This is a genomic window from Lentzea sp. NPDC051213 (assembly GCF_044455585.1).
In the GTDB taxonomy this organism is placed as follows: domain Bacteria; phylum Actinomycetota; class Actinomycetes; order Mycobacteriales; family Pseudonocardiaceae; genus Lentzea.
In genome coordinates, this window is record NZ_JBITEX010000004.1 from 34,104 (window position 1) to 491,154 (window position 457,051).

At 68.7% G+C, this 457,051-nt stretch carries 429 protein-coding genes, 8 tRNA genes, 3 pseudogenes and 1 riboswitch (1 of these 441 running past the window's edge); of the genes and pseudogenes, 212 read left to right on the top strand and 228 right to left on the bottom strand.

Translation table 11 applies throughout. From position 1 onward, the window contains the following. Positions 1-124: 124 nt before the first annotated feature. Entirely contained in the window at positions 125-490 is a 366-nt protein-coding gene (locus ACIA8G_RS18365; RefSeq protein ID WP_396419720.1) for a VOC family protein, read from the bottom strand. A 307-nt stretch (positions 491-797) separates the two neighbouring features. Here ACIA8G_RS18365 and ACIA8G_RS18370 point away from each other — a divergent pair, with 307 nt between their 5' ends. Further along, a complete protein-coding gene (locus ACIA8G_RS18370; RefSeq protein WP_396419721.1) occupies positions 798-1,136 on the top strand; it encodes an alpha/beta fold hydrolase in 339 nt (112 codons plus the stop codon). A 12-nt stretch (positions 1,137-1,148) separates the two neighbouring features. Further along, positions 1,149-2,414, top strand: coding sequence for an MFS transporter (locus ACIA8G_RS18375; RefSeq protein ID WP_396419722.1), 1,266 nt, complete (start codon positions 1,149-1,151; stop codon positions 2,412-2,414). Here the strand turns inward: ACIA8G_RS18375 and proB are convergent. From proB to ACIA8G_RS18405, 6 genes are all read right to left on the bottom strand, one after another. Continuing rightward, positions 2,407-3,534, bottom strand: coding sequence for a glutamate 5-kinase (gene proB / locus ACIA8G_RS18380; protein ID WP_396419723.1), 1,128 nt, complete (start codon positions 3,532-3,534; stop codon positions 2,407-2,409). The genes ACIA8G_RS18375 and proB overlap by 8 nt on opposite strands. A gap of 3 nt (positions 3,535-3,537) precedes the next feature. Next, positions 3,538-4,992: a GTPase ObgE gene (obgE, locus tag ACIA8G_RS18385; RefSeq protein WP_396420537.1), complete on the bottom strand. Its 1,455-nt coding sequence runs from the start codon at positions 4,990-4,992 to the stop codon at positions 3,538-3,540. 167 nt (positions 4,993-5,159) lie between these two features. After that, on the bottom strand, positions 5,160-5,417 hold the full coding sequence (gene rpmA, locus ACIA8G_RS18390; protein ID WP_167979821.1) for a 50S ribosomal protein L27: 258 nt from the start codon (positions 5,415-5,417) through the stop codon (positions 5,160-5,162). 14 nt (positions 5,418-5,431) lie between these two features. Then, positions 5,432-5,743 carry a 50S ribosomal protein L21 gene (rplU, locus tag ACIA8G_RS18395; protein WP_045316485.1) on the bottom strand — a complete coding sequence of 104 codons (312 nt, stop codon included), beginning with the start codon at positions 5,741-5,743 and terminating at the stop codon, positions 5,432-5,434. A 240-nt stretch (positions 5,744-5,983) separates the two neighbouring features. Then, entirely contained in the window at positions 5,984-9,034 is a 3,051-nt protein-coding gene (locus ACIA8G_RS18400) for a translation initiation factor IF-2 N-terminal domain-containing protein (RefSeq protein WP_396419724.1), read from the bottom strand. A gap of 210 nt (positions 9,035-9,244) precedes the next feature. Then, a complete protein-coding gene (locus tag ACIA8G_RS18405) occupies positions 9,245-9,970 on the bottom strand; it encodes a TIGR03936 family radical SAM-associated protein (RefSeq protein WP_396419725.1) in 726 nt (241 codons plus the stop codon). A gap of 207 nt (positions 9,971-10,177) precedes the next feature. Between ACIA8G_RS18405 and ACIA8G_RS18410 the strand changes: the two genes are divergently transcribed. Continuing rightward, positions 10,178-11,608, top strand: coding sequence for a S8 family peptidase (locus ACIA8G_RS18410; RefSeq protein ID WP_396419726.1), 1,431 nt, complete (start codon positions 10,178-10,180; stop codon positions 11,606-11,608). A gap of 83 nt (positions 11,609-11,691) precedes the next feature. Here the strand turns inward: ACIA8G_RS18410 and ACIA8G_RS18415 are convergent, their stop codons facing one another. The 4 genes from ACIA8G_RS18415 to ACIA8G_RS18430 are packed head-to-tail and all read right to left on the bottom strand — an operon-like array spanning position 11,692 to position 16,234. Then, a complete protein-coding gene (locus ACIA8G_RS18415; protein WP_396419727.1) occupies positions 11,692-13,653 on the bottom strand; it encodes a TIGR03960 family B12-binding radical SAM protein in 1,962 nt (653 codons plus the stop codon). Between the two features lie 43 nt (positions 13,654-13,696). Next, a complete protein-coding gene (locus tag ACIA8G_RS18420) occupies positions 13,697-14,542 on the bottom strand; it encodes an ABC transporter permease (RefSeq protein WP_396419728.1) in 846 nt (281 codons plus the stop codon). A gap of 1 nt (position 14,543) precedes the next feature. After that, on the bottom strand, positions 14,544-15,320 hold the full coding sequence (locus tag ACIA8G_RS18425; RefSeq protein WP_396419730.1) for an ABC transporter permease: 777 nt from the start codon (positions 15,318-15,320) through the stop codon (positions 14,544-14,546). Beyond that, a complete protein-coding gene (locus ACIA8G_RS18430) occupies positions 15,320-16,234 on the bottom strand; it encodes an ABC transporter ATP-binding protein (RefSeq protein WP_396419731.1) in 915 nt (304 codons plus the stop codon). The genes ACIA8G_RS18425 and ACIA8G_RS18430 overlap by 1 nt, the downstream gene beginning before the upstream one ends. 55 nt (positions 16,235-16,289) lie before the next feature. On the opposite strand from ACIA8G_RS18430, the gene ACIA8G_RS18435 reads away from it, so the two are divergent. Then, a complete protein-coding gene (locus ACIA8G_RS18435; RefSeq protein WP_396419732.1) occupies positions 16,290-16,877 on the top strand; it encodes a GNAT family N-acetyltransferase in 588 nt (195 codons plus the stop codon). A 381-nt stretch (positions 16,878-17,258) separates the two neighbouring features. Here the strand turns inward: ACIA8G_RS18435 and ndk are convergent, their stop codons facing one another. From ndk to ACIA8G_RS18450, 3 genes are read right to left on the bottom strand one after another with little or no spacing between them, the layout of a single operon-like run. Further along, positions 17,259-17,669, bottom strand: a complete 411-nt coding sequence (gene ndk, locus ACIA8G_RS18440; RefSeq protein WP_396419733.1) for a nucleoside-diphosphate kinase — start codon at positions 17,667-17,669, stop codon at positions 17,259-17,261. A gap of 55 nt (positions 17,670-17,724) precedes the next feature. Next, entirely contained in the window at positions 17,725-17,988 is a 264-nt protein-coding gene (locus ACIA8G_RS18445) for a hypothetical protein (RefSeq protein WP_396419734.1), read from the bottom strand. Then, positions 17,985-18,269, bottom strand: coding sequence for a hypothetical protein (locus ACIA8G_RS18450; RefSeq protein WP_396419735.1), 285 nt, complete (start codon positions 18,267-18,269; stop codon positions 17,985-17,987). The genes ACIA8G_RS18445 and ACIA8G_RS18450 overlap by 4 nt, the downstream gene beginning before the upstream one ends. 112 nt (positions 18,270-18,381) lie before the next feature. On the opposite strand from ACIA8G_RS18450, the gene ACIA8G_RS18455 reads away from it, so the two are divergent. Further along, positions 18,382-18,927: a hypothetical protein gene (locus ACIA8G_RS18455; RefSeq protein WP_396419736.1), complete on the top strand. Its 546-nt coding sequence runs from the start codon at positions 18,382-18,384 to the stop codon at positions 18,925-18,927. Here ACIA8G_RS18455 and ACIA8G_RS18460 read toward each other — a convergent pair. The 9 genes from ACIA8G_RS18460 to ACIA8G_RS18500 all read right to left on the bottom strand — a co-directional run bounded on the left by ACIA8G_RS18460 (position 18,924) and on the right by ACIA8G_RS18500 (position 31,143). Then, positions 18,924-20,366 (bottom strand): DHA2 family efflux MFS transporter permease subunit, encoded by a 1,443-nt coding sequence (locus tag ACIA8G_RS18460; RefSeq protein ID WP_396419737.1) that lies wholly within the window; start codon positions 20,364-20,366, stop codon positions 18,924-18,926. The two genes, ACIA8G_RS18455 and ACIA8G_RS18460, sit on opposite strands and share 4 nt — an antisense overlap. A 40-nt stretch (positions 20,367-20,406) precedes the next feature. Further along, positions 20,407-20,862: a MarR family winged helix-turn-helix transcriptional regulator gene (locus ACIA8G_RS18465; protein WP_396419738.1), complete on the bottom strand. Its 456-nt coding sequence runs from the start codon at positions 20,860-20,862 to the stop codon at positions 20,407-20,409. Positions 20,863-20,938: 76 nt separating this feature from the next. Beyond that, a complete protein-coding gene (gene pulA, locus ACIA8G_RS18470) occupies positions 20,939-26,317 on the bottom strand; it encodes a pullulanase-type alpha-1,6-glucosidase (RefSeq protein ID WP_396419739.1) in 5,379 nt (1,792 codons plus the stop codon). A 94-nt stretch (positions 26,318-26,411) separates the two neighbouring features. Then, positions 26,412-27,929 carry an alkaline phosphatase D family protein gene (locus ACIA8G_RS18475; protein WP_396419740.1) on the bottom strand — a complete coding sequence of 506 codons (1,518 nt, stop codon included), beginning with the start codon at positions 27,927-27,929 and terminating at the stop codon, positions 26,412-26,414. Between the two features lie 111 nt (positions 27,930-28,040). Continuing rightward, a complete protein-coding gene (locus tag ACIA8G_RS18480) occupies positions 28,041-28,739 on the bottom strand; it encodes an ESX secretion-associated protein EspG (RefSeq protein WP_396419741.1) in 699 nt (232 codons plus the stop codon). Between the two features lies 1 nt (position 28,740). Continuing rightward, complete coding sequence (locus tag ACIA8G_RS18485; protein WP_396419742.1) at positions 28,741-30,012, bottom strand: PPE domain-containing protein; 1,272 nt, start codon at positions 30,010-30,012, stop codon at positions 28,741-28,743. Next, positions 30,009-30,614 (bottom strand): DUF3558 domain-containing protein, encoded by a 606-nt coding sequence (locus ACIA8G_RS18490; protein WP_396419743.1) that lies wholly within the window; start codon positions 30,612-30,614, stop codon positions 30,009-30,011. The genes ACIA8G_RS18485 and ACIA8G_RS18490 overlap by 4 nt, the downstream gene beginning before the upstream one ends. A 12-nt stretch (positions 30,615-30,626) precedes the next feature. Further along, complete coding sequence (locus tag ACIA8G_RS18495; protein WP_396419744.1) at positions 30,627-30,923, bottom strand: PE domain-containing protein; 297 nt, start codon at positions 30,921-30,923, stop codon at positions 30,627-30,629. A 43-nt stretch (positions 30,924-30,966) separates the two neighbouring features. Then, a complete protein-coding gene (locus ACIA8G_RS18500; protein WP_396420538.1) occupies positions 30,967-31,143 on the bottom strand; it encodes a DUF397 domain-containing protein in 177 nt (58 codons plus the stop codon). Positions 31,144-31,346: 203 nt separating this feature from the next. Between ACIA8G_RS18500 and ACIA8G_RS18505 the strand changes: the two genes are divergently transcribed. The 4 genes from ACIA8G_RS18505 to ACIA8G_RS18520 are packed head-to-tail and all read left to right on the top strand — an operon-like array spanning position 31,347 to position 34,172. Next, the gene (locus ACIA8G_RS18505) at positions 31,347-32,324 is read left to right on the top strand and encodes a DUF6346 domain-containing protein (RefSeq protein WP_396419745.1); all 978 of its coding nucleotides are present in this window, start codon (positions 31,347-31,349) and stop codon (positions 32,322-32,324) included. A 36-nt stretch (positions 32,325-32,360) separates the two neighbouring features. After that, positions 32,361-32,807, top strand: coding sequence for a YbaB/EbfC family nucleoid-associated protein (locus ACIA8G_RS18510; protein ID WP_396419746.1), 447 nt, complete (start codon positions 32,361-32,363; stop codon positions 32,805-32,807). A gap of 10 nt (positions 32,808-32,817) precedes the next feature. Continuing rightward, positions 32,818-33,129, top strand: coding sequence for a type VII secretion target (locus ACIA8G_RS18515; protein WP_396419747.1), 312 nt, complete (start codon positions 32,818-32,820; stop codon positions 33,127-33,129). Beyond that, positions 33,129-34,172: a hypothetical protein gene (locus tag ACIA8G_RS18520; protein WP_396419748.1), complete on the top strand. Its 1,044-nt coding sequence runs from the start codon at positions 33,129-33,131 to the stop codon at positions 34,170-34,172. Before ACIA8G_RS18515 ends, ACIA8G_RS18520 begins: the two co-directional genes overlap by 1 nt. Here ACIA8G_RS18520 and ACIA8G_RS18525 read toward each other — a convergent pair. From ACIA8G_RS18525 to ACIA8G_RS18535, 3 genes are read right to left on the bottom strand one after another with little or no spacing between them, the layout of a single operon-like run. Beyond that, positions 34,156-34,566, bottom strand: coding sequence for a DUF4233 domain-containing protein (locus ACIA8G_RS18525; RefSeq protein WP_396419750.1), 411 nt, complete (start codon positions 34,564-34,566; stop codon positions 34,156-34,158). The genes ACIA8G_RS18520 and ACIA8G_RS18525 overlap by 17 nt on opposite strands. Continuing rightward, a complete protein-coding gene (locus ACIA8G_RS18530; RefSeq protein WP_396419752.1) occupies positions 34,563-35,900 on the bottom strand; it encodes a bifunctional folylpolyglutamate synthase/dihydrofolate synthase in 1,338 nt (445 codons plus the stop codon). The genes ACIA8G_RS18525 and ACIA8G_RS18530 overlap by 4 nt, the downstream gene beginning before the upstream one ends. Before the next feature lie 5 nt (positions 35,901-35,905). After that, entirely contained in the window at positions 35,906-38,533 is a 2,628-nt protein-coding gene (locus ACIA8G_RS18535) for a valine--tRNA ligase (RefSeq protein ID WP_396419754.1), read from the bottom strand. 193 nt (positions 38,534-38,726) lie between these two features. Between ACIA8G_RS18535 and ACIA8G_RS18540 the strand changes: the two genes are divergently transcribed. Further along, positions 38,727-39,590: a hypothetical protein gene (locus ACIA8G_RS18540; protein WP_396419756.1), complete on the top strand. Its 864-nt coding sequence runs from the start codon at positions 38,727-38,729 to the stop codon at positions 39,588-39,590. Between the two features lie 148 nt (positions 39,591-39,738). After that, the gene (locus ACIA8G_RS18545) at positions 39,739-42,024 is read left to right on the top strand and encodes an FdhF/YdeP family oxidoreductase (protein WP_396419757.1); all 2,286 of its coding nucleotides are present in this window, start codon (positions 39,739-39,741) and stop codon (positions 42,022-42,024) included. Here ACIA8G_RS18545 and ACIA8G_RS18550 read toward each other — a convergent pair. The 5 genes from ACIA8G_RS18550 to ACIA8G_RS18570 all read right to left on the bottom strand — a co-directional run bounded on the left by ACIA8G_RS18550 (position 42,017) and on the right by ACIA8G_RS18570 (position 47,269). After that, positions 42,017-44,209, bottom strand: coding sequence for a glycosyl hydrolase family 28 protein (locus ACIA8G_RS18550; RefSeq protein ID WP_396419758.1), 2,193 nt, complete (start codon positions 44,207-44,209; stop codon positions 42,017-42,019). The genes ACIA8G_RS18545 and ACIA8G_RS18550 overlap by 8 nt on opposite strands. 55 nt (positions 44,210-44,264) lie before the next feature. Next, entirely contained in the window at positions 44,265-44,423 is a 159-nt protein-coding gene (locus ACIA8G_RS18555; protein WP_396419759.1) for a hypothetical protein, read from the bottom strand. Between the two features lie 23 nt (positions 44,424-44,446). Further along, complete coding sequence (locus ACIA8G_RS18560; protein WP_396419760.1) at positions 44,447-45,004, bottom strand: helix-turn-helix domain-containing protein; 558 nt, start codon at positions 45,002-45,004, stop codon at positions 44,447-44,449. Positions 45,005-45,204: 200 nt separating this feature from the next. Then, on the bottom strand, positions 45,205-45,696 hold the full coding sequence (locus ACIA8G_RS18565; protein ID WP_396419761.1) for a hypothetical protein: 492 nt from the start codon (positions 45,694-45,696) through the stop codon (positions 45,205-45,207). A gap of 58 nt (positions 45,697-45,754) precedes the next feature. Then, positions 45,755-47,269 (bottom strand): phytoene desaturase family protein, encoded by a 1,515-nt coding sequence (locus ACIA8G_RS18570; RefSeq protein ID WP_396419762.1) that lies wholly within the window; start codon positions 47,267-47,269, stop codon positions 45,755-45,757. Between the two features lie 65 nt (positions 47,270-47,334). Between ACIA8G_RS18570 and fdhD the strand changes: the two genes are divergently transcribed. Genes fdhD through ACIA8G_RS18585 form a run of 3 tightly spaced genes read left to right on the top strand, consistent with a single transcriptional unit; the run spans position 47,335 to position 50,200 of the window. Beyond that, a complete protein-coding gene (gene fdhD / locus ACIA8G_RS18575) occupies positions 47,335-48,162 on the top strand; it encodes a formate dehydrogenase accessory sulfurtransferase FdhD (RefSeq protein ID WP_396419763.1) in 828 nt (275 codons plus the stop codon). Then, the gene (locus tag ACIA8G_RS18580) at positions 48,149-49,279 is read left to right on the top strand and encodes a CaiB/BaiF CoA transferase family protein (protein WP_396419764.1); all 1,131 of its coding nucleotides are present in this window, start codon (positions 48,149-48,151) and stop codon (positions 49,277-49,279) included. The genes fdhD and ACIA8G_RS18580 overlap by 14 nt, the downstream gene beginning before the upstream one ends. 39 nt (positions 49,280-49,318) lie before the next feature. Continuing rightward, positions 49,319-50,200, top strand: a complete 882-nt coding sequence (locus ACIA8G_RS18585) for an alpha/beta hydrolase (RefSeq protein WP_396419765.1) — start codon at positions 49,319-49,321, stop codon at positions 50,198-50,200. Here the strand turns inward: ACIA8G_RS18585 and ACIA8G_RS18590 are convergent. From ACIA8G_RS18590 to tig, 6 genes are all read right to left on the bottom strand, one after another. After that, positions 50,197-52,812: a serine hydrolase domain-containing protein gene (locus ACIA8G_RS18590; RefSeq protein WP_396419766.1), complete on the bottom strand. Its 2,616-nt coding sequence runs from the start codon at positions 52,810-52,812 to the stop codon at positions 50,197-50,199. The two genes, ACIA8G_RS18585 and ACIA8G_RS18590, sit on opposite strands and share 4 nt — an antisense overlap. A 7-nt stretch (positions 52,813-52,819) precedes the next feature. Next, complete coding sequence (locus ACIA8G_RS18595; protein WP_396419768.1) at positions 52,820-53,401, bottom strand: RBBP9/YdeN family alpha/beta hydrolase; 582 nt, start codon at positions 53,399-53,401, stop codon at positions 52,820-52,822. 66 nt (positions 53,402-53,467) lie between these two features. Continuing rightward, a complete protein-coding gene (clpX, locus tag ACIA8G_RS18600; protein WP_396419769.1) occupies positions 53,468-54,748 on the bottom strand; it encodes an ATP-dependent Clp protease ATP-binding subunit ClpX in 1,281 nt (426 codons plus the stop codon). A 242-nt stretch (positions 54,749-54,990) separates the two neighbouring features. After that, a complete protein-coding gene (locus tag ACIA8G_RS18605) occupies positions 54,991-55,605 on the bottom strand; it encodes an ATP-dependent Clp protease proteolytic subunit (RefSeq protein WP_086661641.1) in 615 nt (204 codons plus the stop codon). Between the two features lie 35 nt (positions 55,606-55,640). Beyond that, positions 55,641-56,228 (bottom strand): ATP-dependent Clp protease proteolytic subunit, encoded by a 588-nt coding sequence (locus ACIA8G_RS18610; protein ID WP_086661640.1) that lies wholly within the window; start codon positions 56,226-56,228, stop codon positions 55,641-55,643. Between the two features lie 146 nt (positions 56,229-56,374). After that, positions 56,375-57,721: a trigger factor gene (gene tig, locus ACIA8G_RS18615; protein ID WP_396419770.1), complete on the bottom strand. Its 1,347-nt coding sequence runs from the start codon at positions 57,719-57,721 to the stop codon at positions 56,375-56,377. A 212-nt stretch (positions 57,722-57,933) separates the two neighbouring features. Here tig and ACIA8G_RS18620 point away from each other — a divergent pair, with 212 nt between their 5' ends. The 3 genes from ACIA8G_RS18620 to ACIA8G_RS18630 all read left to right on the top strand — a co-directional run bounded on the left by ACIA8G_RS18620 (position 57,934) and on the right by ACIA8G_RS18630 (position 59,850). Further along, on the top strand, positions 57,934-58,131 hold the full coding sequence (locus tag ACIA8G_RS18620; protein WP_396419771.1) for a hypothetical protein: 198 nt from the start codon (positions 57,934-57,936) through the stop codon (positions 58,129-58,131). A gap of 174 nt (positions 58,132-58,305) precedes the next feature. Next, positions 58,306-58,656 carry a hypothetical protein gene (locus ACIA8G_RS18625; protein ID WP_396419773.1) on the top strand — a complete coding sequence of 117 codons (351 nt, stop codon included), beginning with the start codon at positions 58,306-58,308 and terminating at the stop codon, positions 58,654-58,656. A gap of 294 nt (positions 58,657-58,950) precedes the next feature. Beyond that, positions 58,951-59,850, top strand: a complete 900-nt coding sequence (locus tag ACIA8G_RS18630; RefSeq protein WP_396419774.1) for a LysR family transcriptional regulator — start codon at positions 58,951-58,953, stop codon at positions 59,848-59,850. Between the two features lie 353 nt (positions 59,851-60,203). Here the strand turns inward: ACIA8G_RS18630 and ACIA8G_RS18635 are convergent, their stop codons facing one another. Continuing rightward, the gene (locus ACIA8G_RS18635; protein WP_396419775.1) at positions 60,204-61,190 is read right to left on the bottom strand and encodes a LacI family DNA-binding transcriptional regulator; all 987 of its coding nucleotides are present in this window, start codon (positions 61,188-61,190) and stop codon (positions 60,204-60,206) included. A 98-nt stretch (positions 61,191-61,288) separates the two neighbouring features. Here ACIA8G_RS18635 and ACIA8G_RS18640 point away from each other — a divergent pair, with 98 nt between their 5' ends. From ACIA8G_RS18640 to ACIA8G_RS18680, 9 genes are all read left to right on the top strand, one after another. Beyond that, the gene (locus ACIA8G_RS18640) at positions 61,289-62,545 is read left to right on the top strand and encodes an ABC transporter substrate-binding protein (RefSeq protein ID WP_396419776.1); all 1,257 of its coding nucleotides are present in this window, start codon (positions 61,289-61,291) and stop codon (positions 62,543-62,545) included. Then, positions 62,542-63,411: a carbohydrate ABC transporter permease gene (locus ACIA8G_RS18645; RefSeq protein WP_396419777.1), complete on the top strand. Its 870-nt coding sequence runs from the start codon at positions 62,542-62,544 to the stop codon at positions 63,409-63,411. The genes ACIA8G_RS18640 and ACIA8G_RS18645 overlap by 4 nt, the downstream gene beginning before the upstream one ends. Continuing rightward, complete coding sequence (locus tag ACIA8G_RS18650; RefSeq protein WP_396419779.1) at positions 63,408-64,229, top strand: carbohydrate ABC transporter permease; 822 nt, start codon at positions 63,408-63,410, stop codon at positions 64,227-64,229. The genes ACIA8G_RS18645 and ACIA8G_RS18650 overlap by 4 nt, the downstream gene beginning before the upstream one ends. 18 nt (positions 64,230-64,247) lie before the next feature. Next, positions 64,248-65,378, top strand: coding sequence for a cellulase family glycosylhydrolase (locus ACIA8G_RS18655; protein ID WP_396419780.1), 1,131 nt, complete (start codon positions 64,248-64,250; stop codon positions 65,376-65,378). 4 nt (positions 65,379-65,382) lie between these two features. Then, complete coding sequence (locus ACIA8G_RS18660; RefSeq protein ID WP_396419781.1) at positions 65,383-68,289, top strand: alpha-mannosidase; 2,907 nt, start codon at positions 65,383-65,385, stop codon at positions 68,287-68,289. 3 nt (positions 68,290-68,292) lie between these two features. Continuing rightward, positions 68,293-69,192 (top strand): chitinase, encoded by a 900-nt coding sequence (locus tag ACIA8G_RS18665; protein ID WP_396419783.1) that lies wholly within the window; start codon positions 68,293-68,295, stop codon positions 69,190-69,192. 113 nt (positions 69,193-69,305) lie between these two features. After that, positions 69,306-70,805, top strand: coding sequence for a PKD domain-containing protein (locus ACIA8G_RS18670; RefSeq protein ID WP_396419784.1), 1,500 nt, complete (start codon positions 69,306-69,308; stop codon positions 70,803-70,805). An 8-nt stretch (positions 70,806-70,813) separates the two neighbouring features. Continuing rightward, positions 70,814-72,256 carry a PKD domain-containing protein gene (locus tag ACIA8G_RS18675; protein ID WP_396419786.1) on the top strand — a complete coding sequence of 481 codons (1,443 nt, stop codon included), beginning with the start codon at positions 70,814-70,816 and terminating at the stop codon, positions 72,254-72,256. Positions 72,257-72,410: 154 nt separating this feature from the next. Beyond that, on the top strand, positions 72,411-72,587 hold the full coding sequence (locus tag ACIA8G_RS18680) for a hypothetical protein (RefSeq protein ID WP_396419787.1): 177 nt from the start codon (positions 72,411-72,413) through the stop codon (positions 72,585-72,587). Positions 72,588-72,673: 86 nt separating this feature from the next. On the opposite strand, the gene ACIA8G_RS18685 is transcribed toward ACIA8G_RS18680, so the two are convergent. From ACIA8G_RS18685 to ACIA8G_RS18695, 3 genes are read right to left on the bottom strand one after another with little or no spacing between them, the layout of a single operon-like run. After that, positions 72,674-73,627 (bottom strand): ABC transporter substrate-binding protein, encoded by a 954-nt coding sequence (locus ACIA8G_RS18685; protein WP_396419788.1) that lies wholly within the window; start codon positions 73,625-73,627, stop codon positions 72,674-72,676. 12 nt (positions 73,628-73,639) lie between these two features. Next, positions 73,640-75,562: an ABC transporter permease gene (locus ACIA8G_RS18690; RefSeq protein WP_396419789.1), complete on the bottom strand. Its 1,923-nt coding sequence runs from the start codon at positions 75,560-75,562 to the stop codon at positions 73,640-73,642. Beyond that, positions 75,562-76,584 carry a glycine betaine/L-proline ABC transporter ATP-binding protein gene (locus ACIA8G_RS18695; RefSeq protein WP_396419790.1) on the bottom strand — a complete coding sequence of 341 codons (1,023 nt, stop codon included), beginning with the start codon at positions 76,582-76,584 and terminating at the stop codon, positions 75,562-75,564. The genes ACIA8G_RS18690 and ACIA8G_RS18695 overlap by 1 nt, the downstream gene beginning before the upstream one ends. A gap of 212 nt (positions 76,585-76,796) precedes the next feature. Here ACIA8G_RS18695 and ACIA8G_RS18700 point away from each other — a divergent pair, with 212 nt between their 5' ends. Further along, positions 76,797-77,765 (top strand): ABC transporter substrate-binding protein, encoded by a 969-nt coding sequence (locus ACIA8G_RS18700; RefSeq protein WP_396419791.1) that lies wholly within the window; start codon positions 76,797-76,799, stop codon positions 77,763-77,765. Here ACIA8G_RS18700 and ACIA8G_RS18705 read toward each other — a convergent pair. Continuing rightward, positions 77,762-79,516, bottom strand: a complete 1,755-nt coding sequence (locus ACIA8G_RS18705; RefSeq protein WP_396419792.1) for a hypothetical protein — start codon at positions 79,514-79,516, stop codon at positions 77,762-77,764. The genes ACIA8G_RS18700 and ACIA8G_RS18705 overlap by 4 nt on opposite strands. A gap of 19 nt (positions 79,517-79,535) precedes the next feature. Here ACIA8G_RS18705 and ACIA8G_RS18710 point away from each other — a divergent pair, with 19 nt between their 5' ends. Then, entirely contained in the window at positions 79,536-80,294 is a 759-nt protein-coding gene (locus ACIA8G_RS18710; RefSeq protein ID WP_396419794.1) for an alpha/beta hydrolase family protein, read from the top strand. A 52-nt stretch (positions 80,295-80,346) separates the two neighbouring features. Here the strand turns inward: ACIA8G_RS18710 and ACIA8G_RS18715 are convergent. Further along, positions 80,347-80,420, bottom strand: a tRNA-Pro gene (locus ACIA8G_RS18715). A 63-nt stretch (positions 80,421-80,483) separates the two neighbouring features. Between ACIA8G_RS18715 and ACIA8G_RS18720 the strand changes: the two genes are divergently transcribed. After that, positions 80,484-80,554 (top strand) — tRNA-Gly (locus tag ACIA8G_RS18720). Between the two features lie 127 nt (positions 80,555-80,681). Here the strand turns inward: ACIA8G_RS18720 and ACIA8G_RS18725 are convergent. Beyond that, a complete protein-coding gene (locus tag ACIA8G_RS18725; protein ID WP_396419795.1) occupies positions 80,682-81,236 on the bottom strand; it encodes an NAD(P)-dependent oxidoreductase in 555 nt (184 codons plus the stop codon). A 57-nt stretch (positions 81,237-81,293) separates the two neighbouring features. Here ACIA8G_RS18725 and ACIA8G_RS18730 point away from each other — a divergent pair, with 57 nt between their 5' ends. The 3 genes from ACIA8G_RS18730 (at position 81,294) to ACIA8G_RS18740 (ending at position 82,537) form a co-directional block, all read left to right on the top strand. Further along, the gene (locus ACIA8G_RS18730; RefSeq protein WP_396419796.1) at positions 81,294-81,611 is read left to right on the top strand and encodes a winged helix-turn-helix transcriptional regulator; all 318 of its coding nucleotides are present in this window, start codon (positions 81,294-81,296) and stop codon (positions 81,609-81,611) included. Between the two features lie 3 nt (positions 81,612-81,614). Then, entirely contained in the window at positions 81,615-81,950 is a 336-nt protein-coding gene (locus ACIA8G_RS18735; protein ID WP_396419797.1) for a VOC family protein, read from the top strand. A 251-nt stretch (positions 81,951-82,201) separates the two neighbouring features. Then, on the top strand, positions 82,202-82,537 hold the full coding sequence (locus tag ACIA8G_RS18740) for a histidine triad nucleotide-binding protein (RefSeq protein WP_396419798.1): 336 nt from the start codon (positions 82,202-82,204) through the stop codon (positions 82,535-82,537). Here the strand turns inward: ACIA8G_RS18740 and ACIA8G_RS18745 are convergent. Together ACIA8G_RS18745 and ACIA8G_RS18750 are read right to left on the bottom strand one after the other, a co-directional pair. Continuing rightward, complete coding sequence (locus ACIA8G_RS18745) at positions 82,518-83,126, bottom strand: MBL fold metallo-hydrolase (protein WP_396419799.1); 609 nt, start codon at positions 83,124-83,126, stop codon at positions 82,518-82,520. The two genes, ACIA8G_RS18740 and ACIA8G_RS18745, sit on opposite strands and share 20 nt — an antisense overlap. After that, positions 83,123-83,794, bottom strand: coding sequence for a 2-phosphosulfolactate phosphatase (locus tag ACIA8G_RS18750; RefSeq protein ID WP_396419800.1), 672 nt, complete (start codon positions 83,792-83,794; stop codon positions 83,123-83,125). Before ACIA8G_RS18750 ends, ACIA8G_RS18745 begins: the two co-directional genes overlap by 4 nt. Before the next feature lie 21 nt (positions 83,795-83,815). Here ACIA8G_RS18750 and ACIA8G_RS18755 point away from each other — a divergent pair, with 21 nt between their 5' ends. Next, complete coding sequence (locus tag ACIA8G_RS18755) at positions 83,816-84,274, top strand: ribose-5-phosphate isomerase (protein WP_396419801.1); 459 nt, start codon at positions 83,816-83,818, stop codon at positions 84,272-84,274. A gap of 21 nt (positions 84,275-84,295) precedes the next feature. Then, positions 84,296-85,096, top strand: a complete 801-nt coding sequence (locus ACIA8G_RS18760; RefSeq protein WP_396419802.1) for an Fpg/Nei family DNA glycosylase — start codon at positions 84,296-84,298, stop codon at positions 85,094-85,096. 66 nt (positions 85,097-85,162) lie between these two features. Here the strand turns inward: ACIA8G_RS18760 and ACIA8G_RS18765 are convergent, their stop codons facing one another. The 5 genes from ACIA8G_RS18765 to ACIA8G_RS18785 all read right to left on the bottom strand — a co-directional run bounded on the left by ACIA8G_RS18765 (position 85,163) and on the right by ACIA8G_RS18785 (position 90,251). Further along, the gene (locus ACIA8G_RS18765; RefSeq protein ID WP_396419803.1) at positions 85,163-85,891 is read right to left on the bottom strand and encodes a hypothetical protein; all 729 of its coding nucleotides are present in this window, start codon (positions 85,889-85,891) and stop codon (positions 85,163-85,165) included. 57 nt (positions 85,892-85,948) lie between these two features. Continuing rightward, positions 85,949-87,163: a GNAT family N-acetyltransferase gene (locus ACIA8G_RS18770; RefSeq protein WP_396419805.1), complete on the bottom strand. Its 1,215-nt coding sequence runs from the start codon at positions 87,161-87,163 to the stop codon at positions 85,949-85,951. 41 nt (positions 87,164-87,204) lie between these two features. Continuing rightward, on the bottom strand, positions 87,205-88,557 hold the full coding sequence (locus tag ACIA8G_RS18775; protein ID WP_396419806.1) for an aldehyde dehydrogenase family protein: 1,353 nt from the start codon (positions 88,555-88,557) through the stop codon (positions 87,205-87,207). 135 nt (positions 88,558-88,692) lie between these two features. Further along, complete coding sequence (locus ACIA8G_RS18780) at positions 88,693-89,544, bottom strand: DNA-3-methyladenine glycosylase family protein (protein ID WP_396419807.1); 852 nt, start codon at positions 89,542-89,544, stop codon at positions 88,693-88,695. A gap of 98 nt (positions 89,545-89,642) precedes the next feature. Further along, on the bottom strand, positions 89,643-90,251 hold the full coding sequence (locus ACIA8G_RS18785) for a disulfide bond formation protein DsbA (protein WP_396419808.1): 609 nt from the start codon (positions 90,249-90,251) through the stop codon (positions 89,643-89,645). 163 nt (positions 90,252-90,414) lie between these two features. Between ACIA8G_RS18785 and pepN the strand changes: the two genes are divergently transcribed. Both pepN and ACIA8G_RS18795 read left to right on the top strand, forming a co-directional pair. Continuing rightward, a complete protein-coding gene (gene pepN, locus ACIA8G_RS18790) occupies positions 90,415-92,976 on the top strand; it encodes an aminopeptidase N (RefSeq protein ID WP_396419809.1) in 2,562 nt (853 codons plus the stop codon). Positions 92,977-93,041: 65 nt separating this feature from the next. Then, positions 93,042-93,683: a GNAT family N-acetyltransferase gene (locus ACIA8G_RS18795; RefSeq protein ID WP_396419811.1), complete on the top strand. Its 642-nt coding sequence runs from the start codon at positions 93,042-93,044 to the stop codon at positions 93,681-93,683. Between the two features lie 64 nt (positions 93,684-93,747). On the opposite strand, the gene ACIA8G_RS18800 is transcribed toward ACIA8G_RS18795, so the two are convergent. Genes ACIA8G_RS18800 through ACIA8G_RS18810 form a run of 3 tightly spaced genes read right to left on the bottom strand, consistent with a single transcriptional unit; the run spans position 93,748 to position 95,683 of the window. Beyond that, on the bottom strand, positions 93,748-94,227 hold the full coding sequence (locus tag ACIA8G_RS18800; protein ID WP_396419812.1) for a DUF5130 family protein: 480 nt from the start codon (positions 94,225-94,227) through the stop codon (positions 93,748-93,750). Further along, a complete protein-coding gene (locus ACIA8G_RS18805) occupies positions 94,214-94,459 on the bottom strand; it encodes a hypothetical protein (RefSeq protein ID WP_396419813.1) in 246 nt (81 codons plus the stop codon). Before ACIA8G_RS18805 ends, ACIA8G_RS18800 begins: the two co-directional genes overlap by 14 nt. Before the next feature lie 21 nt (positions 94,460-94,480). After that, a complete protein-coding gene (locus ACIA8G_RS18810; RefSeq protein ID WP_396419814.1) occupies positions 94,481-95,683 on the bottom strand; it encodes an MFS transporter in 1,203 nt (400 codons plus the stop codon). Positions 95,684-96,025: 342 nt separating this feature from the next. Here ACIA8G_RS18810 and ACIA8G_RS18815 point away from each other — a divergent pair, with 342 nt between their 5' ends. Next, entirely contained in the window at positions 96,026-96,400 is a 375-nt protein-coding gene (locus ACIA8G_RS18815; RefSeq protein WP_396419815.1) for a DUF2345 domain-containing protein, read from the top strand. A 12-nt stretch (positions 96,401-96,412) separates the two neighbouring features. Here ACIA8G_RS18815 and ACIA8G_RS18820 read toward each other — a convergent pair whose 3' ends face one another. After that, positions 96,413-97,081, bottom strand: coding sequence for an HNH endonuclease (locus ACIA8G_RS18820; RefSeq protein ID WP_396419816.1), 669 nt, complete (start codon positions 97,079-97,081; stop codon positions 96,413-96,415). 150 nt (positions 97,082-97,231) lie between these two features. Between ACIA8G_RS18820 and ACIA8G_RS18825 the strand changes: the two genes are divergently transcribed. The 4 genes from ACIA8G_RS18825 (at position 97,232) to ACIA8G_RS18840 (ending at position 102,426) form a co-directional block, all read left to right on the top strand. Then, positions 97,232-99,328 (top strand): prolyl oligopeptidase family protein, encoded by a 2,097-nt coding sequence (locus ACIA8G_RS18825; protein WP_396419818.1) that lies wholly within the window; start codon positions 97,232-97,234, stop codon positions 99,326-99,328. A 32-nt stretch (positions 99,329-99,360) separates the two neighbouring features. Beyond that, positions 99,361-100,254 carry a mechanosensitive ion channel family protein gene (locus ACIA8G_RS18830; protein WP_396419819.1) on the top strand — a complete coding sequence of 298 codons (894 nt, stop codon included), beginning with the start codon at positions 99,361-99,363 and terminating at the stop codon, positions 100,252-100,254. Positions 100,255-100,389: 135 nt separating this feature from the next. Continuing rightward, positions 100,390-100,773, top strand: coding sequence for a globin (locus ACIA8G_RS18835; RefSeq protein ID WP_396419820.1), 384 nt, complete (start codon positions 100,390-100,392; stop codon positions 100,771-100,773). A gap of 57 nt (positions 100,774-100,830) precedes the next feature. Beyond that, on the top strand, positions 100,831-102,426 hold the full coding sequence (locus ACIA8G_RS18840) for a glycoside hydrolase family 13 protein (RefSeq protein ID WP_396419821.1): 1,596 nt from the start codon (positions 100,831-100,833) through the stop codon (positions 102,424-102,426). Between the two features lie 21 nt (positions 102,427-102,447). Here the strand turns inward: ACIA8G_RS18840 and ACIA8G_RS18845 are convergent, their stop codons facing one another. From ACIA8G_RS18845 to ACIA8G_RS18875, 7 genes are all read right to left on the bottom strand, one after another. Further along, complete coding sequence (locus ACIA8G_RS18845) at positions 102,448-103,569, bottom strand: low temperature requirement protein A (RefSeq protein WP_396419823.1); 1,122 nt, start codon at positions 103,567-103,569, stop codon at positions 102,448-102,450. Positions 103,570-103,609: 40 nt separating this feature from the next. Continuing rightward, a complete protein-coding gene (locus ACIA8G_RS18850; RefSeq protein ID WP_396420539.1) occupies positions 103,610-104,236 on the bottom strand; it encodes a hypothetical protein in 627 nt (208 codons plus the stop codon). Continuing rightward, positions 104,229-104,660 (bottom strand): acyl-CoA thioesterase, encoded by a 432-nt coding sequence (locus tag ACIA8G_RS18855; protein ID WP_396419824.1) that lies wholly within the window; start codon positions 104,658-104,660, stop codon positions 104,229-104,231. The genes ACIA8G_RS18850 and ACIA8G_RS18855 overlap by 8 nt, the downstream gene beginning before the upstream one ends. 101 nt (positions 104,661-104,761) lie before the next feature. Continuing rightward, positions 104,762-109,705 carry an NAD-glutamate dehydrogenase gene (locus ACIA8G_RS18860; protein ID WP_396419825.1) on the bottom strand — a complete coding sequence of 1,648 codons (4,944 nt, stop codon included), beginning with the start codon at positions 109,703-109,705 and terminating at the stop codon, positions 104,762-104,764. 280 nt (positions 109,706-109,985) lie between these two features. Next, positions 109,986-113,783, bottom strand: coding sequence for a hypothetical protein (locus tag ACIA8G_RS18865; protein ID WP_396419826.1), 3,798 nt, complete (start codon positions 113,781-113,783; stop codon positions 109,986-109,988). Positions 113,784-113,801: 18 nt separating this feature from the next. Next, positions 113,802-115,478, bottom strand: coding sequence for an energy-dependent translational throttle protein EttA (ettA, locus tag ACIA8G_RS18870; RefSeq protein ID WP_396419827.1), 1,677 nt, complete (start codon positions 115,476-115,478; stop codon positions 113,802-113,804). Positions 115,479-115,742: 264 nt separating this feature from the next. After that, positions 115,743-116,156 (bottom strand): single-stranded DNA-binding protein, encoded by a 414-nt coding sequence (locus ACIA8G_RS18875; RefSeq protein WP_396419828.1) that lies wholly within the window; start codon positions 116,154-116,156, stop codon positions 115,743-115,745. Positions 116,157-116,392: 236 nt separating this feature from the next. Here ACIA8G_RS18875 and ACIA8G_RS18880 point away from each other — a divergent pair, with 236 nt between their 5' ends. Genes ACIA8G_RS18880 through ACIA8G_RS18890 form a run of 3 tightly spaced genes read left to right on the top strand, consistent with a single transcriptional unit; the run spans position 116,393 to position 118,724 of the window. Further along, entirely contained in the window at positions 116,393-116,998 is a 606-nt protein-coding gene (locus ACIA8G_RS18880) for a TetR/AcrR family transcriptional regulator (RefSeq protein WP_396419830.1), read from the top strand. Beyond that, a complete protein-coding gene (locus ACIA8G_RS18885) occupies positions 116,995-117,918 on the top strand; it encodes an ATP-binding cassette domain-containing protein (protein WP_396419831.1) in 924 nt (307 codons plus the stop codon). Before ACIA8G_RS18880 ends, ACIA8G_RS18885 begins: the two co-directional genes overlap by 4 nt. An 8-nt stretch (positions 117,919-117,926) precedes the next feature. Continuing rightward, a complete protein-coding gene (locus tag ACIA8G_RS18890) occupies positions 117,927-118,724 on the top strand; it encodes an ABC transporter permease (protein WP_396419833.1) in 798 nt (265 codons plus the stop codon). On the opposite strand, the gene ACIA8G_RS18895 is transcribed toward ACIA8G_RS18890, so the two are convergent. Continuing rightward, complete coding sequence (locus ACIA8G_RS18895) at positions 118,721-120,592, bottom strand: cytochrome c oxidase assembly protein (protein WP_396420540.1); 1,872 nt, start codon at positions 120,590-120,592, stop codon at positions 118,721-118,723. The genes ACIA8G_RS18890 and ACIA8G_RS18895 overlap by 4 nt on opposite strands. A 95-nt stretch (positions 120,593-120,687) precedes the next feature. On the opposite strand from ACIA8G_RS18895, the gene ACIA8G_RS18900 reads away from it, so the two are divergent. Continuing rightward, complete coding sequence (locus tag ACIA8G_RS18900; RefSeq protein WP_396419834.1) at positions 120,688-121,209, top strand: hypothetical protein; 522 nt, start codon at positions 120,688-120,690, stop codon at positions 121,207-121,209. Here ACIA8G_RS18900 and ACIA8G_RS18905 read toward each other — a convergent pair. After that, positions 121,184-122,347 (bottom strand): MFS transporter, encoded by a 1,164-nt coding sequence (locus tag ACIA8G_RS18905; protein WP_396419836.1) that lies wholly within the window; start codon positions 122,345-122,347, stop codon positions 121,184-121,186. The genes ACIA8G_RS18900 and ACIA8G_RS18905 overlap by 26 nt on opposite strands. A 64-nt stretch (positions 122,348-122,411) precedes the next feature. Between ACIA8G_RS18905 and ACIA8G_RS18910 the strand changes: the two genes are divergently transcribed. Together ACIA8G_RS18910 and ACIA8G_RS18915 are read left to right on the top strand one after the other, a co-directional pair. Then, the gene (locus ACIA8G_RS18910) at positions 122,412-123,500 is read left to right on the top strand and encodes a LacI family DNA-binding transcriptional regulator (protein ID WP_396419837.1); all 1,089 of its coding nucleotides are present in this window, start codon (positions 122,412-122,414) and stop codon (positions 123,498-123,500) included. A 128-nt stretch (positions 123,501-123,628) separates the two neighbouring features. After that, positions 123,629-123,701 (top strand) — tRNA-Arg (locus ACIA8G_RS18915). A 72-nt stretch (positions 123,702-123,773) separates the two neighbouring features. Here the strand turns inward: ACIA8G_RS18915 and ACIA8G_RS18920 are convergent. Together ACIA8G_RS18920 and ACIA8G_RS18925 are read right to left on the bottom strand one after the other, a co-directional pair. Continuing rightward, on the bottom strand, positions 123,774-124,283 hold the full coding sequence (locus ACIA8G_RS18920) for a hypothetical protein (protein ID WP_396419838.1): 510 nt from the start codon (positions 124,281-124,283) through the stop codon (positions 123,774-123,776). A 55-nt stretch (positions 124,284-124,338) separates the two neighbouring features. Then, on the bottom strand, positions 124,339-127,224 hold the full coding sequence (locus ACIA8G_RS18925) for a BTAD domain-containing putative transcriptional regulator (RefSeq protein WP_396419839.1): 2,886 nt from the start codon (positions 127,222-127,224) through the stop codon (positions 124,339-124,341). A 95-nt stretch (positions 127,225-127,319) separates the two neighbouring features. On the opposite strand from ACIA8G_RS18925, the gene ACIA8G_RS18930 reads away from it, so the two are divergent. Next, positions 127,320-128,549, top strand: a complete 1,230-nt coding sequence (locus ACIA8G_RS18930; protein WP_396419840.1) for a hypothetical protein — start codon at positions 127,320-127,322, stop codon at positions 128,547-128,549. A gap of 60 nt (positions 128,550-128,609) precedes the next feature. On the opposite strand, the gene ACIA8G_RS18935 is transcribed toward ACIA8G_RS18930, so the two are convergent. Together ACIA8G_RS18935 and ACIA8G_RS18940 are read right to left on the bottom strand one after the other, a co-directional pair. After that, positions 128,610-130,028 carry a glycoside hydrolase family 19 protein gene (locus ACIA8G_RS18935; protein WP_396419842.1) on the bottom strand — a complete coding sequence of 473 codons (1,419 nt, stop codon included), beginning with the start codon at positions 130,026-130,028 and terminating at the stop codon, positions 128,610-128,612. 25 nt (positions 130,029-130,053) lie between these two features. Further along, positions 130,054-131,388 carry a hypothetical protein gene (locus ACIA8G_RS18940; protein WP_396419843.1) on the bottom strand — a complete coding sequence of 445 codons (1,335 nt, stop codon included), beginning with the start codon at positions 131,386-131,388 and terminating at the stop codon, positions 130,054-130,056. 327 nt (positions 131,389-131,715) lie between these two features. On the opposite strand from ACIA8G_RS18940, the gene ACIA8G_RS18945 reads away from it, so the two are divergent. Together ACIA8G_RS18945 and ACIA8G_RS18950 are read left to right on the top strand one after the other, a co-directional pair. Beyond that, the gene (locus ACIA8G_RS18945) at positions 131,716-132,255 is read left to right on the top strand and encodes a LuxR C-terminal-related transcriptional regulator (protein ID WP_396419844.1); all 540 of its coding nucleotides are present in this window, start codon (positions 131,716-131,718) and stop codon (positions 132,253-132,255) included. 27 nt (positions 132,256-132,282) lie between these two features. After that, the gene (locus ACIA8G_RS18950) at positions 132,283-132,675 is read left to right on the top strand and encodes a hypothetical protein (protein ID WP_396419845.1); all 393 of its coding nucleotides are present in this window, start codon (positions 132,283-132,285) and stop codon (positions 132,673-132,675) included. Here ACIA8G_RS18950 and ACIA8G_RS18955 read toward each other — a convergent pair. Beyond that, positions 132,642-133,460, bottom strand: coding sequence for an NAD(P)H-binding protein (locus ACIA8G_RS18955; RefSeq protein ID WP_396419847.1), 819 nt, complete (start codon positions 133,458-133,460; stop codon positions 132,642-132,644). The two genes, ACIA8G_RS18950 and ACIA8G_RS18955, sit on opposite strands and share 34 nt — an antisense overlap. Before the next feature lie 88 nt (positions 133,461-133,548). On the opposite strand from ACIA8G_RS18955, the gene ACIA8G_RS18960 reads away from it, so the two are divergent. Next, entirely contained in the window at positions 133,549-134,313 is a 765-nt protein-coding gene (locus tag ACIA8G_RS18960; RefSeq protein ID WP_396419848.1) for an AraC family transcriptional regulator, read from the top strand. Here the strand turns inward: ACIA8G_RS18960 and ACIA8G_RS18965 are convergent. Both ACIA8G_RS18965 and ACIA8G_RS18970 read right to left on the bottom strand, forming a co-directional pair. Then, on the bottom strand, positions 134,270-135,175 hold the full coding sequence (locus ACIA8G_RS18965; protein ID WP_396419849.1) for a LysR family transcriptional regulator: 906 nt from the start codon (positions 135,173-135,175) through the stop codon (positions 134,270-134,272). The two genes, ACIA8G_RS18960 and ACIA8G_RS18965, sit on opposite strands and share 44 nt — an antisense overlap. 24 nt (positions 135,176-135,199) lie before the next feature. Then, entirely contained in the window at positions 135,200-135,769 is a 570-nt protein-coding gene (locus ACIA8G_RS18970; protein WP_396419850.1) for a TetR/AcrR family transcriptional regulator, read from the bottom strand. A gap of 87 nt (positions 135,770-135,856) precedes the next feature. Here ACIA8G_RS18970 and ACIA8G_RS18975 point away from each other — a divergent pair, with 87 nt between their 5' ends. Further along, complete coding sequence (locus ACIA8G_RS18975; RefSeq protein WP_396419851.1) at positions 135,857-136,495, top strand: class I SAM-dependent methyltransferase; 639 nt, start codon at positions 135,857-135,859, stop codon at positions 136,493-136,495. Here ACIA8G_RS18975 and ACIA8G_RS18980 read toward each other — a convergent pair. Further along, positions 136,443-137,237, bottom strand: a complete 795-nt coding sequence (locus ACIA8G_RS18980; protein WP_396419852.1) for a DUF3152 domain-containing protein — start codon at positions 137,235-137,237, stop codon at positions 136,443-136,445. The genes ACIA8G_RS18975 and ACIA8G_RS18980 overlap by 53 nt on opposite strands. Before the next feature lie 79 nt (positions 137,238-137,316). On the opposite strand from ACIA8G_RS18980, the gene ACIA8G_RS18985 reads away from it, so the two are divergent. After that, positions 137,317-137,982, top strand: a complete 666-nt coding sequence (locus tag ACIA8G_RS18985) for a response regulator (RefSeq protein ID WP_396419853.1) — start codon at positions 137,317-137,319, stop codon at positions 137,980-137,982. After that, positions 137,979-139,706 carry a sensor histidine kinase gene (locus ACIA8G_RS18990; protein ID WP_396419854.1) on the top strand — a complete coding sequence of 576 codons (1,728 nt, stop codon included), beginning with the start codon at positions 137,979-137,981 and terminating at the stop codon, positions 139,704-139,706. The genes ACIA8G_RS18985 and ACIA8G_RS18990 overlap by 4 nt, the downstream gene beginning before the upstream one ends. Here ACIA8G_RS18990 and ACIA8G_RS18995 read toward each other — a convergent pair. Then, positions 139,690-140,496 carry an NAD(P)/FAD-dependent oxidoreductase gene (locus ACIA8G_RS18995; protein ID WP_396419856.1) on the bottom strand — a complete coding sequence of 269 codons (807 nt, stop codon included), beginning with the start codon at positions 140,494-140,496 and terminating at the stop codon, positions 139,690-139,692. The two genes, ACIA8G_RS18990 and ACIA8G_RS18995, sit on opposite strands and share 17 nt — an antisense overlap. A 50-nt stretch (positions 140,497-140,546) precedes the next feature. Between ACIA8G_RS18995 and ACIA8G_RS19000 the strand changes: the two genes are divergently transcribed. Both ACIA8G_RS19000 and ACIA8G_RS19005 read left to right on the top strand, forming a co-directional pair. Then, positions 140,547-141,107: a helix-turn-helix domain-containing protein gene (locus ACIA8G_RS19000; protein ID WP_396419857.1), complete on the top strand. Its 561-nt coding sequence runs from the start codon at positions 140,547-140,549 to the stop codon at positions 141,105-141,107. A 7-nt stretch (positions 141,108-141,114) separates the two neighbouring features. Further along, a complete protein-coding gene (locus tag ACIA8G_RS19005) occupies positions 141,115-141,384 on the top strand; it encodes a DUF2277 domain-containing protein (protein ID WP_396419858.1) in 270 nt (89 codons plus the stop codon). Positions 141,385-141,389: 5 nt separating this feature from the next. Here ACIA8G_RS19005 and ACIA8G_RS19010 read toward each other — a convergent pair whose 3' ends face one another. Further along, entirely contained in the window at positions 141,390-141,605 is a 216-nt protein-coding gene (locus tag ACIA8G_RS19010) for a hypothetical protein (protein ID WP_396419859.1), read from the bottom strand. A gap of 327 nt (positions 141,606-141,932) precedes the next feature. On the opposite strand from ACIA8G_RS19010, the gene ACIA8G_RS19015 reads away from it, so the two are divergent. Continuing rightward, positions 141,933-142,613, top strand: coding sequence for a hypothetical protein (locus ACIA8G_RS19015; protein WP_396419860.1), 681 nt, complete (start codon positions 141,933-141,935; stop codon positions 142,611-142,613). A gap of 136 nt (positions 142,614-142,749) precedes the next feature. Here ACIA8G_RS19015 and ACIA8G_RS19020 read toward each other — a convergent pair whose 3' ends face one another. Together ACIA8G_RS19020 and ACIA8G_RS19025 are read right to left on the bottom strand one after the other, a co-directional pair. Next, positions 142,750-143,400: an HNH endonuclease family protein gene (locus ACIA8G_RS19020; protein WP_396419861.1), complete on the bottom strand. Its 651-nt coding sequence runs from the start codon at positions 143,398-143,400 to the stop codon at positions 142,750-142,752. Between the two features lie 64 nt (positions 143,401-143,464). Then, positions 143,465-144,412 (bottom strand): methionyl-tRNA formyltransferase, encoded by a 948-nt coding sequence (locus ACIA8G_RS19025; protein ID WP_396419863.1) that lies wholly within the window; start codon positions 144,410-144,412, stop codon positions 143,465-143,467. A 92-nt stretch (positions 144,413-144,504) separates the two neighbouring features. On the opposite strand from ACIA8G_RS19025, the gene ACIA8G_RS19030 reads away from it, so the two are divergent. Next, a complete protein-coding gene (locus tag ACIA8G_RS19030) occupies positions 144,505-145,755 on the top strand; it encodes a lysine N(6)-hydroxylase/L-ornithine N(5)-oxygenase family protein (RefSeq protein WP_396419864.1) in 1,251 nt (416 codons plus the stop codon). Beyond that, positions 145,752-147,287, top strand: coding sequence for an amidohydrolase (locus ACIA8G_RS19035; protein ID WP_396419865.1), 1,536 nt, complete (start codon positions 145,752-145,754; stop codon positions 147,285-147,287). Before ACIA8G_RS19030 ends, ACIA8G_RS19035 begins: the two co-directional genes overlap by 4 nt. Here the strand turns inward: ACIA8G_RS19035 and ACIA8G_RS19040 are convergent. Genes ACIA8G_RS19040 through ACIA8G_RS19050 form a run of 3 tightly spaced genes read right to left on the bottom strand, consistent with a single transcriptional unit; the run spans position 147,265 to position 148,851 of the window. Further along, complete coding sequence (locus ACIA8G_RS19040) at positions 147,265-147,576, bottom strand: ArsR/SmtB family transcription factor (protein WP_396419866.1); 312 nt, start codon at positions 147,574-147,576, stop codon at positions 147,265-147,267. The two genes, ACIA8G_RS19035 and ACIA8G_RS19040, sit on opposite strands and share 23 nt — an antisense overlap. Then, on the bottom strand, positions 147,573-148,007 hold the full coding sequence (locus ACIA8G_RS19045) for an SRPBCC family protein (protein ID WP_396419867.1): 435 nt from the start codon (positions 148,005-148,007) through the stop codon (positions 147,573-147,575). Before ACIA8G_RS19045 ends, ACIA8G_RS19040 begins: the two co-directional genes overlap by 4 nt. Positions 148,008-148,041: 34 nt before the next feature. Beyond that, complete coding sequence (locus ACIA8G_RS19050) at positions 148,042-148,851, bottom strand: hypothetical protein (protein ID WP_396419868.1); 810 nt, start codon at positions 148,849-148,851, stop codon at positions 148,042-148,044. Between the two features lie 152 nt (positions 148,852-149,003). Here ACIA8G_RS19050 and ACIA8G_RS19055 point away from each other — a divergent pair, with 152 nt between their 5' ends. After that, positions 149,004-150,476, top strand: a complete 1,473-nt coding sequence (locus tag ACIA8G_RS19055) for a CHAD domain-containing protein (RefSeq protein WP_396419869.1) — start codon at positions 149,004-149,006, stop codon at positions 150,474-150,476. Between the two features lie 92 nt (positions 150,477-150,568). Beyond that, on the top strand, positions 150,569-152,128 hold the full coding sequence (locus tag ACIA8G_RS19060; protein ID WP_396419870.1) for a beta-N-acetylhexosaminidase: 1,560 nt from the start codon (positions 150,569-150,571) through the stop codon (positions 152,126-152,128). 62 nt (positions 152,129-152,190) lie between these two features. Here ACIA8G_RS19060 and ACIA8G_RS19065 read toward each other — a convergent pair whose 3' ends face one another. Then, positions 152,191-153,528: an aldehyde dehydrogenase family protein gene (locus ACIA8G_RS19065; protein ID WP_396419871.1), complete on the bottom strand. Its 1,338-nt coding sequence runs from the start codon at positions 153,526-153,528 to the stop codon at positions 152,191-152,193. A gap of 179 nt (positions 153,529-153,707) precedes the next feature. Between ACIA8G_RS19065 and ACIA8G_RS19070 the strand changes: the two genes are divergently transcribed. From ACIA8G_RS19070 to ACIA8G_RS19105, 8 genes are all read left to right on the top strand, one after another. Beyond that, positions 153,708-155,084 carry a GAF domain-containing protein gene (locus ACIA8G_RS19070; RefSeq protein WP_396419872.1) on the top strand — a complete coding sequence of 459 codons (1,377 nt, stop codon included), beginning with the start codon at positions 153,708-153,710 and terminating at the stop codon, positions 155,082-155,084. A 68-nt stretch (positions 155,085-155,152) separates the two neighbouring features. Continuing rightward, positions 155,153-156,427 carry an FAD-dependent oxidoreductase gene (locus ACIA8G_RS19075; protein ID WP_396419873.1) on the top strand — a complete coding sequence of 425 codons (1,275 nt, stop codon included), beginning with the start codon at positions 155,153-155,155 and terminating at the stop codon, positions 156,425-156,427. Further along, entirely contained in the window at positions 156,405-156,947 is a 543-nt protein-coding gene (locus ACIA8G_RS19080; protein WP_396419874.1) for a DUF402 domain-containing protein, read from the top strand. Before ACIA8G_RS19075 ends, ACIA8G_RS19080 begins: the two co-directional genes overlap by 23 nt. Then, the gene (locus ACIA8G_RS19085) at positions 156,944-157,531 is read left to right on the top strand and encodes a uridine kinase (RefSeq protein WP_396420541.1); all 588 of its coding nucleotides are present in this window, start codon (positions 156,944-156,946) and stop codon (positions 157,529-157,531) included. The genes ACIA8G_RS19080 and ACIA8G_RS19085 overlap by 4 nt, the downstream gene beginning before the upstream one ends. A 46-nt stretch (positions 157,532-157,577) precedes the next feature. Further along, the gene (locus tag ACIA8G_RS19090) at positions 157,578-158,138 is read left to right on the top strand and encodes an RNA polymerase sigma factor (protein WP_396419875.1); all 561 of its coding nucleotides are present in this window, start codon (positions 157,578-157,580) and stop codon (positions 158,136-158,138) included. Further along, a complete protein-coding gene (locus ACIA8G_RS19095; protein WP_396419876.1) occupies positions 158,135-158,842 on the top strand; it encodes a hypothetical protein in 708 nt (235 codons plus the stop codon). Before ACIA8G_RS19090 ends, ACIA8G_RS19095 begins: the two co-directional genes overlap by 4 nt. Before the next feature lie 10 nt (positions 158,843-158,852). Then, on the top strand, positions 158,853-159,137 hold the full coding sequence (locus ACIA8G_RS19100) for a DUF6412 domain-containing protein (protein ID WP_396419877.1): 285 nt from the start codon (positions 158,853-158,855) through the stop codon (positions 159,135-159,137). A 39-nt stretch (positions 159,138-159,176) separates the two neighbouring features. Then, positions 159,177-159,794: a YidC/Oxa1 family membrane protein insertase gene (locus ACIA8G_RS19105; protein WP_396419878.1), complete on the top strand. Its 618-nt coding sequence runs from the start codon at positions 159,177-159,179 to the stop codon at positions 159,792-159,794. Here ACIA8G_RS19105 and ACIA8G_RS19110 read toward each other — a convergent pair. After that, positions 159,776-161,284: a PucR family transcriptional regulator gene (locus ACIA8G_RS19110; protein WP_396419879.1), complete on the bottom strand. Its 1,509-nt coding sequence runs from the start codon at positions 161,282-161,284 to the stop codon at positions 159,776-159,778. The genes ACIA8G_RS19105 and ACIA8G_RS19110 overlap by 19 nt on opposite strands. A 194-nt stretch (positions 161,285-161,478) precedes the next feature. On the opposite strand from ACIA8G_RS19110, the gene pruA reads away from it, so the two are divergent. Beyond that, entirely contained in the window at positions 161,479-163,104 is a 1,626-nt protein-coding gene (pruA, locus tag ACIA8G_RS19115; RefSeq protein WP_396419881.1) for an L-glutamate gamma-semialdehyde dehydrogenase, read from the top strand. Between the two features lie 89 nt (positions 163,105-163,193). After that, positions 163,194-164,117 (top strand): proline dehydrogenase family protein, encoded by a 924-nt coding sequence (locus tag ACIA8G_RS19120; RefSeq protein WP_396419882.1) that lies wholly within the window; start codon positions 163,194-163,196, stop codon positions 164,115-164,117. On the opposite strand, the gene ACIA8G_RS19125 is transcribed toward ACIA8G_RS19120, so the two are convergent. Further along, entirely contained in the window at positions 164,104-166,584 is a 2,481-nt protein-coding gene (locus ACIA8G_RS19125; RefSeq protein WP_396419883.1) for a hypothetical protein, read from the bottom strand. The genes ACIA8G_RS19120 and ACIA8G_RS19125 overlap by 14 nt on opposite strands. Positions 166,585-166,695: 111 nt before the next feature. Beyond that, positions 166,696-167,613: a methyltransferase domain-containing protein gene (locus ACIA8G_RS19130; RefSeq protein ID WP_396419885.1), complete on the bottom strand. Its 918-nt coding sequence runs from the start codon at positions 167,611-167,613 to the stop codon at positions 166,696-166,698. Between the two features lie 258 nt (positions 167,614-167,871). Here ACIA8G_RS19130 and ACIA8G_RS19135 point away from each other — a divergent pair, with 258 nt between their 5' ends. The 5 genes from ACIA8G_RS19135 to ACIA8G_RS19155 all read left to right on the top strand — a co-directional run bounded on the left by ACIA8G_RS19135 (position 167,872) and on the right by ACIA8G_RS19155 (position 172,950). Then, a complete protein-coding gene (locus ACIA8G_RS19135) occupies positions 167,872-169,515 on the top strand; it encodes a bifunctional 3'-5' exonuclease/DNA polymerase (protein ID WP_396419886.1) in 1,644 nt (547 codons plus the stop codon). A gap of 124 nt (positions 169,516-169,639) precedes the next feature. Then, positions 169,640-171,025, top strand: coding sequence for a carbohydrate-binding protein (locus tag ACIA8G_RS19140; RefSeq protein WP_396419887.1), 1,386 nt, complete (start codon positions 169,640-169,642; stop codon positions 171,023-171,025). A gap of 105 nt (positions 171,026-171,130) precedes the next feature. Next, positions 171,131-171,202 (top strand) — tRNA-Val (locus ACIA8G_RS19145). Positions 171,203-171,287: 85 nt separating this feature from the next. After that, complete coding sequence (locus ACIA8G_RS19150) at positions 171,288-172,235, top strand: GlxA family transcriptional regulator (RefSeq protein ID WP_396419888.1); 948 nt, start codon at positions 171,288-171,290, stop codon at positions 172,233-172,235. Between the two features lie 76 nt (positions 172,236-172,311). Next, positions 172,312-172,950: an HD domain-containing protein gene (locus tag ACIA8G_RS19155; RefSeq protein ID WP_396419889.1), complete on the top strand. Its 639-nt coding sequence runs from the start codon at positions 172,312-172,314 to the stop codon at positions 172,948-172,950. A gap of 13 nt (positions 172,951-172,963) precedes the next feature. Here ACIA8G_RS19155 and ACIA8G_RS19160 read toward each other — a convergent pair whose 3' ends face one another. Further along, the gene (locus tag ACIA8G_RS19160) at positions 172,964-173,890 is read right to left on the bottom strand and encodes an alginate lyase family protein (protein ID WP_396419890.1); all 927 of its coding nucleotides are present in this window, start codon (positions 173,888-173,890) and stop codon (positions 172,964-172,966) included. A 77-nt stretch (positions 173,891-173,967) separates the two neighbouring features. Here ACIA8G_RS19160 and ACIA8G_RS19165 point away from each other — a divergent pair, with 77 nt between their 5' ends. Further along, on the top strand, positions 173,968-174,609 hold the full coding sequence (locus ACIA8G_RS19165; protein WP_396419891.1) for a helix-turn-helix domain-containing protein: 642 nt from the start codon (positions 173,968-173,970) through the stop codon (positions 174,607-174,609). Here ACIA8G_RS19165 and ACIA8G_RS19170 read toward each other — a convergent pair. Beyond that, positions 174,591-175,418, bottom strand: coding sequence for a hypothetical protein (locus ACIA8G_RS19170; RefSeq protein WP_396419892.1), 828 nt, complete (start codon positions 175,416-175,418; stop codon positions 174,591-174,593). The genes ACIA8G_RS19165 and ACIA8G_RS19170 overlap by 19 nt on opposite strands. A 153-nt stretch (positions 175,419-175,571) precedes the next feature. Between ACIA8G_RS19170 and ACIA8G_RS19175 the strand changes: the two genes are divergently transcribed. The 4 genes from ACIA8G_RS19175 to ACIA8G_RS19190 are packed head-to-tail and all read left to right on the top strand — an operon-like array spanning position 175,572 to position 178,615. Continuing rightward, positions 175,572-175,955, top strand: coding sequence for a hypothetical protein (locus ACIA8G_RS19175; RefSeq protein ID WP_396419893.1), 384 nt, complete (start codon positions 175,572-175,574; stop codon positions 175,953-175,955). A 16-nt stretch (positions 175,956-175,971) separates the two neighbouring features. After that, positions 175,972-176,547: a DUF3558 domain-containing protein gene (locus ACIA8G_RS19180; protein WP_396419894.1), complete on the top strand. Its 576-nt coding sequence runs from the start codon at positions 175,972-175,974 to the stop codon at positions 176,545-176,547. 4 nt (positions 176,548-176,551) lie between these two features. Continuing rightward, positions 176,552-177,829, top strand: coding sequence for a PPE domain-containing protein (locus ACIA8G_RS19185; protein ID WP_396419895.1), 1,278 nt, complete (start codon positions 176,552-176,554; stop codon positions 177,827-177,829). Between the two features lie 9 nt (positions 177,830-177,838). Further along, the gene (locus tag ACIA8G_RS19190) at positions 177,839-178,615 is read left to right on the top strand and encodes an ESX secretion-associated protein EspG (RefSeq protein WP_396419896.1); all 777 of its coding nucleotides are present in this window, start codon (positions 177,839-177,841) and stop codon (positions 178,613-178,615) included. 45 nt (positions 178,616-178,660) lie between these two features. On the opposite strand, the gene ACIA8G_RS19195 is transcribed toward ACIA8G_RS19190, so the two are convergent. The 6 genes from ACIA8G_RS19195 to rox form a co-directional block, all read right to left on the bottom strand. After that, positions 178,661-179,821 (bottom strand): lactate 2-monooxygenase, encoded by a 1,161-nt coding sequence (locus ACIA8G_RS19195; RefSeq protein ID WP_396419897.1) that lies wholly within the window; start codon positions 179,819-179,821, stop codon positions 178,661-178,663. Positions 179,822-179,833: 12 nt separating this feature from the next. Beyond that, positions 179,834-180,205: a VOC family protein gene (locus ACIA8G_RS19200; protein ID WP_396419898.1), complete on the bottom strand. Its 372-nt coding sequence runs from the start codon at positions 180,203-180,205 to the stop codon at positions 179,834-179,836. 10 nt (positions 180,206-180,215) lie between these two features. Next, the gene (gene secD, locus ACIA8G_RS19205) at positions 180,216-182,369 is read right to left on the bottom strand and encodes a protein translocase subunit SecD (RefSeq protein ID WP_396419899.1); all 2,154 of its coding nucleotides are present in this window, start codon (positions 182,367-182,369) and stop codon (positions 180,216-180,218) included. A gap of 47 nt (positions 182,370-182,416) precedes the next feature. Beyond that, positions 182,417-182,743, bottom strand: a complete 327-nt coding sequence (locus tag ACIA8G_RS19210) for a hypothetical protein (RefSeq protein ID WP_396419900.1) — start codon at positions 182,741-182,743, stop codon at positions 182,417-182,419. Then, complete coding sequence (locus tag ACIA8G_RS19215) at positions 182,743-183,693, bottom strand: tetratricopeptide repeat protein (RefSeq protein ID WP_396419902.1); 951 nt, start codon at positions 183,691-183,693, stop codon at positions 182,743-182,745. Before ACIA8G_RS19215 ends, ACIA8G_RS19210 begins: the two co-directional genes overlap by 1 nt. 93 nt (positions 183,694-183,786) lie before the next feature. After that, complete coding sequence (rox, locus tag ACIA8G_RS19220; RefSeq protein WP_396419903.1) at positions 183,787-185,220, bottom strand: rifampin monooxygenase; 1,434 nt, start codon at positions 185,218-185,220, stop codon at positions 183,787-183,789. 171 nt (positions 185,221-185,391) lie between these two features. On the opposite strand from rox, the gene ACIA8G_RS19225 reads away from it, so the two are divergent. Continuing rightward, complete coding sequence (locus tag ACIA8G_RS19225) at positions 185,392-186,528, top strand: MFS transporter (protein ID WP_396419904.1); 1,137 nt, start codon at positions 185,392-185,394, stop codon at positions 186,526-186,528. A gap of 118 nt (positions 186,529-186,646) precedes the next feature. Here ACIA8G_RS19225 and ACIA8G_RS19230 read toward each other — a convergent pair whose 3' ends face one another. Beyond that, on the bottom strand, positions 186,647-187,036 hold the full coding sequence (locus ACIA8G_RS19230) for an NUDIX domain-containing protein (protein ID WP_396419905.1): 390 nt from the start codon (positions 187,034-187,036) through the stop codon (positions 186,647-186,649). 22 nt (positions 187,037-187,058) lie between these two features. Beyond that, positions 187,059-187,640, bottom strand: a complete 582-nt coding sequence (locus tag ACIA8G_RS19235; RefSeq protein WP_396419906.1) for an FMN-dependent NADH-azoreductase — start codon at positions 187,638-187,640, stop codon at positions 187,059-187,061. 82 nt (positions 187,641-187,722) lie between these two features. Here ACIA8G_RS19235 and ACIA8G_RS19240 point away from each other — a divergent pair, with 82 nt between their 5' ends. Continuing rightward, positions 187,723-188,193 carry a MarR family winged helix-turn-helix transcriptional regulator gene (locus tag ACIA8G_RS19240; protein WP_396419907.1) on the top strand — a complete coding sequence of 157 codons (471 nt, stop codon included), beginning with the start codon at positions 187,723-187,725 and terminating at the stop codon, positions 188,191-188,193. A 5-nt stretch (positions 188,194-188,198) separates the two neighbouring features. Here the strand turns inward: ACIA8G_RS19240 and ACIA8G_RS19245 are convergent, their stop codons facing one another. Beyond that, on the bottom strand, positions 188,199-189,386 hold the full coding sequence (locus ACIA8G_RS19245; protein WP_396419908.1) for an NAD(P)/FAD-dependent oxidoreductase: 1,188 nt from the start codon (positions 189,384-189,386) through the stop codon (positions 188,199-188,201). Between the two features lie 199 nt (positions 189,387-189,585). Here ACIA8G_RS19245 and ACIA8G_RS19250 point away from each other — a divergent pair, with 199 nt between their 5' ends. The 3 genes from ACIA8G_RS19250 to ACIA8G_RS19260 are packed head-to-tail and all read left to right on the top strand — an operon-like array spanning position 189,586 to position 192,678. Further along, positions 189,586-189,786, top strand: a complete 201-nt coding sequence (locus ACIA8G_RS19250; protein WP_396419909.1) for a hypothetical protein — start codon at positions 189,586-189,588, stop codon at positions 189,784-189,786. Between the two features lie 52 nt (positions 189,787-189,838). Next, positions 189,839-191,338, top strand: coding sequence for an AMP-binding protein (locus tag ACIA8G_RS19255; RefSeq protein ID WP_396419910.1), 1,500 nt, complete (start codon positions 189,839-189,841; stop codon positions 191,336-191,338). 29 nt (positions 191,339-191,367) lie between these two features. Continuing rightward, a complete protein-coding gene (locus ACIA8G_RS19260; RefSeq protein ID WP_396419911.1) occupies positions 191,368-192,678 on the top strand; it encodes a response regulator transcription factor in 1,311 nt (436 codons plus the stop codon). 390 nt (positions 192,679-193,068) lie between these two features. On the opposite strand, the gene ACIA8G_RS19265 is transcribed toward ACIA8G_RS19260, so the two are convergent. Then, on the bottom strand, positions 193,069-194,307 hold the full coding sequence (locus ACIA8G_RS19265) for a helix-turn-helix domain-containing protein (protein ID WP_396419912.1): 1,239 nt from the start codon (positions 194,305-194,307) through the stop codon (positions 193,069-193,071). Positions 194,308-194,336: 29 nt separating this feature from the next. Between ACIA8G_RS19265 and ACIA8G_RS19270 the strand changes: the two genes are divergently transcribed. The 3 genes from ACIA8G_RS19270 (at position 194,337) to ACIA8G_RS19280 (ending at position 196,587) form a co-directional block, all read left to right on the top strand. Beyond that, on the top strand, positions 194,337-194,471 hold the full coding sequence (locus tag ACIA8G_RS19270) for a hypothetical protein (protein WP_396419913.1): 135 nt from the start codon (positions 194,337-194,339) through the stop codon (positions 194,469-194,471). Between the two features lie 122 nt (positions 194,472-194,593). Beyond that, the gene (locus tag ACIA8G_RS19275; protein WP_396420542.1) at positions 194,594-195,076 is read left to right on the top strand and encodes a PH domain-containing protein; all 483 of its coding nucleotides are present in this window, start codon (positions 194,594-194,596) and stop codon (positions 195,074-195,076) included. Next, positions 195,073-196,587, top strand: a complete 1,515-nt coding sequence (locus ACIA8G_RS19280) for a PH domain-containing protein (RefSeq protein WP_396419914.1) — start codon at positions 195,073-195,075, stop codon at positions 196,585-196,587. The genes ACIA8G_RS19275 and ACIA8G_RS19280 overlap by 4 nt, the downstream gene beginning before the upstream one ends. A gap of 25 nt (positions 196,588-196,612) precedes the next feature. On the opposite strand, the gene ACIA8G_RS19285 is transcribed toward ACIA8G_RS19280, so the two are convergent. Then, positions 196,613-197,554, bottom strand: coding sequence for a GlxA family transcriptional regulator (locus ACIA8G_RS19285; protein ID WP_396419915.1), 942 nt, complete (start codon positions 197,552-197,554; stop codon positions 196,613-196,615). Positions 197,555-197,616: 62 nt separating this feature from the next. Between ACIA8G_RS19285 and ACIA8G_RS19290 the strand changes: the two genes are divergently transcribed. After that, positions 197,617-198,891 (top strand): MFS transporter, encoded by a 1,275-nt coding sequence (locus ACIA8G_RS19290; RefSeq protein WP_396420543.1) that lies wholly within the window; start codon positions 197,617-197,619, stop codon positions 198,889-198,891. Here ACIA8G_RS19290 and ACIA8G_RS19295 read toward each other — a convergent pair. Further along, positions 198,823-200,346: a helicase HerA-like domain-containing protein gene (locus ACIA8G_RS19295; protein ID WP_396419916.1), complete on the bottom strand. Its 1,524-nt coding sequence runs from the start codon at positions 200,344-200,346 to the stop codon at positions 198,823-198,825. The two genes, ACIA8G_RS19290 and ACIA8G_RS19295, sit on opposite strands and share 69 nt — an antisense overlap. Before the next feature lie 72 nt (positions 200,347-200,418). Here ACIA8G_RS19295 and orn point away from each other — a divergent pair, with 72 nt between their 5' ends. The 3 genes from orn to ACIA8G_RS19310 all read left to right on the top strand — a co-directional run bounded on the left by orn (position 200,419) and on the right by ACIA8G_RS19310 (position 202,949). Beyond that, positions 200,419-201,024, top strand: a complete 606-nt coding sequence (gene orn, locus ACIA8G_RS19300) for an oligoribonuclease (RefSeq protein WP_396419918.1) — start codon at positions 200,419-200,421, stop codon at positions 201,022-201,024. Between the two features lie 66 nt (positions 201,025-201,090). After that, a tRNA-His gene (locus tag ACIA8G_RS19305) sits at positions 201,091-201,163 on the top strand. Between the two features lie 160 nt (positions 201,164-201,323). Then, entirely contained in the window at positions 201,324-202,949 is a 1,626-nt protein-coding gene (locus ACIA8G_RS19310; RefSeq protein WP_396419920.1) for an ABC-F family ATP-binding cassette domain-containing protein, read from the top strand. A 169-nt stretch (positions 202,950-203,118) separates the two neighbouring features. On the opposite strand, the gene ACIA8G_RS19315 is transcribed toward ACIA8G_RS19310, so the two are convergent. After that, positions 203,119-204,255, bottom strand: coding sequence for an Ig-like domain-containing protein (locus ACIA8G_RS19315; protein ID WP_396419922.1), 1,137 nt, complete (start codon positions 204,253-204,255; stop codon positions 203,119-203,121). Positions 204,256-204,537: 282 nt separating this feature from the next. On the opposite strand from ACIA8G_RS19315, the gene ACIA8G_RS19320 reads away from it, so the two are divergent. The 4 genes from ACIA8G_RS19320 (at position 204,538) to ACIA8G_RS19335 (ending at position 206,611) form a co-directional block, all read left to right on the top strand. Next, positions 204,538-204,611, top strand: a tRNA-Lys gene (locus tag ACIA8G_RS19320). A gap of 360 nt (positions 204,612-204,971) precedes the next feature. Beyond that, on the top strand, positions 204,972-205,742 hold the full coding sequence (locus ACIA8G_RS19325) for a hypothetical protein (RefSeq protein ID WP_396419924.1): 771 nt from the start codon (positions 204,972-204,974) through the stop codon (positions 205,740-205,742). A 102-nt stretch (positions 205,743-205,844) separates the two neighbouring features. Beyond that, a complete protein-coding gene (locus tag ACIA8G_RS19330; protein ID WP_396419925.1) occupies positions 205,845-206,462 on the top strand; it encodes a lysoplasmalogenase in 618 nt (205 codons plus the stop codon). A gap of 75 nt (positions 206,463-206,537) precedes the next feature. Further along, positions 206,538-206,611 (top strand) — tRNA-Lys (locus ACIA8G_RS19335). A gap of 119 nt (positions 206,612-206,730) precedes the next feature. On the opposite strand, the gene ACIA8G_RS19340 is transcribed toward ACIA8G_RS19335, so the two are convergent. Together ACIA8G_RS19340 and ACIA8G_RS19345 are read right to left on the bottom strand one after the other, a co-directional pair. Next, complete coding sequence (locus tag ACIA8G_RS19340) at positions 206,731-207,948, bottom strand: IS110 family transposase (protein WP_396419926.1); 1,218 nt, start codon at positions 207,946-207,948, stop codon at positions 206,731-206,733. Between the two features lie 460 nt (positions 207,949-208,408). After that, positions 208,409-208,852: an Lrp/AsnC family transcriptional regulator gene (locus ACIA8G_RS19345; RefSeq protein ID WP_396419927.1), complete on the bottom strand. Its 444-nt coding sequence runs from the start codon at positions 208,850-208,852 to the stop codon at positions 208,409-208,411. 148 nt (positions 208,853-209,000) lie between these two features. Between ACIA8G_RS19345 and ACIA8G_RS19350 the strand changes: the two genes are divergently transcribed. The 6 genes from ACIA8G_RS19350 (at position 209,001) to ACIA8G_RS19375 (ending at position 214,549) form a co-directional block, all read left to right on the top strand. Further along, on the top strand, positions 209,001-210,182 hold the full coding sequence (locus ACIA8G_RS19350) for a trans-sulfuration enzyme family protein (protein WP_396419929.1): 1,182 nt from the start codon (positions 209,001-209,003) through the stop codon (positions 210,180-210,182). 27 nt (positions 210,183-210,209) lie between these two features. Further along, positions 210,210-211,505: an amidohydrolase family protein gene (locus ACIA8G_RS19355; RefSeq protein ID WP_396419931.1), complete on the top strand. Its 1,296-nt coding sequence runs from the start codon at positions 210,210-210,212 to the stop codon at positions 211,503-211,505. Between the two features lie 15 nt (positions 211,506-211,520). Beyond that, the gene (locus tag ACIA8G_RS19360; RefSeq protein WP_396419932.1) at positions 211,521-212,360 is read left to right on the top strand and encodes a fumarylacetoacetate hydrolase family protein; all 840 of its coding nucleotides are present in this window, start codon (positions 211,521-211,523) and stop codon (positions 212,358-212,360) included. 8 nt (positions 212,361-212,368) lie between these two features. Beyond that, positions 212,369-213,169, top strand: a complete 801-nt coding sequence (locus tag ACIA8G_RS19365; protein WP_396419934.1) for an MBL fold metallo-hydrolase — start codon at positions 212,369-212,371, stop codon at positions 213,167-213,169. Positions 213,170-213,180: 11 nt separating this feature from the next. Then, positions 213,181-214,011 (top strand): PhzF family phenazine biosynthesis protein, encoded by an 831-nt coding sequence (locus tag ACIA8G_RS19370; protein ID WP_396419936.1) that lies wholly within the window; start codon positions 213,181-213,183, stop codon positions 214,009-214,011. Between the two features lie 328 nt (positions 214,012-214,339). Then, a complete protein-coding gene (locus ACIA8G_RS19375) occupies positions 214,340-214,549 on the top strand; it encodes a hypothetical protein (RefSeq protein ID WP_396419937.1) in 210 nt (69 codons plus the stop codon). 1 nt (position 214,550) lies between these two features. Here the strand turns inward: ACIA8G_RS19375 and ACIA8G_RS19380 are convergent, their stop codons facing one another. The 5 genes from ACIA8G_RS19380 to ACIA8G_RS19400 all read right to left on the bottom strand — a co-directional run bounded on the left by ACIA8G_RS19380 (position 214,551) and on the right by ACIA8G_RS19400 (position 219,702). Next, a complete protein-coding gene (locus ACIA8G_RS19380) occupies positions 214,551-215,180 on the bottom strand; it encodes a hypothetical protein (RefSeq protein WP_396420544.1) in 630 nt (209 codons plus the stop codon). A gap of 350 nt (positions 215,181-215,530) precedes the next feature. Further along, positions 215,531-216,769, bottom strand: a complete 1,239-nt coding sequence (locus tag ACIA8G_RS19385; RefSeq protein ID WP_396419938.1) for a cytochrome P450 — start codon at positions 216,767-216,769, stop codon at positions 215,531-215,533. A 318-nt stretch (positions 216,770-217,087) separates the two neighbouring features. Then, positions 217,088-218,386: a hypothetical protein gene (locus ACIA8G_RS19390; RefSeq protein WP_396419939.1), complete on the bottom strand. Its 1,299-nt coding sequence runs from the start codon at positions 218,384-218,386 to the stop codon at positions 217,088-217,090. A gap of 39 nt (positions 218,387-218,425) precedes the next feature. After that, positions 218,426-219,022, bottom strand: a complete 597-nt coding sequence (locus ACIA8G_RS19395) for a DUF3159 domain-containing protein (RefSeq protein ID WP_396419940.1) — start codon at positions 219,020-219,022, stop codon at positions 218,426-218,428. A gap of 56 nt (positions 219,023-219,078) precedes the next feature. Beyond that, positions 219,079-219,702 carry a TetR/AcrR family transcriptional regulator gene (locus ACIA8G_RS19400; RefSeq protein WP_396419942.1) on the bottom strand — a complete coding sequence of 208 codons (624 nt, stop codon included), beginning with the start codon at positions 219,700-219,702 and terminating at the stop codon, positions 219,079-219,081. A gap of 60 nt (positions 219,703-219,762) precedes the next feature. On the opposite strand from ACIA8G_RS19400, the gene ACIA8G_RS19405 reads away from it, so the two are divergent. Beyond that, positions 219,763-220,950, top strand: coding sequence for an amidohydrolase (locus ACIA8G_RS19405; RefSeq protein WP_396419943.1), 1,188 nt, complete (start codon positions 219,763-219,765; stop codon positions 220,948-220,950). A gap of 76 nt (positions 220,951-221,026) precedes the next feature. Further along, the gene (locus ACIA8G_RS19410) at positions 221,027-221,548 is read left to right on the top strand and encodes a hypothetical protein (RefSeq protein ID WP_396419945.1); all 522 of its coding nucleotides are present in this window, start codon (positions 221,027-221,029) and stop codon (positions 221,546-221,548) included. Positions 221,549-221,560: 12 nt separating this feature from the next. Here the strand turns inward: ACIA8G_RS19410 and ACIA8G_RS19415 are convergent, their stop codons facing one another. From ACIA8G_RS19415 to ACIA8G_RS19425, 3 genes are read right to left on the bottom strand one after another with little or no spacing between them, the layout of a single operon-like run. Then, positions 221,561-223,759: a xanthine dehydrogenase family protein molybdopterin-binding subunit gene (locus ACIA8G_RS19415; RefSeq protein WP_396419946.1), complete on the bottom strand. Its 2,199-nt coding sequence runs from the start codon at positions 223,757-223,759 to the stop codon at positions 221,561-221,563. Continuing rightward, positions 223,756-224,736, bottom strand: coding sequence for an FAD binding domain-containing protein (locus tag ACIA8G_RS19420; protein WP_396419947.1), 981 nt, complete (start codon positions 224,734-224,736; stop codon positions 223,756-223,758). The genes ACIA8G_RS19415 and ACIA8G_RS19420 overlap by 4 nt, the downstream gene beginning before the upstream one ends. Before the next feature lie 12 nt (positions 224,737-224,748). Further along, positions 224,749-225,369: a (2Fe-2S)-binding protein gene (locus ACIA8G_RS19425; protein ID WP_396419948.1), complete on the bottom strand. Its 621-nt coding sequence runs from the start codon at positions 225,367-225,369 to the stop codon at positions 224,749-224,751. A gap of 259 nt (positions 225,370-225,628) precedes the next feature. On the opposite strand from ACIA8G_RS19425, the gene ACIA8G_RS19430 reads away from it, so the two are divergent. From ACIA8G_RS19430 to ACIA8G_RS19445, 4 genes and pseudogenes are all read left to right on the top strand, one after another. Continuing rightward, on the top strand, positions 225,629-228,091 hold the full coding sequence (locus tag ACIA8G_RS19430) for a LuxR C-terminal-related transcriptional regulator (RefSeq protein WP_396419949.1): 2,463 nt from the start codon (positions 225,629-225,631) through the stop codon (positions 228,089-228,091). A gap of 279 nt (positions 228,092-228,370) precedes the next feature. After that, entirely contained in the window at positions 228,371-230,392 is a 2,022-nt protein-coding gene (locus ACIA8G_RS19435) for a LuxR C-terminal-related transcriptional regulator (RefSeq protein WP_396419950.1), read from the top strand. A 156-nt stretch (positions 230,393-230,548) separates the two neighbouring features. Further along, positions 230,549-230,647, top strand: a pseudogene (locus ACIA8G_RS19440) (carbonic anhydrase); the annotation flags it as partial. A 55-nt stretch (positions 230,648-230,702) separates the two neighbouring features. Further along, positions 230,703-230,876, top strand: a complete 174-nt coding sequence (locus ACIA8G_RS19445; protein ID WP_396420566.1) for a hypothetical protein — start codon at positions 230,703-230,705, stop codon at positions 230,874-230,876. Between the two features lie 16 nt (positions 230,877-230,892). Here ACIA8G_RS19445 and ACIA8G_RS19450 read toward each other — a convergent pair whose 3' ends face one another. Next, the gene (locus ACIA8G_RS19450; RefSeq protein WP_396419951.1) at positions 230,893-231,516 is read right to left on the bottom strand and encodes a LuxR C-terminal-related transcriptional regulator; all 624 of its coding nucleotides are present in this window, start codon (positions 231,514-231,516) and stop codon (positions 230,893-230,895) included. Positions 231,517-231,882: 366 nt separating this feature from the next. On the opposite strand from ACIA8G_RS19450, the gene ACIA8G_RS19455 reads away from it, so the two are divergent. Then, positions 231,883-232,188 (top strand): hypothetical protein, encoded by a 306-nt coding sequence (locus tag ACIA8G_RS19455; RefSeq protein WP_396419952.1) that lies wholly within the window; start codon positions 231,883-231,885, stop codon positions 232,186-232,188. A 62-nt stretch (positions 232,189-232,250) separates the two neighbouring features. Here ACIA8G_RS19455 and ACIA8G_RS19460 read toward each other — a convergent pair whose 3' ends face one another. Then, positions 232,251-233,054 carry a 3-oxoacyl-ACP synthase III family protein gene (locus ACIA8G_RS19460; RefSeq protein WP_396419953.1) on the bottom strand — a complete coding sequence of 268 codons (804 nt, stop codon included), beginning with the start codon at positions 233,052-233,054 and terminating at the stop codon, positions 232,251-232,253. 572 nt (positions 233,055-233,626) lie between these two features. On the opposite strand from ACIA8G_RS19460, the gene ACIA8G_RS19465 reads away from it, so the two are divergent. Beyond that, positions 233,627-234,856 carry a hypothetical protein gene (locus tag ACIA8G_RS19465; RefSeq protein ID WP_396419954.1) on the top strand — a complete coding sequence of 410 codons (1,230 nt, stop codon included), beginning with the start codon at positions 233,627-233,629 and terminating at the stop codon, positions 234,854-234,856. Further along, positions 234,853-236,067 carry a hypothetical protein gene (locus tag ACIA8G_RS19470; RefSeq protein ID WP_396419955.1) on the top strand — a complete coding sequence of 405 codons (1,215 nt, stop codon included), beginning with the start codon at positions 234,853-234,855 and terminating at the stop codon, positions 236,065-236,067. The genes ACIA8G_RS19465 and ACIA8G_RS19470 overlap by 4 nt, the downstream gene beginning before the upstream one ends. 56 nt (positions 236,068-236,123) lie before the next feature. On the opposite strand, the gene ACIA8G_RS19475 is transcribed toward ACIA8G_RS19470, so the two are convergent. The 4 genes from ACIA8G_RS19475 to ACIA8G_RS19490 all read right to left on the bottom strand — a co-directional run bounded on the left by ACIA8G_RS19475 (position 236,124) and on the right by ACIA8G_RS19490 (position 243,935). Continuing rightward, on the bottom strand, positions 236,124-237,509 hold the full coding sequence (locus ACIA8G_RS19475; RefSeq protein ID WP_396420545.1) for a class II 3-deoxy-7-phosphoheptulonate synthase: 1,386 nt from the start codon (positions 237,507-237,509) through the stop codon (positions 236,124-236,126). A 124-nt stretch (positions 237,510-237,633) separates the two neighbouring features. Then, complete coding sequence (locus tag ACIA8G_RS19480) at positions 237,634-241,245, bottom strand: BTAD domain-containing putative transcriptional regulator (protein ID WP_396419956.1); 3,612 nt, start codon at positions 241,243-241,245, stop codon at positions 237,634-237,636. A 344-nt stretch (positions 241,246-241,589) separates the two neighbouring features. Then, entirely contained in the window at positions 241,590-243,107 is a 1,518-nt protein-coding gene (locus ACIA8G_RS19485) for an FAD/NAD(P)-binding protein (protein WP_396419957.1), read from the bottom strand. A gap of 12 nt (positions 243,108-243,119) precedes the next feature. Next, positions 243,120-243,935, bottom strand: coding sequence for a class II aldolase/adducin family protein (locus ACIA8G_RS19490; protein ID WP_396419958.1), 816 nt, complete (start codon positions 243,933-243,935; stop codon positions 243,120-243,122). Positions 243,936-244,418: 483 nt separating this feature from the next. Between ACIA8G_RS19490 and ACIA8G_RS19495 the strand changes: the two genes are divergently transcribed. From ACIA8G_RS19495 to pheA, 3 genes are all read left to right on the top strand, one after another. After that, positions 244,419-245,255 (top strand): IclR family transcriptional regulator, encoded by an 837-nt coding sequence (locus tag ACIA8G_RS19495; RefSeq protein WP_396419959.1) that lies wholly within the window; start codon positions 244,419-244,421, stop codon positions 245,253-245,255. Further along, entirely contained in the window at positions 245,246-246,055 is an 810-nt protein-coding gene (locus tag ACIA8G_RS19500; RefSeq protein ID WP_396419960.1) for a flavodoxin-dependent (E)-4-hydroxy-3-methylbut-2-enyl-diphosphate synthase, read from the top strand. The genes ACIA8G_RS19495 and ACIA8G_RS19500 overlap by 10 nt, the downstream gene beginning before the upstream one ends. Before the next feature lie 79 nt (positions 246,056-246,134). After that, on the top strand, positions 246,135-247,028 hold the full coding sequence (gene pheA, locus ACIA8G_RS19505) for a prephenate dehydratase (protein WP_396419961.1): 894 nt from the start codon (positions 246,135-246,137) through the stop codon (positions 247,026-247,028). A 10-nt stretch (positions 247,029-247,038) separates the two neighbouring features. On the opposite strand, the gene ACIA8G_RS19510 is transcribed toward pheA, so the two are convergent. From ACIA8G_RS19510 to ACIA8G_RS19525, 4 genes are all read right to left on the bottom strand, one after another. Further along, positions 247,039-248,847: a DUF6461 domain-containing protein gene (locus ACIA8G_RS19510; protein ID WP_396419962.1), complete on the bottom strand. Its 1,809-nt coding sequence runs from the start codon at positions 248,845-248,847 to the stop codon at positions 247,039-247,041. A 48-nt stretch (positions 248,848-248,895) separates the two neighbouring features. Then, positions 248,896-250,215: a cytochrome P450 gene (locus tag ACIA8G_RS19515; RefSeq protein WP_396419963.1), complete on the bottom strand. Its 1,320-nt coding sequence runs from the start codon at positions 250,213-250,215 to the stop codon at positions 248,896-248,898. Positions 250,216-250,321: 106 nt separating this feature from the next. Then, positions 250,322-250,567, bottom strand: coding sequence for a hypothetical protein (locus ACIA8G_RS19520; RefSeq protein ID WP_396419964.1), 246 nt, complete (start codon positions 250,565-250,567; stop codon positions 250,322-250,324). Between the two features lie 166 nt (positions 250,568-250,733). After that, on the bottom strand, positions 250,734-251,309 hold the full coding sequence (locus ACIA8G_RS19525) for a carboxymuconolactone decarboxylase family protein (RefSeq protein ID WP_396419965.1): 576 nt from the start codon (positions 251,307-251,309) through the stop codon (positions 250,734-250,736). A 204-nt stretch (positions 251,310-251,513) separates the two neighbouring features. Between ACIA8G_RS19525 and ACIA8G_RS19530 the strand changes: the two genes are divergently transcribed. After that, positions 251,514-252,125 carry a response regulator transcription factor gene (locus tag ACIA8G_RS19530; RefSeq protein WP_396419966.1) on the top strand — a complete coding sequence of 204 codons (612 nt, stop codon included), beginning with the start codon at positions 251,514-251,516 and terminating at the stop codon, positions 252,123-252,125. A 60-nt stretch (positions 252,126-252,185) separates the two neighbouring features. Here ACIA8G_RS19530 and ACIA8G_RS19535 read toward each other — a convergent pair whose 3' ends face one another. Together ACIA8G_RS19535 and ACIA8G_RS19540 are read right to left on the bottom strand one after the other, a co-directional pair. Then, positions 252,186-255,365: a S8 family serine peptidase gene (locus ACIA8G_RS19535; protein WP_396419967.1), complete on the bottom strand. Its 3,180-nt coding sequence runs from the start codon at positions 255,363-255,365 to the stop codon at positions 252,186-252,188. A 129-nt stretch (positions 255,366-255,494) separates the two neighbouring features. Continuing rightward, positions 255,495-256,139 carry a fasciclin domain-containing protein gene (locus tag ACIA8G_RS19540; RefSeq protein WP_396419968.1) on the bottom strand — a complete coding sequence of 215 codons (645 nt, stop codon included), beginning with the start codon at positions 256,137-256,139 and terminating at the stop codon, positions 255,495-255,497. A 181-nt stretch (positions 256,140-256,320) separates the two neighbouring features. Between ACIA8G_RS19540 and ACIA8G_RS19545 the strand changes: the two genes are divergently transcribed. Next, complete coding sequence (locus ACIA8G_RS19545; RefSeq protein ID WP_396419969.1) at positions 256,321-258,042, top strand: cytochrome c biogenesis protein DipZ; 1,722 nt, start codon at positions 256,321-256,323, stop codon at positions 258,040-258,042. Between the two features lie 14 nt (positions 258,043-258,056). Further along, the gene (gene trxA, locus ACIA8G_RS19550) at positions 258,057-258,377 is read left to right on the top strand and encodes a thioredoxin (protein ID WP_396420546.1); all 321 of its coding nucleotides are present in this window, start codon (positions 258,057-258,059) and stop codon (positions 258,375-258,377) included. 72 nt (positions 258,378-258,449) lie between these two features. Here the strand turns inward: trxA and ACIA8G_RS19555 are convergent. Both ACIA8G_RS19555 and ACIA8G_RS19560 read right to left on the bottom strand, forming a co-directional pair. Beyond that, positions 258,450-258,974, bottom strand: a pseudogene (locus ACIA8G_RS19555) (class I SAM-dependent methyltransferase); the annotation flags it as partial. Between the two features lie 3 nt (positions 258,975-258,977). After that, positions 258,978-259,616, bottom strand: coding sequence for a TetR/AcrR family transcriptional regulator (locus ACIA8G_RS19560; protein WP_396419970.1), 639 nt, complete (start codon positions 259,614-259,616; stop codon positions 258,978-258,980). Between the two features lie 91 nt (positions 259,617-259,707). Between ACIA8G_RS19560 and ACIA8G_RS19565 the strand changes: the two genes are divergently transcribed. Continuing rightward, on the top strand, positions 259,708-261,264 hold the full coding sequence (locus ACIA8G_RS19565) for a flavin-containing monooxygenase (protein ID WP_396419971.1): 1,557 nt from the start codon (positions 259,708-259,710) through the stop codon (positions 261,262-261,264). Here the strand turns inward: ACIA8G_RS19565 and ACIA8G_RS19570 are convergent. Continuing rightward, the gene (locus ACIA8G_RS19570) at positions 261,193-262,401 is read right to left on the bottom strand and encodes a GNAT family N-acetyltransferase (protein WP_396419972.1); all 1,209 of its coding nucleotides are present in this window, start codon (positions 262,399-262,401) and stop codon (positions 261,193-261,195) included. The genes ACIA8G_RS19565 and ACIA8G_RS19570 overlap by 72 nt on opposite strands. Positions 262,402-262,559: 158 nt before the next feature. Between ACIA8G_RS19570 and ACIA8G_RS19575 the strand changes: the two genes are divergently transcribed. Further along, complete coding sequence (locus ACIA8G_RS19575) at positions 262,560-263,543, top strand: fatty acid desaturase family protein (RefSeq protein WP_396419973.1); 984 nt, start codon at positions 262,560-262,562, stop codon at positions 263,541-263,543. Positions 263,544-263,627: 84 nt separating this feature from the next. Here ACIA8G_RS19575 and ACIA8G_RS19580 read toward each other — a convergent pair whose 3' ends face one another. The 9 genes from ACIA8G_RS19580 to ACIA8G_RS19620 all read right to left on the bottom strand — a co-directional run bounded on the left by ACIA8G_RS19580 (position 263,628) and on the right by ACIA8G_RS19620 (position 272,631). Continuing rightward, a complete protein-coding gene (locus ACIA8G_RS19580) occupies positions 263,628-264,833 on the bottom strand; it encodes a cytochrome P450 (RefSeq protein WP_396419974.1) in 1,206 nt (401 codons plus the stop codon). Positions 264,834-264,848: 15 nt separating this feature from the next. Then, positions 264,849-265,631 (bottom strand): ABC transporter permease, encoded by a 783-nt coding sequence (locus ACIA8G_RS19585; protein ID WP_396419975.1) that lies wholly within the window; start codon positions 265,629-265,631, stop codon positions 264,849-264,851. Then, complete coding sequence (locus ACIA8G_RS19590) at positions 265,628-266,563, bottom strand: ATP-binding cassette domain-containing protein (protein ID WP_396419976.1); 936 nt, start codon at positions 266,561-266,563, stop codon at positions 265,628-265,630. Before ACIA8G_RS19590 ends, ACIA8G_RS19585 begins: the two co-directional genes overlap by 4 nt. A 10-nt stretch (positions 266,564-266,573) precedes the next feature. Next, positions 266,574-267,416 carry a DUF4097 family beta strand repeat-containing protein gene (locus ACIA8G_RS19595; protein WP_396419977.1) on the bottom strand — a complete coding sequence of 281 codons (843 nt, stop codon included), beginning with the start codon at positions 267,414-267,416 and terminating at the stop codon, positions 266,574-266,576. A 68-nt stretch (positions 267,417-267,484) separates the two neighbouring features. Further along, complete coding sequence (locus ACIA8G_RS19600; protein ID WP_396419978.1) at positions 267,485-268,009, bottom strand: ribbon-helix-helix protein, CopG family; 525 nt, start codon at positions 268,007-268,009, stop codon at positions 267,485-267,487. A 77-nt stretch (positions 268,010-268,086) separates the two neighbouring features. Then, positions 268,087-268,881: a TIGR02452 family protein gene (locus tag ACIA8G_RS19605; protein WP_396419979.1), complete on the bottom strand. Its 795-nt coding sequence runs from the start codon at positions 268,879-268,881 to the stop codon at positions 268,087-268,089. Positions 268,882-268,926: 45 nt separating this feature from the next. Then, complete coding sequence (locus ACIA8G_RS19610) at positions 268,927-269,907, bottom strand: hypothetical protein (protein WP_396419980.1); 981 nt, start codon at positions 269,905-269,907, stop codon at positions 268,927-268,929. 53 nt (positions 269,908-269,960) lie between these two features. After that, positions 269,961-270,419 (bottom strand): (2Fe-2S)-binding protein, encoded by a 459-nt coding sequence (locus ACIA8G_RS19615; RefSeq protein ID WP_396419981.1) that lies wholly within the window; start codon positions 270,417-270,419, stop codon positions 269,961-269,963. 13 nt (positions 270,420-270,432) lie between these two features. Beyond that, positions 270,433-272,631 (bottom strand): molybdopterin cofactor-binding domain-containing protein, encoded by a 2,199-nt coding sequence (locus ACIA8G_RS19620; RefSeq protein WP_396419982.1) that lies wholly within the window; start codon positions 272,629-272,631, stop codon positions 270,433-270,435. Positions 272,632-272,741: 110 nt separating this feature from the next. Between ACIA8G_RS19620 and ACIA8G_RS19625 the strand changes: the two genes are divergently transcribed. Continuing rightward, positions 272,742-273,572, top strand: coding sequence for a DUF4082 domain-containing protein (locus tag ACIA8G_RS19625; RefSeq protein ID WP_396419983.1), 831 nt, complete (start codon positions 272,742-272,744; stop codon positions 273,570-273,572). On the opposite strand, the gene ACIA8G_RS19630 is transcribed toward ACIA8G_RS19625, so the two are convergent. Next, positions 273,573-274,010 (bottom strand): MarR family winged helix-turn-helix transcriptional regulator, encoded by a 438-nt coding sequence (locus ACIA8G_RS19630; RefSeq protein WP_396420547.1) that lies wholly within the window; start codon positions 274,008-274,010, stop codon positions 273,573-273,575. 61 nt (positions 274,011-274,071) lie between these two features. On the opposite strand from ACIA8G_RS19630, the gene ACIA8G_RS19635 reads away from it, so the two are divergent. The 4 genes from ACIA8G_RS19635 to ACIA8G_RS19650 all read left to right on the top strand — a co-directional run bounded on the left by ACIA8G_RS19635 (position 274,072) and on the right by ACIA8G_RS19650 (position 277,470). Then, positions 274,072-274,443 carry a nuclear transport factor 2 family protein gene (locus ACIA8G_RS19635; protein ID WP_396419984.1) on the top strand — a complete coding sequence of 124 codons (372 nt, stop codon included), beginning with the start codon at positions 274,072-274,074 and terminating at the stop codon, positions 274,441-274,443. 81 nt (positions 274,444-274,524) lie between these two features. Next, on the top strand, positions 274,525-275,481 hold the full coding sequence (locus tag ACIA8G_RS19640) for a hypothetical protein (RefSeq protein ID WP_396419985.1): 957 nt from the start codon (positions 274,525-274,527) through the stop codon (positions 275,479-275,481). Positions 275,482-275,525: 44 nt separating this feature from the next. Continuing rightward, complete coding sequence (locus ACIA8G_RS19645; protein ID WP_396419986.1) at positions 275,526-276,248, top strand: class I SAM-dependent methyltransferase; 723 nt, start codon at positions 275,526-275,528, stop codon at positions 276,246-276,248. Between the two features lie 145 nt (positions 276,249-276,393). Next, positions 276,394-277,470: a sensor histidine kinase gene (locus ACIA8G_RS19650; protein WP_396419988.1), complete on the top strand. Its 1,077-nt coding sequence runs from the start codon at positions 276,394-276,396 to the stop codon at positions 277,468-277,470. 54 nt (positions 277,471-277,524) lie between these two features. Here the strand turns inward: ACIA8G_RS19650 and ACIA8G_RS19655 are convergent, their stop codons facing one another. From ACIA8G_RS19655 to ACIA8G_RS19685, 7 genes are all read right to left on the bottom strand, one after another. Then, on the bottom strand, positions 277,525-279,072 hold the full coding sequence (locus ACIA8G_RS19655; protein ID WP_396419989.1) for a PucR family transcriptional regulator: 1,548 nt from the start codon (positions 279,070-279,072) through the stop codon (positions 277,525-277,527). After that, positions 279,069-280,130, bottom strand: a complete 1,062-nt coding sequence (locus ACIA8G_RS19660) for a DUF917 domain-containing protein (protein ID WP_396419990.1) — start codon at positions 280,128-280,130, stop codon at positions 279,069-279,071. Before ACIA8G_RS19660 ends, ACIA8G_RS19655 begins: the two co-directional genes overlap by 4 nt. Positions 280,131-280,174: 44 nt before the next feature. Continuing rightward, the gene (locus tag ACIA8G_RS19665; RefSeq protein ID WP_396419991.1) at positions 280,175-281,245 is read right to left on the bottom strand and encodes a DUF917 domain-containing protein; all 1,071 of its coding nucleotides are present in this window, start codon (positions 281,243-281,245) and stop codon (positions 280,175-280,177) included. Beyond that, a complete protein-coding gene (locus ACIA8G_RS19670) occupies positions 281,238-282,803 on the bottom strand; it encodes a hydantoinase/oxoprolinase N-terminal domain-containing protein (protein WP_396419992.1) in 1,566 nt (521 codons plus the stop codon). The genes ACIA8G_RS19665 and ACIA8G_RS19670 overlap by 8 nt, the downstream gene beginning before the upstream one ends. A gap of 15 nt (positions 282,804-282,818) precedes the next feature. Further along, positions 282,819-284,138: a purine-cytosine permease family protein gene (locus ACIA8G_RS19675; protein WP_396419993.1), complete on the bottom strand. Its 1,320-nt coding sequence runs from the start codon at positions 284,136-284,138 to the stop codon at positions 282,819-282,821. A 117-nt stretch (positions 284,139-284,255) separates the two neighbouring features. Further along, complete coding sequence (locus ACIA8G_RS19680) at positions 284,256-284,867, bottom strand: hypothetical protein (protein WP_396419994.1); 612 nt, start codon at positions 284,865-284,867, stop codon at positions 284,256-284,258. An 84-nt stretch (positions 284,868-284,951) separates the two neighbouring features. Then, positions 284,952-285,509 (bottom strand): type VII secretion system-associated protein, encoded by a 558-nt coding sequence (locus ACIA8G_RS19685; RefSeq protein ID WP_396419996.1) that lies wholly within the window; start codon positions 285,507-285,509, stop codon positions 284,952-284,954. A 56-nt stretch (positions 285,510-285,565) separates the two neighbouring features. Here ACIA8G_RS19685 and ACIA8G_RS19690 point away from each other — a divergent pair, with 56 nt between their 5' ends. From ACIA8G_RS19690 to ACIA8G_RS19705, 4 genes are read left to right on the top strand one after another with little or no spacing between them, the layout of a single operon-like run. Further along, positions 285,566-286,018 (top strand): YbaB/EbfC family nucleoid-associated protein, encoded by a 453-nt coding sequence (locus tag ACIA8G_RS19690; protein WP_396419997.1) that lies wholly within the window; start codon positions 285,566-285,568, stop codon positions 286,016-286,018. After that, positions 286,015-286,323, top strand: coding sequence for a hypothetical protein (locus tag ACIA8G_RS19695; protein WP_396419998.1), 309 nt, complete (start codon positions 286,015-286,017; stop codon positions 286,321-286,323). Before ACIA8G_RS19690 ends, ACIA8G_RS19695 begins: the two co-directional genes overlap by 4 nt. Further along, positions 286,320-287,615: a WXG100 family type VII secretion target gene (locus ACIA8G_RS19700; protein ID WP_396419999.1), complete on the top strand. Its 1,296-nt coding sequence runs from the start codon at positions 286,320-286,322 to the stop codon at positions 287,613-287,615. Before ACIA8G_RS19695 ends, ACIA8G_RS19700 begins: the two co-directional genes overlap by 4 nt. Next, the gene (locus ACIA8G_RS19705) at positions 287,612-288,061 is read left to right on the top strand and encodes a DUF6346 domain-containing protein (RefSeq protein ID WP_396420000.1); all 450 of its coding nucleotides are present in this window, start codon (positions 287,612-287,614) and stop codon (positions 288,059-288,061) included. The genes ACIA8G_RS19700 and ACIA8G_RS19705 overlap by 4 nt, the downstream gene beginning before the upstream one ends. Before the next feature lie 7 nt (positions 288,062-288,068). Here ACIA8G_RS19705 and ACIA8G_RS19710 read toward each other — a convergent pair whose 3' ends face one another. Then, entirely contained in the window at positions 288,069-288,320 is a 252-nt protein-coding gene (locus ACIA8G_RS19710) for a hypothetical protein (protein WP_396420001.1), read from the bottom strand. A 67-nt stretch (positions 288,321-288,387) separates the two neighbouring features. On the opposite strand from ACIA8G_RS19710, the gene ACIA8G_RS19715 reads away from it, so the two are divergent. Both ACIA8G_RS19715 and ACIA8G_RS19720 read left to right on the top strand, forming a co-directional pair. Then, positions 288,388-288,948 (top strand): hypothetical protein, encoded by a 561-nt coding sequence (locus ACIA8G_RS19715; RefSeq protein WP_396420002.1) that lies wholly within the window; start codon positions 288,388-288,390, stop codon positions 288,946-288,948. Positions 288,949-289,015: 67 nt separating this feature from the next. Next, complete coding sequence (locus tag ACIA8G_RS19720; protein WP_396420003.1) at positions 289,016-289,627, top strand: hypothetical protein; 612 nt, start codon at positions 289,016-289,018, stop codon at positions 289,625-289,627. 54 nt (positions 289,628-289,681) lie between these two features. Here ACIA8G_RS19720 and ACIA8G_RS19725 read toward each other — a convergent pair whose 3' ends face one another. Genes ACIA8G_RS19725 through ACIA8G_RS19735 form a run of 3 tightly spaced genes read right to left on the bottom strand, consistent with a single transcriptional unit; the run spans position 289,682 to position 293,490 of the window. Next, positions 289,682-290,734: a hypothetical protein gene (locus tag ACIA8G_RS19725; RefSeq protein ID WP_396420004.1), complete on the bottom strand. Its 1,053-nt coding sequence runs from the start codon at positions 290,732-290,734 to the stop codon at positions 289,682-289,684. After that, positions 290,731-291,408 carry a dioxygenase gene (locus tag ACIA8G_RS19730; protein WP_396420005.1) on the bottom strand — a complete coding sequence of 226 codons (678 nt, stop codon included), beginning with the start codon at positions 291,406-291,408 and terminating at the stop codon, positions 290,731-290,733. The genes ACIA8G_RS19725 and ACIA8G_RS19730 overlap by 4 nt, the downstream gene beginning before the upstream one ends. A 27-nt stretch (positions 291,409-291,435) precedes the next feature. Continuing rightward, a complete protein-coding gene (locus tag ACIA8G_RS19735) occupies positions 291,436-293,490 on the bottom strand; it encodes an ATP-binding protein (protein WP_396420006.1) in 2,055 nt (684 codons plus the stop codon). A 328-nt stretch (positions 293,491-293,818) separates the two neighbouring features. Here ACIA8G_RS19735 and ACIA8G_RS19740 point away from each other — a divergent pair, with 328 nt between their 5' ends. Genes ACIA8G_RS19740 through ACIA8G_RS19750 form a run of 3 tightly spaced genes read left to right on the top strand, consistent with a single transcriptional unit; the run spans position 293,819 to position 300,067 of the window. Then, positions 293,819-295,222, top strand: coding sequence for a TIGR02677 family protein (locus ACIA8G_RS19740; RefSeq protein ID WP_396420007.1), 1,404 nt, complete (start codon positions 293,819-293,821; stop codon positions 295,220-295,222). After that, the gene (locus tag ACIA8G_RS19745) at positions 295,219-296,301 is read left to right on the top strand and encodes a TIGR02678 family protein (protein ID WP_396420008.1); all 1,083 of its coding nucleotides are present in this window, start codon (positions 295,219-295,221) and stop codon (positions 296,299-296,301) included. The genes ACIA8G_RS19740 and ACIA8G_RS19745 overlap by 4 nt, the downstream gene beginning before the upstream one ends. Continuing rightward, a complete protein-coding gene (locus ACIA8G_RS19750; protein WP_396420009.1) occupies positions 296,294-300,067 on the top strand; it encodes a TIGR02680 family protein in 3,774 nt (1,257 codons plus the stop codon). Before ACIA8G_RS19745 ends, ACIA8G_RS19750 begins: the two co-directional genes overlap by 8 nt. Here ACIA8G_RS19750 and ACIA8G_RS19755 read toward each other — a convergent pair. From ACIA8G_RS19755 to ACIA8G_RS19770, 4 genes and pseudogenes are all read right to left on the bottom strand, one after another. Beyond that, positions 300,064-300,714, bottom strand: coding sequence for a DUF6218 family protein (locus ACIA8G_RS19755; RefSeq protein ID WP_396420010.1), 651 nt, complete (start codon positions 300,712-300,714; stop codon positions 300,064-300,066). The two genes, ACIA8G_RS19750 and ACIA8G_RS19755, sit on opposite strands and share 4 nt — an antisense overlap. Then, positions 300,711-301,373, bottom strand: a complete 663-nt coding sequence (locus tag ACIA8G_RS19760) for a BRCT domain-containing protein (protein WP_396420548.1) — start codon at positions 301,371-301,373, stop codon at positions 300,711-300,713. The genes ACIA8G_RS19755 and ACIA8G_RS19760 overlap by 4 nt, the downstream gene beginning before the upstream one ends. A 42-nt stretch (positions 301,374-301,415) precedes the next feature. Next, positions 301,416-301,880: pseudogene (locus tag ACIA8G_RS19765) on the bottom strand (exonuclease domain-containing protein); the annotation flags it as partial. 57 nt (positions 301,881-301,937) lie between these two features. Then, positions 301,938-303,881, bottom strand: coding sequence for a LuxR C-terminal-related transcriptional regulator (locus tag ACIA8G_RS19770; RefSeq protein ID WP_396420011.1), 1,944 nt, complete (start codon positions 303,879-303,881; stop codon positions 301,938-301,940). Positions 303,882-303,978: 97 nt separating this feature from the next. On the opposite strand from ACIA8G_RS19770, the gene ACIA8G_RS19775 reads away from it, so the two are divergent. Further along, entirely contained in the window at positions 303,979-304,239 is a 261-nt protein-coding gene (locus ACIA8G_RS19775) for a hypothetical protein (RefSeq protein ID WP_396420012.1), read from the top strand. Between the two features lie 313 nt (positions 304,240-304,552). After that, positions 304,553-305,362, top strand: coding sequence for a cytochrome P450 (locus ACIA8G_RS19780; protein ID WP_396420013.1), 810 nt, complete (start codon positions 304,553-304,555; stop codon positions 305,360-305,362). On the opposite strand, the gene ACIA8G_RS19785 is transcribed toward ACIA8G_RS19780, so the two are convergent. From ACIA8G_RS19785 to folP, 3 genes are read right to left on the bottom strand one after another with little or no spacing between them, the layout of a single operon-like run. Continuing rightward, entirely contained in the window at positions 305,319-305,603 is a 285-nt protein-coding gene (locus ACIA8G_RS19785) for a hypothetical protein (protein WP_396420014.1), read from the bottom strand. The two genes, ACIA8G_RS19780 and ACIA8G_RS19785, sit on opposite strands and share 44 nt — an antisense overlap. 48 nt (positions 305,604-305,651) lie before the next feature. Further along, complete coding sequence (locus tag ACIA8G_RS19790; protein ID WP_396420015.1) at positions 305,652-306,593, bottom strand: hypothetical protein; 942 nt, start codon at positions 306,591-306,593, stop codon at positions 305,652-305,654. Between the two features lies 1 nt (position 306,594). After that, a complete protein-coding gene (gene folP, locus ACIA8G_RS19795; protein ID WP_396420016.1) occupies positions 306,595-307,431 on the bottom strand; it encodes a dihydropteroate synthase in 837 nt (278 codons plus the stop codon). Positions 307,432-307,492: 61 nt separating this feature from the next. Here folP and ACIA8G_RS19800 point away from each other — a divergent pair, with 61 nt between their 5' ends. The 4 genes from ACIA8G_RS19800 to ACIA8G_RS19815 all read left to right on the top strand — a co-directional run bounded on the left by ACIA8G_RS19800 (position 307,493) and on the right by ACIA8G_RS19815 (position 310,678). Beyond that, the gene (locus ACIA8G_RS19800) at positions 307,493-308,530 is read left to right on the top strand and encodes a DUF2786 domain-containing protein (protein ID WP_396420017.1); all 1,038 of its coding nucleotides are present in this window, start codon (positions 307,493-307,495) and stop codon (positions 308,528-308,530) included. A 40-nt stretch (positions 308,531-308,570) separates the two neighbouring features. Continuing rightward, on the top strand, positions 308,571-309,812 hold the full coding sequence (locus ACIA8G_RS19805; RefSeq protein ID WP_396420018.1) for a TolB family protein: 1,242 nt from the start codon (positions 308,571-308,573) through the stop codon (positions 309,810-309,812). A gap of 48 nt (positions 309,813-309,860) precedes the next feature. Further along, on the top strand, positions 309,861-310,343 hold the full coding sequence (locus ACIA8G_RS19810; protein ID WP_396420019.1) for a hypothetical protein: 483 nt from the start codon (positions 309,861-309,863) through the stop codon (positions 310,341-310,343). Positions 310,344-310,405: 62 nt separating this feature from the next. Beyond that, the gene (locus ACIA8G_RS19815) at positions 310,406-310,678 is read left to right on the top strand and encodes a GlsB/YeaQ/YmgE family stress response membrane protein (RefSeq protein WP_396420020.1); all 273 of its coding nucleotides are present in this window, start codon (positions 310,406-310,408) and stop codon (positions 310,676-310,678) included. A gap of 754 nt (positions 310,679-311,432) precedes the next feature. Here the strand turns inward: ACIA8G_RS19815 and ACIA8G_RS19820 are convergent. Then, positions 311,433-312,899, bottom strand: a complete 1,467-nt coding sequence (locus ACIA8G_RS19820; protein WP_396420021.1) for an aromatic amino acid ammonia-lyase — start codon at positions 312,897-312,899, stop codon at positions 311,433-311,435. A gap of 30 nt (positions 312,900-312,929) precedes the next feature. Here ACIA8G_RS19820 and ACIA8G_RS19825 point away from each other — a divergent pair, with 30 nt between their 5' ends. From ACIA8G_RS19825 to ACIA8G_RS19835, 3 genes are read left to right on the top strand one after another with little or no spacing between them, the layout of a single operon-like run. After that, positions 312,930-315,905, top strand: coding sequence for a DEAD/DEAH box helicase (locus ACIA8G_RS19825; RefSeq protein WP_396420023.1), 2,976 nt, complete (start codon positions 312,930-312,932; stop codon positions 315,903-315,905). After that, positions 315,898-316,734: an SWIM zinc finger family protein gene (locus ACIA8G_RS19830; protein WP_396420024.1), complete on the top strand. Its 837-nt coding sequence runs from the start codon at positions 315,898-315,900 to the stop codon at positions 316,732-316,734. Before ACIA8G_RS19825 ends, ACIA8G_RS19830 begins: the two co-directional genes overlap by 8 nt. A gap of 49 nt (positions 316,735-316,783) precedes the next feature. Continuing rightward, positions 316,784-316,951, top strand: a complete 168-nt coding sequence (locus tag ACIA8G_RS19835; protein ID WP_396420025.1) for a hypothetical protein — start codon at positions 316,784-316,786, stop codon at positions 316,949-316,951. A gap of 294 nt (positions 316,952-317,245) precedes the next feature. Here the strand turns inward: ACIA8G_RS19835 and ACIA8G_RS19840 are convergent, their stop codons facing one another. Further along, positions 317,246-317,530: a MoaD/ThiS family protein gene (locus tag ACIA8G_RS19840; protein WP_396420027.1), complete on the bottom strand. Its 285-nt coding sequence runs from the start codon at positions 317,528-317,530 to the stop codon at positions 317,246-317,248. Further along, positions 317,527-318,606 (bottom strand): WD40/YVTN/BNR-like repeat-containing protein, encoded by a 1,080-nt coding sequence (locus ACIA8G_RS19845; protein ID WP_396420028.1) that lies wholly within the window; start codon positions 318,604-318,606, stop codon positions 317,527-317,529. Before ACIA8G_RS19845 ends, ACIA8G_RS19840 begins: the two co-directional genes overlap by 4 nt. 139 nt (positions 318,607-318,745) lie before the next feature. Between ACIA8G_RS19845 and ACIA8G_RS19850 the strand changes: the two genes are divergently transcribed. Then, positions 318,746-320,428: an acyl-CoA dehydrogenase family protein gene (locus tag ACIA8G_RS19850; RefSeq protein ID WP_396420029.1), complete on the top strand. Its 1,683-nt coding sequence runs from the start codon at positions 318,746-318,748 to the stop codon at positions 320,426-320,428. A gap of 115 nt (positions 320,429-320,543) precedes the next feature. After that, positions 320,544-322,553, top strand: a complete 2,010-nt coding sequence (locus ACIA8G_RS19855; protein WP_396420030.1) for an NPCBM/NEW2 domain-containing protein — start codon at positions 320,544-320,546, stop codon at positions 322,551-322,553. Here the strand turns inward: ACIA8G_RS19855 and ACIA8G_RS19860 are convergent. Beyond that, a complete protein-coding gene (locus tag ACIA8G_RS19860; RefSeq protein WP_396420031.1) occupies positions 322,550-323,182 on the bottom strand; it encodes a TetR/AcrR family transcriptional regulator C-terminal domain-containing protein in 633 nt (210 codons plus the stop codon). The two genes, ACIA8G_RS19855 and ACIA8G_RS19860, sit on opposite strands and share 4 nt — an antisense overlap. Positions 323,183-323,250: 68 nt before the next feature. Here ACIA8G_RS19860 and ACIA8G_RS19865 point away from each other — a divergent pair, with 68 nt between their 5' ends. Continuing rightward, positions 323,251-323,703, top strand: coding sequence for an ester cyclase (locus ACIA8G_RS19865; protein WP_396420032.1), 453 nt, complete (start codon positions 323,251-323,253; stop codon positions 323,701-323,703). On the opposite strand, the gene ACIA8G_RS19870 is transcribed toward ACIA8G_RS19865, so the two are convergent. The 5 genes from ACIA8G_RS19870 to ACIA8G_RS19890 all read right to left on the bottom strand — a co-directional run bounded on the left by ACIA8G_RS19870 (position 323,697) and on the right by ACIA8G_RS19890 (position 327,139). Next, on the bottom strand, positions 323,697-324,602 hold the full coding sequence (locus tag ACIA8G_RS19870; RefSeq protein WP_396420033.1) for an asparaginase: 906 nt from the start codon (positions 324,600-324,602) through the stop codon (positions 323,697-323,699). The genes ACIA8G_RS19865 and ACIA8G_RS19870 overlap by 7 nt on opposite strands. Further along, entirely contained in the window at positions 324,583-325,350 is a 768-nt protein-coding gene (locus ACIA8G_RS19875; RefSeq protein WP_396420034.1) for an amino acid ABC transporter permease, read from the bottom strand. The genes ACIA8G_RS19870 and ACIA8G_RS19875 overlap by 20 nt, the downstream gene beginning before the upstream one ends. Continuing rightward, positions 325,343-325,963: an amino acid ABC transporter permease gene (locus ACIA8G_RS19880; RefSeq protein ID WP_396420036.1), complete on the bottom strand. Its 621-nt coding sequence runs from the start codon at positions 325,961-325,963 to the stop codon at positions 325,343-325,345. The genes ACIA8G_RS19875 and ACIA8G_RS19880 overlap by 8 nt, the downstream gene beginning before the upstream one ends. Further along, entirely contained in the window at positions 325,960-326,808 is an 849-nt protein-coding gene (locus ACIA8G_RS19885; RefSeq protein ID WP_396420038.1) for a glutamate ABC transporter substrate-binding protein, read from the bottom strand. Before ACIA8G_RS19885 ends, ACIA8G_RS19880 begins: the two co-directional genes overlap by 4 nt. A 124-nt stretch (positions 326,809-326,932) precedes the next feature. Then, positions 326,933-327,139: a cold-shock protein gene (locus ACIA8G_RS19890; RefSeq protein WP_396420039.1), complete on the bottom strand. Its 207-nt coding sequence runs from the start codon at positions 327,137-327,139 to the stop codon at positions 326,933-326,935. A 238-nt stretch (positions 327,140-327,377) separates the two neighbouring features. On the opposite strand from ACIA8G_RS19890, the gene ACIA8G_RS19895 reads away from it, so the two are divergent. Continuing rightward, positions 327,378-327,593, top strand: a complete 216-nt coding sequence (locus ACIA8G_RS19895) for a hypothetical protein (RefSeq protein ID WP_396420040.1) — start codon at positions 327,378-327,380, stop codon at positions 327,591-327,593. A 79-nt stretch (positions 327,594-327,672) separates the two neighbouring features. After that, on the top strand, positions 327,673-328,365 hold the full coding sequence (locus ACIA8G_RS19900) for a hypothetical protein (protein WP_396420042.1): 693 nt from the start codon (positions 327,673-327,675) through the stop codon (positions 328,363-328,365). 27 nt (positions 328,366-328,392) lie between these two features. On the opposite strand, the gene ACIA8G_RS19905 is transcribed toward ACIA8G_RS19900, so the two are convergent. After that, positions 328,393-329,496 carry a sugar ABC transporter substrate-binding protein gene (locus ACIA8G_RS19905; RefSeq protein WP_396420043.1) on the bottom strand — a complete coding sequence of 368 codons (1,104 nt, stop codon included), beginning with the start codon at positions 329,494-329,496 and terminating at the stop codon, positions 328,393-328,395. A gap of 228 nt (positions 329,497-329,724) precedes the next feature. Between ACIA8G_RS19905 and ACIA8G_RS19910 the strand changes: the two genes are divergently transcribed. From ACIA8G_RS19910 to ACIA8G_RS19925, 4 genes are all read left to right on the top strand, one after another. After that, positions 329,725-331,437: a S8 family serine peptidase gene (locus ACIA8G_RS19910; protein ID WP_396420549.1), complete on the top strand. Its 1,713-nt coding sequence runs from the start codon at positions 329,725-329,727 to the stop codon at positions 331,435-331,437. 108 nt (positions 331,438-331,545) lie between these two features. Beyond that, positions 331,546-331,881, top strand: coding sequence for an alpha/beta hydrolase (locus tag ACIA8G_RS19915; protein ID WP_396420550.1), 336 nt, complete (start codon positions 331,546-331,548; stop codon positions 331,879-331,881). Then, positions 331,878-332,663, top strand: coding sequence for a chitosanase (locus ACIA8G_RS19920; RefSeq protein ID WP_396420044.1), 786 nt, complete (start codon positions 331,878-331,880; stop codon positions 332,661-332,663). Before ACIA8G_RS19915 ends, ACIA8G_RS19920 begins: the two co-directional genes overlap by 4 nt. Before the next feature lie 173 nt (positions 332,664-332,836). Continuing rightward, entirely contained in the window at positions 332,837-333,625 is a 789-nt protein-coding gene (locus tag ACIA8G_RS19925; protein WP_396420045.1) for a chitosanase, read from the top strand. A 535-nt stretch (positions 333,626-334,160) separates the two neighbouring features. On the opposite strand, the gene ACIA8G_RS19930 is transcribed toward ACIA8G_RS19925, so the two are convergent. Continuing rightward, positions 334,161-337,091: a glycine--tRNA ligase gene (locus tag ACIA8G_RS19930; protein WP_396420551.1), complete on the bottom strand. Its 2,931-nt coding sequence runs from the start codon at positions 337,089-337,091 to the stop codon at positions 334,161-334,163. A gap of 503 nt (positions 337,092-337,594) precedes the next feature. Between ACIA8G_RS19930 and ACIA8G_RS19935 the strand changes: the two genes are divergently transcribed. From ACIA8G_RS19935 to ACIA8G_RS19950, 4 genes are all read left to right on the top strand, one after another. Next, positions 337,595-339,157, top strand: coding sequence for an LCP family protein (locus ACIA8G_RS19935; protein ID WP_396420046.1), 1,563 nt, complete (start codon positions 337,595-337,597; stop codon positions 339,155-339,157). A 116-nt stretch (positions 339,158-339,273) separates the two neighbouring features. Next, positions 339,274-339,759: a helix-turn-helix domain-containing protein gene (locus ACIA8G_RS19940; RefSeq protein ID WP_396420047.1), complete on the top strand. Its 486-nt coding sequence runs from the start codon at positions 339,274-339,276 to the stop codon at positions 339,757-339,759. 85 nt (positions 339,760-339,844) lie between these two features. Beyond that, positions 339,845-341,092 (top strand): MurT ligase domain-containing protein, encoded by a 1,248-nt coding sequence (locus ACIA8G_RS19945; RefSeq protein ID WP_396420048.1) that lies wholly within the window; start codon positions 339,845-339,847, stop codon positions 341,090-341,092. After that, positions 341,085-341,792 (top strand): type 1 glutamine amidotransferase, encoded by a 708-nt coding sequence (locus tag ACIA8G_RS19950; RefSeq protein WP_396420049.1) that lies wholly within the window; start codon positions 341,085-341,087, stop codon positions 341,790-341,792. Before ACIA8G_RS19945 ends, ACIA8G_RS19950 begins: the two co-directional genes overlap by 8 nt. Here the strand turns inward: ACIA8G_RS19950 and ACIA8G_RS19955 are convergent. After that, positions 341,758-342,342 carry a TetR/AcrR family transcriptional regulator gene (locus ACIA8G_RS19955; RefSeq protein ID WP_396420552.1) on the bottom strand — a complete coding sequence of 195 codons (585 nt, stop codon included), beginning with the start codon at positions 342,340-342,342 and terminating at the stop codon, positions 341,758-341,760. The genes ACIA8G_RS19950 and ACIA8G_RS19955 overlap by 35 nt on opposite strands. Before the next feature lie 121 nt (positions 342,343-342,463). Here ACIA8G_RS19955 and ACIA8G_RS19960 point away from each other — a divergent pair, with 121 nt between their 5' ends. Continuing rightward, the gene (locus tag ACIA8G_RS19960) at positions 342,464-343,939 is read left to right on the top strand and encodes a flavin-containing monooxygenase (RefSeq protein ID WP_396420050.1); all 1,476 of its coding nucleotides are present in this window, start codon (positions 342,464-342,466) and stop codon (positions 343,937-343,939) included. Here ACIA8G_RS19960 and ACIA8G_RS19965 read toward each other — a convergent pair. Then, positions 343,936-344,970 (bottom strand): zinc-dependent alcohol dehydrogenase family protein, encoded by a 1,035-nt coding sequence (locus ACIA8G_RS19965; RefSeq protein WP_396420051.1) that lies wholly within the window; start codon positions 344,968-344,970, stop codon positions 343,936-343,938. The two genes, ACIA8G_RS19960 and ACIA8G_RS19965, sit on opposite strands and share 4 nt — an antisense overlap. A gap of 125 nt (positions 344,971-345,095) precedes the next feature. Between ACIA8G_RS19965 and ACIA8G_RS19970 the strand changes: the two genes are divergently transcribed. From ACIA8G_RS19970 to ACIA8G_RS19980, 3 genes are read left to right on the top strand one after another with little or no spacing between them, the layout of a single operon-like run. Further along, positions 345,096-346,268 carry a carboxylesterase family protein gene (locus ACIA8G_RS19970; protein ID WP_396420052.1) on the top strand — a complete coding sequence of 391 codons (1,173 nt, stop codon included), beginning with the start codon at positions 345,096-345,098 and terminating at the stop codon, positions 346,266-346,268. Beyond that, complete coding sequence (locus ACIA8G_RS19975; protein WP_396420054.1) at positions 346,265-347,005, top strand: class I SAM-dependent methyltransferase; 741 nt, start codon at positions 346,265-346,267, stop codon at positions 347,003-347,005. Before ACIA8G_RS19970 ends, ACIA8G_RS19975 begins: the two co-directional genes overlap by 4 nt. A gap of 58 nt (positions 347,006-347,063) precedes the next feature. Beyond that, positions 347,064-348,083 (top strand): PQQ-dependent sugar dehydrogenase, encoded by a 1,020-nt coding sequence (locus ACIA8G_RS19980; protein ID WP_396420056.1) that lies wholly within the window; start codon positions 347,064-347,066, stop codon positions 348,081-348,083. Positions 348,084-348,089: 6 nt separating this feature from the next. Here ACIA8G_RS19980 and ACIA8G_RS19985 read toward each other — a convergent pair whose 3' ends face one another. From ACIA8G_RS19985 to ACIA8G_RS19995, 3 genes are all read right to left on the bottom strand, one after another. Next, complete coding sequence (locus ACIA8G_RS19985; protein ID WP_396420057.1) at positions 348,090-348,737, bottom strand: hypothetical protein; 648 nt, start codon at positions 348,735-348,737, stop codon at positions 348,090-348,092. A 63-nt stretch (positions 348,738-348,800) separates the two neighbouring features. Next, a complete protein-coding gene (locus ACIA8G_RS19990; protein WP_396420058.1) occupies positions 348,801-350,441 on the bottom strand; it encodes an NPCBM/NEW2 domain-containing protein in 1,641 nt (546 codons plus the stop codon). A 20-nt stretch (positions 350,442-350,461) separates the two neighbouring features. After that, positions 350,462-352,519, bottom strand: a complete 2,058-nt coding sequence (locus ACIA8G_RS19995) for a glycosyl hydrolase family 95 catalytic domain-containing protein (RefSeq protein ID WP_396420059.1) — start codon at positions 352,517-352,519, stop codon at positions 350,462-350,464. Between the two features lie 457 nt (positions 352,520-352,976). On the opposite strand from ACIA8G_RS19995, the gene ACIA8G_RS20000 reads away from it, so the two are divergent. Beyond that, positions 352,977-353,588, top strand: coding sequence for a TetR/AcrR family transcriptional regulator (locus tag ACIA8G_RS20000; protein ID WP_396420060.1), 612 nt, complete (start codon positions 352,977-352,979; stop codon positions 353,586-353,588). Here ACIA8G_RS20000 and ACIA8G_RS20005 read toward each other — a convergent pair. Further along, complete coding sequence (locus ACIA8G_RS20005; protein WP_396420061.1) at positions 353,585-353,806, bottom strand: DUF3618 domain-containing protein; 222 nt, start codon at positions 353,804-353,806, stop codon at positions 353,585-353,587. The genes ACIA8G_RS20000 and ACIA8G_RS20005 overlap by 4 nt on opposite strands. 109 nt (positions 353,807-353,915) lie before the next feature. Between ACIA8G_RS20005 and ACIA8G_RS20010 the strand changes: the two genes are divergently transcribed. Continuing rightward, positions 353,916-353,989 (top strand) — tRNA-Leu (locus tag ACIA8G_RS20010). 179 nt (positions 353,990-354,168) lie between these two features. Here the strand turns inward: ACIA8G_RS20010 and ACIA8G_RS20015 are convergent. Next, entirely contained in the window at positions 354,169-356,412 is a 2,244-nt protein-coding gene (locus tag ACIA8G_RS20015; protein WP_396420063.1) for an ATP-binding protein, read from the bottom strand. A 128-nt stretch (positions 356,413-356,540) separates the two neighbouring features. Here ACIA8G_RS20015 and ACIA8G_RS20020 point away from each other — a divergent pair, with 128 nt between their 5' ends. Continuing rightward, the gene (locus ACIA8G_RS20020) at positions 356,541-359,153 is read left to right on the top strand and encodes a glycoside hydrolase family 97 catalytic domain-containing protein (protein WP_396420064.1); all 2,613 of its coding nucleotides are present in this window, start codon (positions 356,541-356,543) and stop codon (positions 359,151-359,153) included. 85 nt (positions 359,154-359,238) lie between these two features. Continuing rightward, positions 359,239-359,853, top strand: a complete 615-nt coding sequence (locus ACIA8G_RS20025; RefSeq protein WP_396420065.1) for a DedA family protein — start codon at positions 359,239-359,241, stop codon at positions 359,851-359,853. A gap of 238 nt (positions 359,854-360,091) precedes the next feature. On the opposite strand, the gene ACIA8G_RS20030 is transcribed toward ACIA8G_RS20025, so the two are convergent. Next, on the bottom strand, positions 360,092-361,210 hold the full coding sequence (locus ACIA8G_RS20030; protein ID WP_396420553.1) for an NAD(P)-binding domain-containing protein: 1,119 nt from the start codon (positions 361,208-361,210) through the stop codon (positions 360,092-360,094). Between the two features lie 29 nt (positions 361,211-361,239). On the opposite strand from ACIA8G_RS20030, the gene ACIA8G_RS20035 reads away from it, so the two are divergent. From ACIA8G_RS20035 to ACIA8G_RS20060, 6 genes are all read left to right on the top strand, one after another. Continuing rightward, the gene (locus ACIA8G_RS20035) at positions 361,240-361,986 is read left to right on the top strand and encodes a hypothetical protein (protein WP_396420066.1); all 747 of its coding nucleotides are present in this window, start codon (positions 361,240-361,242) and stop codon (positions 361,984-361,986) included. A 7-nt stretch (positions 361,987-361,993) separates the two neighbouring features. Continuing rightward, positions 361,994-363,022 carry an LLM class flavin-dependent oxidoreductase gene (locus ACIA8G_RS20040; protein ID WP_396420067.1) on the top strand — a complete coding sequence of 343 codons (1,029 nt, stop codon included), beginning with the start codon at positions 361,994-361,996 and terminating at the stop codon, positions 363,020-363,022. Positions 363,023-363,344: 322 nt separating this feature from the next. Continuing rightward, a complete protein-coding gene (locus ACIA8G_RS20045) occupies positions 363,345-363,872 on the top strand; it encodes a hypothetical protein (RefSeq protein WP_396420068.1) in 528 nt (175 codons plus the stop codon). 22 nt (positions 363,873-363,894) lie between these two features. Further along, entirely contained in the window at positions 363,895-364,362 is a 468-nt protein-coding gene (gene bcp / locus ACIA8G_RS20050; RefSeq protein ID WP_396420070.1) for a thioredoxin-dependent thiol peroxidase, read from the top strand. 274 nt (positions 364,363-364,636) lie between these two features. Further along, entirely contained in the window at positions 364,637-364,978 is a 342-nt protein-coding gene (locus tag ACIA8G_RS20055; protein ID WP_396420071.1) for a DMT family transporter, read from the top strand. Then, positions 364,978-365,298, top strand: a complete 321-nt coding sequence (locus ACIA8G_RS20060; protein ID WP_396420073.1) for a hypothetical protein — start codon at positions 364,978-364,980, stop codon at positions 365,296-365,298. The genes ACIA8G_RS20055 and ACIA8G_RS20060 overlap by 1 nt, the downstream gene beginning before the upstream one ends. Here ACIA8G_RS20060 and rdgB read toward each other — a convergent pair. Both rdgB and rph read right to left on the bottom strand, forming a co-directional pair. Next, positions 365,295-365,894, bottom strand: coding sequence for an RdgB/HAM1 family non-canonical purine NTP pyrophosphatase (gene rdgB / locus ACIA8G_RS20065; protein WP_396420074.1), 600 nt, complete (start codon positions 365,892-365,894; stop codon positions 365,295-365,297). The two genes, ACIA8G_RS20060 and rdgB, sit on opposite strands and share 4 nt — an antisense overlap. After that, a complete protein-coding gene (gene rph / locus ACIA8G_RS20070) occupies positions 365,891-366,655 on the bottom strand; it encodes a ribonuclease PH (RefSeq protein ID WP_396420076.1) in 765 nt (254 codons plus the stop codon). Before rph ends, rdgB begins: the two co-directional genes overlap by 4 nt. A 49-nt stretch (positions 366,656-366,704) precedes the next feature. On the opposite strand from rph, the gene ACIA8G_RS20075 reads away from it, so the two are divergent. Continuing rightward, positions 366,705-367,202, top strand: coding sequence for a DUF2231 domain-containing protein (locus ACIA8G_RS20075; RefSeq protein WP_396420077.1), 498 nt, complete (start codon positions 366,705-366,707; stop codon positions 367,200-367,202). Here the strand turns inward: ACIA8G_RS20075 and ACIA8G_RS20080 are convergent. Genes ACIA8G_RS20080 through ACIA8G_RS20095 form a run of 4 tightly spaced genes read right to left on the bottom strand, consistent with a single transcriptional unit; the run spans position 367,160 to position 369,714 of the window. Continuing rightward, a complete protein-coding gene (locus ACIA8G_RS20080; protein ID WP_396420078.1) occupies positions 367,160-367,576 on the bottom strand; it encodes an OsmC family protein in 417 nt (138 codons plus the stop codon). The genes ACIA8G_RS20075 and ACIA8G_RS20080 overlap by 43 nt on opposite strands. Next, the gene (locus tag ACIA8G_RS20085) at positions 367,576-368,340 is read right to left on the bottom strand and encodes an MBL fold metallo-hydrolase (RefSeq protein WP_396420079.1); all 765 of its coding nucleotides are present in this window, start codon (positions 368,338-368,340) and stop codon (positions 367,576-367,578) included. Before ACIA8G_RS20085 ends, ACIA8G_RS20080 begins: the two co-directional genes overlap by 1 nt. Position 368,341: 1 nt before the next feature. Then, complete coding sequence (murI, locus tag ACIA8G_RS20090) at positions 368,342-369,091, bottom strand: glutamate racemase (protein ID WP_396420554.1); 750 nt, start codon at positions 369,089-369,091, stop codon at positions 368,342-368,344. Positions 369,092-369,102: 11 nt separating this feature from the next. Next, complete coding sequence (locus ACIA8G_RS20095; RefSeq protein WP_396420080.1) at positions 369,103-369,714, bottom strand: rhomboid family intramembrane serine protease; 612 nt, start codon at positions 369,712-369,714, stop codon at positions 369,103-369,105. Between the two features lie 94 nt (positions 369,715-369,808). Here ACIA8G_RS20095 and ACIA8G_RS20100 point away from each other — a divergent pair, with 94 nt between their 5' ends. Then, the gene (locus ACIA8G_RS20100; protein ID WP_396420081.1) at positions 369,809-370,669 is read left to right on the top strand and encodes an SMP-30/gluconolactonase/LRE family protein; all 861 of its coding nucleotides are present in this window, start codon (positions 369,809-369,811) and stop codon (positions 370,667-370,669) included. Positions 370,670-370,780: 111 nt separating this feature from the next. On the opposite strand, the gene ACIA8G_RS20105 is transcribed toward ACIA8G_RS20100, so the two are convergent. The 6 genes from ACIA8G_RS20105 to clpS form a co-directional block, all read right to left on the bottom strand. Next, positions 370,781-371,731: a PLP-dependent cysteine synthase family protein gene (locus ACIA8G_RS20105; RefSeq protein ID WP_396420082.1), complete on the bottom strand. Its 951-nt coding sequence runs from the start codon at positions 371,729-371,731 to the stop codon at positions 370,781-370,783. Positions 371,732-371,738: 7 nt separating this feature from the next. Next, complete coding sequence (locus ACIA8G_RS20110; protein ID WP_396420083.1) at positions 371,739-372,011, bottom strand: MoaD/ThiS family protein; 273 nt, start codon at positions 372,009-372,011, stop codon at positions 371,739-371,741. Between the two features lie 30 nt (positions 372,012-372,041). Continuing rightward, positions 372,042-372,452: a Mov34/MPN/PAD-1 family protein gene (locus tag ACIA8G_RS20115; protein ID WP_030469587.1), complete on the bottom strand. Its 411-nt coding sequence runs from the start codon at positions 372,450-372,452 to the stop codon at positions 372,042-372,044. A 113-nt stretch (positions 372,453-372,565) separates the two neighbouring features. Then, entirely contained in the window at positions 372,566-373,477 is a 912-nt protein-coding gene (locus tag ACIA8G_RS20120) for a P1 family peptidase (protein ID WP_396420085.1), read from the bottom strand. Then, entirely contained in the window at positions 373,474-374,031 is a 558-nt protein-coding gene (locus ACIA8G_RS20125; RefSeq protein WP_396420086.1) for a DUF2017 domain-containing protein, read from the bottom strand. Before ACIA8G_RS20125 ends, ACIA8G_RS20120 begins: the two co-directional genes overlap by 4 nt. Then, positions 374,028-374,327 (bottom strand): ATP-dependent Clp protease adapter ClpS, encoded by a 300-nt coding sequence (gene clpS / locus ACIA8G_RS20130; RefSeq protein ID WP_396420087.1) that lies wholly within the window; start codon positions 374,325-374,327, stop codon positions 374,028-374,030. Before clpS ends, ACIA8G_RS20125 begins: the two co-directional genes overlap by 4 nt. Before the next feature lie 79 nt (positions 374,328-374,406). On the opposite strand from clpS, the gene ACIA8G_RS20135 reads away from it, so the two are divergent. Both ACIA8G_RS20135 and ACIA8G_RS20140 read left to right on the top strand, forming a co-directional pair. After that, complete coding sequence (locus tag ACIA8G_RS20135) at positions 374,407-375,699, top strand: nicotinate phosphoribosyltransferase (protein ID WP_396420088.1); 1,293 nt, start codon at positions 374,407-374,409, stop codon at positions 375,697-375,699. Continuing rightward, positions 375,696-376,235 (top strand): isochorismatase family protein, encoded by a 540-nt coding sequence (locus tag ACIA8G_RS20140; RefSeq protein ID WP_396420090.1) that lies wholly within the window; start codon positions 375,696-375,698, stop codon positions 376,233-376,235. Before ACIA8G_RS20135 ends, ACIA8G_RS20140 begins: the two co-directional genes overlap by 4 nt. A 9-nt stretch (positions 376,236-376,244) precedes the next feature. Here ACIA8G_RS20140 and ACIA8G_RS20145 read toward each other — a convergent pair whose 3' ends face one another. The 5 genes from ACIA8G_RS20145 to ACIA8G_RS20165 form a co-directional block, all read right to left on the bottom strand. Further along, a complete protein-coding gene (locus tag ACIA8G_RS20145) occupies positions 376,245-376,901 on the bottom strand; it encodes a hypothetical protein (protein ID WP_396420091.1) in 657 nt (218 codons plus the stop codon). A gap of 20 nt (positions 376,902-376,921) precedes the next feature. Beyond that, entirely contained in the window at positions 376,922-377,578 is a 657-nt protein-coding gene (locus ACIA8G_RS20150) for a hypothetical protein (RefSeq protein WP_396420092.1), read from the bottom strand. A gap of 223 nt (positions 377,579-377,801) precedes the next feature. Further along, positions 377,802-378,974 (bottom strand): non-hydrolyzing UDP-N-acetylglucosamine 2-epimerase, encoded by a 1,173-nt coding sequence (gene wecB / locus ACIA8G_RS20155; protein ID WP_396420094.1) that lies wholly within the window; start codon positions 378,972-378,974, stop codon positions 377,802-377,804. Positions 378,975-379,039: 65 nt separating this feature from the next. Next, positions 379,040-379,240 (bottom strand): LPXTG cell wall anchor domain-containing protein, encoded by a 201-nt coding sequence (locus ACIA8G_RS20160; protein WP_396420096.1) that lies wholly within the window; start codon positions 379,238-379,240, stop codon positions 379,040-379,042. A 14-nt stretch (positions 379,241-379,254) separates the two neighbouring features. Next, positions 379,255-380,019: a choice-of-anchor P family protein gene (locus tag ACIA8G_RS20165; RefSeq protein ID WP_396420097.1), complete on the bottom strand. Its 765-nt coding sequence runs from the start codon at positions 380,017-380,019 to the stop codon at positions 379,255-379,257. Positions 380,020-380,314: 295 nt separating this feature from the next. Between ACIA8G_RS20165 and xrtP the strand changes: the two genes are divergently transcribed. From xrtP to ACIA8G_RS20190, 5 genes are all read left to right on the top strand, one after another. Further along, complete coding sequence (gene xrtP / locus ACIA8G_RS20170) at positions 380,315-380,833, top strand: exosortase P (RefSeq protein ID WP_396420098.1); 519 nt, start codon at positions 380,315-380,317, stop codon at positions 380,831-380,833. 44 nt (positions 380,834-380,877) lie between these two features. After that, positions 380,878-382,200, top strand: coding sequence for a glycosyltransferase (locus ACIA8G_RS20175; protein WP_396420555.1), 1,323 nt, complete (start codon positions 380,878-380,880; stop codon positions 382,198-382,200). Between the two features lie 86 nt (positions 382,201-382,286). Next, the gene (locus ACIA8G_RS20180) at positions 382,287-382,859 is read left to right on the top strand and encodes a biotin transporter BioY (RefSeq protein WP_396420099.1); all 573 of its coding nucleotides are present in this window, start codon (positions 382,287-382,289) and stop codon (positions 382,857-382,859) included. Positions 382,860-382,915: 56 nt separating this feature from the next. Continuing rightward, the gene (locus tag ACIA8G_RS20185; protein ID WP_396420100.1) at positions 382,916-383,746 is read left to right on the top strand and encodes a TIGR04222 domain-containing membrane protein; all 831 of its coding nucleotides are present in this window, start codon (positions 382,916-382,918) and stop codon (positions 383,744-383,746) included. Positions 383,747-383,902: 156 nt separating this feature from the next. Next, positions 383,903-385,822: an ATP-dependent DNA helicase gene (locus ACIA8G_RS20190; RefSeq protein WP_396420556.1), complete on the top strand. Its 1,920-nt coding sequence runs from the start codon at positions 383,903-383,905 to the stop codon at positions 385,820-385,822. Here ACIA8G_RS20190 and ACIA8G_RS20195 read toward each other — a convergent pair. The 8 genes from ACIA8G_RS20195 to ctaD form a co-directional block, all read right to left on the bottom strand. Continuing rightward, positions 385,791-386,387, bottom strand: coding sequence for a hypothetical protein (locus ACIA8G_RS20195; RefSeq protein WP_396420101.1), 597 nt, complete (start codon positions 386,385-386,387; stop codon positions 385,791-385,793). The genes ACIA8G_RS20190 and ACIA8G_RS20195 overlap by 32 nt on opposite strands. Before the next feature lie 48 nt (positions 386,388-386,435). Continuing rightward, positions 386,436-386,735, bottom strand: coding sequence for a hypothetical protein (locus ACIA8G_RS20200; protein WP_396420103.1), 300 nt, complete (start codon positions 386,733-386,735; stop codon positions 386,436-386,438). Continuing rightward, positions 386,732-387,037 carry a PadR family transcriptional regulator gene (locus ACIA8G_RS20205; RefSeq protein WP_396420104.1) on the bottom strand — a complete coding sequence of 102 codons (306 nt, stop codon included), beginning with the start codon at positions 387,035-387,037 and terminating at the stop codon, positions 386,732-386,734. The genes ACIA8G_RS20200 and ACIA8G_RS20205 overlap by 4 nt, the downstream gene beginning before the upstream one ends. Positions 387,038-387,047: 10 nt before the next feature. Next, the gene (locus tag ACIA8G_RS20210; RefSeq protein WP_396420105.1) at positions 387,048-387,620 is read right to left on the bottom strand and encodes a hypothetical protein; all 573 of its coding nucleotides are present in this window, start codon (positions 387,618-387,620) and stop codon (positions 387,048-387,050) included. A 22-nt stretch (positions 387,621-387,642) separates the two neighbouring features. Further along, positions 387,643-389,022, bottom strand: a complete 1,380-nt coding sequence (locus ACIA8G_RS20215; protein ID WP_396420106.1) for a phosphatidylserine/phosphatidylglycerophosphate/cardiolipin synthase family protein — start codon at positions 389,020-389,022, stop codon at positions 387,643-387,645. An 11-nt stretch (positions 389,023-389,033) separates the two neighbouring features. Then, on the bottom strand, positions 389,034-389,735 hold the full coding sequence (locus tag ACIA8G_RS20220) for a peptidyl-tRNA hydrolase (RefSeq protein WP_396420557.1): 702 nt from the start codon (positions 389,733-389,735) through the stop codon (positions 389,034-389,036). Beyond that, complete coding sequence (gene serB / locus ACIA8G_RS20225; protein ID WP_396420107.1) at positions 389,735-390,949, bottom strand: phosphoserine phosphatase SerB; 1,215 nt, start codon at positions 390,947-390,949, stop codon at positions 389,735-389,737. Before serB ends, ACIA8G_RS20220 begins: the two co-directional genes overlap by 1 nt. Before the next feature lie 82 nt (positions 390,950-391,031). Next, on the bottom strand, positions 391,032-392,816 hold the full coding sequence (gene ctaD / locus ACIA8G_RS20230; RefSeq protein ID WP_396420108.1) for a cytochrome c oxidase subunit I: 1,785 nt from the start codon (positions 392,814-392,816) through the stop codon (positions 391,032-391,034). Positions 392,817-392,951: 135 nt separating this feature from the next. On the opposite strand from ctaD, the gene ACIA8G_RS20235 reads away from it, so the two are divergent. Further along, positions 392,952-393,467, top strand: coding sequence for a DUF305 domain-containing protein (locus ACIA8G_RS20235; protein WP_396420109.1), 516 nt, complete (start codon positions 392,952-392,954; stop codon positions 393,465-393,467). A gap of 15 nt (positions 393,468-393,482) precedes the next feature. Beyond that, positions 393,483-394,277: a phosphotransferase family protein gene (locus tag ACIA8G_RS20240; protein ID WP_396420110.1), complete on the top strand. Its 795-nt coding sequence runs from the start codon at positions 393,483-393,485 to the stop codon at positions 394,275-394,277. Here the strand turns inward: ACIA8G_RS20240 and ACIA8G_RS20245 are convergent. The 4 genes from ACIA8G_RS20245 to ACIA8G_RS20260 all read right to left on the bottom strand — a co-directional run bounded on the left by ACIA8G_RS20245 (position 394,274) and on the right by ACIA8G_RS20260 (position 397,515). Continuing rightward, positions 394,274-394,963: an LPXTG cell wall anchor domain-containing protein gene (locus tag ACIA8G_RS20245; RefSeq protein ID WP_396420112.1), complete on the bottom strand. Its 690-nt coding sequence runs from the start codon at positions 394,961-394,963 to the stop codon at positions 394,274-394,276. The genes ACIA8G_RS20240 and ACIA8G_RS20245 overlap by 4 nt on opposite strands. Positions 394,964-395,156: 193 nt before the next feature. Further along, positions 395,157-395,336, bottom strand: a complete 180-nt coding sequence (locus ACIA8G_RS20250; protein WP_396420113.1) for a hypothetical protein — start codon at positions 395,334-395,336, stop codon at positions 395,157-395,159. Between the two features lie 595 nt (positions 395,337-395,931). Next, positions 395,932-397,161 carry an aKG-HExxH-type peptide beta-hydroxylase gene (locus ACIA8G_RS20255; RefSeq protein ID WP_396420114.1) on the bottom strand — a complete coding sequence of 410 codons (1,230 nt, stop codon included), beginning with the start codon at positions 397,159-397,161 and terminating at the stop codon, positions 395,932-395,934. A 201-nt stretch (positions 397,162-397,362) separates the two neighbouring features. Then, positions 397,363-397,515 carry a hypothetical protein gene (locus ACIA8G_RS20260; protein WP_396420115.1) on the bottom strand — a complete coding sequence of 51 codons (153 nt, stop codon included), beginning with the start codon at positions 397,513-397,515 and terminating at the stop codon, positions 397,363-397,365. 158 nt (positions 397,516-397,673) lie between these two features. Between ACIA8G_RS20260 and ACIA8G_RS20265 the strand changes: the two genes are divergently transcribed. After that, positions 397,674-398,474, top strand: coding sequence for a FadR/GntR family transcriptional regulator (locus ACIA8G_RS20265; RefSeq protein ID WP_396420116.1), 801 nt, complete (start codon positions 397,674-397,676; stop codon positions 398,472-398,474). A 91-nt stretch (positions 398,475-398,565) separates the two neighbouring features. Next, a complete protein-coding gene (locus ACIA8G_RS20270; protein ID WP_396420117.1) occupies positions 398,566-399,699 on the top strand; it encodes a hypothetical protein in 1,134 nt (377 codons plus the stop codon). 1 nt (position 399,700) lies between these two features. On the opposite strand, the gene ACIA8G_RS20275 is transcribed toward ACIA8G_RS20270, so the two are convergent. Beyond that, positions 399,701-400,756 carry a hypothetical protein gene (locus ACIA8G_RS20275; RefSeq protein WP_396420118.1) on the bottom strand — a complete coding sequence of 352 codons (1,056 nt, stop codon included), beginning with the start codon at positions 400,754-400,756 and terminating at the stop codon, positions 399,701-399,703. Between the two features lie 5 nt (positions 400,757-400,761). Next, positions 400,762-400,911: a hypothetical protein gene (locus ACIA8G_RS20280; protein WP_396420119.1), complete on the bottom strand. Its 150-nt coding sequence runs from the start codon at positions 400,909-400,911 to the stop codon at positions 400,762-400,764. 195 nt (positions 400,912-401,106) lie between these two features. Here ACIA8G_RS20280 and ACIA8G_RS20285 point away from each other — a divergent pair, with 195 nt between their 5' ends. The 7 genes from ACIA8G_RS20285 (at position 401,107) to ACIA8G_RS20315 (ending at position 409,787) form a co-directional block, all read left to right on the top strand. Further along, entirely contained in the window at positions 401,107-401,904 is a 798-nt protein-coding gene (locus ACIA8G_RS20285) for a DUF1353 domain-containing protein (RefSeq protein WP_396420120.1), read from the top strand. 102 nt (positions 401,905-402,006) lie between these two features. Then, positions 402,007-404,118: a hypothetical protein gene (locus ACIA8G_RS20290; RefSeq protein WP_396420121.1), complete on the top strand. Its 2,112-nt coding sequence runs from the start codon at positions 402,007-402,009 to the stop codon at positions 404,116-404,118. Positions 404,119-404,176: 58 nt separating this feature from the next. Continuing rightward, entirely contained in the window at positions 404,177-405,160 is a 984-nt protein-coding gene (locus ACIA8G_RS20295) for a LacI family DNA-binding transcriptional regulator (protein ID WP_396420122.1), read from the top strand. A gap of 108 nt (positions 405,161-405,268) precedes the next feature. Next, positions 405,269-406,606 (top strand): ABC transporter substrate-binding protein, encoded by a 1,338-nt coding sequence (locus tag ACIA8G_RS20300; protein WP_396420124.1) that lies wholly within the window; start codon positions 405,269-405,271, stop codon positions 406,604-406,606. Beyond that, entirely contained in the window at positions 406,607-407,464 is an 858-nt protein-coding gene (locus ACIA8G_RS20305; protein ID WP_396420126.1) for a carbohydrate ABC transporter permease, read from the top strand. After that, positions 407,461-408,294, top strand: coding sequence for a carbohydrate ABC transporter permease (locus ACIA8G_RS20310; RefSeq protein ID WP_396420127.1), 834 nt, complete (start codon positions 407,461-407,463; stop codon positions 408,292-408,294). The genes ACIA8G_RS20305 and ACIA8G_RS20310 overlap by 4 nt, the downstream gene beginning before the upstream one ends. 11 nt (positions 408,295-408,305) lie before the next feature. Further along, a complete protein-coding gene (locus ACIA8G_RS20315; protein ID WP_396420128.1) occupies positions 408,306-409,787 on the top strand; it encodes an alpha-amylase family glycosyl hydrolase in 1,482 nt (493 codons plus the stop codon). A 67-nt stretch (positions 409,788-409,854) separates the two neighbouring features. On the opposite strand, the gene ACIA8G_RS20320 is transcribed toward ACIA8G_RS20315, so the two are convergent. Genes ACIA8G_RS20320 through ACIA8G_RS20335 form a run of 4 tightly spaced genes read right to left on the bottom strand, consistent with a single transcriptional unit; the run spans position 409,855 to position 412,039 of the window. Next, complete coding sequence (locus ACIA8G_RS20320) at positions 409,855-410,763, bottom strand: WXG100 family type VII secretion target (protein WP_396420129.1); 909 nt, start codon at positions 410,761-410,763, stop codon at positions 409,855-409,857. Then, a complete protein-coding gene (locus tag ACIA8G_RS20325; protein ID WP_396420130.1) occupies positions 410,760-411,095 on the bottom strand; it encodes a type VII secretion target in 336 nt (111 codons plus the stop codon). Before ACIA8G_RS20325 ends, ACIA8G_RS20320 begins: the two co-directional genes overlap by 4 nt. Before the next feature lie 5 nt (positions 411,096-411,100). Continuing rightward, a complete protein-coding gene (locus tag ACIA8G_RS20330) occupies positions 411,101-411,562 on the bottom strand; it encodes a YbaB/EbfC family nucleoid-associated protein (protein WP_396420131.1) in 462 nt (153 codons plus the stop codon). Continuing rightward, complete coding sequence (locus ACIA8G_RS20335; protein ID WP_396420132.1) at positions 411,563-412,039, bottom strand: DUF6346 domain-containing protein; 477 nt, start codon at positions 412,037-412,039, stop codon at positions 411,563-411,565. It abuts the gene before it with no gap. 277 nt (positions 412,040-412,316) lie between these two features. Here ACIA8G_RS20335 and ACIA8G_RS20340 point away from each other — a divergent pair, with 277 nt between their 5' ends. The 10 genes from ACIA8G_RS20340 (at position 412,317) to ACIA8G_RS20385 (ending at position 422,238) form a co-directional block, all read left to right on the top strand. After that, entirely contained in the window at positions 412,317-413,078 is a 762-nt protein-coding gene (locus tag ACIA8G_RS20340; RefSeq protein ID WP_396420133.1) for a DeoR/GlpR family DNA-binding transcription regulator, read from the top strand. Between the two features lie 68 nt (positions 413,079-413,146). Further along, the gene (locus tag ACIA8G_RS20345; protein WP_396420134.1) at positions 413,147-414,484 is read left to right on the top strand and encodes an ABC transporter substrate-binding protein; all 1,338 of its coding nucleotides are present in this window, start codon (positions 413,147-413,149) and stop codon (positions 414,482-414,484) included. 1 nt (position 414,485) lies between these two features. Continuing rightward, positions 414,486-415,415, top strand: a complete 930-nt coding sequence (locus tag ACIA8G_RS20350; RefSeq protein WP_396420135.1) for a carbohydrate ABC transporter permease — start codon at positions 414,486-414,488, stop codon at positions 415,413-415,415. Beyond that, a complete protein-coding gene (locus tag ACIA8G_RS20355; RefSeq protein WP_396420136.1) occupies positions 415,412-416,212 on the top strand; it encodes a carbohydrate ABC transporter permease in 801 nt (266 codons plus the stop codon). Before ACIA8G_RS20350 ends, ACIA8G_RS20355 begins: the two co-directional genes overlap by 4 nt. Then, entirely contained in the window at positions 416,209-417,198 is a 990-nt protein-coding gene (locus ACIA8G_RS20360) for a zinc-dependent alcohol dehydrogenase family protein (protein ID WP_396420137.1), read from the top strand. The genes ACIA8G_RS20355 and ACIA8G_RS20360 overlap by 4 nt, the downstream gene beginning before the upstream one ends. 124 nt (positions 417,199-417,322) lie before the next feature. Further along, positions 417,323-417,547 carry a hypothetical protein gene (locus ACIA8G_RS20365; protein ID WP_396420138.1) on the top strand — a complete coding sequence of 75 codons (225 nt, stop codon included), beginning with the start codon at positions 417,323-417,325 and terminating at the stop codon, positions 417,545-417,547. Beyond that, positions 417,526-419,400, top strand: coding sequence for a sensor histidine kinase (locus ACIA8G_RS20370; RefSeq protein ID WP_396420139.1), 1,875 nt, complete (start codon positions 417,526-417,528; stop codon positions 419,398-419,400). The genes ACIA8G_RS20365 and ACIA8G_RS20370 overlap by 22 nt, the downstream gene beginning before the upstream one ends. 38 nt (positions 419,401-419,438) lie before the next feature. Beyond that, positions 419,439-420,086, top strand: coding sequence for a response regulator (locus tag ACIA8G_RS20375; protein ID WP_396420140.1), 648 nt, complete (start codon positions 419,439-419,441; stop codon positions 420,084-420,086). A gap of 72 nt (positions 420,087-420,158) precedes the next feature. Beyond that, the gene (locus ACIA8G_RS20380; protein WP_396420141.1) at positions 420,159-420,710 is read left to right on the top strand and encodes a hypothetical protein; all 552 of its coding nucleotides are present in this window, start codon (positions 420,159-420,161) and stop codon (positions 420,708-420,710) included. A gap of 328 nt (positions 420,711-421,038) precedes the next feature. Further along, on the top strand, positions 421,039-422,238 hold the full coding sequence (locus ACIA8G_RS20385; RefSeq protein ID WP_396420142.1) for a DUF222 domain-containing protein: 1,200 nt from the start codon (positions 421,039-421,041) through the stop codon (positions 422,236-422,238). Positions 422,239-422,426: 188 nt separating this feature from the next. Here ACIA8G_RS20385 and ACIA8G_RS20390 read toward each other — a convergent pair whose 3' ends face one another. After that, positions 422,427-423,362, bottom strand: a complete 936-nt coding sequence (locus tag ACIA8G_RS20390) for an asparaginase domain-containing protein (protein ID WP_396420143.1) — start codon at positions 423,360-423,362, stop codon at positions 422,427-422,429. 72 nt (positions 423,363-423,434) lie between these two features. Here ACIA8G_RS20390 and ACIA8G_RS20395 point away from each other — a divergent pair, with 72 nt between their 5' ends. Next, the gene (locus tag ACIA8G_RS20395) at positions 423,435-424,838 is read left to right on the top strand and encodes an MFS transporter (protein WP_396420144.1); all 1,404 of its coding nucleotides are present in this window, start codon (positions 423,435-423,437) and stop codon (positions 424,836-424,838) included. Next, the gene (locus tag ACIA8G_RS20400) at positions 424,835-425,323 is read left to right on the top strand and encodes a hypothetical protein (protein ID WP_396420145.1); all 489 of its coding nucleotides are present in this window, start codon (positions 424,835-424,837) and stop codon (positions 425,321-425,323) included. Before ACIA8G_RS20395 ends, ACIA8G_RS20400 begins: the two co-directional genes overlap by 4 nt. A gap of 41 nt (positions 425,324-425,364) precedes the next feature. On the opposite strand, the gene ACIA8G_RS20405 is transcribed toward ACIA8G_RS20400, so the two are convergent. From ACIA8G_RS20405 to ACIA8G_RS20430, 6 genes are all read right to left on the bottom strand, one after another. Then, positions 425,365-426,042 (bottom strand): polysaccharide lyase family 7 protein, encoded by a 678-nt coding sequence (locus tag ACIA8G_RS20405; protein ID WP_396420146.1) that lies wholly within the window; start codon positions 426,040-426,042, stop codon positions 425,365-425,367. A gap of 113 nt (positions 426,043-426,155) precedes the next feature. Further along, entirely contained in the window at positions 426,156-426,728 is a 573-nt protein-coding gene (locus ACIA8G_RS20410) for a 1,2-dihydroxy-3-keto-5-methylthiopentene dioxygenase (RefSeq protein WP_396420147.1), read from the bottom strand. Beyond that, complete coding sequence (gene mtnB, locus ACIA8G_RS20415) at positions 426,725-427,321, bottom strand: methylthioribulose 1-phosphate dehydratase (RefSeq protein ID WP_396420148.1); 597 nt, start codon at positions 427,319-427,321, stop codon at positions 426,725-426,727. Before mtnB ends, ACIA8G_RS20410 begins: the two co-directional genes overlap by 4 nt. Continuing rightward, the gene (mtnC, locus tag ACIA8G_RS20420; protein ID WP_396420149.1) at positions 427,318-427,974 is read right to left on the bottom strand and encodes an acireductone synthase; all 657 of its coding nucleotides are present in this window, start codon (positions 427,972-427,974) and stop codon (positions 427,318-427,320) included. Before mtnC ends, mtnB begins: the two co-directional genes overlap by 4 nt. Further along, a complete protein-coding gene (locus ACIA8G_RS20425; RefSeq protein ID WP_396420150.1) occupies positions 427,971-428,972 on the bottom strand; it encodes a s-methyl-5-thioribose-1-phosphate isomerase in 1,002 nt (333 codons plus the stop codon). Before ACIA8G_RS20425 ends, mtnC begins: the two co-directional genes overlap by 4 nt. After that, positions 428,972-430,072, bottom strand: coding sequence for an acyl-CoA dehydrogenase family protein (locus ACIA8G_RS20430; RefSeq protein WP_396420152.1), 1,101 nt, complete (start codon positions 430,070-430,072; stop codon positions 428,972-428,974). Before ACIA8G_RS20430 ends, ACIA8G_RS20425 begins: the two co-directional genes overlap by 1 nt. 137 nt (positions 430,073-430,209) lie before the next feature. Here ACIA8G_RS20430 and ACIA8G_RS20435 point away from each other — a divergent pair, with 137 nt between their 5' ends. The 7 genes from ACIA8G_RS20435 to ACIA8G_RS20465 all read left to right on the top strand — a co-directional run bounded on the left by ACIA8G_RS20435 (position 430,210) and on the right by ACIA8G_RS20465 (position 435,645). After that, the gene (locus tag ACIA8G_RS20435; RefSeq protein WP_396420153.1) at positions 430,210-430,413 is read left to right on the top strand and encodes a cold-shock protein; all 204 of its coding nucleotides are present in this window, start codon (positions 430,210-430,212) and stop codon (positions 430,411-430,413) included. 271 nt (positions 430,414-430,684) lie between these two features. After that, the gene (locus tag ACIA8G_RS20440; RefSeq protein ID WP_396420154.1) at positions 430,685-431,881 is read left to right on the top strand and encodes a PI-PLC domain-containing protein; all 1,197 of its coding nucleotides are present in this window, start codon (positions 430,685-430,687) and stop codon (positions 431,879-431,881) included. Positions 431,882-431,911: 30 nt separating this feature from the next. Beyond that, on the top strand, positions 431,912-432,988 hold the full coding sequence (locus ACIA8G_RS20445; protein WP_396420155.1) for a PLP-dependent aminotransferase family protein: 1,077 nt from the start codon (positions 431,912-431,914) through the stop codon (positions 432,986-432,988). A 69-nt stretch (positions 432,989-433,057) separates the two neighbouring features. Then, positions 433,058-434,410 carry an FAD-binding oxidoreductase gene (locus ACIA8G_RS20450; RefSeq protein ID WP_396420156.1) on the top strand — a complete coding sequence of 451 codons (1,353 nt, stop codon included), beginning with the start codon at positions 433,058-433,060 and terminating at the stop codon, positions 434,408-434,410. A gap of 55 nt (positions 434,411-434,465) precedes the next feature. After that, the gene (locus ACIA8G_RS20455) at positions 434,466-434,915 is read left to right on the top strand and encodes a MarR family winged helix-turn-helix transcriptional regulator (protein ID WP_396420157.1); all 450 of its coding nucleotides are present in this window, start codon (positions 434,466-434,468) and stop codon (positions 434,913-434,915) included. After that, a complete protein-coding gene (locus ACIA8G_RS20460; protein ID WP_396420159.1) occupies positions 434,912-435,307 on the top strand; it encodes a DUF5313 family protein in 396 nt (131 codons plus the stop codon). Before ACIA8G_RS20455 ends, ACIA8G_RS20460 begins: the two co-directional genes overlap by 4 nt. A gap of 17 nt (positions 435,308-435,324) precedes the next feature. Then, positions 435,325-435,645 (top strand): hypothetical protein, encoded by a 321-nt coding sequence (locus ACIA8G_RS20465; RefSeq protein WP_396420160.1) that lies wholly within the window; start codon positions 435,325-435,327, stop codon positions 435,643-435,645. Here ACIA8G_RS20465 and surE read toward each other — a convergent pair. The 8 genes from surE to ACIA8G_RS20505 all read right to left on the bottom strand — a co-directional run bounded on the left by surE (position 435,608) and on the right by ACIA8G_RS20505 (position 444,066). Then, entirely contained in the window at positions 435,608-436,351 is a 744-nt protein-coding gene (gene surE, locus ACIA8G_RS20470; RefSeq protein WP_396420161.1) for a 5'/3'-nucleotidase SurE, read from the bottom strand. The genes ACIA8G_RS20465 and surE overlap by 38 nt on opposite strands. A gap of 62 nt (positions 436,352-436,413) precedes the next feature. Continuing rightward, positions 436,414-438,120 carry a family 20 glycosylhydrolase gene (locus ACIA8G_RS20475; protein ID WP_396420558.1) on the bottom strand — a complete coding sequence of 569 codons (1,707 nt, stop codon included), beginning with the start codon at positions 438,118-438,120 and terminating at the stop codon, positions 436,414-436,416. Positions 438,121-438,264: 144 nt separating this feature from the next. Further along, entirely contained in the window at positions 438,265-439,029 is a 765-nt protein-coding gene (locus ACIA8G_RS20480) for an ECF transporter S component (RefSeq protein WP_396420162.1), read from the bottom strand. Further along, a complete protein-coding gene (locus ACIA8G_RS20485) occupies positions 439,026-440,594 on the bottom strand; it encodes an ABC transporter ATP-binding protein (RefSeq protein WP_396420163.1) in 1,569 nt (522 codons plus the stop codon). Before ACIA8G_RS20485 ends, ACIA8G_RS20480 begins: the two co-directional genes overlap by 4 nt. A gap of 52 nt (positions 440,595-440,646) precedes the next feature. After that, the gene (locus tag ACIA8G_RS20490; RefSeq protein ID WP_396420164.1) at positions 440,647-441,678 is read right to left on the bottom strand and encodes a CbiQ family ECF transporter T component; all 1,032 of its coding nucleotides are present in this window, start codon (positions 441,676-441,678) and stop codon (positions 440,647-440,649) included. Continuing rightward, positions 441,675-442,448 carry a hypothetical protein gene (locus tag ACIA8G_RS20495; RefSeq protein ID WP_396420165.1) on the bottom strand — a complete coding sequence of 258 codons (774 nt, stop codon included), beginning with the start codon at positions 442,446-442,448 and terminating at the stop codon, positions 441,675-441,677. The genes ACIA8G_RS20490 and ACIA8G_RS20495 overlap by 4 nt, the downstream gene beginning before the upstream one ends. Continuing rightward, the gene (locus ACIA8G_RS20500) at positions 442,445-442,858 is read right to left on the bottom strand and encodes a hypothetical protein (protein ID WP_396420166.1); all 414 of its coding nucleotides are present in this window, start codon (positions 442,856-442,858) and stop codon (positions 442,445-442,447) included. The genes ACIA8G_RS20495 and ACIA8G_RS20500 overlap by 4 nt, the downstream gene beginning before the upstream one ends. Further along, a complete protein-coding gene (locus ACIA8G_RS20505) occupies positions 442,858-444,066 on the bottom strand; it encodes a prenyltransferase/squalene oxidase repeat-containing protein (RefSeq protein WP_396420167.1) in 1,209 nt (402 codons plus the stop codon). The genes ACIA8G_RS20500 and ACIA8G_RS20505 overlap by 1 nt, the downstream gene beginning before the upstream one ends. A 33-nt stretch (positions 444,067-444,099) precedes the next feature. Beyond that, a riboswitch (cobalamin riboswitch) is annotated at positions 444,100-444,208 on the bottom strand. Positions 444,209-444,338: 130 nt separating this feature from the next. Between ACIA8G_RS20505 and ACIA8G_RS20510 the strand changes: the two genes are divergently transcribed. Then, positions 444,339-445,871 carry a DUF6461 domain-containing protein gene (locus ACIA8G_RS20510; RefSeq protein WP_396420168.1) on the top strand — a complete coding sequence of 511 codons (1,533 nt, stop codon included), beginning with the start codon at positions 444,339-444,341 and terminating at the stop codon, positions 445,869-445,871. Here ACIA8G_RS20510 and ACIA8G_RS20515 read toward each other — a convergent pair. Next, positions 445,858-446,946, bottom strand: a complete 1,089-nt coding sequence (locus tag ACIA8G_RS20515) for an FAD-dependent monooxygenase (protein ID WP_396420169.1) — start codon at positions 446,944-446,946, stop codon at positions 445,858-445,860. The two genes, ACIA8G_RS20510 and ACIA8G_RS20515, sit on opposite strands and share 14 nt — an antisense overlap. Positions 446,947-447,015: 69 nt before the next feature. Then, positions 447,016-447,834, bottom strand: coding sequence for an SAM-dependent methyltransferase (locus ACIA8G_RS20520; RefSeq protein ID WP_396420170.1), 819 nt, complete (start codon positions 447,832-447,834; stop codon positions 447,016-447,018). Between the two features lie 123 nt (positions 447,835-447,957). Between ACIA8G_RS20520 and ACIA8G_RS20525 the strand changes: the two genes are divergently transcribed. Together ACIA8G_RS20525 and ACIA8G_RS20530 are read left to right on the top strand one after the other, a co-directional pair. Then, entirely contained in the window at positions 447,958-449,304 is a 1,347-nt protein-coding gene (locus tag ACIA8G_RS20525; protein ID WP_396420171.1) for a cytochrome P450, read from the top strand. Continuing rightward, positions 449,301-450,323 carry an alpha/beta hydrolase gene (locus tag ACIA8G_RS20530; RefSeq protein ID WP_396420172.1) on the top strand — a complete coding sequence of 341 codons (1,023 nt, stop codon included), beginning with the start codon at positions 449,301-449,303 and terminating at the stop codon, positions 450,321-450,323. Before ACIA8G_RS20525 ends, ACIA8G_RS20530 begins: the two co-directional genes overlap by 4 nt. Here the strand turns inward: ACIA8G_RS20530 and ACIA8G_RS20535 are convergent. From ACIA8G_RS20535 to ACIA8G_RS20560, 6 genes are all read right to left on the bottom strand, one after another. Beyond that, positions 450,307-452,490, bottom strand: a complete 2,184-nt coding sequence (locus ACIA8G_RS20535; RefSeq protein WP_396420173.1) for a germacradienol/geosmin synthase — start codon at positions 452,488-452,490, stop codon at positions 450,307-450,309. The two genes, ACIA8G_RS20530 and ACIA8G_RS20535, sit on opposite strands and share 17 nt — an antisense overlap. A gap of 144 nt (positions 452,491-452,634) precedes the next feature. Next, positions 452,635-453,183 carry a Uma2 family endonuclease gene (locus ACIA8G_RS20540; protein WP_167971065.1) on the bottom strand — a complete coding sequence of 183 codons (549 nt, stop codon included), beginning with the start codon at positions 453,181-453,183 and terminating at the stop codon, positions 452,635-452,637. Positions 453,184-453,543: 360 nt separating this feature from the next. Continuing rightward, positions 453,544-455,586 carry a tetratricopeptide repeat protein gene (locus ACIA8G_RS20545; protein WP_396420174.1) on the bottom strand — a complete coding sequence of 681 codons (2,043 nt, stop codon included), beginning with the start codon at positions 455,584-455,586 and terminating at the stop codon, positions 453,544-453,546. A gap of 71 nt (positions 455,587-455,657) precedes the next feature. Further along, entirely contained in the window at positions 455,658-456,245 is a 588-nt protein-coding gene (locus tag ACIA8G_RS20550; protein ID WP_396420175.1) for a nitroreductase family protein, read from the bottom strand. Positions 456,246-456,293: 48 nt separating this feature from the next. Continuing rightward, a complete protein-coding gene (locus ACIA8G_RS20555; RefSeq protein WP_396420176.1) occupies positions 456,294-456,812 on the bottom strand; it encodes a DUF742 domain-containing protein in 519 nt (172 codons plus the stop codon). After that, on the bottom strand, positions 456,809-457,051 hold the 3' portion of the coding sequence (locus tag ACIA8G_RS20560) for a roadblock/LC7 domain-containing protein (protein WP_396420177.1). It continues 156 nt past the right edge of the window; 243 of the gene's 399 nt are visible here — the last part of the coding sequence; its start codon lies beyond the right edge, outside the window — the gene reads right to left on this strand; it ends in the stop codon at positions 456,809-456,811. The genes ACIA8G_RS20555 and ACIA8G_RS20560 overlap by 4 nt, the downstream gene beginning before the upstream one ends.

Below are 457,051 nucleotides of genomic sequence, written 5' to 3' on the forward strand. Positions count from 1 at the left end.
CCCCGGTCACACCCGCGCGGGCTGAAGCAGGTCCCACCAGCTGCCGCAGTCGGCGCCTCCCCCGGTCACACCCGCGCGGGCTGAAGCAGGTCCCACCAGCTGCCGCAGTCGGCGCCTCCCCCGGTCACACCCGCGCGGGCTGAAGCAGGTCCCACTGGTTGCCGTAGAGGTCCTCGAACACGGCGACCTTGCCGTAGACCTCCTCGCGCGGCGTCTCCAGGAACTTCACGCCGAACTCGGTCATGCGGGCGTGGTCGCGGTCGAAGTCGTCGGTGGTGAGGAAGAACCCGACGCGGCCACCGGTCTGGTCACCGACTCGGGCCGACTCCGCGTCCGTGGCGGCTTGGGCCAGCAGCAGTGCCGCTCCCTCGCCCGCGGACACCACCACCCAGCGCTTGCCGGCTTGCGGGGTGTCCTCCACCAATGTGAACCCGAGTCCCTCCACGTAGAAGCGGATCGCCTCGTCGTAGTCCCTGACAACCAACGTCACCAAACCCAATGAACGCACGCTGATCAGTATGGCTCGACGGGAGGGGCAACCCCGCGGATGCTCGCCCGTGCGCTCCTTCCTCTGGTCGCGATGAAGATGACCATGACTTCGTGACATCTATCAGAGGACGCCAGGCGTGACTCAGGACGAGGTTCACCCATCGGAGTGACCGCCCGCGGCACCAGGACTGCCTCAGGACGGGGTTCGGGCAGGTAGCTCCAGGTCTCGGGTGCAGGACAGCCGAGGAGTCTCACCGCCGTGCTCAGACCCGAGGACCCGAGGACCCGAGGACCCGAAACCCGGCCTCGTGCACCGGCTTGTCGTCGTATGCGGCGTCTTCCACCACGACGGCTGGGACCCGGCCACCGAGCTCACGCCGATGCACCACCGCAGCCCCGCGCTGACTGAAGAAGACCTGAAGAAGCTGCCCACCAGGACGCTCATCATGATCGGCGATGACGACGAGGTGAGGCTGGAGCACGCCACGGCCCTGTATCGCGCGCTGCCGAACGCCGTGCAGCAGGCCGTGCCAGGAACCTCGCACGGCCTGCTGCACGAGAAACCCGCACTGTGCAACGCGATGATCGTTGACTTCCTGACCAACGAACCAGTTGAGACGTACGCACCGATTCGTCGCCGTATGTGATTGGGTGCCTCCATGGCGGTTACATCGGAGACGCATCGGCTGCCCGTGCGCACGCTCGTCGCCTCGTCGGCGGGCAACGCCGTGGAGTGGTACGACTGGGGCATCTACACGGCGTTCAGCATCTACTTCGCCACGCAGATCTTCCCCTCCGGCAACGAGACCGCCGCCCTGCTGAGCACGTTCGCCACGTTCGCGCTCGCCTTCTTCTTCCGCCCGCTCGGCGGCTATCTGCTGGGCCGGTTCGCTGACCTCAGGGGCCGCCGCACCGCGATGCTGCTGACGATCGTGCTGATGTCCGGCGGCTCGGTCGTGATCGGTCTGCTGCCCACGTTCGAGCAGGCCGGCTGGCTCTCGCCGGCGCTGCTGGTGCTCGCGCGCATCGCGCAGGGCATGGCGCTGGGCGGCGAGGTGTCCAACGCGTCCGCGTACCTCGCCGAGATCGCGCCCGCGAGTCACCGCGGGCGCTACTCATCGTTCTTCTACATCTCCACTGGTGCGGCGGTGCTGATCGCTTCGCTGCTCGGGTTCTTCCTGTCCCGCAACCTCGACAAGGCGGCGATGGCCTCCTACGGCTGGCGCGTGCCGTTCCTCATCGGCGGCGTGCTCGGGCTGATCGGGCTGTGGCTGCGGCGTGCGCTGAAGGAGACCGAGCAGTTCGAGGAGAACAAGGCCAAGGCGGAGAGCCTGCGCAACCCGCTGAGGATGACGCTCAAGGACCACCCGAAGGCCGTCGGTCAGCTGGTCGGCATCACGCTGCTCTCGACGCTGACCTTCTACACGTTCTTCTCCGCGCTGACGCCGTTCGCGGTGAAGTCCAAGGGCGTCAACGACATCGACGTGTTCCTGGCGCTGTCGATCGGCACCGTGGTGTTCGTCGCGCTGCAGTACCCGATGGGCTGGCTGGCCGACCACTACGGCCGCAAACCGCAGATGCTCGTCTGGTCCGGCGCGATGGCGCTGCTGGTCGTGCCGCTCTCCACACTGGTCAAACCGGGGCTTGCGAACATGGTGATCGTGTTCTGCGTCGGGCTCGGGCTCTACACGGCGATCACGTCGATCGCGCCCGCGATCATGAGCGAGCTGTTCCCCACCGAACTGCGCGGGCTCGGCATCGGCGCCTGGTACAACCTCACGGTCGCGGTGTTCGGTGGCACGGCGCCGCTGGTCATTCAGGCCGTCGGCGGCACCGTGTTCTTCTGGTACGTCGCGGTGGGCGCCGTGATCTCGTTCGTGGTGATCCTGACGCTGCGCGAGACGAAGGGCGTCGAGCTCACCTAGCGAGCGGCACGAGATCGTCCGCGTGCACGACCTCGCGGCGCTGCTCCTCCGGCAGGTCGTGGGTCTTGCGGCCGATCAACGACGGCAGCTCGGCCGAGTCGAAGCCGACCACCCCGCGTGCCACGACCTCGCCCGAGAGGCTCACCAACTCCACCACGTCACCGGCCTCGAAGTCGCCGTCCACGCCCGTGATTCCGGCCGCCAGCAACGACCGGCGCCGGCCCACGACCGCGGCGACCGCGCCGTCGTCGAGGTGCAGGCGGCCGTTCGCGTCCGTCGCGTAGCCGAGCCAGAAGCGGCGTGCGGTCAGGCGCGAACCCGTTGCGGCGAAAGCAGTGCCGACGTCGGCGGCCGACAACGCCTGTGCCGCGTCGGAGGCACCTGCCAGCAGCACGGGAATGCCCGCGGAGGACGCGAGACGTGCGGCGGCGAGCTTGGAGGCCATGCCGCCGGTGCCGAGGCCCGAAGCCCCGGAGGTACCCGCCTGCACACCGTCCACATCGGACGCCGAGGCCACCTCAGTTACTCGCACGGCACCGGGCTTGCGCGGGTCACCGGAGTAGAGAGCGTCCACATCGGACAGCAGGAACAACGCGTCCGCGCCGACCAGATGTGCCACCAGGGCGGCCAGGCGGTCGTTGTCGCCGAAGCGGATCTCTTCGGTGGCAACGGTGTCGTTCTCGTTCACCACCGGCACGGCGCCCAACGCCAGCAAGCGCGAGAAGGTGCGCTGCGCGTTGCGGTAGTGGGCGCGGCGCACCACGTCGTCGGCGGTCAGCAGGACCTGGCCGACGGTCAGGGAGTAGCGGCCGAACGAGTTCGCGTACGCGTGCGCCAGCGTCAGCTGGCCGACGCTGGCCGCGGCCTGCTGGGTGGCGAGGTCGCGCGGCCGGCGGGACAAGCGGAGCGGGGCCAGGCCCGCGGCGATGGCACCGGACGACACCAGCACCACCTGGCTGCCGGCGGCCGATCGCGCGGCGAGCGCGTCGACCAGGGCGTCGAGCCGCGCCGGGTCGAGGCCGCCTTCCGCTGTGGTCAAAGAAGAAGAGCCGACCTTCACCACGATGCGGTTCGCCGACGCGACCGCACTGCGCGCTTGTGAGACCACGGGGGCCGTCACGGGTTACTCCTCGTTGATGTCGTCGCCGTACTCGCCGGGTGCGCGCCGGGCCTTCTTCAGGGCCTTGCGCTCGTGAGCACCGATGCGGTCGTTGCGCTCGAGACGGATGTCCGTGCCACGTCCGGTCATCGTCATCGCGATGCCGGCGGGCGTGGTCGGCTCCCAGTCGAACACCAGGTCGCCGATGGTGACCTGGCAACCGGGGATGGCGCCCATCTTCACGAGCTTGTCCTCGACGCCCAGCCTCTGCAGGCGGTCGGCGAGGTAACCGACGGCTTCGTCGTTGGAGAAGTCGGTCTGGCGGATCCAGCGCTCCGGGCGTTCGCCCTTCACGAGGAAGCCACCCTCCACCGTGGGGTCCTCGGTCACGGTGAAGCCCTGGTCGTCCACGGCGGTCGGCCGCAGCACGATGCGGGTCGATTCCTTCTTCGGCTGGGCGGCGCGGTACTCGCGCACGACCTCGGCCAGCTTGAAGGTCAGTTCACGCAGTCCCTCGCGGGACACGGCCGACACCTCGAACACGGGCAGGCCGCGCGCCTCGATCTCCGGGCGGACGATGTCGGCCAGGTCCTTGGCGTCCGGGATGTCGATCTTGTTCAGGATCACCACGCGCGGCCGGTCGGCGAAGTTGCCGCCGAGCGACGGGGTGTACTGCGCCAGCTCGTTCTCCAGCGCGTCGATGTCCGCGATCGGGTCGCGGCCGGGCTCGTAGGTCGCGCAGTCGACGACGTGCGCGAGCACCGCGGTGCGCTCGATGTGGCGCAGGAAGTCGAGTCCGAGGCCCTTGCCCTGCGACGCTCCGGGGATCAGTCCGGGCACGTCCGCCATCGTGAAGATGGTCTCGCCCGCGGTGATCACGCCGAGGTTCGGCACCAGCGTGGTGAACGGGTAGTCGGCGATCTTCGGCTTCGCTGCGGACAGCACCGAGATCAGCGACGACTTGCCTGCCGACGGGAAGCCGAGCAGGCCGACGTCCGCGACGGACTTGAGCTCCAGCACCAGGTCACGCGTCTCGCCCGGCTCACCGAGCAACGCGAAACCGGGAGCCTTGCGGGCCTTGGACGCGAGCGAGGCGTTGCCCAGACCGCCACGGCCACCGGCGGCCGCGATGAGCTGGGTGCCCTCGCCGACGAGGTCCGCGACGACGTCGCCGTCCTCGGTCAGCACCACGGTGCCGTCCGGGACGCGCAGGATCAGGTCCTCGCCGTTCGCGCCGTCGCGGTTCGCACCCGCGCCCGCCTTGCCGCTGGTGGCGGAGGCGTGCGGGCGGAAGTGGAAGTCCAGCAGGGTGTGCACCTGCGAGTCGACGACGAGGATGACGTTGCCGCCACTACCGCCGTTGCCGCCGTCCGGGCCGCCGAGCGGCTTGAACTTCTCGCGGTGCACTGAAGCGCAACCGTTGCCCCCGGAACCGGCGGCAGCGTGAATGACCACCCGGTCTACGAAGCGGGCCACGATTAATCACTTCCAACTAGCTAGAAAAGGCGGATTCCAGGAACGGGCGCCTCACGGGGGTCCGGGGGCGGAGCCCCCGGCTGGGGTCTGGGGCTTGGCCCCCAGAAAACACAACCGGGCGCCGTGGTCCGCGCTTTCCGCGGACACACGACGCCCGTAACAGCGACCGGTTAGACGGCGACCGGGACGATGTTGACGGTCTTGCGACCGCGCTTCATGCCGAACTCCACCGCACCGGGCGTAAGGGCGAACAGCGTGTCGTCCTTGCCGATACCGACGCCGACGCCGGGGTGGAACTTGGTGCCGCGCTGGCGGATCAGGATCTCGCCGGCCTTGACGACCTGACCGCCGAACCGCTTCACACCCAGGTACTGGGGGTTGGAGTCACGGCCGTTGCGGGAACTGGACGCACCCTTTTTGTGTGCCATGAGAAGTCAGGTCCTCACTTACCGGTGATGCCGGTGACCTCGACGCGGGTCAGCTTCTGCCTGTGACCCTGGCGCTTGTGGTAGCCGGTCTTGTTCTTGAACTTGTGGATGCGAATCTTCGGGCCCTTGGTGTGCTCGACCAGCTTGCCGGTCACCGAGAACTTCTCCAGGGCCGCCGCGTCAGCGGTGACGTTCGTGCCGTCGACCACGAGCAGCGCCTGGAGGGAGATTTCGGTGCCCGGCTCGCCCTCGAGCTTCTCGACCTCGACGATGTCGCCGACAGCGACCTTGTACTGCTTGCCGCCGGTCTTGACGATCGCGTACATCAGGACGGAAGTCTCCTGCTACTCGATGGTGACGGGCCATGCGCCAACACTTCTGCAATAAACCTGGCAGAGGAGGCACACGACAGGACCCGTCGGATGGCGGGCCGTCGACAAGGTTACGGGAGTGGGTACAGCGGTAGCAAACTGGGGTGGCCTGATCACGTTCACGCTGGCTGTGCGGTCCCTCACAACGCGAAACCGGGGCCGCTCGTGAGCGGCCCCGGTTTCGTCTTTCGTGCCTCAGTCCTCCTGGACCGGCGGTCCCGCGGGCCGCGACACGGCGCGGCGCCTGCGAGTGGTGGTGGTGACCACCGGTGCGGGCATCTGGACCTCGGGCTGCTTGGGCACCTCGACGACCAGCGGTGCGGAAACCTCGGTCGCGACCGGCGCGCCGGCGGCACGCTTGGCCGCACGACGGCGCGGACGGGCCGCAGGGGCCTCCACGACGGCCGCTGGGGCCTCCGCCACGGGCTCGGGCACCGAGACCGGCGCCTGGGCCACGACGGGCTCCGGCGCGGGCTCAGCGGCCGGCTCCGGGCGCTGCGCCCCGATGCGTCCCGTCACGGTCACGGCGGGCTGCTGCTCCGCAACAGGCTCCTCCGTGACGTCTTCCGCGACGTCTTCGGCGGCTTCTTCGATGTCCTCTTCGGCGTCGTCTTCCGCGACCGGTTCGACGAGCTCCTCGGCCGCTTCCTCGATCACCTCGGGCTCGACGACGGGGTCGATCTCGACCGGCTCGACGTCCTCGGCGACCTCGTGCGGCACGTTCCCGTTGAGCGCCTGCTCCTCGACCACCACCGCGTCGACGACCGCCTGCGGCTCCTTGTCGCGGCGGCGACGGCGACGACGGCGACCGCCGTGCTCGTGCTCCTGGTCCGCGGCGACCGCGGTCTCGGAGGTGTCCTCGGGCTCGCCCGGCTCCACGACCTCGGGCTCCACGGCCGGAGCCTCGGGAGCCTCGACCGCCGCCTCGACCACGTCAGCGGCCTGCTCGCCACCGCCCTTGTTGCGGCGTGACTTGCGGCCACCGCCCTGGGGCTGCTGTTGCTGCTGCTGGCCACCGCCGTTGCCGCCGCCGTGCGTGTGCACGGGCTCGGTCGACACGACGACGCCACGGCCGCGGCAGTGCTCACACGTCTGGCTGAACGCCTCGAGCAGGCCGGTGCCGACCCGCTTGCGGGTCATCTGCACCAGGCCGAGCGAGGTGACCTCGGCCACCTGGTGACGCGTGCGGTCGCGGCCCAGGCACTCGGTCAGGCGGCGCAGCACCAGGTCGCGGTTCGACTCGAGCACCATGTCGATGAAGTCGATGACGATGATGCCGCCGATGTCGCGCAGCCGGAGCTGGCGGACGATCTCCTCGGCCGACTCCAGGTTGTTCCTGGTGACGGTCTCCTCGAGGTTGCCGCCGGAACCGGTGAACTTGCCGGTGTTGACGTCGATGACCGTCATCGCCTCGGTGCGGTCGATGATCAGGTAGCCACCCGAGGGCAACCAGACCTTGCGGTCCAGCGCCTTCATCAGCTGCTCGTCGATGCGGTACTCGACGAACGCGTCGTTGTTGCCGACGTGCTTCTTCAGGCGGTCCTGCAGGTCCGGCGCCACGTGGCGGACGTAGGAGTCGATGACCTCCCACGCCTCGTCGCCCTGGACGACGAGCTGGGCGAAGTCCTCGGTGAACAGGTCGCGGACGACCTTCACCAGCAGGTCCGGCTCTTCGTAGAGCAGCGTCGGAGCCTTGGTGGAGGTGCTCGCGGACTTCTCCTTGATGACCTTCCACTGGGCCTGCAGACGCGTGACGTCGCGGCCCAGCTCCTCCTCGGCGATGCCCTCGGAGGCCGTGCGGATGATCACGCCGGCGTCCTCGGGGACGACGCGCTTGAGGATGTCCTTGAGGCGCTTGCGCTCGTTGTCCGGCAGCTTGCGGCTGATGCCCGTCGCGCCACCGCCCGGCACGTACACCAGGAAGCGGCCGGGCAGGCTGATCTGCGTGGTCAGGCGGGCGCCCTTGTGGCCGACCGGGTCCTTGGTGACCTGGACGAGCACGCTGTCGCCACTCGAAAGGGCCTGCTCGATCTTGCGGGACTTGCCCTCGAGACCGGCGGCGTCCCAGTCCACCTCACCGGCGTACAGCACGGCGTTGCGGCCGCGGCCGATGTCGATGAACGCGGCCTCCATGCTCGGCAGCACGTTCTGCACGCGGCCGAGGTACACGTTGCCGACGATCGAGCCGGAGCCCGACGACGTGACGAAGTGTTCGACCAGAACGCCGTCCTCGAGGACGCCGATCTGGGTGCGGTCGCCGCGCTCGCGGACGACCATCGTGCGGGCCACGGCCTCGCGGCGGGCCAGGAACTCGGCCTCGGTCAGCACCGGGGCACGGCGGCGACCGGCCTCGCGACCGTCACGGCGGCGCTGGCGCTTGGCCTCCAGGCGCGTCGAGCCGCGGATGCTGCGCACCTCGCTCTGCGCGGCCTCGGAGTCCGCCTTGTCGTCACGCGCGTCACGGGTCTCCCGGACGTGCACGACCGTGTTCGGCGGGTCGTCCTCGGACGTCACCTCGTCGTCCGCGCCGGTCTTGCGGCGACGGCGGCGACGGCGACGGCGGGTCGAGCCCTCGTCACCCTCGTCCTCGCCGTCGACGTCGGCGGCTTCGGTGTCGGCGGTGGCCTCGGCCTCCTCGGCCTGGCCCTCCTCGCCGTCCTCCGAACCCGGCTCGCCGTCGGTGCCCTTGCCGCGGCCACGGCCACGACGGCCACGGCGGCGACGACGGCGGCCCTCGGCCTCGTCCTCGCTGTCGGCGTCCGCCTCGGCTGCGGCCTCGGCGGCGTCGAGTTCGTCCGCGGCGATCTCGCCGACCGACTTCTCCTCGACGGCGACGGGCTCCTCCGGCACGACGAAGATCGCCGCCTGTGCCTTGGGCCGTTCGACCGGCTGTGGCGGCAGGAACACCGCACTCGGCGCGGCGAAGATCGGCGCGAGCGCCGGTGCCTGCGCTGCCGGGACCGCGGGCGGTTCGTAGTCCTCGGTGACCTCACCGGTGACGACGTCGTCCCAGTCCAGCAGCGTCTCGGCCACCTTCAGCGCGACATCGCGGCTCACGCTCGACTGCGCACTGCGCGCGACCTCACCGAGGTCGGCCAGCGCCGTCATGACGTCCTTGCTGCTGACGTCCAGCAGCTTCGCCAGTGCGTGCACTCGCAGCTTGTCCGGCAGATCTGCCAGCTCAGGGCGTGCGGATACCACGCCCTGCCCGCCGGTTGCGCCGGCAGGCTTTTCCTTGTTCGACATGCAGCTCCTCCACCCCCGGGCGCGTCCCGTGAGGACGCGGCCGCGCAGGGGCCTCTCTTGTCTCTCTCCACCGCTGCTCGCGGCGGGAATCCTTGCCTCGCGCGCAGCGGCGTGGCGCCTCTTCGGGCGCACGCTTGCGCAGGTCCCACGACGACGCCGCTGGCAGCGCCGCTCCTCCTGTTTGCGTCGCAGCCGGTCGACCTGCGCTCGTCAGGACTCTCTGTCCTGTTGGAGCGGATCCACCAGCCTGCCTTCGCCGTCGAGCCGTCCCTGCGCCATCCGGGTTGCTCTCGCAGGTACCGGCGGCACGAGGTCGGCGACGACTCGAAGCGCATTCAGCACGTCGTCGGGTCGGACGGTAGGCGTTACCTGCCGCACGACCGTCATGAGTATCCCACACGGTTGTGACAATGCGGCCTCATCGTGTCCGGCGTCGCTCGAACGTGGTTCGACCAGCGCCGACACAACAGCAGGCCGCACGTCGAGAGTCTTCACGCCGTTCTTGGTGAGACGCTCGATTTCCACCCGTTCGGCGGCGAGCAGAGCACTCACCGCTTCCGCGAGTTTCTCCGGCTCAACCCCGTCGAGCTCGATCCGCCACTCGCTGGCGTCGATGCGCTCGGTGAGGTTGCCGCCGTGCGCCTGCACGATCTCGACCACGTCGATGCCCGGTGGCAACGCCTCGTCCAGCGCGACCTTGAGCGCCTGCGGGTCGAGCTGTTCGACCACCGACACCTCGACGTACTCCGCCTCGCTGGCGACGCCGGTCGGTGCGGCACCGACCCACGACACCTTCGGGTGAGGGCTGAAGCCCTGCGAGTACGCCATGGGCACGCCTGCCCTGCGCAGCGCGCGCTCGAACGTACGAGCGATGTCGCGATGCGAGGTGAAACGCAACCTCCCCCGCTTGGTGTAGCGGAGGCGCAGTTTCTGCACGGCTGCGGCAGACGGGTTGTTGGGCAGATGGCGGCTCAGTTGGTGCTCCCATGAGGTGGTTCCGACGGGTGAGCGGTCCCATCGGCGCAGGCTGTTCGTCCAGTAGGACGGTACCGTGAACCCGATCGAGAACGTTCAGCTTGTCTAGATCGTTGCGCGTGGCTACGGTCCGGCTGTCTGGACGCCTTGCCAACCTGGAGGTCCCCGGTGCCTCTGCTCCACCGCGCACGGGCTGCGGCGATGACCGCCCTGCTCGCGGCCGGGTGCTTGGCGGCGTCGTTGCCCGCGACCGCGGAACCCGAGGCGGTCGTCGCCCCGGCGTGCATTCAGCCTGGCCCTGACCTGCGCTACCTCGTGGTGTTCGCGCAGTTCACACCGCCTGCGGTGGCGGACGCGGAGATCACCGAGGCCTGCGGCAGCACGACCGTCTACTACCCGGAGATCTCGGTCGCCGTCGCGACCTCGCCGGACCCCTCGTTCCTCAAGTTGATCGGCCCGGCACGCGCGTACAGCGCCCAGGCCGAGTCCATCGCGAGCAAGCGGTCGGTCAAGCGCAAGAAGGACGACACCGAGCTGCTGCGTCCCTCCAGCACGCGTTCCGGCGAGCAGTGGGACATGGATCTCATCAAGGCGCCGGCCGCGCACCAGGTCACCACGGGCTCCAAGTCCGTGGTCGTCGGCGTGCTGGACTCCGGCATCGACCCGCGGCACCCGGACCTCGCCCCGGCGCTGGCCCCGGAGCTGTCCGCGGGCTGCCTGACCGGCAAACCGGACACCTCCCCCACCGCGTGGATCCCGACGACCTCCGCGCACGGCACGCACGTCGCCGGCACGATCGCGGCCGCCGACGACGGCAAGGGCACCACGGGCGTGGCGCCGGGAGTGCGCGTCGCATCCGTGAAGGTCGTCGACGACGACGGGTTCATCTACCCCGAGTACGCGGTGTGCGGGTTCATGTGGGCCGCCCTGCAGGGCATGACCATCACGAACAACAGCTACTTCATCGACCCGTACCTCTTCACCTGCCAGAGCGAACCCGGCCAGCGGGTCATCTACGAGGCCGTGCGCCGCGCCGTGGACTACGCGACCTCGCGCAACGTGCTGAACGTGGCGGCGGCGGGCAACAACGCGGCGGACCTGTCCCGCCCTGGCCGCGACTCGCTCTCGCCGACGAACGGCGACGCCCAGACCCGCCCGGTCGACCCGTCGTGCGTGGTGCTGCCGGTGCAGCTCAAGAACGTCGTCGGCGTCTCCGCGGTGGAGGAGACCAAGACCAAGTCGGGCTACAGCTCGTACGGCCTGGGCGCGATCGACGTGACCGCGCCAGGCGGTGACACCCGCACGGAGAAGGGCTGCGTGCTCTCCACCGTGCCCTCCGGCTACGACTACTCGTGCGGCACCTCGATGGCCACCCCGCACGCGGCCGGTGTGGCGGCGCTGATCGCGTCGACGCATCCGGAGACCGACGCGGTGTCGTTGGGACGCATGCTGAACGCGCAGGCCGAGACGCTGGCGTGCCCCGGCGACTACGACCTCAACGGGACCGGTGTGCAGGACGCCTTCTGCACCGGCTACTCCGAGTACAACTCGTTCTACGGCCACGGCCTGGTGGACGCAGAAGCCGCTGTCACGAAGTGATCGTCGCCGCCTGCTGAGCGCACGCGGGGAGCTTTCGTACTCTCGTGCAGTACGAAAGCTCCCCGCGTGCGTGTGAAACAGCGCTAGGGCGTCAGGGCCGCGTTCTTCACCGGTGAGCCGACGCCGACCGGTGAGATCGGCAGCAGCTTGCGGCCCGTCGGACCGACCTCGATGTCCGTGCCCATGGCGGGGCAGACACCGCAGTCGAAGCACGGGGTCCAGCGGCAGTCGTCCTGCTCGCGCTCGTCCAGCGCGTCCTGCCAGTCGGCCCAGAGCCATTCCTTGTCGAGGCCCGAGTCGAGGTGGTCCCAGGGCAGGACCTCCAGCTCCTCGCGCTCGCGGGTGGTGAACCAGGCGAGGTCGACGCCGAGCGGTTCGAGGGCTTCCGCCGCCTTGGCCGTCCAGCGCTCGTACGAGAAGTGCTCGCTCCAGCCGTCGAACCGGCCACCGTCGCGCCACACGGCCTCGATGACCTTGCCGATGCGCCGGTCACCACGGCTGAGCAGGCCTTCGATGAGGCTCGGCTTGCCGTCGTGGTAGCGCATGCCGATGTTGCGGCCGAGGCTGCGGTCCGAGTTCACCGCGTCGCGCAGCTTCTTGAGCCGGTCGTCGACGACGTCGGGGTCGCACTGCGGTGCCCACTGGAACGGCGTGTGCGGCTTGGGCACGAACCCGCCGATCGAGATGGTGCAGCGGACGTCGTTGCGGCCGCTCGCCTGCCGGCCCGCGCGGATGACGTTCTTCGCCATCTCCGCGATCTGCAGGACGTCCTCGTCCTCCTCTGTTGGCAGGCCGCACATGAAGTACAGCTTCACCTGCCGCCAGCCGTTGGAGAACGCGGCCGAGACGGTCCGGATGAGGTCCTCTTCGGACACCATCTTGTTGATGACGCGCCGCATCCGCTCGCTGCCGCCCTCGGGCGCGAAGGTGAGACCCGAGCGCCTTCCGTTGCGGGACAACTCGTTCGCGAGGTCGATGTTGAACGCGTCGACGCGCGTGCTGGGCAGACTCAGGCCCGTGTTCGTGCCCTCGTAGCGGTCCGCGAGACCCTTGGTGATCTCGGCGATCTCGCTGTGGTCGGCACTCGAGAGCGACAGCAGGCCGACCTCTTCGAACCCGGTCGCCTCCAGTCCCTTCTGGACCATCGCGCCGATGCCCTCGATGGACCGCTCGCGCACCGGCCGGGTGATCATGCCCGCCTGGCAGAACCGGCAGCCGCGGGTGCAGCCGCGGAAGATCTCGACGCTCATCCGCTCGTGCACGCTCTCGGCGAGCGGCACCAGCGGCTGCTTCGGGTACGGCCACGCGTCGAGGTCCATCGTGGTCCGCTTGAAGACGCGGAACGGCACCCGGTCGCGGTTCGGCACCACGCGCTGGATGCGGCCGTCCGGCAGGTACTCCACGTCGTAGAACCGCGGGATGTACACGCCGCCGGTCTCGGCGAGCCTGGTCAGCACCTCGTCGCGGCCGCCGGGGCAGCCCTCGGCCTTCCACGCCTTCACGATCTCGGTGATCTCGAGGACGGCTTCCTCGCCGTCACCGAGCACGGCCGCGTCCACGAAGTCCGCGATCGGCTCCGGGTTGAACGCCGCGTGCCCACCGGCGACCACGATCGGGTCGTCCTCGGTGCGGTCCGCCGCATGCAGCGGGATGCCGGCGAGGTCGAGCGCGGTGAGCATGTTCGTGTAGCCCAGCTCCGTGGCGAAGCTGATGCCGAACAGGTCGAACGCCTTGACGGGCCGGTGCGCGTCCACCGTGAACTGCGGGACCTCGTGCTCACGCATGAGCGCCTCGAGGTCCGGCCACACGGCGTAGGTGCGCTCGGCGAGCACGTCCGGCAGCTCGTTGAGGATTTCGTAGAGGATCATGACGCCCTGGTTGGGCAGGCCGACCTCGTAGGCGTCCGGGTACATCAACGCCCAGCGCACGGACGCCTCGTCCCAGTCCTTGACGGTCGCGTTGAGCTCCCCGCCGACGTACTGCACCGGCTTGGAGATCCGCGGCAGCAGAGGCTCCAACCTGGGGAAAACCGACTCGACACTCACACGACCAGAGTAACGGCCCCCACACCGCTGAGCCGAATCGCGGTCAGTCCAGCAACAACTTCCCCAGACGCCTCGCCGCCACCACCGTTCCCACGGCCGACAACACCGCGAAATACGCGACGTGACCGAGCATGCCCCAGCTCACGACGCCCAGCGTGAGACCCCGCATGAGCTCGATCGCGTGGTAGAGCGGCGTCCACGACACCACGACCTGCAGCCAGCCCGGGTAGACCGACAGCGGGTAGAACGTCGTCGAGAACAGGAACAACGGCAGCACCGCGAGCTGCACCAGGTCGAAGTCCTGCCACGACCGCATGAACGTCGTCGCCGCCATGCCCACCGCGGCGAACGCGAACGCCACCAGCAGCGCCGCGGGAAGCGCCAGCAACGCCCACGGCGAGGCGATCAGCCCCATCCCGAGCATCACGGCCAGGAACCCGGCCGAGTACAGGCCACCCCGCAGCAGCGCCCAGGCGATCTCGCCGATCGCGATGTCCAGCGGCCCCATCGGCGTCGTGAGCATCGCGTCGTACAACTTCACGTACTTGAACTTGAAGAACACGTTGAACGTCGCGTCGTACACCGCCCCGTTCATCGCACTCGCCGCCAGCAGCGCGGGCGCCACGAACGCGGCGTAGCTGATCGGCCGCCCGTCCGGCCCCGCCACCGAGTTCACCATCTGACCGAAGCCGAGCCCCAGCGACCACAGGAACAACACGGGCTCGAACGCCCCGCCGAACAGCACGAACCAGGCCCGCCGGTTCACGATCGCGGCCCGCTCGACCAGCATCCCGGCCCGCCCGCCGTACAACCCCGGCGGAATGACCCGCCACAACAGCCCGACGCTCGCGGGCACCGCGTCGTTCGCGCGATTGAGGGTCTGGGTCATCTCACACCGCCAGCCTGCGATGGTAAAAGCGGACGGCGAACGCGATACCGACAGCGGTCAGCGCCACGAGATAAGCGACGTGCCCCAACGCCGGCAAAAGACCGAGCGTGCCGAACGCCGCCCCGCGCGCGAGCTCGATCCCGTGCCACGCCGGCGTGATCCACACCAGCGGCAGGAACCAGTCCGGCAGCTGGCTGACCGGGAAGTACGCGCCGGTGAACAGCGACATCGGGATGAGCACGAACCGAAAAATGGTGGTGAAGCCGTCCGGCTTGTCCAACGTCGCGCTGTAAGCGATCAACGGACAGCTGAACGCCAGCCCCGCCAACGTCGCCGCCGGGATCGACAGCAGGTCGGCGGGACCCGTGACCGCGCCAAGAACAGCCGCGATGCCCAAGAACACCACTGACCGCGCGAACAACTGCGCCCCAACCCACAGCACCTGCCCGAAGAACACCTGGGCGGGCGTGATCGGCGTGGCCACCATGGCCACATACGTCTTCTGCCACACGAACGCCGACATGATCGCGTACGTCGACTCGAAAGCGGCCCCCTGCAGAGCCGTGACGACGATGACCCCAGGCGTGATGTACTGCAGAAACGGCACGCCACCAAGGAGCTCGGTCGACTGCACCTGCGACCCGAACCCGATCCCGATCGCAAGCAGGAACAACACCGGCGTCAAGAAGCTCGACACCGCCGTCGCCCGCCAGTTGCGCCGGTACCAAGTCCAGTGCTTCTCGAAGCCGAACCACGCGGCCCTCATCGTCTGTTGCATCAGTCCACCAGCGTCCTGCCCGTGAGCCGCAGGAACACGTCCTCCAGCGAACTGCGCCGCACCAGACTCGACACCGGCTGAACCCCGTGCTCATGCACCTTGGTCAGCGCATGCTCGCCATCCTGCGTGTAAAGCAACAACCGATCCGGCAGCACCTCCACCCGATCCGCGAACCGAGCCAGGTCAGGTTTCTCGGCCCCAGGCTGGAACCGCAGCTCCAACACTTCCTTGGTCGAGTACCGGCTGATCAACTCGCTGGGCGACCCCTCAGCCGCGATCCGCCCACCGTCCATCACCACGAGCCGATCGCACAGCTGCTCAGCCTCGTCCATGTAGTGCGTCGTGATGATCAGCGTGACGCCGTCCTGCTTGAGCCGGAACAGCCTGTCCCACAACAGATGCCGCGCCTGCGGATCCAGCCCTGTGGTCGGCTCGTCGAGCAGCAGCAACTCAGGATCGTTGACCAACGACCGAGCAATGGTGAGCCGCCGCTTCATCCCACCGGACAACGGCTCGACCTCGTGATCAGCCCTGTCCGTCAGCTGCGCGAACTCCAGCAACTCAGCAGCCTTCTCCCGGCACTTCTGCCGGGACATCCCGAAGTACCGCCCGTAGATCTGCAGGTTCTGCCGAACCGTCAACTCGGTGTCCAAATTGTCGAGCTGAGGCACCACCCCAAGCCGCGCCCGAATCTTGGGCCCGTCAACGTCCGGGTCCATCCCCAAAACCCGCAGCTCACCACCCGTGCGCCCGGAAACACACGAGATCAACCGCATGGTCGAGGACTTCCCAGCCCCGTTAGGCCCCAGAAACCCGAACGCCTCACCTCTGCGCACTTCGACGTCGATGCCGCGCACGGCTTCGAACGTGCCGAAGTGCTTGGTCAGCGCCTTGGCCTCGACGAGGTTCTCCACCCACCCGACGTTAGCCAAGGGGTCTGACAATTTTCGACGCAATTACGATCGCCGCATGCCGGAGATCGAACTGCGGTGGCTGACAGAAGCCGACGACAACCTGCGCACCGAGATCCACACCGTCGTCCACGACGTAGTAGCCGCAGGCGGCGCCGTCGGCTACCACGAGCCCCCCACGCGCGACCGCATTTCCGCATGGCTGGACGGGGTCCTCAAACAGGTCCGAGACGGCAACGCCGCCTTCACCGCGGCCCAGGTAGACGGCGTGACCCAAGCCGTCGGCCTGTGGCGACGAGGCTCAACCGCCGTCTTCCAGCACCGCGTAGAAATCCAGCAGATCATGGCCCACCCCTCCGCCCGTGGCCTAGGGCTGGGCAAGCGGGTGGTCCAGGGCCTCGTGGAGCACGCCCGCGAGAACGGCTTCGAGATCGCCACGCTCGGCGTGCGAGGCAACAACCACGGCGCCATCGAGCTGTACGAAAGCCTCGGCTTCCGCGAATGCGGCCGCATGCCCAACGCCATCGCCGTAGGACACGAACGCTGGGACGACGTCTGGATGTACCTACCGCTCGGCTACCCGGAGGGAACAGTCCTCAACGGGGCGAACGCAGGCGGCCTCGGCTCAAGCCCGCGCCGCAACTAACAACCGCGATGCCGTAGGCGAGCCGTCTTGGCCTTTAGTCACACAGACCCGGCGGTGGGGTCCCCGTCACGAGTCGCATGGATGCTGTTGCCGCGCCGGGGTAGGGATGTCAAGCGGACACGCTTTTCGTCCGCTTGACATCCCTACCCCGGTGTGGCCGCCTCCCGTGCGACTCGTGACGGGGACCCCACCGCCAACGCAACCACCAACGCAACAGGCAGCCGCCCTAAGCAACAGGCGTGCCATCTACCTACGTGCGGCGCCAACCCCCTGATCAGATTGCCGGGGTCTGGGGCAGCGCCCCAGGAAAACGCACGCAACAGGAACGGCCCAATGCAACCGGACCACCTACGGAACCGGCGCACACGCCAACGTCGAACCTCAGAGGTTCGGGAACCAGATCTTGATCTCCCGCTCAGCCGACTCAGCCGAGTCAGACCCGTGCACGAGGTTGTACTGAACCTCAAGCCCAAAATCCCCCCGAATCGTCCCAGGAGTGGCCTTCTCCACCGGGTCAGTCCCACCAGCAAGCTGACGGAACGCAGGAATAGCCCGAGTCCCCTCAACAACGAGAGCAACCAACGGCCCCCCAGTGATGAAGTCGACCAGATCCTTGTAGAAAGACTTGCCATCGTGCTCCGCATAGTGCTGCTCAGCAGTGGCGCGGTCGGCGGTACGCAGCTCCAGAGCGGCGAGCTTCAGCCCCTTGCGCTCGATGCGGGCGATCACCTCGCCAACGAGACCACGCTCAACACCATCGGGCTTGACCAGAACAAGGGTGCGCTCGGACACGACGGAAAGCTCCTCAAACCAGGTACGGGATGTGGCGACAAGGGTAGCCACCGGTTCAATACAGCCTGCGCCGGACCTCGTCATCGCGGCGGTGGACGATCAGCCGGACCAGCCTGCGGTAGCCCCTCACCTCCGCGAAGCATTCCGCGTGCATGAACGACGGCTCGGCGGTGCGCAGGTCCTCGATGAACATCACGTAGTCGAACGAATCAGGCGACCAGCGCGCGACGCACGGGCCGGACAGGGGCAGGACCTTGCCGCACGCCGGACACACCACGTTCGCCACGCCGCCAGCTTTCCACCACACCAGTTCGGTCACCGGCGGCTCCCGTACACCCGTGCCGTGAGCTTGGGACGGCTCCGTCCTATGGAGTCGTGCTTGTGCACTAGGGCGACCAAGGCGGGCACACCCTTGTGCTGTGCGAAGCACACGGGATGGAAGATCGCGTCCGGATCAGTGCGCAGGTCCCCGATCTCAGGAATCCACCAGTACCGCACCTTCTCGGGTTCACCGGGCGGGTATGACCGCGCGACGCCGGGATCCCGGTCGTCCCAGGCGAGGTTGCAGTAGGGACACTTGTACTTGCCTGCCCGCAGCACACTGCGAGTGTTCCAGAACCATGCGCCATAGTTCTGCGCTGTGAGTGCAAAGCACACCGGCTCCGCATTGACGGGCGCCGCCGTCTTGTTCGTTCTCCTCAGGCTCCTGGCCGTGAGCCACTACAACTGGCACACCGCGTTCGCCCTGCTGCACACGCTGGAACTGGACGACGCCCCAGGCCTGTTCCTGGGCACGTTCATGGCGGACGATCGCATCAGCACCGTCCTGCTGATGATCGTCACCCCGGCCACGTTCTACTTCTACTTCCGCACCCGCAAGGACCCCGAGCGCGCCAGCACGACCGCCCTGCTCACGCTGACCGTGCTGGTCGCCCTGATGGTCTCCCACACCCTGACCTACCACCGCTGGTGGCTGGCCCCGGCCGCCGCGGTCATCGGCGCGGCCATGTTCGTCGCCATCCGCAACGCTCGCTGGCTGCTCAAGTGGTTCGTCTGGCTGCTGGCCGGGTCGGCCCTCGCGGTTGCGGCCGTGGTCAGCACCCCGTGGGTGCCGAAGGAGCGGATCAACGACGCGGAGGACGTCTACGTGTTCGAGACGAGCCCCGGCTTCCTGAAAGTCCTCAAAGCGCAGGACCGCAAGTTCACGATCCTGCGCACCGAGGACGTCCGGAAACGCGAAGAGCTGGCCGAGCACTAGTGCACGAGCACCGGCTCCGCATCGCGGGAAACGGTGACCTGCCGCAGCACGAACACCGCCAGGCCCAGCGCCACGGCCACCAGCACCGCGCTGATCCAGAACGCCAGGTGGAAGCCGGAGGTCAGCGCCTCCAGCCGCCCGACACCGGACGCCAGCAGCGACGACGTGTAGGTGGTCGAGGTCGTGGCCAGGACGGCCAGGCCCAGCGCGCCGCCCACCTGCGCGGTCGTGTTCACCAGGCCTGAGGCCAGGCCGGCCTCGTCGTGCGCGGCGCCGGACATCGCCAGCGTCATCAGGGCCGGGAACGACAGGCCGAGGCCGATGCCCAGCGGTGCGACAGCGGGGAGGATGTTCGCGAGGTACGAGCCGTCGACCGGCACCTGCGTGAACACCACCATGCCGACCAGCATGAACAACAGGCCCACGATCAGCATGTTCCGTTCGCCGAAGCGGGTGTTCAGGCGTGCCGACAGCGACACCGAGAACACCCCGATCGCGACCGCAACCGGCATGAACGCCAGACCGATCTGCAACGGCGTGTACGACAGCACGAGCTGCATGTACAGCGTGCCGAGGAAGAACAGCCCGAACATGCCGGCGACCATCGAGATCTGCACCAGGTTCGCGCCGGTCACGTTGCGGGAGCGGAACACCCGCAACGGAAGCAGCGGCTTCGCAGCAGTCCGCTGACGCAGGACGAACCCGGCCAGCAGAGCCACCGCGACCGCGCCCAGACCCAGCGTGTGGACCGAGCCGAAGCCGTACTGCTCCGCCTTGACGATCGTGTACACCCCGAGCATCACCGCGGCGACGATCAGCAGCGCGCCCAGCACGTCCGCGCCTTCGCGCAGGCCGAGGCCCTCCGAGTCGGGCACGAGCCGCACGGCCGCGATCGCAGCCACGATGCCGATCGGGATGTTCACGAAGAAGATCCAGTGCCACGACATCGCGTCCGTCAGCACGCCGCCGAGCAACAGGCCGATGGACGCACCCGCCGCCGCCACGAAGCTGAACACGCCGATGGCACGCCGCTGCTCCTCCGGCTTCGGGAACATCGTGACGACCATGCCCAGCGTCACGGACGTGGCCAGTGCACCGCCCGCGCCCTGCACGAAACGAGAAACGATCAGCATCTCGGCGTTGAACGACAGGCCGCACAACAGCGATGCGACGGTGAAGACGCCGAGGCCGATCAGGAACACCTTCTTGTGCCCGATCAGGTCGCCCAGCCGACCCGCGAGCAGGAGCAGACCGCCGTAGGCGATCAGATAAGCGTTGACGACCCAGGCCAGACCGGCCTGGCCGAACTTGAGGTCTTCTTCGATCGCGGGCAGCGCGACGTTCACGATCGTCTGGTCCAGCACGATCATCAACATGCCCGCGCACAGCACGATCAGCGCCAGCCAGCGCGAGTCGGTCTTCGGTCCCCCTGATTCCATAAGAGGAACCGTAGCAGATAGTTTTGTACGGGACTATCTTTTATCCGACGGCATGACGCAGAGCACGCTTGCGCGGCGGCTTGTCACACGGCACGAGGGCACTCAGCCGGCCCTCAAGAAGCCTGCTCAGGCCCTTGACCAGGCCATCACGCTCATCGTCGGGCAACGACCCCAGCACGCTCTCGTACACATCGGCCACGACCTGATCGGCCTTCGCCACGATCTCCCGGCCCGACTCGGTCACGACGACCACGCGCGCACGGCGATCCACCGCGGACGGCTTGCGCTCGGCATAACCGGCGGCTTCGAGCGCGTCCAGCGTCACGACCATCGTGGTCTTGTCGATGCTGGCCAGCTCGGCGATCTCGGACTGCGTGCGCTCCGCGTCCAGCGCGCCAGACAACACGCAGCGGGCTCGCGGGGTCAATCCGATTTCCGCGAGCCTCGCCGTCAGCTCTGTCTCCAGCGCGTGTCCCGTCAGATGCAGCAGCATCATCAGGTCAGTACACCTCGTCGTGCCCATGGGCACTAAGGTATCAGATTATCTAAATCGAAACTATTTGTGAGCGGGACTACCTTTCCAGCACGACGACCGAGCGCGCGGCACCGGCCCGCTTTTCACTGGTCAGCGGCTTCCAGTCACCCGGAGGCAGCGCAACGGACCTGTCCGTCGGGTAGGGGTTGATCACCACGAGCAGGCCTCGGCGACCACGATCCACGTCCGGCCCGACCGTGTCGTCGAGGTGCATGACGATCACGCCCGACTCGGCGGCGGGGAACGACACCTTCTGCTGCACCAGGTCCGCGCTGCCCAGCGAGAACAACGGCGACGACTGGCGGATGCGCAGCAGTTCCAAGGTCGCGTCCAGCGAGGCCTTCATGTCCGCGGACAACGGTTTCGGCCCGGCCAGCAACGGCTTCGCGTACGGCCACTTCGACTCGTTGTCCGCCTTGGGCGGCAACCCGCGGCCGAACCCGTTGTCGCGCAACGACGGGTCGTAGGCGTTGAACCAGTCCCCCGAGTCGTAACTGTTGCGGTCCAACGACTTCGAGCGCAGGAACTCGGTGCCCGCGTGCACGAACGGCCGCCCCTGCCCGAGCAACGCCGGCGCCAGCGCCACCGTCTGCATCTTCACGCGATCAGCAGCAGACGTCTCCGGCTTCAGCTTGTAGGTCAACGCGTCGAACAACGTCTCGTTGTCGTGCGCGTCGACGTACGTGATCGCCTCCAGCGGCTGACCGGTGTACCCGGCAGCAGACCCGTTGTACTTCACGTCCCGGCCGGAGACCACCGGCCCGGCCGTCGACTGGAACCGGTACGCGGCCATGTTGCCCGCCATGCCGAGCTTCACCAGGTCGCTGTAGTTCTCCAGCCGCGCGGCGACATCCCCGTTGGCGGGCGAGGAGTTCACGTCCCCCGCCAGGCCGGAGCCGATGCCCTGCACGCGCGGGTCGTCGTCGAACGGCCCACCGCCGCGCACCGCGTCCCGGAGCCGGTCGCTGAACGTGCCGATGCCCGTCCCGGCCATGTTCGCCTGGGTGGCCTGCTCGAACCGGGCGTTGCCGCCGACCTCGCCGAAGTCCCAGCCCTCGCCGTAGACACCGATCTTGCGGCCGTCCACGCCGTCCCGTTCGACGGTCAACGCGTCCAGCGCCGCCCGCACCGCGAGAATGTTCGCCTTCGGGTGGTGGCCCATCAGGTCGAACCGGAACCCGTCGACCTTGTACGTGCGTGCCCAGCGCACCACCGAGTCGACGACGAGCTTGCCCATCATGGCGTTCTCGGTCGCGGTGTTCGCGCAGCACGTGGAGTTCGCGACCGAGCCGTCGAGGTTGAGCCGCTGGTAGTAGCCGGGCACGACCTTGTCGAGCACCGAGGTCGGCGCGTCGCCGAACGCCGCCGTGTGGTTGTAGACCACGTCCACCACCACGCGGTTGCCGTTGTCGTGCAACGACTTCACCATCTCGCGGTACTGCTTCGACCGCGCCCAGCCGTTCTGCGCGTCCGCCGTGGCGTACGAGCCCTCGGGCACGTCGTAGTGGAACGGGTCGTAGCCCCAGTTGAAGCCGTCCTTCGAAGCCACCGCGCCCACGCAGGCCTGCTGCTGGTCCGAGTCCGCGGGCAGCGATGCCAGGTCACACGCGGGCGTGGCCTGGTCCGAGCGCTTCTCGGGGATCGTCGCGATGTCGAACGTCGGCAGCAGGTGCACGGTGTCCATACCGGCGGCAGCCAGCGTCTTGAGGTGCTTCATGCCGACGGAGTCGCGGTGCGTGAACGCCTTGTACGTGCCGCGATCCGCCGCCGGGACGGACTGGTCGTTGATCGAGAAGTCCCGCACGTGCAGCTCGGTGATGGCACCGCCGATACCGCGAGCGACGTCCTTCGACCAGCCACCGGGCATGGACTTGGCGTCCTTCAGATCGGCGAACTGCGAGTGCGTCGAGTTCACCGACAGCGCCACCGAGTACGGGTCGGTGACCACGACCGTGCGCTGCCAGTTGGTGACCTCGAACTGGTAGTACCTGTTCTTCCAGTCGCCGGCGCCGGACCACGATCCCGAGGCCTCGTCGCGCTTGAGCTGCACGACCTTCTTGGGCTCACCCGCGGGTTCGTCGAACAGGCGCAGCTTCACGTCCGTGGCGGTCGGCGCCCACAACCGGATCGACGCTCGGCCGTGGTCGAAGCTCGGCCCGAACGTCAGTTTCGTTGCCGCGGCGGCAAACCGGTCGTCGAGCACGCCCGCGATCTGCACGCTCGTGCGGTGCCGGATCGCGCCGCCCGCGTCGACGTGCACAGCGGAGAGCTTGTCCCGCAACGCCTCGTCGACGAACCCGCGCACGGCGAACACCGGCTTGCCCTTGAGGTGCGGGAACTGCGCGGGCACCTCTCCGGTCGTGGGCGTCAGTCGCAGCACCCGTTCGCCGTATTCGAGCCGGTAGCCGTCGGACTGCACGGAAGGCACGTCCCAGACGACCTTGTCCTTCGCGATCCAGATCGCCTTGGCCTTGGTGAGGTCGTCGTCCGCGGCCGGGCCGGCGTTCGGCGGCAGCAGATAGGTCTCGTTGCCCTGCAACTGCCACACCTCGTTCCCCTTCTGCCCCAGGTCGAGGAACTGGTCGGGGCCTGGGTCCTTGGTGTCGCCGCGGTGGACGATGTAGCTCAGCCCGGCCGCGCCCGGCGCGAGCGGCACCGACCAGTACACGCCGAACTGGTCACGCCCGTCCGGCACCCGCGACTGGTTCCAGCCCGGTGACGGCTCCAGCGACCCCGTCCAGTGGTACATCGTCCAGTCCGTGTAGTCGCCGTCCGCGCGGTTGTAGTGGATCACCGCCCGGTTCTCGGCGGCGGCCTTCGTAGCGTGGACCTTCCCGCCTGCGACCCACGAGTGGCCACTGGTGAACTTGCCGGTCGCTTCCACGGTCGTGCCGCGCACGACGGAGAAGTCGGTGGTGGGCGGGAGTTCGGCGATCCCACCGGAGAACGGCACGTCAGGCCGTCCGGCGACGCGCACAACGGCGCCGGTGGCGTCACCGACGTAGTGCACGACCGCCTTGCCGGTGGCCGCCTGCTCGGACGGATGCACTGGCACCTGGCCCTGCTTCAGCCACACCTCGGGCGTCACGCTCGGGTCGACGAACCGGTCAACAGACGTGTCCTTCTCGTCGCCCTTGTGCGCGATGAGCCCGACCGACTTGGCGCCCGGCTTCAGCTTGATCCACGCGAAGCGCCCGTAGGTGTCCTCGCCCGCTAACGGCAGCGGCGCGTTCCACTCGGTCGGCGTCTCGACGTCGCCCCAGACGTGCAGGCCCCAGCCGTCGTAGTTGTCCCGCTGGTAGTGCACGACCAGCCAGTCGGGGCTCTTGGTGCCGGGTGGCTGCACCGGCGGCGCGGCCACGAGCGTCACGAACGCCCCGTCCGCACCGATCTCGCCGGACTTCGCCACCACGCGCAGCTCGGCGCGCTTGCCGGCCGCCGCACCCGGAAGTGCCGACAGGTCAGCGAAAACCCGGTACGGCGCCGAGTCGTCGGTGCCCAGCACGGTCCACTCGGTGGTGCCCTCGACCCGCGCGGCGAACGTGGCCGCCGCGTTGGGCGCGCCGATGCCGTCCGCGCGGATCTCGACGCGCTTGTCCAGCACCGTTCCGGCAGCGGGTGCGATCAGAACGGGCGACGGCTTCGACTTGGCGACATCGCTCGTTCCCTTGAGCACCAACGAGGACAGCGCGGGCACGGTCACCGTGACGCGGCCGTTCTCGACCGGCGCGTTCTCGAAAGCGGTGGAGCTGACGGGGACGGTGACGGTCGCGGGCGAGGTGCCGGCGTTCGCCACGACGAGGTGCTCGCGGCCGAGGATGCGGCTGAACGCGAACACATCGGCGTCGGCGTACCGGAGCACCTGGTTGCCGTCGCGCCACACCGGGTCCTGGTCTACCTGCGCGGCCAGGGCCTTGAGCTGCTGGTACAGCGGGTGCGAGGTGGTGTAGTTGTCCTGCGCGCCGGTGCGGTCGCTGCCGATCAGCTTCTCCGCCATGTACTCCGGCGTCTGCGAGGCGAACATGTCCTGGCGCGCCAGCTTGTCGCCACCGGTGCCCGCGAAGCCCTGCTCGTCGCCGTAGTAGACGACCGGGTTGCCGCGCCACAGGTACATCAGGGTGTTGCCGAGCTTCAGCCGTTCCAGCAGCTCGGCGTCGGTGATGCCCGGCCGGTCGTTGCGGATCATCCAGGCGATCCGGCCCATGTCGTGGTTGCCGAGGAACGTCGGCAACGACGACGCGTTGGAGTCGGCGTCGGTGTAGCGGTCGTCGTCCAGCAGCACCTCACCGAGGCGCTGGGAACCCTTGCCGGACAGGAAGCTCACCGCGCTGCTCTGGAACGGGAAGTCCAGCGTGGCCTGCATCTTGCCGCTCGTCGTGTACTTCGAGGTGTTCTCCGGTGACGAGTCGAAGACCTCGCCGAAGACGAAGAAGTCCTTCTTGCCCTTGCGGTGCGCGTACTGCTGCACGTGCGGCGCGAGGGCCTGCCAGAACTCGAGGTTGACGTGCTTGACGGTGTCGACGCGGTAGCCGTCGATGTCCAGCGTGTCGATCCAGCTGGTGAAGATGTCCTTCATTCCGTTGACCACGCGCGGGTGCTCGGTCATCAGGTCGTCGAGGCCGGAGAAGTCGCCCTGCTCGCTCGACTCGCCGGAGAACGTCGAGTCACCTCGGTTGTGGTAGAGCGTGGAGTCGTTGAGCCACAACGGGAACTTCGTCGGCCCGTCCTTCACCGGCGTGTACGGGAATGACTTCTTGGCGTCCAGCTTCGGGAACGTGGATTTGCCCGCGTAGTCCGCGATGTCGAACGGCTTACCTGAAGCATCGAGGTACGGCTGCGCGCCCGTGCTGACGTACTGGGTCTTGTTCTCGGCGTACTTGATGACGTCGGCCGTGTGGTTCGCGACGATGTCGAAGAACACCTTGATGCCGCGCCGATGTGCGTCCTTGATCAGGTCGCGCATCTCCCGCGTGGTGCCGAAGTGCGGGTCCAGCTTGGTGAAGTCGACGGTCCAGTAACCGTGGTAGGCCGCCGAGTCGCCCTGCACCCACTGGTTGAGGGACATCGGCGTCATCCAGATCGCCGTGATGCCCATGCCGTCGAGGTAGTCGAGCTTCGAGTGCAGGCCCTTGAGGTCACCGCCGTGGTAGAAGCCCTTGTCAGCGGGGTTGAAGCCCACTCCGTCGTTGCGCGGGTCCCCGTTGGCGAACCGGTCCGGCATCACGAAGTAGAAGCGCTCACCTCGCAGGTCGTCGCGCTTGGGCGGCAACGCGAGCTTCGCGTCCCCGTCGCGCACACCGGGCGCGATATCCACCACCTCCCCCACGGCCAGACGTTGCGGTGGTGCGGCAACGGCCTGAACGGGTGTGAGAGGGAGTAGAACCAATGCAGCGAGCGCGGCGACGACCCGACGCATCGCGACCTCCTTGTCGCAACTTCTTGCAGGGTTGCTGCACGAAACCACGGCAAACGGCAGGAAACAATACGTCGGGTCTTGCAAACTTTTGCGATCAGCGTCGCTGCGGCCTCAGCGTGGTCGACCACAGCGACTTGCCGGTCGCGTCACGCAGCCACACCGTGAGGTCGCCGTCGCGGCCCACCTCGACCTCGCCGAAGTGCTGGAAGCCGTCCAGCGGCGTGGTGTTGGCGGCGGGCGGCGCGTGCACGAACACGGCCTGCGGGCCGAACGTCGGGTCGAGCGTGTTCGGGCCGAACGCGCCGGAGTGCAGCGGGCCGGACACGAACTCCCAGAACGGGTCGAAGTCGCCGACGGCCGCGCGGTCCGGCGAGTAGTGGTGCGCGGCGGTGTAGTGGACGTCCGCAGTGAGCCACACGGTGTTGTGCACGCGGCGGCGCTTGAGCTCGCGCAGCACCCAGGCGATCTCGTGCTCACGGCCGTTGGGCGCGCCCGGCAGGCCGTTCGCAACGCCCTCGATGTCGGTGCCGTCCGGCACGGTGAGGCCGATCGGCAGGTCCGCCGCGATGATCTTCCAGGTGGCCGTGCTGCGCGACAGTTCGCGGACGAGCCACTGCGCCTGCTGCGCGCCGAGGATCACGCCGGGCTGGTCCTTCGGCGAGGTGTTGCGGTCCTTGTGGGTGCGCATGTCGAGCACGAAGATCTCGACGTTGCGACCGTAGGAGAACTTGCGGTACACCCGGCCGTCCACCGCGCGCTGCCGGTCGATCGGCATCCACTCGTGGAACGCCTGGAAAGCACGCTGCGCCAACACGTCCACGCGCTTCTCGGTGTACTGCGGGAGCTCCAGGATCTCGCCGGGGTACCAGTTGTTGACGACCTCGTGATCGTCCCACTGCGCGAACGTGGGGACCTGCGCGGCGAAGCGCTTGAGGTTCTCGTCGAGCAGGTTGTAGGCGAACTGGCCGCGGTACTCGTCGAGGGTCTCGGCGACCTTGGCCTTCTCCGGCGTGACGAGGTTGCGCCAGATCCGGCCGTCGGCCAGCGTCACCGTCTCCTTGAGGGGGTTGTCGGAGTAGGCGCTGTCCCCGCTGTGGATGAAGAAGTCCGGGTTCCTCGCGGCCATCGCCTTGAAGATCGGCATGCCGCCGATGTCGGGGTTGATGCCCCAGCCCTGGCCCGCGACGTCACCGGACCACACGAACCGCACCTCGTCGCGCCCGATCGGCGCGGTGCCGAAGCTGCCGGAGACGGCCTCGCTGCAGGTGCGGCCGTGCAGGTCCTCGGCCGTGACGCGGTAGTGGACAGGGCGGCCGGGCAGGAGGTGGTTGACCCTGACCTGCCCGGTGCCACCGGTCTCGGGGGTGAGCAGCGGACCGCGGATGCGGCGCGAGAAGCGGAAGCCTGGGTCGTTGGACACCTCGACGAACATCCGGGACGGCCGGTCCGCGCGGGTCCAGACGATCCCGCCGTCCCAGGTGACGTCGCCGGACTGCACGCCGTGCGTGAGGACCGGGCGGTCAGACTTGGCGAGGCTGACGCCCGAGGGCACCAGCGCCGCGGCGGTGCCGAATGCGCCTGCCTTGAACAACGTGCGACGGTCGAAGGTCATGCGCGGTTTGTAGTCGCCGGTTCTGTCCGGCGGTGGAACCCGAAATGAACTTCAGATCGGTCCAGCGAAGCGCTTTCGCACTCTCCGTGCGAAAGCGCCCCGCGTGCGGCCTCACGTCAGACGCTTGAGCCAGTCGGTGATGATCTGGCGCGACGCGGGCGTGGCGTGCACCCACGTCTGGTTGTTCTGGTCGGTGTACTTGACCACGAGCCAGCGGCCGTCCTCGAAGTCGATCGTGGTGAGGAAGGTCTTGGCCCGCTGCCTGCCCTCGGCGCCCCGCCGCGCGGCGTACAGCTTCGCCGTGCCCTTGCGGGGCTGGGCGAGCAGCTGCCGCAGCGAGATCGACGGCGTCGCCTTGCCCTGCTGGTGCGTGTTGATCTCCGACTCGTGCACGTTGATCGACGCGCCCTTGCCGGCCGGCACGTCCGGCAGCTGCATCGCGAGCACCTCGGGCGCGTTCTCCGGCCGGATCGGGTGCAGCTGCACGAACCCGTTGTCGTGCAGGGCGAGCACACCGTGCTGCGAGTTCGCGGCGACCACGACGGGCCGCGTCTCGCTCGGCGTGAGCGCGATCCACGCCGAGTAGTCCGTGTCCGCCTTGGCGATCAGGTGCAGCGTGCCCCGCACGTCCGGGTGGTCGAGCCCGACCCGGCGCAGCTCGCCGATGACGTCGCGCTCGATGACCGCGCGCTCGTCTTCGGTCTCACCCGGCGAATCGACGTAGAGGGCCGGGTGGAAGTCCCCGAGCTTCTCCTGCTTCCACAGCACGTCGAACGCGAGGTCGGACAGTTGGATGGACGACCGCAGCACGTCACCCCCCGATCGTCGGTGGAGCGACCATCGGCATGTCGCCGATGATCTCGTTCGTGTTCTCCTCGGTGATGAGGTAGTCGGCGGTCTTGTGCTCCGAGTCCTCGTCACCCTGACCCTTCGCACCGGCACCGCCCATGCCGCCCATACCCGCGGCACCACCGCGGCCGGCCGGTGTGGTGCCGCCGACGCCACCGCGTGCATTGGCGCTCTCGCCCATGCCACCGAACACACCGGACTTGCCACCCGGCTGCTGTCCTGCCGTGCCGCTGCCGCCGGTGCCGGTGCCGGCGAGGCCGCCACCGAACTTGCCGCCCGCGCCGCCGCCTGTGCCGCCGCCGACCTTGCCACCGCCGGCACCACCGGGCCCGCGACCGCCACCACTGGGCCCGCCAGGACCGGTCAGCCCGGGTCCTCCCGGCACGCCGATCGGCGGGAGACCCGCGTTCGGCGGCCGGTCGATCACGCCGCCTGTGAGCGGCTTGCCGCCGAGGTCACTGCTGCCCGGCTTGGTGACGCCGTCCTTGCCACCACTGGTCCAGCTGGTGTTGGTCGTGTCGCCGGTGACGGTCCCCGGCGGAGTCCAGGTGCCGGTCGGCCCCTGCGGACTGCCGGTCGTGCTCGGGAACCCGGTCGAGGAGGGCTTGGTGCTGCTGGAGCTGCTGCTGGTGTTCGTGGTCTTGTCTTCGCCGTTGTTGCCACCGGTGTCGACGACCTCGACGTTCAGGTTGTCGGCCGTGACGCCGGGGAACTCCTTGGGCAGCTCACCGCGGTTGGTGTTGCTGGCGCTCTGGAACTCGCTGTACACCTTGCGGTTGTGCGCCTCGTCGCTGCCGTACTGGTTGGCGGCGTCCTCGGCGTCGGTGTCCCACGGCGAGACGTCGTCCCAGAAGCCCGTGTCCGGCTTGTTCGCCGGCATGTTCTTGAGCTGCCCCTTGTTCAGGTTGAACTGGTAGACCTGGTTGGACAGCGAGTGGTCGGCCTGGCGCAGCGAGTCCTGCATCTGGATCATCGCCGCGTTGATCGGGTTGGCGGCGGCTTGGGCGGCGTCCGCGCTCGCACCCGTCCACGACTCGCCCAGCGTCTCGCCCACGCGCTTGAGCCGGCCCTCGATCGCGGCATAGCTGCGCTCCAGGCCGGCGGCCGCGACGGCCGCGGCCTGCGCAGACCCGGTGCCGGGGCCACCGGTCATCTGGGTGTAGATCTGATGTCCGGAAAGCCCGTCCGCACGGGTGTTGTCCTCTGTGGAGCAGCTGGGCGCGGGCCGTGTCATTTCGCACCTGCCTTGATCGTGGTGATGGCGAGATTCGCGAACTCGGTGGACGCGCCGCACGGGTCCGCGTACTTCTGGCTGCCGGTCGAGCTCTGGAAGGTAGCGGCGATCACCTTCTCGTCGGAGACCCCGACGAGAATCTCGCAGCTGCCGCTCTTGCGCGCGTCGTTGATGAGAGCGATGTACGCCGGATAACCCTGGATGTCGGGCAGCGGCTCGAACACCTCGTACGTGGTGTCTTTCTTGGGCAGGATCGTGCTGAGGTTCGTACCGTCCGGGAAGATCACCACTCCCGGCGACATCCTCGCCGGCGTGCTCGCACCGAGCCACACACAGGCCGCTCCGACAGCATTGGTGTTCACCTTGCCGGTGACTCCAGGCACGCCGAATGCCTGGACCTGGGCAGAGGTGACCACGCCGCACGGATCAGCCTCGAAGGCCTTCACGTTGAGCGGGTTCTGAATCTTGGGCGGTCCGCTGCTGTTGCTGCTGCTGGTCGGCTGAGTGGCGTTCGTCGGCGTACCGGTGGTGCCACCGCTGTCGCTGCAGCCCGCCACGAGGACGAGCGCGGCGGTACCGGCGACGATGGTTCGGATGCGCAACAGCTCAGTCCTTCACTTGAGGTTGTCCTTGACACCCTGCTCGGTCTGCTCGTACTGAGCCAGTGTGGCTTTCAGGTTGTCGATCCGGGCAGTCAGCGTTTCCTGCAACTGGACGTTGGACTGCAGATGCATCTTGCCCGCGTCACGAGCCCGGTTCGCGTAGACGTCACTCGGCTTGTCCAAACCCGCGGCCTGGACGGTCGTCAACGCGTAGCCGCCCTGGTGAGCCAGGACCAGCTCGTCGCGGATCGACTCGTATTCCTTGATGGCGGCGCGAAGTGTGTCGAGGTCGACCTTGGTTCCGCTCATAGCTCCCCTGCCCCCGGTACTCGAACCTGGAAGGAGCATATCGCTACCCGACGTGACTCGTCCGGAGAACGGTCACGAACTGTGACCAGGCGTTATCGGAGAAAGTGAGCAGCGCTCCAGCTTGGAACTCCGAGTCGCTTGTACACACAGTGTTAGCAGCAAAGGCAATCTCGGCGCTGTTGGCAGGGTTGGCGCTACGGCTGCTCTTTCGCCTATTCAGAGCGGCGGGATTTCACGCTATCGAGGGAAGGAACTCCACCGGTTCCGCGACGTCGAAGGCACGGTCCCGCACTCCAGGCCGGGCGCGAGGTCGTCGTTGTGACCATTGTGGACGGTCAGGGGCGGGACCGCCGTGCGTGACCGCGCCCTATGAGCCGGGAAACGCCGCGTACGACGTCACCTGATCGCGGTTAGGGTGGCGCGGTGCGCGCACTCGCCTTCGCTCTCGCCGCCGTCCTCGCCTTCCTCGCGCTGGCCACGACGATCAGGACCACCGACGTCCTGGTCGGCTCGGTCGATGCGAAGCGGGTCGGCACCGCCACCGTGACGTCCTGCACCGAACACGGTCCGATCGGGCGGTTGGGGCTCGGCACCAGTTACGGGTGCACCGCTGATGTGCGCTGGGACAACGGCCCCGCCGAACAGCTCGCGTTCCCGCCAGGGCAGCTCGAACCTGGCCAGCGTGACGTCGCCGTCTTCCGGTCCAATCGGGATCCCGGGCTCAACGACAGCGGGCGGTGGTTCCTCGCCGGCCCGCTCGCCGCGGTGGTACTCGGTCTGCTGACGCTGTGGCTGGCCTTCGCGGCGATCCTCTCGCTCGTTCCGGGGAGGAAGAGCAAGAAGGCCGAGGAGAAGTGGCCGGTCACCAAGGAGGAAGTGAAGGCGACTCCCATCACGCGACGGGTGCGCAGGCTGCGGTTGTTCGCCTGGCTCGGGCTTGCTACGGCTGCGGCGGAAGGACTGGCCTCGACGCAGTACTTCGACGCGCCGCGACGGGTCGGGGAGTTCGTGTCACCGTGGCCCGAGCTCAGCAGGGCGTGGCTGGTCGACCTGCCGTCCGGGGTGCTCGCCGGGTTCGCCGTGCTGGTCGCCGTCATGATCGGGGTGATCGCGGAGAGCGTGCACAAGGACGCCGCGCGGATCGTTCGGTATGGACAGTCGTACGTCGACACGAAGAAGCAGGTTCTCGGCGGCGGCACCAGCTGGGTGCCGACCGCGTTGATCGCGGCGTTGGCGACCTGGGCGATCGTCCAGGCGGCATTCGCTCTACCTGGGCACGCGCCTGTCGCGGTGTGGCTGGCGGGAGGCCGGGACGCGCTGGTTCTGCTCGCGTTGCTGGCCGTCACGGTTTTCACTCGACAGTCCGCAAAGGACATGGTCGCGCAATTGGTGCACAAGTAGGGGAACCGAAAGACGGTTGCCTCAGTCTCACGGGACATGAGTTCTGCAGAACTGGGCGCTGGACAGCAGCGACTGGACGACTACCTGCGTCGTGTCAGCGACATCCAGCAGCGGGCCGAGGAGACGCAGGCTCAGCTCAAGGCGTTGCGCGCGAACGTGAGCAGCCCCGACCGCTCGGTCACGGTGACGATGGCACCGGGTGGGCGGCTGGAGAAGCTGAGCCTGACTCCCTCCGCGATGAGGATGTCCCCCGACCAGCTGGCTGCCCTGATAACCGAGACCGTCAGCAGAGGGCACGCCGCCGTCGCCGGGCAGATGGAGGCGACGATGCAGCCGTTGATCGGCGGCACGTCGGCCATGGACTTCCTGCGTGACCAGGTCACCGCGGCGCAGCAGCCGGAAGAGACCGAGGAGCCGCAGCAGCGCCAGAGGCCGCCGCAGCACCCCGACGACGACGAGCCCACCGGCTCCATCTACCGATAAGAGGGATCCCGTGACGGGAAGTTTCGCCATGGTGCCCGCCGACGTGATCAACCACGCGGGCAACGTGCAGTCGATGGGCATGGAGCTCACGAGGGCCGCCGCGCGCGGCGAAAGCGTCGATCTCGGCATCGAGACTTACGGGATCATCGGGCAGGTCTTCAGCGTGCCGGTGCGCATTCACATCGCGGCGATCGCGAACTCGATCAACGAACTGGCGAATGCGCTGCCGGACGTGGCCGACGCGCTGCGCGACTGCGCCGACGCCACCCAGCAGACCGATGACGACCACGCCAAGTTGTTCGACAAGTACAAGGGGCAGTGATGGTTCTCGACGTCAGTGCGGACAACGCCACCGACGGTGCGCGGATCATCGACACCGTCTGGAAGTGCGCGGAGGACTTCAACAACCCCAGCGACTGGGCGTTCGACGGGGTCGCGCTGGGCCTCGACGTGCTCGGGTTCGTCGCGAACCCGCTGGGCACGCTCGTGGGCGCGGGCATCGGCTGGTTGATCGAGCACGTGTCGTTCCTCAAGGAACCGCTCGACGACCTCGCCGGCGACCCCGGTGCGATCAACGTCGTCGCGGCCGCCTGGGGTGAGGTCGCCAAGGCGTGCGCGAAGGTCGGCAACGACTACGCGCAGGCCGCCTCCGGCCAGACCAGCGGCTGGACCGGCCAGTCCGGTGACGGCTACCGCAAGGCGGCGGGCACGCTCGCCGAGCAGGTCAAGGCGCTGGAGGGGGCCGCGAACGCGGTCGCCACCGGTATCCGGGGCACCGGCATCCTGGTCGCGGCGGTGCGGGGCATCATCCGCGACATCGTGGCCGACGTGGTGGCGGAGTTCATCATCGCCGCGGTGACCGCGCTCGCGACGAGCTGGTGCAGCTTTGGTGCCTCGATCGCCGCGTTCACCGGCTGGGCCGTGGCACGGGCGGCGTCGACCGCGGGCAAGATCGCGGGCAAGGTCAGCAAGCTGCTGATGAAGCTCGCGCAGGCCGTCCGCAAGTTCGACAACCTCAAGGGCGTGTCCGACGCGCTGGCCAAGGCCGCCGTCAACATCGGCCGCAAGGCCAAGGGCGTCGGGCGGTCGATCGGCAAGAACCACGCCTCGGTGAAGCAGATCGAGGACGGGTTCTCCAGCGCCAACAACGCGATCCGCGACAAGCTCACGTTCGGCAACGACACCATGAAGAACGCGGCCAACCGGGTCGACGACATCATGGCGCCGCGTGGCCGTGACGGGTTCGCGGACACGATCAAGCCCATCGCGCTCGGCCGCACCGGCGCCTCCGAGGCGTTCAAGGAAGGCGCGAACTGGGACGAGAGCTACGAAAAGGGCCAGGAAGAGCTCAACCAGAAGAAGTAGTTGTTCCGTTCTGCTGTTGCTGCGCGGGAAGCCTGCCCTCGGCCATCCGCTTGAGCAGGTCCTTGCGCAGCCACAGCAGGTACGCCCACACCAGCCCGAAGATCACGCCGATCACCCCGAGCGCGGGCAGCAGGAGCCAGCTGGCGATCAGCAGCACGTGCAGGCCGACGACGGCGGCGATCGCCCACGGCCGGCGCACGAACGCGCACATCGCGATGAACACCGCGATGAAGCCGAACGCCACCCAGCCGGCCAGCGAGGTGACGCCGCCGTGCAGCTTGGCGATCACCGGCAGGGCCAGGGCGACCACGATGACCTCGAGGATCAGCGTGCCGGCCATGATTCCCCGGAACGCCTTCATCGGGTCTTTCTTCAACGGAGCCGGGGAGGTCATGCCGGCTCCTTTCCGAACAGCGCGCGGGCCTCGCCGGCCGTGACGACCGAACCGGTCACGATCACGCCGCCGCCGGAGAGCTCGTCCTCGGTCAGGTGGATCGCCTCCTCGATGGCGTCGTCCAGCCGGGGACGCACCTCGAAGCGGTCCTCACCGAAGATCGGGATCGCGACGCCGGCCAGCACGTCCGGGTCCATGGCGCGCGGCGAGGAGTTGGTGGTGATCACCAGCTCGCTCACGACCGGTTCCAGGGCGGACAGGATGCCTTCGGCGTCCTTGTCGGACATGACGGCGACGACGGCGACCAGCTTGCGGAAGCCGAACTCCGTGTCCAGCGCGCGGGCCAGTGCCGCGGCGCCGTGCGGGTTGTGGGCCGCGTCGACGAAGACGTTGGGCGCGGAGCGGACGCGCTCCAGGCGGCCCGGCGTGAGGACCGTGGCGAAACCCTCGCGGATGGCCTCCACGTCGAGCTGGCGGTCGGCGCCGGCACCGAAGAACGCTTCGACGGAAGCCAGCGCGAGAGCGGCGTTGGCCGCCTGGTGTTCGCCGTGCAGCGGCAGGAAGATGTCCTCGTAGACACCGCCCAGGCCCTGCAACGTGATCAGCTGGCCACCGACGGCCACCGAGCGGGAGACGACGCCGAACTCGCTGCCGTAGCGCGCGACCATGGCGTCCACGGCGGCCACCCGCTCCAGGATCACCCGCATGACCTCGGGGCTCTGCTCGCCGACGACGGCGACGGAGCCCGCCTTGATGATGCCGGCCTTCTCGACCGCGATGTCCTCGGGACGCGTGCCCAGGTACTCGGTGTGGTCGAGTCCGATCGGGGTCAGGACGGCGATGCGCGCGTCGGCGATCGAGGTCGCGTCCCACGTGCCGCCCATGCCCACCTCGACGACGGCGACGTCGACCGGGGCGTCCGCGAAGGCCGCGTACGCCATGCCGGTGAGGACCTCGAACTTGCTCATCCGGATCTCGGACTGACTGTCCACCATGGCGACGTACGGCTCGATGTCGCGGTAGACCTCGACGTACCGGTCCGGGCTGATCGGCTCGTTGTCGAGGCTGATCCGCTCGGTCGCCAGCTGCAGGTGCGGGCTGGTGTAGCGGCCGGTGCGCAGGCCGATGCGCGTGAAGAGCGCATCGACCATGCGCGACGTCGACGTCTTGCCGTTCGTCCCCGTCAGCTGCACGACCGGGTAGCCCGTCTGCGGGTCGCTCAGCACGTGCGCCAGCGCCTTGATCCGGTCCAGCGACGGCTCGAGCTTCGTCTCGGGCCACCGCTGGTTGAGCTCGTTCTCGACGTCGAGGAACTCGTCGAGGTTGGTTTCCACGGTGCTTACGCCTCCGGCAGCGCGGCCAGGCGCTCGTTGATGCGGGTGATGTCCGACTCGGCGGCTGCCTTGCGGGCCTCGATCTTCGCGACCACGTCGGCGGGGGCCTTGCCGAGGAACGCCGCGTTGCCGAGCTTGCCCGACGTCTGCGCGAGTTCCTTGGTGGCCACCGCGAGGTCCTTCTCGAGGCGCTTGCGCTCGGCGACGACGTCGATCGTGCCGGACAGGTCCAGCTCGACCTTCACCGCGCCCTTGGGCAGGCCGACCTCGAGCGTCGCCGAGACGGTGAACTCGTCACCGGGCTCGGTTACCCGCGTCAGCGAGCGGACCGACGGCACCTGGTCGATGAGGCCGACGCAGCACGCGCCACGGACCTTGCCCGCGACCTTCTGACCCGGCTTCAGGCCCTGCTCGGAACGGAACCGGCGGATCTCGGTGGCCAGCTTCTTCAGGCCCTCGATCTGCGCGGCGGCGTCCTCGTCCCGCTCGATGCCCGTCGGCTTGGGCCACTCGGCGATGACGAGCGACTCCTCGCCGGTCAGCGCGGTCCACAGCGTCTCGGTGATGAACGGGATCGCCGGGTGCAGCAGGCGCAGCACGACGTCGAGGACGTGGCCGAGGACGGACTGCGTGGCCTCGACCCGGCCGTCGGCGAACTGGACCTTCGCGATCTCCAGGTACCAGTCGCAGAACTCGTCCCGCGTGAAGCTCTGGAGCGCGTCGCAGGCACGGGAGAACTGGAACGACTCGAAGTTCGAGTCCACAGTGGACACGAGCTCGTCCAGCGAGTCCAGGATCCAGCGGTCCGCGGCGGTCAGCTCGTCACGTGCCGGCAGCGGACGCGCGACCGTCGCGCCGTTGGCCAGCGCGAAACGGGTGGCGTTCCACAGCTTCGTGGTGAAGTTGCGCGAACCGGCTGCCCACTCCTCGGCGACCGCGAGGTCCGACCCGGGGTTCGCGCCGCGCAGGAGCGTGAAGCGGGTGGCGTCGGCGCCGTAGCGGTCCATCCACTCCAGCGGGTCGATGCCGTTGCCCTTGGACTTCGACATCTTCTTGCCGTACTGGTCCCGAACGAGGCCGTGCAGGAAGACGTGGTCGAACGGCTGGGTCTCGCCCATCGCGTACAGGCCGAACATCATCATCCGGACGACCCAGAAGAACAGGATGTCGTAGCCGGTCGAGAGAACCGTGGTCGGGTAGAACTTCTTCAGGTCCTCGGTCTCGTCCGGCCAGCCCAGCGTCGAGAACGGCCACAGGCCCGACGAGAACCAGGTGTCGAGGACGTCCTCGTCCTGACGCCAGCCCTCACCGGTGGGCGCCTCGTCGTCCGGTCCGACGCAGACGACCTCACCGTTCGGGCCGTACCAGACCGGAATCCGGTGGCCCCACCACAGCTGACGCGAGATGCACCAGTCGTGCAGGTTGTCGGTCCAGTCGAAGTAGCGCTTGTTCAGCTCGGCCGGGTGGATCGTGGTGCGACCGTCGCGGACGGCGGCCGACGCGGCGGCGGCGATGCCCTCGACCTTGACCCACCACTGCAGGGACAGGCGCGGTTCGATGACCGTGTCGCAGCGCGAGCAGTGGCCGACCGCGTGGACGTACGGCCGCTTCTCCGCGACGATCCGGCCGTCGGCACGCAGCGCGGCGACGATCGCGGGACGGGCCTCGAAGCGGTCCAGCCCCTCGAACGGGCCGTGCGCGGTGATGGTCGCACGCTCGTCCATGATCATGAGGTTCGGCAGGCCGTGGCGCTGGCCGATCTCGAAGTCGTTCGGGTCGTGCGCCGGCGTGACCTTGACGGCACCGGTGCCGAACTTCGGGTCGACGTGGGAGTCGGCGATGATCGGGATCCGGCGGCCGGTCAGCGGCAGCGCGACCTCGGTGCCGATGAGGTGCTGGTAGCGCTCGTCGTCCGGGTGGACGGCGACCGCGGTGTCACCGAGCATCGTCTCGGCGCGCGTGGTCGCGACGACGATCGAGTTCTCCCCGTCGCCGTAGCGGATCGAGACGAGCTCGCCGTCGTCCTCGCTGTGGTCGACCTCGATGTCCGACAACGCCGTCTGGCAGCGCGGGCACCAGTTGATGATCCGCTCGGCCTGGTAGATCAGGCCGTCGTCGAACATCTTCTTGAAGATCGTCCCGACGGCGCGCGACAGGCCCTCGTCCATGGTGAAGCGCGTCCGCGTCCAGTCGACACCGTCGCCGAGGCGGCGCATCTGGCCGAGGATCCGGCCGCCGACCTCCTCGCGCCAGTCCCAGACGCGCTCGACGAACTTCTCCCGGCCCAGGTCGTGGCGCGACAGGCCCTCACCGGCCAGTGCGCGCTCGACGGCGTTCTGCGTCGCGATGCCCGCGTGGTCGGTGCCGGGCAGCCACAGGACCTCGTAGCCCTGCATGCGGCGGCGCCTGGTCAGGGCGTCCATGACCGAGTGGTTGAGCGCGTGACCCATGTGCAGGCTGCCGTTGACGTTCGGCGGGGGCAGCACGATGGTGAACGGCGGCTTGTCGCTGCTCGGGTCCGCCGTGAAGTAGCCCCGGTCGACCCACCGCTGGTACAGCTCCGCCTCTACCTCCGCCGGAGTCCACGCGGCGGGGAGGTCGGGACGCTGGGTTGCGGTGTCGAGTTCAGTCACAGCTGTGAAGTCTACGGAGGTGGGGGTATCGACTTAAATCGAGATACCTGCTAACGGGCCGCACACGCCCTAAGATGCCGCCCTTGGGGAGATTCCTGGGGGAGTCGTCGCATCGCAGAAGGCAACCGGACCACGGCCGACGCCGTGTTCAAGTCGCGCGCGCGACGAGCTCTGCGACCGACTTGGGGGGCACGTGCAGTACGACCTTGAAGATCATCCGGATCTGAACGACGCGGCCTGGATCCGCAGAGCGAACAGACGCGCCAAACGGGAGATCCGCAAGCAACGCCGGCGGGCACGCATGCGCAGGCACAGCGGCAAGGTGGTGTCCGCGATCGCGTTGATCGTCATCGGCGCGGTGCTGTTCGGGCTCTACCGGGCCGGGAAGTTCGGCGAGGTCTCGCTGCCGGAGGCGCAGCTGCCCTACACCGGAGTCAACGTGGCGGTCCCGTTCGCCGGCACGCCTGCCGAACAGTGGGCCGACGGCGAGAAGGGCATCGTCGCGCCGGACGCCACCCCGGCGTTCGAACAGGTCCGCCAGGCGCTCATCGCGTCGCGCCTGGACCCGGTGATGCTCAGCGAGCACAAGCCGGACAGGTTCCTCGCCATGCTGTCGCCGAAGATGCGCGAGCGCGTCGTGAACGACCTGCGCGGCTGGGCCACGCGACTCAAGCAGGGCACGAAGCTGCTGCCGAACGGCATCAAGGTGTCCGGGAAGATGACGCTCGGCGAGAAGGACGGCTACCCGGCCGTGACGGCGGACTACGTGTTCGCGTACGCGTTCGAGCCGCCGGACCCGAAGAAGCTGGTCAACCAGATGGAGATGGTCGCGTCCACCCGCCAGCAGGCGACGTACCTGATCATGCCGGACGGCGGCCTGTGGCTGTCCAAGCTCGACAACTTCCACTACTCGATCGCGTGCAAGGCGGCCAAGGAGGGTTTCCTCGCGCCGCAGTTCACCGAGCCGGTCGCGCCGGGCGGCAACGGCGTCCTCGACGACGAGAAGAAGTACTTCTCGGCCGAGGGCGCGATGCCGACCGAGAACACCTGCGACTGATCACCCTTTCAGAGGTGCCCAGGCAGAGTGACCCCGATCACAATTGACCGTCACGGACCGTTCAACCCCTTGGGGCCCGTGACGACGGCGCCGCCGCGTTCTTCGGGGGCGCTGGCGGCGCCGACGTCGATCAGCGAAGAATGCACCCATGAGCAGCAAGCCCCCGCAGCACGACGTCGACGAGTCCGCGCTCGAAGTCAGCACCCCCAAGACATGGGCAGCGGGGATTCCCGGCGTGCTCGTGTCGCTCGACCGCGCGGTCGAGCAGATGGGTGTGACCCGCACGGTCAAGACGTTGCGCCTGCTCAACCAGCGTGAAGGCTTCGACTGTCCCGGTTGCGCGTGGCCGGAGCCGCAGGGCCACCGCAAGATGGCCGAGTTCTGCGAGAACGGCGCGAAGGCCGTCGCCGAGGAGGCCACCAAGCGCCGCATCGGGCCGGAGTTCTTCGCCGCGCACTCGCTCGCGACCCTGCGGGAGAAGACCGACTACTGGCTCGGCCAGCAGGGCAGGCTCACCGAGCCGATGGTCATGCGGCCCGGCGCCACCCACTACACGCCGATCAGCTGGGACAACGCGTTCAGCCTCATCGCCGACGAGCTGACGTCGCTGTCGTCACCCGATGAGGCGATTTTCTACACGAGCGGCCGCACCAGCAACGAGGCCGCGTTCCTCTACCAGCTGCTGGTCCGCTCGTTCGGCACGAACAACCTGCCGGACTGCTCGAACATGTGCCACGAGTCCTCCGGCGCCGCACTGAACCAGACCATCGGCATCGGCAAGGGTTCGGTGTCCATCAAGGACTTCGAGCTCGCCGACCTCATCGTGGTCGTCGGCCAGAACCCCGGCACGAACCACCCGCGCATGCTCAGCGCGCTGGAGGACGCCAAGAAGAACGGCGCCAAGATCATCGCCGTGAACCCGTTGCCGGAAGCCGGCCTGATGCGGTTCAAGAACCCGCAGAACGTGGCGGGCCTCGTCGGCCGCGGCACCGCGTTGTGCGACGAGTTCGTGCAGATCCGCGTGGGTGGCGACCAGGCGCTGTTCCAGGCGATCGGGCACCTGCTGCTGACGTGGGACAAGCTCGACCGCGACTTCATCGCGAAGTCCACGCACGGCTTCGAGGAGTACGCGGAGAGCCTGCGCGAGCTCGACTGGGACCGGGTGCTCACCGCGACCGGCCTGACCCGCGCGCAGATCACCCGCGTGGCGGGCATGTTCGTCGACTCGAAGCGCACGATCGCGTGCTGGGCCATGGGTCTCACGCAGCACAAGCACTCCGTGCCGACCATCCGCGAGGTCGCGAACGTGATGTTCCTGCGCGGCATGATCGGCAAGCCGGGCGCGGGACTGTGCCCGGTGCGCGGGCACTCGAACGTGCAGGGCGACCGCACGATGGGCATCTACGAGAAGATGCCGGAGAAGTTCCTGCTGGCGCTGGAGACCGAGTTCGGCATCCCGGTGCCGCGCAAGCACGGCTTCGACACCGTCGACGCGATCAACGCCATGCGCCACGGCCGCGCCAAGGTGTTCATCGCGATGGGCGGCAACTTCGTCAGCGCCACCCCCGACACCCCGGTGACCGAGAAGGCGCTGGAGCAGTGCTCGTTGACGGTGCACGTGTCGACGAAGCTCAACCGCTCGCACGTCGTCCACGGCCGCACCGCGCTCATCCTGCCCGCGCTGGGCCGCACCGAGAGCGACGTGCAGCACTCAGGCGAGCAGTTCGTGACGGTCGAGGACTCGATGTCGGTCGTGCACCGCTCGCGCGGCCGGTTGAAGCCCGCGTCCGACCAGCTGCTGTCCGAGATCTCCATCGTGTGCCGGTTGGCGCGCAAGACGCTCGGCACGTCGCACCCCGTTGCGTGGGAAGCGTTCGAGAAGGACTACGACGTGATCCGCGAGCACATCTCGCGCGTCGTGGCTGGCTGCACCGACTACAACACGCGGGTCCGTCAGCCGGACGGTTTCGTGCTGCCGCACCCGCCGCGGGACTCGCGCGAGTTCGCGACGACGACCGGCAAGGCGAACTTCACCGCGAACGAGCTGACCGTCATCGAGGTGCCGCGGGGCAGGCTGCTGATGCAGACCCTGCGCAGCCACGACCAGTACAACACCACGATCTACGGCCTGGACGACCGCTACCGCGGCGTGAAGGACGGCAGGCGCGTGGTGTTCGTGAACCCGGACGACATCAAGGATCTGGGGTTCAAGGACGGTCAGATGGTCAACATCGTGTCGGAGTGGAAGGACGACCCGACGGGCGTCGTCGAACGCCGCGCCGAGTCGTTCCGGATCATCTCCTACTCGACCGCGCGTGGGTGCGTGGCCACGTACTTCCCCGAGGCGAACCCCTTGGTGCCGCTGGACTCCAAGGCGGACATCTCGGGTACGCCGACCTCCAAGTCGGTGATCGTCCGGCTCGAGGCTAGGTGACGATCACCGAGTAGTTGCTGGCACCACCGTTGGGACCCAGCTGGACCTCCCCCGCCGGGAAGCCCTTGGCGTACAGGCGGAAGGTCTTCGCGGACCCTTCGGTGTTGACCAGCGACAGGCCGCTGTCGAGCCACAGCCCGTCCATCCACGGACGTTTGCCGAGCCTCGTGTCGACCGCGACGTAGACCACCGCGTCGCGGTTGATCCGGAAGCGCGCCAACGGGTTCTGCGCTGCCGACTTCGAGTCGTTGGCGGTGCGGATCCACTGCGCCCCGGCGATTTCGGCAGGCACCGCGCTGAACGTGAAGTCACGGTCGCCGTACTGCGCCACACCGGTGCGCAGGTTCGTCTGCAACGACCAGTCCCCCGCGTTGGCGGTGTCGGCGACCGTCAGCCCGCTCAGCTCCAGCTCGTCCGGTGCGTCACCGACGGTCAGCCGTGCCGTGGCTGTGCGGGTGAGCGATCCCGCCGTGCCCGTGACGGTGATGTCGGACGTGCCCTGCGGGGTGTCCGGCAGCGTCGCCACGGTCATCACCGAGGTGCCGCCCGGGTTGACCGTGGCCGGGTTGAACTGGACCACGCTCCCGGCCGGGACGTTGTCCGCGTCCAGCGCGATCGGCCCCGGCGAGCCCGTGAACGCCGTGCGGATCGCGTACGACGCGGTCTCGCCGGGCTTGATCGTCCGTGCCGCCGGGTCGACGGTGAGGCTGAAGTCGTTGCCCACACTGCACTTCTCGGTCGACCCGGTGTTGGTGATGCGCGGTGAACCGGAGTTGCGGACGCAGAAACCGTTGGTGTTGCGGAAGAGGAAGTCCGTCGGACTGCTCGTGCCGCGCTCCCAGCCGAACCCGTCGAACGTCAGGTCCGTGGAGTTGTCGGCGATGACGGCGGGCCGGCCGTCGTTGCTGGTGAACGACACGCCGCTGCCGCCGGCCCACTTGATGCGGTCGGCATAGCGGACGTACCAGCCGTACGCGGGCCGGGTGCCGATCGAGTTCGGGTTGTAGTTGGTGCGCTCGTTGCTCGGCGGGTTGGTCGACATGGTGCCGTTGCCGCCGGGCACGTTGATCTTGACGTTGGTGAACGTCACGTCGCTGACGTGCCCGTCGACGTCGCCCATGATGGTCGGGCTGAACGACGGCGAGGCACCGTTGATCGTCACGTTGTCGTAGGTGATGTTCCTGATGGCACCGACGCCGGGGTTGTTGCCGCACCGTTTTCTGGCCCCGACCTTGAGCATGATCGGCGACCGCACCCCGCTGACGGTGATGTCCTTGTAGTGCACGTCGGAGACGATCGAGCCGTCCATCGAGACGAGGCCGAGCCCGGACTTGTTGGAACCCTGGATCTGGATGCGCTGGAAGTCGTAGCCGGTGAAGTCACCGCACGTCTCCGAACCGAACATCAACGCGTTGCAGCAGCCCGCGCTGAGCTTGGTGTCGTAGACCTTCACGTTGCCGTTGCTCAGCTTCTGGCCGAGCGCGTAGTCACTCTTGAACGCGAGCGCGTCGTCGTTGCCGGCGAAGTTGCCGTTGGTGATCGTCACGTTGGTGGTGCTGATGACGTTCCACCCGTCGCGGTCGCTCGCGGTGTCGATCGTCAGCCGGTCGGACACGACGTTCTTACACCCGTTGATCAGCATCGCGAAGTGCCCGCCGCGACGCAGTTTGATGCCGCTGACCGTGAGGTTCTCGCAGCGCGTCAACGAGATGATCTTGTCGGCCTGCCCGCGACCGGGGTTGCCGGTGATGAGGGCGCCGCCGCCGTCGATGGTGCCGCTGCCCACGAACGCGATGTTGGCGAGCCGGTCACCCCAGATCATCGCGTTGTGGAAGTGGCTGTGCCCGTAGTCCTGGTACTCGTCCCACTGGTTGTCCTCCGGCGGGTCGTACCCGGCGCCGGACGCTCCCATGATCGTCGCGCCCGCGTCGAGCTGCACCGTGACGTTGCTCTTCAGGTGGATCGAGTTGGGCGAGCGGTAGGTGCCGGACGGGAACTGCACGGTCCCGCCGCCGGCCGCGTTCGCCGCCGTGATCGCCCTGTTGATCGCGGCCGTGTCGTTGGCGCTGCCATTGCCGACCGCGCCGTAGTCCTTGACGTTGTGCACCGCCGCTTGGGCCGGTTCCGCAAGCATCGCGGTGGCGAGCAGAGCCGCTGTGACCGCGGCGCCGAGTCTCCGTAACACGGATGTCCTCCCCGTTGAAACGTCATGAAAACGTTTGCAGCGGCGGAGTCACACCCTACGCCGGACGAACGCGAACGAACAGCCTCAACCGGCGCCGCTCAGGCTTCGCAACGACTTCCTTGGACTTCTTCTCCAGCCGGCCCATGGCCGCGTCGGCCTCGAAGTCGCACTGCCTCTGCTTCGCGATAGCAAACGCGTCGTGGTGCGAGAACATGGCGAATCCCCTCGTCTCTTGTTCTATTCGGGTGCGACCGTGACGCTCAGGAACAACCTGACCGCCCGCGCGCCTTCCGGCCGGAGCGACTCATCAAGCCGGCGGTCGTCGTACTTGTTCATCAGCGCCCGGAGTTCGTCCAGGTACGCGTCGGCCTCGTCGGCGGTGAGGAACTTGACGGTGCCCTCCGTGCCGACCGACTTGCGCCAGTCCTCCGGCAGGTGCTCGCGCTGGCGCAGGCGTTCCCGCGTGCGCTCGAACTCCTGGTCCAGGTAGGCCAGCGCGGCAGCCTCGGCCGCCATCGCCGCCTCGCCCTCGAGTCCTTCCGGCGAGATCGACTGCCGCGTGCTGACGATCCGCCACGGCTTCTGCCGGCCAGGACCCTCGACCTCGCTGACGAAGCCGTACTTGGCCAGCATGTTCAGGTGGTACGAGCAGCTCGCGACGCTCTCGCCGAGCCTCTCCGAGCACTGCGTGGCGGTGCGCGGCCCCTCTTCGGTGAGCAGCTGGATCAGCTTCCACCGGAATGGGTGCGAGAGCGCGCGAAGCGTCTTGGGGTCGGTGATGCGAGCCTCGGTCATGGCACCACGGTACCCACATCAATAAACCTTTAGCAAGGTTCCTTGATATATAAATCCTGATATAAGACCCCGTGGCAGGGGCAGCTGTGGCTACCGGGGACGTTGGGTGTGCTGATGGCCGCGACGTGGATCAACCCGCCGTGGCCGGCCGAGCAGGCACCGCGCAGTGGGCGTGGCACTGGCCTCGCCCAGCGCCCTGCTCACCAGTCTGGCGAGTTCCGCGCGACGGCGGTCACCAGCGGCAACGACTCGATGATCGGCACGCGCAGCAGCTCGGCCGGCACATCGGGGTCGCGCACCGGCTCGATGAGCTCCCGCAACAGCGAGCCGACCACGTCGTCGGCGGTCTGGTCGACCTCGTGGATGAGGTCGCGCAGCTGGTCGGCCGCGTCGTTGAGCACCCGCACCCGCTGCGGTTCCTCGAGCATGAGCGCGGCGAGCCGGAGCACCCGGCGGCACGTGCGCAACCGCAGGCTGCGGCTCGCCGATTCGCGCCCGCCCGCGAGCCCCAGGCGGCCGCGGGTCCGTTCGATCCACGGTTCGACCGTTTCCCTGCGCCAGATCGGGCCGGACGCGAGCTCGGCGTCCGGCTCCGGAATGCCGTGCGAGCGGCGCTTGCGCCACACCGTCACCAGTTGGCGGCTCAGCCCCATGGCGTCCGCGATTTCCGCAATCCCGTAGAAGTCCCCCACGCGATCACTGTAACCAGAGATGACAGCCGGTGTCATCCAGCATGTCGCAGAATTCCCATCAGATGCGCTCGAGCACCGCCCGCGCCGCGTTGTGGCCACCGATGCCGCTGACCCCGCCACCGCGACGGGATCCGGCGCCGCAGACGAACACGTTGTCGACGTCGGTCTCCACGCCCCACTTGCCGATGTCGTCGTCGTTCTCGGCGAACGGCCAGCCCAGCTCCCCGTGGAAGATGTTGCCACCCGGCAGGCCGAGCTCCGCCTCCAGGTCGAGCGGCGTGCGGGCCTCGATGCACGGGTCGCCGTTCGCGTCCACCGCGAGGCAGTCCTGGATCGGCTCGACCAGGTGGGCGTTGAGCTGCTCCAGGTAGCGCCGGACGAGCTCGTCGCGCAGTTCGGAGTTGCGGCCCTCGAACAACGAGGCCGGCAGGTGCAGGCCGAACAGCGTCAACGTCTCGTGGCCCGCCAGCGACGGCCCGAGGATCGACGGATCGGTCAGCGAGTGGCAGTACATCTCGCCCGGCAGCACCGACGGCACCTGGCCGGCCGCGCTCTCCAGGTACGCGGTCTCCAGCTGGTCGTACGACTCGTCGAGGTGGAACGTGCCGGCGAACGCGAGCCGTGCGTCCACTCCGGACTTCAGCTCCGGCAGCCTGCGCAGCAGCATGTTGATCTTCAACTGACAACCGGGTGAGTCGTGGACTTCCTTGCCCTGCAAGCGTCCCAGTACCGAAGGAGCCACATTGGACAGCACGAACCTGGTCTCCACCGTCTCGTCGCCGTACGACACAGTGGCGGTCTTGCCGTCGGACTCGACGGACGTCACCTCAGCGCCGGTGACGATCTGCGCGCCGGCTTCACGGGCGGCGCGCTCCAGCTCGGCGGTGACCGCGCCCATGCCGCCGACCGGGACCTTCCACTCACCGGTGCCGTTGCCGATCACGTGGTAGAGGAAGCACTTGTTGGCGCGCAAGGAATGCAGCGACGAGTGCGTGCCGATCAACGCGTCGGTGGCGACGACGCCGCGCACCAGGTTGTTGTCGAACAGCTCCTGCAGGGTGGCGCCGATCGGCCGGGCGAAGACCTGGTCCCACAACCGGCCGCGCGCCACCGCGTCGACGTGCACGCGCAGGTGGTCGCGGGACACCAGCGGTTCCAGCAGGGTCGGCGCCAGGGCCTGGGCCATCAGCTCGAGGTCGGCGTACCAGCGCTGCCACCGCTCCCAGTCGTCGAGCGATCCGCACACGGCCTGGAACGACGCGGTGGTCGCCTCGCCGGGCTCGCGTTCCACCAGCAGTCCGGTCTTGCCGTTCGGGGTGTACGAGGAGGCCGCGCGCGACCGCAGCGTCAGGTTCAGCCCCAGATCGGTGGCGATCTGGTCGGGCAGCAGCGACACCAGGTAGGAGAAGCGCGACAGCCGTGCGTCGACGCCCTCCCAGGGTGACGCGCTGACCGCCGCGCCGCCGACGTGCGGGAGCTTCTCCAGCACTCTGACCGACTTGCCCGCCCGCGCGAGGTACGCGGCGGCCACCAGCCCGTTGTGCCCGCCTCCCACGATCACGACGTCGTCCATGCCCCGAGATCCCTCCCACGTAGCCTGGTCGGTGGGGAACATAGCGGTCCGAAGGAGATGTGCACATGGGCCGAGTGACGGTGCGCCGAGCGGTCGAGCGGGTGTCGCCGAGCGGTCGGCGGCGCCGCGTCGACGCGCTGGCGGCCGAAGAGCCTCTTGAGCTGCGGGTCAACGGGAAAGCGCTCGCCGTCACGATGCGCACACCCGGCCAGGACGTCGAGCTCGCGCACGGCTTCCTGCTGAGCGAGGGCGTCATCGGGGCGTCCGAGGACATCTCGATCGCCCGGTTCTGCGAGGGCACCGGGCCGGACGGGATGAACACGTACAACGTGCTCGACATCGCGCTGGCCGAGGGCGTGCCGCCGCCGGACACCGGTGTGGAGCGGAACTTCTACACCACCTCGTCGTGCGGCGTGTGTGGGAAGGCCGCTCTGGACGCGGTGAAGCTGAAGACCCGCTACTCCCCCGCCCTGGACCCGGTGCGGGTGACCCCGGAGACGTTGATCGGCTTCCCGGACGCGTTGCGGGAGCGGCAGAAGGTCTTCGAGAGCACCGGCGGGCTGCACGCGGCCGGGCTCTTCGTGAACGGCGAGCTGCTGGTCGTGCGGGAGGACGTGGGCCGGCACAACGCCGTCGACAAGGTGCTGGGCTGGGCGGTGCTGCAGAACCTCGTGCCGCTGCACGGCGCGGTGCTGATGGTGTCCGGCCGGGCGTCGTTCGAGCTGGTGCAGAAGTCCGCGATGGCCGGGATCCCGGTGCTGGCCGCGGTGTCGGCGCCGTCGTCGCTCGCCGTGGAACTGGCCGAGGAGCAGGGCATGACGCTCATCGGCTTCCTGCGCGGCGACTCGATGAACGTCTACACCGGAGGGGAGCGCGTGGTTGAGACCGCTTGACGGCGTCGTGGTGGTGAGCCTGGAACAGGCCGTCGCCGTGCCGTACGCGACCCGGCTGCTCGCCGATCTCGGTGCCCGAGTCATCAAGATCGAGCGGCCGGGCACCGGCGACTTCGCGCGGCACTACGACTCGTCGTGCGGTGAGGTCTCGTCGTACTTCGCGTGGACGAACGTCGGCAAGGAGTCGGTGTCGCTCGACATCACCCACCCCGATGGCCGCGAGGTGCTGGACCGGTTGATCTCGCGGGCCGATGTGCTGCTGTGCAACCTCTCGCCACGAGTCTGGGCACGGCTGGCGCTGGAGCTGCCCGACTCGTTGATCGTGGGTGAGCTGTCCGGCTACGGCTGGGACGGGCCGTACGCGGATCGCAAGGCGTTCGACGCGCTGGTGCAGTCCGAGGCGGGGCTGGTCTCGCTGACCGGTGAGGGCGACGTGATGGCTCGCGCGGGCATCTCCGTCGCCGACATCGCCGCCGGGGTCCAGCTGCACGCGGCGGTGCTGGCGGCGTTGTTGCAACGCTTTCGGACGGGTTCGGGTGCGCGGCTTCGGCTGTCGCTGTTCGAGGCGATGGCCGAGTGGATGCACCAGCCGATGCTGTACGCCGTCGGCACGGGCGCCGCCGCTCCCCGCTCGGGCGCGCACCACCCGAGCATCGCGCCGTACGGGCCGGTGGCCTGCGCGGACGGTGCCGTGCACCTTGCGGTGCAGAACGACGGGCAGTGGCAGCGGCTGTGCGAGCTGGCTGGGCTGCCCGCACAGGAGAGGTTCGCCACAGTGGCGTCCCGCGTCGAGCACCGCGACGAGCTGCAAAACCTGCTGGAACAGGCGTTCGCGGGCATGACCGCCCAGGACCTGCTGGCCGCGCTGGACGAGGCCGACGTGCCCGCCGCGCTGACCCGCTCGATCACCGAACTGCCCACCCACCCGCAGCTCGACACGTGGGTTGACGTGCAGGTTCCCGGCGGTTCGGCGCGGATGCTGCCGCCGCCCGTGGCGGGCTTCGAGTGGTCACCGGGTGCGGTTCCGTCACTCGGCGCGCACAATGATCACGTGTTGGGCTGGCTGGGCTATTCGGCTGAGGAACTGTCCTCCTTACGCGTGCGTTCCGTCCTCTGAGAGGGAAACGAGGAACGGTGCCCGCGCGATGAGGTGAGCATGGGGGAACCGAGGTACAGCCGCCGCACACTTCTGGCGGCCATTGGCGTGGTGATCGCGACCGCTACCGGCGTCGCGACCTACGTGTCGTCGACCGCCGGCGGCACGGAGCAGCAGATCGCCACGGCGGACCGCCTCGCCCGCACGTCCTCCGCGAAGCCGGCCGTCCGCTTCGAACGCGTGTACTCGGCCGCCCGCCACCGCGAGGTGACCCTCGCCATCTACACCCCGACCGGCTCGAACCCGCGCGGCCTGCCCATGTCGATCCTGCTGCACGGCCTGCACGGGGACGCCCGGCACGCGGCCGTGGGCGACCTCGCCGACGTGCTGACCACCGCCGTCGGCAAGGGCACGGTGCCCGCGTTCGGCTTCATCGCGGTCGACGGCGGCGACAACTACTGGCACGAGAACGTCCCCGGCGACAACCCGATGGCCATGCTCCTCGACGAGGTTCCGCGGTGGCTGCGCGAGCGCGGTTACGGCGAGCCCTTCGCGGTGACGGGCGTGTCGATGGGCGGCTTCGGCGCGTTGCTCTACGCGCGGAAACGCGCCGAGCGCGGCGACCCGATCGCGGCGGCCGCGGCCATCTCCCCCGGCCTGATCACCACGTGGCCGGAGATGGCGAAGCGCAGGGCGTTCAAGAACGAGGCCGAGTGGTCGTCGCTGGACCCGTTGCGGCACCCCAAGTCCACCGGCTCGACCGCGCTGGGCGTGTGGATCGGTGACCGGGACCGGTTCATCGAGGGCACCCGGCGGTTCATTCGCGAGGTCAAGCCCGAGGTGGGCGTGGTGAAGCCCGGCGGGCACGACGACGGGCTGTACCGGAAGGTCACGCCCGACGTCGTGCGGTTCCTCGCCAAGTACGCCAAGCGCGCCGTCTAGAGCCGGGCCGCCGCCCGGCCCCAGTGCAGCCACCGCACGCGATCCTGCTCGTCGCGGCCGCACAACACGATCACCTGGTGGTACCCGTTCTCACCCTCGACGGCGATCAACGCGTCGTCGCGGTACCCGATGTACTCGTGCTCCCCGCTCATGCCCAACGCCGCGAAGACGTGGTCACGAGCCTCGAACCGGACCATCACCCCACCGCTCTCGCTCGGTCGCACGTGCACGTCGTGCGCCGCGCACCGGTAGACGCCGACGACCTTCTCGACGTCAACAGGAACAGGTTCGGCGGGCGGTGTGGGGAATTCGAGCAACCTCACTCCGGCGAACTCGGCCAGCACGCGTTGGTACAGCTTCCAGACGACCGGCCAGGGCTCGCCGCCGTTGGTCAGGACCGCGATCGCGACACCGGAGTCGGGGACCACCCGCAGATAGGCCTTGAAGCCCAGCGTGGTCCCGCTGTGGCCGATCCCGGTACGACCGTCCCCGTAGTCCTGCAGGGCCCAGCCGAGGCCCTGTTCCCCACCGACACCGAAGTCAGGAGGCGTGACCTGCGGCTGCTGCATCGCGTCGAACTCGCTGGTGTCCAAGTGCATCCGCACGAACCCGAGCAGGTCACGCGCGGTCGTCGCGAGCACGCTTCCGGCGGGCGCGACCGACTCGGTCATCTGGTGCTCCACGGGCCTCAGCTCACCGTCCCGGGGCAGGTGTCCGTCCGCGACCTGATGCTGTGGGTACTCCGATCGACGGGTCGCGGCGCGGAGACCGTGCGGGTCGACGAGCCGTTCGCGCAGCACCACGCCGTACGGCTTGCCGCGCAACACCTCGACGATCCGGCCGAGCACCACGTAACCGGCGTTGCAGTAGGTGTACAGCTCGCCGGGAGGAGTCTCCTGCACGGCGCTCGCGAGGCGCTCCACGTACTTCTCGAGCATGTCGTCGCCGGAGCCGGTGTCGAACCACAGGTCACCTTCGAAGCCCGCCGTGTGGCTGAGCAACTGCCTGGGCGTGATGATCCGCGCCGCCTCTTCGTCCGCGAGCCGGAACTCCGGCAGGACGTCCCGCACCGGGCGATCGAGGTCGAGCAGGCCCTCGTTCACCAGCTCCTGGACGAGCGTGGCCGTCCAGACCTTGGTGATCGAGCCGACCTGGAAGATCGAGTCGGCGGTGACCCGCTCGCCGGTCTCGTTGTTCAGCACGCCCGCCGCGGCGTCGAAGATCTCGCCGTCGTGCAGCACCGCGACCTGGGCGCCGACGACGCCGTGGTGCTCGATCAGCCCTGGCAGCCTGCGCGTGATCCACTCGGCCGGGGTCTCGATCCGTTCGGCGGCCTGGCCGAAGTACAGCCAGCGCGCCCGCTCGTCCCCGCCGAGCAGCGCGAGCACCCGGTGTGGCTCCTCGACCGCGATCAGCACGTCGTCCCGCAGCCCGGTGAACTCGCGCGGCTCGCCCTTCGTGACCGCCGCGGTGAGGTCGGTGCGCCCGGCGTACCGCACCAGCACCCGGCCCGCGTCGCCCGGCGTCACGTGAACGTCGTACCCGGCGCAGCGGTAGACCCCGACGGCCCGCTCGACGTTCACCGGGACGGCGACGACCGGTGGCTTCGGCGGCTCCAGCGGGTGCACGCCGGCCAGCTCGCTGAACAGGTGCTGGCAGACCTCGTCGAACACGGGCTGCGCATCGCCACCGTTGGTCAGCAGCGCGACCGCGACGCCGGCCGCCGGCACCGCCCACAGGTACGACGCGAGCCCCTTGTTGGCGCCGTTGTGGCCGATCACGACCCCGCCGGCGCGGTCGAGCAGCATCCAGCCGAGGCCCCACGAGGACCGGTCGCCCAGGTCGGGCAGCACGACCTGCGGCTGCCGCATCGCGGCGAACTCGCTGCTCTCCAGATGCATCCGGACGAAGGTGAGCAGGTCGCGCGCGCTCATCGCGAGGGCCGACCCCGCAGGCCAGTCCGAGGTCGGGCCGTAGTCGGACACCGGGCTCATCACCTCGCCGTGCGCGAGGTGCCCGGCCGCGGCCTCGCTGCCCTCCGCGATCGTCGTCGCGATGGTGAGGCCGAGCGGAGTGGCGAGGCGTTCCCGCAGCACGGCGTTGAAAGGCTTGCCGCGCAGCACTTCCACGATCCGGCCGAGCACCGAGAACCCGCTGTTGCAGTACGACCAGAGCGCACCCGGCGGCGTGACCTGCTGGGCCTCCACGAGCCGTTCGACGAACTTCTCGACGGCGTCGTCACCCGTGCCGGTGTCGAAGAACAGATCGCCCTCGAACCCCGCGGTGTGGCTCAGCAACTGCCTCGGCGTGATGACCTGCGCGGCCCCTTCGTCGGCCAGGCGGAACTGCGGCAGCACGTCGCGCACCGGCCTATCGAGGTCGAGCAGGCCCTCGTTCACCAGCTCCTGGACGAGCGTGGCCGTCCAGATCTTGGTGATGGACGCGAGCTGGAACAACGAGCCGGTGGTGACCTTCTCGCCCGTCTCCGCGTTCAGCACACCCGCCGCCGCGTCGACGATCTCGCCGTTGTGCAACACGGCCAGCTGAGCACCGACGATGCCGTGTTCCTCGATCAGTTCGGGCAGCCTGCGGTTGATCCACTCCGTGATCACGTTCCCCCTACTGGCGCGGCGACAGTGGAACCCGCTTCGAGCGAACCCACTTGAGCACCGCGGGCCACTCCCCGTAGCCCGCATCGGTGTTGATGTGCGCCGCACCCGGCAGGACGTCGAACTCGATGCGCAACGCCTCGGCCAGCTGCCTCGCCACGCTCATGTCGCAGTACGGGTCGCCTTCGCCGACGACCAGGCGCGTCTCGCGGGCGACGCGGCGGATCGCGTCCGGGTCGAGGGGTGGTGGCAGGAACGACTTGATGGCCGGCTCCGGGTGGTCCGGGGCCGGCGGTGCGACGAGCAGCACGCGGTCCACCCGTTGGGACGTCTCACGAGCGGCGTGGTGCAGCCAGAGGTGGCAGCCGAGCGAGTGGGCGAGCACGACCCGTTCCCGGTCCTGCGGCGCCGCCTCGAGGTGCGCCTGCAGTTCGCCGAGCCACGTGTCGAGATCCGGCTCGTCCGGGCTGCTGAAGTGCGGCATGTCGACGAGGCCGCCGTGCTCGGAGACGGTCCTGGCGAGCCAGGACTGCCAGTGCTCCGGACCGGAGCCGGTCCAACCGTGGATGAGCAGCACGTGCGGCAACGACATGGCTCCACCCTAGGACCAGAAAGGGCGCCCAGTCGCCTGGACGCCCTTCACGGTGAAGCTTGGAACCTATGCCGACTTCTCCCGACGCTCTCGGCGCGAGGGCTGCCGAGCAACGATCGTCGGGTTCACGTTCTCCTTGACCGTCTGCTCCGTGATGACGACCTTGGCGACGTCCGTGCGGCTCGGGATGTCGTACATCACCGGGAGCAGGACCTCTTCCATGATCGCGCGCAGACCACGGGCACCAGTACCACGCAGGATCGCCTGGTCGGCGATCGCTTCCAGCGCGGTCTTGGTGAACTCCAGCTCGACACCGTCCATCTCGAAGAGCTTCTGGTACTGCTTCACCAGGGCGTTCTTCGGCTCGGTGAGGATCATCACCAGAGACGGCTTGTCGAGGTTCGTGACGGAGGCGACCATCGGCAGACGCCCGATGAACTCGGGGATCAGGCCGAACTTGATCAGGTCCTCCGGCATGGAGTCGGAGAAGAAGTCCGACGCCTCGACCTCGGCCTTGGAGCGGACCTCGGCACCGAAGCCCAGGCCGCGCTTGCCGACCCGGTCCTGGATGATCTTCTCCAGGCCCGCGAAGGCACCGGCCACGATGAACAGCACGTTCGTCGTGTCGATCTGGATGAACTCCTGGTGCGGGTGCTTGCGACCACCCTGCGGGGGCACCGATGCGGTGGTGCCTTCCAGGATCTTGAGCAGCGCCTGCTGGACACCCTCACCGGACACGTCGCGCGTGATCGACGGGTTTTCACTCTTTCGAGCGATCTTGTCGACCTCGTCGATGTAGATGATGCCCGTCTCGGCGCGCTTGACGTCGTAGTCGGCGGCCTGGATGAGCTTCAGGAGGATGTTCTCGACGTCCTCACCGACGTACCCGGCCTCCGTCAACGCCGTCGCGTCGGCGATGGCGAACGGCACGTTCAGCATCTTCGCGAGCGTCTGCGCGAGATAGGTCTTGCCGCAGCCTGTGGGGCCGAGCATGAGGATGTTGGACTTCGCCAGCTCAACGCCGTCGTCACGACCCTCGCGCCCGCGGTCGCCCGCCTGGATGCGCTTGTAGTGGTTGTAGACAGCGACGGAGAGGGTGCGCTTGGCATCACTCTGGCCGATGACGTACTGGTCGAGGAACTCGTGGATCTCGGCGGGCTTTGGCAGCTCGTCGAGCTTCACGTCGCCGGCTTCCGCCAGCTCCTCCTCGATGATCTCGTTGCAGAGATCTATGCACTCATCGCAGATGTAGACGCCGGGGCCGGCGATGAGTTTCTTCACCTGCTTCTGGCTCTTTCCGCAGAAAGAGCATTTCAGCAAGTCGCCGCCGTCACCGATACGCGCCATGACCGCTGACCTATGTCCCCTCCGGCGCACACCTGCTGTAGTGCGCCTGCTGACTTGCTGTGGCAGTCCCACTGGCTGTGGGTGCTGAGCCCGTTCTCCTGACGGTACCTGGCCGACCCCGTTTCAGGGGAGGCCAGCGTCCCCCCGACGCGCCGATCAGGCCAGTTAACCGGTCACATCGGCGTGTCGGGTGGGCACGCAGTGCCCAGGGCCTGGGGTTCTCCCAGGCTCTGGGAAACGCATCAGGACTTGGCCGAGAGCTTGCGGTAGGGCAGCACCGTGTCGACGATGCCGTATTCCTTGGCCTCATCGGCCGTCAGGATCCGGTCGCGCTCGATGCTCTCGCGGACCTCCTCTGCCGTCCGGTTGGTGTGCCGCGCGAGGGTGGACTCCATCAGGCGGCGCACGCGCTGGATCTCGTTCGACTGGATCTCCAGGTCGGACACCTGACCGTACGCACCCTCCATCGAAGGCTGGTGGATCAGGATTCGCGCGTTCGGCAGCGCGTGGCGCTTACCAGGCGTTCCGGCGGCCAGCAGCACCGCGGCGGCCGAGGCGGCCTGGCCGAGGCAGTACGTCTGGATGTCCGGGCGAACGAACTGCATCGTGTCGTAGATGGCCATCAACGAGGTGAACGAGCCACCCGGCGAGTTGATGTACATCAGGATGTCGCGGTCCGGGTCCTCGGACTCGAGCACCAGGAGCTGCGCCATGACGTCGTTGGCCGAGGCGTCGTCCACCTGCACGCCGAGGAAGATGATGCGCTCCTCGAAGAGCTTGTTGTAGGGGTTCGACTCCTTCATGCCATAGCTGGTGCGCTCGACGAAGGACGGCAGCACGTACCGCGACTGAGGCATGTGGAACTGGCTCACTTGAGGTCTCCTAGCTGACGTCAGTTGTTCGAGTCGCCGACGGGCTGCGCCCTGGTGACGACCTTGTCGACGAAGCCGTACTCCAGCGCTTCCTGCGCGGTGAACCAGCGGTCGCGGTCCGAGTCGCGGGTGATGGTCTCGAGCGTCTGGCCGGTGTGCTCGGCGATCAGCTCTGCCATCTCGCGCTTGGTGCGCGTCAGCATGTCCGCCTGGATCGCGATGTCCGCGGCCGTACCACCGACACCGGCCGACGGCTGGTGCATGAGGATGCGGGCGTGCGGGAGGGCGTGGCGCTTGCCGGGGGTACCCGCGGAGAGCAGGAACTGCCCCATCGAGGCCGCGAGACCCATCGCGTAGGTGGCCACGTCCGGCTCGATGAGCTGCATCGTGTCGAAGATGGCCATACCCGCCGTCACGGAACCACCCGGCGAGTTGATGTAGAGGGTGATGTCCTTCTCGGGGTCCTCAGCGGCCAGCAGCAGCAGCTGAGCGGTGATCTGGTTGGCGATGCCCTCTTCGACCTGCGATCCCAGGACGATGATCCGCTCGCGGAGCAGCCGCTCGTACACCGAGTCGTTGAGGTTCATCCCGGCGGTGGCCGACCGCATCTCGGGGGTCGGGAAGGAGTGCTGCGTCACGTCTGCCTGCCTAACTCCAGGTGGAACGAATCTGGAATGCGAAATCTCTCTGCGATCGACCTTAACGAAGGCGGGCGGCGTCAGATGCCCGACACCGCCCGCGTTCGCTCTAGGCGTTACTTCTCGCCGTCCTCATCGGACTTGGTCTCGCCGAAGAGCTCGTCGAGGTCCAGCTTCTGACCGGCCGCGTCGCTGACCGAAGCCTGCCGCACGACGCTCGCGAGCGCCTTGCCCCGGCGGACGTCGGCGAAGATGGCGCCGAGCTGGCCGGACTGCTGCGCGCGCTTGACGTACTCGTCCGGGCTGATGCCGAAGCGCTGGGCCTGGTAGATGATCCGCTCGGTCAGCTCGCCGTCGGACACCGTGACCTGCTCGGCGTCGGCGATCGAGTCGAGCACCAGCTGCGTCTTGACGGCCTGCTCGGCCGCCTTGCGCAGCTCCGCGTCGAACTCCTCCGCGGTCTGGCCCTGCTCGGTCAGCCACTCGGCGAACTTCGCGTCGTCGTGGTCGAAGGCGTGGACGGCGTCGTGCTTGCGCGCGTCGACCTCGCCCTGGACGATGCCCTCCGGCAGCGGGACCTCGGTGGTCTCCAGCAGCACCTCGAGGACCTTGTCCCGCGCCTGGACGCCCTGCTGCATCTTCTTGACGCGGCCCAAGCGGGTCTGCAGGTCGCCCTTGAGCTCGTCGAGCGTGTCGAACTCGCTGGCGAGCTGCGCGAACTCGTCGTCGAGCTCGGGGAGCTGACGCTCCTTGACGCTGGTCAGCACGACGGACACGTCGGCCTCGCGGCCCTGGTGCTCACCGGCGACGAGCGTGGTGGTGAAGGTCTTGGTCTCACCCTCGGACGCGCCGACGAGCGCGTCGTCGATGCCCTCGACGAGCTGGCCGGAGCCGATCTCGTAGGACAGGCCGCTGGTGCGCGCCTCCTCGACCTCTTCGCCGTCGACCGTGGCGGACAGGTCGACGATGACGAAGTCACCGGTCTCGGCGGGGCGGGTCACGCCGGTGAGCGTGCCGAAGCGCGCGCGGAGCTCGTCGAGCTGCGTGGCCACGTCCTCGTCGGTGACCTCCTGCTCGTCGACCGTGACCGCGAGCTCGCCGAAGGCGGGCACGGTGATCTCGGGACGGACGTCGACCTCGGCGGTGAACGCGAGCGTCTCGCCGTCCTCGATCTTGGTCACCTCGAAGTCGGGGCGACCGAGCGTGCGCACCTCACCCGCGGAAACCGCCTCCAGGTACTTGGCCGGGATGGCCTCCTGGATGACCTCGTCCAGCACCGGAGCGCGGCCGATGCGGCTCTCCAGCACCTTGGCGGGGGCCTTGCCCGGACGGAACCCGGGGATGCGGACCTGCTTCGCGAGCTTCCGGTACGCCTGGTCGAAGTTCGACTTGAGCTCGTCGAACGGCACCTCGACGTTGATCCGGACCCTCGTCGGGCTCAGGTGCTCGACGGTGCTCTTCAACGTGGACTCCTCGATACGAACAAGAACGTGCAAGACAGCCGGTACCGCCGCATGGGGCGCCCGGATTCCCAGCGAGTCTAGGCGAGACCCGCGCTGTGACCGCCGCCACCCCGCTTTGGAGCCGTGACAGCCCACGCCAGAGGTCGATAGCGTCGACGCAGCGGCCGTTCGGCCCGCTTTGGGGGTTCTACGTGATTCTTGGGGGAACACGCATGTCCAAAACGCCTTCACGACTGCTCGCGACCGCCGCAGCGGTCACAGCCGCGCTGGCCACGACCGCCCCGCCCGCCGGCGCGGCCACGCCGCCAGAGGCCACCGTCGCCGCGTACATCTTCACCGACGGCACCACTTCCGAAGCGCTGACCGCCGAGAACGCCAGCCTCTCCGCACCACAGCTGAGTTCCGGCTAGACCCCGGCCCACCGCGGCTGGGACATCCACCTGTCCGACGAGACCTACGGCGCAGGCCTGCCGACGCAGGAGTTCCGAGCGGGCGCCTCCCACACGGAAACCAGGGCCAGCGCGGACAGCGGCGGCTTCGTCTCGCTGGTAGACCACGACCCCCGCGACGTCCCGTTCGCGGTGGTGAAGCTCGGCTACCGCAGCTATTACTGCACGGTCGACGGCCCCTTCTACACCAGCGACAAGAACAGCCCGCGCCTGTGGCTGCGCCAGAGCGACGGCGAGCTGTACGAGATCAGGGGCGACCTCAACAGCTGGACCAGCGCCGTGCCCGCAGGCTTCAGCAACAGCCCGAAGGTCCCGACCACCGTGAAGGTCAACCGCTTCACAACGGCAAGCCAGCTAGCCGCCTACCCCGAGTTCACCAAGTACGACGGCCGCACCAAGGTCGCCGGCGGAGCCTACGAACTGGAGATCACCCAGATCGGCCAGACCTACCGCATCCTGGTAGCCGCCAGCGCCGCCTCCTGCTAGTTCTCGCGCCCTCAACAGGCGCCGTCGCCACCCCAGGCGGCGGCGCCTTTTTGTTCGCCTGGCGAAGGTAATAACGGAAAAGAGTCACCCAACTACGGCCCGTGGAACCCTCCGTCTCAATTTCACTCTTTCGGCCGCTACACCCTTTCCCGGACCGATCAAGATGACTCCATAAGCACTAATCGGACGCGCGCACCGGACAGGTAGCGTTACGACTCCCGCACCATCCGTAACAGGACCACGGGAACGAACGAGAAAAAGTCATCGCGCCGTTTTACCCCGAGGATCCGCCTGATGGAGACACGCCAGCTTCTCGCGTTCACCACCGTGGTTCAGACCGGCAGCTTCACCAAGGCCGCAGCCACGCTCAATTGCTCGCAGCCGACCATCACGACCCGCATCAAGGCCCTGGAGGAGGGACTGGGCGTCGTCCTTTTCCGACGCCTGCCCCGAGGTATCCAGATGACGTCCGCAGGGGTAGAACTGCTGCCCTTCGCACGAAACATCATCAACCTCACCGAAAAGGCCCGAAAAGCCATCACGATGAACGGCGAGCCCCACGGCAAACTCGTCATCGGTTCCGCACAGAGTTTGACCGACTACCGTCTGCTACCACTCATCGAATACATGTGCTGGCGCTACCCGTCCGTCCAACTCTCCCTGCACTCGCGCAACGCGCTGAACAACCTGGCCTCGGTCCGCGACGGCCAACTGGACTGTGCCTTCTTCATCGGCGCCATCGAACCCCGCGAGGGCCTCGAAACGACAGTCCTGTGCCCAGAGCCGCTAGTAATGATCGCCGGCCCGAACCACATCCTCACCCAGCGCCAGATGCTCACCGAGGACGATCTGACGAGCAGCACCCTCATCAGAGCCGAGAACGGCGCCTCCTACCACGAGCTCTTCGAGCACACGATCGGCTTCGACGACACCCGAGCCCCAATCCTGGAACTGGACTCGGTAGACGCCGCGAAACGAGCCGTGGCAGCCGGCCTGGGCATAGCCCTGATGCCCGAGGTGACCGTGGCCGCAGAACTGGCCGACGGCAGGTTGGTCCGCTTGCCCTGGTCGCCGAACTTCCGCGTGTACACGCAGTTCGGCTGGCGCCAGGACAACTCGACGAACCCGGCCGTGACCGCTCTGGTCTCAGCCGCAGCACAAGTGGTGAGCGACCAGGTCGCCTCACTCACGTAGACCCACCCGCGATGGCGAAGCCGAGCCGTCTTGGCTCTTAGTCACACAGACCCGGCGGTGGGGTCCCGTCACGAGTCGCACTGAAGCTCTTGCCGCGCCCGAGGAGGGGTGTCAACCGGACACGCTTTTCGTCCGGTTGACACCCCTCCTCGGGTGTGGCTGCCTCCCAGTGCGACTCGTGACGGGACCCCACCGCCAACGCAAGCACCTACGCAACCGGCAGCCGCCCAACGCAACAGGCGTGCCATCAACCCGCGACCGGCGCGGAACCCCCAGATCAGATTGCCGGGGGTCTGGGGGCAGAGCCCCCAGGGGAAGCACGCAACCGGAACGGCCCAACGCAACCCGACCACCTACGAAGCCGCAACCCCAGTACTCCCCCGAACCACCAACTCAGGCAACACATCCTCAACGTCAGTAGGCGAAGCCCCCTCCAGCACCGCCAAGAGAGCCCGAGCAGCCCGCCCCCCAAACGCAAACGTATCCCGAGACAACGCGGTCAACCGCCCGTGCTGACACAACACCGAGTCATCCCAGGCCACCAAAGACAGTGATGAAGGCACAGCAACCCCCATGGAAGCAGCCACAGAAGCCCCAGCCACAGCCATAACATCGTTGTCATAAACGATCGCAGTAGGCGGCAGAGGACCCCCCAGCAACGAACGAGTAGCAGCAGCCCCAGACTCAGCCGTGTAGTCCCCAGCCACAATCACACCGTCCACAACAGACGCAAGAAACGCCGAATCCCGACGAACGGTGTGCAGCAAGGAGGACAACCCAGCCACCCGAGCAATCCGCCGATGCCCCAACGACTGCAGATACCGAACAACAGAAGTCATGGCCGCGTAGTCATCAGCCCACACAGATGCCAGCGCCCCATGATGCCCAGCCCCACCAACCACAACAGCAGGCAGCCCGAGCGAGGACATCAACTCAACCCGCGGATCAGACACCAGCAGATCCACGAGGAACACCCCGTCCACCCGGTGCTCAGCCCACCACCGCTGGTACAACGAGATCTCAGCCTCACGCGACGAAACCACCTGCAGCAACAGAGCGCAGGACATCTCAGACTGCATCCCAGCGATCAGCTGGAAGAAGAACGCCTCATCCCCCAAAGCCCGAGGCGGCCGCACCAGCACCAGCCCCACCGCGTCAGCCGAGGCGGACGACAACGCCCGAGCGGTGACCGACGGCCGGTACCCCAACGTGGAAGCCACGGCCAGCACGCGGGCGCGCGTCGACTCCGACACGCCCGAGCGCCCGTTCAACGCCAACGAGACAGCGCCCTTGGACACCCCGGCCTCAGCCGCGATGTCCTTGATCGTTGGCCTCTTCACACCCCGCCGCCTGTCCGAAAGGAGACAACAAGACCTTCGGAGGCTAGCCGGAGATAAACCGGTTTAGCTAGGGTCCGCGACCAAGGAGGTGGGTGTCAATGAAGAGGCGCACGTTCCTCGCGGGCCTGGCGGCGGTGCCCGTTGCGGGCTGCGGTCTGTCCAGCCCCACGAGCAGCAACTCGGCGGCGACCGGGCAGGTCACGGGCGAGATCACGTTCCAGACCTGGTCCCTCAAGCCCAAGTACACCGACTACGTCAGCGGTGTCATCGACGCGTTCCAGAAGCAGCACCAGGGCACCACGGTGAAGTGGGTGGACCAGCCCGCGGACGGGTACCTGGCCAAGGTCATGGCGGACGCGAGCGCGGGCAGCCTGCCCGACGTCATCAACGTGCCACCGGACCTCAGCTTCCCGCTCGCCAAGGCCGGGCAGCTGGTCAACCTCGACGAAGCCCTCAAAGAGGCCAAGCCCGAGTACCTCGCCAACGCCTGGCAGGCGTTCGAGATCCCCGGCAAGGGTGGCTGCTACGGCTTCCCCTGGTACCTCAACACCGGGCCGATCTTCTACAACAAGGCCCTGTTCAAGGACGCGGGCCTGGATCCCGAGAAGCCACCGACGACGTTCAAGGAGCTGGAGACCCAGGCACTCCGGCTCGCGCAGAGCAAGAAGATCGCCATGCTCGGCCAGACGCCGTCGATCGCCGACTTCGGGTTGTACGGCGTGAAGGTGTTCGAGAACGACAAGTTCACCTTCAACGAGCCCAAGGGCGTCGAGTTCGTCGAGAGCTACAAGCGGATGTACGACGCGGGCGCGCTGATTCCCGAGGCGCTCACGCAGAACTACACCGGTGCCGGCACGAAGTTCATGGCGCAGCAGACGGCGCTCAACCCCGGCAGCGCGTACGACCTGGACAAGTTCAAGACCGACGCGCCCAGCCTGTACGCGAACATCGGCATCACCAAGCCCATCACGAACACGGGCAGCGCCAACATGTTCCTGCACGGTATGAGCGTGCCGAAGAGCAGCAAGAACCAGGCGACGGCGCTGGCGTTCGGCCGGTTCGCCACCAACGCCGAGAACCAGGTGAAGTTCGCGAAGCTCGCGTCGATCTTCCCGTCCACCTCGAAGGGCGGGGACGACCCGTACTTCACCACGGAGGACGGCACCGACCAGGCGCGCGTGCGCGTCGCGGCGGCCAAGCAGCTGACGACGGCGGTGAACTACACACCGGTCCAGTTCAGCGACCAGATGCGCGAGGCACTTCTGCAGCAGCTCGCGGACGCGATGCTGGGCAAGAAGTCGCCGAAGCAGGCGTTGGACGACGCCGTCAACGAATGCAACAGGCTCCTTAAGTGACTCACCGCCCGTACACGCCGTGGCTGTTCCTGTTGCCAGGACTGGCCGTCTGCCTCATGTTCGTCATCTTCCCGTTCCTGAACATGATCGTGCTCGCGTTCACCGACGCGAGCGCGCTGGGCGGCGGCCAGTTCACCGGTGTGGACAACTTCGTGCGGATGGTCCAGGACCCCAAGTTCTGGCTGGCCGCGCGCAACAGCCTGCTCTACATGGTCGGCGTGGTGCCGCCCCTGGTGCTGTTGCCGCTGCTGATCGCGATGCTCGCGCAGAAGATCGTGCCGGGCATCGGGATCTTCCGCACGGCGTTCTTCACGCCGGTGATCGCGTCCACGGTCGTGGTCGGGCTCATCTGGACCTGGCTGCTGGACAGCCGCGGCCTGGTGAACAGCGTCGTCGAAGCGTTGGGCGGCGCCAGGATCGGGTTCCTGACCGACTCGACGCTGCTGCTGATCAGCTCGATGGTGGTGACGATCTGGCGCGGCCTCGGCTACTACATGGTGATCTACCTGGCCGCGCTGGCGAACGTGCCGAAGGACCTGCACGAGGCCGCCATGGTCGACGGCGCGGGACCGATCAGGAGGTTCTGGTCGGTCACCGTGCCCTCGCTGCGGCCGACGATGGTGCTCGTCGCGGCGCTGAGCGCGGTCAACGGGTTCCGCGTGTTCTCCGAGATCTACCTGCTGTCGGGCGGATCCGGCGGGCCGGGCGGGGCGAGCACCACGCTGGTGATGCTCATCCAGCTGACCGGCCGCGGCCTGACCGGTGAGGTCGGGTACGCCTCGGCGCTGAGCTTCGTGCTGTTCGTGATCCTGCTGGGCCTGCTGCTGATCACCCTCAAGCTCAACCGCAGGGAGGACCAGCTGTGAAGCTCTCCCACACGTCTCTGGCGCTGCGCTACCTCGGGCTCCTCACGATCCTCGCGATCAGCGTCGGCCCGTTCCTGTGGCAGTTCTCGACCAGCATCAAGGGACCGAACGAGGACGTCTTCGTCCCCGACTTCATCCCGAACGACCCGACGTTCGGCAACTACGCCGCCGTCGCCGACGTGGTGCCGGTCTGGACGTTCGCCCTCAACTCCCTGGGCGTGGCGAGCGTCAACGTCATCACGAACTGCGTGGGCGCGGCCATGGCCGGCTATGCGCTGGCACGGCTGAGGTTCCGCGGCCGCAAGCTCGCCGCGGTGATCTTCGCCAGCAGCATCCTGGTGCCGTTCGAGGCGATCCTGATCTCCCTGTTCCTGGTGATGCGCGGACTCGGGCTCACCAACACGCTCACCGGCGTCGTGCTGCCCGGCGCGATCGCCGCGCTCAACGTCCTGTTGCTGCGCAACGCCTTCCTCGCACTCCCCGCCGAAGTCGAGGAAGCCGCGATCATCGACGGCGCCAACGCGTGGCAGCGCTTCACCCGCCTCGCACTGCCGTCGGTGAAGGGCACGCTGGTCGTGGTGGCGCTGTTCTCGTTCATGTTCAGCTGGGACGACTTCCTCTGGCCGCTCGTGGTGCTGAGCGACCAGGAGAAGTACACGCTCACCATCGGGCTGGCGTACCTCCAGGGCACGTTCGTGCAGAACCAGCGGCTGGTGGCGGCGGGCACGATCATCGCCGTCCTCCCGCTGATCCTGCTGTTCCTGTTGCTGCAAAAGCACTTCTTCCGCGGTGTCGGAGAAGGCGCGATCAAGGGCTAAACCCCGAGGAGTTCAACCTTGCGTTTCGGCGTGAACTACACCCCGTCGACCGGCTGGTTCCACCACTGGCTCGACTTCTCCATCGACGACGTCAAAGCCGACTTCGAGTCCATCGCCGGCCTCGGCCTCGACCACGTGCGGGTGTTCCCGCTGTGGCCGGTGTTCCAGCCCAACCGCGGGCTCATCCGCCCCAGAGCGGTCCAGCAGCTCGCGCAGATGGTCGACGCCGCCCGTGAAACAGGGCTGGACGTGCAGGTCGACGTGCTGCAGGGCCACCTGTCGAGCTTCGACTTCTACCCGTCGTGGGTGCAGACCTGGCACCGCCGCAACATCTTCACCAACGCCGAGGTGATCAGCGGGCAGCGGTTCTACGTCCGCACGCTCGCCGAGGCGTTGAAGGACAAGCCGAACTTCCTCGGTTTCACCCTCGGCAACGAGGTCAACCTGCTCACCGAGTCGAACCCGTGCACACCAGAGCAGGCCGGTGAGTGGATCGACACGTTGCTCGCGGAGTGCGAGACGGCCGCACCGGGCCTGCCGCACGTGCACTCCGAGTACGACGCCGTCTGGTACGAGAGCGAGCACTCGTTCCTGCCGGAGCACGCGGCCAACAAGGGCGCGATGACGACGGTGCATTCGTGGGTCTTCAACGGCACGGCGCAGCGCTACGGACCGCTGTCCCCGGAGAGCGTTCACCACGCCGAGTACCTGGTCGAACTGTCGAAGGCGCACGCGAAGGACCCGGACCGCCAGGTGTGGCTGCAGGAAGTCGGCGCCGCACAGCCCGAGATCAGCGCCGAGCAGGCGCCCGAGTTCGCCGAGCAAACGCTTGCGAACGTGTTGACCTGTGCAAATCTGTGGGGCGTCACGTGGTGGTGCTCGCACGACGTCGACCGTGCGCTGGTGGACTTCCCCGAACGCGAGTACGAGTTGGGGCTGTTGACGACGGAACGCAAGGTCAAGCCGCTGGGCGAGGCGATCGCCCGGATCGTGCGCGAGGCAGGACGCGACGCGGCGCCCGCGCCGGTCGAGCGCACGCCGATCAAGCTGCACGGCGACCGGCCCTCGTGGGGTCCCGGTGGTGCTTTCTTCGAAGAGTGGATGAGCCTCGCGCGCAACGGCGTCCGGGCCTCGATCGAGCTGGGGTGATCACGTGCACGACGAACGCGAGCTGCTGGAAGAACGACTCAACCGCACGCTGAAGGAACGCATCCGCCCGGCGATCTACGGCGAGACCGCGCCGCTGGAGCTGGCCGTGTGGACCGTGCCGGACGAGCCGGTCCCGGTCGCGGAAGCCCTCCAGGCCTCCTACGAACCGGCTCAGGTCGGCGACGCCTGGGGCGCGCCGTGGAGCACGAGCTGGTTCCGGCTGACCGGCTCGGTGCCCGAGGCGTGGCAGGGCAGGCAGGTCGAGGTGGTGCTGGACCTCGGCTTCACCCACCCCGGCCCCGGCTTCCAGTCCGAGGGTCTCGCCTACAACGCGGCCGGCGAGCCCATCAAGGGCATCGAGCCCCGCAACACCTACCTGCCGGTCGAGGGAGGCGACGTCCTCTACTACCTGGAGGCCGCCGGCAACCCGACGATCCTCGACTTCCACCCGTTCCTGCCGACCACCTTGGGCGACAAGGAAACCGCGGGCTCCGAGCCGTTGTACAAGATCCTCAAGGCCGAGCTCGCGGTGTTCCAGCCGCAGGTGTGGCACCTGATGCTCGACATCGAGGTGCTGCAGTCGCTCATGACGGAGCTGCAGCCGCACGACCCGCGCCGGCACAAGATCCTGCACGCGCTGGACCGGGCGATGGACGCGCTGGACCTGAACGAGGTCGCCGCCACCGCCGACCTCGCCCGCGCCGAGCTGGAGCACGTGCTGTCGTTGCCCGCCACCGCCTCCGCGCACAAGGTCTCCGCGATCGGCCACGCGCACATCGACAGCGCCTGGTTGTGGCCGCTGCGGGAGACGGTCCGCAAGTGCGCCAGGACGTTCTCGAACGTCACCAAGCTGATGGACGAGTACCCGGACTTCTACTTCGCGTGCTCGCAGGCGCAGCAGTACGCGTGGATGAAGGACCACCACCCGCACGTGTGGGACCGGGTCCGCGAGAAGGTCCGGAGTGGACAGTTCGTCCCGGTCGGCGGCATGTGGGTCGAGTCGGACACGAACATGCCCGGCGGCGAGGCGATGGCCCGCCAGCTGGTGCACGGCAAGCGCTTCTTCCTGGACAACTTCGGTGTGGAGACCGAGGAGGTCTGGCTGCCGGACTCGTTCGGCTACAGCGCCGCGCTCCCCCAGCTGATCAAGCTGTCCGGCTCGCGCTGGTTCCTCACCCAGAAGCTGTCGTGGAACCAGATCAACAAGTTCCCGCACCACACGTTCTGGTGGGAGGGCATCGACGGCACGCGGGTCTTCACGCACTTCCCCCCGGTCGACACCTACAACTCGACGCTGTCCGGCGAAGAGCTCGCACGGGCGTCACGCCAGTTCGCCGAGCACGCCAAGGCATCGCGGTCCCTGGTGCCGTTCGGCTACGGCGACGGCGGTGGCGGCCCCACCCGCGAGATGATGGAGACCGCCCACCGGGTCGCCGACCTCGAAGGCTCCCCCACCGTCCGCGTCGAACCGCCGCGCGACTTCTTCCAAGCCGCACAGGACGAGTACCCGGACGCGCCGGTGTGGGCGGGTGAGCTGTACCTGGAGAAGCACCGCGCCACCTACACCACCCAGGCCAAGACCAAGCAGGGCAACCGGCGCAGCGAGCACCTGCTGCGCGAGGCCGAGCACTGGGCCACCGCAGCCGCGCTCGAAGGCCACGCGTACCCCTACGAAGAGCTGGACCGGCTGTGGAAGACCGTGCTGCTGCACCAGTTCCACGACATCCTGCCGGGCAGCTCGATCGCCTGGGTGCACCGCGAGGCCGAGGCGACCTACGCGCGCGTGGCCGCCGAGCTGAAGACCCTGACGGCCCAGGCCATCGACGCGATCAAGGGCGAGGGCGACGACGAGCTGACGTTCGACGTGCTCGGCGGCGACACCCCTCGGGCGTTCGTGCGTCCGGTCGACGGCGTGCTCGACAACGGCCGGCTCCGCGTCACGATCGACGCCGACGGCATCGTGCTGTCCGTGCTGGACCTGGAGTCCGATCGGGAAGTCCTGCCGCCGCACGGGTTCGCCGGCATGCCGCAGCTGCACCGCGACAACCCGAACCAGTGGGACGCCTGGGACATCGACCCGTTCTACCGCAACTGGAAGGCCGACCTGATCCCGTCCGAACGGGTCGACGGCGCCGACGGCGTGGTGGTGCGGGCCAAGTTCGGCAACTCGGTGCTCACCCAGACGATCCGGCTGCGGGAAGGCGCCAAGCAGCTCGACTTCGACACCGAGGTCGACTGGCAGGAGCGGGAGAAGCTGCTCAAGATCGCGTTCCCGCTGGACCTGCGCGCCGAGGTGTCCACCGCCGAGACCCAGTTCGGCCACCTGCACCGCCCGGTGCACACCAACACCTCGTGGGAGGCCGCGAAGTTCGAGATCTGCGCCCACCGCTTCCTGCACGTCGGCGAGCCCGGCTACGGCGTCGCGGTGGTCAACGACTCGACCTACGGCCACGAGGTCACCCGCACCACCCGTGAGGACGGCGGAACCACCACGACCGTGCGCCTGTCCCTGCTGCGCGCACCCCGGTTCCCCGATCCCGAGACCGACCAGGGCGAACACCGCTTCCGCTACGCGCTCGTGATCGGTGGCGTGCCGGAAGCGATCGACGCCGGGTACCGCATCAACCTGCCGCCGCAGGCCGTCCGCGGGTCCGTGACGCCACAACCGCTGGTGTCGACGGACAACCCCGCGGTCAGGGTCGAGGCCGTCAAGCTGGCCGACGACCGGTCGGGCGACGTCGTCGTCCGGCTCTACGAGGCGCACGGCGGTCGTGCCCGCGCCTCACTCAGCACTTCCTTCCCGTACCAGGGCATCCAGGAGACCGACCTGCTCGAACGGCCACTGGGTGACGCGTCGGCAGAGGTGGTGCTGCGCCCGTTCCAAGTGATCACCCTGCGCATCACGAGGTAACCCATGAAGAAGCTGTTCCTGGCCCTGCTGCTGGTGGTGCTCGCCGCACCACCGGCATCCGCGGCCACCCAGAAGCGAACCGTCGTCTACTACCAGACCCAGTACAGCAACGGCTCGACCGGGACGTACGTCTCGCCGAAGCCGCTGATCGACCGCAACACCGGCGTCACGGACGTCCTCGTCGCCGCGATCCACCTCAACGAGAACAAGATCGTCCACCTCAACGACCACCCGCCGGCGCACTCGCGGTACACGCAGATGTGGAAGGACCTCGCCGCGATGCAGGCCCGCGGCGTCAACGTGATCGGCATGGTCGGCGGTGCCGCGCCGGGCTCGTTCACGAGGCTGGACACCCGCTTCAACGAGTACTACCCGTTGCTGCGAGATCTGATCCGCACGTACAAGCTCAACGGTGTAGACCTCGACGTCGAGGAGCGCATGTCGATCACCGGCATCCGGCGGGTGATCGACCAGCTGAAGGTCGACTTCGGCTCCTCGTTCATCGTCACGTTGTCGCCGGTCGCCAGTGCGTTGTGGGGCGGCGGCAACCTGTCCGGCTTCAACTACGAGGAGCTGTACCGCAGCCACGGCTCGAAGATCGCGTGGTTCAACGGCCAGTTCTACAACGGCTGGGGCAACGCGGGCAGCACCGCCCACTACGACCAGATCATCAACCGGCGGGTGATCCCGGCGAACAAGGTCGTGCTCGGCACGCTCACCAACTCGGCCAACGGCGGGTCGGGCTACGTGTCCATCTCCACGTTGCGCACGACCGTGCGGTCACTCGTCACGAAGTACTCGAACTTCGGTGGCGTGGCCGGGTGGGAGTACTTCAACTCGCTGCCGGGCGGTACGGCGGCGCCGTGGCAGTGGAGCACGGAAGTGACGGCCATGCAGAAGTAGGCCGAACGGCGCAATTCGGGGCGGGGTGGCAACCGGCACCCCGCCCTTCACGTGAGCAGGCGGGGTGCCTCCGTCAAGTGAGGCGGGGGCAAGGTCAGAGGGGGAGCTCGCCTATGCCTGCACTGCGATCACGCATGCTCACAGTCGCCGCCGTGGTGGCGCTGGGAGTGCTGATGCCGGGAGTCGCGCACGCCGCGCCACCGGTCAACGACGACTTCGACACCGCAACCGAGATCACCGCACTGCCGTTCACCGTGCAGCAGGACCTCACCGACGCCAAGAGAGCCGTGGACGACCCCGGCACCTGCGAGGGTTACGCCGCCCACAACTCGGTGTGGTTCCGCTACATCGCGACCGAGGACGGCTTCGTCCGGCTCACCACGACCGGTGACGACCGCGAGTTCAAGACCACCGCGTTCACCGGCGATCGTGGTGCCCTGCGGTACGTCCAGGACGCGTGCGGCAGCCGCACCGGCGACCTGATGACGGTCCGCGCGACCGCGGGTCAGGCGTACCACTTCATGGTCAACACCGCGGAGGACGACACCGGCGGCACGGTGAACCTGTCCGTGCAGCGGGTGGCACCGCTGGCCAACGACAACTTCGCCGACGCACAGCCGGTTCCGTCGTTGCCGTTCAGCGCTCCGCACCCGGACTTCACCCTCGCCACCTACGAGCCGGACGAGCCGGTGGCGTCAGCGTGCCATGCCAACGAAACCGATCCCTCCGTCTGGTTCAGCTACACGCCGGCGCAGACCCAGTCGGTCGTCGGCCTGGTGAGGGCGAGCGATGGCCCGACTTTGGCCGTCTACGAAGGCACCGCGCTGCACGACCTGAGGTCGGTCGGATGTGCCAGGGCAAAGTCCTACGGCGGCACCGCGTTCAGGTTGAACGCCGGCACGAAGTACTACCTGCAGCTGCGGGGTGAGCTGCGATACACCTATCCGTCCACTTTGGAGCTTTCAGAGGCACTCCCGCTGGAGACGCGGGTCGGCACCGGCACTTCCGACGAGCGGTCGGTCTACGAGACGGTCTCGTTCCACCTCGAGCACCGCAACGGCTATGACGCCCCGGTCACGACCGAGTGGGACTTCGGCGACGGCACGACCGCGCCGCCGAGCACCGCGACGAGCGGATCGCACCGCTACAACGCCGACGGCGACTACACCGTGACGGTTCGCTCGACGTCGGCAGACGGCCGCACCTCGACCGACACCACCACCGTGAAGGTCAAGACGCAGGACGTCGGAATCGCCAAGTTCACGGTCCCGGCCTCGGCGCGGGCCGGGCAGCAGAAGCCGGTTTCGGTGAAGGTGTCGAACACGCGCTACCTGGAAGCGGGCACGACGGTCACGCTCTACAAGCACGACGGCCAGTGGTGGCAGGAGGTCGGCAAGCTGAAGCTGGACGTCCCGGCGCACCCGACCAGGACGGTGAACTTCCCGTTCGCCTACACCTTCACGCCGCAGGACGCGGCCATCGGCAAGGTGACCTTCCGAGCCGTCGTCGAGCTGCCGTACCCGGTGGAGGACGCGCGGCCGATGGACAACGAGGTGATCGCGGTCGCGACGACCGTCCGTCCGGCCGCCGCCCAGACCGCACTCGCGCACTAGGGGGAACCATGTCCACACGCTTGCGCATTTCCGCCCTGGTGGCGGCGATGGTCGCGGTCCTGCTGCCCGGTGTGGCCCACGCGGCCACCGCCGGCGACGACTTCGACAGCGCCATCGAGATCACCGCGCTGCCGTTGACCACCACGATCGACACCACCGGTGCCACCGAGGCCGCCGACGACCCGCAGTCCTGCTTCCGGCAGGGCGAGAACACCGTGTGGCTGAAGTACACGGCACCCGCCGACGGTCTGCTGAGGGTGAGCGCGCGCAGTGGCCGATGGGGTCCGTTCCTCGCTGGCTACACCGGACAGCGGGGCGCGCTCACCGAGGAGCCCGGCACCTGCACCGAGTACGGCGGCTACAACAAGACCGTCCACGCCAAGGCGGGCGTCACGTACCGGTTCTTGCTGGTGGACCACTATCCCGGCTGGGGCGGCCCGGTCGAGTTCAGGCTCGACAACGCCGCGCCAGAGACCAACGACAGCCGGGCAGCTGCCACGGTGACCGGCCTGCCTGCCGAGCACCAGGGCGATCTGTCCCTCGCGACGGCCGAGCCAGGCGAGGTGCCGCCCAGCTGCGACACCGCGGCGACCAGGTCGGTCTGGTACCGCTACACCCCGGCGCACGCCCGTTTCGTCAACGTCACGACGGAACGTGCCGCGATGAGCGTCCACCGCGCGAGCGATCTGTCCGAAGTGGACTGCGTTCGTTCCGGCGGCGGCTACCAGGGCGCGGTGTTCAGTGCGGCCGCGGGCGAGACCTACCTGATCAGGGTGGCCGACGTACCCGAGGAGTCCAGGTACTTCTGGGTCAAGCTCGGCACCGCGGCCGCCATCAGCCCGCGGACCTCGGCGTCACCCGCCCCCGCGTCGGTCTATCGGGACGTCAGCTTCAACACCTGGGCCGGCGACCCGATCGGACGGCCGCTCGTCAGCGGGACGGTCGACCTCGGTGACGGCACCACGTATCCGGCCGCCACCGAACGGTTCCAGCACCGGTACGCCAAGGACGGTGAGTACCGGATCACGACCACCGGCGCGACCGCCGACGGCCGCAGCGGGTCGACCGTGACCACGCTGAAGGTGGAGACGCACGACGTGACGCTGGCCGGGCTCTCGGCGCCCGCGACGGCGCGGGCGGGCCAGACCAAGCAGCTCAAGGTGTCGGTCGCCAACGCCCGTTACGACGAGAACGTCAAGGTCACGCTCTACCGGGCGGGGCCGGACGGGTACGAGCAGGAGGTCGGCCATCTCACGCAGCGGGTGCCGGTCGGGCGGACCGACTTCCCGTTCGCCTACACCTACTCGGCCGAGGACGCCGCGACGGGCAAGGCGACGTTCCGCGCGGTCGCGGTGGTGACGGACTGGGATCGCACGGACGCGAACCCTGACGACAACCAGGCCCGTGCGGCGACCACCGTGCGGCCGGCCTCTGCGAGCGGCGCGTCGTGACCCCTCAGGCGGGGCGGAGGGACCTTCCGACCTCGGACTCAGCCGCTGAGTAAGGGGTCTCACGGCCCAGCCTTACGTGATCGTCCGATGTAAGGGGCCACCCCTCAGTAGCAATCTCACTCTCGTCAGCAAAGCGAACTGAGGAGTGAGTCAGATGGAGTGGACGCCCGAGGCGATCAAGGCGGAGATGGACTACCGGCAGGCAGCCCTGCGGGAGGACGCCCGTCGTGTCCGGGAGTACTACCGCAACGGCGGACGGCCCCGCTCGTGGTGGCACCGCGTGACACACAGGCACGAGCCTGAGGTCCCCAACGGACAACAGGCCGCGTAATGCCGGGGGTACTGGCGTCTGCAAGTACTACCAACTCGGGGGTTGGTAGTACTTGCAGACGCCTTTCGCTGTTGCCTTAGATCAAGCTAGGCCTTGGGCAGCCAGGCCTTGACCTTGTCGGCGTTGGCCTCGGCCCACTTCTTGGCCGCGTCCTCGGGCTTCATCTTGTCCTCGGCGATGTACTTCGCGACCGTGTTCTGGTCCTCGTTGGTCCACTTGAAGTTCTTGACCAGCTGAGCCGCGGGGCCGTTGGTGTCCGCGAACTTCTTCGCCACGATCTTGTCGAGGTCGTAGTCCGGGTAGTCGCAGGCGACCTTCTCGGCGTCGGCGTCACAGCCCGTCTTGTACTCGGGCAGCTTCACCTTCTCGAGCTTGAGCTCGTTCAGCAGCCACTGCGGCGAGTAGAAGTAGCCGATGACCCACTTCTTTTCCTTCTCCGCCTGGCGGAACGCCTGGATGAGCGCGGTCTCGCTGCCGCCGTAGACGACCTTGTAGTTGAGGTTCAGGTTCTTCACCAGAGCCTCGTCGTTGGTCACGAACGACGGGTCGCCGTCGAGCAGCTGGCCCTTGTCACCAGACTCGGACGTCTTGAACTGGTCGGCGTACTTGTTGAGGTTGTTCCAGTCGAGGATGTCCGGGTGCTCCTTGGCGAGCCACGGCGGCACGTACCAGCCGATCTGACCCTTCACGCCCGTGGAACCCGCGCTGATGGCGGTCTTCTGCTCGTCGATGTACTTCTTGCGCAGGTCGTCGTGGCCCCAGTTCTCGACCACCGCGTCGACCTCACCGGTGCCGAAGCCCTGCCAGGCCACCTCTTCCTTGAGCTCCTTCTTGGTGACCTTGCACTTGAGCTCCTTCTCGGCCACGTACGCGAGTACCGCCGCGTTCGCCTCGTAGCCGACCCACGGGTTGATCGCGAGGTTGAACGTGCCGCAGTCACCGGCCGCACCCGAGGAGGTGTCACCGACCTTGGCGCCACCGCAACCAGCCAGCGCGAGTGCTCCGACGAGCACCGCTCCCAGCACGCTGTGCCTTGCCACTTTCCAGACCTCCTAGTTGGTCCACCGCTTGGCGGCCGCCTGAGTGAGGCGGTCGAGCATCACGCCCAGCACGACGATCGCGACACCGGCCGCGAGCCCCTTGCCGTACAACTGGCCCTGCGAGAACCCGGCCACCACGTCGTAACCGAGCGCGCCGGCGCCGACGAGACCGCCGACGACGACCATCGAGAGCACGTAGATCAGTCCCTGGTTGGCGGCGAGCGTCAACGCACCGCGCGCCATGGGCAACTGCACCTTCACGATCGTCTGCCACGAGCTGGAACCCAGCGCCGTGGACGCCTCGACGGTCGCGGGCGAGACCGCGCGCACCCCGTCGGCAATGATCTTGATGGCGACCGGGGCCGCGAACACGACGGCCGCGATGATCGCGGTGAAGCGGGTCGCGGCGAACAGGGCCAGGAACGGCACCAGGTACACGAACGCGGGCATCACCTGGGCGGCGTCGAGGATCGGCCGGATGAACCGGTCCGCCCGGCTGCTGCGGCCCATCCAGACACCGACGACGATGCCCAGGATCATCACCAGGATCGTGGCGACCAGCGTGGACGCCAGCGTGATCATCGAGTCCTGCCACAGGCCGGTCGCGACCAGAAGTCCCAAGCACACCGCGGAGACCAGCGCGCTCCTGACGCCGCCGATCATGAACGACAGCGCGACGATCACCAGTGCCACCAGGAACCACGGCGACTCGGCGAGCAGCGCCTGCAGCGGGTTGATCAGCGCCCACGTGACGAAGTCCTTGAACCCGCCGGTGACCGCCGGCAGCGTGTCCTGCACCCAGTCCGTCACGGCCGTCGCGCCCTGCCTGATCGAGCTGCCGACCTCCACCTCGGACGGGAACTCCGCCGCCCACAGGTAGGTGTAGGAGAAGTAGACCGCGGCACCCGTGACGCCGAGGCCGCTGAACAACGCCCAGCGCGGCAGCGTTCGGCGTTCGGTCGCGGCGGTGGTCACGCGGTCCAGCACGATCGCCAGCACCACGATCGCGAGGCCCGCGTTGAACGCCGTGCCGACGTCCAGCGTCTGCAACGCCTTCACGACCGTCTTGCCCAGGCCGGGCGCGTCGATCAGCGCGGCGATCGTGACCATGGCCAGCGCGGCCATGATCGTCTGGTTGATGCCGAGCACGATGGTCTTGCGCGACGACGGCAGCAGCACCTTCACCAGCGTCTGCTTCGGCGTCGCGCCAAGGGATTCACTCGCCTCGACGGTGTTGCGCGGCACCGACCGGATGGCGTGCGCGGTGATCCGGATCGCGGGCGGCGCGGCGTAGATCAGCGTCGCGATCGTCGCCGAGGCCGGGCCGATCAGGAAGAACAACGTCAACGGCGCCAGGTAGACGAACGTCGGCATGGTCTGCATGAAGTCGAGCACAGGCGTGATGACTCGGCTCGCCCGGTCCGACAACCCGGCCCAGATCCCCAGCGGAATCCCGAAGAGCAACGAGATCACGACCGCGGCCAGCGTCAGCGAGAGCGTGTCCATGCTCTCCTGCCACAGGCCCTGCAGGCCAAGGAACACGAACCCGGCGACGGCCAGCAGCGCGACCCGCCAGCCGGCGACCGCGAGGCTGACGAAGCCCGCGATCGCGACCACGCCGAGCCAGCCGATCACCGGCACCGGCCGGCCGAACGAGGGTTGCGCGATGAGAGCCTGGATGAACGTCACGAACTCGTCGATGACGAGCCGGATCTCGTTGAAGAAGTAGAGGAACACCGGGTTGGAGTTCCTGGACGCGCCGACCGCGTCGTTGACGGAGTTGATCCACCGGTGCAGCGGCGTCAGCGCGGAAGCGTCCAGCGGGAGCGTCCCGACGTTGCGGAACAGCAGCCAGAGCACCAGCCAGGCCAGCACTATCCCGCCGATGATCAGGGGTTTGCGAGGCAGTTGCCGCGGCGCGGAAACGGCGACCATCACGCCTCCCCGGCGACGACCCCGAGGATCTCCTCGTCCGCCACGACACCGAGCAGTTCGCCGTTCTGCACGACCTTCACCGGCTTGTCGGCGCTGAGCACGCTGCGGACCGCCTCGCGCACCACGGTTTCCGGGCCGAGCTCGGGCCCGTCCAGCTCGTCGTCCGCGCGCGGCTCGCGCATGATCCACTTCAGCGTCAGCACGTGCGAGCGCGGCACGTCCTTGACGAAGTCGCGCACGTAGTCGTCCGCGGGCGCGCCCACCAGGTCCGCACCGGCGCCGACCTGCACGACCTGACCGTCGCGCATGATCAGGATGCGGTCGCCGAGCTTGAGCGCCTCGCTCAGGTCGTGGGTGATGAAGACCATCGTCTTGCCGACCTCGCGGTGCAGCCGGATGACCTCGGACTGCATGTCGCGGCGGATCAGCGGGTCGAGCGCGGAGAAAGGTTCGTCGAAGAACAGAACATCGGGGTCGCCGGCGAGTGCGCGCGCAAGTCCGACGCGCTGCTGCATACCGCCGGAGAGTTGGTCCGGATAGGACTTCTCGTTACCGGTGAGACCGACGAGGTCGATCACTTCCTGTGACCGCTCCGCGCGTTTCGCCCGCGGTACCCCGCGGATTTCCAGTCCGTAACCGACGTTGTCGAACACGGTGCGGTGCGGCAGCAGACCGAAGTGCTGGAACACCATGGAGAACTTGTTTCTCCGCAGGTCACGCAGACGCTTCGGATCGGCTTCGAGAATGTTCTCGCCCTCGAACATGATGGTGCCCGCGGTCGGTTCGACGAGCCTCGTGAGGCAACGGACCAGAGTGGACTTGCCCGAGCCGGACAGTCCCATGACCACGAACATCTCACCCGGAGCGACGTCGAAGTCCACTCCGCGCACGGCGGCGACGGCACCGGTGCGGTCCATCAGCTCCTGCCGCGACAACGATTTCAGCTCGTCCGAGGCCACCAGTTGAGACGCGTTGGGGCCGAACACCTTCCACAGGTCCCTGACCGAAATCACGGGATCCACGCCAAACCACTCCGACCTGTTGCGGACTGCGCACACCGTTTCTCGATGCGCGACAGCATTGACCTTCGCACGGATGCGGTCAAGGGCTGCTACAAATCCGATCCTTTGTGGACAACCAATCATCCCATGACTTGACGCCCGTAGATCGAACGGGAAAAGCTGAACTGACCGGTCTCCTGCACCGCGTGTTCCCTCTCGACGAGGAGCTGTTCGTGCAAGCCCCCAGAATCGCTCTGGCATTGACGTTCGTGTTGACAATTGCCGGTTGCGGCAGTGGATCGACGGCGTCGTCACCACGCTCCAGCTCGGCCGCCCCTGCAGAGCCCTGCGACTCGATCACCATCGCGGTCAACCCGTGGGTCGGCTACGAGGCGAACGCGGCTGTCATCGCGTACCTCGCCGAACACCGGCTGGGCTGCAAGGTCACGAAGAAGGAAGTCGACGAGCAGACGGCCTGGCAGGGCCTCGACTCCGGCGAGATCGACGTGATCCTGGAGAACTGGGGTCACGAGGACCTGAAGCAGAAGTACATCGAGGAGAAGCGCACCGCCGTGCGCGTCGGCCCGTCCGGCAACAAGGGCGTGATCGGCTGGTACGTGCCGCCGTGGATGAAGAAAGAGTTCCCGGACATCACGAACTGGCAGAACCTCAACAAGTACGCGGACAAGTTCAAGACCGCGCAGTCCGACGGCAAGGGCCAGGTGCTCGACGGCGACCCGTCGTACGTGACGAACGACGAGGCGCTGGTGAAGAACCTGGGCCTCAACTACAAGGTCGTCTACGCGGGCAGCGAGCAGACGCTGATCAAGGCGTTCCGCCAGGCCGAGGAGAAGAAGACGCCGTTGATCGGCTACTTCTTCGAGCCGCAGTGGCTGCACCTCGACATCGAACTGGTCAAGGTCGAACTGCCCGAGTACACGGCGGGCTGCGACGCGGACGCGGCCAAGGTCGCCTGTGACTACCCGCGCTACGAGCTCGACAAGATCGCCTCCAAGAAGTTCATGGACAAGGGCGGCCCCGCTGCCAGGCTCGTGAAGAACTTCCAGTGGAGCAACGACGAGCAGGACACGGTCGCGTCGTTCATCGCGAAGTACAAGATGTCGCCGAACGAGGCGGCGAAGCGGTGGGTCGAGGCGAACCCCGACCGCGTCGACGACTGGCTGACCAAGGCCAAGCCCTAGTGCCGTGACCACCACTTCTCGTCGGGGCCGGAGATGTCCTCGACGCTGAGCCTGCGGACGGACCCGGCTCGCCTGAGCCGGGCCTCCAGCTGGTCCTTGCGCTGCGCGAGCCGGCGGTAGATCTCCACCGCGCCGGTCTCCCGCTCGTTGCGTTGCCGCTCCACGGTTCGCCAGTTGCCGAGGAACTCCAGCGTCAGGTCCGCGACGGCCTGCCCGGCATGTGCCGCGAGGGTGTCGGCGGGGGTCGCGAACCGCCCGGCGTGAAACGCCAGGTTCCTGGTGACGTAGAGCCATTCCAGCACCGCCGCGGCGGTGTCCTCCTGCTCGTTCAGCCACTCCGCGAGGGCCGCCGAGTCCGCGAGCCGGTGCCGCCACAGGGCCACCAGGTCCTGCACCAGGCCGCCTTCGCTCTCGGCCAGCGCGGTGACCGCCTCCTGGGCGGCGTGGAGCTGTTCCCTCGGGCGGTTGTGCCTGATCAGCACCTCCAGCCACGCGTCCACCGACTTCAGGTGGTGCTTCACGCCGGTCGTCGGCACGTGCCGGTCCAACGGCCCCCGAAGGTCCTCGTCGTGAGTGGTGACCACGACGTGCAGGCTGATCAGGTGCTGCCGCAACATCTGCAGCGCGCACGCCTTGGCCAGCCACGCGATCTTGCTCGGGTCCAGCCCGGTCGCCTCCAGCGCGCTCCACGCCAGCCCGGCGCTGGCCATCGGCGCGTCGACCTGCCTGGCCAGGTTCGCCACCCGCATCGCCGACCGGAGCTCGGCCGGCCAGTACGCGGTGAGCGGATACGCGTTGGTGACCGTGCGCCGATGCTCACTGCCCCGCGTGACCCGCCCGGTGGGGCCGCTGACCTGCCACAACGGCGTGATGTGCAGCTCGGTGAGCCGCTCCCCCGCCGCGTACTGGTCGAGCACCTCGCTCAACGCCCGCCTGCCGAGCAGCGCCGCCGTGTGCGCGTCGGCCGCGTTGACCGGCAGCCGCACCAGCACCGACGACCCGTCGACCGCGTCCTTGAGGAAGTCGTCCTTCGGCAACCGGTTGCGGTGCAACGGCTCCTGCCGCGCCTGCGGAAGCAGCTCGTCGAGGTGCCGCAACACCCGCGCACCGCGGACGACCAGCGCGACCACGTGCCGTTGCTCCTGGGGCCACAGCACCTCTTCGAGGCCCTCGCCGGTGCGTTTCTTGAGCCACCGCAGCAGGTCAGCACGCAGTTGCCTGCCATCCCGGCCGTGCACCGCCACCACGACCGCGACCTCGGCGATCATTCTGGCGCGCAACGGAAGTTCGACACCGTTCCACAGTGGAGTGATCCACTGCTTGACGGCCGTCTGCAGTGCCTGAGGGTCGAGCTTCGCGGCGGCCGCGGCCGTGACCTGCGGGTCGAGCTTCTGCCCGTCGGCCGCGATGGCCGCGTCGACGGTCATCAGGACCTGACGTGCCTCAGCCAGCTCGGTCGCACCGCCGTGGGCGTAGGCGGGTTCGGCGGCGTCCATGCACGCGAGCGAGGTGGCGATGATGCGGCGCAAGAGGTTCCAGCGCGGCTGGTCCTCGGTGGCGTGGCTGTCGAGCGCGGTCTGCACACGGGTGACGGCGAGGAACGCGCTGTTGAGGCCGGCAACGTGCTCACCGAGGTGCGCGTCGGGGTCAAGTGCACGCAGCACGCCCTGCAGCAGCGCGCGTTGCCCGCGATCGAGCCCGGCGTCGTCGAACGCCTGCCGCAGCCGGGCATCGAGGTACTGGTAGCGCACGTGACGCACACTAGTTCCCATGGACAACCGAAAAGCGGTGTTCGCGGGTGCGGACGGGCAGTCGCTGGCCGGCCGGCTCGAACTGCCCGCCGGAGACGTGGTGGCGACCGCCGTGTTCGCCCACTGCTTCACCTGCGGCAAGGACTCGGTGGCCGCCTCGCGGATCTCCCGCGAGCTCGCCGCTCGCGGGGTGGCGGTACTGCGCTTCGACTTCACCGGCCTCGGCCAGTCGGACGGCGACTTCGCGAACACCACGTTCACGTCCAACGTCGACGACCTGGTGTGCGCGGCGGGCCACCTGCGCGACACGATCGGCGCACCGAGTGTCCTCATCGGACATTCGCTCGGCGGCGCGGCCGTCCTGGCCGCCGCACACCAGATCCCGGAGGTCCGGGCCGTCGTCACGATCGGCGCGCCGGCCGACACCGCCCACGTGGAGCACCTGATCGGCTCGTCCAAGGCCGAGATCGAGGCTCATGGCGTGGCGGAGGTGCTGCTGGCCGGGCGGCCCTTCCGGATCAGCAACGGGTTCCTGACCGACATCAAGCAGCAGAACCAGGTGGCGTGCACCGCCGGGCTGAACCGCGCGCTGCTGGTCATGCACTCGCCGCAGGACGACCTGGTGGGAGTGGACAACGCGAGGCTCATCTTCGACGCGGCCCGCCACCCGAAGTCGTTCGTCTCGCTCGACGGCGCCGACCACCTGCTGACCGACCGCGCGGACGCCGCGTACGTGGCCGAGGTGCTCGCCGCGTGGGCCGGCCGCTACCTCGGCTGAGCATCAGAAAGCCCCCGGCGAGGTTCCGTCGCCGGGGGCTTTCGTCAACCGATCGGGGCGACAGGATTTGAACCTGCGACCCCCCGCTCCCAAAGCGGGTGCGCTACCAAACTGCGCCACGCCCCGGTTGTCACCAGAGTACCGCCACCCGCTAAGGTATTAACCGCAGCCCTCCGCAAGGGGGGCAACGCGGGCGTAGCTCAATGGTAGAGCCCTAGTCTTCCAAACTAGCTACGCGGGTTCGATTCCCGTCGCCCGCTCGTGGCCGAGGCCGACGCATGTCTGCGGATTGCGCAGACCGCGTCGGCCTCTCGCATTTTTTCTGGGGCCAAGCCCCCAGACCCCGCCGGGGGCACGCCCCCGGACCCCCAATCCTTATGAGCTAGCTCACATTGAGGCCACTCCGATCTGGGTGCGGGCGTGGGTGGGTCGTTCGATTTCGTCCACTACGGCCAGTGCGAAGTCCTCGTACGTCACCTCATCGCCCGGATCGACCGCGCCGATCCGGTACTTCCCCCTCGTGGTGCCGCCGAACATGCCGGCCGGGCTCATCACGAGCCAGTCGGTGTCCGATTCGGCCAGTACCTCGACGCCCGCCGCGTGCCCGAGGCAGAACGGCCGGTGCTCGGCCGGGAAGTCCGGGCTGTCGATCACGCGCACGCCCGGCTCGGTCTCCAGCAACGTGTAGATGCCGACTACCAGGATTCGGCCGGCACCGGACGCCACCAGCGCGCGGGCCGCCTCGGTGTAGAACTCGGCCGGGTCCTTCGCGAGGTCCACCACCGCGCTCACCGCTACGTCGTACCCGGCGGCCACCTCCGCCGCCGCGTGCACGCCGGGGTCCCGGCCGATCTTCGTGACCTCGTGGCCACGCGCCTGCGCCACGCGGGCGATCTCGCGGCCTGCCCGGCCGGACGCTCCGAAAACAACGATCTTCGCCATGAGCGCGAAGGTAGGGTGCGGATGTCCGGTTACCGCAACGATATCGGGGGTGAGCAGGTGGAATGCCGGCATGACGCACTGCCTTACCGCGTCGGTGACAAGTGGACCGCGCACGTGCTGCGCGGGCTGGCCGGCGGGCGGCGGCGGTTCACGGAGCTGCGCGCGGAGATCCCCGCGGTCACGGCCAAAGTGCTCACCTCTACGTTGCGGGCGATGGAGCGCGAGGGCGCGGTGACGCGCACCGAGTTCGACGAGAACCCGCCGCGCGTCGAGTACGAGCTGACCGAGCACGGCCGCAAGCTGCTGGGCTTGCTCGACATGTGCTGTGACTGGGCGCGCAAGAACTGGGCACGCGAAAACCTGGTGGAGGCCTGACCGATGCGGCTTGAGCAGATCGTCGTCGACAGCAACGACCCGAGCCGGCTCGCGCGGTTCTGGGCCGAGCTCCTCGGCGGTGAGCCGGTGAACCGCGAGCACGGGTGGGCACACGTCGAACCGCCCGGCGGACTGCGGATGTCGTTCCAGCCGGTGCCCGAGCGCAAGGACGTGAAGAACCGGCTGCACCTCGACTTCGAGGTCGCCGACATCGAGGCCGCCGTCGTGAAGGCGGTCAGCCTCGGTGCGACGCGTGACGGTGTGGTGCACACCGACGAGAAGGGCAGCTTCCAGGTCATGCACGACCCGGAGGGCAACGAGTTCTGCTTCGTCCACTGAAGAACTGGGACCGGAAAGAACCTACGACTGGAACGCGCGCCAGAGCGCCTCACCGAAGCGGATCGCGAGGACCACGAGCAGTACTCCGATCGCGAAACTGATGAGGCACCGAACGATGACCAGCATCTTGGTGCCCTTCATCCCGCCATGATTTATCGCAGGTGAGTCAGAACAACAGCGACCAGCCGTACCAATCCCGCACTGATCTGACACCGGCCTGGCACTGGTCCGGCACCGAATACGATGCGCGGGTGACCGACTGCCTGTTCTGCCGCATCGTCGCGGGCGAGATCCCGGCGACCGTGGTGACGGAGACCGACACCACGCTCGCGTTCCGCGACATCGACCCCAAGGCGCCCACGCACGTGCTGGTGATCCCCAAGGAGCACCACCAGGCGATCGGCGACGTCGACCCGGTGCTCGCCGGGCAGATCCTCACGACCGCGCACCAGGTCGCGAAGTCCGAGGGCGTCGACGAGTCGGGCTACCGGCTCGTGTTCAACACCGGCAAGGACGGCGGCCAGACCGTCTTCCACGTGCACTGCCACCTCCTGGGCGGGCGCGGCCTCAGCTGGCCGCCGGGATAGCCATCTCCCGCACGAACTTCGCGTCGACCGGGTTCCCGTGACCCGGCACGATGATCCGCGGGTGCAGCTCCAGCAGCCGGTCCAGGACGTTGCGCCAGTTCTGCGGCGTGGCGTCCGAGCCGGCCTGAGCCGGTGCGCCCTCCTCCACCAGGTCGCCCGCGAACACCACGTCCACGTCCGGCACGTGCACGATCACGTCGTGCGAGCTGTGCGCGGGACCGAAGTGGTACAGGTCGACCCGGCGTCCGCCGACGTCCAGAGTGACGGTGTCGCGGAACGTGTGCGTTGGTGAGATGAGCGTGCCTTCGAACGGCTCCGCGTAGTACTTGGCGCGGCTTTCGAGCAGGCTCTTGTCCACCACGCAGTCCTCGTGCGCCCACACCTCGCACGGCAGGAACGCCTCCGTCGCGAGCACGTGGTCGAAGTGGTTGTGCGTCAACACGATTCGCGACGGATGCACTTCGGTCGCGAGCGCGGGGTCCATCCCGGAGTCCACGAGCAGCGAGTCACCCGATCCGGTGATGAATCCCAGCGTCAGGTCCAGCTCGGTGTGCCGGCGGATGAACACGCCGGCCGCGATCTCGATCACCGCAGCACCCCGTCCACCAGCACCGGCGCTGCGGTGCTGACACCGATCTCGACGGCGAGATCGACGTCGGCGGCGTGGCCGTTCTCGATCAGTTCCCGCCCCGACCCGCAGTCCCGCACCGCGGCCGCGACGTCAGTGTTCATGAACACCGTCGCGGCGAGCTGTGCCTCGGGTGAGGCCTTGCCAGACAGAGCAGCCAGGACCGCCCCAGCGCCGAGGTAGTCCTCGATGCACGGGCGCAGCGGCCCGAACTCGCGAGGACCCGCGGTGAGGATGTCGAGGCCCCAGCGCTCGCCACCGGGGACGACACCGATGGTCTCCCCCAGCTCGGCAGCCCGTTCGGCGACGGCGGCAGCGTTGCGCAGGCAGGCGGCGAGCACGTGCGCACCGGTCTCGGCCGCCAGCGAGCAGAGGTTCGAGCCGTTCGGTGACGGCAGCTCGACCAGTCCGGTGGCGCCGACGAGTGATGCTGGTCGCAACGTCCTCCCAGATGACGGCTTCCAGCGCGACGGTCGCACCTGGCCGCCGTTGCCGACCACCAGGTCGACCGAGGTCGTGAACGACAGCACGTCCACGACAATCAGCACGTCACAGGCCTTGAGCGCCGTGATGCCCTCAGGTCCCCACTCCAGCCTCAGCTGGTACCCCTCCTGGCTGAACACACCCACCAGCGTGTCAGACTCGGTGACGTGCGCGTTTATCTGGGAGCTGACCACGCAGGCTTCGAGCTGAAGGGCCTTCTGGCCGAGCATCTCGCGAGCCAGGGCCACGAGGTGATCGACGTCGGGCCGTACGAGTACGACGCCGAGGACGACTACCCGCCGTTCTGCATCGACGCCGCGACCCGTGTCGTCGCCGACGCCGGCAGCCTGGGCGTCGTGATCGGCGGCTCCGGCAACGGCGAGCAGATCGCCGCGAACAAGGTGAAGGGCGCCCGCGCCGCACTGGCGTGGAACCCCGAGATCGCCCGGCTTTCGCGGCAGCACAACAACGCCAACCTGATCGGCCTCGGTGCCCGCCAGCACACGACGGAGGAGGCGTTCGCGATCGTCGACGCGTTCGTCGCCGAGCCGTTCTCCGACGAGGCCCGTCACGCCCGGCGCATCGGCCTGCTCACCGAGTACGAAGAGACCGGCAAAATCGGCTGATCCCAGACTGAGCCAATACTGATGCCAGAGGGCCACACGCTGCACCGCCTCGCGCGGTTGCACCAGCGCCGGTACGCGGGCAAGCCCGTGTCCGTCACCAGTCCGCAAGGGCGCTTTTCGGCGTCCCTTGTGGACGGCCGCAAGCTCGTCAGGGCCGAGGCGCACGGCAAGCACCTGTTCCACGTGTACGGACCGGACGCGATCGTGCACGTGCATCTCGGCTTGTACGGGACCTTCACCGAGTCACCGCTGCCGGTCCTTCTGCCGGTCGGTCAGGTGCGGATGCGTCTCGTCGGCGAGACGCACTGGACCGACCTGCGCGGGCCGACCGCGTGTGAGGTGCTCAACAAGGACGAGGTCAAGGCGATCCGCGACCGGCTCGGCCCCGATCCGTTGCGCAAGGACGCCGATCCGGACCTTGCGTACGAGCGGATCATCCGGTCCCGCCAGCCGCTCGCCGTGCTGCTGATGGACCAGAAGATCATCGGCGGGGTCGGCAACGTCTACCGGGCCGAGGTGCTGTTCCGGCACAACGTGAACCCGCTGGTGGCCGGCAACAAGGTCAGCCGCGAGCTGTGGGACACCCTGTGGGACGACCTGGTCGTGCTGATGAAGGACGGCGTGAAGGTCGGCCAGATCAACACCGTTCGCCCCGAGCACATGCCGCGGGCGATGGGTCGTGCGCCACGCGTGGATCGGCACGGCGGTGAGGTGTACGTCTACCGCCGTGCCGGTGAGCCGTGCCTGATCTGCGGCACCGAGGTCATGACCACGGAACTGGCAGCGCGCAACCTCTTCTGGTGCCCTGGCTGCCAGCCCTGAAAATTTTGGGCGGGGTAGTTCTGGGGTTCGGCCGGAAAGTGCTCATTTGATGAGCACTTTCAGCCGCTAGAAGTCGAACCCGCCGAAGTCGAAGCCGCCAGCGTCACCCATGTCGGCGGCGCCGCCCATGTCGCCCACGTCCCCCATGCCGACGTCGCCCATGCCCGCATCGGCCATGCCGTAGTCGCCGATGCCGTGCATGCCGGAGAACATGGCGTCCATCAGCAGGAACGTGCCGACACCCCAGGCGCCGGCCACCAGCGCGGGCTTCCACCACGGCTCGGAGTACCAGCCGCGCGGCACCGGACGCCCGGCGACCATGCCACCGGGGTAGTAGTGCGGCGTGCCGGAACCGGCGTGCGGCGACGCGGCGTACTGGTGGCCCTCGACGGTGACACGGCGGTCCTCGCTGACGGCACCGGCCTTGGCCTGACCCGCGGTCTCGGGCAGCGCGGGACCGGGGTCCATGCCCATGGCCTCACGGGCGGCGCGCACGTAGTGCAGGCCTTCCATCGCGGTCTGCGTGACCAGCTGCGCCTGCGGGATCGTGCGCGCCTGCTCCATCTGCGACCCGGCGGCCGTGAAGCGCTCGGAGGCGTCCGCCATCGCCTGCGTGGACGCGGTGTCCGTGCCGGAGAGGCTCATCACCTGCCCGCCCAGTCGCTCGACCCAGCGCCGCGCCTCGGCCTTGGCGTCGTCGAGCTCCCGCGCCTTGCGCGCGTTGCTCGCGTTGACCAGGTAGAACACACCAGCGATCACGAGGACCACCAGAACGATCAGCACAACGGTGCCCACGGCTTTACCTCCCACACCCGGTGAACCGTCAACGAGCAACAGTTGCCCTGAGTTCCGTCAGAACACCTCCGGGCAATGCGGCTCGTGCGAACCCAGGAACGCCGCCGTCAACGCGTCCACATGACCCGGCGTGTGCTCGACCACGCGGTGTGCCCGCCTGAGCACGGAAAGCCGTACACCACCGAGGAAAGCCGACCCGATCGAGGCGACGTCGAGCGACACGTCCGCCGGGTCCTCGGTGCGGGTCACCACGGCCTCGCCGCCCTTCACGGTGAAGCGCCAACGGCCGGAGTTCCACGGGCAGAAGGTGTCCTCGACTTCCAGCACACTGTCCACATCGGACGAGTACCGGCGCAGCGGCAGCGCGCGGTCGATGTCGACGATCCGCACCCACAGCGCGTCGCCGAGGTCACGCCCCACCTTCCGCGGGTTGTCGACCATGTGCACGATCGGGTCGTCGGCCGCGGTGTAGAAGGAGATCTCGGCCGCCAGGTCGATGTCCAGCAGGAACCGGTACAGGTCCACGTACGCCTGCTCGGTCTCGCACACCAGCTCCCGCACGTGCAGCTCGTCCGCCGGCCCGCGCGAGCTGCCCGCCGCCTTGGCCCGGAACACCACATACCCCTCGGGGTGCAGGCAGTAGCGGTACGAGGTGAGGCCGTCGCGGTCGACCTCGCGGTCAGCGAGCTGCACGTCCCATGTCTGCTCGACCCGGTTCAGCCAGCCGACCTTCGTGCGCCGCACCCGGTCGTGCACCTCGCGCATGAACGGCAGCGCCTCTTCCCGCGACACCTGCCGGATCCGGGCATCGCTCACCGCGACACCGGAGTGGAAGGCCATCCGCGTCGGCATCCTCATCCGGTTGAGGCTGGTGGCCAGCTCGCCGTAGCCGAACCGCCGGTAGATCGAGCCCTCCGACGCCCAGAGGATCGCGATCGGTTCGCCCGACTCGTGCATGCCGTGCAGCTGCGTCTTCATCATCAACGACGCCACGCCGCGACGCCGATGGCCGGGCTTCACCGTCACGACCGTCACCGCGCCGGCCGGGGCCTGAAGACCGCCGGGGACGGTGAGCTCGCGGCTGAGGACACCGGCGGTACCGATCATCTCGTCACCGTCGAACACCGCGTGGGTGCGGTCCAGCTCGAGGACCTTGACCCACTTGCTGTCCACGCCCGACGGGTCGTCGAGGAACGCCCACGCCATGACCCGCTGGAACTCGATGAGGTCGGATTCGTCGATGGTCCTGATGCTCAGCGCCGAGTCAGCCATAGCGGCAGTGATACGCCGCTCCGGCTGGTCTCGCAGCTCAATTACCGCTGAACAGACTTGATCTCGCAGAACTCGTCGAGCCCGAACCTGCCGAACTCGCGGCCGTTGCCCGACTGCCGGTAGCCGCCGAACGGCGCGCTCGTGTTGAACGCAGCCCCGTTGATGTCGACCTGTCCGGTCCGCAGCCGCTTCGCCACCCGCAGCGCCCGGTCGGTGTCCGCCGAGAACACGGCACCCGCCAGGCCGTACACCGTGGAGTTCGCGATCCGCACCGCGTCGTCCTCGTCCGCGTACGGCATGACCGCCAGGACCGGCCCGAAGATCTCCTCCTGCGCGATGGTCATCTCCGGCGTCACCCCGCCGAACACCGTCGGCGCGACGTAGAACCCCTGGGGCAGCGGCGCATCCGGTCCACCGGCAGCCAGCTGGGCACCTTCCTCGACACCCTTGCGGATGTACCCGACCACGCGGTCGCGCTGCGCGGCCGACACCGCCGGACCGATGCGCGTCGACGCGTCCGCCGGATCTGCCGAGGTGTACTTGGCAGCCGCCGCAGCAGCGATCTGCACCGCCTCGTCATGCCGGTCGGCGGGCACCAGGAGACGCGTCCAGGCACTGCACGCCTGCCCGTTGTTCATGAACGAGTTGGCGACCGCGATCTTCACCGCCCGCCCGAAGTCGGCGTCGTCGAGCACGACGCACGCGGACTTGCCGCCCAGTTCGAGCGCGACCCGCTTCACCGTCTCGGCGGCGACGGCGGACACCCGCCGCCCGGCCCGCGTGGACCCGGTGAACGACACCATGTCCACGTCCGGGTGCACGGCCAGCGCCTCACCGACGACCGGCCCGGTGCCGTGCACGAGCTGGAAGACACCCTCCGGCACGGTGGCCGTGATGATCTCCGTGAGCAGGTCGGCGGTCCCCGGCGCGAGCTCGCTCGGCTTGAGCACCACGGTGTTGCCCGCGGCGAGAGCCGGCACGACCTTCGCGACCATCTGCTGCAGCGGGAAGTTCCACGGCGTGATGGCGGCGACGACCCCGATCGGCTCGCGGAGGACCAGCGAGTGGCCGATCTCCTCGGGCTCGAAGTAGCCGCGCTCCAGCACGCCAGCGATGCCCTCCGCGATGGCGATGGGGTTCGCGACCTGCACCTTTCGGCTGAACGTGATGGGTGTGCCCATCTCGCGGGTCATGGTCGCCGCGATCTCGTCCGCGCGCTCCCGGAGGCCGTCGATGATCGCCCGGACCACCTTCGCCCGTTCCTCCACCGAGGTCTGCGACCACGCCGGGAAGGCGGCCACCGCGGCGGCCACGGCCGTGTCGACGTCGGCCGGTGTGCCTTCGGCGAGCGTGCCGATGACTTCCTCGGTGGCGGGGTTGACGACCTCGATCACGAGAGCCCTCCTGGCGGATGTGACACCACTGCGCTGACAACGGCCCAGCCTGTCACATCGGCTCGCGGTGGTCACGTCCGCGATGGGGCCATCACAGTGGAGGTCGTTTCCGCGCAGGAGCGATCACAACGGCGCTCAGCGACCCGCAGCAGCCATCGCACCCCCGATCCGCCGCTCCCGCAGCACCCGGAGATGCACCGCAGCCCACGTCCGGAACGGCCGCCACGCCTCGGACACCTCGGCCAGCGGCCGGCCGTACCGCTCGCTGACCTCGTCGGTGAGCCTGGTCTCGTTGTGCGGCACGGCGTCCGGCTCGTTCGCCCCGCGCAACACGACCAGCTCGGCCGCGAACGGCCCCAGCCCCTTGACCTGCTGCACCGCCAGGACGGCGGCAGCAGGTTTCATCGAACGCAACGTGACCGCGTCCAGCAGCCCGTCCAGCGCGGCATCGGCCACCGCGCGGAGGTACTCGGGCTTGCGCCCCGGCAGGTCCAGGTCCAGCGACCGCAACACCGCCGGCGCCGGGAACACGCCGCCGTGATCCCGGACCAGCGCGGCCTTCACCGCAGCCGCCTGCGACATCCGGACCCGTTGCGACAGCACGGACCACGCCGCCGCCTCGTACGGCGAGAAGAACCCGCACGGCCGCAGGCCCGGCAACGCGGCCTGCGCTTCCGCGATCACCGGATCCCGCGCACCGACATCGGGCCACGCCCGCCCGTCGACGTCCAGCGACAGGAACCGGCAGACCTGCGCCGCCGCCAGATCGAGGTCACCGGCCCCGGCGAGCTCCAGAACGGCAGTGGCGCCGCGCTGGGTCACGGAGACCGAAGCACGGCGCCACTCACCCTCGACCAGGAACGCCGACCGCAGCGCCTCGCCCTCGCGCTGGGGCAGCGCCGACGGCGTGAAGCCCTCCCAGAACGCCCGTGAGGTCGCGAGCGACCAGGGCCCCTGGACCAGGACTTCTACGCGGTGGTGTGCCATGTCCAGAGACGTTAGCGAGCACCACCGACAGAAACCGTCGCCGCAGGTCAGACCACGTAGTGCCGTGACCGTCAGCCTTCGCCGGTCACGGCGCTGAATCAGCTGAAGTCCAGCTCGCCCGTGCGGGTCCGCTTGAGCTCGAAGAAGTACGGGTAGCCGGCCAGCAGCCGGGCACCGTCGAAGATCTGCCCGGCCTCTTCGCCGCGCGGGATCTTGGTCAGCACCGGGCCGAAGAACGCGACGCCGTCGATGTGGATCGTCGGCGTGCCGACGTCCATGCCGACCGGGTCCATGCCGCGGTGGTGGCTCGCCCGCAGCTCCTCGTCGAACTCGGTCGAGTTCGCGGCCTCGGCCAGCTCGACCGGCAGCTCGGCGTCCGCGAGGGCCAGCGGGATGACCTCGTCGAAGTTCTTGTTGTCCTCGTTGTGGATTCGGGTGCCGAGCGCGGTGTAGAGACGCGGCAGCACCTCGTTGCCGAACTTCTGCTCGGCGGCGATGGCGACGCGGACCGGACCCCAGCCCTTGGTCATCAGCTCCTTGTACTGATCGGGCAGGTCGCGCCCCTCGTTCAGCACGGAAAGACTCATCACGTGGAAGCTGAGGTCGATGTCGCGGACCTTCTCCACCTCGAGGATCCACCTGGACGTGATCCAGGCGAACGGACAAAGAGGGTCGAAGTAGAAATCGACCTTCGCCTTGTCGGCCATGCGTGCCCCTTCAGTGACGGTAAGTGGGCTTATCGCCCCATCAGCCCAACGAGATCACCCTCTCATCTCTTCCCGTACGCCGGTTCCGTGATTGGATGCGGGAGTCATAACCATTCCCGACGACGTCAGCGCGTAACCACCCGCGCGGCAGACGAGGTGACCAGTGGCCGCGCCCAACCTCACCCGCGACCAGGCTCAGGAACGTGCTGAGCTGCTGGAAGTGGAGTCCTACCGGATCGAGCTGGACCTGACCGACGGCGGCGGAAAGCCGGGTTCGGACACGTTCCGCTCCACCACCACCGTGGTGTTCCGCAGCCGGACTCCGGGTGCTTCCTCGTGGATCGACATCGTGGCGGCGACCGTGCACCGTGCCGTGCTGAACGGCAGCGAGCTCGACGTCTCCGGGTATCGCGAGGAGGACGGCATCAAGCTGCCGGACCTCGCGGACACCAACGAGCTGACGATCGAAGCCGACTGCCGGTACATGAACACCGGCGAGGGCCTGCACCGGTTCGTCGACCCCGTCGACGGCGGTGTCTACCTGTACTCCCAGTTCGAGACCGCGGACGCCAAGCGCATGTTCGCGTGTTTCGACCAGCCCGACCTCAAGTCCGTCTACGCGATGAAGGTCACGGCGCCGCACGACTGGAAGGTCATCTCGAACGGCGAGATCATCGCCACCGAGGACGGCGAGGGCGGCGCGGACGTGCACACGTTCGCCACCACCAAGCCGATGTCGACCTACATCGTCGCGCTGGTCGCCGGCCCGTACGCGGAGTGGCGTGACGAGTTCGTGGAGGGCGACTTCCGCATCCCGCTGGGCATTTACTGCCGCGCCTCGCTCGCGCCGCACATGGACGCCGAACGGCTCTTCACCGAGACCAAGCAGGGCTTCGGGTTCTTCCACCAGGCGTTCGGGGTCAACTACCCGTTCGGCAAGTACGACCAGTGCTTCGTGCCGGAGTTCAACGCGGGCGCGATGGAGAACGCGGGCTGCGTCACGTTCCTGGAGGACTACGTCTTCCGCAGCCGCGTCACCCGCTACCTCTACGAGCGGCGCGCGGAGACCGTGCTGCACGAGATGGCGCACATGTGGTTCGGCGACCTGGTGACCATGCGCTGGTGGGACGACCTGTGGCTGAACGAGTCGTTCGCCACCTGGGCGTCCGTACTCGCGCAGGCCGAGGCCACCGAGTACCGCCAGGCGTGGACGACGTTCGCGAAGATCGAGAAGTCCTGGGCCTACCGGCAAGACCAGCTGCCGAGCACGCACCCCGTCGCCGCCGACATCTCCGACGTGCAGGCGGTCGAGGTCAACTTCGACGGCATCACCTACGCCAAGGGCGCTTCCGTCCTGAAGCAGCTCGTCGCGTACGTCGGGCTGGAGAACTTCCTGGCGGGCCTGCGGGTCTACTTCGCCAAGCATGCCTGGAGCAACGCGACGCTCGCCGACCTGCTGGGCGCGCTGGAGGAAGCCTCCGGCCGCGACCTGTCGTGGTGGAGCGCGCAGTGGCTCGAGACGACCGGCCTGAACCTGTTGCGCCCCAAGTTCACCGTTGACGCGCAGGGTCGCTTCACCGAGTTCGCGGTGCTGCAGGGCGGCGCGCGTCCCGGTGCCGGCGAGCTGCGCACGCACCGCATCGCGATCGGCGTCTACGACGACGACGGCTCCGGCAAGCTGGTCCGCACGCACCGCCACGAGCTGGACGTGACGGGCGACCGCACCGAGGTCCCCGAGCTGGTCGGCGTGCACCGCGGCAAGATCGTGCTGGTCAACGACGACGACCTCACGTACTGCACCATGCGCCTCGACCCGGACTCGCTGGCCGCGCTGATCGACCACATCTCCGACATCGCCGAGCCGCTGCCGCGCACGCTGTGCTGGTCGGCCGCGTGGGAGATGACCCGCGAGGCCGAGCTGAAGGCCCGCGACTTCGTGAACCTGGTGCTGGGTGGCCTGCACTCCGAGTCCGAAGTCGGTGTCGTGCAACGGCTTCTGCTGCAGGCGCAGACCTCGCTGTCGTCCTACGCGGACGACACGTGGCGCGCGGAGGGCTGGCGCCGGTTCGTGGCGAAGGCCCTGGAACTGGCCCAGGCCGCCGAGCCTGGGTCGGACCACCAACTGGCGTTCGTGAACGCACTGGCGTCGTCGGTGCTCGACGAGTCCACTGTGGACGTGCTGCGCGGCTGGTACGACGGCTCCGCCGGGCTGGAAGGCCTCGAGGTCGACACGGACCTGCGCTGGCGTCTGCTGCAGGCGCTCGTCGCGCACGGCAAGGCGGACCTGCCGGAGATCAGTGCCGAGGAGGAGCGCGACCCGACCTCCACCGGCCACCGCCGCGCCCAGCAGACCCGCGCCCTGCGCCCGACCACGGCCGCCAAGGACGAGGCCTGGGACCGCGCGGTGAACGACGACGACCTGCCGAACGCGGTCAGCGAGGCGATCATCGCCGGCATCTCGCACCCCGGTCAGAAGGAACTGCTGGCGCCCTACGTCGAGCGCTACTTCGCCGACGTGAAGGGCGTGTGGGACCGCCGCACCTCCGAGCGCGCGCAGTCCATGGTGGTCGGCATGTTCCCGGCGTGGTCGATCGCGAGGTCCACTGTGGAGGCTGCCGACGCGTGGCTCGCGGAGGACCGGCCGCCGGCCCTGCGCCGCCTGGTCTCGGAAGGTCGCGCGGGCATCGTGCGCGCCCTTGCGGCCCAGGAGTTCGACCGCTCCTGATCTACGTTGCCAGGACGGCCCCGTGACGCTTTGATGGCGTCACGGGGCCGTTCTTTGGGGGAACTGTGAACGACATCAACGCATTGCTCGAACGCTGGCATCGCGGCTGGATCGCCGCGGACGGGCTGACGTCCGAGCGTCGCGACGGGTACCTGGTCGTCCGCGTGAACCGGTCGCGCAGGCAGTTCGAGTGGATCGCCACCGACCCCGCCGCGGCACGAATCGTCGCGGCGACACAGGAACCGAACTGGCTCAGCGTGCTGACCCACGAGCCGGAGAAGGTGACCGCGGAGATCGAGCAGGCGGGACTGATCGTGTGCCGGCCGGACGAGACGTTCATGCGGTGCGAGCTCGCCGGCCATCCCCTGTTCGATGCGCCCGCGGGATACACCGTCGAGGTGGCCAGGGATCCGGTCATCCAGGTGCGCGTGCTGACCTCCGACGGCGAGCGAGCCGCGAGCGGATTGATGCCGGTGGTCGGCGAAGACGCGGTGGCACACCGGATCGAGACCTCGGGCGGGCACCGGCGACGTGGTCTCGGCAGCGTGGTGATGGGCGCGCTGGTGCGGGAAGCGCTGGCGGACGGGGCGAAGACCGGGCTGCTGTTCTCGTCGGCGGAAGGTGTGCACCTGTACCGGAAGCTCGGCTGGGAGCGGATCTGCGATCTCGTGGTGGCGCAGAACTCGGTCGCCGCCCGGCTCGGTTGATGGCGGAACAACCCCGGAAAGCAGAAGGCCCCCGGCCTGAACCGGGGGCCTTTCACGACGAGAATCAGGAACGCGGTGCCGCGCCGGCCTGGTCGGTCAGCATGCGCAGGCCGGACACCAGTCCGCCCGCGAGGTCACCCTCCTTGAAGGACGCCACCATGCTCATCACGGCGAGCTTGGCGCCGCGGTCGGCCAGCCGCCGGTGCGACTCCTCGCCCGTCACGATCTCGACGACGCGCTCACCCGGCGACACGGCCACCAGCACGTGGTGCGAGGGGCGCACGGTCGAGGCGTGCAGCTCGCTCGCGCGCTCGCGCGAGGCGGAGCCGAGCTCGCCCAGGTACACGCTGAAGTCGAGGCCCGTGCTGCGGCTGGACAGCGTCAGCGCCTCGTCGAGCTGCGCCAGCTGGGTCGCGCTGAACGGCAGCTCGGGAGCGTGCGGCTCGTACATCTTGGCAGCGGAGACGCGTCCGCTGTTCGTCACGACGGCGCCGACGGGCAGCGTCGACGGGTCGACGGCCTCGATCGCTTTACCAGTTGCCACGGGCGCCTCCCTTGGCGGTCGAGCCCTCGACTGCGGGCTCGGCGGTGCTGTGGTGGCCGTCGCTCAACCCGGCAGGGTTCGCGTTCCACCACACCGGGGCGTAGCCCCACTCCTGGCCGGGCCGGTACCGGGGAATCCGGGTGGCCTTGGGCCTCAACGTCAGCAGCATGATCACGCCGTAGAGAGCCAGCGGGATCAGCGCGAAGACGAGAACGGTCTCCACGATGGTCACGGACCGGTACGGTAGCCGAACTCAGCCGCGGATGAGAGGCCGGGCCAGCAAGATCGCGGTCATTCCCACGATCGAGCCCGCCACGACGTAGACGGTGCCCAGCGACGTGACCGCGGCGAGCGGTCCGGCGAGGCCCGCGCCGAGCGGCGAGAGGCCCCACGCGAGCACCCGGTACGCGCTCGTCACGCGGCCCATCATCGGTCCTGGTGTGAGCCGTTGCCGCTTGGTCGCGGACAGCACGTTCCAGCCGGCCGACGCCACGCCGAACAGCAGGCACGCGAGCACCGCGACCACCAGCCAGGGCACCAGACCGAACACCGCGAACGCCGCGCCGAGCAGCGCCAGGAACCCGGCCATCACGCGACCAGCGCCCCAGCGCCGCGCGAGCCGCGGGGACAGCCAGGCGCCTAGCAGAGCACCCGTCGCCATGCACACGACCAGGGCGGGAACCACCGGTTCGGCGAGGCGGAGTACCTGGATGGAGTAGAGCGCCAGCATGGCGTTGGCGGCGGCCGCACAGAAAGCTGTGATTGCAACGGCAACTACCAGTGACCGCAGGCCACGGGTCCGCAGGAGGAACCGCGCGCCCTCCGCCAGCCCGCCGCGAAGATCGCCCCGAACCCGTTCCGGAGCGACGTCTGGCACGTGGGACATCAGCAGCGCGGCGACCACGAAGCTGGCCGCGTCGAGCGCGAAACAGGCCGCCGGCGCCCACCAGAACAGCACCGCGGCGGCCAGCGGGCCTGCGAGGTCCATGCCGACCGTCTCGACCGCCACGAACCTGCCGTTCGCCGCCTCCAGCCCGTCCCTGCCCGCCAGTTCGACCAGCAGCACCTGCGACGCCGAGTCCGCGAACGTCTCCGCTGAGGTCAGCACGAAGGCGGTGGCGCACAGGACGACAACCGTGGCGTGTCCGGTGTGGACCGCGAGAGCGAGCACTCCGGTCACCCCGCCGCGCAGCCAATGTGCCACCACGACAACGTTTCGCGGCCTCCAGCGGTCCACCAGCGCCCCCGCCGGCAACGCGACGAGCAACCAGGGCAGAGTTGTGGCGACCGCCACAGCGGACACCGCGAGCGGACTGCGGGTACTTGCGGCGGCGAACAACGGCATGGCGACGATGCGCACGCCGTCCCCGACGAGCGACACCGCCCAAGCGCCGGTGAGCACCCGGAAACCACGTCCGCCCACGCCCTGAGGGGTATGACGCACGTCACGTTCCATCAGAATGAACGTTACTGAGCGTGTCCATACCGGCCAGTAGAGGCAATGAGTGCTCTCGTGCGGCGCAGCGGTTACACCCGGTCAGGCCTCACCCGGACGGATGCGAACGGGTGCCGGTTTGGGGTCTTGTTCCCGGAACACCCACCTCTTAGCTTTTCACCTATACGGCTCTTGCGCAGCCCCACCGAGCGTCCTGGAGGACACAAAATGTTGCTGACCACCCGCCCCCAGGCCACCACCATCACTCTTCCGAGCTACAGGGACGATTCAGTGCGTATTACGGCAAGTGACTCCGTTCGCATCACTGCGCGTGACTCCGTTCGGATCACTGCGTCCGATTCGGTGCGCATCACCGCCTCCGACTCGGTCCGCATCACGATGGACGACTCGGTGCGCATCACGGCGAGCGATTCGGTCAGGATCACGTGCGCCGACTCCGTCCGGATCACCGCGCTCGACGACTCGGTCCGGATCACCGCTCAGCAGGACTCCGTGCGGATCACGGCCCACGACGACTCCGTCCGCATCACGGCTCAGCAGGACTCGGTCCGCATCACGGCCCAGGACTCCGTCCGCATCACGATGGACGACTCGGTGCGCATCACCGCCGCCGACAGCGTCCGCATCACCGCGCAGCAGGACTCGGTGCGCATCACCGCGCTCGACGACTCCGTGCGCATCACGGCCCGCCGCGACGACTTCACCCTGGCGGCCTGACCCGGAACCAGATCAGGCCGCGGGTTCACCCAGGTACGGCAACCACTGCGGATCGGCCTCGGCCACCCCGGCGAGCAGCCTCCAGTGCGGACCACGTGGCGCGGCAGGCACGACGCGCAGCCGCCACCCCAGTTCGGACAGCAACTTGTCCGCCTTGCGGTGGTTGCACTTCGCGCAGCACGCGACGCAGTTCGTCCAGGTGTGAGGTCCGCCACGCGAACGCGGCACGACGTGGTCGATCGTCTCGGCGCGCCCGCCGCAGTAGGCACAGCGATACCGGTCGCGATGCATGAGCCCGGCACGGGTCATCGGCACGCGACCGCGATAAGGCACGCGGACGTAGGTGCTCAGCCGGATCACGGACGGCACGAGCACCTCGGACTTCGACGAGTGCAGCACCAGCCCGGAGGCGTCTCCGTGCACGACTTCGGCCTTGCCGCACACCACCAGGACGACCGCCCGGCGCAGTGATAACGCCGTGAGCGGCTCGAACGTGGCGTTCAGCAGCAGAACTTTGCGTCTTCCCCAGGGGAAAACCGCCGGCGTCGGACCGGAACCTCCCCCATCTCGATCCCGATCGGGAACGGCCCGCAACTCGGCCTGTTTCCGGCATGGGGGGACCGTCGGCGCGGTCTCAGCACTTACCGAGGCGCCGATAGGGGTCGGTTGTCGGTCTGGCACGCGACCACCTCCACCGGTTCAGCCATAGGAGACCACACATACCAGGAAAAAATCACGTGTGATAAGCGACGCGTCACGGATGTGTGATCAAACCAGGGGTTAACAGCTCCCTATCGGGGATGGTTTTCATCGCCCGCTACTCTTGACAAGGTGACAGAGGCACACTCCACTCCACTGCCTGCGACGATCACCTACCCGATCGCCGAGCGGCTAAACCTCGCCGAGCCGATTCACGGGCGTGCAGTCGCGGATCCGTATCGCTGGCTCGAGGACACGGCGGATCCCCGCACCGAGACGTGGTCACAGGCGCAGGACGTGCTCGCACGCTCCTGGTTGGACGCGATGCCGGGCCGCGCCCGCCTCGACACGAGGCTGAAGGAGTTGATGCGCACGGGTTCGGTGTCCACGCCGGCCTGGCGCGCCGGTCGCGCGTTCTTCACCCGCCGCGGCCCCGAGCAGGACCACCCCGTCGTCATGGTGCGCGAGACCGATGGCACCGAACGCGTGTTGCTCGACGTGAGCACCCTCGACCCGTCGGGCCGGACCACACTGGACGGCTGGTCGCCCAGCCTGGAGGGCACGCGCCTCGCGTACCAGGTGTCGGTCGGTGGCAACGAGCACTCGCTGCTGCACGTGATCGACGTCGCCACCGGCGAACTCATCGAGGGCCCGATCGACAGGTGCCGCTACTCCCCCGTCGGCTGGCTGCCGGGTGGCGAGGAGTTCTTCTACGTGCGCCAGCTCGACCCGGCCCTGCTGCCCGAGGACGAGAAGCTGTTCCATCGCCGCGTGTGGCGCCACCGCGTGGGCACCGATCCCGTCACCGACGTCAACGTGCACGGTGACGGCCTCGACCACACCTATTACTACGGCCTGAACCTGTCGCACGACGGCCGCTGGCTGGTCGTCAACGGCGCGCCCGGCACGGTGCGGCGCGATTCCGTGTGGATCGCGGACCTGCACGGCGATGGCGCGCTCAAGCCCGTGATCCTGTCCGACGCGGGCGTGCAGTGCTCGGCGTTCGTGGCCCGTGACGGCAGGCTCTACCTGCACACCTCGCTCGACGCGCCGCGGTTCCGCGTCTGCGTGGCCGATCCGGCGAACCCCACCGAGTGGACGGAGCTGGTCAGCGAGGAAGCCGACTCGGTGCTGGACGACGTGCGCTGGCTCGACGGCGACCTCGTCGTGCTGCGCACCCGGCACGCGGTGTCCGAACTGCACCTGCACGACGTCGCGACCGGGGCGCACAAGCAGGCGATTCCGCTGCCGAGCACCGGTTCGCTGCACGGGATGTCCGTTGTGGACGCTCGGACCGACCACGACCGGGACGTGCTGTGGTTCGGGTGGACGGACTTCGTCACTCCGAGCTCGGTGTTCCGCTTCTCCACCTCCAGCGGCGAAACCGTGCTGCACGAGGCCGCTCCGGGCCGGGTCGAGCTGCCGACCGTGACGACCCAGCAGATCGCGTACACGTCCAAGGACGGCACGACGGTGCGGATGTTCGTCGTGAGCGGCGAGCAGAAGCCGGACCTGCCGAGGCCCGCGCTGCTCACCGGCTACGGCGGCTTCGCGATCGGCCGCGGCCCCGGCTACAGCGCGAACACCCTGGCGTGGGTGGAAGCGGGCGGCGTGTGGGTGCACGTGTCGTTGCGCGGTGGTGACGAGGAAGGCGAGGAGTGGCACGTCGCCGGCATGCGCGCCAACAAGCAGAACGTGTTCGACGACTTCCACGCCGCGGCAGAACGTCTGGTGCGTGACGGCTGGACCACGCCGCAGCAGCTCTCGATCATGGGCGGCTCGAACGGCGGTCTGCTCGTCGGAGCCGCTCTCACGCAACGTCCCGAGCTCTACGCGGCCGTGGTGTGCTCAGCGCCACTGCTCGACATGGTGCGCTACGAGAAGTTCCTGCTCGGGCGCCTGTGGGCCGAGGAATACGGCAGCGCAAGCGTTTCCGAGGAGCTGGATTGGCTGTTGTCCTACTCTCCGTACCACCGCGTCGAAGCCGATGTTGAGTACCCTTCGGTGCTGTTCACGGTGTTCGAGTCGGATTCGCGCGTGGATCCCAACCACGCCAGGAAGATGTGCGCGGCTTTGCAGCACGCTTCGACAAGTGATCCGGCCAAGCACCCCGTGCTGATCAGGCGCGAGACCGAGGTCGGTCACGCGGGCCGTTCGGTCAGCCGGACGGTCGCTCTCGCCGTGGACCAGCTGACGTTTTTGGCCAATGCCACCGGCATGGAGTTGTAGGAGGGCACGAGCACGTGTTGGCGACGAGTCCAGTGGATGACGCCGCGAACAAGACCGCGCAGGCGGTCAAGTTCTTCGAGGAGCACGGTCCTGCCCTCATCGCGGGCGCGATCAAGATCGTCGTGATCCTGATCGCCGCCTTCGTGATCAGGGCCCTGCTGCGCAAGGTCATCAACCGGATCACCACGCCCGGCAAGGAAGGCAAGAAGCCGGGCCTGCTCAAGCCTCTGCGCGAACGCGCGCCTCAAGCGCTCGGGAACCTCGTGTCCGAGCGCCGTGAGCAGCGGGCGAAGACCATCGGCTCGGTGCTGCAGTCCATCGTCACGATCCTGATCTTCGGAATCGCCTTCCTCGAGATCATGATCGTGGTCGGCCTGGACATCACGCCGGTGCTGACCTCGGCGGGCATCCTGGGCGTCGCCATCGGTTTCGGCGCCCAGAACCTGGTCAAGGACTTCCTGTCCGGCATGTTCATGCTGCTGGAGGACCAGTACGGCGTCGGCGACGTCGTGGACCTCGGCCCGGCGATCACCGGCACGGTCGAGGCCGTGGCGTTGCGCACCACCACGATCCGCGACACGGGCGGCACCGTCTGGTACGTCCGCAACGGCGAGATCCTGCGCGTCGGCAACTCGTCGCAGGGCTTCGCGGTCGCGGTCGTGGACCTGCCGCTGAGTTACGGCGCGAACCTCGCCGAGGCCACCAAGGTGCTGGAACGCCGCGTCGCGGAGGTGGCCGAGACGGAGCCGGTCAAGACGGACATCACGGCCAAGCCCGAGGTCCTCGGCGTGGAGAAGTTCACGGCCGACAACATCACCCTGCGGGTCACCGTGAAGACGCGCCCAGGCCGTCAGTGGGCGGTCCAGCGCAACCTGCGCGCGCAGCTCGTGGCCGCGCTCGAAGAGGCAGGCTTCACGGCCAAGTAGCCGGTTCGGCCGGGTGAGTTAGAACACCCATTCGAGACGGGTCTCGCCCAGCGAACCGCCAGTTCACGCCGCTGTGTCGGAATCAATAGCCGGGGCGGCCTGCGCGCGGTGGCTCGCGTGAGTCAGGATGGTTGTGTGGGCAACCCCGTGAGCTTCTTCGATCAGGTCGGTGGCGAGGAGACGTTTCACCGCATCGTCGCGCGCTTCTACAAAGAGGTGAAGGCCGACGACGTCCTCCTGCCCCTGTACCCGGAAGAGGACCTCGGACCTGCGGAGGAGCGCCTGCGGCTGTTCCTGATGCAGTACTGGGGCGGCCCCCACACCTACTCCGAGAACCGCGGCCACCCACGGCTGCGGATGCGTCACGTGCCGTTCAAGATCGGACCGATCGAACGGGACGCGTGGCTGCGCTGCATGCGGATCGCCGTCGACGAAGCCGGCCTGGACGAGGACAAGCGCAAGCAGCTCTGGGACTACCTGGAGATGGCCGCGAACAGCCTGATGAACAGCTGGTCTTGATCGCCCATCACCCGATCGGGTCCTTTCGCAGCGAAACGTAAGGCAGGATGACCCCCCGTGCGACGATCCTCCGACCTCAGCCCCGAGATCGCCGAAGAGTCCGCCTGGTGGCGTGACGCCGTTTTCTACCAGGTGTACGTGCGCTCTTTCGCCGACTCCAACGGCGACGGCGTCGGCGACCTCGACGGCATCCGGTCTCGCCTCGGCTACCTGGAACTGCTCGGTGTCGACGCCCTCTGGCTCACCCCGTTCTACCGCTCGCCGATGGCCGACCACGGCTACGACGTGGCGGACCCGCGCGACGTGGACCCGCTGTTCGGTGACCTGGCCGCGTTCGACCGGCTGGTGGCGGACGCGCACGAGCACAACATCCGCGTGACCGTCGACCTCGTCCCGAACCACACCAGCGACCTGCACGAGTGGTTCCAGGAGGCGCTGCTGGCCGGTCCCGGCAGCATGGAGCGGTCGCGCTACATCTTCCGCGAGGGCCGCGGTTTCGACGGCTCCCAGCCGCCGAACAACTGGGTCTCCGTCTTCGGCGGCCCCGCCTGGACCCGCGTGCCCGACGGCCAGTGGTACCTGCACCTGTTCGCGCCGGAGCAGCCCGACCTCAACTGGGACCACCCCGAGGTCAGGGCCGACCTGGAGCAGACCCTGCGCTTCTGGCTGGACCGCGGCGTCGACGGCTTCCGCATCGACGTGGCGCACGGCATGGCCAAGCCCGACGGGCTCCCGGACATGGAACAGGGTTCGATGCACGCGCCGGGCGTGCTGTCCGACGACGCGCACGACCCGCGCTTCGACAACGACGGCGTGCACGAGATCCACCGCATGATCCGCAAGGTCATGGACGGTTACCCCGGCACGATGGCCGTCGGCGAGATCTGGGTGAAGGACGACGAGCGCTTCGCCGCCTACGTCCGCCCCGACGAGCTGCACCTGGGCTTCAACTTCCGCCTGGTCGAGGCCGACTTCGACGCCGACGCCGTCCGCACGGCCATCGAGCACTCGCTGGGCGCCGTCGCGCTGACCGGCACGCCCGCCACGTGGACGCTGTCCAACCACGACGTGGTGCGCCACGTGTCGCGGTACGGCGGCGGTGCGCTGGGCGAGCAGCGGGCCCGCGCGATGACGCTGGTCGAGCTGGCGCTGCCGGGCGTGATCTACCTCTACAACGGCGAGGAGCTGGGCCTGCCCAACGTCGAGCTCCCCGACTGGGCCCTGCAGGACCCGACCTGGGAACGCTCCGGCCACAGCGAGCGCGGCCGGGACGGTTGCCGCGTGCCGATCCCGTGGGAGGGCACCACGCCGCCGTTCGGGTTCTCGACGGCCGTCAACACCTGGCTGCCGCAGCCGAACGAGTGGGACCACCTCACGGCGGAAGCCCAGCTGGAGGACCCCGGTTCCATGCTGTCGCTGTACCGGGAGGCGTTGGAGCACCGCAAGTCCAACGCGGGCTTCGGCGGCGACGAGCTCGAGTGGTACGGCGCCCCGGCGGGCTGCTTCGCGTTCCGCCGCAAGGGCGGCGGCCTGATCTGCGCGCTGAACACGTCCGGTGCCTCGGTGCCGCTGCCGCCCGGTCAGGTGCTGCTGTCGTCGGGTCCGATGGACGGCGACCAGCTGCCGCCGGACACGGCCGTCTGGCTCGTCTGAGTTGTCTGCTGCGGGCGTGCTCTACGCCCGCAGCTTGTCCTCCACGCCCAGCAGCACGCCGAACACGATCACGAGTGCGGCGACCTGGGCGATGGCGAGCCACATCCCGATCGGCACGGTCGCGAGCGCTGTCGCCGCCGCGACGAGGCGCCAGGTGCTGGTTCCGATGCCCATCCGGTGCCGGAAGAGCGCCTGTCCGAGCAGGAAGAGCGCCGCTCCACCACCGAGCGCGAGCGCACCGCTGAGGTAGAGGTGCTCAGTGGCGTGCCCGATGGTCTTCTTGAGACCGACGCACACGACGACGATGCCGAGCAGGATCGGCGCGTGCGCCCAGCCGAACGCCGACAGCGCGGCCCTCGCCCGTTCGGCCTGCGTCATCCGCGCGAGGCTGTGCTCGGCGCGGACGTCCTGGTCCCGGCCGAAGTGACACCACCAGAGCTGGTAGGCGAGCACGAGGCCCAGCAACGCCGCGACGACGACCGACAGGCTGAGCGGCAGCCCGGCCGCGCCGATGCCGATCGCGATGATCGACTCGCCGATCGCGATGATGACCACGAGCCCGTGCCGTTCCACGAAGTGCGTCGGCCTGATCCGGAACTCTCCGTGCCTGCGGTTGACGTACGGCGACACGATCATGAGCACCACCGCCGCGATCCAGGCGATCGCCCGCCAGGTGCTGGGCAGGAACCCGCCGACCATGACGAGTCCCGCCGACCCGAGGTTGAACGGCGCCAGCCGGGCCATCGCCGCGGCCGAACCAGGTCCGCCTGCCGAGATGAACAGGCCCGAGTGCACCAGGTTCACGATCAGGTACCCGACCCCGAACGCGGCTCCGGCGGCACCGAAGGCGTTCGGAATCGCGAGCGCGATCACCAGGAACCCGCCCATGCCGGCCATGAGCAGCAACCGGCGCACGGTGGTGTCCGGCGGCACGGCGTTGGTGAGCCAGACATACCCGAAGTACATCCACAGGATCACGCACAGCATGATCACGACCTGCGCGAACCCGAGCGGCGACGTGTCGTCGGCGAGCGTGCCGGTCAGCTGCGTGATCGTGAAGACGAAGACCAGGTCGAAGAAGAGCTCCAGCGTCGAGACGCGGTACTCGGTCTCCTCGTGGGCTTCGTGCGTTTCGGCGGACACGCGCGACATCGTGCCACGATCCGCAGCCGCCTTCAGTCCGTCAGACGAGCAGCGGCAGCATCGAGTGCCGGCGCCGCACCACCGCGCCGTAGCGGGCGTCGATCCGCATCCACGAATCGGTGCCGGTGACCCGGACCTCGCCGTCCTCGCCGAGGAAGCCCATGCCGGACAACGCGAACAGGCAGCGCAGCGGAATCTTCAGGTCCAGCCCCGATCCGCTGACCGTGAGCACCGTCTGGTCCAGCAACGAGGCCGGCGGCGTTCCCTGCGGCCCGGTGTTCTCCCGCGCCACCGCGACACCCTCGTCCGCGAGCTTCGCGACGACCTCGACGGGCAGCCGGTCCACCAACAGCCAGCCGTCCGCGGGCGGCAGCGCCGAGCGCCACATCAGGTCCTTGGCGGGGCCGGGATCGATGCGCTCGTCACGCATGACCGCGAGTCCCGTCAGCAGGTCCGCGCCGGACACCGTGACGTCGGCCGGATTCGCCTGTCCCGCAACGGTTCGCGTGGCGAGCGTGTCGAACGGCGTCGCCACCCACGCGTCGAGCAGCTCGTCGTTGCGGTTGCGCAGGCGCACCACCGACTGCGCCTCCAGCCGCACCGCACGCGCGGCGAACGCCCCGAGGTCGTCCCGCTCGGCCGCGTCGGCCAACACCAGCTCAGGCACCATTACCCCCTGCTCGCCACCCGGCGAGAAAATCGCGCTCGGCCTCGGTCAGCCGGCGCGGGCGCGCGGTCGTCACGTTGTAGGGCACCATCAGCGTCTCCGCCCTGGTGACCACCGGGCTGTCCGGCTCGCGACTGCCGCGCACCGCGTAGTCCAGCGTGAACGACGCGGACTTCAACTCCCGCACCGACATCTCCACCACGATGTCCTCGCCGGTGAACACGATCGGCGCGAGGTAGTCCACGGCCAGTTTGGCCACGACCATGCCCTCGGCCATCTCCTTCACCCCGTGGCGGCCGGCCTCGGTGAACAGCAGCTCGATCCGGGCCTCTTCCAGCAACGTCACCGTGTTCGCGTGGTTGACGTGGCCGAACGCATCCATGTCCGACCATCGCGGCCGCACACCAGTGACGAAGACACCCATGCAGGGACCCTACCCACCGCTACACCGGTGTTACGAGCAGCCCCGGCACGGAACCGGGGCGCAGCGGTGGTATCCGCTGCGCCCCGGTCCGTGGGTGAGCTCTACCTGACCATGCTCCGGACCTGCCTGGCAGCGACGGAGAGGGTGGCCAGGTCCAGTTGGTGGACCCGGTTGATCTCGTCCAGCGCGCCGCGCGAACGGGCCAGGCGCGAGGCGTTGGCCTGCTCCCACTTGGAGATCTTCTCGGCGGCGCTGTCGCCGGGATCGCTCGCCCTCAGCACGTCGAGGGTGATGGCGCGGACCGACGAGTAGAAGTCGTCGCGCAGCGCCAGACGCGCCAGGGCGTGCCAGCGGTTGCCTCGTTCCAGGCTCGTCACCGAGTCCAGCATGTGGTCGATGTCGAGGTGGTCGGAGAGCGCGAAGTACAGCTCGGCCGTTTCACCGTGCGACCGCTCCGGACCCACGCCGCTGGTGGGGCCGATCTCGCGTTCGGCGAGCTCGGCGATCTCGGTGATGTCGAGCAGGCCGTACATGTAGAGCAGTGCCGCGATCTTGCGGGCCAGCTCAGCCGGGACGCCCTGTTCGACGAACCTGTCCGCCTTGCCGACGACCACGGCCTTTTCCTTGCCCTGCAACAACTCCAGCGCGAACGGGCTGAGCTCGGCGACCACGCCGCGGAAGCGGTTGATCGTGGAGCCGACCGGGAGCGGCTGGGGGCGGTTGGAGAGCAGCCAGCGGGACGCGCGGTCCAGCAGCCGGCGGGTCTCCAGGACCATGTTGTCCTGGACGTCCGTCGCGACCACGTTGTCCAGCGCCTGGATCTCCCGCCAGATCGACGGCAGGTCGTAGACCTGGGTCACAACCGCGTACGCGCGCACAGCATCCGTCGCCGACGCGCTCATCTCCTCGGCCAGGCGGAACGGGTAGGAGATACCGCCACCGTCGACGACCTCGTTCACCACGACCGTGGTGATGATCTCCCTGGCCAGCGGGTGGTTCGGGATGTCGCCGCCGAAGCGTTCCCGGAGCAGGCTCGGGAAGTAGTCCGGGAGCTTGCGGGTGAACGTGTCGATGGTCGGGATGTCGCTCGCGAGCAGCTCTTCCTTGAGCGTGAGCTTGGTGAACGCGAGCAGCGTGGCGAGCTCCGGCGAGGTGAGGCCGTCGCCGTTCTTCTCCAGCGCCTTGAACTCCGCCGCGCTCGGCAGCGCCTCCAGCTTGCGGTTGAGCGCACCGCGCGCCTCGAGGTCCGCCGTCAGGCGCGCGTGCACCGACAGCATCGGGGCGGCGTGGGCGCGGCTGACGCCGAGGACGTTGTTCTGCGAGTAGTTGTCGGCCAGCACGAGCTCGCCGACCTCGTCGGTCATCTCGCCGAGGACCTCGTTGCGCTGCAACTGCTCCAGCGAACCCTCCCGGACCAGGTGGTCCAGCAGGATCTTGATGTTGACCTCGTGGTCGGAGCAGTCGACGCCGGCGGAGTTGTCGAGCGCGTCGGTGTTGACCTTGCCGCCGATGCGCGCGAGCTCGATGCGGCCGCGCTGGGTCAGGCCCAGGTTGCCGCCCTCGCCGACGACCTTGACCCGCAGGTCGGCGCCGTTGACGCGGATCGCGTCGTTCGCCTTGTCGCCGACGTCGGCGTGCGACTCGGTCGACGCCTTCACGTACGTGCCGATGCCGCCGTTCCACAACAGGTCGACCGGCGCGAGCAGGATCGCCTTCTTGAGCTCCGGCGGGGACAGCTTCTCCACGCCCTCCGGCAGCCCCAGCGCGACGCGGGCCTGCTCGCTCAGCGGGATCGACTTCGCCGTGAGCGGGAAGATGCCGCCGCCCTCGCTGATCAGCGAGCGGTCGTAGTCGTCCCACGACGAACGCGGCACGTTGAACAGCCGCACCCGCTCGGCGAACGAGCTCGCCGCGACCGGGTCCGGGTCGATGAAGATGTGCCGGTGGTCGAACGCGGCCACGAGCCGGATGTGCTCGGAGAGCATCATGCCGTTGCCGAACACGTCACCGGACATGTCGCCGATGCCGACGACGGTGAACTCCTCGGTCTGGGTGTCCACGCCGAGCTCGCGGAACGAGCGCTTCACGCTCTCCCACGCGCCCTTGGCCGTGATGCCCATGGCCTTGTGGTCGTAGCCGATCGAGCCACCGGAGGCGAACGCGTCGCCCAGCCAGAAGCCGTAACTCTGGCTCACGCCGTTCGCGATGTCGGAGAACGTCGCGGTGCCCTTGTCCGCGGCCACGACCAGGTACGTGTCGTCGCCGTCGTAGCGCACGACCTGCGGCGCGGGCACGACCTCGTTGTTGATCAGGTTGTCGGTGAGGTCGAGCAGGCCCGAGATGAACATCTTGTAGCAGGCGATGCCCTCGGACATGAAGTTCTCGCGGTCGATGCCGGGGTCGCCCGTGGGAGCGATCGGCTTCTTGACCACGAAGCCGCCCTTGGCGCCGACTGGCACGATCACCGCGTTCTTCACGGCCTGCGCCTTGACCAGGCCGAGCACCTCCGTGCGGAAGTCCTCGCGGCGGTCGGACCAGCGCAGACCACCGCGCGCGACGCTGCCGAAGCGCAGGTGCACGCCCTCGACGCGCGGCGAGTACACGAAGATCTCGAACTTCGGCCGCGGCGCGGGCAGGTCCGGGATCGCCTGCGGGTCGAGCTTGACCGACAGGTACGGCCGGGCGTTGCCGTCCGCGTCGCGGAAGAAGTAGTTCGTCCGCAGCGTGGCGTTGATCAGCGTGAGCAGGCTGCGCAGGATGCGGTCCGCGTCGAGGCTCGTCACGTCGTCGATCAGCTTGCCGGTCTCGGTGACCATCGTGCCGGTGTGCGCGGCACGGGTCGTGTCGTCGAGCGCCGGGTTGAACCTGGCTTCGAACAACGCGACCAGCGCGATCGCCACGCTCGTGTGGCCGAGCACCGCGTCCTCGATGTAGTCCTGCGAGTACGGCGTGCCTGCCTGACGCAGGTACTTCGCGTACGCGCGCAGCATCGCGGCCTGCTGCCAGGTGAGCCCGGCCTGCAACACCAGCGAGTTGAAGCGGTCGATCTCAGCTTCACCGCGCCAGACGGCGGCGAAGGCGTTCTGGAACCGCTCGCGCACGTTCTCGAGGTCGGACTCCGACAGCTGGGCGAGCGCGGCCGGGTCGATGCGCAGGCCGAAGTCGTAGATCCAGCACTGCACGCCGTCTTCGCGGGAGATCTCGTACGGCCGCTCGTCGACGACGATCACGCCCATGCGCTGCAGCATCGGCAGCACGTCGGACAGCGTGATGCCCTCGCCGGTGACGAACAGCTTGAAGCGCCGCTCCCCCGGTTCGGCGTCCTCCGGCACGTAGAACACCATGTCGAGGTCGCCCTCGGCGAGCGCCTCGATGCGCCGGTAGTCCGCGAGGCCCGTGGCGGCCGCGAAGTCCTCCTTGTAGGCCTCCGGGAACACCGTGGCGAACCGCTGACCCTGCTCGGTCGCCGACTCGGCACCGAGTTCGCCGTCGTCGCCGACGACGGCCTCGACCATGCGGTCGTCCCAGCTGCGCACGGCCTCCGCGAGCTTGTTCTGGATCGCGGGGGTGTCCGGCTCGACCGTGCGCGCCGGGTCCGTGTGCACCATGAAGTGCACGCGCGCGAGAGCGGACTCACCGATGCGCGCGCTGTACTCGAGGTTCAGGCCACCGAGCTCGGCGAGCAGCACCTCCTGCATCGCGAGACGGCTCGTCGTCGTGTAGCGGTCGCGCGGCAGGTAGACCAGGCACGAGAAGAAGCGGCCGAACGGGTCGCGGCGCAGGAACAGCCGCAGCCGGCGCCGTTCCGCGAGCGCGATGACGCCCGTCGTGGTCTGGTACAGCGTGTCGCCGTCCACCGAGAACAGCTCGGTGCGCGGGTAGTTCTGGATCACCTCGAGCATCCGCTGGCCCGAGTAGGACTGCAGCGGGAAGCCGGCGCGGTGGATCACGTCGCGCACGCGGCGCCCGATGACCGGGATGTCGAGCACGTTCTCGTGCAGCGCCGTCGTGCCGAAGATGCCCAGGAACCGGTGCTCACCGGAGACGTTGCCCTCGGCGTCGAACGTCTTCACGCCGACGTAGTACGGGTACACGCTGCGGTGCACGCTGCTCTGCGCGCTCGCCTGCGTGAGCACCAGCAGGTCGGGGCTGAGCGCCTGCGCACCGTTGTCCGGCCCCGCCGTGAGGCTGCGCGCCGCGAGGCTGTCCTGGCGCAGCACGCCGAGACCACTCGCGAGCACGGCCCGCAGCGCGGGTTCGCCGTCCTCGTGGACCAGCTCGTACTGCCGGTAGCCCATGAAGGTGAAGTGCCCGGCCGCGAGCCACTGGAGCAGCTTCGCGCCGTCCGTGGTGGCCTCGGAGGTGTCCTTCGCCAGCTCGTCGGCGAGCTGCAACGCCGTGGTCACCATGCGGTCGGTGTCCTCGACGACCTCGCGGACGTCGGTCAGCACCGTCAGCAGCCGCGTCTCGAGCTCACGAGCCCGATCGGCGTCGGTGATGAGGTCGACCTCGATGTTCATCCACGACTCGGCGAGCGCGTCGGCGGGCGGATCGGCCGGATCAGCCGTCGGCAGCACCTCGGTGCGCTCACCGGTGACCGGGTCACGCCGCACGACGACGATCGGGTGCACAACGCGTTGCACCTGCACGCCACCACGGGTGAGCTCGGACGCGACCGAGTCCACGAGGTACGGCATGTCGTCCGTCACGACCTGCACGACCGTGACGGGACATTGCCAGCCGTCATGGGCACGTGTCGGGTTCAGGATGCGCACCGCAGCACGTCCGGGGACGCGGCTCTCGGCGAGCTGGTAGTTCGATCGCACCGCTCCGACCAGGTCCACCGGGTCGTCGTCGTTGACTTCCTCGGCGGGCACGTGCCGGTAGAACAGGCGGATCAGATCAGCGAGCTCGGGGGCATTGGCGGCGGCCCGTTCGATCAACTCGTCACGGACCTGCTCAGGACTGGCCGGTCGACTTCCGTCGTCCGCGGTACTCGCCGCGGAGACGTCGTCGGTTCGGGTCGGGGCTCCAGTCGAGGTCATCTTCAGGCGACTCCACGCTATCCGGCACCTCTGTGTGCCGGGTCCGACCCCACCCTAGATGGGGTGGCGGCCGTCACCGGCAACGGGAGGGGCACTGTCGGACCACTGAATCGTGGGCTGAATCGAGTCACATCATCAGTGGCGGCAAGGCATTCCGCATCGTGGACGCGGATTCCGGCGAGCGGGTCGGCTGGGTCACACCCGGCTCCCGGTGCCGGTCCTCGATGCACACGAACGATCATGGGGCCGGCGGTGTGACGCTGACCGCAGAACCGGGAAATCAGGTGCCCGGCAGGGTCCAGCTGGCCGGGCCGTTGCCTGGGCCGTTGCTTGGGCCGGTGCCTGGGATGGGGCGGATGGGGCCCGTGGTCTCGCTGTCCTGGGCGCCTACGGGGACGATCGGGCCGGTCTTCTCCGCTGCGGACTCCGCCGCTTGTGGGAGCGGGTCCTGGTTGAAGGGGCTCTCGGGGGCGGTGCCTGGCCGGGCCGGCTGCTCCGGGAGGAACGGCTCCGGGGCGGCTGGTTCCTCGGCGTGCTTCGGCTCGCCGAAGGAGTGCCCTGGCTGGAAGAAGGCGTCCGAGCCGGTGGCTTCCTCGGAGCCGGTGGGCTGGTGCGGGAGGTAGGACTGGTCGGGCTGGTCCGCGAGGAAGGGCTGCTCGGGCTGTCGCGCGAGGTAGGGCTGCTCTGCGAAGTAGGGCTGCTCAGGCTGCTGCGTGAAGTAGGACTGCCCAGGATGGTCCGCGGCGTTGGGCTGCTGCTCGGACTGTTGCGCGAGGTAGGACGGCCCAGGCTGGCCCGCGGCGTAGGGCTGCTCGGACTGGCTGGCGGGGTAGGACTGCCCGGGCTGGGCCGCGGCGTGGGACTGCTGCTCGGACTGCGCGGGCTCGGCGGCCGACCACTCCGGGGTGGTCAGGTCGGCGGCGTCGACCTGTTCCTCGTCTTCGCGACGGCCGGTCTCGTAGGCGACGAGCGCTTCCGCCAGGAGGTCGGCGAGGCTCAGGTCGCTCGGCTTGCGCCGGCTGCTCGGGCGGCCTGCCCGTGCTCCGGACTCGGGCTGCTCGTCCGTGCTCGACGGCGTGGCGGGCTCGGTCCCGGCGGACTGCTCAGCGTCGTGCGGAGCGGCCGCGTCCGGCTGGGCGGGCGGCGAGGCGAAGAAGTCGTAGGCGCCGGGGTCGGACTCGGTGTCCGGCTCCTGCGGCTCCGGGGCGACCTGCACCCGCACCGGGATGGTCGGCAGGTCGGACGAGTCGTCGACGTCCGCAGAGCTCAGGAACGTGCTCGACAGCAGGTCCGGCTCCGGCGGTTGCGGGATGTCGTCCGGGGTCGGCACCGATGGGACCGGGTCCGGGAGCGGCGGCAGCGGCGTGGGCTCTTGGGCCGGGTCGGGCTGCTCCGCCGGGTCCGGGGACGGGACCGATGCGCCTGCCCACCGCTGGGACTTCGGGGAGCCGAGGTTCAGCGAGCTGAAGTCCAGGTCGGGCAGTTTGCGCTCGTCGAGGTCGGCGGGCGATGCCGGAAAACCCTCGGCCGGGGTGTGCAGCGGGTAGGCCGGTTCGTCCAGGTGCGGGCCGAAGTCCGGGGCTGCGGGCGGGCGGGAGAACGCCGCGGCCAGGCCCGAGCGGGTGGGGCGGTCCGGCATGTCCGGTGAGACGGGCGTGCTCGGGTCCGCGAAGTAGTTCGGCTGGTCCGGGGTGGCGGAGTGGGCGCCCCCGAAGTAGTCCTGGGACGAGGACTCCGTGCGGGTGGAGTCGGCGGCTGCGGACTCGGCGAAGTAATTCGGCGACGAGGACGAGTCCGGCGCGGTCGCCGAGGTCGTCGGATCAGCGAAGTAGCTCTGCGACGAGGACGAGTCCGGCGTGGTCGCCGAGGTCGTCGGGTCAGCGAAGTAGCTCTGCGACGAGTCCGCGGCGCTGTCCGCGTTCGACGAGTCGGGGAAGTAGCTCGGTGGCGGGGACGGGTCCACCGCGGAGTCGTCCTGGCGGAGGCGGACCGGGGGTTCGACGCGCCACGACGGCGTTTCGGGCTCGGCTTCGGCGTCCCTGGCCCGGCGGCGGCCTCCGGTGCGCAGGCCCTGGGCCTTGAGCATGTCGAGCACGCTCTCGGACTGGGTGCTCGACGCCTCTTCTCGGCCGGCGGCTTCCGCGCGGTTTGCGGCTTCCCGCGCCGCCTCGTGGCGGGCGGACTCCTCGCGTTCCGCGGCTTGGCGAGCCGCCTCCTGCCTGGCGAATTCCTGGCGCGCGGCCTCCTGGCGGGCCGCTTCCTGACGTGCGGCTTCCTGGCGCGCTGCCTCTTGCCGCGCAGCTTCCTGACGGGCCGCTTCCTGACGGGCCGCTTCTTGCCGCGCGGCTTCCTGGCGGGCCGCCTCTTGGCGGGCGGCTTCCTGGCGGGCGGCTTCTTCGGCTGCTGCCTGGGCCTCGCGTTCGGCCTTGGCCCGCTGTTCGGCGCGGGCCTGGCGTTCCGCCTCGATCTGGCGGCGGGCCTCGCGTTGCAGCTCCATCAGCTGCTGCTCGACCTTGCGCTTGCGTTCCTGCTCTGGCGTCAGCTGGGGGCCCTGGGGCTCTGGAGCGGCGGGTGCCGGGGTCTCGGCGACCGTGCTGGCCTGGTCGTCGTCGATCTCACCTGCCGCCACGCGGGCGGCTCGGCGGCGGCCGCTCACCATGGCTCCGGCGGAGGCGATCAGGCCCGAGGCCGGGACCGTTCGGTCGGTGGGTGGGGCTGGAGGTGGCGGTTCGAGCGCTTCTGGGGTCTTGTCGTCCGGGTCGCCGAAGGGCTGGACCATGCGCCACCGATCTGCGGCGTGCTGACGTGCCGCGGACAATCCCTCCACTGTCATGTCTTCGGCAGCTCGGCGCACTCGCTTGACCTTCAGGCCGTCGCCCTTGCGCACCTGGACCGGGCGCCACTGGCGCAGCTGCTGCTTCAGGGCCGCGGGCAGGATGCCGTCGCTGGGTCTCGGCATGCCCTCGACCGGGCGGAGCAGGTCCGCCAGCTGCTGGTGGAGGTCGGCCGGCTGGCGGTGCACGCCGGAGAACTCCGCGGCGAGCCTCGCGCGCACCGCGTAGACGGCGCGGGCGCGGCGGCGTTCGGCGGCGTGGGCGGCGCGCAGGTTGGTCAGGGCGTCGGCCAGTTCGCTGGACACCTCGTGCACGTGGGCGAGCGCCAGCAGGCTCTCGGCCAGCAGGGTGTCGAGCTGGTGGCGTTCGGCGCTGGCCGCGGCGTCGCGCAGCATGTCGCGGGCGAGTGCGACCCGGCCGGCGGGCAGGTGCACCCGCGTCGCCAGGGCCAGGCGCAGCCAGCCCGACGTGGACGCCGACGGTGCGCGCACCGGGCGGTCGAGCATCGGAGCGCCGACCTCGCTCGCGTCGAGCAGGCGGTTCGCGTCCATCAACGCGAGCACCAGCTCCAGCGTGAGCCGGCCGATGCCCTGCCCGCTGTCCGCTGCCGGGTCGACGCACCTGGCGAGCAGGTCGAGGCCTTCGCGCGCGGCACCGATGGCGGCGGCGATGTCGCCCCACCGCCGGTGCTGGGCGGCCTGCACCGCGCGGATCAGCCCGCGCAGCAACAGCCTCGTGTCCTCGTCGAGCGACGTGTCGGCGACGTAGAGCTGGTCCGCCTCGGCGAGGGCCTTCGTGGGTTCGTCGCCACGGCCGACCGTGACGAGGCATTCGCTGGCCTGCACCAACGCCGACGCCCGCAGCTCCGCGGGAACGTCCGGTGCCTCCAGCACGGGCGTCACCGCCGCGAACCCCGTCAGCGGTGCGCCGACTGACCGCGCGCACGCCGCGAGTTCCACCCGCAGCAGCCACCCGGTCTCGTGCTCACCGGCGGCCTCGGCCGCCTTCAGCGCGTCGATCGCCCGGTCGGCGATGCGGACGCTGCGGCCGACGCGGTTGCCAGCGAAGACCACCAGCGCCTCCGCCCGGAGGCGGTCGGGTTCGTCGTGACGGGCGGAGGCGAGCGCAAGTGCGCGCTCACCCAGCACCAGAGCGAGTTCCGGTGCCCGCCAACGCAACCGCCAGGCGGGCACGACCAGCGTGCTCACCTCGACGTTCGCCTGCGTCTCGCCCCTCGCCGCCACGACGTCGCCGTTGCCCTCTCAGTCCCGTGTCAGCTTGCGGTACGTGACACGGTGCGGCCTCGCGGCCTCGGCACCCAGGCGCTCGAGCTTGTTCTTCTCGTAGCCCTCGAAGTTGCCCTCGAACCAGTACCACTTCGACGGGTCTTCGTCCGTGCCCTCCCACGCGAGGATGTGCGTGGCGACGCGGTCGAGGAACCACCGGTCGTGCGAGATCACCACGGCGCAGCCGGGGAACTGCTCGAGAGCGTTCTCCAGCGAGCCCAGGGTCTCGACGTCCAGGTCGTTCGTCGGCTCGTCGAGCAGGATCAGGTTGCCGCCGAGCTTGAGCGTGAGCGCGAGGTTCAGGCGGTTGCGCTCACCACCGGACAGCACGCCCGCGGGCTTCTGCTGGTCCGGCCCCTTGAAGCCGAACGCGCTGACGTACGCACGCGAGGGCATCTCGACGTTGCCGACGTGGATGTAGTCGAGTCCGCCGGACACGACCTCCCACACGTTCTTCTTCGGGTCGATGCCGCCGCGGTTCTGGTCGACGTACGACAGCAGGACCGTCTCGCCGACCTTGACCGCGCCGGCGTCCGGCTCCTCGAGACCGACGATGGTCTTGAACAGCGTGGTCTTGCCGACGCCGTTCGGACCGATGACACCCACGATGCCGTTGCGCGGCAACGTGAACGACAGCCCGTCGATCAGGACCCGGTCGCCGAAGCCCTTCTTCAGCTTGTCGGCCTCGACCACGACGCTGCCCAGACGCGGGCCCGGCGGGATCTGGATCTCCTCGAAGTCGAGCTTGCGGGTCTTCTCCGCCTCGGCGGCCATCTCCTCGTAGCGGTCGAGGCGGGCCTTCGACTTGGCCTGGCGGGCCTTGGCGCCGGAGCGCACCCACTCGAGCTCGTCCTTGAGCCGCTTCTGCAGCTTCTGGTCCTTCTTGCCCTGGACGGCCAGACGCTCGGCCTTCTTCTCCAGGTAGGTCGAGTAGTTGCCCTCGTACGGGTGGGTCCTGCCGCGGTCGATCTCGAGGATCCACTCGGCGAGGTTGTCCAGGAAGTACCTGTCGTGGGTCACGGCGAGCACTGCGCCGGTGTACTGCGCGAGGTGCTGCTCCAGCCACAGGACGCTCTCCGCGTCCAGGTGGTTGGTGGGCTCGTCGAGCAGCAGCAGGTCGGGCTTGCTCAGCAGCAGCTTGCACAACGCGACCCGGCGGCGCTCACCACCGGAGAGCTTGGTGACCTCGGCGTCCGCCGGCGGGCAGCGCAACGCGTCCATCGCCTGCTCGAGCTGGGAGTCGATGTCCCACGCGTTCGCGTGGTCCAGGTCCTCCTGGAGCTTGCCCATCTCCTCCATCAGCTCGTCGGAGTAGTCGGTCGCCATCAGCTCGGCGATCTCGTTGAAGCGGTCCAGCTTCACCTTGATCTCGCCCAGGCCCTCCTGGACGTTGCCGAGGACGGTCTTCTCCTCGTTGAGCGGCGGCTCCTGCTGCAGGATGCCCACGGTGTAACCGGGGGACAGGTAGGCCTCGCCGTTGTTGGGAGTGTCCAGCCCCGCCATGATCTTGAGCACGCTCGACTTGCCGGCGCCGTTGGGACCGACCACACCGATCTTCGCGCCGGGGTAGAACATGATCGTGACGTCATCGAGGATGACCTTGTCACCGTGCGCCTTGCGCACCTTTTTCATGGTGTAGATGAACTCGGCCATGGCGGCGATCGTAGAGCGGTGCTCAGAGGCCCCTGACCTCGGTCGCCGACAAGCAGCCGTTCACCCCCGGATCGAGCGTCACGCGACTCGGTGACCAGCTCGTTCCGTTCGAACGTGAACGACTCTCGGCGATCGGTCCTCATCGGCCCCGATCTACGAGCTTCCCTCCTTCGTGGTTCGCGGTGCGTACATCTTCTCCGGCGGCACTGCCGGAGCGGGCGGGTTCCTGAAGTCCCGTGCGGGTTTGCCCCGAACGGCGCAAGATCAGAACGGGATCGGTTCTTCCTCGAGATCCTCGCCGACGCGCGGTTCAACGACCGGAGCGGAGCCGAGTGACTGCACGCGGCTCAGATCGAGGCCGATGTGCTGGGCGTCCAGGTTGAACGCCGATCGTTTCACATCGTCCTTCTCGTAATACCGCTGCCTGAGCTTGCCCTGGACGATCACGGGATCACCCTTGGACAACGTGGTCTTCACGCTGTCGGCGAGCTTGCGCCAGCACGAGACGCCGAGCGCCACCGACTCGCCGTCCTCCCAGTCACCGATCGCCGTGTTGTACCGGCGCTCGGTCGACATCACGCGGAAGTACGCGTTGGTCTTGCCGTCCTCGCCGTACCTGTACGAGATCTCGCTCGCCACCTGACCAACGACGGTGATCACCGTGGAATTCCAGGACATCGGGTCTGCCTCCAGTTCGCGGGGGTTGCCGGTCCAGGTTGCTCCGAGGGCGGGCGGGGTGGGCGGGGCGGACGCGGATCTGTGGATTACTCGCGGGTTGTGGACAGGTCGGGATCTTGGAGCGCCTCGAACGGCGAAATTGTCGGACCCATCTGCTAGTGCGGCACTCGAGCCAAGCGAGTGAGTGAGCGCCCACTCATTGACATGAGTGAGGACTCACTCATACAGTTGCGGACGTGTCAGAGGAACCACGCCGCCGCCGCGCCCCCGCGATGAGCCCGGAAGATCGCCGTGAAGCGATCGTCCAGGCGACGATGCCGCTCGTCGTGAAGGCCGGCGCGAACGTCACCACCAGCCAGATCGCCGCCGCGGCCGGAATCGCGGAAGGCACGGTGTTCCGCGTCTTCAAGGACAAGGCGGAACTGCTCGACGCGTGCATCCAGCGCGCACTGCACTCCGACGAAGAGGTCGCTCTCCTGGAAGCGATCCCGGCGGACGTGCCGTTGGAGCAGCGGCTGACCTCGGGCGTCGCCACGTTCAGCGGATACCTCGACCGCATGTGGGGTGTCATCGGCGCATTGCGCGAGTCCGGCTACCAGCCGCGCGATGAGGACCACAAGAAGCACAAGGGACCGCCGATCGGCATGCAACAGCTGTCCGATGCCGTCGCCGGCCTGTTCGGCGACGCGGAGCTGCGCGTCAGCCACGAGCTCGCCGCACGGGTGCTGCTCGGCGCCGTCTTCACCAACCGCATGGGCTCGGGCTTCGGCCAGACCGCCGCCGAACCCGCCGCCATCGTCGAACTTTTCCTGCACGGCGCACTCAAAGGGGGAGACAAATGAGTGAGCTCATGATCGAAGCAACAGACGTGAGCAAGAGGTTCGGTGACGTGATCGCCCTCGACGGCGTGAGCGTCACCGCGAAGAAGGGCTCCGTTCTCGGCCTTCTCGGCCACAACGGTGCCGGCAAGACCACGCTGGTCAACGTCCTCACGACGATGCTGCCGCCGTCCGGTGGCAACGCGAGAGTCGCGGGCTTCGATGTCGTGAAGCAGAGCCACGAGGTCCGCAGCCGCATCGGCCTGACCGGCCAGTTCGCCGCCGTCGACGAGCAGCTCAGCGGCCACGACAACCTCGTGCTGATCGCCCGCCTGCTCGGCGCCAGCCGCAAGCAGGCCCACCTGCGTGCGGACGACCTGCTGGAGCAGTTCGACCTCACCGATGCCGCGAAGCGCAACGCCAAGACGTACTCCGGCGGCATGCGGCGCCGGCTCGACCTCGCGGCCAGCCTGGTCGGCCGCCCCGAGGTGCTGTTCCTGGACGAACCCACCACCGGACTCGACCCGGCCGCCCGGCTCGCCATGTGGGAGGTCATCGAGAAGCTCGTCGCGGACGGCACGACCGTGCTGCTCACGACGCAGTACCTCGACGAGGCCGACCGTCTCGCCGACACGATCACCGTGCTGTCCCACGGCAAGGTCGTCGCGTCCGGCACGAGCGCCGAGCTCAAGGCTCAGGTGGGCCAGCGCACGGTGACCGTGACGCTCGACTCGGCGTCCGAAGTGGACACCGCGCTGAAGGCGATCAACGCGGTCGGGCTCCACCCGGTTGCCGAGGGCCTCACGCTCACCACGCCCGTCAACGCGTCACGCGACCTCGCGACGGTCGTGCGCGCGTTGGACGACAACGGCTTGGAGGCTCACGAAATCGGCCTCGCCGAGCCCACTCTGGACGACGTCTACCTGACACTCGCCGCGAACTAGGGGGACACATGGCGACCTTGACCTGGCACGGCAGCAGCTACCCGACACAGGTGTTCGTGCTGACCGGCCGTTCACTCAGAGCTTTGTTGCGGACACCCGCGTTGGTGTTCTTCAGCATCCTGCAGCCGTTGATCATGCTGACGCTGTTCAGCCAGATCTTCGGCAGCATCACGTCCACGGCGAACTTCCCGCCGGGCATGAGCTACATCAACTACCTGCTGCCCGCGATCCTCGTGAACACCGCGATGCAGTCCTCTCTCGCGTCCGGCATCGGGCTCGTGCAGGACATGTCGAACGGTGTGCTCGCACGGTTCCGTTCGCTGCCCATCCGGCCGAGCACGGTTCTGTTGGCGCGCAACCTCTCCGACGCGGTGAGGACCGCGTTCCAGCTCGTGCTGATGATCGCGTTCGGCGTGCTGGTCTTCGGGTTCCGGCCCGACGGCGGCATGCTCGGCACGCTCGCCGCCCTGGGCCTCGCCCTGGTCGTGGGATGGGCGCTGAGCTGGGTGTTCATCGCGATCGCGGCGTGGGTGCGCAAGGCGGAGCTGATGCAGACCGTCGGTTTCCTCGCGATGTTCCCGCTGATGTTCGCGTCCAGCGCGTTCGTGCCGGTCAACGGCCTGCCCGGCTGGTTGCAGGCGATCGCGAAGGTCAACCCGCTGACCTACGCGGTCGACGCCGCCCGCAGCCTCGCCCTCGCCCACCCCGTCACGGGTGTGGCCGGGGCACTGATCACGAGCGGCGCCATCGCGGCGATCGGCGCGTTCTTCGCGGTCCGCGGCTTCCGCCGACCGCTGTCGATCTAGTCCTTACCCGCCATCTTGCGGAGCATCGCGTTGTAGGCCTCGAGGTCGGCGTCGCCATCGGCGTCGGCCTTGCGGTCCAGCCGCTTCGCGTCCCGGCCGTCCTGCCGCGCCCACTGCGTGAGCAGGGCGACCATCACCACCAGCAACGGGATCTCCCCCGCCGCCCACGCGATGCCGCCGCCGAGTCGCTGGTCCTCCAGCAGGTTCTGCACCCACGGCAGCGCGAGGTTGCTGTAGAACTGGTCGCCGATGACGTTCGCGGAGCTCATCAGCACGACGCCGAAGAACGCGTGGAACGGGATCGACGCGAACAACAACCCCAACCGGCCGAGCGGCGGCAGCTTGTTCGGTGCGGGGTCGACGCCGATCACGGGCCAGTAGAAGACATACCCGGCCAGGATGAAGTGGGCGTTCATCGCGAGGTGCGCCCAGTGGTACGGCAGCGCGGCCTCGAACAGCCCCGAGAAGTACAAGGCGTAGAAGGAACCGACGAACAACGCCAACGCCACGAACGGGTTCGTCAGCACGCGCGCGACCGGTGAGTGCACGAACGCCAGCACCCACTCTCGCGGCCCCGGCACCTCTTTGCTGACCGGCAACGCGCGCAACGCCAGCGTGACCGGTCCACCGAGGACGAACAGGATCGGCGTCAGCATGGACAGCACCATGTGCGCTTCCATGTGCACGCTGAACATCGCCGGCGAGTACCGCCCCATGCCCGACGAAGTCGCGAACAACAGCGAGAAGCAGCCGCACAGCCACGCGACGGTGCGGCCGACCGGCCACTTGTCGCCGCGCTTGGCGAGCTTGCGCACGCCCACCACGTACAGCAGAGCGAGGGCCAGCGCGGCCGTGCCGTAGATCAGGTCGAAGCGCCAGTCGAACAGGATGCGCGCCAGGGTCGGTGGCCCGTCGAGGTCGTAGCCGATCGCGATCTCCGTGCGGCTGGGCAGTTCGATGCTGCCCGCTGGAGGAGGCGTGCGGGCGAGCGCCACGGCCAGCCCGATCGTGAACATCATCAGCACGATCTCGACGCCGGCGAGCTTGAGCAACGCCTGCGGCCGGCCTTCGACCACGCCCTTCACGCCGCGTTCGCGCTGGAAGTAGCCGAACACGCCGAGCAGCAGCAGGCACGCCAGCTTGCCGAGCGTCAGCCAGCCGTAGGTGGACGTGACCAGGTCGGTCGGCGTCACCCGGACCAGCGCGTTCACCACGCCAGAGACGGCCATCACGATCCAGCTGACGAGCGCGATCTTCGAGTACCGCGTGGTCGCCAGCGCCATGTGCGCACCGCCACGCCGGCCGTGCGCGAGCAGTGCGATCAGACCGCCCACCCACAGCACCGCGGCGATGAGGTGGAACAACAGGCTGTTCGTCGCCATGTCGTGCGAGCCGCCGGACGACGAGTGGCCGGTGACCGCGACCGGGACCAGCGCGAAGATCGCCAGGAACAGCAGGACCGTCGCCCACGCCCACGACAGCACCAGGCGGCAGGCCAGTGCGAGCAAGCTCACGATGATCGCCGTCAGCAGCCACGCCTTGGACTGCTCCAGCAGCATCGACGTCGCCATCATCTGGCTGAAGGTGAACGAGTTGACCGGCCGGTCGATCGCGGCCGCGGTGGTGAAAGGAACCGACAGCACCGCGCCGACCAGCCACACCATCGCGAACCAGCCGGCGGTGCGCAGGGCGGCGTACCCGTCGGCCGCCAGCGTGCCGGACTTCTGCGGTGGCACGAGGAACGCCGCCAGCAGCAACGAGCCGATGGTCACCACCGCGCCGGTCTCGGTGAGCACCCGCACGACCAGCAGCCCCACCGGAGGCTTGCCGGACAGCGCGCTCAGCGCGACCGCGACGATCGCCGCCATCGCGAAGCCGATGACGACGAGGGGCACCAATCCCGTTCTGGTGGAGCGTTCGATTGCCACGTCCGGGAGCCTACGACCCTCTAGTGTTGCGCCGTGTGAGCCGTTCTCTCCTTCTGCTGGTCGCTCTGTTTCTCGTGGGTGGCTGCTCGTACCGCATCCAGGGCGAACCCGTAGCGGAGCCGTTGCCGCCGGGTCCGGCCATCGCGACGCCACGCAAGACCGCGAACGTCGACCCGTGCGTGCTCGTCACGGAGAACGACCTCAAACCGGTCGGCACGCTCAAGTTCAAGCCGGCACCGCGCGCCGAGATGGCGAACTCGTGCCTCTACACGCTGAACGAGAACGCCTACGTGGTGGCGGCGGTCCCCTACCGGTCGTTCGACGAGTCGAAGAAGATCCAGCAGAAGGGGCGCGAGGTCGAGACCAGCAAGCACGCCACGTGGCTCAGCTGCGGCGCCCAGGAAAAGGACATGGTGTGCACGGCCACGATCGCGGTCACGCGCACCGAGTCCCTGATGCTGGCGATCGGCATTCGCGACGCCACCGAGACCAAGGCCCGCGACCTGCTGGCGCCGATCGCGCGAGACGCTCTCAAGCGGCTACCGGCTGCTTCGTAGCGCGTTTGGCCAGCCACGTCGCCGGGATGATCAGCGCCGTGACCAACGCCACGAACCCGAGCGACAGCACCAGCGAGCTCACGTGCGCGAGCCCGCCAACGATCGGCGGGCCGGCGAGGAATCCCGTGTAGGCGATCGTCGTCACGAGGCCCAGCTCGCGCTCACCACCGCTGCCGTCCGCGCGCTTGCCGGTCTCGCTCGCGAGGTCCATGACCACGGGGAACGAGAACGCGAGCCCCAGCCCGGCCAGGCCGAACCCGAGGTAGCCCGCCGCGGGGAACGGAACCGCGACCGCGAGCGCCAGACCCGTTGCGGCAACGCCACCGCCGGATGCGAGCAGGCGGTGTGGCCCCAGAGTGCGTTGGATCGGCTCACCGAACCACCGTGCGAGCGCCATCGCGATGGAGAAGCCGGCGTAGGCGTATGCGCCTGCCGCATCGCCCATGCCGCGTTCACGCACCATGAACAACGCCGACCAGTCCGCCGCCGCCCCTTCCGCGATGGCACTGCACAGCGCGACGGTCGCCAACAGCCAGAGGACCGGGCTCTTGAGCACGTTGGCGCGTTCGGTGACTTCTTCCCGATGGCGCTCCCCCACTCCTCCGGGGATCTTCTTCGCGATGAGCGCGGTGACGACGAGACCGACGACCGCGGCCGTGAGGAAGTGCTTCATGGGCGTCCACTGCGCCTGAGCGGCGGCGGCGCTGCCCAACGAACCGATGAGGCCGCCGAAGCTGAAGCCCGCGTGGAACTGCGGCATCAGCGGCCGTTGCAGATCACGAACGACCGTCACCGCGGCGACGTTCATCGACACGTCCATCGCCGCAACGCTCGCGCCCAGCGCGACAAGGCTCAGGCCGAACTGCAGCGGTGACCGCGTCAGCGCGAGCACGGGCAACAGCAACGGCCCGAGGAGGCTGCTCGCGATGAGGACTCCACGCGACCCGTGCACCGCACACAGCCGTGCGGCCAACGGCGCCGTGACGGCAAGGCCGATGCTCGCCCCGAGCAGTGCCAGGCCGAGGCTGCCTTCCTCGGCACCGATCTGCGTGGCGAGCGCGGGCACGCGGGCGGCCCAAGTGCCGAAGACGGCGCCGTTCAACAGGAAGACGACGAACGTGGCCAGGCGCGGAGACATGCGCTTCAGCATGACTGAAGCGCTTCAGTCGCGCCAGCGATTTCACGGTGACCCCTCGCATACGATGCTTCCCGTGGACTCCGACCGCCGACGCAGGCCGACGCTGGACACCGTCGCCGCAGCGGTCGGGGTTTCCAGGGCAACCGTGTCCAACGCGTACAACCGGCCCGACCAGCTGTCGTCGTCGTTGCGCGAACGCATCCTCGAGACGGCGCGCTCTCTCGGCTACGCGGGCCCCGACCCTGTCGCACGGTCGTTGGCCACCCGTTCGTCGGCAGCCGTGGGCTTCATGCTGCCGCAGGGCCTGTCCGGCGCGTTCTCGGATCCGGCGCTGTCGATCGTGCTCGACGGGCTCGCCTCCACCGTCGACGGCCACGACCACAGCCTCGTGCTGATGCCGGGTGACGCCACGGGCGGTCCGCGACCATCGATCGTGACGCGCACACAGGCAGACGTGATGGTGGCGTACTCACTGCCGGACTCAGCGCCTGCCTTGGACGCCGTCGCCGCCCGCGGGCTGCCGCTCGTCGTGATCGACCAGCCGGTGCTGCCGGGCTCGGCACGCGTCGAGGTGCAGGACTACGCGGGCGCGTCCCTCGCCGCGTCGTGCCTGCTGGGGCTGGGCCACTCGCGGTTCGGCGTGCTGACGTTCGCGCTGCACCCGGACGGAGTATCGGGACCGGTCTCGTTCGAGCGCCGTTCGGCCGTGCCGTTCCGCGTGAGCCGCGACCGCCTGGGCGGCTACCTCGACACTTTGGAAAAAGCCGGGGTGGAACCGGACAATGTTCCGGTGTGGGAGGCGCGCGGCAGTGATCGCGAGCTCGGCCGACTCGGCGCGCGGTGGTTGCTCACCCGCACGCCACGGCCGAGCGCTCTGCTGTGCGCGTCGGACCAACTGGCGTTCGGCGCCCTGCGCGCAGCCCGCGACCTCGGACTCTCAGTGCCTTCGGACGTGTCCGTCGTCGGCTTCGACGACGTCCCCGAAGCGGCCTACAGCGACCCGCCGTTGACTACTGTGCGTCAACCCCTCGCCGAGAAGGGCCGCCGAGCCGGCGAGCTGGCACTGAAATTACTGGCCGGAGGCAGACCGCCGAGGCCGACGAGACTCGACGTTTCACTCGTGCCGAGAGCGTCGACTGCCCCTCGAACGTGATACGCATCACGTTTAGACTGTTTTGATCACCCGTTCGGACGTAGGGCGGAAACAGTCGATCGACTCCGGACGATGTGTCCGGTGGGGGCACCGGGCGACCACTCATCGTGGCCGCTCCGGACTCCCAAGCCTCCGTAGCTCAGTGGAGAGAGCGAGGGACTTCTAATCCCGAGGTCGCAGGTTCGAATCCTGCCGGGGGCGCCTAAGAAAATGGCCTCTGACCTGCACAGACAGGTCAGAGGCCATCTTCATTCTTGATCTTAATCCTCCCGCTCACAGCCTGAAGATCCCGAGTATCGGAATCGACGCGCCCACGATCGACACGGCACCTTCCAGCACAACCCACCACAAGGTCGGCCCGAACACCCGGATCAACCGTGTCGGGACGAAGCCACGAACGCCGGAGGGTCTGCGCAGCTGATGTCGCACCTCCTCGGACAGAAGCTCTTCCCGTTCGATCAACGTGTTGGCGTGCCGCAGCCGCAGATGCTGGTATTCCTCCCCCAGGAGGACCTTCTCGTACTCGTCGAGCATGTGCCGGTCGACCGCGGCGAACAGACTGATCCGCAGACTGCTGATCACCGTGGCGCAGCCGATGAACAGGATCAGCAACGCGAGCAGGATGGAAGTGAACACTCGACCCACGACCTGACTTGCAGCACCGACGACGAACCCTTGTGCGGCAAGACCGAGGGCGAACACCTGCCACTGCGTACCGAAGTTGGAGATATAGCGTGACATCAGCCCTTGGTACGGAGGAATCAGGCTTTCGTGACTGTTCATCCACGAGACCCTAGCGATCATCGCCATGCCCCGGGCAGAGCCTGACACCGGAAGATCAGCTCGGCAGCCGCACGCCCATCTCGCGGTAATGCCCGGCAGCCTCGTCAACGCGCCCGAGCCCGTGCAACGCGTGCGCCACCTCGATCCGGTACCCGATCCGCCCCGCCAACTCCAGTGCCTGCCCGAACGAGGCCTCGGCATCGGCCGAGCCCAGCTCCCGCTGCACCGAGCCCAGCACGTTCCACGCACTCGCCAGGTGATCGACCAACGAGCCGCGCCGCAGGTCCTCGACCACCTCCGAGGCCACCACCAGCGCCTGGTCCAGGTGCCCTGCCCTGCGGTGCCCGGCGGCGAGCTTGATCTGGCCGCGCACGGTGTAGTCGGTGTTGCCTACCTCGCGCGCCAGTTCCAGGCCCTCGTAGAGCGACCGCAGCGCGTGCTCGTGGTCGCCCTGCCTGCTCAGCGTCGCGCCGAGCCCGGACAGCACGGAGGCCTCCTCGCTGCGTTCGGCGATCTCCCTGCTTTGCGCCAGCGCCTTGCTCAGGTGCGTCCAGGCCGTGTCCAGGTCGCCGGTCGCCAGCGCTATGCGGCCCAGGTTGCCGATGCAGATCGCCAGCATTCGGTAGTTCCCGTTGGCGGCGTAGAGGTCCGCGGCGATCTGGGTGCACTCTTGGGCCGGCGCGTACTCGCCTAGTCGTTGGTGCAGCATGCCTTTGATTCCCAGTGCGTACGCCTCGCCTACCTCGTCGGCCAGTTCGCGGGCCAGGTCGAGGTTGCGCATCGCGTACGTCATCGCCTCGCGGTAGCGGCACGCCATGTAGTAGGTCAGCGTTAGCTGCGAGATGTTCAACGCCTGCGCCTGCGTGTCGCCTAGCCGTTGCACTGCCGCCAGTCCGGCCTCCTGCTGCGCGACGAGTTCGTCGATGCGGTGCGTGATCATCAGGAAGTGGCCTAGGTGGCGGGGCAGATCACGCACGTGACGGCCGGACTCGGTGCGCACGGCGTGTGCGAAGGCCGCGCTTAGGTTGCGGTGCTCGCCGGTGAACCACGCCAATGCGGTGGGCAACGTGAAGACGTCCGGCATCGAGGTCGGCGGGTGTGCGATCTGCGGTTCGGCGCGCCTTCTGCCCGGCTGCAACGCGTCCGCTGCGCGGTCGGCTACTGCGAGGTAGTAGTCGAGCAGTCTTGCGTCTGCCTCTGTGCGGTGGTCGGTGTCGGACACCAGGCTCAGCGCGTGCTCGCGCAGCAGGTCGTGCAGCCGGAACCGGTCGCGCTCGCGTTGCTCTAGCAGGTGGTGGTCTAGCAGGTCCTCCAGCAGGTCCTCGGCGGCGAAGCGTTTGACGCCTAGCAGTGCTGCGGCGGCGTGTGCGTCGATGTCCACGCCGGGGTGTGCGCCTAGCAGGCGGAAAGCGTGCTGCTGCTCGGTCTCCAGGTAGGCGTAGGACAGCGCGAACGCTGCGGCTACGTCGCGGTCGTCGATTGCCAGTTCGGATAATCGTTGTTGCTCGGTACGCAGTCGCTCGACGAGGTCCGCGACTGTCCATCTGGGACGGTGGCGTAGCCGGGCGCCCGCGATTCGCACGGCCAGCGGCAGGTAGCCGCAGAGAGCGACCAGCTCTGCCACTCCTTCACCGCGGTCCTCGCCTACGACTCGGCGGAACAGGAGCTCGGCGTCGGCCGGCGGCAGTACCTCCAGCGAGAGCGGGACGGCACCGTCCAAATTGGGCAGTCGGCGTCTGCTGGTCACGATGACCGCGCAGCCGGGGGAGCCCGGCACGAGTACGCGCACCTGCGCCGCGTCCACGGCGTTGTCCAGGATCACCAACGCTTTGCGGCCCGCCATCGCGGTGCGCCACTCGATTACGCGTTCGTCCACGTCGGCGGGGATCTCCTGCGAGCTGACGCCGATCGACCGCAGCAGCACGCCCAGTGCCGCGTGCGGGTCTACGGGCTCGCGGGACGGGGTGAAGCCGTGCAGGTCTACGAAGAGCCGACCGTCCGGGAAGCGGTCGGCCAGTTCGTGGCCCGCCCGCACGGCTAGCGCGGTCTTGCCCACCCCGGCCATGCCGTCGATCGAGATGATTCCGCCGCTCGTGCCGAGCAACCGGGTCAGCTCGTCCACCCGGCCGGTGAAGTCGGGCAGGTCGAACGGGAGCGAGTCGGGTGCCCTGGTCTCGGTGGCCGCGGCCGGTTCGGGCACAGGCGCCGGGTCAGCGAGGGCTAGGCTCAGGCCGCGGTCGGAGCGCAGGATGCGCTCGTACAACGACTTCAGCTCGGGGCCGGGATCGATGCCCAGGTCGTCGGCCAGCAGCCGGCGGCACTCGTCGTACCGGCGCAGCGCCTCGGCCTGCCTGCCGCAGCGGTGCAGCGCGAGCATCAAGAGCCCGACCAGCTTCTCCTGGTACGGGTGCGCGCTGCAGAGCGCGGTGAGGTCGCCGACCAGCTCGCGGTGGCGGCCCAGCTCCAGTTCGCGTTCGACCCACTCCTCGGCGACGCTCAGGTGCTCCTGCACGAGGCCGTCCCGCAGCCGGTCGATCACCGAGGACCCGGCGACGCCGTCGAACGGGGTGCCGCGCCACAGTGCGAGTGCCTTGAACAGCCCGGACGCCGGGTGGTCGGACGCCCTGGCCTCCGTCACGAGGCGGCGGAACACGTGCAGGTCGACCTCGGCGTCGAGTGCGTAGCCGGGTGAGCGCCGCACGATGCCCAGGCCGGCGGGCTTGAGGATCTTGCGCAGGCGCGAGACGTAGCCGTGCACGAGGCCGCGCCAGTCGCCGGGCGACTCCTCGCCCCACAGCGCCTCGGCGAGCCGTTCCACGGACACGCCGTGGCCCGCGTTGAGTGCGAGAACGGCGAGCACGCAGCGTTGCTGAGGAGCGCCGGCGGCCAGCCGCTCCCCGTCGTGCCAGACCTCGACCGACCCCAGGATTCCGATCTCCATGACGGTCGCCACCATATCGTCCAGGTTTCGTGCAGGTGTGCTGCTTAGATTTCGGCGGCACCTGCATCCGCATCTCAACTGGGGGACCGGCACAAATGTCCAGACGTCTGTGCGCACTGATCGCCGCTGCTGTCCTGCCTCTCACGGCTCTCACCGCTCTCACCGCTCCGGTCGCGCTGGCCGAGCCGACCAGTGGCCCGGAGGGCTGCGCCTACCACGCCGACCAGGCGGGCTTCACCGGTGACGCGCTGGTCGAGGCGATCGCGGTCGGCATGACCGAGTCGCACTGCCGGCCCGACGCGACCCACCGCGACGACAACGGTCAGCTCGACCAGGGCTTCTTCCAGATCGGCTCGCTCGACGGCAGCCTCAACCGCTGCTACCTCAACCCGGCCTGCAACTCCGAGGTCGCGCACGACATGTACAAGGCGCAGGGCGAGAAGTGGCTGCCGAAGTGGCAGGCGAGCTACGGCACGCAGCGCTACCAGGAGTGGCTGCCGGTGGCGCGGGAGGCGGCCAAGCCGTACCTGGAGCCGAGGATCGGCCGCGTCGGCGTGCTGACCGGCACGACGCTGTCGGTCAAGGAGGGCAACCTCTGGGAGAGCTGGACCAGCCAGCACGGCGCTGTGGCGAAGTTCGAGATCGACGGCAACCGGATCGGCGTGCTCACCACCGGCGGCCAGGTGCTCGTCAAGGAAGGCACGCTCTGGGCGGACTGGGTGCCGCAGATGGACGGGATCAAGGACTTCCACCTGGCGGGCAACAGGATCGGCGTCCTGCGCAACAACGGCTCGCTCGCGGTGAAGGACGGCACGCTGTGGGCGGGCTGGACCGAGCAGACCAACGGTGTCAAGGACTTCGACCTCACCCCGAACCGCATCGGTGTGGTCTTCGGCAACGGTGAGGCCACCGTCAAGGAGGGCGACCTCTACGCGGGCTGGGACAACCTGATGGGCGGTGTGAAGGACATCGAGCTGGCGGCCAACCGGATCGCCGTGCTGCGCAACAACGCCACGCTGGCCGTGAAGGACGGCGCGACCAACGCGTACTGGACGGAGCAGATCGGCGACGTCGCGGACTTCGACGTCTCGGCCACCCGCATCGGTGTCGTGCACAGCGGTGGCCTTGTTCGGGTCAAGGACGGCGACCTCTACGCGCAGTGGGTCGACCAGCTGGAGCAGGGCGTCGAGATCGAGCTCGCCGGCAACCGCATCGGCGTCCGGCAGTCGCACGGCGCGTTCCAGGTCAAGGAGGGCACTCTCTGGGCGGGCTGGACCCAGCAGGCCCCGTCCGTCTCCCAGGGCGACCTGACCCACCGCCGCTAGAAACGACCAAAGGGCGCTTTCCCGGACCCCCAGTCCGGGAAAGCGCCCTTTTTCGTCGGGTCAGTGGCGGTAGCAGGTGATCTGGGAGTCGGGGACGGGGAGCGAGCCGCCGTTGAAGTAGCGGAGGGCGGACTTGAAGTCGTTGCACCGTTCGGCGTCCTCGGCCGAGCTGGCCAGGTAGCCGACGTAGCGGGAGATCAGGCCCATGTCGTAGTGGTCAGCGGCGTTGTTGGAGTCCGAGCGGGCCACCGTCCAGTACCAGCGGGCGATCGGGGCGCTGTACTGCAGGCTCCGCGCCAGCTCCGGGTTGCCGACCAGGTCGACGCCGAGGTGGTTGCCCGCGCCCCGGTAGTTGCCTTCGGTGGTCAGCTGCATGAGGCCGCGCCCCTGGTACGTGTGGCCGGTGCCTTCCAGCGCGTTGTAGCGGAACCCGCTCTCGTTGCGCAGGGTCGCGAGGAACGCGGCCTTGCGCGCCGGGGTGGTGATGCCACCGCGGACCATCTCGGCGTTCAGGCTCTCCAGGCCCTGTTCAACGGTCGCCGCGTCACCGATGGTGCCGTAGATGTTGCGCAGGTCCTGCAGCGTGACGCCGCCGCCGGTGGTGACGGCGGGTGTGCTGAGGTCGGCCGCCGAAGCACCGCTGGCCTGCTCGGTCCACGCCGCGTAGAGGTCGCCTTCCTTCACCGCGAACGAACCGTTGTCCCGGAGCAGGCCCAGACGGTTGCCCGACAGCTCGACGTCCTTGATGCCGCCCATCTGGTTGACCCAGCCCGCGTAGAGGTTGCCCTCCTTGACGGTCGCCTCACCGTTGGTGAACACGACGCCGATGCGGTTGGACGTGAGCTCGAAGTCCTTGACGTTGCCGGTCTGCTCGGTCCAGGACTCGTACAGCGTGCCGTCCTTGACGACCAGGCCCTTGTCGGAGCGCAGGACACCGATGCGGCTCCCGGCCAGCTCGATGTTGTCGGCTCCGCCCATCTGGTTGACCCAGCCGGCGTAGAGGTCGCCCTCCTTGACGGTCGCCTCACCGTTGTTGAAGACCACGCCGATGCGGTTGGAGGTGATGTCGAAGTCCTTGACACCGCCGGTCTGTTCCGTCCAGCCCGCCCACAACGTGCCGTCCTTCACGGCCAGCGAACCGTCGTTGCGCAGCACGCCGATCCTGTTGCCCGCCAGGTGGAAGTCCTTCGCGCCACCGAGCTGGGTGGTCCACTGGGCGTAGAGGTCGCCCTCCTTGACCATGACGTCGCCGCCCGTGGTCAGCACACCGATTCTGTTGCCGTCGATCTCGAACTTCGCGATGCCTCCCATCTGGTTCACCCAGGGGGCGTACAGGTTTCCTTCCTTGACCGAGAGGGTGCCGCCGGCGAGGACACCGATGCGGGGCCCGGTCTCGGCGGCCTGGGCGGCCGGGGTGGACATGAGGGTGGTGGCGAGAGTGGCGCCGATCAGTGCCGCGCCCGCGATCTGCTTCTTCATTTCGAAAATCCTTTCGAGGCTCTTTTTAGCGGTGGGTGAGGTCGGCAGCGGAAACGGGAGAGGCCTGCTCGGTCCAGCCTGCGTAGAGCGAGCCTTCCTTCACCGCGAAAGAACCGTCGTTGCGCAGCAGGCCGAGGCGGTCTGAAGAAAGCTCGACGTCCTTGATGCCGCCCATCTGGTTGACCCAGCCCGCGTAGAGGTCGCCTTCCTTGGCCGAGGCCTCACCGTTGGTGAAAACGACGCCGATGCGGTTGCTCGTCATTTCGAAGTTCGCGACGCTGCCCGCCTGCTCGGTCCAGCTCGCGTAGAGCGTGCCGTCCTTCACCGCGAGCCCACCGTTGTCGCGCAGCAGGCCGACTCGGCCCGCGGCGAGCTCGATGTCCTTCACGCCGCCCATCTGGTTGACCCAGCCCGCGTAGAGGTCGCCTTCCTTGACGGTGGCTTCACCGCTGTTGAAGACCACGCCGATGCGGTTCGGGGTGAGGTCGAAGTCCTTGACGCCGCCGGTCTGCTCGGTCCAGCCGGCCCACAACGTGCCGTCCTTGACCGCCAGCGAACCGTCGTTGCGCAGCACGCCGATCCGGTCACCGGACAGGTGGAAGTCCTTCGCGCCACCGAGCTGCGTCGTCCACTGGGCGTAGAGGTCGCCCTCCTTGACCATGACGTCGCCGCTCGTGGTCAGCACACCGATGCGGTCACCGTCGATCTCGAACTTCGCGACGCCCGACATCTGCGAGACCCAGGGCGCGAACAGGTTTCCTTCCTTGACCGACAGCGTGCCGTTGGACACCACGCCGATCCGGCCGATCTGCTGTGCGGCCTGCGTCCACCACGACGTCTGCTTGTTGGCGCCGGCCCAGCTGAAGCTGATGTGGATGTGGTCCTGGTGCGGACTGTCTCCGGTGTACGGCGTCCACCCGGCGTCCGGCCGGTACGACTCCCAGATCTTGTTGTTCCAGATCACGTACATGACGCCGAGGCGGCGGGCCATCGCGTGCTTGTTGCCGTGCTGGTCGTTCGCCAGCAGCCAGCCGAGGAAGTCCTCGGCCTTGGCCTTGTCCGCGTCGTTGAAGTAGTTGAAGTGGTAGTCGAGTGCACGGCCCTCGTGGTGCTCACTGGTCGTGCCGTCGCAGTTGCGGCTGATGCCCGCGGTGTGGTTGCCGTAGGTGGCGTTGAGCAGGTCGCGGACGCCGATCGGGCCGGCCTTGGCCGATGCCTCGCAGGTCCGCTGCCCGTCGTAGGAGGAGTAGGGGTCGATCCCGGCACCGAAGTTCGGCGTCGTCGGCGCGGCCTGCGCCGTGACGGTGCCGAGCGCGATGGCCGCGACGATCGCGGCCAGGACGGTCTTGATTCCACGCATGACTATTCTCCCAATATTTCCGTTGCAATTGCCTCTGCGTGTTCCCTGTTGTGCGCGGCTATTAGCGCCACCACGCGGGAACCGGATTCATCGACGCGAACTCTCAGGTTCTCCAGCTTTGAACCCCTGAGTGCGTCCAGATCTACCTTCGCTTTCAGGTTTCTCTCGACCAGGAACATCGTGGGGCAAACATTGCCGCGCTCAGCGTTGCGGGACAAGACTTTCGGGCTGTCCGGAAATGCCCTGGCCGGATCAGGACAAGGCCGTCCAGGTTCCGTCCAGGTTCTGTGCCGGTGACGTGCAGGTCGCCTGAATAGCGTTTTCGGCATGCGTACAGGCGATGTGCAGGAAATGGTCATGCGAGCACAGACCGAGATCAGTCTGTGCATGTCAGGCGGGATGGACGACCTCGTCGATCTCCGCTTCCTCCCGCGGGGAACCCCCGTGCGCGTCCTCTACCCCGACGACGTGGACCGCGCCTCGGTCCCGGACTTCCTGCGCGGCTACGACCAGGTCCGCGTCTGCGCGGGTCTCCCGACCGGCCTCGTGCTCTGCGAGGGCACCGCCGTGGTCCCTGGGCCTGCCACCGTCACCGCTCCGGAAACCGTTGCGCTGCTGAAGGCCTGGTTCGACCACCTGTGGAAGGGCGCCATGTCCGCCGAGTCGCGCACCGTGGAGGGGCTGACGGAGCAGGAGAGAACCATCCTGCGGCTGCTCGCGGGCGGAGTGACCGACGACGCGGCGGCGGCCAGGCTCGGTACGTCCGCGCGGTCGGTGCGGCGGGTGATGGCGGGCGTGATGGGGCGGCTCGGGGCGCGCAGCCGGTTCCAGGCAGGGCAGTTGGCGGCGCGGCACGGCTGGTTGTAGCGGAACCACCGGCGGATACCCTGCCGCGTGGACAAGACGCGGTTGGGCATCGGGCTCGTGGTGGTCGTGCTGGTGGTGCAGACGCTGGCCACCCTCGTGTGGAGCGCCGATGCGACGCTGACCGGGGTGGCGCTGGCGTTCAACGCGGTGGCGGCCGTGTCCACGTTCTTGTTCGTCCGGCGCGGGGGACGCGCGGCCTGGGTCGTCGTCGCGTGGTGCGCCGGGTTCTTCGGGTGGCACGTGCTGGGGCTCGGTGAGTTGGCCGGCTGGTGGACGACCGGGCTGGAGGCGGCGTTCCTCGTCGCGTCGCAGTACCAGGTGTCGGTCGTCTACCAGGCCGTGGTGGCGACGGCGGCGGGGTTCGCCGTGCACCTCTTGCTGCCGCGTCAGCGCCAGGCTTCGGTCGCGCCGCCGATGTAGGTGTCGAAGTCGATCGCCGGGCGGCCGAGCAGGCGGCTCACGTCGTCGGTCGGCGTGGCCAGCAGGCCGCTGCGCATGCCCGCGTAGAGCGCGCCCAGTTCGGTCGCCTCGTCGCTGGAAACACCCAGCGCCACAAGGCTTTCGTGGTACTCCGACGGGGTCTGCCGGACCAGTTCGATCTGGCGGCCCACGACCGCGGAGATCTTGCCGAGGGCCTCGTCGAACGTGATGGCGGCGGGGCCGGTGAGGTTGTAGGTCTGACCGTCGTGCTCCCCTGACGTCAACGCCAGGGCGGCCACGTCGGCGATGTCCTGCACGTCGACGAACGGTTCCGGTGTGTCGTCCACCGGGAGGGCCAGGCGGCCGGCGCGGACCTCGTGCTGCCAGATCTCCTCGGAGAAGTTCTGGTTGAAGTTGTTGGCGCGCAGGATGGTCCACGACAGATCGGACTCGTGGAGCGCCTTCTCGGCGGCGTGCATGCCCGCGAAGAACTCGGCCGGGGTGTCGTCGAGTCCGCGGCCGGAGAGCAGGACCAGGCGGCGCACGCCCGACTCGCGCGCCAGCGCCACGAACGGGGCGGCGGCAGCCGGGTCGTAGGGCGGGATCACGTAGGCCGCGGTCACGCCGGACAGGGCGGCCTGCCAGGTCGACTCGTCGGCCCAGTCGAAACGCAGCGCGCTGGAGCGGGAAGCCGCACGAACCTGAACATCCAATGCTTCGAGCGCGCGGACTACGCGGCGGCCCGTCTTGCCGGTCGGGCCCAGTACCAGGATCTCTTCAGTCATGGCACGAAGCCAACCCGCTTCGACCGGCGCCGGACATGGGTGAGAGTTCATCGATGATGTTCGATCGTTCGACCTCTATCGTGGAGGCATGGAGCCGTTCGACGAACTGCTGCGCGGGGTGCGCGCGGATGAGGCCGGGGTGCGCCGGGCCGAGGTGGCCGGACCGCTCGCGATGAGCGGTGGGCTCACGTTGTACGCGGTGGCGGCGGGCGAGATCGACGTCCAGGGCGAGACCGCAAGTGCCGGGGACGTCGTGGTGACGCAGGGGGCGCTGACCGTCACGGGACAGGCCGAGGTGATCAGCGGGACCTACGACGTCATGGGCGTGGTGGCTCGCCGGCTCACCGCGGTGCTGCCACCCGCGTTGGTGGTGAAGGGTTCTGACGAGTGCGCGCAGTTCTACGGCTCAGTGGGCACGGGCGGGCCACCGGTGGTCGCGGACAGGTTGCTCGACTGGCTGATGGTCTGCGCGTTGCGGGAGTGGTTCGACCGGGAGCACGGGACGGGCTGGCTGGCCGCGCTCGGGGACGAGGTGGTCGGGCCGGTGTTGCGGGCGATGCACGCGGAGCCGGCCCGCGCGTGGACGCTCGCCTTGCTGGCCAAGGAGGCCGGGGTGGCTCGCACGACGCTGGCCGGGCGGTTCGCCAGGCTGGTCGGTGCGCCGCCGCTGACCTACCTGACCGAGTGGCGGATGTCCGTGGCGGCCGACCTGCTGGCCGATCCGGCGGCGACGGTGGCGTCGGTCGCGCGCCGGGTCGGGTACGCGGACGCGTTCGGGTTCAGCGCCGCGTTCAAGCGCGTGCACGGGTTCAGTCCGAGCGAGTGCCGCAGCCGGTGCGCCGCGACTGCATGACGTCCAGGCAGCAACGGACGAAGTCGGCGGCCACGTCGCCGACGTCCGGCAGCCAGGCCACGGCCACCTCGGTCGGGCGCACGCCGCTCACCGGCACGTAGACCACGCCGGGCCACGGGTAGAAGTCGGTCATGCAGGCGGGCACGAGTGCTACGCCGCGGCCGTCGGCGACGGCGTTCAGGAACTCCTCCTGCTGTTCGATCACGGCACCGACGCGCACCTTGTGACCGTCCCTTTCGGACAGAGCCAGCCAGTGCTCGCGCCACGTTCCCTTGAGTGCCGTGGTGACGACGACCGGCTCGTCCCACAGCTCGGGGAACGCGATCTCGGCGCGCCCGGCCAGCCGGTGCGTGGCAGGCAGCGCCACGGAACGAGGTTCGTCGAACAACGGCCGGGCGTTGAACAACTCCTGGCCGGGGAACGGCAGGCGCAGCAGCGCGACCGGCACCTCGGCGGTGGCGAGGCCCGCGGTCGGGTCGGACCACGACGACTGCTGCAGATCGACCCGCCATCCCGGCCGGCGCCGGGCGAACGCCTCGGCGATGTCCTTTGCGGCCTCGTTCGCCGAGCTGGCCAGAAATCCGACGCGCAGCACGCGGGCCGCGCTCCTGGTCTCCCGCACCGCGGCGTCCCAGTCCGCGAGCACCGGCGGCACCCGCACGGCGAGGGCGTGGCCCGCCTCGGTGAGCGTCATGCCGGTGCTGGACCGGACGAAGAGCCGCACACCCAGCTGCGATTCCAAGTGCTTGAGCTGCTTTGTCAGCGACGGTTGCGACACGAACAGCCGGTGCGCCGCGCGCGTGAGGTTGCCCTCCTCCGCGATGGCGGCGAAGTACCGCAGCAGTCTCGTGTCCACATCCATGCCGACAGGTTAGAAAGGCGGACATCAACCAGCAGTGAGCACACGCCGAAGTTGGTGATCCACCAGCCGTTCGGCGACCTCCGCGGAAACCTGGCCGACGAGCACCTGCAGCATCAGGCCGTCGACGAACGCCAGCAGCACCATCGCATCGAACTCCGCGTCACCGCTCCCCCGCACCGCGGTGATCATCCCCGCCAGCCACGCCACCATCTGACCGTTGCCCTGACGCAACGGCTCGCCGAGCCGCGGTTCGACCACCGCCTGCGCCAGGAACGCCGCGAGCACCGGGGCCTCGGCGCGGGCCGCGGGACTCAACGGCAGGAGCTCCAGCAGGATCGCGCGCAGGTACGTCGCGGGGTCATCGGAGTGCACCTCGCCCAGGCGGGCGGCCACGCGTTCGCTGATCAGCTCGAACGCGAACATCAGCAGCTCGTCCTTGGTCGCGAAGTAGTGCTGGACGCGGCCCATCGACACGCCTGCCTCGGCGGCCACGTGCCGCAGGCTCACCGCCTCCAGGCCTCGCGTGGCTATCACCCGGCACACGGCGGCACCGAGTTGGCGGCGGCGCTCGTCGTGGTCGACCTGCTTCGGCATGCGACTTCTCCAATGCGATCGCATTGCATCCTACGCCCCGGTCGTTTTACGATGCAGTCGCATTGCAAAACACCCGAGGGGGACACCATGCAGTTCTGGGACTTCGCCGCACTCACCTACTACCGCGTGCTCGACCGGTTCGCCGGAAAGTTCAACGGACTCGTCATCGACAAGCTCGACCTGCAGCCCGGCGAGGTGGTGCTCGACATCGGCTGCGGCACCGGGGCGCTCATCCCGGAACTCGTGAAAGCCGTTGGGCCACAAGGACGTGTGATCGCGATGGACTACAGCGCGCGCATGGTCGCCATCGCCAGAAAACGAGCGAAGAACTGGCCGAACGTCGAGGTGCGCCAAGCCGACGCGTGCACCACCGCGCACGGGGCCGGGCAGTTCGACGCCGCGGTCGCGCTGGGGGCGTTCAGCGCGATGCCGGACGTACCGGCGGCGATCGCGAACGCGGCGGACGCGCTCAAGCCCGGCGGGCGGCTGTTCGTGTTCGACATGCGATTGGCACGCAACACCAGGACGACCCGGCTGCTGCGGGCGGGCTACCGGTGGATCGCCGGGTTCACCGGTGCCGATGTCGTCACCGAGCTTCGGACCGTCTTCGGGCGGGTGGAGCCGGTGCTGGCAACGGAAGGCGAGACGACGACCCTGGTCATGGCCCACAAGATCACGGATACGGCCACCCGTTCGGCGTGCACACCTTCCCGTCCTGCGGGATGAACGTGCCCTGAGACACGCCGTCGGTGATGCGCACGATCTCGTCGTTGGACACGCTGAACGTCTGCTGCATCATCACCGGCGCCGGCCCGCCGGCCGTCTCGCACGGGCGGTGGGCCTGGCCGAACGCGTGACCCACCTCGTGGTTGACCATGTACTGCCGGTACGAGGTCAGGTCCGGCAGGAAGGCGACGGCGCCGCGGAACCAGCGGGCGGCGCTGAGGAACACGAGGTTGCCGTTGCGGCACGAGACGTCGACCGGGATCTCGTAGCCGCAGACGCCGCGTGCGGTCTGCTGCGAGGTCAGCCTGACACGCACCGATGCCGCGCCAGCCACGCGTTGTACCGAACGCTCCCCTTTCGCGGTCCAGCCGCGCGGGTCGGCCAGCGTGGCGTCGACGAACGCCGCGAAAGCCTGCTCGTCGACGGTGATGCCGTCCTCGATCTCGACGGCGTAGGTGCGCAACGGGCCGGATCCGACGACCGGGCCGGAGCCGGGGACGACGTGAAAGGTGGCGGCTCCGGAGGCCGGGAAGTCGGGGCCGTCGGGCAGGTCCGAACTGGAGGTGTACACCCTGGGCGGCGGCGCGACCGAAGAAAGCGGTGCCGACGAGGGTGGTGGCACGACGGAGGATGACGGGACCGCGGTCGGTGCCGCCTCGGGAGACGTCTCCCCTGCCAGTTGCGCTGTCGTCAGCAACACCGCCGTCAGCCCGACCGCCCCCAGCACCAGATGCAGCTTCATGGACATGACGCTGGCCGGAACTGATGAAGAACCTGTTTACGTCCCGCTTGACTGTCGTGAAGACCTGCATACTGCGGAGGTGTGCGCCCACATCCTCGTGGCCGAGGACAACGTCCACCAGGCGGAACTCGTTCGCCGGTACCTCGAGCACGACGGGCATTCCGTGGTGGTCGTGCACGACGGGCGGGCCGCGATCGACGAGACCCGGCGCCGGAACCCGGATCTGCTGGTGCTGGACGTGATGATGCCGCTGGTGGACGGCATCGACGTGATGCGGGCCGTCCGGGCCGAGTCGGACGTGCCGATCGTGCTGCTCACCGCGCGGTCCACTGAGGACGACGTGCTGCTCGGGTTCGACCTGGGGGCGGACGACTACATCACCAAGCCGTTCCGGCCGCGGCAGATGGTGGCGCGCGTGCGCACGATCCTGCGGCGCACCGGGCGTGCGCGCGAGACGAACGCCACCGTGCTGAAGGTCGGCGATCTCGTCGTAGACCCGATCCGGCACGAGGTGCGCATCGACGACGAGCTGGTCGGCCTGACGCCCGCGGAGTTCCGGTTGCTCGCGAAGATGGCCGCGCAGCCGCAGCGGGTGTTCACGCGCGAGCAGCTGCTGGAGGACGGGTTCATCACCGCGCGCACGGTCGACGTGCACATGATGAAGCTGCGCCGCAAGATCGAGAAGGATCCGAGCAGGCCGGAACGGCTGCTGACCGTCTACGGCATCGGGTACAAGCTCACGTGAAAAGCCTGCTGGTTCGCTTCTTCCTCGTCTCGATGGTGATCGCGGCCTGCTCCATCGCGGTCACGGCGTGGCTCGCGAGCCAGGCGACGACCGGCGCGATCCGGCAGGAGCAGGGCGAGGCGCTGGAGACGGACGCGCGGATCTACGACGAGGTGCTCGGCTACGCAGCCCAGCACAAGAACTGGGCGGACGTGAAGTCCGATGTGGACGAACTGGCGCGCAAGCACAACCGGCGCATCGCGTTGACCGACCGCAACGGCAAGAAGCTGCTGGACACCGGCAACGCCGATTCGCCGCAGTTGCCCGCCACCCCCACGGCGCTGGTCGATCCGCTCAACGTCGAGTCGCCGTTCAAGCCGGACGCCGGGAAGATCGACCGGCGGGCGGTCGGGCCGTTCAAGCTCACCGAGACCGAGTTCCGCGACCTGCACGCCTGGGCCGACCAGCTGGACCAGTGCAACCCCGGCATCACGATCGTGGACGCGCCCAACGGCAGGCCGCGGCTTTCCAACGACGATCCGACCAATCCGTCGATCTGGCCGGACTGCCCGGCAGGAGAACGGCTCTACCAGATCACGCTGACCGAGAAGTCCGCCTACGCCGTGCTGAACGGGCTCTTCGAGTCCTGTCTCGATCGGCTGCCCCCGAAGGTGGCCACGTACCGGAAGGTGACGCCGGGCGGTCTCGACTGGGAGATCCTCGCCACCCGCGACCAGCCCCAGGAGGTCGTGGACTGCATGGACTCCGCGCGCCGGGAGCAACTGCGGCCGTACGTCGCCGACGCCGCCTACCTGTTCCTCACCTCACCGACCGGTGGCCAGCCTCAGTCGATCGATCTGTCGACGACCGGCGCCACCCGGATCACGTTGGTGGCACTGGGGATTCTGGCGCTGGCCGGGTTCGCGTCGTGGCTGACCGCGCGGCAGCTGGTGCGGCCGATCCAGGCGTTGACCAGCGCCACGAAACGCACCGCCGAGGGTGACCGGACCGCCCGCGTCGACGAGGGCGGTGGCGAGATCGGCGAGCTGGCGCGGTCGTTCAACGCCATGTCGGAGAAGCTCGCCGACACCGAACTGCAGCGACAGGCGCTCATCAGCGACGTCGCGCACGAGCTGCGCACACCGCTGGGCAACATCACCGGCTGGCTGGAGGCGACCCAGGACGGGCTGGCAGAGCCGGATCCCCACCTGGTCGCGATGCTGCTGGAGGAATCCCTTCTGCTGCAACGACTTGTCGACGACCTGCACGACCTGGCGCAGGCCGACGCGGGAACGCTCAGGCTGCATCCCGAGCCGATCGCGCTCGACGACGTCGTGGACCAGGTCGTGAACGCCCAGCAGAACCGCGAGATCCTGCTGCGCGCGGAAGCCACGCCGGTGCACGCCACGGCGGATCCGGTGCGGCTGCGGCAGGCGCTCGGCAATCTGGTCGCGAACGCCGTCCGCTACACGCCGCCCGGTGGCGAGGTCGTGGTGAAGCTGTGGCAGGAGAGGAACACCGCGATCCTCGAAGTGCGGGACTCCGGCACCGGAATCGCGCCGGACGACCTGCCGCACGTGTTCGACCGGTTCTGGCGGGCGGACAAGTCGCGGAGCCGGACCACCGGTGGCAGCGGTCTCGGGCTCGCGATCACGCGGCACCTGGTGGAGGCGCACGGTGGCACGGTGTCGGTGACCAGCGCGGTCGGCCGGGGTTCGACGTTCCGGATCACCCTGCCGCTGTGATCAGGTCCATGTTGATCATCCCGGCGGCTTGGGCGCCCTGTGCGGCGGCGACGATGACGATGGCCGTCGGGTCCGTGACGTTGCCTGCGGCGTAGACGCCCGGCACGCTCGTGCGGCCCTTCGCGTCCGTGCGCACGAACGGGCCGACCGACGTTTCCTCGGTCTCGGCGCCCAACGCCAGAAGGAGCTCGTCGCGCGGTTTGACCGGTGCGGAGTACACGAGCGCGTCGGCCGGGATGCGTTCCGAACCCGAGAGCACCGCGACCAGCCGGTCGTCCTCGACCTCGATGCCGTCCACCGACGGGACGTGCGTGACGTCCGCCGACCACTGGCGGACCAGCGCCACCTTCATCTCCTCGCCGAACACGACGAGCTTCTGGTCGCGGACCTCGTAGCCGTGGCAGTACGGGCAGCCGAAGACGTCCCGGCCCCAGCGGTCGCGCAGGCCCTCCGGCACCTCGTCGACCAGGCCGGTCGCGAACAGCAGCCGCCGGGCCGAGACCACCCGTCCGGAAAGCTCGACCTCGAACCCGTCGCCCACACGGCTCACGCTGCGGACGTCGTCGTTGACGATCTCTCCGCCGTAGCCCTCGACCTCCTCGCGACCGTGCTTGAGCAGGTCCAACGGCGAGAGGCCGTCACGAGAGAGGTAGTTGTGCATGTGCGCGGCCGGCTTGTTGCGCGGCTCGGCACCATCGACCACGAGCACGCTCCGGCGCGCCCTGGTCAGCATCAGAGCGGCGCTGAGTCCGGCCGCTCCCCCACCGATGATCACCACTTCGTAGTTCATGGTTCGAGGGTGCGGTCGACAGTCCAGTTTTGGCAAAGTATGTTGCCGTTATGGCAACAACCGTGGGGCAACGGCTCGCCCTGTTGCGAGCCGAGCACGACCTGACGCTGGCGGCGTTGTCCGAGATGACGGGCATCTCGAAGTCGACGCTGTCGCGGCTGGAGACAGACCAGCGCAAACCGACGCTGGAACTGCTGCTGCCGTTGTCGCGGACCTACCAGGTGACGCTGGACGACCTGGTCGGCGCGCCCGAGGTGGGCGATCCGCGGGTCACGATGAAGCCGCGCGAGCTCGACCACGGCCGCGTCGGCATCCCGCTGACCAGGTCGATCGGGCCGCTGCAGGCGTGGAAGATGATCATCTCCGACGAGCAGCTGCACGAGCCGCGCGTGCACGAGGGCTACGAGTGGTTCTACGTGCTCAGCGGCCGGATCCGGCTGCGCCTGGGCAACCAGGAGGTCGTGCTGCGGGCGGGCGAGGTGGCGGAGTTCGACTGCCGGCAGCCCCACGCGCTGAGCAGCGCGGACGGCAGCCCGGCCGAGATCATCAGCCTGTTCGGCAAGCAGGGAGAACGCATTCACACCCGCGCGGCACCGGCCAACAGGTCATAGTGGAGGCATGTGCCGAAACATCCGGGTGCTCCACAACTTCGAACCGCCGGCGACGTCTGACGAGGTCCAGGCCGCGGCCGTGCAGTACGTGCGCAAGGTGAGCGGGGCGACGAAACCGTCCTCGGTGAACCAGGCCGCGTTCGACCGGGCGGTGGCGGCGGTGGCCGCGGCGACGCAGGAGCTGCTCGACGCGCTGGTGACGGCGGCGCCGCCGAAGGACCGTGAGATCGAGGCGGCCAAGGCCAAGGCTCGCGCCGCGGAGCGCTACGGGCGCTAGTGGCGTTAGTTGCGGACGCGCGTGTCGAGGTAGAGGCAGATCAGCTTGGCCGCGATACCGGCGGAGCCGACGATGAAGGCCTGATCAGGCCCGAGAGTCACGGCGATGGCCCACAGCAGCAGGGCGATCAGCACCAGAATGATCGCCACCTGCACCGCGTGCGGCCAGTGGCCGGGGTGGACGAACCACCTCCTCGGCTGCCGCGGCTGCGGAACCTCCACGTCACCCTCACTTCCGGGTGAACGCTCCGCCTTGACCGACATCGTGCTCCCTCGCTGCAAATCCTCCTGACAAGACCATTCTCCTGTGTTGATCTTCTACGGAGGGTTACTTCCGCTCGTCGTGCGGTGAGCGTTGGGTGAGAGTCGGCAAACGGCAGACGAACGGTCATGTCAGTGATCAGCCGCCAGTCCGTCACCGTCCGTTTACCGATTGCGACTCGTGTCGCAACTGTGAGTGTTACCCGTTCGAGTGACTGCTCAACCCTACGTAACGGTTGATCCGTTCGGCGTAGCGCCGTTTTTGTCAGACCTCTCGGATAACGTCAGGTGAAGAGAGCGGTACGAGGGGAGAAAGCGTTGCCGGACAACAACGTCAGCGTCACCGCACTGTCGTTCACCGAGTACGTCATGAGCGGTCAGCGTGGACGCATCAACATCGTGTCGGAACAACGGGGGATGTACCTGGCCGATGACCCGAAGGTGTGCGGGTTCTACAACCCGATCCGCGACGCCATGCGACGAGCGGTCAACTCCACCGAACCTGAACTGGAGCTGAAGAAGGCGATCATCAACGCCAACCGGACGGGGCAGCCGCGGGCGTTCGAGGAGATCGCCGACGGGTTCCTGCCGTGGCTGGCGGCGTTCAAGGCCACCGGGGTGCCGGTCGAGGCGGCCACCTACCGGGCCGGCGACCTCACGCTGAAGGTGCGGCCGCACCTCGGCCTGCGCAAGAAGGACGGGTCGGCGTACGCGGTGCTGGTGCACACCAAGGAGGTGCCGCTGACCAGGGAGGCGGCGAACGTCGGGCTGCGGATCCTGCAGCACACCGTCGAGGACACGTTGCCGGGCGCCACCCCGATGGTGCTCGACGTGCGGCGCGGGAAGGCGTACCAGATGCCGGTGCGGACGAACCTCGCCAAGCTCGACGTGCTGATCGCGGCCGAGGCCGTCGGGTACGTGACGCACTGGCAGCTGTCCGGGCTGTTCGACTCGGTCAAGGCCGTTTAGGGGCACCGGGACGAGGACGACGCGGCCCGTCCGGGGGGTCGGGCCGTGTTGTTCGTTTCGATCGCGCCCCGGCGCTGCGGGGTTCGCCGGTCATGCTCAGGTTGCTCGTTCAAAACACAGGCCGTGTTGTTCGCTGTCAACAAGCTTTGAGCATCGTGCCGAGAGCGTCGTGCTCCGCCTGATCCACCGTCAGCTTGTAGGTGATCTTCACCGAGATCCAGTGCTGGACGTAGGTGCACCAGTACGACTCGACCGGCGGCTTCCACTTCGCCGGGTCCTGATCACCCTTGGAGCGGTTCGACTTCGCCGTCACCGCGATCAGCTGGATGCCGCCGAGGTCGTTGGCGAACGCCTTGCGCTCGTCGTCGGTCCACTTGTCCGCGCCGGAACGCCACGCTTCGGCCAGCGGCACGGTGTGGTCGATGTCGACGGCGCCGGCGTCCTTGATCACCACGCCGTCGTAGACGCTGTTCCAGGTGCCGCTCGTCGCCTTGCAGTCCTTGTCCTGCTTGACGTCGGCACCCTGCTTCTGGAGCACGATCTCCCTGGTGTCGCAGGAGTTCCCCTGCGAGGCCCAGTGCGGGAAGCGGTCGCGGCTGTAGCCGGCCATCTTGCCTTCCGGCGCGATCGCCAGCGCGCCGAGATCCTTCGAACCCGCCGGCGCGGAACCGGTCGGCGCGGGCGCGGAGGGCGGATTCTCCTTGGTGGACTGGAGTTCCGTCAGGTACCAGCCGAGTGCCACGAGCAGCACGAAGACGACCAGTGACGTCACCGCGGCGCGATTCATGCGCTAATGATCGACCATGCTGATCACGGTCCGGTCACCCGGGCCGTGATCAGCGTGTCAGCCGTCAGGGGCGGGAGGTCAGGTAACCGCCCATGGTCTTGAAGTACTCCTGGGCCTTGAGCTCGGTGCCGTCGGCGGTGCGAACCTTCTTGACCAGCAACGCCTTGCTCCGGCCGCGCCGGGCCTCGGCGCCGGCGACGACCGTCACGCCGTCGCCCTCGCGGTAGAAGATCCGGCCGGGCGTACCGCCGTAGACCTCCGCGGACACGTCCGCCTCGATGATCTCCAGGCGCTGCCCGCGGTGGAAGCAGAACGCGCTCGGGTACGGCGCGCACTGCGCCCGCACCAGCCGGTCCAGTTCCTCGGCGGTCCAGGTGAAGTCGATCCGCAGGTCCTCTTCCGCGCGCTTGTGGAAGAACGAGGCCTGCGAACGGTCCTGCTTCACGAAGTCGGTGCGGCCGGACGCGATCTCGGCGAGGCCGTCGACCGTGATCGGGCCGAAGAGCTCGAGCGTCTTCTGGAACAGGTCGGCCGTCGTGTCGCGCGGGCCGACCGGAACCGAGCGCTGGAACACGATGTCGCCGGCGTCGAGCGTGTCGTCCATCATGTGCGCCGTCACGCCGACTTCCTTCTCGTCGTTGAGAAGGGCCCAGATCAACGGCGAGAAGCCTGCGTACTTCGGCAGAAGCGAGTCGTGCACGTTCAACGTGCCGCGCTTGGGCAGTGCGAAGACCTGCGGCGGGATCCAGGTCCGCCAGTTGCACGCGACGATCACGTCCGGATCGGCCGCCTTGAGCCGGTCGAGCAGCTCCTGGTCTTCCGGGCGCTCGCGGATGAGGACCTCGATGCCGTTCTCGCGTGCCAGGTCCTCGACGGAATCGCTCCACACCTTCTCGTACGCACCCTCACCCCTCGGGTGCGTCACCACCAGGACGACCTCGTGCTCAGATGCCAAAAGTGCCTGCAGGGTGCGATGACCCCAGGTCTGGAACCCGAACATGACGACCCTCATGGGGGTGTCCTCCTTCTGCGAGGTGAGATACGGTCAGGCTAACCTAACTGGCGGCTTGCAGATTAGCTTAGGCTGCCCTAAGTTGGGTGCTCATGCATCCGATCTACGACATCGTCGGCATCGGGTTCGGTCCGTCGAACCTGGCGCTCGCCATCGCTCTGACCGAGCACAACGAGCAAGCCGAAACCCCTGTCACCGCGGTGTTCCTCGAACGGCAGCAGGCGTTCGGCTGGCATCGGGGCATGCTGCTCGACGACGCCACCATGCAGGTGTCGTTCCTCAAGGACCTGGTCACGATGCGGAACCCGACCAGCCGCTTCTCGTTCCTGTGCTACCTGCAGGACCGCGGCCGGCTCGTGGACTTCGTGAACCACAAGAACCTCTTCCCGCTGCGCGTCGAGTTCCACGACTACTTCGAGTGGGCGGCGGCGCAGGTCGACGACCTGGTCGCGTACGGCACCGAAGCCGTTGGCGTGGAAGCGATCGCAGAGGACCTCTTCGAGGTGACGACCGCCACGGGTGACGTGTATCGCGCCCGCAACCTCATCTTCGCCACGGGTCTGCGCCCGACCGTGCCGGAGGGCGTCGCGCTGTCGGACCGGGTGTGGCACAACAGCCAGTTCCTGCACCGCATCGCGGAGCTGAAGGACCCGAAGCGCTGCGTCGTCGTGGGCGCCGGCCAGAGCGCCGCGGAGGCCGTGGCGTACCTGCACCGCGAGTTCCCCGGCGCCGAGGTCTGCTCGGTGTTCTCGCGCTACGGCTACAGCCCCGCCGACGACAGCTCGTTCGCGAACCGGATCTTCGACCCCGAGGCCGTCGACCACTACTTCGACGCGCCCGACGCGGTGAAGCAGCGGTTGATGAACTACCACCGCAACACCAACTACTCGGTCGTCGACATCGACCTCATCAGCCAGCTCTACCGCACCGAGTACCAGGAGAAGGTCCTCGGCGCGCAGCGGCTGCGGATGATGAACATGACCCGGCTGGTGGCCGTCGAGGAGTCCTCGGCCGGGGCGCGTGCGGTGATCCAGTCACTCGTCACCGGCGAGCAGGAGTTCGTGGACACCGACCTGGTGGTGCTCGCGACCGGGTACGACGAGGCCGCGCCGATCCTCGGCGGACTCGACGAGACCTGTGCGCGTGACGCCGAGGGCCGGCTCGTCGTGGGCCGCGACTACCGCGTGCGGACGTCGTTGCGCGGCGGCATCTACCTGCAGGGCGGCACCGAGCACTCGCACGGCATCACGTCGTCCCTCCTGTCCAACGTCGCGGTGCGGTCGGGTGAGATCCTGGCGTCCGTGCTGACCAACACTCCTGTTCCGGTCCTCGCGACCGCGTGAAACTCGATCTCAAACTGACGGGCTGCCGGGCCATCACGATGGACCCGGCACGCCCCGCCGCGCACACGATCGGCATCTGGCAGGGCCGGATCGTGGGGCTGGACGACCAGGTCGCCGGCCTGCCCGCCGCCGAGACGACCGACCTGGGCAACGCCGTGGTGCTGCCCGGTTTCATCGACGCCCACACGCACCTCGCGTGGAACGGCCGCCGGACCATCGACGTGACCGGGCTGACGTCGGTCCCGCAGGTGCTCGAACGGCTGGCCGGCGCGCCCGGCGCGGGCTGGATCGAGGCGTCCGGCTACGACCGCCGGATCATGGAGCGCCCGCTGACCGCCGCGGACCTCGACACGGTCAGCGGTGGCCGCCCGGTCTACGTCGCGGACCTCTCCGGGCACGCTTGCGTCGTGAACACCGCTGTGCTGAAACAACTTCCGGAGATCACCAGCGACGGCTGGCTGACCGAGAACGAGCAGTTGGCCGCGCGGACGTTGCGACTGCCGTACTCGCTCGACGAGATCACCGCCGAGCTGCACGAAAGCGCCCGGCAGGTGCTCGCCGAGGGCGTGACGATGTGCGGGGAGGCGGGCATCGGTGCCGGGCTCATCGCCAGCAGCCCGCTGGAGGCCGCCGCCTACCTCCGCGCTCAGCTGCCGATCCGGGTGCAGCTCATGGTGTCCGCCTACGTGCTGCACGACGTCGCCGCCGATCCGGCCGACGGGGTGGCGCGGGCGATCGACCTCGGCCTGCACACCGGGTTCGGCGACGACATGCTGTCGATCGGCGCGCTCAAGCTGTGGACCGACGGCGGGATGATGGCGCGCACCGCCGCGTTGACCGAGCCGTACCTGGGCAGCGACGGCTCCGGTCAGCTCGCCGAGTCCGAGGAGTTCATGCGGGCGGCGATCATCGACGGGCATCACGCCGGGTGGCAGCTCGCGATCCACGCGATCGGCGACCGCGCGATCGACTTCACGCTGGACGCGGTGGCCGAGGCGCAACGGCAACGGCCGCGCGCCGACGCCCGGCACCGCATCGAACACTGCGGCCTGGTGCGGCCCGACCAGCTCGAACGGATCGCCGCCCTGGGACTGATACCCGTCGTCCAACCGACGTTCCTGTGGTCCTACGGCGACGACTACAGCGAGATCATGGGGCCGGAGCGAGCGCCATGGATGTACCGCGGTCGGTCGTTCCTCGACCACGGCATCACCGTGGCGGGCAGCTCGGACCGGCCGGTCGCGGACGGGGCACCGTTGCGCGCCATCGAGTTCATGGTGCGCCGCAGGTCGTCGGGCGGCCGCGCGGTCGGGCCGGACGAGGCGATCACCGTCGAGGAGGCGATCCGTGCGTACACGCTCGGCAGCGCCTACGCGTGCCGCAAGGAGCACGTGCTGGGCAGCATCACGCCCGGCAAGCTCGCGGACCTCGTGGTGCTCGGCGACGACCCGCGCACCAGCGAGGCGATCGCGGACATCCCGGTGCTGGCCACCATGGTTGGCGGCACCCTCATGCCTCAGCGATCCTCTTGAGCCTGGCCAGCCGCTGATCCCACTGCGAGGCCAGCGAGGCCATCCAGGTGGCGGTGGCGTCCAGCGCGCCGGACCGGACGGAGAAGTTGTTCTCCCGGCCGGCCCGCGCGGACGCCACCAGCTCGGCCCGTTCCAGCACGGCCAGGTGCTTCACGATCGCCTGGCGGCTGACCGGCAGCTCGGCCGCGAGCGCGGACGCCGAGATCGGCCCCTGAGCGGCCACGAGGTCGAGCACGCGGCGCCTCATCGGGTCGGCGAGAGCGGCGAGGACGTTGTCTACCTGGCTCACTTCTCCAGGTACTCCCGCAGCTCGTCCAACTCCATCCGCCAGCCCTCGACGTTCCCGGCCGCGTACCTGTCGCGCTTCTCCGGGGGCAGGTTGAGCCACGTGAACCCGCTCTCGACCACCTGCAACAGGGTGCCGTCGGCCTGGGGAGTGAGCGTGAACTCGACCAAGGTCGCGTTGCCGGGCACCGGATCCGGCCCGAGCGGGCCCGACCAGCGCCACGAGAAGAACGACTCGGGCTCGACCTTCTCGATGATCGCCCGGCCGGTGCCGTGCTCGGCCCACGTCAGCGTGATCTCGCCGCCGGGCTCGAGGCTCGACACGGTCGCACCCGCGTCGCCGAACCACGTGCCGAGGTGTTCGGCCGAGGTCAACGCCTCCCAGACGCGCTGCTGCGGCGCGTTGATCTGCACATCTCTTTCGATCCGGTCCATCCGGGCCTCCTGCAACCGAGCGGTTGCAGAAAGACTACTGCAGGTGGAACGTCGCGGCCAGGGTCGTGAGGCGGTCGGTGATGTCGGCATAGACGTTCGTGCGGCGCACCCAGTTCTCGCACCCGCTCGACGCCGACGGTGGCGTGCCGAGCGGGGTGACCGCGTCCGTGACGCCGTACTCGAGCCGGTACGCGAGCACGGCGACCGCCGCCTCCAGCCAGAACGCCGGGTCGGGCGTCGGGATCTCGCCCAGTCCGACGCGGAACCACACCGGCATCCGCGCGTACTGGCTGAGCGCCTCGGAGATGCGGCGGGCGGCGGCCTGCTTGATCTCGCCGCGGGCCTTGTCCCCCGCCAGCACGGCCTCGGTGCGCCAGTCCTCGGTGGCGGCGTCCTCGTCGGCGTCCAGGCGCTCGGCCGCCCGCTGGGCGCTCGCCTCGTTCGCGTTGATCAGCCACTCCATCTGGCGGACCTCGTGCGAGAGCGCGTCGCGTTCGAACCGCGGCACGCGGCCACCGTCCAGTTTGGACCTGGCCTCGTCGCGCCTGGCCTTGAGGCCGTCGAACTCGAGCACCTCCTGGCGCAACTCGACCCTGGCGGGATCGGCGAGGATCTCCTGTTCGGCGTCCCAGGCCTTGCGCAACGCCTCGACCACGTCGGCGATGTCGTCCGCGACCTCGTCGAGGCCCGCCAGCGGGCCGTCGCCGGCGCCGGACAGGCGGCGTTCCAGGACCGTCAGCCGCGCGGTCACGCGTTCGAGCTCCGCCGTCAGCTGACCGACGTGACTGATCAGCGTGGCGACCTGCGGCTCAACGACTTCGAGCCGTTCCTTCTCCGTGGGCACCCGACCAGCGAACCGGACACTGAGGACGCCGCCAAGCGGGTAACCGATCAATGCACGCATTCGAGGCCGGGTTCCGCCCGGCCGAGGCAACCGGCCTTCACGCACCGTCACGGCAGTGGGTGAACAGACACAAAACGAGGTATTAATTGGACATGGCGACCTCTAGTACTGAAACCGAGCGCAAGTACGAGGCCCCATCGGACGCGAGCCTGCCCGATCTCACCGGGATCACGGGCCTGGCGACCGGACCCGAGGAGTTCGACCTCGAAGCCACGTACTTCGACACCGACGACTACCGGCTTGCCCGTGCGGGCGTGACCCTGCGCCGGCGCGTGGGTGGCGAGGACGAGGGCTGGCACCTGAAGCTGCCCGCCGGTGAGGACTCCCGGCAGGAACTGCGCGTGCCGCTCGGCCGCGCGGTCAAGCAACCCCCGAAGGACCTTTCCTCACTGGTCCGCGCCCACACGCGTGGCGGCGGTCTCGGCCCGGTCGCCCAGATCCACACCAACCGCCGTCGCTGGCAGCTGACCAACGGCAGCGGCGAGCTGCTCGCCGAGGTCGTCGACGACGTCGTGACCGCGCAGACCATGGGCTCGTCGACCACCACCACGTCGTGGCGCGAGATCGAGGTCGAGCTGGGCGAGGGCGGCGACCGCGACCTGCTCGACACCGTCGAGCAGCACCTCGGTGACGCGGGCATCCACCCGTCGTCCTCGAAGTCCAAGCTGTCCCAGGTGATCGGCGTCAAGCGCGACGCCGCCCCCGCCATCGGCAAGAAGTCGACGGCGGGCGAGGTCGTGCTGGCGTACCTGTACGAGCAGCGGGCCGCGTTGCAGAACCAGGACCCGCGCGTGCGCCGCAACGAGGACGACGCCGTGCACCAGCTGCGCGTCGCGACCCGGCGGATGCGCAGCGCGCTGCAGGCGTTCGGGAAGATCGTCGACCGCGAGCGCACCCGCGAGCTGACCGACGAGCTGAAGTGGCTGGCCGGGGTGCTCGGCAACTCGCGTGACCTCGAGGTGCTGCGGATGCGGTTCGAGGACGGCCTGCACTCGCTGCCGCCGGAGGTCGTGCTCGGCGACGTGGACGCGCGGCTGACCCGGCACTTCGCGCCGCTGGAAGCGAAGGCGCACAAGGAGTCCGTCGCCGCGCTGGACGACAAGCGCTACTTCGCCCTGCTGAACGCCATCGACGCGTTGCTGGCCGATACCCCGTTCACCGCACTGGCGTCCGGCAAGGCGAAGGAGGTGCTGCCGAAGCTGGTGGAGAAGGCGCGGCACCGGTTGGACGTGCGCGTCGAGACGGCGCTGAAGACCAAGGACAACGACGAGCCCCTGCACGAGGCGCGCAAGGCCGCCAAGCGGTTGCGCTACAGCGCGGAGGTGGCCGAGCCCGCACTCGGCAAGCACGCCACGGCGTTGCGCAAGCGGGCCAAGGACGTGCAGACGTTGCTGGGCGATCACCAGGACTCGGTGGTGGCCAGGCCGGTGCTGCTCGCCCTCGGGCGCGGGGACGACAACGGGTTCACCTTCGGTCTGCTGTACGGCCGCGAGGTCGAACTGGCCCACAAGACCGAGGCGGAACTGCCCGCGTTGTGGCGCAGGCTCTCCAAAGAGCACCCGTAGCGATTGGTCTACACCTTGACAGTCCAGTCCGGGGGCTGGAACCGTGGGCGCTCGCCGCCGCCGCTCGGTTTCCCCCTGGCCTGGAGGATGGCGTGACAACAAAGAGAGTGCGGGCCGCACTCGCGGCGCTGGTGATCGCCGGATCGGGAGTGCTGGTGACCGGAACAGCGGAAGCTGCGACCCTGCAGGAACTGGTCCCCCAGCCCGTCCAGATACAACCCCGCACGGACATCACGTTCACGCTCGCCGCCGCGGCCAAGATCCAGCTCGGCACGCCGGACGCGCGCAAGCCCGCCGAACTGCTCGCCTCGATCCTGCGTCCGTCGACCGGCTTCGCCCTGCCGATCGCCGACGAGGTGAACGGCGAGGGCATCGTCCTGCTCAAGGGCGCCGACCCCAAGGTCGGCCAGGAGGGCTACCAGCTCGACGTCACCCCGAAGCAGGTGATCATCCGGGCGAACAGCGCGGCCGGTCACTTCAACGGCGTCTCCACGCTGCGGCAGCTGCTGCCCGCCAAGATCGAGGCGAAGACGAAGCAGGCCGGGCCGTTCACCGTGCCGGGCGCGAGCATCCTCGACCACCCGCGCTACCAGCACCGCGGCGCGATGCTGGACGTCAGCCGGCACTTCTTCACCCCGGACCAGGTGAAGCGGTACATCGACCAGATCGCCGCGTTCAAGATCAACTACTTCCACCTGCACCTGTCCGACGACCAGGGCTGGCGGCTGGAGATCAAGAGCTGGCCGGAGCTGACCAAGATCGGTGGCAGCACCGAGGTCGGCGGCCGCAAGGGCCAGCTGTTCTACACGCAGGAGCAGTACAAGGACCTCGTGGCGTACGCGGGCAACCGGGGCATCACGGTGATCCCCGAGTTCGACATGCCGGGCCACACCAACGCGGCGCAGGCCTCGTACGCGGAGCTCAACTGCGACGGCAAGAAGCGGCCGCTGTACACCGGAACCGATGTCGGCTTCTCGTCGCTGTGCATCGCCAAGGAGATCACGTACAAGTTCATCGAGGACGTGGTGCGCGAGGTCTCGGCGATCACGCCAGGGCCGTACTTCCACCTCGGCGGTGACGAGGCGCTTTCCACGCCGGACGCGGACTACGTGAAGTTCATGAACCGGGTGCTGCCGATCGTCAAGAAGTACGGCAAGACGACGACGGGCTGGCACGAGTTCATCAAGACCACCAAGGACACCGCGCTCGTGCCGCAGTTCTGGGGCACGACGACGTCGAACGCCGACGTGGCCGCGGCGGCGCAGCGCGGCAACAAGGTGCTGATGTCGCCCGCGAACCGGCTCTACCTCGACATGAAGTACGACAAGAACACCAAGCTCGGGCTGAACTGGGCCGGGTACGTCGAGGTGAAGGACGCCTACAGCTGGAACCCCGGCGCGTACCTGGGCGGCGTCGGCGAGGCGTCGATCCGCGGCGTCGAGGCTCCACTGTGGACGGAGACCATCACGAAGTCCGCGGACATCGAGTACATGGCGTTCCCGCGCCTGCCGGTGGCCGCCGAGCTCGGCTGGGCTCCGGCGAGTGTGCACAACTGGGACCGGTTCGCGCCGCGCCTGGGTGCTCAAGCTCCGCGCTGGAAGGTGCAGGGGATCGGCTACTACGCCTCACCCCAGGTGCCCTGGAAGAAGTAACTGTTTTGGCGCGAAAAGCACGTTCGGGCCGTCTATCGGCCCGAACGTGCTTTTCGCGCCAATCAGAAGTGGCCCTGCGCGCGGTCTGAATAGCTGACGAGCAGGTGCTTCACGCGGCGGTACTGGGCGAGCGCCGAGGTGTTCGCCGGGTACGCGTAGTAGTTGTTGACCCACACCCGCTCGGCGTTGAGCTCCTGGCCGATGTTGTGCGCGAGCGCGACGTCGCGGCACCAGAGGCCGGCGCCGAGCTGGGCGGTGGTCTCGTTGGCGATCTTCACCGCGTCGTCGCGGTCGTCGAACCTGGTCACCGACACGACCGGGCCGAGCACGTCGTCGGAGAACACGGCGGAGCGGTGATCACCCTCGAAGATCGTGGGCTGGACGTAGTGGCCGGAGGCCTCGCCTCCGGCCACCAGCCGCGCGCCCTCGGCCTTGCCGCGCTCGACGTAGGCCAAAATCCGGTCGCGTTGCTCCAGGCTGACCACCGCACCGACCATCGTGTCGGTGTCGAGCGGGTCGCCCGTGCGGATCTGCTGCGTGCGCACGGTGGCCATGTGCAGCAGTTCCTCGTAGATCGCGGTCTGGATCAACACGCGCGACGGGGCCGTGGCAACCTCGCCCTGGTTGGCCGCGAACATCGCGAACCCCTCCAGCGCCTTGTCCAGGAAGCCGTCGCGGTGCGCGGCGACGTCGGAGAAGAAGATGTTCGGGCAGCGGCCGGCGACGACCGGGTGCTCGGCGGATCCGGTGATCACGTTCACCACGCCGGGCGGCAGCAGGTCGGCGATCACGTTCATCAGCACGTGGATCGACGCCGGCGTCTGCAGGGCTGGCTCCAGCACCACGGCGTTGCCCGCGGCCAGCGCGGGAGCGAGCACCCGACCGGCGTTCATCAGCGGGAACGTCCACGGCAGGCGTTCGTGCACCACCCCGAGCGGCTGGAACGAGCGATAGTCGCAGGTGTTGCGGCCGAGCTGCTCGACCTCGCCCACCTCGGTGCGGATGACGGCCGCGAACTGGCGGAACTGCTCGATCAGCAGCGGCACGTCGGCGACCAGGGCCTCCCGCACCGGCTTGCCGTTGTCCCACGTCTCGGCGACCGCGAGCTCGGTCGCGTGCTCCTCGACCCGGTCCGCGATCTCGCACAGCACCGTGGCGCGCTCTCGTGCCGTGGTGTTCGCCCACGCCCGAGCGGCGCCGCTGGCCGCGTGCAGCGCACGGGCCCGGTCCGCATCGGTACCTCTGGCCACCTCGGTGAACACGTCACCGGTCACCGGCGTCACGTTCTCCACGTACTCGCCGGACACGGGCGACACGTAGTCGCCGCCGATGAAGTGGTCGTACCTCGGCCGGTACGCGACCACGCTGCCGGGCTGACCCGGCGCCGCGTACTGCGTCATTCTCGACTCCCTGCCAGAAGAGGCCCACCCGATGACCGGGGCGGGGGAAGTGAGAAAGTAAGCGTCAGAACGTTGCACGCTCGTTGCAAGCAGTGGATGGATCAGTGACCCACGACCCTGCGCAACACGCACTGTTGCTGAGTCGGGTACGAGATGCCGTGCTGAGTGGTACTCGCACGGTGGATTCGCCACGCTCTGTCATCTCCGAGTCGTGGCAACGGTCACTCGCCGCGAACGTGGATCCCGATCTGCACACCGCGCCGACGGTGTTCGCGGCGGACGAACTGCCCGATCTGCGCGAGCGGCACGCGCTGCAGCCGAGTGTGCCGATGCTGCGCGAGACCCTGCTGGGTTTCGCGCAGGAGGCGAAGCACATCATGATCGTCGCGGATGCCCAGGGCCACATCCTGTGGTGCGAGGGGGCGAACGACACCCGCCTGCAGGCCGAGGACGTGGGGCTTTGCGAGGGCACGCTCTGGTCGGAGGACGCCGCCGGCACGAACGGGATGGGCACCGCGCTGGCGGTGAACTCCTCCGTCACGGTGCACTCGGCCGAGCACCTGGTGCGGACCTACCACCGGTGGACCTGCGCGGCGAGCCCCATCCGCGACCCCGACACCGGCGAGACGATCGGGGTCGTCGACCTCAGCGGACCAGTTGAGACGGTCCATCCCTCGATGGTGGCACTGGTGTCCGCCTCGGCCAGGCTCGCCGAGTCCGAGATGCAGGCGCGGATGCACGCGCAGGACGAGGAGCTCCGGGCACGCAACATGCGGCACCTGATGGCGTTGCGCGGCGAGCCCGGCGCGCTGCTCAGCCCGACCGGGCGGGTGGTCGCGGTCGAGCCGTACGGGCTGCTGCCTCCGCGCGTCGACGTGTCCTCGGACCGGGTGCGACTGCCGGGCGGGCGGGACGCCGTGCTCGAGCCGCTGGCGCACGGCTACCTGCTGCGGATGCCCCGGCAGCGGCACGTGCGGCGGTCGGTGCTGTCGCTGTCGTTCCTGCTGCCGGAACCCAAGGTGGTGCTGGACGGGCGCGAGGTGCCGATCTCGTTGCGGCACGCCGAGATCCTCTTCGCACTGGCGTTGCACGGGCGGCTGTCCGCCGACCAGCTGGCGTTGCGGCTCTACGGCGAGCGCGGCAACCCCACGACCGTGCGGGCCGAGCTGCACCGGTTGCGCGCACAGCTGGGCACCGGCGTGCTGTCGACCAGGCCGTACCGGCTGACCGCGGACGTCGAGGCGGACTTCCTGGCCGTGCGGCAGGCGCTGCGGGACGGCGACGTGACGCTGGCGGCCTCCCGGTACCGCGGCTCACTGCTCCCCCGCTCCGAGGCTCCCGTCGTGCTGGCCGAGCGGGAGGACCTGGCGAGCGGCGTGCGCAGGGCCGTCCTGGCGCGCGGGGACGCGAACGCGCTGTGGACGTTCACCCAGACCGACTCCGGCGAGCACGACTGGGCGGTGCTGGAACAGCTGGTCAGGCTGCTGCCGGCGACCGACGTCCGGCTGGCGATCGCGAACGCCCGCATGCGACGGCTCGACAGTGACGATTTTTAGGGACGGTTGACAAGAGTCTCACCAACTGAATATCTTCCTGACTAAGAGACTTAGTTGGGGAGGCTGTCATGCGTGTACTCATCATCGGAGCGGGGACCGGTGGCCTGTGCTTGGCGCACGGGCTGAAGAAGGCCGGCGTGGACGTCGCGCTGTTCGAACGCGACCGCACACCGCGCAGCATGCTGATCGGCTACCGGGTCGGGATCAGCCCGGACGGCAGCCAGGCGCTGCACAGCTGCTTACCGCCGGACGTGTTCGCCGAGTTCGTCCGCACCACGGCCCGCCCGGCCACGCGGATCAACATGCGGACCGAGAAGTACAAGGAACTCCTGGTCGCCGAACTGCCACCGCAGGTGGACGACACCCGCAGTGAGAAGTCGGTCAGCCGGATCGCGATGCGGACCGCGTTGCTCACCGGGCTGGAGGACGTCGTGGAGTTCGACAAGGCGTTCACGCACTTCAGCCGCAACGACGACGGTTCGGTGACGGCGTTCTTCGCCGACGGCACGTCCGAGACCGGTGACGTGCTGGTCGGCGCGGACGGGGCGCAGTCCAAGGTCCGCAGGCAGTACCTGCCGCACGCGAAGATCGCGGACACCGGCATCACGACGATCGCGGGCAAGCTGCCGTTCACGGCGGAGCACGCGAAGTTGCTGCCACCGCAGGCCGAAGGCGCCGTCACGCTGCTGTACGGGCCGAAGGGCGCGTTCGTGATCATCCACGTCATGCGCTTCGACGGCGCGGGCGTCGAGGACGACTACATCATGTGGGGTTACGCGGCCTCGCACGACAAGTTCCCCGAACTCAAGGGCCTGAGGCAGGAGCAGCTCAAGCAGGTCGTGCTCGACATGACGCCGAAGTTCCACCCCGACCTGCGGCGGCTCTTCGCGCTGGCCGACCCCGAGACGGTGTTCGAGATCAAGGTCCGCACGTCCGAACCGCTGCCGGCGTGGAAGTCGAGCAACGTCACGATGATCGGTGACTCGGTGCACCTCATGACGCCCGGTCGCGGGATCGGCGCGAACACGGCCCTGCGCGACGCGGAACTGTTGTGCCGCAAGCTCACCGAGGCGCACCACGGCAAGAACGCGGTGCAGGCGATCTCCGAGTACGAGAAAGAAATGGTCGAGTACGGGTTCGAGGCCGTGCTGGCGTCGCGCGAGCAGATGGACGGCAACGGCGCGATCCACAAGCCGGTGATCGGCCGGATCGTGCTGGCGGTCCTGCGGACGTTCCTGCGCGTCACCAACGCCGTGCCCGTGCTCAAGCGAAAGATGCTGGCCAAGGAGAGCACACACCGTGATCACGTAAATTCGCCGGATGAGGTTGTTCACGCCGGGTGAGGTGGTCGTGCGGCGGGAGGTGCTGCACGGCAAGGTCTGGTCCGAGATGCCGACCAGGGTGATCGCCGACGAGCCGGGGCTGCTCGCGGTGTTCGTGGAGCCGGGCACCCGGCTCACCTACCCCGATCATCACCACCCGCACCCGTGGGACAAGCCGGAACGCGGATTCTGGCGCGGGCACGGCAAGTTGATGCTGCACCGCCCGCAGGACGCCTACTCGGTCGACCTGTTCTGGAAGGGCGACGACCGCGCGTTCGGCAACTACTACCTGAACCTGCAGGCGCCCTACCGCCGCACCGAGGACGGGTTCGAGACGCTCGACCACGCGCTCGACTACACGCTGGCGCCGGACGGGTCGTGGCAGCAGCGCGACCTCGACGAGTTCGAGGAGCAGGTGGCCTCCGGCAAGTACTCGGCGCAGGAGGCCGAGGCGATCCTGGCCGAGGGCCGCAAGATCGAGAAGATGCTCTCGTCCGGGGAGATCTGGTGGGACACGGCCTGGGCGGACTGGCACCCGTGAAGGTCCGGCCGCTGACGTTCGACGCGCTCGTCGCGGAGATCGTCTCCCGTGTCTCGGCATTGCCGGGCAGGGCGCGGGTGCTCGTCGACGGCGCACCGGCCGCCGAGCCGGGCAGGCTGGCGGACGCGCTCGTGGAACCGTTGCGCGCCTTGGGCCGGGCCGTGCAGCGGGTGTCCACCGACGACTTCCTGCGCCCGGCGTCGGTGCGGCTGGAGCACGGGCGCACGGACTCGTACTCCTACCGGCACGACTGGTTCGACCTGGGCGGCCTGCAGCGCGAGGTCCTCGACCCGGCGCTGGACGGCAAGGTGCTGCCGTCGTTGTGGAACGCGGCCACCGACCGGGCGAGCCGCGCCGAGTACGTGGACGTGCCGGAGAACGGTGTGGTGATCGTCGACGGCACGTTGTTGCTCGACCGCTGGCTGCCGGCCGAACTGACCGTCCACCTCTGGCTCTCCCCCGCCGCTCTGAAGCGGAAAACGGAACAGCAGTGGACCCTGCCCGCGTTCGAGGACTACGAACCGGTGGCAGACCTCTTCGTCCGCTTCGACCACCCCGAACGGCCAGGCCTGGTCGAGTCGTGAACCGGTCTCCCTGCTGCGGACATGAACGGGGCAGAGGGGAGGAACCGTGACCGATGAGGAAGAACTCTGGGGCCGGGTCCGCGACGGGGACGGCGAGGCGTTCGGTGAGCTGTACGAACGCCACGCGCAGGCCGTGTTCGCGTACTGCCTGCGCCGCACCGGGATCTGGGCGGTCGCCGAGGACCTGGTGTCCGTGGTGTTCATGGAGACGTGGCGCAAGCGTGCGGCAGTGGCGTCGGAGGGGTCCCAAAAATGGTCCCTGTTGCCTTGGTTGTACGGCGTCGCGCTCGGGGTCACCCGCAACCACCACCGGTCCCGATCGCGGTATCGGGCCGCGCTGGACCGGGTGCCGCAGCCCGCGGCCGACGACGACCACGCGGAGGACGTGGCGCGCCGGGTGGACGCGGAGATCAGGACCCGCGCGGTGATCGCGGAGCTGGCGGCGCTGCCGGTGAAGGACCGGGAGGTGCTGGAGATGTCCGCGTGGTCGGACCTGTCCCACGCCCAGATCGCCGAGGTGCTCGGCATTCCGATCGGCACGGTGAAGTCCCGGCTGGCTCGCGCCCAACGCACTCTGCGTGGCGTGTTGGTTGAGGAGGCACTGTGAACATCACTCCTGAAGTCCCGCAGCTCGACTCGATGCGTGTGCAGGTCCGCAAGCACGCGCTGATGAACGAGATCAGCAAGCCCGCACGGCGGTGGTGGCGCATCGCCGTGCCCGCGACCGGGCTGACCGCGGCGATCGCCGTCGCCGCCCTGCTGTGGGCACCGGCGAACCCGTCCGCGTTCGCCTCGTGGAGTGCCGAGCCGCGCGCACCCGGTGCCGAGTCGTTCGCGGCCGCCGACAAGTGCCGCGAGACGTTCGACAACATGACCACTCCCGAGCAGGACAAGGCGGCGCGCGAGTCCGGCATCCCGGTGAAGCCGAGGCCGACCAACGCGGCACTCGTCGACCAGCGCGGCACCATCACGCTGGTCGTGCTCACCGATCCGGAGTCCGTGGGGTACTGCCTGTTCACCGGTTCGTACTGGATGATCGGCATGGGCGGACCGGAGGGTGACAGCCGGTTCCTCGCCACCCGGACCGGCAGGGGCGCCGACGACAAGGACCCCGCGCGCGTGCTGCTCGGGCACGTCGATCCCGAGGTGCGCGGCGTCCGCGTCGACACCGCGGACGGCAAGCAGGTGACCGCGACGATCGACAGGGGCTGGGTCGCCGCGTGGTGGCCGTCCTACGCCGAGGCCACGCAGGTCACGTTGTACGACGTGAACGGCAACACGTTGCGGACCGTGGCACCGGAGAACCGGTAGCCTCGTGGGCATGTGGCGGCCGGAGACCAGGACGCGAGCGCTGTTGCTGCTCGCGGTCTTCTTGCCTGCCCTCTACGCCTTCACGTTGTTCTCGTCTCCGATGGAGGCCGTCGCGGCCGTGACCGCGCTCGCCCTCGCGTTGATCGTGGTCGTCGCGCTGGTGCCGCTCTCCGTGGCACCAGCGCGTTCGCTCTCGTTGCGAGAACGCGCGCAACGCACGGCCCAACTGCGGCTGCGCAATCCTGACGCCGCTGGCCGGCCCCGTCCTCGAGCACCGGGATGCCGGACGTTCTGACACGTCCTGGCCCCCAAACTCGATACGGAGAAAGAACCCTTGTTCGCTGACCTGGGCGCTGCCCTGGCGGGCTTCGGCATGCCCGCGCTCGCCATCGTGCTGTTCACCATCGTGGTCCGGCTCGCACTGCATCCGCTGGCCCGTGCGGCCGTGCGCGGAGAGAAGGCCAAGGCCAAGCTCGCGCCGGAGATCCAGAAGCTGCAGAAGAAGTACGGCAAGGACCTGATGAAGTTCTCCGAGGAGTCGCAGAAGGTCTACAAGCGCAACGGCGTCTCGATGTTCGCGGGCATGCTGCCGATGCTCGCCACCGCGCCGTTCTTCATGGTCATGTACCAGATCGTCACGACGCCGAACCCGTTGCTGGAGGGCACGTTGTTCGGGATCTCGCTCGGCACGCACTTCACGGCCGGCTTCGCGTGGGTGTTCTTCGCGCTGTTCGGTCTGCTCGCGGTGGTGGCGTATGTGACCGTGCGGTGGCAGCAGTCGCGGATGACCACCACGCCGACGCCCGGTTTCATGACGGGTCTGGTGAAGGTGTTGCCGTACGGGACGATCCTGGTGGCGGCGTACCTGCCGCTGGCAGCCGGGCTGTACCTGCTCACCACGACGACGTGGACGATCGCGGAACGGGCGTTGCTCTACCGCATCCTGAGCTGAAGCTGCGCGACGAGCCGGACGAGCGGATCGTCCAGGTCGAGGTCGATCCGCTTGAGCCGGTACCGAAGTGTGTTCGGGTGGACGTGCAGCCGTTCCGCGGCGGCGCGCACGTCCCCCAGCGCGTCCAGGTAGGCCAGCAGCGACTTCGCGAGCTCCGGGTCGAGCGCCTCGATCCTGGGATCGCGGATCCGCGGATTGTCCTGCAGCAGCGCCAGGATCTCGCTCACCAGCACCTGCGACCTGACGTCGGCGAGCGTGGCCACCTCGGCGTCGAGGTCGCGGGCCATCGCGTCGAGCACGCGTTCGGCCTCCTGCCGGGAGATCCGCACCTCGTCCAAAGTGGACACGGTGGAACCGACCGCGGCCTGGACGGACGTGTGCAGGTGCCGTCGTGCCGTGGTGACGATTTCTCGCGTCAGGTTCAGGAGTTGGGCGTTCGGGGCGAGATCCGGCAGGAGCACGTAGGTGCGGCCGCCGGACTCGCTGACCAGTGCGCTGCGCCGGTACGCCGCCGCGTGCACGGAGATCAAGCCGGTCATCTCGGCGCGGCGGAGTTCGTGTTCGCTGCGATCGCCTTCGCCGCCCCGGAGCGCGAAAACCACCACAGCGGCGGGTTTCTTCGGGTCGGCGCCGATCTGGCCGGCGACGGTGGCGGCGTCCATCCGGCCGGTCAGCAGGGCGGCGAGCAGGTTCTCGCGGAACCTCGACGTGGGCTGGTTGCGCTGCTGGATCAGGTGCGGGGCGGTGACGCGGGCGGCACCGAGCAGGGCGCGTTCCGCCTGCCCGGCCAGCGGCTGGTCGCCCTCCTGCACCCAGATCGCGCCGAGCGGCTGCGAGCCCGCGTGGATGCCGACGGCGATGCGGCGGCGGATGCCGAGCTCGGGGCGTTCGTCGATGCGCACGACCTCTTCCGACGACCTGAGCAGGTTGTAGACACCCCACTCGCGCAGCATCTTCAGGTACGGCTCCGGGCCCTGCCGGCCGAGGATGGAGAGCCGGCGCAGCTCGTCGACCTCGTCGGACGAGCGGGAGTAGGCGAGCACGCGGCTCGCGGTGTCCTCGATGCTGACGATGCCGCCGGTCAGGGTCGCAATCGTTTGCGCGAGCGCGAACAGGTCACCGAGCACCTCGCCGTCCTCGGTGCTCGTGGTGAGCACGCCCTTGGCGAGGGACTCCAGGTGACCCCAGCGGACCTCGGGACGGACCTCGAGCAGCGCCACGCCCGCGTCCGCGGCGGCCTGTTCGAGTGCCGGAGAGCTCTCCTTGATCGCGACCGCCGCGGCCTTCGCCCGTCCGGCCGCCCTGATCAGCGGCAATGCGGCGCGGCCACGTGCCCCGATGAGCAGGGCCAGGTCTCCGGCGGCGACGTCCGGCGGGTCGTCCGGATCCATGATCACGACGTCGCGCACGTCGACCTCCAGGCCGTTGGGGGCGACCTGCAGTTCGACGAGTGGATCGCCGAGGGCGATGAGGATGTGCCGGAGACTCATCCCGCCTCTCTCCGCTCCTGCTGCGGCACGCGGGGCCCCCGCGTCCTCTCCTGGGGTACGAAAGCTCCCCGCGTGCACTTCAGCATTGGCCGATCGTACATCCGGAGTGGTGAATCTTGGCCGGTCGCACAACGGCCGGTGGCCTGCGCGGACTTACGGTTTGCGTACCGACGCTGAGCAAAAGAGGAGTGCGAGTGGACGCGGTCACCCAGGTTCCCGCCCCGGTCAACGAGCCGGTGCTGCAGTACGCCCCCGGTACCCCGGAGCGCGCCGAACTGCAGGCGAAGCTGGCCGAGCTGCAGAAGGATCCGCTCGACCTCACGCTCACCATCGGTGGCGATCAGCGCATGGGTGGCGGCGAGCGCTTCGACGTCGTCCAGCCGCACAACCACCGCGCGGTCCTCGGCACCCTCGCCGGCGCCACCCAGCAGGACACCACCGACGCCCTGCGCGCGGCCCGCGAGGCCGCCCCGGCGTGGCGCGCGATGTCGTTCGACGACCGCGCGGCGATCATCCTGCGTGCCGCCGACCTGCTCGCCGGCCCGTGGCGGCAGACGCTCAACGCCGCGACCATGCTCGGCCAGTCGAAGACCGCGATCCAGGCGGAGATCGACTCGGCGTGCGAGCTGATCGACTTCTGGCGCTTCAACGTGCAGTTCGCCCGCAACCTGATGGCCGAGCAGCCGATCTCCTCCCCCGGTGTGTGGAACCGCACGGACCACCGCCCGCTCGAGGGCTTCGTCTACGCGATCACGCCGTTCAACTTCACCGCGATCGCCGGCAACCTGCCGACCGCGCCCGCGCTGATGGGCAACGTGGTGCTGTGGAAGCCGTCGCCGACGCAGTCGTTCGCGGCGCACCTGACCATGCGTCTGCTCGAAGAGGCCGGCATGCCGCCGGGCGTGATCAACCTGCTGCCCGGTGACGGTCTGGCCGTGTCCGAGGTGGCGCTTTCGTCCCCTGACCTGGCGGGCATCCACTTCACCGGCTCCACGCCGACGTTCCAGAAGCTGTGGGCGCAGGTGGGCGCGAACATCGCGAACTACCGCTCGTACCCGCGCATCGTCGGTGAGACCGGCGGCAAGGACTTCATCCTGGCGCACCCGTCGGCCGACCCGGAGGTGCTGCGCGTCGCCCTGATCCGCGGTGCTTTCGAGTACCAGGGCCAGAAGTGCTCCGCCGCGTCGCGGGCGTACGTGCCGCGCTCGGTGTGGAACAAGATCAAGGATCGGTTCCTCGACGAGGTCAACGCCCTGACCTACGGCGACGTCACCGACTTCTCGAACTTCGGTGGCGCGGTGATCGACCGCCGTTCGTTCGACAAGCTGTCGGGCGTGCTGCAGGCCGCGCGTGCGGACTCCACGCTGGAGATCGCCGCCGGTGGCACCGCCGACGACTCCGACGGTTTCTTCGTGCGGCCGACCGTGCTGGTGGGCTCCGACCCGACGAACTCCGTGTTCACCACCGAGTTCTTCGGCCCGGTGCTCGCGATCCACGTGTTCGAGGACGCCGACTACCTGACCGTGCTCAAGCAGATGGAGAGCGCGGCGCCCTACGGTCTGACCGGCTCGATCATCTCCCGTGACCGCGCCGCCGTGGCGCACGCGCAGGAAGAGCTGCGGTTCGCCGCCGGCAACTTCTACGTCAACGACAAGCCCACCGGTGCCGTCGTCGGCCAGCAGCCCTTCGGTGGCGGCCGCGCGTCCGGCACGAACGACAAGGCGGGGTCGGTGCACAACCTCCTCCGCTGGGTCAGCCCGCGCTCCATCAAGGAGACCTTCGCGGCGCCCACCTCCCACCTCCACCCGCACCAGGGCTAGATCCAGCCCGAAATGCCATGAGGGTGACCTTCATGGACCACAAGTCCATGAAGGTCACCCTCATGGACCGCACCCGAAGGACGTGAAGAATGTTGCGATCCAGTCTGTTGGCGGCGTCCCGGAGTGTGGGGGCGCGGAAGCTCGTCGAGTCGACGCCGCTGACCCGGCCCGTCGTCGAGCGGTTCGTCGCCGGTGACGACGTCGACGCGGCGATCCGCGCGACCGCGGAGGTGCTCGGCGACGGGCGTCTGGTGACGCTGGACCACCTCGGCGAGGACACCTACGAGGAGTCGCAGGCCAACGCGACCGTCGAGGCGTATCTGACGCTGCTGTCGCGGCTGGACGCGTTCGGGCTCACCGAGGGTGCCGAGGTGTCGGTCAAGCTGTCCGCGGTCGGCCAGTCGCTGGCGATCGACGGCGAGAAGATCGCGCTGGAGAACGCGCGGCGCATCTGCTCGGCCGCCGCGGTCGTCGGCACGACCGTGACGCTGGACATGGAGGACCACACCACCACCGACTCCACGCTGGGCATCCTGCGTGAGCTGCGGGTGGACTTCCCGTGGGTCGGCGCGGTGCTGCAGGCCTACCTTCGCAGGACTGAGCAGGACTGCCGGGACCTCGCGTACTCCGGTTCGCGGGTGCGGCTGTGCAAGGGCGCGTACCAGGAGCCTGCTTCCGTTGCGTTCCAGGACAAGCACGACGTCGACCTGTCCTACGTGCGCTGCCTCAAGGTGCTGATGGAGGGTCAGGGCTACCCGATGGTGGCCTCGCACGACCCGCGCCTGATCGCGATCGCCGCCGACCTGGCCTCGGCTCGCTCGAAGGACTCCTACGAGTTCCAGATGCTGTACGGCATCCGGCCCGAGGAGCAGCGCCGCATCGCCGCCGAAGGCAACCGCATGCGCGTCTACCTGCCGTACGGCGACGAGTGGTACGGCTACTTCATGCGCCGCCTGGCCGAGCGTCCGGCCAACGTCGCGTTCTTCGTGCGGTCGCTGCTCACGACCAGCTGAGCGCCTTCTCCGCTTTCTCGGCTTCGAGGCGGTCGTCGAACGCGTCGATGATCGCCTCGACCGTTTCCAGGGCGAACTCCAGCTTCACCGCGTCACCGGACTCGCGCATGATCCGCACCGCCTGGTGGGTGAGCTGGAGCGCCCTGTCCAGCTCGTGCTTGGTCTCCGCGCACAGCCGTCCGTAGACCGTGAGCGAGTCGGCGTAGCCCCGCTCCCGTTCCAGGTCCTTGCCGGTCATGTGCCAGAGGACCACGGCCGTGTGCGCGACGTCCCTGGCTTCCTCGTGCCGTTGCGCGCCACGGAGTTTGCACGCGTGCTGCTGGACGGCACCGATGTAGGCGCCCGTCGCCGATGGCGTCTTGTCCTTGAGCGCGCGCCAGATGTCGAGCATCAGTTCGGACGCCTCCAGCGCCAGGTCGTGATACTCCATTTCGGACAGTGCGGTCGCCATGGGTTGCAGGGCGACGGCGAGCTTGGCGCCGAAGAAGTCGACGAGCTGCGACGTCAGGCGGCGGACGATGCCGAAGACCTCGTCGGTGGTCTTGAGCGCCTCGTCGATCTGGTCCTGGATCAGGTGCTGCTCGGTCAGGGTGGCCAGGGCGATCGCGAGGTCGACCTGGTGCCAGACCGCGTTCTCGGCGGCCAGTTCCCGGTACACCTCAACGGCTTCCCGCGCGGCGACCAGTTCGGCGTCGAAGTCGAAGGCGACCCTGACGACGTTGAGCAACGCCGTGCCGAGCCCCTTCTGGTCACCGGTCTCCCGCCAGAGCATCACGGCTTCCTGCGCGGTGAGCTTGGCGTCCGGATCCGCGGCCAGCTCCCGCAACGCCTGGCTGTGCCGCATCAACGCGTCCGCGAGCTCGGCCCGGAACGTCTGCGGGTTCACGACGGCGAGCCGGCGGAAGACGTCGACGGACTCCTTCAGGGTCTCGCTCGCCGCCTCCGCCCGGCGCAGCTCGACGAGCATGGTGCCGGCCTCGGCGAGGTTGCGGGCCAGTTCCGGTTCGTAGCGCGGGTCCTCCTTGGCGAGCACGCGCCAGTTCGCGATCGAGAGCTGCATCGAGTCGGCGGCCTGCGAGTTCTCGCCCTGCGCGTGGAATCGGCGCGCCACCGTGGCCGCGACCCTGGCGAAGTCGACGCGGAACAGCGCCGGGTGCATCTTCGCGAGCTCCTGGTACATCAGCGTCGCGCGGCTGATGGCGTCCATCGACTCCTGCGGCATGCCGAGCGCCTGGTAGCGGTAGCTGACCTGCTCCAGCGCGGCGGCCAGGTGCGGCGTGGTCTCCGGGTCGTCGAGCGCGATCTCGTGCCAGAGCCGGATCGCCTCCTCCGACACCTCCAGCACCTCCGCGGTGCGGTGCACGGCGAGGAGCCGCAAACCCAGGTCTTCCAGGGCATCCGCGAGCAACGGCCGGTTCTCGCCGTCCTGGCGCACCAGCTCGCGGTAGTACTCGACCTCCTGCTGCGAGGCGTCGACCGCTTCCTCGCGTAGGCCGCACAACGCCGAGCGAGCGCTGAGCATCCCGTACATCTCGGCGCGTTCGAGGGTGTCGTGGGCGCGGCTGACGAGGCGTTTCGTGAGCGTGGCCGGCACCGGCTCGGTGGCGAACCGCTCGTCGCGGAACACCTGGCGGGCGAGGTGGTCGACGGTTCTCGGGGAACCGATCTCAGCGGCGATGCGCAGGCTGTCCTGGGCCAGGCCGAGCGCGATCGCCGGGTCGGCGTCGACGAGTTCGTCGAGCTTGGCGTGCAGGTGCGGCCACCTCTGCGCGGCACGGGCCAGCAGGTCGGGGTCCGGGGTGTCCGGGGAGGCGACGGCGAGGTAGTCCTCGGCGATCCGGCCCTGTGCGGGTCCGTCGTCGCGCTTGAGGAGCTGGCGGACGAGCTGGGTGCGGTTCACGTCGCACGGGTCGCCGTGCACCGCCGTCAGCGCAGCCATGTGCAGGTCGAGGACCGTTTCCCTGGCGATGTTGGGCGGCGGTTCGTCCGGTGCCGTGACGTTGAGCTGCTGGGCGAAGTGCCGGCAGGCCAGGCGGAACGACTCGGCGCGGTCCTCGACCGTGGGGGCGAGCGCCAGGTCGCCGACCTCGTGGTCGAAGTCCGCGATGCGCTGCCGGGTCGAGGACCACCACCAGCCGGTGGTCCTCGACGCCAGCAACACCCGCGTGCGCGCCGGACCGTGCCGGAGCGTTTCCTGCAGCTGCAGGAAGATGTCGTTCCAGGTGAGGCGATCGGCGTCGTCGATCAGCAGCAGCCTGCCGCCCGCCTGTTCGTCCCACTGCTCCCCGAAGTGCTGGAGCAGCCTGGTCTTGCCCGCGCCTGCCGGGGCGTGCAACAGCAGAGACGCTTGTGGCGCCGGGCTGTCACGCCAGAGCGTGAGGGCGTGCAGTTCGGATTCTCTGCCGTGAAAGGGGACCACCTGGTGGGTGGGATCCAGCAATGCGGCGACGCTGAGTGCTCGGTCCACGGCTTCATAGTCGGCCGCAGGTCAGGCGAGGGACAGCAAGACCACACCATCGTGGAGACTTCCCGTTTCTCCTTCACTCCTTTGCTGACTGGCTTGGAGAAGCTCCCACTACTAACCGCGACGCGCTAGGTGGTGACGGTAGCTCTCGTATTCGGCGACGGACCTGGTCCGGATGCGGGCGAACTCCAGCACCTTCGCCAGGGCGTCCCTGTGTCCGATGAAGTCCGCGCCGGCATAGTGCGAACCGCCGATCCCGCCGATGATCCGCGCCCTGAGCGGCATCTGCTTGCGGGCGTACTCCTTGCGGAAGAAGCTGCCCGGCGCCATGCGCTGGCGGATCGAGCTCTTCACGTTCTCCGTGACGTCGCGCTCGTGGAACCACTCGAAGTCGGCGATCTCCTGCTGGAGCTTGGTGAACCGCACGTACGAGGCGGGGTCGAAGACGTCGATGTGCGAGAAGTGGCCGCCGGGCTTGAGCACCCGTGCCACCTCGTGGAAGAAGAGGTCGACGTCCGGGTAGTTGTGCGAGCTCTCGACGTTGATGACGAGGTCGAACTCGCCGTCCTCGAAGGGCAGCTTCTCGGCGTCGCCCTCGACGTAGGCGAGCCGGTCGCCGCGGGCGAGGAGCGCGTTGGCCCTGCGGATGGCCGCCCCGGAGATGTCGAGCCCGACCGCGCGGGCCGGGTCGACGAGGCGGGTGAGGAAGTTGAGACCCTCGCCCATGCCGCAGCCGACCTCCAGCACCTTGAGGGTCTTGAATTCCTCCTTGCTGTAGGGCAACCCGCGCAGGGTTTGGTAGTAGAGCTGTTCAGAGAAACCGTCGCTCACGCCCGCGTTGAATCCGGGGCGCAGGCGGTTGAGTTCGTTCAGCATTTCCTGGTCGTGCATGCCCCAGTTCCAGAAGTCGCCTGTCCGCGACCACGACGCCACGTCGTCGTAGACCGCGGAGACGGCACCTTTGATCTGGTCAGCGCCGGGCGCGCCGACGTTGAGGTCTCGCAGCCCGGTCGTCGCGTTGCCGTTGGTCATGAGAGCTCTCCCGAGGTGAGCGTTCCTTAGGTTCGACACGGTGGCATCGCTCTCACTAGGTATTGCCCTTCCGTGCCGACCTTCCGGGTGAACTCGTAGAAATCCCTCGGAATGACGTGGAATGAAAACGTTTCCCGCTGTTGCCGGGAGTTTTCCCGGTATTACCTGCGCCGGGATCGGGCAGGGAAGACGCTCGCGGAACCGGTACCGCGGGTCGGCTCGACCAAAACTGTCAGACCCCCGCTGCACAATCAGGGAGTGCTGGTCGCCCTGGTCCTCGAAGCGGACGGTTCCGGCAGGTGGCAGAAGCTGCACGACGACGGGACGCCCGCCGGTCCCGCCATGACAGCCTCTTCCATCGCCTCCGCCGTCGCCTCACTCGAACGTGCCCACAATCCGCGCTGGGTGTGGGCGGACACCGCCGAGATCTACCCGGAACTGCTGGCCGCCGGCGTGCGGGTAGACCGGTGCTGGGACGTGCACCTGACCGAGGCGTTGCTGCTCGGCGCCGAGGGCAGGCACCGGGAGCCCCGCGAGTTTCCCGCGGCGCTGGCGCGGGTCCTGAACCTGCCCGCACCGGCAGATCTGGGGCCGCGCAAGAAGGACGTCGCGCTGATGCTGTTCGAGCCGGAGCCGGTGTCGTTGCCGGGCGACACGGACGCGTTGACCGGGTTGTCGCTGGTTTTCCAGGCACAGCAACGGAATCCGGCACTGGGACTGCTGATCGCGGCCGAGTCCGCGTCAGCGTTGGTGGCCGCGGAGATGACGTTCCACGGGTTGCCGTGGCGGGCGGACGTGCACAACGCGATCCTCGAGGAGGTGCTCGGGCCGCGGACGGCACCCGGTGTGCGGCCGAAACTGTTGCAGGCTTTGGCCGATCAGATCCGGGACGCCTTCGGCGGCAGGGAGGTGAACCCGGATGCGCCGGCCAGCATCGTGCGGGCGTTCGCGCGGGAGGGCATCGAGGTGTCCTCGGCGCGGCGGTGGGTGTTGAAGAAGATCGATCATCCCGCGGTCGAGCCGTTGCTGGAGTACAAGGAGCGCGCACGGCTGTGGGTGGCGCACGGCTGGACGTGGCTCGACACGTGGGTGCAGGACGGGCGGTTCCGGCCGGACTACGTCGTCGGTGGTGTGGTGTCCGGCCGTTGGGCGTCACGGGGTGGTGCGGCGTTGCAGATTCCCCGGCTGATGCGGCAGGCCGTGCTCGCGGACGACGGCTGGTGCCTGGTGGCGGCCGACGCCTCGCAGCTCGAACCGCGGATTCTGGCCGCGCTGTCCGGTGACGCACGGCTGATCGAGGTCTGCGGGGACGACGACCTGTACGCGGCGCTGGCGGAGGACTCGTTCAAGGGCGAGCGGCCACGGGCGAAGATCGCGATGCTGTCGGCGATGTACGGCGGCACGTCCGGTGAGGCCGGCCCGCTGCTTGCCGTGCTGCGCAAGAGATTCCCGCAAGCCGTCGGCTACGTCGAGGCGGCCGCGCTGGCGGGCGAGCAGGGGCGGATGGTGCGCACCCGGCTCGGCCGCACCTCGCCAGCGCCGTCGGAGGCGTGGCGCGAGCTGACCGAGGGCGCCAACGACTCGGGCGACGTGTCCAGCTCGTCGCGGCAGGCGGCGCGCAACTGGGGGCGGTTCACCCGCAACTTCGTGGTGCAGGGCAGCGCGGCGGACTGGACGGCGGCGTTGCTCGGCGTGCTGCGCACCCGGCTGCCCGCGGCTGCCCAGCTGGTGTTCTTCCAGCACGACGAGGTGCTCGTGCACTGCCCGCGAGCGGACGCCGACGCCGTGATCGAGGCGATCGCCGAGGCCGGGCGGGAGGCCACGAGGTTGCTGTTCGGCGAGACCTCCGTGCGTTTTCCCATGCAGGCGGTGCCGGTCGCGTGCTATGCGGATGCCAAATAAGTCCACACGAGACGTCGCTCCACCTGCACCGTTCACGGTCGTTGCTCCATATGGGCGCTTGTTCTTGCACCGTGAGAGCGCTCTCATAAATGGACTGCACCCGTGACAAGGAGGTCACTCGCGCATGAGGCAACGCCGCCGCATCCTCGCGGCCACGACAGCTCTTATTGCCGCGGTACCCCTGGCGATCGCTGCCATGTCCGCCAACGCCTCGATCCCACCCCCTGCACCGGGATGGACGCAGGTGTGGGGTGATGACTTCAACGGCTCGAACGGGTCGTTGCCGTCCAGCTCCAACTGGATCTTCGACCTCGGTCACGCCTATCCCGGCGGCCCTGTCAACTGGGGTACCGGAGAGATCCAGAACTACACGAACAGCACGAACAACATCAAACTCGACGGCGCCGGCAACCTGCGCATCACGGCGCTGAAGGACGGCGCAGGCAACTGGACGTCGTCCCGCATCGAGACCCAGCGCGCGAACTTCAAACCCGCGCCGGGCGGCAAGCTCGCCATCGAGGGCCGCATCCAGATGCCGAACGTCACCGGCCAGGCCGCGCTGGGCTACTGGCCCGCGTTCTGGGCGCTCGGCTCACCGTTCCGCGGCAACTACTGGAACTGGCCGGGCATCGGCGAGTTCGACATCATGGAGAACGTCAACGGCATCAACTCGGTCTGGGGCGTGCTGCACTGCGACGTCGCACCCGGCGGTGCGTGCGGTGAGTTCACCGGCATCGGCAACTCGCGGGTGTGCCCCGGCGCGTCCTGCCAGTCCGCGTTCCACACGTACCGATTCGAGTGGGACGACGCGGCGAAGACGTTCACCTGGTTCGTCGACGGCCAGTCGTACCACCAGGTGACGCAAGCGCGGGTCGGGACGACCGTCTGGAACCAGATGACGTCGCACGCGGGCTACTTCGTCCTGCTGAACCTCGCGATCGGCGGCGCGTTCCCGGACGCGCTGAACAACGGCCAGCCGACCCCTGTCGCGGCCACTCAGTCCGGGCATTCCCTTGTCGTGGACTACGTGGCCGTCTACACGGCTGGCGGTGGACCCACCACTCCCCCGCCCACCACCACGACGACGTCCAACCCTCCGGGCGGCGGTGGCTCGGCCTACAACGAGCTGCAGGCGGAGAGCGCGTCCGAGAGGTCCGGTGGCTCCGTGGCGCCTGCTGAAGGCGGCTCGGGAGTGCATCAGATCGGGAACGGTGGCTACCTGAAGTTCTCCGGCGTCAACTTCGGCACCGGTCCGGCCCGGCAGTTCTACGCCCGCGTGGCGTCGGGTGCCGGTGGCGGGGTGAGCGGCCTGGTCGAAGTGCGGCTGGGCTCGCGCACAGCGGCTCCGGTCGGGTCGTTCGCGGTGGGCAACACGGGTGGCTGGGATGCCTGGAGAACCGTGCCCGCCAACATCTCGAACATCAGCGGGACGCATGACGTGTACGTGACGTTCACGAGTGGCCAGCCGGCCGCGTACGCGAGCGTGAACTGGGTGAAGTTCGGCCTCTGACACGTGGCCGGGGTGTGGACGGCATCGGCCTGCGCACCCCGGCCACTCCAGAGCCTCACGATGATTTGGCCCCCGGTGACCGGGTCGGATAAAGTCGTCCTGCACGGACGATTAGCTCAGCGGGAGAGCACTACCTTGACACGGTAGGGGTCACAGGTTCAATCCCTGTATCGTCCATTCGAAACGGCCCGTCGGCGATCACCGCCGACGGGCCGTTTCGTTGTGTTCTGCCATGCTCCGCGGTGTGGAAAGTGGCCGGAGGGTGGTCTTCGTCCTGTTCGACGGGATGAAGATGCTGGACGTGATGGGCCCCGCCGAGGTGTTCGCGGAGGCTGGCCTGGTCGGTGCGGACTACACGATCAGCTACGTCTCGCCGTCCGGGAACCCGGTCATGACCTCGGTGGGAATCCGGCTACCGGTCGACGGCACCCCCGACAACGTGACCGAAGCGGACACGGTCGTGGTGTCGGGCGGAGACGTGCTGGTCACTCATCCGGTACCGGAGGACCTGGTCGCCGCGATCCGGAAGCTGCGCGGCCGCACCCGGCGGCTGGTGTCGATCTGCACCGGGTCGTTCGCGCTGGCCGCGGCCGGGGTGCTGGCCGGGCGCAAAGCCACCACGCACTGGCGGCAGGCGGCACGGCTGGCCCGCGCCTACCCCGACGTCGAGGTGCTGGAAGACGCGTTGTTCGTCGAGGACGACGGCGTGTTCACGTCCGCGGGGGTGTCGGCGGGGATGGATCTCGCGCTCGCGCTGGTCGAGCAGGACCACGGGGCCGACCTCGCGCGGACGGTCGCGCGCCGGCTGGTGATGTTCATGCAGCGGCCGGGCGGGCAGTCGCAGTTCTCGGCGCCGCTGCAGGTGCGGCGGCCGAGCACGCCCGCGTTGCGCGAGGTCGCCGATCTGGTGTCGGCGCAGCCCGCGCTCGACCACAGCGCGCGCACGATGGCGGCACGGGCGGGGGTCAGCGCGCGGCACCTCGCGCGGTTGTTCGCCACCGAGCTCGACACCACTCCGGCTCGGTACGTGGAGCAGGTCAGGCTGGATCACGCCAAGGCGCTGCTCGACGCGGGGCACGGGGTGGCGCAGACCGCGCGGCTGGTCGGGTTCGGGAGCTCCGAGACGATGCGGCGGGTGTTCGTGGCGCGGTTCGGCGTCTCGCCCAGCCAGTACCGGGCGCGCTTCGTGTCCACATCTGTGGGCGGGTAGTCGGTTTCGGCGGTGGGCGCGCGGCCTCTGTGCACAAAGGATGGACACCACATCGCTTGCGGCATGGAGGTTTCTGATGACCGAGGTCATTGCGGGTGTGGAGATTCCGGACACCGAACTCGCGCGAGCGGCGACGTCGCTCGTGCGGAAGGTCACGGATGACACGTTGTTCCACCACTCGCGGCGGGTGTTCCTGTGGGGGTCGTTGAAGGCCGCGGCACGGGGGCTGGAGGTCGATCCGGAGCTCGCCTACGTGGGCGGCCTGTTCCACGACCTGGGGCTGACGAGCTACTACGCGTCGAAGACCCTGCGGTTCGAGATCGACGGCGCGGAGGCCGCGCGGACGTTCCTGCTGGAGCACGGGCGTTCCGAGGAGGAGGCGCGCACCGTGTGGCTGGCGATCGCGCTGCACACGACCCCGGAGGTGCCGCTGCACCTCGCACCGGAGGTGGCCGCGGTGGCGCTGGGCGTGAAGACCGACGTGCTCGGCATCGGCCTGGACGAACTCACCGCGCAACAACGGGCGGAGGTCGTGGCGGCGCATCCGCGGCCGGACTTCAAGAACCGGATCCTGAAGGCGTTCTACGACGGCATGGCGGACCGGCCGGGCACCACGTTCGGGACGATGAACGCCGACGTGCTCGCGCACTTCGACCCGGACTTCACGCGGACGAACTTCGTGGACGTCATTCAGGGCAGTGCCTGGCCGGAGTAGAAGGAACGGCCCGTCACCGCGGACGGGCCGTTCCACTCGCCCCGGCTAGGCCGGGTTGTCCCCGTGGGTCAGCGTCTCCCACGACACCCTGGATCCGGGACGTCTCGGCCACGTGCGAGATGCTGGACAGGCCGTAGCCGGTGTGGACGAAGTCGCGGCAGGTCTCCTGGGTCAGTCCGCTGACGAACGTGGACCGGTTGTGCCAGAAGCGAATGATCTTGTCACGGGTGTTGAGGTTGTTGCTGGGCACGGTCTTGGGCAGCGGACCGTCGGAATTCAGGTAGATGAACGCCGGCACCCTGGCGCGGTACAGCGAGACACCGCGGTCGTAGATGGCCTTGTCGTCCAGGAAGACGCCGATGCCCATGATCGCCTCGGCGATGCTCAGCTCCCAGTTGCCCGTGCGGGGATCACTGCCCTGGATCTCGGCGTAGTAGACGTTGCGCAGCATGGTGCCGAACCGGCCCGCGTTCGGCCAGTTGCCGTGGACGTGCTTGATGATCTCCACCGCGCGTGGCCAGGAGGAGGCCGACCAGGCCGTCTGCAGGTGCGCGTTGTCGCTGGTGTGGTCGCGGATCGTGGCCGACCAGGCGTCCATGATCTGGATGGACTTGGTGGCGTGCCGGGCATCCCGCGTCACGTACCACGCCAGCGCGTGGGTGTAGGCGGCGATGGCGTCCTGCCGTTCGTCCGTGCAACCGTTGTTCGGCTGGGATCCCGGTCCGCAGTCGACGACCGCACGTGGATGCGGCGTGTACGACAGGGATGCGAACCGGGACGCCATCATCGAGTCGTAGGCCCGTTTCTGCGGCTGGGTTCCGGCGAGGACTCTGGTGCGCATGACGTCGAGCTGGGGCCGGCTCACGACCACACCGGGATGGGTGAACGCCGGAGGTGCGGCGCTCGCGGCGGGAACGCTGGTCAGGGTGCCGGCGATCAACGCCGTGGCTACCCGGTCGCCGGCAAGTGATCTCCGGCTTGCTCGCCGGTTCGGCCAGGGGCTGAGATGATGGTTTCGTGTACGCCGAACGTCCCGCTCCGGCCGGTCTGGCCTGCCTGTGGACGCGCACGGTTGTGGAGAAGACCGTGCAGCGCGTGGTTCCGGACGGCTGCACGGACCTGATGTGGGCTCCCGCGACCGGTGCCTTGTTCGTGGCCGGGCCGGACACGCACGCCCAGCTCGCTTCGGTCGCGCCGGGAACTTTGTACGGCGTGCGGTTGCCGCCCGGCGCGTTCCCGTCGGTCTTCGGGGTGCCCGCGCATGCGGTGCGAGACCTGCGCGTGCCGTTGTCGGAGCTGGTGCCGTCGGCGCGGCTGTCCTCGTTCTCCGACATGGTGTCGTTCTGCGCCTCGCGGGTGGTGGTCGATCCGGCTCTGACGGCAACGGCTTCGCTGTTGCGTTCGGGCGACGTGGGCGCGGCGGCGTGGGAGATCGGGCTGAGCGCGCGGCAGTTGCGGCGGCGGTGCCTCGACGCGTTCGGCTACCCGCCCAAGGTGCTGCAGCGGGTGCTGCGGTTCGACGCGGCGATGCGCCTGGCGTGGGGCGGAATGCCGTTCGCGTCGGTGGCCTTCGAGGCCGGCTACGCGGACCAGGCGCACCTGGCCCGCGAGGTGCGTGCGCTGGCGGGTGTGCCGCTCGGTCAGCTGATCCGGCCGTAGCGGCGGAGGGTCAGCAATGCGTCGACCGTCGCGATGGAGCGCCACTCGAATTCGGTGACGGGCGTGAACGCGGGAAAGCCGAAGTTCCAGCCGCCATCCTCCTGCTGACCCTGCTGGAGTTCGTCAAGGTCTTTGTCGAATTCGTCGTCGGTAAACCAACCGCGAGCGAGGCTGCCGGGTTTTGCCGCGTAGTGGTGGAGAGCGAGACCTTCGCCATCCGCATAGCCGTCGGTGCTCGGCTTGAGCTGCTTGAGCTTGTCCCCCGCGAGCTCGGCGCGGGCCCGATCAGGGACCTCGTCCAGGAACATCACCGCGGCGCGCAACTCGTAGGGGTGGGTTTCGTGCAGCTCGTCGATCTGCTGCCAGCAGTAGTCGGTGGCCTTCGCGAGCCACGGATGGGTGATGTTCAGGGCGAGGAGCGCGGCCGCGATCTGGGCGGTGAGCAGGAGTCCGCCCTGGTCGTCGGCTGCTACCCAGGGTGCTTTCGGGTGGTCCTTCGAGGTGGACATGCCGAACGGGACAGTGCCGTCCGGGCAGGTGTTCTCGAGCCAGGTCAGGATCGATTCGGCGTGTTCGGGGGCGTTGACCTCGCCGAACATCTGGAGTGCGCGCAGGGCGTGCAGCGGCTGGCTCGTGGGGCCGCGATGATCGGGTTCCAAGGCGTAGCCGTAGCCGCCGTCGTCGTTGCGGTAGGCCAGCACGGCTTGGACGACGTGCTCTGGTGCGCCTCCGTCGAAGGCATGCTCGAACCAGCGTTGTTCCAGCGTGCGGGCGGTGTGCCAGATGAAGTTCCTCGCGCGTTCGATCATGTCTCGAACCTAGGCTCGCGGGTGCTCGGGGTCTTGAACGAAACGGCCATGTGACCTGGTCGGCTCATTCGTTCACCCACTCTTGGAACCGGTCCTATGCGAATATCCTCTAACAGGGGTGTTGAGTTCTGAGGGGAGCTGGCCAGGATGCTGATGTTCGACGCACTTGTGCCGATCAAGGCCGGCGCGGCCGCCGGCGCCGCTGCGGGTGCTGCTGCGGGCGGGACGACGAAGTTCAGCGTTGATCCTGACCAGGCGCAGAAGATGATCGACGGTCTGAAGCAGGCCCTCGTGGAGCTCCAGGACTTGCGGAGGGCAAGCGAGCAGATCCAAAGCCAGGGCGCTCCAGGCCCCGACCCGTACAGCGGCTACGCGACCCTCTCCATGCGCAAGACCGCGGGTGGCGAGCCCGGCGGTTACCTGTGGGCGAACGAGCAGGCCCAGAAGGCGCTGGAACAGACCATCAAGAACATCGAGAAGGCTCTGGCCGAGTACCGGAAGACCGACGACGCGGCGCATGCCGCTGTGAAGGGCTGACACGACCTTGAAGCGCATGACCGCTCTGCTGACCGCCGTGCTCGCCTTCGGTGCGCTGGCGGGGTGCACGAGCACCCAGACCGGCGGAAACCCCACCCCTGCTCCTACGAACGGCACCGGACAGACGAGCAGCGACCCCACCTCCGGCGAGTCGCCGTCGGGTCTCAGCATCGCCAAGTACCTGAGCAAGCCGTGCGACACCCTCAAGCCCGATCAGGTGACGACGCTCGGCTCCGTCCGCGCAGGCGTGGCCGGCACCAATGTGCTCGGCCCGGAATGCACCTGGCGAGGACAAGACCCGATCAAGAACTCCACTTACGAAGTCAGCGTGACCGAGAACAAGGACTTCGACAGCAGGGTCGAGGGCGTCAAGACCAACGGCGTTTTCATCGACAAGAAGATCGACGATGTGCGGGTCGTCTCCACGGATGGAACCGATGGAGGAATGTACTGCCTGACCATGATCCAGGTCTCCAAGACCGATTCGGTCACGGTGCAGATCGCCGGCGCCACGGATGAACGAGCGACGAAGAAGCCTTGCCCGGAAACCGAGCGGGTCGCGCAGTTGATCATCACCAACCTGAGGGGGTAGCAACATGCCTGGGGATGAGCCGAACATCGCGGGCTTCGCGATGCTTCCCTTCGCGGGCGGCGAGACTGTTTACAAGTGGTTCCAGGCCGGCACAGGCCCGAGCCAGAGCACGGCGCTGACCGCGCAGTCCTGGCGCGACCTGTCGACTGGCCACGTCGACGTCGCTGATCTCATCAACAAGGCCGTGCGCGACTCTGGTGCTTCGTGGGAGGGCTCGGCGGGCGATGCCGCCCGTGGCGGCACCTCCCCGCTGGCCAACTGGGCGACCGTCACCGGAGATTCTGCGAGTGCCGCAGCCACGAACTCCGACGCGGTCGGCGATGCGTACGTCAACGCCGCTCACGCGATGGAACAGCCGCCGGCTGTTCCTAAGAAGCCGTTCCTGAACGACTACGCCTTCTGGGAGACCGACTACGACGAAGCGGTCAAGGACAACCAGAAGGTCAGCGAAGCGAACATGCGCGCGTTCAACCAGTACGGCACTGCCGTGACTTCGAGCACCGACAACATGCCGACCTTCATCTCTCCCACCGCCACCGACGCGAGCATGGAAGAAGGCGGCGACAAGAAGATCGACGAGGTCGACCGCACGAAGCACACCCCGCCCGAGCACGCCGACCCTTCCAAAACCGGTGGTGGCGACCAGCTCAGCAACAACGACGACGGCACGACCGGCACGTCCGGCTGGAAGCCGCCGGGCGGCGGTGACGACACCAACCTGTCCCGTGTCGACCCCAAGCTCCCGCCACCGACGCCGCCGCCCGGCAGCGACGACTGGCGCAACCGGCTGCCCGGAGGCGACCAGAACCTGCCGCCCGGCGGCGGTGGCGGGTGGAACAAGAACGACCCGAACGACCCGCGCAACCGCGGCAAGTTCGACCCCAACGACCCGCGCAACCGCCCCGGCGGCCCCGGTGGCCGTCCGCCCGGCGGTGGCGGCGGCGGTGGAGCCGGCGGCGGTCGCGGTGGCATGGGCGGTGGTCCTGGTGGCCTCGGCGGTGCCGCGGCGGCACGCGGTGCCGGTGGCATGGGCAGCGGCTTCGGCGGCGCGGCCGGCGTTGGTGAGCAGGGCCGCGGCGGTGCCGGTGGCTTCGGGCCGACCGGTGCCGGTGCTGGTGCCGCGGGTGGTCGTGGTGCCCCTGGTGCCGGTGGCATGGGCGCCGGTGGCGGTCGTGGGCAAGGCGAGGAGGACAAGGAGCACAAGTCCGCGTCCTACCTGCAGGAGACCGAGGACATCTTCGGCGACGGAACGATGGTGGCACCGCCCGTCATCGGCGGTTAAGGGGGAAACGTGCTGAGGAGCAGGGTCGCCATCCCTGTCACGGCGCTCTATCAAGCGTGGCAGGCCGCGGGTCTGCCGTCGCTGCACCGTGCGCTGCTCACCCAGGTCGACTTCGACGAGGGCCTCCTCGAAGAGGGCGACCTGAGTGGGCTGGAACGGATGCAGCGCTCGGCATGGGCGCAGCTCGAGCAGTACGGGCTCGCGCGCGGCAACCAGGTCCACCCGGACCTGGCCAACGCGCTGCGGCTCGTGGTGGAGGCGGGTACCGAGTACTGGGCGTTCTTCAGCCTGAAGGACGGCCCGCAGCAGAGCGTGCTGGTCGTGTCGAACGGCCAGGACGCGCTGCGCATCGTGCTCACGGCCGACCAGCAGTTCGTGCTGGAGCCGATCCGCGCGGACGAGGCACCGCAGGCGCTGGTCGGCGCACTGCCGCCCACGCCCGCCGGCAAGGGCAGCCCGATCACGCTGCCGGAGGACGCGCTCAAGCAGAAGCCGCAGTCGTACGACGACACCGGCTCGTACATGCAGCAGAGCCGCCCGACCAGCACGCCGAACGACCAGCTGGTCGCGCAGCTCAAGCAGATCATGAGCGAGCCGCGCACCGGTGGCGGCCAGGTCTTCTCGGCCAAGCGCGACCACCTCGGCCGCATGCAGCGCTGCCTCAACCCGCTGACGTTCATCGACACGCCGAGCGGGCGCTACCTCGCCGCCAAGAGCGAGGGCTGGCTGCGGGTGCAGCCGGCCGACTTCGGCACGCTCGCCCGCATGACCGCGACGATGCCGTAGAAGACAACGGCCGGGTCGCCGCAGCGACCCGGCCACCGTCGTTCGTCAGGCGAACCGCAGCGCGTCCCGGCCCAGCTCGGCCGGGCTGCGGTGGCCCGAGAGCCCGAGCGTCAGGTCGAAGTCCGCGAGCAGGCTTCGCAGCACGTGCCGCACGCCGACCTGACCACCGTGCGCCAGCCCGTACGCGTAGGGCCGCCCGACCATCACGGCCTTGGCCCCCAGTGCCAGCGCCTTCACGATGTCGGCACCGGTGCGGATGCCGGAGTCGAACAGCACGTCGATCTGCTCCCCCACCGCGTCGACGATCTCCGGCAGCACGTCCAGCGACCCCACGGCACCGTCGACCTGCCGCCCACCGTGGTTGGACACGACGATTCCGTCCATTCCGGACTCGACGGCCTTGCGCGCGTCGTCCGGGTGCTGGATTCCTTTCAGGACGATCGGCCCGTCCCAGTGCTCGCGCAGGAACGCCAGCCGGTCCCACGACTTGTCGGTACCGGTGAAGAGCTGCACCCACCGCAGGATCGCCATCGGCAGATCGTCCTCGGGCGACTTCTGCAGCCCGGCCCGGAAAACCGGGTCGCTGAACGGAATCGCGGTGCCGACCCCGCGCAGGAACGGCAGGTAAGCCTGGTCCAGGTCGTGCGGCCGCCACGCCAGCGTCCACGTGTCGAGCGTGACGACCAGCGCCGTGAACCCGGCCTTGCGCGCCCGGTCCAGCAGCGACGCGCACACGTCCGGATCGTTCGGCCAGTACAGCTGGTACCACCGCGGCCCGTCACCGGAAGCCTCCGCGACCTCCTCGATGGTGTGCGAGGACGCCGTCGACAAGACCATCGGCACACCCAGCTCGGCCGCCGCCCGCGCGGTGGCGAGCTCGCCGTCCTGATGCAGGATCGACTGCACGCCAACGGGTGCGAGCAACACCGGCGCGGGCAGGTCGGTGCCCAGCACGTTGACGCCGAGATGCCGCTCGGTCGCGTCCGTCAGCATCCGCGGCACGATCTGCACGCGGTCGAACGCGTCACGGTTGGAGCGAACGGTCGCACCTGAGCCCGCGCCTCCCGCCACGTACCAGAACGGCCCCGGTCCCAGCCTGTCGCGCGCGGACTGCTCCAGCGCGTTCGGATCGGTGGTGAACGGCGGCACCGCGCCGCCGAGCCCCTGCAGGTAAATCTCGTTCTGGTACGCGGCGAATGAGGTCATGCGCCTACTTTGCTACGAAGCGAGCTGCACTAGGAAGAACTCGTTCCCGAACGGGTCGCTGAACCAGGTGGCCCGATCACCCCAGGGCATCGACTCCGGCTCCCCCTTGACCGTCACCCCCTTCTCCACGAACGAGGCGTAGTCGGCATCGATGTCCGAGCTGATCAGCGAGATCCCGCAGCCCATCGCGAACGACACGTTGGGCGCGTCCGCCAGCGACAGGGCGAACGCGGTCTGGGAGCCGCGCGGGGCGACCGTCAGCCAGCGCATGCCGGCCTCGTGGCTGTCCTGGCGCTTCTCCCAGCCCAGCGTGTCCACGTAGAAGCGCAGCGCCTCCTCGAGGTCGCGCACGTTGATGGTGGCCGAGTGCACATGAGTGATCATGCGCAGAACGCTAGGCCCGCACCCCCACCGCACGCTTCTTCGAAACTGCTTGTCGCGGCCAGCGCGCCTCCAGCCAGATCGCGACCGGCGCGGCGGTGACCACTGTGGACGCGGTGCCGGCGACCAGGCCGATCAGCAGCGCCGTGGCGAAGTTCGCCAGCGAGCCGTCGCCGAGCACCAGCAACGCCGACAGCACGAACAGCACGCCGATGCCGGTGTTCACGGTGCGCGGCACTGTTTGCACGACCGCGTCAGACACCACGTCCGGGTACGGCGCGCTGAAACGAGACCCGCGCAGCTCGCGCAGACGGTCGAACACGACGACCGAGTCGTTGACCGAGTAACCGATCACGGTCAGCAGGGCCGCAAGGAACACGCCGTCGGCCGTCTTGCCCATCCACGCGAACACGCCGATGAGCACCAGCACGTCACTCAGCAGTGCGGCGACCGTGGCCAGGCCTAGCCTCCAGTCGAACCGGATGGCCAGGTAGCCGAGCTGGGCAGCGACCGCGATGGCGAGGCCGATCACCGCGTTGCGGCGCAGTTCCGAGGAGAGCGACGGGCCGATCAGCTCGTTGCTCGACTGGCGGGCGCCGCCGTCGACGGCCGAGTTCACGACCTGGCCGATGCGGGTGGACGCGGCGTCGTCGATCGGGCCGGTGCGCAGCGAGACCTCGTTGCCGGACGAGGAGACGACCACGTCCGGGAAACCCGCGCCAGACAAGGCCGAACGCACCCGGCCGGCATCGATCGGACCGCCCGCGGCGTAGTCGAGCATGCGGCCGCCGGTGAACTCGACGCCCAGGTTCAGGCCGCGCACGAACAGGCCGGTGATCGCCACCAGCACCACGGCCGCGGCGGCGAGGAGCCAGCGGGACGGGCGGCGGTACAGCACCGCGGTCAACCGCTGGCGCACCCAGCCCAGCGTGTGCAGGCCGCTCAACCGGGGGCGCTTCGCCACGAAACGGGTGCCGAGCACCCACAGCACCAGCACCCGCGACAACACCAACGCGCTGAACATCGACGCCAGCACACCGATGGTCAGCGTCACGCCGAAGCCGCGCACTGGGCCGGTGGCCAGCCAGAACAGCAGACCGGCCGCCAGCAGGGTCGTCACGTTGGAGTCGGCGATCGCACTCAACGCGCCGCGGAACCCTCCTTCCGCCGCGCGGCGCAGATTGGGTTTGCGGGCGTACTCCTCGCGGGCTCGTTCGAAGATCAGGACGTTCGCGTCGACCGCCATGCCGATCGCCAGCACGAAGCCGGCCAGGCCGGGCAACGTCAAAGTCGCGCCCACCGCCAAGAGTCCCGCATAGGCGACACCCGCGTAGCCGACCAGGGCGATGACGGCGAGGAACCCGGCGAGCCGGTAGGCGAAGATCAGGAAGAGCGAGGTCAGGGCGATGCCGATCATCGCGGCCTTGGCGCTCGCCTCGATGGCCTCGGCGCCCAGCGTGGCCCCGACCGTGCGCTGTTCGATCACCTCGACCGGCACCGGCAGCGCGCCGGAGCGGATGACCAGGGCGAGTTCCTTGGCCTCTTCCTGGGAGAACCGGCCGGTGATCGTCGTGGCACCGCCTGGCTGGCCCGCGCCGCAGGGCGTGTCGAGGCTGACCTCCGGCGACGAGACGACCTTGCCGTCCAGCGCGAACGCGATCTGGCGGCCGGGCGTGCCGGACGGCTCGCAGGCCGCCTCGCCGGTGATCTTCTGCCACTTGCCGGGAGCGTCGCCCTGGAACTGGATGTTGACCACGAAGCCCGCACCCTGCTGGTTGCGCACGGCGTTGGCGTCGGAGATGCCCTCGCCGGTCATGACGGTCTGGCCGTTGCGCTGCACGGTGAGCTGCGCGGTGCGGCCGAGGACCTTCACGGCCTCCTCGGGATCCTGGACGCCGGGGAGCTCGACGACGATGCGGTTCTCGCCGGAGCGGGCGATCACCGGTTCGGCCACGCCGAGTGCGTCGACGCGGCGGCGCAGCACCTCCATCGAACGGTTGGCGGCGTCGGCGTCGCCTTTCGCCTCGAGAACGATCTGAGTGCCGCCACGCAGGTCGAGGCCGAGGCGGGGATCTGTGGTGAGCAGCAGGAATGCGGATGCGACGAGGACCCCGAGCGCGATGAGACCGCGCACGAGCAGCCCTCGTCGCGCGTTGTCGCGCGACATGGGTGAGTGAGCCTTCCGGAAGAAAAGTGGTTGCTGAGAAACGGGTTTCAGCGACCGGAAGGCGGCGAGCGATCCCGCTGCGGGGTCCAGCGGACGCCGTCGGGCGTGCGGTGCACGCGCCGGGCGAAGGAGACGACGAACCGCATCGGCAGCGCGGGCTTCGCGACCGGCGGCACGTCCATCGGCAGCTGGGCCTGGGGCACCTGGGCGGCCTGGAGGTTGTGCGGCCTGGGCGCGGCGCCCGGCAGGTTCGCGAAGTCGTGGCCGTGCCGGATGACAGAGCCTTGAGCGGGCGACGGCGGGGCGGGGGCGGCGACGATGAACAGCTGTCCGAGGAACAGCATCAGCGCGAGAGCGACCGCGTTGCGACGCATCACCGCTTCCTGCCTCCCCCGATGTACACGAGCGCTCCCCCCACGACAGCGCACAACCAGGAAAGCACAAGTGGCTGCATCGTGGTGGCTCCGAGGAGCAATGCGACGGTCCAACCGGCGAGGAGCAGGGCGGAGGCGGCGAGCAGCGACACCGTCACGGCGAGCTTGCGCAGGCCGAACAGCAGTTTGAACGGACGCAGCCGCAACGCCACGACCAGGCAGCACAGCACCAGCGCGGCGGTGAGAAACGCCAGGTAGGGCGTGGGCCGCGGCATCCCGGCGAGCAACGCCAGCAGCCCGCCGCCGACCAGGATCAACGCGAGCGTGCGCAGCGCCTGCCACACCTGCGCCTTGTTCAGCTGCACCTGGACGGGCTTCGAGGAACGGCGCCGCTGCACCGTCGCGAGGTTCGCCTTGGAGTCCGCGTCGGACGGGTCGAGCTTGATCGCCGTCCGGTAGGCGTGCTCGGCGGTGCCCCAGTCGCGCATCCGCAGCGCCGCGTCCCCGAGCACCTGGAACGCCCGTGCCTCGGTGGGCGCGAGCTGCGAGGCGTGCAGGGCGGCGTCGAACGCCTCCACGCCGCCGTCCGGCAGGTCCGCGAGCACCTCGGCCAGCACGACGTAGCAACGCCAGTCCCCCGGCTTGCGCCGCACGGACTCCCGCGCCGCGACCGCCGCCTCCTGGTGCCGGCCGAGGTCGCTCAACGCGAGCGCCGCCAGCCGTTGCGGCCAGGCGGGCTCGCCGTCGAGCACCATCGCGCGCTTGGCCGAGTCGAGTGCCTGGTCCGCCTCACCGAGGTCGAGCTGGGCGGCCGCGAGCCGGCACCACGCCTCGGCGTGCCGAGGGTTCGCCGCCACCAGGGGCCGCAGCAGGTCGATGGCCTGCCGCGGTTTCCCCGAGGCGGTGAGCTCGGCGGCGCGCAACAGCACCGCGGTCATCGGCTCGGACACGCCGCACAGTGTGACAGCGCGGCTGTGCTAGTTCGCGCGCAACCCGAGCATTAGTGGAGTTGCTCCAGGAGGAGGCGCTTCGCGCTTCGAGGGCTAGACGGGCATCGCCCTTGCAGCAGCCCCGAACCAGCGAGCGAGCTGGTCCCACAGAGCCTCCTGGTCATCGCCCACCCAGGCGACGTACCCGTCCGGCCGCACCAGCACCGCCGGCACGTCCAGCTCCTCGCTCACGTCGACGACGTGGTCGACCCGATCCGCCCACCCCTGCACGGACAACGACCCGCTCTGGTCGAGCAGCAGCCCGCGGCCGGCGTGCATCAACGAGTAGAGCCGCCCGCCCTTCAACGTCACGTCGCGCAGCCGCCGGCCCACCAGGTCGTGCGACGACCCGAAGTCGTACCGGACGTTGATGGCGACGATCTTCTCGGTCAGGTACCGGTTGACCTCCTCGAAGTCCATCAGCTCCCCGAGCAGCCTGCGCACCGACTGCGGCCCCGGCTCGACCTTCATCAGCTCGATCTGCGCACGGGTGTTGTTCAGCACGTCCTCTGCCACCGGGTGCCGTTCGGCCTCGTAGGTGTCGAGCAACGAGTCAGGCGCCCCTCCCAGCACCAGAGCGAGCTTCCAGCCCAGGTTGAACGAGTCCTGAACGCCGAGGTTGAGGCCCTGACCGCCGGTCGGCGGGTGGATGTGCGCCGCGTCGCCCGCGAGGAACACCCGGCCGGACCGGTAGCGCTCTGCCTGCCGGGTGGCGTCGCCGAAGCGGGACAACCAGCGCGGCGAGTGCACGCCGAAGTCGGTGCCGGCGACCCTGCGCAGCTGCTCCTTGAACTCGTCGAGGGTCGGCATGGTCATGCGGTCCTCGGACACGCCCTCGGCCGGCACGATGACGCGGTACGCGCCGTCCCCCAGCGGCCCGATGCCGAACCGCTTCTGGGTCTGGCGGACCTCGGTCATCACGGCCATCGCCGTCTCCTGCGGCACGCCCAGCTCCATCTCGCCCAGCAACGTCTCGACCCGGCTGGGCTCGCCGGGGAAGTCGATGCCGACCAGCTTGCGCACGGCGCTGCGGCCGCCATCGCACCCGACGAGATACCGCGCACTCAGCTCGGTGCCATCGGCCAGCGAGACGGTCACGCCTTCGTCGTCCTGCTTCAGGCCCGTCACCTCACTGCCCCGGCGGAGTTCGGCGCCTGCTTCCAGCGCGTGCTCGGTGAGCAGGCGGTCGATGATCGGCTGCTGGAGGCCGAGGACGTACGGGTGCGTGGTGTCGAGCTCCGGCGCGGCCTTGGTGATGCCGGCGAAGAACCCGGCGACCGGGTACTGCGTGCCGAGCTCGAGGAACCGCTCCGCCAGGCCGCGCTGGTCCATCACCTCGATGCTGCGCACGTGCAGACCGAGCGCGCGGACCACCTTCGTCGGCTCGGTGTCGCGCTCCAGCACGACCACGCGCACGTCGTGCAGCCGCAGCTCGGCCGCGATCATCATGCCGGTAGGTCCGCCGCCGACGATGATGACGTCGATCATGTAAGCCCCATTTCCCCAGGTAATGGCTTTGGCCGGGCAATGATGAACCATGACCGGGGTCTTGCCGCAAGGCCGGGGGTGCGCTATACGTTGAAGAGGGCAGGGAGAGATCCCTGCCTTTTGTCTTGCATTGAGCCCACCAGACTCAACTTTGCTGGCACCCTCGAACGCATGGTGCGGTGGTACTTCGCGGGACTTGCGCTGTCCTACTTCGGAACGAGCGCGATGTACCTGGTCGCCGGCGTGTGGGTGAAGTCGCTGACGGGCAGCGATGCCCTGGCGACGCTCGCTCTGCTGTGCGTGTACGCGCCGAGCGTGCTCTCGCCGTTGATCGGCCGGTTCGCCGACGGCTTCCACAAGAAACCGCTGCTCATCTGGACCAGCCTGGCGATGGTCCCCGCACTGGCAGTGCTGTTCTTCACCGACGAGATCTGGGTGATCTTCACGGTGCTGCTGATCTACGGCACTAAGTCCGTGCTGGTGAGCGCCGCGGAACCGGCGTTGCTGGTCGCGCTGCTGCCGCCGGACCGCCTCGCGAAGGTCAACGGCCTGCGGATGTCGTTGCAGGAAGGGATGAAGCTCGTCGCACCGCTGGCGGGCGCGACGCTGTTCGCCGCGTACGGCGCGTGGCCGGTGGTGGCGATCGACGCGCTGTCGTTCCTGCTGGCAGCCGCGGCCACGACGATGATCCGGGTCGACGAACCACCGCCCGCTCCGCGCGAAACACCGAGCTGGCCGCACCTCAAGGCGCTCAAGTGGCCGCTCGTGGGCGGCGCGGTGGCGCTGTTCGCGGCCTCGCTGAACACCGCGGCGTCGTTCCCGCTCGTGGAGAAGGGCCTGCACTACGGGCCGGAGTTCCTCGGCGTGCTCGCGGCGGTCCAAGGTGCCGGATCCGTGCTCGCGGGCCTCACCGGCAAACGCGCGAACATCACCGTCGGCCTCGTCCTGATCGCGGTGGCGGCACTGGCCCGCGCGACGGGGTGGCTGCCGGCGGTGCTCGCGTCCGGGTTCGTGCACGGCATCGGGCTCGCCTGGGCCGTGATCGCGGTGGCCACGCTGGTCCAGCAACGCACACCCCAGGCCGCGATCGGCCGGGTCAGCGCGACGGCGACGAGCATCGTCTTCGGCGCGGCGCCACCAGGCCTCGCCGCGGGCGCGGCGCTCGTCGCGCACCTGAGCTTCCAGTGGATCTACGTGATCATCGCGGTCATCACCGCGGTAACCGCCGTCTGGGCACGCGGGGGCCGGACGCGCCGCTTCACTGCGCGCCGAACCCCCGCGTGGCGGGCGGCCGACCAGATGGAGTGATCAGCCGCAGGTCACGAGCCCGTCAAGGGTCTCGTGCCACAGCTGAAGAAACCACGGGCCGGCGCCGGAGAATCCCGTTCCGGCCGAAACGTCATGCGGATCACCCGCGCGCGACAGGTCAGAGCAACCCGGCGGACACCAGGTGATCGAAGATGATCCGCGTGACCGGGGAGACCCGGTCCACGTCGGCGGCGGTGAACCACGCCAGTTCGGCGATCTCGTTCGCCGGCTTCAGCTCGCCCCCGAAAGACGCCGTGTAGCAGGTCATTCGCACGGTCTCCCCCTCCGCGCGACCGTGCGCCTGAGCCTCGAACACCCCCACCAACGAAGCGCTGGCCTGATCGACGTCCACCGACAGCTCCTCGCGGATCTCGCGCACGAGCGTCTCGACGTCGGTCTCACCCGGCTCCCGCTTGCCGCCGGGCAGGTAATAGCTGTCCTTGCCGTGGGAACGAGCGACGAGGACCCGCCCGTTCTCGATGTGCAGCCACGCCACCTTGTCGATCACGCGACCGACACTAGGCCGAGCACTAGGCCGAGGCGAGTTCCTTCACCACGCGGTGCGCGTCGGCCAGCGACTCGACCGCCAGCTCGCGGAACTGGTGCATCTGCGGCACCACGTCCGCCAGCGTCAGTTCGGCGTGCACGAACTCCAGCTTCTGGTCGAGCCCGACCATCGAGAGCACGGCCCGCAGGTACGGCTCCTGGAAGTCGAAGCCCTCACGCGGCGTGCCCGGCTTGTACGAGCCGCCCCGCGCGGTCACCACGACGACGCGCTTGCCGCCCCACGCGAACGTGCCGTCCGGGCGGGCGAAGTGCTCGGAGGTCGCGATCTGGTCGATCCAGGTCTTCAAGGTCGACGGGATCGAGAAGTTGTACATCGGCGCGCCGATGAGGATCACGTCGGCGGCCTCGACCTCGGCCATCAGGTCGCCCGCGATCTCCTGTGCCGTGCCGTCCTTGTGCGGGACCGGCGACGCGTGGAGGTCGCGGTAGGTGTAGCCGCCGCCGGGGTTCGCGGACCGCCAGTTCTCGGCGAACGCACCGGAGATCTCGCGGGTCACAGACCCTTCGTAACGAATGCTCGAGTCGAGGTGCAGCAGATTGGTCATACCCAGAACATACGAGCGAAGAACTTCCGAGTCAAGATGTTCTTAGCCAAGAATATCTCTCTCAGGAGGTACGATGGGGCACATGAAGGAGGAGCGGCCCATCCCCGGATGCGTGGAGAAGTGGGACTTCAACTGGCTGCTGCACCGCGCCACCCAGCGGGTCGGGGCGGCGTTCGCCGAAGAGGTCACGAAGTACGGCGTCTCCGTCCGCGGCCAGCTGATCCTCCAGGCGCTCGCGAGCGACGAGGCCCACCGCACGCAGCTCAAGCTCGGCGCGATGCTCGGCCTGGACAAGACCACGCTGACGAGCGAGCTCGACAAGCTGGAACGCGCCGGGCTGGTCGTGCGCGTCCCCGATCCGAACGACCGCCGTGTGCGCACACCGGTGATCACCGACCGGGGCATCGAGGTGCGGAAGCAGGCGACCGACGCGCTCGCCGAGATCGAGCGCGCCTACCGCGCCCGCTTCACCGACGACGAGATGCAGATCATCCGCAGGGCGTTGATCAGCCTCGCCGACGGTGAAGCGCCGGTTCACGGCTCCTGCATGTAGGCCGTCTAGGCCAACGAACCGAGGTCAGCCTCACGCAGCTGGGCCGGCGTGACCGCGGCCTGTGCGTCCACCAACGCCTGCAACGCCGTACCGTCGTCCCAGACGTTGACGTTCATGGCCGCCCGCACCCTGCCGTCCCGCAGCCAGAACGCGATGAACTGCCGCGACGCCAGGTCTCCGCGCACCACCAGCTCGTCGTCCGGGCCGGCGAGCCCGCGGTACTCCATGCCCAGGTCGTACTGGTCGGTGAAGAAGTACGGCGACTTCTGGTACGGCTCGTCCAGCCCGAGCAGCGAGCCCGCCACGTGCGTGCCCTGGTCCTTCGCGTTCGCCCAGTGCTCGACCCTGACCCGCCCGTCGTAGCGCGGGTGGTCGTGCGCCGCGATGTCACCGGCGGCGAAGACGTCCGGCGCGGACGTGCGCAGCGCGGCATCGACCGCCACGCCGCCGTCGGCCAGTTCCAGCCCGGCGGCCTCGGCCAGTTCCAGTCGCGGCGTCGCGCCCACGGCCAGCACCGTCACGTCCGGCAGCAGCTCGGAGCCGTCGTCCAGCCGCACGCCGGACGGCGAGAAGCCCGCCACGCCGGTGCCCAGCTTGAAGTCGACGCCGTGTTCCTCGTGCAGTCCGCGGAACATCTGGCCCATCCCGGTGCCCAGGACGCGGACCAGCGGCTCGGACAGCGGATCGACCACCGTGACGAGGCAGCCGTGGGTGCGGGCCGCGGACGCCACCTCGCAGCCGATCCACCCCGCGCCGACGATCACGACGTGCTTGCCCTCGTGCAACGTCGAGCGCAACGCGAGGGAGTCGTCCAGGGTGCGCAGCACATGTCCTTGCGCGCCAGGAAGAACGCGAGGGCGCGAGCCGGTCGCGAGCAAGAGCCGATCGTAGGAACGCACTGCTCCATCGGAGTCAACGATCGTGTGATCACCGGGCCGCAGCTCCAGCACCGAGACGCCGAGCAGGAGCTCGATCTCGTTGTCGGCGTAGAAGCTCGCCTCGTGCACCCACGCGGGTTCGGCAGCCTTTCCCAGCAGCACGTCCTTGGACAGCGCGGGAAGTTCGTACGGGCGGTGGTGCTCGGTGCCGAGCATGGTGATCCGGCCGCCGTAGCCGCGGTCTCGGAGCGCACCCGCCGCGGAGGCACCGGCGAGGCCCGTCCCTACGATCACAATGCGTTGCGGTTCCGCCATTTTCACCCCTCCAGGTGACCAAGTCTCATCTCTCATGCGACGCTATCCGCAGCTCGGCACGGTCGCTTGACGGAGACGTTCGCAGGACTTTTCAAGGGAAGGCGAAACCTCCGTCATGACCCCCGGTAACGCACGTCTCACCCAGGCGAGCACCGGGACCACCGGGCCGGTGCGCCGAGCGAGCTGGAGGAAGTAACCCGTGGGAGCCAAAGAGGAGTGGCAGGTGAGCTGCCGCGACATCGCCTCGCGCCGACGGGACATGACGGTGTTCGTCAGCCAGGGGCACATCGTGATCAACGTGCCTCCTGGGGAAGCCGCTGTTCTGACGCCACTGGAAGTCGGCCGGTTGCGAGCGGCGTTGCGCGAAGCCGTGGTCGCCGCCTCCAACACCGAGATGTGACCGCGATCACAGCTTACCTACTCACAAGTAGGTTGATGGCAGAGTGGGCCTCATGTTGACCCGCGTGCTGCTGACCCTGGTCAAAGCCGGAGTGATCCGGCCGTTGGGCCCGCGAGGGCTCGCCGGCACCGCACGCGGCTATCTGCAGTGGAACATCACGCTCGCCTGGGGTTACCAGACCGGCGCGGGACGACACCCGAAGCGCGCCGCGATCGTCGACGACGACGGCGTGCTGACGTACGCGCAGGTGCACGAGCGCACCAGCCGGCTCGCGCATGCCTTCCGCGCCAAGGAACGCATCGGCCTGCTGTGCCGCAACCACCGCGGCTTCATCGAGACGCTGACGGCCTGCACGAAGATCGGCGCCGACGCCGTCCTGCTCAACACCGGTCTGAGCAAAGGACAACTGGCCCAGGTCGCGCACGACCAGAAGATCGACAGGTTCGTCGCCGACCGCGACTTCGCCGGAGTGCTGCCGGACCTGCCCACGATCTTCACCGACGAACTCGAGTCGCTGATCCTCAACGGGCCGGCCACACCGCTCCCCCGCCGCCCTCCACGCGGCCGGCTGATCGTCCTCACCTCCGGCACCACCGGCACCCCGAAGGGCGCCAAGCGGCCGGAGCCCGCGAGCCTCGCCCCCGCCGCCGCACTGCTGTCGCGGATCCCACTGCGGCACGGCGACGTCATCTCGATCACCTCGCCGCTGTTCCACGCCTGGGGCCTCGCCGCGTTCCAGCTCGGGCTCGTGCTCGGTGCCACGCTGGTGCTCCGCCGGAAGTTCGACCCCGCCGAGGCCCTGCGGGACGCCGAGAAGTGCACGGCGATGTTCGTGGTCCCGGTGATGCTGCAACGCATGCTGGAGACCCCGCGCCGGCCGAAGCTGCGGATCATCGCCTCCAGCGGGTCGTCGCTGCCGCCCCGCGTCGCCACGCGCACGCTGGAGGAGTTCGGCCCGGTGCTCTACAACCTCTACGGCTCAACGGAAGTGAGCTGGGCGAGCATCGCGGACCCGGACGACCTCGCGCGCGACGCCGGCACCGCGGGCAAGCCACCGCTCGGCACCCGACTGGCCATTGTGGACGATCAGGGCCGGCCGGTCGCGTCCGGCGAGACCGGGCGGATCTTCGTCGGCAACGAGATGCTGTTCGACGGCTACACCAACGGCACGAGCAAGGAGTCCTTGAACGGCCTGATGTCCACTGGTGACCTCGGCTACCTCAAGGACGGCCTGCTGTTCGTGGCCGGCCGCGACGACGAGATGATCGTCTCGGGCGGCGAGAACGTCTACCCGCGCGAGGTCGAGGACCTGCTCTCGACGCTCGACGGCGTCACCGAGGTCGCGGTGCTCGGCGTGCCCGACGACGAGTTCGGGCAACGGCTCGTCGCGTTCGTGGTCGGTTCGGAAACCCTGACGGCCGAACACGTGCGTGACCACGTGAAGGCGAACCTCGCCCGGTTCTCCGTACCCCGGGATGTTTTCTTCCTCAACGAGTTGCCCCGCAACGCGGCTGGAAAAGTGCTGAAACGCCAACTGCGCGAACAGGACTAGAGTCGGCCTCCGAAGAGGGGGCTAGATCAATGACAGTTCCCGGACGGACCACCGATCCGCGGTCCAACGCCGTGCACAACCTGCGCGAGGCCCGCATCGCGCTGGACGAGGGCAGGCCGGGCGAGGCGCTGGAGTACGCCGAGAAAGCGGTTGCCGCGTTCTCCTGGCTGGACGACGCCGAGGGTGTCGCGGAGGGCGTGCTGGCGCAGTCCGTGGCGCTCGGCAAGCGCGGGCTGTGGCCGAGCGCGCTCGACACGATCGACCGGGTGCAGGAGATCGCGGCGGCGAACCGCCACATCGGACTGCAGGCGCGGTGCAGCTTTTCCCGTGCTGTGGTGGAACTGCGGCTCGACTCGCGGGAGCGCAGCTTCAACTCGTTCTCCCGCGCGCTCGGTCTGGCCGAGCTCACCGGGGACAGCGAGCTGATCGGCTCGGTGCTGTTCGAGCAGGCCCGCGTGATGCGCATGCAGTACCACGAGCACTGCATGATCCGCACCGAGGAGAGCCGCTGCAGCCTCGACGGCGAACCGTGCGTGCGCAAGCTGCGGCGCGCGGAAGCCTTGTGCGCACAGGTGCGCGACCGCTGGAAGCAGGTCGGCGACCCGGTGCGGATGGCCATGGTCAACGTCCTGCTGACACACGTGCGCATCGATCTGGGTGAACTTGACCGTGCGCACCGCAGCTGGCAGCGCGCTGACCAGTTGCTTGCCGGAAGGAACCGCCCGGTGGCGAGGGCGGAGGTGCTGATGGCGCGCGCCAGGCTGAGCGGGGCGCGCAAGCGGTACCAGGACCAGATCACCCAGCTGACCCAGGCCGCTGAGCTGGCGATGAGCTGTCTCGCGCGCGAGGTCGCGGTGCACGCCCACCAGCAGTTGAGCGAGGCGTACGAACGATGCGGCGACCTCGAACTGGCGCTGCGGCACGCGCGGTTGCAGCTGGAGCAGTACCGGCTGTGGGAGCTGCAGGAAGGTCGCGATCTGCTCAGGATGCGTGAGCACGATCTGTCGTCCCGACTCGTGGAACAGTTGGCGCACAGGCGTTTCGAGCCCAAGCGGGAGGACGCCGTCGTGCGGGTGCCGCACACCGGTGACCTGCACGAGACCGGTACCGCCGAGCACACGAACACCCGGATCGCCCGCGCGTTGCGGGCCGGGCTCACCAAGCGCGGCATCGAGGTGCTGCGGCTGGTGGCGGCCGGAGCGAGCACGGCGATGATCGCGGAGTCGCTCGGCCTGTCCCCCAAAACCGTGCAGAACCACCTCCAGCGGATCTACACGACACTTGACGTCAACGGGCGTGCCGGAGCCGTCGTGTGGTGGATGAGCCTGACCACTGGATAGGAATCCATTGTCAAGTTATTGACAATTGGTCCAACCAGTCAGGGGTGCAATCGCCCGTTCGGTCGCTTGCCGCCGACGGGGTACTCCCGGATTTCGGGTGTTTTACCCACGTCGGCGCAGTGGAATTGGGTGATGTGACGGGTAACTGGTCTGTGTCATGCTCCGTTAACAAGGTGTCCAGTTAACGAGCGAGGGGCGGTCATGACCGGGCAACGACGCCCACGCCTAGGGCCTGTATCGAAGTCTCGTTCGATGAGAGTCGCGCCTGAGGTGGTTCCTGGCGGTGCGGCCGAAAGGCCCGCATACCGGTGTTGTATGTGGGCCTTTCGGCCGCGCCCCCAGGGGCCGCCTCAGGCCCGGCTATCGCGAACAGAGACTTCGATACAGGCCCTAGTGCTTGCGCAGGGCGATGCGGGCCACGTCGCGCCAAAGGAGCGGGTCGACGCCCTCGGGGTTGATGTGCTCCAGCAGCGCGGCCAGTGCGGCGCGTGCGCCGGTGCTGCCGTCCGGTTCGAGTTCGTCCGCCGCCCGCACGAGCAGAAGATGGCACCGCAGCTGCTGTTCGGAGTTCAGCTGCCCGGTCGCGATGGCCTGTTCCGCGAGCTCCCGCGCCTTGTCGACCTCGCCGTCGCGCAACGCCAGCTCCGCCCGCAACGCGCGGGCGTACGCGAGCAGACCGTCCTGCCGGCGCATCGCGGCGACCGTCGTCTCCACCTTGTCCAGCAACGCGACGACCTCGTCGAGGTTCGCACCGGGCGTGCGCAGCGCGATGGACGCGCCGGCCAGCCGGACGCGGCACCGGTACTCGGGATCGCCGTCGAAGTCGTCGAGCATGCCGACGGCCTCGCGGATGCAGTGCGCCGCCTCGGTGCGGTCGCCGAGGCGGTCCGCGACCTTGGCGCGTGCCCACCACGTGGAAATGGCGAGCCGGTCGCGGCCGAGTTCGGGCAGCCGCGCGGCGAGCTGGTCGACGACCTGTTCGGCGTCGGCGAGCCTGCCCGCCGCGGTGAGTTCGGCGCACAAGGCGATCAGCGCACGCGTGTTGACGCGACGCACCCGTTCGCCGTCACCGCTGGCCAGCTCGACGGCCTCGCCCGCTGCTTTCACGGATTCGGCCGTCCGGCCGAGGCGCCGCAACGAGGATGCGCGCAGGATCTCCACGAGCGCGTCCACCGCCGGACCGGGAGACCACGACTTGCGCAGCTTCGCCGCAGCCAGCAGCAGACCCTCGTGGTCTCGCTGCCTCGCGAGCATGACCAGCCGCGTCCACCGCACGCACCAGCCGAACATCTCCTCGTCCGACCGCTTTCCCAGTGTTTCCAGCAGGTCGACGGCCATCGCCAGGTCACCGTCGTGATAGGCGAGCAGCGCCTCGCACCACGCCAGCGCCTCGTCCTGCATCGCGGTGCGGTCCTCGTCGACCATCAGCTCGGACGGGTCGACGTCGAGCACCTCGGCGAGCCTGCGCACCACGGCGGGCGACGGCACCCGTTCACCGGACTCAAGCCGCGACACGTAGCTCATGGAGACGCCAGGGCACGCGAGGTCCTTTTGCGACAAACCGCGTTGCAGCCGGACCGCCCGCAACCGCGCGCCGAACCTCGTCAAAGACTTCCTGCCCTCATCCACGGCCGCCACCAATCGAACGGAGCACCTCAATGAAGCCGAACACTATCGCTCGAATCGTCGCCGCAGTGATCCTCAGTCTGGGAGCGCTCGTGACGGCGGCCGGCGCGGCCTCGGCCGGCGAGCCCGGCGACATCTTCACCCCTCCGTACTCCTCCCCCAACTGATCGTTCCGCCCGGTCGGGTGGTCCTGCCTCCCTCGCAAGCAGGACCACCTCGACGGCGACACACCAATTGACACACCTGGCCACACCACCAGGTACCGGTGAGGCACAGTTGTGGGGTGACTCTGCAACTGCGCACGCCTCGTCACCAGGTGAGCCCGAAATCCGTCCTGCTGTGGACGATGCAGGCCGCCGTGTTCTGGCTCGTGCTCTTCGTACCCCAGCTCATCGTGTTCATGCTGGTGAACGAGCCGCCCACGTGGGAGCTGGCGCTCATGATCGCCACGCTCGTCGTCGGAATCGTGCACACCGCGGTCGAGCCGAGCTGGCGCTACCGCGTGCACCGCTGGGAGACCACGCCGGACGCGGTGTACACCCTCTCCGGCTGGCTGTCCCAGGAGTGGCGCGTCGCGCCGATCTCCCGGATCCAGACCATCGACACGAAGCGCGGGCCGTTCCAGCAGATGCTCGGCCTGGCGACGGTCACGGTGACGACCGCGTCGGCCGCGGGGCCGGTGGAGATCGAGGGCCTCGACCACGAGGTGGCGCAGCGGCTCGTGGAGGAGCTGACCACGACGACCCAGGCAACGCCGGGTGATGCCACGTGACCTCCCCCGCTGAGATGTCTGGCGGGCTGCCCGCCGCGCCGGAGTTCGCCGAGCCGCTGGCGGAGTGGCACCGCCTGCACGTCCGCATGCTGATCGTGCGCCCGCTCAACGAGGGCCTCGCGCTCCTCGTGCCGATCGGCGTGCTGCTGATCACCGGCAGCGGCGAGCCGTGGCGCATCTTCGCGAGCGGCGCGACCGTCGCCATGATCCTCGCGTTCAGCTTCCTGATCTGGCGCACCACGAAGTACCGCATCACCGACGACCAGGTCGAGCTGCACACGGGGTTGTTGACCCGCAAGCAGCTCGCGGTGCCGCGTGATCGCATCAGGACGGTCGACCTCACGTCGAAGCCGGGTCACCGCGTGTTCGGGCTGTCCGCGGTGCGGATCGGCACCGGGCAGCAGGACGTCCCCGGCACCGACGGCCTCACGCTCGACGCGGTGACGTCGGAGGAGGCCGAACGGCTGCGGTTGTTGTTGCTGCAGAAGACAGTCGCCCCGAAGACCGGTGGTGTCGCGGGCGAGCCGCAGGCGGCACCCGCGCCGTCCGAGGTCATCTCGAAGCTGGACCTGAAGTGGCTGAAGTTCGCGCCGCTGTCGTTGTCCGGCCTGGTGGCGGTCGGCGCGGTGTTCGGCGTGCTGTCCAACTACGCAGACGACCTCGGCCTGCACGTGGTGCAGGACCTGTGGAACTGGCTGTTCGACCACCGGAGCTTCATGCTCATCGGCGGTTTCGTGCTGGCGCTGGCCGTGGTCGGCCTCGTGCTGTCGGTGCCGCTCTACATCCTCCAGTTCTGGAACTACCGGCTGACCCGCGAGCCGGACGGGACCCTGCGCGTGCAGCGCGGCCTGCTCACGACGCGGTCCGTGTCGGTCGAGGAACAGCGGCTGCGTGGCGTCGACATCCAGGAACCGCTGCTGGTGCGCGCCGGCCGCGGCGCCAAAGCCGTTGCGGTGACGACGGGTCTGGGTTCGAAGGGCGAGAGCAACCTGCTGCTGCCGCCCGCGCCGCTGTCCGTGGCGCACGAGGTCTCGCAGGACGTGCTGCGCGTCGACAGCGACCCGACGACGCGGAAGCTGCGCAAGCACCCGATCGCCGCCCTGCGCCGCAGCCTGGTCCGGCACGTGGTGCCGTTCGTGGTGATCGCGACCGCCCTGGCGATCTGGGCGCCGTCGTGGGCGTGGCCCATCCCGGTCGTGCTGATCCCGTTCACCGCGCTGATCGGCTGGGACAACTACCGCTCGCTCGGCCACGCGCTGGACCCGCGCTACCTGGTGACCCGCAACGGTTCCCTGGTCCGCAGCACCGTCGCGCTGCAGCGCACGGGCATCATCGGCTGGCGCATCCACCGCTCGTTCTTCCAGCGCCGCAGCGGTTTGATGACGATCGGCGCGACCACCGCGGCGGGTGCGGGCGTCTACCACGTCACGGACGTCGGCGAGGCGGACGGCCTGGCGCTGGCCGACGAGGCGGTACCGGACCTGCTCCGCCCGTTCCTCATCGAGAACTGAAGTCCACAGTGGATCGGGGTGCCGCTCAGGCCGTGCGGAACGTCTGGCGGTAGGCGGTCGGCGACACCCCGATCGACGCCGCCAGCTGCTGCCGCAACGCCGCCCCGGTGCCGAACCCGGCGTGCCGCGCGACCAGGTCGATCGGCAGGTCCGTGGACTCGAGCAGGTGCCGGGCCCGTTCGACGCGCTGCTGGGTGAGCCAGCGGCCCGGCGACAGCCCGGTCTCCGCGCGGAACCGCCGCGTGAACGTCCGCACGCTCATCCTGGCCTGCTCGGCGAGCGCCGCCAGTTCCAGCGGCTCGTCCAGCCGGTCCAGGGCCCACGCACGGGCGGGCGCCGTGGAGGAGTCGGGATCGTCGGGCACGGGCTTGTGCACGAACTGCGACTGGCCGCCCTGCCGCCACGCCGGCACGACGCAGTAGCGGGCGACCCGGTTCGCGACCTCGCTGCCGTGGTCGGACCTGATCACGTGCAGGCAGAGGTCGATCCCGGCGGCCACACCGGCGGAGGTGAGCACGTCGCCGTCGTCGACGAACAGCACGTCCGGGTCCAGCCGCACCTGCGGGAAGAGCTCCCGGAACGAGTCGGTGGCGCTCCAGTGCGTGGTGGCGGGCCGGCCGTCCAGGATCCCGGCGGCACCCAGCACGAACGCCCCGGTGCAGATCGACATGATCCGCTTCGCCCTGGTCGTCGTGAGCGCCTCGTGCACCGCGGGCTCGAGCCTCCCCTCCAGCCGGGCCGGCAGGTAGCGGGTGCCGGGCACGAGCACCGTGTCGGCGTCCCTGATCACCTCCAGGCCGTGGTCCGGCGTGACGGGGTAGCCGCCGCTGGTGGGGATCGGACGGCGGTCCGGCGAGCAGACCAGCAGCTCGTAGTGGTCGGGCAGCTGTCCGAAGATGTGCGTTGACGTGCCGAGATCGAACGCGATCGCGGTCTCCAGCGTCAGCACGGCGATCCGGTGGGCCATGGCTGGATTCTTTCACATGTTGGCAGTCAGGCCACTGGTTGTCAGGTCCACCAGCACGCACCCTGGTCGCCGTGAGACTGCATTGGGCCTGGGTGGTCGCTGGGGTGTCGTTCGTTGCGTTGGTGGGTGCCGCGTCGTTCCGCGCGGCACCGGGCGCGTTGATCGAGCCGTTGCGGGCGGAGTTCGGCTGGACGACCGGCACGATCTCGCTCGCCATCTCGATCAACCTGTTGCTGTTCGGGTTGACCGCGCCGTTCGCGGCCGCGCTGATGGACAGGTTCGGCGTGCGGATCGTGGTGACCTTCGCGCTGACGATGGTCGCGATCGGCAGCGGGCTGACGGTGTTCATGACGACGTCGTGGCAGCTCGTGCTGCTGTGGGGCGTCGTCGTCGGGCTGGGCACGGGGTCGATGGCGCTGGCGTTCGTCGCGACGATCACCGGACGCTGGTTCGTGAAGCACCGCGGGCTGGTCACGGGCGTGCTGACGGCGGGTGGCGCGGCCGGTCAGCTGGTGTTCCTGCCGCTGGTGGCGTGGTTGTCGGCTGCCTACGGCTGGCGGGCCGCGTCGCTGACGATCTGCATCGCCGCGCTGGCCGTGGTGCCGCTGGCCGCGTTCTTCCTGCGCGAGTACCCGCGGGACGTGGGGCTGTTGCCGCTCGGCGCGACCGAGGACACTCCCCCGCCGCCGGCCGGTGGCGCGGCCCGGCGCGCGCTGACCGCGTTGGGCGCGGCGGCGAAGACCAGGCCGTTCTGGCTGCTGGCCGGCGGGTTCGCGATCTGCGGTGCCTCCACGAACGGCCTGGTGGGCACGCACTTCATCCCCGCCGCGCACGACCACGGCATGCCGACGACCACGGCCGCGGGCCTGCTCGCGCTGGTGGGCGTGTTCGACATCGTGGGCACGGTCGTGTCCGGCTGGCTGACCGACAAGGTCGACTCGCGGCTGCTGCTGGCGGGCTACTACGCGCTGCGCGGCCTGTCGTTGATGATCCTGCCGCAGCTCTTCGGGGCCAGCGCGCACCCGTCGATGCTGGTGTTCATCATCTTCTACGGCCTGGACTGGGTCGCGACGGTGCCGCCCACGGTCGCGTTGTGCCGCCAGTACTTCGGCATGTCCGGCCCGGTGGTGTTCGGCTGGGTGTTCGCGTCGCACCAGCTGGGCGCGGCCGTCGCGGCCTCGGCGGCCGGGCTCACCCGCGACCACCTGGGCAGCTACGACCTGGCCTGGTACGTCGCGGGCGCGCTCTGCCTCGGCGCGGCGGTGCTGTCAGCGTCGCTTGCGCGAAGTCCCGAAGATGCCCCGCGTGATCTCGCGCGCCAGGGCGCTGCCGGCTGACCGCAGGAACGACTTCACCGCACTGTTGCCGAGCACCTTCTCGACGAGCCCCGGTTCCTCCTTCTCCTGGCGTTGCTGGGGAGGCTCCGGGGCTTGTCCCTCTTCCTGCTGGGGCGGCGCGACTTTCTGCACCAGCTGCTCGTAGGCCGACTCGCGGTCGACCGTCTCGGAGTACTTGCCGTGGAGATCGCTCTGGGCCGCGCCCTGCTTGATCGCGTCGTTGCCGATGGTGTCCATCAACGACCGCGGTGCGCGCAACCGGGTCCACGCGACCGGCGTCGGGGCGCCCTTCTCGCTCAGCACGGTGATGATCGCCTCGCCGATGCCGAGCGAGGTAAGCGCCTTCTCCAGGTCGTAGTGCGGCGTCGTCGGGTACGTCTTCACGGTGCGCGACAACGCCTTCTGGTCGTCCGGCGTGAAGGCGCGCAGCGCGTGCTGAACGCGCGCGCCGAGCTGCGACAGCACGTCGTTCGGGATGTCGGTCGGCAGCTGCGTGCAGAAGAAGACGCCGATTCCCTTGGACCGGATGAGCTTCACGGTCTGGGTGATCTGGTCGAGGAACGCCTTCGACGCGTTCGAGAACAGCAGATGCGCCTCGTCGAAGAAGAACACGAGCTTGGGCTTGTCGACGTCACCTTCCTCCGGCAACGTCTCGAAGAGCTCGGCGAGCAGCCACATCAGGAACGTGGAGAACAACGCCGGGTTGCCCTGCAGCTCGGCCAGCTCCAGCAGGCTGATGACGCCCTTGCCGTCGCGCTGCCGCATCAGGTCGGCCGGATCCAGCTCGGGTTCGCCGAAGAACTTCTCGCCGCCCGCCGCCTCCAGGTTCACCAGCGCCCGCAGAATGACCCCGGCGGTCGAGCTCGAGACGCCACCGATGCCCTTCAGGTCCTCCTTGCCCTCGTCGCTGGTGAGGTGCTGGATGACGCTGCGCAGGTCCTTGGTGTCGAGCAGCGGGAGACCTTTCGAGTCCGCCCAGTGGAAGATCAGCCCGAGCGTCGACTCCTGGGTGTCGTTCAGGCCGAGGACCTTCGACAGCAGGATCGGCCCGAAGCTCGTGACGGTCGCCCGCAGCGGGACGCCGATGCCGCCCGTGCCGATCGACAGGAACTGCGTCGGGTACGACTGCGCCTGCCAGTCGTCGCCGGTGTCCGCGGCGCGGGCCTTGGTCCTGTCGCTCTCCTGGCCCTGCTGCGACAGACCGGACAAGTCGCCCTTCACGTCCGCCATCAGCACCGGCACGCCGTTGTTCGACAGCTGCTCGGCGAGCAGCTGGAGCGTCTTCGTCTTCCCGGTACCCGTTGCCCCCGCGACAAGTCCGTGACGGTTGACCATGGCCAGCGGGATGCGGACGTGTGCGGTCGACTCCACCTGCCCGTCGACCAGCACGGCACCCAGTTCGATGGCCGCGCTCTCGGACTTGTATCCAGCAGCGATCTCAGACTGAGCCGTCATGCACGAGGAGCGTAACCAGGTTGCTGCACACCGCCACTCGAAGTTGAGGCGTCGCGCAGTAATGTTCGGGGCGTGATGGATCGTCTGGTGTGGATCGACTGCGAGATGACCGGACTCGACTTGGGCAAAGACGCTCTGATCGAGATCGCGGCACTGGTCACGGACGCCGAGCTCAACGTGCTCGGCGAAGGGGTGGACATAGTCATCCACGCCGATGACGACGTGCTCGCCTCGATGCCGGACGTCGTGGTGGAGATGCACGCCAAGTCGGGTCTGACAGAAGAAGTGCGCGCTTCCACGGTGTCGCTGGAAGAGGCCGAGGCCGCCGTGCTGGCGTACATCAAGGAGTGGGTCCCGGACCCGCGCACCGCGCCGCTGGCGGGCAACTCCATCGCCACCGACCGCGGCTACATCGCCCGCGACATGCCCGCGCTGGACGCTCACCTGCACTACCGGATGGTCGACGTGTCGTCGATCAAGGAGCTGTGCCGGCGCTGGTACCCGCGCATCTACTACGCGCAGCCGGGCAAGGGGCTCGCGCACCGGGCACTCGCGGACATCAAGGAGTCGATCCGGGAGCTCGCGTACTACCGGCGCACCGCGTTCGTGCCGCAGCCGGGACCGTCGACCGAGCAGGCCCAGGCCGTGGCCGCTGAGCTGCTCAAGAACGCCGACTGACCCCCTGATTTCAATATCAGTGTTGCTCATTGCTATGCTGTTGTCGCCGGTCACGGACCGGTGATGGTGGGTGTAGCTCAGCTGGCAGAGCACTGGGTTGTGATCCCAGGTGTCGCGGGTTCAAGTCCCGTCACTCACCCTGACAGCCGGACTATGTCTGCAAAATGCGCAGACGTAGTCCGGCTTCGTTGTGTTTCTGGGGGCCAAGCCCCCAGACCCCAGCCGGGGGCACGCCCCCGGACCCCCGGCCTGCGTGGCGCGCCGACGCAGGCCCATTCCCATGTGCTGGCGGAGCGTTCATGACCACCCTTGTCGCGAAGGACCTCTCCACGGGTCACGGTGACCGCGTCCTGTTCTCCGACCTCAACCTCGTGGTCGCCCCCGGCGACGTCATCGGGCTGGTCGGGGTCAACGGCGCGGGCAAGTCGACCCTGCTGCGCACCCTCGCGGGCCTGATCCCCGCCGAGCAGGGCCGGGTGTCGCTGAACCCGCCTGCCGCGAACGTCGGCCACCTTCCCCAGGAGCCTGAGCGCCGCGAGGGCGAGACCGTGCGGGACTTCCTGGCGCGCCGGACGGGTGTCGCCGAGGCTCAACGGGCGCTGGACGTCGCCACCGAGGCGCTGACCGCCGGCAACGACGAGGGCTACTCCGACGCGCTGGACCGCTGGCTCGCGCTGGGCGGCGCGGACCTGGAGGAACGCTCGCTGGAGGTCGTGTCGGACCTGGGCCTTTCGGTGGGCCTCGACGCGTTGATGACCTCGCTGTCCGGCGGCCAGGCGGCGCGCGCGGGCATGGCGTCGTTGCTGCTCAGCCGCTACGACATCTTCCTGCTGGACGAGCCGACCAACGACCTCGACCTCGACGGCCTGGAGCGGCTGGAGAAGTTCGTCACGGGCCTGCGCGCGGGCACCGTGCTGGTGTCGCACGACCGCGAGTTCCTGGCCCGCACGGTGACCAAGGTGCTGGAACTGGATCTGCACCAGCAACAGGTGAACCTGTACGGCGGCGGCTACGAGTCGTACCTGGAAGAACGCGACCGTGCGCGCCGGCACGCCCGCGAGGACTACGAGGAGTTCGCGGACACGAAGGCCGCCCTGGAGGCGCGGGGTCGCATGCAGCGCGCGTGGATGGACAAGGGCGTGAAGAACGCCCGCCGCAAGGCCACCGACAACGACAAGAACGCCCGCAAGTTCCGCGCTGACGCCACCGAGAAGCAGGCCTCGAAGGCCCGCCAGACCGACCGCATGATCGAACGCCTGGACGTGGTCGAGGAGCCGCGCAAGGAGTGGGACCTGCGGATGGAGATCGCCGCGGCTCCGCGTTCCGGTGCCGTGGTGGCCTCGCTGCGCGCGGCGGTGGTGTCGCGCGGAACGTTCACGCTGGGCCCGGTGGATCTGCAGATCGACTGGGCTGACCGGGTCGCGATCACCGGCGCGAACGGCGCCGGCAAGTCGACGCTGCTCGGCGCCCTGCTGGGCCGCGTGGAGCTCGCTTCCGGCTACGCCACGCTGGGTTCCGGTGTCGTGGTGGGCGAGGTCGACCAGGCGCGCGGGCTGTTCCTGGGCGAACTGCCGCTGGTGGACGCGTTCCAGGAGGCCGTGCCGGAGATGAACCCCGCCGACGTGCGGACGTTGCTGGCGAAGTTCGGCCTGAAGGCGGCGCACGTGATGCGGCCGGCCGCGTCGTTGTCACCGGGTGAGCGGACGCGGGCGGCGCTGGCGTTGCTGCAGGGACGCGGGGTCAACCTGCTGGTGCTGGACGAACCGACGAACCACCTCGACCTGCCCGCGATCGAGCAGCTGGAGGCGGCGCTGGAGAACTACCCCGGCACGTTGCTGCTCGTGACGCACGACCGGCGGATGCTCGAAGCGGTGCAGGTGAACCGTCACCTGGCCGTTGAGGGCGGCCAGGTGACGGTTTCCTGAGCTGGTGCCGTGACCGTCGGCCTTTGCCTCGTATTTCGGTGTTCAGACGGGTGCATCGTGGTGCCGGCCCCGCGTCCCCGTACTGGTTGTACGGGGGCGCGGGGCCGGTGCCGCGAGGCGCCCTGCTGAGCGCCGAAAGACGCGGCGGAGGTCGGCGGTCACGGCACCATCAACGGTTGCCCTTGACCCACTGGTCCCAGGGGACCTGCCAGTCACCGAAGCCGTCCCACGACTCGAGCGCAGGGCCGCCGGAGTTCTTCACGGTGACGATGTCGCCCTGCTTGCTGTTGTCGAAGACCCACTTGGCGTTCTCCGGCGACAGGTTGAGGCAGCCGTGACTTACGTTGCGCCGGCCCTGGTCGCCCACGGACCACGGCGCGCTGTGGAAGAAGATGCCGCTGTTCGACATGCGGAACGCCCAGTCGACCGGCGTCTTGTAGCCGCCGTTCTCCAGCGCGAGGCCGTACGTCGTGGAGTCCATGATCATGTGGGCGTGCTTCTCCATCAGCACGTAGGTGCCGGTGGGCGTCGCGTCGGCGGGCTTGCCCATCGACGTCGGCATGGTGCGCACGACCTGGCCGTTGACCTTCGTCACGACCTGGTGCGCCTGCCCGTCGGCCTCGTGGACCACGGCGTCGCCCACGGTGGTCTTGATCACACGGTCTTCCTGGCCGTAGATGCCGTCGCCGACGTGCTTGCCGTAGACCTTGACGTGCATCGTGATCTTCGTGCCGGTGGCCCAGTAGTTCTGGGGCCGCCAGTGCACTTCCTTCTTGTTGAACCAGTAGAAGGCGCCCTCGACCTTGGGCTCGGTGGTGATCTCCAGCATCTGCTCCGCGGCGACCTTGTCCGTGACCGGCTCGTCGAAGTAGAACGCCAGCGGCTGCCCGATGCCGATCGTGCTGCCGTCCTGCGGGTTCGTCGACACGTAGGTCAGCGTCCGCGGCTTCACCGTGTTGAACGACGAGACCTTCGTCTGCGGCTTGCCGTCCTCACCGACCGCCGTGGCGCTCAGCTTGTACGTCTTCGAGTACCCGAGCGGCTCCGTGTTGGTCCACTGGGTCTTCTCCTCGTTCAGCTTCCCCTCGACGGCCTTGCCCTCGGGGTTCGTCAGCACGACCTCCGTGAGCTTGCCGTCCGCCGCCGTCGCGATGACCGGCAGTCCAGGCGAAACATCGCCCGCACCGTCGTTCAAGGCCAGCGTGAGCGTCACGGGCTTCGGCAGCGGTGGCGGAGCGCTCGATGACGAGCCCGCGGCACCGTTCTCCCCCGCACCAGTGCCCGAACAGCCTGCGATCAGGATCACAGCGAGTCCCGCTGCAACCACCCCACGACCGCGTCTGCCCCACATCCCCATCGACGTACTTCCGATCTAGTTGTCGCCCGCTCCCGAGACGGCCTGCACGATGTCGTTTTGGCGTCCCCCAACAAGGGGACGACACAAGGGGGTCCGAAGTTGCGCGAGTGGCCGGATCGTTACGCGCCCGATCTACCCCGCACCAGGGCTGACCAGCCGATTGGGATCGTACTCGAGCGTTGTGCTAACGTTCTTCCCGTCGGAACGAGCAAGCCTCCGGCACACAAACAAGCGCCGCTAGCTCAGTTGGTTAGAGCAGCTGACTCTTAATCAGCGGGTCCGGGGTTCGAGTCCCTGGCGGCGTACTCCAGAGAAGCAGGTAGAGATTCGTCTCTACCTGCTTCTCTGCATTTGTGCCTGTTTTCTGCTCCTCTTTGCCGCCACCCCGCGAAGGCGGCAAAGAGACGTCAAGTCCACGAGGGACGGTGCCGTCCCAGCCCGCCGCACGCGTCGACTCAGGCTCCAAAGTGGATCGCCACGGCGTTGATCTTCCTTGCGACAGCGGGCGGAGTACCGCGTACCCCCTCCATCGCTCCGTGCGTCGCGCATGTTTCACATAGCGCACAAATGTGTTGTGACCTGCGCGATCTCACGCCAGGATGGTCATCGTCTAGTAAACGACTGATTGTTATGGGGGCAGTCGAATCATGCGTTTCAAGCGTGCAATGGCAACTGTGCTCGGCCTCGCGGTGATGGTCACCATCGCCGGTACGTCGCCGAGCCTCGCGCAGGGGGACAGCAAGACCTTCAAGGGCGTCGAGCGCGACGACCGTGTGAGCCTTGCCACGACCAACGGCCAGTCGTTCATCGAGATCAACGGTGCGAACGAGCTCGTGCACTGGCAGCGCGCCGGTGAGAGCTACGCCAAGCAGGTCCGCGGTTGGGGCTGGGGCGGCACCCGCACCATCACCACCCTCGATGAGCAGAACTTCATCGAGATCAAGGGTGACGGCCGCCTGTCGAAGTGGACGTGGAACGGCGGTTCCTACTCCGAGGTCGTCATCGGCTGGGGCTGGAACAACGCGCGCCTGATCACCGGCATCAGCGCGGGCCAGTTCATCGAGATCAACAACCAGGGCGAGCTCGCCTACTGGACCATCAACGGCACCAGCCTCTCCAAGGTCGTCCGCGGCCAGGGCTGGGGCGGCACGAAGAGCATCACGGGTCTCGACCCGTACATGTTCATCGAGATCAAGGGTGACACGCTCAACTCGCTCTCCTGGTGGGTCGACACCACGAGCGGTCTGCAGGAGTTCTACGAGGGCGGCGACCGTCGCTGGATCCGTCTGATCGCGGGCGGCGACGCTGACCACTTCACGATCATCCGGACCGACGGCACCCTGATGGAGTTCGCCTGGGATGGCAGCAGTGAGCCCGGCAAGTGGGTCGGCACCGAGCGTGGCTGGGGCTGGCAGGGCACCCGCCTGATCGGCTGATCAACCTGATGTGACGAGGCCCCTGACCGGCACGCCGGTCGGGGGCCTTTCGCGTTTCGGCGAAGGGCTGATACTGACCCCGCCCGGCAGCGAGAGGTGACCATGAAGAAGCAGGCGTACGCGACCGCCGCGATCGCAGACTCGATCCTGGCGGCATGCGGAGTCGGCGCCGTGCGCAAGGCGACGAAAACGGCGCTGATGCCGGTGCTCGCAGTGGCCAGCCCACCGCGCAACCCAGGCATGGCCGTCGGTCTCGCCGGCTCGTGGGCGGGCGACGTGGCGCTGCTCGGCGAGTCGGACCGCGCGTTCCGCACCGGCCTCTTCAGCTTCCTGGTGGCCCACGTCGGCTACACCGCGGCGCTGGCCCGCCGATCACAGCCGGGCTCGCGCAGGGCGGTAGTGCCGATCGTCGCCGCGTCGGCGGCGGGCGCGGCGGTGTTCGCCCGCGCGGCAGGCCCGATGGGCCGTCCGGTAGGCCTCTACGCCCTCACCCTCGGCACGATGGTCGCCGCCGCCTCGACCGCCCGCGGCCGTGGCGCACGCCGGATTTTCGGTGGTGCGGCACTGTTCGCGGTGTCGGACGCATTGCTGGGCGCGAGCCGGTTCGTCCTCAAAGGACGCGCGGCGCGAGTGGCATCGGCCGGCGTGATGCCGACCTACACGGCGGCGCAGTGGCTCATCCACACGGGGTTCGCGCAGGACGAGCCGTCCGCCGGGTAACCCGCGTGAACCCGGCGGTAGCCCTGTGCTAACGTTCTTCCGGTCGGAACGAGCAAGCCTCCGGCACACAAACAAGCGCCGCTAGCTCAGTTGGTTAGAGCAGCTGACTCTTAATCAGCGGGTCCGGGGTTCGAGTCCCTGGCGGCGTACTCCAGAGAAGCAGGTAGAGATTCGTCTCTACCTGCTTTTTTGCTTTTTGCGACCTCATCTTCATTCTCCGTTTCTTCGCTGTGGATCATGGTTTGCGAGCCCGAGACATCCCTGGAAGTTAGGTAGCCCGGCCGAGGTGATGGGCCCAGGCGGTGGCTTCGTCGTAGGTAGTGCGGGTGGCGAGACAGCCGTGGAGGATGCCGACGAGCCGGTTGGCGACGTGCCGCAGTGCGGCGTTGTACGGCACGCCTCGAGCACGTTGGCGGTCGTAGTACGCCCGCGCGCCCGGTGAACTCCTCAGGGCGCACATGGCCTGACGCATCAGCGCATCAATCAACCGCAGGTTGCGGACGTGTCTGGCGTTGACTGTGCTCCTGCGGCCGGACGCGATCGTGACCGGGCTGGTGCCAGCGTAGTTCTTCCGCGCCTTCGCCCCGGCATAGCGGGCGCGGTCGTCACCGAACTCACCCAGCACCCTGCCGCTCACGATCTCGCCCATGCCCGGCTGCGACAGGTAGATCTCCGTGTCAGGGTGCCGGCCGAGACGTTTCACCAGTTGGGCCTCGATCGCCTTGATCTGGTCGACAAGCGCGACGATCACGCGCACCAGTGAGCGAACGGTGATCGCGTAGGCGCCTTGCAGAACGGCGGGCAAGCGGAGCTGCTCCGAACTGAGTCCCGCGTGGATTCGCTCGGCCCGCTCATCGACGAGCCGCTTCCGGCCTGCTCGCTTCAGCGCGGCCAAGATCTCCGACCGCGAGAGCTGCGCTGCGGAGTCCGGATCAGGAGCTCGCTTGAGAAGGTTCAGCACCTCGCCTGCCGCGAGGTCTTCGCCGAACGCGGCCAGTGCCGCAGGGAAGAAGTCGCGCAGCTGTGCGCGCAAGCGAGCGACCTGTCGTTGACGGTCCCAGATCAAGGTCTGGTGCGTGCGCGCGAGGAGCTTGATCGCTTCCGACAGCTCGCTGTCGCCCGCCACCTGACGCAGCTGGTGTGAGTCCGTGCGCACCATGTCCGCCAAGGTGTGTGCGTCCGCGGCGTCGCTCTTGGCCCCGGACATCGCAAACCGTTCCCGGAACCGAGCGGCCTGGCGCGGATTGACCGCGAACACTCGATAGCCTGCGGCAACCAACGCGGTCACCCACGGCCCGCGGTCAGTCTCGATCGCGACCGACACTTGCTCAGGCCCGCCGTCGGCGTGGTTGGCGATCAACGCATGTAACTGCTGGACGCCCTCGACACCTTCAGGCAATCGTGTGCCGCACAGTTTCTTGCCGTCTGTGTCCATGATCTCGATGTCGTGATGACCTTCAGCCCAATCATCACCGACGAACAACACGTCACATACCTCCACGCCTCGACGACAACGATCAGCGGGAGAACGCCAGCAGGTATTGGTGATGTGCTCACACCAGCGCCAGGTGGGCACGACATCCCTTAGCGGTCGCTCATCCCCAGCTACCAGCAAGCGCACGCGTCTCGGGAAGGACTCACAAACCCGCTTTAACCCAGTGCTCACCCACCGGCAACCGTCGCCGCCATCGTTCCGCCTCACACCGCCGACACGGCTTCGGCCCAATGATCGGATGCAAGTCACTGACAGCCGCATCCGGCAGCGGACTCGGCCACCTTGACGCCTGGGTCGACCGCCATTTCGGTCGGCGTGCAGCAGGCACTAACTCCACAGCACGATCCCTCGGCCTGCGCCGCAGCTGGCGCACTCACCGAACGGAGTTCAGTTCCCAGGCGGCTCTCTCCAGGTCAGGCCGGGCGCTTCCAGGTGAGCTGGTGGTCCTTGATCAAGCACTGCCGGTGCGCAGTGTCTTCATCGTGACGTAACTGTTCACGGTCGCCACGCCGGGAAGGCTGGCGAGCCTGTTCGCGTGGAAGGCCTCGTAAGCGGGCAGATCGGCGACCTCGACCTGAAGCAGGTAGTCGAAGTTGCCGGTGACGTGATGCGTGAAGACCACTTCGGGCAGTTGGACGATCGCGCGTTCGAACGCGACGACATCCGCGCGGGAGTGACGCGCCAACCGGACACCAGCGATCACACGCAGGCCGCGGTCCACAACCGTGGGGTCGACAATCGCCTGGTAGCCCCGGATCACACCCGTATCTTCAAGGCGGCGAACGCGCCGCAGGCACGGCGACGGGGACAAGCCCACTCGCTCGGCGAGGTCGGCATTGCTGATCTTGCCATCCTTCTGGAGCACGGTCAGGATCGCACGGTCCACTTCATCCATGCTGGCAGATTATTGCTCCGAGTCGGGATATCTCGCAATCTGATTGCTGCATGGGCGCGCAATTAAGTGCCAAGATTGCCACCTTCGCCGCCAAGCGACCTGCACGACAGCCAGGCTGGTTCCTGTCACACAGGACGGGAGGACCACCATGGCCGGCACCAGCACGGTTGCTGTACACGCCGATCGCAACGTTCACCCCAGCCACGCCGTGGCCCCGCCGATCTATCAGACGGCAACGTTCTGGGCCGACTGCGCGGACACGTTCGCTCGGGTGGCGGCCGAGTCACGCGGCAAGGACTTCTACACCCGCTACGGCAACCCGAACCACGCGCAGGTCTCCGCCGTGGTCGCGGAGCTGGAGGGCACTGAGACCGCGATGGTCACGGCGTCCGGGATGGCGGCGCTCACCACGTCTGTGCTGGGTCTGGTGTCTGCCGGTGATCACGTCATCGGGCAGAAGGCGACCTACGGTGGAACAGCGTCGGTGTTGCTGAACCTGTTGCCGCGGCTGGGAATCTCGACGACTGTGGTGGATCAGACCGACTCGGAGGCGTTCGAGAGGGCGCTGACCCCGAAGACGCGGCTGATACTCGTGGAGTCGCCGAGCAATCCACTGTTGCAGGTCACCGATCTGAGCGGGGTCGCGGCCCTGGCGAAGGCGCATAACGTGATCACGTTGGCGGACAATACTTTCGCCACGCCGTTGAACTCACGGCCGGCGGATCTCGGCATCGACGTGGTCTGGCACAGCGCGACCAAGTACCTCAACGGTCATACCGACGTGTCCGCCGGGGTGCTGGCCGGGCCAGCCGAGATCCTGAACCGGATCTGGGACACCGGAGTGCTCACGGGCGCGACACTCGGGCCGTTCGACGCGTGGTTGTTGTTGCGCGGCATGCGAACCCTGCCGTTGCGGGTGGAACGGCACAACGCCAACGGACTGGCGATCGCGGAAGCCTTGGAGAATCATCCGGCTGTCGCGAAGGTGCACTATCCCGGCCTGCCCTCCCATCCGCAGCACGAGTTGGCGCGCAAGCAGATGAGCGGCTTCGGCGGTGTGCTCGCCCTGGAGCTCAACGGTGGTTTCGACGCGGCTGACGCGTTCCTGGGACGGCTCAAGTACTCGCGGCGCTCGGCGAGCCTGGGCGGAGTCGAGTCGCTCGCCGTACACCCCGCATCGATGTGGCGAGGAATGCTCAGCGCTCAGCAGATCGCCGAGTCCGGCGTGCCGCTCGGCCTGGTCCGGCTGGCCGCGGGCACCGAGGACACGGCTGACCTGGTCGCCGACGTCATGGCGGCGGCCGACGAGATCGCCGCGATCAGCGCCTGACGAACAACCCGAAGTGGAGCTCACGCGATGAAGACCCTGATCACCGGCGGCACCGTGCTCACAATGGATCCGGCGACCGGCGATCTCGCTCGAGGCGACGTGCTGATCACCGATGGTGTGATCACCGCGGTCGCCGAACGGATCGACGCACCTGACGCCGAAGTCATCGACGCGACAGGGCGGATCGTCATGCCCGGCTTCGTCGACACCCACCGGCACACCTGGCAAACGCAGTTCCGCGGGCTTGGCACCGACTGGACTTTCGCCGACTACGTGGCCGCGATTCACGGCACCGTGAAGCCCGAATACCAGCCCGAGGACGTCTATCTCGCCAACCTCGTCGGCCGCCTGGAGGCGTTGAACTCCGGCATCACCACCATGCTCGACTGGTTCCACGCCGCACAGACGCCCGCGCACGCCGACGCGGCGCTCGCCGGCCTGCGTGACGCGCCGGCACGGTCGATCTTCGGCTACGGCGCCGGCTACCGCACAACAGACCGGATCGACGCCGAGATCCGCCGGGTACGGGCCGAGGTTCCGGACGACGGCCTGGTCACGATGGCGCTGGCCATGCGCGGCCCCGGAGAGGCCACCATGGACCTGGTGGTCAACGACGTGAAGCTGGCCAACGAGCTCGACCTTCGGATCAGCGTGCACGTCGACGGTCTGTCCGGCGCCCGGCCGATCGCCGAGATGTTCCAGCACGGCGTGCTCGGCGACACCACGACGTTCGTGCACGCCAACGGGCTCGACGACGACGAACTGCGGATGATCGCCGACGCGGGCGCGTCCGTGTCGATCAGCCCGGACGTCGAGCTGAAAATGGGCTTCGGCTGGCCTGAGACCGGGCGCATGCTCGCTGCGGGCCTGCGGCCGACGCTGTCCATCGACGACTGCCCGGCGGTCGGTGGCGACATGTTCTCGACCATGCGCACGACGTTCTCCGTGCAGCGAGGGTTGGACGGAGGACTACAGGCACGTGACGTCCTGCAGTTCGCCACTGTCGATGGCGCCCGCGCGTGCGGGCTCGGCTCGCGCACCGGCAGCCTCACCCCCGGCAAGGACGCCGACGTCATCCTGCTGCGCGCCGACGACCTGAGCGTGTTCCCGCTCAACCACCCTGCGGGCACGATCGTCGCGGCCGGTCACCCCGGCCTGGTCGACACCGTGCTGGTGGCCGGACGCGTGGTCAAGCGCGACGGCGCACTGGTTGGCGTGGACGTGCCTGCATTGAAGGCCCGGCTGCTGGCATCGCGCGACCGGATCGCCGCGGCCGCAGGTGTCGGCCTCGACGGCACCTGGCGTCCGACGGCAAGCGAGTAAGGCGAGGTACTGCCGATGAAGTTGGTGACCTTCTCCTCACAAGCGGGTGAGCGTGTCGGCGTGGTCGACCTCGACCGCGAGGTCGTCCGCGACGTGACCCACCTGCTGCCCGATGGTGGCGGACTGCTCGGCGCGATCGAGCAGTGGGACGCTGTTCGGCCGCTGCTCGATGCCCGAACCGGGACGGAGCTGCCACTGGAAAAGGTGCATGTACTGGCGCCGATTCCCCGGCCCCGTCGCAACATCTTCTGCGTCGGGCTGAACTACCACGACCACGTCACGGAGTACGAAGACAGCGACTACGGCATCGGGAACTGGCTGCCAGATCGGCCAGTGATCTTCTCGAAGGCAACGACCGCAGTCATCGGTACCGGGACGGAGATCGATCGCCATCCCGCTGTGACGTCCGAAGTGGACTACGAGGGCGAGCTGGCCGTCATCATCGGCACCGGAGCTCAGGTGTGGGGTTACACGATCGTCAACGACGTGACCGCACGCGACCTGCAGCACGCCCACAAGCAATGGCTTGTGGGCAAGTCGCTGGACACGTTCTGCCCGATGGGTCCATACGTGGTGACTGCCGACGAAGTCCCTGACGTCGCCGCACTGGAGATCAGGACGAAGGTCAACGGCGAGCTACGGCAACACGCGAGCCTGAAGGACTTGATCTTCGACGTGCCCGATCTGATAGCAACGTTGTCCGCGGGGATCACGCTGTTGCCCGGAGACGTGCTCGCGACCGGAACACCTGCCGGGGTCGGTCTCAGCTACGACCCGCCAGCCTTCCTGCGCAGCGGTGACGTCGTCGAGGTGTCGATCACCGGCCTCGGCACACTGCGCAACCGAGTCCGCTGAGGAACAGCATGTTGATCGGCGACATCGAGATCCACCCGTTCACCGACGGAATCTTTCGGGCCTCTCCCGCCTACTTCGGCGAGCACGCCCGCCCTGACGGCCACGAGGACCTGTTCAGCAGGCACGGTATGGCGTGGTTGCCCATCGGCTGCTTCCTGGTGCGCACACGCGACCGGACAGTTCTCGTCGATGCCGGCATGGGTCCCGACCTGGACGACGCGGGTCCGCGCCGGTTCCTGATCGGCGGACAGCTACCCCTCGGGCTGCGCGCCCTCGGGGTCTCTCCGTCCGACGTCACGGACGTCGTCTGCACCCACTTGCACTCCGACCACTGCGGCTGGCTTTTCGACCTGGCCGCATCCCCGGTGTTCCCGCACGCCACCATCTGGTTCGGAGCCGGCGACTGGAACCACTTCGTGGCAAGCGAACACGGCGCGATGGCCGAGCACATCCGCCACGGTCTGCTCACCTATCGCAGCCGAGTTCGGACCGTCGAGCGCGACACCACGATCGCGCACGGCATCACGTTGACGATGACACCAGGGCACACGCCTGGGCATCTGTGCGTGATCATCGCCTCTGGCGGACAGCGGGCCCTGCTGCTCGGGGACGCGATCGTGTGCCCGGTCCAGCTCGACGAACCCACCTGGCAGTCGATGGGCGACGTCGATCCCGCACTCGCCCGGCAGGTTCGCGAGCGTCTGTTCCGCGAACTGGAAGACGGCGTGACCCTCGGCGCGGGAGCGCACTTCCCCGAACTGCAGTTCGGCCGAGTCCTTGCAGGACAAGGACGACGCTGGTTCAGCTGAAAGGTCTGCTCATGCCACGCCCGTTCGCACAGGTCGACGTGTTCTCCCCTACGCCCTTTCTGGGCAACCCGGTCGCCGTGATCCTCGACGCCGACGGGCTCGATGACGAGACGATGCAGCGCATCGCGCGGTGGACGAACCTGTCCGAGACCACATTCGTCCTGCCGCCCACCACCCACGAGGCGGACTACCGACTGCGGATCTACACCCCAGGCGGCGAGCTGCCCTTCGCCGGACACCCCACCCTCGGCTCCGCGCACGCATGGCTCGAACACAACGAGGTCGTACGTGACCGAGTCGTGCAGGAATGCGCGACAGGACTGGTCGAAGTGCAACGCCGAGGGGGAACACTGTCCTTCGCCGCGCCGCCCACGCGCCGCACCGGCGAGATCGAAGCCGAGTACCTGGGAAAGATCGTTCAGGCGTTCGGGATCAGCCACGAACAAGTACTCGGCCACCAGTGGGTCGACAACGGCCCCGGCTGGGCCGTCATCAGGCTCGCGACCGCCCAGGAGGTCATCGACCTGGAACCGAACCTCGGACAGATCCCCCACGCGATGGTCGGCGCGATCGGCGCGCACCCGGCCGAGTCGGAGCACGCCTTCGAGATGCGTACCTTCGCACCAGGCGCCGGAGTTCCCGAAGACCCGGCATGCGGCAGCATGAACGCCGGAGTCGGGCAGTGGCTCTTCCGCACCGGCGCGGTGAACCGCGGCTACCGCGTATCCCAAGGACGACGGCTGGGCAGAGCCGCGGACATCACCATCACCCCCGACTCGGATGGCACGATCTGGATCGGCGGGACCACACGCACGCTCATCAGCGGCATCACCCTGACTTAGACAACGCTTCTGGCGGGTCACCCCACGGGCGCCGCCCTGTCCTCATTCGCGCGGCGACCTCGCCGAACAGGACCGGTTCTTCGATGCGGTGACGGTGTCTTCCGCGACATCTGGGATACGGAGGGCGTGTACTTCGCACGGTCGATCAGCGACCAGTTCGCGCACTCTCTGCGCTCGCGCTTGTCCGCCATCTCAAGCAGAAGCGCTCAGGAAGGTGGCATGAGCACAACCGGTGATCACCTAAGGCCAACGTCGCGGACCAGGTCAAGACCATGACCCCAGCGCTGGAGAGCCTTGGCGCAGACATCCGGGGTACCGGCTTAGGTCGATGCTCGTCGCACCAGCCAAAGCCGAGTTCAACGCTGATACCACCTCTGAAGCCTCGCGCGTCGTGACATGGCAACTGAGTGCGGATCTCCTCCACCAGTTCGCCATCACACAGCGTCATCTTGCCCAGACGCCAGCCATCAGGGCATTGAACGATCAGATCAGCAAATTCGGCGCGGACAACACCCTCAAGATCGCCACGGCGGCCTAGCCTAGCTGGGCACCTCGGCCGCTACCCCGGCCCGAGCAGAAACGACGGCAGCAACTTCAGCACGAAGAGCAATGACCAGGTCTCGCGCGCGATCCATGCCAACGCCGAGTTCGATGCGAAGTGTGTCTGCGGAGATCGGTCGCATGTGGACCGACCAGTGCTCGGCATCCGCCTGCCGAGCACGGTAGAGATCATCCGCCTCCCCGACGCCGATCGTGTCGAGCTTGCCCTGGCCGTGTTCAGCCGGGGCGATCTCCGCTCGCGGGCCACTAGCGATCAGAGAGATCGACTGCAGCATGCCCGGCCCCACCTCCGCCCAGCCGATCAGCAACACCGGACCGACCGCGTCGAACGCGGCCTTCCCGTAGTCGCCAGACAGGAGCGGATCCGCGACGTTGAGCGCCAGCGTCACGGCGCTGACAAAGAGGGTGAACCGTCGCAACGGCTGCAAGACCTCAGTCGACGCTCCGTGAAGGGCGAGATATCTCGTCGCCAGCAGCAGTCCGAGGATCGACAGGTCGACCGCGGGCGCGATGAGCGGTGCGCCCCAGACTGGCACGCCCAGCCGCAAGGCAAGGCTCAGGACGTTGCCGAATCCGAACAGGAAGGTCAATCCAACCACCGTCGCCATGATCACCGTGACCGCCCTAGCGGCGTCCTGCAGCACGCTGGAGTTCCCGCTATGCGAGCCCGAACCGAGCCCGAGAACCGCGGCCTGCGACGACACCGAGTGACACGGCGCGGCATGAACGCACGATGCATCCTGGACCTGAGGTGCGGAAACGGCACTCGCTGACATCAGCCGACACTTCCGTCAAGGCCCACCCGAGGACTCTTAATCAGCGGGTCCGGGGTTCGAGTCCCTGGCGGCGTACTCCAGAGAAGCAGGTAGAGATATGTCTCTACCTGCTTCTCTGCTTTTTCATACTCATTCTCCTGCTCCTCAGCGCCGACTTGGGGTTCTCCACGCAATCCGCGACGTCACCAAGTCACGGGAAGCTCGTAGACGCCGTAGACGAACCCGTCGTGCTTGAACGGGATCTCGTTCAGGCCGGTCGCGAGACCCAGGGTCGGGATGCGCCGGAGCAGTGTCGGGTAGACGACCTGCAGTTCCATCCGCGCGAGCGGCTGTCCGGCGCAGGCGTGCGGTCCGTAGCCGAAGGACGCGTGGTGGCGGGCATCGCGGCGGAGGTCGAGGCGGTCGGGGTCCGCGAAGACGGCGGGATCGCGGTTGGCGGTCTCGTTCACGACGAGGATGCCGTCGCCCTCCCGGATCGTCTGGCCACCGAGTTCGAGGTCTGCCGTCGCGACGCGCAGCAGCCCGCCGTGGGCGATGGTCAGGTACCGCAACAACTCCTCGACGGCCGACGCCACGACCGCCGGGTCTTCGGTGTCGCGGAGCAGGGCGAGCTGGTCGGGGTGCTGGAGGAGGGCGAGGGTGCCCAGGCCGATCATGTTCGCGGTCGTCTCGTGACCCGCGAAGAGCATCAGCACGCCCATGTCGGCGGCTTCGTGGCGTTCGAGCTTGCCCGCCTTGATGCGGTCGGCCAGGTCGGAGAGCAGATCGTCGCCGGGACGGTCGAGCTTCTCGCCGATCAGACCGTCGAGGTAGTCGGTCAGTTCGATCTGCGCTTGTAGCGCGGTGGAGGTGCGGTTGATGATGGCTTTGCTGTTGCGCTGGAAGAACTCGCGCTCTGAGTACGGCACGCCGAGCAGGTCGCAGATCACCAGTGACGGCACGGGGAGCGCGAACGTCTCCATGAGGTCGGCCGGGTTGGGGCCGGCCAGCATCCGGTCGAGGAACTCGTCGACGATCTTCTGCACTGCCGGCCGCATCGCCTCCATCCGCTTGACCATGAACGTGGAGCTGACCATGCGCCGCAGGCGGGTGTGGTCGGGCTCGTCCATCATGATGAAGCTCATACCGGGCCGGCGGCGGTCCTTCAGCAGCGCCGCGATCTGCGCCATCTCCGCCTCGCTGGGCCTGGTGGCCGCGCCCTGGGTCGTGACCGGCATGCCCGGCCGCGAATGGTCGACGCTCACGCGCGGGTCGCCCAGCACGGCGCGGTGCTCGGCGTGGCCGGTCACGAGCCACGGTTCGCTGCCGTCCCACAGCCGCACCCTCGTCACCGGTGCATCCGCCCGCCGTGCGCTCATGGCGGGCGCCGGGTCGAACGGGCAGCGGGCGTTCTTGGCGATGTCGTAGTCCGGAACAGTCATTGGTCGCTCCTAGTTGCGGTGATGAGCATGCGGGGGTGCAGAAGGGGGCCGGGAGGCGGGATCCTGACCGCGAGTGCGACGACGCTCATGCGGCGGACCAGCCTCCGTCACTCGGGAGCACGGCGCCGTTGACGTTCGGCGAGTCGTCGCTCAGCAACCACGTGTCGTCGCGCTGGGGTGTTGCGAGCAGGCCGCTAGCCCAACTCCCACCTGGTGCCGTACCGGAGATCGACGAGCGCGGTGTCGCCTGCCCGCAGAACCCGGTCGAGGATGATCTCCGCAACGAGCAGCTCGTGCAGCTCACTCACTGCGTCGTGCTCACAACCCGGCCTTGTCCAGCAAGTCCAGCATGAGTTGTGGCGGGAGGCCGGGGTTGGCGCCGGCGGTCGCGCAGACGTCCGGATCTCGGTCCTCGACCAGTGCCCGCAGGATCTCCGGCGGGGTCTTGAGGTGCCCGGCCACGCCCGCGCGGACGTGGCTGTCGGGGTCGGTGGCCAGTCTGGTCAGGATCTCGAGCGGCAACTCGGGACCTGCCGGAGCGATCGATCGCCGTCGCGGGTCGGAATGCGAGGCGAAGCGGATGAAGGCCTCCGGCGGGAAGTTCGGGTGTTCGACGATCAGCGGCCGGTGCTTCAGGTGCTCGCCGTGCTGGGCTACCAGTCGTTCGAGGACTTCGCCGGGGGTGTCCGGGCGATGCGCGACCAACCGGCGGATCCCGACGTTCTTGTCGTTGTGCAGGGCGGCCACCACTTCCGGCGGCAGGTCGGGGCTCGCCGCGACTTCCGCACGGAAGCAGTAGATCGGGGAGTCCAGATAGGTCAGCCGTTCTGCCAGTGGCAGCTGGGAAACCCACGGCACGTCGGTCGCGTTCAGCACGGTCAGCGCGAACGATTCCTCATTCCACGGATCCGTGGCGGCGGAGCACAGGGCTCGATGCAGTTCGCGGCGCCGATCCTCTGGCAGGTCCTGGCGGAGGATCACATGCGCCCGCACGTACGCGCTCGGGTCCTCGGCCAGACGATCCCGCAGGTCCGTTGGCAGGACCGGATTCTTGGCGACCTCGGCGCGCAACTCCTCGTTGTCAGTGGCCAAGAGTTGTTCGGCGATCTCCCTGCTCAAAGTGGCGTAAGACGCGACGCTCGCTCTCGTGGCCTCGTCGGTCAGCAGCCTCTGATGTAGATCTTCGGGTGCTTCGCCGTGCGGATGGCCCGCGACGCTTCGGCGCACGCCGGGATCCGGATCGGCGAGCAACGCGCGGCGAACGTCCTCCGGCATGGGGTAATCCCAGGCGCTGCCAAGGGCGGCGCGCACCTTCGGGTCCGCATGCGTGGCCAGCGTGGAAAGATCCTTCTCCCCCGCGTATGTCGCGAGGTCGGATGCTGAGACCTCGATGTTCATGTCGATCGAGTGCTGGATGTACTCCAGCCGTGTGGCCGGGTCGTCCAACCCGAGCGAGTTGCCGGTCGCGAGCAGCTTCTCGACCAGCTCGGGCGACTTGTCCTCCCGCCGCCTCGCGATCTGACGAGCCGCCACGGGCACCAGGCGAAGCAGGACCTCCAGCGGGGCCGCCGGGTTCTGGCCCATACCTTCCAGTGCCTTCTTCAGCCTCGCGTCCACACCCCCATCCTGCCCGAGCGTCCCCTCACCGGGCCAGCTTCAGCCCGCCGTCGGGGACGTGCGCGGACGGTTGCCGCAGTAGCTGAGCCGGTGGTCCGCCCCGCGCACGGCCCACACGATGACGAGCAACGCGACCGCCCACAGCGGGTAGCCCATCGCGATCTTCGCGATCGTCATCCAGCCGACCTCGTTGTACTCATAAAGCCGTTGCAACACAACGAACCGCGCCGCGAACACGACAGCGAGCACGGCGGTGGCGATGCTGTACCGCCGCAGCGACGGACGGTCGTGGCGCCACCACATGCCGGTTCCCTGCACGGCGCTCCGGATCACCCCGACCAGCGGCCGCCGGAGCAGGATCGAGGCCGTCAGGGCGATGGCCACCGCGCCGTACCACCAGATGTCGGCCAGGAAGAAGTCGCGGGCCTCACCGCTTCTGGCAGCGAGGAACCCGGCCACCGCCACGCCGACGAAGCCGCCGAACGCCGGCCGCAGAGACTGTCGGCGTGCCGCACGCATCAGCGTGATGAGCACGGCGGCGCCGATGGCGGCGGCTATCGCCGGGTACACGCCCCACCAGGCGTTGGCGATCACCAGCACCGTGGGTGGCAACGACGACTGGAACAGTCCGTTCACGCCACCTGTGTGCTCCCACACCGTTGGCTCGGGGCGATCACTGTCGGAGCCGTTCATCAGGATCCTCCGTTCCCCAGTTCGATGGACCGCCGGGCGCGAGCCTCGTCGTCGCCGTAGCCGACCAGCAGCCGGAAGGTCATGTCGTCGAGGACGAACCGCGCCTGTTCGTCCGGCATCAGGCCCGCGGCCGTCATGGCGACCACCCCGTGGCGCATGCTCCACAGCTGTGCCGCCCAGACCGGAATCAGGGACTCCCGCGCGGCCGGGAAACGGCCGTCGGCCACGCACCGGCGGATCAGCGCGGTCAGCCGTTCGAACGTCGAGACGCCCAGGTTGTCGTCCTCCGGCGCACGGTCCAGGAACATCGCCCGGTACAGGTGCGGCTTCGCCACGCCGATCTCGAAGAACGCCGCGCCGGTCGCGACGAGGTCGGCGACCGGGTCGTCCGAGGCCGGCAGGGCGTCGAGCCGCGCGTTCAGGCGGGCGAAGCCCTCCTCCCGGACCGCCCAGCGGACCTCCGCCATGTTCCGGAACCGGCTGAAGACGGCCATCGTCGAGGAGCCGATCTCGGCCGCGAGCCGGCGACTGGTGAGCGCGGCCGGTCCTTCCACGGCCAGCACCCGCGCGGCCGCTTCGACCAGCATCGCCCGCACGGTGGGGTCGGCGGTTCGTGGACTCATGCGGGTAGCATACCAGCGTTATATATCATCGGTACGAAATTGGGCGGCTAGATTCGAGAAGTGACCGATCTTCGCGAGCTGTACCTCGATCTGCACCGCCATCCCGAACTGTCGCTCCAGGAGTTCCGCACGGCCGGCGTACTGGCGGATGCCTTGCGGCCGTTGGGTTACGAGGTGACCACCGAGGTGGGCGGTACCGGCGTGGTCGGCGTGCTGCGCAACGGGGACGGTCCGGTGGTGCTGCTCAGGGCGGACATCGACGCGTTGCCGGTGGAGGAGAAGACCGGGCTGGAGTACGCCTCGACTGCCCGCGCGACCAACTCGGACGGCGAGAACGTGCCGGTAGCGCACGCGTGCGGGCACGACATGCACGCCACGTGCCTGATCGGGGCGGCCGCGGAACTGGCCAGGACCCGGGAGGAGTGGTCGGGGACCCTGCTCGCGGTCTTCCAGCCGGCGGAGGAACTGGGCTGCGGCGCGCGGAACATGGTCGAGGACGGGCTGTTCGACCGGTTCGGCAGGCCGGACGTCGTGCTGGCGCAGCACGTCGGCCCGCTGCCGGCCGGGATGATCGCCCACGGCAGCGGGCCGCTGATGGCGGCCTCGGACGCGGTCGAAGTCACGTTGTTCGGGCGCGGCGGCCACGGTTCGGCGCCGGAGACCGCGGTCGATCCGGTGCTGATGGCCGCGCACGCGGTCGTGCGACTTCAGGGCATCGTCTCGCGCGAGGTCTCGCCCAGCGAACGTGCCGTCGTCACGATCGGAAAGGTGCAGGCCGGCACGAAGGCGAACGTCATCCCCGAGACCGCCGAACTCGGGATCAGCATCCGCACGTTCAACGAACACACACGGGACATCGTCCGCAACGCCGTCGAACGCATCGTCCGCGCCGAGGCCGCCGCGTCCGGGGCACCTCGCGAACCGGAGTTCGACTGGCACGGCAGCACCCCGGTGCTGGTGTCCGATCCGGACGCGACGGCGACGACGGTGGCCGCGTTCACCCGGCACTTCGGCCAGGAGCGCCTGATTCCCGGTGCCGTGGTCAACGCCAGCGAGGACGTGGGCGTGTTCGGCACCGCCGCCGGGGTGCCCACGGTGTTCTGGTTCTTCGGCGGCATCGACTTCGCCGCGCGCCAACCTGGTCCGGTGGCCATGAACCACTCCCCCGAGTTCGCCCCGGACATCGAACCGACCCTGACGACCGGAGTCGACGCACTGGTCGTCGCCGCACGGGCATGGCTCGCGTGACCCCTGCTCCCGGACTCGGTGAGACAGCGGAGTTGATCGTCCGGTTGTACGGTTCGTGACCGGAGGTGGAGTACCGATGGCAGATCAGTGGACGAGCGAGCTGGTCAGGTCAGCCGTGCACAACTCCGGCGCGCTGGAGTGGGATCCGGATGTCGTGGCGGATCTTCGGTGGATGCCGGGTACGGAAGTGCTCAACAACTGGCATCGGGTGTGGCGATGGGGGCCCTTGATCGGGCGGGCCGCCCTGGCGTTCACTTCCATCGAGGCCGGGTCCGCCACCGACGACCTGTCCGCGCCACACGACATCCCCAAGGGATTCGACCGCACCATGGCCGGGCAGTTCGTGGGACTCACGGCCGAGGGCTCGGCGCCGGTTCGCTGGCTGGCGTTCCGCGCCCCGCGCCTCGTTGCCCTCGAGGTCCGCGACCAGCGCCCGATCGTCGTCTGGGACAGCGCCGACAACGGTGCGGTCCTGCTGAGCGAGTCCGGCGATGGACCGCACCGCCGGCTGCGTGCCCGGTTCACCGATCACTCAGCCGTCGGCCTGCGCATGGACGTGGATGATCGCGCCCGGATGCTGGGTGCTGCGGAGAGGTAGCCCCTCGAGGACTCAGAGCAGTTTGTCGAGGGTGATCGGCAGTTCCCTCACCCGCTTCCCGGTGGCGTGGTACACGGCGTTCGCGATCGCGGCCGCCACCCCGACGTAGGTGAGCTCACCAAGCCCTTTGACGCCAAGGGGATTGACGATCTGGTCGTTGCTCTGATCGAGGAAGACGGCGTCCACCGCGGGCACGTCCGCGTTCACCGGCACGAGGTAGTCGGCGAGTCCCGCGTTGGTGAGCCTGCCGTCACGGGGGTCGGTGTTGGTCTGTTCCAGCAACGCCATGCCGATGCCGCCGACCAGACCACCGATGCCCTGGCTGTGCGCCAGTTTGGGGCTGATGATCTTGCCTGCGTCGTAGACCGCGAACAGGCGGCGGATGCGCACCAGGCCCAGCGTCTCGTCCACGGCGACCTCCGCGAACACGGCCCCGTAGCCGAAGCTGGAGTAGTGGCGGTCGGCATCGCCGGGGTCCCACTCCTGCACGGTTTCCACGTGGTCCTTGTTGCGGCGCCGCAGGATGTCCTGGTACGTCTCGCTTCGGCCTGGTGCGCCCGGCGCGGACAGTCGCCCGCCACGCACCTCGACCGTGGCCGGGTCTACGCCGTGCAACGGTGATCCCGGATCGGAGACCGCCATGCGCACCACGGTGTCGCGCAGCACGGTGCAGGCGACGTGCACGGCGGATCCCACGCTGGCCATGGTCGTGGAACCGCCGTGCGGAGGTCCTGGCGGCAGGGTGGAGTCGCCGAGCAGGAACCGCACGCGCTCGATCGGCAGGCCCAAGGCGTCCGAGGCGACCTGGGCCATCGACGTGTAGGTGCCCGGTCCCATGTCGCCGGCGGTGCTGGCCACGATGGCAGTGCCGTCCGCCTTGATCCGGGCCAGGGCCTGCGAATAGATCCGCGTCGTCTCGTAGCACGCGGTGGCGGTGCCCGTGCCCACCAGCCAGTGTCCGTCCTTAGTGGATCGGACGGCCGACTTGCGTGTGGCCCAGCCGAACCGTTGTTTACCCAGGTCGAAGCACTCCCGCAGCCGTCTGCTCGAGAACGGCAGGCCGGAGAACGGGTCGCGGTCGGGCTCGTTGCGCATCCGCAGGTCGATCGGGTCGATGCCGAGCTCGTACGACAGCTCGTCGATGCCGCTCTCGATCGCGAACGCCGCCGGAGCCACCCCTGGCCCCCGCATGAACACCGGGGTCTGCACGTCCAGTTCGGCCAGCTGGTACGTCACGCGGGCGTTCGGGCTGGTGTACAGGAAGCGGGCCAGCACGGGCATGTTGTCGGTGTGCTGCTCGTAGTTGGACGTTTCGGCGACCGACTCGTGGATGATCGACTGGATCCGTCCGTCACGGGTGGCGCCGACGGCGAAGCGCTGGCGGCTCGCGGCGCGATACCCGGCGCTGGAGAACAACTGCCGCCGGGTCACGACCAGTTTCACCGGGCGTTGCGCGGTTTGCGCGGCCAGCGCGGCCAGCGTGGTGTGCGGCCACGTCCGCAGGCCGTTGCCGAACGCACCGCCGATGAACGGCGCGATGACGTGCACCGAGCCGGCTTCGAGGCCGAAGATCGCTTCGAGTTCGTCGGCCGCTGACTTGACGTACTGGGTCTTCTCCCACAACGTCAGTTTGCCGTCGTCCCAGCGCGCGATGGTCGCGTGCAGTTCCATCGGGTTGTGGTGCTCGCGGGCCAGCCGGTAGACCTCGTCGACCTGGACGTCGGCCGCGGCCAGTGCGGCATCCGGCATGCCTCGCGAGTAGTCGTCGGGCACCGTCACCAACGGGCGAGCGTGCCGGTCGATCTCGGTCACCGGGCGTTCGGCGGTGTACTGCACGGAGACCAGCGAAGCGCCGTGCTCCGCCGCTTCGAGCGTGTCGGCGACGACGACGGCCACCGGCTGGCCGTAGAACTTTACCTCGTTGTCCTGCAACACATGCAGTCGTTCGCCGACCGCCGGATCGATGTACGCCGCCTTGTACGGCCGGTACGGCAGTTTCGGCGCGTTGAGGTGCGTCAGGACATGGCGAACGCCGGGATGTGCCAGCGCCGCACGAGTGTCGAAGCCCGTGATGACACCCTTGCCGACCGAGCTGACCACCATGATCGCGTGCATCAGGTCGGGCATGACGAAGTCGGCGGTGTACTGCACTTGCCCGCTGACCTTCAGCGGGCCCTCCACCCGTGATCGGGCGGTGCCGATCTCGGTCATCGCGTCCCTCCGATGGTCTCGAGCTGCCTGGCGATCGTGCGCCGCAGCAGTTCGACCTTGAACTCGTTGTGGGCCAGCGGTTTCGCGCCGTCTGCGGCCCGCGCGGCAGCGGCTTGCCAGGTGTCGGCGCCGGGACGACGGCCGATCAGGGCCTGCTCCACCGCGGAAAGCCGCCACGGCACGGTCCCGACGCCTCCCGCGGCGACACGGGCGGAACGGATGCGGCCACCGGTGATCTCCATGGCCACTGCCGCCGACGTGAGCGCGAACTCGTACGACTGCCGATCACGGACCTTGAGATAGCCGGACCTCTGCGTGTACGGGCCGGCCGGGACGGTCACGGCGGTGATCAGCTCACCCGGCCGCAGGTCGTTCTCCACGTGCGGGGTACCGCCCGGTTGCCGGTAGAACGCGTCGAGCGGAACCTTCCTGATGCGGCGATCAGGATCGCGCAGTTCGACAGTGGCGCCCAGAGCAATGAACGCCACGGCGACGTCCGACGCGTGGGTTGCCACGCAGGACTGGGACCCGCCCAGGATGGCGTGCATGCGGTTGTCGCCTTCCAGCGCTCCGCAGCCGCTGCCCGGTGCACGTTTGTTGCACGGCGCGGTGACGTCGCGGAAGTAGGTGCACCGACTGCGCTGCAACAGGTTTCCACCGATGGTCGCCTTGTTGCGCAGCTGCGCGGAGGCGCTCAGTTCCAGCGCCTGCGAGATCACCGGGTACCGCGACCTGACCTGCCGATCGGCGGCCAGGTCCGCCATCGTGACCAACGCGCCGATCCGCAACCCGGCCGGACCGCAGCCGATCAGCCGGTACGGCAGCCCGGTGATGTCCACAACGGACTCCGGGCGCTCGACGGTCTCCCGCATCAGGTCGATCAGGGTCGTGCCGCCGGCGATGTAGCGCGCCCCACGACGGCCCGCTGCCAGTGCCGCGCGTTCGTCCGCGGCTTTGCTGAAGGCGAAAGGAAACATGAGTGGCTGCCCTCAACCCTTGTTCGAGGCTTGCTGGATGGCCGAGACGATGTTGGTGTACGCACCGCACCGGCAGATGTTGCCGCTCATCCACTCCCGGATCTCCTCGGCGGATCCGGTGTGCCGCTCGGCGATGCACCCGAGGCCGGACATGATCTGACCGGCCGTGCAGTAACCGCACTGGTAGCCGTCGCAGTCGATGAAGGCCTGTTGCAACGGGTGCAACCGCTCGCCGTCCGCGACACCTTCGATCGTCGTCACGGATGCGCCTTCGTGCATCACGGCCAGCGTCAGGCAGGAGTTCACCCGCTTGCCGTCGAGCAGGATGGTGCAGGCGCCGCACGCACCCTGATTGCACCCCTTCTTGGTACCTGTCATCCCCAGCCGCTCCCGCAGGAGGTCCAGCAACGACGTGCGGTTGTCCACTGTGATCGTCCGCGGTTCATCGTTGATCGTCAGGCGGATCTGGCGACTTCCCGCACCGGCGTCGGCAACACCTTCTGCCGCAACGGCTTCCGCGTTGATCAGGTCCGCCGCCACGGCCGCACCCGCCACCGTGACAGCTCCCGCGACGAAGGTCCTGCGCTTGACGGCCGTCTGCGCGACCTCACCGGCCGACTCTGGTCTGTCCACGAAGTGTGCCCCTCCCAATGGGTTGGTCGCTCAGGCACCAAGGATGCAAAGCCCGCTTCCGAAACCTCAAGGAGACCGATCACACGGGCAGGAAACCGTGCCCGCGTGCGCCGAGGACCGCGAATTGAGACACCGGGTACCGCGAATCCCTGGTAGTTCCAAAAGCCTCACGCTTACGGTGCACCTGCGTGTGTCCACAAGGGATGAACCGAACGCTGCTCGTGTCCGAACTTTCACACGGCGACTGAGGATGACACCCGTGGTCGAACACTCCCATGACGACGTCGCGGCCTACCTGAACGAGGTCGTGCAGCTGGCGATGTCAGCGGACCCGGATGCCGCGTCCCAGGCGGTGGCGCTCGCCCAGGTGCAGCGCGTGGCTGCCTGGGGCCTGTACACGGCGGTCACCGCGGCACGCGAAGACGGCGCCAGCTGGCGGGACATCGCCGACCTCCTGGAGGTCTCTTCGGCCACCCTGTATCGGCGCTACCAGCAAAACGCGGGCATCACGGTGCCGATTCCGGCCTCGGTAACGCTGTCCGCACCGGCAGAAGCGGCAGAACCGGCCCAGCCGGTCCTCGGCTTCGGCACGGCGGGGGCCAACCTGTTCGTCGGCCGGCGCGTGGAACTGGCCGACCTGCAGGTACTGCTGCGGCAGCGCAGGCTCATCACCCTGCACGGGCCGCCCGGCGTCGGGAAATCGCGCCTGGCGGCCGAACTTCTCCGCCGGGTCCAGCGCTCCTATCGCGGCGGCGTGACGGTGGTCCAGCTCGCCAGGGCCGACGACTTGGCGGAAATCGAGCGCGCTATCACGATGCGGCGCAACGAGCAGATGCTGCTCGTCCTGGACAACTGCGAGCATCTGATCGATGAGCTGGCACCGGTCGTGAATCGTCTGCTGGCCAAGCATTCGCAGCTGCGTGTCCTGGCGACTTCGCGCGAAGGGTTGCACATCGCGGGCGAGGCGGAGTTCGAGGTGCGGCCGCTTCCGCGAGTACCGCTCGATTCCGGGAGCCGGGTCTCACCGGCGTTCCAGTTGTTCGTCGATCGGGCGCGGTGCGTGCACGCCGACATCGACGTCGAGGAGCACGGTCGGGCGATCGCCGAGCTGTGCAACGACCTCGACGGGCTCCCGCTCGCGATCGAGATGGCCGCCCAGACCTCCAGGCTGCTCCCGCCGCGGCTGCTGCTGGCACGCTTCGCCGAACGGCTCGACCTCCTCACCGACGCCACACGTTGCTCCGCCGGCAGGCACGGCACGCTGCGCGAAGCGATCGAGTGGAGTTACCGGCTGCTCGACCCTGCCGGCCAGGCGGCCTTCCGCAGGCTGGCCGCACTGCCCGGCGGGTTCGACCACGAGTCTGCGTCCGCCGTGCTGACGGACCTGGAGGTGAGCGGTCCAGCCCGGTGGGCACTGCTCACGAGGTTGCAGGCCAAGTCTTTGCTGGCCGCCGACAACGGCCGGTTCCGGATGCTTCAGTCCGTTCGTGCCTTCGGTACGGACCTGCTGGACCGGCAGGGGGAGACCGATCGGATCGACCGGCAGATCATCGAGTGGTTCACCGGTCACGCCCAGCGCCAGGCAGCGGTGATCTGGGCGAACGACGCACCTGTGCTGCGCGACCGCACCCTGGCCGAGCACGAGAACATCCGCCACGCCGTCGACACCGCGGCGCGGACGGCTGATCCGCGACTGGCCCTGCTCACCAACCTGCTCGCCACCTGCCTGCTCTGGCGCGGCGATCACGCACGGGCAGCGAGTCTCCTCGACGACCTGCTGCAGTCCCCCACGCTCAACAACACGGAGCGTGTCGAGGCGCTGCACCGACGAGCCACCAGCGCCGCCGACGCCGGTGACTTCACCTCCGCCTGCCGCTACGCCGAGCGCGGCCTCGCACTGGCCGACCTGTGCGGCGACGAGTTCTTGATCTTCAAGGGGCTCACCGTGCTGATCGGTGCCCGGCGCCATCACGCCGACGCCGCCACCACCCTGAGACTCTGCCACGTCCAGGTCGAGCGCCTGCGTCGCCTGGCTCGGCCCGCCATGGTCGGCAGAGGCCTCATCTACGTCGCCCTGTTGTCCATGGCCGACGGTCAGCCGGCCGCTGCCGAGGCGGCCATCACGGAGGCCCTCGACAAGATGGACGGCGAGGACGTCGAAACCCTCACCACCGCGGGCATCGTCGCGCTGGGGTGCGAGAGACCCGATGCCAAAGCGACCAACTACTTCATCCGTGCGCTCCGATCCGGAAACCCGAAACGCCCTGCCTGCGTCCTGGTCTGCCTCGAAGGCCTGGCACAGATCGAACTGAACCTCGGCGATCGCACCCGAGCGGCGCTCATCCTCGCCGCGGCCGCGCGTCTGCGCGAAGACCTGGGCCACATCCCGTCCCAATGGTGGACCGACCGGGTCGCCGCGGCTCGCGCCACCGCCGGGCCGGCAGAAGCCTGCGGCACCTGGACGCTCGACGACACCGTCGAGTTCGCCCTGCGTGGCGAAGCGGACGCGCCCGGCAAGAGTCCGGCCACTCCCCTGACCTCCAGGGAGGACGAGGTCGTCGAACTCCTGGTCGCCGGGTACACCATCGCGCAGACAGCCACTCGCCTCGGGATCAGCCCTCGCACCGTGCATTCGCACCTGGGTGCCGTTCGCGCCAAGCTCGACCTGCCGAACGTCGTGGCCATCGCCACCTGGGCCACTAAACGCGAAACGAACTCATAGCCCGAGCGCCAATTGAGACCGCAGGGAGTCATCCCGTCTCACGACGAGACACCCCAAGGTCGCTGACGTGGGCAAACGTCGTCAAACGCGCGGTGCAGCATCTACGCATGTCCCAGGGCATCGTCTCGCGCAGAATAGGAATTGCGCCGAACTCGATTACACGCTGTGAATACGTAACTTTTACCGACGCGGAGCCAGCGCCTCCCCTGTGATCGTTGATGTCATCCCCGATGGAGGCGCGATGAACACGAGCCGGCACCGAACAACACCGAATGCATCATGACGTCGACACGGCATCCGCGGCTGATCGTCAACGTCGACGCGCTGCGCTCGGAGCAACCACCCCACGACCCGACAGGACTCGGCCCCCACGCTTCCGCCGTGGTCACCGCCGTCGCCGTCCTCGGACCGAAAGCCCCGTTGCGCGACACGGCGGAGCTCGCGGGACTCACCCTGGACGAGACACTGGCCGCGGTGGACCGGCTTTTCTCGGCGGGCGTGCTCGTCGGGTCGGTACCACTGTCCTTTCAGGACCAGAACGCTGCCGAGCGGGTGCTGGCGGAACTGCCGATGGGGACCCGGATCACGGCGCGGCTGCGTGCCGCCGAGATTCTGCGCCGGTATCCGGGCAACGCCGAGCGGGTCGCCCGGCAACTCGTGGAGGTCGGCGCGACCGGCCTGGACTGGGCGGGGAAGGTGTGCGACGAGGCCGCCACCGCCGCCATCGCCGAACGAGGGGACCACCGGGCAGCGGCGGACTACCTGTGCCACGCGTTGTCCGAGCCGATGACCTCGCCCGACCGCGCGGCCGCCGTCTTCCGGCTGGCCGACCTGCTCGCCGACACCGAACCGCTCCCGGCGCTCACCCTCGTCCTGCGAGAGCTGCGGGACCAGGACACGTGCGCGGAGGCGACGACGGTGGGCGCGATGCTGATCCGGCTCGCCGCGCGTCTGCGCGACAACCCCGTTGCCACGCGCCGGGTGGACGAGGCGACCGGGCTGCTGATCGCTCTCGATCGGGAGGCGGCCGCGCGGGTCGTCGTCGCCGGCGCGGCCATGGCCGTGTTCCGTCCCGGCGCGGCAGGACGGTTGACCGAGCTGGAACGCCTGCTCGTCGCGGCGAACGTGTCGTCTGCCCGGCACGGTCTCCTCGCGGTGCGCGCCTGCCTCCGCGCATTGCTCGCGCCACGCGCGGGGGGCGCGGTCGATCTCGCCGCCACCGTGCTCGCCGAGGCGGACCCCGGCCACGAGGAAGACGCGCGCTGGCTCGCCTTGTGCGCTCTGTTGCTGGCAGGCGACGACACCGCGGCGGAGCAGGCATGCCGCCAGATCACCCTCGAGGGCGGTTCACTGCGGTGCTGGCTCGGTGCCGAACTCGTCCTCGTGCACAGCATGCGCAAACGCGGCCGTCTACCGGAAGCGGTCAGGGCGGCGGAATCGCTGCTGACGAGGTGCGTCGAGCTCGGCCTCCGCGATGATCACCGGGTCGTCGTCACGGCGGCGGCCTGCCTGGCGGAAGCACTGGTGCACGGCGGTGACGCGCAACGTGCCGGGCTGGTGCTCGCCCAGTACGGCCTCGACAAGGGCGAGACCGCCCCCGCCACCGCGATGTGGGTGCTCCGAGCCAGAGGCGCGGTGTCGGCCGCGCACGGGCAGTGGGAAGAGGCGCTCGCCGACCTGCTGAAGTGCGGCCGCCAGGTCGCCGCCTGGTCGAGGCTCACCGCGGACTTCGTGCCGTGGCGGTTCGAGGCGGTCGTGACGGCGCTGCGAGCCGGACGCCAGGAGGAGGCGCTCGCCCTGGCACAGGCGGACATCATCGCGGCGAGGATCCGCGACACCCCTCGTGCGCGAGGATTCGCCGCATACGCTCACGGCCTTTGCACACAAGGATCACAACAGGCCGAACTGCTGACCGAAGCCGCGGAGTTGCTGCACGAGGCGGGATCGACGCTGGCCGAGGCCCGTGCCCTGCACGATCTCTCCACGGCACTGCTGGGCCTGGATCGTGCGGCCGAGGCGGAGTCGGTGCTCGCCCGCGCCGACGAGCTCACCCGCGTCTGCGGCGCAGGACGCCCCGGCGCGTGGTTCAGCGAGGCCGTGGCCGTGGACCGGCCGGTGCTCACGCCCCAGGAACGCCGCATCGTGCGCCTGGTCGTGCTGGGCCGTTCCAACCTCGAGATCGCGGCAGAACTCAGGCTCGCCCGCAGGACCGTCGAGTTCCACCTGTCCGGGGTGTACCGCAAGCTGGGGGTCAGGGGTCGCCGGGAGCTCGCGGAGATGTCGGGCGCCGACGCGGACTGACGGCCACAGGTGCACACCTGTCTGTCCACTTTGGGCAGACAGCTCGTGTGCACCGCGCACAGGTGTAACCCTTTCGAGCCATGAACAACCACACCAGCCGCGGCATCCCCGTACGCCCAGGTCTTCGGATGCGCGGACTCCCGCGTGCCGGTCGAGGTGGTCTTCGACGAGGACTTCGGCGACCTGTTCGTCATCCGCACCGCCGGGAACGTGCTGGCCGACCCCGTGGTCGGCACGATCGAGTACGGCGTGCTGGCGCTGAAGACGCCGCTGATCGTGGTCCTGGGCCACACGGGCTGCGGTTCGCAGGGTGCTGGACAAAGGTGGGGACATCTACGCCGCGGCTCTGGAGGAGCACATTCGCAGTACCGTCGTCGCCACGCTGCAGAACAACCCCGGATTCGCCGGCCCGCTCAACGAGGGAAAGTTGCGCGTCGTCGGGGCGCTCTACGATCGGAGCACCGCCGAGGTCACCGTTTACTGACAGCGAGCGTCGGCGCTCAGATCATGCCCGCGCGCAGTGCATATGCGACCGCGTGCGGTCGGTTGCGCAGTTTCAGCCGCTGGTTGAGGCCGGAGATCACGCTCTTCACGGTCCGTTCGGAATAGCAGAGCTTGCCCGCGATCTCCGAGGTCTCACAGCCGTCCGCCATCAGCCGCAGCACGTCGACCTCGCGCGGGCTAAGGCCCGCGGTGTTCATCCCCTTGGGCGCCAGCAGTTCTCGTTGCAGGCGCTCCACGTGCTGCAGCACCTCGCCGAGCATCGCCGGGGGCAGCACGCCACCACCGGACGCGGCGGCACGGACGCTGTGCACCAGGCGGTCGGTGGTGACGGCGACCCTGGGCAGGACGGCCACCACGCGGCACTCGATGGCGGCCAGCAGCTGCGCCTCCTGCAGCTGGTTCACGACCAGCACGACCGGGACGCGGTCGTTCACGGCGGCACGGCGCAGGACCGACAACAGCTCCGGCGACAGCGCGTCGGAGGCCACCACCCGGACGTCGACATCGGCCGACGGGAGTCGCTCCTCGATCTTGATCCCGTCCTGGGCCCGCAGCATGCTGACGAGTCCCGCGAAGGTGAGCGGATCCGGTGAGTGGAGTGAGATGCGAAGGGATTCCACGAAGTTCTCCCCGTCTGGACCAAGAAGTAGACGCCGTTCATGCTGGTGTCGCGAGCCGCGGGAGACATCGGCCAGCTGACAAGTTCCGCACTTGGCGTACTTGAGCTGCGACAACGACGTCCGCAAGGGCACAGTCGTGGTCCGTAGGGCCATCCTGCTGAGACAGGTCGGGGAACCTGCGGAGGCCACCTGCGGAGGTGGGCCGGGCGTGGCCGCGGAACACCTGGCGCGATCTCCACGCGGCCGGGGACATGACCTTGCGGGCAGCAGACCCCCGCTCCAAGGGCACGGTCTGTGCTGGCGCTGTCGCTCCCGGCCCGGGGTGGAGGACGCTGCAATCAACTGTGGTCACGGCGTAGGAGCGGCATGGCGAACGGCAGCGGCGACGGCCTCGTCGGCGACCTGGTGCTCCACCTCGCCGAGGAGGGACGGCTGTCGCTGGAACCGGCGCACGCGGGGGACATCGTGGACGACCTGGTTCGTACGCTCGCCTCCGTCACTTTGCTGCTGCGCACCGCGGAGACCAGCCACGCGGACTGCGCCGCCGAATGGTTGCTGCCGGGCAACGGGACCGCCTCACCGGAGTGGAACCACGAAGCGCTGGAGGCGGCGCGGCGCGAGCTGCCCAAGTACATCGAGGCGTTTCGGATCATTCGCGACCGATCGCGGTAGCCGGCCGACGCATCCTGTCGTGCGCCGCCGGTGCCCGTCGCTGCAGACACCGGCGGCCTACTTCACCTGATCTCGTTGACCAGCGCCAACGCGCCTGCCGCGTCGTGTTCCGGAGCGAACATCTCCGCGCGACGGGCGTACGGCGTCGGAGCCCAGGCGAGCAGGGACGTGCCGATGTTCATCCCTCCGCCGAACCCGCAGAGCACGACGAGGTCGTTCTCTGCGAGCAACCTCTTGCGATGCACCAGGTCCAGCGTGACGGGGATGGAGGCGGCGCCGGTGTTGCCGTACTGCTCGAGCGCGAGGTGGCACGTGGCATCCCGCAGGCCGAGTGTGGGCCACACGTCACCGAGCATCGCGCCGTTCGCCTGGTGCGGCACGAAATGCCGGATGTCCCGCGGTGCCACCTCGGCCTGCTGCAGCAGCGCCGCCACCTCGTTGCCGAGGCTGTCCTCGACGAAGTGGCGCACCGCGCGTCCGTCCATCGTGAAGTAGTGCTGCCCGTTGGCCACGGTGTCGGCCGACGCCGGCGTTCTGCTGCCGCCGGCGGGAACGGCGATCAGCTCGTGCTGGTCGCCTCTTGTGGTGAGGCGTGTGCTCAACACTCCCTGGCCTGCCGCTACCGGGCCGAGCAGCACGGCGCCCGCTCCGTCACCGAACAGGATCGCGGTCTTCCGGTCGGAGCGGTCGAGGATGCGGGAGTAGATGTCCGCGCCGATGACGAGCGCGTACCCGCCTGGCTGGTCGTTCAGCAGGCTGTTCGCGATGGACAGGGCGAAGACGAAGCCGCTGCAGACGGCGTTCACGTCGAACGCCGCCGCGTTGGTGGCGCCGATCAGGTGCTGGACTACCTCGACTGAGGTCACGTCGCCCCCTGATGGGAAGGTGTGGACAGCCGCGCCGGAATGAGGAGTTCCCGGTGGGAACGGCCAACGTTGCAGGCCTCAGTCTCAAAGCCGTCCGGCGCCCGGAGCAATCGACGTGAGTGACGTGCTGCACTCCAGTGCCAGCGGTAGTGCCTTGAGGTGCAGGATGACGACCGCGAGGTTTGTCGGCGTGCCGCACCTGCACGAAGGTGAAAACCCTTGGCCGACCGGAAGCAACGTCGTGCGCTGTTCTCGACGTTCCCGGTTCACTGCCGATTCATCGACAGCAACGGGGTCTCGGTCCACAATGGATTTGTCAAGCCTTGCTCACCGCCCGGTGCTGATGCCCTTCTGCTCGGCGCGCCACCCGGTTCCACAGCGTGGGGGTATGGGCGGTTCGCCGCCTACTGGTGCCCCACAGCCGATGTCGACGACCTCCAGTTGCTGAAGTGATCAGTGACCGAGGGTGGAACCGCACCTCCGCCCCAGCGCGTCGCCGACTCCGATGCAACGTTTCCCCGCGTCCGGCCACTACCCGGCAGCACCACGAGCTGCTTTGGGGGTCGGAAACTGTGCGCAGACAGGTGATCGGTGTCCTCGTCGCCGCCGCGGCGATGGGGACGGCAACGGGTACCGCGGCGGCGCAGGACGGCGCCGAGGTCGAGATCTTCTGGGACCGCAACCGCGACGGCGTGCGGCAGGACGACGAACCGCCCTACCGCAGTGCGTCGTTCAAGGTCTCCAAACCGACCAACCTCGCCTATCGGGTGCAGGCCGACCTGAACGGAAAGGCGACGCTCGAGCGCGGCCGGTGGACGGTGACCTTCGACGACGAGCGGTTCCTGGTCACCACGACCGCGAGCGCGGTGGTCGATCCTGCTGAGGAGGGCAGGCGGAAGCTCGTGATCGGGGTGCACGGCGCCTCGATCTGCGGCACGGCCTGGCTGGACGAGAACGCCGATGGTGAACGTCAGGAAGGGGAGGCCCTCCTCGGAGGGCAGCGGATGTTCGCGCGGTATCCGGGCATCGTCGGGGGCGAGGTCGAGGCGAGGACGGCCGACGACGGTTCGTACTGCTTCTTCGACGTGCCCGCCGACGACGTCCAGGTGTTGTCCGCTGACCGCCTGCGTGTCGACCTGACCACGTGGGGCGTGGCGGACTGGCGGTCGGAGAAGGCGAACGAGGGTCAGGCGTCGAAGTTCGACGCGCGGGACGGCAAGTCGAAGGTGTTGTCCATCGACGACCCGGCCGCGGAGATCACCGGGTTCGACACGGCGTTCGTGACGACCGAGGGCAGGGACGCCCAGGCTCTGGACATCACCGTCGTGAACCCCGACGGCTCGACCGTTCCGCGTGATCTGCGGGTCGGGGAACGGGTCAAGATCGTCGGCCGGTACCGGATCACCGGACCCGCCTACGACAGCTACGCGGCATCTCTCGATCTCCCGGACGGCATGAAGATCGTCGAGACCGAGGGCACACCGGGCGAGGCGGACTACAACCAGATCCTTCGCACCAGATTCCCGGAACGGCGGCCACCCGGTCAGGAGGAGCGGGTCGTCGCGATCGCGGTGGTGGAGAAGCCGTTCGAGCACAGCGAGGTCACGCTCTCGACCGGCGAGGACGCATTCCTCTGGGCAGGGGACGCGAACGCGGGCAACGACAGGTACTCGGTCAAGATCCGCGCGCTGCCCGCGGATCCCGCGCCGGCGGGGCGGCGGTGGGATCTGCTCATCGGCTTTCTCATCGCCACGGTGCTGGTCGTGGCTTTCGTGGCGTGGCGCAGGAGGGCCGTGAAGTGAGAGCGCTGTTGCTGGCCGTGTTGATCGTGTTCACCTGCACTCCGTTGGCGCACGCGGAGGAGAGCGCGCTCATCACCGTCTTCTGGGACCGCAACACCAACGGTGTCCGTGACGAGGGCGAGCCCGGCTACCGCGATGCGGAGGTCGCGATCCGGGACGACACGGGATACGAGGCCGTCGTGCGCACGGGAGCGGATGGGACGTACCGGTTGCCCCACGCCGGGCGGTGGAAGGTCAGTCACGAGGAGGCGAAGTTCGTCACGACCACGCCGACCTCGGTCGAGTCGGACGGCGCCCCCGTCGAGTTCGGCGTTCGCGGTGCCGAGGTGTGCGGCACGGCGTGGCTGGACAGCGACCTCGACGGCCAGATCGGCGAGCCTGAGACCCGCATCGCGGGGCACCGGATCTCGGTCGTCGGCAAGCCGGACCACGCCGCGACGACGGCGGCCGATGGCACCTACTGCCTGCACGACCTGCCGGTGGGCGCGACCCGGCTGCAGTCCGAGGACCGGGCTCGCGCCGACGGCACGGCGTGGTCCTTCACCAAGCTCAGCGACGAGACCTTCGACTCGGCGTCGAAGTTCGACCTGATGACCGGCCAGACGCTGATCTTCGACATCAAGACCCCCGGCTCCGTGATCACCGGCTACGACTCGGGATTCGTCGAGCCGCGCAGCGTGGGCGCCATCGCGGGCCCGATCACGGTCGACAAGATCGACTACGACGGGGTGCGCGTCGGTGACCTGCTGATCGTGCGGTGCGGGTACAGCGTCGGCGCCAACGTGCCCGACACGCGGGCGGCCACCCTCACCTTCCCGGACGGGCTGAAGGTCGTGAGGGGGTTCGGCGACCTCGGCCTCGACGACAAGGACGAGGAGGTGGTGGTGGACGGTCAGAAGGTCACAGCACGTACGAAGGTGCGCGTCTACAAGACCGAGCAGTCGCAAATCGTGGCGCACGTGGAGGTCCAGCACGCGTTCGCCGCTCAGAACATCACCTGTGAAGTCCTGCCGAGTCTCTACGTGCCGAGCGCCGGGTCCATGGCCACGACGACGTTCGAGATCGCGGCGATGGGCGCGGACGGACCGGGTCCGGGTCCGGCAGCGCGCGGCACGGCGCCGATCTGGAGGGTCGCCATCGCGGTGGCGCTCGTCGGCGGGGCGATTCTCGTTGTGGTGTGGCGACGTCGGCGGCGGCGCACGGCCGACTGACCGGCGGGTTCACCTGACCTCGGCCGGATGAGGCCGAGGTCATCCCCCGCCTGAACTCACTCGGTCCGCAACGCCTCCGCGACCAGAAACGCGAGCTCGACGGCCTGGGTGGTGTTGAGGCGCGGGTCGCAGGTCGTCTCGTACCGGCCGTGCAGATCCCGGTCCGCGATCTTCTGGATTCCGCCGAGGCACTCGGTGACGTCGTCACCGGTGAATTCGACGTGAATACCACCGGGGTGGGTACCGAGTTTGCGATGCACCTCGAAGAAGCCGAGCGCCTCGTCCAGCACCCGGTCGAAATGACGTGTCTTGTAGCCGGTCGACGACTCGTGCGTGTTGCCGTGCATGGGGTCGCACTGCCAGATCACCTTGTGACCGGATGCCTCGACCTTCTCGATGATGGGAGGCAGGAGTTCCCGGACGCGCGCATTCCCGAGTCGCGGGATCAACGTGAGGCGGCCCGGTTCGTTGTGCGGATCGAGTCGTTCGACGTATTCCGCCGCCTGTTCCGGGGTCGTGGCCGGGCCGATCTTTACTCCGATCGGGTTCGCCATGAGCTCGGCGAGAGCGATGTGCGCGCCGTCCAGCTCACGGGTGCGCTCACCGATCCAGAGGAAATGCGCGGACTGGTTGTAGATGCGCGGATCACCGCATTCTTCGGTCTTCACCCTCAGCATCGAGCTCTCGTAGTCGAGCAACAACGCCTCGTGGCTGGAGAAGACCTCGGTCGACCGGAGCACGCGGTCGTCCACACCGCAGGCCGGCATGAAGCGCAATGCGCGCTCGACCTCCTGCACGAGCCTGCCGTACCGCCCGCCCGCCGACGAGTTGCCCAGCAGATGGCTGTTCCAGTCGTGGCACCGGTGCAGTCCGGCCTGCTCGGACGCGGTCAGCGCCCGAACGAGGTTCATCGCGGCACTGGAGTTGGCGTAGGCGCGCAGCATGCGGCCGGGATCGGGTACTCGCGCGTCGGCGTCCGGCGAGATCGAGTTGATGATGTCGCCGCGGTAGACCGGCAGCCCCAGCGCGTCGGTGTCCTTGGACCTCGGCTTCGCGTACTGACCGGCCATCCGGCCGACCTTGACCACGGGAACGCTCGCCGCGTAGGTCAGCACCGCGGCCATCTGCAGCAGAACGCGGAGGTTCGCGCTGATGTGCTCTTCGGTGTTGGACGCGAACGTCTCCGCGCAATCGCCTCCCTGCAGGAGAAAAGCCTTTCCGGTGGCCACCAGGGCCAATTGCTTCCGCAGCCGGTCGATCTCCTCCGGCAACGTGACCGGCGGAGAGGCCTTCAACACTTCCTGGACCCGGCGAACCTCGTCCTGATCCGGATATCGGGGCTGCTGCGCAGCCGGGCGACTTACCGCACGCCGTACTTTCTCCTCAATTTCCTGAGGCAACGGTACGGCGGCGATCGATGCGCCTACGTGTTCTCCCACGATTCCACGCTCCTCAGCCAAGTGTTTCTGCCGCAAGCCAAGTTATCGAGACGGAGAAGCCCGAGGAGGCTATGTGCCACGAGATGGAACGGGCGTATCGGGGAAATTCCGCGCGGCAGGCGGACTCTCAGCTCACGAGGGCGGCGACGTCGTTGCGCGACTGCAAACCGCACTTCCGCATCACAGCCTGCATGTGGTGACCGACCACGTCCCTGGTGATGCCGAGCTCGATTCCGATCTGGGAGTTGGTCATGCCGTCGGCGACGTGCCGCACCACGGCCTGTTCCGAGGCCGTGAGAGCACCCCAGCCGGCCGCGTTACCACCGCGATCCGCCTCCAGGAGAGCGAAGCCGAACTCGGCGCAGGCGGACTTCACCCGCTGCACGTCGGTGTTCGCACCGAGGCTCCGATAGCCGGCCAGCGCCTGGTGGAACGCCGAGCCCGCGTCGGGATGCCCTGCCCGCGCCGCGAACACGGCGGCGAACTCGCGGCACTGCGCCACCGGCAGCGGCTGCCTCGTCGCCTGGTAGAGGTCAGCCGCGAGCAACGCCGCCGACGAGTCCTGCGACCTGACCGCGCGCAGCAGCATCCCCGCCGCCTCCGTGCCGCGGGTCCTGCGCCGCTGCAGGTACGAGTCGACCAGCTCTCCCAGGCCGGCCAGCCGATCCGTGTCACCGACCGCGACCGCCGTGCGGGCCGCGTCCGGAAGCACCATGCTCAGGCACCGCCCGGACTCGACCGGGCCGGTCAACGACTGCCACATCGCTTCCAGTGCTTCCTCCGGACGACCGTCCAGGTCGTGCAGAACGGCCCGCGCCCAGTCGGTCCACCACCCGAAGGAGTTGATCTGTCCGTTGATCGCGGGGACGCGGGTCAGCACATCGCGGCCCTCGTCGATCTCGCCCCGCCGAAGCCGGATGAGCGCCTCGAGTCCGAGAGTCGCCCGCGTCACGTTGAACTCGTCGTCGTCGTAGTAGTCGGCTCCGGTTCCCGTCAGAGCGTCCGCCAGTGCGTCGTCCCACTCCCCCACCTGGTACCGGAGCTGGGCCCAGATCGAGTGGTACCAGGCGGTGGCCGCACCGGTGCCGATCTCCACGGCGTCCAGCCCGGCCACGAGGGTCGCCCGCGCGTCGTCGTGCCGGTCGAGCTCCATCTCCGAAGTCGCCTTGATGACATGCAGAGTCACGACGGTGAACGGTTCCGTCGGCGCGCTCGGCACCGCCTGGAGCCCGCGCTCGATCGTGGAAATCGCTTTCTCGAACTCGAAGGACATCATCTCGATGCCGCCGATCAACTGCATCAGGTGCACGACCGCGACGCCGTCGCCTTCCGCCAGAGCCTCCTGCAGCACCGCCTCCCCGACCTGACGCCCCTCGGCCATGCGTCCGATGCTGTTGAGCCCGATCGCCCTCATGCATTCGATCCGGCGTCGCAGGTTGCGGTCGGGTATGTCTTCGGCCAGCGCCAGCTCGGCGTGACGAAGCGTCTTGCCGGCGTGCCCCTGGTACAGCGAGGTCCGCGTCAGGAGGAGGGCCAGCTCGGAACGCAGGTGCGGGTCGGACACCGCGGCCGCGTGTTCCTGCGCGACGGTGTCCGCCTCCAGCAGCCGTCCCGACCACAACAGGCCGAGTGCCAGGCTCACGACGAGTTGCTGCCGGGCCGCGTCGCTCAACCCGACGACGTCACGCGCGCGGGCGAAGAGATCGATGGCCTCGTTCGGCAGCCGCCTGATGATCTCCCGCGCGTTGCCTGCCAGCCATTGGACGCACGAGGTGTCGAGCAGCGCGCTCGCGGAGAGGTGCGGGACGCAGCGTTCAGCCGGACGCCCCAGATCGATGAGCAGGTGGGCCACCCGGTGCTGCAGTGCGCTCGCCACGGCCGCCGGCATGCCGGCGAGCACCGCCTGCCTGATCACGTCGTGCCGGAAGGCGACATGACCGGCGTCGGTGTGCAGGAGCAGGCCGGCCGACACCGCCTCGTCGACCGCGGCGGCCAGCACCGCCTCCGGCAGGTCGCACAGCGCCGCGATCTCGACGACCGCGCTGCTGGTCCCGAGCACGGCCGCCACCCCGAGAACGAGGCGGGCCTGCGCGGAAAGCAACCGGATGTGCCGCTCCACCACCGCGAGCAGCGACGGCGACAACCACTTGGCCGCACGCTCGTCGACGTCGACGACGCCGTTCTCCGTGCGGGTTCCCTTGTCCTGCTGGATTCCCCTGACGAGTTCGATCGCGTAGAGCGGGTTGCCGGCGGCATCGGACAGCAGAGCCCGGAGCCGCCGGCCCGACGACGTGCCGAGGGTGCGCTCCGCCAACTCGACGATCTCGGGCTCCGGTAACGGCCCCATGTCGACGAAGACGGCGTGGGAACGGCTGGCCATCCGCTGCAGGACGTCCTCGTTGTGATCCTTGAGAGCGCCGGTGCGCACGGTCATCAGCAGCCCGAGCGGCATGAGACCCGTGTTCCTGCCGAGCATGTGCAGAACGAGCGCACTCGCGTCGTCCGCCCAGTGGAAGTCCTCCATCACGATCAGCAGCGGGGTCTGCGTGCACCACTTCTCGACCAGGGCGGTGATCAGGCCGGTGACGACGACATCGACCTCGGCACGCGAGGAGTACGCCTGGCTCGACGCGGTCTGCCCCCGCAGCGTCCTCATGATCTCGATGATGTCGGGGTCCTTCGAGAGGCCGGTCAGTCCGAGCGCCGCGGAGATCGCGCTGAACGGCATGCCGTGCTCGACCCGTTCCGCCGATCCCGTGCACACCCGCATGCCCGCTTCTCGCATCTCGTCCACGAGCGCGCTGACGAGCGCGGACTTCCCGATGCCGGCCTCACCACGAACGCACGCCACACCGCCGCGCCCGGCCTTCAGCTCATCGGTGAAACCGCGCAGCCGCTCCAGTTCGGCGGTGCGGTTCACCAGCCCCGAGGGCTTCTCCTGCTCTCTGCGAGGCAGCACGGCGGCCGGCACGGCAGTCGGCACGGACCGCGCGGCGGGAGAGGTTTCCGGCTCGTGGGCGGTGCCCCGCAGAATCGCCTCGAACGCGGTGCGGAGCAACGGACTCGGATCGACCCCGAGCTCGGTCGACAGTTGCTCCCGGACCTTGTGGTACGTCGCGATGGCGCGGGCCTGCTGGCCGCTGTGGCTGTAGGCGATCATCAGCAACCGGATCACCGACTCGCGGAACGGGTGCTTCGCCGCGTCCGGGATCAGCAGGGACAGCGCCTCGACCGGCTTTCCCAGTGCCAGCAGCCGTTCGGCCAGTTCCTCGACGGCACTGAGCCGATGCTCCTCCAGTTCCTGGACGACCACGTCCAGCGTGTCCGTCCGCGGCACGTCCGAGAGAGCGTCTCCCCGCCACAACCCCAAAGCCGTTTTGAGAGTGGTGAGCGCGGTTTCCGCGTTCTCCTCACGCGCCGAAGCGACCAGTGCGTGAAAGCGATCCCAGTCGGTGGCACCTGCCGGCCCGATGAGAACGTAACCGGCACCCTCGGTGCGCAGGGAAACAGCTGGGTCGAGCAACTTCCGAAGGGCCCAAACGTGTGTCTGCAGAGCAGTTCTCACATTTGCGGGCGGGTTCTCGCCCCACACCGCCAGAACGAGTTGGTCGAACGAGACGATGCTGTTCAAGTGTCTGCCCAGCATGGCGAGAACCGCTCGTCGCTTGGGCGCCGAGATCACGATTCGCGCGCCGTCTGCGCCAAGAAGTTCCAACGTACCAAGAAGTCGCAGGTACATCGTGCTCCACACAGCCGACCGGCTTGTTGCTCAAGCAAGTCGCTCGACCGCAGTCCGCCGCCTCTGACACCGTGAGCAGAGCTCGACCTTTCGATGCACAGAAAACAATGGACACCTGTAGCCCCCATTGCACGCACTTCTCGACAGGTCACAGCCTTTCCACTCCGGGTCGGCTGCGGACGTGAACCTATCCAATCCCTCTCCGTGTACACAACGTCGCACCGCGTGATCACCCGAACGGTCGCCAGCCCAAGATCCACTGAGGACCGGACATTCGCGGCGACAGAAGCGGTGGCCGCGCCCGATCAACGGGATGACCACCGCTTCTGCACCATGGGGCAGGGCTACGCGACCACTGGTACACCACCGGACCGAGCCATCGATCCCTCGAGCACGAAGTCACGGATCGCGGTGGCGATCTGGGTGCTTCGATCCGCAATCACCGGAATGCCGAACGTGAACAGGAACGCGCCGTGGGTGATGTCTCCCACCGCGTACAGCCTCGCGTCCGCCACCGCGTGCGCGTTGACCACCCGGCTGGTGTGCCGATCGAGCCGGAGGCCACCGTGAGGATGCGGCACCGCACATCCGTTGAGGATCAACGAATCGACGAGGGAACGGGCCGGCGGCGCGATCTTGTGCACCGCCGGGGTCGCGGCGTCCACCGTGTAGTCGACGTCGAGGACCCCGTCGGAGAACACGGCGCGATGCCCACCCTCGCGCAGCACGTCGATCCCTCTGAGACCCGACCGCACGTCGAGCCTCCCGGACTCGAGCAGCTCGAGCAGCCGCGCGCCGTTCTCCGGGGGCATCGGGCAGCACAACCTCATGACGAGGTGGTGGAAGCTGAACTTCACGTGGTGCTTGTCCCTGTCGCGCAACAGGAACCAGGCGGTCTGCGCCGCTGTGGTGACGACCTTCTGAAGCACCTGCCAGCCGATGTCCGGTTTGTTCACCTGCGCGAGGTCGTACCGCAACCGGTCGATCGGCGAAGAGTCGTCCGCGAGCTCGTCCGCCATCGCCGACAGGTCCGCGCCCGCGGCCGCGAGCTCTCGCCTGACCAGCTCGAGAACATCACCCAGGCTCAGTCCTCCACCCGCCGCGGCCAGCCGTTCGACGTTCTCGGCCGTGAAGTGCACGGGCTCGTAGGAGCACGGCGCCCGGCGCACCGACGGAAGCAGGCCGCGCCGCGACATCAGCGAGATCCGGCCCCGGTGTCCCTGCCCGCGCAGGCCCATCACCACGTCGATCGCCGTCAGCCCGGTGCCGATGATGCCGACGTGGGCGTCCTGCGGCACCTCGGCGAGCGAGCTGTGCATCGGGTAGGGAGTGCCGACGTACCCCGGTGAGCCGGCCAGCCCGTAGGGGTCGTAGGCGCCCGCGCCACCGAGGGCGAGCACCGCGAAGTCGAACGACTCGCGCGTACCCGCATCCGTCTGCAGAGTCCACATCCCACCGACGCGGTGCATGGCGGTGACCCGCTGCGCCTGCACCGTGACGGTGGAGCCGTACTCCCGCAGATCGGCGATCGTCCTGCGCACCGTGTCCTTGAAGTACTCGCCGACGAGGGCCCGCGGCGGGAAGGCGTTGGTGTTGACGGTGCTCACGTAGCGGTCGTGTCCGCGCGCCCGCAACCAGCGAGCGCCGTGGTGGATGTCCCACGACCGCAGGGACATGTCCTCGACACCGACGTTCGCCAACGCCTCGGGCACGTCCGGCTGGAACACGCTTCCGGACCACAGGTTCGGACCGGCGTCGAACACGGTGATGTCCACCGCCGCCGCGGGAGCGAGGTTCTTGGCGAGACTTTCGATCACGCAGGAGCTGGCCGCTCCCCCGCCGATCACAGCGATCTTGACCATCGGTGTCTCTCCTCAGTCCTCGAGCAGTTCGGGCTGCTCGGCGACGATGGTCTGGTAGTACATCTCGAAGCTGAACCGGCCGAGGCCCGCGTCACCGAACCCGCCGTCGCGCGCCGACCGCGCCTGCCGGGGAGTCATCGGGATCGGCTTTCCCGCCGCCGCCGCGAGAAGCTGGACCTTGGCGCAGTTCTCGTAGGTGAGGAACCAGTGGATCGCCTCACCGAGCGTCTCGCCGACCGTGATCAACCCGTGGTGGCGCAACAGGATCGACCGCTTGTCGCCGAGCTTGCCGGCGATGTCCTCGCCCTGGCCGACGGTCATCGACGGCCCCTCGTACTCGTCGTAGAACACCTGGCCCTCGTAGAACGCGGCGGACTCCTGGTCGAGCGGTTCCAGCAGCCTGCCGAGCGAGCCGAGCGCCCGCGAGTAGATCGTGTGACCGTGCGCGGCCGCGCCGGCGCCGGGGTTCATCTCGTGGATCTTCGAGTGGATGACGAACGCACTCGGGTTGACCTTGCCCGCGCCGCGCACCACGGCACCGTTGCCGTCGACGCAGATCAGGTCGCGCACCTTCACGAGCTCGAACGGGACGCCGAACGGGTTCACCCAGAACAGGTCGGGGTCCTCCGGGTCTCGCACCGAGATGTGCCCCGACACGCCCTCTCCGTAGCCGAGCTTGCCGAAGATGCGCATAGCCGCGGCCAGTTCCCTCCTCCGGTGCAGGCGCTCTTCCTCGACATTCCCGAACTGAGGCTCGTCGCTCAGCGGAAGACCCGTTTTGGTGTCAGCCAGGAACTCAGGGCGTTCTGCGGCGAATACATTCGTCATCGGAATTCCTCCGGTTGAAACGAGCTAATCTATTCCAGGACCGGCACCGGTCGTCGGTGACAATTCGCAACGTAGCGATTACAACATGCAACGCCAATTGATCGTTCCACCGAATGGAAAGGGCAATAGGCGTTCCACGGGACGGAAAACTTGCTGCACGAAAACGCAAAATGCACACGGGCCGGCAACGTGAGTAAAACCGGTCAGACACGCTCCGGCACTATCGCCACCCTTGCGTTGCGCCAGGCGGGTGAGCCCGCTCCTCGCACGCACGCAGATCTCACCGTCCACCGCGAGGCGAGAACCACCGAAACAAGCCGCGGCGGCATCGACCTCCACTAATGAGCCGATCGGGCCACAACCCGGTACTCACCCTCGGTACAGCAGGCGTCACGCGAGGTGAGTCCGGCGAGAGCGACAGCAGAGTGACCCGCCCCACAGTGGGACCGAACCACGATCCAGGTCGATCGAGAGAGGTGCCAGGTGATCAACGTCGACATGGAGGAGAAGCGCTTCATCACTCGCGCTGTCGCGGCGGTCGTGCTGCCGGCGGGAGGAGACGCGCACTGCGACGGCACCGACAACGACATCGACCCCGGCCCGCTCGGCGCGGTGCAGAAGGCGTTGCTGTTGCTGCAGGCGTTCACCCCTGGTGCCCCGCCGGTCGGCATCTCCGAGCTCGCCCGCCGGGTGCAGCTCGCGAAGTCCACCACGCACCGGCTGCTGAAGATCATGCTGACCTACGGCTTCGTGCGAAAAGAAGACGACAAGTACCAGCTCGGCCACCGGTTCACCGGCCTCGCCGACGAGGAGCGCGACCGGCAGCTCGCGGCGCTGAAGGACCGCGCGATGCCGTTCCTGGCCGACCTGTACGCGCTCACCCACGGGACCATCCACCTGGCCGTCCCCTCGGGCGAGGAGGCCCTCTGCATCGACATGCTGCGCGGTCAGTGGTCGCCCCGGTGCCAGTTCCGGCCCGGCACCAGGGTGCCGGCGGAGTCCGGCGCGATCGGCAGGGTGCTGCTCGCCTACTCCTCCAGCATGAACCAGCCGTTGCCGATCGACGGGCCCCTGGTCCGCGACCTCCGGCGGATCCGCAGGGAGGGCATCTGCATCGGCCTGGCGAACGGGAGCGGTCTCGCGACGGTGGCCGCACCGATGCTCCGGCACGACCTGAGCGCGGTCGCCGCCGTGTCGATCACCGGGCCCGCGGCCAGGATCACGAGCCGCGAGGTGCTCGCCGGCATCAGGGAGATCTGCCACCAGGCACGTCAGGCCGTCAGCAGCGTGTTCCCCGCGGAGCGTGCGGCGTGCTGGTAGCCCCCAGCACAACTCTGTCCACCCCGGCACCCGCCGGTTGGTTGAGCGGGAGGCGTGCCACCAGGCAGACCGTCACCGGATCGGTCCGCCTGGGCAGCGACCACGCCGTCGCGGTCCAGGCCTCGACGGACGCCCACGCCACCGTCGAAGCGCTCACCACGACGGTGAAACGCGCTGCCGCCGTCGGCTGCGAGATCTTCCGGATCGAGCGGTGGGAACCCGCTCACTGCACCTGCCTGGCCGCGGTCGTGCGGGGCAGCCCGATCCCGATCGTCGCGGAGATCCCGGCGACCGTGGAGGCGATGCGGTACGCGTGCAAGGCGGGCTGCGCCGGTGTGCGGGTCGTCGTCGACGACGAGGAACGGTTCCGGCAGAACGCATCGGGCATCGCGCGAGTGGCGATCACCGCCGCCATGTCGATCGAGCTCGTGGTCGGCGCCACCGTCGGGACGCGCTTCGGCAGGCATCGCGCGCTCCTGCTCGCGGAAGCAGGGCTGCGCAACTGCGCCGTGCTCGAGGAGCACAGCTTCACCAACCTGCACCTGGCGGTCTCCTGCGCCGAACCGTCGACCACCCTGCAGACCATCCGGATGCTCGCCGTCGCGTGCGACTACCCGTTGCAGCTCTCGCTTCTCCAGGAGACCGGCAACATGGTCGACATCGCGCGCACGGCCGCGCTTTGCGGTCAGCTCCTGAGCGAGGGCATCGGGGACAGCGTGTGGCTGTCGTCCGCCGGTGGACCCGTTGTGCAGGCCTATATCGGCAGAGAAGTCCTTCTGGCGCTGCAGGTGCGCAGCTGATCCCTGAAGTGAATACGGCGTGCCATCAGGTGGAAAACGCGCCCGTGAGCCGTTCGGCACGTAGGTAGCCTCCGATTTCATGGCCACCATCGCATTCTTCGGACCCCGCGGCACTTTCACCGAACAAGCCAGCAGGGCATTGGACGACAATGCCGATCTCATCCCGCTGCCCACCATTCCCGACACCATCAGAGCGTTGCGCGCCGGCGACACGCAATTCGCCTGCGTGCCGGTGGAGAACTCGGTGGAGGGATCGGTCTCCGCGACCCTCGACGCCCTCGCCGACGACGAACCGGTCACCGCGATCCGCGAGGTCGTGCTCCCGATCGCGTTCTCCCTGCTCGTCCGGCCGGGTACCGATCTCCGCCGGGTCCGCACCGTCGCGAGCCACCCGCACGCGCTCGCCCAGGTCCGCGGCTGGCTCGGGAAACACCTGCCCGGCGCGGAACAGGTTCCCGCGTCTTCCACGGCGGCAGCGGCGGTCGGCGTGGTGAACAACGAGTTCGACGCCGCCATCACCGCCCCGGTCGCCGCCGACTGGTACCCGCTCGAGGTGGCGGCGCGGGGCATCGCGGACCGCGGGGACGCCGCCACGAGGTTTCTGCTCCTCACGAACCACACCACCCACGCCAGCAGGACCGGCGCGGATCGCACGTCCATCGTCCTGGTCGCCGCCCATCGGCCGGGCGAGCTGGCCGCGATCCTGGAGGAGCTGTCCGGGCGCGGGATCAACCTGACCCGCATCGAGTCACGGCCGTTGCCCGGCAGGTTCGGCGAGTACCGGTTCTACCTCGACTTCGACGGGCACCGGGAGGAGGACCGCGTGCGCGAAGCGCTGGCTTCCCTGCGCACTCGCACGAAGGACCTCCGGTTCATCGGCTCGTTCCCCCGCCACGACGGGGCCCGCACGTACCCCGGCTCGACTGCCGCAACGCCGCCGTGGGCCGCGGCGTTCGTCCGCAGGCTCGACTGAGTAGCCCGGGTCAGGGAAGCACCACCGCGATTCGCGCGTCCGCGGCCACATCGCTGCCGGACGGGCTGATTCCCCCGGTCCGGCAGAACAGCGCGACACCGTCACCCGCGCTCGTGTGCTGGTGCTTCTCGGCGATCTCACCACCCCGGAACACGACCAGCACCGTTTCGCCGCCGGCCTGACTGCAGTACGAGACCGCGAAAGTCCCGGCAGACAACCGAGGCGACTCCACACCCACCTTGCTCATGTCTTCGACGAGCAGGGTGTGAGCGCCGAGCGCGAAGGCCGCCACCACCAGGTCACCTGGTTCGGCCTCGTCGAGCTCGGCCCGTTCGAGCAGCTGCCGCCACGTCCCGGTGGCGACGTCGGCCGCGGGAACACCCAGTCGTCGCAGGGCCTCGTCCGGAGCCACGTCGTGGACCACCGTGAGGCAGAAGCTCTCCAGTGCCAGACCGGTGATCCACGATGCGCGATCCTCGCCGCGCGCCAGCCTGCCGTTGCGCCACAAGACTTCTCCTCGCGACGACAGGCGGACCTCGCCGGCCGCCACGACGAGTTCGTCCGCGAGCACGGACACGTTCGTGATGCCCGGCACCGCGCCATCGGGAGCAAACTCGCTGTGGGACACGGAGTCCTGCCCGCTCCAGATCGGGCGACCGTCCGATCCGAACAGGACCAGCCTGCCGTCCGCCTCGTGGGAGAGCACCGTCCCACCGTCAGGCGAGGTGAGCGACCCGTGGCTCAGGAGCTGGCCGTGCCGCATCGTTGCGCCGCGTGCCACGTCGACCGCCGGTGCGGCCCGCCCCTCGGCCGCACCGGCAGTCCAGAGCACGCGCTCGTTCTTGCCGAGCAGTGAAAGACGCCCGTCATCATCGAGGATCAACCTGCCCGAGCCGGTGGTCTCCGAGCGCCACACGGGCGCTCCGCAGTTGTTGCGGAGGACGAGATCGCCGTCCTGGCCGAGCTCCACGCAGCCATCGCCGGCCCAGCCGGTACCGGTCCGCCACACGACGACGCCGGTGGCGGTTTCACGCAGGACCAGGTCGCCGTCACGCTCGTGCTTGAACGTGTAGGCGCCGGACGGCGACGAGAGCGACTGATGCCGCAACCGGCCACCTGCCACCAGTTCGTGCCCGCCGGGCCGGTGCCACACAGCGGGCTGCTCTGTCCACACGAGACTCTTCTCGTCGCACCACGCCACCGAACCGTCCACACGGACCAGGCAGAGCGTCAGCCGGTCGCCGAGCCGCACGCCCGGCCGAACCCGCCACGTCAGGACCGTGCCGTCCTGCTCCATCCACCGCGCGAGAGCGGGCGGGAGGACCTCGACGGACCCGCCGCGCAGGCTGCGGACCTCGACCCGCAACCCGCCGTCCGCGGTCCGGCTCACCAACCGGTGCTTGCGTCCGGACCTGGCGAGGTAACGGTCACCGGTGATCTCGCCGACGGGAGCCTCGTCCATGATCGGCACCCCGTCACCGGGACCGGTCCGGGAGTTGAACAACCGCTTGCCCGCGTGGTCGTAGAGCTCGAAGTCGCCGTCGTCGGTCACCCCCAGCGAGAAGGCCCACGGCGCGCCGATACCGGACTTCCACACGACCCGGTCGCCCCCGCGCCAGACCTCGAGCTGCCGCGCGCGGGTCAGCACGAGGCTGCCCGCGGCGGGCTGGTCCGGTGGACCCGCACGCCAGCGTCGTTCGCCGGTCGTGGTGTTGGTCAGCACGGCCACGCCGTCCGAGTCGTAGTGCAGCGCATAAAGACCTGACGGCGAGCGCACCGGCTCGTTCGCCAACCGATCGAGCACGCTCAACCGCAGCACTGGCCGACGTCCTCCGATCCGGGCGGGTCCACCGCGTTCATCAGAACGTCAGCGCGACGACACAGTCGCCATGACAGGTCCCTTGGGCTGCAACGTGAGCAGCGGCGCCGGGCGGATCTCACCCGGATCGACGTCGAAGACGTGCTGCTGGGCCAGCCTGGCCACCACGAGCACGGACTCCACCATCGCGAAGTTCGTTCCCGGACATCCCCTCGGACCGGAGCCGAACGGGAAGTAGGCCTCCGACGACACCGGCCCGCTCCACCGCTCCGGCCGGAACTCCTCGGGGTCGTCCCACCACCGCGGGTCGCGGTGGGTGACCCACGGGCTGCACCAAAGCCGCGTCCCACGCGGCACGTGGTGCCCGCCGATGACCGTGTTCTCCCCCGCGACCGTGGTGATCATCCACGCCACCGGCCTGATGCGCATGGTCTCCTGCACGACCGCTCGCACGTAGGCCAGCCGAGGCCAGTCGTCGATGCCCGGACGACGTCCGGCGAGTACCTCGTCCAGTTCGGCGTGCATCCGGTCGCGCACGTGCGGATGGCGTGCCAGCAGGTACCACAGCCAGGAAAGGGCGTTGCTGGTCGTCTCGTGCCCGGCGACGTACAGGCTGACCGTCTCGTCCCTGAGCTCCCGCGCCGACAGCGCCGGCCAGCCGTCGTCCGACCGCCGCAACCTGCTCAGCAGATCCGAGCGAGAGCTGCCGTCGTCGCTGATCCTCGCGACGATGGTCCTGATCACCTCGTCGATCTCCGCCACGACACGGGCGAGCCGCCTGCGGGTGGGAGTGGGCACCCGGTCGGGCAGGACGACGCCGAGGCCGCCGAGCTCCTTGCCGATCAACAGCTGGGCCCGGTCGACCGCCTCGGCCATGGTGTTGCGCTCGGCCGGTGTGCTCTCCCCGCCGAACACCGCACGGATGAGGACGCTCTGCGTGAGCCGGGCCATCTCGCGTTTCAGATCGACGCGGTCGCCCGGCCGCCAGTCGCGGACGAGGTCGTCGGCACAGTCGACCATGGTGGCGGCGTACCCGCGCACCTGCCTGGGCCGCAGCGTCGGCCCGACCAGCGCCCGCTTGCGCTGCCAGTCCTCGCCGCTGGCGAGCGCGACGCTGTTGCCGAGCAGCATCCGGAACGCCAGGGGAGAGTCCGGCCGGTCGAACGTCGCGCCGTCGGCCGCGAACAGCTCGGCGACCACGCCGGGTTCACTGAGGAACAGGGCAGGGCGCCGGCCGAACCGCCAGCGCACGATCGGGCCGCGTTTCGCGAGCGTGGTGAAGAACCGCAACGGGTCTCGGCCGAACTGAGGCAGGTCGCCGACGATCGGCCAGGACCGCGGACCGTCGGAAATGGGCGCTTGGGCCATGGGCCAGTCCCGTCAAGATCATTGGGCAGGGCGGCTCAGGCTATGAGACCCCGACCGGCACCTTCTCGGCCTGTTCCACACCACGGAACGGTTGTTTGCCAAGACTTCAAGCCGCTGCGGCGTGGGCCAGCTCCGCCTGAGCGGTCTCGCGGTCGAGCCACGACAGGAGCTGGAGACCCGAGACGGTGAGCCGGACCAGATACCTGCCGCAGGAGCAACAGAGGTCGCCGGTGCGCTGCACGTACTTCCGCTCCTCGAGAGCGACAAGCGAGGCGAACACACCGACGTCCAGATCGCCGCCGTGAGCGCGGCACATCACCGAGCCGTCGACGACGATTTTGGAGCAGCTCACCAGATGAAGCGCGACACGTCTGTTGATCTTCTGAGCATCCACAGTGGATTCACCCCGAATCACCGTCGAGCGGAACTTCAGGAATGCGCCTCAGGCTGCTCGAAAGCTGTCAGACCTGGGCACATCGTTGAAGGTAGCCACGACGGGACGCCACCTCCACCGTTGTTCAACTCGGCGGAACAGCGTCGCCGCCGAGCCACGAATCAATCGGTGTGCGCAACACGTTGAGGAGAATTGCGAGTTTCTGGTACTCACCGACGAGAACGACGAACTCGATCAGCTGCGCTTCCGCGTAACGCCGCGCAAGCCGCGCCCAGGTCTCGTCGGCGACGTCGGCCTTGGTGAGCATTTCGTCCACGGCGGTGAGCAGTGCGTGGTCGTGATCGTCCCAGTGGTCGTCCAGCAAGCCCTCTGCCACGCGGGCGATCTCGCTGTCCGTCACCCCGGCTTGCTGAGCTGCCGGACGATGTTGCGCCCACTCGTAGGGGCACGGCACGCGTGCCGCGATGCGCAGGAGCGCGAGCTCACGATCCCGTTCGGGCAGCGCGCCGTTGGCGAGATAGCGCACCTGTGGCACCAGAACCCTGAAGAGAGCCGGGTTGCGCACCACCGTGGCCAGCGCGTTGAGCGGAGGGTGGTCGCCTTGGTGGCGCAGAACGGCACCGCCGCCGGTGAACACACCTAGCAGTTCGGCGACCTCACCCACCTGCTGATCACGGGGAACGGGATGGACACGGGGCATGGGGGAGATCATGAACCCTCCGCACGACGATGACGCTGATGCCCGTTTCCTACCCGAGGCGATGACGGGCCACAGGAATCGTGCCGCCAGGCGGAATGCTCGTTGTTGAGCGCCCGCCCCGTTACTAGCGTTCGACCGCATGCCAACGGTCGCCTTCTTCGGTCCGCACGCTGAGGCAACGTGGGGAGAGACATCGTGAGACGTTTGAAGATCGCAGTCGAGGCAGACGACCCACTCACCCAGATCGGCATCGTCACGGTGCTCGCCTCGAGCGGCAACTGCGCCGTGCTCGGCTCCGACGAGCGGGCACAGGCACAGGTGCTGGTCCTGGCGACCGACCGGCTGACAGCCTCGACCAGAGCGCACATGCGTCGCAACGCGCAGACGCTCGGCACTCCGGTCGTGCTGATCGTGACCGACCTGGACGAGCAGGACCTGCTGAACGCCGTCGAGTGCAAAGTGGTCAGCGTCATTCCGCGTACGGCGTTCACCGCGGCACACCTGACGCAGGCCGTGCGCGTTGCCACGTCGGGCGGTGCTGCCTTCCCGGCACGGCTCACCGGGCTGATGATCAGAAACCTCGAGGAGATCCTCCGCGAGTCCACCGAGCGCCAGGCCGGCTCCATCGGGCTGGATCAGCGCGAGATCGCTGTCCTGCGCCTGATCGCGGACGGCCACGAACTGTCCGCGATAGCCAAGGAACTTCGCTATTCCGTGCGCACCATCAGGAACGTGATCTCCGGCGTGCTGGGCAGGCTCAACCTGCGCAACCGGTCGCAGGCCGTGGCCTACGCCGCGCGAGCAGGCGTCATCTGAGCACGCCGGAGGCGGGCGGTGAGCGGGGAGAGGCCGGTGGGCGGCCTCTCCCCGCCCGCGTCACTTCAGCGTGTACGCCTGGACGACCGCCTGGTCGGCAGACCCGTGCGCGTCACTGACCTTTGCCTTGAACGACACCGACTTCGCGTTCTTCGGGTGCAGCAAGGTGAGCAGCCACTTGTTGCCCGCCTTGAACAGGACGGTCCGCTGCCAGGTCTTGCCCTCGTCGTAGGAGACCTCGACCTGCGGCGTGCGCACATCGGTGACGTCGGCCTTGGCACCGTTGCGCTGCACCGTCACCGGGATCGTGAGCAGGCTGCCCGCCCGTGCCTGGTTGTGGTCGTCGAGCTTGGGTTCGAACCGGACCGCCAGCAGCGGCAGGACCTTCGTCTTGTCGGCCGCGGCGGTCTCGGACGTGAACGTCCAGTCAGCCGTCACCTTCGACGACAGCGGGGCGCGGTTGCCCTCGGTGTGCAGCTGGTAGGTGGTCTTCGCCGCGGGCACCGGGGTGAACAGCCGGCCCGGCGTCGGGGATTCGGCGACGACCTGGCCGTTCGCGGTCAGCCTCGTGGTGCCGGTGCTGGCGCCGAAATCGAACGTCGTGCGCTCACCGGAGCCGTCGGCGAACACCGGCGTGTTCACGAACACCTGGTCACCCAGCCGCCCGGCCCACGCCCCGGTCATCTCGGGCCCGACCGCGGGGAAACCAGGACCGAACACGGCGGTGTTCCACTGCTCGGTGCTCTTGGCACCGCGCCGGAACGTCTTCGCCTTCGCCTCGTCGACGATGACCGGCAACGCGGTCGGGTCGACCTCCTCGGCCAGCGATCGGTACCACGGCACACCGGGCGTGTAGAACTCGGTGAGCTTGAACGGCAGCGGGCCGAAGACGCCGCCGTTGCGGTCGCCGCTCGAGCCGGGGACGCGGGCCTTCAGCGTGGCGTCGACCTGGGCCATGTCCCGTTCGCGGTCGCTGTGCTTGATCGCGGCGGGCAGCCTGTCCTTGCCCGCGGCCTGCGAGTGGAACTGGTACGGGCTGCCGTAGAAGCCGCCGTCGGCGTTCTTCCTGGCGAACACGCTGACGGCCGACCATTCGAGGCCCGCGGCGGACGTGGCGGACGGGTGGACGTAGAAGTCCTTCCACTCCCGCATGCCCCAGCCGCTGCCGAACCCGAAGGTCGAGGTGCTCATCCGGACGGACAGCGAGGCCCTCGCCGACGAGGCCTCCTGGCGGTCGACGGTGATCGACGGCTCGGCCGCGGTGCGGGCGTCGAAGGTGACGGTCTTGGTGCCGGTGACCTCGATGGACGGTTCGTACGCCACGGTGAGCTTGCTGCGCGTGTTCGGGTCGGCGCTGGCCGTCTCGAAGAACGTGCTCAGGAAGTACCGGCCCTTGGGCAACCGGATCTTCACCGTGCCGGTCGGGGCTTCGCCTGCCTGGTAACCGGGACGGTCGATGCCGAGCAACAGGTAGCGCCGCGCGGCGGCCGGCTTGCCGTCGTGGCCGACGTAGTTGAGCGTGAGGTCGTAGCTCTCTTCTTCCTTGTGCACGCCGATCGGCACGCGGGTGCCGTTGGAGGCGACGATCGCGGCGCCGTAGACGCCGTCCGGGCCCGGCACGCGGGTGTCGGCGGTGATCGAGGCCTCGGCGGTGCCGCCCGCCGGGACGGTCAGCTTCGCCGGGGACACGCTGAAGAGGCCGGTCGCCGCCGGCTTCTGCTCGGCGACGGTCAGGTCGAGCGTGAGCGGCTCGGTGCCGGTGTTGCGGTAGGTGATCTTCTTGGTGACCGGCTGGTCGTCCTCGTGCGGCCACTGAGCCGTGCCGAAGCTGAGGCTGGCCGGGCTGGCGACCGGGCTCGTGGTGACCGCGCGGGCCACCTCGACGCGTCCGGCGCCCTGGTCGAAGACGCTGGAGTCGGGGTAGGGCTTGGCGCTGTTCATCAGCGCGGTCTTGATGTCCGCCGGGGACCACGCGGGGTTCTTCGCCGCGAGGATCGCCGCGGCGCCCGCGACGTGCGGTGCCGCCATCGAGGTACCGGACAGGGCGACGTGGCCCTCGTCGACCGGGGTGCCGATGACGCCGAACTTGGCCTTCGCCGCGACGATGCCCACGCCGGGCGCGGTGATGTCCGGCTTGATGGCGCCGTCACCGGTGCGCGGACCGCGGCTGGAGAAGCCCGCCAGCTTCTCGTCGCGCTCGACCGCGCCGACGGTCAGCGCGGAGTCTGCGGCCGCGGGCGAGGCGACCGGGCCACCGGAGTTGCCCGCCGAGACCACGAACAGCGCGCCGTGCTCGGCGGTGAGCCGGTTGACGGCCTGCGACACGAGGTCGGTGCCGTCGCTGGGAGTGTTGGTGCCGAGGCTCATGTTGACGACGTCGGCCTTGGTGGCGGCCCATTCCATGCCCGCGATGACGCCGGACTCGCTGCCACCGCCGAAGTCGTCGAGCACCTTGCCGTTGACGAGCTTGGCGTCCGGCGCGATGCCCTTGTACTTGCCGGCACCTGTGATCGTCGAGGCGACGTGGGTGCCGTGGCCGAACTTGTCGTCCGTGGTGGCGGCCGGGGTGAAGTTCTTCTCCTCCACCACGGAGCCCTGCAGGTCGGGGTGCGTGACGTCGATGCCGGTGTCGAGCACGGCGACCGTGGCGCCGGAACCGGTGAAACCCTGCTGCCAGGCCTGCGGTGCGCCGATCTGCGCGGCGCTGCGGTCGAGCGTGGCGGTGATCCTGCCGTCGAGCCACACCTTGGCCGCGCCGCTCGTCCGCGCCGCTGACCAGAAACCGCCCTTCTTGTCCGCCGTGACCGCGTGGGCGTCGATGCTGGGCAACGACTTCGCGTCCGCCGAGCGCAGCCCCGCGCCGCCCTGGACGATCAACGGGATCGTGTCGCGCTTCGCGTCGTCGTAACCGGACCGCGCGAGCAGCGAGACGTCGAAGAGCCGCTGGTCGAGCGTGCCCGCCGAGATCTGCGACTGGGCGTCGAGCGGGATGACGTGCAGGTTGCCCCGCTGGTCGGTGTAGTGGTGGAAGCGGACGTCCTCACGGCCTTTCGCTGCCTGCGTCCGCACCTGCCCGTTGACCACGTGCACGTGGTCACCCGTGATCAGCGTGACCGATGTCGTCAGATCGCCCGCGTCGACCTGCGGCGATGCGACGGTCTCCCCAGTGGCCGGGGGCACGGCGGCCGTGGTGATACCCACGGCCGCCGCGAGCCCGGCGGCAAGAATGGATTTCTTCAACGCGAACTCCCCTTGTTCTGCGTCAGAGGGCGGATGTCGCCCTGTGTGACACAGATACCGCAGAGAGTGGTTTTGTTGTCTCGCTTCGGGTCATCTGCCCGAATGATGCGCTGTTCCTCCGATTCGGCCTTACTGGGGCAGCAGGACCGAGTCGATGAGGTAGACGGTCGCGTTGGCGGTGTGCACGCCGCCGCAGATCACGTTGGCGTCGTTGACCTTCAGCGCGTTGCCGGAACCGGTGACCTTGACGGTGCCGGTCTGCACGGTCTTCTGGTCGCCGGCGATCTTGTCGGGCGCGATCTGACCGGGCACCACGTGGTAGGTCAGGATCTTGGCCAGCAGCGCGTCGTCGGTCTTGAGCTTCTCGATCGTCGCGGCGTCGATCTTCGCGAACGCCGAGTCGACCGGCGCGAACACGGTGAACTCGGCGCCGTTGAGCGTCGAGACCAGGTCGACCTTCGGGTTGAGCTTGCCGGACACGGCGGCGACCAGCGTCGTCAGCAACGGGTTGTTGCTCGCGGCCACCGCGACCGGGTCCGCGGACATGCCCGCCACCGAACCGGCGCCACTGGGCACCTGCTTGGCGTAGTCGGCGCAGCCGGGACCGACGAGGTCGCGGGCGGGGTCGGCCATCGCGGCCGACGATGGGGCCGTCGAGGTGGGTGCATTGCTGGTGTTGGTGCTGGCCATGTCACCCGAGCCACACGCCGCGCCGAACAGGGCGAGCGAAGCGGCGCCGATGGCCAGGACGGTGCTGCGGACGGTCGTGTTCATGACGGACATCTCCCAGGGGTGGTCGAACGGTTGCTTCCCCTGATTCGCCGCCCCTCGGCCACCGGATTGGTCTGGTTTCCCACGAACCTGCGGAGCGCTTCGGCGCCATGAGCAATCCGGCTCGCGATCAGCCCCGAACCAGGGGCATCACGCACCCCCACCAACCCGAGTAGGGCCCCACATGTTGACCCTCGCACTGATCGGTCTGATCGGCGGCCTCGTCACCGGTATCTCGCCGTGCATCCTGCCCGTCCTGCCGGTCATCTTCTTCTCCGGCGGCACCCAGAGCGCCCGCACGACGGGAGTGGCGCTGGCGACCAAAGCGCCGTCTCGTGCCCGGCCCTACCTGGTGATCGCCGGACTCGTCGTGAGCTTCAGCCTGGTCACCCTGTTCGGGTCGCTCCTGCTGTCCGTGCTCAACCTGCCTCAGGACGTCCTGCGCTGGGCCGGGATCGCCGTGCTCCTGCTGATCGGCGTCGGCCTGATCGTGCCGCGCTTCGAACAGTTGCTGGAGAAGCCGTTCACCTGGATCCCGCAACGCAATCCGGACGCCGGCCGCGGTGGGTTCACCCTCGGCCTGGCGCTGGGCGCGGTGTACGTGCCGTGTGCGGGACCGGTGCTGGCCGCGATCACCGTAGCCGGCTCCACCGGCAGGATCGGCACCGAGACCGTCGTCCTCACCCTCACGTTCGCCGTCGGCGCGGCCATCCCGCTGCTGATCTTCGCACTCGCCGGCCGCCGGGTCGCCGAACGCGTGCAGTCGTTCCGCAAGCGCCAGCGCGGCATCCGCATCACCGCGGGCGTGGTGATGATCGCGCTCGCCGCGGGCCTCGTGTTCAACCTGCCCCAGTTGCTGCAGCGGGTCATCCCCGACTACACCAGCTCGTTGCAGGACAGGGTCAACAACTCCGAGCAGGTGCGCAAGGCGCTCAACCTCGGCGGTCTGGTCAACGACCAGAACAAGGACCTCGACCGGTGCTCCGACGGCGCGACCGAGCTGGAGAGCTGCGGCACCGCACCGGACATCACCGGCATCCAGCAGTGGTTCAACACCGAGGGCGACCAGGCGATCGACCTGAAGTCGTTGCGGGGCAAGGTCGTCATGCTCGACTTCTGGGCGTACTCCTGCATCAACTGCCAGCGCTCGCTGCCACACGTGACCGCGTGGGACAAGGCCTACCGCGACGCCGGTCTGCAGATCATCGGCGTGCACTCCCCCGAGTACGCGTTCGAGAAGGAACCGGGCAACGTCCGGTCCGCCGCCCAGAACTTCGGCATCACGTACCCGGTCGCGCTGGACAACAACCTGGGCACCTGGACCAACTACCGCAACCGCTACTGGCCCGCGCACTACCTCATCGACGCCCAGGGAACCGTGCGGCACATCAAGTTCGGCGAGGGCGACTACCAGGTCACGGAGAAGCTGATCCGCCAACTCCTCAACGATGCCAAGCAGGGCGTGCGGCTGCCGCCCGCCACCGAACTGGCCGACGACACCCCGGTCGTCGCCGACATCACCCGCGAGACCTACCTCGGCTCGACCAAGCGCGTGAACTTCGCCGGCACCGAGACCTACACCAGTGGCGAGAAATCCTTCCAGTTCCCCGAAAACCAGGGCACGGACACCTTCGCTCTGGCCGGCGCGTGGACACTCACGAGCCAGAACATCACGCCCACCAGCGGTTCCGGCCAGATCCGGCTCAACTACCGCGCCAAGGAGGTGCGGATGGTGCTGTCCGGCAGCGGCACCGTCACCTACGACCTCAACGGCGAGACCAAGACCATCCAGGTCGACGGCACGCCGAACTCCTACCGGCTGCTCGCCACGCCGGAGATCCGGGCCGGCGTGACCACCGTGACCGTCGGTCCCGGCGTCCAGGCCTTCTCCTTCACCTTCGGATGATCAGGAACCTCACCATGCAGCTCACCGACGTGACCGCGGATTCCTTCGACACCACCGTTCTCGCCGCGGGCAAGCCCGTGCTGGTCGACTTCTGGGCACCCTGGTGCGGACCGTGCAAGGCACTGAGCCCGGTCGTCACGGGCATCGCCGAGGAGTACCAGGACGCGATCTCCGTCGTGAAGGTCGACATCGACGCCAACCCCGGCATCGCCGTCCGCTACCGGGTGCTCAGCATCCCGACGCTGATGCTGTTCGCCGACGGGCAGCCTGTCGCGACCCTCGCCTCGCCACGGCGCCGCGCGGACATTCTGGCGGCGCTCTCCTCCTGGCTCTGAACGGACCGCCACGATCGCGCCCTGCCGCCGAACTCCGGGATCAACGCGGGCTTCGCGGGCCGTGACGGAGAACCCGGCCTCTTCGACAGCGCGGCTGAGCACGTCGATCGGCCAGAAGTACGCGGTGGTGATCGCATGATCGAACGGCAGCAGCTCTGGCCCCTCGAAGAATCCCAGGAGGAGTCCTCCGCCGGGTTCGACGCAGCGGGCGAACTCAGCCAGGACGCCGGGGATCTGCTGCGGTGGCGTGTGGATCAGCGAGAACCACGCGAGGATGCCGGCCAGGCTCGCGTCGGGGACGTCGAGGTCCTCGGCGCGGCCGGCCCGGAACTCGGCGTTCGGGAAACGCTTCCGCGCACGAGCGACGAACTCCGGCGTCGGATCGACCCCCACGACGGTGATTCCCTGCTCGTGCAACCAGTTCGTCCACTGTCCCGGCCCGCACCCGACGTCGAGGAACCGCCCGCCGCGGTGCCGGCGGGCCCAGGCCCCCACCAGCTCGCGGTCGGGCAGTGCGGCCGCCTCGATGGTGCCGAAGAGGTCGATGTACTCGTCGGCCCGCCGCCCATATGCCCGGCTCGTGCGTTCGATCGTCACGCGTCAGGCCTCGCGTGCGGCGATGCCGTCGTACATCACGCGCCGCACGGCCTCGCTGAGCCGCCGCTGGTGCTCGGCGTCGGGCGTGCGCAGGGAGGAGATCACCGAGCCGAGGATCATGCCGTTGATCGCCCTCGCGGTGCTGTCGACGTCGAGGCCCGCGCGCAGGTACCCCAGCTCGACCCCGTGCGAGAGGTAGGCGGCGGTCAGGGCGGCGGCCACGTCGAAGAGGTCGAGGACCCGCTCCGCCATGGGCCTGTCGATGCCGGGGGCCTCGAACAGCAGCAGCCGCGGGATGCGCGGGTCCTCGCTGAAGATGCGGGCCAGCGACTCGCCGATGCGGGCGGACTGCTCGCGGTACTCGTCGAGGGTGGACACCGCATCGGGGGCGTTCTCGGCGGTGAGGGCCGTCGTGATGCGGCCGACGAGGTCGTCGATGACGTGGTCGACGATGTCCCGCTTGTTCTGGAAGTAGCGGTAGAAGGTGCCGTGCCCGATGCCGAGCCGCGTTGCCACGTCGGCGATTCCGGTGGCGTGGTAGCCGCGTTCGGCGAAGCAGTCGAACGCCGCGTCGATGATCTCGCGGCGCAGCTCCTGCTTCTTGCGCTCGGCGCGGCTGACGGACTGGGCACTGGACGTCATGCGGGCAAGTCTATGACCTGCGGACTCTTGCGATCACCTCAGAACTGACATACGGTTCCGAAACTGACACGTGATTCCGCTGGAGGTCCGTATGGGTCCGCGGTACGACGCCGTCATCGTCGGAGCCGGGTTCGGCGGCATGGGCGCGGCGATCCAGCTCAAGCGGCTGGGGCACGACGACCTGCTGATCCTCGACCGCGAGGACGACCTCGGCGGTACGTGGCACGTGAACCGCTATCCCGGCCTCGCCGTGGACATCCCGTCGTCGACCTACTCCTACTCGTTCGAACCGAATCCGCACTGGTCGCGACTGTTCGCACCGGGTGAGGAGCTCAAGCGCTACGCCGAGCACGTGGCCCGCAAGTACGACCTGCGCCGGTCGATGCGTTTCGGCACCGCGGTCACGGGCGCGGCCTGGCACGAGGACCACTGGCGGGTCACCACCGACGACGGTGAGACGGTCACCGCGAGGTATCTCGTGACCGCGACCGGCTTCCTCTCCCAGCCCAGGACGCCCGACATCGCGGGCATCGGCACCTTCCAGGGCAAGGTGATCCACACCGCCGCGTGGGACTCCGTGAACCTCACCGGGAAACGCGTGGCGATCATCGGCACCGGCGCGACCGCGGTGCAGCTGATCCCCGAACTCGCGAAAACCGCCGCCGCGCTCACCGTCTACCAGCGCACCCCGATCTGGGTCAGCCCGAAGCCCGACTACCGAGTGCCGCGTCCACTTCGGAGGTTGTTCGCCGCCCTGCCGGTCGTTCAGCGCGCCGTGCGGCTGGTGGGCAGCACGATCCTCGAAATGATGATGATCTCGGGAGTCGTGCACTACAAACAGCTCCGCGTCGTGAACCGGATCGCGGAACGGTGGTGCCGGGCCCACCTCCGCCGCCAGGTCAGCGATCCCGAGCTGCGCCGCAAGCTCACGCCCGACTACTCGTTCGGCTGCAAGCGCCCCACGTTCTCCAACGACTACTTCCGCGCCTTCACCCAGCCGCACGTGCACCTGGAGACAGCCACCATCGACCACGTCGACGCGACCGGCATCGTCACCGCCGGCGGGCGCACCGACATCGACGTTCTGGTGCTGGCCACGGGATTCAACCTCTGGGACACCAACTTCCCCGCGTTCGAGATCATCGGCAGGGACGGCAAGGACCTCGGCGCGTGGTGGCGGCAGCACAGGTTCCAGGCGTACGAGGGCATGACGGTGCCCGGCTTTCCGAACCTCTTGTCGCTCAACAGTCCTTACGCCTACAGCGGCCTGTCGTACTTCACGACCATCGAGTGCCAGATGAAGCACGTGCGGCGGCTGTTCACCGCGATGCACGACCGCGGCGCCGCCGTCTTCGAGGTCACCCAGCAGGCCAACGACGAGTTCCTCGGCCGGATGCGGAAGAAGGTCGCCGAGAACTCGGTGTTCTCACTCGGCCAGTGCTCGACGGCGCACAGCTACTACTTCAACCAGCACGGCGAGGCCACCCTGCTGCGGCCGACGTCGACGATCGACGCCCACCGCGCCGCCGGACGGTTCCCGTTGGCGCACTACAACTTCGCGCCGATCCAGGCAGGCTCAGAACCAGTGCAGGCAGTGCGGGGCGCGCTCGGCCCGGAACAGGGCGTCCGCGAGGGTGACCGCGCCTGAGTGGCGGGCCCGGACGTGCCCGGCCCGCACGAGCGCGCTCGGGGCCGTGCCGCCGAGGTAGATCGAGCCCAGATCGCGCACGTCCAGCGACAGGTCGGGCTCCCGATCCGTGGCAACGCACTCGGCCTTGCCGTCCCGCACGGTCAGCAGGTAGCGGCCGTGCTCGCCGAGGAACGGATCGCCGACGTCGAGCACGAGCTCACCGTCGGTGCACCAGCCGCGCGCGGTCAGGGCGTTCGGAACGTCCAGCAGCCTCACCCAGAGCCAGTCGATGTCGTGGCTGATCTGACCGGCGTTGATGTCCGCGAACTGCCAGCGCAGCGGGTGCTCCGGCGGGAAGTGCCTGAACACCACCTGGGTGACCAGGTCGTGGTCGAGCGTGAGCCGGGCCAGCGCCGTGAACGCGGTGTCGGTGGTGGCGACGGTCTCGTCGACGGTCAGGGTGCCGTCGGCCAGCGCGTAGCTGGCGTACCCGTCCGCGCTGCCGCCGGCGTCGCGGTGGACGGCGACGTAGCGCGCCGCCGGGGAGATCGGGGGCTGCCCGGCGCGGCGCGCCCACCAGCGGTGCGGCCTCGACAACGCGCCTGGCTGGGTGCGGCGGTACCGGTCGTAGACCTGCTCCAGAATTTCGCCGCACTGCTCCCGGTGCAGCACCTCGACCGAGCCGGTGGGGGCCGTGTCGTGCGCTCGGGGCGGTGCGAACGCCGACTGGTGACGTTGCACCGTGAGCCGCCGGGTGTAGGTCGCCGGGCCGTAGCCGAACCGGCCGTAGATCGCGCCCTCGGCGGCCAGCAGCACGGAGAGGAACTCCCCTCGTGCCCGCACCTCGGCGAGCTGACGCCGCATCATCGCCGTGAGCACGCCCTGACGCCGGTGCGACGGCAGGACGCCGACGTTGGTCACCCCGGTGGCCGGGACGATCACCTCGCCGGGCAGCGTGAGCTCGAAGGAGTACGCCGCGGCGGTGCCGACCGGCCGCCCGTCCGCTGCCACGGCGAGCAGGTTGCGGTCCATCTCGAGCGCCGCCCAGAAGACGCCGTCAGCGCCGGCCGGGGCGTCCGGGAAGCGCCCGAACGCGGTGTGCACCGTGTCGACGAAGACTCCGAGGTCGGCGGCGGTGGTGGACCGGATCTGCATGCTGCCCCCAGGCTCGTGTTCGGGCACAGTGGAGCGTCGCCCGGTGGCCGGATCAACCGAATTACGAGGGGCGTGCCACGTTTGGGTGATGTGTCAGCTTTGCGTCAGCTTCATCAGGCGTGCACGGGGCGGCTGCCGGGGCATGTCATGCTGCGCGGGTGACAACCCGGCAGGCGAGCGACTTCGCCCAGTTGGCCGCCTCGATCAAGCAGGCAGGCCTGCTCAGGCGACGGCGCGGTAACTACTACGTCCGCATGACCGCGAACCTGCTGGTCTACGCGGGAGCGTGGGTCGCGTTCGCGCTGCTGGGGGACTCCTGGTGGCAGCTCGCGGTGGCGGTCGTGCTGGCGGTGATGAGCACCCAGCTGTCGTTCATCGGGCACGACGCGGGCCACAAGCAGATCTTCAGCTCCCGGAAGTGGAACGAGATCACCGGGCTCGTCCACAGCGGACTGGTCGGGGTCAGCTACGGCTGGTGGGTCGGCAAGCACAACCGCCACCACGCGAACCCGAACCACGAGGACGAGGACCCGGACGTCGACATCTCGGTGCTGGCGTTCACGCAGCGGCAGGGCGCGGCGAAGAGCGGGCCGCTGCGGTGGATCGCGTCGCACCAGGCCGCGTTGTTCTTCCCGCTGCTGCTGCTCGAAGGCTTCGCGCTGCACTGGCACTCGATCCGGCACTCGGGCCGCGAGCGGTACCTCATGATCGCGAACGTCGTGGTGTACCTGGCCGTGGTGTTCTGGGTGCTCTCCCCCGTCTACGCCGTGGCGTTCATCCTGGTGCATCAGGCGTTGTGGGGCTTCTACATGGGGTGTTCGTTCGCCCCGAACCACAAGGGCATGCCGGTTCTGTCGGCCGGGCACACGCTGGACTTCCTGCGCAAGCAGGTGCTGACCTCGCGCAACGTGCGGGGCGGGTGGTTCGTCGACCTCCTGCTCGGCGGGCTGAACTACCAGATCGAGCACCACCTGTTCCCGAGCATGCCGCGGCCGCACCTGCGGCACGCGCAGGTGATCGTGCGCGAGTTCTGCGCTCAGCACGGGATCTCCTATGCGCAGTGCGGGTTGTTCCGGTCGTACGGGTACGTGTTGCAGCACCTGCACGAGGTCGCGGCGCCGTTGCGCGAACGCAGGGTCTGATTCCCGCCAGATCCGTGTCGGCGCGGTGGATTCACCGCCTGACAGCCGCAGAGGCCGGGTGCCCATGGCACACCCGGCCTCGAACTACGCCCAGGTGACCGGCAGGGCGTGCACGCCGTAGATGTTCATGTCGGTCCGCAGCTTCACCTCACGGGCCGCAACCGCGAGCTCCAGCCCCGGGAACCGGCGCAGCAGTCCCTCGAACCCGGTACGCATCTCGATGCGGGCCAGCTGCTGACCGAGGCACTGGTGGATGCCGTGCCCGAACGAGAGATGCCCCCGTGCGTTGCGGCGCACGTCCAGAGCGTCGGCGTTCTCGTAGCGCTCCGGGTCGTGGTTGCCGGCCAGCAGGGACAGGATCACGGTCGAGCCCTCGCGGATCGTCTCCCCGAAGAACTCGATGTCCTCCGCGGCGTACCGGTAGAAGACATCGCCGACGGCGAGGTAGCGCAGCAGTTCCTCGACGGCGTCGGGGATCAGCTCCGGCTCCGCCCGCAGTGCGGCCAGCTGTTCGGGGTGTTCCAGCAACGCGAACGTGCCCAGTGCCAGCATGTTGGCCGTGGTCTCGTGGCCGGCCAGCAGGAGCAGGAACGCCATGCCGATCAGTTCCTCGATGCTGAGGTCCTCGTCGCGGGCGAGGTCGGACAGCAGGTCGTCATCGGGCTCGGCGCGCTTGCTCGTGACCAGTTCGGACAGGTACGTGTAGATCGCCATGTACGCGGCCATCTTGTCCTCGAGGTTCACCTCCCGTTCCATGAACTTGGAGGAGTTCGCCTGGAACGTCTCGCGGTCCGCGTACGGAACGCCGAGCATCTCGCAGATCACCAGTGAGGGCACCGGAAGCGCGAACTCCTTCACCAGGTCGACCGGCGGGGTCAGGCTCGCCAGCTCGTCCAGCTGCCGTTCGGTGATCTCGGCGATTCCCTCTTCCAGCGCCTTCATCCGCTTGACGGTGAACGCCCCGGTGAGCTTGCGGCGCAACCTGGTGTGGTCCGGCGGGTCCATGCTGATGAACAGTCCCGGCGTCTGCGGGGACGGTTCGGTCTGCTCGGGCATGCCGGGCGTCGGGAACGGCATGTGGATGATCCCGAGGTCCTGCCGCGAGCTGAACCTGGTGTCCGCCAACGCCTGCCGGACGGCGTCGTAGCCGGTGACGAGCCAGCCCTCGTGGCCGTCGGGGAAGAGCATCGGGCTGACCGGACGGGTCGAGCGCAGCTGCGTGATCTGGCTGGGCGGGTCGAACGGGTTGACGTCGCGGTCCATCGGAAGGCCTTGCTGCACTGCGGTCATTGCGGTGTCTCTCCCTCAGCGGGTGGATTCGCGGTTGAACAGCTTCTTGGACCAGAGGTAGCCGCCGGTCCCGATGACGACGCACCAGGCGAGCGCGATCAAGCCGTTGTTACCGATCGGAGTGCCCATCAGCAGGCCGCGCAGCGAGGCGATGAACGGGGTGAACGGCTGGTACTCGGCGAACCAGCGCAGCACGGTCGGCATCGAGTCGGTCGGCACGAAACCGTTGCCGAAGAACGGAAGCAGGATCAGCGGCAGGCCGATGTTGCTCGACGACTCCACGCTCTTGCTCGCCAGTCCGAGCGCGGCGGACAACCAGATGAGCGCGAACGCCATGCCCACCAGCAGACCGGCCACCGCGAGCCAGCCGGCCGCGCTCGCCTGCGGCCGGAAGCCGATCGCGACGGCGACACCGAAGACGAACGTCATGGCGAGGACCGTCTGGACCAGGCTGCCGACCACATGTCCCGTTAGGACAGAAACACGGGCGATCGCCATGGTGCGGAAGCGATCCACGATGCCCTCGGTCATGTCCATCGCGATCGAGATCGAGGTGCCCTGCACCGCCGCGGTGATCGCCATCAGGATGATCGTCGGTGTGACGTAGTTCAGGTACTCCGCCCGCCCGCCGGAAGGCCCGCCGAGGCCCGCGCCGAGCGTGCCGCCGAAGACGTAGACGAACAGCAGCAGGAAGACCACCGGCATGATCAGGAGCTGGAACGTCATCGACGGGTACCGGATCATGCGCTTGAGGTTGCGGCGCACCATCGTCGCCGAGTCGGTCAGTACGTAGGTCATGACTGCTTCACCTTCTCGGGGTTGCCCGTGAGGGCGAGGAAGACGTCGTCGAGGTCCGGGGTGTGCGTGCTGAGCGAGTCGACCAGCACGGAGTTCTCGTCGAGGCGGTCGAGCAGCGCCTTGAGCGAGCCGACGCTGCCGTCGTTCGGCACGCGGAGAGCGAGCGCCTCGCCGTCACGGGAGGCGTTGCGCACCACTCGCGTGGCAGCTTCGAGGTGACGGGGATCGGTGAACTGCAGCAGCACGTGGCCACCGGGGATGCGGCGCTTGAGCTCGTCCGCGGTGCCCTCGGCGACGATCTTCCCGTGGTCCAGCACCGCGATCCGGTCGGCGAGCTCGTCGGCCTCCTCCAGGTACTGGGTCGTGAGGAAGATCGTGACGCCGCTCGCCACCAGCTCCCGCACGATCTGCCACATGGTGCGGCGGCTGCGCGGGTCGAGGCCCGTGGTCGGTTCATCCAGGAAGATCACCTGCGGCGAACCGACGAGCGTCATGGCGAGGTCGAGCCGGCGCCGCATGCCGCCGGAGTACGTCGACGCGGACTTGTCGGCCGCGTCGACCAGGTCGAACTGCTCCAGCAACTGCTCGATCTTGCGCTTGCCGTCCGCGCGGCCGAGGTGGTGCAGGTCGGCCATCAGCTTCAGGTTCTCCCTGCCCGTCATCAGGTTGTCGACGGCCGAGAACTGACCCGTGACGCCGATCGCGGCCCGGACGGCGTTCGGGTCACGTACCACGTCGTGGCCAGCGACCGAGGCGCTGCCGCCGTCCGCGCGGATCAGGGTGGACAGGATCTTGACCGTGGTGGTCTTGCCGGCGCCGTTCGCGCCGAGCAACGAGAAAACGGTGCCGCGCGGGACGTTCAGGTCGACGCCGTTGAGCACGACGTGGTCGCCGTACGACCTGCGCAGGCCGGTCGCTTTGATCGCGTTCATGGATTTCCCCTCAGGAACGGCGGACGGTGATGTCGCCGAAGGACGTGTGGGCGGTGACCTTGACGGTCTCGGTGGAGTCGCCGGGGCCGTCGCTGCTCTGCAGCGTGTTGGTGACGCGGCCGAACCCGGTCTTGGCGTCGATCCACGCCGCGGTCCACTGGGCGATCCCGACCTCGATGCCGCCCATGGCGGTGCTCAGCGAGACGGTGTCGCGGACGACCTCGCCGACGGCGATGGATCCCATCGCGGTCTTGGCCTCCACCAGCCCGCCGACCCGCTCGACGTTGATGTCGCCGTTGGCAGAACGTGCCCGCAGCTCACCCTCGACCGTGCCGATCTCGGTGTGGCCGTTGGAGTTCCTGGCGACCAGCGAGCCTTCGACCGAACCGATGCGGATGTGCCCGCTGCCGGTCTTGACCTCGGCGTTGCCCGCGACCGCGCCGACGTTGACCTGTCCGGCGCCCGTGTCGACCTTCAGCGGGCCGGTCCGGTCGATGTGCACGTTGCCCGCGGACATGTCGACCTCGGTCACGCCGAGCACACCGGACGTGCGGGTGCTGCCCGCCGTGACGTCGGCGTCCACTTTGGACCCGGTCGGCAGCTCGATCACGACGTCGACCGACCTGGTCTTCTTGGAGAAGTCGAACGTCCGCTTCGGCCCGCGCACCATCAGGGTGCCGTCGCTGTAGTCGACGCGGGTCTTCTGCGCCGCCTCGACGTCCGAGGAGTCGGACGGGTCCGACGGGCGCACCTCGACCTTGGTGTCGAAGCGGTCGCTCGCGATGATCTGGACGTAGCCCGCGTAGATGTCCAGCAGTACGGAAATCGGTTCTGGCGTGTCGTAAGAAGGCATGGCTGTCCCCTCAGAAGGTGTCGGAACAACGTCTCCGCAGGTGGGAGACGTGAGGTGAAGAGCTGGAGTTAGCGGACCCAGCCGACGAAACGCTGCGAGGCGGGGATGCCGCCGGTGAGCGTCTCGGGGGCGGCTTCGCGCTTCGGGCTGAGCTGAGCCGACGCGGCGCGCACCAGCCACGCGTTGACCGAACGGCCCTCCTTGGCCGCGGCCTCGTCGATCGCGGCCTTGAGCGGTTCTGGCAGGCGGACGTTGATGCGCACGGTGGTGCCGTCGTCGAAGCCGGCCGCCACGTCGTCGGCGGGTGCCGCGGCAACGGGCTCCGGCGCGACGGCGGCCGGCTGCTCCGGCGTCCGGCGCGTCACGACGAACTTCGGGTCACGGCCCCGCAGCAGCACCTGCACCGAGTCCGGCGCCAGGTCCGCGGTGATCTCGTCGGCGGCGGCGGACAGCGCCTCGAGCAGCGCCAGCCGGATCGCCGACTCCATCGTCACGGTCAACCGCTCGACCAGAGCACTCGCCTCGTCGCCGCCTGTTTCGACGGCGGTCAGCAGCTCTCGGCCGAGGGAAGCCACATACGGGGTCAGATCCATGGCACCACTATGGCACACAGTGGCATCACCAGCAAGCATTTCTGGCTCAAAGTGATGCCACTTTGGCTCACCGCAGGTCAGGGGCGGCGCAGCGCCGCGAATGCGGCCAGCGCGGGCGTGCCCTTCTGCCGGTCGAGCACGGCGAAGACGACGTGGTCGAAGAAGCGATTGTCCCGCAGTGCGCTGTGGAAGACGTCGGCGACGACAGCCGGTTCGTTGCCGAACACGCCACACCCCCACGCCCCCAGCACCAGCCGGCGGTGACCGTGAGAGGCCGCGACGTGCAGCACGCGGACGGCGCGCTTCAGCAGCGCGGCTTCGATGCCACCGGCGCGTTCGGGCTGGTTGCGCATGATCGCGGCCCGGTTGGGTGCCGCGGCGGTGAGGAACGAGACCTCATAGGGCTCCGGCAGCACCGCGCCCTTGTCGTCCTTGAACACCGGCACACCCGGCGAATAGATCACGCGGTCGGTGTAGGTGAGGTCGGCGTGCGCCCGATGGTGGGCGTAGAAGTCGCCTGCGGCACGCAGGCTCGGGTAGAGAGCAGAGGCACGGGCCACGCTCTCCTCCTGAGCCTGCGCGCCGTTGAGGAAACCACCGCCGGGGTTGCGCGCGGAGGCGAAGACCAGGCAGGCGACGTCACCGCCGAGGCGCCGGGTCGCCTCCAAAGTGGACTCGTTCGTGACGTCGATGCGAGGGAACTCGCCCTGTTCCGGCAGATCCAGCTCGTCCTCGGGGAGGTGGAGCCTGGTCCGCGCCACCGCGCGGGCGACGGCGGCGGCGATCGAGACCTCGCCCGCCGCGGTGGAGTAGGAGCCTCGCTCCGAGATTTCGACGGTGTCGTGGGCGATCGCGCGCAACCTGCTGCTCATGATGTTGCGATTGTCGCCGTCCTCATCCCGCGGGCAAAGCGGGTTTCAGCCGCCGTAATGCCTGGCGACCGCGGCGAACGCGGCCTTGGGCTCCCACGACAGGTCGTCGTACACCTTCACGATGCCTGGGCTCGCCATGTCGAGATCGCGGCTCGGGTCGTCCGGGCGGTGCGGGTAGTTGTTGAGCGCGAACAGGTAGACGAACGCGCCGTCGACCCCCTCGGCCTCGAAGATCTCCAGCACCTCGCGCAGGTACGTGGCCTGCTCCTCCTCGTCGCGGACGTAACCGTCCTTCACCCGGATCGGCAGCCCGGCCTCGTCGTGCTCGACGATCTCCATGCTGCGCGGGGCCACGGCACCCGAACCACGCCAGGCCGCCGTGCCGAAGCCGGTGATCGCGACCGGTTTCCCCTGCGCCACCACGTTCCTGATGCTCTCCGCGTACACGTCGGCGACCTCGGCCGAGCGGATCAGCTCGAACGACTTGATGTCGAACAGGTCCCAGTCGGGGTTCTCGAACGGGATGCAGGCGTAGGTGAGCCTGCCCTGGAAGTGTTCCCGCACAACGGACACCGCCTCGGCGAGGAACTCGTTGAGCTTCGCTCCCGCCTCCCGCATCCGCTCAGGCCTGCCGAGCAACCGACCCAGACGTTGCAGGATGTCGTCACCAGGCAGGAAACCGGAGTTCATGATGCTGAGCTCGACGCCCGTCACGAACACCACCTCGGCCTTGAGCCGGATTCGCTCGGCTCGTCGCGCGCAGTCGGCGAACAGGTCCAGGATCTCGGGCGGCGTCAGCTCCAGCGGATACGGCGAGAACCAGATCTCCAGCCCCAGCCCGGCGGCGATCTCCGCGGCCTGTTCGAGCCGTTGCGGATCACCGCCGACGAGATGAACGGCGTTGCAGTGCAGGTCGTCCCTGATGACGGTCAGATCCCGGCTGACCACGTCCAGGTCGAACGTCTCCAGCGAGTTCTCTCCGTGGCGCACGAAACCGGTGTCGTACGCGATGCCTTTGGCGCGCATGCCACGACACTAGAAGACAAACTTGCGTGCACGCAAGTTTGCGTGTGCGTAAGTCAGCCCATCTTGGCCGCCGCGGACTTGATCGCCTGCCGGATGCGGAAGTACGTGCCGCACCGGCAGACGTTCGCGATCCGGTCGATGTCCTCGTCGGTCGGCTCGCTCGTCGTCTTCAGCAACGCCGCCGCGGCCATGATCTGGCCCGGCTGGCAGTAGCCGCACTGGGCGACGTCCTGCTCCAGCCACGCCTCCTGCACCGGGTGCAGGTCGTCACCGGACGCGAGCCCCTCGATCGTGGTCACCGCGCGTCCAGCGCACTCCCCGACGGGCGTGACGCAGGGCTGGACCTCCGCGCCGTCGAGGTGGGACGTGCAGGCGCGGCAGACGCCGATGCCGCAGCCGAACTTCGGGCCGCGCACGCCGAGTTTGTCGCGCAGCACCCAGAGCAGAGCCATGTCGGCGGGAGCGTCGACGGTGACCGGTTCCCCGTTCACGACGAAGGTGTAGGTAGGCACGGGAAAAGCTCCTTCAGCGCGGGAACGGCTCGAAGTCGACCGGGAAGATGATCGGGAAGCTGCGCGGCACGACACCGGTGGCCCGCGCATAGGCGTTGGCGATGGCACCGACCGCGGCGGGCACGCCCAGTTCGCCCGCGCCACCGGGTTCGCCGGTCGCGGGCATCACGAAGATCTGCACGTCCGGTGGCGTGTCCTTCTGCCGCGCGTAGTGGAAGTGCGAGTACGAGCCCTCCAGCGGCAGGCCCTTCTCGATGTGCAGACCGGCGCGCAACGTGGTGGAGATCGCGTCGGTCAGGCCGCCGAGCATCTGCGCCTCGAGGCCGCGCGGGTTGATCGGGCGGCCGACGTCGACCGCGATCACGGCCTTGACCACCCGCGGGTTGCGCGGGTCGCGGGCGTCGATCTCGACCAGGCAGGCGGTGCACGACTGGTACTCGTCGTGGAACCCGAAGCCCTGCGCGAACCCCTTCGGCATCGTCCGGCCCCAGTTGCCGGCCGTCGCGACCTTGTCCAGCACCGCGCGCTGCGCCGCGGTCTTGAGGTGCTCACGGCGGAACGCGACCGGGTCCTTGCCCATCTTCTTCGCCAGCTGGTCGACCAGGATCTCCTCCGCGCCACGGGTGTTGGCCGAGTAGACCGAGCGCCACGAACCGGTGTGCATCCGCAGCGGCACCTCGTTGAGCAGCGACGTCACGACGCCGAAGTTGTACGGCACCTTGCAGGTCGTGAGAAACACCGTCTGCGCGAAGGAAAGATTGCCCCCGACCGGGAGCGAGGCGGCCGTCGCGGTGAGGATCTCGCCGAGGCCGTGCCGGAAGTCGGTCTCCACGGACGCCACCCGGTGCTCGAACGTCAGCACGTTGCCGAGCCCGAACGTGGCCCGCAGCTTGTGGTGGCTGGCCGCGCGGGCCCGGCCGTGGCGCAGGTCGTCGGTGCGGCTCCACATCAGCTTCACCGGGCGCCGCAACGCCTTCGAGATCTGCGCGGCCTCCAGCGCGGCGTCGAAGAAGAGTCGGCGGCCGAACGAACCACCGCCCTGCATCACGTGCACGGTCACCGCCGACTCCGGCAGGCCGACGGCGGCGGCGATCGTCTGGCGCGCCACGATCGGCGACTTGAGCCCTGCCCAGATCTCGGCGCGGTCGTCGCGGACGTCGGCGATCGCCGAGTTCGTCTCCAGCGGCGCGTGGCTGACGAACGCGAAGTCGAACTCCGCGTCGACGTGCTGGGTCAACAGCGGAGGCACCACGAACGGCAACGCGGCCGCCCGCAGCTTGTCGCGAATCTCCTTGTCCGACAACGAGTCGATCGTGCCTGGGTTCCAGGTCACCTTCAGCGCGTCACGGGCGGCCATGGCCTGACCGAACGTCTCGGCCACCACCGCGACCCCCGTCGGCACGACCCCGATCGCGATCACACCCGGCATGGTCTTCGCGGCCGCGGAGTCGACCGACTTCACCGTGCCGTTGATCGTCGGCGGGCGCCGCACGACGGTCGGCAGCGCGCCCGGCACGTCGAGGTCGAGCGTGTACTTGAACTGGCCGGTGACCATCGCACGGGCGTCGATGCGCGATTGCGGCGTGCCGACGAGCCGGTGCTCCGACGCGGGCTTTGGTTGCGCGGCAAAGACTCCGGTCAGCTGCGCGGCCGCCGAGGTCAGCAGGCCGTACGCGATGAAGCGGCCGTCCGGCAGGATCACCCCACCGTCCCGTGTGGACAGTCGGCTGACCGCGACACCGTGCTGCTTCGACGCCGCGGCGAGCAGCCTGGCCCGGGCAGCCGCCGCCGCCTGGCGGACCGGGCCGTAGACCGACCGGATCGTGTTGGAGCCGCCGGTGAGCTGGTTCATCAGCAGCTCGGGCCGCGCGTCGGCGAGCACGACCCGCACCTGGGCGAGCGGCAGGTCGAGCTCTTCGGCGACGAGCATCGCGGTGGCCGTGGTGATGCCCTGGCCGACCTCGGCGCGGGGCAGTTCGAGGGTGACGACGCCGTCCTCGCCGACGCTGAGCACGGCGAGCGCGCCCGCGGTGGGAGTACCGGCCAGGATGAGAATCTCGCCGAGATCCATGATCTCGGCCGGTTGCGGCAGGGTCGGGATGACCGCCTCGGCGGTGCCGGGTACCGCGACCGTCAGCACCGGGGCAGCGACCAGGAACGTCAGGAAACGACGACGGCCGACGCCGACCGGGACTTCGTTGTCACAGGTCATGCAAAGTTCAACGACATCCGGTCTACGCCGGTACGCCCGTCAGCCGAATGGGCGCAGGGCCGTTGGCGCATCGCCGTAACTGCGGTTCGAACGGGGACGATCTGCCGAACATGAGACGATTAGCAGTACTCCTGCTGGCACTTGTCCTGGTCTCTCCCCAGCCGGCGCTCGCGGCCGACAACCCGCAGGCCACCCTCTTCTCGCCGTCCGCCGGCGTCTCGGTCCCCCTGAACGAACCCCTGCTCGTCATCGGTGGCGCCTTCAACGGAGAAGCGGGCGGCATCACGGAAGTCGAGATCTCCACGGACGACGGTGCCAGCTGGACGTCCACCGACGCGCACACCGAGAAATGGGCGATCGTGCTGACACCGGCCGTGCCCGGCCCGCTGACGATCCAGGCCCGCGCCCACACCGCGTCGGCGACGGGCCCGATCACCGTGTCGCGCACCGTGCACGTCGGCGGCACGACGACTCCCCCGGTGTCCGGCGACACCCCGTTCTTCCTGCAGGCCACACCCGACCCGGTGATCAACGACCCCGACGACCAGGCCGTGGAGCTCGGCATCCGCACGACCGTCGACCGGCCGGGCGCCCTGACCGGCGTGATCCTCCGCCGCGGCAGCTACACCGGACCTGTGACCGCGCGGGTGTGGTCCCCGGACGGCACGCTGCTCCTCGAACAGGCTGCACCGGGAGCCGCGTTCTCCCAACGGATCACGTTCAGCACACCGGTTCCCGTGCAGGCGGGCACCGAGTACGTCGTCTCGTACCTCACGCCCTCAGGTGGTTACGCGGCAACGGAGAACTACTTCGTGGGCGGCCTCGCGCAGGCGCCGTTCTATGCGCCGTTGAACGCGGGCGTCTACCGCTACGGCGGCGGCTTCCCGACGGACACTTGGAACGCCAGCAACTACTGGGTGCAGCCGATCTTCCGGCCGTGACTAGTCGCTCGGCGCGACCTGGCGCTTCAGCACCTTCTCAGTGCCGCCGGTCGCGTCGAGCAGCCGGATCAGGGCTCGTTTCGCCGCATCACCGCCGTGCACGTCCAGTTCCCGGCGGATCCGGCGGCTGTCCTCGACCAGCCGCCGGCCGCGATCGGTGAGCCGGGCGCGGCGCACCCGGCTGTCCACCCGATCCGGCACCCGCGCGACGTAGCCGAGCCGTTCCAGCTCGAGCAACTGCTTCGACGCGGCCTGCTGCGTGACGCCGAGGAGGTCGCCCAGTTCGGACACCGTCGGCTCGCCCTCGATCAGGTGCTGGACCACGAACCCGTGCGAGACGCGCACGCCGTCGTGCCCGATCTCGTGCAGCCGCCTCAGAATCGCGTCGTTCGCCGAGCTGCCCGCCAGGTACGCGAGGGTGGCGAGGTCGATGTCCATCAGGTCCACGCCCCCATCCTGACACATTGACAACCACAGTTGTACAACTATGGTTGTGAACATGGACCCGATCGCCGTTGCCACCTCTTTGCACCGAGCGCTCGAAGCCGGGCTGTCCGGCTCCGAGCTGCGTCCGCTCTTCGCCGCGGACGCCGTGACCGTCGAGCACCCGAACCTGATCAAGCAGTCCGGCGCGCGAATGACCCTGGACGACATGCTCGCGGCCTCCATCGCGGGCGCCGGGCTGTTGTCGAGCCAGAAGTACGACGTGCACTCGGCTTTGCGCTCCGGCGACACCGCGATCCTCCGCCTGACCTGGACCGGCGCGCTGCGGTCCGGCGAGGAGTTCGTCGCGCACATCGCGCAGTTCGTCACGACGACCGGCGGGCTGATCAGCTCGATCGAGACGTACGACTGCTACGAACCGTTCTGAGCACATACCGCTCGCATACCGGCTCTCATACCCGGCCGCTGTTGCATTCGCCGCGATCACCTCGACGAAGGGAACCCGGCGATGGCCGACGAGAAGCAGTACAGCCGCCGTGCGATGGGCAAACTGGCGGCGGGCGCCCTCGCGGCGGCCGGAATGGCGTCCCTGCCGGGCCAGGCCCTGGCGGCACCGCACTACCGGGCGCACGGCCCGTTGCTCACCGACGGCTACCAGACGTGGATCGACGCGATCAACAACCAGGGCGCGAACCTCGCCAAGGTCGTCACCGGCTGGGGCGTGCCGGGCCCCGGCCCGTGGGCCAACTACCCCGACCACGTCTGGACCGCCGCCGGCGCGACGAACTTCCTCATCGTCCGCACGGTCACGGGCGACACCAACAGGATGATCGACCCGAACCAGGCCGTCGCCGAGATCCGTGACTCGAAGTTCTTCGAGTACAAGAGGATCCGTTCGGGCGCCGACAAGTGCATCATCGAACTCGGCAACGAGCCGAACATCGGCGTCGCCGACCCGTGGGCCTACGGCTACAACCTCAACGTCACGATCGACCGCATCCGGGAGACCTTCCCCGGCGCCAAGATCTGCGGCACGGCGCTGTCGCCGAACAAGACCACGAACCCGGACACCTGGTACGCCAACCCGAACTTCGTCAACGCCATCAAGAAGTGCGACTTCGTGGGCGTGCACTTCTACAGCAACGCCGACGACGGCAACTTCGCCGCCCAGGGCGGCTGGAACGAGCTGACGTACTCCGAAACGCTGACCCGGTGCGCGCAGAAGTGGCCGGGCAAGCCGGTGATCGGCACCGAGTACTCGATGCGGACCACCCGGCTCACCCCGTACCAGAAGGGCTACAAGTACGGGCACTTCATGCACTTCGACGACTCGGTGGCCGGCAGCCTGTGGGGCGCCACCTACTACCACGTGCAGACCAATCCCAGCGGTGTCGACTTCCAGGAGAACGTCGGCTCGGAAGGCGCGCGCGGTTACCGCAAGCGTCTCAGCGAGGGCGGGCTGTAAGGGTTTGACCTGGCGTTATACCGGCCCGATCACTAGGATGGGACGTGATCCTGGGGGTTTGGTTGGAGCGGAACATTCGCACGGTCGACGACGTGCTGGCGTTGCTGGACGGGCTGTTCGCCCCTGAAGCGGACCGCTGGACCGCACAGGCGGGTGACTGGTGGGACAGCTTCTACGCGGACCGGTCCCGCGAGGTTCCGTTCTTCGTCGCCAAACCGGACGAGAACCTGGCCGGCTACGTGGAGCGCGGTCTGCTCCCGCCCGGCCAGGCCCTCGACGTCGGCTGTGGACCCGGTCGCAACGCGATCTTTTTGGCGCGCAACGGATTCGACGTCGACGCCGTGGACGTCTCGGCGACCGCCATCGCCTGGGCGGCCGAGCGGGCGGACGGTCTCGGCATCCGGTTCCGGCACGGCGACGCGTTCGCCACCACCGGCACGTACGACCTGATCTACGACTCCGGCTGCTTCCACCACCTGCCGCCGCACCGCCGGATCTCGTACCTGGCGCTGCTGGACCGCGCGCTCAAGCCCGGCGGCCACTTCGCGTTGACCTGCTTCACCGCCGAGGAAGGCACCACCACGCCGGACGCCGGCCTCTACCGGCAGGCCAGCCTGTCCGGTGGGGTCGGGTACCGCCCGGACGACCTGCGCTGGATCTTCCAGGACCTCACCGAGGTCGAGCTGCGCCGGATGACGGACGAGCCCGGCGAGTCGCCGCTGTTCGGCCGCTCGTTCCTGTGGACGGCGTTGTTCCGCAAGGGATGACGAGTCCATACAGGACCAGGGTGCAGCGAGCGGACAGAGGTGTCCGGCAGGCGGAAAAGCAGAGGGTCGCCACCTGCGAAAGTAGGATGATTCCCCTGCTCCAGTAGGTGATCCGAGGCACACCGCCGCCAGTATCGTCAGCCAGGTGAGACGGGCCGGAGATCTGGCGCCGGTGCTGCTCGTGGCAGTGCTGGGGATCTGGCGCGAGCTCGCACCGCCCGCACCGTCCAGGCTGGTCGCCGCGTCCGTCGGCTTCTACGTCGCGGTTCACCTGCTGTCGGCGGCCGCGCTGTGGTGGCGCCGGACGCATCCGGTGACGTCCGGCGCGGTAATCGCTTTCCTCTCGCTCCTCACCCCGACCTACGCCTCGATCGTCTCCGCGTACTCGGTCGCCGCGCACGCGACGAAACACCGCTGGGTGGCGTTCACGCTGCCCATCACGTGGGCGATCGGTGCCGGGATGTGGGCGATGCCGGACCTCACCGGCCCCGGCCTGATCGTGATCGCGGGCCTCGCCGGCCTCTACCTCGGTGCCCGGCACAGGCTCGTGCGGGCGCTCACCGAACGGGCGGAGCGGGCCGAACACCAACTGCTGGCGGAACAGGCCCGAGCCGACGAACGCACCAGGCTCGCCGGCGAGATGCACGACGTCGTCACGCACCGGCTGAACCTCATGGTGCTGCACGCCGGCGCGTTGCGAGTGGCCGCAAAGGACGACGGCGTGCGCAAGGCCGCGGAGGAGTTGCGCACCGCGGGCTGCCAGTCACTCGCCGAACTGCGCGACCTCGTCGGCGTCCTGCGCGCCGGCCGCACCGCGCGCATCCCGGACGTGCTGCCCGACCTGCTGTCCAACCTGGTCGCCGACTCCGCCGCCACGGGCCTGGTCGTGACGCTGACCGAGCACGGCGACGCGGACACCATCTCCCCCGCCGTGCGCCGCACGATGTACCGGGTCGTCCAGGAATCCCTGACGAACGTGCACAAGCACGCGCCGGGCGCCCAGACCGCCATCACCGTCTACTGTGGACCGAACAGCGTTCGCGCGGTCATCCGCAACACCGCTCCCGCCGTCCTCCCGGACCTGGCTCTGCCCGGCCCCGGTTCCGGACTGCTGGGCCTGCGCGGCCGCGTGGAGATGGTCGGCGGCACCCTGACCGCGGGCCCCACCGACGACGGCGGCTTCGAGGTGGACGCCGTGCTGCCCGCGTTCGTGCCGACCTGATCAGCTCTTGCGGCCGCGACCGCAACACCGCACCTAGTTCGACCAGCCCCGGTGTCATTCGTCGGAAGCACGCACGGCCCGGCACGCGAGATGCACCGCCAGCCGCTCGTCCGGGTTCAGCAGGCTGACGCCGAGCAGCTGCTCCGCCCGGTTGATCCGCTGCGCCACCGTGTTGCGGTGCACCTTCAGCCGCACCGCCGCCGAGGAGGTCACCGACTCCTCGTCGAGGTAGATGGCGAGGGTGCGCAGCAGCTGCCCGTCCTCCACCCCGGTCAGCGGTTCCAGCAGCCGCGTCGCCTGCTCGACCAGCGCGGGCGTCTCGGCCGCCATCGACAGCAGCCGCCGCACGCCGAGCTCGTCGATGTGCACGACCTTGGCCGCCCCGGCCATCGCGGCGGCCTCGCGTGCCTCGGCCAGCGTGTGCCCGACGCCGGACGTGCCGGGGTGCGGCCGGCCCACGCCCGCCACCATCTGGCAGGAGCCCAGTGCCAGGGTGAGCTTCGCGGTCAGCTCGCGGTGCTGCGACTGCGGCGGCTCGGAGTCGTTGGTGAGCCAGAACGACCAGCCCTCCGCGCCCTCGACGAGCTGGCCGTGCAGGCCGCGCCGGGACAGCTCGACGCGCAGCCGTTCGGTGTGCGCCGTGTCGAACATGCCCGGCGTCGGCGCGTTCGGCACCGCGTAGACACCCGTGTGCCAGCCGTCCAGGCGCCACCCCGCGAGCACCGCCTGCTGCACCAGCTGCGGCGGCACGTCGTCGCCCGAGGCGAGCAGCTCGGCGAGCAGTGAGCCGCGCGAGCGAGCGCGGCGTTCGGTCTCCAGGCGTTCGGCGGCGACCCAGTTGCCCAGCGCCCACGACGCGACCTGGCTGATCTGCAGGACGGTCTCGGCCCACCGCTTGTTGCGGCCGCGGGCGTGCGAGACCAGCCACAGGTGCACGTGCCCGGTCCTGTCGGTCTCCACCGGCACCGCCACCGCGAAACCGCCCGCGGCATCCCCGGCCATCTCCACCAGGGTGGCGACCGAGCCGTGCAGGAGGTCCGGCGGCAGCCCCGGCGGTGACACGCCCTCGATCGCCGTGCCGTCCGCGCTGATCACCGCGCACGTGACGTGCAGCTCGCCGGACAGGATCGTGATGACCGACCGCGGGTCCGGCCTGCTGCGGCCCAGCCGGGCGGTGACGGCGTTCAGCAGTCGTGCCGCCGCCACCTCGGGACGCCGCACGGCCGTGCGCAACGCGTCGGCCACCAGCAACGGGTCGTCGGCCTTGGTCTGCAGCAACGGCACACCGAGCCGGTTCGCGAACGAAATGGTTGCGGCGGATGGAGCCTGGAAGGTGCCGGTCGTGGGGCGCACCACCACGACCGCACGCACGTCCGCGCTGTAGGCCCGGCGCAGCGCCACCTCGACGAGGTACGGCTGCTGCCCGGTGAGGATCACCAGGTCACCGCCCGAGCACGCCTCGACGGCCGTCATGTCCGCCGCCAGCCGCACGTCGGCCACCTCGGTGTCGACGCCGCGCTCACCGGCCAGCAGACAGGCGTCGCCGAGCACGCCGATCTCCAGCAGGTCGCGCACGGTCAGCGCGTCGGCGTCATCGATCACGAGGCGTCCCTGAACGGCACGTAGTCGAGGTCGTAGCCGAACGCCCGCGGGTCGACCCGGCCGCGCATCTCCGCGGGCATCCACTGCACCGGCGATGGGAGCGCTACCACGTCCACGACCGCGCCGAACGTGAGGCGCTCTGTCGACACCGGCTTGCCCGACTCCGCGTCCAGGCAGCACAGCAGGTCAGGCGTCGTCACGAGCGACTCGCCGTCCGCGAGCGCGACGAGGTACTCACCCTGCATCTCCAGGCGCACGTACGCATCGTCGGTGTCGAGGCACCGCAGCGCCACCGTTCCGCGAGGAAAGTCCCCGACAGACTCCCGCCAGACTTCGACGACTTTTCCCCGCGTGACAAGAAAACCGCCGGACGCCTTGGCCCGTTCGTCGACTGAAACCGTTTGCTGTGACCAGATCTCACCGAGCTCGAGAGCGCGGGCCAGCGAGCCCGTTATGCCCGCTTTGAGGGCATCTGCGAGTTTCAACGGCTTGGCCACCATCATCGCCCAGCCGCCGAAGTCCACCATCACCGTGCGGGCGAGCTTCTCGATGCCGGTCGCGTCGAGGACCGCTCGGTTTCCGCTGGGTTCCGTGATGGCCAACGGGGTCGTGGGCAGCCCGGCCGCGGCGTAGGTCGTCTGGTCGATCCGTGGGAACGCTCTCCCCATCCCGTCGACGTCGACGTACGGCAGCCCCAGCCGTGCGGCCAGGATCAGCGGCAACAGCCCGTTGCACCCGCCGACCTCCCACCCGATGACCGCGGTGGCGGGCGTGGAGTCGTGCGCCTGCAACGCCTTGAGGGCTTCCTCCGCCTCCAGCCCCGACGGCAGCTTCTCGATCATCACGGTGGGCGCGCCGATCAGCCCCACCCGCGCGCCGTAGCCGTCCGGATCGGCCTCCTCCGGTGAAAGAACCGTGACAGGACCGCTTTGCCGCATCTCGTGCCGCAGCATGGCCGCGAACGCGTGGGTCTCGTGCTCACCGCCTCCACCACCACTTCCGAGCATGACCACGCCCAGGGCGAGCTGGTCTACCTCGTCGGGCTGGAGCAGGTGCATGCGCGAGACAGTAGTGCCGCCGATGCCCGCGCGCGAAGCTCTGGTTACGGCGTGCCGAGGGGCGCGTACTCGTGCGAGTAGCCGAACGCCGACGGCCCGACCAGCGCAAGACCCTCCGGCGTACGCCACCGCGGGTGGCACGGCGCGCCCACGACCACGACCCGTTGGCCGTACCGCAGCCGTTCGGCGGGGACGGGTTCCCCTTCGGCGTCCAGCACGCAGATCAGGTCCGGCACCGAAGCGACGACCTCGCCGTCGCGGATCGCCACGAGGTGCTCGTTCTGGAACGCCAGCCGGCAGACGGCACCGTCGTGGGCGGCAACGCCCTCGAGCCACGCCTCGCCCTTGGCGAAGCCGGGCTCGCTCGCCCGCATGACGTCGACGACCTTGCCGGCGAACAGCACCTCACCGCCGAGGAACGCCGCGACGGCCTCGCACGGATCCACGTGGTCGCGCCGCGCCTCCTCCACCCGCCGGCCCAGCCGGGACGCGAGCGTGAGCGTGCCGGGGATCGTGATCTCCCTGGCCTGCTTGCCGGACATGGGGAAGCTGCACATCAGCGCGGTGCAGCCCATCCCGACGGCCGCCGAGCGCGCGAGCCGTTCCGCCCAGTGGTTGTCGCTCACGTCGACGACGATGGAGTTGCCCTTCTCGTCGGCGACCGAGAGCGGCTTGGCCAGCACGCCTTCGAGCGTGCACACGACCATCTGCACCATCGGGAACGCGCGGCCCATGCAGTCCGCGTCGAGCACCGGCAGCCCCAGCGACGCGGCGACCGGGAGCGGCGCGAGCGAGTTCATCCCGCCGACCTCGATCGGCAGCACGTGCGTGATCGGGCGGCCGATCTCCCGTTGCAGCGTCAGGAAGGCCGTGACCGCCTCCTCGCCGGCGGGCAGCTTCTCGATCATCACGCTCGGCGAGCCGATCATGCCGATGCCCGCGACCAGCGCGTCGTCCGGCACCTCGTGCAACTCGGCGGCGAGCACCGGGCCGTACTCGCGCATCGCCTGCTCCGCGACCAGCCGGCCTATGTACGGATCGCCGCCGCCACCGGTGCCGAGGATCGCCGCGCCGCGGGCGATGTGCCTGAGTTCGCTGATGCCGATCTCACGCACGAGCCCTCCGCACGGCATCGTCGAGCACGAGGTCGCCGACGGCACGCGCGCGCACTCTGCTCGCGTTGCCGGGCAGGTACGCCAGCGGGATCTCCTCCACGTCCACGATCCGCACGCTGTCGGCCTTCGCACCCGCGGCCACCGCCTTGTCGACGGCTTCCTGACGGGCCGCGTCGAGCACCTCGTCCCGCCGCGCCGGGTCGATCGTGAACACCCGGTCGACCTCGCCGCCCACCTGCGCGATCGCGGCGCCGATGGCGTTGGCGAACGCGTGGTGCTCCGGCCTGACCAGGTCGCTGACGCCCTCGATCTTGTCCGGCACCAGGACGCTGCCGCCGCCGACCAGGACGACCGGCAGCGGTGCCGGGCTGGTGCGCATGCGGTCGACCAGGGAGGCGATCCGGTCGCAGACGTGGTCGAGCACCGAACCGACCAGCGTGCGGTCCAGGCCGCTGACCAGTGAAGCGTCGCCGATGTCCGCGAGCCCGGCCGCGACCGCGATGTCCGTGGCGGTCAGCGTGTCGCCGCTGAACACCAAAGCCTGCTGGGACAACCGGAATCCGACGCTGCCCGGCCCCACCTCGATGCCGTTCGCGTGCTCGCGCACGACACTGCCGCCGCCCAGGCCGACCGACAGCACGTCGGGCATCCGGAAGTTGGTGCGCACGCCGCTGATCAGCACCTGCGACGAGGCCTCGCGCGGGAAACCGTTGTGCAGCATGCCGACGTCGGTCGTCGTGCCGCCGACGTCGATCACCGCGCATTCGTCCAGCCCGGACAGGAACGCGCCGCCGCGCATCGAGTTCGTCGGGCCGGAGGAGAACGTCGCGACCGGGTAGCAGCGCGCGTACTCGAGGTCCATCAGCGTGCCGTCGTTCTGGCTCAGGTACAGCGGCGCGTCGATACCTTGTGCCGCAAGCGATTCGGTGAGTCCGTCGGCGATCTGCTCGGCGAGCTCGCGCAACGCGGCGTTGATGATCGTCGCGTTCTCCCGCTCCAGCAGGCCGAGCCGCCCGATCTCGTGGGAGAAGCTGATCATCAGGTCGGGTACCTCTGCGGTCAGGATCTCGGCCGCCTGGCGCTCGAAGTCGCCGTTGACCAAGGAGAACACCGACGAGATGGCGACCGACCGCACTCCCTTGGCGGCGATGTCGACGGCCACCGCGCGCAGCTCGTCGACGTTGAGCGGCGAGATCACCCGCCCGTCGTACTCGTGGCCGCCGTGGCAGAGGTACGCGTGCCCGCCGATGACCTCGCGCAACCGCTGTGGCCAGTCGACGAACGGCGGAAGTGCTTTGGTGGCGGGAAGTCCGAGCCGGACCGCGGCCGTCTGGGCAAGTCCCCTGCCCTCGACGACGGCGTTGACGAACTGCGTCGTGCCGATCATCACCGCGTGAACGGCCGCCGGGTCGAACGCGTGCCGGATTCCGCTGATCGCGTTGATGATCCCGGTGGTCACGTCGACCGTGGTGGTCGTCTTGCACTCGGCCAGAACGCGCCGTCCCTCGACGAGCACGGCATCGGTGTTCGTGCCACCGACGTCGATACCGATGTGCATGTCCGAAACCACCCCTCAGGCGGCCGACGGTTCTCCCACCACCTTACGGTTGGTGGCCCTCCGCGTCCTCATGCGGAGGAGGTCCAATCTCCCAGCTGAGACGTAGAGCGCGAACGCGAGTACGAGCGAGTTCACACTGGACTGCCCGAAGGGCAGCAACTCACCGACGATGGCGGCGGCCGGCCAGATGATCACCGTGACGGGCACCCACGAGGGGGCTGACCTCGGCACGCGCGGCCGCGTGGAGATGATCTCGTTCCGCCAGCGCCGCACGATGTAGTACTCGGCGATCATGATCCCGGTGACCGGCGGGAACACCACGCCCAGCAGCACCAGGAAGTGGCTGAACTGGTTCACGATGCCCGCGGCGGCGAGGAAGCTGCCCGCGCACCCGACCATCACGGTCACCTGGACCCGGCTGATCCGCACGTTGAAGACCGCGTCGAAGAAGTTGACCATGGCCAGCGAGGCCGAGTAGAGGTTCCAGTCGTTGATCTTCAGCACGGCCGTGAGGACGATCAGCGCGCCGATCCACCCGCCGGTCGAGCCGATGACGCCCATGACGTCGGTGGTGCGCAGCCCGTGCGCGAGGATCACCCCGGCCAGGCTGATGATCCACTCGCCGGCCGTGATGCCCAGGACCGTCTGCTTGACGACGTCCCACGACGAGCGGTTGAACCGCGTCATGTCCGGCGCGATGGCGGCGCCGACGATGAAGCTGCCGGTGACCAGCGTGACCGCGGTCATCATGCCGATCGGCTCCCCCGGCGCCGGACTGCTGAGAACCGCCGGGATGTCCTGCACGCTCGTCAGCACGAGGTAGCCCAGCAACAGCAGAAACGCCGGCACGGCCACATACGCGGTCCACGCCATCCACCGCACGCCGTAGACAGCGATGACGGTGACGACCAGACCGAAGACGAGCGACCACACCGGTGCGGGCAGCACACCCGTGGCGTCGGCGAGCGTGACCCCGGCCAGCCCCGTCTGCACCCCGAACCACCCGGTCGAGGACAGGCCGATGATCAGCCCGAGCATCGCCGACCCCGCGTGCCCGAAGCCGGTCCAGCGGGTGAGGATCGCGGTGGAGAGCCCTTCACGCTGCCCGATCACGCCGACCGTGATGGCAATGGCGTTGAGCAGCACCGCGCCGAGCGTGAGAGCGAGGAACGCGTCCCAGAACGTCATGCCGAACCCGAGCGTCGCGCCCAGCAGCAACTGGCTCAGCGCGGTCGTCTGCCCGAAGCGCTGGGTCGCGACTGACAACCACGGGTGCCGCGCCTGGTCAGGGACACGGGTGAGGGCCTGGTCGTCGTGCCCGAGGAGAGCGGCCACTTCTCGTCCCTCCGCCCTGTGATCGACAACCCGGACAGTAATCGCCGACACACCATCGAGCTACAGACAATGTGCACTGTCGGGCGAATCAACACGTTGCGGGTCGCACAGGCCGTCCTAATTCACAGCAAGCCCAATCCGCCGCCGAGCCACCAGCCGCGTGTGATGCACGTCGACGCTGACCCCAAGCCCAGGCCGCCGCTCAAAACGGTCGTAGCTGCGGCTAAGCAGCCAATGCGCCGCCTCCGCCGTGATCAACTCCAACCGGAACTCGGCCTTGAGCCGCTCCAACGCCTCCTCGATGCGCCGGGTCAGGAACGCGTGCCGGGTGAGGCTGCCGCTGATTTCGTCGATCATGAAAACCATGGCGTGCCGATCGTCCCCGTACGCATAACTGCACAGCAGTGCCAGATATCCGGCATCGATCGACCGATCACCGATCCAGCAGTCCCCGAATGTGAGCGCTCCCAAATCCCACTGCGGCCGACTCTGCTCCGCGGCTGCCCGCCGCGCCCACTCCCCCGGCCGACCCGGCAACAGGTGCCCCAACGCGGTGAGCAGCGCCCCACTACGCCGACTCGGCACCTCTTGGAGATGCCCGACCACGGCCTCCCACAGCGCCTCGTTGCCGGCGAACGGCCCGATGAACGCGGAAACCTGGAGCTCGACCTCCAGCGGATCGGTGAGCTGCGGCAACGGACGGCCAGCGTCCACCACCGCCTGCTCCATGGGGGTAAGCCTCGTCCGCACGCGCGGCAGGTTAGACCGATCGGCGCAACGCGAGCCCGTATTGGATCAACGCCGCCGCGCGGTTCACCTCATCGTGATCACGCGCAGTCCGTCGACGAGCACCTCGCCGGGAATCTCGAACTGGACCCCGCCCTGCGCCGTCACCAGCAACGTGACAGGGCGCTCCAACGCATCCACGACAACAGCCAGCTCCACTCCCCGAAACCGTTGCCAATGCGGCGGCCAGTCCCGCGGCCGCGCCCGCTCCGAGGCGAAGACGTCAACGACGCAGCCACGCATCACAAGGTGCCCTCGCGGTTCTCTCGTCGGATCCGCCGGCAGCACGAGCTCGGCCGCCAGTACCGCGTCAACCAACTCGCCCTTGTCCTCGTATCCCCGATGTACGAGGTACATCAACGACTCGAGCTCGTTTTCAAAGGTGATCTCACGCGGCTGATACCGGGGATTCGGCACGTACTGGTCGGTGATCTCGCCCCTCGCGTCAACGAGATACCGCCCGATCACCGCCTCCGCGGGAACATGCGCTGCGCTGTCGTGCGCAGGGTCGACCACGTGCAACCAGTTGTGGGGCACGCGCCTGGCACGTTCCCTCATCTCCCTCGTAACGAGCGGCTTGACCATGCACACATTGTGCCGAACCGTGCGCGGAGAGTACGGCCGAATGAGATCATCCGTTCGTGACCGATCCGCACGAATACCTCGCGAACTTCGAGCAGCGCCTCCAGCAGGCCCAAGAACAGGCGAACGCCATCCAAACCGCGTTCCGCGAATCCCGCACCGAAGCCCAGAGCCCGGACGGTTCGGTCATCATCACAGTGGGCTCCGGCGGCCGCATCGAGTCGCTCCAACTGACCCCACGCGCAGACGACCTGGGCCACACCGCCCTAGGCCGCACGATCATGGACACCATCCGCCGCGCCCAGGTCGAAGCCGCCCGCAAGATCGAGGACACCATGCGCCCCCTCCTCGGCGACGGCGAAGGCATGGCGTTCCTGCGTGAACAGGTCGAACAGGGCATCGCCGTGATCGACCCGGCGGGCACCGTCGAAGAGCCCAAGCCGGCACCTGGTCGTCCCGCGCCCCCGCAGGGTGATGACGACGACTTCGGCGGAAACTCGGTGCTGCGATGAGCGGCGGCTTCCAGACCTCGGCCGAGACCGTCGCCGCCCACGGCAAGATGCTCGTCGGCCAGCTGTCCCCGTCACTGCAGGAGGCCGTGTCCGCCTCCCAGGTGAGCCTCGGCCCGAACGTGATGGGCGAGCTCTGCCAGGTCTGGTCGTGGATCTTCAACGAGGAACTCGACGACGCCAAGGCCCTGCTCGCCGCCCTGCCCAAGGCTTTCGAGGCGACCGGCGACGAGCTGTGCTCGACAGCCGAGACCTACCAGCAGGCCGAGGACGGCAACCGCACCTCGATGCAGGGGATGGACCGATGAGCAACCCGTTGATCGCCAGGCCGCAGGACGACAACAAACGCTTCGCCGGCGCCGGGATCCTCGACACCGGCGAGGATCTGGTCAAACCGTTCCTCGAAGGCAAGGATGTCGACCTGGTGGCGCTGGGCATCGACGGCGCCGCGATGGTGCTCGACGCCGCCGGGTTCCTCACCGACCCGCTCGGCACCCTCGCCTCGTCGGTGGTGGGCTGGATCATCGAGAACGTCAGCTTCGTGCGGGAGCCGTTCGACAAGCTCATGGGTGATCCGCCCGCGATCGAGGCGATCGGCACCACCTGGGAAAACATCGCCAGCCGGCTGAAGGCTGAAGCCAACGGCTACGAGTCGCACGCGAAGTCGCTCGACGAATGGACCGGAGACGCCGCCGACGCCTACCGAGGCCGATGCACAGGTCTCGTTGCGCAGCTCCGCGGCTCAGCTGCAGCCGCGGAGTCGGCCGCGAACAAGGTCAAGGTGGCCGGCGCGGTGGTCGCCGCGACGAGAGCACTGATCCGCGATCTGATCGCCGACCTCGCGGGAACCCTTCTGATGTGGGGGATTCCGGCCGCGGCGTCGGCGATCCCGACCGCGGGCGCGTCGATCGCCGCGTTCATCACCCGTGCGATCACCAAGGCCGTCGAGATCGGCACCAAGATCGCCCGGTTCGTCGCCAAACTGTTCAAGGCATTGGACAAGCTCGGTTCCCTCGCCAAGAAGGCGGGCGCCGCGATGCGCAAGCAGGCCGACGACCTCGCCGCGCTGAGCAGGCAGATGCCGAACAGCCGCTACGGCAACCAGCAGGCGGCCGAGCTTGCCTCCGACTCCGCCACGAAGATCTCCCGGGCTGACTCGCTCGACAACGTCGGCGATCAGCTCGCCAACGCGAGCAGGCGCGCTCAGGACGGCGTCGGCAACGCGATGAACAAGATCGACGATGTCGTGCAGCGCACCAGCCAGAAGGTCGACGACTGGGCAGCGCGCGTGAAGGAGAACGGGCCGGCGCGCAAGCAGAAGATCAAAGACATCTACGAGACGCTGAACCAGCCACCGCTGTCGACGAAGCAGCGGGACATGGGTGATCCCCTCGGCGCGGCCGGTCGTGCGGCCGACAAGGTCGACGCGCCGCTCAGCAAGGGCCTCCTCGACGGCCAGAACTGGGTGCGCGCCGTGGCCAGCAGGGATCTCAGCCACCTGATGCCGAACCTGGGCGATCTCGTGCACCCGGTCAAGGAACTGTCGAAGGAACTGAACAAGGCCGAAGGCGGAGGCCACAAGCCGGGGGACCAGAAGTGACGAAAACGAAGCGCATCGCCGTCGCGGCGGTCCTGTGGATCGCGGCGCTCTACTGCGCCCAGGCCTCCACGTTGTTCTTCGACGGCGACTCGGCCTCCGGCGGCGATCCGTCGGGCTACGCGCAGGACATCTCGTGCAAGCGCAACTGGTACGCCTTCGGCCTGCTCTGGTACTGCGAGGCGACGATCGTGACCGATGACGGCGAGCGAATCCCGTACACCAGCAAGAATTCTCTCCTCACCCCCGCCGACATCGGCAAGCAGGTGCCCATGACCACCAACCTGCTGCGCACCGGCGGGCGGTCGTCACGAGCCACCGCGGAGTGGGGGCTCGCCGAGCGAGTCGAACCCAACAAGGTCGCGTACGTGCTGTGCCTCATGGGCCCGCCCGGCATCGCGCTGCTCATCACGTTCCGGCTCTTCCGCGACAAGAAAACGGTCACGTGAAAGGACATCACCAACGCTGGCTCGCCATCGGCTGGTTGGTGGTGTGCGCGTACGGCGCGGCCTTCCTCTTGCTGTTCTGGGAAGGCCATGGCCCCAGAGGCAGCGCCGTCGCCACCGCGTCGGACATCCGCTGCGACCGCAACTGGCTACTCCTCGGCACCCGTTGGAGCTGCAGTTCCACCGTCACCGACAACGGGGTGAAGTACCGCTTCACCAGTGACTCCTCCCTTCTGACGCCCGCCGACACCTCCGTTCCCATGCAACGCCTTTCTCCACACGAGTTCGCCCCGGCACGCGCCTCGTTCACCCCCGCCCCTTGGCCCACCATGGGCGCTGTCGCCCTCATCGCGATCGGCCTCGTCGGTGCAGGCGTCCTGTGGCAGAACAGCCTCACCCGCCGCCCGGAACCACGAACCGAGACGCGCCGCCTGCGTTCTCAAGCGCCCTGGTACGTCGGCGCGGGCCTTCTCGCCTTCGTAGCCGCGAACTTCACCTACGGCCTGTTCATCGCCGCCCGTGCAGACTTCTGGCCGCGGCAAACGGAAGGCAGCGGTGTGGCAACGTCCTGTGACCGCGACTGGCGCTACCTCGGCGCGACGTGGCGCTGCAACGTCGACATCACCGCGGAATCCAAGCTCAGCCAGGAGATGGACCACTCCCAGTTCACCGAGGCGGACATCGGGCACCCGAAGGCGGTCACGTTCACCGGCTTGAGGTGGGAAACCGTCGACCAGCCCGACGAGCACCGCTTCGCCAAGGCGTTGCTGATCCTCTTGATGGCAGGCGGCGTCGCGTTGAGCGCCAAACCGCTGTTCGACCTGGCGCGGGCCCGAGACCTGGAGGCCCCCGGCCTGCCGCGCCGACACCTCCCTCTCCGGGCCCCCTGACCGTTCGGCACCGAGCCTGGCAGACACCGGTCGCGGGCTGAGTTCGTACTCACCACGAGAAGAGACGATGAGCCCGAAACCCCACCACACACCTGGCCACCTGATTGCCGTGCTGACGACCGCCGCCGTAGTGCTCGCCAGCGGCTGCAGCGCCCCCACCGTCCAGCAGTACCCGACGTCCCCGTCGAGCAGCGCACCTCAGACGACTCTCAAGTACAACCTGGACACCTTCACGACTTGTGCCGAAATCCAGCAGAAGGTGCCTGACCTACCGCCGCCGTTGGCCCCTCAGGTCTCCAAGTCCGCAGCGAGGCTCGTCAGCACCTGCGAGTTCACGACCTCGGCCGGCGGACCGCACATCACCTTCCAGGTCCAGGCATTCGGCAACGAGGAGACCTCCACCGGGTTCCACTCCGGAACCGAACTCGCGAAGACCGCCTTCACCTCCACCGTGCCGTCAGGCACCGAGAAGGACACCGAGGTCGACCTCGGCTCAGAAGCCCGCTGGCCGGATCTCGGGGCGGGCGCCGGCTGCAGACTGGAAGTTCTCGACGACAACGCGGTGATGCTGTTCACCTACGTTTCCGGCAAGAAGGACAACGCCCCACGCAGCGAGCAGTGTCGCGAAAGTGCACGCGACGTCTCGAAAAAGCTCTTCGCAGCCGTTCAGCCGAAGTGATCGGCTGAGTCACGGGTCCCGCGTTCCAGCAAGGAACACGGGACCCGAAAGCAATCAGCGTGTGCGCCGAACCACCGCCGGCACCAAGTCACCCTGCCGAGCCACACCAACAGCCCACAAAGCCCCACCACCAGGCACAGTGGAGAACCCGCGGACAACCACATCCGGTGCAGGAACCCGCACCCAACTCCGCAACCGGGGTTCCCAGCGCAGAGCAATGCCGACAGAACCCTTGCCACCGACGGCCCACACCTCGCCAGTACCAGTCCGGCCAACCGCGCGCAGGCGACCGTCAAACACGGCAGGCGTCCGCACAACAGTCCACTTGCGACCATCCCAGCGCATGGAGAACGGCAGATCGCCGCCATCTGAGTAACTGCCACCAACAGCCCAAACATCGTTAGGCCCAACCGCAGTCACACCAGAGAGCCAAGTAGGCCGATCCGGCACCGTAGGCGTCGAAACGTGCTGCCACGAGGTGCCATCCCAATGCAGCGTCAACGGCCGTTGCGCGCCACCATCAACGAACAGACTGCCGGTGGCCCATACATCGTTGGGCCCCACGACAGCCAGCCCGGTGAGCTCGCCAATCCCCAATGCGGGAAGCGATTCGAACTGCCAGCCCGTGCCGTTCCACGTCTGAACAGCAGGCACCCCGTCCTTGATCGACCGCGTCGTCTGGCGTCCGGCGATCCACACCTTGTCGCCGGACGAGGCGATGGCGTCGGGAACCATCCGGCCGGCAGGGGTCGATCCCAGCGGGTACTGGGTCCAGGCAGCGCCGTCCCAATGGGCAGAGGCCGCGCCGATGATCCAGATGTCGGACGACGAACGGGCCTCCACCGCAGCCGCGAAGCTGCCCGTGGGGAGCAGGGAATGCTGGGTCCAGGCCACCCCGTCCCACTTCAAAGCCACCTGCTCGACCTCGGAGAGGCCGGTGAGCCGGTAGCCGACGGCGTAGGCCTCCTTGTCGGTCAACGCGTCGACCGCCAGGATGTCGCCGTGGTCGACCGGAACAGAGGTGGGCGACCAGGTCTGGGGCGCCGCCGAGACGGTGACGGCACCGAGCAGGGTCAGGCCGAGGGTGGCCGCGAGCAAACGTTTCATACCGGGTCCACCGCCGTCTTGATGACGAAGTCGAATCGAGCCGAGTAGCCGCCGCCTGCGGAGGTGAGCGCGACGGTGCAGGCGCGGTTGATGAGGTTGTCGGTCGCGTTCAACGTGGCGAAGTCGCGGCCGTAGGCCTGGGTGTCGTCGGGGAAGTAGAGCTGGGTGAGCAGGATCGGGCCGTTGGGCGCCTGCACCTGGGTGTGGATGTGCGGGGCGCGGCGGCCCCAGCGGCCGTAGTAGTCGCGGGGGACGATCGTCTCCAGGCGGTAGGAGCCGTCGGTCGCGGTGAACTGGTGTCCCCGCAACGTGAAGCCGTTGATGTCGTAGTCACCGTTCTGGTCGCATTGCCAGAACTCGATCAGCGCGCCGGACACGACGGTGCAGTCCGGGGCGTAGACGATGCCGCGCAGGTCCAGCCGGACACCGTTGATGCCGGGGGTGACGAGGTTGGTCCGGCGTGGTGACTCTGGCTTGTACAGCGGGCCTTCCACGGAGGCAGGGGTTTCGTGACCCGAGCACGCCGGCGTGACGGGCAGCGGGCCCGGTCCCGGCACGATCGGCTGGGTCGCCGATGCCGGTACGGCGGCGGCCACGCTGCTCGCGGCGATTGCCGCTGTGACGCCGAGTGCGCCGGTCTTGATGAACGCGCGCCTCGAGTTGGTCTCTCGCACGGTTTCTCCGGATGAGGTGGGATGCAATCAGTTCCGGTGCCCATGCTGGAGATCTCGACCGGCCCTCACATCCGTCGCATGGTCACCGGTCGGCGCCGTAACGAAACTCGCCAGCCACAGCGCGATCTGGGTGCGGGTGCGCACGCCGAGCTTGTCGCGCACGTGGTTGAGGTGGAACGCGACGGTCCTCGCGGACAGCCGCAGCCTGCCGGCGATCTGCTTGTTGGTCAGGCCTTCCGCGACCATGGTGGTGATCTCCAGTTCGCGCGGTGTCAACGGGTGCTCGGTCCGCGTGCACTTCGCCGCGTAGACGACCAGCCGGTCCCACGGCAGCCTGCGACCGGACTCGGACAGTTCCTCGGCTTTCGCCTTGCTCACCGCACCGGCCGAGCGGCCGAGCGCGTCGTCGATGCGCCGCTGCCAGTCCGTCTCGGCCACGACCCCGGTGCGGCGCCTCATCTCTCCTGCCGCTGAGGACAACCGCAGCGCACGGGCGTGATCACCCCGGCGGGCCGCGACGATCGCCAGTGCCTCCACCGGATATGCGGCCTCGTGCCGGTCGCGCGGGGTTTCCCGCAGCACCTCGACGAACGCTTCCTCAGCGGCGTCGATCTCCCCCTTCATCAACCGCAGCGCGCCATGCGTGTGCAGCGCGGCCGTCCGCAGGCCGCACGGCCCCGTCTCGCGCAACGGCGTCAGGCATCGGGCCAGTTCCCGCTCCGCCTCGTCGATCTCGCCCGCGCAGAGCAGCGCCCACGCGAGGTTGTGCCTGAACCGCAGCACGTCGAGGTCGTCGTCGACCAGCGCGAGGCACTCGCGATAGGCGGCGATCGCGGACGGGAACTCCCCTTGGCACAGCAGGACGAACGCCCTGGCCTCCACGGCGTCGGCGAGCCCGGCCCGGTCGTTGCGGGCCCGCTCCGCCAGCACGGCCTGCTCCGCCAACCGGATCCCCTCGTCGCCGTCCGCCTGCATGCACGCCGCTCGCGCCGCCAACGCGTGCGCGTAACCGCCTTCGGCGCGGTCCAGCACGGCCGCGAGCAACGTCCGGCACGCGGTCAGCCGCCCCGCCCGGAACCACAGCCGCGCCAGCCCGATCGTCAGCAGCGGATGTCCGCGCGCGTGCTCCAGCGCCGCGACGAGGTTCTCCCGCTCCGACCACAGCCGCTGGACTGCGGCCGAGTCGAACGTCCTGTTCCGCAACGCGGTCACGAGCTCGGCCAGCCGGTCGACCGCCCGGTCTGCGGTCACCGCCGCCTCGCCTGCCGCCACGAGCAGTTCCCGCGCGAAGACCCTGATCACCCGCAACTGCCGGAACCGTCCCTCACCGGGCACCCGTTCGATCAACGACTTGGCGGCCAGCTCGCACACGATCTCCCCGACCCCGGTCAGCTCCGGGCAGAGCCGCTCGGCGGCAGCGATGTCGAATCCGCCGGGGAACACCGAGATCCGCCGGAACACCACCTGCTCCGGCACGGTCAGCAGCCGATGACTCCACTCGATCGTCGCCCTCAGCTCGCGATGACGCGGCGGCGCCGTCCGATGTCCGGCCGAGAGCAGGTCGTCCACCCCGGAAAGGATGTGCGTCAACGGCAACATGCCCGCCCGGCGCGCAGCCAGCTCGATCGCCAGCGGCAACCCGTCGACCTGCGCGCAGATCTCCCGCACCAGGTCGTGATCCGGCTGGAACTCGGGATCGGCGGCACGAGCCCGGTCAGCGAACAGCCGCGCGGAGTCGTCCTCCGGCAGTCCCCCGATCCGCAGCACGTGCTCGGCGGGCATCCGCAACGGTTCCCGGCTGGTCGCCAGCACGTGCAGCTCCGGGCAACGCCGCAGCAACGACTGCACGAGGTGCGCACACGAGTCGACGATGTGCTCGCAGTTGTCCAGCACGAGCAACGCCGGCCCGTCCCCGATCATCGCTACCAGCGAAGGCATGTCCAGCTCTGTCATCGACTCCAGCTCGGCCAGCAGTACCCGGCCACGATGCGCACCCGCGAAGTCCAGCGCGAGCCGCGTCTTCCCGACGCCACCCGGCCCGGCCAGTGTCACCAGCCGCGACGACCTGACCAGTGACTTCATTCTCGTCAGCTCACCGGTTCTGCCCACGAAACTGTCGAGGGCGATCGGCAGCGCCGACTCCTCCACCGGTGCCGTGGCGCTGCGCAGGCGGAAGGCGCGTTGGCGGCAGGCGTTCGAGCAGTAACGAGCCGGTCGTCCGCCCCGCACTGCCCTGACAACGATGTCAGCTTCGCAGAATTGGCACGTCATGCAGCTGAGGCTAGGGGCGTACGTCACCAAACGACCGAAATGCACAGCCGATCAACAGCTGCACCAGGAATCCACTACGAAAGATGGCCGTCCGTGGTCTCACCCAAACGAGGGATTCGCACCCGCTACGGTGGGCCGCGTGACGACGTTCCCCAGGGTGCCCGCGGACCTGTTCCGCTTCACCACGGCCGACCGCGCGGAGCTGCACACAGCGGTGCTCCAGGCGTTCGGCGTGGCGAACGAGCACCTGGAGACCGCTCTCACGCTCGACGACGTGCAACAGCGGTTGCGTGACGTCGGCTGGCCAGAGCAGACGACAGACGACGAGCTGGTCAGCGCCCTCACAAGCCTCCGCCACTGGGGACTGATCGACGCGACGCAGCACCGGTACGGGCTCACCAGGCTGGGCGAGGCGGCGCAGGCGGGCCTCCAGCACGCGATCCAGGCGCTGACCAGCAGCGGCGCCCTGCAGACCGCCGTGCTCGACGCGATCGCGGACCGCCTCGACGAGCTCTCCGGACAACAAGACGACCGGCGCACGTTCACCGCGTTGATGGAGCTCGAAGGCCACCTCGACGCGCTGCAGACCAACACCGTGCGGTTCAACAGCGAGCTGCAGCGACTGCTCCGCGACGACCAGGCCGACCTGGCCACGTTCCAGGACGTGAAGCGCACGACGATCACGTACCTCCGCGACTTCATCAGCGACCTGGACGCGCGCAACCAACGGATCCGCGCGGTGATCAGCAGCATCGACGCCACGGCCGTGCACGAACGCGCACACAACGGCGCCGACCTGTACCAAGACGACCTGTGGCTGCACCAAAGAACGGCCAAGTGGGACAGCCTCAAAGCCTGGTTCTACGACACCCCACCGCGAGTGGACGAGCTTCAGGACGTGGCGAGGAAAGCGATCGTGTCACTGCTGCGGGTCCTCGACCGGATCAGCGAACAACGACGACGCCCGACGAACACCGCGGCGGACTTCAAGGCGCTGGCCAGGTGGTTCGCCAGAACCGAGACCGAGGACGAGGCGCACGAGCTGTTCAACGCCGCGTTCGGACTGTGGCCGGCGCGGCACGCCCACCTCGCGCACGCCGACGGGGAGCTGATCCCGAGCGGCGAACCGTGGCACAACACGCCGCCGGTGCCGGTGTCGCCGCAACTTCGCAAAACCGGCAAGCAGGAGCACATCGGCAGCACCGGCAAGGTCCGCAACATCGACGACGTGCGCCGCAACCGCAGGGAACAGGCCCAGAAGGACCGCCTGGAACTCGAGCACGCGTGGGGGCAGATCCAGACGGACGGCCCGGTCCGGATCTCCACCCTCAAGCAGCTCGACCACGACACGTTCCACCGCCTGCTCGACCTGGTCGGGCGAGCGCTCGGCAGCGACCCGGACAGCACCGGTACCCGCACGGCCGGCACCAGCGACGGCCGGATGCAGATCAACCTGCGCAACGCCCGCGGGTGGGCGACCATCACCACCCAGAAGGGCACGCTGAGCGGACCCGACTACGTGATCGACGTGCAGAGCCGATGAGCAGGACCGGCAACCAGCTCGCCCGGCTGGAGAGCGAGGAGGTGGCGCGCGGTGTCCGGCTGCTGCTCGCGCGCCCATTGCTCGCCGCCGCGCACGACCCCGACGGCTTCGACCTCGTCCGGCGGCGCCGCGAACCGATCATGAAGTGGTTCGACTACTACTGCGGCTGGCGCGTGCACGTCGAACCGCGCGCCGGTTACGCACGCCTCGTCAAGACGTCGCAGCGGCCAGACCGCACACGCGCGCCAGAGCTCGACCGGCGGCGCTACACGTTGCTGTGCCTCGTGTGTGCGGAGCTGCTGGCCGTTCCGACGACCACCGCCGACGCGCTGGCCGAGCTCGTGAAGCAGGCCGCCGCGCTGGACGGCCTCCCGTCGTTCGACCCGAGCAGGCGCATCGACCGGTCCGCGTTCACCGACGTGCTGAGCTTCCTCGAACAGCAAGGCGCCATCGAGCACAACGAGTCGCACGTCCGCAGCGATCCGGTGGTCATCACCCGCCTGCTCGCCGCGCCGGTCTCACCCTCCACAGTGGACACCATCGAGGACCTCACCCGCGAGTCCCGGTACGACAACGCGCACCGCAGCCTGTGGCAGCGGCACTCCGTGATGCGCAGGCTCGTCGACGATCCCGTGGTCTACCGGGACGACCTGACCCCGAGCCAGCTCGGCTTCCTGACCTCCCCGAGCGGCCGCAAGATCGTCCAGACCGGCGTCGCGCTCGCCGGCTGCACGCTGGAGGAACGCGCGGAAGGCTTCCTCCTCGTCGACACCGACGCGATCGCCACGGACACGAGATTTCCGGACGACGACAGCCACGCGAAGGTAGCCGCGTTGCTGTTGCTCGACCGGCTGGCCAAGGGTCCTGCCCGGTTGGAGGACCTGGTCGACGAGACACGCGAGTTGCTCACCAGGTTCCGCACCTGGGCCAAGGCCTACCAGTCGGACGGTGGCGCGGGCAGGCTCGCGGCGGACGGGCTCGCGCTGCTGGAGGCGTTCGGGCTCGCACGCACGGAGAACGGCACCGTTCGCAGGCTGCCCGCGGCAGCCAGGTACGCGGTGGAGGAGCTGCATGACTGACCGGTGGCAACCCAGCCGCGCCGGGATCATCAACATCTGGCGCTACTACGACGAGATCTTCACGTTCCACCAGGGCAGACTGCTGCTCAGAGGCCCGAACGGCACGGGCAAGTCGAAGGCGCTCGAGCTGCTGCTGCCGTACCTCTTCGACGCGAACCTGCGGCCGCACCGGCTGTCCACGTTCGGCAGCGCGGACCGCACCATGCACTGGAACCTCATGGGCGAGGGCAACCAGGGCAGCACCCGCGTCGGCTACGTGTGGCTGGAGTTCCAGCAGGGCGAGCAGTGGTTCACCTGTGGCGCGCGGCTGCAGGCGACCACGAACACCAGCAACGTCACCGCGACGTACTTCACGACGTCCATGCGGGTCGGCGACCTGGCGCTGGTGAACGAGGCGGGCCGGCCGTTGACCCGCACGGATCTCGTTGCGGCGATTGGTGATCACGGCGTTGTGCACGCCTCACCGGCCGACTACCGCCGCACGGTGCGCACGACGTTGTTCCCCGGTGTCAGCGAGCAACGCTACGACTCGCTGATCACGGCACTTCTCCAGCTGCGCACGCCGAAGCTGTCCGAACGGCTCGACCCGAGCGTGCTGTCCTCGTTGCTGTCCAAGGCACTTCCGCCGCTGGACCAGTCGGACCTCACCGAGATCGCCGAGGGGTTCGAACGGCTCGACCGGCAACGTGAGGAGCTGCGACGGCTCGACGAGGAGATCACCACCGCGGAACGGCTCGCGGACGTGCAACGCACGTACGCCCAACGCGTGCTGGGCGCGGCTGCTCACACGTTGACGACTTCTTCGGAGCAGCTCGAAGACGTGACGCGGGCTGCCCGCATGAGCGAACGCAGGTACCAGCGCCAGGTCACGCTGACCGACGAGGCCTTCGAGCAGCTCGTGTCGCTGGGTCGCGAGGCGAGCGCGGTCGACGCCGAGATCGCCGGCATCTCCGATCTGCCCGCCTACCAGGAGGGCAAGCAGCTCGACCTGTTGCGGCAACAGCTCTCCACCGCGCGCCTTCGTGCCTCGGAGGCCGCTTCGCACGCCGCGAAGCTCCGTGCGCGCGCCGTCACGGACGACGACCACGCCTCCCAGGCCAAGACCGACGCGGCTGCGCGCGCCGACGAGGTGCGGCGCTCGGCGGTCGCGGCCGCCGAAGCCGCCGAAAGCGCCGGTATGCCGTCGGTGTACGAGGAGATCGACGCCGACACCGACGCACGGGCAGGCAGGCAGCTGCTCAGCGCAGCCGTGGATTCCCGGACCGCCGAGATCAGCGCGGACATGCGTGCCGTTGCGGCCTACGAGAGGGCTGTCGACGCACGCGACGCCGCGCGGCAACGGCTCGAGGAAACCCGTGAGGAGCTGGAACTCGCCACAACGGCAGAGATTTCGGCACAGCAGGCGTTCGAGCAAGCGTTTGCGCGCTTCGGTGCGGAGTTCGAGACGTGGGCGCACGGCTGCTCCGAGCTGGTCGTCTCCGAGCACGCCGAGGTCGTGGAGGCCGCCGCACTGGCCCGCGAGGAATTCAGCGGCATCGAGGCACGCCTGCACGAGACGCGTACGTCGTTGAACGGCCAACTCTCGCAGTACAACGCCATCCGCGAGAAGCTTGCCAACCAGGTCGATGTGCCCCCACCCGCCCCGTACGCGCGCGATCCCGAATATCGCTCCACAGCCGTGGGCGCGCCACTGTGGCGGTTGGTCGACTTCCGCCCCGGCACGCCACCCGCGATCTGCGCGGCGGTCGAAGCAGCCCTCGAAGCCTGCGGCCTGCTCGACGCCTGGCTCACGCCGGGCAACTCGTTCGGCCTCTCCGACCAGGACCGCTTCGCCGAACCGCTGCTAGCCACCCCGGCTCCCGGCCGGACGTTGCTAGAAGTGCTCGTCACCGACGACGACCGCGCACGGCGGTTCCTGGAAGGCGTCGCGTTCGGCGATACCGCCACCGGCCACACCGCCGCCATCGGCGCGGACGGAACGTGGCGCCTGGCGAACGCGCACGGCCGCTGGACGAAGCCGGAACCCTCCTACATCGGCGCAGTCGCCCGGAAACGCGCACGCGCGGGCCGCATCGCCGAGCTCACCGGCCAGATCGAGCAGCTGGCCACCGACCTGGCCGGCGTGGACGCCGCGCTGTCCCAGATCGCCGTGCGCCGCGCGACCCTGGCGGGCGAACTGGCGCGGCGTCCCCAGACCGACCCGGTCGAGATCGCCGAGGAACAGCGCACCAAAGCCCAACTGCGTTGCGCGGCAAGGAAAGACGCCGTGGCGGCAGCGTCCCAGCGCCTCTCCGAAGCCGAGGCCGCGGTCCGCGCGCTCAACCCCGGCAGCACCAAGTCGAGCCTGGAAACGGTGTCTGCGTTCAGCACCGCGGGCCACCGCTGGCTGGACGACCGCCTCGACGCCGTCGCGGCCGAAGCGATCTCAGCCGACGCCACGAGCAGGGCCGCGGTGAGCAGCTCCCTGGCCGACGAAGCCGAGGAGACCGCCGCCGCCCGCCAGCAGGACGCCGCCGACCTGGCCATCACGCTGGAAACCGTCGAACGCGCCGCGGGCTCCGAGTTCCAGGCCCTGGACCAGCAGCTGATCACGTTGCGCACCAAGGCAGCCGAACTGGCCGAGCAGCGGGACATCTTGCAGGACAAGCAAACTTCCCTGGCGCGCACCCTCGGCACGTTGGAGGAAAAGCGCAAAGTAGACGCCGCACGCGTCACGGAAGCCACGGCCCTGCACGACACAGCCGAGGCCAGGCACCGTCACCTAACCAGCGGCCACCTGCCCGCCGACGCCGTCGACGTGCCGGAAGGCCCTGTCGACGCGAGGCTGATCCGTGACGCGGAGGCCCGTCTAGGCGTGAGCGTCCATGAGGCGCAACAACAACTAGCCGGCCGCATAGACCTGTCCCTGGACCCGGACGACGACATCACCCTCTTCACCGCAACACTCGACGGCACGCGCATGGGCGCTCAGGCCCTGCTGCACGCGTTGCAGACAGAACGCGACCGCGTGCGCACACACATCACCGACGGCGAACGGGAACTCTTCGACCAAACCCTCACCGGCGACACCCGCAGGCACATCGGCCAACGCATCCAGGGCGCCGCCGAGCTGGTCGACACCATGAACCAGCGCCTGGAGCGCGTCCAGACCGCCTCCAACATCCGCGTGCAACTCGTCTGGCAGGTAGACCCCCAACTACCGCCCGGCACGCAGGAGGCCCGCGACCTCCTGCTGCGTTCGGACCTCGACGCCTCGGAACACTCGGTCCTGCACCAGTTCTTCCGCGAGCGCGTGGAAGAAGCCCGCGCACACGACACCGCAACGGGCTGGGAACAACAACTGGCCCAGGTCCTCGACTACACGACCTGGCACCAGTTCGTCGTGAAGGTGGACCGCGGCGACGGCTGGGTCCCGGTGACCAAGCGAGTCCACGGAGCCCTGTCCGGCGGCGAAAAGGCCATCGTGCTGCACCTCCCGCTGTTCGCCGCAGCCGCCGCCCACTACCAGGCGACCCCGACCGCACCCCGCATGATCCTGCTGGATGAGGTCTTCGTCGGCGTCGACGCCACGAACCGCGGCCAGCTGCTGGAGCTGCTCGTCGCTTTCGACCTGGACCTGGTTCTCACGTCGGACCACGAGTGGTGCGACTACCGGGAGTTGACCGGGATCGCGATCCACCAGCTCACCACTGGTACGGATGGCGACGATGCGGTGACTACGGTGCGCTTCACGTGGGACGGGCACAGCTTGCAGGCGGACGACTAGGTGCCGCGTCGCTGATGCATTGCGGGGTGATCTGCCATCGCATCGGTGCCGGCGCTGAGCCACTGTGGCGGCAGTGCACCCAGCTCCCCAAATTCCTGTCGCAGGTAGGTTCGGCGCTCGGCCACGACAGTGGTTTCACGCCAGCGCTGGATCATCCACCGCACCAGACGGCACACCTGCAGCACGCCGGCCGCAGCACCTGGGTCGAACGAAGGAGTCCGCAACCGTGCACATCGGTACAGCTCCTCCTCTGTTCTGGGCAACGGATCGGGGAGGTCGACAAGCCACTCCAGCGGCGATATCGCCTTGTTTTCAGCTCGTTGTTCTTCGACCCGTTTGAGACAGTCGGCCCGGATGTCAACGATCTCCGCCAGCGCGTCGCGAATCGTCGTCATCACCCAACGTCGGGCGGGAGTGCCCGCAACCGCTTCGAGCCTGCGTACCAGATCCAAGGATGGCGCCCAGTCGATCAGCAACCGATCCGCGCACAACTCGACCAACCGGCGCGCCACGGCCGGGTCGGTGAATGCCTCGTTCGCCTGCACTATCCACGCACCTGTGTTCACGCCGTCCGCATCGATGTGCCACAACGCCAACACGTCCTCGCTGTCTGTGACAACGTGGTGCAACACGAAGTGGCCGATCATCGTGCGCTACCCGTCAGGTCTCCGAGCAGCCCGGCGAACAGATCCTCGGACACGATCGGAATGCCGTACGTTCGTGCCTTGCCCGCTTTTCCCGACATGGAATGCGGATCCGCCGCGACCACCAGGCGGGTGCGTTTGGTGACGCCACCCGTGACGTCGAGCCCTGCCGACTGTGCCCTGCTCTCCCACACATCGCGCGGCTCACGCATCTGTCCGGTGAAGACGACCCGATCACCAGAAGAAAGCCGGAACCGGCGTTCACCGCCCAGCACATCGGCCACTTCCCGCTGTCCCAAGCCGAGAAGGGAAGCCACCAGTCTCAGATCGGCCTCTTCTTCACCCGACACCAGGCCGTCCTCCCACGCCGCCTCTGCCAGCGCTGTGAGGTAGCCGCGGTGCAACTCCATGACCTCTGGCAGGCCCAGATCGAGTTCACGAGCCACGTCCAGCAACTCGTCCTGTTCGTCAAGCGAGAGTTGACGATCGACCAGAGCACGGTCCAGCACATCGAGGTAGTCGTCCGCCCGCGGCGTCTTCACGCGCGGCAACAGCCCCACGAGCTTCGCCAGGAAGTGCTGCTCCTGCCCGCCGATAGAACTGCGTTGCACTGCAAAAGCTTTCGCGTGATGTCCGGTCAGGCTCACCCGCAGCGGTTCCACTCGGCCGACGAAGTCGAGGCATCGCGACAGGAGACCCGCCGACGCTCTCGCGTCGTGCAACGCCGAGTGTGCGGTTCCGAAAGGCACTCCGGCAGTCTCGCAACATGCGGCGAGCGATCGGACCCTAGCGCCCAGGTACCTGCCAGCCAGCTCCATCGTGCACAGTCCCGCAGAGAACTCGAGATCGTGCCCGAGCCGTGCGTATTCGGCCCGCAGGAAACGCAGGTCGAACGAGAGGTTGTGGGCGACCAGGACCCGGCCGGTCAAGCGCTCCGCGAGCTCTCTCGCGATATCGCCGAAGTCAGGAGCGAGACGGACTTCCGCCGCACTGATGCCGTGGATGTGCTGAGGACCGAGGTCCCGATGAGGGTTGACCAGGGTGCACCACTCGTCGACTCGGTGACCCGCCGAGTCGAGGTGGACCACCGCGATCTCGATCACTCGATGGTTGTAGCCAGGCGACAACCCCGTCGTCTCGACGTCTACTACCGCATACCCGTTGCCCATCGGGACCTCCTCGGCAGGCGCGTATGCCGGGCATGTCGTTTGAACTGGTGTCCGGTGTTATCGACGACTCGAGAGGTCATCCGGAAGGACTAACGCACTGGCAAGCTCAACCCGAGTAGCAATCCCGAGCTTCGCGTACGCGTTCGAAAGGTGGTTGTCGACCGTCCGCACCGAGATCACCAACGACTCGGCGATCTCCTTGTTCGTCAACCCCCGAGCAGTCAGCACCGCGATCTCCCGCTCCCGCCGGGTGAGCGTCGCAGCCGTCATAGCCGCCAGCGCAGGAGTGCGCGCACCCTGACAGTGCGCAACCAACCGCCCGAACAACGCACGATTACCAGACGCAGCAGCAGCTTCGGCCGCGTGCAACATCAGCCCCGCCTCCTCGAACCGCGAAGCCACCGCGACAAGTGCAACAGAGTCGTTGCGCACCAACGCATCCGCGTGCGCGAAATAGATCGGCACGAGCAGCCCGGTAGTCGTCTCGGCGAGCTCACGCAGCCGGTCGACAGCCTTCAAAGCCTGTCCGAGCCGCACCGCCTCATGCAGCAACACGGCCTCAGTGGCGTACTCACCGCGCGAGCGGACATCAGCGGCCGCGTCGAACGGCGACGCACCACCCACCCAGATCCGCGCGAGCCACAACCAGCTGCGATGCGGCACCTGCCCCTCTGGCACCAGCTTCTCCGCCTGCGCGAGCAGCTCCCGCGCATCGTTGCCCAGCATCGCCTCCACGTACGCGAGCGTGCACAGCAGCGCGAACGGGCGTGCGGGTCGCGTCTCGCGCAACAGCCGTTGCGCCTCCTCCAGCCGGCCCAACTGACACGCCAGCGCGCCCCTGACCAACCCCCACGACGAACGCATCGTGTCCCACTCGGCCTTTGCCCGATGCGCTTGCACGGCAACACGTTCCGCACCGCGCAGATCGCCGTGCATCGCGAGCACGAACGCCTTGGCAGAGGTGATCGACTCGCCGCTGAGCGGCAGCTCCGGGCGCGGCGGGACGTCCGGCCACGGTCCGACGTACCGGCCCTGCACCACGTCGATCAGCGCCAGGATCGCGGCTTCCTCGGGTTCAGCGCCGGTGAGCACCGCGCGGGCCTCGTCGTACTTGCCCGCGTCGAACAGGAGGTTGGCCTGCACAGCGTGCGCCTCGACCATGGAGGCCGCTTCCGCACTGCGCCCGAGCGCCCACCCGAGGTTCATCGCGCGAACGGCGCGCACCTCCATCGGGTCGTCGTCCGTGGCGACCATCGCGAAGACCTCTTCGGCCTCCTCCGGGCGATCGGTGAAGACCAGCACCTCCGCCAACAAACGTCCGGCTTCCACACCACCACCGACCGCCCATGCCGCTCGTGCAAGCCGTTCTGCCAGAACGACACCACCGGTCGCACACGCCAGACGCGTCGCCGTTATCAGCAGCGCGGGGTCGTCCGCCGTACCGCTGTCGAGCCGTAGCACGGCGACACGAAGCGGATCCTCCAACACAGAAGCCAAGTACCGCTGATGGTTGCGCTTGCGCAGAGGAGGGCATTGCGCGCGCAACACCTCGCCGTACAACGGATGCGCGAGCCGCAGTCCCTCCGGAGTCACGGCGACGAGCCCGTCCAACTCCTCCGACGCGGCCAGGTCGAGCGGCTCACCGAACGCGAGCAGCTCCAGCACCCGTCGCTGATCATCCGGTACCGCCGCGAGATGGGCCTCGATCAGCTCGACCAACCGCGGCGAGAGGGGCAGCGGTCCGTCCAACGACCAGATGCCATCGCGTTCCACCCACCGCGCCGCGAAGTGCATCTCTCGCAACAGCAACATGTTGCCGGCACAGGCCGTCCACAGCCGATCCGCCGAAATGCTCTCCACCGCGCCACCCAGCACCGCGGACAACACCGACGTCACCTCGGCACGTCCGAGCGGATCCAGCTCGATGCGCGGCAGCAGTTCGTCCTTCCACAGCGCGACCACGGGATCCGGCGCGCGTTCGCCCGATCGCAGCGTCGCCACGACTACAGCTTCTCGGTGCTGCACAAGGAGATGGAGCAACGCAGCAGACGCGTCGTCAAGCAGATGCAGGTCATCGACAACGACGACACGACCACCCATGGCGACTCGTGCGGCGTTCAACATGGCCAACGGCGAGAGGTCGACCGGCGGCAAGAAGGGCGCCATCACGCCCAACGGAATGGCCGACAAAGCCGCCGTGGCACGCAAACGAACGTCGCACGCCACCTCGTCCAACAGCCGTGTCTTGCCCACGCCCGCAGGCCCCGCCACGATCAGCCCGGCACCGCGCACCGCACGCCGGACCGCGGCGAGTTCGGCGTCCCTCCCCACGAACGGCCACCCCACACCGCCAGGCTAGGTGATCCGCGGACGAAAGTTGGGTGATCGCCCACTCAGGTGCCTGAACAGCGCAAACCCGATGCTCGACGGCATGAGCCTCTTCGCAGACCCGACCCCGTACTTCGACGAGTGGCGCGAGCAGGGACCGGCCGAGATCGAGACGCCGGACGGGCAGCGCACGTGGATGATCAGCCGCTACGACGACGTCGTGCAGGCCCTCAGTCATCCCGGCCTCAGCAGCGCGGTAATGCCCGGCGGCATGCTTAACCACCTCGACCCACCCGAGCACACCGAGCTTCGCAAACCCATCGCGCGCGTTCTCCGCACGGCGCATGGAAGCGCTACGGCCGCGCATCGAGCGGATCGCCAACGACCTGCTCGACGCGTGGGAGACCGAGGACGAGGTCGACGTGATCGACACGTTCGCGTACCCGCTGCCGATCACGGTGATCTGCGAGCTGCTGGGCGTACCGGAGCAGGACCGGGCAGACCTCAGAGCGCTCAGCGCCGCGCTGATGGTCCCGGAGACCACGGCCGAGGCGTTCGGCGGTCTCACCACGTGGACGCAGCACCTCGTGGACACCAAGGAGCCCGGTGACGACGTCATCACCGAGCTCCGCCACGAACCGAACATCGTGAGCACGATTGTGTTGCTCATCACAGCAGGCCATGAGACGACCGTGCAGCTCATCGGCAGCGGACTGCTCGCGTTGCTGCGCGATCCCGCGATGAAGCGGGTGTTGGCCGACAACCCGATCCTGCTCCCGGAGGCCGTGGACGAACTCCTGCGCTACGACGGACCGTTCAGCCTGGGCCTGGCTCGAACCGCCACCACCGACGTGGTGATCGGAGGGGTCACGATTCCGCGTAGTTCGTCCATCACCGTCTCACTTGGAGCAGCGAACCGGGATCCGTCCCGGTATCCGAATCCGGACGCGCTGCAGCTGGGTCGAGACCCACACGTCGCCTTCGGGCACGGGATCCACTACTGCGTGGGTGCGAGGCTGGCCCGCATCGAGGGTGAGATCGCTTTCGAGACGCTCCTGAGGCGTTTCCCGGAACTCGTGCTCGCCGATGAGCCCGAGTGGAGGGTGGGATTCATCCGAGGCTTGGCATCATTTCGCGTGCGACCGAAGCCTTGACGGCGGCACGGGCGGCCGACAGGTCGTCGACCGCGTAAATCTCCGGGCAAGAGGCGATGATGAGGTCCTTGTCTGACGCGACAGTCAACAAAGATTGTTTCTCGGTCAACGACTTGGCTTGCCGGACAACTCCCTTGGCGTCGACGCGGATCAACGTGACCCACGTCTCTGACCAGGGAAAGTCCGCGACGGCGCTGGATTTACGCAGGCCTTCCACGTCGAACTCGGCAAATCTGGGCATGACACCAAGATAACGAGTCAAGGTTGCGGAAAGTCAAAGATCACCCTTTCACCGCAATGCAGCCAGCAAGTGGGACAGGTTGACACCAACGGCGTCGGCCAACCGGCGGACGACTTCTGGAGCGGGTGCCAGCGGGTGAGTGTCGCGGGTGAACGGCAAGCCTTCACCACCTGAAAACTTGGATTGCGGCGTGACCGGAGCGAGGATCGGGTAGACGCGCCAGCGCGGCACCTTGGAGTCCGCCATCGCGAGCGTCCCCTCGTGCCACAACATCACGGCGGACTGCCGCACGTTGCGCGCGAGAACGCATCCGTAACCCGTCAGGGTGATCGCGCGTGCGGCCGCCCGAACCGGATTCCGGAAGTCCCCGTCGACCACCCACACGCCGTTGATGAGTTCCGCCGTGAGGCCTTCCGCCTCCAACGCGGCGAGCGTCTCGGCGTGCTGGTCGTCCGCCGCGGCCGTGGCCAGTTCGACGACCTCCTGGACCTCGGAGGCCGTCACCACGCGCGCACCGGCCTCCGTGGAGGCGTACAGGAGCCGTTCGACGTGCTTCTCCTCCGCGTAGGCCGCCCACTCCTGGGCCTTCTCCCACGCCGAGCGCGCGATGACGTCGGCCTCGGAACCGCCGCGCAGACGTGCGTCCTGCAGCAGCTGTGCGAGCGCCACCGCGATGACAGAGCTCACCAGCGCGTCGTCCCGTGACTCGTCGTCCTCGGGCACGAGAGTGGCCACCAGGTCACGCAGATCAGCGCGCCAGCTCTCGTCACCCGCCCACACGCCGATGGCGAGCAGGTTCAGGTAGCGATCCGCGAGGGCCATCCGCACGAGCAACGGCTGAGAGCCCGCCTCACGCGCGTCGCGGCGCGCGGTCACCTTCATCTGCTGCCGTTCCGCGGGATCCTCCACCACGCTCACGCGGATCTTGTCGAGTTCGTCGAGGAAGTCGTCCCACCGGTTCTCCGAAAACCGGGCGAAGACGTCGTCCACCTCATACCTCCAGCTCAAGTCGAGCGACGGACTCGAGTACACGTCTGGTGCGCGCCACTTCGTGCGCGCGGAACACCGCGGCGCCCGCCAACGCCGCGATCGCCGTCGCGACGAGGGTTCCCTCGACGCGCTCGTGCAGTTCTACGCCGAGGGTCTCCCCGACGAAGTCCTTGTTGGACAACGCCATCAGCACCGGCCACCCGGTCGCCACCAGCTCGTCCGTGTGCCGCACCAGCGCGAGGCTGTGCCACGTGTTCTTGCCGAAGTCGTGTGTGGGGTCGATCAGCACGCTCTTGCGCGGCACACCGAGCGCGACCACTTTCTCGGCGTGCGCGGTCGTCTCCGCGATGACGTCCGCGACCACGTCCGGGTAGCTCACCCTGTGCGGGCGCGTGCGGGGCTGAACGCCACCTGTGTGCGAGCAGACGTAGCCGGCGCCGTACTCGGCGGCGACCTCGGCCAGCTGCGGGTCCGCGCCGGCCCACGTGTCGTTGAGCAGGTCTGCACCCGCCTCGCAGGCCAGCCTGCCGACGTCCGCGCGCCAGGTGTCGCTGCTGATGATGAGGTCCGGGTAGGCGTCGCGCACCCGTTCGATGAAGGGCACGACGCGGCGCACTTCCTCACCGGCGTCGACCAGATCGCCGGGGCCGGCCTTGACGCCGCCGATGTCGATGATGTCCGCACCCTCGTCGACGACGCGGTGCACGGCCTCCATCGCGACGTCCTCGGCGTAGTGGGCGCCCCTGTCGTAGAACGAGTCCGGGGTGCGGTTGATGATCGCCATCACCAGCGCGTGGTCGCGGACGACCGTCCGGCCGCGGAACTGGAGCTCGATCACATCCCGTGTCTACCAGGCGGGCCCTGACCTTTGCACATGGCGGGCGTCTCATAATGCCCGCGTGGAACTGGTGAAAGCGGTCGACGCACTCTGGCAGCGAGGCTGGCTGCCGTACGACGTCCGCGAGATCGTGTCGCGTTCACTCGACGAGTCGGCTGCCTCTCTCGTGGTGGACGTGATCGCTTTGTCCTGTTCGCCTCATGTCGAGGCGACGGTGCACCCGCGCTGGCAGCGTCAGCTGGACGAGATCGGCGCCTCCGTGTGGTGGGAAGGCTCGTTGCTGGAGGCGTGGGCGACGCGCCACATCGAGACGAAGTCGTACACGTCTCGTACGGCCTCTTCGCTGTTGACGTTCCTCTCGCGGTTGCCGGCGTTGCCGCGCATCCTGCCGTTGCCGGGCTCCGGGCTGGTTTCGGCCATGCGCGCGGGGGTGGACCCGAAGGTGCTCAACCGGGTGCGCGGGCTGCTCGCGAAGGCCGAGTCGACGGCGTTCCCGGAGGAAGCGGAGGCGCTGTCGGCCAAGGCGCAGGAGCTGATGAACCGGCACGCGCTCGAACGCGCGATGCTCGACGCGGACCTGCCGCCGCTGGCGACGTCGCGGCGGGTGTGGCTGGACAAGAGCTACTTCAAGGAGAAGTCGCAGCTCGTGCACGTGGTCGCGACCGCGAACCGCTCACGGGCGGTGGCCTACGACGGCTTCGGGTTCGTCGCGCTGGTGGGCGACGAGGTGGACCTGGAGATCGTGGAGCTGCTGTCGACGTCCCTGCTGGTGCAGGCGACGCGGGCGATGGTGGCGGCCGGCGGCCGGTCGGGGAAGGGCAGCGAGGCGCGCTCGCGGCCGTTCCGCAAGTCGTTCCTGGTGGCCTATGCGGCGCGGATCGGCGAGCGGCTGGAGGACGCTCCGGTCGTGTCGGACGAGCGGCTGCTGCCGGTGCTCGCGGACCGCAAGCAGGCCGTGGACACGTTCTTCGACGAGATGTTCACGAACACGCGCACCTCACGCGTGACGGTGCGGTCAGCGGCCGGATGGGGTGCCGGCCGTGCGGCCGCGGACGTCGCGGACATCGGGACCGGTCGAAGTTCCGTGACATCGGGTTAGGCTGACGCCGCCGCCCCGCGACCTAGGGTGGTGCACGTCCATGTTCGGGAAGTCCCTGGCACTGGCATTGGTGCTCGGTCTGGCCTTCTCCTCCCCGGCTTCCGCATCGTTCTCGCTGCTCAGACCTCTGACGCATGGCAACGGCGACTCCACGACGCCGGTCATCAGCGCTGACGGGCGCTATGTCGCGTTTCCCTCTCTCGCGTCGAACCTCGTGCACGGCGATCGCAACGGCGTCTCTGATGTGTTCGTGAAGGACCTCCGCACCGGTGTCGTGCGGTCTGCGTCGCGTGGTGGTGACGGGGCTTCGTTCGATCCGCCGGCGTTGAGTGCGGACGGCCGGTTCGTCGCGTTCGTGTCCTCGGCCACGAACCTCGTTGCGGGTGACACGAACGGTGTCGACGACGTGTTCGTGACGGACATGCGCACCGGGCACGTCGAGCGCGTGAGCGGTGGCAACGGTCCGGCGTTCGGCAGCCCTGCCATCAGTGCCGACGGGCGCTACGTGGCGTTCCGGTCGGAGGCGTCGACGTTGGTGGAGGGCGACACCAATGGCGTGGCGGACGTGTTCCTGACGGACCGTTTTTCGGGGAAGGTGACGCGGATCAGCACTTCGGCCGTCGGCGAGCAGGGCGACAGGCTGGTGCACCATGGACTCGCGATGAGCGCAGACGGACGACTGGTCGTGTTCCCTTCCGCTGCCACGAACCTGGTGCCGGGCGACACGAACGGCAGTGTGGACATGTTCGTGAAGGACGTCGTTTCCGGTGCGGTGGAACGGGTCAACGTGTCGGCTTCCGGCGCGCAGACGACGTCGTACACGCTGATGCCCGCCATCACGCCCGACGGCTCGCGCGTGCTGTTCGTGGCGTGGGGCGACACGCTGGTGCCCGGTGACACCGAGGACTCCCCGGACATCTTCCTGAAAGACTTGCGCACCAAGGCGATCACGCGCGTGAACACGCGTCCCGATGGGACGGTGTCGGACGCGCAGCCGTACCAGCCATCGGTGAGCGCGGACGGCCGCTTCGTCGTGTTCTCGTCGCTGGCGTCGAACCTGGTGCGCCGTGACACCAACAACGTGGACGACGTGTTCCTCAAGGACCTGCGCACGGGTTCCGTGACGCGGCTGAGCGAGCGATTCGGCAAGCAGGGCAACAACTTCTCGGTGGCGCCGACGATCAGCGCGGACGGCCGCCTCGTCGTGTTCGCCTCACTGGCGACGAACCTGGCCGCCAAAGACACCCCTTCGAGTGAACTCCTCCTTCACAACGGCATCTGAAGCCTCTCCCCGGAAAAACCGTCAGACCCCCTCCCTAACGTCGACCCCATGACATCCACCTACCACAACGAGATCAAGCTCGGCGAAGTCAACTACCGCCTGAGCGCCACGACGGACACGGGAGAGTCGCTGGTCCTGGACCTGCTGGGGTCGCTCGACTCGGGAGAGGTGATCGCGGACGGCCGCCTGAGACTGCCGGTCGAGGGCGGCGCCACGATCGGCAAACTCCTGTCGCGCGTCCTGGGCGCCCACACGCGCCTGCGCACCCGCCCGTCCCGCCACGCGAACGCCAACCAACCCTGGACCGAATCCCTCGACACCGACCTCCGCACCGCCTGGCTGGCCGAGCCGGAAGCCAACGCGTCCGTCCGCATCAGGACACTGGCCGACGAGATGCAACGCTCACCCACGGCCATCCGGGCCCGCCTGCCCAGGGTGGGCTGCGACCCGGACATCCCCGGCCGCGAACTCTCCCCCGTGGCAGCCGTGCTGCTAGGGGGAAAGTCAGGGGGCTCTCAGGGAAAGACCTGATACGCCCGGAGCCCCACCGGCGGACCCTGGAGTAGCAAGCACCAGAGTCTCAGGGGGTAACAGTGGAAATCGGCGGCTTGTTCACCGCGCTGCTCTTCGGAGCCATCATCGGCGGCCTGGGCCGCCTGGTGGTTCCCGGCAGGCAACACGTCTCGCTGCTGGCGACGATCCTCGTCGGCATCGCGGCCGCCCTGCTGGGCACAGCCGCGGCGACAGTCCTGGGCGTGGCCAACACCCCGGGAATCGACTGGATCGAACTGGCCCTCCAGGTAGGCCTGGCCGGCGCGGGCGTAACCGTCCTAGCCAACCGCGCCAAGCCCAAACTCCCCCGCTGACCCGCCGCGGGCGGCAACCACCGCCCGCGCACCACCCGGTCCCGCGGACCCGAGCCGCCCTGCCCTCCGCCGCCCTCACCGCGCGCGGACCGCAGCGCCACCAACGGGTCCCGCGGCACCGCCCGTGCCCGCCATCGGTCCCGCACACCCACCACCGGGTCCCGCGGCACCGCCCCGTGCCAGACATCGGTCCCGCGCACCCACCAACGGGTCCCGCGGCACCGCCCCACACGCACCAACGGTCGCACACCCATCACCGGGCCCGGTGACCCCGCCCGCCACCAACCAACCACGGGTCGCCGCAACCCCTTACCCACCAACGGCAATCCCCGCGGGCAGCAAGCCACCGCCCGTCCACCCAACCGGTCCCGCACACCCGAGCCGCTCTGTCCTCCGCCGCCCCACCGCGCCCGGATCGCAGCGCCACCAACGGATCCCGGCGACCCCGGCCAACGAGTCCTGCGGCTAACCAGGAGGCCCCACAACCCCTTACCTACCAACCACAACTCCCGCGGGCCCCACTGCATCCCTCAAGGCCCGCGAACCGCGACTCGCAACAACTCCACACTCCCCCGGCCCAGGGCACCCCAAGCGGCACCACGGCGACGCCGGCCCAGCGCCACACCCCGTCGCCCCCGCCCCGCCCTCGACTCACCGATCCCACCCGCGCCTACTCTTCACCAGTGGCGCGACGCAAAACGCGGGCCAGCTAGCTCACGCTAAGCAGGACGCCTCGCGGCAACAGGCCAAGCCACTAGCAAGCCGCGAAGTCATCGAGAAGGCCAGAAGCCACCTCGACATCCGGGCTGAGCTGACGATCGGACATGTCCGGGTTGAGCTTCGACTCGGCGATGTCGAAAGCCGCGCGCAGCGCCGGGGTCTCCGGAGTGATGCCGCGCAACCGCAGGGCGCGCACGGCCGCGACGATCTCGCAGGCCAGCACCAGGCGGAAGGCACTAAGGGAACGCAAGGCCTGGCTCGCGGACTGGAAGGCGAAGCTCGAGTTCTCCTCCTGGCCGCGGGACACCACGGCGTTGCCGATGCTCGCCGGTTCGGCGAGGGTGCGGACCTCGGCCAGCGCGGAGTTGGCGCTGTACTCGAGGATCATCACGCCCGAGCTACCGCGCACGCCCTCGGCGAGGAACGGGCGCAGGCCGGTGAAGTTCGGCTCGACCAGGGTGGCGAGCCGCGCGGTCGACAGGTGGCCGGTGTGCAGCATCGCCAGCCGCAGCCGGTCCAACGCCTGGCCGAGGTAGGCGCTGTGGAAGGCGCCATGGTGGTACGCGGCGTCGTCGTCGGTGCCGAAGTGGTCGGCGACGATCAGCGGGTTCTCGGCGGCGGCGTTGAACTCGACGTCGAGGACGCGGCCGAGGTCGCGCACGGCGTCGACGGCAGGGCCGTGGATCTGCGGGAAGCACCGGTAGCCGAACGGGTCCTGGATGCGCGCGGGCGGGCGGCTGGGTTCGTCCAGCAGGCGGCGCATCTCGGCGGCGACCGCCACCTGGCCGGGGTGCGGGCGGCCGAGGTGGACGCGCTCGTCGTAAGCCTCGATGGCGCCGTCGACCGCGAGGAACGACAGCGCGGCGACGACGTGGGTCGCCTTGAGCAGCTGGTGGGCGTCGTGCCAGGCGAGGCCGGCCATGCCGATGGTGAGGGCGTTGCTGCTGATAAACGCGAGCGCGTCGCCCGAGTCGAGCTCGATCGGGTCGGGGGTCTGCGTGGAGCCGAGCCAGTAGCGTTCGCCGAGCAGGGTCAGGCCGGTTTCGGCGAGGGCGGTGAGGTCGCCCGTGCCGATGGCGCCGTACTCGTGGACACCTGGGTAGCAGCTGCTGTTCAGGGCGGCGAGCAGGGCGTCGGCCACGGGTGGGCGCACGCCGGCGCCTCCCGCCAGGAGCTGGTTGAGGCGCACGACCATCATGGCGCGCACCTGTTCCTCGGGGAGCATGCCGCCGAGGCCGCCGGCGTGGCTGCGCAGCAGGCGCAGGCCGTGCTCGGCCCAGCCTTCGGTGCTGACGATCTGGTCGCGGTTCGCGCCGACGCCGGTGGTGCGGCCGTAGACCTGTCGCCGCACGACGAGGCGCTGGCTCGCGTGCCACGACGCTTCGAGGCGGGCGAGTCCGGCGGCGTGCAGCACGACCGGGCGGTGGTATCTGGCGACGAGCACCACGTCGTCGCCGCTGAGGGCCTCGCCGTCCAGCACGACAGGGGTGTCATCGACCATGGCACCAATGTGAGCACATAGGGTTCAAAGGTGCTCGTACTGCATGGCCTGTGCTCGACCGACGGCGTTCTCGCGCTGTGGGCCGAGGACTCCGGGCTGCCCGCGCGCAGCGAGAGCACGCGGCGGGACGCGCCGCACCCGTTCGCGGCGACGGGCGAGGCGTTGGGGGGCGCGCTCGGGCTGAACGACGCGAAAGCGATCACGCGGGCGTTGCTGCTGCCGTCGTTCTCGTCGGGACCGATGGCGTCGCCGGAGCTGGTGCGCGACCCGTTGACCGCAGGGCGGGCGCAGCGCGGCAAGGTGCAGCTGCGGCAGTGGGGTGTGCCCACGATCCGGTTTACCGACAGGCCGGAGCTCGGGGCCGAGGTGCGGCTGAGCGATTCCGCGCGGTTCGTGTTCGACGTGGCGGGGTTCGCCACCGATCTCGTCGACCGCGGGCGCGTGCTGCCGTCGGTCGCGCCGGACCGGGCCGTCGCGCGGTGGGTGCCGGTGCTGTCGGGCACGGACTCGGCGCGGTTCGCCGCGCTGCAGGCCGCGATGCCGCCTGCCTGCCGGTGCGAGGAGATCGCCGGCGACCCGGCGGAGCTGGTGCGCGAAGCACTCACGACCGCGGTCGACGGGCAGGTCCGGGCCCGGCTTCAGCACACGACCCTCGCGCCGCAGCGGCGTGGGCTGGAGTCGACGGCGGAGGCGTGGCTGGCCGCGCTCACCGGGGAGCCTGCGTTCGACGCGGACCCGGTGGAGCTCTACGAGCTGCGCGAGCGGCTGGACCGCTGGCGCGAGAGCGCGGGCAACGAGAGTCCGGTGCGCACGTGCTTCCGGCTGCGTTCCCCCGAGCAACGCGACGAGGACGAGTGGGCGGTCGAGTTCCTGCTGCAGGCCGTCGACGAGCCGAGCGTCCTGGTGCCCGCGCAGCAGGTGTGGTTCGCGGACGACGGCGTGCTGCGGCGCTGGATCCCGGCACCGCAGGAGCACCTGCTGGCCGATCTCGGGCGAGCGAGCAGGCTGCATCCCGATCTCGACGAGGCGTTGCGCGGTTCGCACCCGGCCGAGATGGAGGTCGACGCGGAGGGCGCGTACAGGTTCCTCACCGCGGCGCCGGTGCTCGCGCAGGCCGGGTTCGGCGTGCTGCTGCCCTCGTGGTGGCAACAGCAGGCGAAGCTGGGACTGAAGCTCACCACGAAGAGTCGTGGCACGGCGGGCACCGTCGCCAAGGAGAGCGAGATCGGCTTGAAGTCCATTGTGGACTACAAGTGGGAGCTGGCACTCGGCGAGGACAAGCTCACCGAGGGCGAGCTGGCCGAGCTCGCCAGGGCGAAGGTGCCGCTGGTCAAGGTGCGCGGCCAGTGGGTGCAGGTCGACCAGAAACGCCTGGCCGCCGGCCTCGCGTTCCTCAAGCGCGGCGGCGGGCAGATGACCGCGGCCGAGGTCATGCTCCACAGTGGACTCACCGAGGAGGACGAGAGCCTGCCGCTCCCCCTCACCTCCGTCGAGGCCGACGGCTGGCTCGGCGACCTGCTGTCCGGCAAGGCCGATGAGCAGCTCGAACCCGTTGAGCCGCCGGAGAACTTCGGCGCCCGGCTGCGCCCGTACCAGCAGCGCGGCCTGGCGTGGCTGGCGTTCCTGGACAAGATCGGTCTCGGCGCCTGCCTCGCGGACGACATGGGCCTCGGCAAGACGGTGCAGCTGCTCGCGCTCGAAGCGTTGAACCGCGCGAACGGCAAGCGCCCGCCCACCCTGCTGGTCTGCCCGATGTCGGTAGTCGGCAACTGGCAACGCGAAGCCGCCCGGTTCACCCCCGAGCTCTCGGTGCACGTGCACCACGGCGCGGACCGCCTGGACGGCGACGGTCTGCGCGAGGCCGTCGAGAGCCACGACCTGGTGCTCACCACCTACGCGCTCGCCGCCCGCGACGCCGACGCGCTGAACGACCTCACCTGGGACCGGGTGGTGCTCGACGAGGCGCAGAACATCAAGAACAGCGCGACCCGCCAGTCCCAGGCCGTGCGGCAGCTCAAGGCACGCCACCGCGTGGCGCTGACCGGCACCCCGGTGGAGAACCGCCTGGCCGAGCTGTGGTCGATCATGGACTTCGCCAACCCCGGCGTGCTGGGCACGATCAGCACGTTCCGCGCCCGCTACGCCGTCCCGGTGGAACGCCACAACGACCAGGACGCCGCCGCCCGCCTGCGCAAGATCACGAACCCGTTCGTGCTGCGCCGCGTCAAGACCGACCCGCGCATCATCGACGACCTGCCGGACAAGGTCGAGATGCGCCAGCTGTGCAACCTCACCACCGAGCAGGCGTCGCTGTACCAGGCCGTCGTCAACGACATGCTGGAGAAGATCGAGGAGTCGGAAGGCATCGCCCGCAAGGGCCTGGTGCTCGCGACCATGTCGAAGCTCAAGCAGGTCTGCAACCACCCGGCGCATTTCCTCGGCGACGGTTCCCGCGTGGCAGGCCGCTCCGGCAAGCTAGCCCGGCTCGAGGAAATCCTCGAAGAGGTGCTCGCCGAGGGCGACAAAGCGTTGTGCTTCACCCAGTTCACCGAGTTCGGCAGCATGCTCGTGCCCTACCTGGCCGCCCGCTTCGACACCGAGGTGATGTTCCTGCACGGCGGCACGAACAAGCAGTCCCGCGACCGCATGGTCGAACGCTTCCAGGACAAGAACGGTCCGTCGCTCTTCCTGTTGTCCCTCAAGGCAGGCGGCACCGGCCTCAACCTCACCGCCGCCAACCACGTGATCCACCTGGACCGCTGGTGGAACCCCGCGGTAGAGGACCAGGCGACCGACCGCGCGTTCCGCATCGGCCAGCGCCGCAACGTGCAGGTGCGCAAGTTCGTCTGCATCGGCACGCTAGAAGAACGCATCGACACCATGATCGAGGAAAAACGAGCACTGGCCCAGCTCGTCGTGGGCGCGGGCGAGAACTGGCTCACCGACCTGTCCACCGCCCAGCTGCGCGACCTGCTGACGCTCTCCGGGGAGGCCATCGGTGAGTGAGCACTGGTCCGGCGAAGGTCCCCGCTACGGCAGGACCATCAAGGCGGACAACGGCATCAAGGCCAAGAGCAAGCGCGGTGACATAGGCGCCACCTGGTGGTCGCGCCGCTTCATCGAGGTGCTGGAATCGTTCGGCATGGGCGGCCGCCTGGCCAGAGGCCGCAACTACGCCCGCCAGGGCCAGGTGCTGAGCCTGTCGCTGTCGACCAGCATGGCGATCGCGCTAGTGCAGGGCTCCCGCCCCACCCCGTACAAGACCCGCGTAGCGATCAAGTCCTTCACCACCCAGGAATGGCAGCGCATCGAGCACGCCCTGGCAGGCAAAGCCCTGTACGCCGCCAAGTTGCTGGCCGGCGAGATGCCGAGGGACATCGAGACCCTGTTCGCCGAACTTGGCCTGCAACTCTTCCCGGCCACCATGCGCGAGCTGACGATGGACTGCACGTGCCCGGACTGGGAAGTCCCCTGCAAACATCTGGCCGCCACCTGCTACCTGCTGGCCGAGTCGTTCGACAACGACCCGTTCGAGATCCTCGCCTGGCGCGGCCGCAGCCGCGAGGACCTCCTCGAACGCCTCCGCATGCTCCGCGGCGCAACCAGGACCGCGGTGACCCGCGAGGAAGCCCCGCCGCTCACCAAATGCCTGGACACCTTCTGGCAAAAGCAGACCACCACAAGCCTCAACCTCGGCCACCCCACCGCACAGGTCCGCCCGGACGCGGTGCTCGACCAGCTCGACGCCGTCCCGATCACCATCCGCCGCGACAACCTCGTCGACCTGCTGCGCCCGGCCTACCTGGCGCTGAAGCCGGGCGAGCAGGACAGCTAGTCCGCCACCAGGACCGTGATGACTCGCGGGGCGGCCCGCCGCTCACGAAGTGCCTGGACACGTTCTGGCAAAGCAGACCACCACCAGCCTCAACCTCGGCGACCCCACCGCACAGGCCCGCCCGCGCGCGGTGCTCGACCCGCGACGCCCGGCCTACCCGGCGCTGAAGCCGGCCGAGCAGGACAGCGAGACCCCCACAGCTCCCCGGCACAGGTGACCGGGCCGTGGGCCAGATGGCCTGGCCGGCGCCGCGGCGTGCGGCGTTGCCGCAACCTGGGCGAGCACCCGGAAGTGTCGTCCAAATCCTTATCTGCAGCGGTAAACTCGACCGCGCACGACGAGGCAACGCCCGGAGCTACGCCTGCCCGGCCGGTTTCACCCGATCGTGTTGTCCTGAAACGGCGTTACCGTCGTCTTGCGTACAAGGAAGCGCGCGGGCAAGCAACCCGAGCAGCGACCACAGCACCAAGCTGCGCCGCCATCCCCGGTACGGCGCAGCCCGGCACGGCGGTCAACCGCCGGCGACCGAGGGGAGGATCTGGATCTCGGCGCCGGAGGGCAGTGGGGTGGCGGGGCCGGAGAGGCGGCGGCACTCCTCGCCGTTGACGTAGAAGTTCACGTAGCGGCGTAGGGCGGCACGCTCGTCGCGCAGTCGGCGGTCGAGGCCTGGGTAGGTGTCGGCGAGGACGTCCAGGGCGGCGCCGAGGGTGGCGGGCTCCGGGACGTCGACGTCCAGGTGGGAGGCGCCGCCGGTGGCGGTGCGCAGGACGCCGGGGATCAGGACGGTGACCTTCATGCGGGCACCACGGCGGCGCGGATCGACATCACGTCTGGCAGGTGGGCTGCCACGAGGTGCCAGGTCTCGCCCTCGTCCGGGCTCGCGTAGACCTCGCCGGAGCGGGAGCCGAAGTAGACGCCGGGGACCGCGGCGGTGTCGGTGCACATCGCGTCGCGCATCACGGCGGTCCAGAAGCCGTCGGGCAGGCCGGCGCCCAGGGCTTGCCATGTGGCGCCCGCGTCTCGGGAGCGGTAGACGCGGCACTTGCCCTCGGGCGGGAAGCGGCGGCCGTCGGCCTCGATCGGGAAGGTGAAGATCGTGTCCGGGTCGTGCGGGTGCACGACCATGGCGAAGCCGAAGTCGGTGGGCAGGCCCTCGGCTATGGACTGCCAGGTGTCGCCTCCGTCGTCGCTGCGGTACACGCCGTGGTGGTTCTGGGCGTAGAAGCGGGACGGGGACGCGGGGTGTTGCGCGACCTTGTGCACGCACTGGCCGAACTCCGGCCACGGGTCTGGGAAGAAGTACGCCTTGATGCCCTTGTTGCGGGCTTCCCAGGACTTGCCGCCGTCCGCGGTGCGGTAGACGCCGCCGGTCGACATCGCCACCAGCACGCGGTCCGGGTCTTCGGGGTCCGGCACGATCGTGTGGATGGCCTGGCCGCCGAAGCCCGCGTCCCACTCCGGGCGGTGCGGGTGGTTCCAGAGGCCCTCGACGAACTCGAACGAGCGGCCGCCGTCGGACGACTTGAACAGGGCCGAGGGTTGCGTGCCCGCCCACACCACGCCCGGCTGGGCGGCGGGAGCCGGTTGCAGTTGCCAGACGCGTTCCAGGGCGGCGTCCTCCACCGGGAACTTGATCGGCGGTTCCGACGACTCCTCCCAGGTCACGCCCAGGTCGTCCGAGATGGACACGCCCGGACCGAAGTGCGGTGAGGCCACGCCGGCCAGCAGCCGGATGCCGGACCGGGTGTCGAACGCGACCGCGTACACCTCCTGCATCGCGTGCTGCGGTTCGGAGAGCTCCCACGTGACGCGGTCCTCGCTGCGCGCGAGCCACAGGCCCTTGCGCGTGCCGATCGCCAGCAACACCGTCATCGCAACTCAACCTCCAAAGAGTGTGATGCAGGGCACGTTACGCCGGGGGTCTGACATTTTCTGAGCACGGAGGAAACGCCACGTAGACCCGCAAGTTACTCACTGGTAGCGTCCGGAAACGAGACGAAGGAGGCGCACAGTGCTGCTCGATCCCAACCGCTACGACCCCGCCCACCTCGACCCCGAGACCCGTCGGCTGCTCAAGGCGACGATCGACTGGTTCGAGAACCGCGGTAAGCGGCAGCTGATCGCCGACGCGCAGGACAAGGTCTGGTACGCCGAGTTCCTCGACTTCGTGAAGCAGGAGAAGCTCTTCGCGACCTTCTGCACCCCGCAGAGCGTCGACGGCACCAAGCGCTGGGACGCCGCCCGCAACGCCGCGTTCAGCGAGGTCCTCGGCTTCTACGGCCTGCAGTACTGGTACGCGTGGCAGGTCACCGTGCTCGGCCTCGGCCCGATCTGGATGAGCGGCAACGAGGAGGCCAAGCAGAAGGCGGCCGCCCTCCTCGACAGCGGCGCCGTCTTCGCGTTCGGCCTCTCCGAGAAGGACCACGGCGCGGACGTCTACAGCACCGACATGATCGTCACGAGGACCAGCGACGGCTACCGGGCCAACGGCGGCAAGTACTACATCGGCAACGGCAACGTCGCCGGCATGGTCAGCGTGTTCGGCAAAGAAGGAGACGACTACGTCTTCTTCGCCGTCGACAGCCAGCACGAGAACTTCAAGCTGGTCAAGAACGTCGTCGACAGCCAGATGTTCGTGAGTGAGTTCCGCCTCGACGACTACCCGCTCACCGACAAAGACATCCTGCACCGCGGCCCCGACGCCTTCTCCGCCGCGCTGAACACCGTCAACGTCGGCAAGTTCAACCTCTGCACGGCCAGCATCGGCATCAGCGAGCACTCCTTCTACGAGGCGATCACCCACGCCCACAACCGGATCCTCTACGGCAACCCGGTCACCGACTTCCCGCACGTGCGGCAGAACTTCGTCGACGCGTACGCGCGCCTCACCGCGATGAAGCTCTTCGCGGACCGCAGCGTCGACTACTTCCGCAGCGCCAACGAGAACGACCGCCGCTACCTCCTCTTCAACCCGATCACCAAGATGAAGGTGACGAGCGAGGGCGAACAGGTCATCGACCTGCTCTGGGACGTCATCGCGGCCAAGGGCTTCGAGAAGGACACGTACTTCACCCGCGCCACCGCCGACATCCGCGCGCTGCCCAAGCTCGAAGGCACCGTGCACGTGAATCTCGCGCTGGTGCTGAAGTTCATGCCGAACTACCTCTTCAACCCCAAGGAATACCCCCAAACCCCCAGCGTCCACGAGCCCAAGGACGACGACTTCTTCTGGCACCAGGGCCCCGCGCGCGGCCTCGGCAAGATCCAGTTCCAGGACTGGGAGCCGATCTACACCGAGCACGCCCACCTGCCGAACGTCGCCCTCTTCCACGAGCAGGCCAGGGCCATCAAGACCCTGCTCACCACGGCGGCACCCGACGCGGAGCAGCAGAAGGACCTCGACTTCCTGCTGAACCTCGGCCACCTCTTCACCCTGGTCGTCTACGGCCAGCTGGTGCTGGAGCAGGCGAAGATCACCGGCACCGACCAGCACGTGCTCGACCAGATCTTCGACGTGCTGGTCCGCGACTTCGCCGGCTACGCGACCGCACTGCACGGCAAGCCCAGCAGCACCGAGGCGCAGCAGCAGTGGGCCGTGAGCCAGATCCGCAAGCCGAACGTCGACCAGGCCCGGTTCGACGCCGTCTGGCAGCAGGTCGTCGCGCTGTCCGGCCGGTACGAGATGCGTCCGTAAACCCGAACGGGACACGAGGGGGCGAAGCCGACAGGCTTCACCCCCTTGACGTATGCGTTCCACAAACGTTTTCATTGGTCCCGCCGCCGCGGTCCTCACTTAGGAGCGCGTGCACGTGGATCACCGCAGATGGCGCACGGCCGCAGTCGCAGCCCTGATCGCCGCAGGCACCCTCATCGCACCCCAGGCCCAGGCGCAGACGTCCAAGCCCGAGCTGGCCCTGACGCCGCCGATGGGCTTCAACAACTGGAACACCACGCACTGCCGCAACGACTTCAACGAAGAGATGGTCAAGGGCATCGCCGACATCTTCGTGAACAAGGGCCTCAAGGACGCCGGCTACGAGTACGTCAACATCGACGACTGCTGGGCCCTGCCCGAACGCGGCGCCGACGGCAACCTCGTCCCCCACCCGGTCAGGTTCCCCAACGGCATCAAGGCCGTCGCCGACTACGTGCACGGCAAGGGCCTCAAGTTCGGCATCTACACGTCGGCCGGCATCAAGACCTGCAACAGGGACGCGGGCTTCCCCGGCGGTCTCGGCCACGAGGAGCAGGACGCCGAGCTGTTCGCCAGTTGGGGCGTCGACTACCTCAAGTACGACAACTGCAACAACCAGGGCGTCGACGCGAAGCTCCGCTACACCAAGATGCGCGACGCCCTCAACGCCACCGGCCGCAAGATCGTGTTCAGCCTCTGCGAGTGGGGCCAGAACAAGCCGTGGGAGTGGGCGAAGGACGTCGGCCACCTCTGGCGCACCACCGGCGACATCAGCGACAACTGGAACTCCATGGTCTCGATCGCCAAGCGCAACATGGAGCTCGCCGACTACGCGGGCCCCGGCCACTGGAACGACCCGGACATGCTCGAGGTCGGCAACGGCGGTATGACGGATCTGGAGTACCGCAGCCACTTCAGCCTCTGGTCGATCATGGCCGCCCCGCTGCTGATCGGCGCCGACCTGCGCAAGGTCACGCCGGAGACGTTCGAGATCCTGGAGAACCGCGAGGTCATCGCCGTCAACCAGGACAAGCTCGGCGTGCAGGGCAAGGTCGTTCGCAACCAGGGCGGCAACCACGTCCTGGTGAAGCCGCTGAGCAACGGCGACAAGGCCGTGCTGCTGTTCAACGAGAACGACAGCGCCGCCAACATGTCCGTGACAGCCCAGGAGCTGGGTCTCACCCAGGCAGGCGGCTACAAGGTCCGCGACCTGTGGGCCAAGACCACCACGCACACCGCCGGCCCGATCAGCGCCGCCCTGCCCCCGCACGGCTCCGCGATGTTCCGCGTCAGCGCGGCGAAGGACTGGTACCGCTACCCGCCGGCCATCACCACGGCCGCCGACGGCGAGATCCTCTACCCCGGCGCACTGCCGATCGTGCAGCCCGGCAAGACCGTCACCTACACGACCTCGGTGACCAACTCCGGCCGCCTGCCGATCGCGCTGATCCAGGCCACCCTCGCCGTTCCTCAAGGCTGGACCGCGAAGGCCACCACGACCAGCTTCAAGGCGGTCCTGCCCGGCCAGAAGACCTTCAAGACGACCTGGCAGGTCACCGTGCCCGCCGACGCGAAGGAAGGCCGTTTCCCGGTCAGCGCGAGCTTCACCTACCACTCCCCGCACGAGAACAACCCGGTGACCAGGCAGTACAGCACCGAGGCACTGGTACCCGGCGCGGCACCGAAGGGCGATCTCTTCGTCAGCGACCTGAAGTGGCTGCGCAGCGCCAACGGCCACGGTCCCGTCGAGGTCAACACCACCAACGGCGAGGCGAAGGCCGGTGACGGCGGCCCGATCACCATCCGCGGCAAGGTGTTCGCGAAGGGCCTTGGCACGCACGCCCCCGCCCACGTCGAGTACTACGCGGGCGGCGCGTGCTCGAAGCTGACGGCGACCATCGGCATCGACGACAAGAAGGTCAACGCGCTCAGCCTCGTCAGCTACCAGGTGTGGGCGGACGCCACCCTGGTCTACGACAGCGGCCCGGTCAGCGGCACGGACGCCGCGAAGTCGTTGGAGGCCAACGTGTCCAAAGCCACGGTGGTGCGCCTGGTCGTCCTCGACGGCGGCAACGGCAAGTCCTACGACCACGCCGACTGGGGTGACCTCAAGATCACCTGCTAGTCGGTCTGGTAGCGCTCCAGGGCCGCGATCATGAGTTCGAGACCGAACTCGAACTCGTGATCGTGGTCGTAGGTGCCCAGTTCGTCGATCACCTCGGCCGACAACGGGAACGCCGTGGCCTCGACACCTTCGTACGGTGAGAGCGCGATCCCGCCGAGCTCCGGCGAGGTCGCGACCTCCCTCATCAACGTGCCCAGCATGTAGGACACCATCGCCCGCATCATCCCGACGGCGACCTTGCCCCGGAAACCCGCTCTGTCGAAGTTCATCAGCGCGGCCTCGATGGTCCGGAAACCGGCCTCGGTGCTGAGCCGCCGCGTCGCCAGCATCACGAACGCGCGGGGATGCTGCCGCGCCAGATCGCGCACCGCACGCGCGTGCGCGCGGATGTGATCACGCCAGTCGTCGCTGTCGACGTGGTAGGGCCTGGCCTCTGCCATGATTCGCTCGGCGGCGAGGTCGACCAGCACGGCCTTGTTCGGCACGTGGTTGTACAAAGACATGGTTCCAGCGCCCAGTTCGGCGGCGAGACGCCTCATCGAGACGGCCTCCACGCCCTCACGTTCGATCAACCGCACAGCCGCATCCACGATGCGGGCACGGGTCAACGGTTCACGTGAGGAGGACACTGGCGGAAACGATACGACGTGGAGTAGCTTCCGTGCGACGTACGGCGTACGTAGGAGGGTCGGCCGGCATGACCGAATCCAAGGCGCTCAGAGCGCTGCGTGAGGCGATCGTCCTGGAGCACATGGAATGCCAGAACGACTTCGACTTCGACACCTCCCTGAACGCGTTTCCGCACCCGCGGTACGAGATCATGGCATCAGGCCAGGTGCTGGACGGCGTGGAGGAGGTGCGCGCGTACTGGCAGCGGACCATGGCGGCGTTCCCCGACCAGCGCAACAAGGTCATCGACATCCACCACGCGGACAACGCGGTGATCGTCGAGTTCGAGTTGCAGGGCACGCACATGGGCAGCCTTCTCGGTGAGGAACCGACGAACAAGTCCTTCAAGGTCAGGATGGTGGGTTTCTTCCTGTTCGAGAAGGACGTGCTGGTCTGCGAACGGGTGTACGGCGACAGCGCGACAGTCATGGCCCAGCTCGGCCTGCTGGACGCCCCCGACGAATACCTCGGGCCCTACTGAACACCGACGACCCGCACCTCGCCGACGACCTGGCCACCGCCGAGAACCGGCACGGACAGGAGTTCCTTGGCGGGTGACACGTCGTAGCCCAGCGCGGCCAGCGCCGTCAGCCCGATCGCCGTGGTGGCGCGGGGATTGCCGTCGAGGACCTTGACCGCGACCGCGTGCCCGGCCGCGGTGCCCAGCACGAGCACGCCTTCGGCACCGCCCTTGGCCACCACTCCCGGCAGCAGCTGCATCACGACGGTGTTCACGTGCCCGGTTCCCCCGACGTACTCGGGGAACTCGCGCATGGCGGTGGCCACGGGCGTCCGCACGAGCCCCTGCACCGCGCGCGCCAAGCCCTGCAACGACACCGCGAACACCGGCGCCCCGCACCCGTCGACCGCCGTGTGCGAGACGGACTCGCCGGAGAGGTCCTCCAGCGTCCGCATCACCTTCTGCTGCAACGGATGCGTCGGTTCCAGGTAGGTCTGGGTCGGCCACCGGGCCGCCACGCACGCCGCCAGCATCGCCGCGTGCTTGCCGGAGCAGTTCATCCGCACCCTGGACGGTTCGGTCAGCCGCTGCCGGGTCTCCTCGTCCTCCGGCCACGACGCCGGGCAGCGCAGCAGTCCCACCGGCAGCCCGCCGAGCAGCTGCATCACCAGCTCCACGTGCCGGTTCTCGCCGGTGTGCGAGCCGGCCGCGATCGCCAGCGCGGGCCCGGCGAGCGGCGTCCCGGCGGACAGGCACGCCAAGGCCTGGAAGGGTTTCATGCACGACCGCGGCAGCACCGCGGCGGCGACGTCGCCCACGGCCACGCCGACCGAGCCGTCCGGGCGCAGGCCGACCACGCTGCCGTGGTGCAGGCTCTCCACGAAATCGGACCGGGTTACCTCAGCGAGCAGTGCGGACAAGGGAGGCCTCCAGGTAGCGCGACAGCCCCGACAGGGTGAGGTTGACGACGAGGTACAGCACAGCGATCACGATGTAGGTCTGGATGAGCAGGCCGTTGAACGTGGCCAGCACTTTGCCGTTGAACAACAGCTCCGTGTAGCTGACCACGAACCCGAGCGCGGTGTCCTTCAGCAGCCCGATGGACTGCGTCACCAGCGACGGCGCCATGTGCCGCACCGCCTGTGGCAGCACCACGACCCGCCGTGCCGCGGTCTCGGTGAAGCCCAGCGACAACGCGGCCTCGCGCTGGCCGGGATCGACCGCCTGCACACCCGCTCGGAAGATGACGCCGAACGCCGCCGCGTGCGAGAAAGCGAGCGGTACCACCAATTTCCAGAACAACGGCAGGTCAAGTCCGTACGACGGCAGCACGAACAGCATCACGTACACGAGCAGCAGCACCGGGATCATGCGCATCAGCTCGGTGTAGCCGCGGGTGAAGCGGTTCGGCCACAGCGCGAGCAGGACGCCACCCGCCATCGCCAGCACCCCCGTCGCCGCCGCGGCCAGCACGGTCGAACCCAGGCCGTTGAACAGGTACCGCCACACCGGCCAGGTGAGGAACGGCCGCCACTTCGCGGCGTCGAGCTGACCGTTGACGGCGAACTGCCGCAGCGCCAACGCGATCAGGCCCGCGACGACCACAACGGACACGACGCTGATCCAGAACACCCGCCGGCGCGCCCGCGGCCCAGGTGGGTCAAACACGCGACCACCGCCGTTCCACGAGCCCTGCCAGCAACCCGATCCCGCCCGCCAGCGCCAGGTAGCACAGGCCGGCACCGGTGAACACCAGCAGCGGACGGGCGATGTCGAGGTTGATCCGGTTCGCCGCCCGCGTCAGCTCCACCACACCGACCGCACCGGCCAGCGCTGTCGCCATCGTCAGCGCGATGGCGATGTTCGCGAGCGGCTGCACGACCCGGCGCGTGGCCTGCGGAACGATCACGTGCCGCAGCGACTGCCGGAACGTGAGTCCCAGTGCCCGTGCGGCTTCACCCTGCCCGTGCGCGACCGAGTTCACCCCGGACCGCAGCGCCTCCGCCACGTACGCGGCCTCGTACAACGAGATCGCCAGGAACGCACTCCAGAACAACGAGAACGTCAGCCCGATCTCCGGCAGCCCGAACACGAACAGCACCAGCCACGCGAGCAGCGGCACGTTCCGCCAGACCTCCACGTACACCGCGCCAACGCCGCGCAGCACCGGCACCGGAGCGATCCGCAGCACGGTCACGAGCAGGCCCACGACCAGCGCGGTACCGAAGCACAGCAACGTCAGCAGAACTGTGGTGAGAAACCCTTCGAGGACAAGGCTCATGGGGTGATCGCGGGCGGAGCAGGAGCATCACCGCGCACGACGGTGCCGATCGACTTCTTCCACGCGTCCTGCCACAGCCCGGTCTTCTGGATCTCGCGCAGCCAGTCGTTGACGAACTTCGTGAACTCCTCGTCACCGTGCTTGATCCCGATGCCGTACGGGTCGACCGTGAACGGCTCGCCGACCAGCTGCAGCTCGCTGTCCTTGCTCGCGTCCGCGACGAGAATCGCCTGGTCCTGCACGTACGCGTCACCACGGCTCTGCTTCAGCGCGGTCACGCATTCGGGGTCGGAGGAGAACTCGACGATCTTCGCGGTCGGCGCGGCCTCACGAATCGCCGCGATCGCCGGGGTGTTGGCACCCGCGATCACGGTCTTGCCCGCCAGGTCCTCCGGCTTCGAGATGCCCGCGGAGCCCTTGCGCACCGCGATCGCCTGCCCGGACTGGTAGTACGGCCCGGCGAACGCCACGCGTTCCTTGCGCGCGGGCGTGATCGTGTACGTCTGCAGGATCACGTCCACGGTTCCGTTGCCCAGCAACGGCTCCCGCGTCTCGGACGTCGCGGTCACCAGCTCGGTCTTCGGCGAGCCGAGGATGTACTGCGCGAGCAACCGGCCCAGCTCCGCGTCGAATCCGGTCAACCGGCCCGACACCGGGTCCAGCTGGGACAGCAGCGGGGCGTCCTGCGACCCGCCGATCTTCAGCACACCACGCTTGCGGATCTTGTCCACCGTGGAGCCTTCGGCGACCGTGCCGCTGAACACCGGCCCACTCGACTTCTCAGCCTCCGGAGCGGCCGAACATCCCGCCACGAGCAACAACGCGATCAGCAGCAGTCTCCCCATAGCGGCCGAAACTACTCACGGCGATCAACCGGACACAAGAGGTTGTCCTGCGGGTTGTCCAGTCCAGAAGACAACGAAACCGCTGCCCCCGGCCTGGGGACAGCGGTTCCGGAACTCAGTCAGCTCAGACCGGGCGAACGCCCTGCGCCTGCGGGCCCTTCTGGCCCTGACCGATCTCGAACTCGACCCGCTGGTTCTCCTCGAGAGACTTGTAGCCGTTCGCCTGGATCTCCGAGTAGTGGACGAACACGTCGGCGCCACCATTGTCAGGGGAGATGAAGCCGAAGCCCTTCTCCGCGTTGAACCACTTCACGGTGCCCTGTACTGCCATCTTGCTACTTCTCCTCTGACAGGTGCCGGATCGCCCTCGCGACCACCGGGTCAAGCCGGAACGGCGACCCCTCCGGAACCTGGAGAAACCTCACGCTCGCGACCTCGTTTTGCGCGAGCGTGGTGCCACGAACACGAAAACGTACGACCAACGACAGTCAACCACGCCTCCCCGGTCATCGTCGAGCCGTCATTCGCGCTGCTACCGTGAGAGCCCAAATGACCCCGCGGAGGTGACCGTGCCGGAGCTCACGACGATGTCGATCACGGTGACGGTCGCGCCGGCGGTGGCCGGCGGCCTGTACGCGCGCGTCCAGACGGCCATGATCAGGGCCGAGACCGCGAAGAGGCGCGGCAGGACCGGCGACATCATCACGAACACCAACTCCGGCCCCGTGCGCGGCACCCTGTTCCAGATCGGCAAGGTGTACGGAAAGGCCGACGACGAGCGGTGACGGTAACCTGATGGGTCGTTGACCCAGGGGGCCGTGCTTGACCGGCAGCGAAAGACTGCTTTTCTTCTTCGTCGGCTTGGTGACCACATTCGTGTTCATCCGCATCAGCGTGCGCATGATCCGCGCCAAGGTGCGCTGGTGGCCGCGAAACATCGTGCACGGCGACACGCACGTGCATCACGTCGTGTTCGGCACCGTGCTGCTGCTCCTGTCCAGCGTGACCGGTCTGGTGATCCCGGACGACCTGTACGGCGCCCGGCTGGCGGCCGCGGCGGGGCTGGGCGTGGGCGCCGCGCTGGTGCTGGACGAGTTCGCGCTGATCCTGCACCTCAGGGACGTGTACTGGACGAAGGCGGGCCGGCTGTCCGTTGACGCCGTGTTCCTCGCCGTGGGGCTGACCGGGCTGTTCCTGCTGGGTGCGCGCCCGCTCGGCTACGACGACGTGCTGCAGCTCAACCCGGAGACGACGCCGTCGGACACCTTCACGGTCCGGCTGATCGCGATCGGGGTGAACCTGTGCTTCGCGATCGCGGCGCTGCTCAAGGGCAAGATCTGGACCGGACTGCTCGGCCTGCTGGTGCCGGTGGTGCCCGCGGTGGGGGCCGTGCGGCTGGCCCGGCCGGGCTCACCGTGGGCACGCTGGCGTTACCCGGAGGGCTCGCGCAAGCTGTCGCGCGCCTACCGGCGGGAGGCGCGCATCCGGCAGCCGATCATCCGGGCGAAGATCGCCGTGCAGGAGTTCATCTCGGGACGTCACGACCTGCCTGACTAGACCCTCGGGCCAGGCAGGTCGTGACGGTCACCCTCCGACGATGTCCTGCTGCACGCACGCCTGCGCGAGGTCACCGGCACACAGTTCCTGGGCCTTGATGATGCCCTCGGTCACCAGCGTCCGCACGCTGTCCTTCTTGATCAACGTCGCGCCCAGCAGCACGGACTTCATGTCGCGCCGCGAGACCGGGTCACGCAGGTTGCCCGTGGCCAGGTCGTCGGCACCCTCCAGGTCACCGCGGGCGATCGCGATGGCCAGCCTGGCGGCGGCCTCGGCCTCGTCACGCACCGGCTTGTAGACGGTGATGCACTGGTCGCCGCGCAGCACGGCACGCAGGCCGTCCACAGTGGCGTCCTGTCCGGTCACCGGCACCTTGCCGGCCAGTCCCTTGCGTCTGAGCACCTCGATGACCGCGCCGGCCAGGCCGTCGTTGGCCGCGACCACGCCGTCAACCTTGTTGTTGTTGCCGCTCAGGATCTCCTCGAACAGCTGGCCGCCGAGCTTGTTGTCCCAGTCCGCGACGGGCTGCGACTTCACCAGCTTGAGGGCGCCGCTGTCGTACTTCGAGGACAGCCGCGACTTCTGGCCCTGGGTGAACAACGTGGCGTTGTGGTCGGTCGGCGCACCCTCGATCTCGATGATCTGGGCGCCCGGCTTGTCACCGAGGCAGGCGAGCAGACCGTCCGCCTGGAGCTGGCCGACGTTCACGCTGTCGAAGCCCACGTGGTACTCGGCCTGACCGCCGAGCGTCACCCGGTCGTAGTCGATGACCGGGATGTTCGCAGCTTTTGCCTTCTTCTGCACCGCGAGTCCACCGGCAGCCGACAACGGCGTGATCATCAGGACCTTCACCTTGCGGCGGATCATCTCGTCTGCGATCTGCGCGAACTTCGCCTCGTCGCCCTCCGCGTTCTCCATGAACGGTTCGATGTCCGCGTAGTTGAACGCCTGGCTCAACAGCGGCCGATCTTGTTCTTCCCACCGCGTGGATGTCGTTCGGTCGGGAAGGATTACCCCGACGATTGGTTTGGGTCCACGCGCGGGCAGCGTCGGAGCACCCTGACCTGCTTCACCGCAGGCAGAGAGGAGAAGAAGCAGGCACGCCGACGTTGCCATTACCCGTCTTCGCATAAACGCGGAGTTCATCGCTTGAATGTTGTTAAGTCAAGATTTGTTCGCACCCATCACGCTCCGCTTCCGATCGGCTACAGTTCGATTCCGTACGAAAGGCGCTGATGCTAGCGAAATTTTCGTGTCAGTGTGCTGCACTTGGGCGGCAATCGGGGGTCGCTCCATGTTGTTGGATCCAGCCCTGACCGGGTGTGAGGAGACAGCTAGGTGAGAACGCGCAGAACCGTGATGGCGGTGGCGGCGACGGTGTCGCTGATCGCAGCGGGTACATCGGCGGCGGGGGCAGCGCCGGCCTCGGCCGGATCGCAGCAGAAGGACACGGAGTACACCGTGCTGCTCGAGCAGCCCGGCAACCGCGATTACGCGATCGACGCCGTGCAGAAGGCCGGTGGTGAGGTCGTCAGGTCCAACGACGCCGTGGGTGTGCTGACCGTCAAGGCGCCCGCGACCGGCTTCGCGGAGAAGGTGTCCGCGTCGGACCAGATCGTCGGTGCGGCTCGGTCCAAGCCCATCGGCCACGCTCCCGCCACGAGCAAGGCCGAGAAGACCAAGCGCGACAACGTCGAGAAGGAGAACAAGTCGGAGCAGGCCGCCAAGGCTCCGGCTTCCTCGAAGTCGACCGCGGGCATGGACCCGCTGGACGGCGACCTGTGGGGCCTGAACCTCGTGCGCTCCAACATCGCGCGAGCCAAGCAGGCCGGTGACAAGCGCGTGTACGTCGGCATTCTCGACACCGGTGTGGACGGCACGCACCCGGACATCGCGCCGAACTTCAACAACGAGCTGTCGCGCAACTTCACCGTCGACATCCCCAACGACTCCGACGGTGGCGTCTTCGACGGCCCGTGTGAGTTCCGCGGTTGCGTCGACCCGGCGAACCACGACGACGGCGGCCACGGCACGCACGTCGCCGGCACCATCGGTGCCGCGGCCAACGGCTTCGGCATCTCCGGTGTCGCGCCGAACGTGTCGCTGGTGAACATCCGCGGCGGCCAGGACGCAGGCTCGTTCTTCCTGCAGCCGGTCGTCGACGCGCTGACCTACGGTGCCGACATCGGCCTCGACGTGATCAACATGTCGTTCTACGTCGACCCGTGGTACATGAACTGCATCAACGACGCCTCGGCCACGCCCGAGGAGCAGTTGGAGCAGCGCACGATCATCGCGTCCGTGCAGCGCGCGCTGAACTACGCGCACCGCAAGGGCGTCACGCTGATCGGTGCGGCGGGCAACAACCACGAGGACCTGGGCAAGCCGCGCCAGGACATCGTGAGCCCGAACTACCCGCCGGGCCACGCCCGGCCGCGGCCGGTCGACAACGCGACCTGCCTCAACCTGCCCACCGAGGGCAACCACGTGATCTCGGTGTCGTCTCTGGGCCCGTCGACCTCCAAGGCCGACTACTCGAACTACGGCCTCGAGCAGACCGCGATCTCGGCTCCCGGCGGCTACTTCCGCGACGGCCTCGGCACGCCGTGGTACCGCACCAACGAGAACATGATCCTGTCGACCTACCCGCGCAACGTCGCTCTCGCCGAGGGCGCGATCGACGAGGCCGGCAACATCACCCCGGCCGGCCTGGCCGCGGGTGTGAAGAAGGCCGTGGACGGCGACAAGGTCGGCTACTACCAGTTCCTGCAGGGCACCTCGATGGCCGCCCCGCACGCGGCTGGTGTGGCGGCGCTGATCGTCAGCCAGTACGGCAAGAAGGACAAGGGCCGTCCCGGCCTGACCCTCGACCCGGACAAGGTCGAGAAGGTTCTGTACAAGACCGCGATCCAGCGTGCTTGCCCGAACCCGCGCACCGTCACGTACGTCCCGGTCGGTCGCCCGGCCGAGTTCGACGCGACCTGCGAGGGTGACTCGAAGTTCAACGGCTTCTACGGTCACGGCATCGTGGACGCTTACGGCGCGGTCACCCGCGGCGGTCAGTTCATCTGACTTTCGTTGTAGTGCAAAGGCTCCCGGTCTTGGCCGGGAGCCTTTTGCATGCGCCGAAAGTGAACACCCGCCCACTCGTTCGCCGGAAAGATCCCTCCAGCGTTGACCGTGCCGCAGCGGCATGGTTTCCACTGGACGTGTCGGCGCGACCGCGTCGACGAGCCGAGGATCAGGGGGACGCTGGCCGGCGCCCGCACGATGCGTCGCGCTTTCGGAGACTGGGCGGCGTTGCTGACCGTCGACCAGGGCGGGCACGGTGCTTACCTGACCGGCAAGAACAGGTGCGCCAACGACAAGGTGACCGAGTACCTCCTCGGCGGGCAGCGTCCGGCGCACGATCTCAAGTGCACCGCCGAAACCGGCCGACCCTTGTGGTGCAACCGCTCCCACGCTACGGTCACCCCCACGTCGCCGCCGATTCCACTGTGGAACGGAGCGGCATGAAGACGTTTACAAGGCTGACAGCCACGGTTCTCTGCGCAGCCGCGCTCATCACTCCCGGCACCGCGCAGGCGGCCGACCTGAACGAACCGCATCTCAAGGACATCGCGATGCAGATCGTGTCCTCTGCGGAGAACTCCTCAAAGGACTGGCGCGCCCAGTTCAGCTACGTCGAGGACATCGGCGACGGCCGCGGCTACACCGCCGGCATCATCGGGTTCTGCAGCGGCACCGGCGACATGCTCGACCTCGTCCGCCTCTACCGCGACTGGCGGCCGGGCAACGTGCTGGAGAAGTACCTCCCAGCCCTGGAACGCGTGAACGGCACCCCGTCGCACGACGGCCTCGACCCGCACTTCCAGAACGACTGGCGCGCGGCTGCCCAGGACGGCACCTTCCAGGGGGCGCAGGAGCACGAGCGCGACCGCGTCTACTTCAACCCGGCGGTGAACCGGGCGAAGCAGGACGGCGTGCAGGCGTTGGGTCAGTTCATCTACTACGACGCCATCGTGATGCACGGTGACGGCTGGGGTGACCTGGACTTCTCCAGCATCCGCCAGCGCGCGCTCAACAGCGGGGCCCGTCCGCCGGCCCAGGGCGGCAGCGAGTCGCAGTGGCTGCACGCGTTCCTCGACGCACGGGCGTGGACCATGAAGCAGGAGCCCGCGCACGAGGACACCAGCCGGGTCGACACGGCCCAGCGCCGGTTCCTGAACGAAGGAAAGCTCAACCTCGAACGGCCGCTCCAGTGGCACGTCTACGGGGATTACTACGAGATCTGGTGATGAATCGTCCGGCGGAAACGTTTGCGAGGCAGACGTTTCCGCCGGATTGCACCAGGATGACGAACTGTCCGTTTCGCGAATTAGTAAACCCTCTTGCCAATAAAGGTATGGACCCCTTACCGTTGCCTCCACGCCGCCCGGGACCCACACCATCCCTGCCCCGGAGGAAATTCGTGAAAATCTCTGGTCGCATCGCGGCCGCGCTGCTGGCGTGCGCCGCTCTCATCACCACCACCGCGACGACCGCTTCGGCGGCCGATCTGAACGAACCGCGCCTCAAGGACATCGCGATGCAGATCGTGTCCAGCGCGGAGAACTCCTCTTTGGACTGGCGCGCCCAGTTCGGCTACATCGAGGACATCGACGACGGTCGCGGCTACACAGCGGGCATCATCGGGTTCTGCAGCGGTACCGGTGACATGCTCGACCTGGTCGAGTCGTACAAGCAGCGCAAGCCCGGCAACGTGCTGGAGAAGTACCTGCCCGCACTGCGCAAGGTGAACGGGACGGACTCGCACGCGGGCCTCGACCCCAACTACACCAAGGACTGGAAGACCGCGGCCAAGGACTCCGTGTTCAAGGCGGCGCAGGAGTCCGAGCGCGACCGGGTGTACTTCAACCCGGCCGTGAAGCAGGGCAAGGCCGACGGCGTGCGCGCCCTGGGCCAGTTCGCTTACTACGACGCGATCGTCGTGCACGGTGACGGTGGCGACAGGCTGAGCTTCAGCAGTATCCGCAAGCGCGCGCTGGGCAAGGCGAAGCCGCCGTCGCAGGGCGGCAACGAGACCACGTGGCTCAACGCGTTCATGGACGCCCGCGTGTGGGCCATGAAGCAGGAGCCCGAGCACGAGGACGTCACCCGCATCGAGACCGCGCAGCGCGTGTGGCTCAAGGCGGGCAACCTCGACCTCAAGACTCCGCTCAAGTGGAAGGTCTACGGCGACAGCTACCAGATCAACTAGTCTTCGTGGTCGAAGAGGGGCGCTCCGAGCGGGGCGCCCCTCTTCCCGTTGGCGCACTTGCGTTCAACGCCTGGATGATGGCGGGCCGCTGCTCTGGACGCGTGCCGCGCAACGCGATCAACAACTCCAGCGCTCGGCTGCGACTCATCGCACGTGCCGCGACGAGGACAAGGGTGGCCAACGGGCCGAGGATCGCGACGCTCGACCACATGGGCATCTCCCGCGCTTCGTTGTCTTTACATCCCAACGATCGCACGAAGTCCATCCGTGATGTCGAGTCAGATGAAGTGCTGAGGCTCAAGTTTCGGTAACCGGGCCGCGCCTGACCTTCGTAAACCAACGAACTGCGCTGGCCAGCGTCGCGCCTCCTCCTCAAGAGATGCATACTCCCAGGTCAGATTGACGGCAGTAATTCACAGGCACTCAAACACGCTGGTCAGACTCCCACCGGGATGACCGACGTCACACCCCTCAAACGGGCGGCGAACACACGAAAGGGGCGGCCCGAGTGGACCGCCCCTTTCGTGGTTCGTTCCTACAGTTGGGTCCAGTCCAGCACCGGTGCGGCGAAGTCCCGGATCGACGCCAGCAACCCGAGCCGCGCGGCCTTCACCTCCGCGTCCTCGGCCATCACCAGCACCTCGTCGAAGAACGTGTTGATCGGCCCGGTCAGCCCCTCGGCAGCGGCGACGAACGCCGCCAGCCCGGCGACATCCCGCGGGACACCGTCGAACGCCTTGTGCAGCGCCACTTCCGCCGGCTCCGACAACACCGAGGCGTCGTACGAAGCAGCGACGTCAGCGGGCACGATCCGGCGCACGCGCTGCAGAGCGGCCACCAGAGCGTCGAAGGACTCGTTGCCCGCCAACGACTCCAGCTGCGTGAGCGTCTCGTCGGCCAGCACCGGCGAGTCGGCCAGCGGCAGCACCGCCTGCACGAACCGGTGGTCGTGGCCCGCGTCGAGCAGCGCCTGCTCGTAGCGGCGCACCGCGAACTCCCGTGCCGTCTCCAACGCGTCCGCCGACACCTCAAGTCCTTCGGAGGCAAGCGAAAGCGCCAACGGCAGGGTGATCGCGCGCAGGTCGGGGAACGCCCGCAGCACCGACACCGCGCCCAGCGCCGCGCGCCTCAGGCCGAACGGGTCCGAGGAACCGGTCGGCTGGGCGCCGATGCCGAACAGGCCGGCCAGCAGGTCGAAGCGGTCCGCCAGCGACAGCAACGCACCCGGCACCGAGGAAGGCAGCGTGTCGCCCGCCGAGCGCGGGAGTTCCATCTCCCACAACGCCAGCGCGACGTCCGGGGTCTCCCCCGCCCGCGCCGCGTACTCGCGCGCCATCACACCGGCCAGTGACGACAGCTCGATCACCATCTGCGAGCCGAGGTCGAACTTGGCCAGCGCGCCGGCGCGGTCCAGCGTCTCGCGGTCGACGTCGACCACCGTTGCGAAACGGCCGGCCAGTGCGGCGATGCGGGCCGCGCGGTCGGCCATGGAGCCCAGCTTGTCCGCGAACGTCAGCTTCGCGAGGCCCGACTTCATCTCCTCCAGCGGGGTCTTGAGGTCCGCGCGCCAGAAGAACGCCGCGTCCTCGTACCGCGCCCGCAGCACGGCCTCGTTGCCCGCCCGGACCAGGTCGGCGTCCACAACACCGTTCGCCACGGCCACGAAGTGCGGCAGCAGCGCGCCGTCCGCCGAACGGACCGGCAGGTAGCGCTGGTGCTTGCGCATCACCGTGGTGAGGATCTGGCCGGGCAGCTCGAGGTAGCGCTCCTCGAACGAGCCGAGGATCGGCGTCGGCCACTCGACCAGGTTCGTCACCTCGTCCAGCAGCCCGTCGACCTCGACGACACCGCCGACGGACGCCGCCAGCGACTGCGCGGCCTCCACGATCGAAGCAGCGCGGACCGCGGCGTCGGCCTGAATGCCGTGCCCGGCGAGGAACTCCAGGTAACCGTCCGCAGTGGACACCTCGACCACCGGTGCCGCTGCAGTCCGGTGCACGCGGGTGGAAGTGCCGGAAGCCAGCGACGACACCACGACCGGCACCGGAGTGGAGCCCAGCAGGGCCAGCAGCCAGCGGATCGGGCGGGTGAACGACAGCTTCGGGTCGTTCCACTTCATGTTCTTCTCGGCACGCAGGTCGGAGACGACCTCGGCCAGCAGCCCGCTCAGCACCTCGACGGCACCACGACCGGCATCCGTCTTGGTCAGGGCGACGAACTCGACGCCGTTCTCGGTGACGCGACCCAGCGCCGAGACGTCCGCGCCCTGGCCACGAGCGAAGCCCTGCACGGCCTTCGTCGGGTTGCCGTCGCCGTCGAAAGCAGCGGAAACCCGGGGACCACGCACCGTGCGCTCGGCGTCCGGCTCACGCGGCGCCACCGCGGGCACCTGCACGATGATCCGGCGCGGCGTCCCGTGCACAGTCACGGAACCGTGCGTCAGCCGGGTCGCGTCGAGCTTCGCGGCAACAGCGAGACGCACCGCGTCAACGGTCCGCAGCACCTCGTGCGGAGGCAGTTCCTCGGTGCCGATCTCGAACAGCAACGTCGCCGGAGCGGCAACGTCCTCAAAGGACGAAGGCTTCGCAGCGGGAGCGAGAACCTCCGCCACACCAAGCGGATGACCGAGCTCCTCACGACGCTCGGCCCACAACCTGGCGACCTCCCGCGCCAGGCCGCGCATGCGACCGAACGCACGAGCCCGCTCGGTCGTGGAGATCGCGCCTCGCGCGTCCAGCACGTTGAAGAGGTGCGAGCACTTCAGCACGAAACTGTGCGCCGGCACCGGCAACCGTGCGTCGATCATGCGCTGCGCCTCGCCAGCGAACTCCTGGTAGAGGCGCTTGTTCCGCTCCACGTCCGCGTCGTCGAGGTAGTACCGCGACATCTCGTACTCGGACTGGCCGAACGCCTCGCCGTAGGAGATGCCGGGCGCGTAGGCGATCTTCTTGAAGTGGTCGACGCCCTGCAGCGCCATCATGATCCGCTCGATGCCGTAGGTGATCTCCACCGACACCGGGTCGAGCGTCATGCCGCCGGCCTGCTGGAAGTAGGTGAACTGGGTGATCTCCAGCCCGTCCAGCCACACCTCCCAGCCGAGGCCCCAGGCGCCCAGCGCGGGCGAGGCCCAGTTGTCCTCGACGAACCGGACGTCGTGCGCCCGCACGTCGATGCCCAGCGCCTCCAGCGAGCCGAGGTAGAGCTCCTGCGGGTCGCCCGGATCCGGCTTGAGGATCACCTGGAACTGGGTGTGCGTCTGCAGCCGGTTCGGGTTCTCGCCGTAGCGGGCGTCGTCGGGCCGCACGGACGGCTCCACGTACGCCACGCGCCACGGCTCGGGACCCAGCACGCGCAGCACGGTCGCCGGGTTCAGCGTGCCGGCACCGACCTCCGTGTTGAACGGTTGCACCACGATGCAACCTCGGTCGGTCCAGTACTTGGTCAGCGCGAGCAGCGCGTCCTGCATCGTCAACACGGCGACGAGTCTACGAAACAGACAAAACCGCTGGTCAAGGCCCCTGGATCAGGTGGTGTTCGCCACTGTGTCACGCTTTGCACAACCGAGTGGAGTCCCCGCACGTCTACTTGGGGTACCCGGATGTGCTGAAAGGAGTGGGTGTGGAAAACCGGCCGCCGAGGCCGGGAGACCCGAGCGGATCTCCCAGGCGACCTTCCGCCACCCCGCGTCCCCAGGCGGGTCAACCCCGCCGCCCGCAGGTGCCGCCGCGCAGCTCAGAGCCCCCGCGCCGGGAGCCGAACCGGGCGGAACCACCCCGGCGGGAGCCCCCGAAACGCGCCGAACCGCCCCGGTCCGAGCCACCCCGCCGCGAGCCCCCGAGGCGGGAGCCGCCGCGCCGCGAGTCGGCGAGCCGCAGCGAACCCCCGCGCCGTGGCGAACCGCCCCGCCGGGAGTCCGCACGCCGAGGTGAACCGGCCCGCGCCACGTCGTCCGCACCGCGGCCGCGTCCGGTGGCCGACCGCCCGACGGTCCGCACCACGCCCGCGAAGGCGAAGGCCGCGGCGCCCGCCCGGCCGCGCCCCAGGCCGGCCGCGCGCAGGCCCAGTGCGGCCAAGCGCGGCGCCTCCACCGGGGCCAAGGTCTTCATCAGCCTGCTGTCCGCGGTGATCCTCCTGGTCACGGGCATCGCGTGGCAGAACCTGAACGCGCTGACCGAGGGCCTGACCAAGCAGGACCTGAACCTGGCCGACGCGGGCGAGAAGCCCGCCGACGGCGCGATCGACATCCTGCTGGTCGGCATGGACAGCCGCACCGACTCCAAGGGCAACCCGCTGCCGCAGAACATCCTGAACGAACTGCAGGCGGGTGGCAGCGACGACGGCGGGTTCAACACCGACACGCTGATCCTGCTGCACATCCCGAACGACAGCGGCAAGGCCTACGCCGTGTCGTTCCCGCGCGACTCCTACGTGAAGATCGCGGGCGGGTTCGGGAGGCACAAGATCAACTCTGCCTACGGTTACGCCAAGGGTCAAGCGGCCGAAAAGCTGCAGGGCAGCGGCAAGAGCCCGCAGGACGTCGAGATGGAGTCCCGCAAGGCGGGCGCGAAGAACCTGATCGAGACCATCCAGAGCCTGACCGGCGCGACGATCGACCACTACGCCGAGGTCAACCTGGTCGGCTTCTACGAGATCACCAAGGCCATCGGCGGCATCGACGTCTGCCTCAACAACAAGGTCCGCGACAGCTTCTCCGGCGCGAACTTCGCCGCGGGCCCGCAGGTCATCGAGGGCAAGAACGCGCTCGCGTTCGTCCGCCAGCGGCACGGCCTGCCGATGGGCGACCTCGACCGCGTCGTGCGCCAGCAGGTCTTCATGGCGGGCCTCGCGAAGAAGATGCTGTCGGCGGGCGTGCTCACCGACAGCACCAAGCGCAACGAGACGATCAAGGCTGTGAGCAGCGCGATCGTCCTCGACGAAGGCTGGGACATCACCAAGTTCGCCCTGCAGATGAAGGACCTGACGGGCGGCAACATGACGTTCCAGACCATCCCGACCGGCAACCCCGACCTGCAGACGCCGGAGGACGGCTCGGCGGTCGAGGTCACCGAGTCCGAGGTCCGCACGTTCGTGAAGAACCTCGGCAAGGCCGCCGACCCCGCGACGGCGCCGGACCCGAAGTTCAACAACGCCACGGTGACGGTCGACGTCCGCAACGCCTCCGGCACCCCCGGCCTCGCGGGCCAGGTGCTCCAGTCGCTCGTCGCGAAGGGCTTCGTGGCAGGTCAGACGGGCAACGCCGAGGCCATGGCGAAGTCGGTCGTCCGCTACGGCAAGGGCGGCGAGGCCGGCGCGAACGCGGTCCAGAAGGCGCTCGGCGGCCTGAAGATCGAGGAGGACGTGAACGTCCCGGCCGGCCGGGCCCGCGTCTTCCTGGGCTCCGACTACTCGGGTCCCGGCGCCCAGGGCTTCACCGGGTCCGGAATGCTCGCCCTGGACGGTGCGCGGCAGCAACCGGCTGACCCATCGGCCCCCGCACCCATCTCCGCAGACGGTGTGCGCTGCGTAAACTGATACCGAGAGTAGAGTTGTATAGCCCGTTCGGGGGATTCTCCCAGTAAGTTGCGTAAGCGGCGAAGCACTCGCGCCTTCCATCACCGTGAGACCCGCTCACGGGGTGGAGGCAACCGGTGCAGACTGCGACAGGCCAAATCGACACAGTGGCGTACCAGCGCGTGCTCGGTGATGAGATCCGCAGCCTTCGCAAGCAGCGCGGCTGGACGCGCAAAGAGCTGAACAAGCGGCTGCAGACCGAGATCTCGCTGCAGACCCTGGCCACCTACGAGCTGGGCACCCGGCAGTGCTCGGTCGTGCGCCTGGTGGAGATCTGCCACGCCCTCGACGTCCCGGCCCACCAGGTGCTCGCACGCGTCCACGAACGCTTCTTCGGCGACACCCCCGCCGGCCACCTGACCCTGAGCCTCACGGCGGTCGCGGCGACCGACAACCCGCGTCTGGTGCCGCTCAAGCGCTGGGCGGCAGGCCGGCTGCACGCGTTGCCTCCCGGTGCGTCGTCCGACGTGCACCTCGACCTGCCCGCGCTGGAGAACATGGCGCAACTCTGCCAACTGCCCACGGTGGAACTGATCCGCATCCTGCGCGGCATGACGCGCTGAGCCTGTTGTTGTACCGAACCCGGTTCACACCAACGCAACGACCGCCCGGAAAGGGCCCACCACCACCGCCGGTAGCATCGCCGGGGTGAACGATTCCCCCGCCCGCCTCCCTCTGCGCACCGCAGCCGCCGTGAAGCTGGGCAACCTGAGCTCCACGCTGTCCCAGAAGATGGGCCTCGGCGCAGGCGGCATGATCGGCGGCCGGGTGGCGCTGAAGCTCGACCCGCAGGCGCTCAACCGTCTTGCGCAGGGCCGCCGGGTCGCCGTGGTCACCGGCACGAACGGCAAGACCACGAGCACGATGATGCTGGCCAGGGCCGTGTCCGCGCTCGGCGAGGTCGCCACGAACCACAGCGGCGCGAACATGCCGGACGGGCACGTGACAGCGCTGTCGAAGCAGCCGGACGCCCCGTACGCGGTGCTGGAGTGCGACGAGGGCTACTTCCCCGCCGTCGCCGGTGCCAGCAACCCCGAGGTGGCGGTGATCCTGAACCTCAGCCGCGACCAGCTCGACCGGGTCGGCGAGGTCCGCACCATCGAACGGTCCCTGCGCGACGCCATCACCGCGCTGCAGAACTGCACGATCGTCGCCAACTGCGACGACGTGATGGTCACGAGCGCGGCCTGGAACGCGGCGAAGGTCATCTGGGTCGCCACCGGCACCGGCTGGCACCACGACTCCGCGAGCTGCCCGCGCTGCGGCAACCCGATCCGCTGGCAGGGCGAGCACTGGCACTGCACCGGCTGCGACCTCGCGCGCCCGCACCCGAACTGGATCACCGCCGACGAGGCGATGATCACGCCGGAGCACCAGAAGATCGAGCTGCGCCTCACGCTGCCGGGCAAGTTCAACCAGGCCAACGCCGTCATGGCCACCGCGGCCGCACACACGCTCGGTGTGCCGACCGACGAGGCGGTACGCCGTCTGCGTGGCGTCTCCAACGTCAGCGGCCGGTACCGCACGATCCAGCGCAACGGCCGCAGCGCGCGCCTGTTGCTGAGCAAGAACCCCGCCGGCTGGAGCGAGACCCTCACGGTCGTCAAGGAGGCCAACCACCCGGCCGTCCTGGTGATCAACGCCCAGGAGGCCGACGGCCGGGACCTGAGCTGGCTGTGGGACGTGCCGTTCGAACGACTGCAGGGCCGCACGGTCATCGCAGCCGGCGAGCGCGCCACGGACCTCGCCGTTCGACTGACCTACGCCGAGGTCGAGCACACGATCGTGCCCGACCCGCTGAAGGCCATCGACCAGATGCCGCCGGGGGCGGTCGAGGTCATCGCCAACTACACCGCGTTCCGCGACTTGAATGCCAGGGCTGCCGCTGATGAGTGAGTCGACAATCCAGATCGCGCTCGTGCTGCCGGATCTCCTCGGCACGTACGGGGACTTCGGCAACGCCGTGGTGCTCGAGAAGCGCATGACGTGGCGCGGGATCAAGGCCGAGATCGTGCCGGTGAACTACGGCCAGCCGGTGCCGGACTCGTGCGACATCTACGTCGTCGGCGGCGGTGAGGACACCGCGCAGACGCTGGCGGTGAAGCACCTGCGCGAGCACCCCGGCCTGCAGCGCGCCGTCACCAAGGGCGCCGTGGTGCTGGGCGTCTGCGCCGGCATCCAGATCTTCGGCGAGAGCTTCACCCGTGCCGACGACGTCACCCACCCCGGCATGGGCCTCATCGACTCGACCTCGCACGCCGGCGGCAGCCGCGCGATCGGCGAGGTCCTCGCGGAGCCGGCGAACGGCCTGTTCTCCGGCGTGCTGACCGGCTTCGAGAACCACCAGGGCCGCACGATCCTCGGCCCGGCCGCCCAGCCGCTCGCGCACGTCAAGGTCGGCACCGGCAACGACGGCAGCGTCGAGGGCGCGGTGCAGGGCAGGATCGTCTGCACCTACCTGCACGGCCCGGTGCTGCCGCGCAACCCGCAGCTCGCCGACCTGCTGATCGAGTGGGCCACCGGCACCAAGGTCGCGCCGCTGGACCTGCCCGCCGTCACCGCTATGCGGGCCGAGCGGGTGAAGGCAGCTTCCTGAGGCGGGCGGACACGCCAGGCCAGATCACGGCCATCACGTAGTCGGTCGCGAGCGCAGGTCCCACCGAGGGCCTGCGCTCGGTCCACACCGCGAGGCGTTCGGTGGCGCCGACGACGATCTCGGCGAACGCCTCCGCCTCCAGCGGGTCGATGTCCGGCGTGAACGACGCCAGCACGGCCCCGATCATGTCCGTCTGCTGCTGGCGGATCCCTTCGACCTCTTCCTGCGCCGACGGCACGGCCACGGCCGCCTCCTGCCGCAACAGCGCCCAGGACTTGCGGTGCTCGCCGATGAACTCGAAGAACGCCCTGAGCCCGAGCCGCAGGAACTCCTCCGGGCTCGCCGCGCCCGCGATCGCCGCCGCGGTCTTCTCCCGCAGCTCGGTGCGCGCACGGTGGATGCAGCCGATGAGCAGGCCTTCCTTGGAGCCGAAGTACTCGTAGAGCATCGGCTTCGAGACGCCGACGCGTTCGGCGATCTCGTCCATCGACGTGGCCAGATACCCCTGCTCGGCGAAGATCTCCTCGGCGACGGTGAGCATCTGCGCCATGCGCTGGGCCTTGGGCATGCGGCGCCGGGGCGCAGGTGCAGTCACGAACGGAGTCTACCGCTCGTAACTTACTTCGAGTAACCTACCGCGAAGTAGCTAACCGCGAGCGGAGGGACGCCCCATGCACCGAGAGACGAAAGTGCTCGTCATCGGCACCGGCTTCTCCGGCCTGGGCATGGCCATCGAGCTGAAGCGGCGTGGCGAGCACGACTTCGTGGTGCTCGAGAAGGCGGGCGACCTCGGTGGCACGTGGCGGGACAACTCCTACCCCGGCTGCGCCTGCGACGTCCCGTCGCACATGTACTCGTTCTCGTTCGAGCTGAACCCCAGGTGGTCGCGGATGTTCGCCCAGCAGGGCGAGATCTGGGACTACCTGCAGCGCGTCGCCGACAAGTACCGGCTGCGGCCGCACATCCGGTTCAACACCAAGGTCTCCGGCGCACAGTGGGACGACGAGGCCAAGCGCTGGGAGGTGACGACCGAGCAGGGTGACACGTACACCGCTGCCGCGTTGGTCGCCGGCGTCGGCGCGTTGCACATCCCGAACATCCCGGAACTGCCGGGCATCGAGACGTTCACCGGCAAGACGTTCCACTCGGCGCAGTGGGACCACGACTACGACCTGACCGGCAAGCGCGTCGCCGTCGTCGGCACGGGCGCCTCGGCGATCCAGTTCGTGCCGAAGATCGCGGGCCAGGTCGGTTCGATGAAGATCTTCCAGCGCACGCCGCCGTGGATCATGCCCAAGGCCGACCGCGCGATCAGCGGCTGGGAGCAGAAGCTGTTCCGCGCCTTGCCTTTCACGCAACGGATCTATCGCAACTTCGTCTACTGGGTGCGAGAGTCCTCAGCGCTGGGATTCGCAGTGAACCCGCGCATCATGAGGTTCGCGCAGGGCATCGCGTTGCGGCACATGAAGAAGCAGGTGCCGGACGCGGCGTTGCGCAAGGCTTTGAAGCCCGACTACACCATGGGCTGCAAACGCGTGCTCATCTCCAACGACTTCTACCCCGCGCTGGGCTACCCGAGCGTGGACCTGGTGACGGACAAGATCACCGAGGTGCGTGAATCGTCCGTAGTGGACAGTGCGGGCGTCGAGCACGAGGTCGACGTCATCATCTACGGCACCGGGTTCCACGTCGTCGACTCGTTCGACTACCTGGACATCCAGGGCAAGGCCGGCGTCGACCTCGCGAAGCAGTGGCGCCAGGAGGGCATCGAGACCTACTACGGCATCACGGTTTCGGGGTTCCCCAACCTGTTCTTCCTGCTGGGCCCCAACACCGGGCTCGGCCACAACTCGGTCGTGTTCATGATCGAGTCGCAGATCCGGTACATCTCGCAGTGCCTCCGGCTCCTCGACGAACACCGCGCAGCGGAGCTGGACGTACGACCGGAGGCCCAGCAGGAGTTCAACCGCGAGATCCAGGGCAAGCTGAAGAAAGGCGTGTGGACCCAGGGCGGCTGCCAGAGCTGGTACCTCGACGCGCAGGGCGTGAACCGCACCGTGTGGCCGGGATTCACCTGGCGGTACTGGATGCGGACCAAGCGCGTGCGCGCCGAGGACTACACGTTGACTACTGCCAAAAAGATCTAGGGCTGGACGATGACCTTCAGGGCGGTCCGCTCGTCCATCGCCTGGTAGCCCAGCGCGACGTCGTCGAGCGAGACCGTCCTGTCGAACACGGGACCGGGGTCGATCCGCCCGGCGAGCACGTCGGCCAGCAACTCCGGCAGGTACGCCCGCGCGGGCGCGATGCCGCCACCGATGTTGATGTTGCGCCCGAACAGCTTGCCGAGCGGCAGCCCCGGCATCTCGTGCGGCACGCCGACGTAACCGATCTTGCCGCCGTCGCGCACGATGCCCATCGCGGTCTCCCACGACTGCTCGGTGCCGACGCACTCGAGGACGGCCGACGCGCCGAGCCCGCCGGTCATCTCCTTGATGCGCTCGACCGCGGCGTCACCGCGCTCGGCGACCTGGTCCGTGGCGCCGAAGAGCTTGGCGATCTTCGCGCGGTCCTCGTGCCGGCCCATCGCGATGATCCGCTCGGCGCCGAGCCGCTTGGCCGCGAGCACGCCGCACAGCCCCACCGCGCCGTCACCGACGACCGCGACCGTGCTGCCGGGACCGACACCCGCGCCCATGGCCGCGTGGTGGCCGGTGCCCATGACGTCGGACAGGCTCAGGAACGCGGGCAGCAACTCCGCCGGCGCGTCGGCGGGGACGCGCACGAGGGTGCCGTCGGCCTGAGGCACGCGGACGGCCTCGCCCTGGCCGCCGTCGGAGCCCTTGCTGCCCCAGAACCCGCCGCTGCGGCACGAGGTCTGCAGCCCGGCCTGGCAGTACGCGCAGGTGCCGTCGCTGTACACGAACGGCGCGATGACCCGGTCGCCGACGTTGAGGGTGTGGACGTCCTTGCCGACCTCCTCGACGATGCCGAGGAACTCGTGCCCGATGCGCTGCCCGCCCTCGCGCTTGGCCACACCGCGGTACGCCCAGAGGTCGCTGCCGCAGATGCAGGCCAGCTCGACCCGGACGACGACGTCGGTGGCCTCCTTGACGGCCGCGTCCGGCACCTCCTCAACGCGGATGTCACGGGTGCCGTAGATCGTCGTAGCCCGCACCGGGCGCCTCCTAAGTCTCGTGTCTCAACCGTTACATGGTCCTCCTGGTAGGGCCTTCGCGCCGAATCGAGACGCTGTGGAATTGATTACGAGGTCCAGGTCACGTCGGGGCTACGATCGGAAATGTGCTGATCAACACCGCCGCGGGCGCGCTCAAGGCAGATGTCTCCGACGGGCTCGTCCGGGCACGCGGTGTCCGTTATGCGACCGCCGCCCGGTTCGCCGAGCCGTCGCCTCACGTGTGGGACGGCGTCCACGACGCCACCCAGCGCGGCCCCGCCTGCCCGCAGCCCCCCTCCGCGCTGGCCGCGCTGGTCGGCAACTCCGTGCAGGGCCTCTCCTTCGACGAGCACTGCCAGGTGCTGAGCGTCACCGCCCCGGTAGACGCGTCGGGTCTGCCGGTGATGGTCTGGTTCCACGGCGGCGCCTACGTGACGGGCAGCGGCGAGTCCACCAAGTACGACGCCGGGTTGCTGGCCGCGGAAGGCGTCGTGGTGGTCAGTGTCAGCTACCGCCTCGGCATCTTCGGCTACCTGCAGGACAACCTCGGACTGCTGGACCAGCTCGTCGCGCTGCGCTGGGTGCGGGACAACATCACCGCGTTCGGCGGCGACCCCGCGAACGTGACGGCGTTCGGCCAGTCGGCGGGCGCGGACTCCGTGTACGCGCTGATGTTCGCCTCCGACGAAGCCCTCTTCCACCGCGCGATCCTGCAGAGCGCACCGCTGGGCGCCCGCGGCCCCGAGCGCGCCGAGATGACGGCGGCCCTGCGGGAGTTCGTGTCCGTCGACGCCTCCACCCCGGTCGACGAGGTGCTGGCCGTGCAGAACGGGGTCCCGGCGGTGACGGCACGGTTCGCCCCGGCCGGCGGCATGCCGTTCGGCCCGGTGTTGGGCGAGATCGACCTCGCCACGGCGGCGCCCAGGGTCGAGCTGCTCGTGGGGCACACGGCCGACGACGGCAGCCCGTACGTCGCGGACCAGCCGGACGCCTGGGAGGTCGTGACCGAGCTCGTGTTCGCCGGCCCGGCACGGCAGCTCGCCGCGGACTGGACCGCGGCAGGAGGCCAGGCGGCCACCTTCAACTTCAAGTGGGCGGCTCCCGGAGCCCCGTTGGGCGCGTGCCACTGCATGGAGCTGCCGTTCCTGTTCGACCCCGCCGGGTGGACGGGCGCGGGGATGCTGGCCGGGCAGGAACCGGATCCGGTGCTGGCGAAGACCATGCGTTCGACGTGGGCGGACTTCGCCCGAAACGGGATGGACGCGTTGCCGTCGCGGACGCTTGAATTCGGCGGGTGACCGACCGCGAACGCTTGCGCACCACGTTCGGTGAGGATGCCACCCGCTACCACCGAGCCCGCCCTGCCTATCCCCCGCAGCTGTTCGGCCGACTTTCCGGCGCACGCATCCTGGAGATCGGCCCCGGCACCGGGCAGGCCACGCTCCCGCTGACCAGGCTCGGCTCGGTGACCGCCGTCGAGCTGAGCCCCGAACTGGCCGCCGTCGCCCGTGTGCACGCGCCGCTCGCCCGTGTCGAGGTGGGGGCGTTCGAGGAGTGGCCGCTGCCGGCCGAGCCGTTCGACCTGGTGGTGTCCGCCACGGCGTTCCACTGGCTCGATCCGGCCGTCCGGATGACGAAGTGCGCGGCGGCGTTGCGTGCGGGCGGGGCGCTGGCGGTCATCTCCACGCACCACGTCGCCGGTGGTACGGAGGAGTTCTTCGCGGACGTGCAGGAGTGCTACGAGCGCTGGGATCCCTCCACTCCGCCGAACCTGCGGCTCTCCCCCGCCGCCGGCATCCCGCGCGAGTTCGACGAGTCGGACGAGTTCGAGGCCCCCGAGTTCTTCCGCTACGAGTGGGAGCAGGTCTACGACACCGAGACGTACGCCGACCTGCTCCTCACCTACTCGAACCACATCGCGCTACCCACCCGCGACCAGCTGATCGCGGACATCACGCGGCTGATCAACACCCGCTACGACGGCAGGGTGGTGAAGCGCTACCTGACCCAGCTCGCCGTCGCACACCGCTCGTGAGAGTGCTTTCATGGATGCACGCCGCCGCGTTCGATTCGAACGAATGCAGGAGGCACGCATGGGATTGCGCGAAGGTCTGCTGATCGGAACCGCGGTCGTCGTGAGCCTGTCGCTGACACCAGCGGTCGCCGGCGCCGTCGAGCGGGACGTTGCGACGAACCTGGCCGTACCCTGGGACCTCGGGTTCCTGCCCGATCGTTCCGCACTGGTCACCGAACGCGGCTCTGCCCGCGTGCTGTCCGTCCAGAACGGGGCGGCGCGCGAGGTGGCCCGCATTCCCGGTGTGTCCGCGCAGGGCGAAGGTGGTCTGCTGGGTATCGCCATCTCCCCGGACTACGCCACCGACCGGTACGTGTTCGTCTACTACACGTCCACTTCGGACAATCGGATCGCCAGGTTCCGCATCGGCGAGGTACCGCAGCCGATCGTGACCGGCATCCCGCGCGGCCAGCAGATCCACAACGGCGGCGGGTTGTCCTTCGGACCGGACGGCATGTTGTACGCGGGCACCGGCGACGCGGGCAACACAGCCAACGCCCAGAACCCGAACTCACTGGGCGGCAAGATCCTGCGCATGACGAAGGAAGGCAGGCCGGCCCCGAACAATCCGACGTCATCGCTGGTCTACAGCCTGGGCCACCGCAACGTGCAGGGGCTGGCGTGGGACGGCCAAGGCCGGATGTTCGCCTCCGAACTGGGCCAGAACCGGCTGGACGAGCTGAACCGCATTCAGCCGGGTGGCAACTACGGTTGGCCGACCTGCGAGGGAGCCTGCAACAACCCCAGGTTCGTCGATCCCCTGCTGACCTGGTCCACGGCTCAGGCCTCGCCCAGCGGTCTGGCCTTCCACCAGGGGCACCTGTACATGGCGGCATTGCGCGGCCAACGACTGTGGAAGATCCCGGTCACCGCGACCGGTGGGGTCGGCCAGCCGCAGGCACTGTTCAACGGCACCTACGGCCGGTTGCGCGCGGCGGCGTCCGCACCCGACGGCACGCTGTGGTTCTCCACGTCGAACCGCGACGGGCGCGGCACACCGCGCGCCGGTGACGACCGAATCGTCAGCACGACCGGCTGACCACCGCTACGGGCGCCTCGACCGGCGCGCCACGACCACAGCCGCACCGCCGGCACCCACCAGCACCAGGCCGCCGAGTCCGAGCGGCAGCACGTCGAACCCGGTGAACGCGAGCTCGTCCGCCTCCGCCGACTGCGGCGCGGGTGCCTGAGGCGCAGGTCCTCCTCCAGGAGGCGGCATCTCAGGCGTCGAGTCCTTCGTCGGAGGCGTCGGCTTGGTCGGGGGCGTCTGCGGCTGGCAGCCCGTGTGCGCGGGGTTGCCACGGCCGACACCGTGGTTGCTGTCGCACTCGTAGCCGGAGTTCGCGTCCGAACCACCCGGCTGCTGACCGGACGGGTTCTTGTTGTCGGCCTTGCCGACGCAGCCGGCGCAGGGCTTGCCGGCCGCCTCACCGGTGCCGTTGCCGTTCAGCGACGGCGAGCCGTCCCGCGTGGAGTCGTACGGACCGTGCACGTTCGCGCCGTTGCCGCTGAAGTCCGCGTTCGACGGCGGCTGCGGCACGGTGGTGTCCTGACTGGACTGTCCAGGCGGGACGTTCGGGTTGTTCGTGATCCCGTTCCCCTTGCCGTTACCCGGATCGGCCAGCGCGAGGCCGGGGGCCAGCGCCAGCGCGGCGGCTGCCGCGAGGGCAGGGAGGAGCCGAGTTGCTTTCATACCCGAAATATAGGACGGCCTGTGAGCCGCGTTACACGGTTCACAGGCCGCAGTGCGGCAGCACTACGAACAGGTGATACGTGGCGACGCCCAGTCGCCGTGGTCGAAGTTGATGTTGTCGCCCGCGTCGGTCAGCACCAGCCGCAGGTTCTCGGCGTCGGCCAACGACGCGGTCAGCTTCTTCGCCGCGTCGGTCCCGGTGAGCCGCCCGGAATCCGCCACCTTCACCTCGTCCGCGAAGACCTGGAAGATCACCGACCCCTTGCCGGTGGCGACCTCGTCGTCGACACCGACGTCCACCGCCAGCGAAGAACACTTGCGGCCCAGGTAGAACTCGATCGTCGAAGCCGCGTGCGCACCGAAACCGCGTGCGTGCGTGGCACCGTTGATCGTCAGCGGCTTGCCGTCACCGGCGGCCTGGTTGCCGACGGACCTGTCGATCTCCACCGGGCCCCAGCCGTTGGTCGACGACGTGGCCTCGAAAGCCGACAGGTCGGAGACGCCGGCCGGCGGGGTCGGGCGCGGGCCGCCGTCGGTCTTGGACACGCGGTAGATCACGGTGGCGAGCGACGGAACGGAGGCGGAGATCGCGCCCGTGGTCGTGCGAACCGACTTGGTCCAGAGGTCCTTCAGCGACGCCGGGCCCGACATGCCGATCTCGGACAGCGACGTCGAGATCGTCTGCGTGGAGGCGGACTTGTTGAACAGCGCCACCGCCTTGTCGCCGTTGGCCAGCGGCTTCACGATCACGTCGACGCCGGTCTTGCCGGTGGTCCTGATGCGCTTGCCCTGCTTGCCGAGCTTGTCCTGGTCGATCGCGATGACGTCCTTGTTCTCCAGGATCGTGAACGTGTCCGCGGAGACCTTGCGCAGGTCCGAGCCGATCAGCAGCGGCGCGGCCATGATCGACCACAGCGAGAAGTGGCTGCGGTACTGGGTCGCGCTCATCTTGCCGTTGCCGACCTCGAGCATGTCGGGGTCGTTCCAGTGGCCAGGACCGGCGTAGGCGTCCAGCACGACGTTCTTCTCGTAGATGTCCATCGTGCGTGGCCAGGTGTCGTTGATGTCACCGGTGGTGCGCCACAGGTGCCCGGTGTCCGACGCCCACTCCCACGGCTTGTTCTGGCCCCACTCGCACAACGAGAAGACGATCTGGCGGCCGGTCTTCTTCAAGGCGTCGCGCATCTTGCGGTAGCGCTGCTTCGCGTCGACGCCCTGGTTGTTGCAGTTGTCGTACTTCAGGTAATCGACGCCCCACGACGCGAACTGCCGCGCGTCCGACTCCTCGTGGTTGAGGCCGCCGGGGAAGCCGTTGTCCTTGTTGCACGTCTTGGTGCCGGCGCTGGTGTAGATACCGAACTTCAGGCCCTTGGAGTGCACGTAGTCCGCGACGGCCTTGATGCCGTTGGGAAAACGGGCCTTGTTCGGCACGAGTTTGCCCTGGGCGTCCCGGGTCTTCTCGGCCCAGCAGTCGTCGATGTTGACGTACTCGTAGCCCGCGTCCTTCAAGCCTTTCGACACGAAGATGTCCGCGATGCCCTTGACCATCGCCTCGTTGAACTCCGCGCGGCACGCGGTGGTGTTCCAGTTGTTGAACCCCATCGGCGGGGTCAACGCCAAGCCATCCGGCAACGCCTGTGAGACAGGGGCGACCAGGACCGAGCTGACCACCGCGGTCAGCACAGCCAGGGTGAGGGTGCGCATGAGGGGTTCCTTTCCGAACATCACGCGGGAAGACCCCAGGGCTTGCCCGGGGTCGTGATGGCGACCGGCCGGACGGCCAGGTCGGGGCGGCGGCCCCTGGGGTGCACCAGGACTTCCTGCCCGCGGCGCAACGGGATCTCCAGCGTCCCGTCGCCGCGGTCGTGGTACCGGACCGGCGCCACCACGGACACCGGGCCGGTGATGCCGTGCCGCAGCACCAGCGGTTCGCCCGCGCGGCTGCGGACGAGCACGAACTCGGTCCTGCCACCGGAACGACGAGCGGTCACCGAGAACCCGCCCTCGCACGAATGATCAGCGATCATCACGTCCGGCCACGCGGACGGCACGGCCGGGAACACCCGCACCACACCGCCCCAGCTCTGGCAGACGAAGTCGTGGATCGTCTGCGCGCCGGACAACGGGGTCTCCACGACGGGCCCTGCCTCGGTGTACATGGTGTTCTCGAGCACCGGAAAGCGCTTCGAGGTGTCGAACATCTTCACGAAGTAGGCGTAGGCCTCGTCGCCTCGGAACATGCGCGCCGCGATCGAACCGGACCCGGAGTAGCTGTAGCCGCGGTGCGCCGGTTCCAGCGACATCCAGTGGCGCAACGACTTCTCGATGAGTGCCCGGTTCTCCGGCTGCTCCCAGTTCACCGTCATCAGCGGGAACATCGCGAGCAGGTGCGAGTAGTGCCGGTGCGACACCACGAACGGCACCCCGGCGCCGACCATGAACCCGTTCTCGTCGACCGGGTACGGCACGAGGTCCCGGAGCACCTCGGCCCACCGGGGCTCCAGCGGGTCCTTGATCTTCAGCAACGCCGCCGAGTCGAGCAACGTCCGGCAGCCCCAGCGGATCAGCTGCAGGTCGTAGTTGCAGTCCGGGGCGTCGCCGTACTCGGGCGAGGTGGTGACGTCGAGGTGCAGCTTGCCGTCGTTGCCCTTCTTCAGGAAGTGCAGGTAGTAGTTGATCGACCGGCGCAGCAGCGGGAACACAACGTCGGACAGGATCCGGACGTCCATGCTGTGCCGGTAGGACAGCCACACGTTGTGCAGCCCCCACGTCAGGTTGCCGAGCTCCTTCACACCGCTGCCGCCGGCGCCGGGCTCGTACAGCGTGCCCGCGTTCGACGTGGTGCGGTCGGTGCTGCGGCCGACACCCGCGGAGTCGTGCCGGTACTGCTCCTTGACGTTGCGGACGAGCTGGTCCTGGTTGTCCTTCAGCGTCGACGTGATCGAGTCCAGCTCCAGGTGGCCGGAGCCGTGGATCAGCCAGTACTCCAGCTGCACGTTGAGGTTCCACCACGCCGCGGCCCACGGCGTCTTCTCGAGCCACGGGCCGGTCGTCGCCATCACCGGGCCGCCGGCCCGCGAGCCGGACGCCACCTTGTAGAGCTGGATCCAGTAGAACGCCTGCAGCCGCTGCTCCCCGAACGACAGGAAGCTCTTCTGGTAGAAGGCGTTCCACCACTTCCGGTGCGACCGGGCGAGCAGCCCGCCGATGAGCGTGGCCTCGCGCACGGACTTCAGCACGATCTTGTCCGCGCCCACCTCCGGATAGGTGTGGGCGACCGAGAGCAGCAGCCGTTGCGTGCCGCCGGTGTTCGTGACGCGGTAGGCCGTCGCCGTCTGGCCGCCCGCGTTCAACGCCTGCGTCAAGAGCGTCTCGCGGCCGTTCGCGGTGGTCACCGGGTCGGGGTTCAGGACGTAGCCGTCCGGCAGCGGGTTGAAGTCCGCGCGCGGCGGAATCGCCTTGGCCGGCACGAACTCCAGCACCGGCCGTTCGGTGCCGGTGGCGGAGACGGTCAGCGACAGCACCGAGCGGTCGCTGTGGACGTAGGCGGCGAACGAGATCACGCCGAGCGAGGTCGTCACGGTGCCGCGCAGCTCCGCGTTCCACAGGTCGAGGCGCCAGTCGACGGCCGTGACGGACCCCGCGGCGGTCAGTTTCAGGTTGCCGACCGGCAGCCGGCAGACCCCGAACTGGCTGCCGCCGGTGGTGCGGTGGTCCTGCACATCAGCGTGCTGGACGGTGAATCGGACCGTGTTGCCCTCGGCGTACACAACACTGCCCAATCGGCCGTCTCCGAGGAAAGGCGCCTGTCCGTACTGCGTTGGGGGCTTTTTCCAGACCAGATCCTGGGCCCCGACGAACTCGCGCCAATCGCGTTCCGACATGCCATCGCAGTCGAAAACATCCGAGGACACGGTCGCTTTTCCGGTCGCGACGCCTGTTGAGACGAGCAACCCCGCCGCTGTGGCTCCACCGATGAAACCCCGTCTGCCAAAGACCATTACCCGCTCCTCGCCCGCACATGACGACTACTCACGTCCTGCTGCGCGGCGGTGCAGCCTGGTCCAGACAAGGGGGAAAGGTAGGAGTTCTGGGCCACATCGCGCAAGAGCCAACCAAGTGCAACACGAAGCAACATCCGGGTGCTGCTGCTCCTGCACGATGCTCAAGACGCCTAGGATGTCCCGCCAAAGGGGCGGGGAACACGCACGAGCCGTGCCCTTGCATTCGGGAGGTGGCATGGCCGTGTCGACAGCGGCGTTCAACGAGGGCAGGGTTCCCCAGCGGGGCCGCCCTCGAGACGCCAGCCGGGACGACGCATTACGTCAGGCAGCGCTCGAGGTGATGGCCGAGGTCGGGTACCGGGCCCTCACCATGGACGCCGTGGCAGCACGCGCACGAGCGGGCAAAGCCACGATCTACCGGCGGTGGGAGTCGAAGCTCGATCTCGTGATCGACACGTGCACCCAGCTCGCCACGCAGAACCTCGTCGCACCGGACACAGGCTCATTGGCGGGCGATCTGCGCGAGTTCCTCTCCTCGTTCGCCGCGTTCCTCTCCGGACCGATCGGCAAAGCCGCTCAGGCACTCGTCGGTGAGCTGCCCCACGAGCCCGAGCTGGCGGCGGCGTTCCGGGAGACGTTCCTGATCTCGCAACGCGACGTGCTGCGCGGCATCCTCGACCGCGCCGCCGAACGCGGCGAGCTGAAGGCCGACGCCCCGCGCGGCATGGCCGTCGAGATCGCGGGCGCGGCGCTGATCTACCGGCTGATGCTCACCGGTGACCCGCTCGACGAGCCGTTCGTGGAGAAGGTCGTCGAGCAGGTGCTCTTACCGTTGGTGCACGTCTAGCGGAACAGTTTGCGGACCAGCGCGAAGCCGACCACCGCGCCGACGGCGATCAGCGTGTACTTGACCTTGGGCTGGCTCAGCACGTCGAGCACGGACGAGCGGCCCTGCTCCACCAGCTTCTGCGGGTTGGCGCGCTCGCTGAGCTCGTCCAGGGTGGCGGCCAGCGCGGTACGAGCCTGTTCGATCTCGCGCTGAATGGTGTCGGGATCGCGAGCCACATGTCCTCCTAGCAGCGGTTCTGGCGTTCACCGTAGTGGACGGCCGGAAGCGCCGCGTCGAGCGACCCGAGAGAGCGAGTCCATGAACGGCCGATAGGCTTCCACGTGAGGGGTCGTAGCCCAATTGGCAGAGGCACTGGGTTTAGGTCCCAGCCAGTGGGGGTTCGAGTCCCCCCGACCTCACGATCTTCCTGGGTGGAGTCCGCTCACGGAGGGCGTTCGCCCAGGTCAGATCGGGTGTATTGCGGGATGACCCGCACCCCGGCTCAGGGCTTTCAGGTTGATTCGCCGCGGGGGCTGGCCCGCGGCGAACCGCCCTCAAGTTAGCCGCCGGAGTCCCAGGTGGATCACCAGCGACCGTCTCAATTCCCCGGGTTGCCCGCCGCCCAGTCGGCGATCTCCGTCCGCGTCGTCACGTCGAGCTTGCGCCGGACCCGCTGCAGGTGCGTCTCCACCATCCGCTGCGAGATCCGCAGCTCGGCCCCGATGCTCACGTTGCTCTGACCGGCCGCCACCAGCGCCACGACCTGCTGTTCGCGTTCGCTCAGTTCCGGGCGCTCGACGCGACCGACCAGCGCGTAGTCCACGGCCTGCTCGCGGGTCATCTCGCGGCCCTCGGCCAGGCAGGTGTCCGCACCGCGCAACGCCACCCGTGACGCCCGCACGACCTCGATGACCTCGTCGTGCCACACGACGTCAGCCGCGAACGCACCTTCCCGCAGGCACGACGCCGCGCCGACCAGACGCAACGCCCGCCGCGGATCGCCACGCCGGTGCGCGATGACGGCCAGCCCCTCCAGCACGTCGGCCACCCAGAACCCGTTGATCGACGCCCGCAGCGACTCGAGGAACCACTCGTCGGCGGCGTCGAGCTCACCCCGTTGCAGCGCCCGCAGTCCGACGGTGTGCAGGAACGCGGCGAGGCGGCGAGGCGGGGCGAGCCGCCGGTACACCGGCAGCACGTCCGCGATCAGCATGTCGGCGAACTCCTCGTCGCCCGCCTGCAACGCCGCCCACGCCAGGTTGTGCTCGATGATCGCCAGGTCCAGTGGATCAGCGCACGGCGCGAGCAGCGCCACGGCCTCCTCGTAGTACTTGCGGCCCTCGGCGAAGCGGGAGGCCCGGACGTGTTCGCCGGCCACGGCGTTCAGCGCCTGCGCGAGCAGTTCCCGCGAATCGAGCTCCCTGGCGAGCGCCACGGCCTCCTCGGCCCACTTCATGCCGTCGTTGGACTCGGTGCCCGCGAGGTACGCGAGGTGGCACAAGGCCAGGCAGCGCACCGAAAGTCCGGCGTCCGTGCGCACCGCCGCGTCCAGCAGCCACCTGCCCTGCGACACCTGCCCCTGGTCGCGCCACGCGGTGGCGAGCATCGTGGCGAGCTCGAGGTAGCGCGGATCTCCGGTGCGCGCGGCCCAGTCGACGGCGCACTGCAGGTTGCCGCACTCGGCGATCAGCGGGTCGACGACCTCGGGGGTCGTGAAGACGGTCGCGGTGAACGCGGGCCAGCGCGCGGCGAACCAGCGTGCGACCCGGGCCACCACGACGTCGGCCTGGGCGGCGAGCCTTTCCCTGCCGTACAGCCGAACCGACTCCAGCTGCTCGAACCGGCCGGAGAACGTGAGCAGCGACTTGGCCACGAGCGCGGAGAGCAGCCCGAGCACCCGGTCCGCCGGCAGGTCGCACGCCGCCACCGCCATGTCGAGCCCGAAACCGCCGGGGAAGGCGGAGAGGCACCGGAACGCGTGCTGCTCGTCGGCGTCGAGGTGGTCGTAGCTCCACTCGATCGCGGCGCGCAGGCTCTGGTGACGTTCGGCGGCGGTGCGGTTGCCGCGGTTGAGCAGCTCCAGCCGGTCGTCCAGGCGCGCCAGCAGCTCCCCGACCGGCAACACCGTCACGAGTCGGGCGGCGAGCTCGATGGCCAGCGGCAGCCGGTCCAGACGCGTGCACAACGTGGTCAGCACGTCCTGGTCATCGAGCCGCAGGCCCAGCTGGTTCGCGCGGGCGCGGTCGGCGAACAGCTCCACCGCGCACCCGATCGGCAACGGCTGCACCGCGAACAGCACCTCACCCGGCACCCGCAGCGGTTCCCGGCTCGTCGCGATCACCCGCACGCCGGGGCAGCCGAGCAGCAACGGTTCCAGCAGCGCCGCGCACTCCGCGACGACGTGCTCGCAGTTGTCCAGCACCAGCACCATCGTGCGGCCGGACAGCGCGTGCACCAGGGTGCTCAGCACGGGTTCGCGGGTGACCTCGCCGATGCCGAGCGCCGTCGCGCACGCCCGTGCGACGCCACGTTCCACCGAGGCGAGCTCGACCCACTGCACCCCCGCCTGGCCGCCGGCGTACTCCTTGGCCAGCCTGGTCTTCCCGACCCCTGCCGTGCCGACGAGCGTGAGCACCCTGGTGTTCGCGCCCAGCCCGCTGAGACAGCTCAGTTCGTCGGCACGGCCGATGAAGCTGTCCAGGGCGGTGGTCGGTTCGTCGTGGTGCGCACGCTGGCGGTAGGCCCGCTGCCGGCAGGCGTTCGAGCAGTACCGCGCGTGTCTGCGCCGGGAGGTGGCGGTCGCGGCGCCGCAGGTCGCACACGTTCCCACCTGTTCGGCCATCGAACGCATCGTAGTCAAACGATTACTCGCCGGAAAGGCCTTTCCGGCCACGTTGTGGACCAACGGCGCCACAACGCGTATACATCGGAGCTGTCGCCGCCGCGGCCTAGGTTCCGGGAGGACTGGACATGCGGTTGCCCACCCTGCGGTGGCGTGCGGCGGGAGCGCTCGTCATCGCACTGGCAGCAAGCGGCGTAAACCCTGTAGCAACAGCGGAAACCGGCGTTCGGCCGAAGGCTGTCGTGCAGCTGTCGAACGGCGTGCCGACCCTGTCGGTGACCCGTGGCGGCACCACCGTGCTGGAGCCGAGCCCGCTGGGCCTGGTGACGGAAAGAGCGGATCTTTCCACCGGTCTGCGATTGATCGGCCGGTCCGAGCGGCGCGTGACCGAGCACTACACCGCGTCGTCGGGCAAGCAACGGCAGCGCACGGTCGCGCACAAGGAGGAGCGCTACTCGTTCGCCGGCGCGGCCCGTCTCGACGTCGTCGTGCGTACGGCTGCTGATGGCATCGCCTACCGATATGAGCTTCCCTCCAGTCCTGGCAACGTGTTGCGTGAGACGTCGGCGTTCGTGGTTCCGGCCACCGCGACGGCCTGGGTCGCGAAGTACCGGCGTGACTACGAAAACCCTTTCATAGAGACCAGCGCGGCGGCTGCGGAGACCGCGGAGTACCTGCACCCGGCGTTGTTCGAGACGAACGGCGTGTACTCACTACTCACCGAGTCCGCTGTGGACGGTCGCCACTCAGGCGCGCGGCTCGTGCACACCGCGGGCTCGCCGTCGTACGCGATCAAGTACTGGGACGAGCAGGTGCTCGTGGACGGGCCGTGGCAGTCGCCGTGGCGCACGGCGGTCGTCGGCTCGTTGGCGGACGTCTCGTCGTCGACCTTCGTGGACGACCTGGCACCGCGTTCGCGCGTGCACGACACGTCGTGGATCAAGCCGGGCAAGGTGTTCTGGAGCTGGCTCGCCGGTGGCCGTGAGGCCGGGCAGAGCCTCGCGACGCAGAAGCGGTACGTCGACTACGCCGCCGCGCACGGCTGGCCGTACGCACTGGTGGACGCGGGGTGGTACTTCGACCCGAACTGGGACTACGACCCGTCGTGGGAGCAGACGTCGTGGATTCCGTCACTGGTCTCCTACGCCGCCGCGCGCGGGGTGAAGATCCATCTGTGGATCCACTACGACGAGCTGGACACGCCCTCTGAGAGCGCGGCCAGGCTGGCGTTGTTCGAGCGCTGGGGCATCGCGGGCGTGAAGATCGACTTCATGGACTCCGACGGCCAGGACCGCAACCGCTGGTACGACCGGATTCTCCCCGAGACCGCCGCTCACCGTCTGCTGGTCAACTTCCACGGCTCGACGATCCCGCACGGCATCCACCGCACGTGGCCGCATGTCATGACGATGGAAGCCGTGCACGGTGGTGAGAAGTCCTCAGGTCTCACCGGGACACACCTGACCGCACTGCCGTTCACCCGCGGCGCCGTCGGCGGCATGGACTACACGCCGTTGGCCTGGCACCGCCCGTCGCGCACGACCTCCGACGCGCACGAGCTGGCGTTGACCGTGATCTACGAGTCGGGCCTGGCGAACCTCGCCGGGCGCCCGGAGGACTACGCCGCGCGCCCGGTCGCGGAGCGGTTCGTCGACCAGGTGCCGACCGCGTGGGACGAGACGCGGCTGCTGTCCGGCCGGCCGGCTTCTCACTCGGTGTTCGCGCGGCGGTCGGGTGACCGGTGGTTCATCGGCGGCGGTTACTCCGGTGCCGCGCGGACCGTGTCCGTGCCGCTGGCGTTGCCGTCAGGGCGCTGGCTGGTGGAGATCACGCGGGACGGTCCTAACGGGCTCGTGCGCGAGTCACGGACCGTGCGCTCGGGTGATCTGCTCACTCTCGACGTGGGCAACAACGGCGGATTCGCCGCTATCGCGTGCCGCGCAGGTTCTCGGACGTGCGAGCGGCCGGTGCACGCTGTGCCTTCGACGTCGGTGTCCGCCACCGCCAAGGGCTTCACGGTGACCGGGCTCTTCACGACTTCGCAGGACGTGCGCGCGGTGACGTTGGTACCGCGCGTGCCGGCCGGGTGGTCCGTGCAGGGCGCACCGGTGAAGGCCGGCGCGGTGCGGCCAGGCCAGGCGCTGTCGGGCTCGTGGACCGTCGTGCCGCCCGCCGAGCCGTCCCCCTACGGCTACTACGACATCCCGGTCGTCGCGTCGTTCAACGGCGGTGTGGAGGCCGAACGGTCCGCACGGGTGCACTTGGTGAAACCGCTCTCGCCTGGGTGGAGCTACCTGACCGACCGGCCGTGGGCTTCGGCGGTCGGCGGTGACGGCCCGGTCGAGAAGGACCTCACGAACGGCGGTTCTGCTCCGGCTGACGGACGTGGCATCGCACTTCGGCGGGTCACCTACGGCAAGGGCCTCGGCACTCACGCGTCGTCCGAGATCACTTACGTCCTGGACTCGCGTTGCAGCGCTTTCGCGGCCTCGGTCGGCGTCGACGACGAGGCCGGTCTGGACGTGGCCAGGCAGCGCGTGGGCGGCACGGTGGCGTTCCAGGTGCTCGGTGACGGCGTCGTGCTGACCGACACCGGACTGCTCGGCGTGCGCACCCCTGCCCGTGATCTGGCGGTGGACGTGACCGGGGTGAGGACTCTCACCCTGCGCGTTTCCGACGGCGGCGACGGCACCCAGAACGACCACGCTTCCTGGGGCGACGCAAGGATTCGCTGCACCTAGCGACGTTCGGGGTGGGGTTTTCCCCACCCCGACTTTGCGGTTTACCCCAATGTCCCCGGGCTTCCCCATCCGTAACGTCGAACTCATGAACTTGGTCGACTGGGTCACCGACCTGATGCAAACGGCCGGCGCACCCGGAGCGGCTTTGGCCATCGCGCTGGAGAACCTCTTCCCGCCGTTGCCCAGCGAGGTCTTCCTGCCCCTGGCCGGTTTCACCGCCGCCCAGGGCAAGATGTCGCTGCTCGACGCGATCCTGTGGACCACGGCGGGGTCCGTCTTAGGTGCGTTGGTGCTGTACTGGATCGGCGCCGTGCTGGGCCGCGACCGCGTGCGGCGAATCGCCTCGCGCATACCGCTGGTCCGAGTGTCCGATGTGGACAGGACAGAGGCCTGGTTCTTGCGCAACGGCTACCGCGCGGTGTTCTTCGGCCGGATGATCCCGGTCTTCCGCAGCCTGGTCTCGATCCCGGCCGGGGTCGAACGGATGCGGATGGCGCCGTTCCTCGCCTACACCGCCGCGGGATGCCTTTTATGGAACACCGCGCTGATCCTGGCGGGCTACCTGCTGGGCGACAACTGGCACCTCGTCGAGCAGTACGTCGGCATCGGCTCGAAGGTCGTGCTGGGCCTGGTGCTCGTGGCGGTGGCGATCTTCGTGGTGACACGGCTCTCGAAGAAGCGGTCCACCACGCGGCTGTGAGACCCAGGCCCACCGACCCCACCCGCCCTACCTCCCTACCGCGAGACTCGCGTCCGCAAGACGCCTCCCGCGAGGCGCCGCATCAGCACCCCAACCAGCCCACGCCTCCCCGCAAGGGCAACCCACCCACGGACCCCCGCCCCCTGCTCCCACCAACCGCCGTACCTCGCCGCGAACCTCGCCGCCGCATCAGCACCCCAACCAGCCCACCCACCGACCCCTGCTCCCACCAACCGTCCTACCCCGCAGTCGCGAGCCTCGCGTCCTCACGACCCACACCGTCCAAGTCCCGCAACAACTCACGAACAGCACTCCGACCGGCCCGATTGGCCCCGATCGTGCTGGCCGAAGGCCCATACCCCACGAGGTGGATCCGCGGGTCGGCGACGACGCGGGTCCCGTCGACCCGGACACCCCCGCCGGCCGCACGCAGGTGCAACGGCGCCAGGTGGTCGAGATCGTGCCGGAACCCCGTGGCCCACAGGATCACGTCGGCGTCGAAGTGCTCGCCGGACGCCCACGCCACACCGGCCGGGGTGACGCGGTCGAACATCGGCTTGCGGTCCAGCACACCGGAAGCGATGGCGGCCCGCGTCTCGTCGGTCAGGGCAAGGCCGGTCACGCTCACCACGCTGTGCGGGATGAGGCCGGCGCGGACGCGTTCGTCGACCATGCCCACGACCCAGCGGCCGTACTCCTGGGTGAACGGGCCGGTGCGCCACACCGGTTCGTGTCGCGTGACCCAGCGGGTCTCGGCAGCGAAAGGAGCGAGTTCTATGAGGAGTTGAGTGGCGGAGGCACCGCCGCCGACGACGACCACGCGTTTGCCCGCGAACTCTTCGGGGCCCTGGTAGTCGGCGGTGTGCAACTGACGACCCTGAAATGTCTCCTGGCCGGGGTAGTACGGCCAGAACGGGCGGCGCCAGGTGCCGGTCGCGTTGATCAGGCCGCGCGTGGTCCAGGTGCCGTCGGACGTCTCGACCTTCAGCAGCGAGCCGTCGTTCACGACCTGCGTGACGTTCACCGGGCGGACCACCGGGAGGTCGAAGAGTCGTTCGTAGCGCGCGAAGTAGGAAGGGATGGCCTCGTTGGCTGGCTCGTCGGGAGACGGCTGCTCGAACGGCATGCCGGGCAGCTCGTGGATGCCGTGCACGGTCCGCATGCGCAGGCTCGGCCAGCGGTGCAGCCACGCGCCGCCGGGAGCGTCGTTCGCGTCCAGCACGACGTGGTCCACGTTCCTCTTGCGCAGGAAGTACGAGGCGGACAGGCCCGCCTGCCCCGCGCCGATCACCACGACATCCGTCACACCACGGTCAACGAATCGCCTGCACCGGTCCTTCTCAACTGTGACCCACAGATCATCGATCGCCGCTAGCGTCTGGCAGCGTGCACCTACTTCTCACGTTGGCACTGCTGGCGACGCCCGTGCCCACGACGACATCCTCGTACGCGGTCTACAACCGGATCACGCACACGTTGACCGGTAAGGACGTGCACAAGCCGATCAGGTCCGCCTCGCTGGTGAAGATCCTGATCGCGATCGAGCAGCTGGAGACGCGCGGCGACGACCCGCGCATCGAACCGATGCTGCGCGCGAGCGACGACACCGCGGCGAGCGAGCTGTGGGTGGAGAACGGCTGGGAACAGCTCGTCGTGCGCACGGCCGACAGGCTGGGCCTGAAAGACACGCGGCCGCCGGAAAGGCGCGGTATGTGGGGTTACACGGCCGTGAGCGCCTATGACGTCGTGAAGACGTACCGGTACCTGCTGGAGGACGCGAAGCCCAAGGTCCGCCGCACGATCATGGGCCACCTGCACAAGGCCACGAAGTGCGCCTCGGACGGCTTCGACCAGTCCTTCGGGCTGCCCTCGGCGACCCACAGGCCGGCGTTCAAGCAGGGCTGGTCCGGGTTCGGCGACCCGACAACCCCCTGCGTGCCCAAGCCGGGCCCGCGCCTGCTGCTGGACGCGGACCCGGAGCTGGACCTGAAGTCGCCGGCCATGCACACGACCGGCACCTGCCGGTTCAGCATCGTCGCCGTGCTGACCCTGCACCCGCAGGGCACCACCTACGACCAGGCCGCGAAGCGAGTAACCCGGCTCACGGAAGAAGTCACCAAGTATCGGTGTTGATCGATGTATGAGCCGTCTGCATGAGATCCCGCTGTCCGTTCTCGACCTGGCCCCCATCACGTCGGGGTCGGACGCCACGACCGCGTTGCGGAACTCCCGGGAACTCGCGCAGCAGGCCGAACGGCTCGGCTACCACCGCTACTGGTTCGCCGAGCACCACAACATGCCCGGCATCGCCTCGTCCGCGCCCGCCGTGCTGATCGAGCACATCGCGTCCGCCACGTCGACGATCCGCGTCGGCTCTGGCGGCGTGATGCTGCCGAACCACGCGCCGCTGGTCGTCGCGGAGCAGTTCGGCATGCTCGAAGCACTGCACCCCGGCCGCATCGACCTCGGCATCGGCCGTGCTCCCGGCACCGACCAGAAGACCGCGCGGGCGTTGCGGCGCACCGAGGCCGGTCTCTCCGCGGAGAACTTCCCGCAGGAGCTCACCGAGCTGATCAAGTACTTCGACGGCACCGCCGAGCTCAACGCCGTGCCCGCCGCCGGCAACAAGCCGCCGCTGTGGCTGCTCGGCTCGTCCGGCTACAGCGCGCAGGCCGCGGGCATGCTCGGTCTGCCGTTCGCGTTCGCCCACCACTTCAGCGCGCAGAACACGCTGCCCGCGCTGGAGCTGTACCGGCGGCACTTCCGCCCGTCCGAGGTGCTGGCCGAGCCGTACGCGATGGTGTGCGCCTCGGTGATCGTGGCCGACACCGACGAGCACGCCCGCTGGATCGCCGGTCCGGGAGCGCTCTCATTCGTGCGGCTGCGCCAGGGCCGCCCCGCGCCGCTGTCGACGCCGGAAGAGGCCGCGGACTTCCCGTACACCGAGATCGACGAGCTGGTGATCGAGGACCGCATGGCCACCCAGATCATCGGCTCCCCCTCAACGGTCCGCGCGCGGCTCGACGAGTTGATGGAGTCGACGGCGGCCGACGAGCTGATGGTGACGACCATCGTCCACGGGCACGAAGACCGCCTCCGTTCCTTCGAATTGCTCAGCGAGGTGGCCGAACGGACGCCGTCGCTGGGCCGTTCAGCGGCACATACGTGAGTCGGCCAGGCGTGACCTTCACGTTTCGTACGACTGCCACTGCTCTGAACGGGTGATAATCGGCTCCGCTTGTAGCGCGAGGCACACACTCGGCGATGATCGGTGTGAGCGCGCACGCCCCCCGACGCGCTCACTAGCTTCACCTAGGACGGCGTGGGGCAGGCGCACTCTGTGGCGCCGCCCACGCCGCCCATCACGAGACGGCCACGGCCCGGCACCAGTTCCTCTTCAGAGGCCCCTTTCGGCCCCCGCACCCCCTTTGACACCGTCACAGTTGACGTGAGTCGTTCACACCCACCGCCGGGGTGGGAAAGGGGAGTTCGTGAAGTTCGCCAAATCGGCCGCGGGCCTGTGCCTGCTGCTGGCCGTGGCGGGATGTGCGGGCCCCAGTGTCGCCGTCACCCCCGATGAGAACCTGACAGTCGAGCAGCGAGCCGAGACGCCGAGCGCTTCCGGTGCCGCCGCGTTCGGCACGCAACGCGTCTGGGCCTCCGGCCTCTCCGTCGTCGTGTCCGCGCCCCGCTCCCTCTCACCGTCCGAGACGGCCATCCCACCGGCCAAGCGCACCGCGGTGTTCACGGTGACCGTCTACAACGGCTCCAAGGCGTCCTACCGCCCCTCCCAGCTCTCCGTCCGCGCCACCACGGAAGGCGCGCCCATCGCCGAGCTCGTCGACTCGGTGCAGGGCCTCAACGGCCTAGCCGCGACCGTGGCCGAACTGCCGCCGGGCCGCGACACCCAGTTCCAGCTGGCGTTCGCGGTGCCCGAGTCGGCGGTGCAGATGCAGCTGACCATCCAGCCGGGCGGCCAGGGCCAGGACGTGGCGACCGTCTTCGAGGGCCCCGCGTAGCCCCAGGAATAGGCTCAGGCGCATGACCACTCGTCTCTCACCCGGAGACACCGCGCCCGCCTTCACGCTGTCCGACAGCGAGGGCAAGCCGGTGTCGCTGTCCGACTACCTCGGCAAGTCCGTGGTCGTGTACTTCTACCCCGCCGCCAGCACGCCGGGTTGCACGAAGCAGGCCTGCGACTTCCGCGACAGCCTCGCCCAGCTCAACGACCTCGGCTACGAGGTCATCGGCGTGTCGCCGGACAAGCAGGAGAAGCTCGCGAAGTTCCGCGACGCGGAAGGCCTCACCTTCCCCCTGCTCGGCGACCCGGACAAGACCGTCCTGGTCGAATGGGGCGCGTTCGGCGAAAAGCAGAACTACGGCCGCACCGTCCAGGGCGTGATCCGCTCGACCTTCCTCGTCGGCCCCGACGGCAAGATCGTCAAGGCCATGTACAACGTCCGCGCCACCGGCCACGTCGCCAAGCTGCTGCGCGAACTGCCCGCCTGAATTGTGACGCCGTCGCCGCAATACTTGCGGCGACGGCCCCTTCCTGAGGTATGGTCGGGTGGAGGGCGCGCAACAATGCCGCCCCTGTTCCGGTGAGGGTGATATACCGTGTGTCGCTTGACGGCACCTCGCGGCCCCGACATCCCGTCTGATTTCGTCCTGCGTGTCCACTTCCCCACGCGCGGCGGTTGACCTGGGCTTTTAGGCCCTCAGTCCATCGTTGGTATAAACACGCATGCCCTGCGCTGCGTGCATTTCGTGCTGGGAAAATTCAATGCTCAAGTGGATATTGCTGACCGTCGCCGTGGGCGCGGAAGTTTTCGCAACCCTTTGTCTGAAGTACTCCGACGGCTTCACAAAACCGTGGCCCGTCGCCGGCCTGGCAGCCGGCTTCCTCACCGCGCTCTACCTGGAATCGGTGGTGATCCGAATGGGCCTGCCCGTGGCGATCACCTACGCGATCTGGGCAGGCGCCGGCATCGCCCTGGTGGCACTGACAAGCCGCGTGCTCTTCGCCGACCCGCTCAACCTGGCCATGCTGACCGGCATGGCGCTGATCGCCGCGGGCGTGTGCGTCGTGTCCGTTGCGGCCCACGCGCAGGCCGCCACCCTCTAATGTCGTTCGGGTGGGCTTCGAACTCGCCGCCGCCCGACCTGGCCGCGTCCGAGCTCGCGAAACCGTTGCAGCAGGCCAAGCTCAAGACCCTGATCGAGGGCATCGGCCACACGGTCGCCGAGCAACTGGAACCCGTCCTGCGACGGTGCCCCGAGGACGAGATCGACGCCTCGCTCACCGCCGTCGAGGTGGCGCTGGAGTCGATCGACCTGTCCGACGAGGCCCTGCTCGCCGACGACGCCGACCCCGGTTCTACGACATCGCGCTCGACCAGTCGTGCCGCTACCTCGTGCAGGTCGTCCGCCACCTGGCGTCGCTAGCCGAGCTTGCGCAGGTACGGGACCAGGAGCTTCAGGGCGCGGCCGCGGTGCGACTCCGCGTCCTTCTGCTCCGCCGTCATCTCCGCCGAGGTGATCTCGTACCCCTCGGGCAAGAAGATCGGGTCGTAGCCGAACCCATTCGTCCCACGCCGAGCCCGCAGCAACGTCCCACGCCACTCCCCGCGCACGACGACCTCTTCGCCGCCCGGAACAACAAGAGCCACGACCGACACGAACGCCGCACCACGGCGCTCGTCCGGCACGTCGCCCAACTGCCCGAGGAGCAGGTCCAGGTTCGCCTCGTCATCCCCGTGACGCCCAGACCAGCGAGCAGACAGCACACCGGGCATGCCGTTCAACTCGTCGACGGCGAGCCCGGAGTCGTCCGCGACCGACACCAGACCGGTGGCGGCGGCAGCGTCACGGGCCTTGGCCAGCGCGTTGCCCTCGAAGTCGGGCGCGGTCTCGGGTGCCTCGGGAAAAGAAGGCACGTCGGACAGCGACAGCACGTCGATGCCCGACAACCCCTCCGAGGCCACGATGCGCTGCAACTCGCGAAGCTTCTTCGCGTTGCGGGAAGCCAGCAGGAGCTTCATCGCCTGCTCGCCTTGGGCTCCGGCAGCACGCCGGGGTACGGCTCGGCGAGCGCCGCCGCCTGGATGCGGTTCAGCTCCGCGCAGCCCAGCAGCGCGTAGTCGAGCATGCGGTCCAAAGTGGACCGGGCGAACGTGGCGCCCTCGCCGGTGCCCTGCACCTCGATCAGGGTGCCGGCGTCGGTGGCGACGACGTTCATGTCGACCTCGGCCCGCGAGTCCTCCTCGTAGGGCAGGTCCAGGCGCACCCGGCCGTCGACCACGCCGACCGACACGGCGGACACCGCGCAGGACAGGGGCGACGGGTCGGCGAGCCTGCCCGCGGCGCCCAGGTAGGTCACGGCGTCGGCCAGGGCCACGTAGGCGCCGGTGACCGCGGCGGTACGGGTGCCGCCGTCGGCCTGGATGACATCGCAGTCGATCACGATGGTGTTCTCGCCCAGCGCTGCCAGGTCGATGCACGCGCGCAGCGAGCGCCCGATCAGGCGCGAGATCTCGTGCGTGCGGCCGCCGATGCGGCCCTTCACGGACTCTCGGTCGCTGCGGCTGTGCGTGGCTGAGGGGAGCATCGCGTACTCGGCGGTCACCCAGCCGAGGCCGGAGCCCGAACGCCAGCGGGGGACGCCTTCGGTGACACTCGCGGCGCACAGCACGCGGGTGTTCCCGAACTCGATCAGCACCGAGCCCGCGGGCCAGGTCTGATATCCACGCGTGATCCGGATGTCACGCAACACGTCGTCGTTTCGGCCGTCGGTTCGCACCACGGCCGCTACCTTAATGAACCCCGTAGAGCGCTCCGGCGTAGGGAGAGACATGCTGACGATCGACGGTATTCCGCTTCACCCGTTGCTCGTGCACGCGGTGGTCGTGCTGTTGCCCCTCGCGGCACTCGGCTCGGTCGCGATCGCGCTGGTCCCGGGCTGGCGGCGCAAGTACGCGTGGCCTGTTCTCGGGGTCACCCTGGCCGGTGTCGCGGCGGTTCCCGTGGCCAAGCAGGCCGGTGAGGACTTCCAGGCGGCGCTCGAGAAGAGCACCGGCGTGCAGAACCCCGCCATCCAGACCCACGCCGAGCTCGGCACCATGCTGCTGCCCATCGCGCTCGGGTTCGGGGTCGCGGTGATCGCGCTGCTGGTCGCCGGACGGCTCGCCGACCGGGAACGCGCGGCGGAGGTGTCCACCACCAAGACGTGGCGGATCATCTCAGTCGTGGTGTCCGTGCTGGTCGTCCTGCTCGCGGTCGGCACGACGGTGCAGACCGTGCGCACCGGTCACAGCGGGTCGTCCGCGGTCTGGAAAGGCATCGGTAGCTGAAGGGGCGACGTTGCCGACTGCTTCAGCGTCCGCGTGACCGTGCAGAACTGCTCCACGGCGCGACGGACGACGATTTCGAGCGCCTCCGGATCGTCCACCGCGGACAGGTCGTAGGAGAGCGTCACCGGGATGGTCACGACCTCGTTGCCGCTCTCGGACCGCACCTCGTCGGCGACGGCGGAGAGCCGCTCGCCGCCGGTGCGGCGCAGGATCAACGTCTCGGCGGTCACCATCGCGCAGCCGGCCGCGGCCGCGACCAGCAGCTCCACCGGGCTGAACGAGCCCTCCTGATCCTTGCGGCCGATCCGCACCGACGCGCCGCGCCCGTTGGAAGCCTCGAACTCGTGCTCGCCGACCCGCTCCACCTGGATCATCAGCTCTCCCCCACCTCGTACCGGCCGCCCTCTACGACCAGCTCGCACGGCCCCTCGAACGCGTCCTGGGCCTCCTTCAGCACGTCCTCGGCCGACGTCCACGGCGGCACGTGCGTGATCAGCAACCGCCCCGCGCCCGCCCGCGCGGCGAGTTCCCCCGCCTCGCGCCCGGACAGGTGCAGATCGGCGACGCAGTCCGGCGCGTGCGTCCAGCTCGCCTCGCTCAGCAGCACGTCGACGCCGTCGGCCAGCGAGTCCAGCGCCGCGCACACCCCGCTGTCCCCGGTGTAGGCCAGCGACACGTCACCGCACGAGATCCGGAACCCGTAGGCCTCGCAAGGATGAGCCACCAAGGCGGAGTCCACAGTGAACGGTCCGATTTGGACTCGCGAACCCAGCCCGTGGAACGTGAACACGTCCGTGAAATCCAGCGACGAACGCTCAGCGGCGTTCGGGGCGTAGGCGGCGATGAAGCGCGAGGGCGCCTCGGCGGGCGCGTAGACCGGCAACCGTTCCAAAGGCGGCACCGGGTGGTACTTCCGCGCCACGTACAGGGACGACACGTCGACGCAGTGGTCCGGATGCAGGTGCGACAACACCAGGGCGTCCATCGAGAACAACGGGCGCTCCTCCTGGAACCGCGACAGCACCCCGTTGCCGAACTCCAGCACCAACGTGAACCCGTCGGCCTCGACGAGGTAGCCCGACGCCGCCGCACCCGGTCCGGGAATGCTGCCGGAGCAGCCGAGCACGGTCAGCAGCACGTCAGCTCCATTGGTCGAACGTAGGCAGGAACCGGGCCGCGAGCTTCGCGAACCGCTCGGGCGGACCAGTGCATGTCACCCGATGGACGGCCGGCGTGGAAGCGAACTCGTCGCGTTCGGTCAGCAACCGCACGACGTCCTTCACGGTCTCCTCGGCGCTCGACACCAGCGTCACGGCCTCGCCCATCACGATCTGGATCACGCCCGTCAGCAACGGGTAGTGCGTGCAGCCCAGGACGACCGTGTCGACCTCGGCGCGCTGCAACGGTTCCAGGTAGGCCTGCGCCAGCCCGAGCACCTGCCGGCCCGAGGTGATGCCGCGCTCCACGAAGTCGACGAACCGGGGGCACGCCGCCGCGGTCACCGTCACGTCGCGCGCGGCCTGGAACGCGTCCTGGTAGGCGTGCGAGTTGATCGTGCCGACGGTGGCGATCACGCCGATCCGGCCGCTGTGCGTCGTCCGCACGGCCCTGCGCACCGCCGGCAGGATCACCTCGACCACCGGCACGTCGTAGCGCTCACGGGCATCGCGGAAGCACGCGGCGGACGCGGTGTTGCACGCGATGACGAGCATCTTCGCGCCCTCGTCGACCAGCTGGTCGCAGATCTCCAGCGCGTGCTTGCGCGCCTGCGCGATCGGCAGTGGCCCGTATGGACCGTTCGCCGTGTCGCCGATGTAGTGGATCGACTCGCCGGGCAGCTGGTCCATGATCGCTCGGGCGACCGTCAGGCCGCCGACGCCCGAGTCCATGATCCCGATCGTCACGCCGTGAATGTAGCCGGTGTGCTCTGCCGGCGGTTGTCACGAGACACGCCCCACGCAGCAAGAACGCCGCCGATTGCGCCGAACAGGTGGCCTTCCCACGACACGCCGGGCTGCCCGGGCAGCACACCCCACAGCGCGGCGCCGTACAGGGCGAACACCCCGACCGCGATCACCAGCTGCAGCCACGACCGCGCGAAGAGCCCGCGCACCAGCAGGAACGCCAGGAGCCCGAACACCAGCCCGGACGCTCCGATGTGGCTGCCGGGACTGCCGAACACCCACACACCCAGCGCGCTGGACAGCCAGATGACGGCGGTGACCTGGAAGAACTGCTTCAGCCCACCGGAAGTCGCGAGGAAACCGAGCAGCAGCAATGGAACCGCGTTGCCCGTGAGGTGGCTCCAGTCGCCGTGGATCAACGGCATCCACAACAGGTTGTCCCACTCACCGAAGTCGCGCGGCCGCACGCCGTCGTCCTCCAGCGAGCCGCCGGTCGCGACGTCGAACGCCTCGACGGCGTAGAGGAACCCGACGAACCCGAACACGACGATCAACGACAAGACGGGGTGCGGCGGGATGACCCGTTTCGCGAGGGCGGTGCGGTCCACACCTCCAGAGTACGTGGCAGGCCGTGTGCTGTGAGTCCGTTCGGGCGCGCCTGCCGTCGGACGAGGCTCACAGCGCACGGCCTAAGCTGATCGGGTGTCGATCGAAGTAGCGGTACGCGCATCGGCCCAGCTCGGCGAGGGGCCGACCTGGGACCACGGCAGCTCCACGTTGCTGTGGGTGGACATCCTCGCCTCCGAGGTGCACCGCTACGCTCCCGCGCGCGACGACGACTCGGTGCTCGTGCTGCCCCAGCACGTCGGTGCCGCCAAGCCGCGGTCCAGGGGTGGCATCGTCTGCAACCTCCGCGACGGCATCGCGTTGATCGACCGCGACGGCACCAAGAGCTGGCTCGTCTACTGGGCCCGCGACGGCGTGCGCGGCAACGACGCGGGCGTCGACCCGTCGGGCCGGTTGTGGGCCGGCACGATGCGCTACGACCAGGCCGCCGACGAGGGCTGGCTCGCCAGGATCACCGGCGAGGGCTCCGCGAAGGTCATGGTGGACAAGGTGAACACCAGCAACGGCGTCGGCTGGAGCCCGGACGGAACGCTGATGTACTACATCGACACCCCGACCCGCCGCATAGACGTGTTCGACTTCGACAACGCCACCGGCACGCTCTCGAACCGCCGGCCCCTCACACACGTCGGCAACACCGATGGCTGGCCGGACGGGCTGTGCGTGGACGCCGACGGGTGCGTGTGGGTCGCACTGTGGGGCGGGCACGCCGTGCGCCGCTACACCCCTGCCGGTGAGCTGGACCGCGAGATCGCGTTGCCGGTCGACCAGCCGACCGCGTGCTGCTTCGGCGGCACGGACTTCACCGACCTCTACGTCACGTCGGCCCGCGTCGGGCTGCCGGATCAGGCTCTCGCGGACCGGCAGTTGAACGGCTCGGTGCTCGTGCTGCCCGGCGCCGGCAGCGGGGTGCCGAGCGTCGCCTTCGCGGGCTAGCTCGCCGGGGTGCCTGGAACAGCCTTCGCAGGCTGACGCAGGCGTCCCCTCGAGCTGGGAACCCCTGCGTCACAACTTACTCGGCACCACCGACAAGATCGTCGAACTGAGTCACGCCCAGAGGTGGCCGTCGAGCTTGGCGGCCGCCTCGTCCAGCGTTCCGGCGTAGGCACCGGTGGACAGGTACTTCCACCCCGCGTCCGCGACGATGAACACGATGTCGGCGGACTTCCCGGCCACCTCGGCCTTCTGCGCCACGGCCAGCGCGGCGTGCAGGATCGCGCCCGTCGAGATGCCGGCGAAGATGCCCTCGCACTCCAGCAGCTGCCGGGTGCGGCGCAACGCGTCGTAGGAACCGACCGAGTACCGCCCGGTCAGCACCGACTCGTCGTACAGCTCCGGCACGAAGCCCTCGTCGAGGTTGCGCAGGCCGTAGACCAGCTCGCCGTACCGGGGTTCCGCGGCGATGATCTGCACGTCCGGCTTGGCCTCACGCAAAAAACGCCCGACGCCCACCAAAGTGCCCGTCGTGCCCAGACCGGCCACGAAGTGCGTGATCGTCGGCAGGTCTTTCAGGATCTCCGGGCCGGTGCCGCGGAAGTGCGCTTCCGCGTTCGCCGGGTTCCCGTACTGGTAGAGCATGATCCAGTCGGGGTTCTGCTTCGCGAGCTCCTTGGCCGTGGCGACGGCCTGGTTCGACCCGCCGGCGGCCGGTGAGAACACGATGCGCGCGCCATAGGCCTGCAGCAGCTGGCGCCGCTCGGTCGAGGTGTTCTCCGGCATCACGCACACCAGGCCGTAGCCCTTGAGCTTCGCGGCCATCGCCAAGGAAATACCGGTGTTGCCGGAGGTCGGCTCGAGGATCGTGGCGCCGGGACGCAGAATTCCGTCCCGCTCCGCCGCCTCGATCATGGCCAGCGCGGGCCGGTCCTTGATCGAGCCGGTCGGGTTGCGGTCCTCGAGCTTCGCCCAGATGCGCACGTTCTCGGACGGCGACAGGCTCGGCAGGCCCACCAGTGGTGTGCCGCCGAGCGTGTCCAGCAGCGAGTCGAAGCGGGCCATCGGAGGATCAGCCGCCCGCGACAGCCGGGAGGATGGTGACGTTGTCGCCGTCCTTCACCTCGGCCGCGAGGCCACCGGAGAAGCGCACGTCCTCGTCGTTGACGTAGACGTTGACGAAGCGGTGCAGCGTCCCCTCCTTGACCAGGCGGGCCTTGAGACCGCCGTGGTTGTTCTCCAGGTCGTCGATGACCTCGGCGAGCGTCGCGCCGGTGGCGGACACCGACTTCTCGCCCCCGGTGTGGGTGCGCAGGATGGTCGGGATCGACACGGTGACGGCCATGGTGGTTCTACCTCCGGGAAACAGGTGTACTCAGGACTCGATGATCTTGACCGGTTCCTCGGTCACGACACCGTCGACGATGCGGTACGAACGCACCTCGTGCTCGATCGGGTCACGCGTGGAGACCAGCACGTAGTGCGCTTCCGGCTCGCCCGCGAACGAGATGTCGGTGCGGGACGGGTACGCCTCGGTCGCGGTGTGCGAGTGGTACACGACCACCGGCACCTCGTCGTTGGCGTCCATCTCGCGCCACACCTTCAACTGCTCGGCGGCGTCGAACCGGTAGAACGTGGGCGAGCGCTCCGCGTTCTCCATCTCGATGAAGCGTTCAGGGCGATCTGACCCGTACGGCCCGGCGATCACCCCGCACGCTTCGTCGGGGTGGTCGCGGCGCGCGTGGGCCACCATCGCGTCCACCAGGTCACGGCGAATCACCAGCACGTGGTCAATCCTACGGGCTGGCGAGAGTTGTCTCGGTATGCGAGATACCCGCCTCGCGCCGCTTCGCCCGGACGGGGTTTTCGCAGCTCAGAGAGGCATAAGCCGGCAATGGACTAGAGGTCGCGGAACGCCGTGACCCCGCCGAGCGACGTCGCCTCACGGGCACCGGACACCACCGCGTCCGCGAAGACCTCCGCGGCGGCCGCGCACAACGCGTCCAGCGCGAACACCCGCGGCTCCGGCAGCGGCACCGCACCCGTGGCCAGCGCGAACACCGTGTCCCCGTCGAACATGGAATGCGCGGGCCGCACCGCCCGCGCCAGTCCGTCCTGCGCGGCCATCGCGATCCGCTGACACTCCGCTTTGGACAGATCCGCGTCCACCACGACCACGCCGATCGTCGTGTTGAGACCGTCCGGTTTGCGTTCCGGGAGCGCGACCGGTGCCGTCCCCAGCGCGGGCAGCCACGGCAGACCCGTTGTGCGGTCCACGACTTCGCCGGCGGCGTTCACCACGGCGAGCGCGCCGACGCTGTGCGCGCCGACCTTCCTGGTCGCCGCGCCGACGCCGCCCTTCAGGGATCCGACCCGCGCGCCGGCACCGGCGCCGACGCAGCCCAGTTCGAACTCCGTTGCGGCGGCGGCACATGCTTCGAAGCCGAACGACGAGTCCGGGCGGTTGCCCCACTCCGACATCGGCAGGTCGAAGATCACCGCGCCGGGCACGATCGGCACGACGTGGTGCGGCTGCGGGCCCACCTGGAAGCCGATCGACCGTTCCGACAGCCAGCGCATCACGCCGTCCGCGGCCGCGAGCCCGTACGCCGAACCGCCGCTCAGGCAGATGGCGTGCACCTGCTGAACGAGGTTCGCCGGGTCCAGCAGGTCGGTTTCGCGCGTTCCGGGGGCGCCACCACGGCCGTCGACCGCACCGACAGCGCCGCCGGGCACCAGAACGACGGTCGTGCCCGTCGCCCAGCCCGGCTCGACGCGGTGGTGGTGTCCGACCAGGACGCCCTCGATCACGGCATCATCGCTTCGACCAGGGTGTCCTGCACCCAGGTCAGCCAGTGGTACACGCCGAGATGCGGTGATCTCGGGTCCTCCGGCGGCAGCTCGTCCGGCATGTCCTCGGTGACGTCCAACGCTGTCCCGAGGGCCAGCCGCACGTCGTTCAACGACGTCAGCCAGGCCTCTGCTTCACCGACGCTCAGCCGGATCTCGCCACCGTCGGGCGAGCACGTCTGCAGCACGATCTCTGCCGCACCGGTCTTGTGGTCCAGAAGCTCCGGCTCGTGCAACGAGCGCAACGCCGCCGACGAGTTGACCTCGTCCGGGTCCGGAGCGTCGTCGTCGAGACGGTGGAAGTCGGGCAGAAGTCTGCCGAGGATCGGATCGTCCGGCGCTTCCGACGGGCCTGTCCTGATCCCGGTCAGCTCGGCGAGCTCGTCCTGCGGCGCCTCCTCGGCGCGGGCCAGCAGCATGTCCTGGATCTGGCTGACAAGACCGCGCACGACCGCGGCCTCCTGCCGGTCCAGCCTGCCGACGACGACGTCGCCCTCGCGGATCCACCTCTTCACGAGGACCGCTGCATGGTCGCCCAGAGTCCCGCCGCGTGGAGTTTCGCCACGTCGGCCTCCACCTTGTCCTTGGTGCCCGATGTCACGATCGCCTTGCCCTTGTGGTGCACGTCGAGCATCAGCTTGGTCGCATGGTCCCTGCTGAAGCCGAACAGCTTCTGGAACACGTACGTCACGTAGGACATCAGGTTTACCGGGTCGTTCCAGACCACGGTCTGCCAGGGTGTGTCCTCGGCGGCGATCTCCTCGCCGACGGCCTCCGGCTGCGTCCGCTCCTGTTCGACGGGCGTGGTCATACCGCCAATGGTGTCATGTTCGCCGCAGTGGCGGAGACCGCATGCGGCTAAACCGGATGCGACCTTAGGGTTGGCGACCATGAAGTCGACGGCGTTGCTCACCGACCACTACGAGCTCACCATGCTCGCCGCCGCGCTGCGTGACGGCACCGGTGACCGTCCGTGCGTGTTCGAGGTGTTCGCGCGCAGGCTCCCGGACGGCCGCCGCTACGGCGTGGTCGCCGGTGTGAACCGCCTGCTGGACGCCATCGGGAACTTCCGCTTCGGCGAGGAGGAGATCGACCAGCTGCGGCGCAACGCGGTGGTCGACGACGCGACCCTGGAGTGGCTCGCGAACTACCGGTTCTCCGGTGACGTGGACGGCTACCCGGACGGCGAGCTGTACTTCCCGGGTTCGCCGGTGCTGACCGTGCGCGCGTCGTTCGCCGAGGGGGTCGTGCTCGAGACGCTCGCGCTGTCGATCCTCAACCACGACAGCGCGATCGCGTCCGCCGCCGCCCGCATGGTGACCGCCGCCAACGGCCGTCGCATGATCGAGATGGGCTCGCGCCGCACGCACGAGGAAGCCGCTGTGGCGTGTGCCCGCGCGGCCTACCTGGCGGGCTTCACCGCGACCTCGAACCTGGAGGCCGGCCGCAGGCACGGCATTCCGACCGCCGGCACCTGCGCCCACGCCTTCACGCTGCTGCACGACACCGAGGAAGAGGCGTTCCGCAGCCAGATCGAGGCGCTGGGCGTCGGCACGACGTTGCTGGTCGACACCTACGACATCACCGAGGGCATCAAGACGGCCGTCGCGGTGGCGGGGCCCGATCTCGGCGCGATCCGGATCGACTCGGGCGACCTCGGCGTGATGGCCAGGCAGGCGCGCGACCTGCTCGACTCACTGGGCGCCCGCAACACCCGGATCGTCGTGTCCAGCGACCTCGACGAGTACTCGATCGCCGCCCTGCGCGCCGAACCCGTGGACGCGTACGGCGTCGGAACGTCCGTCGTGACCGGTTCCGGCGCACCGACCGCGGGCATGGTCTACAAGCTGGTCGAGGTCGACGGCAGGCACGTCGAGAAGCGCAGCACGTCCAAGCAGTCGCGCGGCGGCTGGAAGAAGGCGCTGCGGCGGCACAAGGACACCGGCACGGCGCTGGAGGAGGTCGTGTTCCAGGCGTCGGCCGAACTCGAGCTCGGCCGGTACGACAAGCTCGTGCAGATCCCGCTGATGCGCGGTGGACAGGTCACCGCCGATGTCCCCACGCTGGAGCAGAGCCGCGAACGTCTGCGCGCGGCGCTGGTGAGCGTGCCGTGGGAGGGCCTCAAGCTCTCGCGCGGCGAGCCCGCGATCCCGACGGTCTACCTGGGAGAGGTGTCGAAATGACCAAGGCGTTGATCGTCGTCGACGTGCAGAACGACTTCTGCGAGGGCGGTTCGCTCGCGGTCGCGGGTGGCGCGGCCGTCGCGGAGGCCATCTCGCGGCACATCGTGTCCTCCGGCTACGACCACGTCGTGGCGACCCGCGACTACCACGTGGATCCCGGCTCGCACTTCTCCGAGACGCCGGACTTCGTGGACTCGTGGCCGGTGCACTGCGTCGCCGGGACGCCCGGTGCGTCGTTCCACCCGGAGCTCGACGTGGCCGGGATCGAGCAGGTGTTCTCGAAGGGACGTTTCGCCGCCGCCTACTCCGGTTTCGAGGCGGAGAACGACCTCGCGGGGTGGCTGACCGACAAGGGCGTGACCGAGGTGGACGTCGTCGGCATCGCGACCGACCACTGCGTGCGCGCCACCGCCCTCGACGCGCAGCGCAACGGCTTCCGCACGACCGTGCTCGTGGGTCTGACCGCGGCCGTCGCGCAGAACACCCGCGACGCCGCTCTGGACGAGCTGCGCGCCGCGGGTGTCGTTGTCTCGTAAGGCGATCGTCTACGGCGTCGGGGAACAGGCCGCGGTGCCGACGGTGATGCTGCCGGTGTAGCCGGACGACGGCTCGAAGGTGAGCTTCAGCAACGTCATGCTGATGCTGCCGTCGTTCGGCACCGGGAAGACGGTGTCGGTGAACTTGGCCCTGGCGAGCACCACACCGCTGCTCGCCTTGACCTCGTGCACGTAGCCGGACGGGATCTGCTGCGGCAGCCCGGTCCAGCCGGACATCCCCTTGAGCTCCCAGCCGACGCTGGTGCCCTTCTCGTCGGCATCGCAGTTGATCGTCCACTCGCCGATCTTGAGCCGAGGGCCCTTCTGCCCGACCAACGTGCTCAGCTCGAAACCCTTGCCCTTGGCCACGGACTTGGTCCTGGTCAGGAACTCGTCCGGATTCACGACCTCGGTCGTGCAGGTCGAGCTGGTCTCACCGATCTTGAGGCCGCTCCTGCTCACGGCCGGGCCGGACGCGGTGACGGTGCCTGCCTGGTCCGGGTTCACGTTGCACACGGCGAGCGGCTCGACCTTGAACGTCTGGTCGGCCTTCGCGAAGTCGGCCGACCCCGCCGACGCGGTGCCCTGCGGGTTGCTGGCGAAGGCGGGGGCCGCGGTCGCGAACGTCAGCGCGACCACGGCCCCTGCGATCAGAATCTTGCGCACTTCAGTCCTCTCGGGCGGTTCTACGGAGTCGGGGAGCAGGCGGCCGAGCCGAACTTGATCTCGCCGCGGTAGCCGGAGGCCGGCTCGAAGGTGAGCTTCGCCAGGTGCATCGTGATGCTGCCGTCGTTGGGGACCGGGAAGACGACCTCGGTGAACTTCACCTTGGCGAGCACGACGCCGTTCTTGCCCTTGACGTCGTGCACGTAGCCCTGCGGGAGCTGCTGCGGCAGGCCGGTCCAGCCGGACATGCCGGCGAGCGTCCACCCGGCGGACGTGCCGGTCTGCGTGGCGTCGCAGGTGATCTTCCACTTGGCGACCCTCAGCCGCGGCCCGCCCTGGGCGACGAGCGCGGACAGCTCGAAGTCCGTGCCCTCGGCCTCGGATTTCGTCGTCGTGATCCAGTCCTGCTCGTTCACGACGGTGGTCGTGCACCTCGCCGCGGACGTGCCGAACTTGACCCCGGCCTTGCTCACAGCGGGAGCGGTGCCCGTGACGACGCCGGCCACGTCCGGGTTCACGTCGCAGGACGCCAGCGGCGACACCAGCACCGCGGGCTGCCCGATCTTCGCGAAGTCCGCGCTCCCGGCCACGACGTTGCCCGCGGGCGTGGCGGACGCCGGGGCGGCGACCGCGATGAGCAGAGCCACCGTTCCGGCCAACGCTCCGATGCGTCTCATCGCCCTCTCCCCTGGTTGCTTGATTTCCTCCGCCCGATATTCGTCGTGCCGCGGCGCGCTGGTAACAGTTCGGCACCCCATGTCACCCGATAGTGAATTCGCAATTACCCGACCGGGTGTCAGGCGAACTGTTCGTCACGAAAAGAAATTCATCGCCGCGGCGGTCGCGTGGGCAATCCGTTCAGCCTGCGCAGTCCGGCCCACCACCCCCTTTCAGCACGCCTCACCGCACGCCCGCCAGCGTGGCGAACGGCTCCCGGCGCGGCAGCGCGGTCGGCAGGCCGGCCAGCCTCTCCAGCGCGGTGCACACCCGCACCGCGGCACGCCCGTCACCGAACGGGTTGCGCCCCAGCGGAAGCCGCAGCCGCGAGCCGAGCACCCACCCCGCCTCGGCGAGGATGCGGGTGGTGTCCGTGCCGACGAGCCAGGCACATCCGGCGTCCACGGCCAGCATCCGTTCCGTGGTCTCGCGCAGCACCAGCACAGGCACGCCGAACGTGGGCGCTTCCTCCTGGATGCCACCGGAATCCGTCAGCACCAGGGCGGCGCGCTTGAGCACCCGGACGAGGTCCGGGTAGTCCAGCGGGTCGGTGATGACCACCCGCTCGTGACCGCCCAGCAGCGACACGACCTGTTCGCGCACACCGGGATTCGGGTGCGCGGGGATCAGCACGTGCAGGTCGGGGTGCCGGTCCGCGATGGACCGCACGGCGTTCAGCACGCGCATCAGCGGGCGGCCCCACGACTCGCGGCGGTGCACGGTGACGAGCATCAGCCGGCCGCCGGTGGCGTCCAAGGTCCGCTCCAGAGCGGCGAGGTCTGCGCTCCGGGTCGGGAGGTCCGCCGCCGCCACGCGCTGCACGGCGTCCACGACGGTGTTGCCGGTGACCACGATGTGGCTGTCCGGCAGGGATTCGGTGTTCAGCGCGTTCGCCGCGTCGTCGGTGGGCGCGAGGTGCAGCGAGGTGATGCGGGAGATCATCTGCCGGTTCCCCTCCTCGGGGAACGGGCCGTACAGGTCACCGGTGCGCAGACCGGCTTCGAGGTGCGCCACGGGGATTCCGCGCCAGAACGAGGCAAGCGCCGCGGCGAGCGTAGTAGTGGTGTCGCCCTGCACGAGGGTCACCGCGGGGTCGCGGTCCTCGAGCACGGCGTCGAACTCGGGCAGCAACCGGGAGACCAGTTCGGCCTGCGTTCCGGTGTGCCGGGGCACGTCCAGCCGCACGTCGGGTACCAGGTCGAACGCGCTGAGCGCCTGCTCGACCATGCCCGAGTGCTGTCCGCTGTGGACGATCGTCGGGCGGAGGCCGGGGTGCCCCCGCAGTGCGATCGCGACCGGCGCGATCTTCACGGCTTCTGGCCGTGTTCCAGCAACCAGCAGAACTTCTTTGCTCACCGTTGTCCTCTCGGGGAGACAGGGGGTGGTCCGCCGGGGCCGGGGGCAACCCCGGCGGACCACTTTCAGCCCGCTCGATTCGGTCTGGTCTTGGCAGCGACCCGGACCGCTCGTGGACGGCGCTTGCGCGTGCTGTGCAGAAGAAACGCACCAGCGAGCAAGAGCACGATTCCCGCGGCGATCCACCACGTCACGTCCGCGCCGGTGACCGCGAGGGCACCCACGCCCGTGCCGACTCCAACGCCGGTACCGGGGACCTTGTACATCTGCCGCTCTCCTCTTAGGCCACGTTCAATGACGCGCGACGACGCAACGCCACGAAGGCCACAGGAGCGGCGACGACACCGAGCAGGCCGAGTCCGATCCACAGACCCGCGCCAGAGGCCATCGGGATGGGCAGGCCGGCGGGACCGCAGGTGGCGGACGAGATGATGATGTCGCCGGTGCCGATGGAGCCGAGCACACCCTGCAGCAGCTTCACGTGGATGGCGTTGACCGTGAGGCTGCCGTCGTCGTTCTTGTACTGCTCGTTGAAGATGACCTCGGCGATCTTGATGCCGGCCAGCTGCACGTCGAGCTTGGTGTTGACCGCCGGATCGGCGTTGACCTGGCCGAGTTTGCCGAGGTTGACGCCTGCGAGCTTGGACTTGCCGACGAGGCCCTTCTGGGTCGCCTGGCACTCCGCCTCGACCAGCTCGGCGGAGATCTTGCCGGTGACCTTGGAGAGCAGGTCGAGCCGGACGTCCGCGGTGCTCGCCCGCGAGTACACGCCGCCGGACTTCTCGTCCCGCGACGCGGAGGCGTTGATGACACCGGTCTTCAGAATCCCGGGCAGGTCAACGCCGACGAACGTGTTCTGGGTCGGCCCGTTCGCGTTGGCGGCGGCGAACGGTTCCGCGTTGACCGCGGGGTTGCCGAGCAGCGTCACGTTGAGCCTCGCACCGTAGGCCGAGGCGTCCCCCGGAGCGGCCGAAGCAGGTGCGGCACCGACCAGGAGTGCGGCAATCGCGATGACTCCAGCCAGTCCCGTCATTCGGACACGCATGAAACTCCTTCCCTTGATTCCTCCGGCCCCAGGGCGCGCTGGAACCAAACTGGTTCACGCTTTCCGGGGGCAATTACCGGCATCGGCTTTCTTTCGAGGGAACTGAGGGTTACTCCCCGTATCGGGCGACACGACCACCCAAGTCGCCCAACGAAGGCCACTCATCGTGGGTTTTTTGGTCAATTTCCGATTACGGCGTCACCCGATCCGGGGGTGAGGGCTGACGTTGCGTCTACCGATGGAACGTCAGGTAGCCCGTATGGGCGCTCCCTCAATCGGTGGAAAGGATCCTCGGGTGACGCTTGCCGTGCGCCGCACCGCATTCCCGAGCCGGGTGACGGTTGTCGTCCTGCTCGCCGCCGCAGCCGGTCTCGTGTTCGCACACCGCCTGTACCGCACAGCGGAGATCTCGCTGTCCGGCGCGGTCCTGAGCGTCATCAGCTCCTACGGGGTGGACGTGGTGCCCGACCGCCAGACCGTCTACTTCGGACTGGGCTCGGAGACGCCATTGGGCCTGCGCATGACGCCGGAGTGCACGTCCGCGTTCCTAGTGCTGCCGCTGATCGTGGTGGGCGCCGTGATGATCGCGTTGCGCCCGCGCATCCAGAACCGCGTGTTGTTCGCGCTGGGGATCGCGGCGCTGGCGGTCGTGGTCGTGAACCAGTTCCGAGTGCTGACCCTGGTCGGGCTGGTCCAGTGGCTGGGCGTCGACACCGGGTACTACTGGGGTCACACCCTGCTCGGCTCGATGGTGAGCGTCTTCGGTGGCGCGGCGGCGTTGGTCGCGTTCGTCTGGCTGGCCACGCGGAAGTGAGCCTCGACCTCGTTCTCGGGTTCACGCAGGCGCTCGCTCTGACGATGAGCGTCGCCTTCGTGACGTACGTCTTCGTGATCGTGATCCCGTACCTGCGGCGCAAACCCGCGCCCGTGGGTGTGCCGGAGTCGTTGGAGTGGCACTTCTTCGTGCCGTGCCGCGACGAAGAGGCCGTCATCGGAGACACGATCAGGTACCTGCGCGGGACGTTCCCCATCGCGCACGTGTGGGTCATCGACGACGACTCCGACGACCGCACCGCCGGAGTCGTGCGGACGTTGAAGCGCAACGGCGGTGTCCGGGATCCGCACATCCATCTCGTGCAGCGCCAACGCCCGTATGCCCGCACGGGCAAGGGAAACGCGTTGAACGACGCCTACCGCACGTTGAAGTTGTGGATGGGCCGGCGCGCGGACACCGACCGCGCGATCATCGTCGTGGTGGACGCCGATGGCCGCCCGGCGCCCAATTGCCTGGAAGTCTGCGCGGCCCAGCACCTCTTCGGAAATCCTCGCATCGGTGCCGTGCAGGTGGACGTGCGCATGATCAACGCGGGGCAACGACAGCCAGGAGTCTCCCGTTGGCGCCGTGCGTTCGGCGCCGGACTCGTGCGGATGCAGGACCTGGAGTTCCGCACGGCCATCGCGGCGATTCAGCTGTCGCGGGGTGCCACCGGCACGATCTCCATGGGCGGCAACGGTCAGTTCACCCGGCTGTCCGCTTTGGACTCGATCGCCGGGCCGACCGGCAGCCCGTGGCGCGGGTCGTTGCTGGAGGACTTCGAGCTCGGCGTGCACCTGCTGACCGAGGGCTGGCACACCGGGTTCACCCTCGACACCCACGTGAACCAGGAGGCGCTGTACTCGTTGCGGCGCTTCCTCGCGCAACGCACGCGGTGGGGTCAGGGGACCATGCAGTGCATGCGCTATCTGCGGCGCATCTGGGACTCCGAGCACCTCACGACCCTGGGTGCCGCGGAGATGATGTACTACCTCGCGCAACCGTGGATGCAGTTGCTCGGCACGCTGATCTACCCGATCCCGATGGCGATGATGGCGTACCGCTTCGCGGTGTCACCGTCCGAAGTCGTGGCGTGGTTCTTCGACGGCGCCTGGATCCTGTTCACCGTCTACGGCGCGTTCGGGCTGATGCCGTTCGTCCTGTGGGGACCGGTGTACCGCGCACGCTGTGCGCCCGTTGGGTTCTGGCGTTCGATCGGGTACGGGTTCGGCTACGCGCTGTACATTTACACGTTCTACATCACGTCGTGGCGCGCGCTGATCCGCTTGGTGCGCGGGAACAACGGCTGGACCAAGACCCGCCGCAACACCGAAAGGGTCGCGGGCAAGATCGCGCTCGATGTGTGACCTGTCACTTTGTGGACATCAGACAAAGACGTTCCCGAGTTTCCCTGGTTAACCTCAGGTTCTCTCAACTCCGCCAGGGAGGGAACGTGACTCTCGCACTCGCGCCTCGCCGCACCGTGCTCGCCGACTTCGTGCCGGGCGCACTCGTCCGCGACCTGACGCTGGTGCTCGCCGGTGCCGCGTTCACCGGGCTCGCCGCCCAGGTGGCACTGCCGATCCCCGGCAGCCCGGTACCGCTGACCGGCCAGACCTTCGCGGCCCTGCTCGTCGGTGCTTCCCTGGGCTGGCAGCGCGGCGCGACCTCGATGCTCCTGTACCTGATCGCGGGCGTCGCCGGTGTGCCGTGGTTCCAGGGCGGTACGTCGGGCGCACCGGTTTCCTTGGGTTACGTCGTGGGCTTCGTGTTCGCGGGCGCGCTGGTCGGTGCGCTGGCCGGCCGCGGCGGTGACCGCACGCCGTTGCGCACGCTCGGCACGATGGCACTGGGCAACCTGGCCATCTACGCGGTGGGCGTGCCGTGGCTGATGGCCGCCACCGGCATGAGCCTCGCGAAGGCCGTGTCCGTTGGGGTGCTGCCGTTCCTGCTCGGCGACGCGCTGAAGATCGCGCTGGCGGCCGGTGTGCTGCCGGGTGCCTGGGCACTCGTCCGCCGCCGTTAGGGCCTATTTCGTGGAACGGCGCGTAACGACCTGAGCCCCTCGGTCGAGTAATCCGCGTGACCACGAAAACCACCCCGGAGGAGCTGGGCTGCCTGGCGGGCGGCCCGATCCGCGCCACCGAGGTCGCACTGGCCCGGCTGCTCGACGTCGGCCTCATCCGCATCTCGCGCGAGGGCGTGGTGACCGCCGTCCACCAGCCCGGCCAGGGACCCGCGACCCCGCTCGAGGCCCAGATCCTGAACGGCCTGCGGGCGGGCCGGCGCACCCTGCAGGACGTCCGGCAGAGCGCGGCCTACTCGGCCGAGGCCGAGGGCCTGCGCGCCCACCTGGTCGGCCGCGGCCTGCTGAGACGGCGGCGCTCGTGGCGGCCGCGGCTGTACCCGTGGCTGTACCTCCTGGCCACCGGTCTCATCCTGCTGGGGTTCGTCGACCTCGTCGTGCCGGAGGTCGTCGCCGAGGCGCGGGCCTTCGCCGGCCTCGCCGTGCCGGAGCTCAAGCGCTGGATGTACTTCGCCGCCGGCGGGGTGGTGTTCGTGTGGGCCATCGTGCTGAGCTCCCGTGATCCCGGCCGGCTGCGGACCAGGGCCGCGCTCCGGATGGTGAACAAGGCGCAGAGCCACGTCGTGAAGCGGCGGCGCACCGGGCACGCCGACCCGTTCTACCGGCTGACCGCCGTCGCGGTGCTCGGGCTGGGCACGCAGGCCGCGGTGTTCGGCCTGGATCCCGGCACCCTCGGCATCCTGCCCGAACGCGACAGGTCGTCCAGCAGCAGCTGCGGGAGCGGGTGTTCGTCCGGCGGCAGCAGCTGTTCGTCGGGCGGTGACAGCGGCGGTGACAGCGGCGGGGGCGGCTGTGGCGGTGGGTGCGGCGGCGGAGGCGGCGACTGAAGTTCCCGGCGATGTCAGTTCCCCGGCGATGTCTGACGGGGACTGTCGGACCCGCCGGGTACGGTCTGTCTCGTGCCTGAAGTTCCCCCCACCCTGAGCCTGCTCGAAACCGCCGTCCACGCCGTCGGCGGTGCGGAGCGGCCTGGCCAGGTGGAGATGGCAGAGGCCGTCGACCGCTCGATCCGCACGGGTGAGCACCTCGCGGTGCAGGCGGGCACGGGCACGGGCAAGTCGTTGGCGTACCTGGTGCCGTCGATCAGGCACGCGGTCGCGGAGGGCGAGACGGTGGTGGTCTCGACGGCCACGATCGCGTTGCAGCGCCAGCTCGTCGACCGGGATCTGCCGCGGCTCGCGAAGGCGTTGAAGACGGAGCTCGGCCGGGAGCCCACGTTCGCGATCCTCAAGGGCCGGCGCAACTACCTGTGCATGCACCGCGTGCACAACGGGGCGCCGGAGGAGCCGGAGGACGCGGCCCTGTTCGACCCGTTCGCGATCTCGAAGATGGGCCGCGAGGTGAAGCGGCTGCACGAGTGGTCGTCGGACACCGAGACCGGTGATCGGGACGAGCTGGTGCCCGGCGTCAGCGAGCAGGCGTGGCGGCAGGTGTCGGTCACGGCGCGGGAGTGCCTCGGCGTGGCGAAGTGCCCGATCGGGGCCGACTGCTTCGCGGAACGCGCGCGGGCCCAGGCGGGCAAGTCGGACGTCGTGGTCACGAACCACGCGATGCTCGCCATCGACGCGCTGGAGGGCTACCAGGTTCTGCCGGAGCACGACGTGGTGGTGATCGACGAGGCGCACGACCTGGTGGACCGCGTCACCTCGGTGGCGACGGAGGAGCTGAGCGGGGCGTCGGTCGCGATGGCCTCGCGCCGCTGCGGGCGGCTGATCGACCAGGACATCGCGGACCGGCTCGCCGAGGCGAGCGACGGGCTGGCGATGATCCTGGAGGACATGCCGTCCGGGCGCCTCGACGCCCTTCCCCGCGCGCTCGCGGGTGCGCTCGCGGCGACGAGGGACGCGGCGCACAGCTGCATGACGGCCATGGGGTCGGAGCGCAAGGAGGACGTGGAGGGTGCGACGGCGCGCAAGCTCGCGTTGTCGTTGCTCGAAGAAGTGCACGACTGCGCGGTGCGCATCCTCGAGGCGTTCGACGAGGAGCGCGACGTCGTGTGGGTGAGCGGTGACTTCAACCAGAAGACGCCGACCCTGCGCGTCGCACCGCTCGGCGTGGGCGGGCTGCTCCGGGAGCGGCTGTTCGGCAAGCGCACCACCGTGCTCACGTCCGCGACGCTCACCCTCGGCGGCGCGTTCGACACGATGGCCCGCCAGTGGGGGCTGCCGCCGGCGGAGAAGGTCCGCAAGATCGAGGGCGCGGCCACGGACAAGGACATCGACGGTCCCAAGTGGAGTGGCCTGGACGTCGGTTCGCCGTTCGAGCACGGTTCGAGCGGCATTCTTTACGTGGCAAGGCATCTGCCGCAGCCGGGCCGTGACGGGCTGCCGCCGGAGTACCTCGACGAGATCGAGGGCCTGGTGAACGCGGCCGGTGGCCGGGCGCTCGGGCTCTTCTCGTCGACGCGGGCGGCCAAGGCGGCCACGGAGGCGTTGCGCGACAGGCTCGACCACCAGATCCTCTGCCAGGGCGACGACGCGACCGGCCTGCTGGTCAAGAAGTTCGCCGAGGACGAGCGCACGTGCCTGTTCGGCACGCTGTCGCTGTGGCAGGGCGTGGACGTGCCCGGCCCGTCGCTGCAGCTCGTGATCATGGACCGGATCCCGTTCCCGCGCCCGGACGACCCGCTGGCCTCCGCGCGCCAGAAAGCCGTCAACTCCCGCGGGGGCAACGGCTTCCTGACGGTCGCGGCGACCCACGCGGCCCTGCTGCTCGCCCAGGGCGCCGGCCGGCTGCTGCGGTCGATGTCGGACAAGGGCGTGGTGGCCATCCTCGACCCGAGGCTGGCCACGGCCCGCTACGGAGGCTTCCTCAGAGCCTCACTCCCCCCGTTCTGGACGACCTACGACCCCGAGGTGGTCCGCGGCGCGCTCAAGCGCCTGGACGAGGCTCAGACGCCCTGACCCGTTCGATCAGTTCGTCGCGGAACGCCTCGGCTTCCTTCAGCTCAGGCTCAGACCCGTCAGCGTGCTTCAACGCGCCTTCCAGGATCTTCAACGCCTGGCGTTCGTCGCCGCGCGAGTCCGCCTGCCTGGCGGCGTTCTCCATGGCCTTGGCGAGCTTGGTGGTCGCCTCGGGTTCTTTCGCCGCCTTGTTGATCCGGATCCAGTTCCCGCCGGGGTCCACGACGGTGAACCCGGTGTACCGGTCGTTGCGCAGCCGCGGCCGGGTCATTCGCGGAATGCCGGAGGTGAGCAACTTCCCGTGCACCTTGCGCATCCCCGCCGCGAACGCCTCGAACAGCTCCGCGGTGTCCTGCACGATGACCAGGCACGAGCTGTACGACTGCTCCGGGTCGTAGCCGTCCATCCCGAAGAAGTGCAGGTTGATGTCTTCACGCTTGAGCGCGACGTGCGAGTACGGCCGCGCCTGCTTCGAGGTGATCTCGAAGCCGAGCATCTCGTAGAACGACGCGATTTCGTCGATGTCAGGACAGGGCAGGAGCGGAATTGTCAGTTCGTTTGCCACCGCTCGAAGCTAAGCCCGGAACCTCCGAAACGACACGGAGCTATTTGCTCAAGCAAACAGCATCGCCACTCCGCCGAGCAACAACAACGCCGACACAACGGCGATGGCGAGCACACGCCCCCGCGGCGTTCCGGCGTGCTTCAGCGCGATACCGAGCGGACCAACAGGTGCCATGAGGGTTCCCTTCGAAGGTAAGAAAACAACGGCGACCAGCGCCCCGAACGCCACCCGCAACGGCGACAGCCCAAGTTCAGGCGCACCAACAACATCCGCTTCCCACTGCTCGCGATAGCGGTCATCGCCGACAACCGCCGCCGCGAACCGCACCAGCAGCAACGCGGCCTTCATTGCGCTGTCCTGGGCACGAAGCGCGGCGCCGGAACAGCCCGCGCCACAACCCGCCGGGCCTCTGCGGCCCCCTCCGGAGTCAGCCGGTACATCCGCCGCCGCGGCCCCCGCCGTTCCGCGTCGTCATCCCACGACGACGTGACCCAGCCGGCCCGCTCCAGCCGGTCGAGCAACGGGTAGACGCTGCCCGACGGCCGCCCGGTCAGCTTGATGATCTCCAGCCCCCAGCGCGGCTCGTCTGCGCCGAGCAGCACCTCGAGCACGTCGATGGTGGCCTTGCCGATGCGTTGCAGTGGCTCCACGCCACCAATACTACCTATGTAGATTAAGCCGTTCAAGCAGTTCGTCGCGGAACTCCAGCGCCGACTCCCGCTCCTCCTCCGAGGCGTGCACCTCCCGCACCAGCGCCCCTTCGAGGATCTTCAACGCTTGCCGCTCGGCCCCGTGCGACCCGGCCAGCGTCACGGCGCTGTGCAGCGCCCGCGAGAGCCGAGTCGGCGAGGGATCCCGCTCACGCACCGCCGGCACCACCCGGATCCAGTTGCCACCGGGATCGACCACCAGGAACCCGTCGTGCCGCGGCCGGGTCATCCGCGGGATGCCCGAGACCTGCACCAGCCCGTAGACGGCACGCATGCCGTAGGCGAACGCGTCGTACAACTCCCGCGTGTCCTCCACTTGGATCAGGCACGAGCTGTGCGACTGCTCCGGGTCGTAGCCGGGGATGCCGAAGAAGTGGAGGTTGATGTCCTCCCGCCGCACCGAGAGGTACGCGTTCGGCCGGTACTGCCGGTGCGTGACCGTGAAGCCGAGCATCACGTAGAACTCGGCGACCTCGTCGATGGAGGCGCACGGCAGCAGCGGGATCGTCACCTCGTTGGCCACGTCGCCAAACTAGCCCCAGAGATCAGCCGTCGACCAGCAATCCACGTAACGGTCCTTGCAACCTTCCGGCGCGCCGCGAGACGCCGGGCAGCGAGGTCACCCGTGCCGGACGCTCCAGCGCCGGGCGCCACACCTCGTCCACCACCTCGTGCGCGGGACCGGACACGTCCGTCCCCAGGTGCTCGGTCCACAACCGCAACCGGGTGGAACGCGCCACCTCGGCGTCGTCGGTCACCACGTTCACCTCGGTGTCGTTGAACAGCGAGTGCTCGTTCAGGTTCGCCGAGCCGACCGAGAGCCACCGATCATCCACAATGGACAGCTTGGCGTGCACGTAGACCGGTGCATCTCCGTGCGCCACGAGGGTGGCCGCGACCAACCGGTCGTCGTGGTCGGCGGCGAACAACCGGCCCAGCTGGCCGCGCGTGGTGTCGGCGCCGTTGCTGGGTTTCTGCGGCAGCAGCAGGACCATCCGGAACTCGGGCGACGGCGGTTCGCACAGCTTCGCCAGCAGCACCTCGGTGATCTCCGGCGACCAGAGGAACTGGTTCTCCAGGTACACCAGCGACTCCGCCGACCGCAGCGCCCGCAGGTACGAGTCGAGCAGCGTGAAGTCACCGTGCGGCGCGAACCCGTAGGTGCGCTCCGGGATCGTCCGCACCATCTGCACCGACGACGAGCCGGCCTCGGGCGGCACGACGGGAGCGGGCAGGGTCTCCCCCGCGATCTCGCTCCACCGCGCGGCGAAGTGGCCGGCCACCTCCGCCACCACCGGCCCCTCCAGCCGCGCGACGTGGTCGTGCCAGCCGAGGTCGCGCGGCGGATGCTCCGGTGAGTCGTGGCGGTCGCCCTCGACGGCCGTCATGTCGAGGCCTCCGACGAACGCCACGTCGTCCACGATCACGATCTTCTCGTGGTGGCAGTGCAGGGTTCGTTCCCGCGCGTCGAGCTCGCAGCGGATCGCGCCGGACTCCAGGAAGTCCCGCCGCGCGGCCTCCGCCCGCTTGCGCGTCGGCTCGAAGAACGGTACCGGCGGCCCGGCCCACAGCAGCACCCGCACCGGAACCCGTTCGGCGGCGGACGACAGCAGCTCGCGCAGTTGCGGTGCGCCCGGCTCGCGGGTCAGCCGGAAGTCCGGTGAGGCGTGCCAGTTCGCGATGTGCACGTACTTCTGCGCCCGCTCGATCGCCTCTGCCACGACGGGAAACGCCAGGGCGCCGTCGACCAGGATCTCCATCTTGTTGCCGTGCTGGACGGTGCGGCGCGGGGTGAACCACCCCGCGCCGTCTCCGTCGAGCACGTCGCCCCAGCCCAGCCCGCGAAGCCTCCGGGCGTGATGGGCGCACAACAGGTTCTCCAGCCCGTCGCCGAGCCGGGCGTCGAGCACGTCGAGTAAGCCCACGGATGGGAGATTTACCCGATTTCACCGGTCTCAAACAGCGGTGAGAGCACCGTTGTCGTGCCCGGCTCGACCTCCGTGAAGCCCGCGTCCCGCACCGCGACGACATCGCCCCGGTGGATCATCGAGTCCCACGCGGCGACGGACGGCGTGCGGACGGCACAGCGGTAGTCGAGCGACGCCCACACCTTCAGCTCGTCCGCGGACAGGTGCGGCGCCAGCAGCATCGAGGCGTGCCCGACCTGAGCCGCGAGCTTTCCCGCGGACATCTCGACCCGCGGATTCACGTACAGCAGCCGTGCCCCGGCAGGCACCGGTCCCGGCTCGTCCACGGGCAGGTCGGAACCGGAGATCTGCAGCTTCGCGACCTCACGCGGCGTCTCGGACACCAACGTCGGCAACAACGACCGCACGGAGGCACCGTCCACCGTGATCGTCACGCCCGGCAGCTCCTGCACGGCGTCCCACTGCGCGCCGCGGGCCCGCCGCGACACCTTGCGGATCCGCCCGGCCACCCAGGCCCGCACGGCCTCGTGCCACTCGCCGTCCACGTCGGCCCGCGGGTCGAGGCACACCGCGACCGCCGAAGCGGCCGCGGCCTCCAGCAACGCGGTCCGCGCAGGCGGATCAACGCGTTCGATGCGCAACACCATCGGCATCGCGCGGACTTCGGACTCCTCCGCGTAGTTCCGGGAGGCGATCAGGTCGAGAATCATCACAGCCGGGTCAGCTCCAGGCCGTCCGCGGCGTCCGCGGCCTCCACCTCGGCCCGCGTCACGCCGAGGATGAACAGCACCGCGTCCAGGAACGGGTGCGACAACGCGGTGTCCGCGACCTCGCGCAGCGCCGGCTTGGCGTTGAACGCGATGCCGAGGCCGGCCACGCCGAGCATGTCGATGTCGTTCGCGCCGTCACCGACCGCCACGCACTGCGCCAGCGACACGCCCGCCTCCTCGGCGAACCTGCGCAACGCCACCGCCTTACCGGGCCGGTCGACGATCTCACCGATCACCTGGCCGGTCAGCTTCCCGTCGACGATCTCCAGCGTGTTCGCCGCGCAGAAGTCGAGCTCGAGCTCGTCGGCGAGGCCCGTGATCACCGACGTGAAGCCACCGGACACCACACCGCAGTAGAAGCCGAGGCGCTTGAGCGTCCTGATCGTGGTGCGCGCACCGGCCGTGAGCTCAAGTGCTGCCCCGACCTCTCCCAGCACCTTCTCGTCGAGGCCCTCCAGCAGCGCGACCCGGCGCCGCAACGACTCGGTGAAGTCCAGCTCGCCGCGCATCGCGGCCTCGGTGATCTCGCGGACCTGCTCCTCGCACCCGGCGTGCGCGGCCAGCATCTCGATCACCTCGCCCTGGATCAGCGTGGAGTCGACGTCGAACACCACCAGGCGCTTGGCGCGGCGGGTCAGGCCGGCCCGCTCGACCGCGATGTCGAGGCCCACCCGCACCGACACGTCGGCCAGCGCGGACCGCAGCTCCGCGTCGTTCTCCATGGTGTCGTCGGCGACCGATACCCGCAGCTCAAGGCCCGTGACGGGGTAGTCGGCGACGCCGCGGATCGCGTCGATGTTCACGCCGAGCGACGCGAGCCGGCGCGCGACCTCGGTGAACGCCTTCGCCGTCACCGGGCGGCCCAGCACGATCAGCACGTGCGAGGACTCCAGGCGCGCGGTGCGCTTCGAGTCCGCGCCGATCTCGATCTCCACGTGCATCGAGACGGTCGCCATGGCCTGCTCGACCGACTCCTGCAGGCCCTCGGGGTCGTGGTCGGTCGAGACCAGCGCGCCGAGCACCAGCCGTCCCCTGATCACGACCTGCTCCACGTCGAGCACCTCGACGCCGTGCCTGGTCAGCACGGCGAAGAGCACGGAGGAGACACCGGGCTTGTCGGGACCGGTCACGGTGATCAACACGGGCGTTTTCACGTCGTCGTCTCCTCGTCGGACGCGAAGAGCCCCGGCAGCATCGCAGCGGCCGGGGCTCGTCGTTGAACCTGTTACTCGCAGGTTACTTGTGGTCGTCGTCCTTCTCGGACGCCGTGCCCGAAACCACAGCCGCGGTCGCGAGCTCGGACGGCGTGTGGTTCGCGTCCTTGTGCGCGATCGTCTTGCCGGTGAAGGTCACGTGACCCTCGTTCCGGATCCGCTCGATCATGTGCGGGTAGTGCAGCTCGAACGCCGGGCGCTCCGAACGGATCCGGGGCAGCTCGGTGAAGTTGTGCCGCGGCGGCGGGGACGACGTCGCCCACTCGAGCGAGTTGCCGTAGCCCCACGGGTCGTCCGCCGTCACGACCTCGCCGAAGCGGTAGGACTTGAAGACGTTCCAGATGAACGGCAGCGTCGACGCGCCCAGGATGTAGGCGCCGATCGTCGAGACCATGTTCAGCGTCGTGAAGCCGTCCGAGGCGAGGTAGTCGGCGTACCGGCGCGGCATGCCCTCGTTGCCCAGCCAGTGCTGGACGAGGAACGTCGCGTGGAAGCCGATGAACGTCGTCCAGAAGTGCAGCTTGCCGAGCGGCTCGTCCATGAACCGGCCGGTGATCTTCGGGAACCAGAAGTAGATGCCGGCGAAGGTCGCGAACACGATCGTGCCGTAGAGCACGTAGTGGAAGTGCGCGACGACGAAGTACGTGTCCGACACGTGGAAGTCGATCGCGGGCGCGGCCAGCAGGATGCCGGAGAGGCCACCGAAGAGGAACGTGACGATGAAGCCGATGCTGAACAGCATGGGCGTCTCGAACGTCAGCTGGCCCTTCCACATCGTGCCGATCCAGTTGAAGAACTTCACACCGGTCGGGACCGCGATGAGGAACGTCATGAACGCGAAGAACGGCAGCAGCACGGCGCCGGTCGCGTACATGTGGTGCGCCCACACGGCGACGGACAGGGCCGCGATGCCGAGGGTCGCGTAGACCAGGCCGTTGTAACCGAAGATCGGCTTGCGGCTGAACACCGGGAAGATCTCCGACACGATGCCGAAGAACGGCAAGGCGACGATGTAGACCTCGGGGTGGCCGAAGAACCAGAAGAGGTGCTGCCACAGGATCACGCCGCCGTTGGCGGGGTCGAACACGTGGGCACCGAGATGGCGGTCGGCCAGCAGGCCGAACAGCGCCGCGGTGAGGATCGGGAACGCGAGCAGCACCAGCACCGACGTCACCAGGATGTTCCAGGTGAAGATCGGCATCCGGAACATCGTCATGCCGGGCGCGCGCAGGCAGACCACCGTGGTGATCATGTTGACCGCACCGAGGATGGTGCCGAGACCACCGATGATGAGGCCGGTGATCCACAGGTCGGCGCCGACGCCGGGCGAGTGGATGGCGTTGCTCAGCGGGGTGTAGGCGAACCAGCCGAAGTCAGCCGCACCACCGGGGGTGATGAAGCCGGACATCACGATCAGGCCGCCGAAGAGGTACAGCCAGTACGAGAACGCGTTGAGACGCGGGAACGCCACGTCGGGCGAGCCGATCTGCAACGGGAGCACGAAGTTCGCAAAGCCGAACACGATGGGCGTCGCGTACAGCAGCAGCATCACGGTGCCGTGCATCGTGAACAGCTGGTTGAACTGCTCCTGGCTGAGGAACTGCATGCCGGGACGGGCCAGCTCGGTCCGCATCAGCATGGCCATCGCGCCGCCCACCATGAAGAAGGCGAACGAGGTGACCAGGTACAGGATGCCGATCTGCTTGTGGTCCGTGGTGCGGAACATCCGCAGCAGGAAGGACCCCTTGACCGCAGTGCGCGTCGGATAAGGACGCGTTGCGATCGGCTGCGGGGCTACGGCCGTCACGGTGCCTCCAGGCCTTGGTGGGACCAGTTCGTTCGGGAAACTCCCCGGGATATTAGACGGCGACGATCAGCTCCATTCGGGTGGGCCATGGCCGGTGGCCAGCGGCGTAGCGCACGTCACACGTATCCTGCCGCCGTGCTCCGATTGCTCGCTGTCGCCGCGGTCCTGACGCTGACCGCCTGCGGTTCCCCCGCCACCCACAACTCCGCGGATGTCGCGTTCGCGCAGGGCATGGTCCCGCACCACGAGCAGGCGCTGGAGATGAGCGAACTGGTCAAGTCCCGCACGGAGGACAGCCAGGTGATCGATCTGGCCGAGCGCATCTCGAAGGCCCAGCAGCCCGAGATCGACCGCATGAGCGGCTGGCTGCGGGAGTGGAACGCACCGGTCGAGGCGACGTCGCACACCTCGCACGGCCACGCCGACACGCACGGCATGGTCGACCTGGGCAACCTCGCCGACCTCAACGGCAACGACTTCGACCGCCAGTGGCTGTCGCTGATGATCCAGCACCACCGCGGCGCCGTGGAGATGGCGCGCAAGCACCTGGAACAGGGCACCGACCCGGAGACCCGCAAGCTGGCCCAGGACGTCGTGACCGCCCAGGAGAAGGAGATATCGGAAATGGAGTCGCTTCTCCCCCAAGGCTGATGTGACGCTCAGCGCATGAGCACCTCAGCAGCCGTGAACGCCGCGGTCTCGGTGGCGGCCGAACACGGCGTGATCTCCACGGATCCGGCCGTGCTGAAGGACGGCAGCAACGTGATCGTCCACCTGCGCCCGGCACCGGTGGTCGCCCGCGTCGCCGCCCGCACGGCCCTGATCCGCCCGTCCGTGGCGACGCACTTCGCCCGCGACCTCGCGGTGTCCGCCTTCCTGGCCGCACGCGGCGTTCCGGTGGTCACGCCTTCCGCCGAGCTGCCGCCGGGACCTCATGCCGTCGACGGGTTCGTGCTGTCGTTCGCCACGTACGTCCCGCACGACCCCGCGGAGGAGCTGACCAGGCCCGAGGTGCTCAAGATGCTCCCCGACCTGCACGCCGAACTAAGTCTGTACCCCGGAGACCTACCGTCGCGCGGACCGATGGACGACGTCGACCACACGCTCGACTACCTGGCCGGCCTCGGCGTGCCGGACCTGGAGCCGTTCCGCGAGCGACGAGCCGAGCTCATGGAGTTCTGGGACGCGCACTACAACGACGTCCAGCCGCTGCATGGCGACTCGCACTACGGCAACGTGTTGATGACCGCGGCCGGTCCGGTGTGGAACGACTTCGAGGACTGCTGGCGTGGCCCCGTGGCGTGGGACCTCGCCTGCCTGGCGGGCGCCAAAGGCCCAGAAGCCGCCCAGCGCGCCGTGGAGCTCTACGGCGGCGGGGCGGCTCCTGATGACGTGGAGTTCCACGTCGAGACACGCGTCCTCTTCGGCACGCTGTGGGGCGTGCTGATCGAGAACTCCTAGGCGCTACGCCTGCGCAGCACCAGCAACACAGCCGCACCGGCGGCGAGCAGAGCCGCACCGAGCCCGACGAGCCACGCCGACCCGAACCCGGTCGCCGCCAGATCGTCCACGTCGGCGACCGGCATGGGTGCCACGGTGGTGGTCGTGGTCGGCGCGACCTCCGAGGACGACGACGTCGGGGTGGAGGTCGGGGTCGACGTGTGGGTCACGGTCGAGGTCGACGTGGAAGTCGACGACGACGGGGTGCTGCTCGGGGGCTGCTCCTCGACGACGCCGCACCCGAACCAGTGGCTGATCTGCGGAAGCTGGCCGCCGTTGTTGAACGGGGACCGCAGGTCGTCCCACGGCAGCGCGTCGCCGAGCTTGTCCGCGAGGTAGACGTTGAACTTGTCCCCGCCCTTGACCAGCACCCCCGTGACCGTGACGCCTGCCGGCAGCGCGGTGATGTCGAGGTACTGCTGGTTGTCACCGCCGGTGTAGGTGAACTTGTCCGGGTGGATCGGAGTCCCGGTCAGCCCACCGACGGTGCAGGCCTCCGGGTGGTTGATGTCGACGTTCTTGAGGAACGGCACCGCGCGCTTGTCGTCGGTGGTCGGCTCGTCGGCGAACGCGGTGGTCGCGAGGGCGAGCGTGGCCACGGCGGCGGCACCGAGCAGACCGGCACTTGTCAGGGGCGTCAGGCGCATCGGGTTACTCCGTTGGGGATCGGCGGGTTGCCGAGATCTAAGACCATCGACGTCCCCCTAACGGGTGAAGAAGGGGTGATCGGTACGCCCTGTGGCCCAGTTGTTATGCCTCCGTGAAGTCGCGTGCCCGAACGACCGAACGCGGAAGGGGCCGGCTTTCGCCGGCCCCTTCCGCAACACAGGAGAACGAAACTCAGTCGTTCTGCTCGCTCTCGGCGGGCTTGAGGAACACCGTGCCACCGTTCGGCATGCGCCGGAACCAGTCAACGGGGGTGACCGGCTGGCCGATCACCGGGCCCACCCCGGTGGGGAGGTGGGGAACAGGAACGCCGGGGGACTGAGGCCGGCGAAGAGGCTGGTTCGGGGTGGTCATGGTTCCTTCTTGACGGGGGATCGTGGAAACAGGAACGCAATACAAGAAGTATGAACTCGAACGATATAGGTGATCACTCAATTGGGGCTCGTGTCGGGAGCGAAATCATCGCCGAGCCCAACGCATCCCGGCGCGCCGGGATGCGGCAGTCTACAACGGACCGCAACCCCACTTCACCTGCGGCTATACCGCAGTTGTGACTACCGGTGGGCAAGCCGGTACAGCCGGCTGCGCGAAGACGGGGAACGGCGCCGGACGGCCATGTACGTGCCATGAAGCAGACCGGGTTCCCGCAATGACCCTATATGCAGTACGCGCGTTCCGGAATACTTTCCGAACCACGGCTCACACGCCGCAAGAATCTGAGTCAGCGCCTCATTCGACCGAAAACTCCTGCGCTCCCAGTCGCCGGTAGACAGTTCCACCCTGCGGCATGCGCCTGAACCAGTCGACCGGTACGACCGGCCTTCCCACGGGCGAACCCGAACCTGGTGGCAGGTAAGGAGACTTCGCTCCGGCGGCCGGCGACGGCCGCTGCTGACGGGAAACGTGGTTCAGGAAGGTCATCAGTTCCCTCTTGACGTGGAAGTCGGTCTCATGAGGCCCTCTCAACGATCAAACTCTCGACGAGCGGTCCGAGCGCGGTCTTCAAGCGCGAGCCGGCAACGCCCGGATCGACCGCCCACTCCTCCACCGCCCTCGTCAGGACGGCGCCGAACGGCAGCGCCGGCCTGTCGTGCCCCAGACAGCCCAGCAGCCAGCCCGCGTCCGGGTCGAGCCAGAAGATCTCCGGCTGGTGCGCGACCCTGGCCGCCACCACCCGTCCGGTCACTGCTCGCCGATAACGCACGTCCGGCCGCACACGGAAGCGGCCGTCCTCCCGGATCCCTGCTATCGGCGCCGGACTGTCCACATCGGACCGCACGCCGCCGCAGCCGCCTCCCAGGGCATGCAGCAGCCAGCGTGCGTCCGCGCGCAGATCCGTCTCGTGGCCGACCAGCCAGCCACCGATCTCGTCAGCCCGTTCCCGCGCCTTCGGCAGCAACGAGATCGGACCGAGCACCTCGCTCGTGCACGCGCGCGAGAACTGCGCGAGGCAGCTGTAGGCGTGCCACGCCGCGAGCGTCTGCTCCAGCGGCCAGCGCGCGTGCGACCACGAGGTCTCGAAGTGCTCGACTTCTTCCGCGTGAGCATCGAGGAACTCGCGGGTGATCGCGAGGTCGAAGAACTTCTCGTGCGCGCCTTCGTGCACGAGCGCCTCAGCCACCTCGATCGCGGTGGACGGCTCCTCGATCAGCACGATTCCGGGCACGTAACGCGATGAGGCCGATACGACCCCGCCGGCCGTCTCCGCCTTGAGCACGGCGAGCATCGACACGTGCGCGAGCAGGTCGTCGGCCATCTCGGGCGCGAGCCGCCGGAACAGGCGCACGCCGTCGGCCACGATCTTGGCCGCGGCCTCGAACCGCTCCCCGTCCGCTTCCGTGAGCGGCCGCGGCGACGCCCCCGGCGGGGCGATGATCCGCAACGGCGCTTCCAGCAGGTCCGCGGCCAGCGGATCCGCCGCCACCGCGACGCCGGCATCCCGCACCCGCATCGCGGCGACCCGGTGAAGCAGCGCCAGGTCGACGTCACCGTGCCCGGCCAGGGCCCGGCCGATCTCGTAGCGGACGATCGGGTGATCGAGGAGGTTGTCCGACAACCCCGCGCCGGGCACGAACAGATCCGCCGCGAGCCGGTAGAGCGCACGACGCTCGTCGACCAACGCGTGAGCAGGTGCGATCGCCGCATGCAGTACATGCGTGCTCGCTGCGGGCGAACCCATCACCGAAGACCCCGTACCCACGTCCCCCGACGCCATGGAGTCGTTGGCCCCACCACATCGGCGGTGCCCTGATGCCCGCCAACTCTACTGATGTCCGCCTCCCCCGCCACAGCGGGAACCCCCGGACGTGCCGGTGCCCGGACCGCGAGCAGGAGAGCGGTCCGGGCACCGTTGTTACTGCTCACCAGCGAGCTCTGCGCATCAGCTGAGCAGGATGCCGGTGACGTTGACGAAGCCGACGACGGCCAGCGCGATGACCGAGACCGCGACCATCGTGAGCACGGTGCGCCATCCGATCGCAGTCACGGCGACGGCTACGGCGGCGGCGATTCCAAGTGCACTCCCTGCGGACATGTCGTTCCCTCCCGACTAGGCGAGCCCGGTCTCCTGGGTGTGGGCGGTCCCAGGCGTCTCGCCTGTCCGAAGGATCCCGTAGTTGTAGGTTGTCTGTCAACGGTTGCCAGGTTGCCAGACAAGTTGCAACAGACAGGCGAGAGCCCTAAACTGGACCAATGCCCGCCGACGAGGACGCACATTTCGGCGAGAGCTGGGCGCTCTCGCCTGATTCGCGACGACCTCTTCCGGAGCTCATCGAGCAGAAGCTCCGGGAGCAGATCATCGGCGGCACCTTCCGGGCGGGTGACCGCCTCCCCACCGAGCCAGAGCTCGCCCGCAGACTGGATGTCGCCCGCAGCTCGCTGCGTACAGCTCTGCAGCGACTTCAGCTGCAGGGCATCGTCGAGGTCCGCCGCGGCCTGGGCTGGTACGTGCGGCGCACCGACCTCACCGGCGTCGAGGAACACCTGGAGGGCAGGCTCGCCGCCCGCCAGTTCTCCCAGACGGACCTGCTGGAGGTGCGGATCGCGCTGGAGACGACGGCGGCGAGCCTCGCCGCGGTGCGCGCCGACGACGGTGAGCTGGACGAACTCGCGAAGCTCAACCGCCGCTACCAGCGCGCGCCGGTCGACGACATGCAGGAAGTCATCGAGTCGGACGAGGAGTTCCACTCGGCGCTGATCCGCGCGAGCCACAACGAGCTGCTGGAGCAGATGTACCAGGTGCTCGTGCCGGGCCTGCAGGACTGCAAGCGGCACGCGCACCCGTCCCGCGAGGTGCACAACCGCTCGGCGAACGAGCACGAGCAGGTCATCTGGTTCCTGCGCAGGCACGACGAGGTGGGCTCGAAAAGCGCCATGACCACGCACCTTCTGGGCCTGTACAACGACCTGGCCACCGACGACACCAAGCCTCGGGCCACGCTGAGCACCTACGTGGGGGTGTCGGACAACCCGATCTGGAACAAGCCGCGCTGATACGGCATCGACCGAAAGGGTCTGGCGCTGATCCGTCATCACTCCCACCATGTATGAACAGTCGGTGGAGTGAGGGGGCGGCGACCAGGTGGTGGCGGCGCGCAGGCACAAACAGGCGCTGGCCGTAGCGGTCCTGCTGCTCGTCGTCGCGGCAGCCGACCTGACAGCCGTGCTGCTGTGGCAGCCCTCGGCCCGAAGCGTGCCGCACGACATCTTGGTCGTGTTGTGGCCGTTGCCGGCGCTCGCGGGTTTCCTGATCGGCGCCTACGAGTTGTTCCTGCACAAGCGCCTCGTCATGGAGATCGGCCGCATCTCCGGTCCGGGCATCGTCGAACACCTGCTGCCTTCAGAGGTGCTGCGCACGTTCCTCACGTCCGTCTACGGCCAGAACGCGGCCAACGACGACGTGGTGGCAGGAGTTCTCGGCGGCCACGGCCTGCGCCCCCGCGGTGACGACCTCACCATCAGCACGGGCACCACCGTGAAGCTGGAACTGCAGGGCATCGACACGAAGACCTACCACCTCATGACGACCCAGCGGTACCAGTTCCGCAAGAGCGTCCCCGTCGACCGCTTCGTCATCTTCGCGACGTCGAACGCGCTGCTGCGCGACACCATCAGCGCCGCCTGCCGCTACCCGCTGTTCGAGCTGTACTTCATCCCGGACTCGTCGCTGTTCCTCGACTCCGTCGACGACCTGCGCCACTCCACCCAGATCGCCATCGACTACCTGGACCACGACGGCCAGCGCCGTTCGGCGGAGCCGAGCCAGATCCCACCGGTCGAGGTGCGGTTCGACCAGTGGGCGACCTACCTGACGTTCTTCCGCGAAGCCATGGGGCCACTGCAGAAACTCAGCCCGCTCGACCACATGAGCGACCTGCGGATCTTCGAGTGCGATCTCAGCGGCATCGCCGACGACCACGTGGTGCGGGCGATCTGCGGGCTCACCGTGTGGTCGCGCACCTTGCAGCGCACCAACGACGGGTTCTGCTACTGGCAGTCGCCCTATCCGTCCTATGTGGACACCATCAGCTTCGACGCGACAGGGCTCGCGGTCGACGAGTCCCCCATGCACGAGTTCCGGATCATGCCCTTCACCTTCCGGTCCGCCACCACGTCCGCGCAGTGGCTCGAGGCCGGCGAGCTGGGCGATCTGGACGTGCGGTCGTGGCTGTTGCCGGGGCACGGGGTGGCGTTGCTGTGGCGGGAAGCGCTCGGCTGAGTCACCAGACCGCGACGATTCCCTGTCCCTGCACGATCCACCGGTCGAGGCTCAGCGACACGTGACCGTCGTTGGCGTCGAGCACCATCGAGTCGACACCGCCGAGGAACCCCTGCACCCACACCTGGCGCTCCTCATCCCGCACCAGTTCACGCACGTCCAGGGTGATCGTCCTCATGAACATCGGCCGATCGGCGGCCCAGTAGACGAAGCGCTGATCCAGGTCCTGGGACCAGTGGTAGTGATAGCGCACCCGGACGAACTCGCCGTCCTCCTGCCCCAGATCCGCGGCGAAGAGCACCACGTCGTCGTTCGTCATCCCGACCGGAGGCGAGATGTACTTCCGCAGCGCGGTCGCGGCCACCTTCCGGAACTGGACGCGCTGGATCGTGCGGTTCGGCGACTCCACGTAACACTCGAGCTTCTTCCCGAACTCCTCGGCGGCCTCGTCGAACGTGCCCGACCTGCCCAGGCTGACGACCTCGAAGAGGGTGGGACACGCCGCCGACAACGCGGTCGAATGCATCACCGAGGGAGTGGCCGCGACGAGGATCGGCCCGCGCGGCATCGTCACCTCGATCCTGGTACCGGCGTGCACGGCGGTCTCGTCCACCCGTTCGACCCGCAGCGTCATCGAGACGTCGTGCAGGACGGGCCTCGACTGGAGCATCAACGCCACCAGCGAGGACTTGTCAGGCGTGCGGGGAATCTCCCGGTCCAGCCCGGTCTTCACGAGTTCGGCCGGCACGGCGGAGTCGAGCACCAGTCGCCTGACGGCGGGTGCGGTCGCGGTGCGGGCGTCCTCCCGAATCTCGTCGAGCTTGCGGTCCATGCCGCGCATCAGCTCGCCCTGTTCCCTGCTCCGCACCCACTCGAAGTAGATCGAGATGAGGAGCACCAGCACGAGATCCTTGGTGATGGAGCCAAGACTGCGCGCGACGGCGTCGCCGGCTTCCGGGTTGAGCACAGCCGAGACGACGATCCTGGGTACCGGGGTGTTGATCAGTGCGACCGTCGCGAGCAGGCTGCCGAAGTAGATCAGCGTGCGGGACCGCATGAAGCTCAGTCAGCCGACCGCAGGTAGACGGTGCCGCCACCCGTGTCGCCGCCGTCGGGCATCCGGACGAACCAGTCGACACCCAGCACTGGACGAGCGGGCGGGCACTGAGGTTCGGGGAGCCGGGCAACGGGCGGATCGGATTCGCTGTCCATCGTGTCTCCCCCTCATCAGCAGATGACCTTGGAGCCTATCCACGGCGTGGTCCGGCGGGCACCTGCCAGGCGGGTGAGCGAGGTGCTGCACCTGGTCATTTCGTGTTAGGCCAAGCGAGTGAGCGGGCGTAACTGTTCGGCCGAACCGAACGAGATCCACAGACAACGAACAACTGAGTGGACCAGGAGGCCGTCATGGTCTTCACGAATCCGGACGGCACTCCCGCGGACAAAATGGAACTCCGCGTGTGGAGCAAGACCGACTTCAAACTGATCAAGGGATTCCACTACGTGCCGTTCGCCGGCGCGACTCCGATTGCGGTGCCTGACCAGGACAACGAGAACGACGACGAGACGACGGACCTGGCGTCCGTGCCGTGGATGCTCCGGGGACTCCTCTCCAGCTACGGCAGGCAGCTCCGGGCGGCTTTGGTCCACGACCACCTGTGCAAGCAGGTCACGTCGTACACCGGCCGCCACGAGGCCGACCAACTGTTCCTGCGCGCGATGCGAGACCGCGGCGACGGGGGTGTGGCCGATCTTCGGAAGCGCGTCCCCTTGTTCCGGGCCCTGCTGTTCTGGGCCGGCGTGAGCTTCGCTCGCTACTGGTCGTTCCGCAAGCTCCGGCTCTTTCTGATGACGGCGCAGCTTCTCGCAGGTGTGGCAGCCGTCTACGCCGCGGCGCACGTCCTGCCGCACCGGTGGTTCGCGTGGGCATATCCACCGGGGTGGGGCGAGGGCAGCGCCGACTTCCTGCTCACCTTCGTGGCGATCATGGCGCTGTCCGTCGTGTGGGGCAGGGATACCGGATTCGTGGCGGTCGGCGTGGCAGTCGCACCGATCATCCTCCCGGTCCTGCTCCTGACCCTGATCGCACAGGGGCTCCTCTCCCTGCCCGACTTCGCGATCAAGATCGGCAGCCTGATCAAGATCCCGGGTATGGCGAACGAGCCGCCCGCGATCATCGGCCCCGTTGTGGTGAGCCAGAACTGACGAATTTCGGCGCTTTCTCGACCTGAACCGAAAGCGCGGCGGCGTATCGCGCGATCTCCGATCGCGGACTCAGCCTGCCCGGTCAAGGTCGAGGAGTGCCACATGGATGGCGAAGAGTTCAGTTTCGACGACAACGGCGACCTGGAAAACCCGTTTCTGCACCGCCCCTGCCCGCTCAGCGCCCTGGACGGCTCGTGGCTGCTGGAGTTCTCCCCCGCGGTACCGACGCTCGTGGCGAACGCGGTCCGCGGCCCGATGCGCATCGAGGTCGGCCAGGCATCGCTGCGAGTTTCGGGTGACATCTACGTGCGGCGCCTGCTGCGGCCCATTCCCGGGTTTCCCTCCGACAGCGACGCGGACCTGCCGCAGCTGACGTTCCCCCAGCCCGTTTCCTGGTTCCCCCAGCTGCCGATCGGGCAGTACTCGTGGTACTTCCGCAGCGCCGGCGCGACCTATGTGGACGGGACGTTGAAGCTGAAGTTCGTGCGTCACCTGTGGGACTCCAACGTCGCGCAGTTCGTGTCCACCGACACCGGCGAGCTGACGTTGCGCTGCACCCGGCCGCTCGCCAACCTGCCGCGGCTGCATCCGGTGATGACCGGTCACGCCGTGATCAACGGAGGGCTCCGGATGCCGATCAAGGCCACGAAAACCTCGGCGCGGTACCGCGGTTGCCGGATCGAGGCCGACCTCATGACCGGGCGGAAGTGGCCTGCCGCGGCCGCGTCGTGCGCGGGGGTGGCGGCGACGTTCGAGGAGGTCTACCGCACCGCGGGCTGGGACGTGCAGGTCATGGTGAACGACCTGGACATCCCGGAAGACGCCCTGCTGACGGTCGCCGAGCTGCAGACGCTGATCTCGACGCATCGCCAGGCCGCGGCGAACGCCAACGAGTGGCGCCTGTGGATGCTGGCGGGATCAGCCAACGCGCGCGGGAGCTTCGGGCTCATGTTCGACGAGGACGGCACGCCGCGTGAAGGCGTTGTCGGGTATGCCGACGCGCGGTTCGGGGACCAGGACTTCGTCCTGCCGAGCGCGCGCAACCAGGCGCTCGACGACGTTCCCTTCGCGTTCCTGCGCACCCTCGTCCACGAGGCCGGGCACGCGTTCAACCTGTTCCACCCCAAGGACGACGTCCACCTGAACCCGATCGGCACGACGATCATGAACCAGACCGGGGACGTCATGGGTTTCGCGAGCCCCGCGAACCCGTACCCCTGCAACGCGAGCCTGACCTTCGACCAGCACAACAGGAACTCCCTGATCCACGCGCCCGATCCGCAGGTCCGCCCGGGGTGGCGGCTGTTCGGCTGGGGCCACGGTTCGGCGAGCTCCGGTGTGCCCGAACCCGCCGACGTCCACGGGCTCGTCCTCGCACCGGACTCCCCCGACCTCCGGCTCACGCTCAAGCTTCCGGCCGACGCGCACCAGGGCGAGTACGTCGTGGCCGAGGTCGAGGTCACCAACATCGGCGACACGGCTCGCGACGTGAGCGCCGCCATGAACCTCGCCCAGGGCGATCTGCGGCTGCTCCGCGTCCGGCCGTCGCAGACCGTCGACCAGATCCACGACATCGTGCTCGCCTGCGGCCCCAGGGAAATGGTCCGGCTGCAGCCTTCTGAGTCGCTCACCGGACGCGTCCAGCTGCTGTTCACCAGCGTCGGCTACACGTTCGACGAACTCGGCTCTCACGACGTGTACGCGGAGTTCGACCCCGGTGAGGGCGACCGGGTCGTCCGCAGCGCGCCCGTCCGCGTGCACGTGCGCCCACCGCTCACCGGCCAGGAGCTCGCCTGCGCACACCTCACCGCGGACAACGGCGTCGGCCGGGCCGTGGCACTCGGCGACTTCGGCCAGGACTTCGCGACCGGCGACCGGCTCGCCGCCCTCGCGGAGCAGTACCCGGAGACCGACACCGGAGGGGCCTTCGCGCTCGTGATGGCCAACTCCCTCGCCAGGACGCACACCGACTTCAGCACCGCGGACACCCGCACGGCGAGCGCAGGCGACGCCCAGCGGTTCCTGAACCTGGCGGCACGCACCCGGTCCGCCCCGGAACTGCTGGCACTCGCGACGACGGTGGCCTGCGCGGTCGAGATCGACGCGCCGGTCGTCGGCATGGCACTCGACGCGGCGAGCGCCGACGCGTCCGAACCCGAGATGGCGGAAGCGCGGGAGATCGCCGCCGACTTCTGCGCTCCCGAAGCGAGGTGATCCGCCTCGCCCGATCAGGCACTGCAAGTGTACGCAAGTTCTTGCGTACACTTGCGCCATGACGCAACGGAGGCTGGCCGAGGTCGCGGCCAAGGTCGGGGTGAGCGAAGCGACGGTCAGCCGGGTGCTGAACGGGAAACCCGGCGTCTCGGACGCCACGCGGTCGGCCGTGCTCACGGCGCTGGACGTGCTGGGCTACGAGCGGCCCACGCAGCTGCGGGGTGAGCGGGCGCGGCTGGTCGGGCTGGTGCTGCCCGAGCTGCAGAACCCGATCTTCCCCGCGTTCGCGGACGTGGTGGGCAACGCGCTGGCGCAGCGGGGGTTCACGCCTGTGCTGTGCACGCGGACCGCTGGTGGCGTGACCGAGGCCGAGTACCTGGAGTTGCTGCTTGAGCAGCACGTTTCCGGGATCGTGTTCGCCGGTGGGCTGTACGCGCAGCGGGACGCGAGTCATGGGCACTACCAGCAGATGATGTCGCGGAAGCTGCCGGCCGTGCTGGTCAACGCGGCGATAGACGACCTGGCGTTTCCGCGGGTCTCGTGTGATGACGCGGTGGCGGTGGAGCAGGCGTACGGGCACCTCGTGTCGCTGGGGCACAAGCGGATCGGGGCGGTGCTCGGGCCACCTGACCACGTGCCGAGTCAGCGCAAGCAGCAGGCGATCGACAAGTGCGGCGGGGCGGTCGTCGAGCACGCCATGTTCTCGCTGGAAGGCGGGCAGGCCGCAGCCACGAAGCTGGTGCAGCGCGGGGTCACGGCGATCATCTGCGCCAGTGACCCGCTGGCGCTGGGCGCGATCAGGGCGGTCCGGCGTGCCGGGCTCGACGTGCCCAAGGACGTGTCGATCATCGGGTACGACGATTCGGCCTTCATGACCTGCACTGATCCGCCGCTCACCACTGTGCGCCAACCCATCGAGGCGATGGGGCGGGCCGCGGTGGAACTGCTGGCCAACCAGATCTCCGGCAACGCGGTGGCGCCGGACGAGCTGCTGTTCGAGCCCGAGTTGGTGGTGCGGGCCTCCTCTGCCCCCGTGAGGTAACAAGACAGTCGCCTTCTTGCGAGTTTTCGTCCAGATATTGCGTTCAGATGTAACGGCGTCTTATGGTCGCCGTCACATCGACGCGCTCGCGAGAAGGGCGGCCCCACCATGAAGAAGTCCGCTGCCGTGCTGCTTGGCGGTGTCCTCACTATCAGCGCAGTCGGCTGTGGGAGCGGCACCCCGAGCGAGACCGGTGGCAAGGTCGTGATCAACATCAACGGCCAGCCGCCGCAGACGCAGGCGTTCGACCGCAAGGTCTTCGACGAGGACGTGGCCGAGTTCGAGAAGGCGAACGCCGACATCGACCTCGTGCCGCACGAGGGGTTCATGGATCCCAAGACGTTCTCCGCGAAGCTCGCGGGCGGACAGCTCGAAGACGTCTTCTACGTCTACTTCACGGATCCGGCCGCGCTCATCGCCAGAAAACAGGCGGCCGACCTCACCGACTACGTCAAGGACGTCCCGCACTACGGCGACCTCAAGCAGGAGCTCAAGGACGTCTTCACGGTGGACGGCAAGGTCTACGGCCTGCCGACCGCGAACTACACGATGGGCCTGCTCTACAGCCGCGCCAACTTCACCAAGGCCGGCCTGAACCCCGACTCCCCGCCGAAGACGTGGGACGAGGTTCGTGCCGCGGCGAAGAAGCTCAAGGACGCCGGCGTCACCGGGTTCGCCGAGTACAGCAAGAGCAACCAGGGCGGCTGGCACTTCACGACGTGGATGAAGTCCGTCGGCGGTGACATCGCGAAGAAGAGCGGCGACACCTACAAGGCCGACTTCAACAACGACAAGGGCAAGGAAGTCCTGCGCCGCCTCAAGGAGATGCGCTGGGACGACAACTCCATGGGCGAGAAGCAGCTCCTGGAGATCGGCGACGTGCAGAACATGATGGGCGCGGGCCAGCTCGGCATGTACCTCGCGGCACCGGACAACGTCGCCGCGATCGTCAACCAGTTCAAGGGCAAGTACGACGACTACGGCCTGGCCGCGATCCCGGAGCAGAAGGGCACGCTCCTCGGCGGCGAGGGCTACATGATCAACCCCAAGGCCACGCCGGAGAAGATCAAGGCCGGCCTGAAGTGGATCCAGTGGAAGTACCTGAACCCGGATCGGCTCGAGGCGAACCTGCAGAAGTACAAGGACCGCGGCCAGCCCGTCGGCCTGCCGATCCCGCCGATCGCCGACATCTGGACCGGTGAGCCGCGCTCGAAGCAGGAAGCACTCAAGGGCAAGTACGCCACCATGCCGGTGCAGAACTTCCAGGCCTATGTGGACGGTTCGGAGAAGACCAAGGGCAGCCTCGAACCGCCGCAGGCACAACAGGTCTACGCGATCCTCGACAGCGTGGTGCAGGCGACGCTGACGAACAAGGACGCTGATCACGCACAGCTGCTCGCGGACGCCGAGACCAAGGTCAACGCCGTCCTGGCACAGGTGAAGTAAGTGCGGCGCCACGTCACCGCGTACGGTTTTCTCAGTGCCGCTCTGGTCGTCTTCGCGGTGTTCTCCTGGTATCCGATCGTGCGCGGGGTCGTCCTGAGCTTCCAGCAGGTCAACTTCGTCACGAGTCCGGACTGGGTGGGCTGGGAGAACTTCGAGCGGCTCTTCGCGGACCCGCTGTTCGCGGTGGCGTGGCGCAACACCCTCTACTTCACGGTTCTGGCGCTGATCATCGGTTTCGGCGTCCCGTTCCTGACCGCCGTGGTGCTCAACGAACTGCGGCACGCCAAGGGCTACTTCCGGCTGCTGGTCTACCTGCCGGTGATGCTGCCGCCGGTGGTCACCGCCCTGCTGTGGAAGTGGTTCTACGATCCGGGGCCGGGCCTGTTCAACTCCGTCCTCAGAGGACTCGGGCTGCCCGCCCTGCAGTGGCTGGACTCCGCGAGCACCAGCATGATCAGCCTCGTCCTCGTCATCACGTGGGCGAACATGGGCTCGGCGACGCTGATCTACCTGGCGGCGCTGCAGACCATCCCGGGTGAGCTGTACGAGGCGGCGGACCTGGACGGCGCGGGAATTCTGAAGAAGGTCTGGCACATCACGATCCCGCAGACCAAGTTCGTCATCCTCATGCTGTTGCTGCTGCAGGTCGTCGCGACGATGCAGATCTTCACCGAGCCGTTCATCATGACCGGCGGCGGCCCGGAGGAGTCCACGGTCACCGTGCTCCTGCTGCTCTACCGCTACGCCTTCTACTACAACGACTTCGGCACCGCGAGCGCGCTGAGCCTGATCCTGTTCGCGGTCCTGGGCGTCTTCTCCTTCCTGTACCTCAAGATCACCAGGAAGGCGGACGCATGAGAACCCTCACGAGGCCGGGCGGCAAGGCCTACTGGGTGGTCCTCGTGGCGACCCTGGTCCTGTTCACCGCGGCGTTCCTGCTCCCGCTGGTCTGGGTGCTGCTCGGCGCGTTCAAACCGCCGGCGGAACTGGCGCAGCAGCCGCCGACGATCCTGCCGCAGACGTGGGAACCCGGCGCCTACGCCGACGCGTGGAACTACATGGACCTCGGCCGGTTCTTCCTCAACACGTTCGTCGTCGCGATCGGCGCGTGGGCCGTGCAGATGGCCGTGATCGTGCCCGCGGCCTACGCGCTGAGCAAGCTGAGGCCGTTGTTCGGCAACGTGGTCCTCGGGCTGATGCTCGCCACGCTGATGCTGCCCTCGACGGCGGTGCTGGTGCCGGTGTACCTGACGCTCACCGACCTCGACCTGCTGAACAACCCGGCGGGCATCTGGCTGCCGGCCGCGGCGAACGCGCTGAACGTCTACCTGCTCAAGCGGTTCTTCGACCAGATCCCGGAAGAACTGCTGGAGGCGGCCAGGATCGACGGCGCGAACACCTGGACGACGCTGGTCCGGGTCGTGCTGCCGATCTCACGTCCCATCCTCGCCGTCGTCTCGATCTTCGCGGTCGTGGCGGCCTGGAAGGACTTCATCTGGCCGCTGCTCGTGTTCCCCGACCCGGCGAAGCAGACGCTCAGCGTGGCGCTGCAGCGCTTCGCCCCCGACACCCCGATCAACCTCCTGCTCGCCGGACTCGTGCTGGCGAGCCTGCCGATGGTCGCGCTGTTCCTGGCGTTCCAGCGGCACATCCTCGCGGGGCTCACCGCGGGCGGCGTAAAAGGCTGAAAGGACACCAGATGAGTTGGTGGCGCAACGCATCCATCTACCAGGTCTATCTGCGCAGCTTCGCGGACGGCAACGGGGACGGCATCGGCGACCTGGCCGGCCTCCGCGCCAAGCTCCAGCACATCGCTGGCCTCGGCTTCGACGCGATCTGGCTGAACCCGTGGTATCCGAGCCCGCTCGCCGACGGCGGCTACGACGTGGCGGACTACCGCGACATCGAGCCGGTGTTCGGTTCGCTCGCCGACGCCGAGAAGCTGATCGCCGACGCGCACGGGCTCGGCATCAGGATCATCATCGACCTCGTCCCGAACCACTGCAGCGACCAGCACCCGTGGTTCAAGGACGGCCTGTGGGATCGCTTCCACGTCCGTGACGGCGACGAGATACCCAACGACTGGCAGTCGCGGTTCGGCGGCCCCGCGTGGAGCAAGCTCGACGACGGCCGCTGGTACCTGCACCTCTACGCCGCCGAGCAGCCGGACTTCAACTGGGAGAACCCGGTCGTCGAGGACGAGTTCGAGGACATCCTGCGGTTCTGGCTCGACCGCGGCGTAGACGGCTTCCGCATCGACGTGGCGGACGGGCTGGTCAAGGACTTCAGCAGGCCGGACGCCGACCTGCCGTACTCCGACCAGGACGGCGTGCACGAGATCTACCGCGAGTGGCGCAAGATCGTGGACGAGTACGACGGTGACCGCATCCTCGTCGGCGAGATGTGGCTGCCCGACCCCATCAGATTCGCCCGCTACCTGCGGCCCGACGAGATGCACTCGGCGTTCAACTTCGACTTCCTGTGCTGCCCGTGGAACGCGCAGGAACTCCGGCAGGTCGTCGACAGCACGCTCGCCGCGCACGAACCCGTTGGCGCGCCACCGACCTGGGTGCTGTCGAACCACGACGTCACCCGGCACGTGACCCGCTACGGCCGTGAGAAGACCGGTTTCTCCTTCGCGGACAGGCAGCACGGCGCCCCGACCGACTTCGAGCTCGGCACGCGACGGGCCCGGGCGGCGATCATGCTCACCGCCGCACTGCCCGGTGGCGTCTACGTCTACCAGGGCGAGGAACTGGGGCTGTGGGAGGTCGAGGACCTGCCGGACGAGCTGCGCGAGGACCCGGTGTGGCACCGGTCCGGCTTCACCGACCGCGGCCGGGACGGGTGCCGCGTGCCGCTCCCCTGGTCCGCCGACGACGGCCCGAGCTGGTTACCGCAGCCGGAGAACTGGCAGCAGTTCTCGGTCGCGGCCCAGACGGACGATCCTGAATCGATGCTCGCCCTGTACCGCCAGGTGTTCGCCCTGCGCCGGGCGATCGACGGCGACCTCGAGTGGCTGGATCTCGGCGAGGACGTGCTGGCGTTCAGGCGGGGCGGCCACACCTGCGTCGTCAACCTCTCGGAAAAGGCGATCGATCTGCCCGGGACGCCAACGTTGTCAAGCATCCCGCTGACCAACGGCCAACTCCCACCCGACGCAGCAGCCTGGCTCTCCTAACCCTTGATCAAAGTCATGAGGGTGACCTTCATGGACCTGAGGTCCATGAAGGTCACCCTCATGGCATTCACGGGCGGGTGGCGTAGGGGGTGTCATCTACCTTGGCGGCCTCGGTCGGCAGGTTCTTCACGACACCGGTCGCCGTCGTGTTCACCGCACCGGTCGCGATGTTCTCGAACATCTCCGTGAACGGCCCCGACGCCTTCGGCATGACGCCCTTCAGCACGTCCTTGATCTTGTCGAGCGTCTTGAAGATCGTGTCGATGACCTTGGACAGCCCGCGGATCGTCTTGATGATCTTGTCGAGCCAGTCCGAGACCTTCTTGGCCCACTTCATGATGAGCCGGATGCCGTCGGCGATGATGCCCGGCGTCGCGAGTCCGACGGTCAGCAGCGCGGCCGCCGCCCACCGGATCAGGGCCTGCACGAGCTCGCTCATCGCCATCGAGATCAGGTCGCGCACGATCGTGCGCACCGTCGCGACGGCGACTCCGGCACCGGTCAACGCGGCGCCGACGCCCTCGGCCGCGATACCCGCGGCCTTGACTCCCTGCGCTTCCAGCTTCGCCACCGGTGTGTACGCGGCGATCGCGGCACCCTGCCACTGAGCGGTGTCGGCGTCGACGACGCGCGCCATCTCCTCGCCGGCCTTCTTCAGGTGATCAGCCACGTTGCCCCAGGTCGCGGCGTTCTGGTTGATCACACCGGGGTTGCCGGCGAGCGAGTTGAGCATCGACGTCAACGGTTCGACGTGCTCGATGAACCACGAGAACGCCGACGACAGCAGCGTGCCGAACGGGTCCGTGAGGAATCCCAGCGCGTCGATGCCCGCGCCGAGAACGTTGATGCCCGCCTCCGCCCAGTCACCCCGCTGGACCGCGGCCACCGCGTCCGCTGCGGGCTCGATCAGGTTGATACCCGCCGTGAAGGGGGTGGGACCGGGGCCGTTGGCCACCAACGGGTTCGGTGCGGTCATGACGTCAGCTCCCCCAGCTTCTCGATGATCTTCTTGAGGTTGCCCTCGATGGCCTGGTCGGCGGCGTCGTAGACGTCGGCCATGCCGTTGACACCGTCCACAGTGGCGTCGACGACACCCTTGGAGGTCGCGATGGCGAGCTGGCCCGCGGACTCGACCGTGCCCATGATCGGATCCAGCAGCGGGCTGCAGAGGATGCCGTAAGCGTTGGCGCCGTTGATCCGCGCCTGCCCGATGGCCTGCTGCGCCGTCTCGATCTGCTTCACGATTCCGTCCAGCCGCTTGGCGTGCTCACGCATCGCCTGGGTGTGGACGTTGAACGAACCGGTCACGGAGATCACCAGCCCTTGTTGTCGCGGGCGAAGTTGTGCCCGCCGAAGTCGTCGTCGTCAGAAGGACCGGCGGGCCTGCGCGGAGCGGGGTCAGCTGGCTCGGGCTCCGGGAAGCGCTCGTGGTAGCCGCCCATCAGCGCGCCCATGGTCTCGGAGTCGCCGCCGATGATCGGCGCCATGACCTCCTGCATCTTCGCCGCGATCTGTGCCTGGGCGGTGCGCATGGCACCGAGGATCTCGGCGGACAGCTGCGCGGGCTGCTTGCGCAACGCCGCGTCAGTCAGATCCAGTGCCGAGACGACACCGTTCTGGTCGACCGTGACGGACACCGAACCGTCAGAGGAACGCTGGGTCACCTTGACCGCGTTCGCGACCTGTTTCATCTCGTCGGCCTGCTTGAGCTTGGCCTGGATCTGCTCGTTCCACTGACGCATCATCGCGTCGGGATCAGCTGCTGCCGGATTCATCTACTCCCTCTCCTGTGCTTTCTTGCGGCGGGAAGCCACCGTGCCGAGAACGGCCAGCGCCCCGATTCCGCCAATCCCCATACCACCGAGTGCCGAGCCGAGACCCAGCACCACGCTCGGTTCGAAATCGGCGCGGTACACCGGCGGGTTGTCGGGCCCGTTGCGGACCTTGCCCGCGCCCCGCTGCACCACCGGTACTTCCTCGTCGTCCGGGGTGAGCTGCCCTGGCTCGGCCGTCACCCGCGTCCGCCTCCCGCTCTCCCACTCGACGTCGGCCTGGCAGATCCACCAGGTGCCGAAGCCGTGCACGCTGACCGGTCCTCTGCTCGTGCAGTCGGCCACGCGTGCAACACCCCGGTCCGTGACGGGCCTGCTGTTCGTCCCGGCGGTGGGATCGAACTTCGTGAAGCCGGTCATCCCCAGCAAGCAGCCGCCGCCCAAGATCGCCAGCGCGAACACACCCGCGACCCACTTCATGTAGTGGTTCCCCTCGTCGACTTCCTGTTTGACTTCGTACCGCTCCGTCCGGTTCCACCGAATTCAGCAGCCATCTGGCCGCCATCCGGGCACACGGACAGGGCGGTTCGGGCGTGCCCAGTCTGGTCGAACAGCGTGAACGGTGCGTCACACACGGCGAACCGGGCAAAAATCGGGCAGGATTTCACTCAGTTGTGGCGGCGACCACAATGTTTCGAGGGTGTTTCATCTAGACACGGCCCGAACGGGCAACCCGGAAGCCGAATGGGCAGGTGACATGCGAGCTGAAGAACGCAAGCGGCGCATCCTGGCCAGGGCGCGCGCCGATGGCCGCGTCGACGTGGTGGAGATGGCGCAGGAACTGACCGTCGCACCCGAAACCGTCCGGCGCGACCTGCGGGTGCTCGACGAGCACGGCCTGGTGCGGCGCACGCACGGCGGCGCGATCCCGGTCGAGAGTGCCGGCTTCGAGACCGGACTGCGGTTCCGCGCCGGCTCGCACGTGCCGGAGAAGCGGCGGATCGCGAAGGCCGCCGCCGAACGGATCGACGACGCCGAGACCGTGTTCATCGACGAGGGCTTCACACCGCAGCTCGTCGCCGAGGCGTTGCCCACCTCCAACCCGCTCACGATCATCACCGCCTCGCTGCCGACCGCAGCGGCGATGTCGGAACACCCGTCGTGCGTGGTTCTCCTGCTGGGCGGCCGGGTCCGCGGCCACACACTGGCCACGGTGGACCACTGGACGACCAGGATGCTCGGCGAGATGGTGATCGACCTGGCCTACATCGGTGCCAACGGCATCTCCCGCGAGCACGGCCTGACCACGCCCGATCCTGCAGTCGGCGCGGTGAAGGCCAAGGCGCTCAGCGTGTCCCGGCGGAAGATCTTCGTCGGAACGCACACGAAGTTCGGTGTGTCGAGCTTCAACCGGTTCGCCGAGGTCGCCGATCTGGAGGCGATCGTGACGGACTCCGGCCTGTCCGCCCACGAGGCCCACCGCTACTCCCTGCTCGGTCCCAAAGTCGTCAGAGCCTGAGAACCCCCACCTGGGCGCACGTCAGGTGTCTTCAACGCGCCCGAAATTCCCCCGGAAAGGAACCGACGATGTCGTCGATTCGCACACTCGGCGCCGCCACCGCTGTGTTGCTACTGGCCTCCGCCTGCTCAGGCGCGGGAGGTGGTGGGGGCAGTGACACCAACTCGGTGAACGTGCTGATGGTGAACAACCCGCAGATGCAGGACCTGCAGAAGCTCACCGCCGACAACTTCACCAAGGACACCGGTATCAAGGTGAACTTCACCGTGCTGCCGGAGAACGACGTCCGCGACAAGATCAGCCAGGACTTCTCCAGCCAGGCCGGGCAGTACGACGTCGCGACGATCTCCAACTACGAGACGCCGATGTACGCCAAGAACGGCTGGCTCGCACCGATGGACGACTTCGTCGCCAAGGACAGCGCGTTCGACCAGGCCGACCTCCTGGAGCCGATCAAGCAGTCGCTGACGGCCGCGGACGGCAAGGTCTACGCGCAGCCGTTCTACGGCGAGTCGTCGTTCCTGATGTACCGCAAGGACGTTCTCGACGCCAAGGGCGTCACGCTGCCGGAGAAGCCGACCTGGCAGCAGGTCGCCGAGGCCGCGCAGAAGGTCTCCTCCCCCGAGATGCGCGGCATCTGCCTGCGCGGCCAGCCGGGCTGGGGCCAGGTGATGGCGCCGCTGACGACGGTCGTGAACACCTACGGCGGCACGTGGTTCACCAAGGACTGGCAGGCGCAGCTGAACGCGCCGGAGTTCAAGGAGGCCACCAAGTTCTACGTCGACCTCGTGCGCAACTACGGCGAGGCGGGCGCTCCGCAGGCCGGGTTCGCCGAGTGCCTGAACAACATGACGCAGGGCAAGGTCGCGATGTGGTACGACGCCACGGTCGCCGCCGGCCTGCTGGAGGCCGACGACTCGCCGATCAAGGGCAAGCTCGGGTTCGCGCAGGCACCCGTGGTGAAGACCGAGACCTCAGGCTGGCTCTACACCTGGGCGTTCGGCATCCAGAAGGCGTCGAAGAAGCAGGACGCGGCCTGGAAGTTCATCTCGTGGGCGTCCGGCAAGGGCTACGAGGAACTGGTCGGCAAGAACCTCGGCTGGGCGAAGGTGCCGGACGGCAAGCGTTCCTCGACCTACCAGCGCGCCGAGTACAAGCAGTCCTCCGGCTCGTTCTCCGCGCAGGCCGAGGCCGCGATCAAGGGCGCGAAGCCGCTGAACCCCGGCGTGCAGCCGCGGCCGGCACCGGGAATCCAGTTCGTCGGCATCCCGGAGTTCACCGACCTCGGCACGCAGGTGTCGCAGCAGATCAGCTCGGCCATCGCGGGCGCGGTGTCGGTCGACGACGCGCTGAACAACGCACAGGGACTCGCGGAAAAGGTCGCGCAGAAGTACAAGGGGCAGTGATATGGCGGTTCTGACGCGGGAGCGGCCGGCTGTGGACCGGCCGCCTCCCGTCCCCCGCAACAAGTACCCGAAGTGGGCGAGGCGGGCGCCCTTGCTGCCCGCGCTCATCTTCCTGATCATCGTGACGCAGCTGCCTTTCGTGGCGACGCTGGTCATCTCGTTCATGAAGTGGAACTCGCTCGACCCGGCCAACCGCGGGTTCGCCGGGTTCGACAACTACGTCAACGTGTTCACCGATCCCGACCTGCGATCGTCCATTGTGAACACGATCGTGCTGACCGCGTCCGTGGTGCTGATCAGCCTGGTCCTCGGGCTCGGGCTGGCGCTGTTGCTGGACAAGAAGTTCCGGGGCCGCGGGTTCGTCAGGACGATGCTGATCGCGCCGTTCCTCGTCGTGCCCGTCGCGGCGGCGCTGATCTGGAAGCACGTGCTCTACAACCCGGAGTACGGCCTGTTCAACGGCATCCTGAACTGGCTGGGGTTCAACGCCCAGCCGGACTGGATCAGCACGATGCCGATGAGCGCCGTGGTGCTGTCGCTGGTGTGGCAGTGGACGCCGTTCATGATGCTGATCCTGCTCGCGGGGTTGCAGAGCAAGCCGATCGAACCGGTCGAGGCCGCCACGATCGACGGCGCCTCGTCGTTCCAGATCTTCCGCTACCTGACGTTCCCGCACCTGCGGCAGTACCTGGAGCTCGGCGGTCTGCTCGGCTCGATCTACATCGTGCAGAACTTCGACGCGGTCTTCACCATCACGTCGGGCGGTCTGGGCACGGCGAACCTGCCGTACATGATCTACCAGACCTTCTACCAGGCCCACGAGTACGGCGAGGCGTCCGCGGCCGGCGTGATCGTGGTGGCGGGCTCGATCCTCATCGCGACCTTCGCGCTGCGCGTGGTGTCGTCGCTGTTCAAGGAGGAGGCGCGATGACCAGGATTTGGGGTGTGCTCGCCTGGTTCGCCGGCATCGTGTTCTTCGCGCCGGTCGCCTGGATGTTCCTGACCTCGCTGCACAGCGAGTCGGACGCGGCCACGAACCCGCCGTCGCTCGCGGCGCCGCTGACCTTCGACGGCTACGCGGAGTTCTTCGACGCGGGCGCGTGGCCACCGCTGATCAACTCGTTCAGCGCCTCGATCGGCTCGACGATCATCGTGCTGCTGCTGGCCATCCCGGCCGCGTACGCGTTGTCGATCAAGCCGGTGGAGAAGTGGACCGACGTCCTGTTCTTCTTCCTGTCCACCAAGATGATGCCGGTCGTCGCGGCGTTGCTGCCGATCTACCTGATCGCGCAGTTCGCCGGGATGCTCGACAACATCTCGTTCCTCACGCTGCTCTACTGCTCGATGAACCTGCCGATCGCGGTGTGGCTGATGCGATCGTTCCTGTCCGAAGTGCCCAAGGAGATCCTGGAAGCGGCCTCGATCGACGGCGCGGGCCTCATCACGATCCTGCGCCGGGTGGTCGCGCCCATCGCGATGCCCGGCATCGCGGCGACGGCGTTGATCTGCTTCATCTTCAGCTGGAACGAGCTGCTGTTCGCGCGGGTCCTGACCGGTGTCGTCGCCGGTACCGCACCGGTGTACCTGACCGGTTTCGTCACGTCTCAGGGTCTGTTCCTGGCCAAGGTCTGTGCCGCGGCTGTCGTGGTTTCTCTGCCGGTGCTCATCGCCGGGTTCGCCGCCCAGGACAAGCTGGTCCAGGGCCTGTCGTTGGGAGCAGTCAAGTGAAAGCAGCAGTGATCACCGGCGTCGGGTCCGTCGAAGTGACCACTGTGGACGATCCTTCGTGCGGACCGCGCGAGGTCGTCGTCGACGTGGCGGCCTGCGGGTTGTGCGGGACGGACCTGCACATCCTGCAGGGCGAGTTCGCTCCCACCTTGCCCGTCGTGCCAGGGCACGAGTTCGCCGGGGTGGTGGTCGAGATCGGGTCCGCGGTCACCGAGTTGCGCATCGGTGACCGGGTGGCCGTGGACCCGTCCCTCTACTGCCACGAGTGCCGGTACTGCCGGGCCGGGCGCAACAACCTCTGCGAGCGGTGGGCAGCCATCGGCGTCACCACGGCCGGTGGCGCGGCGGAGTTCGCGGTCGCACCGGTGGCGAACTGCGTGAAGCTGCCCGACCACGTGCGGACCGAGGACGCGGCGTTGATCGAGCCGTTGTCGTGCGCGGTGCGCGGGTACGACGTGCTGCGATCGCAGATGGCCTCGCGGGTGCTGATCTACGGTTCCGGCACGATGGGGCTGATGATGCTGCAGCTCGGCAAGCTCACCGGGGCGTCGTCGATCGAGGTCGTGGATCTGAACGCCGACCGGCTGAAGACCGCGGTGCAGCTCGGCGTCACCGGCGTGGGGTCCTCGGCCGACGAGCTGGACCGGCCGGAGGGCTGGGACGTCGTCATCGACGCCACCGGCAACGAGAAGGCCATCCAGGACGGCCTCGCGCGGGTCGCCAAGGGCGGCACGTTCCTGCAGTTCGGCGTCTCGGACTACTCGGCGCGGGTCACCATCGAGCCGTACAAGATCTACAACCAGGAGATCACCATCACCGGCTCGATGGCGGTGCTGCACTCGTTCGAACGGGCGGCGGACCTCTTCGCCACCGGAGTGCTCGACCCGGAGATCTTCATCAGTGACCGGGTGCCGCTGGCCGACTACGCCGGTGCGCTCGACCAGTTCAAGGCGGGCCAGGGTCGCAAGATCCAAGTTCTACCCTGAGCAACGTGCGTGGCCCCGATCGTCCCAGCGATCGGGGCCACCCGTGTATCTGGCCTGATCCCGGCCACTCCTTCCTGACATGTCGAAGTCCGGGCAGAAGGTAGTACCGCCGTACTTTTCGCACATGTCCGACGAAGAGCTCCTCGCCTGGTACGCGGAGCTGCAGGCGCGCGCTATGAACGCGCCGCCTGGGGACGTCGATTTCGACCACGGCCACGAGGCCGGCAAGCCGATGACCGTGGAGGAGTTGCGCCACCGGATCATGACGTTCCAGGGCTGGCCGGGAAGCATCGGCACGCTCGACGACGGTTCGCCGTTCCACAACCTGTGGCACTGGCTCAACGGCTGACCCGGGCCGAGGTCGTCCTCGCCCGGGTCATCAGCGTGCTGGTGGCCGCGTGTGTGCTCTTCGCCGTCGTGCACACAGCGGTCACCAGCACGGTTTCGCATCCGCGGAACTGGCTGGTCGCGTTCGCCTGCACGCTGCTCGGCGTGCGGGTGATCGGCCACGTCCGCAGGTCGGCCGTCGGGTGGTTGCTGCTGGTGATGGGCGTGTTCGGCGCGGTCGCCGTCGCGGTCGCCGGGCAGCCCGCCGATCATCCGGCCCGCTGGGTCGAAGCGTGGGTCTGGTGGCCGACGTACGCGTTGCTGCCCGCGGTGGCACTGGTCTTCCCGAACGGCAAGCCCTTGAGCAACCGGTGGTGGATCGCCATCGGAGCCAGTCTGTTCAGCGCGGTGCTCGGCGCGGTCGGGATCGCCTGGGCGTCGTGGGGAAACCCCGTCGGCTTCTGGCAGACCCGTGGCGGCGGGCTCGCCAAGACGCTCACGCTGATCGCCGTGATCGCGGCCGGAGCCGCGGTGATCGCGGCCGTGGTGTCGTTGATCCTGCGGTGGCGGCGGGCGCAGGGCGACGAACGCCGGCTGCTCGTGTGGGCGGTCGGGCTGCTGGCCCTCGCCGTCGCGGCGACCGTGGTGGAGACGACGGACGGGCACGTCGCGTGGATCGTCGGCGTGCTGGCGTTTCCCGCCGCCGCGGTGATCGCGATCCTGCGGTACGGGTTGTACGACATCAGCCTGCTCATCCACCGGTCGTTGCTCTACGGCACGCTCACAGTGGTGCTGCTGCTCGTCTACCTGGGCGTGATGCTCGGGGCGAGCGGGCTGTTCTCCGGCGACGCCGAGGTGCTCGGGGTCGTGGCGGCGGGACTGGTGTTCGCGCCGATCCGCAGCTGGGTGCAGCGCAGGCTCGACCGGTGGCTCTTCGGCGCGCGGGCGGATCCCCATGCCGCTTTGTCGACTTTGAGCGAGAAACTCGAACGGGCACAGGACGTGCTGCCGACCGTGGCCGCCACGGTCGCGGAGTCGTTGAAGCTGCCCTACGTGGCGATCCGCGGTGGGTCGGTGCTGGCCGAGCACGGACGCAGCCGCGGGTGGCCGTTGTTGCGATTTCCCATGACGTACCGTGGTTCTCCGGTCGGCGAACTGGTCGTCGAGCCGCGTGCGCCCGACGAACGGCTGAGTGACCGCGAGCTGAGCCTGCTCGTGGACCTCGCCCGCTCCACCGCGCCGGCCGCGCAGTCGATCAAGCTGACCGCCGATCTGCAGCTCGCCCGTGAACGGCTGGTGCGTGCGCGAGAAGAGGAACGGCTGCGGTTGCGGCGCGACCTGCACGACGGCGTCGGCCCGGCTCTGGTCGGGATTCGCTTGCAGCTCAGGGCGTTGCGGCGATCGTTCGGTGAGGCTTTGGACCCGGTGCTCGCCGACGTCGACTCGACCGCGGGCGAGGTGCGCCTGCTCGTGGACGGACTGCGGCCGCCGATCCTCGACCAGGGGCTGGCCCTGGCCGTGCGGGACGAAGCCGCGCGGTTCAACGGGGAGCTGACCGTCCGGGTGGAGGCCGAGGAGATCGACGGACTGTCTGCGGCCGTCGAGGTCGCGGCGTACCGGATCGTCGCGGAGGCGCTGACCAACGCCGCCCGCCACTCCGGCGCCTCCACCTGCCTGATCATCGTCAGGACCGACGGTGACCTGGTCGTGGAGGTCGTCGACGACGGGAACGGGGTCGCGGCCGACGCCAAACCCGGTGTCGGGCTCGACTCGATGCGCGAACGGTGCGCGGAGCTGGGCGGATCGTGCACAGTGGAACCCGCCGAACCTCGCGGAACGCGGGTGGTGGCGCGGATTCCGCTGGAGGCGCAGTGACAGCGAGCGCAGGGCCGTCGAGTGCTGGGACATCGAGTGTGGTTACGCGGGTCGTGATCGCGGACGACCACCCGGTGTTCCGGCGCGGGCTCAAAGCGTTGCTGGACGGCGAGGACGGGCTCGACGTGGTCGGCGAGGCCGCGGACGGAGCGGCAGCCGTGGCCGTGACGCTGGAGGTCGCGCCGGACGTCGTCGTGCTCGACCTGCACATGCCGGGACTGGGTGGCGTGGAGGCCGCCAAGCGGATCCTGGACGCGTTGCCCGGTGTCGGGGTTCTGGTGCTGACCATGCACGAGGACGACGAGCTGGTGTTCGCCGCGATGCGCGCCGGAGCACGCGGCTACCTCGTGAAGACCACGGACGACGACGAGATCGTGCGTGCGGTGCAGGCGATCGGCGCCGGCGAGGCGATCTTCAGCGCCACCATCGCGCAACGCATGATGGGCTACTTCACCGCGATCTCCTCGTCGAAGGCGGTCGCGTTCCCGCAGCTCACCGACCGGGAACGGGACGTGCTGGAGCTGATGGCAACAGGGTTGGACAACACCTCGATCGCGCACCGGCTGAGCCTGTCGAGCAAGACCGTGCGCAACCGGGTGTCCGCGATCTTCACGAAGCTCCAGGTCGCGGATCGCGCGCAGGCCATCGTCCGCGCCCGCGAGGCCGGCCTCGGAAGTCCCACCTGATCGGGACAACGGTCACCTGACGAAGGGACACGTCCCCCGGTGGGATCGGCGTCATCCGCCGAAGGGGGCCAGATGGACATCACCTGGGACGTCGCACACGCGCGGCTCAGCCACGAACGCATGCTGCACATCACCAACGCGCTCATCTCGATGCGCCCGGACACCGTCACGCTGGGGGGAGGGGAGCCCCTCGGCGTGCCTGGGCTGTTCGAGATCGTCGAACTGTTCCGCCGGGCCGGTATCGGCATCGTGCTGCGCACGTCCGGCAAGTCACTGCACCCGTCGATGGTGCGGACGCTGCTGGTCTCGTGCACGCGCATCGAGGTGTGCGCGATGGCTTTCACGCACGCCCTGCACGCCTTGCACCTGCTCGACATCGGTGCCGCGAAGCTCGACCGGCACGCCGCGTTCGGACTGGACGCCACAGGTATCCGGCGTGGGTTCGACCGGCTGGAGGACTTCTGCGCCACCACCGCGTTCGACCTGCCGCGGCTGGGGTTCATCGCGTTCAGCGAGTCGATCGGGCCGGATCATGCGCAGTACCTGCAGTCGCTTGCGCCGCAGAGTGTGCGGGTGTCTGTTCAGACTGCCAACACGTCGGTTGCGATCAGCCGGTCCAGCTGAGCTGGCGGCCGGATTGCGTTGGCGGGTGGTCGGGTTTCGTTGGCGGGCTCCGGTTGCGTAGGGGCGGCACGGCTTCGCCTTTCGCCGACCCGGCACATGCCCTCCTTCGTCGGGCGTGTCCCGGAACGAATTTCCGTGGTCAGCCTGCGTAGGTGGTTGCGGGGCGTGGTCCCGTGGCGTGCGTTGGCGTCTGGTGCGTGCGTGGTTCATAGGTGCGTGTTGCGTTGTCTAGAGAGAACTGTGCGCACGGCGCCATATACCGTCTGACCTGGGGTTTCACCCGATCGTGCAATAGAATTCGAACACGTGTTCATGCCATGATGGACGCATGACAGTGACGGCGTTGGGGCTTGCTTCTCCGCTTGAGCTCCTCGACGAGCTCAAGCGGAAAGTCCGTGCGCTGCAACAACTCCAGCATCAGGTGCTCACGATCGTCGGTGCGCTCGATCAGCAGGGCGCGGCAGAAACGTTGGGGTACAAGGATCTCGTCGAAGTCTTCAAGCATGTGCTTCGCTGGGATCCGAAGACCACCCGCCGCAAACTCAAGCAAGCCCAGGCGCTCTGTCCGACCGTCACGCCCACCGGTTCGAAAATCGAGCCAGCACTACCGGGTGTTGCGGCTGCGATGGCGGCGGGCGAACTGTCCGAAGACCACGTCGACGTGCTTGCCGAAGCCATGGCCGGACTGCCCAAAGCAGCCGAAGAACACGTCGTGGAGTACGCGCGGCAGCACGAACCCCGCTCAGCCAAGGCATTCTGCAAAGAGCTGGCCTACCGGCTCGACCAAGACGGGCCCGAGCCCAAGGAGCCGGAGCCGGTGCAGCCGCGCAACGTGCTGCGGCGGAAGTGGCAGGGCGGCCGGTATCAGTTGTTCGCCGATCTCGATGCGGAGACCGGGGCGAAGCTGGACGCGTTGATCGACCCGCTGGCCAAACCCGAACCCGAGGATCTGCGGTTCGCGCCGGAACGGGAAGGCGACGCGTTCTGCGACGTCGTCGACCTCGCCCTGCGCGCCGAACGGCACCCCGGCTTCCGCAAGCACTGCCACGGCGGCGAACGCGTCCAGCTCACCGTCACCGTCAACTACGACGAACTCCGCAAAGGCATCGGCGCCGCCCGGCTCGACAACGGCGAACGCCTCCCGATGCGGCAGGTCCGCAAGATCGCCTGCGACGCCGGCGTCATCCCGATGCTGCTCGGCTCCCGCTCCCAGATCCACGACGTCGGCCGCAAAACCAGAGCCATCAACGCCGGACTACGCCGCATCCTCGTCGCCAGAGACAGAGGCTGCGCCCACCCCGGCTGCACCAGACCACCCAGCCACTGCGAAGCACACCACATCAAGTCGTGGGCCGAAGGAGGCGAGACCAACGTCAAAAACCTCGTACTCCTCTGCCGCAGACACCACGACCTGCTCCACCACTCCGACTGGCAAGTCCAAATGATCGGCGGAGTACCGATGTTCCGGCCGCCCGCCTTCATCGACCCCCAACGAAAACCACGACGAAACCAGCTCCACGCCGCATGATCGCGCGCGCCAACGCCACCGATCGGTTCGCCGCGACAAGCTCGAAGGTGGGGCCGGACTCGCCCAGAGGTCCGGCCGACCGCATCACTCACCTCGGCGCACCAAGACCAACGTCGCGCCGTGCCCACACCGCACCTGGAGGACAGCCGCCAATGAGCCGCATCAGCAACCTTGCGGGGTCAAGACACCTAGAACGTGCTGCCGCGGACCGCGAACACCTGCTCGACCGATTGACCAGATCCGAGAGCGAGCCGCAGCAGCACGCGTGCCTTGCGCGGGCACAACCACCCGGCCATCACCGCGCCGCGCTTGATCAGGTCCGACTCGGACCCGGTGAAGCCGTAAGTGTTGCGGAACGTGGTGCCCGCGCCGGTCCGCGTCGCGACTACGATCGGGAACCGCGCGCGGGAGATCGCCTCGGCCATGCCCGCCGACACGTGGCCCACGCCCGCGGCCGCGACTACCACTCCGCCTACGTTGAGCCAGTCGAGCAGGGCGCCGTCATCGTCCAAAGTGGCCTCGATCAGCGGAACCGTTGGCACGTCGGCTGGTCGGGGCAACGCCGGGAGCTGGTGCGCGGGGTGGAAGTACTGCGGGGTGCCCTCGGTGACCAGGCCCAGCGGGCCGGGGAACGACTCGAAGGCGCTCGGCAGGCTGCTGTGCGCCTTGCGGACCCAGCGGGCGGCGTGGATCTCGTCGTTCAGCACCAGGAGTGCGCCGCGGCCGCGGGAGTTCTGCGCGCCGGCCGTGGCCACGGCGGCGGCCAGGTTGGCCGGGCCGTCCGCGCCTGGCAGGCCGGGGTGGCGCATCGCGCCGGTGACGACGACAGGCTCCTCGTGAGGCCACAGGCAGTCGAAGAAGTACGCGGTCTCTTCCAGGGTGTCGGTGCCCTGGATGATCACGACCCCGGCGGCGCCTTCGGAGACCTGTTTGTTGGCCCAGTCGAAGGTGTCGAGGAGCGTGGCGAAGGTCAGCGAGGCGCCGGGGACGGTCGCCAGGGTGGCGATCTCCCCCACTTCCAGGTCCTGGACCAGGTCTTTCGCGCCCAGCGTCGGCGCTACTCCCCCGGTGCCCGTCATCGTGATCGTGCCGCCGAGCGAGGCCACCGCCACACGTGATTCCATGCACTCACCATAGGGGTGTCCCAGTCTCCGGAACGATTTGTGCCCGATGGACCGACCCGTGAGCATTGGCGGGTGTCCAACGTTGTCATCCGCTCTGCCGCAGACGTGAACGCGCTGGTCAACTCCGGTGCGGCGCGCGGCAGCAACGCTCGTGTGATCGTGTTCCTCGCGCTCGGCGGGATCTTCCTCGACGCGTACGACTTCAGCTCACTCGCCTACGGCATGCGGGACATCACCGCGCAGTTCGGGTTGTCGCCGGTGTGGGCCGGGATCGTGAACGCCTCGATCATGGTCGGCGCGGTCGTGGGGGCGTTGTTCGGTGGCGTGCTGGTCGACCGGATCGGCCGCTACCGGGTGTTCATGGCGGACATGCTGTTCTTCGTGGTCGCGGCTATCGGCTGTGCGCTGGCGCCGAACGAGTACGTGCTCGTGCTGTTCCGGTTCCTGATGGGCATCGGTGTCGGGATGGACCTGCCGGTCGCGATGGCGTTCCTCGCCGAGTTCTCGCGGCTGACCGGGCGCGGCAGCAAGGCGTCGCGGACCGCGGCGTGGGCTCCGGCGTGGTTCGCCGCCACTTCCGCCTGCTACCTGATCATCCTGGGGCTCTACCAGGTCGTGCCGCACGAGCACCTGTGGCGGTTCACGGTCGGGTTCGGCGCGGTGCCGGCGATCGCGATCCTGCTGGTGCGCAAGAAGTACATGAACGAGTCGCCGTCGTGGGCGGCGTCGCAGGGCGATCTTGAAGGCGCGGCCCGGATTCTGCGTGAGTCGTACGGGGTGGACGCGGTCGCCGCCTCGCCGACGGTCGTCGCGGAGAAGCCGCGTGGGTCGTTCCGGCCGTTGTTCAACGCTCGGTACCGGCTGCGGACCACGCTTGCTCTCGCGGTGGCGTTGGCGCAGACGTTCGCCTACAACGCTGTCGCGTACGGGTTGCCGGTGATCATCGCGTCGTTCCTGGCGCAGGGGCCGACGACCACGATCACGGCTTCCTTGGTGCTGAACCTCGGGTTCGCCGTCACGGGTGGCCTGCTGGGGATTCGCTGGGCCCGCAAGGGTGCGTGGCGGATGACCGTGCTCGGGTTCGCCGTGCAGCTCGCGTCCCTGGTGACGCTGGCGGTGATCGGCAAGCCCACCGGGGCGTTGGCACTGGCCGCGCTGTTGTCCCTGGGCGCCTTCCTGTTCGCGCAGGCGTGGGGGCCGGGCGCGCACTACATGACGTTCGCGTCGCTGAGCTACCCCACGTCGCTGCGCGGTGTCGGTGTCGGCTTCAACCAGGGCGTGCTGCGGATCGGGTCGACGCTGTCGTTGTTCCTGTTCCCGATCCTGGCTTCGGCGCTCGGCACCGGGGTGTTCTGGGTGATCGCGGCGGCGCCCGCGCTCGGATTGCTGGCGCTGCTGCTGATCCGCTGGGAACCCGTCGGCTACGACGTGGACGCCGAGGACACCGACGAGCGTGATTCCATTCCCTCACGATGACGCACCAGCTCGCCCACGCCGGGACCACCTTCGTCAACTTCTCCAACGGCACCTACCGGTGGGTCCACATCACCCGCTTCCGGATTCCTGCCGTTGCTGACGACAGTTCCGCGCTCGCCGCGTTGATCGAGCACGAGCTGTACGGGAACAACTACGCCGGCGGTGACCCCGGCGACGACCCCACGCGGCACGGCCCGTACTGGCGGGACCGCGTCACGCCCGCAGTCTTCGACCTCGTCGGTGGTGACACCGCGGAGTCCCGGCTGCGGGCTTGGGCGCGACAGGAGAAAGACCCGCCCGAGACGGTGAGCGCCGACCTGGAACGCGAGGTGTTCCAGCCGTTGCGCGCCGCCGAGCGGGTCTACCGGCTCCGCGACCTCGGCGACGACGCCCTGCACGACTGGGGCGGGGTCCTGTGGGAGTACGAGGAACACGTCCTCATCGGGCCCGCCTTGCTCACCCTGGTCGTCGCCGCCATCGACTGACGGCGCTGGACACTGCGGCCAGCGCCGTGGTCCTCAGCCGATCACTGGCGCCAGTAGGTGATGTTGCGGAAGCGGGCCTCCGCGCGGCCGCTGCCGTGGTGGTAGACGCCGTTCTTGAAGTAGCGGTTCGCCGGGCCCTCGTCGGCGTGGGTCAGCTTGAGCGAGCCGTTGTAGTAGGTCCGCGTCGTGCCGGTGCCGTTCGCGACCGCGGTGTGCTCGATGCGGATGGTGAACCACTTGTTGTAGATCCCGGTCGCGATGACCTGGTTGCTGTCCTTGCGGAGCGTGCCACCGTTGATGTTGGTGACGTTGAGCATGATGTCGGTGGCACGGGTGCCGGCCGGGCGCGTCTCCCGCAAGATCTGCACGATCGTGGGACCGCTGACGCCGCTCGGGACGTAGATCTCGCCCTGCCAGGCGCGCTGGCCGCTCGTGTACTCGGTGTTGAACCGCAGTTCGGTGCGCGGGTCCGTCGGGCTGCCCTGGGTGTGCGGCTCGTCGTAGTCGTAGACCCACATGGTGTGGACGCCGCCGGTGAAGCTGTACCTGGCGCTCTGGGCGAGGTTCCACGGCTTCTGGACGGTGTAGCTGTACGGGGCCGACACCCACTGCGCGGACGGCGGCTGGGCCAGGGCCTGACCAGCCGAAGCCACGACCAGGGGTGCGGTGAGCGCCAGGCCCAGCATGGAGCGGCGCGTGTGGAGTGCAGGGGTTTCCACGTTGAATCCCTCCGACCTCGATAAGTGGTCTAGGCCACTACTGTGAGGTGCGAGGACGGAGGGAATCAATGCTTTGTTCAGTTTCCGGAACAATGTTCAGGTAGCTGAACTTTTCACGTATTTGAACGGCCCGCCTGAAGCTCGTCGAAGGTCGGGAACCTCGTCGCGATGTCGCTTCCGGTGAAGTTGCCGATCCAGCCGTCGTCGTCGTGGAAGAACCGGATGGACACGTAATCCGGCGTGGTCCCCATGTCGAACCAGTGCGTGGTGTTCGCCGGGACACTGAGCAGGTCGCCGGCTTCGCAGAACACGCCGTAGACCTTCGCGCCGATGTGCAGGTAGAAAACGCCTGCGCCACGGGCGAAGTAGCGGTCCTCGTCGTCGTCGTGGGTGTGCTCGGCGAGGAACTTGTTGCGGAACTCGACGGCCTTCGCGCGGTATTCGTCGGTGTCCGCCGGAGTCATCTCCATCGCGTCGACGTAGGTGTACCCCTCCGTCTCGCTGACGCGGCCGACTTCCTTTTCGTAGCTCTGCAACGCGTTCTCGGCGGTCACACCGTCCACAACGGACCAGCGGTGGAATCGCACGCCGTGTTCCTTGAGCTCGGTGGCGATCTCCACCGGGTCCTCCGTGCGAACCAGGACCTCGTCGGGGCCGGACTCCGGCCACACCGTCAGCAGCGTCATGAGTGCCTCCCCGTAAAGATGTCCCGTGTCTCCACCTTGAAGCGCAGCAACCACTCCAGGCATTCCAGCCGGTGCCTGGCCTGGATCAGGTCGTCGCCCCACACGTACACGCCGTGCCGGGCCACCACCAACGCCGGAACCTTGGGATCGAAGCCCTTTTCGAAGGCGTCGCCCAGTTCGAGCATGTCCTGCGAGTTCTTCACGACCGGGATCACGACCTCTTCGTGGTCGTACCGGCCGAAGCCCTTGAGCATTTCGAGGTCCTGGAGGACCACGCCGTCCGGCCAGTGCTCGGCCGCGACGACCGGCGCCAGCGCGTGGACGTGCACGACGGCTCCGGCGCCCGCGACCTTCGCGATCCGGCCGTGCAGACCGGCTTCGGCGGACGGGACCTTGTCGCTGTCGACCGCGCGGCCCTCGGAGTCGATCACCACGCTGTCCTGCGCGGTGATCTCACCCTTGTCGACGCCGCTGACCGTGACCGCGAGCCGGAGCGGATCCCGTTGCAGGACAACGGAGAGGTTGCCGCTCGTGCCGCGCATCCAGCCCATCGCGGCGTAGCGGGCGCACTCCCTGGCGAGCTCCGCCGTCACGAGAGCTCCCAGACCGTCGGGTGCGGCGTGAAGTCGGCGTTGCCGTACGGCTCACCGGCGCGCGCGACGCCGACCGTCTTCCAGCCCGCCTCCTGCGCGGCGTGCAGCTCGGCGGGAACGTCGCTGTAGAACGTGATGTCGTCGGACTTCAGGGTCTCCGCGATCTTGTGGTACGACGCGGCCTCGCGCTTCGGGCCGGCGTTGACCGTGTCGAAGTGGTGCTCCAGCAACGGGGTCAGGTCGCCGTCGGTGGTGTGCCGGAAGAACGCGATCTGTCCGGCGACCGAGCCGGACGAGAAGATCGCGAGCTTCACGCCGTCGTCGTGCCACTTGCGGATCGCCGGGACGACGTCCGGGAAGAACTCCGCGGTGAGATCGCCCTGCGCGTAGCCCTGCTGCCAGATCAGGCCCTGCAACGTCTTGAGCGGCGTGACCTTCTGGTCCGAGTCCATCCAGTCGTGCAGCGCCTTCACGACGTCGTCGTGTCCGCTGAGTTCCTTGATCTGCTTCACCGCGTCCGCGACCACCGGGTCGTCACCGTGCTCGTCGATCCACGGCCCGAGCCTCGGCCGGGCGTAGTCGTACAGCACGACCAGCACCTGGTCCGTCGCGCTCAGCGTGCCCTCGATGTCGAGGACGATCCACCTGGTCACCGCTGTGCTCCCTCGTAGTACTCGTCCAGCTCCCCGGTGCCGAACACCCCTCTGTCCGTCACCACGTCCGTGACGAACCTCGGCGGCGTCACGTCGAACGCCGGGTACAGCCCTTTCGCCCTGGGTGTCGCGCTCGGTCTGCCGAGCACCTGCAGCACCTCGGCCCCGTCGCGGTACTCGATCTCCACCTGATCCGTCGTCGGAGCAAGGAGGTCCGGCGCCTGCACCTGGGCGTGGAACGGTACGCCGAACGCGTGCGCCGCCACGGCCAGCCCCAGTGTGCCGACCTTGTTGACGACGTGCCCGTCCATGGTGACCCGATCGGCCGCCGTGACCAACGCGTCGATCTCGCCGCTCTGCAGCACGGCCGCGCCCATGCCGTCCGTGATCAGCGTGGTGTCGACGCCCATCTCGATCAACGTCTCGGCGGTGAGCCGTGCTCCCTGCAGGTAGGGCCTGGTCTCGGTGCAGAAGAACCTGAGCCGCTTGTGCTGCTTCTGCGCCGCCCTGACCGTTTCGGTGAGGTAGAGGTCGGCCCAGCAATGGGTGAGGACCGTGGCCTGGTCGGCCAGCAGGTTCGCCGTGTGCTCGCCGAGCGCCTGACTCTTGGCGCGGTACCTGGCGTCACCTTCCAGCGCGCCGTGCAAGGCGTTGCGGATGTCCTGCGCTTCGTCGACCGCGTCGAGGACGATCTTGGTGGCCTTGCGCAGGGCGTTGTTGGTGCGCCGGGTGCTTTCGAGGGTGCGGGCGGTCTCGGCCAACTGCGCGCGGGCGTCGGCGAACGGGAGGTGCTCCAGGGTTCTGGCCTTGAGCACCATGCCGTACAGGACCGCGAAGTACGGGCCGGAGGACTGGGTGATCATCTCCTCGATGGCCCGCGCGACGTCCCCGGCCGTCCGGCACAGCACCCAGTTCCGCTCGAACGGGAACGAGCGGCGATCGAGGATCAGCACGCCGTCGTCGGTGAGCCTCACCGAGTCGGCGAGCACCGGCTGCATCAGCTGTACCCGGTGTAGGCGGGGCGGGCGCCGGTCAGGAAGTGCTCACCGACCTCGCGGGCCTTGTAGACCACCGGGTCGTGCAGCGTGAGCGTGCGTGCGTTGCGCCAGAAGCGATCCACGGCGTACTTGGCCGCCGTGCCGCGTGCGCCGACCTGCTCGAAGATGCGGCTGGTGACCTCGTTGACGAGCTTGGTGCTGACGACCTTGGCCGCGGAGATCGCGACGGCGACCTCGGCGCGCTTGGCCTGGTTGAGGTGCCGGCCCAGTTCGGTCGCTTCGTGGAGCTGGCGCCCCGCCTCGTCCGCGAGCAGCCCGGCGGCCCTGGTCTGGGCGACCATCTCGCCGTACGCGGCGACGATGTACGGGTCGTCGGTGGCGGCATCGACCCCGCTGACGAACCACGGGCGGGTCTTCGTGCGGGTGTAGTCGGCGGCCTCCTGGAGGGCGCCTTCGGCGATGGCCACGTAGAGCTGGGCGAGCACGAGCTGGAAACCGATCGCGGCGAGGCTCAGCCGCGGGTCCTCGTTCGCCGGCTGCACCCCGAGGATCTCGGTCACCTCGACGTCCACGAACGCGACCCCGCCGGACGCGGTGAGGCGCTGCCCGATGTTGTCCCAGTCGTCCAGGTAGGTGATTCCCGGTGCCTTGCCGTCGAGCAGGAAAGTGAGCTTCTCTCCGTTGTCCGTGCGGGTCGCGCTGACCACGATGCGGTCGGCGACGCTCGCCCCGGTGGCGAAGGTCTTGCGGCCGTTGAGCACGAATCCGCCGTCGGCGGGCGTCAGTTCGAGCGCCGCGTCGAGCGGGTTGCTGACGCCGGCCCAGAACTGGTCTTGGCTTCGGCGAAACGGGACGTCGAACAGGTCGCTGCGCCAGACCTGCAGGTAGTGGTACCCGAGGAGGTGGCCGACGTTGGCGTCCGCGGCCCCGACGATCCTGGTGATCCTCTGCTGAGCCGCCCAGTCGTCGACGTTGAGCAGACCGCTCTGCCGGAGCAGTTCGACCTCCTTGGTGGGTGGCTGGTTGGCCCGGTCCCTGTCCGCCGCGTCGGACCTGAGCGTCGCCGCGACCTCGTGCGCGACGTCCAGCCAGTTCGTCATCCCTGCTCCTCTCGGTGGTACCAGCGCCAATTTACTTCGTAACACCACCGGGCTAACCAGGATGTGAGAGAGACCGTCCGCTGGCAGACTGCGCGCACCCCGCTGGGCGGGGGATACGACTCTAGGGAGCAATCGGTATGGCGCAGGGCACCGTTAAGTGGTTCAACGGCGAGAAGGGCTTCGGATTCATCGCGCAGGACGGCGGTGGACCGGACGTCTTCGTGCACTACTCGCAGATCACGGGCAACGGCTTCCGCTCGCTCGAGGAGCAGCAGCGCGTGGAGTTCGAGATCGGCCAGGGTCAGAAGGGGCCGCAGGCGCAGGCTGTCCGCGCCATCTGATTGAGCTCTTCTGGGCCCGCCCGGTGTGCCGGGCGGGCCTCTTTCGTGCCCGGACAGCGTTCGTGGAATCGGTGGCAACCGAGGGAGTCGAACCCTGCGCGGCTTGTGAAGGCGGCGCTCAAGACCGGCCCGAACCCTTCGGTTGGGCGACGGCTGCCTGGAGTTGTACTTGCTTAGAGGACTTCGACGATGTCTTGGATACCCACAGTGTTAAACGTCCAAACTGCCGAGGACGTTTCATGTTTCACTCAAGTGGGTGACTCTGGTCACCGTGCGATACCTCCCTGCCGTCGCAGCCCTGCTGCTACTTCCCCTGGTGCCCACCACCGCGAACGCGGCTCCCGCGGGCACGTACTACGTCACCAGTGTCCGGACCGGCCTCAACATCGCCCAGAGCGGCACTGGACTCGCCCTGCACCGCCCCAAAGGCAACGAGGACCACCAGCAGTGGAAGCTCCAGGACGGGAGGTTCGAGAACGTCGACTCGCCCGGTCAGTGCATCAGCAGGACGCTGGCCATGGCGCCGTGCTCACAGGGGGATACGTCCCACAACCCGATTCAGTTCGGTGATCAATGGGAGTTCTTCACGCTCGGCGGCGAGTCCCGCTGGTACCTGACGCCCGTCGGCAACCGGACCGAGCCGATGCCGGCGGATCCGCGGCTCGACCAGATGACGTTCCTGACCACCCACAACGCCTACGCGAACGGCGTGGACGGCGGGTTCGCGCCGCCGTTCATCAATCTCGCCAAGAACCAGACGCGCGGCATCGTGCAGCAGCTGAACGATGGCGTGCGGGGCTTCATGCTGGACATCCACCAGACCCCGGACGGCGCGATCCTGTGCCACAACAGCTGCACGCTGGTGAGCAAGCCGGTGGCGCTCAACGTCGACATCCAGCGGATCGTGGATTTTCTCCGCGGCAACCGGAGTGAGATCATCACGGTCTTCCTGGAGGACTACGTGTCCGCGGACGTGCTGCGCGCCGAACTGCGCAAGGTGCAGGGGCTCGGCGACCTGCTGTACCGGGCCGAAGGCGTCCAGCAGAACGGCTGGCCCACGCGCAGCCAGATGCAGGCGAGCAACAAGCGGTTGCTGATCTTCACCGACCACGGCAAAGACGGCCGCGAGGACTCCGGCGTGCTGTACCAAAAGGACTGGACGGTCGAGAACCACTGGTCGATGGGTTCGGGACTGGGCGCCTCCGACTGGTCGTGCTACAGCCGATGGGATGAAAAACCGCTGACCGCCACGGGAAGCTTCCAGCCGTTGTTCGTCATGAACCACTTCCGGGACGTGCCGTTCACCGGCACGGCGACGTCGGACAACGGCAAGCTCGCCAACCGGGCGCAGCAGTTCTGCCAGCCCGCGGCCAGGAAGAAGCCGAACTACCTCTCGGTCGACCTCTACCACCTGGGCAACACGCAGGCGACGGTCACGCTGCTGAACTCATACGTATATAGGCCGTAGCCCAAATTGTGGGAGTTGTACGCTCCGCGCATGGCCTCGATCCTGTTCACGCGCGGAGCGCCCTCTCTCGACATCATCGACCAGGAGGGTCTGCGCGAAGCGGCGCAACAGGCCTTCACGACCGACCCCGGCGGCACGTTCGCGTACGGCACGAGCGTGGGCTACGTGCCGTTGCGCGCGTGGCTCGCGGAGCAGCACGGTGTCGAGCCGGAGCAGGTGCTCGTCACCAACGGCTCGATGCAGGCGGACGCGTTCCTGTTCGAGCTGCTCGTCCAGCCGGGCGACGACGTGGTGGTCGAGGCGCCGACCTACGACCGCACGCTGCTGAACCTGCGCCAGCGCGGCGCCAAGATCCACGCCATCGAGCTGGAGACCGACGGCATCAACGTCGACTCGCTCGAGCAGCTGCTGGAGAGCGGCGTGCGCCCGTCGCTCGCGCACATCATCCCGAACTTCCACAACCCGGCCGGCTACACGCTGTCCGAGGCGAAGCGCGCGCGGCTGCTCGACCTCGCGGCGAAGTACGACTTCGTGCTGTTCGAGGACGACCCGTACATCAAGGTCCGCTTCGAGGGCGAGCCGCTGCCGACGATGCTGTCGCAGGACAAGGCCGACAAGGTCGTCTACGCGTCGTCGTTCTCGAAGACCATGGCGCCCGGCATCCGCTGCGGCTACCTGGTCGGCCCGAAGGCGATCATCAAGAAGGTCCAGGACATCGCGACCACCACGTACATCTCGCCGAACATGGTGGCGCAGTCGATCGTGAACTCGTACTGCCGCTCCGGCCGCCTCGACGAGTCGGTGGTCAACGTCCGCACCGCGCTGCGCGCCCGCAAGGACGCCCTCATCGCCGCGCTGCAGCGCGAGCTGCCGGAGGCCGTCTTCACCGCGCCGCAGGGTGGCTACTTCATGTGGGTCGAGCTGCCGGGCGTCTCGATCGAGAAGCTGTTCCCGGTCGCCAAGGAGCACGGCGTCGAGTTCGTGAAGGGCTCCGACTTCCTGCTGGAGGGCGGCGACAACGCCATCCGCCTCGCGTTCTCTGGCGTGACGCCGGAGCAGATCGACGAGGGCATCACCCGCCTCGCCGCGGCGGTCCGCGCGCTCTAGTCACGCACAACTGGGCTGTTACCGCCGGAATCCCCGGTGGTAACAGCCCTTTTGGCTACTTTGGGGCTCGTGGACCTTCCCGGACTGCTCACCGACCCCGCCACCCTCGCCGGCCTGAGCCACGACGAAGCCGAGTGGGCACCGACGGGCACGCCGATCGCCGCCTACCGCCCCCAGTCCACAGCGGACGTGCAACGCGCCGTCGAGGAGTGCGCGAAGCACGGCATCCCCATAGTGCCGAGAGGCGCGGGCACCGGACTGTCCGGCGGCGCGAACGCCGTGGACGGGTGCCTCGTGCTCGACCTCAGCCGGATGAACCGCGTCGTCGAGATCGACACGGACAACCTCCTCGCCGTCGTGCAGCCGGGCGTGGTCAACGACGACCTGAAGAAAGCCGTTGCGGCGCACGAGCTCTGGTATCCGCCGGACCCGGCCAGCTCGCCGTGGTCGACCATCGGCGGCAACGTCGCGACGAACGCGGGCGGGCTGTGCTGCCTCAAGTACGGCGTCACGCGCGACTACGTGCTCGGGCTCGAGGTCGTCATGGGCGGCCCCGTCGAGTACGGCACCGCGGTCAGGCTCGGCAGGCGGACGACCAAGGGCGTGGCGGGGTACGACCTGACCAGCCTGATGGTCGGCTCCGAAGGCACGCTCGGCGTCATCACCGAGATCACCCTGCGGCTCCGCCCGGCACCGAACGCGCAGAGCACGGTCGTCGGCGCTTTCCCCGATCTCGTCACCGCCGGGCACGCCGTGGCGCTCTGCACCAGACGCGGCCTGCAGCCCGCCGCGCTGGAGTTGATCGACCGCGCGTGCCTGCAGGCGGTCGAGGACTGGAAGCACCTCGGCATCGAGCCGGACACCGAGGCCATGCTGCTCGCCCGCGCCGAAACGCAGGCCGACGCGGAGGGGCTCGCCGCCGCCTTCACCGACGCGGGTGCGGCGTGGACCGAGCAGTCGACCGACTCGGCCGAGGCGGAGGCGCTGTTCGCCGCGCGCAGACTCACCTACCCCGCGCTGGAACGGCTCGGGCCGCTGCTCACCGAGGACGTGTGCGTGCCGCGGTCGAAGATCCCCGTGATGCTCGCTCGCATCGAGGAGATCGGCGCGCGGCACGGGGTGAAGATCGCCACGATCGCCCACGCCGGCGACGGCAACCTGCACCCGTTGCTGATCACTCCGCCCGGCGACGACCAGGCACGCGAGGCGGCTCAGGCCGCGTTCGAGGAGATCATCACGGCGGCGCTGGAGGTCGGTGGCACGGTCACCGGCGAGCACGGCGTCGGGTTGCTCAAGCGCGATGGCATGGAGCGCGAGCTCGGGCCTGAGGTGAGTGCGGTGCAGCAAGCCGTGAAGCAGGCGCTCGACCCGCTCGGCCTCTTCAACCCGACGAAGGTGGTCCGGCTGCCTGCGCACGCCTGAGCCACGCACCACACCTGCTGGACCCGAGCACGCCCGCGAGTTACTGTGTACACAAATGATTAGTACACCAAGTATTCCGGAGAACCCGCTCGAGCTCGAGCGGCAGGTCTGCTTCGCGCTGGCCGTGGCCAGCAGGACGGTGATCGCGGTCTACCGCCCGATCCTGGAACCGCTGGGCCTCACGCACCCCCAGTACCTGGTGATGCTGGCCCTGTGGGAGCGGTCTCCGCGCACCGTCAAGGACCTGAGCAACGTCCTGCAGCTCGACCCCGGCACGCTCAGCCCTCTGCTGAAGCGACTGGAGTCGATCGGCTACGTCGAGCGGCAGCGGGACAAGAACGACGAACGCGCGCTCGCCCTGACTCTGACAGGCAAAGGACAGGAACTCAGGACGGAAGCGCTGAAGATCCCCTTCAAGGTCGTGGAGCAGCTGGACATGACGTTCGAGGAGCTCGCGCAGCTGAACGAGGTGCTGCACAAGGTGATCGCGAAAGCCACGAGATGAACCCCGCGCTGAAGCTCTGGTACTACGCGGGTGGTCGGGTTCCAAACGAACACAGGCACTTCGTCTACAACGACGTGACGGGCCCGAAGTGGTTGGTGCGCTTCACGATCCGCAGTCTCGTGCAGGTCACGCCGCTGGTCACGATCATCGTGCTGGCGCTCGTGTTCGGACTCGGGTCGCCGTGGCCGCTCGCGATCGCGTGCGGAGCGCTCGGTTTCGTTGTAGGACTGTACTTCGCGTTGTCCTACGCGCCCGAAAGCGTGGATTACCGGCTCACCAAGTACGGGTACCCACGAGGATCGGCGACTCAGGGCCGCCGGGAGCGAAACGCCGCGCAGGACCGCGAACGACAAGCGCAGTACGAGGCGGTCTGGCGGCGAGCCGAAGGGTAGGACCAACCATGGCCTTGTTGAACGATCAATTGGAGTTCACGAGGCCGCAGATGCTGACCCTCACCGCCGGGCTGTTGCAGCTGGGGATCGCCTGGCTGGACGTCTTCAACCTGAGCGCGGACTACCACGTCATCCAGGTGGGCATCGGCGCGCTCGGGGTCGCGATGGCGTGGCGGCACGACCTGGCGCGCATGTACGGGTTGCTGCTCCTGCTCTTCTTCGGCGGGGTGGCCGTCGGGCTCAACGACGTCACGACCGAGGGGTTCCTGGAGGTCCGCACCGCGCTGATCGGACTGATCATCACCCTGGCCAGACCGGCGAAGGCAGATCAGAAGTAGCGCGCCCCACGGACCGCAACGGCGTCAGCGTCGCGCATCCCCGCGCCAGCAACGCGACCTCCGTGCCCTCCACCAGTTCCACGCCGGCGTCGAACGCCGACAACTTCAGCTCCAGCTCGTCGATCCGCTCCACCCGCACCTGGATCGGGCTGACGGCCGCGATGTCCGCCCACTCCAGCCCGTTCACGGCACCGTTGGGCACGTTCAGGTTCAGCACCGTGCTGGCCGGCATCTCCGCCAGCGTGGGCAGCACTACGGCCGCGACCTCGGTCGCCTTGTCCCACAACGGTGCGGCCCCGTTCCACTTGACGTCCAGCGACACCGCCAGCGCGGACACGCCTCGCACGCCCGCCGTCAGCGCGGCGCCGACCGTGCCGGAGTGCAGGATTCCGGTGCCGACGTTCGCGCCGAGGTTCACCCCGGACAGCACCACGTCCGGCCGCTCGCCGAAGCCTCCGTGGCACGCGAGGAACGAGATCAGGCCGGGATGCGCGGGCACGGCGAACCCCTCGAACCCGTCCAGCTCCCGCCGCTCCAGGCGGATCGGGCCGCGGCCCGCGGTGGAGGCCAGCGAGGTGCCGGTGCCGCTCGCCTCGGTCGACGGTGCGGCGATCAGCACCTCCCACCCCACCGCGACGGCGGCACGCGCCAGCGCTACCAGGCCGGGTGAGTCGATGCCGTCGTCGTTCGTGACCAGTGCCCGCATGACGCGCGTCCCCCTCAAAACGACGTGTGGGCCGCGGGAGATCCCGCGGCCCACACAATCAATCAGCAAACACCGTCATCCCGCCACACACCCCACTGACCGGTGGTGCCGGGCTCCTCGCCCTTCGTCCACCACTTCGCGGTCCACTTGTGGCCGTTGTGCGACACCACGTTGCCGTTGGTGTAGACGCTGTTGCGGTCCCACGCGGGCTGCGAGCACGGGCCGGGCGGCGGGCCGCCGGTGTCCCACGGGACCTGCGCGGACCGGTAGAAGTTGATGCCCATGGTGCTCCAGCGCGGTGCCTGGTTGCCCAGGCGCACCTTGAACTGGTCCCAGTTGTGCGTCGACCACTGCGACCAGCCGAGTTCGGCGTGCACGGCGAGCCGCGGGAACGCCATGAACTCGATGTCGCGCGAGGTGACGATCGTCTCGGTCCACAGTGGAGCCTCGACGCCGCGGACCGCGGACTCCGGCACCCCGCTCAGGTGTGTGCCGGGGTTCCAGTTGTAGGCGTCCTGCACCTCGACGAAGCCGGCCCACGACAGGCCGAGCGGCGTGCTGGAGTTGTACTTCATGTCCAGATACGCCTTGTTCGCGGGCGACATGATGACCTTGTTGCCGCGTGCCGCCGCTGCCTGCACCGTCGCGTTGGACGTCGTGGTGCCCCAGTACTGCGGGATGGCGGCGGTGTCGGTCGTGGTCTTCACGAACTCGTGCCAGCCGAGCACGGTCTTGCCGTACTTCTTCACGATCGGCAGCGCGCGGTTCATGAACGCCTGGTAGTCCGCGTCCGAGGTCGCGTTCGCCTCGTCACCGCCGATGTGGAAGTACGGGCCGGGCGTGAGCGCCGCGATCTCGCGCACCACGTCGTCGATGAACTGGTAGGTGATGTCCTTGTTCACGCACAGGGAGGAATAGCCGACCTCGATGTCCGTGCGCAGCGGCGGAGCCTGGTTGTTGCAGTTCAGCTCCGCGTACGAGGCCAGCGCCGAGTTCGTGTGGCCCGGCATGTCGATCTCGGGGATCACCGTGATCTTGCGCGCGGCCGCGTACTGCACGATCTCGCTGTACTGCGCCTTGGTGTAGTAGCCACCGGCGCCGCCGCCGACCTGCGTGCTGCCGCCGTACGTCGCGAGGCGCGGCCAGCTGTCGATCACGATCCGCCAGCCCTGGTCGTCCGACAGGTGCCAGTGGAAGTAGTTGATCTTGTAGAGCGCCATCTGGTCGATGTAGCGCTTCACCGCGGCGACCGGGTGGAAGTGGCGTGCCACGTCCAGCATCGCGCCGCGGTAGGAGAACCGCGGGTAGTCGGTGATCAGCGCGCCCGGCACGGTCCACGGACCGGCCTGCACGGACGTGCTCTCCACCTTGGCGGGCAGCAACTGCCGGAGCGTCTGCACGCCGGCGAACAAGCCCTCCGATGTGTTGGCTCGTACCGTGACGGCACCTGCGGCGACATCGAGCTGGTAGCCCTGTTGGCCGACCGTGCCGGGGGCACCGGACAGCAGCAAAGCGATGCCGTCCGTCGGCGTGCCGACCGCGTCGGACACCGGCAGGGCATATCCCGTCGAGGGCCGGAGCACTCCGGCCAGGAAGGTGCCGACGTCCCGCGCGGCAGGCGCGGTGTAGATCTTCGTGGCAGTTGTCAGGCTGTGCGTGACACCGCTCTTGGCCTGGACGGATACCGGAACAGGTACCAGGCTTTGCAGTGGCTCCGCGGCCTGCGACTGCGCGCTCACGGAGAGCGCTGCGGTCACGGTGATGACCACGGCGAGAGCGCGAGTTCTCACGACTCCTCCTCACGAGTCGGGGGCGGCGACCCTGTGCTCAGCCTGGTCAAGAATCCCTTTTGTCGTCAATGGTCTGAGCCAATTCCCTGATAAATCGCCGGACCTCCGATGTCTCGGCACGGCTCACGCGGGCAGGAACGCCGCTTTCCGCGAGGCTCGCCGCAGCGTCCGCAGCAGCACGGGACCCGTCACGACCACCAGCACGGCGGTGGTGACGGCGCGCCCGAGGTCCCAGCCGAGCGACGTGGCGAGCGTGAACGCCGCCAGCCGCACCAGGTTCGCGCCGGCCGAGGCGTTGGGGTCGAAGCTCACCGACGTGCCCTCGCCGACCGCGAACGGCCAGAACGACAGGTTCAGCAGGAACCCGAAGGCCAGCGAGCTGACCACGCCGTACGCGACGAGGAGCGCGATCTCCGCCTTGCCGCGCCACTGCGGGAGAAGACCGGCGCCGAGCGCCACCCAGGCCGCGCCGAGCATCTGGTACGGCAGCCACGGCCCGACACCGCCGGTCAGCAACGCCGAGGCGAACAACGTGGTGTTGCCCAGCACGAACCCGAAACCGGGCCCGAAGACCCTGCCGCTGAGCACCATCAGGAAGAAGATCGTCTCGATGCCGGCGGTGCCCGCGCCCAGCGGCCGGATCGCGGCACCGAGCGCCGACAGCACGCCGAGCATCGCGATCGCCTTGGAGTCCATGCCCTTCTCGCTCAGCTCGGCGAGCACGACCGCCAGCACGAGCGGGAGCAGCAGCGCGAACGTCCACGGCGCGTCGCCGCCGTGCGCGATGTCGCTGGACGGCGCGACGAACAACGGCCAGGTGAACGCGGCCAGCCCGATCACCCCGGAGACCACCAGGGCGATCGCGGACCGCCGCCCGATCGCGATCACTGTGCCGACTCCAGGGCCGCCTCGACTTCGGCCACGGTCAGCCAGGGCCCGAGGATCTTGCTGACCTGCGGCGCGAAGATCGGCGAGGACGTCACGACCTCGCGCGCCGGGCCGTCCGCGACGACCTCGCCCTCGGCCATCACGACAACCCTGGTCGCGTACTCCGCGACGAACTCGACGTCGTGCGTGGCCAGGACGACCGCGCTGCCCAGCTCCTTGAGGGTGCGCGCGAGCGCTTCCTTCGCCGGGTAGTCGAGGCCGCGCGTCGGTTCGTCGAGCAGCAGCACGTCCGGCGCCCCGGTCAGCATCACCGCGAGCACCAGCGCCAGCCGTTGCCCCTCCGACAGGTCGCGCGGATGCGTGTCCGGCGGCACGGAAGCCAGCCCGTCCAGCAGCTTCCGGCAGGTCCCGGCCGGTTGCCCGGACTCCGCGTCGGCCTGCGCGCACTCCTGCGCGACCGTCTCCAGGTACAGCAGGTCGGACGGCTGCTGCGGCACCAGCGCCACGGTCCTGCGCCGTTGTGCGGGCTTCACCGACGCCGGGTCCGTGCCGCGGACATCAACGGTGCCGGACGTGCGCCTGCCACTCCCCTGCACCGCCCACAGCAGGCTCGACTTGCCGGAACCGTTGCGCCCCATCAACGCCACCCGTTCACCGGCGCCGACCTGCAGCCCGACTCCGCGCACCGCCTGGACATCGCCGTACCTGACGACGACATCCCGCGCGGTGAGCACCGGCTCGGTGGGCGGAGCCGTCTCGGCCGCCGGTTCCGGCAGCCGGGAGCGCAGGGAGGCGGCGACGCGACGCGCGTCCCGCACCGACACCGGGACCGGCGACCACCCGGCCACCTGCGCGAGCCGCACCACGGGCGGCGCCACCGGTGCGGCGACCAGGATCTCGCCGACCTCGCCCGCCACGCCCTGCGGCAGCAGGAGTGCCCGGTCCGCGTACTGCGCGACCCGTTCGAGGCGGTGCTCGGCGATCACCACGGTCATCCCGAGGTCGTGCACAAGTCGTTGCACGGCAGCCAGAACGTCCTCGGCGGCACCGGGGTCCAGGGCCGAGGTCGGCTCGTCGAGCACGAGGACCCGCGGATGCGCCGTGAGCGCCGCGCCGATCGCCACCCGCTGCTGCTGACCGCCACTCAAAGTCGCAAGTGGACGGTCGCGGAACGGGGCGAGGCCGAGCAGGTCGAGGGTCTCCTCGACCCGCTTGCGCATCACGTCGCCCGGCAGGCCCAGGGACTCCATCGAGTACGCGAGCTCGTCCTCGACGTTGTCCGCGACGAAGCCGGCCACCGGGTCCTGCCCGACGAACCCGACCACGTCCGCCAGCTCGCGTGGCGGGAACAGCGCGGTGTCGCGCCCGTCCACCAGCACCCGGCCGGCCAGCGTGCCGCCGCTGAAGTGCGGGACGAGGCCGTTGATCGCGCGCAGGAACGTCGACTTGCCGGAGCCGGTGCGGCCGACGACCAGGCACAGCTCGCCTTCGGGGATCTCCAGCGAGATGCCCTCGAGAACAGGCTGCTCGGCGTAGGTGATCGTGACGTCCTCGAACCTGATCATGCTTCCCCCACGACGATCACCAGCGATGAAGCGCCACCAACACCCGCCGCGTTCACGACTCCCTCACCAGCACCACCGGCAGCAACGCCACCACCACACCCAGCGCGGGCAGCAGTGGCAACTCGGGCGCGGCCAGCGGCACCGTCGGCGGCGACAACGCCGGATCCCCCGAGAACACCAGCACCAACGCCCCCGCCACGCCACTCGACGCCACCCCGATCGCCCGCGGCGTCCAGCGATCCGGCCGGTACCGCGTGCGCGGCACCCGGCGCGCGCCCACCTTCAGGCCCGCGATCGCCAGCACACCACCGGCCGCCAGCAACGGCCAGCCGGTGTAGGCGTCGGAGAGCAGCCCGTACATGCCGATGCAGAACCCGAACAGCCCCGCCAGCACCAACGTCCCGGTCAGCGCCCGGTCGCGGCGCGAGATGCCGGCCGTGCGCCCGTAGCCACGGGAGTCCATCGAGGCGGCCAGCACCAGCGAGCGTTCGAGGGCGTCCTCCAGCACCGGCACCAGCATCGTGCGGATCGCCCGGACGCCGCGGGCCGTGTCGCCGCGCAGCTTCCGGGCCCGGCGCACCGACCGCGCGGAAGCGACCAGTTGCGGCGCAACGGTCAGCGCCACCACCACGGCCACGCTCACCTCGTAGAGGGCGGCGGGTAGTGACCGCAAGAGTCGCTTCGGATTCGCGAGTGCGTTGGCGGCGCCGACGCAGCTCAGGATCGTGGCGAGCAGCAAACCTTGGTACAGCGCGAAAACCAGGCCTTCTGCGGAGACTGGGCCGCCGATTCTGATGCCCTGGGCCCAGTCGGGGAGCGGGATCTGGGGCAGCGTGAAGAGAATCGTCGGGCCCGCGATACCGCCGAGGAACACGTGCAGGAGCACGCGCAGGCCGATGACCAGCAGGCCGAACTTGAGGAACACGCCGTAGGTGCCGGCCCACGGCGTGTTCGCCCGGCAGGTCACGACGACGAGCCCCGCCACCGCCAGGATCAGGCCCAGCACCAGCGGGTTCGTCGTGCGGCTGGCGGCGGTGGCGAGGCCGAGGGCCCACAGCCACCACGCGCCGGAATGCAGTTTCACTCGGTTTCCGAACGGCGCCTTCGCGCCACCAGCACCCCGGCGACGACCAGGGCCGCGATCACCAGCACGCCGAGCGCGGTCCACACCCAGCCGGAGCCGGACTTCTCCTGAGCCTGCCGCGACTTCTCCTCGACCACCACCGACGTCTCCCCCGCCGCCGCAGACGACGACACGGCCGACGACACGGCCGACGAAGGCGTTGACGACGGAGCCGATTCCGAAGACGGCGCCGCCGAAGAGGCGGGCGGTGCGGTGGTCGTGGTCGCCCCAGGCGGTTGCTGCGCGGGAGGTTGCCCCGCCGGCGGCTGAGGTGGTTGCGGCGCAGGCGGCTGCGGAGCCGGAGCCGCGGGCGGCGCGATGCCCGGCTGTTCCCCGGCACCGAACGCCCAGCCCTCCACGCTTCCGCGAGCGGGCACGTAGGTCGCCGCGCCCTGGTTGCTGTACGACCAGGCGCCGCCGGCAGGAGCGTGCCAGTACGACCAGTACGCCGAAGCGGGAGAGGCGTTGACGCACTTGTCCGCGTCCGTGCCCGGCTTTCCGTTGATGCGGCACACAAAGCCCTGCTGCCGCGACGCGTAGGTGTAGCCGAACCCGGCCGCGGTCAGCGCCGCCACCCCGGAAGCCGGACTGCCTGACGCGCAGCCCTGCTGCACGCCTCCCCCGAGGCCGCGGTAGTCCACGACGACCGTGACGCCGTCGCAGCCCGCGGCGTGCGCCGGCACCGGTGTGAACGCTGCTACCAGTGCCAGCGCGAAGAAGAGCCGTTTCACGGGGCCGTGCTCGGGGCGGTACCGGCGCCGAACGCCCAGCCCTCGACCGTGCCCGGTGCCGGGTTGTAGCTACCTGCGCCCGAGGTGCTGTAGCTCCACGTGCCGCCGGGCGTGGCGTGCCAGTACGACCAGTACGCGCTGGTGGTGGGCGCGGTGCACGGGTTCGGCAACGCGTTGACGCGGCACACGAAACCGGGCTGGCGCGGCACGAACGAGTACGTGAAGCCCGCGCCGGTGAGAGCGGCGAGGCCGGTGGCCGGATCCCCCGCGGCGCACCCGGTCTGGACGCCGCCGCCGAACGCGCTGAAGTCCACCACGACCTGCACCCCGGCACACGGCGCGGCGGAGGCGGCCGGAGCGACCACGAACGAGCTCGCGAGCAGGGCGAGGACAGCAAGAACGCGGCGCATCACGCACCAACCTTCCGACGACGGGAGACGAAGAGCAGGACGGCACCGGCGATGACCGCGAAGGAGCCGAAGAGGGTCAGCGGACCGGCCTGGTCGGGACCGGTGACCGCGAGCGGCGGGTCGGCCGGGACCTGCTCAGGACCGGCCGGTGCCGGCGGCGCGGTCGGTTCGGGCGAGGGCGAGGGCGGCGTGGTGCAGTCGAGGGCGGGCACACCCGCGGTCGCGTCGGCGGCGGACACGGTCGCGAGGCTCACCCGAGCCAGCCCGAGCATCGCCTGCGTGGTCGCACGCACGACCGTGCCGGCGTCGAAACCGTTGCGGTCGAACGACACCGCGCCGCGCTGGGCGACGGGCCCGGCGCACCCCACCTGCAGCGTCTTGAGGAACGCCACGGCCTTGTCCGCGGCCTCGGCACGTCCGCCGGCGACCAGCGCACCGACCGCGAGGCCGGTGGTGTTGGCGTTCGTCGGCGGCGCCATCGCCTGGAACCCGCCGTCGGCCTGCTGCTGCTTCGCGAGCCAGTCGAGGCCCTTCGCGGAGGCCGTCGCAGTGGCCGTCTTCTCCCCCGCGGCCAGCAGCGCCTGCAGCACGATCGCGGTGGCGTCCACATCGGACTTGCAGGTGGCCTGCTCGAACTGGATCGGGAACCCGCCGTCCGGGCACTGGCTCGACACCTGGAAGGTGACCGGCTTGTCCGACGGCTGACCGGCCCGCTTCAGCACGATGATCGCCAGCGCCTGCGTGAACGCGTTGGTCTGGTCGAACGAGGGATCGGTCCGGTCGCGGTAACGCCCGGACTCCTCCTGCAACGCGGAGAGCCTGCCCAGCAGGTCGATGGCCGCGAACTTGTGCGGATCGGTGCCGAGCGTCTGCGCGACCAGCGCGAGCTTCACCAGGCCACCGACGTAGGACTCGGCCTCGCCGTCACCGAGGAAGAACGCGATCTGGTCGGGCTGCGCGAGCCAGGCGGCCGCCTTCTCGGCGGTCGACCTCCCCACACCGGCGGCCGCGAGCGCGTAGATGCCGTCGGCCGTGAGACCGGTGTCCCCGGAAGCGGGGTCCTGAGGGGCGCGTAGCAACCGGTCGCCCTCGCTGAACTGGCTGACCAGCCACGTTCCCGCGGATGGCGCCGCGTCGGCCGCCTGGGCCTGCGGTGTCGCCACGAGCGCGACCGCGATGATCGCGGCCAGCGCTGATTTCCTGATCACTACGCCTCCCTGCCCCGCTGTCCTCGACGGGTTGGTGGAGCTACCGCGCGCCACGGGCAGTCGGACTTTCACCGTTGCGGGTCAGTGCCGGAGTTCCACCGGCTTCCCCCGCGGTGCGCGGATGCTGTTGTCAACCCAGGATCGTGCGTGAGTGGTCAACTCCAGTCAAATGGCTGTGAGCTGGGCCATTGAGCGCCCGTCCGCTAGCCGTCGAACCAGACTTTTCACCTATCCTCGTGCCAGCCGCACCGCCACCTGGGCAGAATCGCGGCATGGGGGAATTCGACGAACTGATCAGGGCGGCCGCGCGGGAGATCGAGGCGCTGATCCCGCCGGCCCCGGCCGCGGAACTGGGCCGGCACGAGCGCGCGGCCACCTCGCCGAAGGAGGCGCTGGCCGGCGTGAACGCGCTCGTCGCGGAGCGGCTGCTCGGCGCCCTCGAACTCGCCGTCGCCCGGCTGGACCTGCGCGCATCGCAGGCGATGATCGCGGATCTGCGCGCGCCGGCCGGGCGGTTCTGGTTCGCGACAGGCGGCGGGCAGAGCGCGGCCAAGGAGGCCGTGGACTTCCTGGAGAACCTCCACCCCGGTGCCGCCGACGTCGTCCTGGCGCGGATGCGCGACCTGCTCCCCCTCGACCTGAGTGACGCGACCGGTGACGAGGCCGCCATCGCGGCCCGGCACGGCGCGGCACATCTGGCACCGGCCGTCGCCGTGTCCGCTGCAGTGCTGCGGGCGATCGGCACGGACCACGCCACCGACCCGGCCACGATCATCGGCACGGCGATCGGGGTGACCGCGCTGCTGCTGCCCTCGATCCCGAAGCCGCCCGCGTACGACCAGGCGTTGCTGGAGAAGCGGCGGGCCACCTACGAGTTCCGCCATTCGCACACGCACGTGCCGGTGTTCGGCCACGAGTTCCTGCTCGTCGAGGAACTGGGCCTGACCAAGGCGGACTTCACCGTCACCGGTCTGGCCGGGGCGGTGGACACCGGGTTCGCCGTCCGCACCGGCATCGCGGAGGGCCAGGTCCCCGTGTCGCTGCAGGTCTTGCGGGATCCCCCGGACGACGTGGAGGCGACGAGGTGGGACGAGGTCGCCGACATCAGCTACTCGGCCGTCGCGGGTGGCGCACGCCTCGGCCACGGCGAGACCCCGCCGTGGCCCGGTGAGTTCCGCGTCCGGGTCAGCGCGACCGGCAGGGACGACGGCGAAGAGCGGTACGACCTCAAGATCTGGCAGGCACCGCTCGCGGAACCGGTGGTGCACAAGAAGACCGATCAGGTCGGCCATCTGCTGCGCGGCGAACCCGTGCCACCGAAGAAGATCGCGCCGGAGGCCCCGTACCGGTGGCTGGCGAAGATGCTCGAGCCGGCCGGGACCATCACGATCGCCACGGGCGTCGACGTCGACGATGTGGTGGACGACTTCGAGGAGGACGGCATCGTCCTCGAACTGGACGACGGCGTCATCGTGGTGGAGAGCAACAACTACGTCGGCTCCAAGCCAGAGGTCCTGGAACGACTGTCTTCCAATGGAAAGGCCGCGAGCTACTTCTGGAACGTGAACCGGCTGACCAAACTGTCGTTCGCCCGGCACGGCCAGGTCGTCTCGGCCAGGGAGGCGCTGGACCAGACCGAGTTCGGCGACGACCCCGAGGTGCGGAAAGCACTGGAGGGACTGAGCTTCACCGACTGGCGGCACCTCGACGCCAAGGGGATCACGGCGGTGGTCCGGTTCACCGGCGCCGTGATCCCCGAGGACGACGTCCGCACGGCGATCGAGGAGTTGTTCAGTAACTGCTGAGCTGGAGGCTGTTCACCACCTGGGCGAACTCCTCCGACGGCACGCCGGGGTTCTCGCGGTTGCGCAACGCGAAGTCCTGGTTGGCCGTCACGTACGGGCGCAGGATCTCCTCGTAGCGCTGGAACGCACCGGTCGGGTTGTCCCGCAGCTCACCGGCGAGCACGTACGCACCCACGAGCGCCATGCTGGTGCCCTGTCCGGACAACGGCGAGCCGCAGTACCCCGCGTCGCCGAGCAGCACCACGTTGTCCCGCGACCAGCTGTCCATCCGGATCTGGCTCATCGAGTCGAAGTGGAAGTCCGGCGCCTCCCACATGTGCTTCACCGCGGTCTGCCACTCCCAACCGGCGTCGGCGAACATCTCCGCGAGCAACCGGCGCTGGGCTTCGACATCGCGGTAGTCGAACGACACGGCGCCGTTGAAACCCATGTAGACACGGCATTCCGCGTTGGCGCGGGCGCTCATGACCCCGCCGCCGACGATCTCGCCCTGCTGGAACACCTGCCAGTGGTCGAGGCCCAGGAAGTTCGGCGCGGTGAAGACGGCCAGGTACATGCCGAGGTGGCTGATGAACTGCTCCTCCGGCCCGAAGACGAGCCGGCGGACGTTGGAGTGCAGGCCGTCCGCGCCGACGATCACGTCGAAGTCGCGCGGGGCGTTGCGCTCGAACGTCACGCGGGTGCCATCGATGGACACGATCGAGTCGTCGAAGAGATACTCCACGCCGGGTGCGGCGTCGAACAGCAGCTGCGCCAGGTCGTCGCGCATTAGCTCGACGTCGGGGCTCGAGAGGTCACCGCCGCTGAGCGTGTGCTCGGTCGAGCTGAACAGCTCGTTGCCCTCGGCGTCGAGCATGGTCATGCCGCGCATGTTCGTCGACAACGCCCGCAGCTCGGCGCCGAGGCCCATGCGCTCGACGACGTCCAGCGCGGGACCGCGCACGTCGATCGCCTGGCCGCCGGGCCGCAGTCCGCGGGCCCGCTCCACGACGGTGACGGTGAAGCCGTAGCGGCGCAGCCAGTACGCGAGGGCGGGGCCGCCGATGCTGGCGCCGGAGATCAGGACGTTCTTCATGTGGTCCCCCTGGTGAGTTGGTGACCACAAGGTGCCGACCTGCACTGACCGTCCGCTGACCAAGTGCCGTCAGGGTTTGACAGCGACCCCCGCGTACGGCACCACGTTGATCTCCGGGCTCGCCGAGAAGTCGCCGTCGCCGTCCGGCCGCCACGACGGGCACCCGACCAGACCCGGCTCCACCAAGTCGAATCCGCCGAAGAACGCCGCCACCTCGCCGTGCGAGCGCGGGTACGCCTGGTTCTGGGAGCTCTTGGCGTTGTAGGTGTGGACGGCCTCGTCCATCCCCTCCGGCCGCGCCTCGGCCGCAACGTGCGACAGCGCCAGGAAGCTGCCGGGCACCAGCCGGTCGCGGTACGAACCGACGATCGACACCGGGTCCCACTCGTCCGGGACGAAGTGCAGCAGCAACAGCATGAACAGGCCGACCGGCTGGTCGAAGTCGATGAGCTCGCGGGTCGGACCGGCGTCGAGGATCGCGTCCAGGTCGCGCAGGTCGGCCTGCAGCACGGCGGTGTTGCCGTTGCCGGCGAGGATCAGCTCGCTGTGCGCGACGGCGACCGGGTCCTTGTCCACGTAGACGACGCGGCAGTCGGGGGACTCGGCCTGCACGATGTCGTGCAGGTTGCCGACCGTCGGGATGCCGGAGCCGATGTCGAGGAACTGCCGCACGCCCTGCTCGAGCATGAACAACGCGGCCCTGCGCAGGAACGAGCGGTTCAGCCGCGCCGCGTCGCGGACGCCGGGCATGATCTGGAGGATCTTCTCCGCGAGCACGCGGTCGGGCGCGAAGTTGTGGCCGCCACCGAGCCAGTAGTCGTACACCCTGGCTGGTGAGGGCACCGCCGTGTCGACACCTGGTGGGACCCAACCGAGGTCGCTGCTCACGCGCCGAGCGTACTGGTGTGCACCAGAACAGCCGATCGAATGAGCATCCGATCGTGTGTATCTGCTCGCCCAGACTGGCGTGGCACCCCTAAGTTGTTTGGGGTCGCTTGAGAGGGTGATGCGATGCCGAGCGTCACGACGGTGCCGGGCCGATGGCCCCTCGTCGGGCATTCCGTCGCGTTGCTCAGGTCACCGGTCGAGTTCCTGTCCTCGTTACCCGCCAGGGGTGACGTGGTCCGGGTCTTCCTCGGTCCCCTACCGGTGTACCTGGTCACGACCCCCGAGCTGGCGATGCGGCTGCTGACGTCGGAGAAGTTCGACAAGGGCATCGTGTTCGACAAGATGCGCCCGCTGTTCGGCAACGGGCTCGCCACCTCGAACGGCGCGTTCAACCAGCGGCAACGCCGGATGGTGTTGCCGGCGTTCAGCCGCGGCAGGGTCTCGACCTACGCGCAGACCGTGATCACCACGCTCGCGACAGAGCTGCGCGACTCGTGGCACGACGGGCAGCGCCTCGAGTTCGACGCGCTGATGCAGGACTTCGTGATGACCGTCGCCGGCCGCACGCTGTTCTCCGCGGAGCTCGGCCCGCGCGTGCTCGCCGAGATCAAGCACTCCATCCCGATCATGCTCAGGCACGTGCTGGTCCGCGCGTTCTCGCCGGGATTCGTGGAGAGGCTGCCGCTCAAGGCGAACCGCGAGTTCGACGAGGCCGCCGCGCGCCTGCGCAAGATCATCCCCGAGGTCGTCGTCGGCGCGCGGGAAGAAGGCACGGACCACGGCGACCTGCTGTCGGCGTTGCTCGCCGCGCGGGACGCGGACACCGGCGAGGCGATGACCGACGAGCAGATCACCGACGAGGTCGTCACGATCCTCACCACCGGCGCGGAGACGACGGCCGTGGCGCTGGCGTGGTTCTTCCACGAGGTCGGCACGAGACCTGAAATCCGGCAACGGTTTCACGCCGAGGTCGACGCCGTGCTGGGCGATCGGCCGGCGACGTTCGAGGACGTGGCGAAGCTCGAGTACACCGGCCGGATCATCAACGAGGTGCTGCGGCGCACTCCACCGATCATCCTGATGCGCCGGGCCCGCGAGGACGTCGAGATCGGCGGCGTGCTCGTCGAGAAGGGCTCGGAGATCGCGGTCTCCCAGCACACGCTGCACCGCGATCCACGCTGGTTCCCCGATCCCGGCGGCTTCGACCCCGACCGCTGGGAACCCTCGAAGGCCGCCGCCCTGCCGAAGGGCGCGTTCATCCCGTTCGGCGCGGGTTCCCGGTTCTGCCCAGGCCATTTCCTCGCCCACACGGAGATCGCGATCGCGGCCGCGACGATCGCGACCCGGTGGGACCTCGTCCCCGTTGCGGGACAACGCGTCTACGCCCAGGTGAAGGCGACCATGCAGCCGAACCGGCTGCCCCTGATCGCCACCCGCAGAAAGCCGACACAGAGAAGGCCTCCAGCGTGAAACTGCTCCCCGTACTTGCTGCGGTACTGGCGCTGACGTCGCTCACGCCTGCCGCCACCGCCTCCGGTGTCCAGTGCTCGATCACCACGCTCCCCGTCGCGGGCCCGGCCGGTCCCGCCACGATCTCCGGCCAGCTCTGCACACCGGCGGGCGAGAACCCGGCTTCTATCCAGCTGCTGGTGCACGGCGGCACGTACAACCGCGCGTACTGGGACCTGCCCGGCGTGCCGGAGTCCTATTCGTACCAGCGGAACATGGCCCACGAGGGCCGGGCGACGTTCGCCGTCGACCGCCTCGGCACCGGTGCGTCGACGCACCCGCCGAGCCTGCCGATGCTGATCTCCGTCGAGGCACGGTCGTTGCACGACGTCGTCACGCACCTGCGCTCGGGTTCCGTCGGCGGCACCTCGTACCAGAAGGTGGTCATCGTCGGGCACTCCGTCGGCTCGGGCATCGTCGCGGCGGAGGCCGCGACCTACCACGACGTGGACGGCGTGGTGCTGAGCGGCATGACGCACATGCCGAACGTGCCGGCGCTCGCTCTCGGTGCGGCACTGGGACTTCAGCCCGTGTTCCTGGACAACGTGCTCGCGCACCTCGGCAGCGACCCGCTGTACTTCACGACGCGGCCGGGCGCGCGGGCCGGGTTGTTCTACGCGATGGACGACGCCGAGCAGAGCGTGGTGGACGCCGACGAGGCGACCAAGGACCAGGTTTCCGTGCCAGGCATGGGAACCGTGGCCGTCTTCGGCATCGTGCTGCCCACCACGTACGGGATCGACGTGCCGGTGTTGCAGGCCGTGGGCACGCAGGACGTGTTGTTCTGCGGGCTCCTGGCGTTGCGCGACTGCTCCAGCGCGAACTCGTTGCGCGCGCAGGAGGCCGCGTACTACCGGCCCGAGGCGCAGCTGGAGACGTACGTGCTGCCAGGCGCGGGCCACTCGCTCGCCCTGCACATCAACGCGGAGGACTACCGCGATGCGACCCGCGCCTGGCTGAACACTAAATTCGGGATGTGAGGCGGGCGGCCGACGTGCCGATGCCCGACGGGCCCTGGTGGAACGCCCCCGCGAGCAGGTGGGCGTTCACCGGGGTCGTGATCTCGTCCTCGCCGTAGCGGCTGGTTCCCTCGTGCCAGTTGATGATTGCGACGATCCAGTCCTTCAGCTCGTCGGCGTAGCGGGTCAGCGCCGCCCGTGTCGCGGTGTCGAGCGACATGTCGTCGAAGAACTTCGGGAGTTCGACGTCGACGGACCTGGTGAACTGGCCGAGCCGGGCGTCCATCAACGCGTAGGAGATCTCGAAGGCACGGGACTGGGAAACGCCGAGGAAGTTCTCGATCACCCGGACGATGTTGTGCACCTCGCCCTCGTACTGGATTTCCTTGAGGTACGAGAACACGTCGTTGAGCATGCAGCTGTAGTCCATGGCCGACCGCTCCATGGTCTGAATGACCCGAGTACCCCAGATCTCCGGCGGGACCGTCGTCGAATGCGAAAAGCGCGACAACGAGGTCGTCAATTCGGAGCCGAACGTCGACCGCCGCATCTCGAGGTAGTCGACCGGGTCGGGAATGCGGTTCTGCTGGATGTTGATCACTTCCCAGACCCAGCTGTCCAGCATGTCGTCCACGGTCTGGCGGAACGTGGCCCGGAAGTCCGCGGACATCGGTGCCGCGGTCTTCTGCCAGAGATCGGCCAGCCCGCGCTCGGTCGCGTTCGCGGGCACCACCGGCAGCACCAGGTCAAGCGGCATGCACTGCTTGAGCCGCGCGGTCTGGATCTTCAGCCCGGTCAGGTCCCGCAGCCGCCCGAACGTCCACGGGTAGACGTCGTCGGCGTAGGTGCCCCACGACAGCCACGCGGCGGACAGGAACAGCTCGGCGGGCGTGGCGTCGGGATCGAGCCCGGCCGAGCACAACGCCAGGTCGAAGCCGCGGTGCTTGGCCTCGTCCCAGATCCCCTCGCTGTGGATGCCCATGTCCCGGGCCCACGTGATGATCTCCTCGCGGACCTGGTCCAGGTGCGGCGAGAGGGTCAGCGTGAACGGCACGTCGAACGACGGCAGCGTGTAGGGCTCGACGATCTTCGGTGTGCCGCTGAACTGCTTGAGCCGTTGCGGCATGGTCTTCACGATCGAGCCGAGGATGTTCGCCGCGGACATGCCCAACGGCGACTCCGCGGTGGCCAGGCCCTTGTTCATGTACCGGGACGACCGCATGTGCCACTCGTGGCCGCCGGCCTGCCAGTCCTGCAGGCCCTTGGTGTAGCCGAGGACCGCCGCGCGCCCGATGGGGTCGATGGTGTGCTCGTCCAGCAGGATGGGGACCTCTGTGACGGCCGTGTGCTCGAACTGGTGCAGCCGGGACGTCAGCAGGTCGTTGACGGCCTCAGCGGCCTCCTGGGTGGGCAGGCCGAGGAACTTCTCGAACACCAGCACGCCGTTGGACAGCTCGCCCTCGTCGAGCACCTCGCGCTCGTAGGAGAACAGGTCGTTGCGCAGGTGCACGGCGTCGCTGAACGTGTCGCGGAGAACCCCGATGGGCCTGGACAGCGCGATCTGGGCCGGCACCTCCAGGCCGACCGCGTGCTCGACCAGGTTCGCCGACCAGGGCGCGCCACCGACCTTGCGGCGCATCTCGATGTACTCGATCGGGTTGGACAGCCTGCGGGCGCTGATGTTGTGCAGCTCCCACATCGACTCGTCGAGCAGGTGCTTGGTGTTGCAGGCGAACCGCTCGCGCCAGTCCAGCGAGTGGCTGGGGACGGTGCGGCGCCACAGGTCGGCGAGGCCCTTCTCGACCGGGTTCGCCGGCTCCTCGGTGATCACCCCGCTGACCGGCATGAACAGCGGCAGCCGGTCGAGGTAGGCCTGGGCGCCCTTGATGTCCGGGTTCCGCTTGTAGAGCTCGACGAAGTGGTCGTCGAAGTAGAAGACCCACACGTACCAGTCGGTGATCAGGTCGAGCATCTCACCGTCGCAGTCGGGGTGGGTGTACGCGCAGAGCAACGCGTAGTCGTGCGACTCGAGGTCGTCGGCGGTCCAGATCACCGTCCCGTGCTGCGGCACGTCGATCATGTCCATCTCGCGCGCCCAGGCGCGCGTGTGGACTCGGGCGCGTTCGAGGTTCGGGTTCAGCCGAGCCGGATACGGCGTGTAGAACTCCGGCAGCTGGAACGGCTGCATGTGCGTTGGACCTCCGCGCTTTGGACGTGACGCGGTGCACGCAACCAGCCCGGCGCCGAGCAGCGCCAGATGGTGAAACGTTGATCCACACGTTTGTAGCGCGGTGTCGCCCGTTCAGCCCAGTCCGTCTTGATCGGCAGGCACTCAGCGCACCAGTGACTGGGCGCTGAGCTTCACCGCGAACGGGAACTGCAGTTCGATGATCTCTTCGCCGTCCGACCGGGCCTGCTCCACGTAGACCCCGTTTTCGAGGTGCAGGCAACGCAGCCAGGGGCTGTCGTAATCGATCATCCAGTAGTTCTCGCAGCCGACTTCCTGGAATTTCGCCCGTTTGAGCTCCAGGTCCACGTGACGCGTCCGCGGCGAAAGAACCTCGACCGCCAGCACCGGCGGTCCCATGAGCGCCTGCCTCGTGAACTGCTCACGCCGGCCGACCACCAGGTCCGGGATGAAGACGGTGTCGTCGGCGAGCACCACGTCGACCGGAGCGGGGAGGACCTCGAGCTCCGGCGGGCAGACAGCCGTCAGCGCCACCAGCAGCCGGGCGACGACCCGCTGGTGTACGGGACGGGGGGAGGGGCTCATCACCAACACCCCGTCGACGAGTTCGAAACGGTGCCCATCATCAGGCATCGCCTCCAGATCCGCCCACGTCAGTGGCCTACCGTGGGGAAACGTCGGGACACCACCCATGGTGCGTTCCACCCCCTGGTCGAGGCCACCGTCCGCCGGACGGATCCCGGCGATGCCATTAGACAAGACTGGTCCGATTCTCACGACTCACAAGCCCCTTTTGGCCGACCACGCACCACTGCCCGCACACGTCTCCGTCACGTCCGCCCCGGAGGGTGAGGGCCTACTGGTCCTGCCGTGGAGAGCACCACCCGTACGGAGCAGCCTTTTGGTTGCAATCGAACAAGTGGCTAATTTTTGGTCAATTTTCGGGCGATTTTGGGTAACGCCATCAACCTCGCCAATTGCTCGCGAATGCGACCCTAACGGAATCTTACGAGCCAGCCAAGCACTCAGTTGGAGCAATAGCTCACAAGCGCTTCACAGATGGAAGATCAAATCACCCAGCGCGGGCTTCAGGCCGAATTCCGAGTAAACCGCGCGGGCCGCTGCTTCCAGCTCGGCGGCACGTTCGGAGTCACCGCACGCGAGATGCACGCGGGACAGTTCCAGCCGCGCCCGTGCGGCACCGACAACGTCGAAGTTGGCCTCGCAGATGGTCGCCGCCTCGTGCAGCAACGTGCGGGCGGCACCGTGCCGGCCACGAGCGAACTCGTTGCCTCCCAATGCATACAGCACAATGCTCTCGCCGCGACGGTCCCGTGCGCCACGGGCCAGTTCCAGTGCGCAGGTGAGAACCTCGAACGCCCTGTCGCGCCGTCCTTCCGCCGCCAGCAGCTTGCCGAGGCGGTAGTTGATCTGCGCGAGCACCCTGGCAGGCCCCCTCCCCTGGCACACGTCCAGCGCGGCGCTCAGGCGTGTCAGCGCACCCTCGGTGTCGGACTCGTACAGGTCGATCTGGGCCAGGTTCTGCAGCACGGACGCGTGGCCGACCGGGTCGGCGTTCTCCTCGTACACCGCCAGCGCCCGTTTATGCCACCGGCGGGCTCCCGTGAGGTCACCGGACGACCGGGACACGATGCCGAGGTTGCGGTAGGCCAGCCCGAGCCCGGCGAGCTCACCGAGGTCCTCGAACACCTCCACGGCCCGCACGGACATCTCCTTCGCCAGGTCGTACCGGCTCTGACTGATGTGCAGGGACGCGAGTGAGCACCACAGCACGGCCGAGCCCCTGCGGTTGCCGGCCGCCTCGGTCGCCACCAGCGCCAGATCGTGCGTGCGCTGCCAGCTGTCGTAGTCGGCGCGCGTCTCGAACAGCGCCACCAGCCGGTGCGCGAGCTCCCAGCTCAGCTCGTCCAGCCCGGCGCCGGCGGCCAGCGACACCGCGTCGCACAGGTTCGCGCGCTCGGACTCCAGCCACGCCAACGGATCCGAGCGCAGCAGCGGATCGAGCCGCACCACCTCGCGCACCGCCGAGCCGCGCACGACGGAGAAGTCGCCGCCGTACAACGCGGTGCGCGCGTGGTCCAGCAAGGCCAGCCACCCGCCCAGCACCCGTTGCCGGGCAAGCGGAGCATCGACGTGCCCGGCCGCGAACTCGCGCACCAGTTCCGGCACGACGTAGCCGTCGCCGGCGCGGTCGACGAGGTGCGCCGACACCAGTTCGTCCACAGCGGACCGTCCGCGCACGTCCCCGAACGCCGTCACCGGCGCCCAGCGCGGCAGCCTCCTGGCCCCGGCCGCGGCGAGCAGTCCCAGCAACCGCCGGGCGTGCGGGCTCACGTCGCCCACGGTCTCCGCCAGCCGCATCCGCAGGCACAAACCGCCGTGCGACAACGCATCCAGCCTGCTGCGCGGGTCCTTCAGCTGATCGGCGAGCAACGAGATCGGCCAGTGCGGGCGGGCGGCGAGCCGGGCACCGGCGATCCGCACCGCGAGCGGCAGGCAGCCCGAGGCGGCGACCAGATCGTCGGCGCGCGACGGCTCCCTGGCCACCCGCTGCGCACCGATCTGCTTGCTCAGCAAGGTGATCGCCTGCGCGGGCTCCAGCGCGCCGACCTCGACGACGTGGGGCAGCCGCAGCCGGTGCCGGGAAGTGACGATCACCGCGCAGCCCGGCGCGTGCGGCAGCAGCGGCGTCACCTGCTCCAGGCTCGTCGCATCGTCCAGGACGAACAGAAGCGACTGTCGCGCAACTGCGTCTCGATAGGCGCTGAGCCGCGCCCCGTAGTCGCCCGGAGCGGGCACCCCGAACGACGCCAGGAACCGGCCCAGCACCTCGTGCGGCGTCGTCCCGCGCAGCCGCACGAACAGCTGGCCGTCCGGGAAGGACCCGTTCGCCACCCGATGTGCGACGTGCACGGCGAGCGTCGTCTTGCCCGTCCCCACCGCTCCCGTCAGCAGCACCACCTGCGGAAACGGGGAGATCAGGTCCACGACGGACTGGGCAGGCTCCTCACGTCCGACGAAGTCCGCGACGGCGGCCGGCAGCTGGTGCGGGCGCGGGAACAGGTCGATCTCCACGCCACCGCCCTCCAGCCGGACAACCGTTAGCCGAGGCCAGTTTCACACAGAACGCCGGTGGGATCACCGGCTCACGCCCACCGGCCCCAGCGCACGATCTCGTCGAACGGGGTGCGCGGGCGCGATCGCGGGGAGGCGCCCTCGGACACACCCTCTTCCGCCGGGTGCCCGATCGCGATCGCGCCGATCGGCACGTGCGTCTCCGGCACACCGAACTCCTCGCGGAAAGCCGGCCATTCGTCCTTGTTCATCCCGAAGAACACCGCGCCGAGCCCCTCGTCCACGGCGGTCTGCAGGATCAGCAGCGAGGCCATGCCGGTGTCGATGTACCAGTACGGGACGGGCCAGTTGTCCTCGCTGCGGTCGGTCCACCCCTTGTCCGGCTGCGCGTACCGGTCGAGGTAGACGTCCTTGGCGGACAACGGGATCACGAGCACGGGTGCGGTCTTCGAACTGTCCAGGCCCCACCACTCGAACCTGTCCTGGAACCGCTTGAGCGACTCCCCCTGCAGCACGAGGAACCCCTGCCCCTGCGAGAACCCGGCGGACGGGCCGCGCACCGCGTTGCGCAGGATCCGCTGCAGGCTCTCCTCGCTGACCGGTTCACCGGTGAACTTCCGCACCATGCGCCTGCGCCGGACGACGTCCTGGAACTCCACGCCAACCTCCCCAGATAGGTCTCCCGACCGTATCAGCGGGGAAGGGGGCTACAGCCGGCGAAGCCCGGCGAGCACGCGCTCCAGCAGCTGGCCGTCCGGCCGGTCGCCGCCGTACGACGAAGCGGTGCGGTGCACGTCGATCAGGCCGTGCGAGGCCATGTCGCCGAGCAGCACCTTCGTGACGCCCAGCGGAAGGCCGCGCAGGGCGGCGATCTCGGCCACCGAGCGCGGTGAGTGGCACAGGGCCAGCACGTCCTGGTGTTCCGGGCGCACGGCGGTGGCCGAGAACTCGTTCACCGAGACCAGGGACTCGATCTCCAGGTGCACGTCGGACGTGGTGCGGCCGCCGGTCCACGCGTAGGCGCGCACGATCGACGCCGACGACTCGATGGACGGCAGCGGCGGGACGGGCTCGAAGGGCAGCGTCGCGTACGGGTCCGGCTCCGGCGGCGGTTCCGGGGCGCGCTGCGCCTTCTTCTTGCCGCGCTTGCGGATGCGTTCGCTGTCGAAGCTGAACCCGCTGACCAGGTCGCCGAAGTTGACCTGCTCCTCTGACTCTCTGCTCATAGCAGTTCGGCCCGCAGTTCCGGCGTGAGCAGCTGACCGACCTGCCGCACCACCACTGTCATCTCGTACGCCACCTGCGACACGTCGCAGGTGGAGGACGCCAGCACCGCGAGGCACGAGCCGTCGCTGATCGACATCAGCAGCATCACGCCCCGGTCCATCTGCACGACCGTGCGCACGACCGACTCACCGGCGAAGCACTGCGACGCCGACTCCGCGAGCGACACCACGCCGGCCAC

Excerpts from the sequence above, each read along its gene's own strand:
- ACIA8G_RS18375 (WP_396419722.1), top strand. The coding sequence starts at position 1,149 with ATGGCGGTTACATCGGAGACGCATCGGCTGCCCGTGCGCACGCTCGTC.
- rpmA (WP_167979821.1), bottom strand. The coding sequence starts at position 5,417 with ATGGCACACAAAAAGGGTGCGTCCAGTTCCCGCAACGGCCGTGACTCC.
- rplU (WP_045316485.1), bottom strand. The coding sequence starts at position 5,743 with ATGTACGCGATCGTCAAGACCGGCGGCAAGCAGTACAAGGTCGCTGTC.
- ACIA8G_RS18400 (WP_396419724.1), bottom strand. The coding sequence starts at position 9,034 with ATGTCGAACAAGGAAAAGCCTGCCGGCGCAACCGGCGGGCAGGGCGTG.
- ACIA8G_RS18420 (WP_396419728.1), bottom strand. The coding sequence starts at position 14,542 with ATGACCCAGACCCTCAATCGCGCGAACGACGCGGTGCCCGCGAGCGTC.
- ACIA8G_RS18425 (WP_396419730.1), bottom strand. The coding sequence starts at position 15,320 with ATGCAACAGACGATGAGGGCCGCGTGGTTCGGCTTCGAGAAGCACTGG.
- ACIA8G_RS18435 (WP_396419732.1), top strand. The coding sequence starts at position 16,290 with ATGCCGGAGATCGAACTGCGGTGGCTGACAGAAGCCGACGACAACCTG.
- ACIA8G_RS18460 (WP_396419737.1), bottom strand. The coding sequence starts at position 20,366 with ATGGAATCAGGGGGACCGAAGACCGACTCGCGCTGGCTGGCGCTGATC.
- ACIA8G_RS18465 (WP_396419738.1), bottom strand. The coding sequence starts at position 20,862 with ATGATGCTGCTGCATCTGACGGGACACGCGCTGGAGACAGAGCTGACG.
- pulA (WP_396419739.1), bottom strand. The coding sequence starts at position 26,317 with ATGCGTCGGGTCGTCGCCGCGCTCGCTGCATTGGTTCTACTCCCTCTC.
- ACIA8G_RS18475 (WP_396419740.1), bottom strand. The coding sequence starts at position 27,929 with ATGACCTTCGACCGTCGCACGTTGTTCAAGGCAGGCGCATTCGGCACC.
- ACIA8G_RS18485 (WP_396419742.1), bottom strand. The coding sequence starts at position 30,012 with ATGACACGGCCCGCGCCCAGCTGCTCCACAGAGGACAACACCCGTGCG.
- ACIA8G_RS18495 (WP_396419744.1), bottom strand. The coding sequence starts at position 30,923 with ATGAGCGGAACCAAGGTCGACCTCGACACACTTCGCGCCGCCATCAAG.
- ACIA8G_RS18510 (WP_396419746.1), top strand. The coding sequence starts at position 32,361 with ATGAGTTCTGCAGAACTGGGCGCTGGACAGCAGCGACTGGACGACTAC.
- ACIA8G_RS18520 (WP_396419748.1), top strand. The coding sequence starts at position 33,129 with ATGGTTCTCGACGTCAGTGCGGACAACGCCACCGACGGTGCGCGGATC.
- ACIA8G_RS18525 (WP_396419750.1), bottom strand. The coding sequence starts at position 34,566 with ATGACCTCCCCGGCTCCGTTGAAGAAAGACCCGATGAAGGCGTTCCGG.
- ACIA8G_RS18545 (WP_396419757.1), top strand. The coding sequence starts at position 39,739 with ATGAGCAGCAAGCCCCCGCAGCACGACGTCGACGAGTCCGCGCTCGAA.
- ACIA8G_RS18555 (WP_396419759.1), bottom strand. The coding sequence starts at position 44,423 with ATGTTCTCGCACCACGACGCGTTTGCTATCGCGAAGCAGAGGCAGTGC.
- ACIA8G_RS18560 (WP_396419760.1), bottom strand. The coding sequence starts at position 45,004 with ATGACCGAGGCTCGCATCACCGACCCCAAGACGCTTCGCGCGCTCTCG.
- ACIA8G_RS18570 (WP_396419762.1), bottom strand. The coding sequence starts at position 47,269 with ATGGACGACGTCGTGATCGTGGGAGGCGGGCACAACGGGCTGGTGGCC.
- fdhD (WP_396419763.1), top strand. The coding sequence starts at position 47,335 with ATGGGCCGAGTGACGGTGCGCCGAGCGGTCGAGCGGGTGTCGCCGAGC.
- ACIA8G_RS18585 (WP_396419765.1), top strand. The coding sequence starts at position 49,319 with ATGGGGGAACCGAGGTACAGCCGCCGCACACTTCTGGCGGCCATTGGC.
- ACIA8G_RS18595 (WP_396419768.1), bottom strand. The coding sequence starts at position 53,401 with ATGTCGTTGCCGCACGTGCTGCTCATCCACGGTTGGACCGGCTCCGGT.
- clpX (WP_396419769.1), bottom strand. The coding sequence starts at position 54,748 with ATGGCGCGTATCGGTGACGGCGGCGACTTGCTGAAATGCTCTTTCTGC.
- ACIA8G_RS18605 (WP_086661641.1), bottom strand. The coding sequence starts at position 55,605 with ATGCCTCAGTCGCGGTACGTGCTGCCGTCCTTCGTCGAGCGCACCAGC.
- ACIA8G_RS18610 (WP_086661640.1), bottom strand. The coding sequence starts at position 56,228 with ATGCGGTCGGCCACCGCCGGGATGAACCTCAACGACTCGGTGTACGAG.
- ACIA8G_RS18620 (WP_396419771.1), top strand. The coding sequence starts at position 57,934 with ATGTCCAAAACGCCTTCACGACTGCTCGCGACCGCCGCAGCGGTCACA.
- ACIA8G_RS18630 (WP_396419774.1), top strand. The coding sequence starts at position 58,951 with ATGGAGACACGCCAGCTTCTCGCGTTCACCACCGTGGTTCAGACCGGC.
- ACIA8G_RS18640 (WP_396419776.1), top strand. The coding sequence starts at position 61,289 with ATGAAGAGGCGCACGTTCCTCGCGGGCCTGGCGGCGGTGCCCGTTGCG.
- ACIA8G_RS18665 (WP_396419783.1), top strand. The coding sequence starts at position 68,293 with ATGAAGAAGCTGTTCCTGGCCCTGCTGCTGGTGGTGCTCGCCGCACCA.
- ACIA8G_RS18670 (WP_396419784.1), top strand. The coding sequence starts at position 69,306 with ATGCCTGCACTGCGATCACGCATGCTCACAGTCGCCGCCGTGGTGGCG.
- ACIA8G_RS18675 (WP_396419786.1), top strand. The coding sequence starts at position 70,814 with ATGTCCACACGCTTGCGCATTTCCGCCCTGGTGGCGGCGATGGTCGCG.
- ACIA8G_RS18680 (WP_396419787.1), top strand. The coding sequence starts at position 72,411 with ATGGAGTGGACGCCCGAGGCGATCAAGGCGGAGATGGACTACCGGCAG.
- ACIA8G_RS18690 (WP_396419789.1), bottom strand. The coding sequence starts at position 75,562 with ATGGTCGCCGTTTCCGCGCCGCGGCAACTGCCTCGCAAACCCCTGATC.
- ACIA8G_RS18710 (WP_396419794.1), top strand. The coding sequence starts at position 79,536 with ATGGACAACCGAAAAGCGGTGTTCGCGGGTGCGGACGGGCAGTCGCTG.
- ACIA8G_RS18725 (WP_396419795.1), bottom strand. The coding sequence starts at position 81,236 with ATGGCGAAGATCGTTGTTTTCGGAGCGTCCGGCCGGGCAGGCCGCGAG.
- ACIA8G_RS18735 (WP_396419797.1), top strand. The coding sequence starts at position 81,615 with ATGCGGCTTGAGCAGATCGTCGTCGACAGCAACGACCCGAGCCGGCTC.
- ACIA8G_RS18760 (WP_396419802.1), top strand. The coding sequence starts at position 84,296 with ATGCCAGAGGGCCACACGCTGCACCGCCTCGCGCGGTTGCACCAGCGC.
- ACIA8G_RS18770 (WP_396419805.1), bottom strand. The coding sequence starts at position 87,163 with ATGGCTGACTCGGCGCTGAGCATCAGGACCATCGACGAATCCGACCTC.
- ACIA8G_RS18780 (WP_396419807.1), bottom strand. The coding sequence starts at position 89,544 with ATGGCACACCACCGCGTAGAAGTCCTGGTCCAGGGGCCCTGGTCGCTC.
- ACIA8G_RS18785 (WP_396419808.1), bottom strand. The coding sequence starts at position 90,251 with ATGGCCGACAAGGCGAAGGTCGATTTCTACTTCGACCCTCTTTGTCCG.
- ACIA8G_RS18810 (WP_396419814.1), bottom strand. The coding sequence starts at position 95,683 with ATGGAACGTGACGTGCGTCATACCCCTCAGGGCGTGGGCGGACGTGGT.
- ACIA8G_RS18855 (WP_396419824.1), bottom strand. The coding sequence starts at position 104,660 with ATGGGTGTCTTCGTCACTGGTGTGCGGCCGCGATGGTCGGACATGGAT.
- ACIA8G_RS18860 (WP_396419825.1), bottom strand. The coding sequence starts at position 109,705 with ATGACCTCGACTGGAGCCCCGACCCGAACCGACGACGTCTCCGCGGCG.
- ettA (WP_396419827.1), bottom strand. The coding sequence starts at position 115,478 with ATGGCCGAGTTCATCTACACCATGAAAAAGGTGCGCAAGGCGCACGGT.
- ACIA8G_RS18875 (WP_396419828.1), bottom strand. The coding sequence starts at position 116,156 with ATGTCCTGGAATTCCACGGTGATCACCGTCGTTGGTCAGGTGGCGAGC.
- ACIA8G_RS18885 (WP_396419831.1), top strand. The coding sequence starts at position 116,995 with ATGAGTGAGCTCATGATCGAAGCAACAGACGTGAGCAAGAGGTTCGGT.
- ACIA8G_RS18890 (WP_396419833.1), top strand. The coding sequence starts at position 117,927 with ATGGCGACCTTGACCTGGCACGGCAGCAGCTACCCGACACAGGTGTTC.
- ACIA8G_RS18895 (WP_396420540.1), bottom strand. The coding sequence starts at position 120,592 with ATGGCGGCGATCGTCGCGGTCGCGCTGAGCGCGCTGTCCGGCAAGCCT.
- ACIA8G_RS18905 (WP_396419836.1), bottom strand. The coding sequence starts at position 122,347 with ATGTCTCCGCGCCTGGCCACGTTCGTCGTCTTCCTGTTGAACGGCGCC.
- ACIA8G_RS18910 (WP_396419837.1), top strand. The coding sequence starts at position 122,412 with ATGCTTCCCGTGGACTCCGACCGCCGACGCAGGCCGACGCTGGACACC.
- ACIA8G_RS18920 (WP_396419838.1), bottom strand. The coding sequence starts at position 124,283 with ATGAACAGTCACGAAAGCCTGATTCCTCCGTACCAAGGGCTGATGTCA.
- ACIA8G_RS18925 (WP_396419839.1), bottom strand. The coding sequence starts at position 127,224 with ATGGAGATCGGAATCCTGGGGTCGGTCGAGGTCTGGCACGACGGGGAG.
- ACIA8G_RS18930 (WP_396419840.1), top strand. The coding sequence starts at position 127,320 with ATGTCCAGACGTCTGTGCGCACTGATCGCCGCTGCTGTCCTGCCTCTC.
- ACIA8G_RS18935 (WP_396419842.1), bottom strand. The coding sequence starts at position 130,028 with ATGAAGAAGCAGATCGCGGGCGCGGCACTGATCGGCGCCACTCTCGCC.
- ACIA8G_RS18940 (WP_396419843.1), bottom strand. The coding sequence starts at position 131,388 with ATGCGTGGAATCAAGACCGTCCTGGCCGCGATCGTCGCGGCCATCGCG.
- ACIA8G_RS18945 (WP_396419844.1), top strand. The coding sequence starts at position 131,716 with ATGCGTACAGGCGATGTGCAGGAAATGGTCATGCGAGCACAGACCGAG.
- ACIA8G_RS18955 (WP_396419847.1), bottom strand. The coding sequence starts at position 133,460 with ATGACTGAAGAGATCCTGGTACTGGGCCCGACCGGCAAGACGGGCCGC.
- ACIA8G_RS18960 (WP_396419848.1), top strand. The coding sequence starts at position 133,549 with ATGGAGCCGTTCGACGAACTGCTGCGCGGGGTGCGCGCGGATGAGGCC.
- ACIA8G_RS18965 (WP_396419849.1), bottom strand. The coding sequence starts at position 135,175 with ATGGATGTGGACACGAGACTGCTGCGGTACTTCGCCGCCATCGCGGAG.
- ACIA8G_RS18970 (WP_396419850.1), bottom strand. The coding sequence starts at position 135,769 with ATGCCGAAGCAGGTCGACCACGACGAGCGCCGCCGCCAACTCGGTGCC.
- ACIA8G_RS18975 (WP_396419851.1), top strand. The coding sequence starts at position 135,857 with ATGCAGTTCTGGGACTTCGCCGCACTCACCTACTACCGCGTGCTCGAC.
- ACIA8G_RS18980 (WP_396419852.1), bottom strand. The coding sequence starts at position 137,237 with ATGAAGCTGCATCTGGTGCTGGGGGCGGTCGGGCTGACGGCGGTGTTG.
- ACIA8G_RS18995 (WP_396419856.1), bottom strand. The coding sequence starts at position 140,496 with ATGAACTACGAAGTGGTGATCATCGGTGGGGGAGCGGCCGGACTCAGC.
- ACIA8G_RS19000 (WP_396419857.1), top strand. The coding sequence starts at position 140,547 with ATGGCAACAACCGTGGGGCAACGGCTCGCCCTGTTGCGAGCCGAGCAC.
- ACIA8G_RS19005 (WP_396419858.1), top strand. The coding sequence starts at position 141,115 with ATGTGCCGAAACATCCGGGTGCTCCACAACTTCGAACCGCCGGCGACG.
- ACIA8G_RS19020 (WP_396419861.1), bottom strand. The coding sequence starts at position 143,400 with ATGAATCGCGCCGCGGTGACGTCACTGGTCGTCTTCGTGCTGCTCGTG.
- ACIA8G_RS19025 (WP_396419863.1), bottom strand. The coding sequence starts at position 144,412 with ATGAGGGTCGTCATGTTCGGGTTCCAGACCTGGGGTCATCGCACCCTG.
- ACIA8G_RS19030 (WP_396419864.1), top strand. The coding sequence starts at position 144,505 with ATGCATCCGATCTACGACATCGTCGGCATCGGGTTCGGTCCGTCGAAC.
- ACIA8G_RS19045 (WP_396419867.1), bottom strand. The coding sequence starts at position 148,007 with ATGGACCGGATCGAAAGAGATGTGCAGATCAACGCGCCGCAGCAGCGC.
- ACIA8G_RS19055 (WP_396419869.1), top strand. The coding sequence starts at position 149,004 with ATGGCGACCTCTAGTACTGAAACCGAGCGCAAGTACGAGGCCCCATCG.
- ACIA8G_RS19065 (WP_396419871.1), bottom strand. The coding sequence starts at position 153,528 with ATGACGCAGTACGCGGCGCCGGGTCAGCCCGGCAGCGTGGTCGCGTAC.
- ACIA8G_RS19075 (WP_396419873.1), top strand. The coding sequence starts at position 155,153 with ATGCGTGTACTCATCATCGGAGCGGGGACCGGTGGCCTGTGCTTGGCG.
- ACIA8G_RS19080 (WP_396419874.1), top strand. The coding sequence starts at position 156,405 with ATGAGGTTGTTCACGCCGGGTGAGGTGGTCGTGCGGCGGGAGGTGCTG.
- ACIA8G_RS19100 (WP_396419877.1), top strand. The coding sequence starts at position 158,853 with ATGTGGCGGCCGGAGACCAGGACGCGAGCGCTGTTGCTGCTCGCGGTC.
- ACIA8G_RS19110 (WP_396419879.1), bottom strand. The coding sequence starts at position 161,284 with ATGAGTCTCCGGCACATCCTCATCGCCCTCGGCGATCCACTCGTCGAA.
- ACIA8G_RS19120 (WP_396419882.1), top strand. The coding sequence starts at position 163,194 with ATGTTGCGATCCAGTCTGTTGGCGGCGTCCCGGAGTGTGGGGGCGCGG.
- ACIA8G_RS19130 (WP_396419885.1), bottom strand. The coding sequence starts at position 167,613 with ATGACCAACGGCAACGCGACGACCGGGCTGCGAGACCTCAACGTCGGC.
- ACIA8G_RS19140 (WP_396419887.1), top strand. The coding sequence starts at position 169,640 with ATGAGGCAACGCCGCCGCATCCTCGCGGCCACGACAGCTCTTATTGCC.
- ACIA8G_RS19155 (WP_396419889.1), top strand. The coding sequence starts at position 172,312 with ATGACCGAGGTCATTGCGGGTGTGGAGATTCCGGACACCGAACTCGCG.
- ACIA8G_RS19170 (WP_396419892.1), bottom strand. The coding sequence starts at position 175,418 with ATGATCGAACGCGCGAGGAACTTCATCTGGCACACCGCCCGCACGCTG.
- ACIA8G_RS19175 (WP_396419893.1), top strand. The coding sequence starts at position 175,572 with ATGTTCGACGCACTTGTGCCGATCAAGGCCGGCGCGGCCGCCGGCGCC.
- ACIA8G_RS19180 (WP_396419894.1), top strand. The coding sequence starts at position 175,972 with ATGACCGCTCTGCTGACCGCCGTGCTCGCCTTCGGTGCGCTGGCGGGG.
- ACIA8G_RS19185 (WP_396419895.1), top strand. The coding sequence starts at position 176,552 with ATGCCTGGGGATGAGCCGAACATCGCGGGCTTCGCGATGCTTCCCTTC.
- ACIA8G_RS19195 (WP_396419897.1), bottom strand. The coding sequence starts at position 179,821 with ATGACCTCATTCGCCGCGTACCAGAACGAGATTTACCTGCAGGGGCTC.
- ACIA8G_RS19200 (WP_396419898.1), bottom strand. The coding sequence starts at position 180,205 with ATGATCACTCATGTGCACTCGGCCACCATCAACGTGCGCGACCTCGAG.
- secD (WP_396419899.1), bottom strand. The coding sequence starts at position 182,369 with ATGTCGCGCGACAACGCGCGACGAGGGCTGCTCGTGCGCGGTCTCATC.
- ACIA8G_RS19210 (WP_396419900.1), bottom strand. The coding sequence starts at position 182,743 with ATGCGTCGCAACGCGGTCGCTCTCGCGCTGATGCTGTTCCTCGGACAG.
- rox (WP_396419903.1), bottom strand. The coding sequence starts at position 185,220 with ATGATCGACGTCATCATCGTCGGCGGCGGACCTACCGGCATGATGATC.
- ACIA8G_RS19225 (WP_396419904.1), top strand. The coding sequence starts at position 185,392 with ATGGTGCGGTGGTACTTCGCGGGACTTGCGCTGTCCTACTTCGGAACG.
- ACIA8G_RS19235 (WP_396419906.1), bottom strand. The coding sequence starts at position 187,640 with ATGACCAATCTGCTGCACCTCGACTCGAGCATTCGTTACGAAGGGTCT.
- ACIA8G_RS19240 (WP_396419907.1), top strand. The coding sequence starts at position 187,723 with ATGAAGGAGGAGCGGCCCATCCCCGGATGCGTGGAGAAGTGGGACTTC.
- ACIA8G_RS19245 (WP_396419908.1), bottom strand. The coding sequence starts at position 189,386 with ATGGCGGAACCGCAACGCATTGTGATCGTAGGGACGGGCCTCGCCGGT.
- ACIA8G_RS19255 (WP_396419910.1), top strand. The coding sequence starts at position 189,839 with ATGTTGACCCGCGTGCTGCTGACCCTGGTCAAAGCCGGAGTGATCCGG.
- ACIA8G_RS19260 (WP_396419911.1), top strand. The coding sequence starts at position 191,368 with ATGACAGTTCCCGGACGGACCACCGATCCGCGGTCCAACGCCGTGCAC.
- ACIA8G_RS19270 (WP_396419913.1), top strand. The coding sequence starts at position 194,337 with ATGAAGCCGAACACTATCGCTCGAATCGTCGCCGCAGTGATCCTCAGT.
- ACIA8G_RS19285 (WP_396419915.1), bottom strand. The coding sequence starts at position 197,554 with ATGGCCCACCGGATCGCCGTGCTGACGCTGGAGACCGCGATCGCGTTC.
- ACIA8G_RS19295 (WP_396419916.1), bottom strand. The coding sequence starts at position 200,346 with ATGACGGCTCAGTCTGAGATCGCTGCTGGATACAAGTCCGAGAGCGCG.
- ACIA8G_RS19310 (WP_396419920.1), top strand. The coding sequence starts at position 201,324 with ATGACCACCCTTGTCGCGAAGGACCTCTCCACGGGTCACGGTGACCGC.
- ACIA8G_RS19325 (WP_396419924.1), top strand. The coding sequence starts at position 204,972 with ATGGCAACTGTGCTCGGCCTCGCGGTGATGGTCACCATCGCCGGTACG.
- ACIA8G_RS19330 (WP_396419925.1), top strand. The coding sequence starts at position 205,845 with ATGAAGAAGCAGGCGTACGCGACCGCCGCGATCGCAGACTCGATCCTG.
- ACIA8G_RS19345 (WP_396419927.1), bottom strand. The coding sequence starts at position 208,852 with ATGGATGAAGTGGACCGTGCGATCCTGACCGTGCTCCAGAAGGATGGC.
- ACIA8G_RS19350 (WP_396419929.1), top strand. The coding sequence starts at position 209,001 with ATGGCCGGCACCAGCACGGTTGCTGTACACGCCGATCGCAACGTTCAC.
- ACIA8G_RS19355 (WP_396419931.1), top strand. The coding sequence starts at position 210,210 with ATGAAGACCCTGATCACCGGCGGCACCGTGCTCACAATGGATCCGGCG.
- ACIA8G_RS19360 (WP_396419932.1), top strand. The coding sequence starts at position 211,521 with ATGAAGTTGGTGACCTTCTCCTCACAAGCGGGTGAGCGTGTCGGCGTG.
- ACIA8G_RS19365 (WP_396419934.1), top strand. The coding sequence starts at position 212,369 with ATGTTGATCGGCGACATCGAGATCCACCCGTTCACCGACGGAATCTTT.
- ACIA8G_RS19370 (WP_396419936.1), top strand. The coding sequence starts at position 213,181 with ATGCCACGCCCGTTCGCACAGGTCGACGTGTTCTCCCCTACGCCCTTT.
- ACIA8G_RS19375 (WP_396419937.1), top strand. The coding sequence starts at position 214,340 with ATGCTCGTCGCACCAGCCAAAGCCGAGTTCAACGCTGATACCACCTCT.
- ACIA8G_RS19380 (WP_396420544.1), bottom strand. The coding sequence starts at position 215,180 with ATGGCGACGGTGGTTGGATTGACCTTCCTGTTCGGATTCGGCAACGTC.
- ACIA8G_RS19385 (WP_396419938.1), bottom strand. The coding sequence starts at position 216,769 with ATGACTGTTCCGGACTACGACATCGCCAAGAACGCCCGCTGCCCGTTC.
- ACIA8G_RS19400 (WP_396419942.1), bottom strand. The coding sequence starts at position 219,702 with ATGAGTCCACGAACCGCCGACCCCACCGTGCGGGCGATGCTGGTCGAA.
- ACIA8G_RS19410 (WP_396419945.1), top strand. The coding sequence starts at position 221,027 with ATGGCAGATCAGTGGACGAGCGAGCTGGTCAGGTCAGCCGTGCACAAC.
- ACIA8G_RS19415 (WP_396419946.1), bottom strand. The coding sequence starts at position 223,759 with ATGACCGAGATCGGCACCGCCCGATCACGGGTGGAGGGCCCGCTGAAG.
- ACIA8G_RS19420 (WP_396419947.1), bottom strand. The coding sequence starts at position 224,736 with ATGTTTCCTTTCGCCTTCAGCAAAGCCGCGGACGAACGCGCGGCACTG.
- ACIA8G_RS19435 (WP_396419950.1), top strand. The coding sequence starts at position 228,371 with ATGACGTCGACACGGCATCCGCGGCTGATCGTCAACGTCGACGCGCTG.
- ACIA8G_RS19455 (WP_396419952.1), top strand. The coding sequence starts at position 231,883 with ATGGCGAACGGCAGCGGCGACGGCCTCGTCGGCGACCTGGTGCTCCAC.
- ACIA8G_RS19480 (WP_396419956.1), bottom strand. The coding sequence starts at position 241,245 with ATGTACCTGCGACTTCTTGGTACGTTGGAACTTCTTGGCGCAGACGGC.
- ACIA8G_RS19485 (WP_396419957.1), bottom strand. The coding sequence starts at position 243,107 with ATGGTCAAGATCGCTGTGATCGGCGGGGGAGCGGCCAGCTCCTGCGTG.
- ACIA8G_RS19490 (WP_396419958.1), bottom strand. The coding sequence starts at position 243,935 with ATGACGAATGTATTCGCCGCAGAACGCCCTGAGTTCCTGGCTGACACC.
- pheA (WP_396419961.1), top strand. The coding sequence starts at position 246,135 with ATGGCCACCATCGCATTCTTCGGACCCCGCGGCACTTTCACCGAACAA.
- ACIA8G_RS19515 (WP_396419963.1), bottom strand. The coding sequence starts at position 250,215 with ATGGCCCAAGCGCCCATTTCCGACGGTCCGCGGTCCTGGCCGATCGTC.
- ACIA8G_RS19525 (WP_396419965.1), bottom strand. The coding sequence starts at position 251,309 with ATGCCCCGTGTCCATCCCGTTCCCCGTGATCAGCAGGTGGGTGAGGTC.
- ACIA8G_RS19540 (WP_396419968.1), bottom strand. The coding sequence starts at position 256,139 with ATGAACACGACCGTCCGCAGCACCGTCCTGGCCATCGGCGCCGCTTCG.
- ACIA8G_RS19545 (WP_396419969.1), top strand. The coding sequence starts at position 256,321 with ATGTTGACCCTCGCACTGATCGGTCTGATCGGCGGCCTCGTCACCGGT.
- trxA (WP_396420546.1), top strand. The coding sequence starts at position 258,057 with ATGCAGCTCACCGACGTGACCGCGGATTCCTTCGACACCACCGTTCTC.
- ACIA8G_RS19560 (WP_396419970.1), bottom strand. The coding sequence starts at position 259,616 with ATGACGTCCAGTGCCCAGTCCGTCAGCCGCGCCGAGCGCAAGAAGCAG.
- ACIA8G_RS19565 (WP_396419971.1), top strand. The coding sequence starts at position 259,708 with ATGGGTCCGCGGTACGACGCCGTCATCGTCGGAGCCGGGTTCGGCGGC.
- ACIA8G_RS19570 (WP_396419972.1), bottom strand. The coding sequence starts at position 262,401 with ATGCAGATCCGGTCCACCACCGCCGCCGACCTCGGAGTCTTCGTCGAC.
- ACIA8G_RS19580 (WP_396419974.1), bottom strand. The coding sequence starts at position 264,833 with ATGACCGCAGTGCAGCAAGGCCTTCCGATGGACCGCGACGTCAACCCG.
- ACIA8G_RS19585 (WP_396419975.1), bottom strand. The coding sequence starts at position 265,631 with ATGACCTACGTACTGACCGACTCGGCGACGATGGTGCGCCGCAACCTC.
- ACIA8G_RS19590 (WP_396419976.1), bottom strand. The coding sequence starts at position 266,563 with ATGAACGCGATCAAAGCGACCGGCCTGCGCAGGTCGTACGGCGACCAC.
- ACIA8G_RS19595 (WP_396419977.1), bottom strand. The coding sequence starts at position 267,416 with ATGCCTTCTTACGACACGCCAGAACCGATTTCCGTACTGCTGGACATC.
- ACIA8G_RS19600 (WP_396419978.1), bottom strand. The coding sequence starts at position 268,009 with ATGGATCTGACCCCGTATGTGGCTTCCCTCGGCCGAGAGCTGCTGACC.
- ACIA8G_RS19605 (WP_396419979.1), bottom strand. The coding sequence starts at position 268,881 with ATGAGCAGCAGGTTGCGCGCGATCGCCCACGACACCGTCGAAATCTCG.
- ACIA8G_RS19610 (WP_396419980.1), bottom strand. The coding sequence starts at position 269,907 with ATGCGCGCCAAAGGCATCGCGTACGACACCGGTTTCGTGCGCCACGGA.
- ACIA8G_RS19620 (WP_396419982.1), bottom strand. The coding sequence starts at position 272,631 with ATGACCTGTGACAACGAAGTCCCGGTCGGCGTCGGCCGTCGTCGTTTC.
- ACIA8G_RS19625 (WP_396419983.1), top strand. The coding sequence starts at position 272,742 with ATGAGACGATTAGCAGTACTCCTGCTGGCACTTGTCCTGGTCTCTCCC.
- ACIA8G_RS19630 (WP_396420547.1), bottom strand. The coding sequence starts at position 274,010 with ATGGACATCGACCTCGCCACCCTCGCGTACCTGGCGGGCAGCTCGGCG.
- ACIA8G_RS19635 (WP_396419984.1), top strand. The coding sequence starts at position 274,072 with ATGGACCCGATCGCCGTTGCCACCTCTTTGCACCGAGCGCTCGAAGCC.
- ACIA8G_RS19640 (WP_396419985.1), top strand. The coding sequence starts at position 274,525 with ATGGCCGACGAGAAGCAGTACAGCCGCCGTGCGATGGGCAAACTGGCG.
- ACIA8G_RS19660 (WP_396419990.1), bottom strand. The coding sequence starts at position 280,130 with ATGCACCTGCTCCAGCCCGACGAGGTAGACCAGCTCGCCCTGGGCGTG.
- ACIA8G_RS19670 (WP_396419992.1), bottom strand. The coding sequence starts at position 282,803 with ATGCACATCGGTATCGACGTCGGTGGCACGAACACCGATGCCGTGCTC.
- ACIA8G_RS19680 (WP_396419994.1), bottom strand. The coding sequence starts at position 284,867 with ATGGAGCAGGCGGTGGTGGACGCTGGCCGTCCGTTGCCGCAGCTCACC.
- ACIA8G_RS19685 (WP_396419996.1), bottom strand. The coding sequence starts at position 285,509 with ATGGTCAAGCCGCTCGTTACGAGGGAGATGAGGGAACGTGCCAGGCGC.
- ACIA8G_RS19695 (WP_396419998.1), top strand. The coding sequence starts at position 286,015 with ATGAGCGGCGGCTTCCAGACCTCGGCCGAGACCGTCGCCGCCCACGGC.
- ACIA8G_RS19700 (WP_396419999.1), top strand. The coding sequence starts at position 286,320 with ATGAGCAACCCGTTGATCGCCAGGCCGCAGGACGACAACAAACGCTTC.
- ACIA8G_RS19710 (WP_396420001.1), bottom strand. The coding sequence starts at position 288,320 with ATGGGAACGGAGGTGTCGGCGGGCGTCAGAAGGGAGGAGTCACTGGTG.
- ACIA8G_RS19715 (WP_396420002.1), top strand. The coding sequence starts at position 288,388 with ATGGGCGCTGTCGCCCTCATCGCGATCGGCCTCGTCGGTGCAGGCGTC.
- ACIA8G_RS19720 (WP_396420003.1), top strand. The coding sequence starts at position 289,016 with ATGAGCCCGAAACCCCACCACACACCTGGCCACCTGATTGCCGTGCTG.
- ACIA8G_RS19725 (WP_396420004.1), bottom strand. The coding sequence starts at position 290,734 with ATGAAACGTTTGCTCGCGGCCACCCTCGGCCTGACCCTGCTCGGTGCC.
- ACIA8G_RS19735 (WP_396420006.1), bottom strand. The coding sequence starts at position 293,490 with ATGAAGTCACTGGTCAGGTCGTCGCGGCTGGTGACACTGGCCGGGCCG.
- ACIA8G_RS19745 (WP_396420008.1), top strand. The coding sequence starts at position 295,219 with ATGAGCAGGACCGGCAACCAGCTCGCCCGGCTGGAGAGCGAGGAGGTG.
- ACIA8G_RS19750 (WP_396420009.1), top strand. The coding sequence starts at position 296,294 with ATGACTGACCGGTGGCAACCCAGCCGCGCCGGGATCATCAACATCTGG.
- ACIA8G_RS19755 (WP_396420010.1), bottom strand. The coding sequence starts at position 300,714 with ATGATCGGCCACTTCGTGTTGCACCACGTTGTCACAGACAGCGAGGAC.
- ACIA8G_RS19775 (WP_396420012.1), top strand. The coding sequence starts at position 303,979 with ATGGCGACTCGTGCGGCGTTCAACATGGCCAACGGCGAGAGGTCGACC.
- ACIA8G_RS19780 (WP_396420013.1), top strand. The coding sequence starts at position 304,553 with ATGGAAGCGCTACGGCCGCGCATCGAGCGGATCGCCAACGACCTGCTC.
- ACIA8G_RS19785 (WP_396420014.1), bottom strand. The coding sequence starts at position 305,603 with ATGCCCAGATTTGCCGAGTTCGACGTGGAAGGCCTGCGTAAATCCAGC.
- ACIA8G_RS19805 (WP_396420018.1), top strand. The coding sequence starts at position 308,571 with ATGTTCGGGAAGTCCCTGGCACTGGCATTGGTGCTCGGTCTGGCCTTC.
- ACIA8G_RS19810 (WP_396420019.1), top strand. The coding sequence starts at position 309,861 with ATGACATCCACCTACCACAACGAGATCAAGCTCGGCGAAGTCAACTAC.
- ACIA8G_RS19820 (WP_396420021.1), bottom strand. The coding sequence starts at position 312,899 with ATGGTCGATGACACCCCTGTCGTGCTGGACGGCGAGGCCCTCAGCGGC.
- ACIA8G_RS19840 (WP_396420027.1), bottom strand. The coding sequence starts at position 317,530 with ATGAAGGTCACCGTCCTGATCCCCGGCGTCCTGCGCACCGCCACCGGC.
- ACIA8G_RS19845 (WP_396420028.1), bottom strand. The coding sequence starts at position 318,606 with ATGACGGTGTTGCTGGCGATCGGCACGCGCAAGGGCCTGTGGCTCGCG.
- ACIA8G_RS19865 (WP_396420032.1), top strand. The coding sequence starts at position 323,251 with ATGACCGAATCCAAGGCGCTCAGAGCGCTGCGTGAGGCGATCGTCCTG.
- ACIA8G_RS19880 (WP_396420036.1), bottom strand. The coding sequence starts at position 325,963 with ATGAGCCTTGTCCTCGAAGGGTTTCTCACCACAGTTCTGCTGACGTTG.
- ACIA8G_RS19885 (WP_396420038.1), bottom strand. The coding sequence starts at position 326,808 with ATGGGGAGACTGCTGCTGATCGCGTTGTTGCTCGTGGCGGGATGTTCG.
- ACIA8G_RS19890 (WP_396420039.1), bottom strand. The coding sequence starts at position 327,139 with ATGGCAGTACAGGGCACCGTGAAGTGGTTCAACGCGGAGAAGGGCTTC.
- ACIA8G_RS19905 (WP_396420043.1), bottom strand. The coding sequence starts at position 329,496 with ATGCGAAGACGGGTAATGGCAACGTCGGCGTGCCTGCTTCTTCTCCTC.
- ACIA8G_RS19910 (WP_396420549.1), top strand. The coding sequence starts at position 329,725 with ATGGCGGTGGCGGCGACGGTGTCGCTGATCGCAGCGGGTACATCGGCG.
- ACIA8G_RS19920 (WP_396420044.1), top strand. The coding sequence starts at position 331,878 with ATGAAGACGTTTACAAGGCTGACAGCCACGGTTCTCTGCGCAGCCGCG.
- ACIA8G_RS19930 (WP_396420551.1), bottom strand. The coding sequence starts at position 337,091 with ATGCAGGACGCGCTGCTCGCGCTGACCAAGTACTGGACCGACCGAGGT.
- ACIA8G_RS19950 (WP_396420049.1), top strand. The coding sequence starts at position 341,085 with ATGAGTGAGTCGACAATCCAGATCGCGCTCGTGCTGCCGGATCTCCTC.
- ACIA8G_RS19955 (WP_396420552.1), bottom strand. The coding sequence starts at position 342,342 with ATGGCGCAGATGCTCACCGTCGCCGAGGAGATCTTCGCCGAGCAGGGG.
- ACIA8G_RS19960 (WP_396420050.1), top strand. The coding sequence starts at position 342,464 with ATGCACCGAGAGACGAAAGTGCTCGTCATCGGCACCGGCTTCTCCGGC.
- ACIA8G_RS19980 (WP_396420056.1), top strand. The coding sequence starts at position 347,064 with ATGGGATTGCGCGAAGGTCTGCTGATCGGAACCGCGGTCGTCGTGAGC.
- ACIA8G_RS19985 (WP_396420057.1), bottom strand. The coding sequence starts at position 348,737 with ATGAAAGCAACTCGGCTCCTCCCTGCCCTCGCGGCAGCCGCCGCGCTG.
- ACIA8G_RS19990 (WP_396420058.1), bottom strand. The coding sequence starts at position 350,441 with ATGCGCACCCTCACCCTGGCTGTGCTGACCGCGGTGGTCAGCTCGGTC.
- ACIA8G_RS20000 (WP_396420060.1), top strand. The coding sequence starts at position 352,977 with ATGGCCGTGTCGACAGCGGCGTTCAACGAGGGCAGGGTTCCCCAGCGG.
- ACIA8G_RS20015 (WP_396420063.1), bottom strand. The coding sequence starts at position 356,412 with ATGGCCGAACAGGTGGGAACGTGTGCGACCTGCGGCGCCGCGACCGCC.
- ACIA8G_RS20020 (WP_396420064.1), top strand. The coding sequence starts at position 356,541 with ATGCGGTTGCCCACCCTGCGGTGGCGTGCGGCGGGAGCGCTCGTCATC.
- ACIA8G_RS20025 (WP_396420065.1), top strand. The coding sequence starts at position 359,239 with ATGAACTTGGTCGACTGGGTCACCGACCTGATGCAAACGGCCGGCGCA.
- ACIA8G_RS20040 (WP_396420067.1), top strand. The coding sequence starts at position 361,994 with ATGAGCCGTCTGCATGAGATCCCGCTGTCCGTTCTCGACCTGGCCCCC.
- bcp (WP_396420070.1), top strand. The coding sequence starts at position 363,895 with ATGACCACTCGTCTCTCACCCGGAGACACCGCGCCCGCCTTCACGCTG.
- ACIA8G_RS20055 (WP_396420071.1), top strand. The coding sequence starts at position 364,637 with ATGCTCAAGTGGATATTGCTGACCGTCGCCGTGGGCGCGGAAGTTTTC.
- ACIA8G_RS20060 (WP_396420073.1), top strand. The coding sequence starts at position 364,978 with ATGTCGTTCGGGTGGGCTTCGAACTCGCCGCCGCCCGACCTGGCCGCG.
- rdgB (WP_396420074.1), bottom strand. The coding sequence starts at position 365,894 with ATGAAGCTCCTGCTGGCTTCCCGCAACGCGAAGAAGCTTCGCGAGTTG.
- ACIA8G_RS20075 (WP_396420077.1), top strand. The coding sequence starts at position 366,705 with ATGCTGACGATCGACGGTATTCCGCTTCACCCGTTGCTCGTGCACGCG.
- ACIA8G_RS20080 (WP_396420078.1), bottom strand. The coding sequence starts at position 367,576 with ATGATCCAGGTGGAGCGGGTCGGCGAGCACGAGTTCGAGGCTTCCAAC.
- murI (WP_396420554.1), bottom strand. The coding sequence starts at position 369,091 with ATGGACTCGGGCGTCGGCGGCCTGACGGTCGCCCGAGCGATCATGGAC.
- ACIA8G_RS20105 (WP_396420082.1), bottom strand. The coding sequence starts at position 371,731 with ATGGCCCGCTTCGACTCGCTGCTGGACACGCTCGGCGGCACACCACTG.
- ACIA8G_RS20110 (WP_396420083.1), bottom strand. The coding sequence starts at position 372,011 with ATGGCCGTCACCGTGTCGATCCCGACCATCCTGCGCACCCACACCGGG.
- clpS (WP_396420087.1), bottom strand. The coding sequence starts at position 374,327 with ATGACCACGCCCGTCGAACAGGAGCGGACGCAGCCGGAGGCCGTCGGC.
- ACIA8G_RS20135 (WP_396420088.1), top strand. The coding sequence starts at position 374,407 with ATGAAGTCGACGGCGTTGCTCACCGACCACTACGAGCTCACCATGCTC.
- ACIA8G_RS20140 (WP_396420090.1), top strand. The coding sequence starts at position 375,696 with ATGACCAAGGCGTTGATCGTCGTCGACGTGCAGAACGACTTCTGCGAG.
- ACIA8G_RS20150 (WP_396420092.1), bottom strand. The coding sequence starts at position 377,578 with ATGAGACGCATCGGAGCGTTGGCCGGAACGGTGGCTCTGCTCATCGCG.
- ACIA8G_RS20160 (WP_396420096.1), bottom strand. The coding sequence starts at position 379,240 with ATGTACAAGGTCCCCGGTACCGGCGTTGGAGTCGGCACGGGCGTGGGT.
- ACIA8G_RS20165 (WP_396420097.1), bottom strand. The coding sequence starts at position 380,019 with ATGCGTGTCCGAATGACGGGACTGGCTGGAGTCATCGCGATTGCCGCA.
- ACIA8G_RS20175 (WP_396420555.1), top strand. The coding sequence starts at position 380,878 with ATGAGCGTCGCCTTCGTGACGTACGTCTTCGTGATCGTGATCCCGTAC.
- ACIA8G_RS20190 (WP_396420556.1), top strand. The coding sequence starts at position 383,903 with ATGGCAGAGGCCGTCGACCGCTCGATCCGCACGGGTGAGCACCTCGCG.
- ACIA8G_RS20200 (WP_396420103.1), bottom strand. The coding sequence starts at position 386,735 with ATGAAGGCCGCGTTGCTGCTGGTGCGGTTCGCGGCGGCGGTTGTCGGC.
- ACIA8G_RS20220 (WP_396420557.1), bottom strand. The coding sequence starts at position 389,735 with ATGATTCTCGACCTGATCGCCTCCCGGAACTACGCGGAGGAGTCCGAA.
- ACIA8G_RS20240 (WP_396420110.1), top strand. The coding sequence starts at position 393,483 with ATGAGCACCTCAGCAGCCGTGAACGCCGCGGTCTCGGTGGCGGCCGAA.
- ACIA8G_RS20245 (WP_396420112.1), bottom strand. The coding sequence starts at position 394,963 with ATGCGCCTGACGCCCCTGACAAGTGCCGGTCTGCTCGGTGCCGCCGCC.
- ACIA8G_RS20250 (WP_396420113.1), bottom strand. The coding sequence starts at position 395,336 with ATGACCACCCCGAACCAGCCTCTTCGCCGGCCTCAGTCCCCCGGCGTT.
- ACIA8G_RS20255 (WP_396420114.1), bottom strand. The coding sequence starts at position 397,161 with ATGGGTTCGCCCGCAGCGAGCACGCATGTACTGCATGCGGCGATCGCA.
- ACIA8G_RS20260 (WP_396420115.1), bottom strand. The coding sequence starts at position 397,515 with ATGTCCGCAGGGAGTGCACTTGGAATCGCCGCCGCCGTAGCCGTCGCC.
- ACIA8G_RS20265 (WP_396420116.1), top strand. The coding sequence starts at position 397,674 with ATGCCCGCCGACGAGGACGCACATTTCGGCGAGAGCTGGGCGCTCTCG.
- ACIA8G_RS20275 (WP_396420118.1), bottom strand. The coding sequence starts at position 400,756 with ATGCGGTCCCGCACGCTGATCTACTTCGGCAGCCTGCTCGCGACGGTC.
- ACIA8G_RS20280 (WP_396420119.1), bottom strand. The coding sequence starts at position 400,911 with ATGGACAGCGAATCCGATCCGCCCGTTGCCCGGCTCCCCGAACCTCAG.
- ACIA8G_RS20285 (WP_396420120.1), top strand. The coding sequence starts at position 401,107 with ATGGTCTTCACGAATCCGGACGGCACTCCCGCGGACAAAATGGAACTC.
- ACIA8G_RS20290 (WP_396420121.1), top strand. The coding sequence starts at position 402,007 with ATGGATGGCGAAGAGTTCAGTTTCGACGACAACGGCGACCTGGAAAAC.
- ACIA8G_RS20295 (WP_396420122.1), top strand. The coding sequence starts at position 404,177 with ATGACGCAACGGAGGCTGGCCGAGGTCGCGGCCAAGGTCGGGGTGAGC.
- ACIA8G_RS20300 (WP_396420124.1), top strand. The coding sequence starts at position 405,269 with ATGAAGAAGTCCGCTGCCGTGCTGCTTGGCGGTGTCCTCACTATCAGC.
- ACIA8G_RS20310 (WP_396420127.1), top strand. The coding sequence starts at position 407,461 with ATGAGAACCCTCACGAGGCCGGGCGGCAAGGCCTACTGGGTGGTCCTC.
- ACIA8G_RS20315 (WP_396420128.1), top strand. The coding sequence starts at position 408,306 with ATGAGTTGGTGGCGCAACGCATCCATCTACCAGGTCTATCTGCGCAGC.
- ACIA8G_RS20320 (WP_396420129.1), bottom strand. The coding sequence starts at position 410,763 with ATGACCGCACCGAACCCGTTGGTGGCCAACGGCCCCGGTCCCACCCCC.
- ACIA8G_RS20330 (WP_396420131.1), bottom strand. The coding sequence starts at position 411,562 with ATGAATCCGGCAGCAGCTGATCCCGACGCGATGATGCGTCAGTGGAAC.
- ACIA8G_RS20335 (WP_396420132.1), bottom strand. The coding sequence starts at position 412,039 with ATGAAGTGGGTCGCGGGTGTGTTCGCGCTGGCGATCTTGGGCGGCGGC.
- ACIA8G_RS20340 (WP_396420133.1), top strand. The coding sequence starts at position 412,317 with ATGCGAGCTGAAGAACGCAAGCGGCGCATCCTGGCCAGGGCGCGCGCC.
- ACIA8G_RS20345 (WP_396420134.1), top strand. The coding sequence starts at position 413,147 with ATGTCGTCGATTCGCACACTCGGCGCCGCCACCGCTGTGTTGCTACTG.
- ACIA8G_RS20350 (WP_396420135.1), top strand. The coding sequence starts at position 414,486 with ATGGCGGTTCTGACGCGGGAGCGGCCGGCTGTGGACCGGCCGCCTCCC.
- ACIA8G_RS20355 (WP_396420136.1), top strand. The coding sequence starts at position 415,412 with ATGACCAGGATTTGGGGTGTGCTCGCCTGGTTCGCCGGCATCGTGTTC.
- ACIA8G_RS20365 (WP_396420138.1), top strand. The coding sequence starts at position 417,323 with ATGTCCGACGAAGAGCTCCTCGCCTGGTACGCGGAGCTGCAGGCGCGC.
- ACIA8G_RS20380 (WP_396420141.1), top strand. The coding sequence starts at position 420,159 with ATGGACATCACCTGGGACGTCGCACACGCGCGGCTCAGCCACGAACGC.
- ACIA8G_RS20385 (WP_396420142.1), top strand. The coding sequence starts at position 421,039 with ATGACAGTGACGGCGTTGGGGCTTGCTTCTCCGCTTGAGCTCCTCGAC.
- ACIA8G_RS20390 (WP_396420143.1), bottom strand. The coding sequence starts at position 423,362 with ATGGAATCACGTGTGGCGGTGGCCTCGCTCGGCGGCACGATCACGATG.
- ACIA8G_RS20400 (WP_396420145.1), top strand. The coding sequence starts at position 424,835 with ATGACGCACCAGCTCGCCCACGCCGGGACCACCTTCGTCAACTTCTCC.
- ACIA8G_RS20410 (WP_396420147.1), bottom strand. The coding sequence starts at position 426,728 with ATGACGCTGCTGACGGTGTGGCCGGAGTCCGGCCCCGACGAGGTCCTG.
- ACIA8G_RS20425 (WP_396420150.1), bottom strand. The coding sequence starts at position 428,972 with ATGCAGCCGGTGCTCGCCGACTCGGTGAGGCTCACCGACGACGGCGTG.
- ACIA8G_RS20430 (WP_396420152.1), bottom strand. The coding sequence starts at position 430,072 with ATGACGAACTGGCTGGACGTCGCGCACGAGGTCGCGGCGACGCTCAGG.
- ACIA8G_RS20435 (WP_396420153.1), top strand. The coding sequence starts at position 430,210 with ATGGCGCAGGGCACCGTTAAGTGGTTCAACGGCGAGAAGGGCTTCGGA.
- ACIA8G_RS20445 (WP_396420155.1), top strand. The coding sequence starts at position 431,912 with ATGGCCTCGATCCTGTTCACGCGCGGAGCGCCCTCTCTCGACATCATC.
- ACIA8G_RS20455 (WP_396420157.1), top strand. The coding sequence starts at position 434,466 with ATGATTAGTACACCAAGTATTCCGGAGAACCCGCTCGAGCTCGAGCGG.
- ACIA8G_RS20460 (WP_396420159.1), top strand. The coding sequence starts at position 434,912 with ATGAACCCCGCGCTGAAGCTCTGGTACTACGCGGGTGGTCGGGTTCCA.
- surE (WP_396420161.1), bottom strand. The coding sequence starts at position 436,351 with ATGCGGGCACTGGTCACGAACGACGACGGCATCGACTCACCCGGCCTG.
- ACIA8G_RS20485 (WP_396420163.1), bottom strand. The coding sequence starts at position 440,594 with ATGATCAGGTTCGAGGACGTCACGATCACCTACGCCGAGCAGCCTGTT.
- ACIA8G_RS20500 (WP_396420166.1), bottom strand. The coding sequence starts at position 442,858 with ATGCGCCGCGTTCTTGCTGTCCTCGCCCTGCTCGCGAGCTCGTTCGTG.
- ACIA8G_RS20510 (WP_396420168.1), top strand. The coding sequence starts at position 444,339 with ATGGGGGAATTCGACGAACTGATCAGGGCGGCCGCGCGGGAGATCGAG.
- ACIA8G_RS20515 (WP_396420169.1), bottom strand. The coding sequence starts at position 446,946 with ATGAAGAACGTCCTGATCTCCGGCGCCAGCATCGGCGGCCCCGCCCTC.
- ACIA8G_RS20525 (WP_396420171.1), top strand. The coding sequence starts at position 447,958 with ATGCCGAGCGTCACGACGGTGCCGGGCCGATGGCCCCTCGTCGGGCAT.
- ACIA8G_RS20535 (WP_396420173.1), bottom strand. The coding sequence starts at position 452,490 with ATGCAGCCGTTCCAGCTGCCGGAGTTCTACACGCCGTATCCGGCTCGG.
- ACIA8G_RS20540 (WP_167971065.1), bottom strand. The coding sequence starts at position 453,183 with ATGGGTGGTGTCCCGACGTTTCCCCACGGTAGGCCACTGACGTGGGCG.
- ACIA8G_RS20555 (WP_396420176.1), bottom strand. The coding sequence starts at position 456,812 with ATGAGCAGAGAGTCAGAGGAGCAGGTCAACTTCGGCGACCTGGTCAGC.